At 43.1% G+C, this 444,000-nt stretch carries 368 protein-coding genes, 8 tRNA genes, 1 other RNA gene and 5 pseudogenes (1 of these 382 cut by a window edge); 149 read left to right on the forward strand and 233 right to left on the reverse strand.

From position 1 onward, the window contains the following. The 11 genes and pseudogenes from NFS34_RS09625 to NFS34_RS09680 all read right to left on the reverse strand — a co-directional run. Nucleotides 1–1,573, reverse strand: partial view of a prolyl oligopeptidase family protein gene (locus tag NFS34_RS09625; RefSeq protein ID WP_251359826.1) — the 5' portion only. It extends 605 nt beyond the left edge of the window; the window shows 1,573 of its 2,178 coding nt (coding positions 1–1,573); the start codon lies at nucleotides 1,571–1,573; its stop codon lies off the left edge, out of view. Between the two features lie 85 nt (nucleotides 1,574–1,658). After that, nucleotides 1,659–3,284, reverse strand: coding sequence for a tryptophan halogenase family protein (locus NFS34_RS09630; RefSeq protein ID WP_251359827.1), 1,626 nt, complete (start codon nucleotides 3,282–3,284; stop codon nucleotides 1,659–1,661). Further along, nucleotides 3,284–4,912 carry a tryptophan halogenase family protein gene (locus NFS34_RS09635; protein ID WP_251359828.1) on the reverse strand — a complete coding sequence of 543 codons (1,629 nt, stop codon included), beginning with the start codon at nucleotides 4,910–4,912 and terminating at the stop codon, nucleotides 3,284–3,286. The genes NFS34_RS09630 and NFS34_RS09635 overlap by 1 nt, the downstream gene beginning before the upstream one ends. A gap of 4 nt (nucleotides 4,913–4,916) precedes the next feature. Continuing rightward, the gene (locus tag NFS34_RS09640; protein WP_251359829.1) at nucleotides 4,917–5,702 is read right to left on the reverse strand and encodes a hypothetical protein; all 786 of its coding nucleotides are present in this window, start codon (nucleotides 5,700–5,702) and stop codon (nucleotides 4,917–4,919) included. Between the two features lie 101 nt (nucleotides 5,703–5,803). After that, nucleotides 5,804–8,767: a TonB-dependent siderophore receptor gene (locus tag NFS34_RS09645; RefSeq protein WP_251359830.1), complete on the reverse strand. Its 2,964-nt coding sequence runs from the start codon at nucleotides 8,765–8,767 to the stop codon at nucleotides 5,804–5,806. 342 nt (nucleotides 8,768–9,109) lie between these two features. Continuing rightward, nucleotides 9,110–9,817, reverse strand: coding sequence for an endonuclease/exonuclease/phosphatase family protein (locus NFS34_RS09650; RefSeq protein WP_251359831.1), 708 nt, complete (start codon nucleotides 9,815–9,817; stop codon nucleotides 9,110–9,112). A gap of 46 nt (nucleotides 9,818–9,863) precedes the next feature. Next, nucleotides 9,864–11,576: a 2-oxo acid dehydrogenase subunit E2 gene (locus NFS34_RS09655; protein ID WP_251359832.1), complete on the reverse strand. Its 1,713-nt coding sequence runs from the start codon at nucleotides 11,574–11,576 to the stop codon at nucleotides 9,864–9,866. Beyond that, the gene (locus NFS34_RS09660; protein ID WP_251359833.1) at nucleotides 11,573–12,553 is read right to left on the reverse strand and encodes an alpha-ketoacid dehydrogenase subunit beta; all 981 of its coding nucleotides are present in this window, start codon (nucleotides 12,551–12,553) and stop codon (nucleotides 11,573–11,575) included. Before NFS34_RS09660 ends, NFS34_RS09655 begins: the two co-directional genes overlap by 4 nt. Next, on the reverse strand, nucleotides 12,553–13,647 hold the full coding sequence (pdhA, locus tag NFS34_RS09665) for a pyruvate dehydrogenase (acetyl-transferring) E1 component subunit alpha (RefSeq protein ID WP_251359834.1): 1,095 nt from the start codon (nucleotides 13,645–13,647) through the stop codon (nucleotides 12,553–12,555). The genes NFS34_RS09660 and pdhA overlap by 1 nt, the downstream gene beginning before the upstream one ends. 322 nt (nucleotides 13,648–13,969) lie before the next feature. Continuing rightward, a pseudogene (locus NFS34_RS09675) lies at nucleotides 13,970–15,025 on the reverse strand (class I SAM-dependent methyltransferase). A gap of 117 nt (nucleotides 15,026–15,142) precedes the next feature. Next, nucleotides 15,143–15,529: an STAS/SEC14 domain-containing protein gene (locus NFS34_RS09680; protein WP_251359837.1), complete on the reverse strand. Its 387-nt coding sequence runs from the start codon at nucleotides 15,527–15,529 to the stop codon at nucleotides 15,143–15,145. A 183-nt stretch (nucleotides 15,530–15,712) separates the two neighbouring features. Here NFS34_RS09680 and NFS34_RS09685 point away from each other — a divergent pair, with 183 nt between their 5' ends. After that, on the forward strand, nucleotides 15,713–16,213 hold the full coding sequence (locus NFS34_RS09685) for a PaaI family thioesterase (protein ID WP_251359838.1): 501 nt from the start codon (nucleotides 15,713–15,715) through the stop codon (nucleotides 16,211–16,213). Between the two features lie 50 nt (nucleotides 16,214–16,263). Here NFS34_RS09685 and NFS34_RS09690 read toward each other — a convergent pair whose 3' ends face one another. From NFS34_RS09690 to NFS34_RS09705, 4 genes are all read right to left on the reverse strand, one after another. Continuing rightward, complete coding sequence (locus tag NFS34_RS09690; RefSeq protein WP_251359839.1) at nucleotides 16,264–17,469, reverse strand: hypothetical protein; 1,206 nt, start codon at nucleotides 17,467–17,469, stop codon at nucleotides 16,264–16,266. Between the two features lies 1 nt (nucleotide 17,470). Continuing rightward, nucleotides 17,471–17,647, reverse strand: coding sequence for a CBU_0585 family protein (locus NFS34_RS09695; protein ID WP_251359840.1), 177 nt, complete (start codon nucleotides 17,645–17,647; stop codon nucleotides 17,471–17,473). Between the two features lie 170 nt (nucleotides 17,648–17,817). Next, on the reverse strand, nucleotides 17,818–19,215 hold the full coding sequence (gene asnS / locus NFS34_RS09700) for an asparagine--tRNA ligase (RefSeq protein WP_251359841.1): 1,398 nt from the start codon (nucleotides 19,213–19,215) through the stop codon (nucleotides 17,818–17,820). A gap of 95 nt (nucleotides 19,216–19,310) precedes the next feature. Continuing rightward, entirely contained in the window at nucleotides 19,311–19,523 is a 213-nt protein-coding gene (locus NFS34_RS09705; RefSeq protein WP_251359842.1) for a DUF1289 domain-containing protein, read from the reverse strand. A gap of 207 nt (nucleotides 19,524–19,730) precedes the next feature. Here NFS34_RS09705 and NFS34_RS09710 point away from each other — a divergent pair, with 207 nt between their 5' ends. Genes NFS34_RS09710 through NFS34_RS09720 form a run of 3 tightly spaced genes read left to right on the forward strand, consistent with a single transcriptional unit; the run spans nucleotide 19,731 to nucleotide 22,110 of the window. Continuing rightward, the gene (locus NFS34_RS09710) at nucleotides 19,731–20,255 is read left to right on the forward strand and encodes a GAF domain-containing protein (RefSeq protein ID WP_251359843.1); all 525 of its coding nucleotides are present in this window, start codon (nucleotides 19,731–19,733) and stop codon (nucleotides 20,253–20,255) included. A gap of 1 nt (nucleotide 20,256) precedes the next feature. Then, nucleotides 20,257–20,685 carry a VOC family protein gene (locus NFS34_RS09715; RefSeq protein WP_251359844.1) on the forward strand — a complete coding sequence of 143 codons (429 nt, stop codon included), beginning with the start codon at nucleotides 20,257–20,259 and terminating at the stop codon, nucleotides 20,683–20,685. Nucleotides 20,686–20,730: 45 nt separating this feature from the next. Further along, nucleotides 20,731–22,110, forward strand: coding sequence for an amidohydrolase family protein (locus NFS34_RS09720; RefSeq protein WP_376707940.1), 1,380 nt, complete (start codon nucleotides 20,731–20,733; stop codon nucleotides 22,108–22,110). 78 nt (nucleotides 22,111–22,188) lie between these two features. Here NFS34_RS09720 and NFS34_RS09725 read toward each other — a convergent pair whose 3' ends face one another. Beyond that, nucleotides 22,189–23,274 (reverse strand): tryptophan 2,3-dioxygenase family protein, encoded by a 1,086-nt coding sequence (locus tag NFS34_RS09725; protein ID WP_251359846.1) that lies wholly within the window; start codon nucleotides 23,272–23,274, stop codon nucleotides 22,189–22,191. A gap of 205 nt (nucleotides 23,275–23,479) precedes the next feature. Further along, nucleotides 23,480–24,769, reverse strand: coding sequence for a citrate synthase (gene gltA / locus NFS34_RS09730; RefSeq protein WP_251359847.1), 1,290 nt, complete (start codon nucleotides 24,767–24,769; stop codon nucleotides 23,480–23,482). A 412-nt stretch (nucleotides 24,770–25,181) separates the two neighbouring features. On the opposite strand from gltA, the gene sdhC reads away from it, so the two are divergent. The 12 genes from sdhC (at nucleotide 25,182) to NFS34_RS09790 (ending at nucleotide 42,866) form a co-directional block, all read left to right on the forward strand. Then, nucleotides 25,182–25,556 carry a succinate dehydrogenase, cytochrome b556 subunit gene (gene sdhC, locus NFS34_RS09735; protein ID WP_251359848.1) on the forward strand — a complete coding sequence of 125 codons (375 nt, stop codon included), beginning with the start codon at nucleotides 25,182–25,184 and terminating at the stop codon, nucleotides 25,554–25,556. Beyond that, a complete protein-coding gene (gene sdhD / locus NFS34_RS09740; RefSeq protein WP_251359849.1) occupies nucleotides 25,550–25,897 on the forward strand; it encodes a succinate dehydrogenase, hydrophobic membrane anchor protein in 348 nt (115 codons plus the stop codon). The genes sdhC and sdhD overlap by 7 nt, the downstream gene beginning before the upstream one ends. A gap of 3 nt (nucleotides 25,898–25,900) precedes the next feature. Further along, nucleotides 25,901–27,676, forward strand: coding sequence for a succinate dehydrogenase flavoprotein subunit (gene sdhA / locus NFS34_RS09745; RefSeq protein WP_251359850.1), 1,776 nt, complete (start codon nucleotides 25,901–25,903; stop codon nucleotides 27,674–27,676). Between the two features lie 28 nt (nucleotides 27,677–27,704). Further along, nucleotides 27,705–28,403 carry a succinate dehydrogenase iron-sulfur subunit gene (locus NFS34_RS09750; protein WP_251359851.1) on the forward strand — a complete coding sequence of 233 codons (699 nt, stop codon included), beginning with the start codon at nucleotides 27,705–27,707 and terminating at the stop codon, nucleotides 28,401–28,403. Between the two features lie 411 nt (nucleotides 28,404–28,814). Further along, nucleotides 28,815–31,634 (forward strand): 2-oxoglutarate dehydrogenase E1 component, encoded by a 2,820-nt coding sequence (locus NFS34_RS09755; protein WP_251359852.1) that lies wholly within the window; start codon nucleotides 28,815–28,817, stop codon nucleotides 31,632–31,634. Nucleotides 31,635–31,675: 41 nt separating this feature from the next. Then, on the forward strand, nucleotides 31,676–32,884 hold the full coding sequence (odhB, locus tag NFS34_RS09760; protein WP_251359853.1) for a 2-oxoglutarate dehydrogenase complex dihydrolipoyllysine-residue succinyltransferase: 1,209 nt from the start codon (nucleotides 31,676–31,678) through the stop codon (nucleotides 32,882–32,884). A 246-nt stretch (nucleotides 32,885–33,130) separates the two neighbouring features. Next, nucleotides 33,131–34,297, forward strand: coding sequence for an ADP-forming succinate--CoA ligase subunit beta (sucC, locus tag NFS34_RS09765; RefSeq protein ID WP_251359854.1), 1,167 nt, complete (start codon nucleotides 33,131–33,133; stop codon nucleotides 34,295–34,297). A gap of 12 nt (nucleotides 34,298–34,309) precedes the next feature. Beyond that, on the forward strand, nucleotides 34,310–35,182 hold the full coding sequence (gene sucD, locus NFS34_RS09770; RefSeq protein ID WP_251359855.1) for a succinate--CoA ligase subunit alpha: 873 nt from the start codon (nucleotides 34,310–34,312) through the stop codon (nucleotides 35,180–35,182). A 197-nt stretch (nucleotides 35,183–35,379) separates the two neighbouring features. Then, the gene (locus tag NFS34_RS09775) at nucleotides 35,380–38,139 is read left to right on the forward strand and encodes a pitrilysin family protein (protein WP_251359856.1); all 2,760 of its coding nucleotides are present in this window, start codon (nucleotides 35,380–35,382) and stop codon (nucleotides 38,137–38,139) included. 57 nt (nucleotides 38,140–38,196) lie between these two features. After that, on the forward strand, nucleotides 38,197–39,297 hold the full coding sequence (gene dinB, locus NFS34_RS09780) for a DNA polymerase IV (protein ID WP_251359857.1): 1,101 nt from the start codon (nucleotides 38,197–38,199) through the stop codon (nucleotides 39,295–39,297). Between the two features lie 69 nt (nucleotides 39,298–39,366). Next, entirely contained in the window at nucleotides 39,367–41,052 is a 1,686-nt protein-coding gene (locus NFS34_RS09785; RefSeq protein ID WP_251359858.1) for a sodium:alanine symporter family protein, read from the forward strand. A 98-nt stretch (nucleotides 41,053–41,150) separates the two neighbouring features. Continuing rightward, nucleotides 41,151–42,866, forward strand: coding sequence for an acyl-CoA dehydrogenase family protein (locus NFS34_RS09790; protein ID WP_251359859.1), 1,716 nt, complete (start codon nucleotides 41,151–41,153; stop codon nucleotides 42,864–42,866). A 19-nt stretch (nucleotides 42,867–42,885) separates the two neighbouring features. Here the strand turns inward: NFS34_RS09790 and NFS34_RS09795 are convergent, their stop codons facing one another. Further along, nucleotides 42,886–43,971: a hypothetical protein gene (locus NFS34_RS09795; protein ID WP_251359860.1), complete on the reverse strand. Its 1,086-nt coding sequence runs from the start codon at nucleotides 43,969–43,971 to the stop codon at nucleotides 42,886–42,888. A 186-nt stretch (nucleotides 43,972–44,157) separates the two neighbouring features. Here NFS34_RS09795 and NFS34_RS09800 point away from each other — a divergent pair, with 186 nt between their 5' ends. The 11 genes from NFS34_RS09800 (at nucleotide 44,158) to NFS34_RS09850 (ending at nucleotide 56,316) form a co-directional block, all read left to right on the forward strand. Further along, complete coding sequence (locus NFS34_RS09800) at nucleotides 44,158–45,555, forward strand: sodium-dependent transporter (RefSeq protein WP_251359861.1); 1,398 nt, start codon at nucleotides 44,158–44,160, stop codon at nucleotides 45,553–45,555. An 11-nt stretch (nucleotides 45,556–45,566) separates the two neighbouring features. Further along, complete coding sequence (locus tag NFS34_RS09805) at nucleotides 45,567–46,970, forward strand: amidohydrolase (protein ID WP_251359862.1); 1,404 nt, start codon at nucleotides 45,567–45,569, stop codon at nucleotides 46,968–46,970. Continuing rightward, nucleotides 46,967–48,280, forward strand: a complete 1,314-nt coding sequence (locus tag NFS34_RS09810) for an amidohydrolase family protein (RefSeq protein WP_251359863.1) — start codon at nucleotides 46,967–46,969, stop codon at nucleotides 48,278–48,280. The genes NFS34_RS09805 and NFS34_RS09810 overlap by 4 nt, the downstream gene beginning before the upstream one ends. A gap of 10 nt (nucleotides 48,281–48,290) precedes the next feature. After that, nucleotides 48,291–49,745, forward strand: coding sequence for a Na+/H+ antiporter NhaC (nhaC, locus tag NFS34_RS09815; protein WP_251359864.1), 1,455 nt, complete (start codon nucleotides 48,291–48,293; stop codon nucleotides 49,743–49,745). Further along, nucleotides 49,732–51,165 carry a transglutaminase family protein gene (locus NFS34_RS09820; RefSeq protein ID WP_251359865.1) on the forward strand — a complete coding sequence of 478 codons (1,434 nt, stop codon included), beginning with the start codon at nucleotides 49,732–49,734 and terminating at the stop codon, nucleotides 51,163–51,165. Before nhaC ends, NFS34_RS09820 begins: the two co-directional genes overlap by 14 nt. 389 nt (nucleotides 51,166–51,554) lie before the next feature. Next, nucleotides 51,555–52,403 (forward strand): alpha/beta fold hydrolase, encoded by an 849-nt coding sequence (locus NFS34_RS09825; protein ID WP_251359866.1) that lies wholly within the window; start codon nucleotides 51,555–51,557, stop codon nucleotides 52,401–52,403. 24 nt (nucleotides 52,404–52,427) lie between these two features. After that, on the forward strand, nucleotides 52,428–54,083 hold the full coding sequence (locus tag NFS34_RS09830; RefSeq protein WP_251359867.1) for an AMP-binding protein: 1,656 nt from the start codon (nucleotides 52,428–52,430) through the stop codon (nucleotides 54,081–54,083). 9 nt (nucleotides 54,084–54,092) lie between these two features. Next, nucleotides 54,093–55,253 (forward strand): ribonuclease D, encoded by a 1,161-nt coding sequence (rnd, locus tag NFS34_RS09835; RefSeq protein WP_251359868.1) that lies wholly within the window; start codon nucleotides 54,093–54,095, stop codon nucleotides 55,251–55,253. Nucleotides 55,254–55,318: 65 nt separating this feature from the next. Beyond that, nucleotides 55,319–55,597 (forward strand): YcgL domain-containing protein, encoded by a 279-nt coding sequence (locus NFS34_RS09840; RefSeq protein WP_251359869.1) that lies wholly within the window; start codon nucleotides 55,319–55,321, stop codon nucleotides 55,595–55,597. Between the two features lie 11 nt (nucleotides 55,598–55,608). Then, entirely contained in the window at nucleotides 55,609–56,055 is a 447-nt protein-coding gene (locus NFS34_RS09845; RefSeq protein WP_251359870.1) for a YcgN family cysteine cluster protein, read from the forward strand. A gap of 184 nt (nucleotides 56,056–56,239) precedes the next feature. After that, nucleotides 56,240–56,316, forward strand: a tRNA-Asp gene (locus NFS34_RS09850). A 64-nt stretch (nucleotides 56,317–56,380) separates the two neighbouring features. Here NFS34_RS09850 and NFS34_RS09855 read toward each other — a convergent pair. Further along, entirely contained in the window at nucleotides 56,381–57,217 is an 837-nt protein-coding gene (locus tag NFS34_RS09855) for a PhnD/SsuA/transferrin family substrate-binding protein (RefSeq protein WP_251359871.1), read from the reverse strand. Between the two features lie 214 nt (nucleotides 57,218–57,431). On the opposite strand from NFS34_RS09855, the gene NFS34_RS09860 reads away from it, so the two are divergent. The 9 genes from NFS34_RS09860 to argS all read left to right on the forward strand — a co-directional run bounded on the left by NFS34_RS09860 (nucleotide 57,432) and on the right by argS (nucleotide 65,143). Continuing rightward, the gene (locus tag NFS34_RS09860; RefSeq protein WP_251359872.1) at nucleotides 57,432–58,085 is read left to right on the forward strand and encodes a MotA/TolQ/ExbB proton channel family protein; all 654 of its coding nucleotides are present in this window, start codon (nucleotides 57,432–57,434) and stop codon (nucleotides 58,083–58,085) included. Between the two features lie 5 nt (nucleotides 58,086–58,090). Continuing rightward, nucleotides 58,091–58,510 carry a biopolymer transporter ExbD gene (locus NFS34_RS09865; RefSeq protein WP_251359873.1) on the forward strand — a complete coding sequence of 140 codons (420 nt, stop codon included), beginning with the start codon at nucleotides 58,091–58,093 and terminating at the stop codon, nucleotides 58,508–58,510. Further along, nucleotides 58,503–60,281: a lipid A export permease/ATP-binding protein MsbA gene (msbA, locus tag NFS34_RS09870; RefSeq protein ID WP_251359874.1), complete on the forward strand. Its 1,779-nt coding sequence runs from the start codon at nucleotides 58,503–58,505 to the stop codon at nucleotides 60,279–60,281. Before NFS34_RS09865 ends, msbA begins: the two co-directional genes overlap by 8 nt. Before the next feature lie 5 nt (nucleotides 60,282–60,286). Continuing rightward, nucleotides 60,287–61,258 carry a tetraacyldisaccharide 4'-kinase gene (gene lpxK, locus NFS34_RS09875; protein ID WP_251359875.1) on the forward strand — a complete coding sequence of 324 codons (972 nt, stop codon included), beginning with the start codon at nucleotides 60,287–60,289 and terminating at the stop codon, nucleotides 61,256–61,258. Beyond that, entirely contained in the window at nucleotides 61,259–61,453 is a 195-nt protein-coding gene (locus NFS34_RS09880) for a Trm112 family protein (protein ID WP_251359876.1), read from the forward strand. 13 nt (nucleotides 61,454–61,466) lie between these two features. Beyond that, nucleotides 61,467–62,225: a 3-deoxy-manno-octulosonate cytidylyltransferase gene (kdsB, locus tag NFS34_RS09885; RefSeq protein WP_251359877.1), complete on the forward strand. Its 759-nt coding sequence runs from the start codon at nucleotides 61,467–61,469 to the stop codon at nucleotides 62,223–62,225. Continuing rightward, nucleotides 62,225–62,701 carry a low molecular weight protein-tyrosine-phosphatase gene (locus NFS34_RS09890; RefSeq protein WP_251359878.1) on the forward strand — a complete coding sequence of 159 codons (477 nt, stop codon included), beginning with the start codon at nucleotides 62,225–62,227 and terminating at the stop codon, nucleotides 62,699–62,701. Before kdsB ends, NFS34_RS09890 begins: the two co-directional genes overlap by 1 nt. A 44-nt stretch (nucleotides 62,702–62,745) precedes the next feature. After that, nucleotides 62,746–63,282, forward strand: a complete 537-nt coding sequence (locus tag NFS34_RS09895) for a DUF924 family protein (protein ID WP_251359879.1) — start codon at nucleotides 62,746–62,748, stop codon at nucleotides 63,280–63,282. 94 nt (nucleotides 63,283–63,376) lie between these two features. After that, on the forward strand, nucleotides 63,377–65,143 hold the full coding sequence (gene argS, locus NFS34_RS09900; RefSeq protein WP_251359880.1) for an arginine--tRNA ligase: 1,767 nt from the start codon (nucleotides 63,377–63,379) through the stop codon (nucleotides 65,141–65,143). 141 nt (nucleotides 65,144–65,284) lie between these two features. Here argS and NFS34_RS09905 read toward each other — a convergent pair whose 3' ends face one another. Further along, entirely contained in the window at nucleotides 65,285–66,184 is a 900-nt protein-coding gene (locus NFS34_RS09905) for an aspartyl/asparaginyl beta-hydroxylase domain-containing protein (protein ID WP_251359881.1), read from the reverse strand. 160 nt (nucleotides 66,185–66,344) lie between these two features. Between NFS34_RS09905 and NFS34_RS09910 the strand changes: the two genes are divergently transcribed. The 4 genes from NFS34_RS09910 (at nucleotide 66,345) to NFS34_RS09925 (ending at nucleotide 74,571) form a co-directional block, all read left to right on the forward strand. Further along, on the forward strand, nucleotides 66,345–67,130 hold the full coding sequence (locus tag NFS34_RS09910) for a class I SAM-dependent methyltransferase (protein WP_251359882.1): 786 nt from the start codon (nucleotides 66,345–66,347) through the stop codon (nucleotides 67,128–67,130). A gap of 186 nt (nucleotides 67,131–67,316) precedes the next feature. Next, complete coding sequence (locus tag NFS34_RS09915; protein WP_251359883.1) at nucleotides 67,317–69,131, forward strand: sodium:proton antiporter; 1,815 nt, start codon at nucleotides 67,317–67,319, stop codon at nucleotides 69,129–69,131. A 209-nt stretch (nucleotides 69,132–69,340) separates the two neighbouring features. Continuing rightward, nucleotides 69,341–71,071: an autotransporter assembly complex family protein gene (locus tag NFS34_RS09920; RefSeq protein ID WP_251359884.1), complete on the forward strand. Its 1,731-nt coding sequence runs from the start codon at nucleotides 69,341–69,343 to the stop codon at nucleotides 71,069–71,071. Continuing rightward, on the forward strand, nucleotides 71,068–74,571 hold the full coding sequence (locus NFS34_RS09925) for a translocation/assembly module TamB domain-containing protein (RefSeq protein WP_251359885.1): 3,504 nt from the start codon (nucleotides 71,068–71,070) through the stop codon (nucleotides 74,569–74,571). Before NFS34_RS09920 ends, NFS34_RS09925 begins: the two co-directional genes overlap by 4 nt. A gap of 111 nt (nucleotides 74,572–74,682) precedes the next feature. On the opposite strand, the gene NFS34_RS09930 is transcribed toward NFS34_RS09925, so the two are convergent. The 3 genes from NFS34_RS09930 to NFS34_RS09940 form a co-directional block, all read right to left on the reverse strand. Next, the gene (locus tag NFS34_RS09930) at nucleotides 74,683–76,890 is read right to left on the reverse strand and encodes a carboxy terminal-processing peptidase (RefSeq protein ID WP_251359886.1); all 2,208 of its coding nucleotides are present in this window, start codon (nucleotides 76,888–76,890) and stop codon (nucleotides 74,683–74,685) included. A 121-nt stretch (nucleotides 76,891–77,011) separates the two neighbouring features. Then, nucleotides 77,012–77,335, reverse strand: coding sequence for a hypothetical protein (locus tag NFS34_RS09935; RefSeq protein WP_251359887.1), 324 nt, complete (start codon nucleotides 77,333–77,335; stop codon nucleotides 77,012–77,014). 165 nt (nucleotides 77,336–77,500) lie between these two features. Continuing rightward, nucleotides 77,501–78,679 (reverse strand): acyl-CoA dehydrogenase, encoded by a 1,179-nt coding sequence (locus tag NFS34_RS09940; RefSeq protein WP_251359888.1) that lies wholly within the window; start codon nucleotides 78,677–78,679, stop codon nucleotides 77,501–77,503. A gap of 290 nt (nucleotides 78,680–78,969) precedes the next feature. Here NFS34_RS09940 and NFS34_RS09945 point away from each other — a divergent pair, with 290 nt between their 5' ends. Then, nucleotides 78,970–79,719, forward strand: coding sequence for an SDR family NAD(P)-dependent oxidoreductase (locus NFS34_RS09945; protein WP_251359889.1), 750 nt, complete (start codon nucleotides 78,970–78,972; stop codon nucleotides 79,717–79,719). 72 nt (nucleotides 79,720–79,791) lie between these two features. On the opposite strand, the gene NFS34_RS09950 is transcribed toward NFS34_RS09945, so the two are convergent. The 12 genes from NFS34_RS09950 to NFS34_RS10005 all read right to left on the reverse strand — a co-directional run bounded on the left by NFS34_RS09950 (nucleotide 79,792) and on the right by NFS34_RS10005 (nucleotide 93,713). Continuing rightward, nucleotides 79,792–82,170 carry a membrane-bound PQQ-dependent dehydrogenase, glucose/quinate/shikimate family gene (locus NFS34_RS09950; protein WP_251359890.1) on the reverse strand — a complete coding sequence of 793 codons (2,379 nt, stop codon included), beginning with the start codon at nucleotides 82,168–82,170 and terminating at the stop codon, nucleotides 79,792–79,794. 215 nt (nucleotides 82,171–82,385) lie between these two features. Beyond that, nucleotides 82,386–83,159 (reverse strand): TatD family hydrolase, encoded by a 774-nt coding sequence (locus NFS34_RS09955; RefSeq protein WP_251359891.1) that lies wholly within the window; start codon nucleotides 83,157–83,159, stop codon nucleotides 82,386–82,388. A 111-nt stretch (nucleotides 83,160–83,270) separates the two neighbouring features. Beyond that, nucleotides 83,271–83,621, reverse strand: a complete 351-nt coding sequence (locus NFS34_RS09960) for a PilZ domain-containing protein (protein WP_251359892.1) — start codon at nucleotides 83,619–83,621, stop codon at nucleotides 83,271–83,273. Nucleotides 83,622–83,673: 52 nt separating this feature from the next. Then, entirely contained in the window at nucleotides 83,674–84,723 is a 1,050-nt protein-coding gene (locus tag NFS34_RS09965) for a DNA polymerase III subunit delta' (RefSeq protein ID WP_251359893.1), read from the reverse strand. After that, nucleotides 84,720–85,364, reverse strand: a complete 645-nt coding sequence (gene tmk, locus NFS34_RS09970) for a dTMP kinase (protein WP_251359894.1) — start codon at nucleotides 85,362–85,364, stop codon at nucleotides 84,720–84,722. The genes NFS34_RS09965 and tmk overlap by 4 nt, the downstream gene beginning before the upstream one ends. 2 nt (nucleotides 85,365–85,366) lie before the next feature. Further along, nucleotides 85,367–86,374 (reverse strand): endolytic transglycosylase MltG, encoded by a 1,008-nt coding sequence (gene mltG, locus NFS34_RS09975; protein WP_251359895.1) that lies wholly within the window; start codon nucleotides 86,372–86,374, stop codon nucleotides 85,367–85,369. 20 nt (nucleotides 86,375–86,394) lie between these two features. After that, complete coding sequence (gene pabC, locus NFS34_RS09980) at nucleotides 86,395–87,180, reverse strand: aminodeoxychorismate lyase (RefSeq protein ID WP_251359896.1); 786 nt, start codon at nucleotides 87,178–87,180, stop codon at nucleotides 86,395–86,397. Between the two features lie 144 nt (nucleotides 87,181–87,324). After that, the gene (fabF, locus tag NFS34_RS09985) at nucleotides 87,325–88,563 is read right to left on the reverse strand and encodes a beta-ketoacyl-ACP synthase II (protein WP_251359897.1); all 1,239 of its coding nucleotides are present in this window, start codon (nucleotides 88,561–88,563) and stop codon (nucleotides 87,325–87,327) included. Between the two features lie 132 nt (nucleotides 88,564–88,695). Continuing rightward, entirely contained in the window at nucleotides 88,696–88,935 is a 240-nt protein-coding gene (acpP, locus tag NFS34_RS09990; protein ID WP_251359898.1) for an acyl carrier protein, read from the reverse strand. Nucleotides 88,936–89,121: 186 nt separating this feature from the next. Beyond that, nucleotides 89,122–90,252, reverse strand: a complete 1,131-nt coding sequence (locus NFS34_RS09995) for a DUF4268 domain-containing protein (protein WP_251359899.1) — start codon at nucleotides 90,250–90,252, stop codon at nucleotides 89,122–89,124. Nucleotides 90,253–90,430: 178 nt separating this feature from the next. Continuing rightward, complete coding sequence (gene fabG / locus NFS34_RS10000; RefSeq protein WP_251359900.1) at nucleotides 90,431–91,177, reverse strand: 3-oxoacyl-ACP reductase FabG; 747 nt, start codon at nucleotides 91,175–91,177, stop codon at nucleotides 90,431–90,433. A gap of 169 nt (nucleotides 91,178–91,346) precedes the next feature. Then, complete coding sequence (locus tag NFS34_RS10005; protein ID WP_251359901.1) at nucleotides 91,347–93,713, reverse strand: TonB-dependent receptor; 2,367 nt, start codon at nucleotides 93,711–93,713, stop codon at nucleotides 91,347–91,349. 264 nt (nucleotides 93,714–93,977) lie between these two features. On the opposite strand from NFS34_RS10005, the gene NFS34_RS10010 reads away from it, so the two are divergent. Next, nucleotides 93,978–95,201: a parallel beta-helix domain-containing protein gene (locus tag NFS34_RS10010; RefSeq protein WP_251359902.1), complete on the forward strand. Its 1,224-nt coding sequence runs from the start codon at nucleotides 93,978–93,980 to the stop codon at nucleotides 95,199–95,201. Beyond that, entirely contained in the window at nucleotides 95,201–96,397 is a 1,197-nt protein-coding gene (locus NFS34_RS10015; protein ID WP_251359903.1) for an SO2930 family diheme c-type cytochrome, read from the forward strand. Before NFS34_RS10010 ends, NFS34_RS10015 begins: the two co-directional genes overlap by 1 nt. Nucleotides 96,398–96,403: 6 nt before the next feature. Here the strand turns inward: NFS34_RS10015 and NFS34_RS10020 are convergent, their stop codons facing one another. The 6 genes from NFS34_RS10020 to NFS34_RS10045 form a co-directional block, all read right to left on the reverse strand. Further along, the gene (locus tag NFS34_RS10020) at nucleotides 96,404–97,060 is read right to left on the reverse strand and encodes a TetR/AcrR family transcriptional regulator (RefSeq protein ID WP_251359904.1); all 657 of its coding nucleotides are present in this window, start codon (nucleotides 97,058–97,060) and stop codon (nucleotides 96,404–96,406) included. A 40-nt stretch (nucleotides 97,061–97,100) separates the two neighbouring features. Beyond that, complete coding sequence (gene fabD / locus NFS34_RS10025; protein ID WP_251359905.1) at nucleotides 97,101–98,015, reverse strand: ACP S-malonyltransferase; 915 nt, start codon at nucleotides 98,013–98,015, stop codon at nucleotides 97,101–97,103. Nucleotides 98,016–98,225: 210 nt separating this feature from the next. Beyond that, nucleotides 98,226–99,188, reverse strand: a complete 963-nt coding sequence (locus NFS34_RS10030) for a beta-ketoacyl-ACP synthase III (RefSeq protein WP_251359906.1) — start codon at nucleotides 99,186–99,188, stop codon at nucleotides 98,226–98,228. Nucleotides 99,189–99,239: 51 nt separating this feature from the next. Further along, the gene (plsX, locus tag NFS34_RS10035; RefSeq protein WP_251359907.1) at nucleotides 99,240–100,286 is read right to left on the reverse strand and encodes a phosphate acyltransferase PlsX; all 1,047 of its coding nucleotides are present in this window, start codon (nucleotides 100,284–100,286) and stop codon (nucleotides 99,240–99,242) included. Nucleotides 100,287–100,370: 84 nt separating this feature from the next. Beyond that, a complete protein-coding gene (rpmF, locus tag NFS34_RS10040) occupies nucleotides 100,371–100,535 on the reverse strand; it encodes a 50S ribosomal protein L32 (protein WP_251359908.1) in 165 nt (54 codons plus the stop codon). Nucleotides 100,536–100,566: 31 nt separating this feature from the next. Further along, complete coding sequence (locus NFS34_RS10045) at nucleotides 100,567–101,088, reverse strand: YceD family protein (protein ID WP_251359909.1); 522 nt, start codon at nucleotides 101,086–101,088, stop codon at nucleotides 100,567–100,569. A 264-nt stretch (nucleotides 101,089–101,352) separates the two neighbouring features. Here NFS34_RS10045 and NFS34_RS10050 point away from each other — a divergent pair, with 264 nt between their 5' ends. After that, nucleotides 101,353–101,934, forward strand: a complete 582-nt coding sequence (locus NFS34_RS10050) for a nucleoside triphosphate pyrophosphatase (RefSeq protein ID WP_251359910.1) — start codon at nucleotides 101,353–101,355, stop codon at nucleotides 101,932–101,934. On the opposite strand, the gene NFS34_RS10055 is transcribed toward NFS34_RS10050, so the two are convergent. The 3 genes from NFS34_RS10055 to NFS34_RS10065 form a co-directional block, all read right to left on the reverse strand. Next, nucleotides 101,935–102,288, reverse strand: a complete 354-nt coding sequence (locus NFS34_RS10055) for a DUF805 domain-containing protein (RefSeq protein WP_251359911.1) — start codon at nucleotides 102,286–102,288, stop codon at nucleotides 101,935–101,937. It lies immediately after the preceding gene. 5 nt (nucleotides 102,289–102,293) lie between these two features. Further along, nucleotides 102,294–102,443: a helix-turn-helix domain-containing protein gene (locus NFS34_RS10060; RefSeq protein ID WP_251359912.1), complete on the reverse strand. Its 150-nt coding sequence runs from the start codon at nucleotides 102,441–102,443 to the stop codon at nucleotides 102,294–102,296. Nucleotides 102,444–102,589: 146 nt separating this feature from the next. Then, nucleotides 102,590–103,348 (reverse strand): fructosamine kinase family protein, encoded by a 759-nt coding sequence (locus NFS34_RS10065; protein WP_251359913.1) that lies wholly within the window; start codon nucleotides 103,346–103,348, stop codon nucleotides 102,590–102,592. A 158-nt stretch (nucleotides 103,349–103,506) separates the two neighbouring features. Between NFS34_RS10065 and rimK the strand changes: the two genes are divergently transcribed. Together rimK and NFS34_RS10075 are read left to right on the forward strand one after the other, a co-directional pair. Continuing rightward, nucleotides 103,507–104,421 carry a 30S ribosomal protein S6--L-glutamate ligase gene (gene rimK / locus NFS34_RS10070; RefSeq protein WP_251359914.1) on the forward strand — a complete coding sequence of 305 codons (915 nt, stop codon included), beginning with the start codon at nucleotides 103,507–103,509 and terminating at the stop codon, nucleotides 104,419–104,421. A gap of 44 nt (nucleotides 104,422–104,465) precedes the next feature. After that, the gene (locus tag NFS34_RS10075; RefSeq protein WP_376707982.1) at nucleotides 104,466–104,879 is read left to right on the forward strand and encodes an ATP-dependent zinc protease; all 414 of its coding nucleotides are present in this window, start codon (nucleotides 104,466–104,468) and stop codon (nucleotides 104,877–104,879) included. Between the two features lie 38 nt (nucleotides 104,880–104,917). Here NFS34_RS10075 and NFS34_RS10080 read toward each other — a convergent pair whose 3' ends face one another. The 3 genes from NFS34_RS10080 to NFS34_RS10090 are packed head-to-tail and all read right to left on the reverse strand — an operon-like array spanning nucleotide 104,918 to nucleotide 108,858. Beyond that, entirely contained in the window at nucleotides 104,918–105,598 is a 681-nt protein-coding gene (locus NFS34_RS10080) for a hemolysin III family protein (protein ID WP_251359916.1), read from the reverse strand. A 17-nt stretch (nucleotides 105,599–105,615) separates the two neighbouring features. Continuing rightward, nucleotides 105,616–106,779 carry a dipeptidase gene (locus NFS34_RS10085; RefSeq protein WP_251359917.1) on the reverse strand — a complete coding sequence of 388 codons (1,164 nt, stop codon included), beginning with the start codon at nucleotides 106,777–106,779 and terminating at the stop codon, nucleotides 105,616–105,618. A gap of 48 nt (nucleotides 106,780–106,827) precedes the next feature. Beyond that, nucleotides 106,828–108,858, reverse strand: coding sequence for an FAD-dependent oxidoreductase (locus tag NFS34_RS10090; RefSeq protein WP_251359918.1), 2,031 nt, complete (start codon nucleotides 108,856–108,858; stop codon nucleotides 106,828–106,830). A gap of 260 nt (nucleotides 108,859–109,118) precedes the next feature. Between NFS34_RS10090 and sppA the strand changes: the two genes are divergently transcribed. The 3 genes from sppA (at nucleotide 109,119) to NFS34_RS10105 (ending at nucleotide 113,773) form a co-directional block, all read left to right on the forward strand. Beyond that, the gene (gene sppA, locus NFS34_RS10095) at nucleotides 109,119–110,990 is read left to right on the forward strand and encodes a signal peptide peptidase SppA (RefSeq protein ID WP_251359919.1); all 1,872 of its coding nucleotides are present in this window, start codon (nucleotides 109,119–109,121) and stop codon (nucleotides 110,988–110,990) included. A gap of 149 nt (nucleotides 110,991–111,139) precedes the next feature. After that, nucleotides 111,140–112,156: an asparaginase gene (gene ansA, locus NFS34_RS10100; RefSeq protein WP_251359920.1), complete on the forward strand. Its 1,017-nt coding sequence runs from the start codon at nucleotides 111,140–111,142 to the stop codon at nucleotides 112,154–112,156. Between the two features lie 195 nt (nucleotides 112,157–112,351). Next, complete coding sequence (locus NFS34_RS10105) at nucleotides 112,352–113,773, forward strand: OprD family outer membrane porin (protein WP_251359921.1); 1,422 nt, start codon at nucleotides 112,352–112,354, stop codon at nucleotides 113,771–113,773. Nucleotides 113,774–113,775: 2 nt separating this feature from the next. Here the strand turns inward: NFS34_RS10105 and NFS34_RS10110 are convergent, their stop codons facing one another. The 3 genes from NFS34_RS10110 to NFS34_RS10120 form a co-directional block, all read right to left on the reverse strand. Next, on the reverse strand, nucleotides 113,776–113,988 hold the full coding sequence (locus NFS34_RS10110; protein WP_251359922.1) for a hypothetical protein: 213 nt from the start codon (nucleotides 113,986–113,988) through the stop codon (nucleotides 113,776–113,778). An 83-nt stretch (nucleotides 113,989–114,071) separates the two neighbouring features. Continuing rightward, nucleotides 114,072–115,340: an alanine dehydrogenase gene (locus tag NFS34_RS10115; protein WP_251359923.1), complete on the reverse strand. Its 1,269-nt coding sequence runs from the start codon at nucleotides 115,338–115,340 to the stop codon at nucleotides 114,072–114,074. An 18-nt stretch (nucleotides 115,341–115,358) separates the two neighbouring features. Further along, the gene (locus NFS34_RS10120; protein WP_251359924.1) at nucleotides 115,359–115,670 is read right to left on the reverse strand and encodes a YeaC family protein; all 312 of its coding nucleotides are present in this window, start codon (nucleotides 115,668–115,670) and stop codon (nucleotides 115,359–115,361) included. Nucleotides 115,671–115,805: 135 nt separating this feature from the next. Here NFS34_RS10120 and NFS34_RS10125 point away from each other — a divergent pair, with 135 nt between their 5' ends. After that, complete coding sequence (locus tag NFS34_RS10125) at nucleotides 115,806–116,375, forward strand: tRNA-(ms[2]io[6]A)-hydroxylase (protein ID WP_251359925.1); 570 nt, start codon at nucleotides 115,806–115,808, stop codon at nucleotides 116,373–116,375. A 38-nt stretch (nucleotides 116,376–116,413) separates the two neighbouring features. Here NFS34_RS10125 and NFS34_RS10130 read toward each other — a convergent pair whose 3' ends face one another. From NFS34_RS10130 to recX, 6 genes are all read right to left on the reverse strand, one after another. Continuing rightward, nucleotides 116,414–117,220 carry an ion transporter gene (locus NFS34_RS10130; protein WP_251359926.1) on the reverse strand — a complete coding sequence of 269 codons (807 nt, stop codon included), beginning with the start codon at nucleotides 117,218–117,220 and terminating at the stop codon, nucleotides 116,414–116,416. Nucleotides 117,221–117,785: 565 nt separating this feature from the next. Continuing rightward, nucleotides 117,786–117,862 (reverse strand) — tRNA-Arg (locus NFS34_RS10135). Nucleotides 117,863–118,108: 246 nt separating this feature from the next. Further along, nucleotides 118,109–118,199 (reverse strand) — tRNA-Ser (locus tag NFS34_RS10140). Nucleotides 118,200–118,287: 88 nt separating this feature from the next. Further along, the gene (csrA, locus tag NFS34_RS10145) at nucleotides 118,288–118,512 is read right to left on the reverse strand and encodes a carbon storage regulator CsrA (RefSeq protein ID WP_251359927.1); all 225 of its coding nucleotides are present in this window, start codon (nucleotides 118,510–118,512) and stop codon (nucleotides 118,288–118,290) included. A gap of 151 nt (nucleotides 118,513–118,663) precedes the next feature. Continuing rightward, nucleotides 118,664–121,312 carry an alanine--tRNA ligase gene (gene alaS / locus NFS34_RS10150; RefSeq protein ID WP_251360307.1) on the reverse strand — a complete coding sequence of 883 codons (2,649 nt, stop codon included), beginning with the start codon at nucleotides 121,310–121,312 and terminating at the stop codon, nucleotides 118,664–118,666. A gap of 82 nt (nucleotides 121,313–121,394) precedes the next feature. After that, nucleotides 121,395–121,862: a recombination regulator RecX gene (gene recX / locus NFS34_RS10155; RefSeq protein WP_251359928.1), complete on the reverse strand. Its 468-nt coding sequence runs from the start codon at nucleotides 121,860–121,862 to the stop codon at nucleotides 121,395–121,397. A 188-nt stretch (nucleotides 121,863–122,050) separates the two neighbouring features. Here recX and NFS34_RS10160 point away from each other — a divergent pair, with 188 nt between their 5' ends. Further along, nucleotides 122,051–123,274 carry a DUF418 domain-containing protein gene (locus tag NFS34_RS10160; protein ID WP_251359929.1) on the forward strand — a complete coding sequence of 408 codons (1,224 nt, stop codon included), beginning with the start codon at nucleotides 122,051–122,053 and terminating at the stop codon, nucleotides 123,272–123,274. Between the two features lie 41 nt (nucleotides 123,275–123,315). Here the strand turns inward: NFS34_RS10160 and recA are convergent, their stop codons facing one another. Together recA and NFS34_RS10170 are read right to left on the reverse strand one after the other, a co-directional pair. Continuing rightward, nucleotides 123,316–124,347 (reverse strand): recombinase RecA, encoded by a 1,032-nt coding sequence (recA, locus tag NFS34_RS10165; RefSeq protein ID WP_251359930.1) that lies wholly within the window; start codon nucleotides 124,345–124,347, stop codon nucleotides 123,316–123,318. A 169-nt stretch (nucleotides 124,348–124,516) separates the two neighbouring features. Next, nucleotides 124,517–125,098: a GNAT family N-acetyltransferase gene (locus NFS34_RS10170; protein WP_251360308.1), complete on the reverse strand. Its 582-nt coding sequence runs from the start codon at nucleotides 125,096–125,098 to the stop codon at nucleotides 124,517–124,519. A gap of 134 nt (nucleotides 125,099–125,232) precedes the next feature. On the opposite strand from NFS34_RS10170, the gene NFS34_RS10175 reads away from it, so the two are divergent. Then, entirely contained in the window at nucleotides 125,233–125,760 is a 528-nt protein-coding gene (locus NFS34_RS10175; protein WP_251359931.1) for a peroxiredoxin, read from the forward strand. A 16-nt stretch (nucleotides 125,761–125,776) separates the two neighbouring features. Here NFS34_RS10175 and NFS34_RS10180 read toward each other — a convergent pair whose 3' ends face one another. The 3 genes from NFS34_RS10180 to rluC form a co-directional block, all read right to left on the reverse strand. Continuing rightward, nucleotides 125,777–126,313, reverse strand: a complete 537-nt coding sequence (locus NFS34_RS10180; RefSeq protein ID WP_251359932.1) for a YaeQ family protein — start codon at nucleotides 126,311–126,313, stop codon at nucleotides 125,777–125,779. After that, nucleotides 126,238–126,939, reverse strand: coding sequence for an HAD family hydrolase (locus NFS34_RS10185; protein ID WP_285834477.1), 702 nt, complete (start codon nucleotides 126,937–126,939; stop codon nucleotides 126,238–126,240). Before NFS34_RS10185 ends, NFS34_RS10180 begins: the two co-directional genes overlap by 76 nt. A gap of 74 nt (nucleotides 126,940–127,013) precedes the next feature. Continuing rightward, nucleotides 127,014–127,982, reverse strand: a complete 969-nt coding sequence (gene rluC / locus NFS34_RS10190) for a 23S rRNA pseudouridine(955/2504/2580) synthase RluC (RefSeq protein WP_251359934.1) — start codon at nucleotides 127,980–127,982, stop codon at nucleotides 127,014–127,016. A 719-nt stretch (nucleotides 127,983–128,701) separates the two neighbouring features. Here rluC and rne point away from each other — a divergent pair. The 3 genes from rne (at nucleotide 128,702) to NFS34_RS10205 (ending at nucleotide 134,620) form a co-directional block, all read left to right on the forward strand. Then, on the forward strand, nucleotides 128,702–131,389 hold the full coding sequence (gene rne, locus NFS34_RS10195; protein ID WP_251359935.1) for a ribonuclease E: 2,688 nt from the start codon (nucleotides 128,702–128,704) through the stop codon (nucleotides 131,387–131,389). Nucleotides 131,390–131,552: 163 nt separating this feature from the next. Then, nucleotides 131,553–132,455 carry a hypothetical protein gene (locus NFS34_RS10200; RefSeq protein WP_251359936.1) on the forward strand — a complete coding sequence of 301 codons (903 nt, stop codon included), beginning with the start codon at nucleotides 131,553–131,555 and terminating at the stop codon, nucleotides 132,453–132,455. 8 nt (nucleotides 132,456–132,463) lie between these two features. Beyond that, complete coding sequence (locus NFS34_RS10205; protein WP_251359937.1) at nucleotides 132,464–134,620, forward strand: diguanylate cyclase; 2,157 nt, start codon at nucleotides 132,464–132,466, stop codon at nucleotides 134,618–134,620. Between the two features lie 17 nt (nucleotides 134,621–134,637). Here the strand turns inward: NFS34_RS10205 and ligA are convergent, their stop codons facing one another. Genes ligA through smc form a run of 3 tightly spaced genes read right to left on the reverse strand, consistent with a single transcriptional unit; the run spans nucleotide 134,638 to nucleotide 141,175 of the window. After that, a complete protein-coding gene (gene ligA, locus NFS34_RS10210) occupies nucleotides 134,638–136,671 on the reverse strand; it encodes an NAD-dependent DNA ligase LigA (RefSeq protein WP_251359938.1) in 2,034 nt (677 codons plus the stop codon). A 1-nt stretch (nucleotide 136,672) separates the two neighbouring features. After that, entirely contained in the window at nucleotides 136,673–137,635 is a 963-nt protein-coding gene (gene zipA, locus NFS34_RS10215) for a cell division protein ZipA (RefSeq protein ID WP_251359939.1), read from the reverse strand. Nucleotides 137,636–137,674: 39 nt separating this feature from the next. Beyond that, nucleotides 137,675–141,175, reverse strand: a complete 3,501-nt coding sequence (gene smc / locus NFS34_RS10220; RefSeq protein ID WP_251359940.1) for a chromosome segregation protein SMC — start codon at nucleotides 141,173–141,175, stop codon at nucleotides 137,675–137,677. A gap of 177 nt (nucleotides 141,176–141,352) precedes the next feature. Here smc and cysZ point away from each other — a divergent pair, with 177 nt between their 5' ends. Continuing rightward, the gene (gene cysZ, locus NFS34_RS10225; protein WP_251359941.1) at nucleotides 141,353–142,135 is read left to right on the forward strand and encodes a sulfate transporter CysZ; all 783 of its coding nucleotides are present in this window, start codon (nucleotides 141,353–141,355) and stop codon (nucleotides 142,133–142,135) included. A 73-nt stretch (nucleotides 142,136–142,208) separates the two neighbouring features. Here the strand turns inward: cysZ and NFS34_RS10230 are convergent, their stop codons facing one another. The 3 genes from NFS34_RS10230 to NFS34_RS10240 all read right to left on the reverse strand — a co-directional run bounded on the left by NFS34_RS10230 (nucleotide 142,209) and on the right by NFS34_RS10240 (nucleotide 147,691). Continuing rightward, nucleotides 142,209–142,772: a hypothetical protein gene (locus NFS34_RS10230; RefSeq protein ID WP_251359942.1), complete on the reverse strand. Its 564-nt coding sequence runs from the start codon at nucleotides 142,770–142,772 to the stop codon at nucleotides 142,209–142,211. 19 nt (nucleotides 142,773–142,791) lie between these two features. Beyond that, nucleotides 142,792–146,718: an ATP-dependent RNA helicase HrpA gene (gene hrpA / locus NFS34_RS10235; RefSeq protein WP_251359943.1), complete on the reverse strand. Its 3,927-nt coding sequence runs from the start codon at nucleotides 146,716–146,718 to the stop codon at nucleotides 142,792–142,794. Nucleotides 146,719–146,857: 139 nt separating this feature from the next. Further along, a complete protein-coding gene (locus tag NFS34_RS10240; protein ID WP_251359944.1) occupies nucleotides 146,858–147,691 on the reverse strand; it encodes a hypothetical protein in 834 nt (277 codons plus the stop codon). Nucleotides 147,692–147,846: 155 nt separating this feature from the next. On the opposite strand from NFS34_RS10240, the gene NFS34_RS10245 reads away from it, so the two are divergent. Together NFS34_RS10245 and NFS34_RS10250 are read left to right on the forward strand one after the other, a co-directional pair. Next, complete coding sequence (locus NFS34_RS10245) at nucleotides 147,847–150,255, forward strand: acyl-CoA dehydrogenase (protein ID WP_251359945.1); 2,409 nt, start codon at nucleotides 147,847–147,849, stop codon at nucleotides 150,253–150,255. Nucleotides 150,256–150,398: 143 nt separating this feature from the next. Beyond that, on the forward strand, nucleotides 150,399–151,724 hold the full coding sequence (locus tag NFS34_RS10250) for an amidohydrolase (RefSeq protein WP_251359946.1): 1,326 nt from the start codon (nucleotides 150,399–150,401) through the stop codon (nucleotides 151,722–151,724). Between the two features lie 9 nt (nucleotides 151,725–151,733). On the opposite strand, the gene NFS34_RS10255 is transcribed toward NFS34_RS10250, so the two are convergent. After that, complete coding sequence (locus tag NFS34_RS10255; protein WP_285834462.1) at nucleotides 151,734–154,037, reverse strand: DNA internalization-related competence protein ComEC/Rec2; 2,304 nt, start codon at nucleotides 154,035–154,037, stop codon at nucleotides 151,734–151,736. 50 nt (nucleotides 154,038–154,087) lie between these two features. Here NFS34_RS10255 and NFS34_RS10260 point away from each other — a divergent pair, with 50 nt between their 5' ends. From NFS34_RS10260 to NFS34_RS10270, 3 genes are all read left to right on the forward strand, one after another. Then, nucleotides 154,088–154,651 (forward strand): DUF2062 domain-containing protein, encoded by a 564-nt coding sequence (locus NFS34_RS10260; protein ID WP_251359948.1) that lies wholly within the window; start codon nucleotides 154,088–154,090, stop codon nucleotides 154,649–154,651. 82 nt (nucleotides 154,652–154,733) lie between these two features. Beyond that, nucleotides 154,734–155,195, forward strand: a complete 462-nt coding sequence (locus NFS34_RS10265) for a hypothetical protein (protein ID WP_251359949.1) — start codon at nucleotides 154,734–154,736, stop codon at nucleotides 155,193–155,195. Between the two features lie 223 nt (nucleotides 155,196–155,418). Continuing rightward, a complete protein-coding gene (locus NFS34_RS10270) occupies nucleotides 155,419–155,778 on the forward strand; it encodes an energy transducer TonB (protein WP_251359950.1) in 360 nt (119 codons plus the stop codon). Between the two features lie 44 nt (nucleotides 155,779–155,822). Here the strand turns inward: NFS34_RS10270 and lolD are convergent, their stop codons facing one another. Further along, on the reverse strand, nucleotides 155,823–156,518 hold the full coding sequence (gene lolD / locus NFS34_RS10275) for a lipoprotein-releasing ABC transporter ATP-binding protein LolD (protein ID WP_251359951.1): 696 nt from the start codon (nucleotides 156,516–156,518) through the stop codon (nucleotides 155,823–155,825). Continuing rightward, the gene (locus NFS34_RS10280; protein WP_251359952.1) at nucleotides 156,511–157,758 is read right to left on the reverse strand and encodes a lipoprotein-releasing ABC transporter permease subunit; all 1,248 of its coding nucleotides are present in this window, start codon (nucleotides 157,756–157,758) and stop codon (nucleotides 156,511–156,513) included. Before NFS34_RS10280 ends, lolD begins: the two co-directional genes overlap by 8 nt. 294 nt (nucleotides 157,759–158,052) lie before the next feature. On the opposite strand from NFS34_RS10280, the gene NFS34_RS10285 reads away from it, so the two are divergent. Continuing rightward, complete coding sequence (locus tag NFS34_RS10285; RefSeq protein ID WP_251359953.1) at nucleotides 158,053–158,334, forward strand: hypothetical protein; 282 nt, start codon at nucleotides 158,053–158,055, stop codon at nucleotides 158,332–158,334. 93 nt (nucleotides 158,335–158,427) lie between these two features. Here the strand turns inward: NFS34_RS10285 and NFS34_RS10290 are convergent, their stop codons facing one another. From NFS34_RS10290 to nagZ, 5 genes are read right to left on the reverse strand one after another with little or no spacing between them, the layout of a single operon-like run. Continuing rightward, nucleotides 158,428–158,673 (reverse strand): DUF2059 domain-containing protein, encoded by a 246-nt coding sequence (locus NFS34_RS10290; protein ID WP_251359954.1) that lies wholly within the window; start codon nucleotides 158,671–158,673, stop codon nucleotides 158,428–158,430. Between the two features lie 54 nt (nucleotides 158,674–158,727). Continuing rightward, entirely contained in the window at nucleotides 158,728–158,907 is a 180-nt protein-coding gene (locus tag NFS34_RS10295) for a hypothetical protein (protein ID WP_251359955.1), read from the reverse strand. A 30-nt stretch (nucleotides 158,908–158,937) separates the two neighbouring features. Then, nucleotides 158,938–159,291, reverse strand: a complete 354-nt coding sequence (locus NFS34_RS10300) for a DUF2288 family protein (RefSeq protein WP_251359956.1) — start codon at nucleotides 159,289–159,291, stop codon at nucleotides 158,938–158,940. Beyond that, a complete protein-coding gene (locus tag NFS34_RS10305; protein ID WP_251359957.1) occupies nucleotides 159,278–160,411 on the reverse strand; it encodes a mechanosensitive ion channel family protein in 1,134 nt (377 codons plus the stop codon). The genes NFS34_RS10300 and NFS34_RS10305 overlap by 14 nt, the downstream gene beginning before the upstream one ends. A 37-nt stretch (nucleotides 160,412–160,448) precedes the next feature. Further along, nucleotides 160,449–161,453 (reverse strand): beta-N-acetylhexosaminidase, encoded by a 1,005-nt coding sequence (gene nagZ, locus NFS34_RS10310; RefSeq protein ID WP_251359958.1) that lies wholly within the window; start codon nucleotides 161,451–161,453, stop codon nucleotides 160,449–160,451. A 235-nt stretch (nucleotides 161,454–161,688) separates the two neighbouring features. On the opposite strand from nagZ, the gene NFS34_RS10315 reads away from it, so the two are divergent. Both NFS34_RS10315 and NFS34_RS10320 read left to right on the forward strand, forming a co-directional pair. Further along, nucleotides 161,689–163,572 (forward strand): M2 family metallopeptidase, encoded by a 1,884-nt coding sequence (locus tag NFS34_RS10315; RefSeq protein ID WP_251359959.1) that lies wholly within the window; start codon nucleotides 161,689–161,691, stop codon nucleotides 163,570–163,572. Between the two features lie 365 nt (nucleotides 163,573–163,937). Then, nucleotides 163,938–164,147, forward strand: coding sequence for a cold-shock protein (locus NFS34_RS10320; protein WP_251359960.1), 210 nt, complete (start codon nucleotides 163,938–163,940; stop codon nucleotides 164,145–164,147). 244 nt (nucleotides 164,148–164,391) lie between these two features. On the opposite strand, the gene NFS34_RS10325 is transcribed toward NFS34_RS10320, so the two are convergent. After that, a complete protein-coding gene (locus tag NFS34_RS10325; protein ID WP_251359961.1) occupies nucleotides 164,392–164,880 on the reverse strand; it encodes a CinA family protein in 489 nt (162 codons plus the stop codon). A 132-nt stretch (nucleotides 164,881–165,012) separates the two neighbouring features. On the opposite strand from NFS34_RS10325, the gene mutS reads away from it, so the two are divergent. Next, nucleotides 165,013–167,643 carry a DNA mismatch repair protein MutS gene (mutS, locus tag NFS34_RS10330; RefSeq protein WP_251359962.1) on the forward strand — a complete coding sequence of 877 codons (2,631 nt, stop codon included), beginning with the start codon at nucleotides 165,013–165,015 and terminating at the stop codon, nucleotides 167,641–167,643. A gap of 60 nt (nucleotides 167,644–167,703) precedes the next feature. After that, on the forward strand, nucleotides 167,704–168,027 hold the full coding sequence (gene fdxA / locus NFS34_RS10335; protein WP_251359963.1) for a ferredoxin FdxA: 324 nt from the start codon (nucleotides 167,704–167,706) through the stop codon (nucleotides 168,025–168,027). 128 nt (nucleotides 168,028–168,155) lie between these two features. On the opposite strand, the gene NFS34_RS10340 is transcribed toward fdxA, so the two are convergent. Next, a complete protein-coding gene (locus NFS34_RS10340; RefSeq protein WP_251359964.1) occupies nucleotides 168,156–170,309 on the reverse strand; it encodes an amidohydrolase family protein in 2,154 nt (717 codons plus the stop codon). A gap of 188 nt (nucleotides 170,310–170,497) precedes the next feature. Beyond that, on the reverse strand, nucleotides 170,498–171,649 hold the full coding sequence (locus NFS34_RS10345) for a fatty acid desaturase (protein ID WP_251359965.1): 1,152 nt from the start codon (nucleotides 171,647–171,649) through the stop codon (nucleotides 170,498–170,500). A 147-nt stretch (nucleotides 171,650–171,796) separates the two neighbouring features. Between NFS34_RS10345 and fabR the strand changes: the two genes are divergently transcribed. Together fabR and NFS34_RS10355 are read left to right on the forward strand one after the other, a co-directional pair. Beyond that, complete coding sequence (gene fabR, locus NFS34_RS10350) at nucleotides 171,797–172,414, forward strand: HTH-type transcriptional repressor FabR (RefSeq protein ID WP_251359966.1); 618 nt, start codon at nucleotides 171,797–171,799, stop codon at nucleotides 172,412–172,414. Continuing rightward, complete coding sequence (locus tag NFS34_RS10355) at nucleotides 172,407–173,375, forward strand: carbon-nitrogen hydrolase family protein (RefSeq protein ID WP_251359967.1); 969 nt, start codon at nucleotides 172,407–172,409, stop codon at nucleotides 173,373–173,375. Before fabR ends, NFS34_RS10355 begins: the two co-directional genes overlap by 8 nt. Here the strand turns inward: NFS34_RS10355 and NFS34_RS10360 are convergent. From NFS34_RS10360 to NFS34_RS10375, 4 genes are all read right to left on the reverse strand, one after another. Next, nucleotides 173,372–173,749, reverse strand: coding sequence for an SdpI family protein (locus tag NFS34_RS10360; RefSeq protein ID WP_251359968.1), 378 nt, complete (start codon nucleotides 173,747–173,749; stop codon nucleotides 173,372–173,374). The two genes, NFS34_RS10355 and NFS34_RS10360, sit on opposite strands and share 4 nt — an antisense overlap. Then, nucleotides 173,746–174,753, reverse strand: coding sequence for a low-specificity L-threonine aldolase (gene ltaE, locus NFS34_RS10365; RefSeq protein ID WP_251359969.1), 1,008 nt, complete (start codon nucleotides 174,751–174,753; stop codon nucleotides 173,746–173,748). Before ltaE ends, NFS34_RS10360 begins: the two co-directional genes overlap by 4 nt. Further along, complete coding sequence (locus tag NFS34_RS10370; protein ID WP_251359970.1) at nucleotides 174,750–175,751, reverse strand: ATP-dependent Clp protease proteolytic subunit; 1,002 nt, start codon at nucleotides 175,749–175,751, stop codon at nucleotides 174,750–174,752. The genes ltaE and NFS34_RS10370 overlap by 4 nt, the downstream gene beginning before the upstream one ends. A 74-nt stretch (nucleotides 175,752–175,825) precedes the next feature. Further along, the gene (locus NFS34_RS10375) at nucleotides 175,826–178,042 is read right to left on the reverse strand and encodes an NADP-dependent isocitrate dehydrogenase (RefSeq protein WP_251359971.1); all 2,217 of its coding nucleotides are present in this window, start codon (nucleotides 178,040–178,042) and stop codon (nucleotides 175,826–175,828) included. A 174-nt stretch (nucleotides 178,043–178,216) separates the two neighbouring features. Between NFS34_RS10375 and NFS34_RS10380 the strand changes: the two genes are divergently transcribed. The 4 genes from NFS34_RS10380 (at nucleotide 178,217) to hflD (ending at nucleotide 181,238) form a co-directional block, all read left to right on the forward strand. Continuing rightward, complete coding sequence (locus tag NFS34_RS10380; RefSeq protein WP_251359972.1) at nucleotides 178,217–178,885, forward strand: pseudouridine synthase; 669 nt, start codon at nucleotides 178,217–178,219, stop codon at nucleotides 178,883–178,885. Between the two features lie 80 nt (nucleotides 178,886–178,965). Beyond that, nucleotides 178,966–179,478: an NUDIX hydrolase gene (locus NFS34_RS10385; RefSeq protein WP_251359973.1), complete on the forward strand. Its 513-nt coding sequence runs from the start codon at nucleotides 178,966–178,968 to the stop codon at nucleotides 179,476–179,478. Then, the gene (gene mnmA, locus NFS34_RS10390) at nucleotides 179,475–180,593 is read left to right on the forward strand and encodes a tRNA 2-thiouridine(34) synthase MnmA (RefSeq protein ID WP_251359974.1); all 1,119 of its coding nucleotides are present in this window, start codon (nucleotides 179,475–179,477) and stop codon (nucleotides 180,591–180,593) included. The genes NFS34_RS10385 and mnmA overlap by 4 nt, the downstream gene beginning before the upstream one ends. Nucleotides 180,594–180,620: 27 nt before the next feature. Further along, complete coding sequence (gene hflD, locus NFS34_RS10395) at nucleotides 180,621–181,238, forward strand: high frequency lysogenization protein HflD (protein WP_251359975.1); 618 nt, start codon at nucleotides 180,621–180,623, stop codon at nucleotides 181,236–181,238. A gap of 29 nt (nucleotides 181,239–181,267) precedes the next feature. Here the strand turns inward: hflD and NFS34_RS10400 are convergent, their stop codons facing one another. The 13 genes from NFS34_RS10400 to rmf all read right to left on the reverse strand — a co-directional run bounded on the left by NFS34_RS10400 (nucleotide 181,268) and on the right by rmf (nucleotide 193,273). Beyond that, nucleotides 181,268–181,942, reverse strand: a complete 675-nt coding sequence (locus tag NFS34_RS10400) for a DUF2461 domain-containing protein (protein ID WP_251359976.1) — start codon at nucleotides 181,940–181,942, stop codon at nucleotides 181,268–181,270. A 12-nt stretch (nucleotides 181,943–181,954) separates the two neighbouring features. Then, entirely contained in the window at nucleotides 181,955–182,845 is an 891-nt protein-coding gene (locus NFS34_RS10405; RefSeq protein WP_251359977.1) for a hypothetical protein, read from the reverse strand. A gap of 9 nt (nucleotides 182,846–182,854) precedes the next feature. Next, nucleotides 182,855–183,349, reverse strand: a complete 495-nt coding sequence (locus NFS34_RS10410) for a hypothetical protein (protein WP_251359978.1) — start codon at nucleotides 183,347–183,349, stop codon at nucleotides 182,855–182,857. Between the two features lie 9 nt (nucleotides 183,350–183,358). Further along, on the reverse strand, nucleotides 183,359–183,922 hold the full coding sequence (locus NFS34_RS10415; protein ID WP_251359979.1) for an RNA polymerase sigma factor: 564 nt from the start codon (nucleotides 183,920–183,922) through the stop codon (nucleotides 183,359–183,361). Between the two features lie 62 nt (nucleotides 183,923–183,984). Next, nucleotides 183,985–184,524 (reverse strand): CAP domain-containing protein, encoded by a 540-nt coding sequence (locus NFS34_RS10420; protein WP_251359980.1) that lies wholly within the window; start codon nucleotides 184,522–184,524, stop codon nucleotides 183,985–183,987. A 49-nt stretch (nucleotides 184,525–184,573) separates the two neighbouring features. After that, nucleotides 184,574–185,737 carry a mechanosensitive ion channel family protein gene (locus NFS34_RS10425; protein WP_251359981.1) on the reverse strand — a complete coding sequence of 388 codons (1,164 nt, stop codon included), beginning with the start codon at nucleotides 185,735–185,737 and terminating at the stop codon, nucleotides 184,574–184,576. 90 nt (nucleotides 185,738–185,827) lie between these two features. Then, nucleotides 185,828–186,763 carry a protein translocase subunit SecF gene (secF, locus tag NFS34_RS10430; RefSeq protein ID WP_251359982.1) on the reverse strand — a complete coding sequence of 312 codons (936 nt, stop codon included), beginning with the start codon at nucleotides 186,761–186,763 and terminating at the stop codon, nucleotides 185,828–185,830. A gap of 12 nt (nucleotides 186,764–186,775) precedes the next feature. Next, entirely contained in the window at nucleotides 186,776–188,689 is a 1,914-nt protein-coding gene (gene secD / locus NFS34_RS10435; RefSeq protein ID WP_251359983.1) for a protein translocase subunit SecD, read from the reverse strand. Nucleotides 188,690–188,827: 138 nt separating this feature from the next. Beyond that, complete coding sequence (gene yajC / locus NFS34_RS10440) at nucleotides 188,828–189,142, reverse strand: preprotein translocase subunit YajC (RefSeq protein WP_251359984.1); 315 nt, start codon at nucleotides 189,140–189,142, stop codon at nucleotides 188,828–188,830. A gap of 128 nt (nucleotides 189,143–189,270) precedes the next feature. After that, the gene (tgt, locus tag NFS34_RS10445) at nucleotides 189,271–190,437 is read right to left on the reverse strand and encodes a tRNA guanosine(34) transglycosylase Tgt (RefSeq protein ID WP_251359985.1); all 1,167 of its coding nucleotides are present in this window, start codon (nucleotides 190,435–190,437) and stop codon (nucleotides 189,271–189,273) included. A gap of 11 nt (nucleotides 190,438–190,448) precedes the next feature. Further along, on the reverse strand, nucleotides 190,449–191,555 hold the full coding sequence (queA, locus tag NFS34_RS10450; RefSeq protein ID WP_251359986.1) for a tRNA preQ1(34) S-adenosylmethionine ribosyltransferase-isomerase QueA: 1,107 nt from the start codon (nucleotides 191,553–191,555) through the stop codon (nucleotides 190,449–190,451). Nucleotides 191,556–191,638: 83 nt separating this feature from the next. Next, on the reverse strand, nucleotides 191,639–192,964 hold the full coding sequence (locus NFS34_RS10455) for a TonB family protein (RefSeq protein ID WP_251359987.1): 1,326 nt from the start codon (nucleotides 192,962–192,964) through the stop codon (nucleotides 191,639–191,641). A 126-nt stretch (nucleotides 192,965–193,090) separates the two neighbouring features. Continuing rightward, nucleotides 193,091–193,273: a ribosome modulation factor gene (gene rmf, locus NFS34_RS10460; protein ID WP_251359988.1), complete on the reverse strand. Its 183-nt coding sequence runs from the start codon at nucleotides 193,271–193,273 to the stop codon at nucleotides 193,091–193,093. 449 nt (nucleotides 193,274–193,722) lie between these two features. Here rmf and NFS34_RS10465 point away from each other — a divergent pair, with 449 nt between their 5' ends. From NFS34_RS10465 to NFS34_RS10520, 12 genes are all read left to right on the forward strand, one after another. Then, entirely contained in the window at nucleotides 193,723–194,088 is a 366-nt protein-coding gene (locus NFS34_RS10465) for a MerR family DNA-binding transcriptional regulator (protein ID WP_251359989.1), read from the forward strand. A 78-nt stretch (nucleotides 194,089–194,166) separates the two neighbouring features. After that, on the forward strand, nucleotides 194,167–195,327 hold the full coding sequence (locus NFS34_RS10470) for an isovaleryl-CoA dehydrogenase (protein WP_285834463.1): 1,161 nt from the start codon (nucleotides 194,167–194,169) through the stop codon (nucleotides 195,325–195,327). Nucleotides 195,328–195,550: 223 nt separating this feature from the next. Further along, on the forward strand, nucleotides 195,551–196,732 hold the full coding sequence (locus NFS34_RS10475) for an acetyl-CoA C-acyltransferase (protein WP_251359990.1): 1,182 nt from the start codon (nucleotides 195,551–195,553) through the stop codon (nucleotides 196,730–196,732). Nucleotides 196,733–196,857: 125 nt separating this feature from the next. Then, nucleotides 196,858–198,006 (forward strand): acyl-CoA dehydrogenase family protein, encoded by a 1,149-nt coding sequence (locus NFS34_RS10480; protein ID WP_251359991.1) that lies wholly within the window; start codon nucleotides 196,858–196,860, stop codon nucleotides 198,004–198,006. Between the two features lie 30 nt (nucleotides 198,007–198,036). After that, nucleotides 198,037–199,647, forward strand: coding sequence for a carboxyl transferase domain-containing protein (locus tag NFS34_RS10485; protein WP_251359992.1), 1,611 nt, complete (start codon nucleotides 198,037–198,039; stop codon nucleotides 199,645–199,647). 18 nt (nucleotides 199,648–199,665) lie between these two features. Then, on the forward strand, nucleotides 199,666–200,505 hold the full coding sequence (locus NFS34_RS10490) for an enoyl-CoA hydratase/isomerase family protein (protein WP_251359993.1): 840 nt from the start codon (nucleotides 199,666–199,668) through the stop codon (nucleotides 200,503–200,505). Nucleotides 200,506–200,525: 20 nt separating this feature from the next. Then, complete coding sequence (locus tag NFS34_RS10495; protein ID WP_251359994.1) at nucleotides 200,526–202,547, forward strand: acetyl/propionyl/methylcrotonyl-CoA carboxylase subunit alpha; 2,022 nt, start codon at nucleotides 200,526–200,528, stop codon at nucleotides 202,545–202,547. 3 nt (nucleotides 202,548–202,550) lie between these two features. After that, nucleotides 202,551–203,498, forward strand: coding sequence for a hydroxymethylglutaryl-CoA lyase (locus NFS34_RS10500; RefSeq protein ID WP_251359995.1), 948 nt, complete (start codon nucleotides 202,551–202,553; stop codon nucleotides 203,496–203,498). 50 nt (nucleotides 203,499–203,548) lie between these two features. After that, nucleotides 203,549–204,247 carry a CoA transferase subunit A gene (locus NFS34_RS10505; RefSeq protein WP_251359996.1) on the forward strand — a complete coding sequence of 233 codons (699 nt, stop codon included), beginning with the start codon at nucleotides 203,549–203,551 and terminating at the stop codon, nucleotides 204,245–204,247. Nucleotides 204,248–204,258: 11 nt separating this feature from the next. Further along, the gene (locus NFS34_RS10510; protein WP_251359997.1) at nucleotides 204,259–204,915 is read left to right on the forward strand and encodes a CoA transferase subunit B; all 657 of its coding nucleotides are present in this window, start codon (nucleotides 204,259–204,261) and stop codon (nucleotides 204,913–204,915) included. Between the two features lie 179 nt (nucleotides 204,916–205,094). Continuing rightward, the gene (locus NFS34_RS10515) at nucleotides 205,095–207,272 is read left to right on the forward strand and encodes a S46 family peptidase (RefSeq protein WP_251359998.1); all 2,178 of its coding nucleotides are present in this window, start codon (nucleotides 205,095–205,097) and stop codon (nucleotides 207,270–207,272) included. Between the two features lie 145 nt (nucleotides 207,273–207,417). Further along, a complete protein-coding gene (locus tag NFS34_RS10520) occupies nucleotides 207,418–209,394 on the forward strand; it encodes an EAL domain-containing protein (protein WP_251359999.1) in 1,977 nt (658 codons plus the stop codon). Between the two features lie 39 nt (nucleotides 209,395–209,433). Here NFS34_RS10520 and NFS34_RS10525 read toward each other — a convergent pair whose 3' ends face one another. Next, complete coding sequence (locus NFS34_RS10525; RefSeq protein WP_251360000.1) at nucleotides 209,434–209,832, reverse strand: MAPEG family protein; 399 nt, start codon at nucleotides 209,830–209,832, stop codon at nucleotides 209,434–209,436. Nucleotides 209,833–209,949: 117 nt separating this feature from the next. Continuing rightward, nucleotides 209,950–212,565 (reverse strand): bifunctional aconitate hydratase 2/2-methylisocitrate dehydratase, encoded by a 2,616-nt coding sequence (gene acnB, locus NFS34_RS10530; protein WP_251360001.1) that lies wholly within the window; start codon nucleotides 212,563–212,565, stop codon nucleotides 209,950–209,952. A gap of 351 nt (nucleotides 212,566–212,916) precedes the next feature. Here acnB and purB point away from each other — a divergent pair, with 351 nt between their 5' ends. The 4 genes from purB to NFS34_RS10550 are packed head-to-tail and all read left to right on the forward strand — an operon-like array spanning nucleotide 212,917 to nucleotide 217,583. Next, nucleotides 212,917–214,281: an adenylosuccinate lyase gene (purB, locus tag NFS34_RS10535; RefSeq protein WP_251360002.1), complete on the forward strand. Its 1,365-nt coding sequence runs from the start codon at nucleotides 212,917–212,919 to the stop codon at nucleotides 214,279–214,281. Between the two features lie 21 nt (nucleotides 214,282–214,302). Continuing rightward, nucleotides 214,303–215,442 (forward strand): cupin domain-containing protein, encoded by a 1,140-nt coding sequence (locus tag NFS34_RS10540; protein ID WP_251360003.1) that lies wholly within the window; start codon nucleotides 214,303–214,305, stop codon nucleotides 215,440–215,442. A 34-nt stretch (nucleotides 215,443–215,476) separates the two neighbouring features. Then, nucleotides 215,477–216,856, forward strand: coding sequence for an MATE family efflux transporter (locus NFS34_RS10545; RefSeq protein WP_251360004.1), 1,380 nt, complete (start codon nucleotides 215,477–215,479; stop codon nucleotides 216,854–216,856). Between the two features lie 46 nt (nucleotides 216,857–216,902). Next, entirely contained in the window at nucleotides 216,903–217,583 is a 681-nt protein-coding gene (locus NFS34_RS10550; RefSeq protein ID WP_251360005.1) for an epoxyqueuosine reductase QueH, read from the forward strand. Between the two features lie 315 nt (nucleotides 217,584–217,898). Here NFS34_RS10550 and NFS34_RS10555 read toward each other — a convergent pair whose 3' ends face one another. The 17 genes from NFS34_RS10555 to nadA form a co-directional block, all read right to left on the reverse strand. Continuing rightward, nucleotides 217,899–218,780 (reverse strand): Slp family lipoprotein, encoded by an 882-nt coding sequence (locus NFS34_RS10555; RefSeq protein WP_251360006.1) that lies wholly within the window; start codon nucleotides 218,778–218,780, stop codon nucleotides 217,899–217,901. A 155-nt stretch (nucleotides 218,781–218,935) separates the two neighbouring features. Continuing rightward, nucleotides 218,936–219,640, reverse strand: a complete 705-nt coding sequence (gene tsaB, locus NFS34_RS10560) for a tRNA (adenosine(37)-N6)-threonylcarbamoyltransferase complex dimerization subunit type 1 TsaB (protein ID WP_251360007.1) — start codon at nucleotides 219,638–219,640, stop codon at nucleotides 218,936–218,938. A gap of 5 nt (nucleotides 219,641–219,645) precedes the next feature. Continuing rightward, complete coding sequence (locus NFS34_RS10565; protein WP_251360008.1) at nucleotides 219,646–221,586, reverse strand: ATP-dependent DNA helicase; 1,941 nt, start codon at nucleotides 221,584–221,586, stop codon at nucleotides 219,646–219,648. Between the two features lie 14 nt (nucleotides 221,587–221,600). Continuing rightward, entirely contained in the window at nucleotides 221,601–222,581 is a 981-nt protein-coding gene (hemH, locus tag NFS34_RS10570) for a ferrochelatase (protein WP_251360009.1), read from the reverse strand. 16 nt (nucleotides 222,582–222,597) lie between these two features. Continuing rightward, entirely contained in the window at nucleotides 222,598–223,266 is a 669-nt protein-coding gene (gene adk, locus NFS34_RS10575) for an adenylate kinase (protein WP_251360010.1), read from the reverse strand. 88 nt (nucleotides 223,267–223,354) lie between these two features. Beyond that, entirely contained in the window at nucleotides 223,355–223,711 is a 357-nt protein-coding gene (locus NFS34_RS10580) for a VanZ family protein (protein WP_251360011.1), read from the reverse strand. A gap of 93 nt (nucleotides 223,712–223,804) precedes the next feature. After that, the gene (locus NFS34_RS10585) at nucleotides 223,805–224,053 is read right to left on the reverse strand and encodes a hypothetical protein (protein WP_251360012.1); all 249 of its coding nucleotides are present in this window, start codon (nucleotides 224,051–224,053) and stop codon (nucleotides 223,805–223,807) included. 226 nt (nucleotides 224,054–224,279) lie between these two features. Then, nucleotides 224,280–225,812 carry a lipoxygenase family protein gene (locus NFS34_RS10590; RefSeq protein ID WP_251360013.1) on the reverse strand — a complete coding sequence of 511 codons (1,533 nt, stop codon included), beginning with the start codon at nucleotides 225,810–225,812 and terminating at the stop codon, nucleotides 224,280–224,282. A gap of 72 nt (nucleotides 225,813–225,884) precedes the next feature. Beyond that, nucleotides 225,885–227,006: a catalase family protein gene (locus NFS34_RS10595; RefSeq protein WP_251360014.1), complete on the reverse strand. Its 1,122-nt coding sequence runs from the start codon at nucleotides 227,004–227,006 to the stop codon at nucleotides 225,885–225,887. A gap of 275 nt (nucleotides 227,007–227,281) precedes the next feature. Further along, the gene (gene htpG / locus NFS34_RS10600; RefSeq protein ID WP_251360015.1) at nucleotides 227,282–229,186 is read right to left on the reverse strand and encodes a molecular chaperone HtpG; all 1,905 of its coding nucleotides are present in this window, start codon (nucleotides 229,184–229,186) and stop codon (nucleotides 227,282–227,284) included. Nucleotides 229,187–229,335: 149 nt separating this feature from the next. Further along, nucleotides 229,336–230,943 carry a S41 family peptidase gene (locus NFS34_RS10605; protein ID WP_251360016.1) on the reverse strand — a complete coding sequence of 536 codons (1,608 nt, stop codon included), beginning with the start codon at nucleotides 230,941–230,943 and terminating at the stop codon, nucleotides 229,336–229,338. 128 nt (nucleotides 230,944–231,071) lie between these two features. Beyond that, entirely contained in the window at nucleotides 231,072–231,671 is a 600-nt protein-coding gene (gene recR, locus NFS34_RS10610; RefSeq protein WP_376707941.1) for a recombination mediator RecR, read from the reverse strand. A gap of 191 nt (nucleotides 231,672–231,862) precedes the next feature. Then, a complete protein-coding gene (locus NFS34_RS10615) occupies nucleotides 231,863–232,192 on the reverse strand; it encodes a YbaB/EbfC family nucleoid-associated protein (protein WP_251360017.1) in 330 nt (109 codons plus the stop codon). A gap of 23 nt (nucleotides 232,193–232,215) precedes the next feature. Next, a complete protein-coding gene (dnaX, locus tag NFS34_RS10620) occupies nucleotides 232,216–234,504 on the reverse strand; it encodes a DNA polymerase III subunit gamma/tau (protein ID WP_251360018.1) in 2,289 nt (762 codons plus the stop codon). 241 nt (nucleotides 234,505–234,745) lie between these two features. Further along, nucleotides 234,746–234,842: signal recognition particle sRNA small type (gene ffs, locus NFS34_RS10625), an RNA gene on the reverse strand. 49 nt (nucleotides 234,843–234,891) lie between these two features. Further along, a complete protein-coding gene (locus NFS34_RS10630) occupies nucleotides 234,892–236,466 on the reverse strand; it encodes a hypothetical protein (RefSeq protein WP_251360019.1) in 1,575 nt (524 codons plus the stop codon). Between the two features lie 96 nt (nucleotides 236,467–236,562). Further along, nucleotides 236,563–237,597: a quinolinate synthase NadA gene (nadA, locus tag NFS34_RS10635; protein WP_251360020.1), complete on the reverse strand. Its 1,035-nt coding sequence runs from the start codon at nucleotides 237,595–237,597 to the stop codon at nucleotides 236,563–236,565. Between the two features lie 137 nt (nucleotides 237,598–237,734). Here nadA and NFS34_RS10640 point away from each other — a divergent pair, with 137 nt between their 5' ends. Beyond that, complete coding sequence (locus tag NFS34_RS10640) at nucleotides 237,735–239,852, forward strand: prolyl oligopeptidase family serine peptidase (protein ID WP_251360021.1); 2,118 nt, start codon at nucleotides 237,735–237,737, stop codon at nucleotides 239,850–239,852. Nucleotides 239,853–239,860: 8 nt separating this feature from the next. On the opposite strand, the gene NFS34_RS10645 is transcribed toward NFS34_RS10640, so the two are convergent. The 3 genes from NFS34_RS10645 to NFS34_RS10655 all read right to left on the reverse strand — a co-directional run bounded on the left by NFS34_RS10645 (nucleotide 239,861) and on the right by NFS34_RS10655 (nucleotide 243,637). Beyond that, the gene (locus tag NFS34_RS10645; RefSeq protein ID WP_251360022.1) at nucleotides 239,861–241,198 is read right to left on the reverse strand and encodes a saccharopine dehydrogenase C-terminal domain-containing protein; all 1,338 of its coding nucleotides are present in this window, start codon (nucleotides 241,196–241,198) and stop codon (nucleotides 239,861–239,863) included. Between the two features lie 9 nt (nucleotides 241,199–241,207). Further along, on the reverse strand, nucleotides 241,208–242,317 hold the full coding sequence (locus NFS34_RS10650; protein ID WP_251360023.1) for a M14-type cytosolic carboxypeptidase: 1,110 nt from the start codon (nucleotides 242,315–242,317) through the stop codon (nucleotides 241,208–241,210). A 75-nt stretch (nucleotides 242,318–242,392) separates the two neighbouring features. After that, the gene (locus NFS34_RS10655; RefSeq protein WP_251360024.1) at nucleotides 242,393–243,637 is read right to left on the reverse strand and encodes a TonB family protein; all 1,245 of its coding nucleotides are present in this window, start codon (nucleotides 243,635–243,637) and stop codon (nucleotides 242,393–242,395) included. Between the two features lie 157 nt (nucleotides 243,638–243,794). Between NFS34_RS10655 and NFS34_RS10660 the strand changes: the two genes are divergently transcribed. Together NFS34_RS10660 and NFS34_RS10665 are read left to right on the forward strand one after the other, a co-directional pair. Further along, entirely contained in the window at nucleotides 243,795–244,487 is a 693-nt protein-coding gene (locus NFS34_RS10660) for a response regulator (protein WP_251360025.1), read from the forward strand. After that, nucleotides 244,484–245,827 carry a sensor histidine kinase KdpD gene (locus NFS34_RS10665; RefSeq protein WP_251360026.1) on the forward strand — a complete coding sequence of 448 codons (1,344 nt, stop codon included), beginning with the start codon at nucleotides 244,484–244,486 and terminating at the stop codon, nucleotides 245,825–245,827. The genes NFS34_RS10660 and NFS34_RS10665 overlap by 4 nt, the downstream gene beginning before the upstream one ends. Here the strand turns inward: NFS34_RS10665 and NFS34_RS10670 are convergent. The 3 genes from NFS34_RS10670 to dapA are packed head-to-tail and all read right to left on the reverse strand — an operon-like array spanning nucleotide 245,820 to nucleotide 248,676. After that, nucleotides 245,820–246,623, reverse strand: coding sequence for an MBL fold metallo-hydrolase (locus NFS34_RS10670; protein WP_251360027.1), 804 nt, complete (start codon nucleotides 246,621–246,623; stop codon nucleotides 245,820–245,822). The genes NFS34_RS10665 and NFS34_RS10670 overlap by 8 nt on opposite strands. A 30-nt stretch (nucleotides 246,624–246,653) precedes the next feature. Then, nucleotides 246,654–247,730: an outer membrane protein assembly factor BamC gene (gene bamC, locus NFS34_RS10675; protein WP_251360028.1), complete on the reverse strand. Its 1,077-nt coding sequence runs from the start codon at nucleotides 247,728–247,730 to the stop codon at nucleotides 246,654–246,656. Next, entirely contained in the window at nucleotides 247,714–248,676 is a 963-nt protein-coding gene (gene dapA, locus NFS34_RS10680; protein ID WP_251360029.1) for a 4-hydroxy-tetrahydrodipicolinate synthase, read from the reverse strand. Before dapA ends, bamC begins: the two co-directional genes overlap by 17 nt. A 250-nt stretch (nucleotides 248,677–248,926) precedes the next feature. Here dapA and bcp point away from each other — a divergent pair, with 250 nt between their 5' ends. Both bcp and NFS34_RS10690 read left to right on the forward strand, forming a co-directional pair. After that, nucleotides 248,927–249,397: a thioredoxin-dependent thiol peroxidase gene (gene bcp, locus NFS34_RS10685; protein WP_251360030.1), complete on the forward strand. Its 471-nt coding sequence runs from the start codon at nucleotides 248,927–248,929 to the stop codon at nucleotides 249,395–249,397. A 43-nt stretch (nucleotides 249,398–249,440) separates the two neighbouring features. Further along, the gene (locus NFS34_RS10690) at nucleotides 249,441–250,865 is read left to right on the forward strand and encodes a PhoH family protein (RefSeq protein WP_251360031.1); all 1,425 of its coding nucleotides are present in this window, start codon (nucleotides 249,441–249,443) and stop codon (nucleotides 250,863–250,865) included. A gap of 32 nt (nucleotides 250,866–250,897) precedes the next feature. On the opposite strand, the gene NFS34_RS10695 is transcribed toward NFS34_RS10690, so the two are convergent. Then, complete coding sequence (locus tag NFS34_RS10695) at nucleotides 250,898–251,980, reverse strand: AI-2E family transporter (protein ID WP_251360032.1); 1,083 nt, start codon at nucleotides 251,978–251,980, stop codon at nucleotides 250,898–250,900. Nucleotides 251,981–252,177: 197 nt separating this feature from the next. On the opposite strand from NFS34_RS10695, the gene NFS34_RS10700 reads away from it, so the two are divergent. Continuing rightward, nucleotides 252,178–253,623, forward strand: a complete 1,446-nt coding sequence (locus tag NFS34_RS10700; protein ID WP_251360033.1) for a M48 family metalloprotease — start codon at nucleotides 252,178–252,180, stop codon at nucleotides 253,621–253,623. A gap of 9 nt (nucleotides 253,624–253,632) precedes the next feature. Here NFS34_RS10700 and NFS34_RS10705 read toward each other — a convergent pair whose 3' ends face one another. After that, entirely contained in the window at nucleotides 253,633–254,106 is a 474-nt protein-coding gene (locus NFS34_RS10705; RefSeq protein WP_251360034.1) for a TlpA disulfide reductase family protein, read from the reverse strand. A gap of 157 nt (nucleotides 254,107–254,263) precedes the next feature. Between NFS34_RS10705 and NFS34_RS10710 the strand changes: the two genes are divergently transcribed. Next, nucleotides 254,264–255,838 (forward strand): hypothetical protein, encoded by a 1,575-nt coding sequence (locus NFS34_RS10710; RefSeq protein ID WP_251360035.1) that lies wholly within the window; start codon nucleotides 254,264–254,266, stop codon nucleotides 255,836–255,838. 10 nt (nucleotides 255,839–255,848) lie between these two features. On the opposite strand, the gene NFS34_RS10715 is transcribed toward NFS34_RS10710, so the two are convergent. Next, on the reverse strand, nucleotides 255,849–257,027 hold the full coding sequence (locus NFS34_RS10715) for a YihY family inner membrane protein (RefSeq protein WP_251360036.1): 1,179 nt from the start codon (nucleotides 257,025–257,027) through the stop codon (nucleotides 255,849–255,851). 66 nt (nucleotides 257,028–257,093) lie between these two features. On the opposite strand from NFS34_RS10715, the gene arsC reads away from it, so the two are divergent. From arsC to NFS34_RS10730, 3 genes and pseudogenes are all read left to right on the forward strand, one after another. Continuing rightward, nucleotides 257,094–257,447 carry an arsenate reductase (glutaredoxin) gene (gene arsC, locus NFS34_RS10720; RefSeq protein ID WP_251360037.1) on the forward strand — a complete coding sequence of 118 codons (354 nt, stop codon included), beginning with the start codon at nucleotides 257,094–257,096 and terminating at the stop codon, nucleotides 257,445–257,447. Nucleotides 257,448–257,469: 22 nt separating this feature from the next. Then, nucleotides 257,470–258,073: pseudogene (gene wrbA, locus NFS34_RS10725) on the forward strand (NAD(P)H:quinone oxidoreductase). Between the two features lie 26 nt (nucleotides 258,074–258,099). Further along, on the forward strand, nucleotides 258,100–258,501 hold the full coding sequence (locus NFS34_RS10730; RefSeq protein ID WP_251360039.1) for a DUF2069 domain-containing protein: 402 nt from the start codon (nucleotides 258,100–258,102) through the stop codon (nucleotides 258,499–258,501). 120 nt (nucleotides 258,502–258,621) lie between these two features. Here the strand turns inward: NFS34_RS10730 and aroC are convergent, their stop codons facing one another. The 22 genes and pseudogenes from aroC to ribF form a co-directional block, all read right to left on the reverse strand. Beyond that, the gene (gene aroC, locus NFS34_RS10735; RefSeq protein WP_251360040.1) at nucleotides 258,622–259,719 is read right to left on the reverse strand and encodes a chorismate synthase; all 1,098 of its coding nucleotides are present in this window, start codon (nucleotides 259,717–259,719) and stop codon (nucleotides 258,622–258,624) included. Nucleotides 259,720–259,776: 57 nt separating this feature from the next. Then, nucleotides 259,777–261,072 (reverse strand): 3-phosphoshikimate 1-carboxyvinyltransferase, encoded by a 1,296-nt coding sequence (gene aroA, locus NFS34_RS10740; protein ID WP_251360041.1) that lies wholly within the window; start codon nucleotides 261,070–261,072, stop codon nucleotides 259,777–259,779. A gap of 44 nt (nucleotides 261,073–261,116) precedes the next feature. Beyond that, complete coding sequence (locus tag NFS34_RS10745; protein WP_251360042.1) at nucleotides 261,117–261,362, reverse strand: hypothetical protein; 246 nt, start codon at nucleotides 261,360–261,362, stop codon at nucleotides 261,117–261,119. Continuing rightward, the gene (gene trpA / locus NFS34_RS10750) at nucleotides 261,307–262,209 is read right to left on the reverse strand and encodes a tryptophan synthase subunit alpha (protein WP_251360043.1); all 903 of its coding nucleotides are present in this window, start codon (nucleotides 262,207–262,209) and stop codon (nucleotides 261,307–261,309) included. Before trpA ends, NFS34_RS10745 begins: the two co-directional genes overlap by 56 nt. Next, nucleotides 262,206–263,444, reverse strand: a complete 1,239-nt coding sequence (gene trpB, locus NFS34_RS10755; protein ID WP_251360044.1) for a tryptophan synthase subunit beta — start codon at nucleotides 263,442–263,444, stop codon at nucleotides 262,206–262,208. The genes trpA and trpB overlap by 4 nt, the downstream gene beginning before the upstream one ends. Beyond that, nucleotides 263,444–264,820 carry a bifunctional indole-3-glycerol-phosphate synthase TrpC/phosphoribosylanthranilate isomerase TrpF gene (gene trpCF / locus NFS34_RS10760; protein WP_251360045.1) on the reverse strand — a complete coding sequence of 459 codons (1,377 nt, stop codon included), beginning with the start codon at nucleotides 264,818–264,820 and terminating at the stop codon, nucleotides 263,444–263,446. The genes trpB and trpCF overlap by 1 nt, the downstream gene beginning before the upstream one ends. Beyond that, the gene (trpD, locus tag NFS34_RS10765; protein WP_251360046.1) at nucleotides 264,813–265,820 is read right to left on the reverse strand and encodes an anthranilate phosphoribosyltransferase; all 1,008 of its coding nucleotides are present in this window, start codon (nucleotides 265,818–265,820) and stop codon (nucleotides 264,813–264,815) included. The genes trpCF and trpD overlap by 8 nt, the downstream gene beginning before the upstream one ends. Continuing rightward, complete coding sequence (locus tag NFS34_RS10770) at nucleotides 265,804–266,436, reverse strand: aminodeoxychorismate/anthranilate synthase component II (protein WP_251360047.1); 633 nt, start codon at nucleotides 266,434–266,436, stop codon at nucleotides 265,804–265,806. The genes trpD and NFS34_RS10770 overlap by 17 nt, the downstream gene beginning before the upstream one ends. Then, entirely contained in the window at nucleotides 266,433–268,013 is a 1,581-nt protein-coding gene (locus tag NFS34_RS10775; RefSeq protein ID WP_251360048.1) for an anthranilate synthase component 1, read from the reverse strand. Before NFS34_RS10775 ends, NFS34_RS10770 begins: the two co-directional genes overlap by 4 nt. Nucleotides 268,014–268,021: 8 nt before the next feature. Then, a complete protein-coding gene (gene aroF / locus NFS34_RS10780; protein WP_251360049.1) occupies nucleotides 268,022–269,044 on the reverse strand; it encodes a 3-deoxy-7-phosphoheptulonate synthase in 1,023 nt (340 codons plus the stop codon). A gap of 393 nt (nucleotides 269,045–269,437) precedes the next feature. Next, the gene (locus NFS34_RS10785) at nucleotides 269,438–270,148 is read right to left on the reverse strand and encodes a ParA family protein (RefSeq protein WP_251360050.1); all 711 of its coding nucleotides are present in this window, start codon (nucleotides 270,146–270,148) and stop codon (nucleotides 269,438–269,440) included. Nucleotides 270,149–270,295: 147 nt separating this feature from the next. Continuing rightward, the gene (locus NFS34_RS10790; protein ID WP_251360051.1) at nucleotides 270,296–270,718 is read right to left on the reverse strand and encodes a type IV pilin protein; all 423 of its coding nucleotides are present in this window, start codon (nucleotides 270,716–270,718) and stop codon (nucleotides 270,296–270,298) included. Between the two features lie 8 nt (nucleotides 270,719–270,726). Beyond that, nucleotides 270,727–273,639, reverse strand: a complete 2,913-nt coding sequence (locus NFS34_RS10795) for a pilus assembly protein (RefSeq protein ID WP_251360052.1) — start codon at nucleotides 273,637–273,639, stop codon at nucleotides 270,727–270,729. 26 nt (nucleotides 273,640–273,665) lie between these two features. Next, nucleotides 273,666–274,220, reverse strand: coding sequence for a hypothetical protein (locus NFS34_RS10800; RefSeq protein WP_251360053.1), 555 nt, complete (start codon nucleotides 274,218–274,220; stop codon nucleotides 273,666–273,668). 9 nt (nucleotides 274,221–274,229) lie between these two features. Beyond that, complete coding sequence (locus NFS34_RS10805; RefSeq protein WP_251360054.1) at nucleotides 274,230–274,961, reverse strand: PilW family protein; 732 nt, start codon at nucleotides 274,959–274,961, stop codon at nucleotides 274,230–274,232. A gap of 13 nt (nucleotides 274,962–274,974) precedes the next feature. Continuing rightward, nucleotides 274,975–275,577 (reverse strand): type IV pilus modification protein PilV, encoded by a 603-nt coding sequence (gene pilV / locus NFS34_RS10810; RefSeq protein WP_251360055.1) that lies wholly within the window; start codon nucleotides 275,575–275,577, stop codon nucleotides 274,975–274,977. Nucleotides 275,578–275,607: 30 nt separating this feature from the next. Further along, nucleotides 275,608–276,147 (reverse strand): GspH/FimT family pseudopilin, encoded by a 540-nt coding sequence (locus tag NFS34_RS10815; RefSeq protein WP_285834464.1) that lies wholly within the window; start codon nucleotides 276,145–276,147, stop codon nucleotides 275,608–275,610. A 219-nt stretch (nucleotides 276,148–276,366) separates the two neighbouring features. Further along, on the reverse strand, nucleotides 276,367–277,296 hold the full coding sequence (gene ispH / locus NFS34_RS10825) for a 4-hydroxy-3-methylbut-2-enyl diphosphate reductase (protein ID WP_251360056.1): 930 nt from the start codon (nucleotides 277,294–277,296) through the stop codon (nucleotides 276,367–276,369). Nucleotides 277,297–277,359: 63 nt separating this feature from the next. Further along, nucleotides 277,360–277,788, reverse strand: coding sequence for an FKBP-type peptidyl-prolyl cis-trans isomerase (gene fkpB / locus NFS34_RS10830; RefSeq protein ID WP_251360057.1), 429 nt, complete (start codon nucleotides 277,786–277,788; stop codon nucleotides 277,360–277,362). Nucleotides 277,789–277,791: 3 nt separating this feature from the next. Beyond that, nucleotides 277,792–278,325 (reverse strand): signal peptidase II, encoded by a 534-nt coding sequence (gene lspA / locus NFS34_RS10835; protein ID WP_251360058.1) that lies wholly within the window; start codon nucleotides 278,323–278,325, stop codon nucleotides 277,792–277,794. A gap of 31 nt (nucleotides 278,326–278,356) precedes the next feature. Further along, nucleotides 278,357–281,166: pseudogene (gene ileS / locus NFS34_RS10845) on the reverse strand (isoleucine--tRNA ligase). 24 nt (nucleotides 281,167–281,190) lie between these two features. Continuing rightward, nucleotides 281,191–282,129 carry a bifunctional riboflavin kinase/FAD synthetase gene (gene ribF, locus NFS34_RS10855; protein WP_251360060.1) on the reverse strand — a complete coding sequence of 313 codons (939 nt, stop codon included), beginning with the start codon at nucleotides 282,127–282,129 and terminating at the stop codon, nucleotides 281,191–281,193. Between the two features lie 177 nt (nucleotides 282,130–282,306). Here ribF and NFS34_RS10860 point away from each other — a divergent pair, with 177 nt between their 5' ends. From NFS34_RS10860 to NFS34_RS10870, 3 genes are all read left to right on the forward strand, one after another. After that, a complete protein-coding gene (locus NFS34_RS10860; RefSeq protein ID WP_251360061.1) occupies nucleotides 282,307–283,095 on the forward strand; it encodes a crotonase/enoyl-CoA hydratase family protein in 789 nt (262 codons plus the stop codon). A gap of 16 nt (nucleotides 283,096–283,111) precedes the next feature. Beyond that, nucleotides 283,112–283,726 carry a hypothetical protein gene (locus NFS34_RS10865; RefSeq protein ID WP_251360062.1) on the forward strand — a complete coding sequence of 205 codons (615 nt, stop codon included), beginning with the start codon at nucleotides 283,112–283,114 and terminating at the stop codon, nucleotides 283,724–283,726. 197 nt (nucleotides 283,727–283,923) lie between these two features. Next, a complete protein-coding gene (locus NFS34_RS10870; RefSeq protein ID WP_251360063.1) occupies nucleotides 283,924–285,195 on the forward strand; it encodes an HD-GYP domain-containing protein in 1,272 nt (423 codons plus the stop codon). A gap of 52 nt (nucleotides 285,196–285,247) precedes the next feature. Here the strand turns inward: NFS34_RS10870 and NFS34_RS10875 are convergent, their stop codons facing one another. Further along, complete coding sequence (locus NFS34_RS10875; protein ID WP_251360064.1) at nucleotides 285,248–286,624, reverse strand: hypothetical protein; 1,377 nt, start codon at nucleotides 286,622–286,624, stop codon at nucleotides 285,248–285,250. A gap of 268 nt (nucleotides 286,625–286,892) precedes the next feature. Here NFS34_RS10875 and mfd point away from each other — a divergent pair, with 268 nt between their 5' ends. The 8 genes from mfd (at nucleotide 286,893) to NFS34_RS10915 (ending at nucleotide 296,757) form a co-directional block, all read left to right on the forward strand. After that, entirely contained in the window at nucleotides 286,893–290,351 is a 3,459-nt protein-coding gene (gene mfd, locus NFS34_RS10880) for a transcription-repair coupling factor (protein ID WP_251360065.1), read from the forward strand. 117 nt (nucleotides 290,352–290,468) lie between these two features. Then, entirely contained in the window at nucleotides 290,469–291,164 is a 696-nt protein-coding gene (locus tag NFS34_RS10885) for a CsiV family protein (RefSeq protein WP_251360066.1), read from the forward strand. A gap of 38 nt (nucleotides 291,165–291,202) precedes the next feature. Further along, the gene (locus tag NFS34_RS10890; protein ID WP_251360067.1) at nucleotides 291,203–292,342 is read left to right on the forward strand and encodes a saccharopine dehydrogenase family protein; all 1,140 of its coding nucleotides are present in this window, start codon (nucleotides 291,203–291,205) and stop codon (nucleotides 292,340–292,342) included. A gap of 49 nt (nucleotides 292,343–292,391) precedes the next feature. Continuing rightward, the gene (locus NFS34_RS10895) at nucleotides 292,392–292,631 is read left to right on the forward strand and encodes an EF-hand domain-containing protein (protein ID WP_251360068.1); all 240 of its coding nucleotides are present in this window, start codon (nucleotides 292,392–292,394) and stop codon (nucleotides 292,629–292,631) included. 417 nt (nucleotides 292,632–293,048) lie between these two features. Further along, entirely contained in the window at nucleotides 293,049–293,243 is a 195-nt protein-coding gene (locus NFS34_RS10900) for a hypothetical protein (protein ID WP_251360069.1), read from the forward strand. A 194-nt stretch (nucleotides 293,244–293,437) separates the two neighbouring features. Beyond that, nucleotides 293,438–293,761: a hypothetical protein gene (locus NFS34_RS10905; RefSeq protein WP_251360070.1), complete on the forward strand. Its 324-nt coding sequence runs from the start codon at nucleotides 293,438–293,440 to the stop codon at nucleotides 293,759–293,761. A gap of 333 nt (nucleotides 293,762–294,094) precedes the next feature. Further along, nucleotides 294,095–295,615: an aldehyde dehydrogenase family protein gene (locus NFS34_RS10910; RefSeq protein ID WP_251360071.1), complete on the forward strand. Its 1,521-nt coding sequence runs from the start codon at nucleotides 294,095–294,097 to the stop codon at nucleotides 295,613–295,615. A 107-nt stretch (nucleotides 295,616–295,722) separates the two neighbouring features. Further along, nucleotides 295,723–296,757, forward strand: a complete 1,035-nt coding sequence (locus tag NFS34_RS10915) for a Glu/Leu/Phe/Val dehydrogenase (RefSeq protein WP_251360072.1) — start codon at nucleotides 295,723–295,725, stop codon at nucleotides 296,755–296,757. Between the two features lie 46 nt (nucleotides 296,758–296,803). Here NFS34_RS10915 and NFS34_RS10920 read toward each other — a convergent pair whose 3' ends face one another. The 4 genes from NFS34_RS10920 to murJ all read right to left on the reverse strand — a co-directional run bounded on the left by NFS34_RS10920 (nucleotide 296,804) and on the right by murJ (nucleotide 300,747). Then, entirely contained in the window at nucleotides 296,804–297,355 is a 552-nt protein-coding gene (locus NFS34_RS10920) for a PadR family transcriptional regulator (protein WP_251360073.1), read from the reverse strand. A 9-nt stretch (nucleotides 297,356–297,364) separates the two neighbouring features. Then, on the reverse strand, nucleotides 297,365–298,075 hold the full coding sequence (locus NFS34_RS10925) for a hypothetical protein (protein ID WP_251360074.1): 711 nt from the start codon (nucleotides 298,073–298,075) through the stop codon (nucleotides 297,365–297,367). A 108-nt stretch (nucleotides 298,076–298,183) separates the two neighbouring features. After that, nucleotides 298,184–299,068: a DMT family transporter gene (locus tag NFS34_RS10930; protein WP_251360075.1), complete on the reverse strand. Its 885-nt coding sequence runs from the start codon at nucleotides 299,066–299,068 to the stop codon at nucleotides 298,184–298,186. A 140-nt stretch (nucleotides 299,069–299,208) separates the two neighbouring features. Beyond that, nucleotides 299,209–300,747 (reverse strand): murein biosynthesis integral membrane protein MurJ, encoded by a 1,539-nt coding sequence (gene murJ, locus NFS34_RS10935; protein ID WP_251360076.1) that lies wholly within the window; start codon nucleotides 300,745–300,747, stop codon nucleotides 299,209–299,211. Between the two features lie 240 nt (nucleotides 300,748–300,987). On the opposite strand from murJ, the gene rpsT reads away from it, so the two are divergent. From rpsT to NFS34_RS10950, 3 genes are all read left to right on the forward strand, one after another. Then, the gene (gene rpsT, locus NFS34_RS10940) at nucleotides 300,988–301,248 is read left to right on the forward strand and encodes a 30S ribosomal protein S20 (protein ID WP_251360077.1); all 261 of its coding nucleotides are present in this window, start codon (nucleotides 300,988–300,990) and stop codon (nucleotides 301,246–301,248) included. Between the two features lie 195 nt (nucleotides 301,249–301,443). Then, on the forward strand, nucleotides 301,444–302,484 hold the full coding sequence (locus NFS34_RS10945) for an endonuclease/exonuclease/phosphatase family protein (RefSeq protein ID WP_251360078.1): 1,041 nt from the start codon (nucleotides 301,444–301,446) through the stop codon (nucleotides 302,482–302,484). Nucleotides 302,485–302,646: 162 nt separating this feature from the next. Continuing rightward, the gene (locus NFS34_RS10950; RefSeq protein WP_251360079.1) at nucleotides 302,647–302,976 is read left to right on the forward strand and encodes a hypothetical protein; all 330 of its coding nucleotides are present in this window, start codon (nucleotides 302,647–302,649) and stop codon (nucleotides 302,974–302,976) included. Between the two features lie 150 nt (nucleotides 302,977–303,126). Here NFS34_RS10950 and NFS34_RS10955 read toward each other — a convergent pair whose 3' ends face one another. Beyond that, nucleotides 303,127–303,597, reverse strand: a complete 471-nt coding sequence (locus NFS34_RS10955; protein WP_251360080.1) for a MarR family winged helix-turn-helix transcriptional regulator — start codon at nucleotides 303,595–303,597, stop codon at nucleotides 303,127–303,129. 65 nt (nucleotides 303,598–303,662) lie between these two features. Here NFS34_RS10955 and NFS34_RS10960 point away from each other — a divergent pair, with 65 nt between their 5' ends. Continuing rightward, entirely contained in the window at nucleotides 303,663–304,025 is a 363-nt protein-coding gene (locus NFS34_RS10960) for a VOC family protein (RefSeq protein WP_251360081.1), read from the forward strand. Here the strand turns inward: NFS34_RS10960 and NFS34_RS10965 are convergent. From NFS34_RS10965 to rplU, 4 genes are all read right to left on the reverse strand, one after another. Further along, nucleotides 304,022–305,128 carry a diguanylate cyclase gene (locus tag NFS34_RS10965; protein ID WP_251360082.1) on the reverse strand — a complete coding sequence of 369 codons (1,107 nt, stop codon included), beginning with the start codon at nucleotides 305,126–305,128 and terminating at the stop codon, nucleotides 304,022–304,024. The genes NFS34_RS10960 and NFS34_RS10965 overlap by 4 nt on opposite strands. Nucleotides 305,129–305,227: 99 nt before the next feature. Continuing rightward, nucleotides 305,228–306,451: an Obg family GTPase CgtA gene (gene cgtA, locus NFS34_RS10970; RefSeq protein WP_251360083.1), complete on the reverse strand. Its 1,224-nt coding sequence runs from the start codon at nucleotides 306,449–306,451 to the stop codon at nucleotides 305,228–305,230. Between the two features lie 86 nt (nucleotides 306,452–306,537). After that, nucleotides 306,538–306,792: a 50S ribosomal protein L27 gene (gene rpmA / locus NFS34_RS10975; protein ID WP_251360084.1), complete on the reverse strand. Its 255-nt coding sequence runs from the start codon at nucleotides 306,790–306,792 to the stop codon at nucleotides 306,538–306,540. A gap of 14 nt (nucleotides 306,793–306,806) precedes the next feature. Further along, a complete protein-coding gene (rplU, locus tag NFS34_RS11675) occupies nucleotides 306,807–307,379 on the reverse strand; it encodes a 50S ribosomal protein L21 (protein WP_376707942.1) in 573 nt (190 codons plus the stop codon). A gap of 388 nt (nucleotides 307,380–307,767) precedes the next feature. On the opposite strand from rplU, the gene NFS34_RS10985 reads away from it, so the two are divergent. Together NFS34_RS10985 and pckA are read left to right on the forward strand one after the other, a co-directional pair. Further along, nucleotides 307,768–308,745: a polyprenyl synthetase family protein gene (locus tag NFS34_RS10985; protein WP_309296431.1), complete on the forward strand. Its 978-nt coding sequence runs from the start codon at nucleotides 307,768–307,770 to the stop codon at nucleotides 308,743–308,745. Nucleotides 308,746–309,079: 334 nt separating this feature from the next. After that, nucleotides 309,080–310,690, forward strand: a complete 1,611-nt coding sequence (gene pckA, locus NFS34_RS10990; protein ID WP_251360086.1) for a phosphoenolpyruvate carboxykinase (ATP) — start codon at nucleotides 309,080–309,082, stop codon at nucleotides 310,688–310,690. 129 nt (nucleotides 310,691–310,819) lie between these two features. Here the strand turns inward: pckA and NFS34_RS10995 are convergent, their stop codons facing one another. The 3 genes from NFS34_RS10995 to NFS34_RS11005 are packed head-to-tail and all read right to left on the reverse strand — an operon-like array spanning nucleotide 310,820 to nucleotide 314,122. Continuing rightward, on the reverse strand, nucleotides 310,820–311,380 hold the full coding sequence (locus tag NFS34_RS10995) for a YrbL family protein (protein ID WP_251360087.1): 561 nt from the start codon (nucleotides 311,378–311,380) through the stop codon (nucleotides 310,820–310,822). 58 nt (nucleotides 311,381–311,438) lie between these two features. Beyond that, on the reverse strand, nucleotides 311,439–312,329 hold the full coding sequence (locus tag NFS34_RS11000) for a hypothetical protein (RefSeq protein WP_251360088.1): 891 nt from the start codon (nucleotides 312,327–312,329) through the stop codon (nucleotides 311,439–311,441). Further along, on the reverse strand, nucleotides 312,329–314,122 hold the full coding sequence (locus NFS34_RS11005; RefSeq protein WP_251360089.1) for a pentapeptide repeat-containing protein: 1,794 nt from the start codon (nucleotides 314,120–314,122) through the stop codon (nucleotides 312,329–312,331). The genes NFS34_RS11000 and NFS34_RS11005 overlap by 1 nt, the downstream gene beginning before the upstream one ends. Before the next feature lie 243 nt (nucleotides 314,123–314,365). Between NFS34_RS11005 and pheA the strand changes: the two genes are divergently transcribed. From pheA to NFS34_RS11020, 3 genes are all read left to right on the forward strand, one after another. After that, nucleotides 314,366–315,556, forward strand: a complete 1,191-nt coding sequence (gene pheA / locus NFS34_RS11010) for a prephenate dehydratase (protein ID WP_251360091.1) — start codon at nucleotides 314,366–314,368, stop codon at nucleotides 315,554–315,556. A 37-nt stretch (nucleotides 315,557–315,593) separates the two neighbouring features. Further along, nucleotides 315,594–316,643 (forward strand): 3-deoxy-7-phosphoheptulonate synthase, encoded by a 1,050-nt coding sequence (locus NFS34_RS11015; RefSeq protein WP_251360093.1) that lies wholly within the window; start codon nucleotides 315,594–315,596, stop codon nucleotides 316,641–316,643. A gap of 105 nt (nucleotides 316,644–316,748) precedes the next feature. Continuing rightward, complete coding sequence (locus NFS34_RS11020; RefSeq protein WP_376707983.1) at nucleotides 316,749–317,099, forward strand: carboxymuconolactone decarboxylase family protein; 351 nt, start codon at nucleotides 316,749–316,751, stop codon at nucleotides 317,097–317,099. Between the two features lie 48 nt (nucleotides 317,100–317,147). On the opposite strand, the gene hda is transcribed toward NFS34_RS11020, so the two are convergent. Genes hda through NFS34_RS11035 form a run of 3 tightly spaced genes read right to left on the reverse strand, consistent with a single transcriptional unit; the run spans nucleotide 317,148 to nucleotide 319,614 of the window. Next, entirely contained in the window at nucleotides 317,148–317,876 is a 729-nt protein-coding gene (hda, locus tag NFS34_RS11025; RefSeq protein ID WP_251360097.1) for a DnaA regulatory inactivator Hda, read from the reverse strand. A 28-nt stretch (nucleotides 317,877–317,904) separates the two neighbouring features. After that, nucleotides 317,905–318,477 carry a CDP-alcohol phosphatidyltransferase family protein gene (locus NFS34_RS11030; RefSeq protein WP_251360098.1) on the reverse strand — a complete coding sequence of 191 codons (573 nt, stop codon included), beginning with the start codon at nucleotides 318,475–318,477 and terminating at the stop codon, nucleotides 317,905–317,907. 36 nt (nucleotides 318,478–318,513) lie between these two features. Beyond that, nucleotides 318,514–319,614, reverse strand: coding sequence for a DUF2066 domain-containing protein (locus NFS34_RS11035; RefSeq protein WP_251360099.1), 1,101 nt, complete (start codon nucleotides 319,612–319,614; stop codon nucleotides 318,514–318,516). Nucleotides 319,615–319,884: 270 nt separating this feature from the next. Here NFS34_RS11035 and NFS34_RS11040 point away from each other — a divergent pair, with 270 nt between their 5' ends. From NFS34_RS11040 to NFS34_RS11060, 5 genes are all read left to right on the forward strand, one after another. After that, nucleotides 319,885–320,559, forward strand: a complete 675-nt coding sequence (locus NFS34_RS11040) for an OmpA family protein (RefSeq protein WP_251360101.1) — start codon at nucleotides 319,885–319,887, stop codon at nucleotides 320,557–320,559. 198 nt (nucleotides 320,560–320,757) lie between these two features. Further along, the gene (gene purM, locus NFS34_RS11045) at nucleotides 320,758–321,795 is read left to right on the forward strand and encodes a phosphoribosylformylglycinamidine cyclo-ligase (RefSeq protein ID WP_251360103.1); all 1,038 of its coding nucleotides are present in this window, start codon (nucleotides 320,758–320,760) and stop codon (nucleotides 321,793–321,795) included. A gap of 53 nt (nucleotides 321,796–321,848) precedes the next feature. Beyond that, nucleotides 321,849–322,505 (forward strand): phosphoribosylglycinamide formyltransferase, encoded by a 657-nt coding sequence (gene purN, locus NFS34_RS11050; RefSeq protein ID WP_376707984.1) that lies wholly within the window; start codon nucleotides 321,849–321,851, stop codon nucleotides 322,503–322,505. After that, entirely contained in the window at nucleotides 322,489–323,235 is a 747-nt protein-coding gene (locus NFS34_RS11055) for a DUF3108 domain-containing protein (RefSeq protein WP_251360106.1), read from the forward strand. The genes purN and NFS34_RS11055 overlap by 17 nt, the downstream gene beginning before the upstream one ends. A 21-nt stretch (nucleotides 323,236–323,256) precedes the next feature. After that, on the forward strand, nucleotides 323,257–323,691 hold the full coding sequence (locus NFS34_RS11060; RefSeq protein WP_251360108.1) for a hypothetical protein: 435 nt from the start codon (nucleotides 323,257–323,259) through the stop codon (nucleotides 323,689–323,691). Here the strand turns inward: NFS34_RS11060 and NFS34_RS11065 are convergent. From NFS34_RS11065 to apbC, 3 genes are all read right to left on the reverse strand, one after another. Beyond that, nucleotides 323,688–324,086 (reverse strand): hypothetical protein, encoded by a 399-nt coding sequence (locus NFS34_RS11065; protein WP_251360110.1) that lies wholly within the window; start codon nucleotides 324,084–324,086, stop codon nucleotides 323,688–323,690. The genes NFS34_RS11060 and NFS34_RS11065 overlap by 4 nt on opposite strands. A gap of 22 nt (nucleotides 324,087–324,108) precedes the next feature. Then, a complete protein-coding gene (dcd, locus tag NFS34_RS11070) occupies nucleotides 324,109–324,675 on the reverse strand; it encodes a dCTP deaminase (RefSeq protein ID WP_251360111.1) in 567 nt (188 codons plus the stop codon). Nucleotides 324,676–324,815: 140 nt separating this feature from the next. Then, nucleotides 324,816–325,910: an iron-sulfur cluster carrier protein ApbC gene (gene apbC / locus NFS34_RS11075; RefSeq protein WP_251360112.1), complete on the reverse strand. Its 1,095-nt coding sequence runs from the start codon at nucleotides 325,908–325,910 to the stop codon at nucleotides 324,816–324,818. A gap of 187 nt (nucleotides 325,911–326,097) precedes the next feature. On the opposite strand from apbC, the gene metG reads away from it, so the two are divergent. After that, nucleotides 326,098–328,134, forward strand: coding sequence for a methionine--tRNA ligase (metG, locus tag NFS34_RS11080; protein ID WP_376707985.1), 2,037 nt, complete (start codon nucleotides 326,098–326,100; stop codon nucleotides 328,132–328,134). 18 nt (nucleotides 328,135–328,152) lie between these two features. Then, a complete protein-coding gene (locus NFS34_RS11085) occupies nucleotides 328,153–328,677 on the forward strand; it encodes a hypothetical protein (RefSeq protein WP_251360115.1) in 525 nt (174 codons plus the stop codon). A gap of 71 nt (nucleotides 328,678–328,748) precedes the next feature. On the opposite strand, the gene ggt is transcribed toward NFS34_RS11085, so the two are convergent. Continuing rightward, nucleotides 328,749–330,467 (reverse strand): gamma-glutamyltransferase, encoded by a 1,719-nt coding sequence (gene ggt, locus NFS34_RS11090; RefSeq protein WP_251360116.1) that lies wholly within the window; start codon nucleotides 330,465–330,467, stop codon nucleotides 328,749–328,751. Further along, nucleotides 330,464–332,173: a bifunctional sulfate adenylyltransferase/adenylylsulfate kinase gene (locus tag NFS34_RS11095; RefSeq protein ID WP_251360118.1), complete on the reverse strand. Its 1,710-nt coding sequence runs from the start codon at nucleotides 332,171–332,173 to the stop codon at nucleotides 330,464–330,466. Before NFS34_RS11095 ends, ggt begins: the two co-directional genes overlap by 4 nt. A 210-nt stretch (nucleotides 332,174–332,383) precedes the next feature. On the opposite strand from NFS34_RS11095, the gene rsxA reads away from it, so the two are divergent. The 8 genes from rsxA to NFS34_RS11135 all read left to right on the forward strand — a co-directional run bounded on the left by rsxA (nucleotide 332,384) and on the right by NFS34_RS11135 (nucleotide 338,393). Further along, a complete protein-coding gene (rsxA, locus tag NFS34_RS11100) occupies nucleotides 332,384–332,965 on the forward strand; it encodes an electron transport complex subunit RsxA (RefSeq protein ID WP_251360120.1) in 582 nt (193 codons plus the stop codon). Nucleotides 332,966–332,976: 11 nt separating this feature from the next. Next, complete coding sequence (rsxB, locus tag NFS34_RS11105; RefSeq protein WP_251360121.1) at nucleotides 332,977–333,549, forward strand: electron transport complex subunit RsxB; 573 nt, start codon at nucleotides 332,977–332,979, stop codon at nucleotides 333,547–333,549. Continuing rightward, nucleotides 333,549–335,195 carry an electron transport complex subunit RsxC gene (rsxC, locus tag NFS34_RS11110; protein ID WP_251360123.1) on the forward strand — a complete coding sequence of 549 codons (1,647 nt, stop codon included), beginning with the start codon at nucleotides 333,549–333,551 and terminating at the stop codon, nucleotides 335,193–335,195. The genes rsxB and rsxC overlap by 1 nt, the downstream gene beginning before the upstream one ends. Further along, complete coding sequence (gene rsxD / locus NFS34_RS11115) at nucleotides 335,192–336,277, forward strand: electron transport complex subunit RsxD (RefSeq protein ID WP_251360124.1); 1,086 nt, start codon at nucleotides 335,192–335,194, stop codon at nucleotides 336,275–336,277. Before rsxC ends, rsxD begins: the two co-directional genes overlap by 4 nt. After that, nucleotides 336,267–336,896, forward strand: a complete 630-nt coding sequence (gene rsxG / locus NFS34_RS11120; RefSeq protein ID WP_251360125.1) for an electron transport complex subunit RsxG — start codon at nucleotides 336,267–336,269, stop codon at nucleotides 336,894–336,896. The genes rsxD and rsxG overlap by 11 nt, the downstream gene beginning before the upstream one ends. Nucleotides 336,897–336,913: 17 nt before the next feature. After that, nucleotides 336,914–337,618 carry an electron transport complex subunit E gene (locus NFS34_RS11125; RefSeq protein WP_376707986.1) on the forward strand — a complete coding sequence of 235 codons (705 nt, stop codon included), beginning with the start codon at nucleotides 336,914–336,916 and terminating at the stop codon, nucleotides 337,616–337,618. After that, nucleotides 337,611–338,246, forward strand: a complete 636-nt coding sequence (gene nth / locus NFS34_RS11130) for an endonuclease III (protein WP_251360128.1) — start codon at nucleotides 337,611–337,613, stop codon at nucleotides 338,244–338,246. The genes NFS34_RS11125 and nth overlap by 8 nt, the downstream gene beginning before the upstream one ends. A 70-nt stretch (nucleotides 338,247–338,316) precedes the next feature. After that, a tRNA-Val gene (locus tag NFS34_RS11135) sits at nucleotides 338,317–338,393 on the forward strand. A 53-nt stretch (nucleotides 338,394–338,446) separates the two neighbouring features. On the opposite strand, the gene NFS34_RS11140 is transcribed toward NFS34_RS11135, so the two are convergent. The 28 genes from NFS34_RS11140 to uvrB form a co-directional block, all read right to left on the reverse strand. Then, nucleotides 338,447–339,811 carry a phosphomannomutase CpsG gene (locus NFS34_RS11140; protein ID WP_285834465.1) on the reverse strand — a complete coding sequence of 455 codons (1,365 nt, stop codon included), beginning with the start codon at nucleotides 339,809–339,811 and terminating at the stop codon, nucleotides 338,447–338,449. Between the two features lie 9 nt (nucleotides 339,812–339,820). Continuing rightward, complete coding sequence (locus tag NFS34_RS11145; protein ID WP_251360129.1) at nucleotides 339,821–341,110, reverse strand: nucleotide sugar dehydrogenase; 1,290 nt, start codon at nucleotides 341,108–341,110, stop codon at nucleotides 339,821–339,823. Between the two features lie 4 nt (nucleotides 341,111–341,114). Further along, nucleotides 341,115–342,764, reverse strand: a complete 1,650-nt coding sequence (pgi, locus tag NFS34_RS11150) for a glucose-6-phosphate isomerase (RefSeq protein ID WP_251360131.1) — start codon at nucleotides 342,762–342,764, stop codon at nucleotides 341,115–341,117. 125 nt (nucleotides 342,765–342,889) lie between these two features. Next, nucleotides 342,890–343,765, reverse strand: coding sequence for a UTP--glucose-1-phosphate uridylyltransferase (locus NFS34_RS11155; protein WP_251360133.1), 876 nt, complete (start codon nucleotides 343,763–343,765; stop codon nucleotides 342,890–342,892). Between the two features lie 10 nt (nucleotides 343,766–343,775). Continuing rightward, on the reverse strand, nucleotides 343,776–344,942 hold the full coding sequence (locus NFS34_RS11160; RefSeq protein ID WP_251360134.1) for a nucleotide sugar dehydrogenase: 1,167 nt from the start codon (nucleotides 344,940–344,942) through the stop codon (nucleotides 343,776–343,778). Next, nucleotides 344,939–346,894 (reverse strand): nucleoside-diphosphate sugar epimerase/dehydratase, encoded by a 1,956-nt coding sequence (locus NFS34_RS11165; RefSeq protein WP_251360136.1) that lies wholly within the window; start codon nucleotides 346,892–346,894, stop codon nucleotides 344,939–344,941. The genes NFS34_RS11160 and NFS34_RS11165 overlap by 4 nt, the downstream gene beginning before the upstream one ends. A gap of 15 nt (nucleotides 346,895–346,909) precedes the next feature. Next, nucleotides 346,910–347,743, reverse strand: a complete 834-nt coding sequence (locus tag NFS34_RS11170; protein WP_251360137.1) for a formyltransferase family protein — start codon at nucleotides 347,741–347,743, stop codon at nucleotides 346,910–346,912. Between the two features lie 9 nt (nucleotides 347,744–347,752). Continuing rightward, nucleotides 347,753–348,325 carry a sugar transferase gene (locus NFS34_RS11175; protein WP_251360138.1) on the reverse strand — a complete coding sequence of 191 codons (573 nt, stop codon included), beginning with the start codon at nucleotides 348,323–348,325 and terminating at the stop codon, nucleotides 347,753–347,755. Beyond that, nucleotides 348,326–349,009 carry a PIG-L deacetylase family protein gene (locus tag NFS34_RS11180; RefSeq protein ID WP_251360139.1) on the reverse strand — a complete coding sequence of 228 codons (684 nt, stop codon included), beginning with the start codon at nucleotides 349,007–349,009 and terminating at the stop codon, nucleotides 348,326–348,328. Nucleotides 349,010–349,014: 5 nt separating this feature from the next. Further along, nucleotides 349,015–349,974, reverse strand: a complete 960-nt coding sequence (locus NFS34_RS11185; protein WP_251360141.1) for an NAD-dependent epimerase/dehydratase family protein — start codon at nucleotides 349,972–349,974, stop codon at nucleotides 349,015–349,017. Then, the gene (locus NFS34_RS11190) at nucleotides 349,964–350,764 is read right to left on the reverse strand and encodes a glycosyltransferase family 2 protein (RefSeq protein WP_251360143.1); all 801 of its coding nucleotides are present in this window, start codon (nucleotides 350,762–350,764) and stop codon (nucleotides 349,964–349,966) included. Before NFS34_RS11190 ends, NFS34_RS11185 begins: the two co-directional genes overlap by 11 nt. A gap of 13 nt (nucleotides 350,765–350,777) precedes the next feature. After that, nucleotides 350,778–351,992, reverse strand: coding sequence for a hypothetical protein (locus tag NFS34_RS11195; RefSeq protein WP_251360144.1), 1,215 nt, complete (start codon nucleotides 351,990–351,992; stop codon nucleotides 350,778–350,780). Then, a complete protein-coding gene (locus NFS34_RS11200; protein WP_251360146.1) occupies nucleotides 351,985–353,223 on the reverse strand; it encodes a hypothetical protein in 1,239 nt (412 codons plus the stop codon). The genes NFS34_RS11195 and NFS34_RS11200 overlap by 8 nt, the downstream gene beginning before the upstream one ends. Before the next feature lies 1 nt (nucleotide 353,224). After that, nucleotides 353,225–354,364 carry a hypothetical protein gene (locus NFS34_RS11205; RefSeq protein WP_251360147.1) on the reverse strand — a complete coding sequence of 380 codons (1,140 nt, stop codon included), beginning with the start codon at nucleotides 354,362–354,364 and terminating at the stop codon, nucleotides 353,225–353,227. Continuing rightward, complete coding sequence (locus NFS34_RS11210; protein ID WP_251360149.1) at nucleotides 354,354–355,109, reverse strand: phytanoyl-CoA dioxygenase family protein; 756 nt, start codon at nucleotides 355,107–355,109, stop codon at nucleotides 354,354–354,356. Before NFS34_RS11210 ends, NFS34_RS11205 begins: the two co-directional genes overlap by 11 nt. After that, complete coding sequence (pseI, locus tag NFS34_RS11215; protein WP_251360150.1) at nucleotides 355,106–356,155, reverse strand: pseudaminic acid synthase; 1,050 nt, start codon at nucleotides 356,153–356,155, stop codon at nucleotides 355,106–355,108. Before pseI ends, NFS34_RS11210 begins: the two co-directional genes overlap by 4 nt. A 1-nt stretch (nucleotide 356,156) precedes the next feature. Further along, nucleotides 356,157–357,662, reverse strand: coding sequence for a UDP-2,4-diacetamido-2,4,6-trideoxy-beta-L-altropyranose hydrolase (gene pseG, locus NFS34_RS11220; protein WP_251360151.1), 1,506 nt, complete (start codon nucleotides 357,660–357,662; stop codon nucleotides 356,157–356,159). After that, a complete protein-coding gene (locus NFS34_RS11225; protein WP_251360152.1) occupies nucleotides 357,656–358,441 on the reverse strand; it encodes an SDR family oxidoreductase in 786 nt (261 codons plus the stop codon). The genes pseG and NFS34_RS11225 overlap by 7 nt, the downstream gene beginning before the upstream one ends. After that, nucleotides 358,434–360,071 (reverse strand): aldo/keto reductase, encoded by a 1,638-nt coding sequence (locus tag NFS34_RS11230; RefSeq protein WP_251360153.1) that lies wholly within the window; start codon nucleotides 360,069–360,071, stop codon nucleotides 358,434–358,436. Before NFS34_RS11230 ends, NFS34_RS11225 begins: the two co-directional genes overlap by 8 nt. Beyond that, nucleotides 360,068–361,225, reverse strand: coding sequence for a UDP-4-amino-4,6-dideoxy-N-acetyl-beta-L-altrosamine transaminase (gene pseC / locus NFS34_RS11235; RefSeq protein ID WP_251360155.1), 1,158 nt, complete (start codon nucleotides 361,223–361,225; stop codon nucleotides 360,068–360,070). The genes NFS34_RS11230 and pseC overlap by 4 nt, the downstream gene beginning before the upstream one ends. Nucleotides 361,226–361,234: 9 nt before the next feature. Next, nucleotides 361,235–362,248, reverse strand: coding sequence for a UDP-N-acetylglucosamine 4,6-dehydratase (inverting) (pseB, locus tag NFS34_RS11240; RefSeq protein ID WP_251360156.1), 1,014 nt, complete (start codon nucleotides 362,246–362,248; stop codon nucleotides 361,235–361,237). A 10-nt stretch (nucleotides 362,249–362,258) separates the two neighbouring features. Then, the gene (locus NFS34_RS11245; RefSeq protein ID WP_251360158.1) at nucleotides 362,259–363,215 is read right to left on the reverse strand and encodes a Wzz/FepE/Etk N-terminal domain-containing protein; all 957 of its coding nucleotides are present in this window, start codon (nucleotides 363,213–363,215) and stop codon (nucleotides 362,259–362,261) included. Nucleotides 363,216–363,245: 30 nt separating this feature from the next. After that, nucleotides 363,246–364,700 (reverse strand): capsule assembly Wzi family protein, encoded by a 1,455-nt coding sequence (locus NFS34_RS11250; protein ID WP_251360160.1) that lies wholly within the window; start codon nucleotides 364,698–364,700, stop codon nucleotides 363,246–363,248. Next, entirely contained in the window at nucleotides 364,700–367,360 is a 2,661-nt protein-coding gene (locus NFS34_RS11255) for an SLBB domain-containing protein (protein ID WP_251360161.1), read from the reverse strand. Before NFS34_RS11255 ends, NFS34_RS11250 begins: the two co-directional genes overlap by 1 nt. 50 nt (nucleotides 367,361–367,410) lie before the next feature. Continuing rightward, entirely contained in the window at nucleotides 367,411–368,256 is an 846-nt protein-coding gene (gene cysQ, locus NFS34_RS11260) for a 3'(2'),5'-bisphosphate nucleotidase CysQ (RefSeq protein WP_251360163.1), read from the reverse strand. A 194-nt stretch (nucleotides 368,257–368,450) separates the two neighbouring features. Then, nucleotides 368,451–368,954, reverse strand: coding sequence for a transcription/translation regulatory transformer protein RfaH (gene rfaH, locus NFS34_RS11265; RefSeq protein WP_251360164.1), 504 nt, complete (start codon nucleotides 368,952–368,954; stop codon nucleotides 368,451–368,453). After that, nucleotides 368,947–369,570 carry a phospholipid-binding protein MlaC gene (locus NFS34_RS11270; RefSeq protein ID WP_251360165.1) on the reverse strand — a complete coding sequence of 208 codons (624 nt, stop codon included), beginning with the start codon at nucleotides 369,568–369,570 and terminating at the stop codon, nucleotides 368,947–368,949. The genes rfaH and NFS34_RS11270 overlap by 8 nt, the downstream gene beginning before the upstream one ends. Before the next feature lie 275 nt (nucleotides 369,571–369,845). Next, on the reverse strand, nucleotides 369,846–371,840 hold the full coding sequence (gene uvrB / locus NFS34_RS11275) for an excinuclease ABC subunit UvrB (RefSeq protein WP_251360166.1): 1,995 nt from the start codon (nucleotides 371,838–371,840) through the stop codon (nucleotides 369,846–369,848). Nucleotides 371,841–371,954: 114 nt separating this feature from the next. On the opposite strand from uvrB, the gene NFS34_RS11280 reads away from it, so the two are divergent. Next, entirely contained in the window at nucleotides 371,955–373,133 is a 1,179-nt protein-coding gene (locus NFS34_RS11280; protein ID WP_251360167.1) for a pyridoxal phosphate-dependent aminotransferase, read from the forward strand. Nucleotides 373,134–373,244: 111 nt separating this feature from the next. Beyond that, nucleotides 373,245–373,320: transfer RNA gene (locus NFS34_RS11285), tRNA-Asn, on the forward strand. 50 nt (nucleotides 373,321–373,370) lie between these two features. On the opposite strand, the gene NFS34_RS11290 is transcribed toward NFS34_RS11285, so the two are convergent. The 15 genes and pseudogenes from NFS34_RS11290 to uvrY all read right to left on the reverse strand — a co-directional run bounded on the left by NFS34_RS11290 (nucleotide 373,371) and on the right by uvrY (nucleotide 393,454). Further along, a complete protein-coding gene (locus NFS34_RS11290; RefSeq protein ID WP_251360168.1) occupies nucleotides 373,371–375,470 on the reverse strand; it encodes a TonB-dependent receptor in 2,100 nt (699 codons plus the stop codon). A 292-nt stretch (nucleotides 375,471–375,762) separates the two neighbouring features. Further along, entirely contained in the window at nucleotides 375,763–377,166 is a 1,404-nt protein-coding gene (locus tag NFS34_RS11295; protein ID WP_251360171.1) for a hypothetical protein, read from the reverse strand. Continuing rightward, complete coding sequence (locus NFS34_RS11300; RefSeq protein ID WP_251360172.1) at nucleotides 377,163–383,438, reverse strand: AAA domain-containing protein; 6,276 nt, start codon at nucleotides 383,436–383,438, stop codon at nucleotides 377,163–377,165. The genes NFS34_RS11295 and NFS34_RS11300 overlap by 4 nt, the downstream gene beginning before the upstream one ends. Then, on the reverse strand, nucleotides 383,431–384,093 hold the full coding sequence (locus NFS34_RS11305; protein ID WP_251360174.1) for a 4Fe-4S single cluster domain-containing protein: 663 nt from the start codon (nucleotides 384,091–384,093) through the stop codon (nucleotides 383,431–383,433). Before NFS34_RS11305 ends, NFS34_RS11300 begins: the two co-directional genes overlap by 8 nt. A gap of 4 nt (nucleotides 384,094–384,097) precedes the next feature. Then, nucleotides 384,098–385,937, reverse strand: a pseudogene (locus NFS34_RS11680) (AAA family ATPase). 850 nt (nucleotides 385,938–386,787) lie between these two features. Next, nucleotides 386,788–387,603 carry a hypothetical protein gene (locus NFS34_RS11320; protein WP_251360178.1) on the reverse strand — a complete coding sequence of 272 codons (816 nt, stop codon included), beginning with the start codon at nucleotides 387,601–387,603 and terminating at the stop codon, nucleotides 386,788–386,790. A 5-nt stretch (nucleotides 387,604–387,608) separates the two neighbouring features. Further along, the gene (locus NFS34_RS11325) at nucleotides 387,609–387,815 is read right to left on the reverse strand and encodes an AlpA family transcriptional regulator (protein ID WP_251360179.1); all 207 of its coding nucleotides are present in this window, start codon (nucleotides 387,813–387,815) and stop codon (nucleotides 387,609–387,611) included. A gap of 73 nt (nucleotides 387,816–387,888) precedes the next feature. Continuing rightward, nucleotides 387,889–388,461: a hypothetical protein gene (locus NFS34_RS11330; protein WP_251360181.1), complete on the reverse strand. Its 573-nt coding sequence runs from the start codon at nucleotides 388,459–388,461 to the stop codon at nucleotides 387,889–387,891. A 3-nt stretch (nucleotides 388,462–388,464) separates the two neighbouring features. After that, the gene (locus tag NFS34_RS11335) at nucleotides 388,465–389,661 is read right to left on the reverse strand and encodes a tyrosine-type recombinase/integrase (RefSeq protein WP_251360182.1); all 1,197 of its coding nucleotides are present in this window, start codon (nucleotides 389,659–389,661) and stop codon (nucleotides 388,465–388,467) included. A gap of 165 nt (nucleotides 389,662–389,826) precedes the next feature. Then, a tRNA-Leu gene (locus NFS34_RS11340) sits at nucleotides 389,827–389,913 on the reverse strand. A gap of 32 nt (nucleotides 389,914–389,945) precedes the next feature. Next, nucleotides 389,946–390,019, reverse strand: a tRNA-Cys gene (locus tag NFS34_RS11345). Nucleotides 390,020–390,103: 84 nt separating this feature from the next. Next, nucleotides 390,104–390,179 (reverse strand) — tRNA-Gly (locus NFS34_RS11350). Between the two features lie 158 nt (nucleotides 390,180–390,337). Then, nucleotides 390,338–390,904: a CDP-diacylglycerol--glycerol-3-phosphate 3-phosphatidyltransferase gene (gene pgsA, locus NFS34_RS11355; protein ID WP_251360183.1), complete on the reverse strand. Its 567-nt coding sequence runs from the start codon at nucleotides 390,902–390,904 to the stop codon at nucleotides 390,338–390,340. A 65-nt stretch (nucleotides 390,905–390,969) separates the two neighbouring features. Beyond that, a complete protein-coding gene (uvrC, locus tag NFS34_RS11360; RefSeq protein ID WP_251360185.1) occupies nucleotides 390,970–392,799 on the reverse strand; it encodes an excinuclease ABC subunit UvrC in 1,830 nt (609 codons plus the stop codon). Nucleotides 392,800–392,812: 13 nt separating this feature from the next. After that, nucleotides 392,813–393,454: a UvrY/SirA/GacA family response regulator transcription factor gene (gene uvrY, locus NFS34_RS11365; RefSeq protein WP_251360187.1), complete on the reverse strand. Its 642-nt coding sequence runs from the start codon at nucleotides 393,452–393,454 to the stop codon at nucleotides 392,813–392,815. Between the two features lie 69 nt (nucleotides 393,455–393,523). Between uvrY and NFS34_RS11370 the strand changes: the two genes are divergently transcribed. Both NFS34_RS11370 and bioA read left to right on the forward strand, forming a co-directional pair. Then, a complete protein-coding gene (locus tag NFS34_RS11370; protein ID WP_251360188.1) occupies nucleotides 393,524–393,964 on the forward strand; it encodes a hypothetical protein in 441 nt (146 codons plus the stop codon). After that, complete coding sequence (gene bioA / locus NFS34_RS11375; protein ID WP_251360189.1) at nucleotides 393,965–395,269, forward strand: adenosylmethionine--8-amino-7-oxononanoate transaminase; 1,305 nt, start codon at nucleotides 393,965–393,967, stop codon at nucleotides 395,267–395,269. Here the strand turns inward: bioA and yaaA are convergent, their stop codons facing one another. The 10 genes from yaaA to lrp form a co-directional block, all read right to left on the reverse strand. Then, the gene (gene yaaA / locus NFS34_RS11380) at nucleotides 395,270–396,040 is read right to left on the reverse strand and encodes a peroxide stress protein YaaA (RefSeq protein ID WP_251360190.1); all 771 of its coding nucleotides are present in this window, start codon (nucleotides 396,038–396,040) and stop codon (nucleotides 395,270–395,272) included. A 199-nt stretch (nucleotides 396,041–396,239) separates the two neighbouring features. Further along, nucleotides 396,240–398,135 carry a S9 family peptidase gene (locus NFS34_RS11385; RefSeq protein ID WP_251360192.1) on the reverse strand — a complete coding sequence of 632 codons (1,896 nt, stop codon included), beginning with the start codon at nucleotides 398,133–398,135 and terminating at the stop codon, nucleotides 396,240–396,242. Between the two features lie 88 nt (nucleotides 398,136–398,223). After that, entirely contained in the window at nucleotides 398,224–398,613 is a 390-nt protein-coding gene (locus NFS34_RS11390; RefSeq protein ID WP_251360194.1) for a VOC family protein, read from the reverse strand. 9 nt (nucleotides 398,614–398,622) lie between these two features. Beyond that, the gene (locus tag NFS34_RS11395) at nucleotides 398,623–399,366 is read right to left on the reverse strand and encodes a rhodanese-like domain-containing protein (protein WP_251360195.1); all 744 of its coding nucleotides are present in this window, start codon (nucleotides 399,364–399,366) and stop codon (nucleotides 398,623–398,625) included. 84 nt (nucleotides 399,367–399,450) lie between these two features. Next, the gene (serS, locus tag NFS34_RS11400; protein WP_251360196.1) at nucleotides 399,451–400,716 is read right to left on the reverse strand and encodes a serine--tRNA ligase; all 1,266 of its coding nucleotides are present in this window, start codon (nucleotides 400,714–400,716) and stop codon (nucleotides 399,451–399,453) included. A 59-nt stretch (nucleotides 400,717–400,775) separates the two neighbouring features. Continuing rightward, nucleotides 400,776–401,156: a fluoride efflux transporter CrcB gene (crcB, locus tag NFS34_RS11405; RefSeq protein WP_251360198.1), complete on the reverse strand. Its 381-nt coding sequence runs from the start codon at nucleotides 401,154–401,156 to the stop codon at nucleotides 400,776–400,778. Continuing rightward, on the reverse strand, nucleotides 401,156–402,508 hold the full coding sequence (locus NFS34_RS11410; protein ID WP_251360199.1) for a replication-associated recombination protein A: 1,353 nt from the start codon (nucleotides 402,506–402,508) through the stop codon (nucleotides 401,156–401,158). Before NFS34_RS11410 ends, crcB begins: the two co-directional genes overlap by 1 nt. A gap of 6 nt (nucleotides 402,509–402,514) precedes the next feature. Beyond that, on the reverse strand, nucleotides 402,515–403,231 hold the full coding sequence (lolA, locus tag NFS34_RS11415; RefSeq protein WP_251360201.1) for an outer membrane lipoprotein chaperone LolA: 717 nt from the start codon (nucleotides 403,229–403,231) through the stop codon (nucleotides 402,515–402,517). Nucleotides 403,232–403,320: 89 nt separating this feature from the next. Beyond that, entirely contained in the window at nucleotides 403,321–405,660 is a 2,340-nt protein-coding gene (locus NFS34_RS11420) for a DNA translocase FtsK (RefSeq protein WP_285834466.1), read from the reverse strand. 78 nt (nucleotides 405,661–405,738) lie between these two features. Then, a complete protein-coding gene (gene lrp / locus NFS34_RS11425; RefSeq protein WP_251360203.1) occupies nucleotides 405,739–406,227 on the reverse strand; it encodes a leucine-responsive transcriptional regulator Lrp in 489 nt (162 codons plus the stop codon). A 170-nt stretch (nucleotides 406,228–406,397) separates the two neighbouring features. On the opposite strand from lrp, the gene ald reads away from it, so the two are divergent. Further along, nucleotides 406,398–407,522: an alanine dehydrogenase gene (ald, locus tag NFS34_RS11430; protein ID WP_251360205.1), complete on the forward strand. Its 1,125-nt coding sequence runs from the start codon at nucleotides 406,398–406,400 to the stop codon at nucleotides 407,520–407,522. 42 nt (nucleotides 407,523–407,564) lie between these two features. On the opposite strand, the gene NFS34_RS11435 is transcribed toward ald, so the two are convergent. From NFS34_RS11435 to NFS34_RS11455, 5 genes are all read right to left on the reverse strand, one after another. Beyond that, on the reverse strand, nucleotides 407,565–408,110 hold the full coding sequence (locus NFS34_RS11435; RefSeq protein ID WP_251360207.1) for a membrane integrity-associated transporter subunit PqiC: 546 nt from the start codon (nucleotides 408,108–408,110) through the stop codon (nucleotides 407,565–407,567). A gap of 1 nt (nucleotide 408,111) precedes the next feature. Beyond that, entirely contained in the window at nucleotides 408,112–409,764 is a 1,653-nt protein-coding gene (gene pqiB, locus NFS34_RS11440; protein WP_251360209.1) for an intermembrane transport protein PqiB, read from the reverse strand. Between the two features lie 2 nt (nucleotides 409,765–409,766). Continuing rightward, nucleotides 409,767–410,399: a paraquat-inducible protein A gene (locus NFS34_RS11445; protein WP_251360211.1), complete on the reverse strand. Its 633-nt coding sequence runs from the start codon at nucleotides 410,397–410,399 to the stop codon at nucleotides 409,767–409,769. Then, nucleotides 410,392–411,027, reverse strand: coding sequence for a paraquat-inducible protein A (locus NFS34_RS11450; protein ID WP_251360213.1), 636 nt, complete (start codon nucleotides 411,025–411,027; stop codon nucleotides 410,392–410,394). Before NFS34_RS11450 ends, NFS34_RS11445 begins: the two co-directional genes overlap by 8 nt. Before the next feature lie 287 nt (nucleotides 411,028–411,314). Next, nucleotides 411,315–411,521, reverse strand: a complete 207-nt coding sequence (locus tag NFS34_RS11455) for a cold-shock protein (protein WP_251360215.1) — start codon at nucleotides 411,519–411,521, stop codon at nucleotides 411,315–411,317. 379 nt (nucleotides 411,522–411,900) lie between these two features. Between NFS34_RS11455 and NFS34_RS11460 the strand changes: the two genes are divergently transcribed. The 3 genes from NFS34_RS11460 to dbpA all read left to right on the forward strand — a co-directional run bounded on the left by NFS34_RS11460 (nucleotide 411,901) and on the right by dbpA (nucleotide 414,943). Beyond that, nucleotides 411,901–412,341: a DUF1801 domain-containing protein gene (locus tag NFS34_RS11460; RefSeq protein ID WP_251360217.1), complete on the forward strand. Its 441-nt coding sequence runs from the start codon at nucleotides 411,901–411,903 to the stop codon at nucleotides 412,339–412,341. 150 nt (nucleotides 412,342–412,491) lie between these two features. Next, entirely contained in the window at nucleotides 412,492–413,439 is a 948-nt protein-coding gene (gene trxB, locus NFS34_RS11465; RefSeq protein WP_251360219.1) for a thioredoxin-disulfide reductase, read from the forward strand. Nucleotides 413,440–413,557: 118 nt separating this feature from the next. After that, the gene (gene dbpA, locus NFS34_RS11470) at nucleotides 413,558–414,943 is read left to right on the forward strand and encodes an ATP-dependent RNA helicase DbpA (RefSeq protein ID WP_376707987.1); all 1,386 of its coding nucleotides are present in this window, start codon (nucleotides 413,558–413,560) and stop codon (nucleotides 414,941–414,943) included. A 22-nt stretch (nucleotides 414,944–414,965) separates the two neighbouring features. Here dbpA and NFS34_RS11475 read toward each other — a convergent pair whose 3' ends face one another. Continuing rightward, entirely contained in the window at nucleotides 414,966–415,463 is a 498-nt protein-coding gene (locus tag NFS34_RS11475; protein WP_251360224.1) for an NYN domain-containing protein, read from the reverse strand. Beyond that, entirely contained in the window at nucleotides 415,460–416,848 is a 1,389-nt protein-coding gene (locus tag NFS34_RS11480) for a DEAD/DEAH box helicase (RefSeq protein ID WP_251360226.1), read from the reverse strand. The genes NFS34_RS11475 and NFS34_RS11480 overlap by 4 nt, the downstream gene beginning before the upstream one ends. Before the next feature lie 141 nt (nucleotides 416,849–416,989). Here NFS34_RS11480 and aat point away from each other — a divergent pair, with 141 nt between their 5' ends. From aat to infA, 3 genes are all read left to right on the forward strand, one after another. Continuing rightward, nucleotides 416,990–417,715: a leucyl/phenylalanyl-tRNA--protein transferase gene (gene aat / locus NFS34_RS11485; protein ID WP_251360228.1), complete on the forward strand. Its 726-nt coding sequence runs from the start codon at nucleotides 416,990–416,992 to the stop codon at nucleotides 417,713–417,715. A gap of 51 nt (nucleotides 417,716–417,766) precedes the next feature. Then, nucleotides 417,767–418,486 carry an arginyltransferase gene (locus NFS34_RS11490; RefSeq protein WP_251360230.1) on the forward strand — a complete coding sequence of 240 codons (720 nt, stop codon included), beginning with the start codon at nucleotides 417,767–417,769 and terminating at the stop codon, nucleotides 418,484–418,486. Nucleotides 418,487–418,698: 212 nt separating this feature from the next. After that, nucleotides 418,699–418,917 carry a translation initiation factor IF-1 gene (infA, locus tag NFS34_RS11495; protein ID WP_251360232.1) on the forward strand — a complete coding sequence of 73 codons (219 nt, stop codon included), beginning with the start codon at nucleotides 418,699–418,701 and terminating at the stop codon, nucleotides 418,915–418,917. Between the two features lie 105 nt (nucleotides 418,918–419,022). Here the strand turns inward: infA and clpA are convergent, their stop codons facing one another. After that, the gene (clpA, locus tag NFS34_RS11500; protein WP_251360234.1) at nucleotides 419,023–421,308 is read right to left on the reverse strand and encodes an ATP-dependent Clp protease ATP-binding subunit ClpA; all 2,286 of its coding nucleotides are present in this window, start codon (nucleotides 421,306–421,308) and stop codon (nucleotides 419,023–419,025) included. A gap of 55 nt (nucleotides 421,309–421,363) precedes the next feature. Beyond that, complete coding sequence (gene clpS / locus NFS34_RS11505) at nucleotides 421,364–421,693, reverse strand: ATP-dependent Clp protease adapter ClpS (RefSeq protein ID WP_251360236.1); 330 nt, start codon at nucleotides 421,691–421,693, stop codon at nucleotides 421,364–421,366. Nucleotides 421,694–422,190: 497 nt separating this feature from the next. Between clpS and NFS34_RS11510 the strand changes: the two genes are divergently transcribed. Together NFS34_RS11510 and NFS34_RS11515 are read left to right on the forward strand one after the other, a co-directional pair. Further along, complete coding sequence (locus NFS34_RS11510; RefSeq protein ID WP_251360238.1) at nucleotides 422,191–424,533, forward strand: tetratricopeptide repeat protein; 2,343 nt, start codon at nucleotides 422,191–422,193, stop codon at nucleotides 424,531–424,533. A gap of 41 nt (nucleotides 424,534–424,574) precedes the next feature. Further along, nucleotides 424,575–425,000 (forward strand): hypothetical protein, encoded by a 426-nt coding sequence (locus NFS34_RS11515; RefSeq protein WP_251360240.1) that lies wholly within the window; start codon nucleotides 424,575–424,577, stop codon nucleotides 424,998–425,000. Here NFS34_RS11515 and NFS34_RS11520 read toward each other — a convergent pair. Further along, entirely contained in the window at nucleotides 424,986–425,489 is a 504-nt protein-coding gene (locus NFS34_RS11520) for a histidine phosphatase family protein (RefSeq protein ID WP_251360243.1), read from the reverse strand. The genes NFS34_RS11515 and NFS34_RS11520 overlap by 15 nt on opposite strands. A gap of 163 nt (nucleotides 425,490–425,652) precedes the next feature. Between NFS34_RS11520 and NFS34_RS11525 the strand changes: the two genes are divergently transcribed. The 3 genes from NFS34_RS11525 (at nucleotide 425,653) to NFS34_RS11535 (ending at nucleotide 428,529) form a co-directional block, all read left to right on the forward strand. Beyond that, nucleotides 425,653–426,708, forward strand: a complete 1,056-nt coding sequence (locus NFS34_RS11525) for a sterol desaturase family protein (protein WP_251360245.1) — start codon at nucleotides 425,653–425,655, stop codon at nucleotides 426,706–426,708. Nucleotides 426,709–426,799: 91 nt separating this feature from the next. Next, nucleotides 426,800–427,222, forward strand: a complete 423-nt coding sequence (locus NFS34_RS11530; protein WP_251360247.1) for a LexA family transcriptional regulator — start codon at nucleotides 426,800–426,802, stop codon at nucleotides 427,220–427,222. Between the two features lie 14 nt (nucleotides 427,223–427,236). Then, nucleotides 427,237–428,529, forward strand: a complete 1,293-nt coding sequence (locus NFS34_RS11535) for a Y-family DNA polymerase (protein ID WP_251360249.1) — start codon at nucleotides 427,237–427,239, stop codon at nucleotides 428,527–428,529. Nucleotides 428,530–428,589: 60 nt separating this feature from the next. On the opposite strand, the gene NFS34_RS11540 is transcribed toward NFS34_RS11535, so the two are convergent. The 4 genes and pseudogenes from NFS34_RS11540 to NFS34_RS11555 form a co-directional block, all read right to left on the reverse strand. Further along, on the reverse strand, nucleotides 428,590–432,315 hold the full coding sequence (locus tag NFS34_RS11540; protein WP_251360251.1) for a hypothetical protein: 3,726 nt from the start codon (nucleotides 432,313–432,315) through the stop codon (nucleotides 428,590–428,592). Continuing rightward, nucleotides 432,312–440,987, reverse strand: coding sequence for a hypothetical protein (locus NFS34_RS11545; RefSeq protein WP_309296432.1), 8,676 nt, complete (start codon nucleotides 440,985–440,987; stop codon nucleotides 432,312–432,314). Before NFS34_RS11545 ends, NFS34_RS11540 begins: the two co-directional genes overlap by 4 nt. Beyond that, nucleotides 440,891–443,479: pseudogene (locus NFS34_RS11550) on the reverse strand (beta strand repeat-containing protein); the annotation flags it as partial. The pseudogene NFS34_RS11550 and the gene NFS34_RS11545, both read right to left, overlap by 97 nt. Beyond that, nucleotides 443,379–444,000: DUF11 domain-containing protein (locus tag NFS34_RS11555; protein WP_251360254.1), on the reverse strand; the 622-nt coding region annotated here is incomplete at its 5' end. The pseudogene NFS34_RS11550 and the gene NFS34_RS11555, both read right to left, overlap by 101 nt.

Below are 444,000 nucleotides of genomic sequence, written 5' to 3' on the forward strand. Positions count from 1 at the left end.
CTAACCAATCAAAACCGATGGTTGGCGAGTAGCTAGGGCGCAGTGAGACTTCAAAGCCACCATAGCCATAAAGTAGGGTAGGGTTTTTACCGTTAAATTCAGTATCTTTATGCATGACCAAGAAATAGGGGATCTTAGTACCGTCTTTAGCGGTAGCAAATTGTTGCTCAACTTTGTAAGGCTGCGCATCAAAAAATGCTGGTAAGCTCTTCAAAACGCTAGTGCTATTATTGCTGCTATCGAAATAATACAAGCTACTTGGGGTTAAGAAGTTGTTGTAGTCGATAAAGAAATTATTATGCTGGTCACTCACTCCCGCAACTGAAATAGCGCCTAAATCGGGCATATCAACTTTTTCCTTTGACCATTTGCCATCGTCAAATTGATATCGATAGAGTTCGCTTGCCACATCTTTTAAGGTGTTAACTAAAATATAATCTTTGGTCGATAACACTCCTGAAATAGAAGTATTAGCATCAGGGATAAAGACTTCTGTAAAATTAGTTTTCCCAGCAAGGTAGTCGTCAATATTGATCGAAATTAGTGCAGCTTGCGGATAAGTTTTTTCACCCAGTGTCCAGTCGGATTTTAACTGAATCAAAACTTGATCATTGCTAATAGCGTTTATTGAGCTATCCTTTGGGCGTTCGAATTGATGTAACCCTTCGTCAGTGATTAGGTAGATGTCCGATGTATAGAAAGTTAGTCCTTGATAAATAACTTTGTAAGATTTGCCTTTATCATGTAAGACAAATGCAGCGACCCAAACGTCTTTCTTTTCACCTTCAAAAATGGTTCTAGCCTTATCTAACGCTTCGCCGCGCTTCCACTCTTTAACGATGCGCGGGTAGCCAGAATCGGTCATGCTACCGTCACCAAAGTCGGTACCCACATAAATTGAATTTTCATCAATCCAGCTGACGCTAGATTTAGCTTCAGGCAGATAAAACCCGTTTTCAACAAAGGACTTTGAAGCAACATCAAACTCACGGACTACGGTTGCATCAGCGCCGCCACGAGACAAACTTAATAAACAGCGTTTATATTCAGGGTATAAGCAGTTAGCGCCTTTATAAACCCAGTTTTCGCCTTCTTTTTCGGCTAACTTATCCAGATCTAAAATAAGTTCCCACTCGGGATTGTCTTTCTTATATTCAGCAAGCGTTGTACGTCGCCATAAACCCCGTTGGTTATTAGAATCTTTCCAGAAGTTATAAAAATAGTCTCCCATTTGTTCGACGTAGGGAATCCGCTCGTCTGAGTCGTAAACTTTAAGGTTTTTTTCAAACAACTCTTGATAGAGCGGTTTAGATTTTAAATACCCTAAAGATTTTGTGTTGTTTTCTTCTACCCAAGCTAAAGCCTTTTCGCCTTCGACTTCTTCTAACCAGATATAAGGATCTTGCTCAGCTTGCTGGATTTGTTGTTCTTCGGCTTCTTTAGGCTGTTGTTCGACTTGTTTTACCGCTACAACTTCTGGCTTGGAAGCCGGTGTTTGTGTCTGATCGGCGCTATCACAGGCATATAACGCTACCGACATCAGCGAAAAAAGCGCTAAGTATTTGATCTTCATTGATTTCCCCATTAGCTCAAAACCTAATGAGGATAACAAAGCAGTTAGCCGACTGCCAGAGCTTAATTGTTTCAAAAGTTAAAAATTAGACCCAGCCGTTAGGTACGGCGATTTTTACGTATTGTTGCATTCCCAGTTTTTGTTGTAACCACTGCTCATGGCTAGGTAATCTTTCTTTAGCTAGGGCTAATCGTTGCAGAATTAATGGTGAACGACTGGTTTTAGGTGCATTTTCTAATGGTAAGGCTCCGTAGCGCTTTTCAAACTCCATACTGTAGAGGATATACTGATAATTACTCTTATCCCAGATTCCGGCGGTGTCTACAGATGGCCGAATATCCCCACCAGTTAAATGAGAAGCTTGATTCGATTGAGCTAGCCCCAAAAACGCTTGATCCTCGAAATCTAAAGGTGAGGGTGGCTTTTTTTTCCAGAAATCGAATTTGGCCAATAAGCGATCGGTAATATGTTCTTCTTGTTGTACCGTTCGCCAAAACTCGGTATCGGTTCTTTGGGTTAAACAGTAATGCATATTAATAAAGTCTAAAATCTCATAGAATTTATTGGAGTGGATTCGATTGTAGCGAAAAGCCATCGCTTTCATTTGTGATTCATCTTGAGGAAAATGCTGGGCGAGCATAACTGCGCCTAGATCACTTAGGTAAAGCCCTGTGGATTCCAAGGGTTCTATAAAACCACCTGAAAGGCCTACTGCAATGCAGTTTCCTTTCCATACCTGGTGACGGCGTCCGACTTTGAAGAAAATGGTTCGTGATTCAAGTTTATCGATGTCACCACCTTGATAGTTTCGCAGTTCTCTTTCTGCTTGCTCTGAATCTATGAAAGCGCTGGAGTGAACGTAGCCAATGGAGCGCTGATTTTGCATTGGAATATCCCAAACCCAACCATTTGATAAGGCTGTCGCCGTTGTATAGGGGCGAACCATTCCGGGATAATAGGTTTCGTAAGGAATATGCATTGCGATTGCTCGATCACACAGTAACCATTGTGAACAGTCTTCCCAGCCAACGTTGAGCGCTTCGTCAATCAGTTTTGCTTTAAAGCCAGTACAGTCAACGAATAAGTCGCCTGTAACAGAGCTTTCGATATCTAGATCGACGGATTGTATATGTCCATTGTCTTTCAAATTGACTTGGGTAACATTGGCTAAAGTGTGCTTGACCCCTCTTTTTACCGATAAATCTCGAAGTAAGTCGGCAAACTTTTGGGCATTCATATGGTATGCATAACTAAAAGGAGCGCCCATATTCCATTTGCCAAGCATCTGAGGAGATAGTCCTAATTCACATATGTCTGGTTGGGCTGAACAGGTTTGAACAAACGGAATACTTCTGTCACTCGCTAACCACTGTTGAACGCTTGTGTCAATTGGCCCAGTGTTTAGTCGGTTAAATGGGTGATAATAAAAAGAGTTGTCATTTCTTAACCAGTTGACGTATTTTATGGATTGCTTAAATGAACCATCAGTTGCTTTTAGAAAATCTATTTCGCTAATACCAACCACTGAAAGGATATGCCGAATCGATAAAACTGTGGCTTCGCCTACTGAAATTCTGGGAATATCGGGGGATTCAATTAACTCAATTTCTACCTTAGGTTTATTGCCATTTCTATTGATAGCACCGTTCAAGTAAGCTGCTACCATCCAGCCTGATGAGCCACCGCCAACAATTACAATCTTTTTCTTCATTAAGCGACCCAACCTTTAGGCTTAATAGTAGTTTTGTAATCTTTCATACCTAATGCTTTTTGTAACCAGATATGGTGAGCTGGAAGTTGCTGACGAGCCATTTGTAAGCGTTGTAAAATGTAGGGATGTATATTTACCACTTGCCGATTATTTCCATACAAAGCATCATAGTTTTCGCTATTAAAATGCATTCCATATAAAATACATTCATAACTTTCATGATTCCATAATCCTGCTGTGTCTACAGGGTTTCTAGCATCAAAAGTTTCGCAAGTAAAATTAAAAGCCTGCTCCTTTTGGTCTAAGAAAAACTGGTCATCAAAATCAGACATCATAGGAGGGCGCATTTTCCAAAAGTCTAGCTTTGCTTTTAGTCTAGGATTAATTCTTTCCGGTTTTTGCACTTCCTTCCAAAATTCTGTATCGGTTCTTTTACTCAAGCAGTAATGCATATTGATAAAATCGAGAATTTCATAAAAACGATTTGATAAAATTCGGTTGTATCTAAAGGCCATAGGCTTAAGATCCTTATCGGTATAAGGGAAGTATTCTGCTAAAGCAACAACCCCAAGATCGCTCAAATAAAGCCCTGTTGATTCCAGCGGTTCGATAAAACCGCCTGAAAGTCCAATAGCTACACAGTTACCTTTCCAGTTTTGTTGTCTACGCCCAACTTTAAAGTAAACGGTTCGTGAATCCAGCTGTGAGGTGTTACCGCCTTGATAAGAGCGCATTTCTTTTTCCGCATCTTCTTCGGATATAAAAGCACTAGAGTGAACATAGCCAATGGATCTTTGACTTTGCATCGGAATGTCCCAGATCCAACCGTTAGAAAGGGCGCTAGCAGTAGTGTAAGGGCGTACCATGCCTGGGAAATAATCCTCGTAAGGAATATGCATGGTTATGGCTCTATCGCAAAGTAGCCATTGTGAATGATCTTCCCAGCTGACATTTAACTTTTCTTCGATCAATTTTGCTCGAAAACCGGTGCAGTCTATAAATAAATCGGCTTCAATTGTTTGTTCGGTATCAGTTTTAACTGCAGTAATAGTTTGACTGTCTTTCATGTCTATATCAATGACGTTAGCAAGTATGTGCTTAACGCCTTGAGCAACTGAAATATCTCGCAGATAGTCTGCAAACTTTTGAGCATTCATATGATAGGCGTAGCTAAGTGGCGCACCCATATTGTTGCGTCCGAAACCTAAAGGGCTTAAGCCCATCTCACAAATTATTGGCTGTTCGGAGCATGTCTCCATAAATGGAATTGATTGATCACTCTCAAGCCATTCTTGTGCTGAAAAATCTAAAGGTTGCTTGCGGGCTCTTGAAAAAGGATGATGATAAAAGCTGTTATCTTTATGTAACCAATTGGTATATTTTATCGATTGTTTAAAAGTCGCATCGGTTGCTTTCATGAATTCGGCTTCGTTTACGCCAATCACATGGAGCAAATGCCTCATCGAAGGGATTGTCGCTTCGCCGACCGAAATTCGAGGAATATCTGGAGATTCAATTAAGGTTATTTCAACTTCAGGCTTGATTCCATTGTTTAGTGCTTTTTGTAAATAAGCCGCAGCTATCCAACCGGAAGAGCCACCGCCAACGATAGTTACTCTACGTTTCATTTTATTATTCGTATCCTAAAATTTTTCTCAGTCCAGGAGCTGCATAATCCACAAGCTGTTTTTGTATTTCTGGTAGTTCATTGGGTATGTCGAATTTCTGGCCATATAAATTTTCACGTGCAGTGCCACTTTGTTTGCGATCGGAACCGACCAATACACGCTCTTTCCAATCATCCGGGATATTGGTGATACCGCAGTTTGTTAACAGTTCATGAAAATAATGTTCAGCCTTATCCGAATCAATATCTTTTAAGTGCGTAATGATATCTTCATACTTAACAACCTTTGCATTAGTACCAAGCCAAGAAACGGCATTATGAGTAAATATCTCGTAAAGGGTAGGGGCTTTCTGATAAATGCCAAAAATCATCATGTTATAGATTTGTTCAAGGGTAAACTCTTCTCCTCTAAGGTGCTCTAGATTACCTTGAAAGGAGTCCGATAAAAAAAATCGGGTACGGGCTAAAACCCAGTTATAGGGATCTCTAACTACAACTATGTGTTTGACATTGTGCATAGCATAAGCAGATTCGTCAGAAAAGAGCAGGTGTCCCCAACTTAATTTTGGCGTGGTTTTAAACGCAGCAAGATGATCTTTTAGTATGGGAATTTGGATAAATGCTTGATGGTACTGCTGATTAACAGGTACAAACATTCGAACAATATTTTTGATTAAGTGAGTTCCGCACTTCGGAACCGAATTTAAAAACACTGATTGTTTTAATGGCTCTTGAATATAATTTTCATTGAGCTCATTTAAACTATCAGGTTTGGCAATGATTCTAGGCATGTTTTTTGTATTTTCTAATGAGGGATAACTATATAACTATTAAATTTAGAATAAAAGAGATTTAAAAAAGCCGGCTCTTGCCGGCTTTTTTAATGGAGCGACTAGAAGTCGTATTTTGCATTAACAAAGATACTTCTTCCAACCCAGTCATACTGACTATAGAACGCAGAGTTACCAGCTCTGGAACCCATGCCTCTACTGATTCTTGGCGGCTCCTTATCGAACATATTCCTAACACCTACGACAACGCCGATGCCGGACTCTTCATGATCATACCCAAATGAAAGGCTGTGATACATGATACGGGGAGTATCTCCTACTCTGCGAGTTTCATTACCTAAGAAGGTAAATGTATCCGTAACACCAGTAACATCAGGATCATTTTCAGTTGGTCCAATAATATTGGTAAACCAGCTTACATTCCAGTTGTTGCGGTCATACCGCGCCAAGAAGGTGCCCGTATGCTTCGGTTCGCCGAGTGTTCCATTAAAGTCTTGAACTGTATCAGCAAAAATACCGCGAGCAGACTCGTCTTGAATTGTATGCTTGGTTTGTAGTGTCAATTTACCTGAAGGTAGATCTGTTCGGTAGGTAATATCAAAATCGTAACCTTTGTTATCTTGACGAGCGATATTGATAAAGCTATCCCTTACTACAGTGATCCGCATATCTTCGTTAGGACCTGTAGCACGATCAAACTGAGCACATAGAGGATCATTAGGGAAGAACTCAGAAGCGTAACAACGACCAACTAAGTTTGCAGCACCTAATTGAGTTACTTCGTCTTCAATTTCAAAGTCAAAGTAATCAACTGAAATACTTAAGTCAGCGAACTCTGGACGCCAGACAATTCCCCAAGTATTCGATTCAGAAGTCTCAGGTTTCAGGATTCCTGCACCACCGCCCGTAAATACGGTTGCCGAAATAGCACCACCGGCAAAAGTTGGAGCAAGTCCATCAGCGGCACAGTTATCAGCCACGCGTTGAGAGATTTGACCATCCGCTAAGTTCTGACCCCAATTAATACAAGGATCAATAGCTCTTTGATTCACAAACGAGGTTTGATCAGCAAGATATAACTCGTACAAAGCAGGGGTTCTAAATGAAGTTCCGTGAGAACCACGGATTGTCCAACCGGCACCAATATGCCAAGCTAAACCTACTTTATAAGTTGTGTCAGAATCAATATCTTTGACGTCGGTGTAACGTGCAGATGCGGTTAGATTCAATTCTTCGACGCCCGGTAAGCCAGCCAAAAGTGGTAGATTAATTTCACCAAAAACTGCATAAGTATCAGAGTCGCCCTCGGTTATACCTGCGCCAGTTGAACCCCATGTGTTGTTGGCTAAAGTTACATCGCCAGGTTTATCTTTAATATCATCAATTTGATATTGAAGACCGAATGCAACGCCTGCAACCCCGTGAGGCATTTCGAACGCATCACCTGTGATAGTAGCTTCCAGAGTATGTTGCTTATAGACAGTATTACCAGTCTCTTTACCAAACAAGAAAGCCCTATCTTCTGCAGAAATATTGCCTGCTAAGAACTCAGGATCAAGCCAAGCGACATCACGACACGGAACTCCACGAACAGGAGTATTCATACCCACACAACTGCCGGAAAAGCCTTGGAAGATTGTATAAGGAGAAATAGCATCATCATAGATAATGGCATTTTCATAATCGCCATCACTACGGCTAGATTGAATTGATGCGTCCCAGTACCACTCACCTAGTTGTCCTTTTAAACCAACCACAAAACGTGAATAGTCAACGGTGATGTTTTGGAAACTATGATCGGTAATAGCCGTCGGACTAAGCCATTGAGCTCCAGTCCATCCCGCGCTTAATGGCTCTCCGCCAAAGAAGTTTTCGTTGTACTTGTATGTCCAAAACTGTCTGTAACTTTGAGACTCTGTTTCACGACGATTGAATAAAACCTCAGCATAACCACTTAAAGTTTGAGTAAAGTCATAATCACCTGTAGCCATCACAGTGCTTCTTGTGACTTCTGGGATCAAGCTTTGACGATCTTGAAAAGGATGATCGGCATTTAAAACCGGAGAAACGCCATTTACAGCAAACCAACCCGGAGGAGGTGAGAAATCGGCTGGACCTTGGGGATTAGGTGCATCGATGTAGTTGCCCAAATCACCATCGTAGTCAAATTGCGCTAAGTTTAGACGCAAACCATTGGAGTCGGTTAAGTTTGAAGCGCCGTAATCGTATAGCCAAACGTGTCCCCACGATAGATCACTACAATGAGGTTTCCCTGTGCGTGGGTCAATAATGTCTGTTCTAGCGCCAGTAGCAGCATCAAAATAATATCGCTCACCACAAGCAAAGTAGTCTCGATCTCCTCGTTTTAGCTCGGAAGTGACATTATGATCAAATGTTAGACGATAACTACCATTGTCAAATGAGTCACCCCAGCTACCACTAATACGTGTCTGCTCACCACCATCATCTTCAGGTTGTGAGCGGAAAACCTCAATGGTTCCGCCATCACTTGTTTTGGTAATGATATTGACTACACCAGCGACAGCATCTGAGCCGTACAAGGACGAAGCGCCATCCTTTAAAATTTCAATACGCTCAACCGCTGATAAAGGAATTGTATTAAAATCGAATGCTGAGGTTGCGCCTCGCGTTCCCGCAGGGCCAGCTCGCCGGCCATTTAATAATACTAGGGTTCTACCGGCTCCCAAGCCACGCAAGGAAAGAGTTTCTACACCAGTACCACCATTTTGAACGAAAGCAGAAGATGTTGCTGCAGTAACCTGAGCCGAGCCTGATGCTAAGGTGCTTTCTCTTAACAGCTGTCCGACATCTGTGATACCACGGTCAATAGCATCTTCAGCGATAATGACTTCAATAGGAACCGTGTCGTTTGCTTCATCCGCACGGATCCTTGAACCCGTTATGATTACTTTATTTGAGCTTTCAGCACTATCGTCATCAGAGGGTGCTTCTGCTGCATAAAGATTCAAAGACGAAAAAGCAAGCGCGCATCCTATTGCCTTAGTGATAGGTTTTATTTTTAAACCTAAAGGATGACTTTTCATCGTTATAATACCCCATATATGTTTGTGTACACTTCGTTTAGAACTATTATCGTTCTTTGCTAAAACAGAATCGTGGAAACAATAATTAGATCTAGCCTAATATTTACCGCACCGACCACTGGAAGTCAAAGATTAAAATTAGTTTTTTTCAACTAAATGCTTGTAATCATTAAAATTTGTAATAAATAAGCTATTTCGTTAATACAATGTTACAAAGTAAGTGTTAATTTAACCAAAACAGGTTAAAGCTGTAGCTCTGTTATTGAGGCTGGCGTTAAAACTTTTGAGCTGGATTATTGCTTAGTTAAATCTAGTTGGTAAACCATTAGTAGCAACTCCAAACTACAACTTGACATCCATATATATTGGTAAGTGATCGGAGGCTCGTTTAGCTAGGGTAGATTGGTGAACCCCAAAGTCGCTTATGTCGAGTTCGCCGTAAATCACGAAGCGATCCAGCGGCAGCTTAGGGTTTGAGGTATGAAAACTAGGTCCTGGGGTGATAACTTTAAAATCTTCAGCAAAAGCGCGAGCTGCTTTGCCAAAAGTGCGCCATTCGTTAAAATCGCCGGCAATAATACAGGGCGTATCATCCTTGGAGTCTTCAATGTAATTGACTAGGGCAGCGACTTGTTGCTGACGGGCTTTGCCTGCCAGTGATAGGTGGGTACCGATAATGCGCAGCTGTTTGTTATCCTTGAGCTGGATTCTGGTCAGTACCGCGCCTCTGGGTTCTAACCCTGGCAGTGTGATAGCGCAGGAGTTAATTTCCTGTAGTTCATTTTTTAATAAAACCGTATTGCCATGCCAACCGATACTCTGTTCTAAATTGTCGATTGCCACCGCATGGTAGTTCATGTCCTGCTTAAGATTATCAACTGGTAGGGCACTCTGGCGGCTGCCAAAACGTTTATCGGCTTCTTGCAACGCGATAATGTCGGCATCAGTTTCAGCGAGTACGGTTAAAATACGCTCAGGGTTACGCTTCCAATCGAGGCCAACGGCTTTGCGGATATTGTAGCTAACGATTCTGATGGAAGTTTGCGACATAACAATGAGCTAAAAAAAGGAGCTGCTTGAGCTCCTTTTATATGGCCTAATGGGCTTTTTGCAAGTCTTCAATCACCGCTGCGAGGAATCTTGCCGCCTCACCGCCGGTACAAGCCCTATGATCAAAGGTTAACGATAAAGGTAACATTTTGGCATTGTTGATACCTTTGTCGGTCAGCTTAAGCTCGTTACGGAAACGCCCCGTCCCTAAAATTGCCACTTGTGGCGGCGACACTACAGGCGTGCCATAGCGGCCAGCGATCGAACCAAAGTTAGAAAGAGTAATGGTGCCGTTTTGCTGATCTTCTTGCTTTAACGCCTTGCTTTCGATTTTTTGGCGCAATTCTTGTACGCTGGCGCGAACCCCTGTCATATCCATACGATCGGCGTTATGCACCACCGGTACATACAAACCATCGCCAGAGTCGACCGCGATCCCGACATTGACATTCGGATGCAAAATACGCTCGAAGTTTTGACCATCAAACCAAGCGTTTAGGGCTGGAACCTGTTTAGCCGCAGTGACCAAAGCGCGAACATAACGTGCCAGCGAGTCGGTACCTTTGGGCCAGGCAGAAATATCCGCATCTTCCACCAAAGTGGTTGGTACGACCGTTGCATGCGAGTGAGCCATACCCATGGCCATAGCGCGGCGCACGCCACGAACGGTTTCCGGTTTAATTTCTAAATTGACTGGTGGTAGCCCAGCTGCTTGGCTTGGCGACATTGCTGTAGCTGAAGGAGCGCTTGCTGCGAATGAAGCTGAACCGCCTTTAGCTGCGGCTTCCACATCGTCGCGGGTGATAGAGCCTTTGCGTCCTGAAGTGGCGCAAGAACCTAAATCTACGCCAAGTTTTTTGGCTAGCGCGCGAACTGCTGGCGAGGCTTTATAAGTTAGCGGATTCGAGGTTTCAGTACCGACCACTACTTCTGAGCTTGCGCTTGAACTAACTTGCGCTTGCCCACTGTTAGCTGCTGCTTTAACATCTTTTTGAGTAATTTGGCCGTTAGTACCAGTGCCTTTAACTTGCGCTAGATCCACTTTAAGCTTCTTAGCCAAAGCTTTAACCACAGCGCTAGAAGTCTCTGCGACAACATTGTGACCGACTTCAACTGCGCCAACTACCGTGCCAGAATCGGCTCTTTTTTCTTCGCCAGAATCGGCAGGAGTAGCATCTGAGGAAGCGTTTGTAGAGCCATCAGCAGTACCACCAAATTCTACTAAAGGTGCACCTACTTCAATTACATCACCAGCTTGACCGAAGAATTTGCTGACAACACCCGCAACTGGCGAGGGTACTTCAACTACCGCTTTAGCGGTTTCCATTTCGACCATCGGCTGATCGACGGTAACGGTTTCACCTTCTTTAACTAACCAGCGAACCACTTCCGCATCTGGCAAGCCTTCGCCTAAATCGGGCAATTTAAAGATTTCCGATGCACCGTTTGCTGACGCATTGGCAGAAGTAGCAGCTTCTGCTTCTACTGCAGGAGCCTCAACTTCTTCACTAGTGATGGCTTCACCTGGTTCTCCAAAAGTCACCAACACAGCGCCCACATCAATCACATCGCCAGCTTGGCCATGTAACTTGGCAATGCGCCCAGCGTAAGGTGAGGGGACTTCGACCACCGCTTTGGCCGTTTCCATTTCGACCATGGGTTGATCAACGGCAACCGTATCACCTTCTTTGACTAGCCAGCGAACCACTTCCGCATCCGGTAAGCCTTCGCCTAAATCGGGTAAGTTAAACTGTTTCATTTGTACTCCATGATTCTGCGCGCTTCATCTAAGATGCGATCAACCGTTGGCATGTATTGTTTTTCCATCTTGTAGTATGGCATAACCGTATCATAGCCCGATACGCGACCAATTGGCGCCAACAAGCTCATGATCGCGTGCTCGGCAATCTCGGCCGCGATTTCAGAACCTACCGCACCGGATTTTGGCGCTTCTTGGATAATACAAACGCGGCCGGTCTTGCGTACTGACTCTAAAATGGTGTCCATATCAATAGGACTGACGGTCGCTACGTCTATGACTTCAGCGTCAATACCTTCGGCGGCTAATTTTTCCGCAGCGATATTGGTTTCGTGCATCATAGCACCCCAAGAAATAAGGGTGATGTCTGAACCTTCACGATCCACAAAACAAACTTCCAATGGATACTCTTCGCCATTATCTTCAACTTCGTGTTTAACAATACGATAAACGCGTTTTGGCTCTAAGAAAATGACCGGATCCGGATCGCGAATAGCCGCTAGCATCAAGCCATAGGCGCGACTTGGATTGGACGGGATCACTACTTTCAAGCCTGGTATATGAGCAAATAATGCTTCGGTAGACTCGGAATGATGTTCAGGAGCGTGAATACCGCCACCAAAAGGTGCACGAATCACCATCGGCATGGTCAAGCGGCCGCGAGTACGGTGACGCATACGCGCTGCTTGGCCAAAAATTTGATCTACTGCGGGAAAGATAAAGCCCATAAACTGCATTTCAGCAACCGGTTTCATGCCTTGCGCAGCCATGCCCACCGCAAGTCCAGCAATCATAGATTCTGCTAGTGGCGAGTCGATCACTCGATCTTCACCATATTGCGCCTGCAAACCGTCAGTCGCGCGGAAAACACCGCCGTTTTTTCCCACATCTTCACCGAATAACACCACATCTTTATCGTGTTCTAATTCGTAAGCAAGAGCAGCGTTAACTGCTTCAATTAAAGTAATTGCCGCCATTATTTCGCTCCTGATGTTTGAGTTTTAGCGCGAGCAATTGCCGCTTCGCGTTGTGGTTTGGTTTTTTCGGGTAATTCCGCAAACAGATTATCGAACATCGCTTCAGGACCAGGAATAGGGTGCGCTTCATAAGCTTTTACCGCCGCATCCACTTCCGCTGCAATTTCCGCTTTCATCGCTTCTTCGTCTTTTTCCGACCAAGCTTTGTTGTCTTCTAAATACTTGCGCAAGCGAACCATGGGCTCGTTTTTCCAAGCAGCTTCTTTGACTTTTGGATCGTCATAACGAGAAGCGTCATCGGCAGTGGTGTGATCACACAAGCGGTAAGTAATGGCTTCGATCAAGGTTGCGCCACCGCCATTACGTGCTTTTTCAAAAGCATATTCCGCCATTTGTTTAACCGCAATAATATCGTTACCGTCCACTTGTACGCCTTCGATACCGGCGGCAATTGCTTTTTGCGCGTAAGTTTCTGTAGCCGTTTGAATTTCGGTAGGAACCGAGATAGCCCACTGGTTATTATTGACCATAAAGACACAACCTAAATTCCAAATACCGGCAACATTGATACCTTCATAGAAATCACCCTCGGAAGTACCGCCTTCACCAATCTCAGTGGCAACCGCACGTTTTTGGCCGCGCATCTGAATCGCTTTAGCAACACCGGCCGCATGAATAATTTGGTTGGCAATCGGTACACAAATCGGGAAATCTTCTTTGGCGTTTCTATAGTTAGCGCCGTCTTCATTACCGCCCCAATAGATAAAAATCTCTTCCATGCTAATGCCGTGCTTTAACATGGCGCCAGTGGAACGATAGTAGGGGACTAAGACATCTTCTTTAGTCATGGCATCGCCATAGCCAATGCCAATCGCTTCTTGTCCAAGCGAGGCAGGGAAGGTGCCCATTTTGCCTGTTCTTTGTAGCGCATAGGCTTTGGCATCGAAAGCGCGCAGCAAAGCCATGTCGCGATACAATGAACGCATTTTATCCATGTCTTTAGCAAAAGCAGGTAATTCTTGAGTCGGCTTACCATCAGCACCCAAGTACTGGTGATACTTAATCTCGAAAGAAGCAACAGTTCTAGTCGTCAAGGCTAGATCTCCTTTAATTGAGCGGGGAAATAATATGATAATCAGCAAGTTAGGTGCTGAACCTAAACTAACCCCTAAATACAAATAGATTCATTTTCGGGCGCGATCTTACGCAATTTTAGGTCATTTGTATAGCGACTTTTGCGCCAGCCTAAACTTGAGTTAGGTGGTTTTATATATTTACTTTGGCGCATAAAAAAAAGTAATGACAACAATGCTCATCGCTATAACTATTGGCCAAGTTCCAAGCATCAAAACCAATAGGATTTGATTGCGAAACTCTCAAGTGATTTTAAGCCACCTTACTGCTTTCTATCAGCTTTTACGCTTTAACCTCTAATACCATATTGGTTGGAGTTTGTGCAGCGCGTCGGATCTGGTTAAAACCGGCTTGATTTAAGACATTGGTAAGCCTAGCTTGACCAGCTTGAGCGCCGAGTCCTAAACCTACCTCTTGTGCTTTGGAGGTTGGCACTCAAACCACCGTTGAAAAGCCGTAAAAAATTGCCGAAAGCGGATTAAGATTATCTTCCAGTTTATCCTGCGCCATTGGTTCCACCAGCATAAAAGTACCATCGGATTTCAAAGTGCTTTTTATATGAGCCGCGGCGCCGCCCATATCGTGCAAGGCATCAAAAATACACGCAAAATCGAATTGGTTAGCGGGTATCTCTTTAGCGGCGCAAACCTCAAAGCTAATGTTGGTCAAACCTGCTTGCTCGGCTTTGCTTCGAGCAGCTTGAATAGAAGGCTGATGAAAGTCATAACCAATAAATTCGGAATTGGGATAGGTTTGCGCCATCAAAATGGTTGAAGAGCCATAGCCACAACCAATATCGGCAACCTTAGCGCCTTGGGTTAGCTTTTGTTCAACGCCATCTAACGCCGGGATCCAACTTTCGACTAAGTTTGCAACATAGCCAGGACGGAAGAATCGATCGGTGCCACAAAAGCAACAACTGCTGTGTTCGCTCCATGCTCTTCCTCGTCCGGTTTTAAAGACATCCACTGCGGTTTGATTGGTTTCAAACTGGCCAACTATGGCCTGAAAAAAGCCTTGCATGCAGGTAGGTTGGCCTTCGTGAGCAAAAATAGCGGCTTGTTCAGGAGACAAACTAAAAGATTGGTTGCTGGCATCAAATTCAACGTAACCAAGGGCTGTGTTGGCTGATAGCCACTCCATTAAATAGCGCTCGTTAAGGCCTGTGCTGCTGGCTAGTTCTTGAGCGCTACAGGGACCATTTTGCTCTAGCGCTTGGTAGGTGCCTGACTGGTCGCCAATATAGGCCATGAGTAAGCCCATCGCGCCAGCGACATCACCTAAAACTTTACCAAAGAGTTGATTGAATTTATCTTCGTTAATAGCAGGAGTATTCATTGACAATCCTCATATCCTTATTGAGAACTAATCAATCTACTCTGGACTTTTTAACTAGGCAAGGAATCAGCTCACAGCAACGCTGTAAAACAATATGACGGTTTGGTTAAGGGCGCTTTATTCACTGAGCCATTCTAATGCACGATCTTTATCTTCAAAAAACTGTTTTTTACCACCCATAAACCAGTTGGCTATTTTGGTGTATTTGTGTTGCCATTTTTTATTACCATAAACAGCAACTTTTTCAAACTCTCGGCCATGTTTTAAACATAGTTTTAAGTCATACCAAGCAGCTTTGGCATCCCATTTATCCAATTCAGTTGCATCAATCAAAGCTCTAGCTCTTGGTTTATCCGAAGCTTGTAACGCTGAGTCAATTACTGGGCTAACGATTTCGAAATCTTGGCGCGTTAAAGTGCCAGTAGCTTTTAGCAAAAAATAGACATTAGTTTGATGGCGCTCGATGCCGATAGAAAGTCCGTTGGTAATAATGCGGCTTTTCATAAGGCTACTCCTTGCAGGTAACTGCTCCTATGCTTATTTTTAGTTTACCTATCTTACCCTTAAACTCAAGTTATCCGCACGCTTATCTAGTGTTATTGCTCGCTCGCTTGAGTTAACAGCTTTCACTTTCTGTTATTTTTTTGATGGGTTAGAATAATGACAAATATCTAAAACTACTTGTTTATGAACAATCAGCGTCAAGAACACCTAGCTTTTCAGCAGCAGATGCCGAATAACCACTGTTTCGGTTGTGGCACTCTCAACGAGCAAGGATTAGGGATTAAAAGTTATTGGGTGGAAGGAAAAGAGGGCGAGGAGTCGGTGTGCGAATTTATGCCTCAAGCCCACCATAATGCAGGTCCAGAGCATGTATTAAATGGCGGTATTATCTCGACCATAATTGATTGCCATTGTGTGTGTACAGCTTTTGCAAAAGCCTATGCGATGGATGGGCGACCAATTGGTGATACACAAAATGGTGACTTTTTATGGTTTGCTACGGGCACTTTAGAAGTTCGCTTTAATCGCCCTGTAGCGATTGACCAGCCTGTTATTTTGCGCGCTAAAATCATTCAAGCCAAGCCTAAAAAAATTACTTTAGAATGTACCTTAGAATCCGAAGGTGAAATTTGTAACGAAGCAAAATTAATTGCAGTAAAAGTGCCTAAGGAGTTTTTGGGTTAATTTTTTTAGATTGGTTTTAGTATATTAACCCTATACCCTTACTTGGCAGCTTATTTTAAGCTATTTATACCTTTAACAAGCATGGCTTCAATTTGTTGTACTATTTGCTTTTCTACCTGCGGTTCAAAACCTTGAATGCGCGGTGTATGGATATGGCCAGTGGGGATCTGTGAGCCGAGTTTGTTGCGCAAATTGATACTGCGATAAGATATTTCATTGGACAAGTAACCGCCGCCTGAGCCTGCTACTGAGGTTGAACCAGTCAAATCTGCATAAACCTTTGGATGGAAGTTTTTCTCCAGAGTAGTAACTTCATTGTTGTCATTAACTTGATAGCGGCCTAAAGCTTGTTGCATAGCAGCAACTGGCAATGAGAACTCAACAAATTCAGGACCAGAAAGCGGCTGATTTTTAAATAGAGGGATGATGGGGTTTTGCGAGCTGGCTCCAGTAAAAACATTGAGATTATCAGGGGCTTTTGCCGAGCGACGCAAACCAGGAAAGCGTTCCAAATCAAAATGCTCTCGCCCCATGCTGATGGTGGCAATCATATCAACGGAGTTTGATTGATAAAACGGCATTAAAAAATTCTCAACTTCACCTAAATCAAAATCAATAAAACGTACTGGAAAAATAGCACTCTCGATCTGCACTTTGCCTTTCCTTGTAGTGATCACTTTGCCATCCAATAGCAGGGCGGCTAAGCCGGAAGGGTTGCTTTGAGCAATATTTCGATCTAGAAAAAAGGGATCAAAGCCCGTAACTAGAACCTTCTTAACTTCATCATTGGAAAAGTTGATATCTTTTTGACCGCGAGATGCTCTTTCCATTGTCCAGTAAAGCAGATCTAGCTGTTCAGGCGTTAATGTAATGGCGTATCTGCTAGTCTTAAGCATTTTAGAGAATTGCAGTCGCGCCCAATACAAAGGGCGATCATCATAAGTGCTGTTTTTTGCTTGAAGTTTAGTAGTTGCGACTTGCCATAAGAGATTGGCATGTTTTGCCACTACAGCATTCAGCTCAGAAAAGCTTTTGGCTTGGGTAATGGCTTGTTCAAAATCGGCAAGGTTTTGTTTGAAAACTAAACTTAGTTGAGGTTTTTCAGATACAAGCTTGGTAAGTCGCAGCTCTTCTACGCTTAGTGAGTTTGTTTGAGTTGGTTCAAGGTTCGTCGTGCTGCTGCTGTTTATCGAGCAAGCAGTTAGAGTACAAATTGCAATTGCTACGCTAGCATAAAAGCTTACGAGCTTAGTCACTTTAAAATCCTTTCCAAAGTTTTGATGTTTTTTCTTGGCATTCTGGGTTATCACGCTTTTCATCAATTTCAGCGTATTTCTTTTTTTCTGCTTGACGTGATTTTGAGTCAGGTTTGATGGTTTCTTCTAACTCTTTAAAGAATTCTGTGATTTCGCTAGTGTGATTGCTTTTGCTCATAAATTCGGGCTCATTCCCGCGCAAGCGAGAATCCAGTATTAATAATAATGTCGGATCATGAAAGCAACTTTATAATGTTATTTCTTCTATGACAAATGAATTCAATAAGATGAGTAGCTTGTTTTGGGGATTCCCGCTTGCGCGGGAATGGCTGTTCGATTGGGAATTGTTTAGAACTTAACGTTGTTTGGCACCCGTGGGAATGGGATCACATCGCGAATATTCTGTACACCGGTCACGTAGGATACGCAGCGGTCAAAGCCTAAGCCAAAACCTGCGTGCGGGACTGTGCCATAACGGCGCAGATCGCGATACCACCAGTAATGTTCTTTGGGTAAGCCCATTTCATCAATACGCGCATCTAATACGTCTAAACGCTCTTCACGCTGCGAACCACCGATGATTTCGCCAATGCCCGGTGCTAAAACGTCCATCGCAGCAACGGTTTTACCATCGTCGTTCATGCGCATATAGAAAGCTTTAATGTCTTTCGGGTAGTCAGTCACCACGGTAGGGCGGCCAACAAACTCTTCGGCGATGTAGCGCTCATGCTCGGACTGCAAATCAATACCCCATTTCACATCAAATTCGAACTTTTTATTCGATTTTTCAAGGGTTGTAATCACGTCGGTATAGCTCATGCGCTCGAAATTATTGTTAATCACATTTTCCAAACGGTTGATGCAGTCTTTATCTACGCGCTGTTGGAAAAAAGCCATATCATCGCCACATTCATCTAACACTGCTTTGAAAATATACTTCATCATGGCTTCGGCCAGATCGGCATCTTGCGCCAGATCGGCAAAGGCGATTTCCGGCTCCACCATCCAAAATTCTGCTAAATGGCGGCTAGTATTGGAATTTTCTGCGCGGAAAGTAGGGCCAAAAGTATAAACCTTAGACATAGCCATACAATAGGCTTCGACGTTTAACTGGCCTGAAACCGTTAAAAATGACTCTTGTCCAAAGAAGTCTTTAGAGTAATCAATCTCGCCCTTATCGGTCATAGGCAAGTTGGTTTGATCCAAGGTGCTGACGCGGAACATTTCACCAGCGCCTTCAGCATCAGATGCGGTAATGATCGGGGTATGGATCCAGTTAAAGCCATTTTCATGCATAAAGCGGTGAATGGCTTGGGCTAGGCAGTTACGCACGCGAGTTACCGCACCGATAAGGTTAGTACGTGGACGCAAATGCGCGTGTTTGCGTAAATGCTCAACCGTATGCGGCTTCATGGGCATTGGGTAGGTATCCGGATCATCAACCCAACCTAAAACCTCTAGCTTGCTCGCTTGGATCTCAAAAGTTTGGCCTTTACCTTGCGATGGCACCAACTTACCAGCAACTCGAACCGAACAACCGGTGGTTAACTTGGTTACTTCAGACTCATAGTTAGCGACATTATTATCGACCACTGCTTGGATTGGATTAAAGCAGCTACCGTCGTGGATATTAACGAACGAAAGTCCAGCTTTCGAGTCACGACGAGTTCGTACCCAGCCTTGAACGGTAACCTCTGCACCTTCGCTAGGTTTGCCCGCGAGGGCGTCGATAATAGAAACTAACATTATTGTGTACCTTTAAAGCGGCTACCGTAAAGCTTTATGACTTCGCTAGCCGTTGATATTTGATTAAACTTAACGTATTACTTTAATTTTCGAGTTTAAAACTTTATTTTACCTTCTAATTTCAACCGTAGATTGATGGCTTTTTTCTCATCATCGCTAAAGGTATGCCAATTAAGCACTTCCTCAAAAGTACGACCACAACCGCGGCAAACTTCATCACCTAACACGGTGCTACAGGTTCCAATACAAGGAGAGTCCGTAGGTTTTCTTTTACGTGTTTTTGGGGTGATACGAATTTTATCGGACAAGCCAAAACCTCAGGCAAATCAATCGCGCAAAATAAACGCCGTATGTTACCGTGAGAAGTCTGTAATGGCTAGTGTAAATAGCAATTTAAGCTTGTTTAAAACCACAAAGCGGTAGACAAAATATAAAGCAGCAATTCTGTAATAAAGCATTGTTTTTACACTCTAGCTTGGATACAGTTACTGCATTAGCCAAGGCTCTAACGAAGCATGTTTACTCTCGACCAATCCCAAATCCAAGAATACCAAAAAGATAAGCCTGAATATTATCGCCAGCTAGCCAAGCAGCTTGAAGCTTTGTTAGCCGAAGATAGCAACTGGGTGACTAATTTAGCGCAAACTTCCGCTTTTATTTTTCAGATGCTGCCAGGTCTAAATTGGGCGGGCTTTTATTTGGTTAACCCTAAAAATCTCGAGGCACTTATTTTAGGGCCTTATCAAGGTAAAGTTGCTTGCGTACATATTCCTTTTGGGCGCGGTGTTTGTGGGGTTGCTGCTGCCAGCCTTGAAACGCAACTGGTGCAAGACGTTCATGCTTTTGCTGGTCATATTGCCTGCGATAGTGAAACTAATAGCGAAGTGGTGGTCCCTATGATTGTCGATACTGCTTCTGGCAATAAAGAGCTAAAAGGTGTTTTGGATATTGATAGCCCAGAGTTTAAGCGCTTTGATCAAGAAGATGCGGATGGACTAACAAAGCTACTAACCGTCTTGTTAGAGAATACGGACTTTTAATTTGTCAGCCATAAGCCCCTTCCACTTAGCCATTCCGGTGCACGATTTAGCGCAGGCGCGCGAGTTTTATGGTGAAGTATTAGGCTTCGCCGAAGGGCGTTCCAGCGATCATTGGATCGATTACAATTGCTATGGTCATCAATTAGTGGTTCACCTTGATACCAGCATGCGAGTCGATTTGGCTAGGGTAACTAGTGCAGTCGATGGCCATCAAGTTCCAATGCCGCATTTTGGGGTAGTTTTGGATATGGCAGATTGGCAAAATTTAGCGCATAAATTAGAAGAAAAGGGGGTTCGTTTTGTTATCGAGCCCTATATCCGCTTTCAAGGGCAAGTCGGCGAACAAGCCACCATGTTTTTCTATGATCCCTCGGGTAATGCATTGGAATTTAAAGGATTTCAGGAACTCTCCCAGCTTTTTAGTAAATAATTCTATTTGTGCTACCCTGAGAGCTATAACAGTAACAAGGGGATGATGATGCGCACTTTAATTCTAGTTATTTCACTTTCTTTGCTCACTCTGACTTCAACCTCAGTTGTAGCGGATAAAAAGGCATTTGTTGGCGGAACCCTTATCGATGGTACCGGCGGCAACATAATCTACGATAGCGTGATTTTAGTTAATGGCAATCGTATTGAGCAGGTGGGCGATCAGAAATCCTTAGCTATACCGCCAAGCTATCAAGTGATCTCTACAGAGGGAATGTCGGTTTTGCCGGGACTGTGGGATATGCACGTGCATCTTATGCTTACTGGGCACTCAGATTATCCTCATTGGCAAAACAATTATGCTGATAGGTTTGGCAGTGAAATTATGCCTGCTGCTGCAGAACAATTGTTACTGGCTGGAGTCACTAGTGCTCGTGATTTGGGAGCTCCTTTAGCAGAATCTAAAAGCATTAAGCAACAATTAGATAGCGGCGAGCTAAAAGGTCCGCGAGTCTATATGTCAGGGCCTTTTATCCAGCATAAAGCTTATCCTGGCACTGAAAATTATCGCTGGGGTGTTTCCAGCGAACGGGAAGCTAGATCCCAAGTGCGTCAATTGGCAGAGGCGGGCATGGATGTTATTAAGCTGATAGATCATGATGAAATGAGTTTTGCTGTCGCCAAAGCGGTGGTCGATGAAGCACATAAACAAGGCTTAAGGGTAGTTGCTCATTCGCATAAACCTGATGAGATCCGAATGGGTCTTAAGCTAGGAGTGGATAACTTTGAACATACCGGACTGACAACCGCTCCAGAATATCCCGATGATATTATGACGATGCTCAAAGAGCGAACAGCGAAAGGGCGAATTAGCGGTGGCCCACTATATTGGACGCCTACTGTTGAGGGTTTGTGGAACTATGAATATACCCGCGCCAATTCTGAAGAATTGGATAATGAATGTTGGAAAAGGGGATTAGAGTCTTCAACCATCAAGGATATTGAAGCTTCGATTACTCACCCAGAACGTCTTGACTATATGCAGCTCACTCCTAAAAGAAAGCCAACTTTGAAGCGCAAGTTTAGACAATTACGCGATGCAGGGCTTATTTTACTGATCGGTACCGATAGTGGTATTCCTATGAAATTTCACTGCCAATCTACTTGGCATGAGCTGCAAGTATGGGTTGATGAATTTGATGTTCCAGCAATGGAAGCCATTCAAGCAGCAACTTATTGGCCTGCAAAGTTTATGGGCGTCGATAGTGAGGTTGGGACCCTAGTACCAGGCAAGTTGGCTGACTTGATTGCGGTTAAAGGCGACGTTCTAAAGTATATCAACCTGCTGCAGCGAGTTGATCTGGTGGTCAAAGACGGCGTAATTTATAAGCAAAATGGTCAGCCTGTTGAAGCGAATTTTGAGTAAGATTCATTCGAGCTAAAATAAATAAGAAACGTTTTCTGGATTCCCGCTTTTGCGGGAATGCCGAATCAAAATTAAGAATTACTTCCCAAAGCTCATAGCATCAATCACTTCCTGCGGTAACTCCGGCAATGCGGATCTTGGAATTAAGAAAGTAGTTAAGTTCATTAGGTCTTTAAAAAATTTATTATTATTAGTCGTTTGGCGTAGATAGTCGTGACCAGATGAGCCGCCAGTACCAATTTTATTACCAATCATGCGCATCACCATATCCACATGCCTTGAGCGCCAGAGCGTGAAGTTCACGTCTAATTCTACTAAAGCTTGTAGCAGGCGGAATGGGGCGGTGAGCATTGGTTGCTCGCGATAGAGGTTGATAAAAAGTGCGCTTAGAGTGGCTTCTTGGCTCATCCGAAACACGCCTTGTTGTTTAAGCTCGTTATACTTTTCTTTATCAAACAGCGCATCAAAGTTATTACGAGTATTGGCTAAGTCATTGAGCTGGAAGCGTTTTTCTGCATCGGTTAAATAGTCCGCTTGCTTGAGCGTTTTCTCATCAGTATCGAGCATGGTATCAACCGCATCGCTAAATTTTTGCCAGAAGTTAAAGTCACCAAACTCTAAAAAGGGCATTCTTGCTAGCCAATGTTCGACCGCATCATATAAACTCGGCGCTTCTTCAAGCGCCATTAAATGATTGCGATCGTGTTCATTCAAGCGGCTATAAAAAGACTCTTTGTCAAAATTGATTCTAAACTCGGATTTCAGACCTAAAATAATTTCAATTTCTTTAAATTGGATCGATTGGAAACCTGAGGCAGGGATCAGGTAATCGCGAAAATCCAGAAAATCCAGCGGAGTCATGGTTTCAAGGATATCGATTTGATCCACCATGACTTCTTGAATTTTGTGAATGCGCTCAAGACGTAGATTGACGGTGCTCAGTTCTTTTTCTGGCACATGCTCTTGCGACAGCACTGGCAAAATCGCATTGATTTCATGCAAAATTTGCTTAAACCATAACTCATAAGCTTGATGCACTAGGATAAAAAGCATTTCGTCATGCGCTTCTTTACCGTAGTTTTTACTTTCGGGATGCTGCGCATCGAGCAATTTATCGAGTTGTAAATAATCACTGTAATAACAAGGTTTAACGTTCTTCTGCATTGTTTTTAAAGGGGTCGGAGTCAATTTGTTGGTTTAATTATTCGTTGATTTGACTTGACCGCATACTCCGTTTTGAAATTCAATTTATGTTTTAAGTGTTGACTCCGACCCCTTTAAAATAAAAAGGAGCCCTTATGGACTCCTTTAGATTATAGACATTTGAAAAAAATAATGTCAGCAGAAATTTCTACTATTTACCGATAACTTATCGCTTAGAAATCTCAACATAATCTCTTTGTACGTCACCTGTATACAGCTGACGTGGACGACCAATTTTACGGTTCGGCTCGCCAATCATTTCGTTCCATTGAGATACCCAGCCAACAGTACGGGCAAGAGCGAAAATTACTGTGAACATATTGGTGGGGATACCAATGGCGTCCAGAATTACGCCTGAGTAGAAATCGACGTTAGGGTACAATTTTTTCTCAACGAAATAAGGATCTTCGAGTGCAATTTTTTCAAGCTCTAGCGCAACCTTGAAAGTAGGGTCGTCATGTTTACCTAGCAGCTCAAGTACTTGGTGAGCTGAGTCACGCATGACTTTAGCGCGAGGGTCGAAGTTTTTGTAAACGCGGTGACCAAAACCCATCAGACGGAATGGATCCGACTTATCTTTAGCTCGAGCGATAAACTCTGGGATGCGTGAAACGTCGCCAATTTCGCGTAACATATTCAAACAGGCTTCGTTGGCGCCACCGTGTGCTGGGCCCCATAAACAAGCGATCCCTGAAGCGATTGCGGCGAATGGATTCGCGCCTGACGAACCTGCTAGCCTTACGGTAGAGGTCGAAGCATTTTGCTCGTGATCGGCGTGCAGGGTGAAAATCTTATCCATTGCATCCACTAAAATTGGATCCGGCTCCCAATCCATGGTTGGCATGCTAAACATCATGTTGAGGAAGTTCCAAGCCAAACTTTTATCGTTGTTCGGATAGACAAACGGATGACCGTGGGTATAGCGATAGCACATGGCGGCAATGGTCGGAACTTTAGCGATCAAACGCATGGCGCTGATTTCGCGATGCTGAGGATCGTTGATGTCTAGCGAATCGTGGTAGAAAGCCGATAGGGCACCAACCACCGCGATCATAATCGCCATTGGATGCGCGTCACGACGGAAACCATTGAAGAAGTTCATCATTTGTTGGTGAACCATGGTGTGGTTATTAATTTTCGCGACAAAAGCTTCGTACTCTTCTTTGCTCGGAAGTTCGCCGTTTAACAATAAATAAGCCACTTCTTCAAAAGTCGCTTCATCCGCTAGCTGCTCAATAGGGTAGCCGCGATAAAGTAATTGGCCTTTACCACCGTCGATAAAAGTAATCTTTGACTCACATGCACCAGTTGAAACGTAACCTGGGTCGTAAGTGAAATAGCCAGCTTTGCCTAGGGCGCGAACGTCGATAACGTCTTTTCCCAAAGTAGGGCTAAGAACGTTAAGCTCTAATGTTTCGCCATTTGGTAGGCTTAATTTTGCTGTTTTATCTGACATGAAGTCTCCTTAGACTTTGATGAGTGCCGATCGGAATATTTAGATAGCTCAACATTCTACAAAATTTTCAGCAGTTTTCTAAGTGATTTTTATGACAACCGTTTGAAAAATTTGATTTTGACGACTTTTTATACAAGTTTGCTTGGGCTTTGGTGAAAAAACGCACAAACTCAAAAAAGACCACAAATTTCACAAGGCTTTTAGGGCGATTTGTTTGTAATCAGCATCAAGCACTTATATAATTCGCCCTCTATCAGTTTGTATCACTGGGGAAGTCTCACAAACTGCATTTTTTAAGGTCCACAATGCACTTAAGCACTCTTTTGTTATTAGCAAAAAGGGTTTAAGAAGGTTTGATGAGAATGATTAACTCACGCCTAAGACCTAAGGCACAATAGAAAGATACCAAGTCGTGAAGCACAATAGACCTAAAAACCTGAATCTTATGACCGTAAGATTCCCTGTGACGGCAATTTCCTCGATTTTGCATCGTATTACAGGCGTTATCCTTTTCATCGCAATCCCGATTGTTCTATGGGCTTTGCAAAAATCCTTTAACCCAGCTGGCTTTGCCGAACTGCAAGATGGTCTTAACAATAATTTCATCTGCCAGTTGGTATTCTGGGCAATTGTAACCGCCGTTGCGTACCATATTATTGCTGGTGTTCGCCATTTATTGATGGACGCTGGGATCGGCGAGTCATTAGAAGGCGGTAAACGCGGCGCATTAGCGGTGATTATCCTTTCAGCCATTACCGCAGTATTGCTAGGAGTTTGGGTATGGTAGCCACAGTAACCAGCTTGGGCCGCTCAGGCTTACACGATTGGATTTTACAGCGCGTTTCGGCTTTGATCATGTTGGCCTATACGCTGTATTTGGCCTATTTCGTCATGTCGACGGGTGATGTAACGTTTGCTGCTTGGCAAGCCTTGTTTGCATCAACCTTTATGAAAGTATTCTCACTAATGGCCTTAGCGTCTGTGGTGGTTCACGCTTGGATTGGCTTGTGGATCGTCTCCACTGACTATATGCCAAAACTTGCCATTCGCATGATTTTCCAAGTGTTAGTCATTGTTATCTGTCTTGCCTTATTGATTTGGGGCATTCAAATTTTGTGGAGCATATAGAAGATGTCTATTCCTACTTATACATTTGATGCCGTAATCGTAGGTGGCGGTGGCGCAGGTATGCGTGCTTCACTACAACTGGCACAAAGCGGTCAGAAAGTTGCTTTGATCTCTAAAGTTTTCCCAACTCGTTCGCACACCGTGTCAGCGCAAGGTGGTATTACCGTTGCTTTGGGTAACAGCCATGATGATGATTGGCGCTGGCACATGTTCGATACGGTAAAAGGTTCTGACTATATTGGTGATCAGGACGCGATCGAATATATGTGTGAAAACGGCCCAGCGGCGATTTATGAGCTGGAGCATATGGGCTTGCCATTCTCGCGTTTAGACAACGGTAAGATTTACCAAAGACCATTCGGTGGTCAATCCAAAGAATTTGGCGGCGAACAAGCCGCACGTACCGCTGCGGCAGCTGATCGTACTGGTCATGCGTTATTACATACTTTGTACCAAGCGAACCTAGCGGCGAATACCCAGTTCTTTAATGAATGGTATGCGATGGACTTGGTGCGTAACGAAGACGGCGACGTTTGTGGCGTTACCGCTATGTCGATTGAGACTGGCGAAATCGCTATGTTTAAATCGCGTGCAACGGTTTTCGCAACTGGCGGCTCTGGCCGTATTTACGCATCGACCACCAATGCTTTAATCAATACCGGTGACGGTGTTGGTATGGCGCTGCGTGCTGGCCTTCCGGTACAAGACATCGAAATGTGGCAGTTTCACCCAACCGGTATCGCCGGCGCCGGTGTGTTGGTTACTGAAGGTTGTCGTGGTGAAGGCGGCTATCTTATCAATAAAGATGGCGAGCGCTTTATGGAGCGATATGCACCGAATGCTAAAGACTTAGCATCGCGTGACGTTGTGGCTCGTTCTATGACTAAAGAAATTTTAGCAGGTAATGGCTGCGGTCCTAATGCTGATCACGTCATGTTAAAGCTTGATCACTTAGGTGAAGAAGTACTGAACAAGCGTTTACCGGGTATTTTGGAATTAGCGCGCACTTTCGGGCACGTCGATCCAGTAAAAGAGCCAATCCCAGTAGTACCAACTTGTCACTATATGATGGGTGGTATTCCGACCAATAAGCATGGTCAGGTGGTTGACCGTAATCCTGATGGTTCAGAAAATATCGTTAAAGGTTTTTATGCGGTAGGTGAGGTTGCTTGCGTTTCGGTACACGGCGCTAATCGTCTTGGCGGTAACTCGTTATTAGATTTAGTAGTCTTTGGCCGCGCCGCTGGTATGCATCTAGAAGAATCTCTGCGCGAGGGTTTAACTTTCTCAGAGTTGTCTGATTCGGACGCTGAAAAAGCCATGGCGCGATATAATCGTTGGGATAATTCTTCTGCTAACGATAAAGGCGCAGAAGATCCGGTCGAGCTGCGCAAAGAGCTACAAAATACCATGCAGAATCACTTTGGCGTATTCCGTACCGGCGATTTGATGAAAGAAGGTTTGGCGAAAGTTAAAGCACTTCGCGAGCGTCTTAAAAATGCTTACCTTAAAGATAAATCGAAAGCTTTCAATACTGAGCGTATCGAATGTTTAGAGCTTGAGAATCTGATGGAAGTTGCTTATGCCACGGCGATGGCGGCTGAATTCCGCACCGAATCTCGTGGTGCTCATTCGCGTGAAGATTTCCCAGATCGCGATGATGAAAACTGGTTGGTACACTCGGTTTATTATCCTGAAACGGAAGCGATGGGTAAGCGCGATGTGAATATGCAGCCAGAAAAAGTGGATGCTTTCCCGCCGAAAGCGCGTACTTATTAATTGTGGGTTGACAGTGGAGTTATTGAGAATGAAATTTAGTATTTACCGTTACAACCCGGAAACTGACAAAAAGCCTTATATGCAAGAGTTCGATCTGGATATTCCAGAAGGCTCAGACATGATGTTGCTCGATGCTTTGTTGGCATTGAAAGATCAAGATGCGACTTTATCATTCCGTCGTTCTTGCCGCGAGGGCGTTTGTGGCTCTGATGGCATGAGCATCAATGGCAAGAATGGTCTAGCTTGTATCACGCCTATTTCTAGCTTGAAATCACCGGTTGTGGTGCGTCCGCTGCCAGGTTTGCCAGTAATTCGTGATTTAGTTGTCGATATGGCGCAGTTCTACAAGCAATATGAAAAAATTAAGCCTTATCTGATCACCAACGATGAGCCGCCAGCAAAAGAGCGTCTGCAATCTCCTGAGGAGCGCGCTAAGTTAGACGGCTTATACGAGTGTATCTTGTGTGCTTGTTGTTCGACGTCTTGCCCATCATTCTGGTGGAACCCGGACAAATTCGTGGGGCCGTCAGGCTTGTTGCAGGCTTATCGTTTCTTGATTGATAGCCGTGATACCGAAACTGATGAGCGTTTGGCTGATTTAGACGATGCTTACAGCGTATTCCGTTGTCGTGGCATTATGAACTGTGTGGATGTGTGCCCAAAAGGCTTGAATCCTACTCAGGCGATTGGCCATATTCGTTCGATGCTACTGAAAAGAGGTGTCTAAAAGGTTAAAATAGCCTATTGCTTTGTTGCTGATTCGATAAAAGTACTCAATTATGGCGGCCATAACCTCCGTTTTTTATCGATTCAGCGCCGCGCACTAGACAATTTTTCCAGTTTTAGAATGCTAAAGAGTGAGACTTTTGAGCGCACTTCTATTGTAAACATTAAAAATGTGCTCACCTTTAAAGGAATTTACGTCATTGTGAGGAGCTTTCAACGCGGGAATCTCCAGTAAAATGATGGAAAACAACTAGTTACTTAGCAAACTTAAAGAAGCCCTTTTATCAATTAAAAGGGCTTCAACTGTGTTAAGACGGTTAAAAATTAGTTATCATATGCGACTTGGATTCTCTGGTCCGGGATTAATAGTCTTGATAGGCCAAGAGAGCGTAACAAAAATGGTGTTACCTAAATGAAGAATGGGTTAGAGGCGATGTTCGAAAGCGCCTACCTTTCCGGTGGAAGCGCAGCCTATTTAGAAGAACTGTACGAACAGTATCTTGCAGATCCCCAATCAGTGGATGCTGATTGGCGAGCCAAATTCGATGAATATTCGAAAGTTAATGATAAAAAAGAAGTGGCGCACGGCGATATTCGTGAACACTTCCGTCAAATCGGCCTAAACCGTCAAAAAATAGCCTTCAGCCAAGGCTCCGGTTCTCTTGCCGCCGATCCAAAACAAGTTAAAGTTTTACACCTTATCGAGTCCTATCGAGCGCGTGGGCATCACCATGCGAAAATCGATCCGCTTGGTATGTGGCAACATCCTTATCCAACGGACTTGTCGTTAGAGAGTTTTGAGCTTTCCGATTCTGACTTAGATACTAAGTTTTCTGTCGGCAATTTAGCCGGCCCAGACGAGCAGCCACTATCTGAAATTTTAGATCGCTTACAAACTACTTATTCCAGTTCCATTGGCGCTGAATTCTTGCACATGAATTCGCTAGAAGAGCGTCGCTGGATCCAAGAAAAACTCGAAGCGGTGAATGCTTCGCACGCTTTTAGGGAGCAAACTCAAGAAAAAATCTTGGAAGGTTTATCTGCCGCGGAAGGTTTAGAAAAATATTTGGGTGCGAAATTCCCCGGCGCTAAACGATTCTCATTGGAAGGTGGTGATAGCTTAATTCCGATGATGCGCGACATGATCAATCAAGCCGGCGTTGCTGGCGCTAAAGAGATTGTCATCGGTATGGCGCACCGTGGTCGCTTGAATGTATTAGTCAATGTGATGGGTAAAAACCCCAGTATCTTATTTGATGAATTCGCTGGTAATGGCGATGTGGTCGGTACTTCCGGAGACGTTAAATACCATATGGGCTATTCCTCGGATGTGGAAACTGAAGGCGGCGCAGTTCATCTGGCTTTGGCCTTTAACCCTTCGCATTTAGAAATTGTTAGCCCAGTGGTGATTGGTTCGGTGCGAGCACGTCAAGAACGTCGTAAAGATACTAACCATGAGCAAGTATTACCTGTTTTGATTCATGGCGACTCGGCCTTTACTGGTCAAGGCGTGGTTATGGAAACCTTTAATATGTCTCAAGCGCGCGGCTTTGAAGTTGGCGGCTCGATGCATATCGTCATCAACAACCAAGTGGGCTTTACTACGTCCAAACCGATGGACACGCGCTCAACCGCTTACTGTACCGACGTAGCGAAAATGGTAGAAGCACCTATTTTCCACGTTAATGGCGATGATCCTGAAACAGTATTATTTGTGACCCGCTTGGCGCTGGAGTTTAGGAATAAATTTAAGAAAGATGTGGTTATTGATTTGGTCTGCTACCGTCGTCACGGTCATAACGAAGCCGATGAGCCGAATGCTACTCAGCCTTTGATGTACCAAAAAATTAAAAAGCATCCAACGCCGCGTAAATTGTACGAAGACAGTTTGCTTGAGCGTGGTATTTTTGATGCGGCAAAAACTAAAGCCGTATTGGATGGCTACCGTAACTCGCTGGATAATGGTGAGAGTACCGTTAAGAATTTGTTACCGATCCAAGAGCATGAGTTCAATGTGGATTGGTCACCGTACTTTGATCAGACATGGCAATCAGCGGCCAAGACGGCGATCACTAAAAAAGAATTTAAGGCTTTAGCCGAGCGAATTTGTCATTATCCCGAAGATCATCCGCTGCAATCGCGCGTTAAAAAACTAATGGGCGATCGCAAAAAAATGGCGGCGGGCGAAGTGGCTATGGACTGGGGTTTTGCTGAAACCATGGCATACGCTGCTTTATTGAACGACGGTTTTGAAGTGCGTTTGTGCGGACAAGATTCAGGACGCGGGACCTTCTTCCATCGCCATGCGGTACTGCACGATCAAAACGATGCAGAAATCTATATTCCGCTACAGCACATTAAAGACGAGCAACCTAAATTTGAAGTGATCGACTCGGTGCTATCCGAAGAAGCGGTATTAGCTTTCGAGTATGGTTATTCAACTAATGAGCCGCGCTCTATGGTGATTTGGGAAGCCCAGTTTGGTGACTTTGTGAATGGCGCGCAAGTGGTGATCGACCAATTTATCAGTTCGGGCGAGCAAAAGTGGGCGCGCTTGTCGGGTTTAACCATGTTTTTGCCGCACGGCTACGAAGGCCAAGGTCCAGAGCACAGTTCGGCGCGTTTAGAGCGTTTTTTACAGCTAGCAGCAGAGCATAATATTCAAGTATTAGTGCCCTCGACACCAGCACAAGCTTTCCATATGATCCGCCGTCAAATGATCCGCCCATTGCGTAAACCGTTAATCGTGATGACGCCAAAGAGTTTATTGCGCCACAAGCTAGCCGTTTCTGATATTAGCGATTTAACTGATGGCAAGTTCCATAATGCGATCCCAGAAGTGGATTCATTGGACGCGAAGAAAGTGGATAGAGTGGTGATGTGTTCCGGTAAAGTTTATTATGACTTATTGGAAAAACGTCGCGCCAAAAAGCTTGAGAATGTCGCGATAATCCGTATTGAGCAATTGTATCCATTTCCGCATGAGGAAGTGGAAGCCATTTTAGCGCAATACAAAAAGGCAAAAACCTTTATTTGGTGTCAGGAAGAGCCGCAAAATCAAGGCGCTTGGTATTGTTCGCGCCATAATTTAGACGATGCGGTAATGAAAATGGACACTAGCTATCGTGTGACTTTTGCTGGTCGTCCTGCTTCGGCAGCTCCGGCGGTTGGCTACGCAAGTCTGCACAACGAACAACAGACTCAGCTCGTTAATGACGCGCTTGGTTTATAATTTTAGATAAATAATTAATCATTGAGAGAATAGGTTAGGACATGGCTATTGAAATCAAAGTTCCTGTATTACCTGAATCGGTTGCTGATGCAACGATTGCTACCTGGCACGTACAGCCAGGTGAAGCCGTTTCACGCGATCAAAACTTAGTCGATATCGAAACCGATAAAGTGGTTTTGGAAGTGGTTGCGCCTGAAGATGGCGCTATTTCTGAAATCTTAAAGCAAGAAGGCGATACGGTTTTGCAGGAAGAGTTGATCGCTAGCTTTACTGCTGGTGACGCTCCGGCAGCAGCGCCTGTAGCTAAAGAGGAGGCACCAAAAGCTGAAGCAGCAGCTCCAGTAGCAGAAGCCGCGCCAGCAGCGGATTTGGATGTGTTATCGCCTGCCGTACGCCGTTTAGTGGCTGAGCATGGTCTAGATCCAAAGCAAATTCCAGCCAGCGGTAAGCGTTTGTCCAAAGAAGACGTTGAGAACTTTATTAAAAATGGCGGCCAAGCGGCAAAAGCAGCTGCGGCGAGTACCGCTTCAGCGCCAGTCTCGGCAGGCTTGCGTGAAGAAAAGCGTGTTCCTATGACTCGCTTGCGTAAGCGCATCGCGGAGCGTTTGTTAGAAGCCCAACATAACGCGGCAATTTTAACCACCTTTAATGATATCAACATGAAGGAAGTGGTTGAGTTGCGTGCTCGTTATAAAGAACAGTTTGAAAAAGTTCATGGTACTCGTTTAGGTTTCATGTCTTTCTTCGTTAAGGCAACAGTAGAAGCCCTAAAACGTTTCCCTGATGTTAATGCGTCAATTGATGGCGATGATATTGTGTATCATGGCTACTATGATGTGGGTGTTGCGGTTTCTTCGCCACGGGGTTTGGTCGTGCCAATTTTACGCGATGCAGACACTATGTCGTTGGCAGAAATTGAAGCCAAGATCCGTGAATATGGGGCTAAAGCTCGCGATAATAAATTGACGGTTGAAGAAATGACTGGCGGTACTTTCACCATTTCTAATGGTGGCGTGTTCGGTTCCTTGATGGCGACACCTATTATCAATCCGCCTCAATCAGCCATTTTGGGCATGAACCGTATGGAAGATCGTCCGGTTGTAGTGAATGGCGAAATCGTTATTCGTCCGATGATGAATGTGGCGCTTTCTTATGACCACAGAATTATCGATGGCCGTGAGTCAGTTGGTTTCTTGAAAACCATTAAAGAATTTATTGAAGATCCAGCGCGTCTTTTATTAGATCTGTAGTTTTAAATTGCTGCGATTGATATGGCGTTGTTAAATCACTTACTCGAAATGCTCATTTGCAATAAGCAAACTCTGCTTTCTCGTAAGCAATTTGCCTAGCCACATCTTCTCTCGCTGCTTTAAAATATTTTAAATGCCGAAATTACTATTTTCGGCTTTGTTTTTTAAGGTTTTGTGCTTTTAGTATTTGTTTTAAGGTTCTATTACTTAGCAAGACAATTTTTTCTTAAATAGTAGGAAATACCGATGAATTTACATGAGTATCAAGGTAAACAGCTTTTCAAAGAGTATGGTTTGCCCGTATCAGAAGGTTATGCTGTAGATAATCCTCAAGCAGCATTTGAAGCAGCAGGTCGTATTGGCGGCGATATGTGGGTGGTTAAAGCCCAGGTTCACGCAGGTGGCCGTGGTAAAGCAGGTGGCGTAAAAGTTACTGGCGATAAAAATGAAATTAAAGCTTTTGCCCAAAAGTGGTTGGGTAAAAACTTGGTGACCTACCAAACGGATGCCAATGGTCAGCCAGTCAGCAAAATTTTGGTTGAAACTTGTACCGATATCGCCGATGAGCTGTATCTTGGTGCCGTAGTTGATCGTTCAAGTCGCCGCGTGGTTTTCATGGCTTCAACGGAAGGCGGTGTTGAAATTGAAACCGTTGCCCATGAAACTCCAGAGAAAATCTTAAAAGCGACTATCGATCCATTAGTTGGTGCCCAGCCTTATCAAGGACGCGATTTGGCATTCCGCTTAGGCCTAAAAGGCGCGCAAATTAAGCAATTTACCCACATTTTCATGCAGCTAGCGAAAATGTTCATGGAAAAAGATTTAGCACTTTTGGAAATCAATCCGTTAGTGATTAAAGAAGATGGCGACTTGCATTGCTTGGATGCCAAAATCGGTATCGATTCAAATGCTTTGTATCGTCATCATAAACTATTAGAGATGCACGATCCGTCGCAAGAAGACGAGCGGGAGTCACACGCAGCTAAGTTTGAGCTTAACTATGTAGCGCTGGATGGCAACATTGGTTGTATGGTGAATGGCGCAGGCCTTGCCATGGGTACTATGGATATTATCAAGTTGCACGGTGGCGAACCGGCTAACTTCTTAGACGTTGGCGGCGGCGCGACCAAAGAGCGTGTAACAGAAGCTTTTAAAATCATTCTTTCGGATGAAAACGTTAAGGCGGTATTGGTCAATATTTTTGGTGGTATCGTGCGTTGTGATTTGATTGCGGAAGGTATTATTGGCGCAGTTAAAGAAGTGGGTATCGAAGATCCGGTGGTTGTACGCCTTGAAGGTAACAACGCTGAATTGGGCGCTAAAGTGTTAGCGGAATCGGGTCTAAACATTATTGCTGCGAATAGCTTAACTGACGCAGCAGAAAAAGTAGTTGCGGCTGCTAAGTCTGCGTAAGAGGGCATATCGATGAGTATTTTAATTAACAAAGACACTAAAGTAATTTGCCAAGGTATCACTGGCTCGCAAGGTACTTTCCATACCGAGCAAGCGATCGAGTATGGCACTAATATGGTTGGCGGTGTGACGCCAGGTAAAGGTGGCCAAGAACATTTAGGTTTGCCTGTGTTTAACACAGTAGCTGAAGCGGTGGAGCAAACTGGCGCTGAAGCATCAGTTATTTATGTGCCAGCACCATTTTGTAAAGATTCTATTTTAGAAGCGGCCAATGCGGGTATTAAATTAGTCGTTTGTATTACCGAAGGCATTCCAACTATGGATATGCTGGAAGCGAAAATTGTTTGTGACAACTTAGGGATCCAATTAATTGGCCCTAACTGTCCTGGCGTTATCACTCCGGGCGAGTGTAAGATCGGTATTATGCCGGGCCATATCCACTTGCCTGGTAAAGTCGGTATTGTTTCGCGCTCTGGTACTTTAACCTATGAAGCGGTGAAACAAACTACTGACGCTGGCTTTGGTCAATCCACGTGTGTGGGTATTGGTGGCGATCCTATCCCTGGCTCAAACTTTATCGACATCTTAAAAATGTTCCAAGAAGATCCGGCAACTGAAGCTATCGTTATGATTGGTGAAATTGGCGGTTCCGCAGAAGAAGAGGCGGCAGCTTTTATCAAAGCTAATGTCACTAAGCCTGTTGTATCTTATATCGCTGGTGTAACAGCACCTCCTGGTAAGCGCATGGGTCACGCCGGCGCCATTATCGCAGGTGGTAAAGGCACCGCAGCCGAAAAATTTGCAGCGCTTGAAGACGCTGGTGTTAAAACCGTACGCTCACTAGCAGATATTGGTAAAGGCCTAAAAGAAATTACGGGCTGGTAAAACAAAGTTATCTGCTAATGTTAGCTACAGAAAAGCCGCACAAGTTGCGGCTTTTTTTATGATGGCTGAATAATAGAGGCGCTGTAAAGATTGTAGTTGTTGATATATTTGTTAACATTTTCTTACTAGAAAGATACAAACCTTTGATGGATACTTTAGTCTGTTTTTTAACAACTAAAACAAACTCAGGGAATTTTATGACTTTTAATTTCAAAAAAACTGCTTTAGCCATCACTTTTGCGGTAGCGACATCTACTAGCTTTGCTACTTTTGGCAAATTGCCAGAAGGCGTTGAAAAGGTCACTTCAGTCGAAGGTATTACCGAATATCGTTTAGATAATGGGTTGCAAGTCCTTATTTTTCCAGACAAAACTCAAGAAACCATTACCGTAAACATTGTTTATCATGTTGGCTCTAAGCATGAGAACTATGGTGAAACTGGTATGGCGCATTTGCTCGAGCATTTGGTTTTTAAAGGTACACCTAAGCATACGGATATTGACGAAGAGTTTACTAAGCACGGTGCCGAAGCAAATGGCACCACCTGGTTTGACCGAACCAACTACTACGAGACGGTCGCGGCTAATGAAGAAAATTTGAATTGGGCTTTAGACTTAGAAGCCGATCGCATGATCAATTCCTTTATCGCTAAAAAGGATTTGGACAGTGAAATGACTGTGGTGCGCAACGAGTTGGAAAACGGTGAAAATAGTCCTTTTCGGGTCTTATTCCAACGTCTGCTAGCGACCGGCTTTGACTGGCATAACTATGGCAAGTCGACTATCGGTGCTCGCGCAGATCTGGAAAATGTAGATATTACCAATCTGCAAGCATTCTATAAAAAGCATTATCAACCAGACAATGCGACCTTAATTGTTGCTGGTAAAGTTGATGAAGCCGAACTTATCAAAAAAATTGAGCATTATTTTGGCGATGTAAAAAAGCCAACGCGAGTTATTCCTGAGTTGTATACGGAAGAGCCTATTCAAGATGGTGAGCGCAAAGTGGTCGTTCGCCGTACTGGTGATGTGCAAATGGTTGGTGCCATGTACAAAACCCCTGCTGGAGCTGACGAGGACTATGCGGCGGTGCAGGTTTTAACCCAAATCATGGGTGATAGTGAAACAGGCCGATTGCACAATGAAATCGTTAAGAACAAGTTAGCAGCCAGCACTTTTGGTTTTCCCTTTCAGTTAGCAGAGCCCGGCGCGGTCATATTTATGGCGCAAGTGGCTAAGGATAAAGATTTAGCACCAACGGAAAAAGCTTTTTTAAATACTTTAGAAAACTCCGCTACAAAGCCTATTACCAAAGAAGAAGTTGAGCGGGCAAAAACTAAACTATTGAAACAAATCGAGCTTAGTTTCAATAACTCGCAAAGCGTAACCATTGGCTTAACCGAATGGATTGGTATGGGTGATTGGCGTTTGCTGTTCTTAAATCGTGATCGTTTGGAGAAAGTAACGGTTGCCGACGTTCAGCGCATGGCCAACGAAATTTTTGTTAATGATAACCGAACTTTAGGTCTATTTATTCCCGAACAAAAACCGGATCGTGCCGATTCTATTGAGCGTTTTGCTCAAGCGGATATCGATAAGATGCTTGAAGGTTATGAAGGGCGAGAAGAAGTTGCCCAAGGCGAAGACTTTGATCCGTCGCACGATAATATTGATGCGCGCACAGTCAAAAGCGAGTTAGCCAACGGTGCTAAGGTTGTGTATTTGCCTAAAAAAACTCGTGGTGAATCTGTAGTGGTTCGAGTTAACTTTGATTTAGGTAATCTTGAAGATTTACGCGGCTTAAAGGTGATCCCAAAATTGGCTGGCGGCATGTTGGATCGTGGTACTGAAAAATATAGCCGTGAAGAACTTCAAGCTGAGTTTGATAAATTAAAAGCCAATGTGAGTTCTTACGGTAGTGCAACCAGTGCTGGCGTTTCGATTCAAACCACTAAAGAAAACCTTACTGCGGTTTTAGGTTTGGTTGAAGAAGTGCTAAAGAATCCTCGCTTTGATCAAAAGGAGTTAGAGATCTTAAAGCAAGAAATGGTGGTTAGTTTAGAGCAGCAAAAACAACAGCCGACCTCGCAGGTATTCCGTCAATTACAGCGTCACTTAAGCCCTTATGATGATTCTCATCCTTATTACAGCATGGATATTGACGATGAAATAGCGGCGATTAAAGAGGTAGAAACCAGTGAACTCAAACAGTTCCACAAGAATTTTATGGGCGCCCAAGATGCGGATATTGCTCTAGTGGGCGACTTCGCGGTTGATGATGTCAAATCCAAGCTTGATAGCACATTAGGTCAATGGCAATCGGTAGTTCCTTACGAGCGTATTAAGCGTGAAACTAAGGACGTTGATGCGATTAATCGATTTGTTGATACACCGGATAAAGCGGGTGCGGCATTTGGCGCTATGATGAACTTTAAAATGCGTGACGACCATAAAGATTACCCCGCGCTTACCATGGCCAACGAAATCTTTGGTGGCTCAGGACTTGGTAGTCGTTTGGCTAAGCGCCTACGCCAGCAGGATGGTTTAAGTTATGGTGCTGGTTCTTGGCTTAATGCCAGTTCTTATGATGAAAATGCAACCTTTGGTGCTTATGCGATTTGTGCGCCAGAGAATTTGCCCAAAGTTGAGCAAGGCTTTAAGGAAGAGTTTGAGCGTGTGGTTAAAGAAGGCTTTACGCAAAAGGAACTAGACGATGCGCGTAAAGGGGTGTTGCAAGGTAATCGAATTAACCGAGCTAAGGATAATCGTTTAGTCGGCGCTTTAACCAGTAATATCGATCTTGGTCGGAGCATGCAATGGAATAAAGGTTTCGAGGAAAAATTGCAAAAACTAACGCTTGAGGAAGTTAACGCGGCTTTTCGCAACTACTTTAGATTAGAAGATATTTCTATTATTAAAGCGGGCGACAAAAATAAAATGGAAGCTGCTAAAAGCTAATTTAAGACACTTGATAAAGCCACTCTTTTGGGTGGCTTTTTTTATGGTTATAATTTGATGATGAAAACAGAAACGCCACAGCGAAAAATCATCCATGTGGATATGGATTGCTTTTACGCAGCCATTGAAGTGCGTGATGATCCTAGTTTAAAAGGGCATCCAGTGGCGGTGGGCGGGCATCCGTCACGAAGAGGCGTGATTGCGACCTGTAATTATGAAGCCCGCGCTTACGGTATTCACTCGGCGATGCCGTCAGCTTACGCAAAGCGTTTGTGTCCTAGCCTTATCATCGTGGGTGGAAATTTCGATAAATACCGCCATGACTCAAAAGTTATTCGTACTATTTTTGCGCAGTACACCAAGCTGATAGAGCCTTTATCGTTGGATGAAGCCTTTTTAGACGTTACCGACTGTCAACAATACCAAGGTAGCGCTACTTATATTGCGCAAGCCATTCGCCATAAGATTTATCAAGAACTATCCTTAACCGCTTCGGCGGGCATCGCGCCCAATAAATTTCTCGCCAAAATTGCTTCCGACTGGAATAAGCCGAATGGTCAGTTTGTGATTACGCCTGATGAGGTCGATGACTTTGTGAAAAAACTGGAAGTCAATAAAATCCCTGGTGTAGGCAAAAAAACCACTCAAAAACTGAACAATTTAGGCATCTATAATTGCCAAGATATTCGTGATTATGATTTGCTTACTTTGACACGAAAATTTGGTAGTTATGGTGATCGTTTACATAAATTAGCTCAAGGGATCGATAACCGTGAAGTTATCGTATCTTATCCGCGCAAATCTTTGAGTGTTGAAAATACCTACGAACAGGATTTGTATAGCCTTGAAGATTGCTTAGACGAGATTCCCAAACTGCTGGAGACGTTAAAGCGACGTATCGCCAAATCCAAAGTTGAATCACCAATTAACAAACTTTATGCCAAATTAAAGTTTAGTGACTTTACGGCCACTACCGTAGAGCGAACCAGCTTTGGAATAAACGATGATTTGTTTTATGAGCTAATGGAAGAGGGCTTTTACCGGCGCGAAAAAGCGGTTCGTTTGCTCGGTTTAGGAGTTCGTTTTCAGGTCTCAGAATCCACTAATTTTGTACAATTACCCCTAGAATATCAGGATCTTGAGTTAGATTTAGATTAGCCCTAGTCAAGATCTAGTCATAATGGTAAGGTTAGTTGAATTTTCTAACTAAAATAATTGGGGTTTGTTTTGGACTTTGTTGATTCCATTCATAGCTTTATTCTTACCATAGATTCTTTTTTAGGATCGGCGGGCTATTTTCCTTGGCTTTTATTAGGCACCGGTATATTTTTCACGCTGTATTTAGGCTTTCCGCAAATTCGTTATTTCGGTCAAGCCTCGCGCATTGTTCGCGGCAAATACACCAAGAAAGATGCACCAGGCGATACGTCACACTTTGCAGCTTTAACCACAGCGTTATCGGGCACCGTCGGTACCGGTAATATTGGCGGTGTTGCTTTAGCGGTTTATTTGGGTGGTCCTGCAGCTTTATTCTGGATGTGGGTTACCGCTTTTTTTGGGATGACTACCAAGTTTGTGGAAGTAACTTTATCCCATAAATACCGTGAAAAAACCGCCGATGGCACAATGGCTGGTGGCCCCATGTATTTCATGGAAAAGAAACTGAACATGAAATGGATGGCAGTATTTTTTGCCTTAGCCACCATTGTCAGCTCCATCGGTTCAGGCAATATGCCGCAAATCAACAACATCGCTTCGGGAGTTGAAGATAGTTTCGGGATCGACACCTGGATCACTGGCGCAGTGTTAGCGGTTATTTTGGCACTAGTAATTATTGGTGGTATTAAGCGTATCGCTAAATTGGCTGAGAAGGTTGTGCCTTTAATGGCTGCGGTTTATTTAGTCGGTGCTTTAGCGGTTATTATCTATAACTACGAAAATATCCTTCCTTCTTTTAGCGCTATTTTTAGCTCAGTCTTTAGCGGCTCAGCAGCGGTTGGCGGTTTTATGGGCGCGAGTATTGCTTATGCCTTTAACCGAGGCGTTAACCGAGGTCTTTTCTCGAACGAAGCAGGGCAAGGCTCCGCTCCGATTGCGCACGCCGCCGCCAAAGGTAAAGAACCAGCGTCAGAAGGTATGGTATCTTTATTAGAGCCGTTCATTGATACCATTATTATCTGTACCATCACCGGTTTAGTATTACTATCTTCGGGTGTTTGGGCTGAAAAACATCACAACGAATTTGATCGCGCTGATATGCAATTTTTAGTAGGTGACTATAGCGATAAAAATGATACCGATGTGCAAAAGCTGTTTAAACATTTGGATCGCAATCCGGCTAAAGAGGATGTAATTGGTAACTACACCGGCAGTATTTCAGTTAATGATGGCAAGGCTATATCCAATGGCTTCACGTTGATTAATGCACGCTCGGTAGCAGAGGATGTAACTTATTTAGATAAAGACGGTAATCCCATCACCGGCATTATCAATATTGAAAACGGCAGATTGGTCAACAACAATCTAAGCGTTGAAGGTAAGTCTTTGATCCACTCGGTTAAGCTAACGCAAGTTGCCTTTACCAAAGGTTACTTTGGCGATTACGGAAAGTATATCGTTACCATTGGTTTACTATTATTTGCTTTTACTACGGCGGTAGCTTGGTCTTATTACGGTGACCGTGCGGCAACTTACTTGTGGGGGCCTGCAGCAGTGATGCCATACCGTGTGGTTTATGTAGGACTTTTCTTCACTGGCGCGATTGTTGATGCTTCAATTGTTTGGGATCTGGCGCTGGTTACGGTGGCGCTAATGACCATCCCAAACTTGATAGGTATCTTATTGCTGCATAAAGACATGAAAAATACGGTCAAAGATTACTGGACTAACTTTAGAGCTAATCAATCAGGCTAACCCTAGTTTAGTTATAAAAAAGCCTGTTTAGACTTGTGGTCTGACCAGGCTTTTTTTATACTTAAGTTTCATACAGACGTTTTAATCAAGAGAAAACCATGAGTTATCAGATCCCCCATCAAGACATGATGTTCTTACTAAAAGAGGTGTTTAGCCTTAAGCAAAAATTTGAAGATATTGAGGATTTTGCTGAGTTTGATGAGGATCTGTATAGCGCTATATTAGAAGAGGCGGGTAAGTTTGCTGCTGGAGTCTTACAACCAATTAATCAATCCGGTGATGAAGAGGCTTGTCAGTTTGATAATGGCTTGGTGACTACTCCACAAGGGTTTAAAGAAGCCTATCAGGCCTTTGTGCAAGGCGGCTGGCAGTCGTTAACCGCTAGTCCAAATTATGGCGGCCAAGGCTTGCCAAAGGCGCTTCACGTCCTGGTGGAAGAGTCTTTCTATTCAACCAATACTTCTTTTTGTTTATACGGTAGCTTAACCGCTGGCGCTTATCATTTGCTGCAAGCGCACGCCGACGAGGAGCTTAAACAAACCTATTTACCCAAAATGATTTCCGGCGAATGGTCAGGCTCTATGTGTTTAACCGAAGCTCACGCAGGATCAGATTTAGGCTTACTAAAGACTAAAGCGCAGCCGCAAGCAGATGGTAGCTACAAAATTTCAGGCTCGAAAATTTTTATTACTGGTGGTGAGCATGATATGGCGGAGAATATTATTCATTTAGTATTAGCCCGCTTACCAGACGCTCCAGCAGGCCCTAAGGGTATTAGCTTGTTTTTAGTGCCAAAATTTAAGCTTGATTCAGATGGCGCTCTTGGCAACAGAAATGGAGTGATGTGCGGTTCTATCGAGCATAAAATGGGGATTAAAGCTTCTTCTACTTGTGTAATGAACTTTGATGACGCCGAAGGCTATTTGATTGGTGGCGAGCATCAGGGTTTAAGTTGTATGTTTACCATGATGAATCTTGAGCGACTTTCCATTGGGATCCAAGGTATCGGGCTTGGCGAAATGGCTTATCAGCAGGCAAATGCTTATGCCCACGATCGCCTGCAAGGACGAGTAAAAGACCTAGACGGTACTGCACCAATTATTAAGCATGGCGACGTGCAAAGAATGCTCAATCAAATGCAAGCCTTTAATCAAGCAGGGCGTGCCTTAGGTGTTTGGCTCGGCTCATATTTAGATATAGCCCATCATAGCCAGGATCCCGTAAAAGTTGCAGAAGCTAACGAAATGGCAGCCTTGTTAACGCCAATTGCCAAAGCCTTCTTTACGGATATGGGTTATGAGGTTTGCACTATTGGGCAGCAATGTTTTGGCGGGCATGGCTATGTTAAAGAGTGGGGCATGGAACAACACGTTCGCGATGCTCGAATTGCCCAAATTTACGAAGGCACTAATGGCATCCAAGCGCTAGATTTAATTGGCCGTAAGTTAGTGGCTAACCAAGGCTCTTATGTTAATTCATTGCTGGAAATAATTGGTAAGGATCTTGATAGTTTCGATAAATCCGAACAGAAGACCTTAGTTGAAGACAAACTGGTTGAATTTGCAGCCTTATCGAAATTAATTATCGAAAAAGCCGATGCGGATACACAACAACTTATTGCTTGCGACTATTTGCATTACAGCGCATTGGTGATTTACGGTTATCTATGGCTAAAAATGTCGCAGCCGCTAATCCTTTCGGGGCAGGAATCTAGTTTCGCTGAAAGCAAAACCAACTTAGCAACATTTTTCTTTAAACGCTTATTGCCAAAAACGTTAGGCTTAAAAGCGAGCATAGAGAATGAGCTCGGATAAAGGATTTATTGACAAACGCTTAATATCCCTCTAGCTCGATTTTCAATACCAGATCGGTGGTTTGCTGATCCTTTAGCATGCCGCCGAGAATATAAAACTCACCTTCAACTTTAAGCAAACCACGATGATCCATAGTCGCCGGAGTGTGTCTGCCAAGCTCTTGCCAAGTTGAATTGCTCAAGTCATAAGCAAACATCAAATCATTTGGTTGGCTTGGCACTCCATTGTAACCAATGCCATTAAAATTATAGGGATTATCGCTACCGCCTACAAAAACCACCTGATTTAAAGTGTTAATCCCAGCAGCGGCCATTCTATAACGAGCGGCTCCAGGATGTTCAGGCAATTTCTGCCAGCGGATTTTACGAAAATTATTTTCATCAATAACCCCGAGATAGCTTTCAGGGTTGATCCCATAATGACGTTTTCCATTAATGACTTTTAGCACTTTAACTCCATCGGCAATCACCATTTGATTGCCAACCATTCCCGCCGCGTGACCGAAGACGGGCGCTCCAGGGTAGGGCGTTGCTTGGTGCCAGCTCATATCTTTAGTATCTAAAACCTGAACCAAACTAACATTACCATTGTTATGCCAGCCGCTTACTAAGTAGATATAACGATTTTGATAAACTAGGGCGACAGAATCATCCACGGGCGTTGGCATTTGCGTGACTAATTGATAAGTTTCTGCTCGAGGAGCAAAACGATAGACTTGCGGGGTTGAGACTTCGGTGTGATCTTGCGCGACCGTATAGCCACCAAAAATATAGATTTGATTGCTAACGGTTGCAGCTATTGAGGCAAGCCGGCCAGAGCTTCCTGGTACTGGTGGAAGCTCCTTTGACTCTGCTGTTAGTGGATTGACAGCAAATGCATTGGAGCTCACATCGCGCCAGCTTTTGCCCTGCATAAGACCATTAAAAGAATAGAGCCAAGCTTCTCTATTGCCTTTTTGATCCGTCCTGTAAGCAACTGCGACTGCATTATTACTAATCGGTGATGCTAACTTAAGGCTGTTGGATAAGTCTTTTTGTTTATAACTGCAACTGAGCAGTACCAAACTCACGACGTAAATAGCGAATATTAATAGGTTTTTTCTCATTGGTTTTCCAGTTTTATAGCAAGCTAGAAAGGCTAGATAGTGCCCATACTAACGAAAAACTGCTAGTTTTAAACAAAACCCCTGAAAAAAGTATGAAAAACCGGCTAAAACCTTGAGCAGTTTGTGAATATATGGTGATATTAGCGATTGGGGTAATCATACAAATTAACGATAAAGAGAAGTAATATGGCAACGTCTCGTGGACAATTTAATACGCGGATCGGTTTTATTCTGGCAGCGGCGGGTTCGGCCGTTGGCTTAGGCAATATTTGGAAGTTTCCGTTTGAGGTCGGCCAAGGCGGCGGCGCGGCTTTCGTGGTTTTATATCTAACCTTCTGCTTTATGCTGTGCTTTCCCGTCATGGTTTCGGAAATTGCGATTGGTCGTAAAACTCAGCTGAATCCAGTTGGTGCCTTTAAAAAACTCGGCCATGGCAACTGGTCCATTATTGGCCTTTTAGGGATTATTGCCGGTGTTTTAATTTTATCTTTTTATAACGTGGTTGCCGGCTGGGCATTTGGCTATTTTGTTGAAATTGTCCAGGGCAATTTCGGCATAGGCGAGCAGTTTCCAGAGTATATCCAACAGATTTTTAAAGTTGGCGCTTACGGCATTATATTCATGACGGTTACTGCCTTTATTGTGTCTAAAGGTATTGCTGGCGGTATCGAAAAAGCCTCTAAAATCTTGATGCCAACCTTGTTTATTATGATTATCGGCTTGATTGCTTATTCCTTAACGCTTGATGGCGCGATGGAAGGGATTAAGTTTTATTTAGTTCCGGATTTTTCTGAGATTAATGGCGAAGTAGTTTATTCTGCGCTTGGCCAAGCTTTCTTCTCCTTATCCTTGGGTATGGGGGCCTTAATTACCTACGGCTCTTACGTTTCTAAGCAACAAAATATCGTTCGCTCCGCTGCTTTAATTACCCTAACTGACGTTTCCATTGCTTTCCTAGCGGGTTTGATGATTTTCCCATTCGTAGCTTATTTAAGTAATGGCAGCATGGAAGGGGTTGCAGGTGGCCCTGGTTTGATTTTTATGACCTTACCCGGCGTGTTTGAGAGTTTGGGGCCAACTCTAGGCGTAGTGATCGGCTCGGTGTTCTTTTTGTTATTATCCTTTGCCGCGCTAACTTCTACCGTTTCATTGTTGGAAGTGCCGGTAGCCTATTTAGTGGATGAGAAAAAAATTAAGCGTCCCTACGCCGTATGGGGCATGGCTTTGTTTATCTTTGTTATTGGCATTCCATCATTGCTTGGTAACGGTTATGTTGAAAGCCTAACTTCCTTTATGGAGATCCATAAAGAGGGCGAGTGGCAAACCAAGGGCTTTATGGACTTTGTTGAGTTAATCGCGAGTGATACCTTTTTACCGATTGGTGGCGCTTTGATTTCGATTTTCGTAGCTTACGTTTGGAAAACCAATAATCTTAACGAAGAAATCGCAATTGGTCGTGAAAACGCTATTCCGTTAGTGACCAAATACATTAACTTTGCGGTCAGCTTCATTTGTCCAGTGATATTAGGCGCCATCGCCATTACCACGATTTTAGACCGATTCTTTGGCGTTCAAATTTTCTAATTGGGGAAAGCATGATAACTAAATTAAAACCTTTAACCTTAGCAGCGCTTATTAGCGCTGTTATTGTTTCCTGCTCTGAGCAAAAAGAAGAGCAACATGATAAAGACAAGCCTTTTGCCAGTCGCTATCAAGCACAAGAGTACGCACCTGTTTTTATTAAAAATGCCACCGTATTAACCGCCACTGGCGAGCAGATTGATAATGGCTCTGTGTATTTTAAAGACGGCAAAATTGTTGAGGTTGGCGAAGATTTATCCGAGCCCGGTGATGATGATTTATTGGTGATAGATGCCGATGGTAAGTGGGTTACTCCAGGAATTATTGATGTCCACTCGCATTTGGGGGTTTATCCAGCCCCAGGCGTGCAAACCAGTGCCGATGGCAATGAAATGACCGCGCCCGTTACTGCCGAAGTTTGGGCGGAACATTCGGTCTGGCCACAAGATCCGCAGTTTAGCTTAGCGCTAGCCGGCGGCGTCACTTCTATGCAAATTTTGCCCGGTTCGGCCAATTTGGTTGGCGGTCGCGGTGTGACCTTGAAAAATGTGCTCGGGCGCACTGTGATGGATATGAAATTCCCTAATGCGCCACACGGCATGAAGATGGCTTGCGGGGAAAATCCTAAACGGGTTTACGGCTCAAAAGGGCGCGCACCTGCGACTCGAATGGGCAATGTGGCTGGCTATCGAGCTTCTTGGATTAAGGCGCAAGACTATAAAAAACAGTGGGATGCCTACAATAAGTCTGTTGAAAACGGCAAACCCGGTAAAAAGCCAAAGCGCGATTTACAAATGGAGACCTTGATGGGGGTTTTGAATGGCGAAATTTTAGTCCATAACCACTGCTATCGAGCCGATGAAATGGCGGTAATGCTGGATATTGCTAAAGAGTTTGGCTATAAGGTTTCGACCTTCCACCACGCCATAGAGTCCTACAAAATTGCAGATCTATTAGCGGAAAACGAAGTTTGTTCGGCGATGTGGTCTGATTGGTGGGGCTTTAAACAGGAAGCTTACGATACGGTTGCTGAAAATGTTGCCTTAGTTGATAAAGCCGGGGCTTGTGCAGTGGTTCATTCCGACTCAGCCGTTGGTATTCAGCACTTAAACAAAGATGCCGCTAAGGCGATGACATCCGGCAATAAAATGGGACTCGATATTAAACCAAAAGATGCAATCAAATGGATCACCATTAATGCCGCCAAATCTTTAGGCGTTGAGGAACACACGGGATCCTTAGAAGCCGGCAAAATGGCCGATCTGGTCATTTGGGACGGCAATCCTTTCAGTGTTTACGCTAAAGCAGAAAAAGTTTTTATTGATGGCGCTTTAAAATATGATCGCGATGATAAAACGGTTCAACCCAGCAGTGATTTCGATTTAGGCGTCTTAAAACCTCAGGAGAACCGACTATGAAAATGCTCTCTATGAAAGTACTCTCTAAGAAAATCCTGATAAGTTTGGTGATAATCGTCTGCCCAGTGTTAGCCAGCTCGCTGGCGGCGCAAACTTTATTGATTAAGAATGCTAAGGTGCACACTCTAAGCTCGCAAGGGACTTTAAACAATGCGGACATATTAATCGAAGATGGCCTTATCAAGTCCCTAGGAAAAAACATTAACTCACGCGCGGATAACACTATTGATGCACAAGGCAAAGAGGTAACGCCTGGAATTTTTGCGGTAGCTAACAGCATTGGCTTGGTCGAAATTGATGCTTTGAATCAAACCATGGATGCCGTGACTGCAGACGAGTTGACGGGCGCTAGCTTTAGTCTTGAAGAAGCCTTTAATCCGAACTCTACCTTAGTTCCGCACAATAGGGCTCAAGGCGTGACTCGAACGCTTATCAGCCCAGCTTATGGCAATGGTCATTTGCTGTTTGGTCAGGGTGCGATCATGAGTCTGAGTGGAGATTACCATCCGGTAATTGCAAAGAGTGTGGCAATTTTTGGTAGCTTCGGTGAAAGAGCCTCTAACCAAGCCGGTGGTTCGCGCGCAACGGCTCTAAAGCAGCTGCAAACTTTATTCGATGAAAGCCGCGAATACGCCGATAACTATCAAGCTATTTTAGCCGGCGAATACCGTGAATTGAATCACTCGATTGATGATTTGAAAGCTATGCAAGCAGTGATCGAGCGTAAAACGCCGGTGGTTTTTAATGTCAATCGCGCCAGCGATATTATGCTTTTATTGCGTTTTGCTAAGAAAAACAGTATTCGAATTATTTTAAAAGGCGCGGCCGAAGCTTGGATGGTGGCCAGAGACATTGCGCGCGCTAATGTGCCCGTGATGCTCGACCCGATGAATAATATTCCGGCTAGCTTTGAATCACTAGGACAACGCATTGATCAGGCCGCTTTGCTGCATAAAGCAGGCGTGGACTTGATTTTCCTTGGTCAAGGTTTCCAAAACACTCATAACGCGCATACGGTTCGTCATTCAGCGGGCACCGCGGTAAGTTACGGTTTGCCTTACGATGTGGCGTTAAAAGCCTTTACCGTGACCCCGGCGCGGATTTTTGGTGGCGCTGAGTCTTATGGCAAGATCATGCCTGGTTATACGGCTGAATTGGTCATCTGGGACGGCGACCCATTAGAAGTAACGACCAGTGCAGAAGAAGTGATTCTGGCCGGTAAACTAGTCGATAAAACCACCAAAGCTAGTCGCTTGCGCGAGCGCTACCAAGATATTTCAACCGAAAAAAATACTGCTTACAGAAAATAAGGATTAATCTATGGTCGATTCACAAAGTCGTCAGCCGAGTATCGCGCAAGCCTTACTGCCGATCTTAACTTTGATTGGGCTGTTGTTTTTATCGGTTCGACTATACGGAGCCGATTCTTCCTATGGTGCAAACCAAATTGCTTTAATTATAGCGGCGGCCATTGCCATTATCGTTGGTTTGGTTAACGGTCAAACTTGGAAAGAGCTTGAGAAAGGCGTTGTTGATGGGATCAGTCTAGCGCTAGGCGCTATGTTAATTCTATTAATGGTTGGTGCTTTGATTGGCGCTTGGATTTTAGCCGGAACCGTACCTACCATGATCTATTATGGTCTGCAAATTCTATCGCCAGAATATTTTTATGTAGCTTCGACAGTAATTTGTGCAATCGTTTCGATTAGTATTGGTAGCTCTTGGACCACCGCAGGAACTATCGGCGTTAGTTTAATTGTGATTGCAGAAAGTTTGGGTTTGAGCTCCGCCATTACCGCGGGTGCTATTATTTCCGGCGCTTACTTTGGCGATAAAATGTCGCCGCTATCGGATACCACCAATTTGGCTCCGGCGGTTACCGGCACGGATTTATTCGTACACATTCGGCATATGATTTGGACGACGTTACCTTCGTTAATTATTGCGATGGTAATTTTTACCGTGATTGGTTTACGCCAACAACCCTCAGAAGCAGCCGTTGGCCTAGAAGAAGCGCTAAAGCTTTTGGATGAAAACTTCACTATCAGTCTTTGGTCGCTAGTGCCTTTGTTGGCGGTGTTTGTGATGGCTTTTAAAAAAGTTCCGGCGGTGGCCACGATTTTGATTGGCGCTTTATTGGGTGGGGTTTTCGCGGTAATACTGCAAGGCGAGTTGATCAAAAACTTTGTTGATAACGACAAACTTTCTACTGCGATGACTTACTTTGCTGGAGTTTGGAGTTCGCTTTTTTCAGGTTTTACCATTGAAACTGGTTCAGAAGACTTTGATAAATTGCTCAGTCGTGGCGGCATGTCAAGCATGCTCAATACTATTTGGCTTATTATCTGCGCCATGACCTTTGGTGCTGCAATGGAAAAAACTGGCTTACTGCAAAAGTTAGTCCATTCAATTATCGGTATGGCTAAATCAACCGGTTCTTTAGTGGCTTCGGTATTGCTCACCTGTATTGGCATGAACCTTATCGCTTCGGATCAATATATCGCTATTGTGCTGCCAGGGCGGATGTATCGCGCTGAGTTTAAGCGACGCGGCCTTGATGCTCGTAATCTATCCCGAACCTTAGAGGATGCAGGAACTATTACATCGCCGCTTATTCCGTGGAATACTTGTGGTGCTTATATGGCCGGAACTTTAGGCGTAGCCACTGGTGCTTATTGGATTTACTGCTTTTTTAACTTGATTAATCCGTTTATCTCTTTCCTATACGGTCTATTCAACTTCAAAATCACTAAAATGGACGATGCAAAAGCCTAAACTTATTTGGGTGCTAACGGCGCTGCTAATAGTTACAGGATTAGCGGCGCTTTTTTATTGGCAGCACCATTCAAAACAAGAAACTAGCTCGCTATGGCAGCCCGAGTCAGTACAGCCGTTTAAGCAGTGGTATCAAATCAACTGGCAAAAGCAGGCAGTGGGTTGGGCTAGCATCGAATTGCTTAAGGGTGATAAGCACATTAGCATTATCGAAGAAGATTTGATCGAGGGCAGGGTGCAAGGACAAAGACTCAAGTTTCAATTTAAGCGTCGATTGAACTTTGCTAAGAAAGCGCCCTATAATCTAGTATCTGGTCAGATTTATTCCAACGAACCGCAGTTGCTAATTGAGAAAAACTTTCAAAATCATAAGCAACTGCTGGTCGATATCAAGCGCAATACTCGAAGCGAGCAAAAAAAATTAAAAGCCGTTAAATATAGCTTAAATGATTATTTCCGTGTCAGACAATTTATCGAACAAGCTCCTCTGGAAAATGATTTATTGATCGTTAAAGAACTTAACTCGGATGATTTTGGCTTGCATTATTCTCGATATCAAGTGCAGCAAGTAAAAAGTAACAACCAGCCGTATTTTCAACTGATCCATCAATTACAAAACTCTAACCAAGCAAATGATGCTTATCAGTCTGAAGCCGATTTTCAATTTTTTAGTGCCGATGGCGTTATGATTAAGAGGCAAAGGGCCAACGGCATTAGTTTTGTAGCAAGCGAAGGCAAAGTGAGTCTAAACCCTGAAATGCAGCGTGATTTGTATTTAGGCTCAGGGATACTGATCGATAAACCGCTTGGCGATCCGCGAAAAGTCAAGTCGCTGGAGCTTTCCTTAAACGGCGCTGATATTAAAATCTTACAAGGGCACCCAGCGCTAACTATTGACAATAGCCGATTGGTTAATGACGCAGGACAACAGTATCCAGCGCCACAAGCAGTGTTGCAAGCAACTAGTCATCGAAAAATTGCAAGTATCGCTCGTGCAAAGGTTGAAACACTCAAGGGTGGGCAAGCTAAAACCAAAAGGTTGCTAGAATTTGTGCATAACTATTTAACCTACAAAGTTCTACCAGCGAGCTTTAATCTTGACGATATTCTGGTTAATCGAATCGGAGATTGCACCGAGCACGCCTTGCTACTGACAGAAATGCTCAATTCGGTAGGTATTCCTGCGCGTGAAGTGAGCGGCCTTATCTATCTTGGCGACGACAAGCAGCGTTTTGGCGGTCATGTCTGGGTTGAGGCTTATTTTGACGGTAAATGGCACGGTATCGATCCGACCTGGAACCTTTTTGAATTAACTGCGACCCATATACCGCTTGCCATTGGCTCTGAAAAGAGTCCTAAAATCTTATCAAAAGCATCACAACTGAGTTTTCGTCTCGAAAAAGTTGATTATATACCGTAAGAGCCACGCTAATCAGCATAAACCAAGATCAATTTCCACTTTAACTTAATTATTTAAACTATTGATTTTATTGGCTTAAAATCATTGCTTTGAATTTAATCAGCTAAATTAAAGCAAAATATGAAAAAGCGGGAACTTTTTGTTGAATTTACACTCATAATAATTGAAGGAAGCGGAGAAGTTTCCCCTCTCTATATGCAATAGCATGCTTTTCTGCTTTCTTGGTTGTCATTGTCACTTCTCTTTTGAGTTATTATTCCTCAGCTGGGTCACATAAGTGACCCATTTTTTATGCGTGATAAAACCTTCCAAGGAATTATCTGGCATAATCAGTTTATCTTTCAGTAGCTTAGCACTATAATCCGATAAGAATTTTTGGTGGCATTGTTATGCAATTTACCTTCGATAGAGAATACCAACTCCAAGTTAAACAAAAAAAAATCTCCGTTATCGAGTGGGGCGATCCTGACCTTCCAGCGGTTTTGTGCATGCACGGTTGGCTCGATAACGCCGCCAGCTTTCACTATCTAGCGCCTTATCTGAAACATAAATACCGTTTAATTGCTTTTGAAGTCCCCGGGCATGGCCAATCAGAACACCTTTCTGTAGATGCAGATTACCAATTTGTTTCCGGTTTATCGACCATTGACGCGGTGCTCAATACTTTAAATATTGAGCAGTGCCAAGTAATAGGACATTCGATGGGTGGCGCTTTGGCGCTATTATACGCTGGGGTGGTTAGCGATCGCTTTAGTAAATTGGCGCTGATAGACTCTCTCGGCGCGCTAACAACGCCAGCACAAGATACGGTCAAGCAATTAAGCGAAGCGATTGAAGATCGTCGAAAAGTGCGTGGGAATAAACGCTATTTCCCGGATCTCGAGTCTGCCGCCAAAGCGCGTGAGCAAGTGAGCGAGCTTGATTGGCAAACCCTCTACCCGCTGATTGAAAGAGGTGTAATGCGCACTTTGAAAGGGTTTCAGTGGTCTAGCGATGCCCGCTTAAAACAAGCTTCTTGGTTGCGCATGACAGAAGAACAACATGACGCTATATTACAACAAGTGAAAGCGAAAGTTTTGCTGCTGATGGCGAAATCTGGGTTAATACGTCAATTTCCTTATCAGCGACGCTTAGCTAATATAGCTGATCACGAATTGATAGAAGTTGAAGGCGGCCATCATTTTCATATGCAATACCCTGAAGAAACCGCTCATTTAATCCAGCAGTTTTTAGACTAAAAATTAATAACAGTAGGTACCTCAATGGAAGCCGTTTGGTTCAAAAATTATCCTTCTCAAGTAGAGCAATCAATCGATTTATCTCAATACCAAAACCTTGGTGACATTTTGCAAGAGAGCACTGAGCAGTATCCAGATAATCCTGCCGTATCCAATTTAGGGATAACTTTGAGCTATAAAGAACTGGATCAAAAATCAGAACAGTTCGCCGCTTACTTGCAACAAGAATTGGGCATGCAAAAGGGTGACAAGCTAGCGTTGATGATGCCGAACTTGTTGCAATATCCGATTGCGCTATACGGAGCTTTAAAATTAGGCATCGTTATCGTTAATGTGAATCCGCTGTACACTCCGCGAGAGTTAAAACACCAACTGACTGATAGCGGCGCTGACGCAATTTTAATTTTAGAAAATTTTGCGAATACTTTGGATGAAGTGATCGATGAAGTTAATTTGAAGCATGTCATATTAACCAAGGTTGGTGATGCTTGCCCCCAACCCAAGCGTTTTATCGTCAACTTTGTGGTTAAGCACCTCAAAAAAATGGTGCCAAGCCATAAGGTTTCTGGCATTTCTTTTGTTGATGCCTTAAAAAAGGGTGCCACGCTAACCTTTAAACCTGTTACCGTAACCCAAGATGACATCGCATTTTTACAATATACCGGCGGCACCACTGGGGTATCGAAAGGCGCTATTTTAAGTCACAAAAACATGGTGGCCAATTTGCTGCAAACCGATGCTTGGATGCGACCATTTTTAAAGTTAGGCCAAGAAACCATTATTACCGCATTGCCGCTGTACCATATTTTTTCGCTCACCGTGAATTGTCTGTTATTTTCAAAGGCGGGCGGTCATAGCATCCTGATCACTAATCCTCGTGACATGAAGGACTTTTGTAAAACCTTAAAACAGTATCCTTTTACCATCATCACTGGCGTTAACACTTTGTTTAATGGTTTAGCCAATACTGCTGACTTTAAAGCATTGGATTTCAGCCAACTGCGATTGGCGATCGGCGGTGGCATGGCGGTACAGCAGTCGGTGTCTGATTTATGGCAAAAGGTGACAGGTGTTCCAATTTTAGAAGGTTATGGATTGACAGAAACATCTCCTGTTGTCAGCATGAATCCATTAAATGCAGGCAAGTATAGTGGAACTATTGGTTTGCCAGTTCCGAATACGGATGTTGAGATACGTGATGATAATTTGCAATCACTTGGGTTTAACGAAGCTGGCGAACTTTGGATTAAAGGACCTCAGGTCATGGAAGGCTACCTCAATCGACCTGAAGAGACCGCAAAGGTTTTGGATAAAGATGGCTGGTTAGCCACTGGCGATATGGCAACCATCGATCAAGAAGGCTACCTAAGAATCGTTGATCGTAAAAAAGACATGATTTTAGTGTCGGGTTTTAACGTCTACCCCAATGAAATTGAAGATGTGATTGCTTTGCATCCTGGGGTGCTCGAGGTTGCAGCCATTGGTGAACCCGACGAAGTAAAAGGTGAGGTGGTTAAGATTTGTGTGGTGAAAAAAGATCCTAACTTGGATGAAGAAGAACTGATTGCCCACTGCCGTGACCATTTAACCGGTTATAAGATCCCCAAAGTCGTGGAATTTTATGATGAATTACCTAAGTCAAATGTAGGAAAAATATTGCGGAAAGAGCTAAGAAAGTAAGGAAACTCGTTGGAGAATTTTAAATTACAAGAGCACGGAGAGTCGCTCAAGGTCAAATTTATTCGTAACGTCGCTAATTTGTCGGAACTGGCAGAGCAGTGGTTGCAGCAAGAAGTTATTGCGGTAGATACAGAATTTGATCGAACCAATACCTATTTTCATAATTTGGCGTTAATTCAGCTGTATGATGGCAATAAGGTTTATCTGATTGATCCATTGGAACTGCAGGATCTTTCGCCACTCAAAGCCGTGTTTGCATCCAAAACACTGATCAAAACCCTGCATAGTTGTAGCGAAGATCTGGAAGCGCTTTTCAATAGTTACCAATTTAGTTTTAATTCGGTTTTCGATACCCAAATCGCAGCTTCTTTTGCGGGTTTTGGCTTAACTTTAGGCTATTCAAACTTAGTTGACATTACCCAAGGGCTGACTTTAGACAAGCAACAGACTCAAACCGATTGGCTGCAAAGACCGCTTAGCCAAGAGCAACTCACTTATGCGGCGCAAGATGTGCAATTTCTACTCCCAGCTTATTATCAATTACGCGACAAACTATTAATTGCGGGGCATTTTGATTTCGTTATTCAGGACGCGCAAAGCGTCTTTGAAGCGGTATCCTGTCCGGAAAATTTTGATGCCTACTATATTCGAGTTAAGGGCGCCTTTAAACTAAACGCAAAACAATTAAATCGGCTTAAGCTAATTGTTAGCTGGCGCGAACAACTGGCTCGATTAAACAATATCCCTAAAACGTTTATCTTTCGCGATCATCAGCTGGTCGAAATATGCCTTAAAGCCCAACCAAAAACCTCAGATCTGCTCGCCGTAGGCTGCCATAGAGCGAGTATTCGGCGCTATGGTAGCGAACTGCTGGCGCTTATCGAACAAGCAGATAAAATGCCGCCCGATGAATACCCAGAGCCTATTATTGCGTTTCACAAACTCCCGCAAGCTAAACCGATAGTAAAGCAGCTCAAACAAAAAGCCGCTATAATAGCAGAGCAAGAATCCATTCCAGCTGGAGTTTTGGTCAATAATCGTTTGCTGGAATATTATGTGTCATTAAAATTGAAAAAGCCCAATCGGCCTAATCGTTTTTGGAATAAATGGCGAAAATCTTTATTAAGCGAAGCGTTTGAGGCGACTTGCTCTGAACTGGCCTCAAGTTAGTTTAAAACCAGTTATAGCCTCTTTAAATGATAGGCGAGCAAAAGTTATAAAACTGAGAAAAGACTATGTTAAGTAGCATTTATAAAAGTGCAAAACGACCCGATACCTACCTTTATGTACCTTACCAAGCGGATTTGGCCGATTTGCCAGAAACGCTAATGGCGATGTGGGGAGAACCAGAGTTAGTGATGCACCTTGATTTGGATAAAAAACACAAGTTAGCCTTGGCTGATATTAACGAAGTAAAATCCAAGTTAAACGAGGAGGGGTATTATCTGCAAATGCCACCTTCAGAAGAGGATTTGAGTCGGCTAATTCAATCTGCTAATAAGTCTAAATCGTAAGCTTAGTTGAAATGGCTGCATTCTGGCTCGATACACCAATGGATCAAATGACTGCCCAACAGTGGGAGTCATTATGTGATGGCTGCGCAAAATGTTGTCGTATGCAGTTTGTGGATGAAGAGGAAGAACTCTTGATGCAAACGGACGTAGTTTGCTATCTGCTGGATGAATCTTCATTGCAATGTACCGATTATGCTAACCGAACGAGTTTGGTTCCCGATTGCATGCAGATCAGTCCTGAGAATATTAAAGAATTTTATTGGTTACCGGAAACTTGTGGTTATCGTCGGGTGGCTGCGGGAAAAGACTTGCCTGAATGGCATCACCTCAAGTCTGGCAGTCGCGAGCTTATTCATGAATTAGGCTTCAGCGTTAAAGGTAAGGTAACTCCTGAGCAGCTGCTAGCAGGTGAAGATATCGAGGACAGAATCATTTCCTGGATCCCAATCGAAGAGTAGTTTTTCTTGGTAATATCAAGCTGGCAAAGCACCATCTTGAATATAAATTAGCCAGTTTGAATAAATCTTAAAAAAACTCAAAAAAAGTAGTTGACGCCCAAAAGCTTCGAAAGTATTATGCACGCCGTTGACCAGTATGGTCACCCAGCGGAACACTTGTTAGGCTTAGCTTAACACCCTTTGCGGAGCGGTAGTTCAGCTGGTTAGAATACCGGCCTGTCACGCCGGGGGTCGCGGGTTCGAGTCCCGTCCGCTCCGCCATTATTTTAAAGCCAGCGCAAGCTGGCTTTTTTGTGCATGCCGTTTCTAAAATTAGATGAGCAGATTAGATAACGTTAAGCTGCCGTAGCTTTGCTTCAACCTTCTTAATTAGTTTCATATCGAGCTTTTTATGCTTTTGCCACTGGGTTGCCGCTAACCAAGTTTTGACATCTTTCAGCTGTAATTGATAGTGACTGGCTATCAATTTTGGAGTGATTGGCGACTGCTTGAGTTGTCGAGCAGTTTTTAACACCTGCTTCATCAGCTGCTTAATCTGTTTAGGGTGCTTGTTAAGCACCGATTTATTAACGCAGGTGACAAAACAAGACCAAGGTGTTGGAAAATCATCAATTAAGCGCATCTCGCCATTATCTACATAGGGTTTAGTCATAAACTTTTCCCAAAGAAACACGTGATTAGCTCCCGAGCGAAAGAGTTCCCGTGCACCATCGAGATTATGAGCAATTTCAAACTTTAAATCGTCACTGTCAAAACCTAACGACTCTGCTAGCAAGTAAGCCATTAAATGAGATCCGGAGCCGTAGCGACTGATGACAAAAGTAGCATTCTTAATATCGGAAAGAGATTTTATGGCAGAATTAGCGGGAGTATGCACGCCCCAAATTAAAGGCGTTTTGGTGTAAAAGGAAAATAACTCAAATTGACAATCTTTATCTGCTAGGGCTTTCACCGCACCCTCTGTCAATAGAGTTGCAACGTCTACTTCGCCTGCATTGAGCGCTTTGACCATAGCGCCTGTGCCACCATGAAAGTCGTGCCAACTGGCTTTGATCGAATGTTTTTGTAAGACTCCCGATTCAATGGTTATACGCCAAGGTAAATTAAAATGCTCGGGGACGCCGCCAATTTTCAACTCGATTGTGTTTGAATCTAACGCCATAGGGGAATAATCCTGTTAACTCTGCCGACTCAGTTTATAGTGGTTAAAAGTATAATCAAATGCTCGAATAATTCCCAATTTGGACGATACAATAGGTGGCAGCGATAAATCCAATAGCCATTTGTAACTGGTCAATTAAATGACTAGAATAGGCCTTATAAATCAAATACTTCAAATAACAACTTCAGGAAAAATCAATGTTGAGGAAACGTCAATGCTAGCCACATCAAGCTCAACGGGTATGTTGCTCGATTTGTTAAAAGCCGGCGGTTGGACCATGGTTCCGATCATTTTATGCTCTTTGATTGCTATGGGGATCATCATTGAGCGCTTTTGGTCTTTGCGCAAAGACAGTATTTTACCTAAGCATTTGGTAGCTCAAGTTTGGACTTGGATAAAAAACGGTCAGTTTGATAAGTCAAAAATGCGTGATTTAAAAAACAGCTCTGCCTTAGGCGAGGTGTTAACGGCAGGGCTGTTGAACCACCAATTTGGGCGCGAAGCGATGAAAGCCAGTATTAACGAAGCAGGGCGTGGCATCGTGATTCGGCTTGAACGCTTTCTTAACACCTTAGGCTCGATTGCATTAGTAGCACCGCTATTGGGTTTATTAGGTACAGTTATTGGCATGATTAAGGTGTTTACCGTCATTCGCTTAGAAGGGGTTGGCAATGCCGATGCGCTGGCCGGTGGTATTTCAGAAGCTTTGATTACCACCGCTGCGGGCATGGCGGTTGCTATTCCGACGGTGGTTTTGCACCGTTATTTTAGTCGTAAAGTCGAAGAGTTGGTCACCGAAATGGAGCAGGAAGCCTTGAAAATGGTGGATGTTCTGCATGGTGAGCGCGAAATCTTTACTGGAGCCTAAACCCCATGTGGCTTAAAAAGCGCAAAGAAGAATTACAAATTAACTTAACGCCCTTAATTGATGTGGTTTTCTTGTTATTGATTTTTTTCATGGTTTCCACCAGCTTTAAAAAAGAAACCAAAATCAGTCTTGATTTACCGCAAGCATCGGGGGAAGTCTTGGAGGCTAAACCAGAATCATTGGAAATTAATGTGACTCAGCAAGGTGATGTTTTCGTTAATGGCCAGACGGTAATCAATCGACAGCTAGTGTCGATTAAGGAAGCCATTGCATCTGTCTCCTCCGATCCCAATATACAGGTCATTATTAGTGCGGATGCTCAAGCACCTTATCAAGCCGTAATCAGCGTTATGGACGCTGCGGGACAGCTTGGCTATAGCAACCTAACGCTGGCAACGCAACAGGCCGAAAAGAGCAATGACTGAGTCTGAAACAACAGAGCTAAACAACAAGCCCGAACAAGTTTATAAGGGTGGGCAAGTCTATAAACGCATCCTTGGTTATAGTAAGCGCTATAAATGGGCTATCATGATCGCAATTTTAGCCAATATTTTTTATGCGCTAATTGAAACCTCTTTTGTTAATGCCATTCAATATTTGGATGTAGCAATAGAAAACAAAGATCGCTACACACTACTGGTCAAAACCCCCATTATTATCATTGGCGCTATTTTTGTGCGCGGTATTTTTAATTTTATTGCCACCTACAGCATGGGCTGGGCTGGTCGCAAGGTTATCCAAGACTTACGAGAAGAACTGTTCGCACATTACATTTATCAACCAACAAAGTTCTTTACCGATAAAGCTCCCGGAACTTTACTTTCAACCTTAACATTTAATATCGAGCAGATTGCCTTCGCCAGTTCTAAGGCGATCACTACCATGCTTCGCTCGGGCGGTATGGTGCTGTTTGCGCTTATGTATATGCTAATTATTAGTTGGCGTTTAACCTTGTTTATTTTAGTACTCACGCCGGTGGTTGCTTTTGTGGTTAATGTCAGTGCTAAACGTTTCAAGAAAGTCAGTAAAGGCATTCAAAACTCAATAGGTGAAGTCACCAAAACCACGGAAGAAACCATTCGCGGCCAAGAAGTGATTAAAATTTTTGGTGGTCAACAAAGAACCATTGAAAAGTTTTCTAAAGCGACTAATGCAAACCGTAACCAAGACATGAAGTTAGTGGCAGCGCAGGGGTTATCCTCTCCGACCATTCAAACCATCGCCGGTATTGGCTTTGCTGCCATTGTGTATTTTGGTGGTAAGCAGATTGTTGATGGCTATATGGAGGGCGCGCAGTTTATTAGTTATGTGGCGCTGATGGCATTAATCCTAAAACCGCTACGAGATTTATCGAACATAAACTCCCAATTACAACGCGGGATCGCTGGCGCGCAAAGTGTTTTTGAAATTTTAGACCAAGAAGGGGAGAGGAATGTTGGCACTCTCACCCTTGATAATACCAAAGGCGAAGTCAGCTTTAAAGAGGTTAGCTTTGGTTATAATCCCAACGATGAGCTGGTATTAAAAAACGTCAGCTTTGATGTTGCCGCCACTAAAACTTTGGCCTTAGTTGGGCGTTCAGGCAGTGGCAAAAGCACCATTACCCACCTTTTGCCAAGACTTTATGATATTGAAACGGGCGTTATCAGTATTGACGGACAAAATATTTACGATGTTAAGCTCGATTCTTTGCGTCAACAAATTGCTATCGTTTCGCAAAATGTGGTTTTGTTTAACGATAGCGTGCGAAATAACATTGCCTACGGCACTTCAGCAAAAGCTGATGAATCGCAAATTATTGAAGCGGCTGAAAATGCTAATGCTTGGGAATTTATCCAAACCTTGCCGCAAGGCTTGGATACTAATATTGGCGATAACGGCTCCTTATTGTCAGGCGGCCAGCGCCAACGCATTGCCATCGCTCGAGCAATTTTAAAAGATGCGCCAATTTTAATTTTGGATGAAGCCACTTCAGCGCTGGATACTGAGTCGGAGCGTCATATTCAAAATGCATTGGAAAACCTTATGCAAAATCGCACCACGATTGTAGTGGCGCACCGTCTATCGACCATCGAAAATGCTGATGAAATTTTAGTTATAAACCAAGGCGAAGTGGTGGAGCGGGGTGATCATCAAAGCCTGCTCGACTTAAAAGGCGAATATTTTCGACTACACCAAATGCAATTTAGCGATTAACCGCAATGGCCGTTAGTAAAACCCAGCAATTTTTTGAATCCATTTGGTATGTAAAAAAATCTTGGTGGCTGTATTTGTTCTATCCTTTGCACTGGCTACTAGCATTGCTGGTAATCTTACGTCGCGCCTGCTACAAACTAGGTATTTTTAACTCTGCAAAGCCTAATGTGCCAGTGATTGTTATTGGCAACATTAATGTTGGCGGCACGGGTAAAACACCGCTGGCGATCCATCTTTTGAAGTTTCTAAAAGCCGAAGGTTTCAAACCAGGTCTAGTAACGCGCGGTTATGGTGGCCAAAGCGAGCAATATCCGATAGTGGTTGAACAAACCTCTAAACCTTGCCAAGTGGGTGATGAACCGAAATTAATTTTCAACAATACCCAAAGCCCTGTCGTGGTCGATAGGCAAAGAGCTCGTGGGGCGCAAAAATTGGTGGATGAGTTTTCCTGCGATTTAATTCTGTGTGATGACGGTTTGCAGCATTATGCTTTGCAACGTGATATTGAAATCTTAGTGGTAGATGCAGAGCGTCAGTTTGGTAACGGTCTCTTGATGCCGTTGGGGCCGCTACGAGAACCCGTTAGCCGCGCGTCACAAACTGATTTGACGGTTGTCAATGGCGACACTATGCAGCTTAATCCTGCCAAACTACGCTCAGTAAAGGATCGTTCAGAAATAGAATTAAAGCTACAAGGTTCCATTACCGCTATCGCGGCGATCGGCAACCCGCAACGCTTTTATAACACTTTAACTCAGCTTGGTTACGAATTTAGCAGTCAGTCCTTTGCCGATCATCATCATTTTAGTCCCGAAGATTTTGAAAATATTGAGGGGAGTATTATTATGACGGAAAAAGATGCGGTAAAATGTCAGGAATTTGCCAATGATAACTGTTATTACTTACCCGTTACTGCGCAGCTAGCGCCAGAGCTGAGCACAAATTTACTTAATTTAATTCGCCAAAAGGCTGTATAAATGAACTCTAAATTACTCGATGTTTTAGTTTGCCCCTTATGCAAAGGACATTTAGTTTACCATCGGGATGCTAATGAGCTAGTGTGCCGTTTTGATAAGTTAGCTTATCCGATCCGCGATGACATTCCGGTAATGTTGGAAGATCAAGCTCGCGAGCTGGGTATTGCTGAACTTGACGCTTTAAAAAATGTGTAGGCAGCGAAATAGCATGAGTTTTGTAGTTATCATTCCTGCTCGTTATGCATCAACCCGTTTACCTGGCAAGCCTTTAGCACTAATTGGCGATAAGCCGATGATTCAATATGTTTACCAAAGGGCCATGCTAGCCAATGCTGATCGAGTGGTGGTAGCTACTGATAATGAAGATATTAAAACGGCCGTTGAGTCTTTTGGCGGCGAAGTGTGTATGACGGCTTCCAGCCATCAATCGGGTTCTGACAGACTAGCAGAAGTTTGCCAAAAACTTGCTTTGTCTGCGCAGACCATTGTAGTGAACGTGCAGGGCGATGAACCTTTTATATCGTCTGCTAACATTGGCCAAGTAGCTGCCAATTTGGCTACAAGTGATTGCCCAATGGCGACCTTATCTACCCCAATTTTAGAAGCTGCAGAAGTGTTTAATCCGAACGTGGTTAAGGTTGTAGCGGATACTGCCGGCCATGCGCTCTATTTCTCGCGAGCGCCTATCGCTTGGCAGCAAGGGGGGTTTGAACAAGGTAAAGTGATGGATCTGGCAAGTTGCCAGCGTCATATTGGTATTTACGCTTACCGCGCTGGTTTTTTGGCCGACTATGTCAAAATGCCTGCAAGTGCCTTGGAAAAGCTTGAATCTTTGGAGCAGTTAAGGGTCTTGGAAAACGGTTTTAAAATCCATATTGCCACTGCTAAAGATGTACCTGGCATGGGCATTGATACACCGGAAGATTTGGCTTTAGCCCAAGAAGCCTACCGACAGTCACGCCTCTAATGTATTCCATTCTTTTCGTTTGTCTAGGCAATATTTGTCGCTCACCCACTGCTGAGGGTGTTTTTCGCGCCAAAGCAGAGCAAGCGGGAATTGCTAATAAACTATTTATCGACTCTGCGGGTACTAGTGCTTACCATCTGGGTGAACCGCCTGACGAGCGATCACAGCAACATGCAGCGGTGTTTGGATATGATTTATCCGCTATTCGCTCTCGTAAAGTAGCACCGCAAGATTTCGATACGTTTGATCTGATTATAGCGATGGATCAATCGAATCTAGATAATTTAAAATTATATAAATCAAATGGTTATAGTGATAAATTAAAACTGTTTTTAGCTGATTTCGCACCTCAGTTAGGGATTAGTCAAGTGCCAGATCCTTATTATGGCGGGACAAAAGGTTTTACCGAAGTGGTGAAGTTGATCGAAGTAGCCAGTGATGGCTTAATTGATTACATCACACCAAAGCTGGGTTAAATAATCTAACCGAGGCTTGATTTAGGGCTTACAAAGGAGTCAATATGAATTGGCAATCGATTATCGATTTTTGGTTTCAGCAAATTCCACCTAAACAATGGTGGCTAAAAGACAGCAGTTTTGACGACTTGTTGCGCGAAAAATTTGCCAAATTGCATGCCCAAGCTATTCAAGTTGAGCTATCAGAATGGCGCGCTCAGCCACTTGGGCGCTTAGCTGAAATCATTGTTCTAGATCAATTTTCCAGAAATATTTACCGCGATACTCCGCAAGCTTTTGCTGCTGATCCTTTGGCTTTGGCGCTAAGCCAGATGGCTATCGCCAGTGGAGACGACCAAAAGCTAAAACCGGTTGAGCGACAGTTTTTGTATATGCCTTTTATGCACAGCGAATCAAGGCTTATCCATCAGCAAGCAGAAAAGTTATATCAACAAATTCCCGAAAATGGTTACGACTTTGAATTAAAGCATAAAGTGATTATTGATCGCTTTGGTCGCTACCCGCATCGTAATAACATTTTAGGTAGAGAGTCGACCAAAGAAGAACTAGATTTTCTAAAACAGCCTGACTCTAGTTTTTAAGTATTGATAGCTTTTCTGGGTTGGGCTAATGGCAACTTAGCGTCAAGCGGGTATAATACGCCATTTGTTAAATTCATTACCCCAAGCGGACTTCATGTTAACCAGTATTGAGCAAGATTTATCACAAATCTTTGGCGAAGCTTTCGAGCTTCTCGATTTACCCTTTGAGCTCGGCCAAGTCCAGCGTTCAAACCGCCCTGATTTAGCTGATTTTCAGTGTAACGGTGCTATGGCCGCTGCTAAGCTTGGCGCTGGCAACCCATTCGTTACGGCCGAAAGTGTGGTCGCGAAGCTCAGCGAAAATAATTTTGTTGAGACCCTCAGTGTCGTCCGCCCTGGTTTTATCAACATTCTGGTGAAACGAGATTATTTAGCACAGAAATTATCGCAATTAGCGTCAGATCAAACTTTCGGCTGCGCTGAAGATTTGTCTGGGCATAAGGTAATGATAGATTTTGGCGGTCCTAATGTCGCTAAATCCATGCACGTAGGGCACCTAAGAACGGCAATTATCGGTGATTCCTTGCAGCGTATTTTTCGATTTAAGGGCTATCAAGTTGTTTCTGACGCCCACCTAGGCGACTGGGGAACCCAAATGGGTATGTTGATCGAGGGTGTTAAAAAACGTCAGCCTGATTTAATTTACTTCGATCCTCAAGTAACCACTGGTTATCCGGAAGAATCGCCGGTAACCATTGCCGATTTAGAAGAAATTTACCCAACCGAATCTGCTTTATGCAAAACCGATCCTACCGCAGCAGAAAAAGCGCGTAAAGCCACCCTGGAATTACAGGATGGTCGAGCTGGATATCGCACCTTGTGGAAGCACTTTGTTGCGGTGTCAGTCGCTACGTTAAAGCGCGATTATGGTGAGCTAGGGGTTGGTTTTGATTTGTGGAAAGGGGAGAGCGATGCCGATCCTTTTATTCCACCTTTGCTAGAAGAGTTGGCTAATAAGGCAATCTCTATTCAAGATCAAGGTGCTTTGATCGTCCCTTTCCGCGATGAGGCTGGTGAGAATGTGATGCCGCCGCTTATTTTGCGGAAATCCGATGGTGCGGTCATGTATGGCACTACCGATTTAGCAACCTTATACGAGCGCGTGCGCGATGATAAGGCTCAAACTGTGCTGTATGTAGTTGACGGGCGTCAACAGCAACACTTTAAACAAGTTTTTGCCGCTGCAGATTTACTTGGCTTTAATGAAACAACTCAATATGAGCACAGCTATTTTGGCACAGTTAACGGTAAAGACGGCAAGCCTTTTAAAACACGCTCTGGTGGCGTGATGAAACTGCACGATCTGATCCAAATGGCTAAGCAGCAAGCGCGCAAGAAGTTAGCCGAGTCGAATTTTGGAGCAGACTTTCCAGAAGCTGAGAAAGAAGAAATTGCGCATAAAGTCGCTATAGCTACTTTAAAATTTGCTGACTTAAGAAACTTTAGGATTAAAGATTATATTTTCGATCTGGAAAAATTCAGTGAGTTTGAAGGCAAAACTGGACCTTACTTGCTAATGCAAGTTGCTCGAATCAAATCCATTTTACGCAAAGCGCAGGCGGTTAATGCTGAGGCAGGCGACTTATTGGCCACCTCCGATAACGAAAAAACGCTAAGTTTTCGTTTGCTGTCTTTCCAAGCAACTATTGATAGAACTGTTGAGAAGAGGGCGCCGCACTATTTGTGCGAACACCTTTATAATCTAGCGCAAGAGTTTAGCTCCTTTTATCAAAAGCAACATATCATGAAAGAAGCTGATAAAGCGAAACAGGCAAGCTTGCTGCGCCTTAGTGAAATTTGTATGCAGCAACTTGAAGTTGGATTGCAGTTACTTGGGATAGAAACCTTAGAGCGGATGTAATTTTACCGTTAGCGATCAGCGGCATGCCCAAAATAAATATTTATTACGTCTTTCCCGCGAAAGCGGGCATGACAGCAAAACCCAGTTTTACAAAGGCCTAGTGAATTAACTGGGCTTTTTTATACTCTACGCGCTTGGTAATTAAAAAATGATCGCGTAAAGCACTAAGCCAATCAATAACCACTTCACTAAGTAATACAAACTTCTATTATAAGACTTTAAATTTTTACCTACTTTGCGAATAGGGTAGACCAGCCCAAACACCTTATTCAAGAAACCTGTTTTATCGGCTTCGGTATTCGGCGACTGAGTTGCTCGCGCCATAGTGGCACTAAAGATTTTGTTTATAATTCGAGCGAAAATATTGTTGGTAGGGCGCTCAATGTCACAAAAGAAAATAATACGGTTGTGTTCGGTTTTATTTTCTGCTCGATGGACAAAAGTTTCGTCAAACATTACTGCTTCACCATCTCGCCATGAGTATTTTTCACCATCAACATAAATCGCGCAATCGTCAGAGTTTGGAGTCACTAACCCTAAGTGGTAGCGCAAAGAACCTGCGTAAGGATCACGGTGAGGGTGCAGACTTGAACCTGATGGTAGCGCAGCAAACATGGCGGCTTTGACGCTTGGGATATTTGAAATAAGCTCAACAGTTTTTGGGCACTTTTCCAACGCAGAGGGAAGAGGGCCATGATACCATTTCAGATAAAATCGCTTCCAACCTCGACGGAAAAAAGAGTTAAAGCCAGCATCATTATATTTCTCAGAACTTTTAATTTGTTCACTGGATTGTAATGCAACTGCTTCGTCGCGAATCATTTCCCAGTTTTCCTCAATAACTTTTAGCTCAGGAAACTTCTCTAAATCAATATAGGGTTTATTTTCTACTTCTGAAGAAAAGTACATTAAACAATTAACAGGCGCAAAGAAGGTCGAGTGGTCAAGGATTTGACGCTGAATTTTAAGCTTCAACTTGCCACGATTATGAACGTAAATGGTTGAAAGGACGAAAATACTGATAATGATAAATACTAACAAAAGAAAATACCAACTGTGTCATAGATCAACAATAAATTATTGATAATTAAATATAATTCCATTATAACTTTTAGCAGAACAAAGCAAAAGCTTATAATTTGTAACGAGTTCTCAAAGCTGAAGCATTACGCTTAATTTCAAAGGAGTCTGATTTTACACTATGCCCCTAAAGCGCTCAGTGTCAGTTTGTAATTCGTTAGGATTGCCAAGTCCAGAACTTGTAGAGTTCGCTCCATTCCTTTATCAAGACATCCAAGAAATTTTAACCAATACCGATGCCATGATTAGTCTGATCAACAATAATTTGGTCGCTATGGATAATTGCCGGGTATTGGATTTATGCTGCGCCAAGGGCACCAGTTTATTGCGAATAGCTAAACGCTTTTCCATATCGGGCATCGGAGTGGACCTATCTGAGTTTTTCATCGCTGACGCCAAATTAACCGCAGTACAGCATAAATTAAAGCAGCAGCTTAAATTTGTTTGCCAAGATGCCAACCAATTCTTAAGTAGTAATCAAGAACAGTTTGATATCATTATTTTTCAATTTGTAGAAGATCTAATAGGCAGCTTCCCAGACACCTTAAAAGCGTTAGCCACACATCTAAAACCAAACGGTCACTTAATTATTGATACACACTATGAATCGCAAGGCTATACGCCCGGTGTCGCCGCCACAGATGCCAGCGGCGCAAAAAGTATCGAGCTTTATATTGCTGAATCAGAGTTGGTATCCAAAAGCCGTATTGGCGAAAGTCGGGATGAGATCGAAAAAAGAATGGGGAAAGAATACAACTTATTATCAAAAAGAGCCCACGAGCTACAAAAGCAACATCCAGAGCTTGAACAGGACATCAATCAATTCTTATTATCGCACCGAAAATTGCAAAGACAGTTATTAGCAGGGGATATTTACCATGCGACCTGGTTGTTAGCAAAGATATGATTAATTTTTTTACACGCCTTTAATTTAACATAATATAAATTATGCGAATATTAAGGTGGTGCTATATTCATATAGATCGCTACTATCCGTATACCTCATATTCCCTGCTTTTGTTTATATGCGGCTCTAAAGTCGTTAAACTTAGCTGCTTAAAAGGTGCACAATTATTTTGAAGGAAATCGAGCTATGGATTTGACGCCAATGGTAATTTTAGCGGCTATTGTATTTTTAGGGTTTGCTTGTCAGTGGCTGGCTTGGAAAATTAAGCTACCTGCCATTTTGTTGTTATTAACGTGCGGCATTTTAGTGGGTCCGGTGTTTGAGCTCTTGCAGCCAGATCAATTGTTTGGAGATTTGCTAAACCCTGCTATATCTTTAGCCGTTGCGATTATTTTGTTTGAAGGCAGTTTAACGTTAAAGTTTTCAGAGGTAAAACAAGTCGGCAAGGCCGTTAATAAGTTAATCAGTATTGGGGCCTTAATTACCTGGGTGCTAATCTCTGTTGGCAGTTACTACCTGCTACAGTTACCTTTGCAGCTATCCGTGCTATTTGGTGCAATTCTAACGGTCACCGGACCGACCGTTGTCATACCGATGTTAAGAACGATTCGTCCGAATGAGACAATTTCAAAAACTTTGCGCTGGGAAGGAATTTTAATAGATCCAATCGGCGCTTTGTTAGCCGTGATGGTATTTGAGTTTATTGTATTGCAAAGCCATACGGAAGTTGTAGGGCCTTTGCTATGGCTATTTCTTAAAATAATTATTGGCGGTACTATTCTTGGTTTGATCTCTGGTTGGCTGCTCGAACAACTGTTGGGCAGGGAAATGATACCCCAATATTTACACAATATGGCGACACTGGCCTTTGTATTGCTCACTTGCAGTGTATCCAATGCCATGGCACATGAATCTGGGCTTTTAGCCGTAACCTTAATGGGGATTTGGCTTGCTAATAGCAAGAAAGTGCATATTGAAGAAATTTTAAATTTTAAAGAAAATTTAACTATTTTATTAATCTCATTGCTCTTTATTGTGCTGTCTGCACAACTGCAAATCGAACAGCTGGTATCGATTATTTGGATGTCTTTAGGGGCTTATTGCATTACTCAATTTATCGCCCGCCCAGTAGCTGTTTGGGTTAGTACTATTAACACCAGCTTGAGTTGGAAGGAGCGAGTGTTAGTGGCTTGGATTGGTCCGCGAGGCATTGTTGCTGCGGCTATCTCTGCCCTCTTCGCTTTAAAACTTCAAGCTATGGGTTTTGAAAAGGCAGAATATCTTGTGTCACTTACTTTTGCCGTGATCATTGGTACGGTATTAGTTCAAAGCTTAACCTCCAAATTCTTAGGCAATCTATTGGGTGTCACTGAGCCGGATCCCAACGGCTATTTAATCTTTGGCGCGTCGCCAATTGCGGTAGAGATTGCTAAAGAACTAAAAGAAAACGGCGCTAGAGTAATTCTCTCTGACATGAGCTACACCAATATACAAAATGCTCGAATGGCTGGCCTAAAGACTTTTTATGGCAATCCCGTGTCTGAGTTTGCCGATCAGCATTTAAACTTAATTGGTATTGGTAAACTCCTTGCACTATCTCCGCAGCGAGAGCTTAACACCATCGCTTGCTTTCGCTACGCTTCCGAATTTGGTCGAGAAAATGTCTATCATATTGCTACTACAACTGATAAAACCTCAATCAAAAAGCACCAATCCAAGAGTGAGCTACGCGGACGTAATTTATTTGGCGATGACGTTACTTTTAGCAAGATCTCCAGCTTACACAAAAGTGGTTACGAGATCAGAACCACGCCTATTACCGATGAGTTTACCTTTGAAGACTACGAGAAGAAAAATCCTGACGCCATTAAGCTGTTTTATCTCGATGAAAAAAACAGGATCCAGATTGTGACTCAGCAACATCATGATGAGCTAGAAGGTAGCTATAAAATTGTTGCCCTTCTACCTGCATTGAGTGACCTGAAAAATGCTAATAGCTAGGAGAACATTAGGTGTTGATACCTATGATACTTGTGATGCGGTTATGCTAGTCATGTTACAACAAAGTAGCTATGATCAAGGTTAGATGCAAAATTTGGTGTAAAGCTTGATGTAAAGATCATGGCCTAGTGCTTAACAACTCACCTGAAATTGCTAATGCTTTGTAGCACTGAAGCCTCATTTAACCTTATTCCCTAGACTTTTAGTTAATGAAATACCTCTTTTCTGTCCTGTCCATATCTATCCTTTTCTGCGCTAAGACTTTTGCTGAGATAAAGTTGATGGGCGTTGATGGCGATATTCGTGACAATATTGAGCTACTGCTAGAAGATCGATTTAACGCATGTCTGCCAATAAACACTAAGCCTGATCAGGCATACTTAGAACAACTGCAGAAAACGCTAACAATAGCAACTCGGGCGTATGGCTACTACTCCCCTACTTTTGAGCTAAAGGAAGTCGATGAGATTGATGGCTGCGCTTTACTTGAAGCGACTATCAGTCTTAATCAGCCAATCCTAGTCGACAAAGTCAATATTCGCATTCAAGGTGATGGAAAACAAGACATTAAATTTACTGAAGCTGTAGATAAGTTTAAGCTCAAAGTTGGCGATATTTTGGTTGATAAGCATTATAAGCAACTCAAAAAGCAACTCGAGTCGCTAGCGGCTGAATATATCTATTTGGATGCTAAGTTTATCCAAAGCGAGATACGGGTATCACAGAAGGCTAAAACCGCTGAAATCAACCTTATTTTCAACACTGGCACTCGCTACCAGCTCGGAAAAGTCAGCTTGGTTCAGCAGCCCCAAGCCTTTTTGCAACAAGAATTTGTAGAAGCTTTGATGCCACTGGTTAGCGATCGCTACTTTACCAATAGTGAACTTTACGATGCGCGCCAAGAGCTGCTCGAGACTAACTATTTTGCTACCATAGCTATGCAGCTTCAACGTGAAAAGGCCCTTGATGGCAAGGTGCCTATCACGATAACAGTAACGCCGCAGGATAGAATCGATTACTCGGCAGGCGTAGGCTTTTCCACTGATACCGACGCTCGCTTGCGCTTTGAATACAATAACCGCCGAGTGACCGATCACGGTTATCAATTTTCCAGTCAATTAAGCTTATCGGATGTGATTAGAGAACTTTCCGGAAGCTTGAAATTACCGTCTAAAGATAGCCCATCAGAGTCTTGGTATAATATTGATGCAGGCTATAAAGAAGAGCGCACCGATGAGCTTAAAAGTAATACCGCTAAGCTTGGTGTCAGCTGGAGCTACGCCGGCGCCAAACACTGGAGTAGCGTCGGCTTTGTGGATTTAGTGTATGATGAATTTGATACTGGCGTAAACGACGGCAATTCGTTATTGGTGGTTCCTGGCGTTAGTTGGAATTATTTAAAGGCTGACAATCCTGTTATACCTAAGCATGGTTATCGCATTCAAGCAGAGCTACAAGGCGCTCACGAGAGTCTGCTTTCCGATGCTTCTTTTCTGCAACTTTCAGCCAGTTATAAAGGCATCTATACCGTTAAACCTAAACACCGTTTATTATTTCGCCTGGCTTTGGGCACGACGTCGACCACGGATCTGACGGATTTGCCGCTAGACTATCGTTTTTTCGCTGGCGGCGATAATAGCGTTCGTGGTTTTGATTATCGCACCATATCTCCACAAAGCGATGACGGAGATTTTGTCGGTGGCAAGCACCTAACGGTTGCTAGCTTGGAGTATGACTACCGCTTTAAAGACAGTTGGGCGGTGGCTATTTTTACCGACAGTGGCTCGGCATATAATGACTCGCCTGACTTTCAGTATAGCGCAGGAGTTGGCTTACGCTGGATTTCACCGATTGGCCCCATACGTTTTGATGTTGCTGTCCCCATTGATAACCCAGAAAACGATTTTCGGATCCACATTAGTTTAGGGCCAGATCTATGAGCCAGCATAAAGCAGAGCTAAAAGTAAAAGCTAGCGCAAGTCTTAAGACTTGGCTTAAGCGAAGCTTATGGACTTTAGTCAGCTTTGCTTTGATTTGCCTTATTGTATTAAGCATCGTTTTGCATACGCAATTCGGTACTCGCGTATTGATCAAGTGGCTGGATCACTCGATGGATTCGATAGCAATTGAACAAATCAGCGGCACTTTAGGTTCAAAACTAAAGCTCTCCAAGCTGCGCTATAGCGATAGCAATATTAATTTTCAGACTGAAAAAATCAGTAGCCATCTCAAAAGTTATAATTTGTTTACGCTGAAATTTGAGTTTGAGCATTTTCATCTTAATGATACTAAGGTTAGGTTGCTTGAGGGCGACAAAGGCTCTGAGGCCGCGTCCAGTTTCTCAGGACTTGAATTACCTTTCGAGCTAACCATTGATGATTTCCAGTTAAACCAACTGACTTATCTGCAGCAATCCAGCAACATTGAGCTTGAGCGGATTGCGTTTGATATAACAGCCACCGGCCAAAAGATCGCTGTTAACAAGTTACAACTTGCAGCCAAAGACTATCAAGTAACTAGCCAGCTTGAGTTAACCCTAACCCAAGAATTGGACTTTAAGTTAGCTCCGCAGTGGCGATTTCAACAAGAAACCATAGAAGCTAATGGCCATGGCAGCATAAAAGGTAATTTAAAAACTATTCAACTCACGCAAGCCTTAAGCTTTGCGCAAGGCGAGGCTCAAAATAAAAACTTAACCGCAAAAACAAATGTAATAGCTACTATTGCGCTTGATAATCCGGATATTGGTATTGAATCACAGCTAGAAAAGCTTGAAATACACTATGTCCAAGCTCAGCAACGCTATCAATTAGCAGATGGCAATTTGCAACTGTTAGGCACTTTAGCGGACTATAAGGCAATCTTTGATGCCAAGCTTATTGGCCCGCTAACGGAAACTGCTCAACTCAAAGCTAATGGTCAAGGCAATTTAGAGAGTTTTGAGCTTGCAAATTTAAGCCTACAATCTGCAAGTAGTTCGCTGAATAGTCAGGCTAATTTGAGCTGGAAAGATGGGTTACGTCTAGCAGCGCAAGGCCAATTAAAGCAACAAAACTTATCGCAATTCATACCTAAGCTTGCTGGCAAAATTCAAGGCAGTTTTAATCTCGATGTTACTAACACTAACGAAACTTTAGATCTAAAAATTACCAACACTCAGTTTAGAGGCAGAGTCAATGAGCAAGACGTAGCGCTAGATCTAGAACTCAGCTTACTCGATCAATTAATGACCATCGAACAAGCCAAACTGATGCTTGGTAACAATAGCCTAACGGCTAACGGTAAGCTTTCTCAGGATACTCTTGCGGCCGAACTAATAATTAAAGCTCAGCAATTATCACTTATCCACCCTGCTCTGGCTGGCGATTTAAACGGCAAGCTAGTGCTTAGCGGTAATATCGAGCAGCCAAGGATTGTGGCTAATCTAACAGCCAAGCAATTACAAGCTTTCGGCAACAAAATCAATAATTTAACCGCCAAAGTTAATGGTAACCCTTATAAAAAAATAAGCATCAATAGTGAGCTAAAAGGTCTCAGTGCCGCCAATAGGCTAATAGGCGATCTGGATTTTAACCTTGATGGCCGCCTTGCGGAGCATTCTGGAAACCTAAAACTTATCGCACAACAAGTTACTAGTCAGTTAAGTTTTAATGGCCAATTCTATAAGGATAGTAAAAGTTGGCAGGGCAAGATCCTCCAACATCAATTAACGGATAAGCAAATTAACTCAAAGTGGAATTTACAACAGCCGATGTCGATAAAGGTTGCGGATAATATTTCGGCGACTTTAAGCTGTTGGTTGGAAGCTAGTTCAAGCAGCAAGTTATGTTTTGAGCTTGAAGATAATCAAAACCTGATGCTTTCTACCCACCAGTTAGACGTTAGCCTATTTGCCCCGCTGTTGCCGGAATCAGTGCAGTTACAAGGCTTTTTAAATGGTGTTTTTAGCTTAGAAAGCGACAATAGCAGTCCTATCTATCAGTCAAATTTAGAGTTGAGTCAGGGACAGATTAAGTTTTTCGATCAAGATACCCTTGTTTATCAATCGGCTATTAAGCTTGCCGAGTTAACCGCGAAAAATGCAGCCAAAATTAACTATTTAAAACTTCAATTGGCACTAGAGGATACTTCACAGCTTGCTCTAAATCTTGCTATCAATGATGGGCTTCAGCTGCAAGGACAGCTTGCTGCGAAATTACATTCGGTTGATTTTCTATCAACTTTAACCCCTGAAATTAAAGCCGTAAAAGGCGCGAGCTTACTCAATGGAACTATTGCTGGTAATCTACAATCGCCGCAACTAGAACTGATTTTTAAACATGCCGGCTCGATTGAGCTTAGCCGTTTAGGACGCCCTCTATCCAATACGCAAATTAAAATCAACAATGCAGATCTTGGCGCCTATCAAATTTTACTAAGCACCAACGCCGATAAAAGTCTTTTAGAATCGAAGGGAGTTTTTCAACTGACACAGGAACCAACTGCAAGTTGGCGCTACCAAGGCACCGTTTCGGCTGATGAATTTGAACTTATTAACACTAAAGAATTACAGCTGGTGATCAGTCCTGACGTTACAATAAACCTAACGCCGCAACAAGCAGAAGTCAGCGGCGATCTGCTCATTGATCGCGGTGAGTTTGTGTTAAAAGAAATCCCCAAAGGTGCGGTTCAAGCATCTGATGACGTGGTTATTGTCGATGCCGAACCGGATAACAAGGATCAATTTCAGCTATTGTTTGACATCAATGCTCAGATCAAAGACAGCTTTTCTTTAGAGGCTTTAGGTCTTGAATCAAAACTCAAGGGTTCGATTAAACTAAACAATCATAATGAGCGCAGAGCTTTGATGGCTTTGGGTCGTCTAAGTTTAAACCAAGGAAGTTACAGTCTGTATGGACAAAAGCTCAAGATCGATCGTGGCGTTTTAATTTTTGATGGTCCTATTGATAATCCGCAAATTGACGTTGTGGCTACTCGTTTGTCGCTTGATGAAACGGTAACTGCTGGCGTTAATATTGGTGGTAGACCGAACTATTTGCAGTCATCGCTTTTTTCTAATCCGAGCCTTTCAGAGTTGGAAATATTAAGCTACCTAATTTCTGGTCGAGGACTAAATGATGATAGCAATGTTAGTTCGAATCAGATGATGCAAACCGCGCTACTTTTTGGCCTGAAAACAAGCAGTCCCTTCTTCGCAGAACTGCAAAGTAGCCTAGGCGTCGATGTTTTAACCATTAAAGAAGGTGCCACCAGTGACGATAGCGCCATTGAGGCCGGTAAAAACATTAATGATGATCTCTATCTGGGATATAACCACGGAATTTTTAATCGTACAGGATTTTGGTTAGTCCGCTACCGCCTAACTAAAGCGCTTAAACTTGAAAGCACTTACGGCGAAAACCAGTCTGTGGACTTAATTTACACCATTCGCAAACCCTAATGCAGTTAATAGCCGCTTCTTTGGAAACAATTGGGACTTCAGTAAGTTTTTATAAAGCAAAGACCAGTAAAACTGGCCTTTCGAATGTGTTACATCAGTAAAATTGAACGATTAATTAATGGCGGCCTTAGCTGGCGCTGCCAAAGTAACTAATTCAGGGTTTGATTTGGCCTTAATAAAGTCACCTAAAATATTAGCTGTTTCAAACAGCAGCAGATCGCCCTCAAAGTCAATACGATCGTTATCCAACGGCTGATTTTCTTTATTTTCAGCGTAAGTTTCCAGCTCTTCAATGGTTTTGAAGGGTAACTTACCTTCTTCCTGGCGGCGTAGATTTGCTCTTTCTAACCGTTTTTCATCATTGGTTAAACGATCGGCCAGTCGCTGCTTATAATTCAAAGAAATACTCTTTTTATCTTTTTCAGCCTTAACTTCCTCAATATCTTTGACTAGCAAACTAAACTGTTTATCTTTAGCAAAGCGCATGGCATGAGCTTGTTGCAAGTAAGGAATAAAGCTTTCGATGCCTGCATTTTTATCAAATTTGGTGGTATCAATAGTGTCCCAAGCTAAAGCATTATCATAGGAAGCTTCACCGTGATCGTCGAGATCATAAAAACTGGGGAAACTAATGTCCGGTTTAACGCCACGTTTTTGAGTGCTATCACCTGTTACCCGATAAAACTTTTCAACCGTGAGTTTTAGCGCACCAAGGTTACCTTCAGGATTACGCATAAAACGACTCAGTTCACGAATGCCTTGCACAGTGCCCTTACCGAAAGTATTTTCGCCGATCACAATTCCACGACCATAATCTTGGATAGCTCCAGCAAAAATTTCCGAAGCGGAAGCACTGCCAGCATTCACTAAAACCGCAAGCGGGCCTTGGTAGAACGTCTTACCATCATTATCACGCAAAACACGAACGTTACCGTCATAATCTTTACCCTGAACTACAGGGCCTTTATCGATAAACAAGCCAGTCATATCCACCGCTTCCGATAAAGAACCACCGCCATTGTTGCGTAAATCTATAATCAAACCTTCAACGCCCTGTTTTTGCAACTTACCAATAAGGCGTTTAACATCATGCGTGGTGCTGGTTAGCTCTTTATTTTTATTGTCACGATTTGGCGATTCTGCATAAAAAGATGGTAGCTCAATAACGCCATATTTGATTTTTTTACCGTCTTGCTCAATTTCCAAAACATCGGATTTGGCAGCTTGATCTTCGAGTTTAATTTCTTCTCGAACGATTCGTACCACTTTGGATTTTCCATCACCAGCAGCAGTGTGGGGAATTACCTGAAGGCGAACTACACTCCCCGCCTCTCCACGTATCAAATCTACGACATCCCCATTGCGCCAGCCAATAACATCGACCATTTCGCCTTCGTCACCCTGTCCAACGCCAATGATTTTATCGTCCTTGTGAATTTGGCCGGACTTGTAAGCTGGACCTTTGTTCACAATACGTACAACTTTAGTAAATTCGTCTTCTTGCGTTAAAACTGCGCCAATCCCCTGCAATTTTAAGCTCATGTTAATGTTAAAATCTTCAAATTGACGCGGCGTATAGTAGGTAGTATGCGGATCAATCGAAGCATTAATGGCATTCATGAAGAAACCAAAAACATCTTCATCAGTAGTTTGTGACAAGCGTCTAACGCTGGTTTTATAGCGCCTTGTTAACTTCTCGGCAATTTTTTCTTCGCTTTGATCGGCTAATTTTAAGTTAAGCGCATCGTACTTAACTTTTTTGCGCCAATACTCATCAAGCTCTGCCCTATTTTCAAACCAAGGGCTTTCACGGCGATCGTATTGAAATTCTTCATCAGCAGTAAAATCAAAGGGTTGATTGGCAATTTTTAGCGCATACTCGTAACGTTCGCGATGGCGTTTTTCAAAAAGTTCAAAAAACTCATAAGCCAATTCAATTTGTCCAGTACGGATAGCATCATCAAACTTGCTTTCAAAAACCTTAAACTTCTCCACGTCCGATGCTAAAAAATAACTTCGGTTAGGATCAAACATTTTGACCAGTTGCTTAAAGGATTCACGAGATAAGGCATTATCAAAGTTTGGATGCTGATAGTGGCTTTGCATCAACAACCATGCCACCAACTGGCCTGTGTTCCTAAATTTTTTAGTAGGCTGTAACTCGGGGCCTGCAAGCTGCGGCAATTGATAGCCATCATCCTTGTTATCTAAAACGACCTTATTGGGATTGTCAGCCAACAGCAGCGCCGAGGAAAATAGTGCTAGAGATACGCTCGCTGCGCCCAAGGTTTTCGTTACCAGTTTTTTGTTAAAATTCATCCAATACTCTTACTCTGTGCAATTAAATTGAAAGGTCATAACATAAAGACGCATGACTAAGACTAAGGTTGCGTAAATTTAAGTAAATTACAAGCTTTAGAATGTGAAAAAGTGTGTATTTTTATCCATCCGAGCAAGCCGCACCTTTTTCTCGGCGCAATTTGCGGTGTAAAACCAGGCCATTGGCACCAGCTGCTTGCTCAGCATCTGCACGATTAGCATAAACGCTCTCAAAGAAATAGAGATCCTGCTCGGCATCGTAACTGGAAGCAGTATAGACCTGCTCTGGATCAACAACTTTCCCTATCACTGTCATCGAAAGGACTTCAGGTTCTCCATGTAAATTATTGTTATCTATAAAATATTGTGCTGACTCCTTGCAGTCAAAAACGGCAATATCCTGCTCGCCGCCCAACAAATGGGTTTCGATCACATAGACCTTCATGCAAACTCCTGCTGATTTTTACTTGGTTTTTCTTACCTTAGCTAATTTTATTAGAGCATAAAAAAGGAGCCGAAGCTCCTATTAAACCATTACCAATCTGAGTGCTAGCGTCGATAGTCTTTTGTCACCCAATACTAGATTGAAGAACTAATGACTAATCCCGGCTTAAACGAATGCTTGCAGACCTGTCTGCGAACGCCCTAGAATCAACGCATGAATGTCATGAGTTCCTTCGTAAGTATTAACCGCTTCAAGGTTCATGGCGTGGCGGATCACGTGAAATTCATCGGCAATACCATTGCCACCGTGCATATCGCGCGCCATGCGAGCAATATCCAGCGCCTTGCCACATGAATTGCGCTTGACCAAGGAAATCATTTCAGGCTTGAAGGCTTTATCATCAATCAAACGGCCGACTCTTAAAGCACCTTGCAGACCCAAAGTAATTTCAGTTTGCATATCCGCTAGCTTCTTTTGGAACAACTGCATAGATGCCAATGGCTTGTTAAACTGCTTGCGCTCAAGACCATATTGACGCGCTGCATGCCAACAGAATTCAGCAGCGCCCAGAGCGCCCCAAGAAATACCGTAACGCGCCACATTTAAGCAGCCAAATGGGCCTTTTAAGCCTTTTATTTCAGGGAACTTATTCTCTGCAGGCACAAACACCTCATCCATCACGATTTCGCCGGTAATCGAGGCTCTTAGGGAAAACTTACCTTCGATTTTGGGAGCAGATAAACCTTCCATTCCTTTTTCAAGTACAAAACCCCGAATATCACCCTCGTCGTCTTTTGCCCATACCACGAACACATCAGCGATTGGCGAGTTGGTGATCCACATTTTATTGCCCGTTAGGATATAACCACCATCGACTTTCTTAGCGCGGGTTTTCATGCTAGCGGGATCCGAGCCCGAATCCGGTTCAGTTAAACCAAAACAACCAACCCATTCGCCGGTAGCGAGTTTTGGTAAATACTTTTCTTTTTGTGCATCGGTACCATAAGCATTAATTGGGTGCATCACCAAGCTTGATTGAACCGATAAGGCTGAACGATAGCCAGAATCCACCCGCTCCACTTCTCGCGCTACCAAGCCATAGGCGACATAAGAGGCGCCAGCACAACCATAGCCATTAATGGTTGAGCCTAATAGCCCAAGCTCACCCAACTCAGTCATAATCTCTCGGTCAAAGTTTTCATGACGGTTAGCTTCCAATACGCGAGGCATCAACTTTTCTTGACAATAATCACGCGCTGCATCGCGGATCATGCGCTCTTCTTCGGTTAGTTGCTCGTCTAATAGTAGGATGTCATCCCAGTGTTCTAATAATGCTTTTGACATGATGTTTTGTGTTTGCTGTGGGCTTAAATTCTGTGCACGAAATATACGCAAAATTGCCCTTTTAAACCAGTGCTTATCGACTGGTCTGATTAGTTGTGGTGGCTAATAAAACCCGTGGCCATAATGCAATTGCCAAAGTTGACAATAAGATTGGATCAATATTAGTCTGTGTGTAACAGTGGAAGTGGCAGTATCTTAAGCATTTTAATCTTAAGCATCTTAGTTTCATCCGTTCTAGTTCCGCTTCCAGCTTCTAATTCTGATTGCATTAACTCACGAGGGAACGCTACATGAATCGACTTGAAAATAAAATTGCTTTGGTAACTGGTGGTAATTCTGGCATTGGCCAAGCGATCGCCATAGAAATGGCCAAAGAAGGCGCTACGGTGGTGGTGAGCGATCTCGCCAACTCCGATACCCAAGAGACTATGGCGCAAGTCCATCAGTATTCACCCGACTCAATCTTTTTGCCAATTGATGTATCCGACGAACAAAACGTTATAGCGGGTATCGAAGAGCTGGTAGCAAAATTTGGACGCTTGGACATAGCGGTCAATAATGCAGGGGTTGATGCGCCTTCAGCGCAGATCCACGAAATTGAAACCAAAGACTGGAATCGAGTGATCGGTATTAATCTCAATGGCCAATTTTATTGCACCAAGCATCAATTAAAACAATTTCTCAAACAAGGTGGCGGAACTATTGTGGCAGTAGCTTCACTAGCAGGTTTGCTAACTATCCCAGGACAGCTCGCTTATGTTTGTTCTAAACACGGAACCTTAGGACTGGTTAAAACCGTTGCCGCAGAATATGGCCAGCAAAATATCCGCGCCAATGCCATTTGCCCCTACTATATCGCCACCAACATGACCGCCGGCGCCGATGATGAGGTGCGCAAACTATGGCTTGAGGATACTCCAATGCATCGTTTGGGCGAACTTAAAGAAGTGGCTCAAGCAGCGGTGTTTTATGCATCGGATGAGTCCGGTTACTGTAACGGTAATGCACTGGTTCTCGACGGTGGTAAGCACATTAAATAAGCATACACTCAAAGCATAAGCTCAAAATTTCACTAGAAATGATGAGCTTATGCCTTTAATTAGCGAGATTTATTACTTTTTAGCAGGAAGCGCAAAGGCAACGATATAATCGCCCCAATCTTTGGGGTTGTAGCGTGCGCCACCAGCAGTGGTCACGATATACTGACGTCCATCTTCACCAATGTAGGTCATGGGCGTCGACTGACCGCCAGTAGGCAAGCGACCTTCCCACAAGAGATCACCTTTGGTAACGTCATAAGCGCGCAAGTAATAATCTTGAGTGCCGCTATGGAACGCTAGCCCGCCCTTGGTGGTGATAACTCCGCCTAGTGCTGGCATACCAATGTAGAATGGTAAGCCTAATTGAGCACCTAAACCTGGGTAGGTCATATCCTCAGCTGTGCCTGCCGGATGTTGCCATACCAGCTCACCACTGACTAGATCCACTGCTGATACTGTACCCCAAGGTGGCTCTAAACAAGGGATCCCCAACGGCGACATAAAGTTAGTGATGTGGTGTGCGTAAGGCAGTCCAAACTGCGGCGAGAGCTCGCCGTGAGCATCACCCTGAAAGTTCGGATGGTCTTTCGTAAATTGCTCGCGCGGAATTAGGTAAGTCACCACTGGCATGCGCATATCAGCAACCACCATCAAATTGTTGGCTTGATCAATACTGGTGCTACCCCAGTTCATGCCACCATTATTACCGGGATAAATGATCGACTTTTCAATGGATTGGGTAGTAAAGTCGCCATCGTAACGATAGGACTTGAATAAAATACGGCAGAGCATTTGATCGATTGGCGTGCCGCCCCACATTCGCTTTTCGCTTAAATCTTCGCCACCAACAGCATGCATCTCAGTCGAAAAAGGCTGAGTTTCAGCATAGTATTCACCTTCGACCGTGCCATCGCTGGCAGGAATTTTTTTCTGCTCTACCGCCTTGATGGGCTCGCCGGTTTCGCGATTTAAAACAAAAATTTGTCCGCGCTTAGTGGTTTGCACCAGAGCGGGGATCTGCCCACCCTTACCATCAGGAATTTCAGCTAAAGCAGGTTGTGACGGTAGATCAAAATCCCAAACGTCGTGATTAACGGTATTAAAATGCCATACTTCTTTACCATTATTAAGATTTAAAGCGACCACGGATGAATTGTAGCCATCATCAAAATCACGCCTTTTGCCACCATAATAATCTGGGGTCGCATTACCCAAAGGCAAATAGATCATATTCCGCTCTAAATCGAATGCCATCCCGCTCCACACATTGGGCGTTCCGCGAGTATAGGTTTCACCCGCTGGTGGTAAATTATCAATAGCCGGATTGCCAAGATCCCACGCCCATAACTGCTGGCCAGTTCGAGCATCAAAAGCGCGAACTGCGCCTGAGGGTTCCCCCACCATCACATTATCAGCAATCCAAGAGCCAATAACGATTTTGTCGCCTGCAACAAAAGGCCCTGTTGTCGGCACCCAAAAACCATCTTTGACCTCGCCCATACCGACGGTTAAATCAATTTTCCCGTTATTACCGAAAGTTGGACACAAGCTGCCATCAGAAGTCTTTAGCGCATACATAGAGGCATCAATAGACGATAGGATAATGCGCGGGCCACAAGAATCACCAGGCCCCGGATCAAAATAACCTAAAGTTCGGCAGCGTTTCCAAAAAGGCGAATCAGCCTTAGGATCAAATTGCCATAAAATTTCGCCGGTGGTGCCATTCAAAGCGGTCACTTGCGAGCCAGAGCCGCATTGAAAAAGCTTTCCATCTACATAAAGCGGCGTATTTTGATCTTGCAAGTGCTTAGACTGATCAGCAATAAAACCAGTTCGAGCAATCCAAGCCACTTCTAAATCTTTAACGTTCTCACGATTGATTTGATCAAAAGTCGCATAACGCGCACCCTCGCCGGTCTTACCCCATGAATACCATTCCTGACCTGAGGCTTGAGTGGTTTTAGAAGCTTGCCCCGCGGTTAACTGGATAGGGTTTTGCACGACATCGTGCGGTGAAAACATGCCAAGGAAAAACAAGGCAAAAAGACCAGCTAATACGGCTCCGCAACCATAAAACAGACCCGCACGCGGATGTTTTTCACCCGAAGGCTGCATCAAAGGCACCATCGCAATCGCCCAAGCGGCCATCGCGACAAACGATAAGAGCCTTGGAACCAAGGGCCAGAAGCTAAAGCCCACCTCATACAGCGCCCATAGTGCCGAGCCTATACAGACCGCTAAACACAACCAAACTCCCTTGAGCTGATTTTTAAACAGCCAGATTGCCGATAGGGTCAAAGCAATACCCGCAATGCAATAATACCAAGAGCCGCCCAATATCAGTAAATAAACGCCGCCAACTGCCATTGGCAAGCCAAAAATTAAAATAATAACCGCAAGGATTTTAACTAAAATATGCGCTGATGCCGCTTGCTGTTCCGAAGATTCCATAAACTGATTCCTTTTCAATTAATGACCATTAACTAGCTACTAATCCACAATGCAATATATCAAAGGGTTAGATCAAACTTATCTAATAGTAGCCCAGTCATTTTGTGACATGGCTCACTTAAATATTCAGTTAGTAGAAATATCACAATCACTAGCATAGGGCATTTTATCGCTAGGCCGATTGCGAGTTTACAACAAACCGATGCTAGTAAATCTTATCGAAATAAACGTTGAAAGTTATCAGCGGTGATATCGCAAATTTCTTGAAAGCTTGTATAGTGTAAATCCGCTACAAACTGCCCTACTTCTTTGACATAAGCGGGTTGATTGGATTTGCCACGATACGGCACTGGCGCAAGGTATGGCGAGTCGGTTTCAATCAGCAGTCTATCAAGTGGTACTTTACGGCAAACTTCTCGCAACTCAGAGGCATTTTTAAAGGTAACGATACCTGAAAAAGAAATATAAAAACCTAAATCTAAAGCGGCTTTTGCCATTTCCCAACTTTCGGTAAAACAGTGTAAAACACCACCGCATTGATTGGCTTGTTCTTCACGCAAAATATCCAAAGTGTCTTGTCGCGCATCACGGGTATGCACAATAAGTGGCTTGCCAGCTTGTCTGGCGGCTTGAATATGTTTACGAAAACTCTCTTGCTGTAGCTTATGATTTTCAGCTTCTTTATTATAAAAATAGTCTAAACCGGTTTCACCAATCGCGACCACTTTCGGATGTTTTGCTTGCTCAATCAAACTGTCGATACAGGTATCTTTTACCGCTTCATACAACGGATGAACTCCAACCGAGCAGACGATATCACGATGTGCCTTTGCAATTGCTAGTACCTTAGGAAATTCTTCCAGCGTAATTGCTACGCACAACATTTTTTTAACGCCGCGCGAACGAGCGAAATCTAAGGCTTGATTTAAATCGTTATCGTATCCGCTTAAATCAAGGCGATCTAAGTGGCAATGGGAATCTATCAGCATGGAGTGTCAGAATTTAAGTTAGCTGGTTGGATTGTAAAGTAAAGGCTTGTCAGATAAAAGCAGGCAAAGAGATTTAGCTCTTACTTTAGCTCGCTTGGTGCAAGGAGTCTGTTACATGGTGTGGGTTGCTTTTTCCGACTCAAGACGACCCACTAAAATGTTTTCGATTTTAGAACGTGTTTTGCCTTGATCTTGTGGGCTAAACTGAACGCCAATACCTGCTTTACGGTTTGCTTGGGCATTTTTAGGAGTAACCCAAGCCACCTTACCGGCAATCGGCAATTTTTCGGGATCATCGAGCAGCGCCAATAGCATAAAAACTTCATCACCAAGATTATAATCTTTGGTGGTTTGAATAAAAATTCCGCCATTTTCAACGAATGGCATATAGGCCGCGTAAAGATCATCCTTATCTTCAACGGTAATGGTCAAAATACCTGGGCCTGTGCGTTCAATTTTCATTAAAATTCCTTGCTAGTTACTTCTTTAGGAAAACATTAGAAGACTAATAGTTTTAGGCTATGCGCTGATATTTTTGCGGTAATTGGCTACAAAAAATTAGCAATGCTTGCCAAGATGAGCTTAGATTAACTGGACTTTTCTTCATTATCAAGCTTCTAAGCTCAACAATTTTCTCGTTAAGTTGCATTAAACCTTGATTATTAAGGCTTTTTACAATAGTTTCGATCGCTTGCTTTTGTCCCTGCAGGGCTATCAAATCCGCGTTGTCGGTTTCCGCCAGCAATAGACAATCGCGCATCATCAATTGTAACCACAAACAGCAATCTGCAATATCCGGCAGCCACTTCGTAGCTAACGTCAGCGCCGTCTGCTGGCCTTCAAGCAAAAAAGCCATATCAAAAATAAATTCACCACATTTAAAGGCATCACCATCATTGGCAAAGCTCTCGGCTTTATAAGGTGCTTGCGGAAACAAATTAAGCGCCAAGGTTAAATCGTCGGTTATAAACCCATTACGCTGGGTGACCCATTCGAGAATGGCTTTTGGTTCCTCGATGCTCAAGGCTTGTAATTGGCTACGACTACGAATGGTCGCGGGTACTTGCTGCAGTTGTTCGGTTTGGAGCAGTAATAAGGTTTTTGGCTGCGGCTCTTCTAAAGTTTTCAATAAGGCGTTATACGAATTCTGGTTTAGCGCTGCGACTTGGGCAACGTTTGCCACCTTCCAACCGCTTTGGTGCGCAGACTCGTGTAAAGCACCAATTAACTGACGCACCTGATCCACCGCTATTTGCGTTTTATCTTCTTCAATCGCAAGTAAGTGATAATCCGGATGGGTTTCAGCCTCGAATAAATGACAAGATTTACAATCACCACAAGCATGCTCTAACTGCTGGCGGTTTTGACACAAAACCCAGCGCGAAAATTCGTCGGCAAAGGTCTCTCGGCCTATCCCATCAGCACCGAGTAATAACACCGCATGGTGCATATTGCCGGAGCGAAACTGAGCTTGCAGCGTATTAAAAGCTGGCTGATTCCAAAAATCCAGTTGCGACTCTCTGGCAGCGGCTAATGGCAGATCCTCATCTCCAAATAAACTCATGAGTCTGCTTCCAATGCTGCGTAAAAACCTTCAAGCACTTTAGCAATTTGCTGCTGAACTTGCTCAATGGTGCCGCTGGCGTCGACCACTTTCATACGTTCTGGTTCGGCCTCAGCAATAGCCAAATAGCCTGCACGGACCCGCTTGAAGAATTCAATCTGCTCAGATTCAAAACGATCTTTTTCGCCGCGCTCTTCAGCCCTGGCCAATCCCACCTCGATAGGCAAATCAAGCATAATGGTTAGATCCGGTTTAAAGCCTTGTAACGACCAGTTTTCGAGTAATTGAAGACGCTCAAAGCCGAGTTCTCGACCCGCCCCTTGGTAGGCGAAACTGGCATCAGTAAAACGATCGGAAAGTACCCATTTGCCAGCCTCTAAAGCAGGCATGATGGTTTGCGAAAGGTGCTGACAACGCGCAGCAAACATCAGCAATAACTCGGTTCGGCTATCTACAGTTTCATCACGCTTAGCCAATAACAACTCGCGAATTTCTTCGGCTAGAGGGGTTCCACCAGGTTCGCGAGTATCAACCATCTCGATCCCTTTTTGTTTTAGCCAGTCGCGAATAAAAGCGATATTGGTGGATTTCCCCACCCCTTCGGTGCCTTCAATGGTGATAAAAATTCCGCACTTATTCATCTTTATCGCTTTAATTGGTACTTGCGAACGGCGCGATTATGCTCGGCCAAGGTTTCGCTAAAATAATGGCTGCCATCGCCTTTTGCCACAAAATACAGCGCTTTGCCATCCGCTGGATGCAGCGCAGCATGGATCGCTTCGCGTCCAACCATAGCAATAGGACTTGGTGGCAAACCAGCATGAACGTAAGTATTCCACGGATGGGGATTGGTAATATCCTTGCGACGAATATTGCCATCGTAATTAATATCAGGATCGGCCACTAGCCCATAAATGATGGTGGGGTCGGTTTGTAAGAGCATTCTTTTTTGCATCCGACGGACAAAAACCCCTGCAATCAAAGGTCTTTCTGCCGGTACAGCCGTTTCTTTTTCGATAATCGAAGCCATGATCAAAGCTTCATAAGGATCTTTATAAGGCAAATTGTCGGCACGATTTTGCCATTCTTCTTCTAGTACTTTGGCTAACTGTTGGTTGGCTCTTTGATAAATATCCTGATCCGAATCACCTTTATTAAATTGGTAGGTATCGGCAAAAAACAAACCCTCAAGGTGTTCATCGGCTTTTAAACCCAAAACTGTTTTTAGCGCTTGACGATCCTTAAGTTTGTGCTGCAAACGCGGATCCGATTGGATGTTTTTGAATAATTCAAAAATATTGGAGCCTTCAATAATCGAAACCTGATAGCTGATAACCTTTCCTTCCACCAACAGTTTGAGTATCTCCGAAGGCGTCATATCTGCCGAAACTTGGTATTCGCCAGCTTTAATTGAGCGCAATTCTGGCTGCATTTTTAGCAGCAGTTGGTAGTAATAAAAATTATCGACTAGGCCTTCTTGTTGCCACTTTTTTCCCAATTTATAAGCAGAAGTGCCCTTTTCAACCGTGAGCGGCGAGCTAACGCCCAACGGTTCTTGCAAGAATTTTTGGTAGTTTTGCCATTGGAACCACGCCATTGCCGCTAAAGCAAGCAGCAGCAATAGGATAAATATCGAAATCTTCTTTTTCATTAATGTAAATAGTTTAAATATTAGTGTCTTATAGAAACTTCATTATATTGTGCTTGAAGTTTATTCAGTTCTGGAAATGGCATAAATTTCTTATTTTCATCAGCCATTTGTATTTGAGTAACCGGAATAATACCGACTATTGCATTGGAAACCAAACAATATTGGGCGCTTTTTAAAATCTCTAGACCAAACTTCGATTCTGCGAAATCCTCTTGGGTTTCTAGTAGCCAACGGCGTACGGTGCCATTAACTCCCGCTTTATTGACTTTAGGGGTTAGCCAGCGATTGTTGCGATAGAAGTAGACATTCGTTTTAGTACCAGAAACTATAAATTGCTTATTAAACATCAAGCCATCGAAGCAGTTTTCCGCAATTTCGTCACTAGCCAAAACCTGATCCAAGCGATTAAGGTGTTTAACTCCCGCCAAAGCCTTGTTTTGGCTGATTGGAGTTTGGCAAAGGGACAACGAAACGCCTTTGTCCAGATTTTTGATCGATTGGTTATTTAGCGGCGACCAGTTCATATAAAACTGATACTCAGGATTTTTTGGGATCGAATAACCGCGCTCGCCTTTGCCATTAGCGCCTCGACCGATGGTTAGCCGCAAAACACCATCGCTTTCTGGCTGTTGCTGAATAAAGCTAAGCAGATCTTGGTAAATCTGGTTGGCATCAAGCGAGTAAAACTTAAGCCGCTTGGCAGAAAAGCTCAAGCGCTCTAGGTGCAATGGCCAACGATGAATTTTATTGTCCACTACGCGAATGGTGGTAAAAAAACCATCGCCGTAAAGTAAAGCTCTGTCCATTGTGATGATTACAATTTAGTTTGCTAGATAGTAGCAATAAAAAAGGCAAGTTTATACTTGCCTTTAAATGGATTCATCGCGGGCACTTTCTATGCCCGCCCGTCTTTGCAGGAATAACGGTTAGTCAGAGTATATGGCAAGCAACTAAACCTTGCTAAACACCAAAGAGCCGTTGGTGCCACCAAAACCAAAAGAATTACAGATGGTATTGGTGATCGAGGTTTGACGCGCTGTGTGCGGCACATAGTCTAAATCACAGCCTTCGCCGGGATTGTCCAAGTTCACCGTCGGTGGCGCGACTTGATCGACAATCGCTAAAACGCTAAAAATCGCTTCCACTGCGCCAGCGGCACCTAATAAGTGCCCTGTCATGGACTTAGTAGAGCTGACCATAACCGACTTAGCATAATCGCCAAAAATGGTTTTAACCGCATTGGTTTCAGCAATATCACCCGCCGGCGTAGAAGTACCGTGGGCATTAATGTATTGGATCTCTGCAGGATTCATCCCAGCATCGTTGAGCGCATTTTGCATGGCGCTGGCCGCTCCTTCGCCATTAGCTGGCGGCGAAGTAATGTGGAAAGCATCCGCAGACATACCAAAACCGGTAACTTCGGCGTAAATCTTAGCGCCGCGAGCTTTGGCATGCTCGTATTCTTCGAGCATCATCACCCCGGCACCATCGCCCATCACAAAACCATCGCGATCTTTATCCCAAGGGCGCGAAGCCGCGTGCGGATCATCGTTGCGAGTAGAAAGCGCCTTAGCCGAGCTGAAGCCGCCGATTGACACTGGCGTGGAGCCTTTTTCAGCGCCGCCTGCTAGCATGGCATCGGCATCGCCATAGGTAATCATACGCGCCGCATGGCCAATCGCATGCACGCCAGTGGTACAAGCGGTCACAATAGAGATATTCGGCCCTTTAAGGCCATATTTGATAGATAAATGGCCAGAAATCATGTTTATGATCGAGCCAGGGATAAAAAATGGTGAAATTCGACGAGGGCCTGATTTTTCATTGATCAGAGTATTTTTCTCAATAGTTTCAAGGCCGCCTATTCCAGCACCAACGCAAGCTCCGACTCTATTAGCGTTAGCCTCTGTGACTTCCAAACCTGAATCTTGGAAAGCTTGAACGCCGGCGACTATGCCGTATTGGATAAATTTATCCATCTTACGTGCATCTTTTGGCTCCAAGGCCGGAGTGGGATCAAAATCCTTAACCGCGCAAACAAAGCGCGTGCTAAAAGCGCTAGCATCGAAATCTTCAATTGGCCCTGCGCCACTTTTTGACGCTAAAATCCCATCCCAAGAATCCTTAATGTTGTTACCTAACGGGCTCAACATGCCCAAACCCGTTACAACTACTCTACGCTTACCCAAGGAACTACCCTCTTCAATTGATGATTAACCAAAATAGCTTAAAACAAATGTTTTAGTCGCCCATAAAACAAATGGGCAAAACGCTTACACGTTTTACCCATTTTAGCACTTAATTATTTCAGACGAGTGAAATTAAGCGTCAACGTTTGCCTTGATGTAATCAATGGCTGATTGAACCGTGTTGATTTTCTCTGCTTCCTCATCAGGAATTTCAGTATCAAACTCTTCTTCTAGAGCCATAACCAACTCAACGGTATCTAGTGAATCAGCACCTAAATCGTCAACAAAAGAAGCTTCAGCAGTCACTTCATCTTCTTTAACACCCAGTTGCTCAACCACGATGTTTTTAACGCGTTCTTCGATATTACTCATCTGTATAAAATCCTCGTTATATAACGCAAATTAGCTTATTGCGTGCGTATTTTAATTGTACCGCACAAAGTTGCAAGTCCGAATTCACTTTTTGCTAAATGGTCAGACCTCGAACAAATTACTACATTGGGGCAAAAATTACTAATTAAAGTGCCAGCTTTCATGGAAAGTTCATATTTTATAGTTTTAACGTTTTGTCGATTTAAGGCTATTAGAAATATCTAACAAATGATTCTTAAATGCTAGTTCAAGCTTAGTCATCTGCACAACTAACCATTCGACCATTTCCAGCCAATTATCTTTATTATGGCCTTCTATCAGCTTAGAAAATTGCACTCGACTCGATTTCTTATCGTCTAACCGTAACCACTCTAATGGTTGTCCAAAAGCATTTTCAATTTCTTCCTTTCTAGTGAGTAAACTATCGAAAATGAATTTATTTTGACTTGTGTCACTTCTAGCAAACCATAACTCAACTCTGATTTCTTTGGTGCCAAAAATCATAGCGTAAGGACAGCCACTTAAACCTGAACCAGCGTTTTGCCAGTGGTCTCTAGAAGGACTTATATTATCGTACAAACGACAGGAGCTGTCTTTCATAGCTTCAATAGCCAGAGCCCAAAACTCTTGTCTAATTTTATGGCGGCTTTTAAGCTCTTTTACAGCCTTTTTCTCATCGGCTTCTTTAGCAGAAATTCCTATCATCAACTCTTTTGCTTCGGGTGGCGGTATAATTTGCTCAACATTAAGCAGCAGCTCTTCATCGAAACTATACGGGGTTACTTTAAAACACTGCAGGTGTATGCCATGAGCTAACAACCATAATGCTGTACTAGTTACTTCCTTCCTAAAATTAGCCGCCACCAGCATAATTCTCTGGTCATTACCGCTATTTACGACCACCTCATTTAGATCCAGAACCTCAAAAAATTCACAAAGCCTATCTGCAGCGCTGGCCTCTCTGTCAAAGGTGCGCAAGTAACTTTGATAGATCTCGATGATTTGATTTTTATTTAGATTGGAACAGTAGGAAGTATACTTTAAAGCTTGCCAAACCACATCTCGACCAGAATCATTAAGCTTGTTTTCGATAATTACTAAATTGCCATCTTTATCTAAAGCCAGAAGATCCAGTCTTTCGCGAGTATCATCAAAACCATCAAACTCTTTCTGAATAATTAATAACTCCTCTCCAAGCGCCCTTGGTTCCTTCTCAAGCCACTCTTGGAGATGATTTCGCTCACTAAACCCTAGCTCAGCAAAAGATTTTTTAGTGATGGAAGTAATTTTGTTCAATTCTTGATCTATTTTATACATAAAAATCCTTTTTCATTAATCGTTAGCGTTCAGCGAAATTGTTAAACACATCATTTTAATGGCTAGATTTTTTTTGAGCTGGCGTGGCTTGCTGATTAAATTTTTAATGAGTGGGTATCAAACCCATGATTTATAAAATTTAATCAGCGTAACAAAGCCAACAACGAAAATAATCGCTTTAAATCATGTGCATACCGCCATTGACGTTGATAGTCTCTCCGGTGATGTATCCTGCATCATCACTCGCTAAGAAGTTAACCGCACCGGCAATATCCTCTGGCGAACCTAAACGTACCATCGGCACTTGATCGAGCATCACTTTGCGCTGTTCATCACTTAAGGCTTTGGTCATATCGGTATCGATAAAGCCCGGGGCTACCACATTAACGGTTACGCCACGCGAGCCGATTTCTTTTGCTAAGGATTTTGAGAAACCAATAAGACCAGCTTTGGCGGCACAATAATTGGATTGGCCTGGATTACCCATAGTACCGACAACAGAGCCGATGGTGACGATTCGGCCCCATTTGGCTTTCATCATGCCGCGCAAGCAAGCTTTAGACAGTCTGAATACGGAGGTTAGGTTGGTATTCATAATATCGTTCCACTCCTCGTCTTTCATACGCATCAAAAGGTTATCGCGAGTAATACCGGCGTTGTTAACCAAGATCTGCGGCGCACCGCCAGCGTCTTCTTTAATCTGCTTTAGAACACTATCAATACTTTCCGCATCGGTTACGTTCAGGCAAAGTCCTTTACCTGCTAGGCCTGCCGCCTTAAAGTTCTCGCTAATTTTCTCCGCGCCCGCTTCTGAAGTGGCGGTGCCGAAAACGGTGGCACCGGATTGGGCTAAACGGTGGGCAATGGCTTGTCCGATACCGCGGCTAGCGCCTGTAACTAGGGCAATTTTTTGTGACTCACTCATAATATTCTCTAGGTTGTTATTTCGTATTTAATTGTTGGCAAGATTACCAAAGAATAGGCGCTATCGCTATTAACTATTGGTCTGATTAGTTGTGAGCTAATATCGCTTACTTTTTTGTAAGCCATAAAAAAAGCAGACCTAAGCCTGCTTTTTTTATTTAGAGTCGCTTTTAATAAGACCAAGTAAAGTTTATCCCAAACATTCGTGGCTCACCGCGCTGCGATACCGGAGAGTCCAGAACTTCCGCTTGGCCACCAATAAAGTAAAGGTACTCCTCATCAAACACATTGTTAGCGAAGACGCCAATGGTTAAGTCGCCCTCGGAGTTTGTCCAGCTAACCTTTACGTTAGAAATATCATAACCGTCAATAATTCGACTAGCATCTAAACCTGAATTGTGCGCTCTTTCTGAGACATGATGGTAGTCCATGTAGAAGCGCCACTCGTCTCCATTAGCCGTTGGAATATAGTAATCCACAAAAATATTGTATTTATCTTCTGGCATCCCCGATAGCGGTTCACCCGTTAGATCGTTAGCATTGGTATCGCCCGGGAAAAATGCATAGCGGGTATACTCAGTTTTCAAATGACTATAGTTACCAGCAATATTGAGATTGTCAGTTACTCTCCAATGAAACTCAAACTCATAACCATCGCCTTCAGCATCGGCGTTACGGATGTTATAAGTTGGTATTGCTCCTTGCGGGCCGGATAAACGGAAAATCTGCAAGTTATCCGTGTCATAATCAAAGGCCGACAAGCTCATGGTAAAGCGCCCATCAGCAAACGAGCCTTTATAGCCCGCTTCATAGCTGGTTACTTCTTCTGGATCAAAAGCTGGATCTAGCCCTAATGAATTAAAACCACCGGATTTAAAGCCTTCTGAGCCGCTGATATAAAACATGTGATCACGGTTCGGTTTATAACTAAAGACTACCCGTGGCGAGAAATCGCTCCAGTGATCTTTTTGTTGTACCGCTGGCGAAAACTGATCAAAGAACACTAAACCAAAGGGCACATTATCAACCCCAAAGAATGGCAAAATAATTTCATTTTGATATTCGCTGAAAATCGTGAAGTCTTTATCGTCGTAAGTAAAGCGACCACCGACGGTCACGTCAAAATACTCATTAAAGGAATAAGCCATGTCCCCATAAATGGCAAAGCTTTCGGTAACCGAATTAACATCCGTAATTTCGGTCCAAGGACGATTTAAATTCGCACCGACGATCACGCTGACCACTTGATCCACAGGGATCCCTAAACCAGCAGATAAGGCCGCCAATTCATTGGGTAAGTTCTGTTGCAAGAAACCGCCCCAACCTGTGCCTAGCGGAGTTTGTAATACTTGCCCCGCGGACAAACCAGCAGAGGTTAAGAAAAAGGTATCCAGCGTGTTAGTAGTAACATTAACTACTGAGGCTTGGCTAACGTCTTCTTTAAAGTAAGTAAAACCAGTGGTCCATTGCAAAGGGCCTTCGCCAGTTGAGGTTATACGAAATTCTTGGCTGATTTGATCTTGATCTTCATCGTTATCCGAATCGAAGTACCAACGAGGTTGCGCCGTTCCGTCTTCTTCTTGGAAGTTGTGCGAGCTGTACTTTCGATAAGCTGAAATAGAGGTAAACTCAAAATTGTCAAATTGAGTTGTTATGGTCAATGAGCCGCCCATCAATTCGCGACGTTCATTGGAATCAAAATCCGTGTCGTAAGAACCAAACGGATCGGCCGGACTGATCGCGGGGTTTAAACTCAAGGCTTGACGCGCATCTTGATCGAGATTGTCATAATCAAAAATAAACAAGGCTTCGGTATCGTCACTAACATCTGCTAAAAACTTCAAATTAGCGCCATAGCTGTCTTGTTCATACAGATCTGAGCCACCATTTAAATTGTTCAACCAACCATCGCGATTATTGGTGACCAAGCTTCCACGAAAATATAAATCTTCTTTTAATTTGCTATTGTAAGTCGTTTCAAGTCGCACTTTATTGTATCGACCCAATGTTAACCGAGTTTTCCCTTCCGAATGTTCGGTCGGTTTTTTGGTAATAAGATGTATAGCGCCGGCAGCAGCGTTACGTCCAAACAAGGTACCTTGCGGGCCACGTAAAACTTCTACTCGCTCAACGTCGTTAAAATTAAAGTGTGATGCAGCGCCACGACCAACATAAACACCATCCACATAAACCGCTACGGCTGGATCGGAGCCAACACCAAAATCGGAAGTGGTGATACCACGAATGGTGTAATTGGGTTGGGTCGCTTGAATATTGTTACCTTCGACCCCTGGTGCAAAACGTAATATGTCATTAACGTCCTCAGAGCCGGTATCCACAATCATTTGTTCGTTAACAGCAGAAATAGATAGCGGAACATCTTGAATGCGCTGAACCCGCTTTTGCGCGGTTACCTTAATAACGTTTTCATCACTGGTATCATCGTCATTGGCATCATCCGCTGCATAGCTTACCCCACTGAAAGCTAGCGCCATGGCAACGGCTAATTTCTTAATATGAAACTTTTGGCTTGTCATCTTTACCCCCGGTTTTGCTTTTATTGCTATGGTTGTTTTCAAATTTATTGTCTAGCCTTTTGGCCATTTATTTGAGCAGTATCACATATCCGACCTGTATATTACTAAAAAATATTAATTGTTCCTAATTCGGTTATTGCTTTTTTATTAATTTGGCACTATCGTACCATTTATTGTTTGTTTGTTTGTTTGTTTGTTTGTTTGTTTGTTTGTTTGTTTGTTTGTTTGTTTGTTTGTGAAGTTTTTACTGCGAGTAAGTTATAGATGAAAAACCTAGCGGCTGTGACGAGCTTATTACTGCTTGTAGCCTGTTCTGACGATAAACCAGTGCTCTCGGAAAGCGACAAGGCGTTTCAAAAAACTTTGATGACCCAGCTTATTTCTGCCAAGAGCGGCGATATCATTGAATTGCCCGCAGGTAACTATTCTTTCAATCGTAGCTTAAGCCTTAACGTTGATGGCGTTACCATTCGCGGTCAAGGTCAGGATAAATCGATTTTATCTTTTAAAGCTCAGATTCAAGGCGCCGAAGGGCTGATAGTCAATGCCGATAACATTACCTTAGAAAACTTTGCGATCGAAGATGCGGTTGGCGATGCATTGAAGGTGAATGAATCGGAGAACTTGATCATTCGCGGCATTCGCACCGAATGGACCAATGGGCCAGATGTAGATAATGGCGCTTATGGGATCTACCCAGTGCAATCAAAGAATGTCCTTATCGAAAACAGCATCGCCATTGGAGCTTCCGACGCTGGAATTTATGTAGGCCAATCGGAAAACATTGTGGTTCGCAACAACATCGCCAGACACAATGTCGCAGGTATAGAAATTGAAAACTCTTACAAGGCCGATGTGTATAACAACTTAGCCGAAGAAAATACCGGTGGCATCTTAGTATTTAACATGGCCGAGCTTGAAATCCGCGGCCATCATAGCCGAGTTTTTAACAATAAAGTTTATAATAATAATACTGACAATTTTGCTGCCAAAGGCGTTCCCGTCTCTGTTGTACCGGCGGGTACTGGCATTATGGTGTTGGCTAATGATGAAGTTGAAATCTTCGATAATGAGCTGAAAAACAATAATACTGCGCATATCACCATCGCTAGCTATTTTTCTGCGGAATGGCCATTTGATGAGGCAAAATTCGATCCCTATCCGCAAAAGATTTCGATCCACGACAATCAATTTATTGGTGGCGGTGAAAGCCCCGATCATTTTGACTTGAAAGCCTTAAAAGTTGCTAAATTCGGCCTAAATGGTGCTTTGCCCAACATCATTTGGGACGGTGCTTACGACACAAAGAAATTTACTAATAAACATGCTGGTGCTAAAGCCACTTTGTGTATCTATAGTTCCAAAGCAACCTTTGCTAACGTGGATCTACCTAATGATTTGCAGGATTTTTCCACCGATAGAACGGCCCATGACTGCCAAGATTATCAATTAGAAGCGGTGGTATTGCCGGAACATTTTAATTCTTGATGAAAAACCGATTTTTCAGTTACTACCCCTTAGTCGCAACTTTGTTCTTAGTAACGGGTTGCGACTATTCTTTTCAATCCAAACCTTTTCAACCTGAAGGTTTAAAGCTAGAGCAAAAACCAAAAGCTGAACTAACAAGTTTCAATGCTACACAGATCCCGCAAAAGCTCTCCGAATGGAGTTTGTTATACCTCACTCAAGGCCAACTCAAGCTGCATAGCGACGCCGTGCCTTACCATTTAAATACTCCTTTATTTAGTGATTATGCGCACAAGTTCCGCTCACTATGGATCCCAGAACAGAGCAAAATAAAAGTCTTAGTTAATGGCGATCTAGAGTTTCCTATTGGTTCGGTTTTAAGCAAAACTTTTTATTATCCGCGTAAAGATTTTAATAAACAAAAGCTGATAGCATTACAAAACGATACGGCCCACAGCCAAGGCCGAAGCATCGATTTGGCACAAAACCAGCTCATAGAAACACGCCTACTCATCAAACAACTGGATGGCTGGCAAGCCCTGCCCTACGTTTGGAATAAACAGCAAACCGAGGCGATATTAGAAATTACTGGTAGTAGCCAATTGATAAGTTTGAATGGCGAACAAACACAAGAATTTACCTACATGGTACCGGATGCTAATCAATGTAAAGGTTGTCATGTGACTAACCATACTAGCGGCGAGTTAAAACCTATAGGGCCCAAAATTCGGCATCTGGATCTGGCTTACGAATACCGCCCTGATTTTAGCCAAAACCAGTTAATTTATTGGCAACAGCAAGGTTTGATTGACATGCTGCCGCTGAGTAATAACGTCTCGAGTTTTGATTGGCGAAACCGTAATGCTAACCTTGCTGAAGCGGCGCGATCGTACCTGGATATTAATTGTGCCCATTGCCATAACCCAGATGGCCCAGCGGATACTTCGGCTCTGTATCTGAATAAACAAAATCTAACTAAAGCACACCTAGGCATTTGCAAAACCCCTGTTGCCGCAGGCAAAGGTACAGGCAACCGTGCTTATGACATTACTCCTGGCAAAGCTGATCAATCAATTATGGTGTTTAGGATGGAATCGAATGATCCGAGTATTGCAATGCCTGAGCTTGGACGCTCGGTGATTCATGAAGAAGGTGTCGAGCTGATTAAACAGTGGATCAATCAAATGGACGGCGCTTGCACTATCCCTGCGGCATAAAAAGCACTAACTCAGTCCCGATAAAAGCTTATCAACTACAACAGTAACTTGTTTTTTATCCACTTGCGGCGTTTTATTTTGCCGCGTCAAAATGGCCTTGTCTTCTAGATATTGAATCGAAGCAATAACCATCAAAGCATGCTCTTTTGGTTTGCGGACACCAAGTAGATTTAGAATTTGAGCGATATTTTGTTCAAAGTATTCGCGGATCTGATTAACTTTATGAGCTAAGCTGGGTTCTATTGTTGCGTACTGTAAAAACGAACGTTCAATAATGCGAGACTCAACCTCAGAAACTTGTTGTTGAATGTATTGAATGAGTATCTGCTTGATTTGCTCAACCAGCTGTTGCTTGTTAAGTTTTTTACTCCCTTCATCCACAACTAAGCCAATAATCTCAGCAAAAGCTTGTTGCTGCTGATTCAAGTTTTGCTGCATAAAATACACAAAACTGTCCACAATCAACTGATCTATGTCAGAAAAATAATAGGTAGTAGCAGACAAGGGAACCTGCGCTAATTCGGCAACTGCGCGATGTCGAACACCGCGCACGCCTTCTTTTCGAATAAGCTCAAGGGCAGCCTGCAATAGATCATTGCGCCTTTGAATTGAGCTCGCCCTTTTAGGCACTCGCCCACGGTATTCTAAAATATCTTGTTGCATGAGAAGTTGCCTAACACTCCAAGCCGAGAATAATTACATCCTAGGCAAAATTATCCAATTTAGATAACTGATTAGAGCTTAAACTACGATCAATACGTTTGGCCAAACCCGATAAGACGTTACCTGGGCCACACTCATATAAAGTCTCAACGTCTTGTGCGGCTAAATGCTGCACTGTTTCCGTCCAACGGACTGGCGAGAATAGTTGACGAACCAACGCTGCTTTGATTGCTTGCGGCGAGGTTTCGCTGACTACATCAACATTGTTAATCACAGGAACTTTAGGTTCCGAAAATTCGGTGGAATCTAACATAACCGCCAACTTCTCTGCCGCTGGTTTCATTAAAGCACAATGTGAAGGAACACTTACCGGCAATGGCAAAGCGCGTTTTGCGCCAGCTTCTTTACAAGCTTCCATAGCGCGTTCAACTGCCGCGGCTGAACCAGCAATTACCACCTGGCCAGGTGAATTATAATTAACGGCTTCAACCACTTCATCTTGTGCAGTTTCTGCGCAAGCTTGGCGAATTTTATCATCATCCAAACCAATAATAGCAGCCATTTTACCTGTGCCTGCTGGAACTGCTTGTTGCATAAATTGCCCGCGCGCCTCTACCAGTTTCACCGCATCTGCGAGTGACAAAACTTCGGCTGCTACCAAAGCGCTGTACTCACCTAGACTATGTCCTGCTAGAAAGTCTGGCATCGGTTTACCCTGCTGATCCCATAAACGCCAAAGCGCAATCGAAGCGGTCAATAAAGCAGGTTGGGTAAATTCGGTTTGACTTAACTTGCCCTCTTCATCTTTTTGTACCAGCGCCCACAAGTCATAGCCCAGTGCTTCACTGGCCTTGGCAAAAGTGTTTTCAATGATCGGATGTTCAGCGGCAATGTCAGCTAACATACCGACCGACTGCGAACCTTGGCCTGGAAAAATAAATGCTGTTTTACTCATAGTTTCTATTCTTGTTTGTTAATTTAGCGATTGTCGCGCTATTTTTTTAAATAGCCCGCAATGATGGATTTAAAGTTTGTAATCTCTTTAAAATTTCTAGGCTAAGACTTTAGGCGGCAAAAGTGTTTTTAATAGCGCTGTTTAGTTATTCTAAATGAGCAAAATTCAAAACACTTTTAACAAACTAAAGTCGGCGAATAGGAATTTTAATTAATATCTAATTAAAGCGGAACCCCAAGTAAAACCACCGCCAAACGATTCAAGTAGGCACAAATCGCCACGCTTCACCCGACCATCCTTAATCGCTTGATCCCAAGCTAACGGAATAGAGGCGCTAGAAGTATTACCATGCTGATCCACCGCGACGATAACTTTTTCCATACCTGCGCCCAGTTTTTTTGCGGTAGCTTGGATGATTCGAATGTTGGCTTGATGCGGAATCAGCCAATCAATATCAGATTTCTCAAGATTATTCGCCTCTAGGGTTTCATCCACAATCGCGCTTAGCGTTTTCACTGCCACTTTAAAAACTTCGTTACCACGCATAACAATTTGCGGTTCTGGATAATCACCCAATTGACCACGAATGGCGTTATTACCGAATAAAAGTTCGCCATAAGATCCATCGGAGTGAATATGGGTAGAAAGGATCCCAGGTTCGTCACTGGCGCTAACTACAGCAGCGCCGGCGCCATCGCCAAAAATCACGCAGGTTGATCGGTCTTCCCAATTCATCAAGCGTGATAAAATTTCAGTACCAACCACCAAAATATTTTTAGCGAAACCCGTTTTAATGTATTGATCTGCGATGCTTAAGCCGAAAATAAAACCTGGACAAGCGGCGGTTACATCAAAAGCTGGCGCTCCATTAGCACCAATTTTATCGCCAATATAGCAAGCTGTGCCAGGAAACATTTTATCGGGCGTGGCAGTACCAACAATGATCATATCGATATCCGAACCTGCCAGCCCTGCATCGGCTAAAGCTCGCTGCGCAGCGATAATACCTAAGTCGGAAGCGTTTTGATCGTCCGCCGCAATGTGGCGCTTTTTAATACCGGTACGCTCAGTGATCCATTCATCAGACGTATCAACAATTTTTTCTAAATCTTCGTTGGTAAGAACTTTTTCCGGTAGATAGCTACCTAAACCTAATATTTTCGAGTGTTTCACATGGATACCTAATCGTTTCTTTATTGGCAAAAGTCACTAAAGACTTATCGCTTATTCGGTTACTTGCTCTTGCAATAATTCTGCCACTTGATGCTGGATCTTTTGTGGCACTTGTCGCTCCACTTCCAGAATAGCTTTTTCAATCGCCGCCAGCGTAGCCTTTTGATCGGCAGAACCGTGGCTCTTGATCACAATTTCGCGTAATCCTAACAGACTTGCACCATTATAGTGGTCGGGGTTGATACGCTTTTTAAAGGCATTTAACACCGGCTTTACCATTAAAGCCGCAAGCTTATTACGCCAGCTGGAGGTAAACTCCGCCTTTAACTGATCATACAGGAATCGCGTAATGCCTTCACTGGCTTTAAGGACATTGTTACCGGTAAAACCATCACACACAATCACATCGATATCGCCATTAAAAATCTGATTGGCTTCGATATAGCCTTGGTAGTTTAGATCCTTTTGTTGCTGCAAAAGTTCAGCGGCTAATTTTATGCTGTCTCGTCCTTTAATCGCCTCTTCGCCAATATTAAGCAGCGCTACTTTAGGTTGGCGCTTGGCTTTACCAGCTTCCGAGCTAATCGCTTGCGCCAATACCGAGCCCATCGCGGCATAAGTGGCTAACTGTTCGGCGCTCGCTTCTATATTTGCGCCTAAATCCAGCATATGGGTCTCGCCGCCTTTGCGGTTAGGCAGTTCTACCACAATCGCGGGACGCTCAACGCCAGGTAAAGTGCCGATGAGCAAAGTTGCTAAAGCCATCAAAGCACCGGTATTACCAGCACTAACAAAGGCTTGTGCCTTGCCGGCTTTGACTAATTCCAAGGCTTTTCTCATAGACGAATTAGGTTTTGAGCGGATAGCACGAGACGGCTTTTCGTCCATCGCGATAACTTCTTCTGCATGTAGAAGCTGTATACGATCGCTAAGACCAGGAACTTTGGTTAAATACGGGGTGATTTGTGCTTCTTGACCAACAAGGTAGAGATGTAACTCAGAATGAGCTTGCAGTGCTTGAATTGCCGCAGGAACAATAACAGAGGGGCCGAAATCGCCCCCCATGCAATCAATCGCTAACGTTTTATTGTTAGCCATTGCATTTTTTTCGACTTTAGTCTGACTGAATGATGAATTCATGCAGTCGAGTATAATAAATCAGTATCTTAGATACCAATCTTATTAAACTACTTTACGACCTTTGTAGAAACCGTCTTTAGTTACGTGATGACGCTTGTGAACTTCACCAGTTTCTTTTTCTACTGATAAAGTTTCAGCAGTTAATGAATCGTGTGAACGACGTTGACCACGACGTGAACGGGTTACTTTACTCTTTTGAACAGCCATTTCTGTCTCCTAATACCAATATCTAAATTCTTTAAAGCTTTAAATCTTTTAAAGCAGCAAAAGGGTTTTCCTTTGCTGCCTCTTCATCTGTTAATTCCGGTAGCTCACCAATCTCGTAAGCTGCCAATTCTTCACACTCACCGTATAGAGGTATCAGTGGAAGCGATAAAATCAGCTCGTCTTCGACCGCTGACTTTATATCTAAACCGTTTTCGTCGGCTAATACCGGCTCACCATCATCGGGCATCTGCTTCATTTGCTCCTCGTTGTAACAAGGATACAAAATCGCCTCATGCTCCATCCGGTGCATAAAAGGCTCGGTACAGCCGTGGCAAACTAACTCGACTTCGCCTTTAACTTCTAACTGGAGCATTTTAAGCCCAGTTTCAGGGTGCTTTAAGCCATTGACTTTACAAGCAATTTCGCCTTTGTCCGAATGTAACTCCTGACACAGCCGGTCGAAATATGCAGTCGCGAAGTTCCCATCAATAAGTTTGCCTAGCTCGGCAAATTTAAAGGGATCAATCCGCTCTGGAAAGCTACGAGTTGCCATAGGCGCGCAATCATACCCATATCTTGTGCTTGAGTCAAAAGAAAAACCAAGAAAAACCGAGGTTTTACGCTATTTTTCAAGGGTTAGCGACTGATTACTGACAGTATGGTCATTGCCAGCGACTATCCCAAGCCTGGCAGCCTCCGCCAGATCTATGCGTTATTAAAGATTGTGACTAAAAGAAATAGCTTTAAGTGCTTCGCTAAGGCTCGCAATGACTGCTAGAATTAAAATAATAATGTCCACCCAAAACTAATGAAAACAATGAGTTACTCAGTCATCCTTGCCTCTTCCTCAAAATATCGTAAAGAACTACTAAGCCGTATCTTAGAGGATTTTACCTGCATTTCGCCCAATATTGACGAAACGCCCTTCCCTGACGAAGAACCTATTGAACATGTCGCGCGTTTAGCTGAGCAAAAAGCCTTAGCGGTAGCCGTTAAAGAGCCTAACGCCATTGTGATCGGCTCCGATCAGATCTGCGTACTTGATGGCCAAATCCTTGGCAAACCCGGCAACCAAGAAAATACCATTAAGCAGCTCACCGCTTGTTCCGGCAAAAGCGTCTATTTTTATACTTCACTTTGTGTCACCAAAGGGGTTGATGAGCCCAGTAATATTACGGTTGTTACGACCAAAGTAACCTTTAGAGATTTAGCCCAAACGCAAATTAAAAGCTATATTAAGCGGGAAAACCCCATTGATTGCGCTGGCTCTTTTAAATGTGAAGGACTGGGTATTGCCCTATTTGAAGCGATTGAATCCAAAGATCCAACCGCGCTGATTGGTTTGCCTTTGATTGAAGTCGCCAAGCAACTCGATAAATTTGAAATCAATATTTTATAGTCACTCTTTTGGTTTTAGAGCAGAAAGGTACAGCACCACAAGTTGGCCAAAGGGCACTAACCACATCAGCTGCCACCAAGGACTTTGCTGAATATCGTTTAACCGCCTAGTACCAACAGCAACAAATGGAACTAAAGCAACGATAGCCACTAGTTGGTAGGCTTTGTTATGAACAAGTGTTGCAAGCGCCGCGATAACTAAGGCAAACGCAAAAAACCACCAGTATTCATAGCGACTGGCGGTTCCTGAAAAATCGCTGAACTTCATACAGCCATTCTTGATCGCTTCTAAGGGCGAAAGCGGCTTTTCTTCTTGCGGTTTAACAATAATATCTTCGGCTGGAATTTCAAACACTGAAGCTAAGGCTCTAACTGTTTCAACCGAACCTTTGCCAGTGTTTTCCCCCTTTGAATGGTTCTTAAATTAATTCCGCACGCATCTGCCAGCTGATCTTGCGACCATTGTTTAGCTTTTCTTAATGCTTTTACTTTGCTTGAATCTAAATTCACAATGCTTCCTGTCTCGCTACAATTTGTGAGTTTATCATAGTCCAAGTCATTGCCATTGCGTTACGACAGTTGCGCGGAACAAATACGACAGTTGTTTTATTTACATAACGCATTCAACGACTTACCCTAGGTTTTTAGCTCGTGATTCAAGCTAAAAAGTCGGTACTTTTTAGTCCATCCAAACAAGCTTTAAAGTACCCATCTCCAAATAAATTATAGTGATTCAAATAGTGATACAGATTATATATCTGCTTTTTCTGAGAGTAAGCTTTAGTTCGCGGATACACCGAGTCGTAGCCATGATAAAACTCAGTCGAAAAAACGCCAAACATTTCAGTCATGGCAAGATCCACTTCCCTATCGCCATAGTAAAGTGCAGGGTCAATTAGCCAAACATTTTCTTTATCGAAAAGCACATTGCCAGACCAGAGATCGCCATGTACTACACCGGGATGCGCGCAATGTTGATTCAAGAAATTGATAAGCGATAATTTCTGCTTTAATAAGATTTTAGAAAACTCATCACGAACGTTAAGATCCTTAATAAAACTGACTTGAACAATTAAGCGCTGCTCAAAGAAAAACTCGCCCCAATTATTGGTCATGATATTTCTCTGTGGGTTGAGCCCAATATAGTTATCCGTATCCAAGCCATAATCTTGATAAGAAACTTGATGCAGACGAGCAAGCGATTGACCCAAAAGTCGCATCTGCTCGCTGCTTGCAGCTCGCGACTCAATTTTTTGTAACACTAGCTGCTGTTCGGAGACTTCTAGCACCCTTGGGATTTTAATTTGGCAAGCATCCAAATCTTTTACGGCGCTATCTAATACCGCGAGGGCTTCAGCTTCTTTTAGCAAAGCATCAGAAAAAGCGCCGGTATTTTCTTTGATAAAGACTTGCATGGGTTAAATTTTTAATATTTTTGTATATCTTTCAAGCAGTTATAAATCGTCAGGAAAAAGATTGCGAGAACTGAAATATATGGTAAATTTGCTACTTCTTTGACTGCCATTGTACATACTTTATACAGGCAAAATACACCTTAGCTGGATCAGTTCCTATGAAAATTGGCATTTTATCACGCAATAAAAACCTCTATTCAACGAGTCGTTTGGTCGAAGCTGCAGAAGCTCGTGGCCATGAAGCGCATGTGATTGACGTTTTAAAGTGCTATATGAACGTAACCTCAAATCGTCCGACGGTTCATACTAAGGTTAAGGGTGAAGATTCCATTTTGAATTTCGATGCAGTGATCCCACGCATTGGCGCCTCAATAACCGCTTACGGTACGGCAGTTTTACGCCAATTTGAAGTGGCTGGCGTTTATTCGGTTAACGAATCGATAGCCATCACCCGCTCGCGCGATAAATTGCGCGCACACCAACTTTTGGCACGCAAAGGGGTTGGTATGCCAATCACCTCTTACGCCCACTCCGCCGATGCGACCAAAGAGTTGATAAAATCCGTGGGGGGCGCGCCGCTTATAGTAAAAATAATCGAGTCGACCCATGGCGACGGCGTGGTCTTAGCGGAAACTAATAAAGCTGCCGAGGCGTTGATTAACGCTTTTCGTAGCTTGAATGCAGACTTTTTAGTGCAAGAATTTATTAAAGAAGCCAGTGGTTCGGATATTCGCTGCTTTGTGGTGGGTGATCGAGTGATCGCTGCCATGCAAAGAACCGCCGCCGAAGGTGAATACCGTTCCAATTTGCATCGTGGCGGCCAAGCTCAAGTGATAAAGCTCAAACCCGAAGAACGCGCCCTTGCAGTGCGTGCCGCCAAGGTTATGGGCCTAGACGTTGCTGGGGTGGATATTTTACGCTCAGCGCATGGACCTTTAGTGATAGAAGTCAATTCCTCACCTGGCTTAGAAGGGATTGAGAAATCCACTGGCAAGGATGTGGCAGACGCAATTATTAAATACATCGAAAAAGATTCGCTTAAAGGCCCCAACAAACCCAAAGGTAAGGGCTAAGAGTTAAGAGCTAAATTAATGTTAAAGCGTTTTACTGAGGATAGATAAGTGTGATTACTGTTGGCTGGCATGAAAAAGGCTCTCTACCCTTACTGGGCATTCGTCGATTGCCCATTAAAATCGATACTGGCGCAAAAACCTCAAGTTTACACGCTACCGATATCGAGGTGTTTAACAAGGCTGATATTCCTTGGGTGCGCTTTAAAACCGTTAGCCCTCTTGGAGAAGCCATCACGGTTGAGTCAGAGCTATTTGATAAACGAGAAGTCAAAAGCTCCAATGGCCAGATCCAAGCGCGTTACGTGATAAAGACGCTGCTGGAGATGGGCGGCGAACAGTGGTCTATTCAATTGACCCTAGCTAACCGTAAAAGAATGCGCTTTAAAATGCTATTAGGTCGACGTGCTATGAAGCATATACGGGTATTACCGACAAAAGCAGACTTGCTATCTAGTTAATACCTGCTCAGGTAGGCAATGTTCCCGTAAAAAGCCTCCTAGAAAACGTAAATATATACCGCCAAGAAGTGGCAAACTGCGCCGCCTAAGACAAAAATATGCCAAATAGCATGGTTATAAGGAATTTTACCGTCGGCAGCGTAGAAAATAGTACCTAAGGTGTAACTCAGACCACCGGCTAGCAATAACCATAGGCCGCCAGTCGGAACCTTTTCAATCATCTCAAAAATCGCTACCACCACAATCCAGCCCATTAAAATATAGGCAATTAAAGAGGCTTTCGGAAAACGGTGCTTGAATTTAAGCTTAAAAATAATACCTGCAAAGGCCAGCCCCCAGATCACCCCAAACAATGACCAGCCCCAAGCGCCATTCAGACTAATCAATAAAAATGGTGTATAAGTGCCGGCGATCAATAAATAAATCGCGCAATGATCAAGGGTTTTAAATACTTTCTTAACTTTGGGCGATTGAAAAGAATGATACAGAGTTGAAGAGGTGAATAAAATAATAAGGCTCAACCCATACACAATCGCCGAAGCCAGTTTCCAACCATCGTCGGCTATCATGATCATCATGGTCATGGCGGCAACGCCAAGCAAAGCACCCAAACCGTGACTAATGGAGTTGGCAACTTCTTCACCATGGCTGTATTGGTAGTCATCTTGATGAATATCGAAAGAATCGCTCGCTAGATTTTGGGTCAAATTGTCAGCCATGAAAAACTCGTTTAGGTTTAGTTAGTAGGTAAGGTTTGTTGTAAAACACCTATAAAATTCAGTCCGGATATCTTAGCAATTTCCGAATACGAATACCCTCTTTTTATCAGCTCTTGGGTAATCAGCGGCATACCGGTAACGTCTACAGGGCTCGTGATAGAGCCATCTAAATCCAGTCCAAAAGCAACATAATCCACCCCCACCAGCTTAACGATATGATCAATGGTATCGATCATCTCTTTGATCTCGTAGCCGCAGGTTGCCCCTTCGAAAATCGCCACCGCCATGACGCCACCCGTTTTGGCAATGGCGCGAATATGCCGGTCGCTCAAGTTTCGCGGTGAATCGCAAACAGCTTTTACTCCGGTATGAGAAACCACCAGAGGCTTAGTGCTAATTTTTAAAATATCGTTTATCGCTTGTTGCGAAGTATGGGCAATATCAATTAAAGCCCCCTTTTCTTGCGCTAACTTGACTAATTTAATGCCATCTGCCGATAGGCCGCCCTGTTTTACGCCATGCGCCGAACCTGAAAAATGGTTATCAAAAAAGTGCGCCATCCCAATCATGCGAATCCCAGCTTGATACAACGGCGTAAAGTTATTTAAGTCGGCTTCTAAAGCATGAGCACCTTCAATTCCTAGCATCCCGGCACGAATAGTATGATCTTTTTGTCGATCGCTAAGCCATTGCGCTAGACTTTTTTGATCCTTGATTAGTCTTAGTTGATCATTATGCTTGGTTAAATTCTGCAGACGCTTAGCTTGATACAAAGCTCGCTGCTTTGGGCTATTCCAAGTTTTGATTGGCCAATGCTGCGCCATCACCAAAGGTATTAAACGATCGGTATCGCCGGAATTTTTTTGGAAATTTTGCCCTTGCGGCGATTTGGTAACCAGCCCAAAAACCTGCAAGGATAAGTTGGCCTTTTGCATTCTGGGCAAATCGAAGTGGCCTTGTTGCCACTCTTGCCTTAAGTCGCGAGCCCATAGCAAAGGATCGGCATGTAAATCCGCGATCAATAAACGTTGATGCAATTTTGCGCTAGCCGAATCCACTTGATAAGGCGCTGGCTGACGTACCTGATTATGTTGGCTTTCAATGTAGCGCGCAAAGTATGGCGAAAAAATCGCAACCAGAAACACAAGCGCCAGCAACAGCCATAACAGTTTTTTTATCATTATTAAAATTGAAGTTACATTATCTGCGAGTGATTAAGCAGTGAGTGATTAAATCGCAATTGCCAACTCATAGCCTTGGCGAATGGCGCGCTTTGCATCTAATTCCGCGGCCAAATCCGCGCCGCCTATCAGGTGAGTCTTGATACCTTTTTCTTCAAGTCCTGATTGCAGCTCTCTAAGCGACAACTGACCAGCGCAGAGAATTACATTATCTGCCTCGATTAAACGCTCTTGCCCAGTGCTATTATCTTCAATTAACAAACCTTGATCGTTAATTTCTTTGTACTGAACTCCCGTCACCATTTGCACACTTTTATGTTTTAAACTCGCACGGTGGATCCAACCAGTGGTTTTTCCTAAACCCTTACCCATTTTGCTTTCTTTACGCTGAAGCATGGTCACATGACGTTTCGGCGGATCGATTTCTTTTTGCGTTAACAAACCACCAGGTAAATTATACAGGGCATCAATCCCCCACTCTTTCAACCACTCTTGCACATCAAGAGTTGGCGATTCGCCTTCGTAAACTAGATATTCAGACACATCAAAACCAATACCCCCAGCACCAATCACCGCAACTTTTTCACCAACTGGCTTTTTGTGTAGTAAAACATCAATGTAGTTCAAGACTTTTTCATGTTCAACGCCAGGAATATTTGGAGTTCTCGGGGTTACTCCTGTTGCTAAAATCACCTCGTCGAATTCAGCCAAATTGTCATGATTTGCTTCTGTTTCCAGATGAAGCTTAACCTCGGATAGCTCCAATTGACGTGTGAAATAATTAACTGCCTCAAAAAATTCTTCTTTGCCAGGGATCTGTTTCGCGATATTTAACTGACCGCCAATCTGCGCGGCTTTATCAAACAGATGAACCTCATGACCGCGCTTATCAGCTTCTAAAGCAAAGGATAAACCGGCAGGGCCTGCTCCAACCACCGCAAGTTTTTTCTTGTCAGTTTCATTCTTTACAGGAATCGAAACCAACTCAGTTTCGTAGCAAGCACGCGGATTTAACAAACACGAAGCGCGTTCCCCTTTGAAAACGTGATCCAAACAAGCCTGATTACAAGCAATACAAACATTGATTTCGTCAGCTCGGTTTTGTTCGGCTTTAACTACAAACTCGGGATCGGATAATAAAGGCCGCGCCATCGATACCATATCCGCACAATCGTCTTGCAAAATTTGTTCCGCTACTTCCGGCGTGTTAATCCGGTTAGAAGTCACCAAAGGTAGCGAAACCTCATTACGCAGTTTTTTAGTTACCCAGGTAAAAGCGCCTCGCGGTACCGAAGTGGCAATGGTCGGCACTCGCGCTTCATGCCAGCCAATGCCGGTATTGATAATGGTTGCGCCAGCTTGTTCAACTTCCTTAGCCAACTGCACCACTTCTTGCCAACTAGAGCCGTTTTCCACCAAGTCAATCATCGATAAGCGGTAAATGATAATAAACTCATTGCCAACAGCAGCTTTAACCGCCTTGATGATTTCCAGTGGAAAGCGCATTCGGTTTTGATAAGAACCGCCCCATTCATCCGTTCTTTGATTGGTTCTCTTAACGATAAATTGGTTAATCAAATAGCCTTCGGAACCCATGATTTCCACTCCATCGTAACCTGCTTTTTGCGCTAACTTGGCGCATTTTGCAAACTGGGCAATGGTTTTCTTAATACCGCGCTTGCTTAAAGCTTTAGGAGTGAATGGCGTGATCGGCGCTTTTAATTTTGAGGCTGAAACCGAGAATGGATGATAGGCATAGCGTCCAGCATGCAAAATCTGCATGGCAATCTTGCCACCTTCTTTATGTACCGCATCAGTAACGATTTTGTGGTGTTTTACCTGCCAACCAAAACTCAGTTGCGAAGCAAAAGGCGATAAGCGGCCGCGAAAATTTGGTGAAATGCCGCCAGTAACCATCAAAGCGACGCCACCTCTAGCTCTTTCGGCGTAAAAAGCCGCCATTTTTTCATAACCACCCTTTTCTTCTTCAAGGCCAGTATGCATGGAGCCCATCAAGACCCTATTCTTCAGTGTGGTGAAGCCTAAATCCAGTGGTGCTAAGAGTTTTTGGTAATTCATGGAAGGTAACTGATTCTTTGCTATAGCCGATTATTCACCCGAGTTTACTGGTATAACCAGTGGCTCGCAAGCGGAATCCCGACTTTTGCAAGTGAGGAAGCTTAGACGATGAAATATTTGATTACAAAATGCATGGGTTTTGTGGCTTTAGGAAATGAAGTATTAACATTCCTATGGTTTAATATAGGCGTATTTTGGATTGGTCTGATTAACAATCACCAATCTATAAGTTTTTAATAAATGAAAAGAAGGATACCATTGTGGCTCAACCCAGTTCTTTTATCGGTAAATTTTTCTATCGAATTTGGAAAACCGTCGACGTTGCTGGCCGTTTATTGATCGGTCTGATTGCAATTACTTTGCTTATATTTATGGTTCGCGGATGCGTTTCTGGCCCGGAACTACCAAAATATGACAAGGGTGCTGCCCTAGTGTTAGCGCCTAAAGGCATCTTGCAAGAGCAACTTACCTACACCGATCCGATCCAAGAGATCATAAACGAGGCGCAAGGTAGCCAAATTATCGAAACCAAAGTTGCTGATCTAGTTGATGCTATCAACTACGCCAAAGACGACGATAAAATTCAAGTGTTATTCCTAGCTACCAATGGCTTACAAGGTGCCTATGGCGGTATTTCTAAATACCAAGATGTTCGCAAGGCTTTGGCCGACTTCAAAACCAGCGGTAAAAAGATTATCGCCAGTGCCGACAACTATTCGCAGTCTCAGTATTATCTGGCTTCGATGGCGGATGAAATTTATATGAACCCACAAGGCATGATGATGCTTGAGGGAATGGGTCGCTATCGAACTTACTACAAAAGCTTGATTGATAATATCGGCGTTAAGATCAACCTATTCCGCGTTGGTACCTTTAAGTCAGCGATGGAACCTTACTTCCGCGACTCTATGTCAGATGCTGCTAAAGAAGCTAATATCGAATGGTTAGGCGATCTTTGGTCGGCGATGAAAAGTGAGATCGCTCAATCGCGCGGCATGCAAGAAGCGAAGCTAGATAATTACATCGAAAACTTCCCTCAACTATTAAAAGATCTTAATGGTGACACCGGTAAATTAGCGCTCGAGCATGGCTTTGTGGACAAGCTTATGAGCCGTGGCGATTTACGTCAGTATATGATCGAATTAGTAGGCATGAATGAAAAGAAAACTTCGTTCAAGCAAATTCATTTCCACAGTTATTTAAAAGCCAAACGACCTCTGGTTGAGCTTCCTTCAACAGCTGAGAATCAAGTTGCGGTGATCGTAGCTAAAGGCGGTATCGAAGATGGAATCCGCAAAGAAGGCACCATTGGTGGCGACAGCACTGCAAAACTTATTCGTAAGGCTCGAATGAACGATAAAGTAAAAGCCATTGTTTTGCGCGTTGATAGCCCTGGCGGCAGCGCTTTTGCTTCAGAAGTCATTCGTGCTGAACTTGAGCGAGCGCAGAACGAAGGTAAAGTTGTGGTAGCTTCTATGGGCGGCTATGCCGCATCAGGTGGCTACTGGATCTCAGCAACTGCTGATGAAATTTGGGCACAACCAACCACTATTACCGGTTCTATTGGTATTTTTGGGATGATCCCAACCTTCCAACAGCCAGCCAACAAAATTGGTATTTTCAGCGATGGTGTGGGAACTACTAAATTTGCAAATGCAATTGATCCTTTAACCGATATTAAGCCAGAAGTAGGCGAAGTGATTCAAGAGATCATCAACAACGGTTATGACGAATTTTTATCACTAGTAGCCCGCGGTCGTGACATGACCGTAGAAGAAGTGAATCAAATTGCTCAAGGCCGTGTTTGGTCAGGCATTGATGCTAAGCGTTTAGGTTTAGTCGATGAGCTTGGCGATCTTAACGATGCTATTAAAGGCGCAGCCAAGTTAGCGAATATTGATAGTTATGATACTGTTTTTATCAAGCGCGAATTATCTGAAAAAGAAGTCTTAATGAAACAATTTTTAGATAGTGCTGAAATTAGCAGCTCACTGCAAGCATTAGGTAACAACCAAAACAGTAATCCAGTGCTACAAGCACTAACGCAAGAAGTGAAACAAATCATTGACGGTTTTAGCGGCTTTAACGATCCTAATCATGCTTACATCCACTGTATGTGTGAGATCGACTAGTAACACTAGGGTTTTACCAAGAGGCGGCTTTAAGTCGCCTTTTTTAATGCTTGGTTATTGCCTCTTTATTGGCTTTGTAAATCTGCGCATTACCGCTATACTTTCACCAGTTATTAAATTTCAACAACTTTAATTTAGCGATCAACTTCATGGCAACTAAAAAAGTTTATATTGCATATACTGGCGGCACTATCGGCATGATGCCTAGCGAGAAAGGTTTTGTGCCGCAAGAAGGTTTTCTGGAAAAAACGTTGGCCAGCTTTCCAGAATTTGCCCATGACCAAATGCCGCAAATTACCATCCACGACTATGCCGAGCCGATCGACTCTGCCAATATGTCGCCACAAGATTGGCATTTGATTGCTAAAGATATTGAAAAAAATTACAACGACTATGATGGCTTTGTAGTACTACACGGTACCGATACCATGGCCTACACCGCTTCGGCACTATCCTTTATGCTAGAGGGCTTGCAAAAACCCGTAATCATCACCGGCTCGCAAATTCCCTTAACCCAACTGCGAACTGATGCCCGCGATAATATTATTAATGCTATTTATTTAGCGGCGCATTACCCGATCCCTGAAGTTTGTTTGTTTTTTCATGATCACCTGCATCGTGGCAATCGCTGCACTAAAACCGATGCCGATGGTTTTGCTGCCTTTAGCTCGCCAAATGTGCCACCCATTGCCAGTATCGGCAGTAAAATTAAAGTGCGAAAACATTTGATTTTTAAACAGCACCGAGCCGAGTTAAATGTACAACAATTTAGCGCTCCTAAGATTGCTATATTGACATTATTTCCAGGAATTTCTGCCGAGTTTGTAGAGGACTTTTTAGCTCAAGCCAATCTCGACGGCGTGGTTTTACAAAGCTATGGAATGGGCAATGCTCCTATCAATAATAAACCGCTGATCAAAGCCATTAAGAAGGCATGCGATAAAGGTATGGTTATTGTCAATTGCACTCAGTGCATGCAGGGCTGCGTGCAAATGGAAACTTATGAAACGGGCAAGGTTTTACTCGATGCGGGTGTAATTTCAGGCTTTGATATGACCACTGAAGCCGCTCTGGCAAAGCTCTATTACCTGTTTAGTCGTGATCTAGCAGTTGATCTCATTCGTGAAAAAATGGTTACCAGTCTTCGCGGCGAATTAACACCTTAACGCCCATCGCGCAAAATCTTTCCTTCTAATCTTTAGTAGATTAAAACTCATCTGATCTACTAGCAAAAGATATCACTTGAATATCCACAGTTTCAGGATTAATGTAACTAGTAGGGTTTATTTTTCTAGTTTACTTGACGCTAGTTTAAATTATAGATTGGAATAAGGTTGATGAAAGATTAAGGGAGCTCGATCATGGTTAATATTAGCAAGCCACTTCTAACCATACTATTGCTTGTAATCGTAAACAGTCCTGTGCAAGGCTCTGAGTCCTCCAGCTCTGAATCTTCAACAAGCTCTAAACCTTCAAGCTCCGAAGCTAACACTTCTCAAACGAATACTTCTAAGATTAATAGGCAAAAGTCTAAAGCCAATGCCACCGACGATCCGCACCATGATGATGACCACGAACCCGATCAGGAGCATACGGTTTCGACGATAGACATCGACCAACAAAATGATGCCCCTTTTTGGCAACAAGCATCACTGATAGTCAGCCCACGTCTCTACTACCTTAACCGTGGTCGCGACAGCTCTAGAGATAGCGAAGCCTTGGCTTTTGGTGGTTCAGTCGCCTTTCGTTCAGGCTGGGTCGCGGATCACTTGCAAATCGGAGTAACGGGCTATACCTCACAAAAAGTCTATGCGCCCTCAGGTAAAGATGGCACAGACTTATTACAGCCAGGTCAAGAAAGCTATTCGGTGATAGGCGAACTGCAAGCCACTATTCGCTTTTACGAAAATATTGGTATGCGCATCGGTAGGCAACGCTTTGAATTACCTTATTTAGGCAGTAGCGATTCGCGCATGGTCCCAAGGATTTATCAAGCAATCGCGGTCGGCGATACCTCAACTGCGGTGGATGGCTTAGCTTGGATCGCGGGTTATGTTGAAAAAGTTAAATACAAAACCGAAGATAAATTTATCGATATTTCCGAAGCTATCGGCATAGAAGAGTCAGAAACTGGCCTTAGTATGCTGGGGGTAAAATATGACAAATTTAGAGACTGGGAAATATCCGTTATTGACCTATTTAACAAGGATGCTTTCAATACTTTTTTCATTAAAGCTGAAAAAAAATATCAACTAGGACCGAACTTTGATATCAGCACTGACTTTCAATTTACCCAGCAAAACGATGTTGGAAAATCCTATATTGGTGATTTCGATACCCACCTATTTGCCGCAAAAGTTCAGTTACATCACAATAATACCCGTTATCGAGCGGCCTTTAGTACCACCGCCGATGAACAAGGGATCCAAAAACCCTACGGTAGTTCCACCAATTATTTGTCAGTAATCATAGAAGATTTTGATCGTGCGGGAGAAAATGCTTTTTTACTTGGCGTGAGTCATAATTTTGGCCAAATTGGTCCTGGTAGATTGAGTACTTTTGCAAACATCGTTAAAGGCAACACTCCCGATTCTGGCCCGCAGGCCAGCCCCGATCAAACCGAATATAACCTCACCTTTGACTACCGATTAAATACTGGCAAATGGGATCGGTTGTCTTTTCGAACTCGCTTAGCCTACTTGAATCAAGAAGATGGTCTTGGCGGCAATGATCTGTTCGACTTTCGGTTTATCGTCAATTATAGCTTCGAACTACTCGATTAGGTTTAGCGATTACAGTGCCAATGTCCTGCGTGTTTCCAACACTTTTTACGCTTTGCTGGCTTTTTTACCACGATAATATTGGTATGCTGATGCTGCGCATCTAGATGAGCGGCGGTATGTACCACCGCTTTGGCAGTCGAATGAGTATGATGTCCGTGATGATAGTGACAGCCACTAATTGCTAGCGCCAGAACACTAATAACAGCTAATTTCATTAATAACTCCATAGTTCGTAATTCACAATGCGTAGTAACGCTATCTCTACTAACGAACTGGGAAGTTTTAGGTTTACAGCCTGCTATAAAAATTCTGCTAAATACTGATATTTAGGGGTTAACTCGCCTTTATAGGTAATTACTGCTTCTTTTAGATCCTCTGGCAAGCCGCACTCTTCGAAGGATTTGGATAAATCCATCGCCATAATCTGCGGCGCATAGGTTTTCAGCGCCGCTGAGAAATCATTCGAAGCATCAATGGGCAATTCACAAGGCAAATTGTCAATCGACATCACGGTAATGCCATCCCATGAAATGCCATCTTTTGAACTATCAGTATCAACATTATAGGTGAACGCCGGATTATCAATATCCGAAGCCTTAGTGGTGCACTCTAAGCTACCGTTGATATCACAAGAGATATCGCCAACCACTAATGGCAACTTATCTTTGTGCGCAATCATGCGCGCCTTATCCAAATGCTTAGGGTATTTTTCTTCCCAATACGGCGTTTGCAGCAAAATATTAAATTGCCCCAAGACTCGATCAAAAGAGCTTTCGTAAGCTTCGATGCCCTTTTCTACAAAGTCGTTCATATCAAACTCTCGATAAGAGCCTGCACCATCTTTACGCTTATTGATATGACGTGAAGAAAGTACCGCAAAGAAGCTGCCTTTGGGTAAATTACCAGCTAAAAAATCTTCCGCGGAAACTTGTGGCAAGCCTAACCACTGACACACTTCTATTGAGCCTTTACCCACTTTACCAGTTCCCACTACTAAAGCACGGATCGGTTCACCCTGCTGTAAATCGTACTCGCCTAAATTGGCTTTTAATTGCTCGACTGTGCCATAATGATGAGTCATTTTTAAGTGTGACAAAGGCGTTGCTAAGCCTTCTTGTGCTAGCTTTTGTCCTAACACATGAAAACTATCCACCGCGCCAGCAATTCCAGCATAACGACCAAAAGCAATGGTTCTTTGTCCAGTCGCTGGATCAACAATCGGTTCATAATCAAGCAAGGTTGCCTGCTCATCGATAAACTTTTGCAGTAACGGCATATTGTAATCTTGGCCTTTGATGGTATGCGAAAAAGCCAGATGAACCTGTTTATGCTGAATAGAATCTACTGGAGGCTCTTTGATCCCTAAAACAAACTCAGCCTGTTCAGGTTGCGCTGGGTATTTGGCACCAGCTTGTTGATACTCCTCATCTGAAAAAATACGAATCTCACAAGGCTCTAGCTCAATCTCTAAACCCCTTTCGGTCAATGTTTTTACGGCTTCCGGTGTCAGCGGCGCTCGTTTTTCCCATTGATTTTTATGCTCTTTGCGAATAATGGTTTTTAACATGCCAGTTCTCTGCTTAATTTATTGATCTTTGTCGGTTTGCGTCTTGATCTCGATGCTGTCGCCAAGGTTTCGTTTATCATTTGCCGATAGGCCTTGAAACTCGCTGCGGATTTTCTTGCCTGTGACCAGCTGACCTTCCTTTGTGACACTAAAAGGCTCATCGTGGCTATCAGAAAAACGCGCTTTGTATAGCATGATTGCTTGGATACACGACTCTTTTTGCTGCTCAGACAAGGGGTTACCATCAGGCCACTTGCCAGTTGCTACAGCTTCGGAAAAGCGTTCAATCATTTCCGGCGTGAGCGAATCAATAAGTTTGGAATAGTCCACGATCTAGCAACTCCCAATGGCCGTTTTAAGGAGCGCAATTATGCTTGATTTTGCAGCAATATGCCAGTTTACAGCCCAACTAGGTCTGTTATCATTGCTGCTTTAACGCCTAGTTAAGCTTAAATAAAAAGTCGTATGCAACTTAAAATTAAATCATCCCAAGCATGGCTAGCCGCGGTACTGTCCGATTTTGATCGTTTTCTACAAGATCACGCCTCTTGCGAGAAGAAAGCCTCAGGTATGGCCCTATCTTTTATTTCTCACTATCCGGACAAGCCAGAGCTGATTAAGGCGATGATGGATCTGGCGCTTGAAGAGCTGAATCACTTTAAGCAAGTCTACGCCATAATGGAGAAACAAGGTATTGAATTGGCTGCTGATGTTAAAGATCCCTATATCAATCAATTAAAACAATTGATCGGACAAGGTCGCGAGCAATATTTAATTGATCGTTTGCTAGTCGCCGCCATTGTCGAAAGGCGCGGCCATGAGCGCTTTGGGCTGATTGCGCAGGCTTTGCCAGAAGGCAAACTAAAGCGGTTTTATCAAGTCATAACCCGCAGCGAAGCCAAGCACTATGAATTATTTTTAAATCTTGCTCACCAGTACGCTCAGCGAGTCGATGTAACCAGTCGCCTTGAGCAACTACTAATAGCCGAAGCTGCTATTATTGAACAATTGCCAGCGCTGCCTCAATTGCATTAATTTCTTTAATAAACACCACGACTTACCACTCTTTATAACTATTTGCGGACGCTCGGATGTAGATCCTTTTCCAACTCTTGCAGCTTTTCACGAATAACGACGATGTTTGCCAGAATATCCTGTTCCGTCTTTTCGGTTCGTTCCAATACCGCCTTTTGCTGCTTCACTTCATCTAAATTATTGATAACCAAAGCAATAAATAAATTAACTATAATAAAAGTGCCAACCACAATAAAGCTCACATAGTAGAGCCAAGCCCATTGATGATCAGCTAAATCCAAATACATCACTTGAGTCCAGCCTTCCAAGGTCACCACTCGAAACAAGGTTAGTAACGAAGTTCCTAAAGAGCCCCAAAAGTCCGGATTGGTTTGATGAAAGAAATGATAACCCGCAACTCCATAAATGTAGAAAAGCACCGCCATTAGCAAGACGACGTGGATCATCGAAGGAATGGTTTTTAGCAGAGTGCTAACTATCAACCGTAATTCTGGCAAAGCCGAGACCAAGCGAGCAACCCTGAGTAAGCGTAATAAACGCCCAATCATGGCAAATTGACCGGTAAAGGGGATCAGCGAGAACACCACAATGGAAAAATCAAACAGATTCCAACCATCACCAAAATAGCGCTTGAACTGCGGGGCAACGGCGTAAATTTTCAAGGCCGCTTCAACCACAAAAATGCTAAGGATAATTCGATTACCCCACACAATCCATTGCTGTTGCTGCTCACTTAAACCTTTGATTGTTTCTATACCGATCAAAACCGCGCTTATTAAAATAACAGCAATAATAAAGTGTTCGAAAAATTTGCTGTTTACGAACTTGGCAATTTTAGTTTGCATAAATCCAGCTCTAGTAAATTCAGAATAAACTTTTGGCGGTAAACTAACCTATTGACCAGCTTGAGTAAAGCACCTAGCTTGATTTTGCTTAAATCGCGTTATAGTCTAATAATTCCAGTCACTTTAAAAAGGAATTAAGATGTCGAACGATAATCCAAAAAAAGAGAATCAGACCTCAGATAAACAGCCTGAACTCACAGGAAAAGGCGCTTGCACCATGTGCAATACTTGCAAGAGCTATAGAGATGATGGCTCTGGGTTGACTAAGTGCAAATGTGGCGATAAACGAAGATTCCATCTGTAGACCATTAGCAACAAGCTCTATAATCTGCAGTTCGACTTAAGAATTGCGTGCATGTGACCGCCAGAGATGGCGGGAATGTCAGAATTGCAGGAGCAAATTCTGACGAAGGAGTATTCCGCTACGTCTCATCCTCAAGTGCTGTCATCGCTTTGCTCCAACATTTAAATACTACGCATTTGTCGAAACGACTCCCGACAGTCTCTGGTTCGACTCTAAAAATAGCGAGCATAAAAAAACCCGCTAAAGCGGGTTTCTTCAATATGGCGCGCATGGAAGGAGTCGAACCTCCGACCGCCTGGTTCGTAGCCAGGTACTCTATCCAGCTGAGCTACATGCGCGTTGTGGGCGGTATTATGCCACCAGTTTAAAAGAAGTCAATTAACTTTTGAAAAAGATTTTGACTGTTTTTAATGGCGTAAAATACCTTAAACGATTTAAAGAGGTATTGAAAATATTTCGTATTTTACCCTTCCGGGCGACCCTTTGGCTTATCAAAAATTGCTGCTGACAATTTTATCGAATCTAAGGATTTAATACCGTCTTTTTGCATATCGCTCGAATAGCCTTAGCCATTTTCGCGATAATGGCGGTGAAGGAGGGATTCGAACCCTCGATACCGGATTAGGGTATACTCCCTTAGCAGGGGAGCGCCTTCAGCCGCTCGGCCACTTCACCTAAATCGCGAGCGAGATATTACCTTATTCAGAAGATAATGCAATATCTAAATCACGATTTTTTATGACTTTTTCCGAACTACTGAAGATTAATAATTGTACTCGTCGTTAGGGACGAATGCAGGTTGCTCTCCATATTTCTGAGCATTCTTTTCGTGCTGAATTCTCATATAGATTTCTTCACGATGCACCGCCACTTCCTTAGGTGCATTAATACCAATGCGTACTTGATTGCCCTTCACGCCTAGAACTGTCACGGTGATTTCGTCACCGATCATCAAAGTTTCGCCAACACGGCGAGTAAGAATTAACATAAAATTCTCCTAAAAAATTCTCTACTATCTACTACAAAAAAATAATATTTATTCCATTTTCCACAAAAAAAATTATCTACAAATCAAACTGGTTACACCAGTGTCAATAATTTTAACAATTTAATGCAAATATGACTAGAAAATATTGCAATTAAACTAACTTTTCTTTAACCCAGGGCAATACTGAGTCTAAAGCGGCCGGTAAGGCAGCAGCGTCTTTGCCACCAGCTTGCGCCATATCGGGGCGACCACCACCTTTACCACCAACCTGCTGTGCCACCATATTCACTAGTTCGCCAGCTTTGACCTTTGCCGTCAAATCTTTACTGACACCAGCAATAAGACTAACCCTGTCACCCTTTGCTACAGCTAATACTAGAATGGAGCTTCCCAGCTTATTTTTCAACTGATCTTGGATTTCTCTTAGCGATTTTGCCTCAACACCTTCAAGTTTTGAGACCAATATCTTAGTTTCACCCACTAAAACCGCTTGCGATGCTAAGTCGCTACCTTGCGATGAGGCCAATTTCGACTGCAATTGCTCAATGGTCTTTTCCAATTGACGGCTTTTATCCATCAGTTGCGACACTTTATCCGCCGCATGATTCGGATCTGACTTAAGTAAAGCACCAATAGCCTGCAAAGCGGCTTCGCTCGATTGCATCCAAGCCACTGCGCCCTCGCCGGTTACCGCTTCAATTCGGCGCACGCCTGCGGCAATACCCGCTTCGGAAGTGATTTTAAAAGGTCCAATATCGCCAGTTCGCTCTACATGGGTTCCCCCGCACAGCTCAACCGAGAATGGCGACATGCTCAAAACCCGAACCTCATCGCCGTATTTCTCACCAAATAAGGCCATAGCACCCTGCTCTTTGGCGCTGTCCATATCAGTTAATTCGACCTCAACCGGATGATTTTCATAGATTTTTTGATTAACCAAGCTTTCGATCTGATGCAACTCTGCAGCAGTTACCGCCTCAGTATGGGAAAAATCAAAACGCAGCTTGTCCGGCTCCACCAAAGAGCCCTTCTGCTGTACGTGCGAGCCTAACAATTCACGTAAAGCGGCGTGCATTAGGTGGGTTGCCGAATGGTTGCGCATAGTATCTTGGCGTAACTTACCATCGACCTCGGCAGTTAACTCAGCGCCGCTGGAAATAGTACCGGATTGCAAATAACCAATATGCGCAATCGCTTCGCCCAACTTTTGGGTGTCTTCGACAATAAAGTTAGCGCTTTTGTCGAACAAACGACCTTTATCGCCCACTTGTCCGCCTGACTCGGCGTAAAATGGGGTGTTTTTTAAGATCACAATGGCTTTATCGCCATGCAGAATCTCAGTAACTTCTGTATCCTCTTTTAAAAGCTTGGTCACTAGCGAGCTTTGCGTTAAATGGTCATAGCCGGTAAATTCCGACTGCTCATCAATCGATAAACTATCGTTGTAGTCAACGCCAAAATTACTGGCAGCACGCGCTTTTTCGCGCTGCGCCTGCATCGCCTTTTCAAAACCATCCCAATCAATTTCCAATCCTTTTTCTCGCGCAATATCCGCCGTCAAGTCTTTGGGAAAGCCGAAGGTATCGTAAAGTTTAAATACGGTTTCACCAGGGATCACTCTCGAAGAGTCTGCTTGCTCTGACCTTTCGGCAATATCCGTTTCTAAAATCGCCATGCCGCGATCTAACGTCTTTGCAAAAGCCGCTTCTTCTTTGGCTAAAACTTTTACAATAAAATCGTATTGCTCATTAAGCTCTGGATAAGCCTGAGCCATCTCTTGCGCTAATGGCTTTACTAAATCGGCAAAAAACGCTGTTCTTTCCCCTTCAGAGCCAGCACCCAACTGATGACCATGACGAATAGCACGGCGTACAATCCGGCGCAGAACATAGCCGCGCCCTTCATTCGACGGCACGACCCCATCAAGCACCATAAAGGCGCAAGAACGAATATGATCGGCGATCACGCGCAAAGATTTATTATCAAGATCATTAACGCCTAACAAATCCGCGGTCGCTTTAATCAGATTTTGGAAAATATCGATTTCATAGTTGCTATGAACGTTTTGCATAATGGCCGCAATTCGCTCCAAGCCCATCCCCGTATCCACCGACGGTTTTGGTAGCGGCTCCATAGTGCCGTCCTTATGGCGGTTATATTGCATAAAGACCAGATTCCAGATTTCGATAAAACGATCGCCGTCCTCTTCTGGCGTTCCTGGAGGGCCACCCCAAATATGCTCGCCATGATCGTAAAACACCTCAGTACAAGGACCACAAGGACCTGTGTCGCCCATCGCCCAGAAATTGTCAGATGCGTAACGCGCACCTTTATTATCGCCAATACGGCTTATGCGGTTTTCGGGAAAACCTAGCTCCTTCGACCAAATTTCATAGGCTTCTTGATCCTCTTCGTATACCGTGACCCAAAGTTTTTCTTTAGGCAGTTTCAAAACTTCCGTTAAGAACTCCCAGCAATAGTTAATCGCATCTTGTTTAAAGTAGTCACCAAACGAAAAATTGCCTAACATTTCGAAAAAAGTATGGTGGCGCGCGGTATAACCCACGTTTTCAAGGTCGTTGTGCTTTCCACCAGCACGAACACAGCGCTGGGAGCTAGTTGCGCGGCTATAGCTGCGTTTGTCAGTACCTAAGAAGCAATCTTTAAATTGCACCATTCCCGCATTGGTGAACAATAAAGTAGGATCATTGGCTGGTACCAAGGGACTCGAATCCACCACTTGATGGTTTTTTGATTCAAAGTATTTTAAGAAAGCATCACGAATTTGGTTCGTTGTCATACAATTTTGTTGGCTCACACTATCATCCTACTACTTTAACTTTAGTTTCTATCTATTTGATTTTGCTTAAAATGTTATCTGCTCACAAGCCTTCGTCAGGCTCTTGGCTAAATACCCAGTTTATGATGTCGAAGTCAAAACCTCGATATTGTAAAAATCGGCTTTGTTTTGCCTTAAGTTTCAGATCCTTACCTGGCTGCTGATTATATTTCTTTTGCCAGATTTCTAAAGCTATTTGATACCAATCAAGCGCCAATTCTTCATATATTTGGCTGATTTTGGATTCTGCAATGCCCTTTTGCTGCAATTCTTGGCTAATTCGTCTCTTACCATAGCCAGCACCACTGCGCATTCGCACATAGGATTCAGCAAACTTATCATCCGATTGCAGCCCTCGCTCGGCTAATCGATCAAGATATGCTTCAACTTCTTCGCCTTCAAAGCCACGAATTTTCAGCTTATTAATAAGCTCACGCCGGGAATGTTCCCGGCGCGCTAACAAATCCATCGCAATATGCTTGTGATCTCGCGGAGCTTTCTTAAAGGCCATATTTGTGAGAAAACATTTAAAAGAATTATATTTCAAGCAAGATTGTAATTGATCTCATAAGGCTTGGCTAGAAATGTACCATACGCAAAGCCTATTGCTGGCTCTTTGACATAGCTACGCAACCTCTTTATGGTAGGTCTAACCTAAGTTAGGCTCATCAACTCTTTAATTGTCAAGGATGCATTTATATGAGTAACAGTAGCTACGCCCCAAACAACCGTCTTGAGTTATTGGATGCCATTAGAGGTTTTGCCTTATTTGGTATTTTAATCGCCAATATTAGAACTTTTTCTGGCTGGGATTTTATGTCCGATGACCTTCGAGCCAAGGTATCGGACTCTGACTACGTGAACTATGACTTTCTAAACACTCTCTTGATTGACGGTAAATTTTATACACTTTTTTCTTTACTATTCGGCATTGGATTCAGTGTTCAGTTATCACGCTTGTCGAATGGTGATGCAAAAGCACTATTCATTTATCTCAAGCGCCTAATTATCTTGCTGGCTATTGGGTTAGTTCATCTTGTTCTATTCTGGTTTGGCGATATATTAACCTTCTACGCCTTGCTTGGATTTATTTTATTATTGGTCAACACATTCTCCGACCGCTCAATATTAATATTTGCTGGCATCACATTTTTAATACCTATTATTGGTTATTTAATCGCTTGGGCGTTTGATCTAAGTATGGACGTGGGCTTTTATGGACTAGGCCAATTGGGATTAGCTGCCAGCTTTGCTGAGCAAAGTAACGATATTCTTGCCTTGCTAAAGCTTGAAACTTGGCAAGAGTTTTTTGCTTTTACAACCTCAGGTTCATTGCTGCGAGTCGGTTATGTGCTTGAGTCTTGGCGTTTACCTAAACTGCTATTTGTAATGTTAATGGGGCTTTGGTGTGGTCGGAAAATCATTCAGGGCAAAATGCTTAACCAACCAAAATTACTGCTCAGAATTGTTATCTTTGGCTTTACCTTTGGTGCAATTGCCAGTTACTTTTATGCTGAAATTGGCGCAGTATTTGCATTCGCAGGCGCGCCAAATGCCGAAGGCTTATTGCGAATGCTGTTATATATGTGCTCAGTTTTTCCAATGGGTTTTGCCTATGGCGCTTTATTCTTATTGGCATGGCGACATTGGGAAAAGTTCTTAATGGTATTCGTCGCACCAGGTCGCATGGCATTAACCAACTATTTAATGCAAACCCTAATCTGCATCACTATTTTTTACGGCATTGGATATAATTACGCCGGCACCGTCGGACCAGCTACGATGTTGCTTATCGCCTGCTGTATTTTCGTGACTCAAATTCTTACTTCAAAACTATGGTTGAGCCATTTTAAATATGGGCCATTAGAATGGATCTGGAGATGCCTTACTTATGGAAGGCTTTTAGCTATAAAGAAAGCTTAAGTATCATTCCCGCTGCTGCGGGAATGATTTAGTGAGTAGCTTTATGCTTCTACTTCTTCTTCTGAATCATCTTCAGCAGAAGCAGTCACTAGCAACATATCGCGTAACTTCTTCTCGATTTGTTCCTTAATTTCAGGGTTTTCCTTCAAGAACTTAATCACGTTTTGTTTGCCCTGACCAATCTTGTTGCCATTGTAGGCGTACCAAGCACCCGACTTGTCCACTAGATCGTGTTTCACGCCCCAGTCTAAGATCTCGCCTTCCAATGAAGAGCCTTCACCATACAAGATCTGGAACTCCGCTTGTTTAAATGGTGGCGCCACTTTGTTTTTCACCACCTTAACGCGGGTTTCGTTACCAATAATCTCGTCTGCTTGTTTGATCTGACCAATACGGCGAATATCTAAACGTACAGAAGCGTAGAATTTAAGCGCGTTACCACCTGTGGTCGTTTCAGGAGAACCGAACATAACACCGATCTTCATACGAATTTGGTTAATGAATACGCATAATGTATTTGAACGTTTGATATTAGCGGTTAATTTACGTAAAGCTTGCGACATCAAACGCGCTTGCAAGCCCATGTGCGAGTCGCCCATCTCACCTTCGATTTCCGCTTTTGGTGTTAATGCTGCAACTGAGTCAACGACCAAAATATCAACCGCGCCTGAGCGCACCAACATATCGGTGATTTCCAGCGCTTGCTCACCCGTATCCGGTTGCGAAACAATCAAATCATCCAGATTAACGCCTAATTTTTCGGCATAAATTGGATCGAGCGCATGCTCCGCATCGACAAATGCTGCAGTACCGCCATCAGCCTGACAAGCCGCAATGGCTTGCAAAGCTAGCGTTGTTTTACCCGAAGACTCAGGACCATAAATCTCAACAACACGACCTTTTGGCAAGCCGCCTATTCCCAACGCTATATCGAGTCCCAAAGAACCTGTTGAAATGGTTTCTATGCCTTTGGCAGCGCTGTTATCGCCCAAACGCATGATTGAACCTTTACCAAATTGGCGCTCAATCTGAGTTAACGCTGCACCGAGGGCTTTCTTTTTATTCTCATCCATAGGGATACCTACCTAATATCTATTAAATTCGAGCATTTACGCTCTTACTATAATTGGTTTATCTTAAAATCGCTGGGAAGCAAATCGTCAGAAGCAGTGGCTGATTATTCCATAAATTGCTAGCTTTGGTAATAGGCTTTCTTAATCAATTCATTAGGAATATTGCCATTCACGATGTAAGTCGTTCATTTTTCACCATCTCACCATATTCATCAGCAGTAATTCTAAAAATATCGACCTTGCGCCCCATCATTTCAATGACCTTATGGTGTTTTTCACCCAGTTTCTGAGCAAGATTTACCGAAGGTTGATTGCCGCGAACGATAAGACTGATTAAAGCCTCAAGCTGCAAGCTTTCAAAACCAAATTGCATGGCCTTTTCTGCCGCTTCAAAAGCATAGCCTTGGCCCTGCTGTTTTGGATCAAGCCCCCAGCCAATTTCAATATCCGGCCAGTCTTCGGGATAATGGATCCCCACGTGACCAACATAATCACCCGTCTGCTTATGCTCCAAGGCCCAAAAGCCAAAGCCACGCAGCACCCAATGGCCGATCATGCCACAAAAAGCACGCCACGCCATTTCGCGATTGAGGAGTTCGCCTTTGCCTAAAAAGCGTCGAAAATTAGGATCGCTCATCCACTGCGCATAAGACTCAAAATCACTCAAACGGAACTCTCTTAACCGCAAGCGCTCAGTTTCCAGCACAGGAACCTGGTATTGGACATCGGTTAAGTGCTTTTTTGTTAGCATATTCACTTTTTCTTCACTCCTGTTTCGCCACTCTACTGCCGGAATACTTATTCACAACCTCAGTTTCGTTCATTTCTCACTTTAACTAAAGTAAGTTATGATAAAGCAATTGCAACAATCAACGGGTTTAGCTTATGAAAAAACTATTTGTACTCTTATCAGTTTGCGGCATGATTTTCGCTGGAACAGCAACTGCTAGTGATTTCGTTGGTCAATTAGCGCCTAATTTTAAGTTAATGGCACAAGATGGCAGTTTAAAATCGCTCGATGATTATAAAGACAAATGGTTGGTTTTGTACTTTTATCCCAAAGATGACACTCCAGGCTGCACCACCGAAGCAAAAAACTTCCGCGATGCTTACGACAAATTTCAAAAAATTAATACTCACATCGTTGGGATCTCGCTAGATCATAATAGCTCACACCAAGAGTTCAGTAAAAAATACCAGCTACCCTTCGACATTCTTTCTGACACAGAGAAGAAAGCTGCCAAGGCTTATAAGGTAATGGGTGGTTTCGGCCCTGTTGAATACACTAAACGGCAAACCTTTATTATCGATCCGGATGGCAATATCGTTTTTCACTTTGAAAAAGTCAATGCCGACGAGCACTCCAAAAATGTAATGGCCAAGCTGACGCAGCTGCAAAAAGAGTTACTCTAGCCAGCAGCTGAGAAAATCACTTTAGCTTAATAACATCGATCAGCTGGCTTTTGTCGCTATTGCTCAACCACAATTGTTCATCTTCGATGGTTGCTTGTAGTTGCATGGTACGCTCGATCATGGTGCTAACCCCTGCCAGCTGCTCATCATTAATAGCAAAGACGCTAAGATTTTTATAATCCCGTAATTTATGCTGATGATTTTTCCACCAAACCTCGCTGGCCTTCTCATCATAACAATACAGCAATACTTGCTGCGACTTGTGACTAGCTTTGCGCAAGCGCGTCTCATCCGGTCGCCCTAATTCAATCCACAGCTCGATATCGCCAGTATAGTCTTTAAGCCAAATTTCAGGCTCGCCGTCTTCCGACAAACCTTTGGTAAACTCCAAGCGCTCTTGAGCATTTAAAATATAGGCAACCAGTCGCACCATCATGCGTTTGTCCGACTCGGAAGGATGTTGCGCAAGGGTCAAGTTCAATTCACCGTAATATTGCTGATCCAAATCGGCAATATTGACCAAAGCTTTATAAATGGTAGCTTTAAGCGCCATGAGGGATTAAAAAAAGCCTTAAGTTGGCGAAATTGATCGATAATCGCCACAGGTTGATAAAGCTTTAACTGCTGTTTGGATTGGGCGCCAAAGCTGACGCCGATAGAATAAGCGCCTACGTTTTGCGCCATCTGCAAATCAAAACCCGTATCACCGATCATCACCAACTGCTTGGCGCTAACGTTGCTTTTGTTCATTAAAATATTGAGCATATCCGGGCTGGGTTTGCCATTTTCTACTTCATTAGCACCAATGGTATGAGTAAAAAATTCTTTCAAGCCGGTTACTTTTAATACTCTATCGAGCCCTTCGCGCGCTTTACCGGTCGCCACCGCCAATTGGTAACCTTTAGCTTTCAGCTCCAATAACACCTGCTCTACCCCATCGAACAAAGGACTAGGGGTTTTATCGCCTTCCACATATTGATAGCGATATTCCTCCGTTATAGCTGCATGCTCTTTCAAGTCAGGAAACAAAATATTAAAACACTCCGTTAAACCCAAACCGATGATGCCTTTGACTGCATCCTCACTCGGGATAGCCAAAGCTAGATTTCGCGCAGTTTGTTGCATGGCAGAAACAATCCGGCCAGTAGAATCCATAAGGGTCCCATCCCAATCAAACACAATCAGCTTGGTGTCCTTTAACAAGATTTTCGGTGACTCTGTTTGATCAACGAGCGTTTTGGCGTCCAAACTCTTTAGTCTCCAAGGCTATTGCCAGCTCTAAGATAATCTAGGGTATTTTCTAGTGGCTGGGGTAAAGGCGCTTCAACCGTGATGGGTTTGGATTCTGGACTAACCCGAAATTTCAGCGAATAAGCATGCAAAAATAAACGTTCACTCAAACCTTTTGTTTTCAGCTTTTGGTTGATAGCGTCTTCACCGTATTTTGGATCACCAACTAAACCACATCCGGCATATTGGGCATGCACCCGAATTTGATGGGTTCGACCGGTAATCGGTTCGGCCGAAACGAGCGTGGTGCTTTGAAACGTTTCAATAATGCGAAACGAGGTTAACGAAGCTTTGCCCTCTTCGGTTACTCGAACCAAGCGCTCACCAGATTTCACCTGATTTTTCGCCAGCGGCGCGTCCACTTGCTTTAACTTCTTTGGCCACTGGCCATTGACTAACGCCCAATAGCGCTTAGTCATGGTCTTTTTTTGTAGTTGTTGGTGCAAAAAGCGTAAAGCGCTACGTTTTTTCGCGATCAGCAGACAGCCCGACGTATCACGATCAAGACGATGAACCAGCTCAAGGTAAGGTGCTTTTGGCCGTAAGGCGCGCATTGCTTCGATCACCCCATAGCTCATACCGCTACCACCATGCACCGCCATGCCATGCGGCTTGTTAAGCACTATTATGCGCGAATCTTCGTAAATAATGGCCTTTTCTAGCGCCTGAACTTTATTCAGCGCCGTAGGTACTTGCGTTTTCGACTCTGCCACTCTAACGGGCGGAATGCGCACCATGTCAGCCGCCTCGATCTTATATTCAGCCTTAACCCGCCCCTTATTGACCCGAACTTCACCCTTGCGCAGCATTTTATAAATACGGCTTTTAGGCACACCTTTAAGCTTTTTTAATAGGAAATTATCGATACGCTGGCCTGCTTCTTCGGCCTGCACCTCGACAAATTGCACTTTGGGATAGGAGACTTCACTCATGGGGCGCACTATACCTGAATACCGAATGCGCTAAAAGCCCATTTGCCGATGTCAACTAGCCCTATAAATCCGTTCACTAAACCGATCGCTTAGAACAATAGTGAATCAACAACTTAGCCCAAGAATAAAGATTGCCCACAACCAACTTGCTCGCTATAATGCGTGGCGTGAGCCTTGTGCTCTAACGAATGGCTTGATGAGTAACTTTCGTCGCTAGGATCCGATATGGGATCTGGGGTAAAGCCCCGAATGAGAAAGCTCTGCGATAACAATACCAAGCAAAATTTTAAGTTATTTCCGAAAGCGGACATAGCAGAATTGTAGTAGCGCTAGCCAATCGCTAAAAAATGCGATTGATTGAAATCAGCTCCTTGGAGTTACAGTAGCGCGGTTAGATTGGCTTCTTTTATGCCGGTAGTTAAACAAAGCATAAACCGTAAGACATAAAATAGCCCATCACTAAAAGTAAAAATTACTTGAGATATCGTAAATAACCATTTGATATTTCAGACAAAAATGGTTCCGAAGGGAGCGCTAGACGTTATCATTCATGTCATACAACTTCTATAACATAAAGAAGCTGCTTGGCTAGTTTAACCCGTTTAGCTTAAGTTATCTTTTAAGATTTTTACCCAGTTTTTACCTTTCTTACGCAATTCCTGCCTTTTCTAGCATTCGTGAAATATCTCTTACAAAAAAGAATTTAGAGAGAATTTTTAATGAAAAGAATGTTAATTAACGCAACTCATCATAACGAAGAGATGCGAGTTGCTTTGGTCGATGGCCAAAGATTATACGATTTGGATATTGAGCTTGCAGGTCGCGAGCAGAAAAAAGGTAATATTTATAAAGGTAAGGTTACTCGAATTGAGCCAAGCCTAGAAGCCGCTTTCGTGGATTATGGCGCCGAAAGACATGGATTTTTACCGCTAAAAGAAGTAGCCCGCGAATATATGCACAACCCACCATCTCGCGGTCGTCCTTCAATAAAAGACGCGCTTAAAGAAGGCCAAGAGCTTATCGTACAAATTGATAAAGAGGAGCGTGGCAATAAAGGCGCAGCCTTAACCACCTCGATCAGTTTAGCCGGCTCTTACATGGTTTTAATGCCGAACAACCCTCGTGCTGGCGGCATTTCTCGCCGTATCGAAGGCGACGATCGACAAGAGTTAAAATCGGTTATGAGCCAGCTAAATGTGCCCAAAGGTATGGGCTGCATTATACGAACCGCAGGTGTTGGCAAAGACTTTGAAGAAATTAATGGTGACTTTTCTTATTTGCTAAACTTCTGGAACACCATCAAGCAAGAAGCTGAAAAGCGCCCTGCTCCATTTTTTATCTACCAAGAATCAAACGTCATAAACCGTGCTATTCGCGATTATTTACGCCCCGATATCGGTGAAATATTGGTGGATCGACAAGAAGTTTACGAGCTGGCTAAATCTGAGCTGGCTAAGCAACGTCCTGATTTTGTGCGTAAAATAAAGCTGTATCAAGATGATATCCCTTTGTTTAACCGCTACCAAGTAGAAAGCCAGATTGAAAGCGCCTTCCAGCGTGAAGTTCGTTTACCATCAGGCGGTTCGGTCGTGTTCGACCAAACCGAAGCTTTGTTATCAATCGATATCAACTCCGCACGCGCCACCAAAGGCGGCGATATTGAGGAAACCGCCCTTCACACTAACAAAGAAGCGGCTGAAGAAATCGCTCGTCAGTTGCGTCTTCGCGATATTGGCGGCTTAATCGTAATTGATTTTATTGATATGGGACCGCCGCGAAACCAGCGCGAAGTGGAAAACGTTCTACGCAGCTCTGTTAAACGTGATCGCGCTCGTATTCAAATCGGTCGAATTTCCAAGTTCGGTTTAATGGAAATGTCACGTCAGCGTCTACGCCCCTCGCTAGAAGAATCCAGCCAACACGTTTGTCCACGCTGTACTGGCCATGGCGTTATTCGTGGTACAGATTCTCTTGGTTTATCCATCTTACGCCTAGTAGGCGATGAAGCGATGAAAGAGTCTACTGCCGAAGTACAAGTGATTGCACCAGTGGAATTAGCGACTTTCTTGCTTAACGAAAAACGTCGCAAGATTGAGCAAATCGAAAAGCAACAAAAAGTTCGTATTATCGTAGTACCTAATCCACACATGGAAACGCCGCACTATGAAGTGTTGCGAGTTAAAGGTGATGAAACTCATCAGGGCTCAAGTTATGCCTTAGTGGATGCGCCAAGTCAGGTGGAATACGTCCGCTCAACCAATCCAGAATTAGCAGCGAACATTGAAAAAGCGGCCATTCAGTCAGTACCCATGCCATCTGAGCAAGTTTCGCCGAAGAAAACTAAGCCGAAAAAACAGCATAAGAAAAAACCACACAAAAAAACAGTCAAGAAAAAAGGGTTCTTGCAGCGCTTGTGGGATAAACTAACTGGTAACGATAAACAGCAGTCGCGTCACAATAATAAAGGACGCAACCGCGGTGGTAATAAAAATGCTAATAACCGTAACGGCCGTTATCAAAGTAAAAAGCGTAATCGCAATTACAATAAAAACAAGCAGCAAAACCAGCAACAGTCGCAGCAAAATGCTCACAATAAAAAGCAGGAGCAGCCGCTAGCTGATAAGCCACAAAAACTTGCTGATAAACCAAAGCAGCAACACAAAAAACCACGCAAACCAACGCAAGGTAAGCAGCAAAAGCCGCAAACCCACAAGCCTAAGCATCCGCCGAGACCGGAGCGCAAAACTCGTGCTGAACGTATGGCGCAAGTTACGCCGAGCAACGAACAAAGCAGCTCCGTCAAAGCAGCAGAGAAGGCTCAAGTTGTGAATAAGCCTACGGATAAGAACAATGCTGCTAAGCCAAAACCTAAAGCTTCGCCAGAAGAAGTGATGATTTATAAAGCGCGTAAATCGCTTGAAGATTCTGTAAAGCTAGTGATGGAGCAACCTGCAAAGGCTACTGACGAAGCAGTGAACACTGAAGCAAAAGCGGTTAATGGTGTGGCGAAATCTGTAGCTATGGATAAGCAGCAACCAACAGCTCCCGAGAGTACTACAAAAGCAGCGCCTGTCGCAGTCGCTCAAGAAACTGAAGAAACTGTTAGCCAAAAACCTGCGGCTCCAGAAGCCATTGTTGATGACAATGTCGACGAGACGAAGCTTGGTTCTGAAGCTAAAGCTACAAAGTCTGCAGACACTGTGCAAGAGACGAGAAAAACCAGCGTTATTCGAAGCCTTAAAGCCTCTGCGCCCGCGGCAAAAGCCGTAAGCTCAGATCCGCTACCGCCGCTAGCAGAGTTTGCTGCTATCGATTTCGCAGACGATGAGTTGATTACTGAAAACATCCAAGATACCTTGGTTAATCAAAGCTCAAGCCCTGCATCGAAAACGTCTATCGATTTATAATTCTGCAAAGAATTACTAGCAGCTATTGCTAGCAGTTAACGCCAAGCCCTTCACCCGAAGGGCTTTTTTATATTCAGCCTCAACGTTGTGCCAGCAATAAGTTTCTTTCTATCTCTTACTAATTAGGTTACTATTTAATCAATAATTATAAGGGGTAAAATTCATGGATATCAAAGACTTAAACTCAGGCGATCTACTGCTCTTCTCACCAGAAAAAGGCAGCTGGATTTCCGATGCTATCGTCTGGCTCACTGGTGCCCCTGTTAGCCATGCGGCTATGAGTTACAAAGACTTTAGTAATATTATTGAAGAAACACCGCCAGCGGTACGCGTAGCTCCAGCAAGCGAACGATTCAAAGAACGTACCATTCACGTTATGCGCGATCAGCGCCATAGCGAGTTTTCGCCAGTAATCAAAGCTGCAAGTCACTATCTAAATGAGCTTGAACCTTATGGTATGAGCAACCTATATTTGGTGGGTTTAATTCTAGTTTATAAAAAACTCACGCCATCAGGAATGCGACAAAAAGCAATTTTACGCATTCTAAAACTTGCCGTGGAAAAATTGCTACCCATTATCAATCACTATAAATATGGCGATAAAACGCCTATGGTTTGTTCCCAATTTGTTTTTCAATGCTACCAAGATGCTGGCGCAGATTATGAATTGACCATCAAAAACGGTAACCTGCTTAAAGCTGCTAACCAAAACCAAGATAACTTGTTGGCTAGAGCTGCAAACCACCAAACTCCAGCACAAAGCAAGGTGCAAGTTCTAGGTGCAGCACCCGACATTTTGCCAACTGAAGTTAATGGTGAAGAATTGTTGGCGCAACTCAAAAGTGATGATGGTGATTTTTCTAGCGATCTGGAAAACCAAATTCTTGATACGGTTCATCATTTTGCACAAGCAATTCACGCAATTGAACAAAAAATTGAATTTGACAATGCAGATTCGAAACAAGGGATTGTGTTGTTGCAACAACAGCAGGCCATGTTTGTAACCCCTGCCGATTTATTAGAACACTGCCCCGACTTAAGTAAAATGGGTGAAATAAAAATCTAGGTGAAGCCTTGAATAGTAAGCTACAAATTTTGGCATTTTTAATCCCCATAATTTTAGTCTTTATGGTGCTCGGGTTAATTGCGCCTAAGCCTTCCAGTAGCGAGTTGAACTTACCCTTACAATACTATGCTTCTACTGAAGAAAGCTTTGCTAAGACACCGCCGAGTTTGCAACAGTTTGAAGCCATAACAAGCCCTATTCAACTGAAGCACCAAGGAGAAACTAGCTATCATTGGTTTTATATAGATGGTAAAGCCGTTAGCTCGCTTAAAGATCCAGCTCTGGCCATATCACCCTTTATCGTTACTGATATTGAGATTTTCAAAGGCGATGATTTTTCGCAGCCGATTGCTAGCAAAAATCGCTTTGAGTTCAGCGATAGCTTTATTCATACCAATCAAAGTAAAGTGTTTTTTTTAGAAGACCATAAAAACGCAGAGCATTTTTATCTTAAAATACCCGAAAAAAGAACCATCACTGCAAAGATAGAGCTTTGGGAGTTTCACGAATTTTTAGTTCAAGATACTAAAACCAACAGTTTTTTCTCAGCAATTTTATTTGGCATATTTTTAATGGTGGTCATAAACAGCTTTTTCTACATCACCATCCGCGACAATGCTTACCTCTATTACATTCTTTATCACAGCTCCATGCTTGTTTTAATATTGAATGTGACCGGCTTTCTTTACCATTACCCCAGTTTAGCTTGGCTAGGAAAAGACCTTTCCAAGGGGTTAATGTTTTTATGTTTAACATCTTTTTTCTTCGCTACCTTCGTTCGCCAGTTTTTAAATACCGTTTTCTTTACACCAAAGCTGGATAAGGTCATTAGTTTTTATCAAGTAGCCTATGCCGTTGCTTTTGTACTTTGTGTTTTATTTCCAACATACGATCTGGTTTTATTGACCCCCATCAATGCCTTGGCCTTAAGCGGTGTTGCTTATTATGCCTTGTTAATGTTTTTCCATTGGCGTGCTAAGAATCGGCAAGCAATTTTCTTCACGCTAGCTTTTTCAACCTTGCTATTTGTTATCATTTTCCGCTTTTTATACGTTTGGGATCTGGTACCGCAAAGTTTCTTTACCCAATATGGGGTGATAGTGGCCATTATGTTCGAAGCTCTAGTCTTTTCGATTGGCTTAGCGGATCGTTTGGTGCAAATGCGGATCCAAAGAGATACGGCCAATCTTGAAAAAGCCAAAACCGCTTTTGTCTATAACCTTGAAAAAGACTTTAATCGTCTATTAAGCAAAATTAATAGCTATATTCATCAGTCCGACCAAAAAGATCATAAACAATACATCATTGATGAGTTTTTCAACGAGTTTAAAGACAAGCTAGGCGTTAACTCCAATGCAGTCATTTATAAAACCGCTGCCGATATTAAAACCGTTTATGACACTCGCCATCGAAAAGGCTTTAATTATGAAATTGTCGAGGCGAATTTAAAGCAAATAGCCAATATTGCCAAACTTGGCCAAATCAAAAAAATTCGAGGTCGTAATGGCGAATTCTTGATTGTGCCCGTTACTGTGCGTGATCATGAATGGAGCGCTTGTTTGCTAGAGCTTGGCCACGATTTTGTAAAAAGTAGCGCGGTCAAAGCATTTATTGAAAACTACTCGTCCGAGTTAGTTAGGAGCATTTTAAATGCAGAGTCGTTAAGTGACATTAAAACCCAAGCAGAAATTGATAAGCTAACAGGGCTCTATAATCGGCATGCTATCGAAGCCTTTATCGATCACGAGTTGAAGAAAAACTTCAATCCAAACAACCCGCTTTCGATAGCTTTTATTGATTTTGATGATTTTAAAACCATCAATGATCGCTATGGACATCAAGCTGGCGATCGTTGCCTACAGGCGCTGGCAGAAACCTTTAAACAATATTTACCTGCTGGTTGCCAAATCGGACGCTATGGTGGGGATGAATTTATTGTAGTTATGCCCGGGATTAATCAATTTAGAGCTCTAAACATTACCAATAAAGCGAAGAATAAACTATCTGCTATTGAACACGAAGATCAAATTATTAACTTTTCCGTGAGCATAGGAATCGCCTCTCAGAATAACCAAGTGACCAGCTTAAAACAGTTATTAGAACAATCCGATAAGGCCTTATACGAATCCAAAGATAGCGGTAAAAATACCATTAGCGTGGCGTAATTGAGTATTTTGCGCGACTAATTAAGTTGCTCTAAATAGTCTTCGCCATGTACAGCAACCCCCAAGTCTTGAGCTTTTTTTAATTTACTGCCGGCCTTTTCACCCGCAATCAAAGCATCAGTATTTTTTGACACCGAACCAGCAACCTTTGCGCCTAAGCTTTCGAGCTTTGCTTTAGCTTCGCTGCGCGACATTGTGGACAAGGTGCCAGTAATAACAAAAGTTTTTCCCTTTAGCGGCAACTCACTTGCTGACTTTTTTTCAACGCTAGGCCAATGGATCCCTGCTTGTAACAACGCCGAAATCTCTTGTTGGTTATGTGGGTTAGCAAAAAACAACTGAAGATGTTTAGCAACTATTGGCCCAACATCTTCCACTGATTCCAATTCCTCAGCCGAAGCTTTCATTAAAGAATCTAGCTCAATAAAGTGATTAGCCAAATTTTTCGCCGTGACCTCACCCACTTCCCGAATACCCAGCGCATAAATAAACTTTGCTAAGCTAGTATCTTTACTGGCTTCGATTGCAGCAATAAGGTTTTGCGCGGATTTTTCACCCATTCTATCCAGCTTGGCGATTTGCCCAGCTTCGAGCTGATAAAGATCGCTAATGTGCTCAATCATCTTCAACTCAGAAAAAGTATCTACCAACTTATCACCCAAGCCATCGATATCCATGGCTTTACGTGAGGCGAAATGTTTTATCGCTTGGGTTCGCTGGGCACTACAAATCAAACCGCCAGTGCACCGAAGCACCGCTTCCCCTGCTGCTTTTTCCACGGAAGATTGGCACACAGGACACTCGTCTGGCGCAGTTATAAGCTTTGCATCACTAGGACGTTTGGATTCAATCGCCGCTACCAGTTGCGGTATTACGTCCCCTGCCCGACGAATAATAACCGTATCGCCAATCATAACTCCCAACCGCTCAACTTCATCCATGTTGTGTAAGGTGGCATTACTTACGGTTACCCCGCCCACAAATACTGGCGCTAAACGAGCCACTGGGGTCAAAGCGCCCGTTCTGCCCACTTGAAAATCAACCCCTAATAGTTGGGTCATCTCTTCTTGCGCCGGAAATTTAATTGCGATCGCCCACCTTGGCGCCCGCGATACAAATCCCAACTGTTCTTGCTGCGCAATGCTATTAACCTTGGTGACAACACCGTCGATTTCAAAAGCTAGCTGAGCACGTTTTTGCTGGATTTGCTGGTAATACTTAAGCACTGCTTGCTTGTCTTTGGCAATAGCAATTTCATTGGTCACAGGGATCCCAAAGGATTTCAATTGCTGCAATCGCTGATATTGACTTGATGCCAGTTTAAATTCATCGGAAACTTGACCAACCGAATAGGCATAAAATGCCAACTCGCGCTTTGCAGTAATCGCAGGATCAAGTTGACGCAAACTGCCCGCCGCCGCATTGCGCGGATTAGCAAAAGCTTTTTGCTCGTTTTGTTTAGCTTCTTGATTGAGTTTCTCAAACACCGATAAGGGCATAAAAACTTCTCCGCGAACTTCGAGTAGCTGCGGTAAAGCCTCTGTTTGAGCTCGCAGCTTTAACGGGATCGACTTAATAGTACGAATATTTAAGGTAATGTCTTCACCTTTGCTACCGTCACCTCGTGTCGCTGCCTGCACCAATAAGCCATTCTCATATCTAAGGCTTACTGCCAAGCCGTCAAGTTTCGGTTCGCAAATGTACTCGCCTATAGACTCGGAGTGTTCAGCACTGGCTAAGCGCTCTGTAAGCCTTTTATCAAAGGCTAAAAATTCCTCTTCGTTCATTGCATTATCGAGTGATAACATAGGAATTTGGTGCAACACTTCTGCAAAACCTATATCGGGTTTTGCACCTACCCTTTGGCTTGGTGAATCAGCAGAAACCCACTCAGGATGATCTTTTTCAATCGCTTGCAATTCGCGCATCAAACGATCGTACTCAGCATCAGGAACTTGCGGTTGATCTAACACATAGTAGCGATAATTATGTTCATCAATTTCCGCACGCAGCGCTTTTAATCGCGTCTGCAATAAATCTTGTTTGCTCATATCAATGCTGTTTTAGCAGAAGTTTGCGCTCGAACTCTTGAATTTGCTCTTTGTGATGAGCTTCGATTTGTTTACTAAAATGAGCCTTGCTTGAATCAATAATATAACCGCCTAAGTCTTCGACAATCGCGCGGCAAGTTTTGATCATTAACTCATAGGCTTTCATAGGTTTTTTAGGCCCAGGCAACGCCATAAATACCGCTAACCCCTTAGTTTCTAGCTGATCGAGCTGATCCAAATCAAAACTGCCAGGTTCATAAGCACTGGCAAGGCTGAACTGTACGGGACCTCGACCGGTGGCCTGACTATGGCGGTGAAAAATATCCATATCACCATGGCGCATACCCTGCTCAAGCAGTGTTTGCACCAACTGTTCGCCTTGGTAAGGACTATCCGTAGGAGATACTAAATATAAAGTGAAAATTAGCTCGGGTTCGGTCTGAAGTTGCGGCTCCTTATCCTCTTCAAACAGTGAAGGCTGGGTTGGCTTAGCGACTTTAGGCTCTTGCTTGGTGTTTTCTTTGTCGTTTAGTTTTTCTTTATCAAAGCCAAATAACATATCATCCAGCACCGGCGGCTCCTCTGCTGAACTTTTTTGCACCGCTTTAACCGCCTGCTCTTCATCGCCAAATTTAGGCTCAAGATGTTCATGGGTGGCTGCGACAGCCTCCGTTTTCACTGTATTCGTTTTTGTCGACGCAACTGCCGTTTGTGTTGCTACTTCGGCAACTTCTTGAGGCTGTTCATTTCTAACCTTGGCTTGAGCGGATTCCACTAATCGCACCTCACCAATCCCATCAATATCATAGCCACTGTTATCTTTGCCAGCATCTAAGGATTGCTCAAAAAGCTTTTGATCGCGCTTTTCTTGGCGTAAACGTTGTCGCCGCTTCGCATCGAAATAGATAAAACCAATTATAATTACGCCAACAATTATCAATAGAATCGTTAGGGTATAATCCATTGTGTCACCTTAGCCGTTATACTTTGATTTAATATTCTTTTAAGAAGCCGCCAAAGCTGCCGCTTCCTCTACATCTACTGAGACCACTCGCGAGACACCAGGTTCACTCATGGTTACGCCCAGCAATGTATGCGCCATTTCCATCGCGATCTTGTTGTGAGTAATCGCAATAAATTGTACAGAATCACTCATTTCTTTTACCAAGTTAGCGTAGCGGCCAACGTTGGCATCATCCAATGGCGCATCTACCTCATCGAGCATACAAAATGGTGCCGGATTCAACCGAAATATTGAGAATACCAAGGAAATTGCCGTGAGTGCTTTTTCGCCGCCGGACAACAAGTGGATGGTGGAATTACGTTTACCCGGTGGTCTCGCCATGATCGAAACGCCGGTATCTAGCAAATTTTCACCCGTTAGCTCTAAATAGGCGTGACCGCCACCAAAAACCTTAGGGAACAGCTCTTGCACCCCTTTATTGACCTTATCAAAGGTTTCTTTAAAGCGAGTTCGAGTCTCATGATCAATCTTACGAATCGCGCTTTCCAGAGTCTCCAAGGCATCGGTAAGATCTTCGTTTTGAGCATCCAAGTAAACTTTGCGCTCTTCTTGCACTTTAAACTCTTCGATTGCCGCCAAGTTAATCGCACCCAAACGCTGAATTTTACCGCTGACCTGCTCGATTTGATTCAACCAATCCTCTTCTGAAGCATTCTCGTCAATTGACTTGAGCAGCTCACGGGGATCTTGTTTCGCCTCGACCAAAATTTCTGATTGAGTTTGCTGTTTGGTAGTAGCCTGTTGCCAATCCATGCGTAATTTTTCTAAGCGCGAACGAACTCCTTGCGCCTGCTGTTCCGCTTCGTGCCTTTGGCGCTCCAACTTACGCATCGATTCATCAACTTCCGCAAGCTTGTTACGCGCTTGTTTTAGTTGCTCTTCGACTGCTAAGCGCTTCTCCAGCGCCGCCTCTAACTCAACTTGATACTCGTCAGTTGGATCTTGCTCTAAATTCAACCGATTATCTAACTCAACCTTACGCGCGGTTAAATCACCAATTTGGCTGTTAACCCTTTCAAAACCAGCTCGAGTAGAGTTTACTTCGGCCTGTAGCGAACTCACTTTAAGCGCTAATTGATGCTCCGCATCTTTTGCTTCACGTGCTGCAATGCGCTTGTTTTCGAGCTGTTGACGTTTTGCTTCACGCTCAGCGGTCATTGTTTCACGTCTTTGGCTATCGTCAGCCATCGCATCGACCATCTGCTCGATCAATTGCCGGCTTTTTGCCAGCGCTTGCTCGTCTTCTTGAATTTGTAGCGCTATGTCTTGGCGCTCTTTTTGCAAGCGCTCCATACGCGCTTTAGTCTGCTCTAGTCTTGCCTGTTGCGAACCAACTTTGGCTCGCAGTTCACTGTATTGGCGCCCTGCCGCGGCCAATTGAGATTGTTTAGTTTGCCAGTCCTGCTCGGTTTCTTTTAGCGCTTCGATCAGCTGCTCACGCTTAGTTTTTAGCTCGTCAAAAGTGGCACTTTTTAGCTCCAACTCTTGATTTAACTCAGCTAATTCGGCTTCTCGTTCGATAACCCCAGCGCCTTGCTCTTGCTGGCGGGAAACGCGTAGCCAAGCCTTACCCAGCCATAAACCTTCAGGTGTTATCACCGACTCGTTATCCGCTAATTGACTGCGGATGGATAAGGCCTCCGCTAAATCTTTAGCCACCTTAACGCGACTTAAAGCTCCCGCCATCGCGTCCGCACCTTCCACCTTAGCGTAGAGGCTGTCTGGATTGGGCTTTGCACCTTTGGCCTCTTGATCCACCAAAAGCACTTTACCACTGGCTAAATGGCTCAGCGAGTTTGCTAAACTGCCCAAATCTTTACTAACGACCGCTTCAAGCTGATCGCCAAGCACCGTTTCGACCGCCAGCTCCCAACCTGAATCAACTTTAATTTGTTGCGCTAATCTTTTGTTATTATTGATATTTTCTTTGTTAAGCCATTGAATAGCCGCTTCATTATCATTACCAAGCGCTGCACTTTGCAAAGCTTCCAGCGACATTTTACGCGATTCTAATTGACGAATTTCTGCGCGCTCAGCTTCGAGCGTTTGATTATGTTCGCGTTGCTGACGACGCAAGTCATTAATCTGCTCAACCGCTTGACTAACCTCTTCTTCCAATCGCTCAGATTGTTCTTCAGCAATGCCAAGCTCTTCGGCCATCTTAAGCATTTCAGCTTCCATTGGCTCCGATTGATGGCTTTCGATTTCGCCTGAAACTTGATCCAAACGTTTTCCATAGCGGCTGATGTGCGATTCTAGATGCTGAATTCGGGTTTTTTCAACTTCAGTTTTTTGAGCGTTGGCCGAAGCTTGTTGATTAAAAGCATCCCACTCTTGCTGCCAAATGCCCATTTCTTCTTCAAAATCGAGCAAGCTTTGCTGCTGCTCTTCCACCATTGCTTGTTTCAGCTCTAGATCTGGCTCGGACTGCATCAAGCTAGTCATTAGCTCTTCCAGCTTAGTTTCATCAAAGCGCAATTGATCGCGTAGCCGGTCCAGCGAAGCCTGTACTTGAGTTTTGTCTTCTAATAACTGCTGTTTTTGTTGTTTAGTGTGCTCGATGGCCTGTTCTAAACGGGCAATATCGGCACCAATACCGTAAAAACGCCCCTGCACTTCGGAATGCGCATCGGTTAATTCAGTGTGCAAATCGCGAGATTTTTCGATTTCCGCATCCGCATGACGCTGATCGGCCACTCGCGCTTCCACTTCCGTTTCCATCTTGTTAATGGCCTCATCCAAAGTTTCAATACTTTGGTTAAAGCCCTGCCAACGGATCGCAGCCAACTCCGCACGCAATTGGCGCTCATTAGCTTTATATTCTTTATAACGCTCAGCAGAAGTGGCTTGACGCTTTAAATGAGCCAATTGCTTGCCCAACTCATCGCGTAAATCACTTAACCGGTCAAGATTTTCACGAGTATGTTTAATGCGATTTTCGGTTTCGCGACGACGCTCTTTGTATTTCGAGATCCCCGCAGCTTCTTCTAAAAAGACTCGTAATTCATGAGGTTTAGACTCGATTAACCGCGAAATCATACCCTGTTCGATAATCGCATAACTGCGCGGGCCAAGACCGGTACCAAGGAAAATGTCGGTAATATCTTTACGTCGACAGCGAGTACCGTTGAGAAAATAAGCTGACTGAGCTTCGCGATTAACCTGACGGCGAACAGCAATTTCATTGTAATTAGCCATTTCGCCTTGAATAGTGCCGTCAGAATTATCAAAAACTAATTCTATACTCGCTTGTCCAACCGGTTTACGCCCTGTGGAGCCATTGAAAATCACGTCCGTCATAGCATCGCCACGTAGGTTTTTGGCCGATGACTCGCCCATCACCCACCGCACTGCGTCAATCAGGTTGGATTTGCCACAACCATTGGGCCCGACGATCGAGGTTAAATTACTCGGTAAAGAGACTGTCGTCGGATCGACAAAAGACTTAAAACCCGCAAGTTTGATTTGTTTTAATCGCATTTGAAAATCGTTTATTTTTTATACACTTATGTCGTTGATAAGCGCTTTGATTGCCATAAATCCGTGATTGTTTTCTAATAAAATTATTCTGTTACAAAAACGGTCTTTCTTCTGTGTAACTTTTAAGTTTAAATGATTTTTAGCAAATTAACAGTCGTAATAAATAAAAATTTCTAAATGCCACAAAATAGCTTCCATGGCGCCCATTATCTTGGTCAGGGCTTTAAAATGTTGACCCAAAAAGGAATCAAACGGTTCGTTTTTATACCTTTAGCCATTAATTTAACTTTGCTCTCTATCGCTTTGATCTATGTGATCTCAAAAGTCAGCGATTGGACGGTCGCAATCAATGCTTGGCTAGCTTCCTTTGATACGTTTGAATGGATCATGACCGCCATTTCATGGCTAATTTGGCCTTTGGTCATTATTGGCGTTTTATTGTTTGTCTTTTTCTTCTTTGCCATTTTAGCCAACTGGATAGCCGCGCCTTTTAATGGGCTGTTAGCTGAAGCGGTAGAAAATAAATTAAGCGGCAAAAAAACCGTACCCGAACAAAGCTATCGCGAAATGCTCAAAGACGTACCAAGATTGCTCAAACGCGAATGGACCAAACTTAAATACTATATTCCAAGAGCACTTGTCTGCTTGCTCCTGCTGCTAGTGCCTTTAATCGGTGCACTACTATTTCCGATTATTTGGTTTGCTTTCAATTCTTGGATGATGTCGGTGCAATATCTGGACTATCCAATGGACAATCACAAGATCCCTTTTGAGCAAATGCTCGCTAAATTGCGCCAATCGCGCTCCGGAAGCTTAGGGTTCGGCGCCATGGTGATGCTAATGACCATGCTGCCAATTATTAATCTATTGGTCATGCCGGCAGCAGTATGTGGCGCGACGAAATTATGGTTTGATCACCTAAAGGATAAAAAACATGATTCTGAGCCAGTTAGCTCTTAATGATCGGCTTTGTCCGGCTCGGTGTGGATGATATATAAGGTTATATGGTTAGATCGTTAAAGGGTTAGACTCGCTATTGCTTTAACAAAAGTTCAGCCGTAATGTCATTATAGTGACTATGCCACTGGTATTTATCGTGCTTGACTGGAGCGAAATACAGCAAGCCTGAGTCACGCCAAGCATCTAAAACCAGCCCATCGGCAAAGCTTTTCTGACTAGGGCTTACAACAACCGCACTGTGCTCTAGGCGAAAAGTCGCTTCTCGGTTGGCTACGCCCCAGTAAAACTTCAGACTACTCAAATCTAAGCTTGATAACTTTCTTAGTAAATCTTCGGTCCAATGAATGCATAAGCCGCGATTTTTAATCCCTTGATTAACCAGCATATTGTGAATAATCGGGCTCGAGGTAAGTTCATATTCTTTAGCCAGCTGCAAAGGGTAGTAAACCGAAATTGTGGCAACTTGTTTGGCTTCAGCGGCTTTTACCAAAGGATCTAAGCTCGTAATAGCGCCTTGTAGCTGAGCAATTTTTGCTGCTAGCTCTTGCTCATGAAGCTGGTGCTTGACCGTGACGCAAGAAACTAGCGACAAACTCAGCAGTAAAAAAGTAAGCTTAAAGTGGCGGTTGACTGGCAAATTCTAAACCCTGTGCGGCTTATTGATAGTTTGATTCTAGTTGCTGGCTGTATTTCTGCAAGCGTTTGGCCGAAATTGGAAACTGGGTCTTCTGACCTTGGGCGAAAAGTGAAATTCGAAATTCTTCCAACATCCACAAGTATTGCAAATAACCTTCTTCTGGAATTTTAGCATTTGCTTCCAGTTCTATCCGCAAATCCAGCCAAGGATTGATCTGGTTGGTAAGTGACGCTTCCTTGAGTAAAGTTTCTCGCGCCTTTTCTATTCGAGTTTCAATGGCCTTTAAATAACGCCCATAATCACTAAGTTTATCTACCCCATAACGGTACAAAAAGTTATTTTCAAACAAATAAGCCAATTGTTCTTCAATATCGTCTTTGAGCCCAGCAAAATTTTTCGAAAGTTTTTTCACTTGCGTAAAAATAGCCGCTCGTTGTTGCAACGTTTTAGCCAGCCGTTCAAGCGCTTGGGTGGTCAAAGCAACCAACTCCGAAGCTATCGCCTTATTAGCAGCTGCAAACTGCTGTTGAGTTTTGGGAATCTCAGCTAACAGAAACTGCTGTTTAATTACTGCCAAAAAAGCAGACATCACTAAATCGTCATAACGGCCAAAGGTTGAAGCGGCCAATGATAAGGTTTGTTTATGCGGATTACTTTTTAATAAGTATTTGTACTTATCATTATTAGCTATGGCAATGAGTCTTGAGACACCTTGCAAATGAGTTTTGTCCGCTAACTTTTGGCTGACCGATGATACCAAACGAACCTTATCAAGACCGGCATCTTCTACGGCAAAATATACTGGAATAATAGTTCCAGCCTCTTTGATTACCCCTTGAGGTTGGAACTTAAAACTCCAATCGGCATAAGTTTGCTGAGACTTTATCTGTTGACTCAAGTTTTTGCTAAATTTTGCCGTCTTGACCGTTTTTGTTGGCGCTTCTAAGCTACGACCTGAGTAGATGATTTTTTTATCATCATTAATGATTTCAAAACGCATCAACAAGTGCTCTGGAAGTTGGGTTTGCGACCAGGCTTCTTGGGTTAAAATCACTCCCGTCATTTGATACAGCTGCTTGCTGACTATATCTTTTAAAGTTCCTGCTTGTTCTATCACTTGTTCGTAGCAGGCTTGAGCATAAGTCGGCACCGGCAGAAAATTCTTGCGAAAGCGCTTTGGCATAGAGCGGATCAAATACTCAATTTTTTCGGCTAACAACCCCGGAACTAATCGCTCAAAATCAGTATCGATAAATTTATTGCGCAGCGATGAGGGAATCAATACCGTCACTCCATCTTGCGGATGCCCTGGCTCAAAATGGTATTTGACCTTTAATTCGATACCACGAACCACCACTGTACTCGGGAACTGACCTTCGTCTTGTTCAGTTTCTTCAAGTAGCACCTTTTTACTCAAAGCCAAAGTCTGCGAATTATGTTTATCGCTTTTGAGCCATTGATTGAGGCTTTTGGCGTTATTCACAAATTCCGGTAAACGCTGCTCGAACCAATCCGCTACCACTGTTTCACTCGCCACCAGATCTGCTTGACGCGCTTTAGCCACTTCTTGTTTAACTTCAGCTAGCACCTGCTGATTATTAATAAAAAACTGATCACGGCTGTTCAGCTCATGTCGCACTAAAGCATGTTGAATAAATAATTGGCGGCATAGTTGCGGTTCTATGGCAGAGTAATCAACTTTTCGATCCACCACGATTTTAAGACCATACAAGGTTTGTTGCATTGGCGCTAGAACCGCACCTCGATTTTTACTCCAAAATGGTTCAAAATAATGGGTTTTAAGCAAATGCTTAGCCGCCTGCTCTAACCACTGAACTTCTATAAAAGCCGTTAAACGTGCATAGGCTTGAGTAGTTTCAACCACCTCAAAAGCCATTAACCAAGCTGGCTGTTTTTTAAAGTTTACCGACTGCGGGTGAATAAAATACTTACTTTGTCTAGCTGCCAAATAGCCTTTTTCAATATCTTTTTGACCGACAAAACTTAAAAAGCCAGTCAGCAAAACCTGATGCAGCTTTTGATATTGAGCTGCCTCTTGCTGTTTATCAAGCTGTGAAAAATCGCTTAAAGCAGCTAGTTTCTGCGGTGACTTTTGGGTTTTTGATTTATCTTGTGTTAACAACTGTTTTAATTGGCGATAGGTGCTTTTCCACTCGCGATAACCGTTGAAATTAATCAACTCTTGCTGACAATAGTCCCTAAATTGGCGGTTAGACAAGGCTTCTTGCTGCTGGTGCAAATGCTGCCAAAGGTTAATGATACTAATAAAATCCGAGCGACTGTGTTGGTATTTGCGATGTTTTTGTGTCGCTAACTCTTTTTTATCGAAGGGCCACTCGCGAGGATCTTTGACTGACAAAAATGCTGCCAACACTAACGCCTCGGCAGGTATTTGCTGTTTTTTTGCTTCAATCAAAATTCTCGCTAAGCGCGGTTCAATCGGTAAAGTTGCCATGGCTTGACCAATAGCCGTTAAGCGCTTATCACTATTTAATGCCTGCAATTCGAGTAAAAGATTTACGCCGTCATTAATTTGCTTGGTGCTTGGCTTATCAATAAAGGGAAAGGCTTCAATATCACCCAGCTTAGCTTGCTGCATTTGTAAAATAACCCAAGCCAAGTTAGTACGTAAAATCTCGGCATCGGTAAACTCAGAGCGGTTGTTAAAATCCTCTTCCGAATAAAGCCTGATACAAACCCCATCGGCTACACGACCACAACGCCCTTTACGCTGATTAGCGCTGGCTTGCGAGATTTTTTCTATCGGCAGGCGTTGAATTTTATGACGAATCGAATAGCGACTTATCCGAGCATTGCCCGGATCGATCACAAACCGAATGCCCGGTACAGTGACCGAAGTTTCCGCTACGTTAGTAGAAAGGATAATTCGGCGCTTACCTGCTGAGGGCTTAAATATTTTTTCTTGCTCGCCAATAGACAGACGCGCATAAAGTGGCAACACTTGGCAGTCTCTAAACTTTTCTTTACGCAAAAATTTAGCCGTTTCACGAATGTCTGCTTCGCCTGATAAAAAGACCAAAATATCACCAGCCGCATAGTGCATTAGCTCTTCAACCGCATGACCTATCTGCTCTACTTGGGGTGAAGGGTTTTCTTCATCCGGCTCTCGATACCAAACCTCCACTGGATAGGTTCTGCCACTGACCTCAATAACGGGCGCAGCTTTGCCATGTTGCGCAAAATGCTTAGCAAACCGCTCAAGATCTATCGTTGCCGAAGTGATAATCACCTTTAAATCAGGTCTTTTGGATAATAGCTGCTTTAGATAACCCAAAATAAAATCGATATTAAGGCTACGCTCATGTGCTTCATCAATGATCAACACTTGGTACTGCAACAACAATGGATCTTGGCTGATTTCATTGAGCAGAATCCCATCGGTCATGATCCTAACCGCAGTAGAATCCTTACAACTATCATTGAAGCGAACACTGTAGCCCACAGTATCGCCTAGAGGCGACTCTAACTCTTCGGCAATTCTCCGCGCAACGCTGGTCGCAGCGACTCGCCGCGGTTGAGTATGGCCAATTCTACCGCTAATCCCAAAGCCCATATCTAAACAAATTTTGGGGATTTGGGTGGTTTTACCCGAGCCAGTTTCGCCTGCCACCACCACCAGTTGATGGTTTTGGATCAAGTCGGCAATTTCTTCTTTTTTCTGGCAAATCGGTAATGCTTGATCAAAGCTAATAGCTCGCGGCATCATGCTTTGACGCTGCTGGAAGGTACGCTGTGATCGTTTCAGCAAATGATTGTATTTGCTGATCAACTTATCACTGGGCAGTTTTTGTTTTTGCCGTTGCTCGATGATTTTGGCTAACTTAGTAATTTCAGAGCGATCTTGAATCAAACAAGAGTCTATCACCGTTTGCAAAGAGTCTAGTTGCTTATGCGATTTGCTCATATTCAAAGCTATCCATCCGGCTTCTATCTTGGTTTAACAAAAGTTGCTTAAAATAAAAATCTCTTGTCTCCACCAATTAAGGCAAAAACAAGAGATTTAAAGAGTGGTATTAACGCTAAGTTAAATTTTTAGCGGTTTACTAAAGTTTCCAAAAATCATGCGGCGCACGGACTTCAGCGAAATACTTTGCGACTGGTTTAATAAAATCTTTATCTTCCCAATATCCGGTGTGACACGCTGGGTTCCAAGAGGTGGCCGCCGAGCCCACGTTGATCTCAAGATCTTCGTCAACCATTTGATTATAAGCTTCGTTAGCATTTTTCAAAGGATAAGCAATCACATCATCTTTGTCGTAGAAGTTAAGCCACTTAGCTCTGTCTTTTAAGCCTTCTTCCAGTTGCGAGCCAACTTTATTTATCGGTTTTTCGAAATCACCCGATTGCGCCGAATAGATTGATAAAGGCGAAGCAAAACTAATGATTCCAGCCAAGGTTTTAAAGCCTTCAAAATTGGACAAACCCGAATCGTTATTTTGTAGGTGGCTAATATAGTCGGACATAATAACGGAACCAAAAGAATGCGCCATTATGACCAAAGGAGTATCGTCCTGATCCACATTACGATGCGAAGCGAATTTTTTCATACTTGATTTTATACGCTCATGGATAGCGTCATATAAACCTGATTCATCACTTTTTGCGTAAGACATTCCAATCCGGATAAAATCTACAAAAATATTACGTAAATCTTTATACGTTAGCTCTTTTTTGTAATCCAGCTGTTCTAGGAGTTCACCGTGATCGTCTTTGACCAAATCACCCCAGTAGATTTCGTGGAACAAAAGATCGTCTTCCAAACGATTATTGGGATCGCCTTTAACATATTCCTCAACAACTCGGTGCTTAAACTCAACAGAATAGAATTCTTTTTCCGATCCGATACCATGAATTATGGCCACGGCTAAGCGCTTCATAGATGCTCCTCAATCATTAATTGTTTTTACCATGCTATCTTGTAATAAAGCTCTTATAAGTTCAAGTACTTAGCGCCAACTCTGTGAAAATAACACTTAATTAACTGGTACGAGCTGTTATACTAAGGGGATAAAGTGTAACTCAAGGAAAAACTATGTTGACCTTACTTCTTTTGATCGCTCTTGGGATCTGTCTTTACCAGCGAATTGGCCTAAAAATTACCAGCATAATATTACTGGGGATGCTTTTGTTATGGGGTTTTGCTTACTCTATCCCCTATTTCCACTGGTTCATCCTATTGCTGATTTTAGTTCCGCTTAACCTGCCAGCATTAAGACAGCCTATATCGGCTCGACTGCTGGATACCTTTAAAGGGGTTATGCCTAAAATCTCGGATACCGAACAAGAAGCACTCGATGCCGGCAGTGTTTGGTGGGAGCGAGAGGTCTTTGCAGGCAAACCCGACTGGAAGCGCTTACACAATATTCCCAAGGCTAGCTTGAGCGCTGATGAAGAGGCTTTTCTAAATGGCCCAGTTGAGGAGCTGTGCGCTATGGTTAATGAATGGCGAATCACCAACATTGATCGCGATATATCGCCAGACATGTGGCAATTCATTAAAGATAAAGGTTTCTTTAGCTTTATCATCCCAAAAGAATACGGCGGTCTGGGCTTTTCTGCTTATGCCCAGTCGCAAGTGCTAACCAAGCTTAACTCTTTGAGCGCCACTCTAGGCTCGATTGTCTCTGTTCCCAACTCGCTGGGGCCCGCAGAGCTTTTGATGCATTACGGTACTCAAGAACAAAAAGAATATTATCTGCCGCGTCTTGCTAAAGGTGAAGAAGTTCCCTGTTTTGCCCTGACCGCAGTAGAAGCTGGCTCCGATGCTGGCGGCATTCCGGATAAAGGAGTCGTCTGCAAAGGCCAGTGGAATGGCGAGGAAGTGGTTGGTTTAAAACTGACTTGGAATAAACGCTATATAACCTTAGCGCCAGTAGCGACCCTACTGGGCTTAGCCTTTAAAATGTACGATCCGGATGGCTTACTGGGTGATAAGGAAGATCTGGGTATTACTTGTGCTTTAATTCCAACCGATACTCCTGGCGTCGAAATTGGCCGCCGTCACTATCCGTTAAGCACTCCATTCCAGAACGGGCCGACCAGTGGCGACGAAGTTTTTGTTCCGCTCGATTATATTATCGGCGGCGAAAAGATGGCGGGCCAAGGCTGGCGCATGCTGGTGGACTGCCTATCCGCTGGACGCGCCATTTCATTGCCCTCGGGCGCTACTGGCGGTGCTAAAATGGTCGCCTACACCACTGGAGCCTACGCTAGGATCCGCAAACAATTTAAAGTGCCTGTAGGCTATATGGAAGGCGTGATGGAAGCCTTAGCACGCATTGCCGGCAAAACCTACATGATCGATGCGGTACGAACCTTTACCGCCGCAGGCATTGATACTGGCGAAAAACCGTCGGTAGCCTCGGCAATCGTCAAATGCCATACCACTAAACTGGCGCAAGAATGTTCGATTGACGGGATGGATGTGCATGGCGGTAAAGCGGTAATGATGGGGCCTAAGAACTATATGGGACGCTCTTATCAAGGCGCACCCATTTCGATTACGGTCGAAGGCGCTAATATTTTAACCCGCAGTCTCATTATTTACGGCCAAGGCTCGATCCGTTGTCACCCTTACGTTTTGAAACTGATTGAAGCCAGCCAAAACGATAATCGCTCCCAAGCAGTCAAAGAGTTTGATAAATCCCTGTTTGCTCATATTGGTTTCGCCATGAGCAACAAGGTTAGAACCTTCTGGCTTGGTTTAACCGCCAGTCTATTGTCACGCAAACCGCAGCGCGATTTTACCGGACGCTATTATCAGCGCATCACCCGTTTTAGTAGCGCCCTCGCCTTTTTATCCGATGTGACCATGGGAGTGCTTGGTGGCGAACTTAAACGTCGTGAATCCATTTCGGGTCGTCTTGGCGATATGCTTAGTAACCTTTATATCGCCACCGCCATCTTGAAATTCTATGATGACAAAGGGCGTCCAGAGTACGATAAGGATGTGGTTAGTTGGTCGATCGAACAATGTTTATATGAAACTCAAATGGCTGCTGACGGGGTCTTACGTAACTTCCCCATTGGTTGGATGGGAAAACTTTTACGACTAGTGGTATTTCCGTTAGGACTACCCTTGTCGCCGCCGTCTGACAAGCTTGGCCGTCGAGTTGCGAAAGACTTACAAAAAGCCGAGGCCATGCGCGAAGAACTAACACACGGTATTTATAAGTCCGAATCAGACTTTAGTAATCTATTTAAAGTAGATAAAGCACTGCGTTTACAGCTTGAAATGGAGCCCATCGTGGCCAAGTTCTCAGTGGCGCTGGGTAAAAAACCTGCCAACCACCAAGTAATTACTTTCGCTAAAGAAGCTTTCGAGCAAGAGATCATTAGCCAAGAAGAACTCGAGTTGGTAGTTAAAGCTGAAGATGCTCGACTGGACGTCATTAATGTGGATGACTTTTCCAAAGAAGAAATGTCAGGCAAGTTTGATTAATCTCGATAACCCATCAAATTATAAAGGGCTGATTTTCAGCCCTTTTTTATTTTTCGGCTATAGATTAAGTACCTTATAAATTTGCAATCTTGGTATAAAGTAGGCAGATTAAGTCTAGGTAAAAAATAATGGATATCTAAATTATGAAAAAAGTCTACTTACCTTTAGCTGCTAGCTTAATTGTGGGGTTTGGTGCGATGTGTTATAGCGCCGAAGTTTCTGCTAGTAAAGTCGATAGCAAGATCGAAAGTCAGGCCAAGGCCATCGAATCCAAGGTGATTGAGTGGCGTCGTCATTTGCATCAAAATCCAGAGCTTTCCAATCGCGAATTTAAAACCAGCAAATACATTGAACAACATCTGCGCTCGCTTGGCTTGAAAGTACAAACTGGTGTGGCGCATACAGGCGTAGTTGCCCTTTTAAAAGGCGCTAAGCCAGGCCCTGTGATTGCCTTGCGCGCGGATATGGATGGCCTACCCGTCAAAGAGCGGACGCCAGTTCCCTTTGCATCTAAAGTTATGGGTGAATATAACGGTAAACAAGTTCCAGTGATGCATGCTTGCGGTCACGATACCCACATGGCAATTTTGATGGGCACGGCTGAATTGCTCGCGGGAATGAAACAGGAACTTGCGGGCACTATTAAGTTTATCTTCCAACCTGCCGAAGAAGGCTCACCTGCGGGTGAAGAAGGCGGTGCGGAGCTGATGGTAAAACAAGGGGTTTTGAAAAATCCTGATGTGGATGCGATCTTTGGCCTGCATATATGGGCCGGGATGGATGTTGGTACTGTTGGCGTAAAAACGGAAGGTATTATGGCTGGAGTTGATGATATGAAAATCACCGTCAAAGGCAAACAGGCGCACGGCTCTACCCCTTGGGCGAGTATCGACCCGATTGTTGCCAGCGCACAAATTATCAACGGTCTGCAAACCGTGGTCAGTCGCCATATGAAGCTGGTGGATGATCCGGCGGTAGTTACCATTGGCGCGATTCATGCTGGAGTGCGCTCGAACATTATCCCTGAAGAGTTGGAAATGTTAGGAACCGTGAGAACTTTTAGCGAAGCCGATAAGACGAAAACGCGACAACTTATTACCGAAAAAGCCAAGCTGATTGGTCAAAGCATGGGCGCTCAAGTACAAGTCCAGATCCCCTACTCGGCTTCTTATCCTGTGACTTATAATAATATTGAACTGACCAATCAAATGCGCCCCACCTTAGAGCGCGTGGCGCAAAAAGTAATTACCATGAAGCCAGTGACTGGCGCAGAGGACTTTTCAATGTTTGCGCAAAAAGTTCCGGGCATGTTTTTCTTTTTAGGTGGTAAGCCACTAGACACGCCAGAGTTAGAAGCAGCGCCGCACCATACGCCTGATTTTTATATTGATGAGTCAAGCTTGGTCTATGGCGTTGAAGTCATGACCCAAGTTGCGCTTGATTATCTCGAACAAGCGAAAAAAAATTAAGGTGTCATGCTAGCAAGGCGGATTGCGCCAGATCCGCCGTTTTTCACGAACGCTTTGCAGTTTGCCCGTTGCTAAGTTAATGCTTATTTGGCCGCTACAGCCAGTCATCATTTGCTGAACGGCCAAGTCTTGATAACGTTTTTTAACTTTTGCGTGCGGCATTCCATAGCGATTAAAGCGATCCGTCGAATGAATCACCAGCTCTGGTGAGACCGCTTTGATAAAAGGATAGCTCGATGAAGTGTTACTACCATGGTGCGGACTCAGTAAAATATCGGCAGTCAAATCATAAGGATAGTCACTGCTAGCAATCTTTAATTCAACCTTGCGTTCAATATCGCCAGTAAGTAATAAACTCTTGCGTTCCGTGCTAACTTTAACAACACAACTTTGGTTATTCGATTTTAATGCTTTAGGGTTTGCATATACAAATTCAAGCTGTAAATTTGCAAACTGCTTTTTTATTCCTGTCTGGCAACTATTTGCTCGAATTAGCTCTTGTACATTAAAAGCTTTTGATAAGGCTGTCACCCCGCCGGAATGATCCATGTCATTATGGCTAATAATCAGCAAATCGATTTGGCTAATTCCAAGTCGTCGTAAACTGGGGGTGAGATAGAATTCAGCACTTGAGAAAAACTGATTAGCAAAGCCCGTATCGTACAATATTGCATATTCTGGGTTATAGACTAAGGCCGATAAACCATGCCCTACATCAAAAATTACTAGTTTAAATTCTTGTGTCTTATTTTGATACATCCAAGCAAATAGGCTGACCAGTAATAATGCCATTATCGGCATAATTTTTATTTTTCCTAAAGGCATCAGGCTTATTAATAAAACCACAAATAAGATCAACCAAAGCCACACAGGAATAAATTGTTCTAGTAGTAAATCCTTATGTTGGAAATGGGTTTGAGAAAAGGCAAAGCTTAAAAAGCCATCGACTTTATGCAAGATCCATGACCAGCCCAAAAGATTAAACAGCACTGCTATAAAAATCAATGGTAATAACACAAAGCTGAATAGTGGGATCAATAGCAAATTTGCCAGTACCGCTACTAAACTGGCCTCTTGAAAAATTAACAATCCCATTAAAAACATACTGAAACTGATAAACAGTTGTAATTCAATGGTGGATTTCCATATCGAAGTTTTAATGACCCTCCCACTGACATAAAGGCCAATTATAAAAACCGCGATAAAACTCAACCAAAAAGATGTTGATAGGACGGCTATTGGATCCCATAATAAAATCAGCAATAACGCCATAGCCAGATTAAAAGCTAAGCGCTGTTTGTTATGGCTTAGCAGGGTTAGTGCAAAAGCTGCCCACATGATTAAGGCTCTTAATGTCGGGATCGCAAAACCTGCTAAAGCACTGTAAAGCAAAGCCGCGACGCAGCTCATAATTAGCCCAAATGTTAGAGGTGCTATGCGTGATTGAACAAAACTGGCCCTAGCGGCAATCAAACTTGCCAGCCACAGGGTTAGCCCTGCGATAATGGCAATATGCAAACCTGAAATAGCCAATAAATGACTGATCCCCAAAGCTTGAATGGTTTGCCGTTGCTGCTCACTAATTTGTGTTTTTTCACCCAAAATAAGCGCTTGCAAGATCCCTGCTTGCTCGAATCTTGATAATCGCTGGTATAGATGTTGCCGAACCCAACTCAAGGAAAAACTTGCAGCAGCAGTCAGCCGCATGGCCCCAGAGCTTCTAACCGAAGCTCGCGCATCAATTTGTTGGATAAAATCCTGCTTTTCACCATCATAGCCTGCGTCATTAAGCGAACTGTAGATGGGTTTTAGCCGCACTTTAAAACGCCAAACCTCGCCTAATTTTGGCCATATCAAATCGGTTTCTTGCAGTGGCTGATTTTGATACCAACTCAGTTTTAGCTTCTTATGATTTAAATTTTCATCCTCTGAATTTTGGATAATGGCGGTGAAATACATCGATTGCGGATAAATTGCTGGTATCGATGCTATTCTCGCTTCTATAATGGCTTCTTGAGGTTGGGTAAGCGAGATACGGCTATCGAGGCGTGCTTGGCTATGAATTGATAACCATGCTAAACCGGCACAAAAACCGCTGAAAAATAGCAGTAAGATTAGGCAAATGGTGGGCGTTTCTAGCCTTAAATCCGGCTTGTTGTTGAACCGTGTAGCTCGCCACAGCATGAGTTTTGGCAAAAAAACCAATAGCGCACTTGCACTAAGCAACGCCAAGCACCATATTAAGTCCAGCGGTGCCGGTAAGATAAATATTGAACAGCAACCAATTAAGAAGCCCAAGATCCATTTGAGCACAACAAGTTCCTTAATGAATTATTAACATAATAGTTTTATATTGAAATCAGATGCCACGCAAGTTTTTTAAAAAAATCTCGCCCGATCCAAAGACTATCAAAGAAAATAAATTCTTGAGTATCTTTGGCAACTGGTTACATGAGCCTCAATTATGGCATCTAAACCGCTATAGCGCCTCAGCTGCTTTCGCCATCGGTTTATTTTGTGCTTTCATCCCAGTACCCTTTCAAATGATCATAGCCGCAGCTCTAGCCATCGGCCTAAAAGCTAATCTACCCATTTCCATAGCTACTTGCTGGGTCACCAACCCTCTGACCATTCCGCCGATGTTTTACTTTGCTTATAAAGTTGGGACTTGGATCCTTGGTGCGCCAGTTGAAGACTTTGTATTCGAACTTTCTATGGAGTGGTTGCAAAACGAACTGCTCGCCATCTGGAAACCCTTTTTATTAGGATGCTTAATTTGTGCGATTGCTGCGGGACTTTTAGGTTATGTGACGATTCAATTAGCATGGCGCTATCATGTGGTGATGGCTTGGCGTGCTCGCAAAGAACGCTGGAAAGAAACCATCAAAGAAAAATTACAGATTGGTGACGATGCTAACAAGCCTTAACTCGCCCCGGGTTATCTCACAACTTGCTAATACCGAAAAAGTAGGATAAATGGTATATTAGTGATAACACAAGGAGGTCGTCATGAATATTTTTCACTTAGTCAAACCTTTTATTCTTGTCATTTTTTTAGTGTCTTGCGCCCATGTTCCGGAGCAACCTCAGCCACAAAACATCAGTTTTGAAAAGGCTATGGAGCAAATTGCTTTAGGACTGCAAAAGTTTAACGAAACCAGCCAGCAAGCTGAACAAAGCTTTGGCTTAGTTCCCGCCGAAGTGGTAGCCACTTTTAACATTGGGGTAGTCACCAGCGGGCAAAACCAAACCAGCTTAACTGTCAATCCTGCTAATTTAGTTTCTGAGGTTCATAGTTTTGGTACTAGCTGGAACTATGAAGCCAGCTCAGAAAAGTCCAATACCATTGAAATCAAGTTTCGCAATCTGCTGTTTGCAAAATCGGGCGAAGCTTTTTATGACAAAGATGATATCGGTGAGCTAATTCAAAAACTCAAAGATGCTGGCATCGACGTTCATTACACCAAATAATCAGCTATAGAGCGACAATGCTATAGAAAACAGTTTAACTTAAGCACTTAACTCTCTGTTTATTATTTGAAACAGTTAATTTTAACCCTATCATGTCGTGATGATTTGATGTGTTTATCGCCAAGAATGTTAGAAATAACGGTTTCAAGAGAAGCTCGTTATTGATAATAAATCGTAAATTAATTAACCTAACATTTACTATTACAACAGCGTAAATAAAAAGATGAAACTATTGCTAACCCTTTTTAGTCCGATAATACTTTTCGCTTGTAGTACAATTAGCGATCAATATCCAGAAAGAAAACCACCTGATTTAACAACTTTCTATAAACAAGCAGGTTATCCACTTGAGGCGTCGCCGCCTCAGTATCCAAGAAAAGCCGCCATACGTAACATCGAAGGTTGGGTATTGTTTGAATTCAACTTATCGCAAGCTGGCAAGCCGACGAACCTTAAAGTTATAGATTCTTACCCTCAAGGTATATTCGAAGAAGAAGCAAGTAAAGCCTTTAAAGAATGGACTTTTCAGCACATCAATGACGTGGATAGCTATAAATACATTCTGGAGTTTAAGTTACGCTAACATACCGTTGTAATAATTATGGTATGAAATTTTCTTGATTAGAGTTATTTAAATAATTTCCCGTCTTCTAACTTTAGTTGCCGCTGCATTTTTCCGGCCAGCTCTAAATCGTGAGTAACGGTAACGAAGCTGGTGCCCAGGTCTTTGTTTAATTCGCACATCAGATCGTAAACTTTTTCCGCCGTGGTATGATCCAAATTACCCGTTGGTTCATCCGCTAACACCACTAGCGGCTGATTAACAATCGCGCGTGCAAAAGCGATTCGCTGCCGCTCGCCACCAGATAGCTCAGAGGGTTTATGCAGCTTTCGATTGGCAAGGCCGACTCTATCAATAAAATCATCCGCAGTTTTTAGCGCTTCAGTGCGATTAACATCGCCAATAATTAATGGCATAGCAACGTTTTCTTGGGCGGTAAACTCTGGCAACAAGTGGTGGAATTGATAAACAAAGCCAATCTGCTGGTTACGAAACTGACCTTGTAGTTTTGCCGATAACTGATGAATGTTTTGGCCATTAATCACTACTTCACCAGCATTAGGTTTATCCAAAGCGCCGACTAGATGTAATAAAGTGCTTTTACCCGAACCCGAGGCGCCAACGATAGCCAGCTGTTCGCCTTTGTCAACAGTGAAACTCAAATTATCTAACACATCAACCTGTAACGCGCCATCTTTATAGCTACGGCTTAAGTTACTAACCTCAATCAGGCGATTAGATTTATTCTTGTCATTATTCATAACGAAGCGCCTCTGCTGGCTGGGTTCTCGAAGCTTTCCAAGAAGGATAAATGGTGGCTGCGATGCTAATAACTAACGACCATTTAGCAATCTGTACCACATCAGAAGATTTTAGTTCAGTCGGCAAAAAATTAACAAAATAAACATTTTGTGGGAAAACTCTAACCTTAAACACTTCTTCAATCCACTGCACTATGTCAGGCAAATTTTGCGCCAATAAGATCCCCAAAATCACCCCAACGGCAGTACCAATCACGCCGTTTATCACACCCGAAGTCATAAAAACTCTCATGATCGAGCCAGGACTAGCGCCAAGAGTTCGCAGAATCGCAATATCCGCCTGCTTTTCGGTCACGAGCATTACCAGCGAGGTGACGATATTAAAAGCCGCCACCGCAATAATAAAGACCAATAGAATAAACATGATCTTCTTTTCCATATCAATGGCGTTAAATAAGGTTTGGTGTTGGCGCGTCCAGTCAGATAGCATATATTCGCCTTGTAGCGAGTTACTGACTTCAAACGCCGTATCGTAAGCCTGCATGACATCATTAGTTTTAAGTTGTAAAGCCGTCACGCCATCTTTGATCCGCAGCAATTTAGCCGCATCTTGCATATGAACAAAAGCCAAGCCCTTATCCACTTCAGACTTAGTATCGAAAATGCCGACCACATTAAAGCGCTTGGTTCTAGGATTTACTCCAGCAATACTAATTTTAGTCTCACTAAAAATCATTAAAGAAACTTTATCACCCAGACCAGCGGCCAGTTTGCGAGCCAAAGAAGAGCCAAGAATAATGTTATATTGACCTGCTTTTAAGTCTTCGATCTCACCCACTTTCATATTGTTCGGAACCACCGAAACCTCAGCCAGTTTTTCCGGCAAAATCCCTTGTACAAAGCCCACCTGATTAAGGCCTAAATGCCTAAACATGGTTTCCGATTGAATATAAGGTGATGCGCCAATAATCCGCGGGTGCTGTTTAACTTTAGCTTCTATCGCTGGCCAGTCTTTAAGTTCGCCGGCAAAGTCTTGCACCAAAACGTGCGGCGATACGCCTAAAATTCTATCCCGTAGCTCGCGCTCAAAACCATTCATCACCGACATCACGGTAATCAGCACCATTACCCCTAAAGCAATACCAATCATAGAAATAATGGAAATTAAAGAAATAAAACGGTTGCGCCTTTTGGCACGGGTATAACGCAAACCAACCAACAGAGAAAAAGGTAATTTCATCATTTTTTTAGTGGGATCAGAATTAACTGACCGCCAGTAATCCTTACCAATTGTTAATTATAAAGAACTTGGATCTGCCACAATATAGATTTCGAGCAGAGTTGCAATTTTGCCACTAATTGCTTGATAAATCATGCAATTTGGCGATTAGAGTGGCGACATAGTGAATGGTTCACCGTTTAAAATCAATCTCTTCGCTATAATTTAGCTCAAATTATGAAAATATTTTACTAAGTGCTTGTTTTTGTTATGCTATAGAAAACAAGTAAGGATAAATGAAAACAGAGGATTAGCATGAAAAATCTAGCTATTTTATTACTAGCAGGCGGTTTGGCTTTAGGGGTAAATAGTAGCCGCGCTGACGAAGTAAAAGTTCCGGTTGGCGCTCAAGCCAAATCGGATATACAAACCCCAAAGCGCGGTACTCTAAAGTCGCAAGTGCGGAAAAAATACGGCGAACCTAATTCAGTCTCGGGGCCAGTGGGAAATCCGCCTATCAGCCAATGGCGCTACAATGGCTTTACCGTTTATTTTGAGTATAACCATGTGGTACATGCCGTGGTGCATCGCTCTTAAGCAATACCAAATTACAAAAAACGGGCTAAATGCCCGCTTTTTTGTGCTGCTTAATTATTAGTACTATTTAAAACTCTATTGATTCAAGCCCTACTACTTTAAAATTTCTTGAATTTCTCGACCAAAGTCTTGTTGCAACGAAGTTGAGATCTCAACGCCTAATTGACTACTTTTTTGCATAATAACCGGCAACTCCTTAACAAACTTTTTACCGGACTCCGTTTTATAAAAAGCCAATAAATCTTTTAATTCTTGCTCATTAAAAGTATTGCTGTATAAATCAATAATGCCATTGACAAGGCGCGGATCATTAGCAAATTTATTCGCATATTTATCCACTAACTGATTAATCTGCTCTAATTTTTCCGCTGCAACGCCCTGACTTTGTAGTTGTTATATAAAAGGATCCATACCCAACTTAAAGCCAGCAACAGTAGCCTCTTTCGGATCGTTTAGGCTCATCAGCTCTTTAGCTAACTGATTTTTAGCAGCAGCATCGGCAATGACGCTGTTAAGACCAAAACTAGCCATTCCGAAGCTAACGGTAAGCAGCACAACTTTACTTATTTTCATAATAATTTCCTTTAAGGTTATCGTGTTAAGTTATTTCAATTGCACCAAGATATAAGGCGCTACTACCACTGTCCAAAATTGTGTATCGGCTTTGCAGTTCGCTTTGACAAACTCGATTGGCATGGCTTGAATTTTTTCTTGATCAATTAATTTCGCAATTTCTTGACCATTATCTAGCGACATATCGGCAGCACAATTGATCAAGTCCACTCCTTGTTGAATCAATAGCAAGTTACCTTTAGCGAAGAAGCGTTCGATTTCTGGCCAAGCTACCACAGCCGTTTCGCCGTTTAATTTAGCAATCAACTCTTCTCTTGGCGTTAATTGGCTCACTATATCGGTTGGCTGTGCTACCTTGCTGGACTCGGACTTATTGCTGCTCATGATGACTCTCAAAAATTTCTTTATTGATATGTAGGGTGGATGTTGGGAATGCGATTTCAGCGCCTTCTTGCTCAATAATGTGCATGGTTTTTAGTAATACATCTTGCTTGATCTCATGGTATTTGCCCCACTCGCGAGTTTTAGTGAAAGTATAAATAAAGAAATCCAAAGAAGACGCTGCAAACTTATTGAAATTAACCATCAGAGTTGCTTCTTGATCAATCTCCGGATGTTGCTGCAGCATGGTCTTAACCTTAGCCACAATAGTTTCAACTTTAGTCCAGTCATCATAACGCAACCCCACCATTTCATTAATTCGGCGATTAGTCATACGCGACGGATTTTCTACAGAAATATTAGTAAAGGTCGCATTAGGCACATACAAGGGTCTTTTATCGAACGTGCGAATACGCGTTTGTCGCCAGCCAACATTCTCCACGGTTCCTTCAATTTCTTTATCCGGCGAACGGATCCAGTCGCCCACCTTAAAAGGCCGATCGAGAAAAATCATCATACCGCCGAAAAAATTCGCCAGCAGATCTTTAGCCGCAAAACCAACCGCAATACCACCAATACCACCGAAGGTTAAAATCCCAGTGATCGGAATATTGAGTAGCTGAAAAATGATTAAGGCGCTGATAATCATCACGATCAAACGCATCAACTTACTAACCGCTAAAATTCCAGTTTCATCAAGTTTGATATCATAATTTCTTGCCTCGGCGCCACTATCCGCCTCTAAAAAGTTGGCTTCGATTTTATTGATCAAGCGAATCAAGCCCAGACTCACTGCAAAAACGATAAAGACTCGTTTTAAGTTGTTCAACAACTCAGTAGAAATTATCGGCTGGTTGAGATAAACCGCTTGCGCTGCCTGCAAGACAAATAAAACGCCTAACACCAAAATGGTGATAGATACGGGTTTATTAAGGCCATATAAGATAGCGTCATCCCAAAAATTAGCCGATTTTTCAAACCGTTTTTGAAGGCGCTTGTAAATAAAACGCCATGCCAAATAAGAAAAAACCGTCATACCGACTATGACTAGCAGTTGCCAATAACTTGGCAGAGATTCTAGCCATTGACTAAGTTTGGATAATTGTTCACTGGTTGTTTGCATGCTGTTCTAAATGCTAGGGTTACATTTGTTTAAGAGTTTAAGCTAAAGTTTTACTCAACTCGCGCCAAGAATCGCTCGCTTGAACTGCCGCCAAATTATACGCTAATTTGCTGCCTGCCATCGTTGCGATCCGCGCCGAGTTTTCTTTATTCACAGGCAGTTTATCCGCATCGGCTAACTCCTGAGCCTCAGTTGGATGGTTACACACCAACACCATATCGCAACCTGCGGCTAAAGCAATGTCCGCTCGCGCATGATAGTCGCCAGCAACGGTAGCTCCTTCCATCGACAAATCATCACTAAAAATAACGCCCTCAAAGCCAAGCTGTTGTCTTAAAATATCTTTGAGCCAAACTTCAGAAAAGCCAGCCGGATGCTTGTCCACCGAAGGGTAAATAACGTGCGCTGGCATCACCGCTTGGTAATCCTGCGCCAGCTCTGCAAACACCCGCATATCTTGCGAAATAATCTGTTCACGCGGTCTATCATCAACTGGGATTTCAATATGCGAATCAGCGCGCACCGAGCCATGCCCAGGGAAATGCTTAGCAGTGGTCGCCATTCCGTAATCATTCATGCCTTTGATAAAAGCTCGACCAAGCGCAATCACCTCATCAAGCTGTCCTGAAAACGCACGATCGCCAATCACTTCGCTGATCTCTAGGTTTAGATCCAATACTGGTGCAAAGCTAATATCAATCCCCACGCCTTGCACTTCTAACGCAATCATAGCGCCCAAGCCATAAGCTTTTTGCTTAGCCAATTCCAGATCGCGAGTTTGCTTTAGGATCTCGCCCATCGGCGGAATAGCGCTAAAACCTTCGCGAAAGCGCTGCACTCGCCCGCCTTCATGATCCACCGCAATGATGATATCACTCGCCGCCTCTTCTCGTACCGCCATACACAAGTCCGCCACTTGGTTGGTCGAGGCAAAATTACGAGCAAATAAAATCAAACCGCCAATCATTGGATTTTTTAGTAAATCCATTTCGCGACGATTGAGCGTTAAGCCTTCTAAGTCCAGCATCAGTGGGCCATACATGGGTTTATGCTCCAAGAGGAATTGTGATCGATAAATTTTGCGATAGTGTACCGAATTCTATGACCTGAAACACCCCGAAAAGCCAGAAATCAACGCTACCAACTTCTCAAAAGACCAGAAAAGGCTATAATGATGCGTTGAATTAATGGGTATGGTGGCTTCTTGCTCAGCTTGCTGCGGCGAAGCCCACAATTACAAACTAATCTTAAAAGCATATTAATTGAAAAGGTAACATATGAAGTTTAATCAAAAACTAACAAGCGCCCTAGTGCTCACCGCACTCTTTGGGCTAACCGCTTGTGATAACAAGGATAACGCGACTTCTAAACCAGTAGAAAAAGTTGCTCCAGCTAAACAAGCGCCAACCGCTGAAGATGCGGCAGCTTTTGTGGCACGCGCAGAACAAGAGCTATCGGACTTGTCCGACTATGGCTCAAAAATCGCTTGGGTTAACGCTAATTTCGTAACTGAAGATACGGTTGCGCTGAATGCTGAGGTCGGCGAGCGTTTTACAAAACTAGGCGTTGATTTAGCTAACGAAGCTAAGAAATTCAATGGCTTAGAATTACCTTATGATGTAGCACGTAAGCTTGAAATGATTAAACTTGGCCTAACTTTGCCAGCGCCTTCGGATGCCGCCAAAACCAAAAAACTGGCCCAAATTACTTCTGAGCTCGACAGTATCTACGCCCAAGGCCGCAGTCCTGATGGCCGCTCGCTAGGCGAGTTGACGCAAACCTTAATCAAGTCGCGTGATCCACAAGAACTGCTAAAAGCTTGGCAAGGCTGGCGAGAAATTTCAAAACCTATGCGTCCTTTATATAAGGAGATGGTTACCATCGCCAACGAAGGCTCAAAAGAGCTAGGTTATGTGGATACGGGCGCTATGTGGCGCTCGAAATACGATATGCCAGCGGATGACTTTGCCGCAGAATTGGATCGTCTATGGGGTCAAGTAAAGCCATTGTATGATGCTCTGCACTGCCACGTTCGCGCAGAGCTTAACGATAAGTATGGCGATGAAGTGGTTGCTCAAGAAGGCCCGATTCCAGCACACCTATTCGGAAATATGTGGGCGCAACAATGGGGCAATATCTACGACATCGCAGGACCAAAAGGTGGCGCTGCCAGCAAGGGTATCGACATTAACCCCTTGCTTGAAGCGCACTATGGCGTCGATCACGAAGTAGTCACTCACGCAGAGAAAGAAAAAGCAGTTAAGGCCATGGTCAAAACTGGCGAAAACTTTTTCTCATCACTAGGCTTTGCGCCTTTACCACAAACTTTCTGGGATCGCTCTTTATTTGTTAAGCCGCGAGATCGTGACGTCCAGTGCCACGCTTCGGCTTGGGATTTAGACAACAAAGAAGATATCCGCATTAAAATGTGTACCGAAATCAACGCGGATGACTTTCAAACCGTTCACCATGAGCTTGGTCACAACTATTACCAACGCGCATACATGAACCAACCGTTGTTATACAAAAACAGTGCCAACGACGGTTTCCACGAAGCGATTGGCGACACGGTGGCACTTTCTATTACCCCAAAATATTTAAAGCAAATTGGCTTGATCGAAGAAGAGCCTGATGCCTCAGCAGACATTTCATTATTGATGCGCTCGGCATTAGACAAGATTGCTTTCTTACCCTTTGGTTTATTAGTTGATCAATGGCGCTGGAAAGTTTTCAACGGTGAAATCACGCCAGAAAACTACAACCAAGGCTGGTGGGATCTGCGTGAAAAATACCAAGGCTTAAAGCCGCCAGTAGCGCGTAGCGAAAACGATTTTGATCCAGGTGCGAAATACCATATTCCAGGAAATACTCCTTACTCACGTTATTTCCTAGCGCATATTTTGCAATTCCAATTCTTCCGCGACATGTGCAAAATGTCTGGTAATACTGGCCCACTGCATCGCTGTTCTTTCTACGGCGACAAAGAAGCAGGCGCTAAACTAAACGCCATGTTGGAAATGGGATCTTCACGCCCTTGGCCCGACGCACTAGAAGCCATGACCGGCCAAAGAGAAATGGATGCCACCGCCGTACTAGAATACTATGCACCACTTAAAGCATGGTTAGACGAGCAAAACAAAGATCGTCAGTGTGGTTGGTAAGTAACTCTTAGAATGTCATCCCCGCGAAAGCGGGGATCTAGCTTAACTCCAATACGAAACTCAAGATAGATTCCCGCCTACGCGGGAATGACAAACTTTAGAAAGCCCCTCATAGAGCGGCTTTTTTATGTAAGCCAATGCCATATTGGTAATAATCAACTACAAACAAATCAAATAAAGCTCGACAAGCACCTAGTTAATCTATACAGTGGCACCCAGCTAGAAAGCAAGTCTATTATTTATATCACTACATTTCGCAGTTTTATTCGTATTATTTCGTCCTGCAGTTTTTAAGTCACAGTCTATTTTCAAAGCAATTCAAGCCTCTTGAAGGCACAAATTTATTTAAATTTCAGGATATTATTATGTCGAATACAATTACAGGAACCGTCAAATGGTTCAACGAATCTAAAGGTTTTGGTTTTATCGAGCAAGAAAACGGCCCAGACGTTTTTGCACACTACAGCGCTATCAGCAGCTCTGGCTTTAAAACCTTAACTGAAGGCCAAGCCGTTGAGTTTGTAGTTACACAAGGTCAAAAAGGCCCACAAGCTGAGAATATCGTAGCCGCTTAATACGACTACTATTTGATAAAAAAGCAGGCTTTTAAGCCTGCTTTTTTATGCAAGATTTTGCTAAACGTCGTTTAAAATAAATCTATAAATCCGGACAACTTAGCTATTAGCAATATTAGGGTTGGCAAGCTCACCTAAGCTACATTACTACTGACTCGATCATGAAACTCCTATGTCAGCAAGAGTCCATATTAGCTCAATATCGCAAGCATAAATTCCTGCTTTCGCGGGAATTTCGGCAAAGTTAAAAATCCTCAATTAAATTATCAATCAACTCTAAAGCTTTAATCACTGTCTGCTGACGCACTTGCGCCCTATTTCCGTCAAAAACTAATTTATGCGCTCCAGCGCCTAAAGCATGGGCAAAACCAAACCAGACGGTGCCAACGGGTTTATCTCCCGAGCCACCATCAGGACCGGCAATACCGCTAACCGCAATGGCAATACGTTTGCCCTTTCCTGCGCGGTTATAAGCGCCTTTGGCCATGCTTTTGACCACATCCATCGAAACCGCGCCAGCGGCTTCGATAAGTTCCATTGGCACACCAAGCATTTCATGCTTGGCTTGGTTGGAATAAGTAATAAAAGCCCTATCGAACCATTGGGAACTGCCAGCAATATCGGTACAGGCAGCGGATATCATTCCACCAGTGCATGACTCAGCAGTGACTATGATTAAGCCTTTATCGACTAATTTTTGTGCGTTCAATTCAAGTTGCGAGCTTAGGTCCAATTAGCGACTCCCTATTAGTTCATCTTACTTCATTTATGGTTTGCTTATTTATGTTTAATAGCAGATCCGTTAAGCTATAGCTTATCAACAAGAGCCACTAAATTATTGGCATCATAATATAATAATCAGGCAATGGCTAAAGCTGAAAACCGCTCCACGAAAACTTCTGAAAACCTTAGCGCCGCTAAGCAAAACGCGCCGCAGCATACTCCAATGATGCGTCAATATTGGGGTTTAAAAAATCAGCACCCCGATTATTTGCTGTTTTATCGCATGGGCGATTTTTACGAGTTGTTTTATGAGGATGCCAAACGTGCTGCTGAATTACTGGATTTAACCTTAACCAAACGCGGCGCTTCGGCGGGCGAGCCTATTCCTATGGCTGGCGTGCCTTTTCATGCGGTCGATGGCTATTTGGCACGCTTAGTGAAACTGGGCGAATCAGTTGCCATTTGCGAACAAGTTGGCGATCCAGCCACCAGCAAAGGGCCTGTAGCGCGCAAAGTAGTCCGAATTGTTACGCCCGGCACTCTTTACGATGAAAACCTGCTGGATGCTCAGTCCGATCAATTATTGACGGCGATTTACAAAAAGTATGAGCAATACGGGCTAGCTTGTATTGATATGGCCTCTGGTCGCTTTTGGTTGTCGGAATTCGACAACCAATCCGACTTCCAAGCTGAGCTATTTCGCCTAAAACCTGCGGAAATAGTGGTGAGTGACACCCAACAAACCTTAGTGTCGCAGCTAAACACTTCCATCAAATGGCAACCTGACTTTGCCTTTGATTATGAGCAAAATTTAGCAAACTTACTCAAACACTTCCAAGTAGCGAATTTGGATTCCTTTGGTTGTGAAGATCTGAACATTGCGATTTGCGCCGCTGGCGCGGTGCTTGAGTACGCCAAAAAGACTCAGCTTAATCAGCTACCGCATATTCGACTATTACAACGCCTTCAAGATAGCGACCAGCTAACCCTTGACCCTGCGACGCGGCGCAATTTAGAGCTGACTGAAAATCTTCAAGGCGGCGAGCAAAACACTTTATTTGAAGTGTTAAACTCCACTAAAACCGTCATGGGCGCACGTTTATTAAAACGCTGGTTGCATGCGCCCTTAAGTAACAAAGGCTTAATCGAAAAACGACTTGAGGCGGTAGAACAAATCCAAACCGAGCACCGTTATATTGAGCTACAAGAAATTCTAGGCTCGATTGCCGATATTGAACGGATCTCGACTAGAGTGGCTTTAGGCAGCGCCAATCCGCGTGACTTAAAACGTTTAGAACAAGGCCTGCAAGCTTCGCAAGCCTTGTTGAATGAAGTACAAACCAAGCAGCTTGAACTCAGTTTAGCTCAACAAATCTATCCCTTGCCGCAAGTTCAAGAATTACTAGATAAGGCCATTGTTGAGCAGCCGCCGATGGTAATTCGTGACGGCGGTATGATAGCGGCTGGCTTTAATGCTGAACTGGACGAGTTAAAAAACCTTGCTTCAGATGCCAGCGATTTTATGCTCAAACTTGAGCAGCAAGAAAAAGCGCAAACTGGCTTGAGCACCTTAAAAGTTGGTTATAACAGGGTACATGGTTTTTATATCGAAATTTCGAGAGCTCAATCCGATGGTGCACCCGCGCACTATATTCGCCGTCAAACCTTGAAAAATAATGAACGCTTTATTACTCCTGAGTTGAAAGACTACGAAGAAAAAGTGCTTTCCAGTAAGTCCAAAGCCTTGGCCTTAGAAAAAAGGCTTTATCAAGAATTAATCCTAGAGCTGCAAAAATTTGTGGCCGAAATTCAATCCACCGCCAGCGCAGTCGCCGAACTCGACTTGCTAACCTGCTTTGCCGAGCGCGCCGAAAGTTTGCAGCTCAATCGCCCCCAGCTTACCAATGATGCTGCGATTGAGATCAGCAAGGGTCGGCATCCCGTGGTAGAATACCATCTCAAAGACCCTTTTATTGCCAACGATCTCAGCCTTAATCAGAAAAGACGTTCGATTATCATTACCGGCCCAAATATGGGCGGCAAATCCACCTATATGCGGCAAACCGCCTTAATCGTATTAATGGCACATATCGGTTGTTTTGTACCCGCGGAAACTGCTCAAATCGGCACTGTCGACAGGATCTTTACCCGCATCGGCGCATCGGATGACTTAGCCAGTGGTCGTTCGACTTTTATGGTGGAAATGTCCGAAACCGCCAATATTCTCAATAATGCTACTAACAAAAGCTTAGTTCTGCTGGATGAAATTGGCCGTGGTACCAGCACTTTTGATGGGCTGGCTCTGGCCTCGGCCACTATTCAATATATCCACGAAAAATTAAGTGCCTACACCCTGTTTGCCACTCACTACTTTGAACTAACGCAACAGGCCGAAGAATGGGACTCAATGGTTAATTTGCATTTTGGTGCGACCGAGCATCAAGCGGGTCAAAAACAGCAGCTTATCTTTTCGCATCAAGCCAAAGATGGCGCAGCCAATCAAAGCTATGGTATTCAAGTAGCGCAACTGGCGGGCCTGCCAAATCCGGTGATTACAGCTGCCAAGCAGTTATTAACACACTTTGAGCAGGTTGGTACTCACGATTTAAACTCTGGCGATCCGCAGCTACCAAAGTTAGAATTTGCCGAGAAAGGCGAACCGTCGCCTCAAGATAGCCAGCTAAGAACGATCTTAGAATCTGTGGAAATAGATGAAATAAGCCCGCGACAAGCACTGGATCTATTGTATAAACTTAAAGAAACGCTAAAATAGCGCCTGCTTGACCCTATTTTGTTCATTTTGATTTAAGCCTATTCGTTTTAGGAGTTATCCATGGCATTTGTAGTAACCGACAACTGCATCCGATGTAAACATACCGACTGTGTGGAAGTATGTCCGGTAGACTGTTTTTATGAAGGTCCTAATTTCTTGGTGATCAATCCTGATGAATGTATCGACTGCGCCCTGTGCGAGCCCGAATGCCCTGCAGAAGCGATTTTCGAAGAAGACGACGTGCCAGCGGGCCAAGAAAACTTTGTCGAACTAAACGCTGAACTTTCGGAAATCTGGCCGAATATCACCGAAAAGAAAGATGCTCCTGAAGATGCCGAAGAATGGGATGGGGTTGAGAATAAGCTTCAATATTTGGAACGATGATTCAGTAAATCATATAAAAAGCTCTTAGTTTTAAGGCTGTTTATTTTTATACCTAGATTATTCTAAATAAATATTTACTTCTTGATTACGTCATTCCCGCGAAAACGGGAATGACCGCAAAGTTGAAACTACTGAATATCAATCGACTGGGTAAAAGGCTTTACTCCAATTGCTTGATAAATTTCATCGGGCTTATATAGATTCTGACCTTTAATCACCAGCGAAATATTACGCAAGGCTTGCATATCTTCAAGCGGGTTACCATCGACAAACACCAAATCTGCCTGCTTGCCAACAGCGATTGAACCGTTAGTCTCACCAGCACCAACCACATTAGCTGAATCGATAGTCGCGATTTTAAGAACGTCGGCATTGGAGATCCCCGCTTGCGCATAATCAATCAATTCTTGGTGTAATGTAAATCCTGCAATCCCATCGGTTCCTGCCACCACCTTAACGCCGCTATCGTGCAATTTCTTTACCATTGCACCAAGCGCTTGGGTAGACTTATCATAAGCTGCACGCTCTTCATCTTTAATGTCCAAGATCGCAGTCTTAAAATTACGCGCAACCGTCACTGGCAAATGATCATAAATATCCGCAACTTCAGGATTAATGCGGCCGGCTTTAGCTTGGAATAGCGATTTAAACACTGACAAGGTGGCATCAATTACAGTGCCTTTGGTTTTTAACTTAGCGATAAAATCTTCAACTTCTTTACTGTTTAAATCGAGTTCGCCCGCTTGTTCGCCAACCATGGTAAAGCGTAAACGCTTACGAGTATCAATCGAACCCATGAAATTTAAGAACAGCATATTAATGTGTTGAATTTCATCAAAACCCGCATCCACTGCTTCTTCAGCAGTCATAAAAGCAGGAATATGGCCGCTCAGCTTCATACCTTTGCTGTGAATGTGTTCCGCCAACGGCTTAACCCACTCAGGCTCCATCGAGCTGTAGGTTTTGATTTGCGGATAGCCCTGCTCAGCGTACCAATCCACCGCTGCCTTGGCCGCTTCCAACGAATCCACAGTTTTACCCATTTTCATGGCATAAGGGCTTTCTCTGTCCATAAAGCCAGAGCGATAAACGTCTCCGCCCATAATTTCATTGGCTTCGCTCATGCGTTCAATATCAACAATATTATCGTGGGTATTGCCCATATCACGCACATTGGTCACGCCCGCGGGAATATTGAGCAAGCCATCAGATTTTTGCAAATGGCCGTGCATATCCCACAAGCCAGGAATAAGAGTTTTACCCTTGGCATCAATGGTTTTTGCTACTGCAATTCTTGGAATTTTTCTACCCAAAGCAAATATCTTACCGTCGCGAACCATAATGCTTTGATCTTTTACTAACTCGCCCTTTTCAACGTCCACATAATTCACGTTGTTGATCAAAATTACGCCATCGACGGTATGCGTTAATTTTTGCGCCAAATCTTTTAGGTAATCATTATCTGCTCGTTTTTGAATAGCGCTTAATTGTTCAAGATGTTCACGTCCCCAACCTTCCGGGATCACACCAAACCAACCGCCACCATCAGTAGCAAAGAAATTATAATCATCGTCGTACCAAGCAAAATCGGGAGTAAAGCCAAAGCCGGCAATACCAATCAAGTGCACCTTTTTCTCTTGCGTGCCATTATTTAAAGTGACGCTATCAAGTTTGACCAAACTGGCGGTGCCTGATGGCAAAAGGTCAATTTTATTATCGGGATCTTTTGCTAAAGCTTTAACCAAGAACTCATTGGACGCGCCAGTACCGTCGATAGGTACGTAAAACGCCTTGCCATCAGTTTCAGCCTCACCGCTTTCATTGAGACTATTCCAAGTAGCAACGCCATTGCCAAAGCTATAGCTTTCATCAATTGGTGCTCCAAAGGCAGAAATTCCTTTAACTTGCTGCTTAACCACAAAGCCTTGCTCATCAACTTCTAACGTTTCTTCGGATTCGATACGACGATTATTCCAGCCCATGCTTAAATTGGCTTTTACAAAGTTACCGTCTTTTTCGACTTTATAAGTTCCAGCAGTGTCTTCTTTATTAAAAATATTGTATTGCAAGGACTCTATCGCAACCGTCTCCGAATTGTCCGGGCTAACATCAGAGTTGGCATTAGAATTAGCCATTTCTTGGCTATTATTTGACTTAGCATCAACAGGCAGATTATTTTTATTGTTCGATTGCTCAGAGGAGTTATCGCAAGCACTAAGCCCCAGCACAAACATAGCTGCAACGGCTAAAGTAACTTTAGGCTTTTTAAACATTTTTGACATATATAACTCCCCATTAGCGGTTTAATCGTATTCAACAATACAGTAATTTGATTGAGCTTATAAACTTATCCCGACTTTAACAAGCAGATTACATTTTTTCTTACAATTTTGCGGAAGTAGTTTATAGAGGCCATATCGAAAAAAGACTCCTTTAGGAGCCTTTTAATTCAGTATAATTGGCAAGCAATTTAAGCGTACTGCTTAGCGAGTTGTAACCAACTGGCTTTTTGTAACTCAAAGTTCTTTTTCAGTTGTTGATACTCTTGATACAATTTTGAATGCTCGTAAGATTCAACGAGCTCGTTCTTTTTAGCTTCCAACCATTGCTTTTGCGCCGCATAGGTTTCAGCCAACTTAGCAACCAATTGCTCATATTCATCATGCAACTTTTGCATTATCTCTTCTGCATTGGGCAAGTGCGCTGTTTTTTCTTTTGCCTTTAGCAATAAAGTTTCGGCTTTAGCTTTTTCTATTTTTTCTGCCGAGACTGACTTTAGATTTTTAGTGACACCGATCCAGCTTAAAGCCTTAATCCACCATTTTGACGGATCAAAATGCCACCAGCGAACACCATTTCGATAGTCGTATTGAAATTTATGATGATAATTATGATACCCCTCGCCGCCAGTTAACACGGCCAAGACTAAATTATCACGCGCCGAGTTTTCTTCGGTATAAGGACGACTGCCCCAAATATGAGCCAGAGAATTAATAAAAAATGTTAGATGGTGCGACCAAACCAAGCGTAATACACCCGCCACTAAAATCATTTCCCAGAAATCGCCAGTTACAAGCCCCAACAAAACAGGGATCGCAACATTAACGAAACCACTAAGTAACCAATAGTATTTGTGCTGGAACATCACAATCGGATCACGCTTAAGATCGGGACAACGATCGTACTGTTCATCGTAGCGCTTGTCTTCGTTTTCTCTTTTAAGCAGCCAGCCAATATGCGAGTGCCAAAAGCCACGACTGGCCGAATAAGGATCTTTATGATCGTGATCCACATGTTTGTGGTGAATTCGATGATCCGATGACCAGTGCAAAGCACTATTTTGCAAAGCCAAGCAACCGCCAAAAGCCATAATTACCCATAAAACCGGATGAGCTTCATAAGCTCGATGCGACCATAACCGGTGATAGCCCATCGAAATGGATGTGCTTGAGAAAAGCCAAAGCCCAATACCCCACGCCCAAGTTGACCAGTGGTAGCCATATTCAATTCCATACCAAGGCACTATAGTAATAGCAACTAAAAAGCTTAAGCCGAAAAAGATAAGGTTAGTCCAAATCCAGCCAGATTTGCCATTGGTTGCGGAAGTTGTTTGCTCTGACATAAGCCCTCTGAATAAAACGTTAAGCGTACAAATGTACGCTGGAATAGCCGATAGTATATCTGGCAATCCAACCATTTGCAATCCAGCGTACAGATGTACACTTAATTAATTGTTTTTTATACTAGTAAGGAATACACAGGAGAGATTATGGCCGGCACCCGCGCCCTACAAAAAGAAAAAACCCGCCAAGCAATCATCGAAGCAGCTCTAAATCAACTCACAGCTGAGCATGGTTTTAGTAACCTTAGTCTGCGCGAAGTAGCGCGTGAAGCGGGCATTGCCCCTATGTCCTTTTATCGTCATTTCAATGATATGGAAGAACTGGGACTAACTTTAGTCGATGAGTGCGGCGTTACTTTACGCCAACTGATGCGCAAAGCGCGCAAACGGATTGAAAGAAAAGGCAGTGTGATTAAAACTTCGGTAGAAACCTTTATGGAGTTTATCGAAAAAAACCCCAATGTATTCCGGTTGCTGCTTAGGGAGCGTTCAGGCACTTCCCCTGCTTTTCGCGATGCCGTGGCTCGCGAAATCAAACACTTTGAAGATGAGCTTACCGATTATTTAATTAGCGAAGGCGATTATGACAGCGACTACGCCTACGCACTTGCCGAAGGTTTAGTCACACTGGTTTTTAATGCAGGTGCTGAAGCATTGGATCTCAACCGTCGTAAACGTTCAGAGCTCAAGCAAAGACTAGTAACGCAATTACGGTTTCTAGCCGTTGGTGCAGCCAATGTTCACAAACGAGAAGCCCATGCCTAAGCCAACTAAAAATTCCGACAGGTTATTAGTTGCTTTAGCGCAAATTTCTCCCGTGTGGCTCAATAAAATAGCAACTATCGATAAAATTTGTAGCTTTATCGAGCAGGCTGGCAACCAAGGCTGCGACTTGGTTTGTTTCGGCGAAGCTTTGCTGCCAGGTTATCCTTTTTGGGTAGAAAATACTGGCGGGGCAAAGTTTAACAATGATTTGCAAAAATCACTCTATGCTCACTATTCCTCTCAAGCCATTAATATTGATAATGGTGATTTAGCACAAATCCAGAAAAGTTGTGAATCTAAACAAATCGCCTGCTATTTAGGTATTATCGAACGCGCTCACGATCGCTCGGGACATAGCCTTTACTGTACGCTTGTTTACCTTGATAAGGCCGGTTCAATACAATCGACTCATCGTAAATTGGTGCCAACTCATGAAGAGCGACTAGTTTGGTCTATTGGCGATGGTAATGGCCTTAGAACTCACAAGTTAGCAAGTTTTACTCTAGGCGGCTTGAATTGCTGGGAGAATTGGTTGCCACTTGCTCGAACGTCGCTATACGCGCAGGGTGAAGACTTACATATTGCGGTTTGGCCTGGCGGTGATCACAATACCTTTGACATTACGCCTTTTATCGCCAAAGAATCTCGCAGCTATGTGGTGTCGGTTTCAGGCTTGTTAACTAAAGAACAAATCCCTAAAGAGCTGCCCTTCTATCAACAAATTATTGACCATATGCCAAACTCGCTGGCCAATGGCGCTTCCTGTGTTGCCAAACCAAATGGAGACTGGCTACTAGAGCCGCAAGTCGGCAAAGAAGAGTTGTTTGTGATCGAGCTTGATCATCAAGAAGTAAGAAAAGAGCGCTCCTTGATTGATGTTAGCGGTCATTACTCACGACCTGACGTAACTAAATTAATCGTTAACAGGCAAAGGCAGAAAGTTGCCGATTTTGAGGATTAATCTTCCTCATCTTCTTGCGTTATTTTCTTAGGATACTTTTGCGCATACAGTTGCTTAGCATATTCTTTTAGCTGTCCATGACGCCATAACAACAAACACACTAGCACCACAAAACCGATAAAAATCAGCAAAGCTAAAATACCGCGCGCAAAAGCGAGAGACATAAAGGCTAAAGCAAAAATGCCGTAGGAAAATTGTCGAAAGTAAACCGCGGCTTTGGTATTAACCAGTCGCCAAATTTCTTTGTCTGCCAAAGTTTCCGGCGTTCTAATTCCGCTCAGTGCATTAGGCTTGAAGTCGGGGTTAGCCATTTTTCCTGACAGATAATAAAACACCAAACCCACGGCAAATAAGCCGACAAAGTAAAAAATCACGCAAAAAACTCCTTAACCTTTTCCGAAACAAATTTTACATCACCACTGGAAACGTCTAAGTGCATTACCCAGCGCATGCTTTCTGATGGAATAATAATGATATTGTGCTGTTTTAAGTAATTTGCAAGCTTGCCAGCGGTTTCCAGATCGGTTTTCACAAACACCATATTGGTTTGAACCAAATCTTTATTGATTGATAATTGTGGAATATCTTGAAGCCTTTCCGCTAAAACTTTGGCATTGGCATGGTCAATGGCTAAGCGTTTAACATGATGCTCTAAAGCATAAAGACCTGCCGCAGCTAAAACTCCCGATTGACGCATGCCACCACCGAGCATTTTGCGCCAACGACGCGCCCATTTGATAATTTCCTTATCAGCACATAGCACCGAACCTACTGGCGCACCTAAACCTTTGGATAAACAAATAGACACCGAATCAGCGTATTGGGCTAGATCTTTAAGCTCACAATTTAATTCAGTAATCGCGTTAAAAGCGCGCGCGCCGTCCAGATGCAAAGACAAACCTTTTGATTTAGCAAAATCATAAGCTTTTTGCATATAATCTAGTGAAATTACTTTGCCGTTATGGGTATTTTCTAGACACAAAAGTTTAGTCCGCGCAAAATGCTCATCATCAGCTTTAATTACCGACTCAACTTTGGCTAAATCCAAAGTGCCATCTTTTTCTACTGGCAAGGTTTGCGGAACTACGCTACCAAGCACTGGCGCCCCACCTGCCTCGTAGAGATAAGTATGGTAGCCCTGCCCGACGATGTATTCTTCGCCGCGCTGACAATGACTCATCAAAGCGACTAGATTCGACATAGTTCCCGACGGAACAAATAAAGCATCCGCTTTACCCGACATCTCCGCCAATTTAGCTTCAAGCTTCTTAACCGTTGGATCATCCTGAAACACATCATCGCCTACTGCCGCCGCAGCCATCACCTTACGCATACCTTCTGTGGGTTGCGTAACGGTATCACTTCTTAGATCTATCATCTGATGTGCAACATGGAGCTAAAAATTTTATTCTTACTATCGAGCATAACCTTCCTCCATCCGCTGTTATCATTCAAGCTTTGCCATCTTCTTTCATCTTTGATGTAATTCCAATCTTTATCATTTTTATAAAAAACTTGTAAGCCATCCGATTCCAAAATATTTAATATTTCATTGTCGTGATAATTGTATTCGTCAAAATCCGTAAGAGCTTTTTGTGCCATTTCTGAATAGTATTGATTTATCATCAATAACTTACTGTTTATACCCGCATCTAGTCTAGATACTTTTAACCCTAAACTCTTTGCTTCTTTTAGCGTAATTGGGTAACTGTGTGAAGGATACAAAGAGTTTAAGTGACTGCTAATCCTTTCACACTCCGACTCATCAGAAATATGATAAGAAAGAATCTCTTTGCATATTTTTATGGATAGAGAGCTAGACCGGTCTAGAGCTCCTATAACTAAAGGATGAATATACTTAAAAATATCAGTGTAAGGATTGTCATGATGCTCTCTACTACTTTTATTCCACAAAGCAACTAATCTAGCAAGCTCATCCTGACTAACTTTAACTTTACGGTTGTCAGTTGGATCCACCGGAGACATATCATGGCGTAAAGACGAATCAATTGCTGTTAAATGCGCTAAAGGTCCCATTCTCAACTCGTCAGCACCCAATGCTATCATCGTAGCGGCAGAAGCACTTTCTAAAGGTATGTATGCCACCACATTATCATTATATTCTCTTAATAAATTGACAACTCTCAATGCTGCTTCTACATCCCCACCATCAGATTTAATAAATAACCCTACTCTTTCCTGCCTACCTAAGTTTTTAAGAATCTCGTACATTGCAATAACATCATTATCACAAATTGCACCTCTATGCGATGTCCAGTAACATATTAACTTTCGATTAATGTGGGACTCAATATCTCTAATAAGAGCTTGGGTTTCATTAAATAAAACTGGCGGTTCTTTAGCTTTAATTGCCACTTGGTTTCTCCTTGAAATTTATTATTTTAACTAAAAAAGGTGCCTTGCGGCACCTTTTTTAAGTTAGTAGAAATCTATATATTTTTCAATAAATTATTAAAGATTTCGCTCGGTCTCATCGCCTTCGCCATCAACTCCAAGCTCGGCGAATAATAACCAGCAATATCCATCGCTTGGCCTTGTACTGAGTTTAACTCTTCTACGATTTTTGCTTCGTTTTTAGTTAAGGCTTCCGCTAACGGCGCAAACTGAGTCGCTAGGGCTTCATCATCCGTTTGCTTAGCTAGTTCTTGCGCCCAGTACATGGCTAAGTAGAAATGGCTACCACGATTATCAAGCTCATTCACTTTACGTGATGGTGATTTACCGTTTAATAATAAGCTTTCAGTCGCATTATCCAAAGCATCCGCTAACACTTGAGCTTTTTTGTTGTCGGTAGTTTGCGACATATGCTCAAGCGATACAGCCAAAGCCAAGAACTCACCTAAAGAATCCCAACGTAAGTGATTTTCTTCGTTGAACTGTTGCACGTGCTTCGGAGCGGAACCACCGGCGCCAGTTTCAAACAAGCCGCCACCATTCATTAGCGGCACGATTGATAACATTTTTGCTGAAGTACCCAACTCTAAAATTGGGAAGAGATCCGTGAGGTAATCACGCAATACGTTACCGGTTGCCGAAATGGTATCTTTGCCATCTTTGATCCGCGCCAAAGTAAAGTGGGTTGCATCAATTGGCGACATAATATGAATTTCTAAGCCGTCAGTGTTGTGATCTGGCAAATACTTTTCTACTTTCTTGATAAGCTGCGCATCATGAGCTCGATTTTTATCCAGCCAGAATACTACTGGAGTATTGGATAAACGCGAACGGTTAACCGCTAGTTTTACCCAATCTTGAATTGACGCGTCTTTAACTTGGCAAGCACGCCAAATGTCGCCCGCTTCAACATCATGCGACATTAAGACATTACCATCAGCATCAACCACACGAACCGTTCCATCTGCTGGAATTTCAAAGGTCTTATCGTGCGAGCCATATTCTTCTGCTTTTTGCGCCATCAGGCCGACGTTTGGCACAGTGCCCATAGTGGTTGGATCGAAGGCTCCATATTCTTTGCAGAAATCGATTGTCGCTGTGTAAACGCCAGAATAGCTGCTATCTGGGATCACCGCTTTAGTATCTTTTGGATTACCGTCAGGGCCCCACATTTGGCCCGAATTACGGATCATCGCCGGCATAGAAGCATCGATAATAATATCCGAAGGAACGTGCAAACCGGTAATACCTTTATCAGAATTCACCATAGCTAAATCAGGATTAGCATCATAAATCGCTTGAATATCTGCTTCGATTTGTGACTTTTTATCCGCTGGCAAATCTTGAATACGATTCACGAGATTACCCAAACCGTTATTAACATTAATTCCCATTTGTACAAAAGTATCGCCATGTTTAGCGAACAAATCTTTAAAGAAAGCTTTAACGCCATGACCAAAAATAATCGGATCGGAAACCTTCATCATGGTCGCTTTCATGTGCAAAGAAAATAAAACGTCTTGGTTTTTAGCGTCAACAATTTCTTGCTCTAAAAAGCTCACCAACGCTTTCTTGGACATAAAGGTCGAATCCATCACTTCGCCAGCTAGCAGAGGCACAGACTCTTTGAAGATTGATACCGAACCATCTTTAGGCAAAAATTCAATTTTAGCGTCAGTGGCAGCATCAACCGTTACCGACTTTTCGTTAGAGCAAAAATCACCTGCGGTCATGCTGGCAACGTGAGATTTAGAATCTTTTGACCAAGCGCCCATCTTATGCGGATTGTTCTTAGCGTAGTTTTTTACCGCTTTTGGCGCGCGACGATCGGAATTACCCTCACGCAAGACTGGATTTACTGCTGAGCCTTTAATTTTGTCGTAGCGCGCTTTAATATCCTTTTCTTCATCAGAAGATGGCGAATCAGGGTAATCCGGCAAAGCAAAGCCGTCTTCTTGCAGTTCCTTGATGGTCGCTTTGAGTTGTGGAATTGAAGCACTGATATTAGGAAGTTTGATAATGTTAGCTTCTGGCTTTTTCACCAAAGCGCCAAGCTCCGCTAAAGCGTCAACAATTTGCTGTTCTTGTTGTAAGTAATCAGGAAAAGCTGCCAACACTCGACCGGCCAAAGAAATATCGCTGGTTTCCACTTCGATGCCTGCGGCGGCAGTAAAAGCTTTAACGATTGGCAAGAAAGATTGAGTGGCTAAGGCTGGAGCTTCATCAGTGATGGTATAGATAATTTTAGACATACTGCTTCCTGTTTTTTCAAGTGCCAATGGCTATTGGCAGTCGGTTGAAGGGTTTGATGGCGCGATATTATACGCGAAAAATATCCGCTCTGCACCGCGCTGATCGCCCAATAACCTGTAAAATTGTGAAAATCCCGTTACAATGAATTGAATATCCCTGCATTTGTATAAATCTTGAGCAAAAAGCCCACTTCTATTAAAAATACCGCCCAACTGGTTCTGTTTAACAAGCCATTTAATACCCTATGCCAATTTACAGGCGAGACGGGAGACACGACTCTGGCCGACTTTATTCCGCTGAGCAAAGTCTATCCCGCCGGCCGGCTCGATAAAGACTCTGAAGGCTTGCTACTGCTTACTGATAATGGCCAGTTGCAGCACCAGATCGCCAATCCGCGCAATAAGATGGAAAAAACCTACTGGGTTCAGGTTGAAGGTCAACCACTCAACAGTGATTTAGAAGACTTGCGTCATGGCGTCGAAATCCAAGATTATGTGACTAAAGCGGCCAAAGTTAAGCTTATCGACGAACCGACTATTTGGCCACGAAACCCACCCATTCGGCAGCGGAAAAACATTCCCACCAGCTGGCTAGAGATCAAAATCCGTGAGGGCAAAAACCGCCAAGTCAGGCGCATGACCGCGGCTATTGGCTTTCCTACCTTGCGCCTGATTCGAGCGCAAATTGGCGACTGGCAGCTTGGTGAGCTGGCTGTTGGAGAATATAGAGTGATGACCATTGATGTGCCTAGTTCAAAAGCTCCCAATAACCGCCAAGTTAGAAGTCGCAGACGCCTACCGAGCAAGGTTCGCAGAGGACAAAAACAGCGTGCCAAAGAATAAAGCCATATAAACCAGCAAAAGGTTTAGCCTGCCCGACAAATACGTTAAAATAGCCGGCTTGATGGTTTAGAAGTCACTCTATGCTACCTGTTCATGTTACCGTTGCAGCCGTAATCGAAGGCACTGGCGATAATAAAGGCCGATTTTTGATGGTGGAAGAAACTGCCTCCAACGGCGCTATCGTCTTCAATCAACCAGCCGGACATCTCGAAGAGAATGAATCGCTGCAGCAGGCTATAGTGCGCGAGGTGTTTGAAGAGACGGGGCTGAAATTTAAGCCGACTGCTTTAGTGGGAACTTATTTGCTTAACCCTGCGACTAACAACCGCTACTATTTGCGCTTTTGTTTTACTGGTTATATAGCTGGTAATCATACTACCGCGCCCCAAGACGACGATATTATTGCCGCCCATTGGATGAGCAAAGAGGATATTTTAGCTATTTTGCCGCAACATCGTAGCGGCCTGATCCTTGACTGCTTAAAAGACTATTTATCAGGTCAGCGCTTTCCACTGGAGTTGCTACCATACAGTAACAATGAAGAAGCTTTACAACAAAGTGGCATCAAATTTTTAACTGATTACAAGCTATGAAAGCAACAGACAAATCTCAATTGAAAGTTATTGTTGGCATGTCGGGCGGAGTCGATTCCTCAGTTTCTGCTTACCTGCTACAACAGCAAGGCTACCAAGTGGAAGGCCTATTCATGAAAAATTGGGAAGAAGATGACGACACCGAATATTGCACTGCCGCAGAGGATTTAGCCGACGCACAAGCGGTTTGTGACAAATTGGGGATCAAGTTAAGAACCATCAATTTTGCCGCCGAATATTGGGATAATGTGTTCGAATACTTTTTGCAAGAATATCGAGCTGGTAGAACACCTAATCCCGACATAATGTGTAATAAAGAAATCAAGTTTAAAGCATTTTTAGATTATGCTCAGTTACTTGGTGCTGATTATATTGCTACTGGCCATTACGTTCGCCGTGGCCAAGCTGATGATGCCAACGGCAACAAAGCCACCCTACTTCGCGGTTTAGATCCGAACAAGGATCAATCCTATTTTCTGTATGCGGTAAACCATGAAAAGATAGCAAAAACCCTATTCCCCGTTGGTGAATTGGAGAAAAGCGAAGTGCGAAACATTGCAGAAGAGCAAGGTTTAATAACCGCCAAGAAAAAAGATTCGACGGGGATCTGCTTTATTGGCGAGCGCAAGTTTACCGACTTTTTACAACAATATTTGCCTGCTCAGCCTGGTGATATTGAAACGCCTGAAGGTAAAGTCATCGGTAAACACAATGGCTTGATGTATCATACTTTAGGTCAACGCAAAGGTTTAGGCATTGGCGGCATGAGCGATGCCAGTGAAGATCCTTGGTTTAGTGTGGATAAAGATTTAGAGCGCAATGTTTTGATCGTGGCACAAGGTCATCAACACCCACTGCTTATGAGCAAATCGCTAACTGCCATTAATATGGATTGGGTTGCTGGCTCAGCTCCGGCCGATGAGTTTTATTGTACTGCTAAAAATCGCTATCGCCAGCAAGATGTTGAGTGTAAAGTTAGCAAGTTAGAAGATAATAAGTTTTTGGTCGATTTTTTCGAACCAGAAAGAGCCGTCACTCCGGGGCAGTCGGTGGTCTTTTATCAAGGAGATATTTGCCTAGGCGGCGGTATTATTGACCAAATTGGCAGGATTTAATTGATTACAATCAAAAATTAATACGTTATGAGTAACAACTTTTCTGAAATCACTTTAGCACTAGCAGGCATTTGCCAAGCAATTGACTGTGTTCAGTCCATAGCGCGAAATGGTAGTGCTGATAAAGATGATATGAATACCCTATTCAAAGCAACCTTAAAGCTTGACGCAAAATCTACCGAAGGTATTTTTGATGGTCACAAAAATTTGCATACTGGGTTTAAGATCTTGAAAGAGCAACTATCGGGCTCTAAAACTGATGCGGACTTTGGTCGTTATTTGGTTAATGTGATCAGTTTAGAAAAGCAGTTTACTGCTAACGCTAAAATGCTCGATTTGATGGGTTCGAGAATTCAGCAAACCGTGCGGATGAGCCAATATCAAGATCAAGTAGAAGTCTCTAGTGCAATTATTCAACAGCTGGCAGAAACCTATAAAGACACTATCTCTCGCCTTTCGACTAAAATTCAAGTCACTGGCAACAGCAAACATCTTGAGCTGTCGAACAACCAAGAGACCATTCGCGCACTGCTACTAGGCGCAATTCGTTGTGCGGTGTTATGGCGTCAAGTTGGCGGCAAAAAACGTCATTTTATTTTTCAAAAAAATGCGATTGTTAATACAGCCAAAGCTTTCTTAGCTTAAATAGTTAGACATTTCGCTCCTCAGTTTGGCTAAAAGTTGAGCTCTTGAGCCTCACATAGAAACTTCATCAGCGGAAGCGTTTTTTTATACCGTTTCGCCGTGATGCTGACAATATCTTTGCTATAAAGCTCTTTCCGACTGAGCTTGGTTACCAGCATAAAGTCTTTGCGCTTCAAATCCTCTAGGTTGGGCGATTCTTTATTAAAGCCACGCGGGGGATTTTTTAGGCTTTCGCCTACAAAATCAAACTTACTATTTAAGGCTTTATTACTTTTAATTTTCTTCCAAGCCGACGGTGCCTGCTCAATCAGCTCACGAATATTGCGCAACGCTTTAGATTCAGGATGCCAAATTCCAGCTCCTAAAAAGCAATCGTGTGGGCTTATATGAAAATAAAAGCCTGGGGCATGAACATTTTTACCTAACTCATGGCGAAACTGAATACCGAGATTGGTTTTGTAAGGAGTTTTATCTTTAGAAAACCGGGTGTCACGATAAGGCCGCATCATAGAACCACCAACCTTCTTGGGGATCGCAACAAAATGCGGCGTTAACTTTTTAAGTTCTGGTCGAAAGAGTTCGATAAAATCTAATGCAGGTTCACGAACAAATTGCTCGTATTCATCTTTATGGTGGTTAAACCAATCTCGATTATTATTCTGAGCGAGCGCTTGTAAAAATTTTATAGTTTTAATAGAAAACATTATTGCAGCCACCTATAACTCGCAACTTGTCTCCGAAACTTTCCATACTATAGGCTCCCAGTGTTCTTCTGGTCGTTTTTTATGACGATGGCTTTTTTCAAATTTCGCTGCAAGGCTATAAATTTTGTTAGGTTCTATCAGCAATTCTATAGACTTTGACGGGCTATTGTAGTTTTTTCGCTGCAAACTAGTCAGTCCCTTAAAAACAAATAGTTCATGAATTTCAATAATATGCTTTCCAGGCTTGAGCTTGTATATTTCTTTATATCGATTGGTTATTACCTTATCGTTGATTTTAGTAAAGTAAGATTTGTATAAATCCTTTGTGCTTGGAGGAGTGAAAAAAACCGACACTTTGCCACAAGCATTATCATCATACTGCATCGACTCTACACTAGAATCAAGTTGCTCATAATTCTCAGTATTAGCAAAGAACTCAAGTCTCCAAATAGGGGTGTCACTCAATTTTATAGTTTCTTTTAAAGTAAGATAGGTACCATCCCGCACAATTTCAGCAATCAATAAACCGTCTTTTTTTAGCCAATTCTCACTTGCTAAATCTAATGCTTGTTCATTAAAGCTTAATGCGCGAATCGTATCTCCTGCCTTAATTCCAAGCCGCTCAGCAGGGCTTGATGGGCTCACTAAAATAACTTCTCTATTCTTGCTAACTAGTAACCCCAAGGTTTTCTCTGTTGCCGAAGTTTGCTCTATATTAAAATGCACTGACTTATCACCTGCCCCCGCCTCTTTTTCATATTCCAAAATTTTCGCAATGGTATGATTAACAGAATACTTTAACTCCTTAACTAACTGCTTTGATTTTTCACTACGGAAGCCCTCGTCTTCCGATAAAGCCAGAAAGCTAATAAAGCTTAAAAATAATGCTAGCAAGTATTTCATGAATTACTCCTAAATACGGTATAGCTGATTATCGTTTAGATAAATAGTTTTTAATAAAGCTAACTTTTTGACTCTTAAAAGCCACAAGTTAAGTCGCTTATCTTGTGAGCCGTTGGATTGATAATTTACAAACAGCTCCTGATCCAAATCTATTATTTGACTTTTAATCTTTTTAGCTTCAACCCAAACCAACGGGTTTTCAACTTGCTGTTCAACTTGGGCGATCTCAAGTTCCAATTGCTGAGATTGCATTACCACTTGCTTAAGAGGATCGAGCGGTGGTTCTTTTGAAAACTGGAGCGTCACCGCAAAAGAGACCATAATCAAAGCTGCCACTGACGGCCAAAACCATGATTTATGACTTTCCACTTCGGCTCTAGATTGCTGTTGAAGCATTGTCAAAATCGCTTTATCAGCTTTGTCAGATGGCTGTTTCGGCTCAATTTTTGATAAATGCTCTTCTAACTGCTGCCTGATTAACTGTTCATGTTGATTAGAGTTCATAAATATTTCCTATCGCGGCGCTGAGCCACTACCGCCAAATGATTCTTTTTTGGTAAGTAAATTTAGTTTTTGCAATGAACGAGAATAGATTTGTTTAGAGTTACTTTCACTAATATCCAATTCTTCTGCTATCTCACGGTGACTATACCCCTCAAGTACAAACATCAATACCACTAAGCGCTCTCTTTCACTTAAGATCTTTAAATAATTTTCTATATCAAAAGTGGTTTCATTAAGAATATGCACTATTTCTGAATAGTGTATTTCAGGCAACTCTTCTTCAAAGGGCATTTCAAATTTACGCTTACCAATAAAATCAATCGCTTCGCGATAAGTGATGGTTTTTAACCAACCGTTAAAAGCAGCAGGATTTTTTACGTCTGAAACCTTATTGATAACTTTCTCAATCACCAGTTGTAGTATGTCCTCAGCGGCAGCCTTATTGTTAGTTATATGATAGGCCAAACTATAAATTGGTGACTTAAATTCTTGATAAATTGTGGTTAGCGCAAATTGATCACCATCTTGGGCTTTCGCTATTACGGATTTCGGTAATCTTTTAGAAAAAGACAAGGACGCTTATCCTTTTGATATTCTTTATAAGTCGACGTTGATAAAAGCCACTAGGTGACAATTTATTGCTCGTTGTTTGCAGTGTGGTCAGCTTCAGCAAAGTAGACGACCCAATAGTCGATATGCGGACTATGCCACTTATAATAATGACCAACTGCAAATTCGGTTTGTTTTAAATAATACTCATGCTCACCCAACAGGTGAATTTTGTGGTTGTAAGACATCTGAAAGCGTAGCCAGACTTCATCTGCGGACGATTCGCCACCTAAGATCGCTTCGACACTATTATCTCGGGCTTGGTCCATCTCCGTTAGTGGGAAACCGGCCTTTAACAACCTTTGATTCGGGCTACCTCCAACAAAGTGGCTTACTTTACCGGCATCAGCAAGAGCTTTAGCTTGATTAGTAGCGAGCTGCGCCAATAGAGGGTTACAATTAACCAGATTACGCTGCTGCTCATCGTCTTGCAGAATAAGCTTGGCAAGCTTTCGAGCTTTGTCGCTTAAGCCGCAACGACTATAATCAGTGGGAAGTTGTAAGGTTTTTGCAGATTCAATTACCGTCGGATCTGGTTCCGATTCTAAAGCCGGCGCTTGTGGCAATTTAGAACCCGACCAAGCAGTAGAGCTAAAAACAACGAGCGCTAAAAGACTATTCAGTGATCTTCTTATCAAGGTTTTTAATATAGAGATCTTGCTTGGCATAAGGGATCTCAATTCCTCGGTTATTAAACTCTTTATAGATACTTAAAATTAGTTCATGCAACACTTGACCACGAATCTCTGGTCTATCAATCCACACATAAAGCTGAAAATCGACACTTGAGGCACCAAAAAGCTTAGCTCTAACACGCGGCACCGGGAACTTAGATACCTTATTATTATTATCAGCAACCTCTTTTAACACTTCTACCGCCACATCCAAATCAGTGTCATAAGAAACCCCTACTGGAATACGCAGTCGTGTTTTTTCAGAGGGGCCGCCACTTTCATTCACAATCTTGGCATTGCCCATTACTGAGTTGGGAATAGTAATTTCCACATCATCACGCGTCATGAGACGAGTCGATCGGATCCCAACATGAGTTACCTGACCACGCTCGCCAGTGTCTAACACAATATAGTCTCCAATTTTGTAGGGCGAATCAGCAACAATAAAAAAGCCCGCAAAAAGGTTTGCCAGAGTATCTTTGGCGGCAAAACCAATGGCGATACCAACCACACCCGCGGAGGCTAACCAAGCTGTTGGATCTTTACCCCACAGTAAAATCAAAAAGTAAGAAAAGGCGCCTATTAGCAATAATTGGCTGGCAATATTAAGGATCGGCAAAGTCCGCTTTTCGATAAAACTAAAAGACTTTTCACTACTTTCAAAGGCTTCTAGTAGAAGTTTCGATCCTTTTAAAGCAGTAATCATCAAAGATAAAAATAGCAAACTCATGATAATCCGCTTTAACAACTTTGAAGTATCCGTTTCAAATTGAAAAGCATCAACCGCAAACATCATGAATATAAAAAAGACGATACTAAAAATACTTTTTGAAACAATAGCGATTAATTTATCATCGAAACTATTTTTGGTTCTTTTGGATAACGAGGTGGCGACTGTGGAAAAAACCCACTGTAAGGATTTGGCGAAAACATAGCCCGCCGCCAAAACCACAATCACCAATACCCACGGATATTGTTGCAATTGTTCCCAATAAGGATGCACAAATTCGGGCAGCCAAGACTGACTGTCTAAAAAGGTTTCCTCGACTTGCTTCAAGGTTTCGGTATCTTCAACTGGTGGCTTCTTTTCAGGTTCTTGTGCCATTATTTTCTCACGTCTTTTTCTTGTAGAATAAAAAACGCTTAGAGTTATTCTAAGCTTTTTTACTCAAAAATGAAGTTAAATCATTAACATTTAAGGCATATCGAACTCTTGGCCTTCTTTTTCAATCTCTGGCGGCATCAAGTCTTCTTTCTTCACACCCAAAGCAAGCGCCACGATACTGGCCACATAAATCGATGAGTAGGTACCAATAAAAACACCAACGATTAACGCAGCTGAGAAAGCATGAATGGTTTCTCCACCAAACACAAATAAGGCAAACAGCACCAGCAAGGTGGTTAAGGAGGTCATTAAAGTTCGTGCTAAGGTTTGGTTGAGCGAGGTATTGATGATCTCTTTCGCTGTTCCTTTGCGCAGTTTCAAAAAGTTTTCACGAATTCGATCAAACACTACAATGGTGTCATTCAAAGAGTAACCTATTACCGCCAGCAAGGCTGCCAATACGGTTAAATCAAATTCCATTTGAGTGATCGAGAAAAACCCTAACGTTAGCATAACGTCGTGAGCTAAGGCTGCAACCGAGCCGAGTGAGAACTTCCATTCAAAGCGCAGTGCAACATAAATCATGATACAGATTAATGCCACTAGCATCGCTAAAGCGCCCTGCTCTTTAAGCTCTTCACCAACTACCGGACCAACATAACCTTTATATTTTTCAATCACGCTCGAATCATTCGCTTGAAGCAGTTTTATCACTTCAGAGCCGACTTTATCGCCCGGTATAAACTCTTGATCGGGAATACGAATTTTTACGTCCTGCGAAGTACCAAAGTTTTGCACCACCGCGCCTTTAAAATTGGCATCGTCTAATTGCTTACGGATATCAATCAAATCGGCGCTTTGCCCATACTGAACTTCAACCGAGGTTCCGCCGGTAAAGTCTAAGCCAAAATTTAATCCTTTGGTTACTAAAGAACCTATTGAAGCCAAGATCAACAAGGCCGAGAATATCACCGCAATTTTGCGGTATTTCAAAAAATCGATATTGGTTTTACTAATTAATTGCATCTTCAAGACTCCCTATATCGATAGTTTTTTAGGTTGTTTGCCGCCATAGATAAGATTAACAATGCCACGACTAACGAAGATAGCTGTAAACATCGAAGTCATAATACCAACGAACAAAGTAATGGCGAAACCTTTTACTGGACCAGTGCCAATAGCGTATAAAATAATCGCTGCAATCATGGTGGTGATGTTAGCATCAGCAATAGTTGATAGTGCTTGCGCGTAACCTTTATCAATTGCTTGTGCGGGTTTAGTCTTAGCCCTAAGTTCTTCACGAATACGCTCAAAAATTAAAACATTGGCATCTACCGCCATACCAACGGTTAAGACGATACCAGCAATACCTGGTAGGGTTAGTGTCGCTCCCAAAATTGACATGATCGCCATGATTAAGACTAGATTTAAGGTCAAAGCGACGTTTGCCACTAAACCAAATAACTTGTAATACACCAGCATAAACACTAAGACTAGAGCGAAACCTATTAGTACCGACTTAAAGCCTTTTTCAATATTTTCCGCACCCAGCGTCGGACCTACGGTTCTTTCTTCGATAAAGAAAGTCGGCGCGACTAACGCACCTGAGCGCAAGTTAAGCGCTAAGTCTTTGGTCTCCGCTTGGGTAAAGCGTCCAGTAATATAGAAGTCTGTACTAAATTGACCATTAATGTTCGGTGCACTGATGACCCTTTCTTTTTGGTTCGAACCGACTAACTTACGCTCGCCATCGATAATCGCAAATTCAGGCTCAGACTCCACCAAAATCATGGCTAAACGACGGCCGACATTTTTAACGGTTGTTTCAAGCATTTTAGCGCCGCCAACTGAATCCAGTTTGACATTAACGATCGGCTGTTGGGTTTCTTGATGTAGTCCTGGGAAAGCATCGATAAGGTGCTCGCCTGTCACTTTAACCTCATCATAAATCACGATAGGCAAACCATCTTCATCGACAAATTCAGTGCTACCTACCGGGACTCTATCGCCAGCTGTAAAGCCCGCCATCGCATCTTCATTGACCAATCGGAACTCTAAAGAAGCTGTAGCACCTAACACTTGCTTAGCTAAAGCTGAATCTTGAACGCCGGGTAACTGAACCACGATTCTATCGCTACCTTGGCGCTGAATTTGTGGCTCGGCAACCCCTAGAGAGTTCACCCGCTCGCTTAAAATCAAGCGGTTTTGATCTACTGCTGCATCGCTAATTTCTTTTAACTTGGCGTCGGTAAAAGTCGCTCGAATAATATCCAAACCGTTTTGAGTAACTCGCTCAAGTAACACACGGTCCTGATAACCGTTATACAAAGCACTATAAGCTCGCTCGATATCCTTATTCTTAACTTGCAAAATAAGACCATTGTCAATCATCTCGATACGGCCACGTACCCGTGGCTCTAAGTCAAGCAAGGTACGCTTAAAATCACTGGAAATTTGTTCTTTTTGCTTTTCAATGGCTTTATCCATATCCACTTGCATCAAGAAATAGATACCGCCACGTAAGTCCAAACCCAACTTCATTGGCTTGCCGCCAAGGTTGCTCAACCAATCTGGCGTTGCTGGTGCTAGATTTTGCGCCACTACATAATTAGCATTTTTTGGATCAGGATTCAAAATAGCATTCGCTACTTCTTGCGCCTTAAGTTGGCTTTCACCATCGTTAAAGCGAGCAATGACCTTTTGCTCATTGTCTTGCTCTATCGCAATCCAATCCAAACCCTTTGCTTTCCAAGCATCTTCAACCTCAACAAGTTGTTGCTCAGAAATTTTGCTATCGCGTAAACCGGTTAATTGCACCGCGGGATCTTCGCCAAAAATATTCGGCAAAGCGTAAAGACTGGCAATGGCAATAACTGCCACGATCAGAAAATACTTCCACATAGGGTAAGTATTGATCGGCCTTTGCACCTGATTGGGTTGATCAAAAAACATATATTATCCGTTTGTTTTTGGTTATTAGTGTCATGCGAGCAATAAGCAATCTCTTAGCCATCTTTGGTATTTAGCAAAATCTCTTATTAAGAGCCAAAGCGAGATTGCTTTGTCACTAACTCCTCGCCATGAACCAGACTACTCTTCAATGGACTTAATAGTCCCTTTTGGAAGGGTCTGCGCGATCGAAGCTTTTTGGAACTTAATCTCCACGCCTTCGCTAATGGTCAATACGATAAACTGATCTTGTACCTTAGCGATACGACCCACGATGCCACCTGTAGTCATAACTTCATCACCTTTTTCAAGACCAGAAGTCATTTCTTTATGCTGTTTCATCTTCTTTTGTTGCGGGCGGATCATCATGAAATACATGATTAACAACAAAGGAACGAACATAATAAAAAATTGCATTAAACCGCCACCTTGAGCGCCTGCTTGAGCTAACAACATTGATATAACCTCTTATAAACTTAAGTATTATTTCTTAATCTAAATATTTTGCTTAGCGAAAAGCTCGAGAGCCAGACGAAGTTTAACCAAAATAAGCGGATTTTAGGCCGCTAATCGAGCTTTTTTAATTAAGCTTCAACACCGCTATCGGGCTTTGCAGCATACAAAGCAGGGACTTCTTTACCCTGCTTAGCATAAAATTCTTCTACAAAGTGCGACAATGTACCCTTTTCAATTGCCCCGCGCAATCCTGCCATCAAATTTTGGTAAAAGTGCAAATTATGGATACTGTTTAGCTTTGAGCCCAAGATTTCATTGCACTTATCCAGATGGTGCAAATAGGCTCGGCTATAGTTTTGGCAAGTGTAGCAATCACACTCCCGATCCACTGGGCCAGTATCAGTCTTATTGCGACTATTTCTCAGTTTTACAACCCCTGTGGAACTAAAAAGATGACCATTGCGGGCATTGCGGGTCGGCATCACGCAATCAAACATATCCACCCCACGTCTAACCGCTTCCACAATATCCTCTGGCTTACCAACGCCCATCAAATAACGCGGTTTATATTGCGGCATTTCAGGGGTTAAATGATCCAACACCTTTAGCATTTCGTCTTTTGGCTCACCTACCGACAAGCCACCAATGGCGAAACCGTCAAAATCAATATCAACCAAGGCTTGCAAAGATTCTGCACGCAGATGAGGATACATACCGCCTTGGACTATGCCAAATAGCGCCGTTGGCTGCATATTACGCTGCTCAAAACCAGCATAATGAGCTTCTTTAGAACGTTTTGCCCAGCGCAGCGATAACTCCATTGATTCGCGAGCCTCGGCTTCACTGGCAGGATAAGGCGTACATTCATCAAAAATCATCACGATATCCGAACCCAGCTTACGCTGTACTTCCATCGCCTCTTCAGGACCTAAAAAGACTTTAGAGCCGTTAACTGGCGAGCGAAATTCCACGCCTTTTTCGGTAATTTTGCGCATTTTGCCTAAACTAAAGACCTGAAAACCGCCAGAATCGGTCAGAATCGGTTTATCCCAATGCATAAAATCGTGTAGATCCCCGTGCTGCTCAATAATATCAGTACCTGGACGCAGCATTAAATGAAAAGTGTTGCCCAAGATAATTTCAGCGCCTAGCGCTTTAATGTCTTCTGGGGTTAGGGATTTTACCGTGCCATAAGTGCCGACCGGCATAAAGGCCGGCGTCTCAATGGTGCCACGGGCAAATTTTAATTGACCACGACGCGCCATACCATCGGTTGTTTTTAAATCAAATTCCATCAATATAACCTCTAGCTCTTAGGCGAGCCTATTTTTTGCAAATGATAGGCGGGGTTAGTAATAAACATCGAATCGCCATAGCTAAAAAAGCGGTATTGTTCACTAACCGCTTCATTATAGGCATTTAAAATCGTGTCTTTGCTGGCAAAAGCACTAACCAACATCATCAAGGTGGATTCAGGTAGGTGGAAATTGGTAATTAGCGCGTCCACTGACCGAAATTGATAACCCGGATAGATAAAAATATCGGTTTCACCGGTTGTTGGACTAATCTCACCTGATTTTGATGCTGATTCTAGGCAACGCACTGAAGTAGTGCCAACGGCAATCACTCGGCCGCCCTTGGCTCTGACAGTATTCACCTTGTCACAAACTTCTTGGCTAACTTCAAACCACTCAGAGTGCATTTTATGCTCAGTAATATCATCTACCCGGACTGGCGAGAAAGTCCCCGCGCCCACATGCAAAGTCACAAAAGCCGTATCAACACCTTTAGTTTGAATTTGTTCAAGCAGCTGATGATCAAAATGCAGTCCCGCAGTTGGCGCTGCTACCGCACCATCTATTTGGCTGTAAACAGTTTGGTAACGCTCCTTATCTTGTAGCTCATCGTCGCGATCAATATAGGGCGGTAATGGCATATGCCCTACCTCGTTCATCACACTTTGCCAGTCGCTAGTTTGCAACTCCAGCTCAAAAAGTGCCCCACTTCGTCCATTAATCAATAAGTTAGCGCCATTATCTAAGATAATTTCTGCACCAGCTTTTGGCGTTCGATTGGCCCTAACGTGCGCTAAAGCTTGCCTATCCGAATCAATACGCTCGATTAAGATCTCAATTTTACCGCCAGTGGGCTTTTGCCCAAATAGCCGTGCAGGGATCACCCGAGTATTGTTAAACACCAATAAATCATTAGGCCCTAACAACTCGATTAGCTGGTGAAAGTGGTTATGTTGGATATTGCCATCAGTGCCGTCAAGACACAACAAGCGGCTATCAGTGCGCTGCTCAGTGGGATAGCGAGCAATCAACTCATCAGGTAACTCGAAGTGAAAATCCGACAGCGAAAGTGATGGCTTTAGCGGTTTTTGATTGACTAGAGAATTGTTAGTAGACATTAAGTGCACTCTGACCTTACGGGGTCATAAGTAAAAGTGCGCCTAGTTTAGCGATTTAGCTTAAAAAGGCAAGAATAGATGTATTAAGTCTTTAACTTAGACTTATATAAATCAAGTTTTTGCTTCATATCACTAGGCACTCTTCGGTACTTTTTAAGCTCTTTATTAGCTTTTTTCTGAAATCTAACCGCTTTCTTAAAATCTTTCATTTTGGCATAGGTAGCGGCATAGAGCATGTAGTAGCGAATAGGATCTTTAACTTTTTTAGGCTCTAGCAAATCTAGCTTGTTAATAACCAATTCAGGAGAGTAATCCGGATTATCAAACAGTATTTTGGCGATCTCTAGCGCTGACTCTTTATCTTCTGATTTAGCAGCCTTATCTAGCCAGAATTTACGCTTTTGTTCCGCTTCTGCACTTGCAAATTGACCATAGTATTCAGACAGTTTTAGCTGCGAGCGGCCCAAGTCTGCTGATGCCGCTGTGATTAGCCATTTCAAGCCCTTATCAATATCTTTATCGCAACCTTCTCCTCTTAAAAGCCTAACGCCCAACTCATGCTGCGAATCGGTCAAACCCTGCGATGCGGATTGATAAAAAAGCTCCGCTTGATTAATGTCATCATCCAATACGGTCGATCCGTACATTGCATAGTAAAATTGACCTACAGGGTCCCCTTTCTGAGCTAAAGCTTTGTATTTCTTGATTTTATTTTTAGTTCTGCTCGAGTATTCTTTACCCGACTTGCTGAATTTGATTTTGTATCTATAACTATTGTCCAAATCCGCACCTGCAACATCAAACTCCCATTCCTTAATCGCATCAATGGTGGCATTATCAAAAACGCCGTAGGGATAGGAGTCCACAATCTCAATCTCAACAGCTTTACCTTGAGAATTTAGTTTGAATTCTGCGTGAGCAAACCCTTCGATATTTAACGAATCAGCTCTTACTGGATAAACGGGCAAAGTGGATTTAACAACCTTTGCAAAGTTATAGTCCATTTTATTAGTAAATATCGGCTTTAATTCATTGACCACTGCAGCCTTACTATATTTTTTGAAAATAGAATCGTAATAACTGTCCGCTTCAGCCTGATCTTTTATATGGGAACTTAGTTGATTGAGAATATCTTGTGTGCCTTGAGACTCCCCATCTTCATCAGAAAGCTTGAGCCACGCATAAGCTTTTGTCAGATCTCGTTTAGTGCCCAAGCCATCTAAGTACATGAAACCTAAATTATATTGAGCGTTTTTATTGCCTATTTCTGAGAGTGAATGAAACTCAAGAAATGCTTCCTGATAATTACCTGCTTCATAGTTTTTTACCGCTTTATTAAAGTCAGCCTGTACACTGAAAGACACAAAAACCATTACAACTATAAAAAAACATCTTAGATTATTATGCATTTTTTATCCCTATAGTTTTTAATTTAATTATTTTTCAAAATAAGGTTACTAGAAGTAATTTTTTCTTTCAATAAAAACCCCAGTTAACCACTAGAGCTAGCCGGGGGTTTTATTGAAAGAAAAGTTTTACATGTAGTTCTTCATTCCTGTATTTTGAAACTGCTCGCGCCCTTCTCGCCAGCCGCCTAACCATTCTTCTTTGGCATTGACTTCTTCATAAGGACACAATTCTTTAGACTGACCATGTAACGCCGCATTAAAGCCTTTAGAATGTGCTCTTTGTAGCTTATCTCGCTTTTGTCTTTTCATAGATGCTTCCTCTATTGCTTATGTTGAGATGGAAAGGTTAAGTTTATAAGCTTAGATAACCTATTTTTGCTCAGGCAAAAAAAACCGACTGCCTATTGCTAGGTAATCGGTCTATTTTATTGCTATATCTGCACGCCTGATTGAATTGGCCTACGCAGCTATCAAAATGTTGGGTAAACGCTTTGCTTTGGTTAAGTCTTTCCATCTAGAAAAAATCGTTTTTGTTTCTATTAACCATAGCGACTACTACAAATTTTTCAAGCAGATTTTCTGAATTTCTGTACATTAATCATACAATCAATGGCTTACTTTCATTTTATAGACTAAGTCTCAAAATTATCTTTTAATTACTGGTAACACCAGTTGTTGATCACTGCTCACCAAGTTTACGTTTGCGTAAAGGTAAGGTATTATTGGGGACACATTTTAAATAAACATTTAACCACTTAATGGCTGTAGCGGAAAAAGAATACACAATCAGTGATTTAGCAAAGGAATTTGAGATCACTTCTCGCTCGATCCGTCATTATGAAGATGAAAAACTAATAAGCCCGCAGCGACGCGGTACTCACCGCATCTACTCTTCGCGTGATCGGGTTCGCCTACAACTGATCTTGCGCGGTAAACGCTTAGGTTTTTCATTGGCCGAAATTCGTGAAATTATTGATTTATACGATTTACCGGAAGGTGAGCAGAAACAAACACAGCTGCTGTTAGGACTGATCCAAGAACGTCGCGCCGCTCTTTTGCAACAACGCAAAGATATTAATTTTATGCTTAAAGAGCTGGACATGCTCGAAGCAAAGCTAGATTAACGCCTAGAAAAACGTCTAGGTTAAATTTTTAACTTATTGATTTATAAGAAATTGATTTTAAAAGATTGAGGAACCATTATGTATCCATCATTAAACTTCGACCTTGGCGAAACCGCCGACATGATCCGTGACATGGTGCGCGGCTTTGCGGAAAAAGAAATTGCGCCAATAGCCGAAAAAACCGATGAAGAAAACCTTTTCCCCCATCATTTATGGCAAAAATTAGGCGAACTAGGTCTGCTAGGCATTACCGTAGAAGAAGAATACGGTGGCTCTGGCATGGGCTATTTGGAGCATGTAGTAGCGATGGAAGAAATTAGCCGTGCTAGCGCTTCGATTGGCTTAAGTTACGGCGCTCATTCAAATTTGTGTGTTAATCAAATTCGCCGCAATGCTTCTGAAGAGCAAAAGAAAAAATATTTGCCAAAGTTATGTTCGGGTGAACACGTAGGAGCTTTAGCTATGTCGGAGCCGGGTGCTGGCTCCGATGTAGTCGGAATGCGCTTAAAAGCGGAACTTAAGGGCGATAAATACGTCTTAAATGGCAACAAAATGTGGATCACCAATGGTCCCGAAGCGGACGTTTTGGTGGTTTATGCTAAAACCGATATGGAAGCACATTCGCGCGGCATCACCGCCTTCATCATCGAAAAAGGTATGAAGGGTTTCTCGACCGCACAAAAACTCGACAAATTAGGTATGCGCGGCTCTAACACTTGTGAATTGGTATTCGAAGATTGCGAAGTGCCGGTTGAAAATGTGATGGGCGAAGTTAATCAAGGCGTAAAAATCCTTATGAGCGGCTTGGACTATGAACGTGCAGTTCTTTCTGCAGGCCCCTTGGGCATTATGCGCGCCTGTATGGATGTGGTAGTACCTTACGTTCATGAGCGCAAACAGTTTGGTAAACCGATTGGTACTTTCCAATTGATGCAAGGCAAATTAGCGGATATGTACACCATTATGAACGCCAGCCGTGCTTATGTGTACGCTGTAGCTAAAGCCTGCGACCGTAAGGAAACCACTCGTAAAGACGCCGCGGCAGCAATTTTATTTGCCGCAGAAAATGCTACCAAACTGGCGCTCGATGCGATTCAAGTATTAGGCGGCAATGGCTACATTAACGAATACTCTACTGGCCGTTTATTGCGCGATGCGAAGTTATATGAAATTGGCGCTGGCACTTCGGAGATCCGTCGAATGTTGATTGGTCGCGAATTGTTTAACGAAACCGCCTAAAATGTTTATATTTGCCAACTCATTGTTAAAAGTTATCTCGAAGTGCTCATTTAGGTTACTAAACTCCGCGCTTCTTGATAACTTTTGCCGCGATTTGGCTTCATCTAAATCATTTTAGTTATTTAAAAATTTTTAAAAATTAATGACATAGAGAAGCGTGATGAGCACAGCTAGTACGAGGCCAAGTAATAGCTAGCGCAATAGCTTCGAAGAGGAACAACAAATGAGTAATGATCCAATCGTAATTGTAGGCGCAGCCAGAACTCCAATGGGCGGTTTCGGCGGTTCTTTATCAACCGTAAAATCCACTGAACTTGGCTCGGTTGCCATTAAAGCTGCGGTTGAGCGCGCTGGTATTCAAGCTGAAGATGTGCAAGAAGCTATTATGGGTTGCGTATTGCCTGCAGGGGTTGGTCAAGCGCCAGCTCGGCAAGCGGCACTTGGCGCTGGTATGACAGTCAACTCTACTGCTATGACCATTAATAAAGTGTGTGGCTCTGGCATGAAGTCGATTATGTTGGCTCACGATTTATTAAAAGCTGGTACTAATGAAGTTATGGTTGCTGGCGGTATGGAAAGCATGAGCTTGGCGCCTTATATGATTCCTACGGCTCGTTACGGTCAGCGTTTTGGTCATGGCAAAACCCTCGATCATATGGCTTACGATGGTTTAGAAGATGCTTACGAAGGCTCTGCGATGGGCGTTTATGCTGAGCAAACCGTTGAAAAATATGGCTTTAGCCGCGAAGATCAAGATGCTTTTGCAATTGAGTCTCTAACTCGCGCTAATGCAGCGATTGAAGCTGGTCATTTCAATAACGAAATTGCGCCAGTAACAGTAAAGTCTCGTCGTGGCGATACTCTAGTAGATACTGACGAGCAGCCGCCAAAAGCGCGTCCAGATAAAATCCCAGCGCTACGCCCTGCTTTCAAAAAAGATGGCACTGTAACCGCAGCTAACGCTAGTTCGATTTCAGATGGCGCCGCTGCTGTGGTCATGATGCGTCAATCGGAAGCTGAAAAGCGCGGCCTAAAACCATTGGCAAAAATCGTAGCGCAAGAATCTAATGCGCGGATCCCTGCTGAGTTTACTATTGCCCCGGTTGGCGCCATGGAAAAAGTTATGGCCTCTGCCGGTTGGACAAAAGACGAGGTAGATTTATTTGAAATCAACGAAGCTTTTGCAGTTGTTACCATGGCAGCAATGAAAGATTTAGCGTTAGATCATGCTAAAGTAAACGTCCATGGCGGCGCTACTGCGCTTGGCCATCCTATTGGCTGCTCAGGAACGCGCATTGTTGTAACATTGATCGAAGCACTGCGCACCCATGGCAAGACTAAGGGTGTTGCTAGCTTATGTATTGGTGGTGGTGAGGCTACGGCTTTAGCTATTGAGTTGGTTTAATACAATTTCAAATTTAGTGTCATTCCCGCGAAAGCGCGAATCTATTTTGAACTGTTATACTAACCTTAAAGTAGATCTCCGCTTTCGCGGAGATGACGAGAAAACTTCTTTATAGAGATGAATTTATGATTCTTACTGAAGAACAAACCATGATTCAAGATATGGCGCGCGGCTATGTGCAAGAGCGCATCGCGCCTTTTTCAGAAGAATGGGATAAAAATAAAACGTTCCCCGCCGAGGCTTTGCAAGGCTTAGGTGAACTGGGTTTTTATGGCATGTTAGTGCCGGAAACTTGGGGTGGTAGCGAAATTGGTTATACTGCTGCAGCGTTAGTCCTAGAAGAAATTGCTGCTGGCGATGGCGCTTGTTCGACCATTATTTCGGTTACCAATTCTGTTGGCTGTATGCCGATTTTAAATTTCGGTAATGATGAGCAAAAAGAACAATTTTTAAAGCCTTTAGCTTCGGGTCAAATGCTGGGAGCTTTTTGTTTAACCGAGCCGCATGCTGGCTCTGACGCTGCTGACTTAAAAACTAAAGCCGTTCTTCACAAAAGCCCTGATGGTGATGAATACATTTTAAATGGCGTAAAGCAATTTATTACTTCAGGGAAAAATGGCGATGTGGCAATTGTTTTTGCCGTAACCAATCCAAGCGCGGGTAAAAAAGGCATTAGCGCTTTTATCGTGCCCACCAACACGCCAGGTTACATCGTGGCCAACATCGAAGATAAGATGGGCCAAAATGCTTCAGATACAGCGCAAATCGTTTTAGAGAATTGTCGTATTCCTGCTGCTAATTTGCTGGGTGAAGAAGGTCAAGGTTATAAAATCGCCCTTTCTGGCCTTGAAGGTGGCCGTATTGGCATTGCCGCTCAATGTGTCGGCATGGCGCGCGCAGCCTATGAATATGCCTTACAATATTCCAAAGATAGAACTTCTTTCGGCAAACCAATTTTTGAGCATCAAGCAGTTCAATTTAAGCTGGCGGAAATGGCGACCAAAGTGGATGCGGCGCGTAATATGGTTTTGAACGCAGCACAACTTCGTGATAACAACTTGCCTTGTTTAAAAGAAGCTTGCATGGCGAAACTCTTTGCTTCCGAAGCGGCAGAAAAAGTGTGCTCTGATGCAATTCAGGTTTTAGGTGGCTATGGCTACTTAAAAGAATTTCCAGTGGAACGCATTTATCGTGACGTGCGCATCGCGCAAATTTACGAAGGCACCAGCGAAGTGCAAAAAATGGTAATTGCTCGTGCAATTGCTAACGATTAAATAAGTTAGGATTTAACTAGGATAAAAAAGATGCCAGTTATTAAATCTTCAATCAATCCTCGTAGTGCAGCGTTCCAAGAGAATGCTGATGCGATGAGTGCCTTAGTAGATGACTTACGCGACAAGATGGAGTACATCACTCAAGGTGGCGGCCCTAAATACCAAGAGAAGCACTTATCTCGCGGTAAATTACTACCGCGTGATCGGGTGCGCAAACTTTTAGATGTTGGTTCACCCCTGTTAGAAATTTCGCAGATGGCTGCTTGGGACATGTATGATAATAAAGTTCCTGCCGCTGGTTTGATTGCGGGAATTGGTCGCGTTTCCGGCGTTGAGTGCATGATTGTCGCTAACGATGCTACCGTTAAAGGTGGCACCTACTTTCCTGAGACCATTAAAAAACACCTCAGGGCGCAAGAAATTGCTGAGCAAAATAACCTGCCCTGTATTTACTTAGTCGATTCAGGCGGCGCTAACTTGCCACAGCAAGACGAGGTGTTTCCAGACAAAGATCACTTCGGACGAATTTTCTACAATCAGGCTAACATGTCGGCCAAAGGCATTCCTCAAATTGCGGTGGTCATGGGTTCTTGTACCGCTGGAGGTGCTTACGTTCCGGCAATGGCAGATGAATCCATTATCGTAAAAGAACAAGGCACCATTTTCTTAGGTGGCCCGCCACTGGTCAAAGCTGCTACCGGCGAAGTAGTTTCGAGCGAAGAGTTAGGTGGTGCAGACGTTCACTGTAAAAATTCTGGGGTTACCGATCACTATGCGCTCAATGATGAGCATGCTTTGAAACTGGCACGCCAAGTGGTGAAAAATTTAAACCGTAAGAAAAAGCCGTTTGTAACTATCGAAAAACCCTTTGAGCCTTTGTATCCCAAAGAAGAGCTTTATGGCGTTGTCAATAAAGATCCGCGTAAGCCTTTTGACATTCGCGAAATCATTGCTCGCATTGTCGATGGTTCAGAGCTGGATGAGTTTAAAGCGCTTTATGGTAATACTTTAATTTGTGGCTTTGCTCGAATTCATGGTTATCCGGTAGGTATTGTCGCTAACAACGGGATTTTATTTTCCGAGTCAGCGCAAAAAGGCGCTCACTTTATTGAGCTTTGTTCGCAGCGCGGCATTCCGCTGGTCTTCTTGCAAAATATTACCGGCTTTATGGTTGGTCGCAAATACGAAAATGAAGGGATTGCAAAACATGGGGCGAAAATGGTGACTGCGGTTGCTTGTGCTCGTGTTCCAAAATTCACGGTAATTGTCGGTGGTAGTTTTGGCGCAGGCAACTACGGTATGTGTGGTCGTGCTTATTCTCCTCGCTTCTTATGGATGTGGCCTAATTCTCGTATCTCTGTTATGGGCGGCGAGCAGGCGGCGAACGTTCTAGCACAAATTAAACGTGATAATTTCGAGCGCCGTGGCGAAGAACCTTGGTCTGAAGAAGAAGAAAAAGCCTTCAAAAAGCCGATCGAAGATCAATACGAAAAGCAAGGCCATCCTTATTATTCCAGTGCGCGCTTATGGGACGATGGCATTATCGATCCTGCCGATACGCGTATGGTCTTAGGCCTCGCCCTTTCCACTGCTATGAACGCTGAAGCTGAAGAAACTAAGTTCGGCGTCTTTAGAATGTAAGAGCCCGAGGAACCACTTATGATACCAGTAATGACACAAGAAGCTCTTAAAATTGCGATTGATGAAGGCCAAAATGCAGACTCTAGTCTTGGTAGCGAAGGTCGCGGGGTTGGTTATATCACCCTAACTCGTGGCGAGATCCATAATGCTTTTGATGACCAGTTGATTGCCGATCTGACTTCTGCTTTTCAAGCCATGCAAAACAACGATGATGTTGAAGTTGTGGTATTAAAGGCTGAAGGCAAAAGTTTTTCTGCTGGCGCTGATTTAAACTGGATGCGTCGTATGGCCGATTATTCTTGGGATGAAAACTTCCAAGATTCGCAAGCCTTAGCAAAATTAATGAACACCATTTACAGCCTTAATAAACCAACCGTTTGTGTCGTTCAAGGTGCAGCTTTTGGTGGTGGCGTTGGTTTAGTTGCTTGTTGTGACATGGTGGTTGCATCTGAGCGAGCAAGTTTTTGTTTATCAGAAGTAAAACTTGGTTTAATCCCAGCCGTAATTAGCCCTTATGTAGTTAAAGCAATTGGTGAACGCCAAGCGCAACGCTATTTTTTAACCGCGGAACGCTTTAAAGCCAAGCAAGCCCAAGAGTATGGTTTGGTTCATGAAGTGGTTGCTGAAGATCAGCTTGAAAATAAAACCAGTGAAATCATCAGCACCCTACTCACAAATGGCCCGCAAGCAGTGATGGCGGCTAAAGATTTGATCCGCGCCGTGGAAGGTAAAGTCATCGATCAAGTGCTAATGGACGAAACTGCCAAACGTATTGCGGATATTCGCGCCAGCGAACAAGGCAAAGAAGGTTTAAACGCATTCTTAGAAAAAAGACCCGCTGATTGGTCTCTAGGCTGATCATAGGAGATAAAAGAGTAATGTTTACAAAAATATTAATTGCAAACCGTGGCGAAATTGCTTGCCGCGTGATTAAAACCGCACAAAAACTGGGGATCAAAACGGTAGCCGTTTATTCCGAAGCAGATAAAAACGCCATGCACGTAGCAATGGCTGATGAAGCGGTATATTTAGGCCCAGCACCCGCCCGCGATTCTTACCTCAAAGGTGATTTAATTATTGAGGCCGCCAAACAAACTGGAGCCCAAGGAATTCATCCGGGTTATGGTTTTTTGTCGGAAAATGCAGATTTTTCCAAGGCTTGTTTTGCCAATGGCATTGAGTTTATTGGTCCGCCAGAAAACGCGATTATTGCAATGGGCTCTAAGTCTGCTGCCAAGGAAATCATGCAACAAGCGCAGGTGCCACTCGTTCCTGGTTATCATGGCGAAAACCAAGCTTCTGATTTCTTGAAATCTGAAGCGGATAAAATGGGTTATCCCGTGATTATCAAAGCCACCGCTGGCGGTGGTGGTAAAGGGATGCGGATTGTTTGGAAAGCCGAAGAATTTGAATCGAGTTTAGCCTCTTGTAAGCGCGAATCTGCAGCCTCTTTTGGTGATGATAGAGTATTAGTTGAAAAATACATTACCAAACCGCGCCACGTTGAGATCCAAGTATTTGCCGATAAACATGGTAATGCAGTGCATTTATTCGAACGTGATTGTTCAGTTCAGCGTCGCCACCAAAAAGTCATTGAAGAAGCCCCCGCTCCTGGCTTAAGCGAAGAAACTCGCGAAACTATGGGACAGGTAGCTATTCGTGCAGCCAAAGCCATTGGCTATGTCGGTGCAGGAACGGTTGAGTTCTTGTATGACGAAGATGGCTCTTTTTACTTTATGGAAATGAACACTCGGCTACAGGTGGAACACCCAGTTACCGAATATATCACGGGGCAAGATTTAGTGGAGTGGCAACTCAAAGTCGCTTCCGATCAAAAACTACCGTTAACGCAACAAGAGTTGTCAATCAACGGTCATGCTTTTGAAGTCAGAATTTACGCCGAAGATCCGCGCCAAGATTTCTTACCAGCTACTGGCACTTTATTGCACCTTGATACGCCTGAAGAAACGCAACACGTTCGTATTGATACCGGCGTCCGACAAGGCGATACGGTTTCGGTACACTATGATCCCATGATTGCCAAACTTATTGTTTGGGATCAGGACCGTAATACAGCCTTAGCACGTTTGCGAGGAGCCTTGGCGCAGTACCAAGTAGTGGGTGTTACCACTAACACTGAATTTCTTTCGGCGTTAGCCTCTAATCAAGCTTTCCAAGACTTAGATTTAGATACAAACTTTATTGAGCGACATAAAGACGATTTAATTCTTGATGATTTAGCCGCCGATAACGACACCTTAGTCACAGCCGCCATTTATCAAATTTTAAAACGCCAGCAAAACGCGCAAGAGATTGCAGCGCAAAGCGATGATCCCTACTCGCCTTGGAATCAAGTTACAGGCTGGCGCTTAAACACTGATAATCACCATACCTTAGACTACAAAGATCTTGTCGATGGTATTGCTAATGAGTTATCGGTAACGGTCCATTTTCGAGGCTCTTCGCAAGCTCAAGGCTATCTATTGGAATTGCCATCAACTGAACTCAATGCTCTATCAGCAAAGTTAGTTGGTGATGAGCTACGCTTGGATGTTGAAGGTCGGCGCTTTAATGCAAAAGTGGTTGAAGACAATAACAAGCTACACGTTTTTGTTCATGGTAATTATCAAATGCTTGAAACTGTTGATAAAGGTCAAGCAGGCGAATCCGATGATGCTGGTGGTAGCTTAACCGCGCCAATGCCGGGCACTATTATCGATGTTTTAGTAGAAGCTGGCGATACAGTTGAAGCCGGTCAGCCCTTGGTGATTTTAGAGGCCATGAAAATGGAACACACCATCAATTCGCCAAGCGCTGGCACGGTTGCAGAAGTGATGTACTCGGCAGGTGATTTAGTAGAAGATGGCGCTGAATTGCTATCATTGGATTCTGGAGAATAACTAATGGTTATGGTTGCTGAGAAACCCATCTTTCCTGCTCATGTAAAAATCGTGGAGATGGGGCCAAGAGATGGTTTACAAAATGAAAAGCAGCCTGTTTCCACAGAAGTAAAGTTAGATCTTGTTAAACGCTTGATAGCTGCTGGTGAAAAACATATTGAAGCTACCGCTTTTGTTTCGCCAAAATGGGTGCCGCAAATGGCCGATCATCATGAGATCATGCAAGGCTTGAAAGCTCTTGATAATAGTGGTGATGTGATGTTTCCGGTGTTAACTCCTAACCTCAAAGGTTTTGAAGGCGCACTCGCTGGCGGCGCTAAAGAAGTAGCGGTTTTTGCCGCAGCTTCGGAGAGTTTTTCGCAAAAAAATATCAACTGCTCGATTGCTGAATCCTTAGAGCGATTTAAGCCAGTTATCGCCGCCGCCAAAGAACAGGGTATTTTAGTGCGCGGTTATGTGTCTTGCGTTCTCGGCTGCCCCTTTGAGGGCGAGATTGCGCCAGAACAAGTTGCATCTGTAACTAAAGCACTATATGAGTTGGGTTGTTATGAAATTTCTCTAGGTGATACCATTGGTACCGGCACGCCAGCCAAGGCGCAGGCCATGATTAAAGAAGTGGCAAAATATGTGCCGATAAATCATTTGGCCTGCCACTTTCATGATACTTATGGCCAAGCACTAGCAAACTTATATGCTTGTTTAGAACTAGGTGTATCCACTATTGATTCATCAGTAGCTGGAATCGGTGGTTGTCCTTATGCACCAGGCGCAACGGGTAACGTCGCCACCGAAGATGTGGTCTATATGCTCAATGGTTTAGGTATAGAAACGGGAATTGATTTAGATAAGTTAGTCGATGCTGGTGTGTTTATTTCTGATGCTTTGGGAAGAAAACCCGTATCCAATGCAGCGAATGCCCTGCTCTCAAAAAGAGCTGTCAGCTTAAAATGAGCAACAATAAATTAATTTGAAAATAATTTTGATTTAAACGAGGACTGAAAATGTCAGGTTTTAATAAAGTCGTAACCAGTTACGAAGAAGCCTTAGCGGGCTTTACCGATAATATGACCGTGATGGTCGGGGGCTTTGGCCTTTGCGGTATTCCAGAGGGTTTGATTGAGCAAGTAAATAAGCTTGGGGCAACTGGTTTAACTGCTATTTCCAACAATGCTGGTGTCGATGGTTTTGGTTTGGGCAAATGGTTAGAGAAACGCCAAATATCGACCATGATTGGTTCTTATGTTGGCGAGAACGAACTGTTTGAAAAACTGTTGCTATCTGGTGAGATGGAAGTGATTTTAACGCCGCAAGGCACACTAGCTGAAAAAATTCGTGCTGGTGGCGCTGGCATTCCAGCTTTTTTCACAGCAACTGGTTTTGGAACTCAAGTAGCTGATGGTAAAGAAACCCGTGAAATTGATGGTCGAAATTATGTCTTAGAACCATCCTTAACGGCGGATTTTGCTTTAGTAAAAGCTTGGAAGGCCGATACCATGGGCAACCTGATTTTCCGCAAAACGGCCATGAACTTTAATCCAATGATGGCAACAGCTGGCAAGATTACGGTCGCGGAAGTTGAAGAAATCGTAGAACCAGGCGAGCTTGATCCAAACTATATCCATACCCCTGGTATTTATGTGCAACGCGTGATCAAAGGTGAATTTGAAAAACGCATCGAACAAAGAACCGTTAAATCTTAAGGAGAACTCAAATGGCATTAACACGAGATCAAATCGCCATGCGAGTGGCGCAAGAAATTCAAGACGGCTATTACGTCAATCTAGGTATCGGCATCCCTACTCTAGTAGCAAACTATATTCCTGAAGACATGGAAGTGATGCTGCAATCGGAAAATGGTTTGTTAGGTATGGGTGAATTTCCAACAGAAGAAACTATCGATCCTGATTTAATCAACGCTGGTAAACAAACGGTAACCGCAGTCACCGGCGCGGCCTATTTTTCATCGGCAGAAAGTTTTGCCATGATCCGTGGCGGTCATGTGGACTTAACCGTATTAGGCGCCTTTGAAGTGGATCAAGCTGGCAACATTGCTTCTTGGATGATTCCTGGCAAGCTGGTTAAAGGTATGGGCGGTGCTATGGATTTGGTAGCTGGCGCTGAAAACATTATCGTGACCATGACTCACGCCAACAAACACGGCGTTTCAAAAATTCTTAAAGAGTGTACCCTGCCCTTAACCGGTGCTAACTGCATTAAACGGGTAATCACCGAATTGGCCTTTATGGAGATTAAAGACGGTGCTTTCCATTTATTAGAGCGAGCTCCAGGCGTTAGCGTGGAAGAAATTCAAGCTTTAACTGAAGCGGATCTTGTTGTTCCTGACGATGTACCTGAAATGAAGGTTTAGCTGGCTGCGCTTGATGCTACTCAGTTAACAACAATTGTGAAGCCAGCCTAACGCTGGCTTTTTTAGAGCTCTAAAGATTCATATTCGCTTACATCTTTACAGGGATAAAGGCTACCAATAAGTTATCAGTAGACTATGATGTATGGCGTCATTTTATAGGAGTAATTTAGGATAAGACTATGAAGAAACTACTATTATCAGCGGCACTACCTATTACGGCACTAACCATTGCTGCACTACCCTTAACAGCTGACGAAGGTATGTGGCAGCCGCACCAATTGCCGAGCTTAAAAACCGAATTAAAAAATGCTGGCCTTAAATTAAATCCTGAAGATTTAACTGATTTAACCGAGTTTCCAATGGGCGCTATTGTGAGTCTTGGTGGTTGTTCGGCGGCATTTTTATCGCCACAAGGGCTGGTCGCCACCAATCACCACTGCACTTATGGCAGTATCCAGTTTAACTCTACCGCAGAGAACAACCTGATTGAAAAAGGCTTCTTAGCTAAATCTTTGCAAGAAGAATTAAAAGCGGCTCCAGGCAGTCGGGTTTATGTTACCGAGCAGGTCACCGACGTAACGGATAAAGTGATTGGTGATTTATCAGCAGATCTAAGCGGTATTGATCGCTACAAGGCTATTGAGAACAGTCGCAAAGCTCTAATTGCTGAATGTGAAGCTGAAGATGGATACCGTTGCCGCGTCAGTGCTTTCCATGGCGGTTTGGAATATTTCTTGATTAAACAAATGGAAATCAAGGATGTACGTTTGGTCTATGCTCCAGCAGGTTCTATCGGTAAGTACGGTGGCGATATCGATAACTGGATGTGGCCTCGTCATACCGGCGATTTTTCTTTTTACCGCGCATACGTGAGCAAAGATGGCAAGCCCGCTGACTACTCAAAAGACAATGTGCCTTATCAGCCAAAGCACTTCTTAAAGGTCAACGCCAATGGAGTTGAAGAAGGTGACTTTGTGATGATTGCAGGTTATCCAGGCAGCACCAACCGTTATCGCACCAGTGTTGAAGTGAAAAACCAATTCGAATGGTATTACCCTAATTTTCGCAAATTGGTGCATAGCTATATCGACATTATCGAGAAAAATGCACCGGAAGGCTCCGATGCTCGAGTTAAATACGCTTCAACTCTGGCGGGCTTGAACAATGTGGAAAAAAATTGGGGCAGCATGATTGAAAGCTACGGCAAAGGTGATTTTTTACAGCGTAAGCTGCAACTTGAATCCAGCTTAACCAATTGGTTAGACACCGATAAGCAGATGAGCAAGAAACACCGCAGTTCGATTGATGCTTTAAATCAACTGATCTTAGAAGATCAAAAAGAGCAAGAAAAGCAAATGAAATTATGGGCCATGGGGCGCGATGCGTTAAGCTCTACAGCTTCAAATCTTTATCGTTTGGCACTGGAAAAACAAAAACCCGATGCTGAGCGTGAGCCTGGTTATCAAGAGCGAGATATGACTCGTTTTAAAGAAGGTCTAAAACGTTTCAATCGTCGCTGGGATGAAAATGTGGCCAAAGAATTGTATAAATTCTTTATCGCTGAATACGCTACCCTAGCTGCTGAACAAAGAGTTAAAAGTTTCGATACGGCCATGGGGATTGGCAGTACTTTTGATGCAGACAAGTTTGCTAAAAAACTCGATCAGATGTTTGCAAAAACCAAACTGACCGATGAAAAAACCCGCTTGGATTGGATGAATAAGTCAGTTGAAGATTTTAAAAACTCTGACGATCCTTTTATTCAGTTAGCGGTTGCCACTCACGATGAAAACTTTAAGCGTGAGTTGAAAGATAAGCAACGCTCAGGTCAATTCCAACAACTGCGCCCTAAATATATGGCAGCCATGATCGACTACTACAATTTCTTAGGCAAGCCGATCTACGCCGATGCTAATAGCACCTTGCGTGTTACTTACGGCAACGTCAAAGGTTATTCGCCGCAAGACGGCATTTACGCTACCCCATTTACCAGCCTTGAAGGCTTACTGGCAAAGCATACTGGTGAAGATCCTTTTAATTCTCCCGAAGCTCAGAATCGCTTAATCAAAGCTAAAAAATACGGCCAGTACCAAGATAAAAACTTGGACTCTGTTCAGGTCAACTATCTGACTACCGTGGATATTACTGGCGGTAACTCAGGCTCATCGACTCTGAATGATAAAGCTGAATTTATTGGATTAGTATTCGATGGCAACTACGAATCGATTATCGGTGATTGGGATTACGATCCGAAACTTAAGCGAGGAATTCACGTTTCCAGTGCTTACATGTTATGGGTGATGGAATATATCGATAATGCTCATAATTTGATTGAAGAGATGACCATTATTCGGTAGTATTTAGCCAACTCAAGGAAGGGGCTTTTTTAGCCCCTTTTTTTATTCTTATAAAAAAATAATGATTGAAAATTTTTCACTTAATGCAAAAACAATAAATACTCATTTCAACAACTTCATTAAAGGTCTAATTATTTGTTTACTCTTGTTATATAGCAGTAACATTTATAGCAAGACCATAATCCAAGAAGCCCACAACCATAACTCACAAACCAAAACGACTGGTCTGCTCGAAGCCCTCGGACCAAAACTGCTCACAACTTTCAACACTTCAGTAACACCCAATTTAGTTAGCAAAAGCTGGACCGATTGGCGTTATAATAAGCTACCGCTATGGTTAGTGTTGACGGCTATTGCTATTGGCTGTTTATTTATTGTTACGCTATTTCTAACCTTTATTCTTCGCCAGCAAGTAAAGCGTAAAACCGCTCATTTAGAAACTCAAACCAAGCAAATTAGACAGATCATTGATTTGATCCCACACTTCATCTACGCCACAAATGATAAAGATGAAATTTATTTGATGAACCAGTATGCGGCTGATTTTTGTGGCATTAATAAAGATGATTATGAGTTATTACCAAAGAATAAACTAATAGCAAAGTATGGCACTTCACAATCATTGTTTGCAGGCGATCAGTTGTTAATGGAGCAAGGATATAGCAATATCCAAAATGAATTAAAAATTCTAAATGCTAAGGGTGAGATGGTTTATTTAAATTTAACCAAAGTGCCCTTTGTAAGTAATATCACGGCTAAACCTTCTTTAGTTGCGGTAGGCGTAGATATCACAGAGGCAAAAAAACATGCTCAGCAAATTGAGCATATGTCTCACCACGACCCTATGACTCAGCTGCCTAATCGAATTTTGCTCAATGATCGGCTTAAGCAATCTCTTGCTCTGTCTGTGCGCCAAGGCTATAGCGGCGCTATCTTACTGATCGATTTAGATGATTTTAAAACTGTTAACCACACCCATGGTCAACAGTTTGCGGATAAGTTACTAATAAATCTAGCTCACCGGATCCAAAATTTACTGAAGGTCGGCGACACTTTAGCGCGACTCAGTGGTGACACCTTTGTGGTTCAGCTTAACGAGCTATCACTTAAAGCCGACCATGCACATAAGACGGCAATGACCGCTGCGACAGAAGTTCAAGAACAAATTAACAGAGTTTTCGAAATTGATGGTATTAGCCTTTTTATCACGGCCAGTATCGGGGTAGTTGTTTATCCTTTCGATGGAAAAAACCAAGTCAACATTCTTCCGCGAGCTGAATCCGCTATGCGCCAAGCCAAACTGGAAGGGAAAAACCAAATTGTGCGCTTTAGCCAAGCTATGGAAAAAGCGGTTTTTCAGCGTCACCTGATTAATAATGAACTAAAATCGGCCATTCACAATCAAGAATTTGAACTTCTCTATCAACCTCAATTTCATGAAAGCGACTCTCTTCCCATTGGCTTTGAGGCTTTAATTCGTTGGAACCATAAAAAACATGGCACTATTTATCCGGCGGAATTTATTACAGCGGCCGAAGCTAATAACCTGATACTACCAATTGGCTATTGGGTTATTGAAGAGGCTTGCAGACAACTGCACGTTTGGAGTAGCAGCCCTATTGCTAAAAGATTCGTTAGCGTCAACTTATCGGTCGTACAAATTAGTGATCCGGAGCTGATCCCTTTTCTAAAACGAATGTTAGAACAATATTCAATAGAACCTCATTTGCTGGAATTTGAGATTACAGAAACGGTATTATTCCAAAGCGTCAGTAAATCATTAATCACCTTAAACGAACTTAAAAAGTTAGGGATCAAGCTCTCCATTGATGACTTTGGAACGGGCTATTCATCCTTAAGTTATATCAACCGATTACCGTTGGATAAACTAAAAATTGATCATTCCTTTATTCGCGATATTGAAAGCGACAAAGGTAGCCAAGCAATTGTTAAAACCATTATAAATATGGGCAAAGATTTAGGCCTGAAGGTGTTAGCCGAAGGGGTAGAAACTCAAGGTCACTTAGATTTTCTACGTTCTATCGATTGTAATTATTATCAAGGCTATTACTTTAGCCATGCTTGTAAAGCGGATAGTGTAGTAAACTTTTTCTCAAAATAAAGCAGCTGAATAAACACACAAGATTCAGCTGCAGCTATATTAGATAAGCGCCATGAAACTGGTTACTAACAAATAAATGGCAAGCGATAGAATGACTAGCCAAGTTAAAATAGTACCATAAAATCGGCCAAAACTGACCCCAATGCTGCGGCCTAAACCGTAAGCATGGATAAGACGCCCAACAACAAAGGCAATGCCCCAGCTATTTATCAGATAAGCCGAAGCGCCATTGAGTTCAGCTAGTGCCAACAAAATTAAGGTAATAGGCACATATTCAGTGGCGTTGCCGTGAACTCGAATGACCTTTAGCATTGCGCCGTCGCCTTTATCGCCAACCCCAATTCGTAGTTTACGACGGGTCAACACAACTTTTGTTGCCAAGACTAACATTAAAATGGCTAAAATGGCCGCGTAAATTGGTGTATAAATCAAACTCATGTAATCCCCTTTAAAGCTTCAACTATTCTCAAAAATTATTAGCCATAAAAAAGCCCGCTACTTAAAATAAGTGCGGGCTTAATCTAGCCTATCAATGATAACCTAAACAAATAACCATTAAGCACTAACGGTTACTTTGTTTTCGACAGGAATCGTAACCTGATTGGCTTTTTCTTTGTACTCTTCCATTTGATGGAAGTTCATGTAAACGTAGATATCATCCGCCATCGAATCAATCTTACTGGCCACAGACAAATACTCTTCAACGGTTGGTAACTTACCCATAATTGCCGCAATTGCTGCTAATTCAGCCGAAGCCAAATACACATTAGCACCTTGCCCTAAACGGTTTGGGAAGTTACGGGTCGAAGTGGAAACCACGGTTGATTTTGGTGCAACTCGCGCTTGGTTACCCATACACAAAGAACAACCTGGCATTTCCAGGCGAGCACCAGCACGACCGAAAATATTATAGTGCCCTTCTTCCATCAATTGATGCTCATCCATTTTAGTCGGCGGCGCAATCCAAAGACGGGTAGTTAAAGTTCCCGGCTCTACGGTTTCTAATAATTTTGAAGCCGCGCGGAAATGACCAATATTGGTCATACAAGAACCAATAAAGACTTCATTAATGGTGTCGCCAGCGACTTCGCTTAACAAACGAGCATCATCCGGATCGTTTGGCGCGCACAAGACGGGCTCTTTTAGCTCATCCATATTGATCTCGATAACCGCTTTGTATTCAGCGTCGGCATCTGCCTTCATCAAACTTGGGTTTGCTAGCCACTCTTCCATCTTGCTAATACGGCGGCCGATAGTACGCTCATCACCATAGCCGTTAGCGATCATCCACTTCAACAGCACGATATTCGATTGCAGATATTCGCTTACCGATTCTTCACTTAAATTAATAGTACAACCAGCAGCAGAGCGCTCAGCCGAAGCATCGGATAACTCAAAGGCCTGCTCAGCGGTTAAATGCTCAAGCCCTTCAATTTCTAAAATACGGCCAGAGAAAATATTTTTCTTATTCGACTTTTCGACCGTCAAATGACCATCTTTAATCGCTTGATACGGGATCGCATGAACCAAATCACGCAAGGTAATACCTGGCTGCATTTTACCGGTAAACTTGACCAAAACTGACTCAGGCATATCTAAAGGCATAACACCCGTTGCAGCAGCAAAAGCAACCAAACCAGAACCTGCTGGGAAGGAAATACCCATGGGGAAACGAGTATGCGAATCACCACCGGTACCAACCGTATCTGGTAATAACATACGGTTTAACCAAGAGTGGATAATGCCGTCACCTGGTTGCAATGAAACACCGCCACGATTACGAATGAAATCTGGCAACTTGTGCTGAGTGTCGATATCTACCGGCTTAGGATAAGCTGCTGTATGACAAAAGGACTGCATGACCAAATCGGCCGAGAAACCTAAACAAGCTAAATCTTTTAGCTCATCACGAGTCATAGGGCCGGTAGTATCTTGCGAGCCCACCGTAGTCATTTTCGGCTCACAATACTGACCAGGACGAACCCCGTCTAGACCACAAGCTTTACCAACCATTTTTTGTGCCAAGGTAAAGCCTTTATTCGACGCTGCAACCTCTTCCGGTTGACGGAAAAAGTCTGCTGCCGGCAAACCTAGAAATTCGCGCGCACGTGCAGTTAAACCGCGACCAATGATCAAAGGAATACGACCGCCGGCTTGAACTTCGTCTAAAATCACGTCGGTTTTTAATTCAAACTCTGAAATCATCTCGCCTTTATCGTTCTCTACTTTACCTTCATAGGGATAAACGTGGATCAAATCGCCCATGTCCATTTTTGAAACGTCCATTTCCACGGGTAAAGCACCGGCATCTTCCATGGTGTTAAAGAAAATTGGGGCAATTTTGCCGCCAAAACAGAAACCGCCATCACGCTTGTTTGGAACATAAGGTATATCATCGCCCATGTGCCACAAGACTGAGTTGGTCGCCGATTTACGCGATGAACCAGTACCGACAACATCACCAACATACGCTAATGGATAACCGCGCGCTTCTAGCTCGTTAATTAAATTGATAGGACCAATTTCGCCTTCTTTATCGGCATCGATACCTTCACGCGAATTTTTCAACATGGCCAAAGCATGTAGCGGAATATCAGGACGAGACCAAGCATCTTGCGCTGGCGATAAATCATCAGTATTGGTTTCGCCTGGCACTTTAAATACGGTTAAGGTAATTTTGTCAGCGAGTGCATCTTTAGATTTGAACCACTCGGCATCTGCCCAAGATTGGATCACTGCTTTAGCCACTTCATTACCAGCTTCAGATTTTTCAGCTACGTCATGGAAAGCATCAAACATGAGCAAAGTATGCTTTAATTTCTCACCAGCTAACTCTGCCAACTCGGCATCGTCCAGCAACTCGACCAAAGTCGCAATGTTATAACCGCCCAGCATAGTACCCAACAGCTTCACCGCATGCGCTTTATCGATCAAACTAGAGCTTGCTTCACCTTTGGCGATCGCTGATAAAAAACCAGCTTTAACGTAAGCTGCCTCATCCACCCCAGGCGGTACTCTATTGGTAATCAAATCGACTAAAAACTCTTCTTCACCAGCAGGTGGATTTTTTAATAATTCAACTAACTCATTAACTTGCTCTGCACTTAGCGGCAAAGCAGGGATCCCCTGCTCTGCTCTTTCGGCAACATGCTTACGATATGCTTCTAACACGCTAAAAACCCTCGTTATTTGGTTTCTTCAAAGAATAGGGTCTGCTAGTGAGCAAACCCTAAAAAAATTCGGACATGAATTATAGCATAGGGAGCATAGGATGTATTGCCAAAAGCACCAAACCTAGAGCAAGTTCGGCTTTGTGTAATTTTTATTCAAACACTGCTTTGCCACTCTCCAGATTTAATCCGATCTTACCCAAAGTAAGTCACTTTTAAACGGCAGCACAAACACGGTTCAAGCCATAACTGACGTGCTTGGCAACAATTTTTTGCTCAAATGGTGATCATCTATCTGCATTAAGGTAAAATCGCGGCTTTACTCTTTTCCTTAACTTTTAGGATATTCACCATGCAATTGTCTGCATTAACTGCAATTGGCCCAGTTGATGGCCGCTATGGCTCAAAAGCGGCGGATTTCCGCGCTATTTTCAGTGAGTTTGGTTTACTTAAGTACCGCGTGACGGTTGAAGTTCGCTGGTTGCAAGCCTTATCCCAAGCCGAAGCCATTAGCGAAGTACCTGCTTTTGATGCCCAAGCTAACGCTTTATTAGATTCGATTGTGGCTAACTTCTCCGAAGCAGACGGTATGCGTATCAAAGAAATCGAGCGCACCACCAACCATGATGTCAAAGCGGTTGAATACTTCCTAAAAGAAAAAGTGGCGGATAATCCTCAGTTGCAAGCCGTGAATGAGTTTATTCACTTTGCTTGTACCTCAGAAGATATAAACAACTTGTCTTACGCCTTAATGCTCAGCGAAGGCACTGAGGTTTTAGCTGAGATGCAAACCCAAGTTGCCGACGCGATCCGCGCTCTAGCGGCTGAATATGCTGAAATTCCGATGATGTCACGCACCCACGGCCAACCCGCCTCACCATCGACCATGGGCAAGGAAATGGCCAATGTGGTCTATCGCTTAGAGCGTCAACTGCAGCAAATCAACGCGCAAGAAATGCTGGGTAAAATTAATGGCGCGGTAGGTAACTACAATGCACATTTATCAGCCTACCCTGAGTTTGATTGGCAGTCGTTCGCCGAACAGTTTGTCACTTCATTGGGCTTAACTTGGAATCCTTATACCACCCAAATCGAACCGCACGATTATATGGCGGAGTTGTTTGATGCGATTGCACGCTTTAATACGATTTTGATCGATTTTGATCGCGATATTTGGGCTTACATTGCGCTAGGGCATTTCAAACAAAAAACCATTGCCGGTGAAATCGGCTCTTCGACTATGCCACATAAAGTCAACCCAATTGATTTTGAAAATTCCGAAGGTAACTTAGGGATCGCTAACGCCCTGTTCGATCATTTTGCCATGAAACTACCGATTTCACGCTGGCAACGTGACTTAACCGATTCAACCGTCCAGCGTACTTTAGGCGTTGCTTTTGGGCATAGCAGCATTGCTTATCAAGCGACCCTAAAAGGCATTTCTAAACTCGAAGTCAACGAACAATCTTTACTGAATGAGCTAAACTCGAACTGGGAGTTGTTGGCCGAACCAATTCAAACCGTGATGCGCCGTTATGGTATTGAAAACCCCTATGAAAAGCTTAAGGAGTTAACCCGTGGCAAGCGCGTGACGCAAGAAGATATGGCGCTATTTATCGACAGCTTAGACTTGCCCGCTGAGGAAAAGAGTCGCTTGAAAGAATTAACGCCAGCTTCTTATATTGGTAATGCGATTTCTCAGGCAAAAAGCATCTAACAAGCTAAAACTACTTGATTGATGGCGACTATTTTTAACTCAAACATTTCAGCTGATACTTTTTTTAAAGACTATTGGCAACGAAAGCCCCTCCTGATCCGAGGGGCTTTTGCTAATGATTTTATGCATAACTTAATTACAGCAGAAGAATTAGCAGGCTTCTCCTTAGAAGCAGAGATCGAGTCGCGTCTGATCACTAACTTGGATAATAACTGGCAACTCGAACATGGTCCTTTGACTGAGAACCTGTTTCAAGAATTGCCTGAGCACCACTGGATTTTACTAGTGCAGTCCTTAGATTATTTTCACTCACCGCTGCAGAATTTGATTAAAGCTTGCGACTTTATGCCACGCTGGCGTCTGGACGATGTAATGGTATCTTTTGCCACTAATCATGGCGGCGTAGGGGCACATCTTGATCAATATGACGTTTTCTTGATCCAAGGACAAGGCCAACGCCGCTGGCGGGTTGGGCATAAAGACCAACTGGTAACTCATCAACAATCTCATCCTGAAATTGCCCAAATAGAAGCTTTTACAGCCGATTTAGATGTGCAGGTGGAAGCTGGCGATCTACTCTATATTCCGCCCAATACGCCCCACTGGGGGGAGTCGATTGGTGACTCAATGTGTTATTCGGTAGGATTTAGAGCGCCAAACTTAGAAGCCATCGCTCAACAGCTATTCGATGATTCGAGTCAAGAGCTGAATCAGCTTTGGCAAGATCAAGGAATATTAAAGCTTGATAATGCCTCAGGAGAGCTACCGAATAACTTGAGTGGTTGGGCGCAGCAGCAAATTATCAAGATAACCCTCGAGCAAAAACTACCAATTGCGATTGGTAAAGAGCTGACCCGCTTAAAATACCCTGAACTGCTCGAAGCGATAAGTCCATGCGAAGCACAAGAATTGTCAGAGCTGGCCATGCTCAAAGCTTTTCGATTGAATCCTATCAGCCGCTTAGCCTTTGTTAAGGCCGATGCAAAGCTGTTGACTTTTGTCAATGGCGATGATTTCGCTGCAGATCAGCAACTATTGCCGATACTAGAAGCGCTTAATAAAGGTCAACTGATCAATAGCCGCGACTTAACCATCAACAAAGATATTATGCGCGACTTACTCAGTTGGCTCATCAGCAATGATGCCTTAGTCATTGAATAAACCGTTTAGATAAACCATTAAGTGATATTACTGTATGACTAGGTATCAATCCCATCAAGTGAAACGCGAAACTAGCGAGCTGGTGAAAATCGCTATTCCCGCAATCCTAGCGCAGTTAGCGCAAATGGCGCTTGGGGTCAGCGATACCATTATGGCGGGTAATTTCTCCGCTAATGCGTTAGCGGCCGTGGGTACTGGATTTAATTTGTTTATGATCATTTTTTCGCTCTTTATGGGCATGATGATTGCGATCAATCCGATGGTTGCTCAACTCAATGGGCAAAAGGCTGAAAAACGTATTGGTAAGGTTTTTCAACTTGGTTTTGTTATGGCGGTGCTGTTCGGTATCATCAGTTTTGTGGCGCTAAACTTGTCGCACCATTTACTCAGCTTAGCAGGGATCCCTGAAAACATTGTCAGTACTACCAGCGATTACCTGTCCGCATTAAGCTGGGGTACTATCTCAATCTATTTATTTTTAGCGCTGCGCTCGGGTAATGAAGGATTGTTTTCTACCAAGGCGGTGATGGTCTGTTCATTTTTAGCGATCCCTTTTAACATTCTCCTGAATTACTGGTTTATTTTTGGCGGTTGGGGGATCGAGCCGATGGGCGCGGTGGGCGCGGGTTATGCTACCAGCATTGTTTGGAGCATTTTATTTTTATCCTTAGGTATTTTCACTTTTTACCATAAGCCTTACGCCAAGTTTGAGATTTTTAAGCATTTTTCATGGCCCAAATTTGAACTGACCAAAGAGTATTTTCAAATTGGCCTACCGATAGCTTTAGGTATGGTCATGGAAATCGCCATGTTTGGTGGTGTTGGTATTGCCATTGCTCGTTATGGCGAACAACTGGCTGGCGCCCACCAAATCGCCATGAACATTGCCGCGGTGGCCTTTATGATACCGCTGGGGCTATCCGTCGCGGTGACCGCTCGAGTGGGCTATTGGATGGGACAGGAACGCTATGGACAAATGCGCCTAGCTGGCTACTGCGGGATTGGTTTAAGCCTATTTTTTCAGATTATTTCTGTAACGATTATGCTTTTCCTGCGCTATCAAATCGTCGGGATCTATACCGACGAAGCGGCCATTATTGAAATAGCCGCCAGTTTGATTTTCTTGGCCGCCATTTTCCAATTCTCCGACGGCTTACAAGTTAACGCGGCCGGTGCTCTTAGGGGCATGAAAGACACTAGCATCCCTATGATTTATATGGGAATTTCCTATTGGTTTGTAGGTTTTCCGCTAGGCTATTATCTGGCAGAAAGCCATAATATGCAGGCACAAGGTTTTTGGATTGGAATCATCGCAGGACTAACCGTAGCGGCTATTTTACTGCTTGGGCGCTTTATCCGCCGCACTAAAATATTACCCGAAGACCGAGCTACAGACTTGCCAGCCGCTGGCTAGGTCAGTAAGATCGCTGTGTTTTTAGCCATTAACGTCAATAGTCCCTATGAATCCTTATTCCATTGATAATTATGAGCGCCCTATTCTGGAAACGCCCAACGGCGAAGATAAGGTGTTGATGCATTCTTGTTGCGCTCCCTGTGCAGCGGAAGTTATGGAAGCAGTTCATCATTCAGGGATCGAGCAAACCATTTTTTTCTACAACCCCAATATTCACCCGATCGAAGAATACGAAATCCGTAAAGATGAAAATAAGCGCTTTTGCGATAAGTTGGGCATAGAATTTATTGATGCCGATTACGATAAAGACAATTGGTTTGAGCGAGTTAAAGGCCAAGAAAACGAACCGGAGCGTGGCGCCCGCTGCACCACTTGTTTCGATATGCGTTTTGAGCGTACCGCTTTGTTCGCTGAAGAAAACGGTTTTAATCTAATTTCTAGCACTCTAGGCATCTCGCGCTGGAAAGATATGGATCAGATCAATGGTTGCGGTTTGCGCGCAGCCGCGCCATACGATGAGGTAGATTATTGGACCTTCAATTGGCGTAAAAAAGGTGGCGCTCAGCGCATGATCGAAATATCAAAGCGCGAGCAATTTTATCAACAAGAATATTGTGGTTGTGTTTACTCGCTACGCGATACCAATCGCTGGCGTAAGGCCAACGACCGCCCGCGGATCAAGCGCAACGTAAAATTTTATGGTTTAGAAGATCCTAGAAAGGACTGAGGGTTTATTTTTCGAACACCCTGCTGATAACAAAAAAAGCCTCTAAATAGACAAGGCACTAACCCAAACTGGACTTTTCTGTCATTCCCGCGAAAGCGGGAATCCACTTGAAACTATCATACAAGCATTGGAATAGATTCCCGCTTTCGCGGGAATGACGTACTGAGTAAGTAAATATTCATTTAGAATGTTGCTGATTGAAAATTAAAAAAGCCCTTAAAATTAAGGGCTTTTGTTTTTCTATAAGTTCAAGAAGTCCAGAACTGGTGAACCTCTTGCTAAATAGAGGCTTTTTTGTTTTTACTCATCCATAAACTAGTTTTCTACTCGCATTGGTCCGCGAATGGGTGCCTTGGGTTTGGGCAGCATTTCTTGATGAATTTTTGGATGTATTCGACGCGGCGTTTTAGGTACTCGCGGTTTATAAACCTTAGGCTTACGCGCCTCTACCGACTTACGCTTAGTTGATGATTTTTCCTCAACCCGACCATCTCGCAAGGTTACCCGCTCCACTTCATCAAGATTAACTTTTTGTTGAGAAATTGGCTGCACCCTATGAGTTGGCGATGGCGCTACTGGCAAATGATCTTCGCTACTGTCTTCACGATAAATCACGTGACGACGCGGCCAATAAGGATAGTGGTAATAGGGATAGTGCCAGCGGTAGTAGCCACCATAGAACCAATAAGGATCCCAAGTGCTGTAAACATCAATATACTGTCGAGATTTACGCTTAGCCCACAAATGGTGGCTAGCGGTATCAACTACCGGAAACACCACTGCGTGCTTACCAATTTTTCCAGGCAATGGCTCGCTCAAGACCCCTACTACGGTAATTTCCTTGCCTTGCTTATAGATCAGAGGATCGGCAAAGCCTTGTATTCGAGCAATAAAACGACCGCCGGTGTTGTGCTCTGCTAAAGGTCGCGCACTGGAGTCAAGCGGCAAATTGACAATTTCGACCAAGGTATCTCGCTCAAGATTTTCAACTCTTGCTACGATACCGCCCCAACGAACATGGTCACCAGCATAAGAATTTGGTGCCTGGGAAACTTGGTTAAAATCCACATTAGGAGGATCAAAGCGAACCGTCTCTGGAGTAGTATTACACCCAGCTAATAATCCAATACCCACAGCGAGCGACAAAAACTTGCCACTAGAGCTGCTAAACCATTGTTTTATATCAGATATTTTCATATTTAAACCTTTACAACTAAGAACAGTTTGTCAGCGCTAAACGACTTATTAACTCGAAAAACGCCTATTATACCTTATGTTATACCATAAAAGCCTGAATTAAAGCTGAATGGCTCTCTTATAAATCAAGCATTTAGCTAATTTTACTTTCTTCACTAAGCCTCTTTTTTCTGTTCACCTTTCTTTTTTGCCACATTGTTGCGCAAATAAACGGGCTGTGCTTGCTCGGCAGGCATCACTAAGCCTTTTGTTAGCTGACTTTTGACCCAAGGCAACATCGCACTGGCTCGCGGATAGCTCACTTGGGTTTCTATTTCCCTATTTTGACCAATAGCCTTGGTCAATTCAGCAGAATAAGTCTGCCAGCCAGAACCAACGGCATAGTAGTTTGACTTTTCAGAGGCCCTTATAGTGACGTTTTCTGGCTGTGTTACCACTTCTGTATTAACCAAGCGCATCAATCCGTCTTGTACTTGATAATGCCCCCAATAAACTTCGCCCATGCGCGCATCAATCGCACTTAATACTTGCTTGTGCTCAGTGTTATCATAAGCCTGTTGCGCCATAGCTTGCAGACTCGAACAAGCGACCACTGGTACATTCGCACCAAAGGCCAAACCTTGTACGATCGACACGCAAATACGCAAGCCCGTAAATGCGCCCGGTCCTTGTCCATAGCCAATACAATCTAAATCAGCAAGCTTTATCTTAGCTTGCTGTAAAAGCCTATCCACCATTGGCAATACCAGCTCACCATGTTGGCGTGGCGCAACTTGATACTCTTCAAACAACTGACCATTGCACTCTAGTGCAACCGAACAGGCCTCGGTGGAAGTATCAATAATTAGGATTTTTGTCATGAAAATTAAGGCTCCAAATTCTGCAAAAATTTTACCACAGTCTTTTGGTCGCGGGTGCGCGGCAAGTCAGGCAAGCTAGTTAAGAAGGCTTTACCATAATGATTTGCAACCAAGCGCGGATCACACAAGACTAAAACACCTCTATCCTCTTGATCACGGATCAAGCGGCCAGCGCCTTGTTTTAGGGCAGTAATGGCTTCGGGGATCTGCAAATCATAAAACGGGTTCTTACCTTTTTTACGCATCGATTGGACTTTAGCTTCGATTAAGGGCTCGTCAGGTGCTGCAAAGGGTAGCTTGTCGATCACCACCAAACTCAGTGCCATGCCCTTAACGTCCACCCCTTCCCAAAAACTGGAAGTTGCCAATAAGACCGCATTACCCTGCTCGCGAAAAGCTTCGATTAATTCATTTTTGGGGCGCTCACCTTGCACCAGCAATTGGCTCTTTTCGATCTTATCTTCAATCAAATCACGCACTTTGTTTAGGGCATAATAGCTGGTGAACAACAAAAAAGTACCGCCTGCGTTGGCTTCAATCAACGGCCAGACAGCCTCAAACCAAGACTCGATATACTTTGGATTTCGCGGATCGGGCAAGCCTCGTGGCACATATAACAAAGATTGTTGTTGATAATCGAAAGGGCTATCGAGCATTAACTCTTGAGCCTGATGCAAGCCCAATTGCGACTTAAAGTGATCAAATTTACGGGCTTGGCTCAAGGTGGCAGAAGTAAATACCCAGGTTTGAGCCCCATGCTCTAAACGTGACTGCTCAAAAGCTTGAGAGACATCCAAAGGGGTTTCAACAACCGCAAAGCCGGTGCGGTAGGTTTCGAGCCAACGTACTGATTCGGTGTTGAGTTCTTTATCCTCAAACAGAACCAAGCTTTGTAGAATTTCCACCGAACGGCGATGACACGAATCCAAGCCTTTACTGCGAGTAGCGTTTAGATCGAGGCGCTTGGAAAGGGTTTTCATCTCCCTTAACAGCTCGCTGAATAAGCTATCTCTAACTTTAACATTAAGCTGTAACCAATTGATTTTTTTACCTGAATCGCCCAGTTTTAGCCGAATTTCATTTAATGCCCCTTCCACCCGACGCACCGCAACCGATAGCTGGCGATCGTCTTTAGCGGTAGTCATCGCCTCGATTTCGCTATCACGACAGAGCTCGCTAACTTGGCGACTGGTTAGGCGATGGCCATAAAAGCCATGAGCAATCGCTGCTACTTGATGTGCCTCATCGGCGATAACCATATCCGCTTCTGGCAACAACTCGCCAAAACCGTCTTCTTTTAGCACCATATCAGCAAGCAGCAAGTGATGATTAACCACCACCAGATCCGCCTCGATGGCTTTTTGTCGCGCCTTAACCAAGTAACAGTCGGCATAATCAGGACAATCCGCGCCCAGACAATTCTCGTTGCTGGAAGTGACATACCCCCACAGCGGATCATTGTCCTTTAAATCAGGGCATTGGGTCAGATCACCAGAAACGGTTTTATTCGACCATTGATTCACTTTAACCAGAGTATCGGCCATCGAGCGGCTTTGAAAACGGCCTGAGTCAAGGTTTTGATTTAGCCGATAAATACACAAGTAATTATTACGCCCTTTGAGCAGCGCGCGTTCTTTATGCAGAGAAAGCGCATCACAAATGCTCGGTAAGTCCCTGAAATAAAGCTGATCTTGCAGGTTTTTGGTGCCAGTAGAGATAATCACTTTTTTGTCGTGATCATTTGCCGCCAGCAGCGCAGGCACTAAATAGGCAAAGGTTTTACCGGTTCCAGTGCCCGCTTCGATGCAGATACTGGTTTCTGATTCAATCGCCTCGGCTATCGCCTGCGCCATATCGACTTGCGCTTGGCGCTCGATAAAGCCCTCAAAAGCCTGCGCTAACAGTCCTTCACTGGAAAATAGATTGGCAATCGAATAATCAGACAAGAGTAACTGGCGGCTTAATGAAGCTGTGTTTGCAGTAAATCGTAGAGCAAATCGATATGGATTGGCGAATCGTTTAGCGCCGGAATATAAGAATAGTCGCCACCGCCAGTTTCCACAAACACCTCTTTGTTTTGGATCGCAAGCTCTTCTAGCGTCTCCAAGCAATCCGAGGCAAAAGCTGGGCTGATGATCTGCACCGACTCTAAACCAGCCTTACCCCAGTCTTGCAAAGTTGCCTCGGTGTAGGGTTTGACCCACTCTTCGCGACCAAAACGCGACTGGAAGGCGATTTGATATTGATCTTGCTCTAGTCCTAATTGTTCAACCACTAAACGAGTGGTTTCATGGCATTGGGCTTCATAAGGGTCGCCTTTTTTACTAAACCGCTCAGGCACCCCATGGTAGGAAAAAAGCAGCTTTTTTGCTTGCCCATGCTCTTGCCAATAAGCTTTAACTGAATCTACTAAGCCTTTGATATACAAAGGATGATTATGGTAGCCATTAACATAAGAGAGTTCAGGAACAAAAAATCGTTTTTTATAAAATTTGCTCACCTGATCGAAAATCGCCGCATTGGTCGCCGAGGAATATTGCGGATACAAAGGCAAGACGATGATTCGCTCGCAACCCTGAGCCTCTAGTGATTCCAGTGCTTTAGGGATCGAGGGATTGCCATAACACATGGCCAGTTCAATCGGAGTATGACTTTCGCTAGCGAGCGCATCCAAACGGATTTGTAGCTCACGTCTTTGCGCTTGACTATGCACCATCAGCGGTGAGCCATTATCAGTCCAAATCGATTGATAGAGTTTAGCCACTTTTTGCGGCCGAGTTCTTAGGATAATCCCGTGCAGGATTGGGCACCAGATGATACGTGGGATCGAGACTACCCGCTTGTCGTGTAAAAACTGCCCGAGATATTTGCGGACAGCCTCAGCGCTGGGCACATCAGGCGTTCCCAAATTGCATAACAGAACGCCCTGCTTTTTTGACATAAAGGATTTTAGAGCCTTAGCTCGCTAAACCGTTAGTAATACCCGCAAACAGTGCATCGCGAATATCTTCAACCGAACCAACTCCAGCGACTCGAACATACTTTGGCGCAGCTTCGGCGTCTTGCTCAGCCCAATTTGAATAATAATCCACTAGCGGGCGGGTTTGCTCTTGATAGACTTTAAGGCGATGCAAAATAGTTGCTTCTTGGTCATCGTCACGCTGGATCAAATCTTCGCCAGTAACGTCGTCTTTGCCTTCTTCTTGCGGCGGGTTGTAGCTAACATGATAAACTCGACCGGAAGCCGGATGAACACGGCGGCCACTTAAACGCTTAACGATTTCAGCGTTATCCACATCAATTTCCACCACAAAATCCACATCAATGCCGTTATCGCGCATAGCATCTGCCTGCGGAATGGTTCTTGGGAAGCCATCGAGCAAATAGCCATTTTCACAATCGGCTTCTTTGACCCGCTCTTTAACGATGCCAATAATAATATCGTCAGAGACTAATTCGCCTGCATCCATCTTCTTTTTCGCCGCCAAGCCCATTTCGGTGCCTGCTTTTACCGCAGCACGCAGCATATCGCCGGTTGAAATTTGCGGGATCTGGTACTTATCTTTTAAAAATTGTGCTTGAGTACCCTTACCGGCACCTGGCGCGCCCAACAAAATAATGCGCATTGATGGCTCCTAAACGAACAAAAAATAAAATGGTTTATTAGGCGCTAAAGATACTTGGATTAGCGCCCTATCTCAAGTAAAAAATTGGCTATTTTGGCCGCCACCAACGCTGAATCAAGAGTGCCAGCGAAACTCCCGCGACCACCCCAAGACTATTAGCCAGCAGATCCAGCCACTCAAAACCGCGATTGGGGATAAACTGTTGTAAAAACTCAATCAATAACGAGAAAATGATACAGCCAATAACCAATTGCCAACTCGGGTGCTTTTTCGAGCCCAACCGCGCCAAAAAGGCTAAACCCGCGTAACCGACAAAATGCACTGCTTTATCCCAAGGCAAACCGCTGGGCAGTTGCTTTCCAGGGATTAGCGACAGGATAAAAATTACCACTGTCGCAATAACAAAGAGGATTTTGAATAGTTTGGAGTTAAAAAAAGCAACCATAAAAAAACCGCCCAAGGCGGTGGAACGTAGAATAATTAACGGGATTTTAGCAATTTGTAACCAGCGAGGCTAGCAGCTAGTTTGTGTTTAGGATTAATCTTCAGCAAGCGCCTCAAAAGCTTGTTTACGCCCTTCTTTCCACTTTTCCATTGCTCCCGGCTCTTGCATTAACTGTTGGATTTTATGCATTGCCGCCAAATGAGCTTCATCATTTTGTTGAAACATCTGCATTCCATGCTGTTTACTCAACTCAACCATCTGCTCAAAAGTCTCAGCCCGAAAATCCAAATCACAGGCACCGCCTAATTGTTTACAGGTCATGGCTTTCATCTTTGCACCCATTTTTTATTACTGAAATATCTAGTTTACAATCTTATCAATTACCAGCAATTAAATTAAACTAAATTAACTCTAATAGCTTAATATCTCACCTTTATACTAACATTGGTGCTCCTTGAGTATTGATATTATTTTAACCCTCTTTTCAACAAAGTTGCCGACCAATTACCGCTATTCGAATATGATAATCGGTCGGTTTTAAAGCAAAGTTCTAAAAAATAGCCTCCGGTTAAGTGCTCACGCTACTAGTTAAAACTTCAGGATTAAAAGTTTCAAGTGGCAAAGAGCGCTGAGTATTTAAAGCCTTAATATCCTCTGAAAGTGCTTTTAATCGACCTCTGTAGGTTTTAAATACGTTTATAGCAGAGTCAGTTTTATCTTTGGATAAAATATGATCAAAATTTTCCATCAAATGAGGCTGACCAAGACCCGTTGTGATAGTTAATGTCACCATTTGAGCGTGAGATTGAAGATCGCTAATTTCTTGCTCTTCAAGATCGCCTCTCAACTTTGTCCCGATAAATGTCGGATCGAGGGTATACTGAGCAATATTTCCTACTTGACCATGATAACCCGTTACAACGAACATAAAGTGCGAGAGAAGTCTGAGAAAACAATCTCGGGTTTCAAGCTTACCAATTTCGAGATTTGGTGCTTGTCTATTAATTGCACTCCACCATGCCTTGATGTGGGGATCATTCACAAGATCATCACCGTCGTAATATACGCTCATGTACTCATCTGCAAGTTGTTCCATGATTTTAACTAACTTTAATCCATCTTCACCATAGGGATAATCTTCTCCAAGTCCATCAACCCCCCTACGAACCATAGATTCTTCAAATGTTTCCAAGGTCGCAGCTTCTACACCTTTCAAAACGCATCTCAAAACACCCTCATGCTCCATAGCAAAACATCGATGAGCAATACCTCCTTTATTGGATAAGGTAAAGTAAGCTTCTCGGTTAATATCAGCCGCTCCAAAAATAAAGGGGGTCAACAAATATCTGAGCGGGTGATCTGTGGAAAGCTGCTCTATGGTTACAGTAGTAAGTGTATTGGACACTAAATAGTGGGTGTAACCTAAGTGATCGGTCAATGTAACCGCAGTAAACAACGAGCTTCTGAAACGCCACTTAGCTCCTTCCCAACCCTTATCACCTGGACGAATCATTTTATCTTGCTTTGGCTCAAAAATACCCACTGGTTTTCTGTCTGCTCCGAAATAAGCGATCGAGCCGTATTTTTCATACTTTTCCCGAACCGGATAAGCTTGCATCCAACTGAGGTCAACCATAAACTCAGCATCTTTATTAGAGCTTTTGGCTCGCTCTAATCTATGAGCACCAATCCCCTGAAAAACTAAATGAGTAAAAGCCTCATCTGACGTTGGATTTTTCCAATCAACAATAATTTTCGGAACTTTATCTTTATACAACTCATAAGCAGACTCAATCGCTTCTTCACGACTAGGCCAATCATTAATAACATCTTCTACCGGAAGGTTTTCCATACCGTGAGCGAGAGCTTCGGATGCAAATTTCTCTGTCCAGTCTTTATCATGATTCTCATCATTTTCTGGAATAAGGATAAATGGTGGCGCAACAGCCAGTTTAGCTTGAGGTTTTGGCTCAAAGTGGGGTCTTTTAGCATCTTCCGCGTTTCTCTTTACGTGAGTTTCAGCAAGCGCAATAGTCGACTCAGAAAATAACTTTGTATAAAGGTCGAGGCTTGACTCTTTAAGATCGTCTTGAATTGACATTGTTTTAATCTCCTTTTTCTTCACTATCAAAATTTTTCAGGGAATTACGAAAATACCTTTTCGGCACTTATATCAAAGTGTATCTGGCTCGAACCGAGTATTACCGTTTCTTGCGTGGCGAACTTTAGCACCGCCTTCGTAAACAGATTTACGCGCTCGATTCATAGAACCCAACGGACGATGTGCTGGCAAGGAATTCCATGCTGCAAATGTTAACTTCTCTGCGTAGTCAACATCTTTATTTGAAGATAAGTCTTGTACTGGGATTTCAATAATTGCTACACGCTTCGGCGGCGCTTCAGACTCTTTCCATTCAACTGTTGGGTCTTCGATAGGTTGTTTTTTTGCATCGTTTTGAACTTGCACCACAAACTCAAAACGAAATGGCTCATCTTTAATGGTGTTAACTAGAGCATTGCGCAAAAACCTATCGCCGAGCTCCCCTTCGGGCTTTTTATTTTCAGAACTGGTCAGAGGCCTAGCTGAAAATTTAATCGCTTGAGAGCCAAGCATGTACGGAGTCTGACTCCAATACTGCACTTCAAGCGGATTCCAGAAAGGCATGGCTATCATTTTTTCCAATATGGCAAGAATTTCTGGCTGTTTCTTGGCAAAAGCAGCCGCTTCTTTCTCCTTATCGACGCCATCATCATCCTTTACGGTTAGGGCTGAACCAAATCGAGTGAAATCTATGTAACTTGCAAGGTCTTTGACAAAAAAAGTGGGAAAATTGATCATGACAAAATCTTGCGTTGTTGTTGGCCGAATTAGTTTCTCGCCTTCGACACCAAGCACTTTGATCGCCATACCCTGAGGCTGCGCAACTGTGTCTGCCTGAGCGATTTGGCTTGAAGCAGAAAATCGGATCAACGCATCATAAACCTTAGTTTCAGAAAATATACCCTGCCGCAATTCTTTCGGCAGATCATCGACAACTTTGAGCTTTGCTCGGACTAGCCCGTGAGTTTTCGCATGAGCATCTCGCTGTACGACCTCTCCCTTACCGTAACTTCGGCGCATCCTTTCTTCCGTGATTAATCGAATAGACTCGATAAGCGCATCTTCATTCGGTTCCTTAACTTCCATTCCTAACTCCAGTTTAGTTTGAGAATTACCATTTGATAAGCTGCTGTAAGTAACAAGCGTTAAACTTATCGAAAACATCAGCATTCCATATATATGCGTTTTTAACATATTAGATTTACCTTTAAGAGATGTTACTACCATGTACCGAAACGTTTCAATCAAAAGACTAGAGAAACTTAGACAGGATGTCAATAGAGGGTAAATTAGGCTTTGTATTACTTGCTTAAAGCTGAGTTGACCGTGAACCAATAAGCGTAATTATCTTTGCTTAGCGAGCTTGGGCTGGCGAGCTACTAACGATATTTGTAAAAAGCGGTGTCAGCTTTAAAAAATTAAAGTGACACCGGATTAACTTTTAAAAATAGTCAGTAATGATAATTGGATCAACTAGCCAACTTCAGCAATAACTTATTCAGTTTATTAGCAAAGCTTGCTGGATCTTCAAGCTGTCCCGACTCAGCCAATTGGGCTTGGTTGAATAACACCTCTACCCATTCAGCAAACTGAGCTTCATCTTGTTCATGATCCACCAGCTGAATCAAGGCATGCTCTGGATTAATTTCAAAAATCGGCTTGGTTTCTGGCACCGGCTGCCCTGCTGCCTGCATCATTTTGATCATTTGCAGCGGCATATCACCTTCGCCAGCTACGATACAAGCCGGAGTATCGGTTAAGCGCATGGTGATTTTCACGTCACTAACTTGCTCGCCAAGTACCGTCTTGACCCGCTCAACCAAACCCTTATTGTCTTCCGAGGCTTTTTCTTGCGCTTTTTTATCTTCGGCGTTTTCAAGATTACCTAAATCCAAATCACCTTGAGTTACCGACACAAATTGCTTGCCTGCATATTCTTGCAAGTGCGACATGGTCCACTCATCAATACGATCAGACATCAATAATACTTCGATGCCTTTCTTTCGGAATACTTCCAGATGAGGGCTGTTTTTAGCCGCTAAGAAGCTTTCTGTGGCAATATAATAGATTTTCTCTTGCTCCGGCTTCATACGCTCGATATAGGCATCTAGCGACACATTTTGCTCAGCTGAATCGGTGTGAGTTGAGCTAAAGCGGAATAACTTAGCGATTTTTTCTTTATTGGCAAAATCTTCGCCGGGACCTTCTTTAAGAACTTGACCAAATTCGTTCCAGAATGCCTGGTATTTTTCTGCGTCTTTTTTCGCTAACTGCTCCAACATTTTCAAAACACGGCTAACCATGGCACTGCGCAAAGATTGAGTGGTTGCTGAGTCTTGCAAAATTTCACGCGACACGTTTAGCGGCAAATCGTTGGAGTCGAGCAAACCGCGTACAAAACGCATATAAATCGGTAAGAACTGCTCGGCATCATCCATGATGAAAACTCTTTGTACATAGAGTTTAACGCCGCGTTGGCGATCGCGATTCCACAGATCATATGGTGCTTTGGAAGGAATATACAATAAGCTGGTGTACTCTTGTTTGCCTTCAACTTGGTTGTGTGACCAAGTCAGTGCATCTTGAAAGTCATGCGAAACGTGCTTGTAAAACTCTTGATATTCTTCGTCTGAAATATCCGACTTAGAACGAGTCCATAAAGCGGTCGCTTTATTCACGGCCTCAAAATCTGCCTCTTGTGGCTTTTCTTCTTCCTCACCGAGATGTTGCTTCTCCATCTCTACCGGTAATGAGATGTGATCGGAATATTTACCGATAATATTTCTTAGACGAAAATCTTCTAAAAACTCTTCTTCACCTGCTTTTAGATGCAAAATAATGTCAGTACCGCGAGAGTCTTTATTGGTGGTTTCAATGGTAAATTCACCATCACCCATAGACTCCCAAATCACCGCTTGATCCACTGCATCACCTGCTTTGCGGCTAATTACGGTGACTTTGTCGGCAACGATAAAAGCCGAATAAAAGCCCACCCCAAACTGACCGATAAGGTGCGAATCTTTCTTTTGATCGCCGGTAAGTTTGCTCAAGAAATCAGCCGTACCCGATTTGGCAATAGTGCCCAAATGTTCAATCACCTCAGCTTGATTCATACCAATCCCATTATCAGAAATGGTTAGGGTTTTAGCCTCTTTATCAGTGGTAATACGGATTTTTAACTCGCTATCCCCTTGGTATAACTCGGCATCATTGAGTGCTTTAAAGCGTAGCTTATCGGCCGCATCAGCAGCATTGGAGATAAGCTCGCGCAGAAAGATCTCTTTATTCGAATACAAAGAGTGCACCATCAAGTGCAGTAATTGTTTAACTTCGGTTTGGAAAGAATGTGTTTGCTTTTCGACGGTTACAGACATAATTAAAGCCCCAGATATGTAACGATTTCAGTTAATGACTATTTGCTGTTTTATTTGGGGATTAGGGGCCGAGTTTCAAGGCGAAACTTTAAATAAACCAATAAAAAAAGGAGCCAAGGCTCCTTTTTATTTTTAAGTGTCTGTAGTAATTATTTCAGATTTAAATCGATTCGATTTTGTTGATAGAACATCTGTTTTTGGTAATACGCTGAATTACGAAGGTCCAGTGGATTTTGACTCCAATCATAACGACGTGGCTCAGCTTGCGATTTGACCACTGGGCAAGCACCGCTGGTGCGATAATCAAGCGCGGCAGCCAACATAGCTTCATTCGGATCACCTAACTGGTGAGAAAAATCATCCGCCACGCTACAACCTATTACATTACCAAAACCATCGTCAGTAGCAGACGGTACAAAGCCATCGGCATAATCACCCCAACCTTTGTTATTTTCACCACGGAATTGAATGGTGAAATAGGTAGTGCCGCAGTTGTCGGTTGGATAAAAACCATAAGGTTTACCACAAGTAGTACCACCAATTAAGATTACCTCGACATCAATACCTCGTAAGCCATTGATTAAGGCTTCACTGGCAGAGCAAGTAGAGCTAGTAGAAAGAATAAAAACGCGGTTTAGGTTAACATCAGGCAAAATACCGCCAGGTGCAGTGGCTTGATCGCTGGGCTGATTATAGAAAGGAGTCGGCGATAAGGTTTCACCCGTCACTGGATTAGTAGTAGGATTTTTATCGTTAAACACCGTCGTTTCAAAAATACGATTGTTTGTTTGCGCCGAACCAGCAACCATATAAGCTAATTGACTCGAAATAAATAAGAAACCGCCACCGTTGTAGCGCAAATCAATCACTAAATCTTGAATACCCTGATTTGAGAAATCCACAAAAGCATCAATCAACTCCTGCTCAGCAATACGAGTACCAAAGGTATTGAACTGCATATAGCCCACATCGCCCGTTGGAGTGTTAATAATGGCTTCTTTTTGAACGGGATCGGATGTTACATTCTCCGCAGTTAAGGTCACGGTTCGAGTAGTACTTGAACCTAAGTCAAGGATTTCAAAAGTGTGAGACTCACCAACTGCTGACGGAAATAAACCAGCATTTAAAGTATTTACATCAGATCCATTGGCAACATCGACTCCATCAATGGTAACAATTTCAGCACCGCGATCAATATTAGCATTACTCGCCGGTGAGTTCGGTTCGTTATAAGCCACTACAATTTGTCTTGGTGGCGCTGACTGCAATATTCTAAACCGCATGCCATAACCCACTGATGAGCCAGTGCTTGCTTGCTGTTGGTAAGCATCCGTATCATCGGTAAAGTGGAATTGATCTTGTGGGTTACCAGAGGCGGTTACAGCGTTGGTTTTTAAGGTATCAAAATAAGTAATCGGATTACTAAAATTAGCTGGATTTTGATCTGGAATCTCACTATACCAAAGGTAGGTTTCATCACTCCATGAGCGTAACCAATGATTTTCCTCGAGCGTGGATCCTTGCACATCGGGCCAAGGCCTACCATTAATATCATTACCCGAGCGCGGATTTTGACAACGCGCCTCAAAATCGCTAGAAGGAGCAAACACACCTGCGGTCCAAGTCGGGCCGCTACTGCTAGGTGGCGGTGTTGGTGACGAGCTAGAGCTGGAGCCTCCGCCGCCACAAGCCACCAAAAAGCCTGTAAAAAGGGCGGGGACTATCAATTTACGGATATTTTTATAACTGTTTTTCATGAAATGACTACCTGAAGATAAATTTTTCTATCAATTTACGCAGTCATATATTACTAAACCTAAGACAACTAATCCATAAAAAGTGTCCAGATTTTATACAATCTTAATAGTTTAACCTTACCGAATAACTAAATTTGATAGGGACGGCGCTCAGATAGGGACTGGCTAAGAGTACCGCCATCAATATATTCGAGCTCTCCTCCTAAAGGTACGCCTGAAGCAAGCCTTGAGATCTCTAGCTGCTCAGAGCGCAGCATTTCGGCAATAAAGTGCGCCGTAGCCTCGCCTTCTACTGTTGCATTAGTAGCGAGAATAACTTCACTGGGCGCCTCAACTTCAACTAAAGCTTTCAACTCTTTTAGCCCAATATCATCAGGACCGATACCATCCAAAGGAGATAAATGCCCCATCAACACAAAATAGGTGCCTTTAAAGCCACCGGTTGCTTCTATCGCATACACATCCGCTGGACTTTCCACCACACACAGCAGGCTTTTATCGCGGGCTTCAGACAAACACAAGTAGCAAGTTTTTGCTTCTGTAAAATCACGACAGCGCGAGCAATGATTTACTTTTTCCATTGATTCAGCAAGCGCTTGCGAAAGCTGCACGCCCGCCTCACGATTACGCTCCAACAAATGATAGGCCATACGCTGAGCAGACTTAGGCCCCACTCCTGGCAAGCAACAAAAGGCATCAATTAGTTTCTTTATTAACGGTGACTGCATAATAGGCTAAACAACTGACTGAGAAACAAAATTTATTATCGCTGTAAATATTTTTGCTATTCGAATAATCATGTTAAGGCAGGATTTTTAAGGCTAGAGGCGGCAGTTTCGAATTGAAAAAACTGAGTGTATATACGATACACGATGTTTTTGAAAAAGAAACTAACAAACTATAGCCCTAAAAAGACAATTTAAAACGGTAAATTCATACCGGGGGGAAGATTCATCCCCTTAGTCACTTCCGCCATCCGCTCTTGCGAAGTCTGCTCGACCTTACGTACCGCGGCATTTACCGCAGCTGCAATTAAATCTTCCAGCAAGTCTTTATCATCTTCCATTAAGCTAGGATCGATTGAAATGCGTTTGACATCATGGCGGCCGGTCATAACCACCTTTACCATACCCGCACCTGCATCAGCCTCAACTTCCATATTGGCAATTTCTTCTTGCGCCTTTTGCATTCTATCTTGCATCTGCTGGGCTTGCTTCATCATTCCGCCCAAACCACCTTTACCAAACATACTTTTACCTCAAAATTCTGATGCTAATCTAAATATTTTATCGTTTCTGGATCTAATTTGGCAGCAAAGTTTTGCGCCAACCGCTGACTAAATGGGTGCCGAGTTAACAAATCACAAGCATTTTGCTGCTTTTCTTCGGCCTTGCGAGCAAAAATCATGGCCGGTGTTTCCCGATCAGGCTCGGCAAAAGACCATTGAAAACGAATTCTTCTATCAAAAAACTCAATAATGGCCTTTTCAATACCAGCTTTAGCACTATCCGTACACAAAATATCCTGATTCGGCGCGACTCGCAGCGCCATTAGATCTTCTTGTTGCCAGTCCATTAAACTTGATTGAGCAATTTGATGGTAGGAACCCGGCAGTCCAAGTTTAATAACCAGCTGAGTCCATTCGTCGGTTACATCTGCTAAGTCTTTAGCAAGCATATCATCAGTGCTCGACACCGAACTTTCGTTAGCAGAATTACTGGCAGTATTAACTGTCTGTTGGGCTAAGTCGCTGGTTTGAGTTTGCGAATAAATGTGTTCCGCTAGACTCTGCTCATCAAGGCTTTCATCATAAAAATTTTCTTGATCAAAAGCGGCTTGTTCGGGTAACTCGATATCCTTGATCGCCGCCAAATCGAGTGGATTTTTAGTGGTTTCTTCCAGCTCATCTTCCACCGCTTTGTTGCTTAGCGCCAAACCGCGGCTTTTGTTACCACTATTCGCATTTGAAGAACTGGTGGCTTGGCTTGATGATTGTTTTTCGACCGATGAAATACCCAAAGCTGCATGCAAGCTGGCAAGTGGATCATATTGTTTTTCTTCAGTTTTTTTTACCTTTTTGCTGATCGCTAACGGCTCGGCCGCTTGCTGACTAGTTGTTGATACTTGCTCATCTTGAATTTCGGGCTTATGTGAATCAGTGTCTTTAGCGGTTTCTAGGGGATAAGTTTCGGCTTGCTCGCCTTCTGATTCGTCCCCCCAAACATAATCATCATAATTTGGCTGCGGCTCATCGGACGATACACTCTCTTGAGGTGCTGACTGTTTAGCCACTTTTACTTTAGCGGCTTCAGATTCGGTAGTTTTTATTTCTACTTGTTTATTAGATTCTTTGCCAAGCTCTTTCTGAGGTACTTTCTCAGGTGTTTGCTCAGCTTCTTTTACAACTTTGGCATCAACTAAGGACGCTTTTTTTTTTACTGCTTCAGAAGCAGTGTTAGTAGCGTTTGAACCGTCCGTTATGGGCGCTATATTAAACGCCAACATCCGTAGCAGCGCCATTTCTAAACCCTGCTTAGGAGTGGCCGCCCAAGTTAAGTCGCGGCGAGCATGCAGCCCTAATTGATAATACAGCTGTAAATCTTCTGCGCTAATCTGTTGTGCAAATTTTTCTACATAAGTCGCTGAATTATCAAGTAAAACACCGGTAGCTTGGAAAATAGCCACTTGATGCAAGCGGCTTAATAATTCTTTGAGTGCATCGGCAAAATCTACTGGGAAGTTGCTCATTTGTGCTATCGACTCAATCGCTTGCTTGGCATCTTTATCCGCTAAAGCTTGTAGCAAACGCTCCATAAACTGGTGATCAATAGTACCGAGCATGCTACGGATATCAGCTTCATTAACTTGCCCCTGTCCAAAAGCAATCGCCTGATCAAGTAGGCTCAAAGCATCACGCATACTCCCCTCAGCTGATTGGGCAATTAAACTTAGCGCAGTTTGCTCAAACTCTAATTGCTCTTGCTGCAAGATAAAAGCAAGATGATTGGCAATGGTGGCCTCGTCCATATGCTTAAGATGAAACTGCAGGCAGCGTGAAAGTACCGTAACTGGAAGTTTTTGCGGATCAGTAGTCGCCAATAAAAAGATGACATGTTCCGGCGGCTCTTCCAGCGTTTTTAATAGCGCGTTAAAGGAGCTATTGGAAAGCATATGCACTTCATCAATCAAATAAACTTTATAACGCCCTCGAGTGGGACGATATTGTACATTGTCCAATAACTCTCGAGTATCATCGACCTTAGTTCTTGAAGCTGCATCCACTTCAATCAAATCGACAAAACGCCCTTCGTCAATTTCGACACAAGCTCCGCATTCGCCACAAGGCTTGGCCGTTAATCCATGAGTTTCACAATTCAGACATTTAGAAAGGATTCGAGCAATGGTGGTTTTACCCACGCCACGAGTACCGGTAAACAAATAAGCATGATGCAATCGCTCTTGCTCAATAGCGTTAATCAAAGCACGACTAACGTGTTCTTGGCCTTGCAATTCATCAAAATTCTTGGGACGCCACTTGCGGGCGAGCACCTGATAGCTCATATTTTGTTCGAATGATTAGTGATATTTCAGAAGATGACAAACTGTACCACAGTTCCAAGAATAGATAAAAGAGAAGTCATAAAACTTACTCGCGGCCTTGCAAAATGAGCTTATGATCTAAAGACTCTATTCGATTGATGGCCATTGAATAGCCATGGATAACGGGTTAGGAGCTATAGAATGCGAGGTAGAACCAACTCAAGCTCAAACCAAGACAGGGGAAATCATCAAAATTAAAAGACTCTGCTAGCCACACCCCGGCACACGAATCAACTGCTACCGTTGCTCCCTTCCGGGCCTGGCGGGATTCACAATCTATCGTTGCGAGGGGACCAGCAGAGCCGAGGCGCATTATCCATCAAACTGACTCAAGAATAAAGCCTAAAACTAGCTTTCGACTTTATTTTTTACCGTCAATTCAATCTGCACTAGCTCAGCCTCATGGCAAAGCATTCGTTTTTTGCAGTGTACAACCTGTTTTGTATCCTTTAGCTGCAAACCAACAACCTTCTTATTTTTTAGCACTTCAGGCGAGGTCAGCAGAAAAACCCGCTCATCTTTTGGCTGGCGTATCATTAAAGCGTGCTTTTTATCGGTTTGCATCAACTCTACGAGCTCGATATCACCATGAATAAAGTTAACCCCAATTCGGTTGGTCTTATTTTCGAACTTATACCAACGGGTCAGTGCAAGCGTCCAGTTATCCGCAACCACCCCATTTTGATATTTCTTGAGCACCACAGGCATCGACTCAGCAATATCCAAAGACTCTTGGCTAGATTGCTCTACACACAAACCGCCTCGGCTCTCGTTAACCGTCTGCCAAGTTAGGGCTTGTGGATGGTTTTCTTGTAGCAAGTCTTCCAGCGCTTCGTTCAAATAAGCACTAGAATCTACCATCTCTTGACGCTGCATCAGCTGAATGAGGTTTGAAAAACCAAAGACTAGCGTAGCCTCTACTTGAATCGGATAACGATGCGATGCGCGCATTTTGTACTGCGTACAATACTCAACCAGTTTATTAAAAAGCTTTTTGGCAGACTGAGGCTCAATACCATTAATAAAGGAGTTTTTGGGCAAATCACCACTAGTCAACAGATCCGTTTGTTGCTGCTGGACTCGTTCGACAAACGCTTGAACTTCGATAAAACGGTTACCCTCACTGATATTAACACCAGCTTCATCAACCAAAGTGGGTTTATCAGAGCTCGCTAAATCAACAACAAAACATTTCGCTATTCTGTCAAAATCATGATGTTTTTCTATTTGAATAATTTCAACATAAGTCTGCAAATTATAAAATAAATTCCAGTGCTCTTGTCGACTTAGCTCATACGGTGAAATCGCGGAAACAATGGTCGCACGAGCGTACGCCTGCTGAACATTGGGACTTGGATGAAAAAGTCCATCAGCCTTAAACTTGACCTTTTGCGTTAATAGCTTTCTTTTTTCAGCTAACCAATAGAGTTGATTCAATTCGCGCCAAATATAACTCGGCAAAAGTTCATTCAAACAATAAGTTTCAACTTTTAACAAACTCAGATAATAGATGGCTCCATTAACCGCAAACGCAGCTTTTTTCTGGAAGTTGATAATCCATTGAGTATTTTCATCCAGCTGCTTAACATAGCGCTTAAATAAATAACTCATTTCCAAGGTCAAACCGTGTAGTAGCTGATCAACTTTTTTTGACACCCTAAGATCAGGGATCGAATAATCGCGAGCGAAGCTACTAATGGTTGAATACCTAAGATGTAACGTTTTAAGATTCGACTCTATTTCTGAAAGGCTTTGCGGGCAGCGATTAAGCTCATAAATAACTGAGGTTAAACGGCTGACTTCCTCTTCAACGTCGTTTAACCCGTCATTAAAAACCCGCGACTTAACTTGCTTGGGGTCGACTTCCGTTAAGAATTCTTGCCCATCCAATATTTCGGGGTAGCTTAAAATAAGTTCATTCATAGAGTTTGCTATAGGTGTAACTTTTAATATTGATTGTTTTCTATTTTGTTATCAAATTCAGAGTAACATCAATTGCCCGCAGGCTTCAATAAGGTTTTAAGTGCCTTGAGTAAAGTTGACCATTCGGGTTAAAGGCTTTAAAGCTTTCGTCGCTAAACCTGAATCCACAAAGACTTCATTATCATTTTGCTCAAAAACGTTTGATAAGGCTTGTAAAGCATTCATCTTCATCCAAGGGCAATGAGCACAACTACGACAAGTTGCTCCCTCGCCTGCGGTTGGCGCAATGATCAAATCTTTGTTTGGCGCTGCCTGCTGCATTTTATAAAAAATGCCTTTATCAGTCGCAACAATCAATTGTTGTTGCGGTAGTTCTTTAGCAGCTTTGATCAGCTGCGAAGTCGAACCAACCACATCCGCCAGCGCTACTACTTTTTTGGGCGATTCGGGATGAACCAGAACGGCAGCCTCTGGATATAAAGCCTTAGCTTTTTCCAAGCCTTGAAACTTAAACTCATCGTGAACAATACAAGCACCCTGCCATAACAACATATCGGCGCCCGTTTGCTTTTGAATGTAGGCTCCTAGATGCTTATCCGGACCCCAAATGATTTTCTCACCTTTATCGAGCAAATGTTCAATCACATCCACCGCAATACTTGAAGTTACAACCCAATCAGCGCGCGCTTTTACCGCCGCTGAAGTATTGGCATAGACCACTACGGTGCGCTCAGGATATTGATCACAAAAAGCACTAAAAGGTTCTATCGGACAGCCCAGATCAAGTGAGCAGGTAGCTTCCAAAGTGGGCATCAAAACCCGTTTATCGGGACCTAAAATTTTTGCAGTTTCCCCCATGAATTTTACACCTGCAATAATTAAAGTCTCGGCTGGATGTTTAGCCCCAAACTTAGCCATTTCTAGCGAATCACCCACAAAGCCGCCGCTTTCTTCAGCCAAAGCTTGGATCTCGGGATCGGTGTAATAATGAGCAATCAAAACCGCATTATGTTGCTGTAAAAGTTGCTTGATTTTGGATTTGTGGTGATGTTGCTCTTGCTCAGATAAAATAATCGGTGGTTTTGGAAAAGGAATATCTATCTCAATAGCTTGAGGCTCTAATCTAGTCATCTGCAAAAGCAAGTCTCGTACATAAGGTCCATACAGTATAACCGATATATGGCTTGTAGCTCTAGAGATCGAGGATCTTTTTGCAATGCCGAAAAGGACTGATACAATCGAGTAAAATTGACTCTTTTGACTCTTGCATGCCACTAGCAAAAAACCTGATTATATTAATAGCCATTAGCCTGCTGGTTTTCGCTTGCAACGATGACAAGGTTGAACAAAGCGCTGCCCCGCTCGAAAATCCTGTCAATAAGACTCAAGATCATCAGTACCAATTTCAAGGTATTGAAATCAACGATCCTTATCATTGGTTATCACAAGTCGAATCTGAAGACGTTACCCTGTGGCGGCAACAACAAATCGAATTATCTAACAGCTTTTTTTCAGGTAATACTTTTGATGACTTTAAAGCACAGCTTCAAGCACAGCCAATCGCCAATTACCTTTATCCGCAAGTGTATCGAGACCACTATTATTTTATACGCCAACAAATAACGTCGACAGCCACGTCAAATACTGATGCTGACTCGCAAGAACCCTTATGGCAACTGTTTATCTACAACAACCTATCAAAGCACTACCAAACCATTGACCTAGCCACTCCAAATTCGAGTCAAATTCAGCAATTACGGCTTTCGCCCACAGCCCGATATGCGGCCTATCAGCTTTCCCATGCTGCTGGCACCTATCAGTGGAAGATTTATGATATTAGTGCCCAAACCCTGTTAGACAACCATTTACCCATCACCCGAAACCCATCGAGCTTAGCATGGTTTTCCCCCACAAAATTTATTTACAGCGATGGCCTTAAGATTCATTGGGCCAACCTCTTCCAACCACACTTAACAGATCGGGAGGTTTTTAACCTTACTCAAGAACTGCCTGAAAAAGAGCTGCAAAAAGCCGAACAATTCGCTTACTTAGAACCTCGTTTCAGCGATGACCATCGTTATATAGTAATTGAGCAAAACAGTATTGAGTCGGATAACTCCCAAATTTGGTTGCAGCCGCTAGATTCTGAGCAAAAACCCATAAAGTTAGTTGCCAATATCAAGGCATCCTTTCAGTACTTAGCGAATAAACAGGATGAGTTTTATTTTCTAACTAATTTATCCGCTGGCAGAAACCGCATCATCAGTATCAACTTAAGCAAGCCTTCGCGCCGTTTTTGGCGCGAAGTGGTGGCACAAGATAAAGGGCTATTAGTCAATGCACTGTTGATGGATAATAAATGGCTACTGGCCTATAAAAACAATGCTAAACTCGAATTAGCGTTAAGTAATTTAAACGGAGGCGGTAAGAAAAGCCTTGCTAGTAACGGCTATGGTGAATTAATTTTTTATCCGCAAAACCTTTTTAGTAAAACGTCATTAATCTTTAACTATCAGTCTCTGATTAACCCTTCACAGGCTTACTACTTCGACTCTGCCAGTAGCGCTTTGAAGCCTATCCTAGAATTAGAAGTTACTCAGGAGAAAAACTCTAGCTTAGGTTTAAGCCAGCAAGAAATCGTACAGCAGCTACACTTTTACCGAAGCCAAGACGGCAGCCGTATTCCGCTAGAAATTATCAAACCTGCCCGCTTGGCCGCGAAAAAGAATTTGCCGACCCTGTTATTAACCCATAATGGCTTTGGGCAAACCTTTTCTTATCAATACAACTTCCTAGCCAGTAACTTTATTCGCCCTGGAGGTCAGGTCGCCATTGCGCATATTCGTGGTGGTGGTCTTTATGGTCAAAGTTGGTATCGTGCTGGAAGCGGCGATAACAAACATAAAGCTTTAGCCGATCTAATCGCTGCCCAAGAATGGCTACTCGATAAAAACTTTAGCAGCCGCGATCAGTCTGCGCTCTATGCTTATCAGGAAAACGCTTACCTTTTTGCCGGCCTACTCAACCATGATCCCAGCCTGTTTTCCGTTGCTATTTTAGAGGGGGAAACTTTAGATCTGACTAATCAAGATTTGTTGGAAGATACGCTTTGGCGTCAAGAACTTGGGTTTGAACACAATAATAAAACGGCGAAAAAGCTGTTGGCTTTGAGTCCCTATCAAAACATTAGCACCAAGTCTTTTCCTGCAACTTTGTTGTTTTTTGAAGAAACTAATCTTGACGCTTGGAAGTATTTAGCAAGAATGCAAAACCATCAAAATCAGCCAAAGCCTATTATTATGGTTTCTAAAAGTGCTGACAAATTTGAAAATACAGCCAAAGCCCTATATTTTCTACAACAAAATTTAGGGCTAGGCATTCAATAACTGGATTTTTAAGAATAGAGTTCAGCTAAAAACTCTTGTTTGGACATTTCTGAAGAACTGATACGTTTTTCAACACACTCAATGCCTTCAGCAGCAAGTGCTTTTAGTGTGGGCTGATAAATATCTGCAAAAACCGGCCTCAAAACACCTTGTCGTTCTACTTTGTTATCCAAAATTAACTGGCTGGCAATCGCTGCAGGATAACCCACCGTTTTTGACATCGCGGAATAGCCATCGGGATCGCCAACCGCTATTAAAGTGGAGCTCAAAAAATACTCACCGCCAGCACTGTCTTCAACCACGAACTTATGCTGCAGCGCAATCATATCCGACTCACCTTCAAGGTATTGCAACTTGTCTATCAACAAAGCGCAAAAAACATCTATCGGGCTATTTTTTGCAGCAACCTGTAGCTCGCTAAAACAGCCCAACCAAGTTAGAGCATCTTTTGCTTTAGGAGTTAAAACCTTGAGTAACTGCTCAAGATTATCTGCTTGATTCAATGAGACGATATAGTCTTTCCAACTACCAGTTGCGCTAACATCAGAAACTTTAGTCGACAATAAATTTAACTGGTAAGCACCCTTAATGATTTCACTAAAGCCCTGATAGCGCAAAGTTCCTCTCAATAAACTTTCCGCACTATCAATGCCATAAACTTCTTTATAACTTATGGACTCTCGATTTGGATAGCCCTCAAGTTGCAAACCCTCAATCAGCAAAGGCTTTGCCCAATCCATTAGCTGATCGGAACTAACCGTTACCGCTTGATTCTGGTGCAAATACTGAGCTTTATTTAGCAAGGCCATCAAAACACCCTTAGGCGCCCAGGAAAACTTGTAGCCTATAGGGTTATTGTTCGACTCAGGGGCAGGAACGCCACCACACCAAGAAACAAAAGCGGTAATCTTTTCACCCTTTTGCTGCACTTGGTCAATCACTTCCATAGCACTTAAATGATCGATGCCTGGATCAAGGCCTATTTCATTCAAGATAATAACCCCGGCTTCTTCAGCCTCTGTTGCTAAGTCGCGCATCTCATCGGACTCGTAACTGGCGGTAACCATGGCAACCTTTTGCGCTATAGCAGCCTTAGCCACAGTTGGGTGAAAAGGAGCTGGTACTAAACTTACCACTAAATCGTAATCTACTAATAAGCATTCCAGCGCTTCTTGATCACTGACATCTACTTGCAGAGCATCGATTTTAGGAAACTTGTCCGCTAGGGCTTGCGCTTCATTGATTACATAACTGGCGACACTAATTCGATTATCGTCACGACGGTTCAAATATTCAACCAACGGCTCAGCCACAAAGCCAGCACCCAAAACTAAAATGTTACTCATAATTTCAGCCTACTTTAACGTCATCGAAAGTGCAGTTAATAAACTCTGCCCTAAATGATAACTTCTTTCTGGCGACCAGCCTGTGATCGCATTCGGTAAGTTAGCATTATCCTTAAAAGGCATTTCTAAAGTCAGCGCTAAACAACCAAAATTTTCACCAACCCAATTATTAGCGATCCGTAAATCGGCTTTACCCGCTTCATCTTTGTCGTAACCGAATTTTGTTTGGAAGTCAGGATTGATCGCCATTAAGTGCTTCGAAAAAGCAGATTCCAGTTGCTGCTGTTTGTCCGAATAACTGGGATTGCCTTCGACCGCCGCCACAAAAACATAAGGCAAGCCTTCGTCACCATGCAGATCCAAATAGCCTTCTACGCCAGTTTGCTGCATTTTTTCTCGCACCCAATAGACTTCAGGGCTTGTCTCTTTACTTGGTTTCAACCATTCTCGATTCAGATTGGCACCTGCAGCATTAGAGCGTAAATTACCTTTTATGGCACCATCTGGGTTCATATTTGGTACCACGAAAAAACAAAAATCTTGCAATAAACTCCTGCTGATCGAGCTATCTGGATCCAGCAAAGCTTCGATCAAACCTTCAGCACACCACTGCGCCATAGTTTCACCCGGATGCTGGCGTGCGGTGATCCATATTGGTTTCTTGGTTTGCTCGCCAATTACCAACAAATCCATATTGCGGCCTTCCACCGTTAAGCCTAAAACCTGATGTAAACAATTTTCTGCGAGCTGCGCATTAGCAATAAGCTGTTGATGCCTTTGGTATGAATAAGGTGCAAAGTAAGCAAAAAATACTGAGCTATATTCAAACTGATGATCAAAACTTAGCTTTTTATTGTCGTAGCGGCTTGCCACACGAAACCAATCTTCGCCATCATAAGAAGCAACCACATGATAATCTTCCCAACCAGCTTCATAGGAGCAGTCAGCGGCATTGACAATGGAAAAGCTGTACTTTTTACCAACAGCGCCATTGACTTGAAAGTGAAACCACTGCTTAAACTCTGAGTTGGAGTCGGTACGAATCGTTAAATCGGCGTGCCGCTCGTTAGTCGATACCACTTCGATATTGCCACTATCAAAGTTTTGATTGATATGCATGATGTGTATTAACCTCAGTTCAAAATGAAGGGGCCTAATGGCCCCTTGGTATGATTGGGATTATATCCGAAAATTCTAGCTCTTGGGAGCAGGAATACTAATGGATAGTGTTGTGCTGAAAGTTTCGTCTTCTAACTCATTTGGCATGGCGGGATAGGGAACAGCATCGAATAAAGCTTTTAACACTGCATCATCCAAGATTTTTTCACCAGAACTTCCGGCTAAACCACCACTGACAATATCACCGTCTCGGTCAAGTTCAACATTAACCTTAACCAAGCCGTGAGTTTTTCCTTTTTTGGGTCTATTGAAAATTGAAGCCCCATGCCTTTTAATAATCTCTCTTACTGGGTACTCGAAATGAGGACTATAATGACGCTGTAAGGTTCTAACATAACCACTTTTAATTTTAGCTATTTCTTCTGCTGTAGGCCCCTCAGGAACCTCAACAATCGGTGGTTTCTGCGCAGCCTCTTCAGCCTGACGGGCTAACTCTAGCTTACGCTGCTCTTCGAGTTGCTTAGCTTCAGCTTCTTTGGCCAAACGCGCTTGACGCTCATCTTCAAGCCGCTGCTGCTCTGCTAACACCGACAATCTTTGCTGCTCTGCAAGTGCTTTAGCTTCAGCAATTTTAAGCTCTTCCGCTAACTTTTGCTCTTCTTCAGCTTGCTTTTGGGCTGCGATCTGCTGCTGTAACTTTTTATCGAAATAAGCCACTCTAGCCTCGCTTGGCTGAATAGACTGATAACGGCTTAATAAGGTGTCGAAGTTAGTATTACCTAAAATCGCATCTTTAAATTCTTGTGATGGCGGTCTTTCCCCAACCCAACTTTTTACAATCAAGTTATACAAATCTGGAGAGAAGTCTCCTTGGACCGAACCATTAATGCTAACTCTTGTTGCTTCACCAGGAATAAAATCAATGCTGATAACGTCGTTGGCTTCCAGATTCTGCCCCATCATATTAGCAAATCCTCGAACCGCTTTGGCCATACCTAACACATCCTCAGGCTCATTATTGATACGGATACGCTCAACCCAAAAACGTTTCAGACGACGACCAGATAATTTATCCGCCAACACCTTAATTTCCATGCGCTTAGGGTTAATATCGGACAAGATAGCATTGGGGTCATTGGTTTTATTGACTAAATACAGTGCATTAATAAACCAGTCACTACGCAGTTCACTTTGGATGGCAATACCATTAAGTTGTAAGCTGCTACTCGCTACATTGATGTTAGCGGCGGAGTTCAGCGTCAGAGGAAAACACAAAATTGCTACTAATACCGTCAAGGTAAAAGAGTAAAGTTTATTCATTGTTATAAAAAACCGATAAGTAGTTCACTTAGTGAGTGTTAAATTATTCAACGGTTACCATTTTAAGGTCAAAAGCTTTAAATGCAAGCCTTATGTGATAGACTAGGCTCCGCTTAATACTTTAGTTCTAGAAACCGCGTTAACCTGTTTAAATATAATGAAAAATACCATTCTACTCGTTGAAGACGATGTTAAGCTTTCTGCCTTAACAGCAGACTTTTTACGGATCAACGACTTTGAAGTGACCATCATCGAAAATGGCCTTGAAGCCATAGAATTTGTTAAAAAACAGACTCCTATGGCGGTGATTTTGGATATTATGTTGCCGGGTGTTGACGGTTTGACCGTTTGTCGCTCACTCCGAGAGACCTACAATGGTCCTATCTTGATGCTAACCGCGCTCGATGATGATATAGATGAGGTCGTTGGCCTAGAAACTGGTGCCGATGATTACTTGACTAAACCTATAAAGCCAAGAGTGTTATTAGCACACCTACGTGCCCTGTTAAGGCGCATCGAAGCCATAGAGCAACCATCGCAGCCAAAAACCCCAAAGCTACTGGGCAAGAACCTAGCCATCGATCCGAAAAGCCGCACCGTTACAGTGGCTAACGAAATGGTTCACCTTACGACTGCCGAATACAATTTACTGTGGCTGCTGGCAGAAAAGTCTGGCGAAGTATTAAGTCGTGAAGAACTGCACCGCAAAACCTTTCGAATAGAATATGATGGGCTGGATCGCAGTATTGATTTGAGGATTTCCCGTTTGCGTAAAAAACTAGGCGACGATCCCAGAGTCCCCTTTATCATCAAAACCATTCGCGGTGAAGGTTACTTACTGGCGCAATGAAAAAACTTAGCCTCAAACTTACCTTACTGCTGGTTTTAACTAATATTATTGCCTTTGTACTGCTGTATTATGTGTACTTTCCCTGGACTACCACCCTCGGTTTTGAACAAACTGAAAAAACGATTATTCAGGATGCCCGAAAACTTAACCTACAGTTGGCCGAAAACGATTATCAATATTCAGAACTAGATCTGGATAGAGCCAGCCTCGATTTTAGTACTGAAATACGCAAGCTGAGCAAAGATCAGTTGGATATCAGCAAAGACTCGCTCGAAGAGCTTGATAAAGAACGCTATATCCCCTACATGGAAGCTAATGAAGGTCCGGTAGCCTACATAAAAACAAAAAATCAAGAATATCTCCAGCTGGGGCCCTATCCGGATGATTATAATGTGATCACAGTTTTGGATTGGCTGGTTTATGCCCTTATTTTGTCCCTACTGAATTACGCTTGCGTTTTCTCAGCTGAATCATATTTAAAGAGGCGTTTACATGATGCCAATCAGGCGGTAAACAAATTGGCTAACAAGGCTGTGCTTACTCCTGTTGCCGATCAACTGGATAATGTTGCCGATAATACTCCCTTATTAAGTCACTATATCTTTACATTACAAGATAGCCACCATAAAAATATTCAAAACCAACGCGATCTAATGCACGCTGTCGCTCATGAGTTTCGCGGTCCAATGGCTCGGATTAATTTTGCTATCGACCTATTAACCAACACCGATCCTAAAAAACCCGACAGTCTAAAGCCGGAAAACTTAAAAAAGGACATTGAAGAAGCGCTAGAAGAGCTCGATTCCTTGGTCAAAGAAGTGCTGGATTATTCTCGACTTAAAGATGGATTACAAAAACTCACCTTAGCAGAATTTAATATCAGTGATTTAATCGGTGCAAGCATCAGCAAAGTCGAGCCTTTTTATAGCGATAAAATCATCCAAGCCAAGTATCTGCCAGCAGAAGGTTTCCAGTGTTTGCTTGATCAAAAACTAGTAGAAAGAGCAGTGTTAAACTTGATTCGTAATGCCGCAAAATTCAGCCGCTCGGAAGTAACTATTGTAGCTAAAGTTGTCGACCAAAACCGTTTTACGATTATCGTAGAAGACGATGGAACTGGCGTTCCGCCAGGTAAACGCGAGCGGATTTTTGAGCCCTTCACCCGTCTAGATTTTAGTCGCAACCGCGACTCGGGAGGCGCCGGTTTGGGCCTGGCGATTGTAAATAGCGTAGCCATTCGTCATCAAGGCTCTATTGCTGTTGAACATAGCGAAGCTTTAGGCGGCGCCAAGTTTACCTTAAGTCTGCCATTAACAATAACCGCCGGTAAACTTAACTAAAATCCAGCCAATAGAGTCCTTCGGTTTGATCAGCCACGTGATATTCAACAGCGCTGTCCGCAAACACATCATTAAGTTGTCGCTTGACCAAATTGGGACAGTTGTTCTGTTCGCTCAGATGAGTGGCAACAACCAAGGATAACTGACTTAGATCTAGCTGTGCTAATAAATCCAAAGATTGCTGGTTATTCAAATGCCCTAAACTTCCACCAACCCTTTGCTTAAGTTGATAAGGATAAGGACCATTCATCAACATTTCGTAATCATGATTCATTTCCAGCAAAATCCCCTGACAAGTCGCTAACAGCTCTACAATGGGCTCAGTGATTTTTCCCAGATCGCTTAAAATAGCCAACCTTCTATCAGCAACTTGAATAACAAATTGGCAGGGTTCGCGAGCATCATGAGGAACATTAAAAGGGATAATGGTTAAATCCCCAAGCTCAAAATCTTGATAGGGTTTAATTTTAAAATATTCGTAAGGCTGGCCAAATTTGCCGCTTAGAAAAGTACCCTGACTGCTGTATATAGGAACTTGATATTTACGACTTAAAGGGCCGCTTCCTTTGATATGATCTTGATGTTCGTGGGTAACCAAAATGGCGCTCAAACTGGCTAAATCAAAACCTAACTTTTGGCAGCGCAGCTCGGTTTCTTTTAGCGTGAAGCCGCAGTCCACCATAATACAGGCTTGTTCGCTTTGAATTAAGGTTGCGTTACCCTTGGAGCCAGAACCCAAGGAAGCTATCTTTAAGCCTGAAATGGATTTCGGCTCTGGCACTTGCGATTTTTCCACAATCAATTTGTCAGGTGCAAAAGCAAAAAACTACTTAATACCCCGACTTCGATAGGCCGCAGAAAACTCAGGGTATAATTTACCTACTAGACTTGGATCGAGCAAATCACCTTGTTCGGTTTTAAAAGTAATGCTGGTTCCGCTGCCTTTCGGCTCAAGCTCCATCAGATAGCTCCCCGTAGCCAAGTCGACTTTAGCTTCTTCTTCACTACCAAATAAACCACTGAAAAAGCCTTCTTCTTCCGGCACTTGGAAATAAAACGTATTTATAGATTTATCACGATCGGTCAAGTTAAGATTTAAAAACTCTAATACCGCTGGAGTTCTACCCCACACCGCATCCAGATCACGCCCGGAAACGATAGCGATATGCCCCGCTGGATTAGTACCCAAACGAGTATCAATATTACCCTCAGCCAAAATGCGGGCACGAGCTTCTTTATCACGAATTCCATCATAATAACCAATAAACTGATTCAAAAACTGCTTCGCTACTCGCTTGGAAGTTTCTACCGGCACCCATTGCCCATCAAGGTACTGCTCGCTAGCCACATGCCGCGATTGCACACCAAATTCATTGGCACTTTCGGCCACTAACGACAAGTCAAACTTATGGCGTTGACCATCAATATTGTAAGCACCTAAACCTTCAGCAAGTCCTTCGTCTTCATCGCTAAGCCAGTCGGTTTCAAGGCGTTGACTGCCTGTTGCCACCGTTTTGATTTGGTTAGCCGTAGCAAAGCCTTGAAAAAACTCCGCCAGTCTGGACGAGTTTCCACGTAACCAGACGGTGGGGTTTGGTGCATCGGGATCTTCGCGCACACCATCACCGCTAGTTAACAGCAATTGCGGCGGTTCAATGGTTAAAGCTTGCCCTTTAGGATCACGATTAACGATCACTGCCCCTTCGGGGATCTTATAGTGATCGTCAAGCTGAATTTCCGAAACATCTGCTGGAATTTGTAATGCTTGTTCTTGACGACTGTTAAGGTAGGCCTCGTCGATGTCTTCCCGTCCGTCATTCGCGGAAAACCAACTACAACCAGAAAGGCTGAGCAGACTTAAAAAAGATAAATTAACTAATAATTTTTTATTGTGTTTTAACATTCGCTTTTTCCAATGCTTTTAATACCGCAGGTTGAAATTCTTTGTTTAACGAGGTTAAGGGCATCATAATCGCATCCTCAACTTTACCCATGGCAGCCAACGCCCATTTCACAGGAATTGGGTTAGCCTCTAAAAATAAGTCGCGGTGTAGATCGCTCAATTTTTGGTCGACAATCGCTGCCTGTTTTTGTTGACCATCCAGCGCTAACTGACACATTTGGCTCATCAAAGCCGGAGCTACATTGGCCGTAACCGAAATCACTCCATGACCTCCTGCTTGGATGAATTCACGCGCCGTAGCATCGTCGCCGCTCAGTAGTTGAATTGGAGTCTTACAAACTTCAATAAGTTCCTTAACCCGCGAAACATCACCAGTTGCTTCTTTAATTGCAACGATATTTTCGTACTCGGCCAAGCGCGCAACGGTAGTCGGCAGTAAATCGCAAGCAGTTCGCCCTGGCACATTATATAAAATTAACGGCACACTAGAGTTATCTGCCACCGCCTTAAAATGCAAATAGAGCCCTTCTTGACTGGGTTTGCAATAATAAGGCGTAACAACCAAAGCTGCATCAGCCCCAAGCGCCGCCGCTTTTGTCGTTAAATCCATGGTTTTAGTGGTGGAAATAGCACCCGTTCCGGCGATCACTGGAACTCGTTTGGCAACTGTTTTGACCACCACTTCAATCGCTTTTAAATAATCCACTTCGGACACACTGGCAGACTCGCCGGTAGTGCCCATCACCACTATGCCGTTAGTGCCTTCAGCCAGATGCCATTGGCACAACTGCTTTAAGCGCGCTAAATCAATACTCGGCATAGAGCCTTGGTTTGAAGGCTGCATTGGCGTAACAATCGCCACTATACTGCCACATAAGCCAGCTTTTAAGCTTTCTTTTAAGCTGTCCGACACTGGATTGTTGGGAGACGAGTTGTTTGAAGCCATGGGTTACGAGATTAAGCTCTTGATTTTGAAAAACGATTAAGATAGCCCGCTATGGTAGCCATGCCAGTGGCTAAAAACAAGCAAAAAGAAGCACTTATTTAGCAGTTTTACGATAGTCAATTTATTGCTTGCGATCTATTTTTTTCTAACGTACAGTTAAATCAAATGCATTCAGTAGAAATGCTTAAATAATGAACAATGATAGACTTTTATAGCGTCTATCTAACGACACGATAAGCCAGATAAAAACGTGACTTCAAAAATTCAGCTCAATAAAAAAGCTCCAAACTTCTCCCTAGCAGCCACTGGCGATCAAACTCTTAGCCTCAAAGATTTTAAAGGCAAGAAACTGGTGATCTACTTTTATCCCAAAGACAACACCCCGGGCTGTACCACTGAAGGACAAAATTTCCGCGATTTATATCCGCAATTTCAAAAGCTTAACACTGAAATCTTAGGTGTTTCTCGAGATACAGTTCGGGTACACGAAAACTTTAAGAACAAGCATGAGTTTCCTTTTGAGCTGTTATCCGATGGCGATGAAGCTATGTGTAATGCCTATGAAGTAATAAAGCTTAAAAAGCTCTATGGCCGTGAATACATGGGAATTGAACGCAGCACTTTCCTAATCGATGAAAGTGGTAAATTGCGTCAAGAGTGGCGCAAAGTAAAGGTTAAAGAACACGCACAAGAGGTACTGGAAGCTGTCAAATCGCTTTAAAAGCCTTCAAACACAACTGGTTAACTATTCGAGAGGATGAAGAATGGTAAGAAAAAAAATCGATGGTAAACGATTATTTGTACTCGACACCAACGTTTTAATGCATGACCCCACTGCCCTTTTCCGTTTTGAAGAACACGACATTCTTATCCCCATGGTAGTCCTTGAAGAGCTTGATGCTGGAAAAAAAGGCCTATCCGAAACCGCCCGTAACGTGCGCCAAGTGAGCCGCTATATTGATGACCTGATGTCCTCCTCTGAAGAAGGCGAAGACCCCATGATTCAAGGGATCCATATTGGTGCTCTGCCACAAATCGGCGACATTAAAAAACACGGCAAAATTTATTTCCAAATTCGCGAACATACCGATCGCTTGCCAGACTCGCTACCCAGCTCGAAAGCCGACAACACTATTTTAAACGTCGCTTTAGCACTGCAAGAAAATGAGCCGGATAAGATCATCACGCTAGTATCCAAAGATATAAACCTGCGAATTAAAGCCAATATCGTCGGAGTTCATGCCGAAGATTACTTTAACGACAAAGTGTTAGACGATGTGGAGCAGCTACATACCGGTTATTTCGAACTGCCAGAAGATTTTTGGGACACTCACAGCCGAGACATGGATTCTTGGCAAGAAGATGGTCATACCTACTATAGAATCAAAGGGCCTTTGGTTGAAGAATGGTTTACCAACCAATGCTTATTCCATGACGCCGATCATTTTGAAGCCATTGTTCGCTCGATTGAGAATGATGAGGATGGTAAGCCCACCGCTTTAATCGAGCTTTTAACTGACTATCGCACTGACAGCCACAATATTTGGGGGATTACCGCCCGCAACCGTGAACAAAGCTATGCTTTGAACCTCTTGATGGATCCGGAAATCGACTTCGTAACTCTACAAGGGCCTGCAGGCACCGGTAAAACTTTACTGGCCCTAGCCGCGGCGCTTGAACAGGCGATTGAAATGAAGCGCTACAAAGAAATTATTGTGACCCGCGTTACTGTCTCAGTCGGTGAAGATATTGGCTTTTTGCCCGGAACTGAAGAAGAAAAAATGACTCCTTGGATGGGCGCCTTGATGGACAATTTAGAAGTATTAGCGCCGTCGGATAATGATGAATGGGGCGCAGCCGCCACTCACGACTTATTGCGTAAATGGATCAAAGTACGCTCGCTTAACTTTATGCGCGGGCGAACCTTCCTGAATAAATTAATCATTATTGATGAAGCGCAAAACCTAACTTCTAAGCAAATGAAAACTCTAATCACGCGCGCCGGCCCTGGCACTAAAGTGGTTTGTATGGGTAACGTGGCGCAAATCGATACGCCTTATTTAACCGAAACCACTTCGGGTATTACCTATGTGGTGGACCGCTTTAAAAACTGGAGTCATGCGGGTCATATCACCCTAAAACGTGGCGAACGCTCACGACTCGCGGATTATGCTTCGGATATCCTTTAGCGGTTGACTAAAATCTGACTAACACTCCTGCGTTATGCAGGAGTTTCTTCAATAGGCTCCTGTCCTTCTCGATGCTCTTTTATCGCTGCTAATACCGCATTTACCAATATGGCTAGCGGTATGGCGAAGAAAACGCCCCAGAAACCCCAAAGACCGCCGAACAGTAAAATGGCGCCAATAATGGCGACGGGATGCAAACTAACTGCTTCGGAAAATAACAGTGGCACAAGAACGTTACCGTCCAAGATCTGAATGATCATATAAACCACAAATAAGATATAAAACGGTTGACTGAAACCCCATTGGAAAAAGCCAATAAGCAAAACTGGAATCGTTACTAAAGCCGCACCAATGTAGGGAATTAACACCGAAAAACCGACCAAAACACCCAGTAACAAGGCATAGTTCAGCCCCATTAAGGCAAAGGCAATGTAGGAAACCAAGCCGACAATAATAATTTCCATGACCTTGCCGCGAATATAGTTACCGATCTGATGGTTCACCTCGCCCCAAACCGACTGCGCTAATTGGCGCTCTTGCGGCAACCATTGGCTGAGCCAGCCCAAAATCACATTACGATCTTTTAGAAAAAAGAACACCAATAACGGCACTAAAACGATATAAATCAATAAGCTAGCAACACCTACCAAGGAGCTAAAAGAAGCAGTTAGTAAGCTCTGCCCTGCCGAGCCTAACTCCGTTCCTATCTTGGTTAAGATATCATTAACCTGCTCAGTGGAGACAAAGTTTGGATATTTCTGCGGCAGCTCCAAAATCGCCTGCTTGGCTTTAAGTCCAATACTGGGCAACTCGGCTAACAATAAGGTTCCCTGCTTCCAAATCAGAGGCACTAGCCCCAAAATAATTAGCAACGACAGGGTGATAAAGCCAATAAAGACGATCAAAACTGACCAAAAACGGCTAACACCCTGTTTTTGCAAGGCACTAACCAGCCACTCAAGCAAATAAGCAATTACCAAAGCCCATAGGATTGGCGCTAAAATATCGCCAAGGGTTAGAATAAAAACAAACCCCAGTACTAACAGCATAGTCAGGACTATGGTTGCCGGGCTGGAAAAATTACGCTTAAACCATCGGGTAAAAATCGAAGTCATATTGAATATAAGTTATTGCTTCCACAAAGATTATAGTGAATTAATCGACTAGATTGATAGCAAAAAATTGAATTGAGCTGAAGTTTTCACTTTACAGCCGGCATTTACACCATTTATACAAAAGACTATTTGAACTTTTAGCCTCGGAACACCATCATATAGGGTAACCATTAATTTTATACCTAATCAAATACTTAATGCGCAGCGCTTTATCACGATTAACCTTTTACTCAATAGTGTTTTTTAGTCTGAGTTTTACAGCCCATGCAGCCAATGAACTGCCAAAGTTGGGCGAAGCCGCTGGTGCCACCCTATCGGTTGCCAAAGAGCAAGCAATTGGTGATCAGATTATGGCTCAAATCTTGCGCAGTCGTTTTTTGATGCAGGATCCGCTGGTTAACGACTATATTCAACAGGTTGGTTACCAGCTAGTCGCAGCCAATCCCGACGCTTTAGGTCGTCATTTTAAGTTTTTTGTGATTGAAGAACCCAGTATTAACGCCTTTGCCCTTCCTGGCGGCTATATTGGTATTCATTCGGGGTTAATTACCGCCTCTGAAACCGAAAGTGAACTCGCGTCAGTGATGGGGCATGAGGTGGCGCACGTCACCCAGCGCCACCTAGCTCGGAGGCTGGAAAAGCAACAACAACTTACACTGCCATCAATATTAGCAACCATTGGCGCGATTTTGATAGCCACTCAAGATGGCGAGGCTGGTATGGGGGCGATAGCAGCAACCCAAGGAGCTGTCCAGCAATCGATCATTTCACACACTCGGGACAACGAAAAAGAAGCCGATCGAATTGGTATTGCCATGCTTTCTGGTGCCGGTTTTGATGTGCGCGGTGCTGCCGGCTTCTTTGAAACACTAGAGCAGCAAAGCCGCTTTGTTCGCAAACCGCCGGAAATTTTACTGACTCACCCTCTATCAAAAAATCGTATTACCGATGCACGTAATCGCGCCAAGCTCTATCCTCTGGTAGAACACAAAAGCTCGCTTGATTATCAGTTAGTAAAAGCTCGTATTAATAGCATTGAGAAACGCAATAATGAAAAGTATTTCTCAAATCTAAAGAAGCAAAATTTAACAACAGTAGCCAAGCAGTACGAATATGCAGAGCTATTAAAAGCGCAAGGTTATCACCGTCAGGCTCTTGCCATTTATCAAGATTTGTACCAACAATATCCCAATAATCACATTATTTTGTACAGTTTATCGGAAGCACATCTTGCGAATAATTCCAGTGAGAAAGCTTTGCCGCTACTACAAAAACAACTGAGCCGCAATCCAAGCTCGACCAAATTAATCCTCGCGGCTGCTAGCGCCTACATGGCTTTAGGGCAAGCGGCTGAGGCTGAGCGAATTTTACTGCGCTATGCGGATTTAAATAAAAGTAACCCTAATTACTTGTTTGCGCTTGCGAAGGCGCAACAGCAATCCAATCATATTCCGGAAATGCACGAAACCACTGGCCAATATATGGAATTAGTGGGCGATTATCGTACTGCAAAAAAGCATTTTGAAATGGCCTTGCGGCATTTTTCACAAGATCCTTATGCCCAAACGCGTATTCAAGCAAGGCTTGATCGCGTTAGGCAAAAGATCCGTGAATTAGTCGAAGGCGGTAAAAAGCGCGGTTAACTTGGTTGCTTAATTGGCTTGGCTGGATTCTATTTTTTCGATTAACGCCAAAATTGAAGTTTGATCTTGCTTGCCAAGTAAAGGCCCAATCATCTGCCCTTTTGGAGTAAACAAATAATTCGCCGGCAAGCCTGTTGGCCGTTCCATCGGTAAATAAGGCATCGGCTCAGTCGCCATGATTTGGTATTCAATTTGATATTTTTGCTTTTGTGCTAGCAATTCTTGGTTGCTCAACTTGTCATAACTAACTGCAATTACTTTAATCCCTTGTGCTTCTAGTGCATTCAATTCTGGAATTTCTTTGAGGCAAGGTGGGCACCATTCAGCCCAAAAATTAATCAACAACCAGTCGCCTTGATAATCCGAGATAGATTTTTGCTCGCCATTTAACAATTGAAACTGGCTCGATTGCTGGCAAGAAGCCAATAACAGAGCAAACCAAGATAGAATCAAAATCTTTTTAAGAGTGTGAACTAGAACCATAGGAAAATCAGAGGTTTATAAGATTATTCTAAGCCAAATAGTGGAAATGTATGGCGCTTTAGGGCATTATTATAGCAAGCAAGGATAAAGCAAAGAAGAAGATTTGAGCGTAATCACCAAAATTATTGCTGCAGAATAATTTTATTAAGGCAACCTAATGGAATCATTAAAGTTAACTTTTCCGTCCATCCAAACTGGGCGAGAATTTATTATTGATACGGATCCTAATTCAGTTGAATCTTGGCTAAACAACCTAGCTTTTGTAGAGACGGATCAAACCATTCATGAGCTTACTCGAGTTGCTCATACTTTAAATCGCTGCCCCCACAAATTGGTCGCCCGCGAAAAAAACTTTTATCTGCTCAGCCAAGGCTATTTAACTCTTAGCCGCCATATGCGCGAACAACACGATCGACATAAAGCCTTTGTCGACAAACAGCAATATAAATCATTACACCTCTTGTCATCTGAAATGGCTTTTGGTTTTAAACGCATTATCGATGAACTTACCAGCCAAAAGATGTTCTTTAAGCGAGGTCGTTTGGCTAATGCCATTAACCATGCGCAACACTATTTGGGACTCATGCTAATCGAGCAATACCAGCTTTATTCGCCTATCCCAAGCTTTATTTGGCGCGAGCTTCATTTACTCTACGAGTTTGCAGAAAAACAACGATTGGTTGATAGAAAACTTTATAAAGAAACGCCTAATCCGTTGGAACCTTGTATTAGCATCAAGCAAAGTTACATACGAAACTGTTTAATGTCGGTGGTCAATCCTTACCATATTGAAGACAACCAGCACTGGCATCTGTTTAAATACTTAGCCCATTGGTCGCAAGTGGTGGAAATTACCGCTGACCTTGAACGCTACAGCCAGCAGCGATGTTTCGTGTTAGATTTATCCGAATCCAACAAGCCTCACATAGCAACTGATGACAGCGACTACCAAAGCGAATCGCACATTCGATTGATTAAAACCGATACCCTTATTGCCACCATTGAAAAGCAGCTTCAAGCCTTTAAAGACAGCCAAAAGCTGCCCGATCCTGGATTTTATGATGGCATTGAGCCTAGCAACGCCTACAAATTGCTCGAACGTATCAACGATTTCTGCGACACCTTTGTAGCCAGAGACTCGACCCGTTATCCCTTATTAACCGATGTCGATACCGTTTGGGGTTTGACCAATATAAAAAAAGTGATCTTAAACGAAAAGGAAATGGGCCGCGAACTAGAGTTGGATGCAGAGTTACCAAAAACGTTAGGAAACAGCTACAAAACCAATTTTCGCTGGAGAGCCGTTAACCATAGCGAAGGCGGTATTTGCCTGCAAAATGCCATTCAGGAGGTTGATGACTTACGGATCGGAAACCTAGTTATCCTCAAAAGATACGTCAATAACAAACCGCAAAAACAGTGGCAATTGGCAATTGTTCGGTGGCTGACAGGCGATAAAAAAAGTGGTTCTGTAGTTGGGCTTGAATACATCCACGGTGAAATGTGCTTTATTGATTACCTAACGACCAACAAGCTTAAACAAACCGTAGAGCATCCCGTGCTCTTAATAAAGCCTTTTGACTCGTCCAACCCAATCCTTATTGCTGCCAAAAACCTGCTAGGCAGCCAAAAGATTATCCAGATAAAAGTTGATGATGAAGAACGCGAAGCCCGTTTATCGCACTTAATCGAAACCAACTCTAAAGTCAGTATTTTTGGTCTAGTCTATTAAAACTTGAGTGCTAATCTTGTGGCTTTAAGATGGGAATCATCAGCTCCCGATCCAGATGTAAGTTAGCCTGTTCAATTTTTTGCACCAAAAAATCCTGCTCTTCAACCGTATCTTGGCTATTCGGCAAGCGCCAACTACCCTTACGATACAAATCCGCAATGGTCAACTCTTTGCCATTCACGGCCAAACAGTAAGCTTCATTTTCCAGCTTTGCCAAAAAACCCAACTCAACTAATTCATCGACTTGATTCAATAAAATCTGTTCATGGATATCGGAAAACTGTTGCTTAAGCTGTCGTATAGTTACTGTCGACTCGGCACTTTGCGCCACAGCGAAAAACTGTGCTATTTTCAGTGCTGAAATAAATGGGTTTTTCTTCTTCTTGTGACTCGGATCAAAACGGTGTAGCGCATAACAAATCACTGCGCCAAACAGTAAAATCAGCCAAGACAAAAACACCCAGAGGAAAAAAAGTGGGATCGCGGTGATGGCACCATAAATCACTTCGTAGGTTGAAAACTTGGTGATGAAAATTGCAAAGCCATACTTAGCAACTTCAAATAATAAAGCGGTGAAGACCGCTGCTATCAAGGCTTTTTTAAACTCCACTCGACTGTTTGGGGTAATCATGTAAAGCGCAGTAAAAGCAAAAACGATTAAGGCAAAAGGCAAACCAAGGCTTAAAATACCGCTTATTTTATCGAACACTGGCAAAGCTGCGAAACTAGAGGTGGCTAATAGGCTAGCCGCCACTAAAATCGGCGCCATGGTCAGCATCGCCCAATAAGCTAACCATTTATAAATTCCTTGGCGTCGATTGTTGCTTTCCCAAATGGCGTTGATAGAACTGTCGATAGAACGGATCAGCATTAGCGCAGTGATAAACAAAAAGATAAAACCAATGGCTGATAAATTTTTTGATTTCGACACATAATCGTTGAGGTATTCTTGTACCACTAAGCCTTTCTCAGGCAGGAGGTTTTTGAATATCAATTCTTGAATTTGCGTATTGGTTGACTCAAACGCTGGAAATATCGCCAACAAACTCACCGCTACCGTCATCAGCGGCACCAAAGCTAGCATGTTATTTAAGGTTAGCTCAGAAGCCAAAGCACTGACATTTTTCTTAGCAAACTGAGAAAAAACAAACTTTGTGAAGGCTTTTAGCCAATTCCACCTTTTTTCCATTGTCATTTACGCCTAAAATAACTTCTTCTAATTTCAATATTAAAGCATAGGACTCAATACAAAGTCATGAGCGATTTTAACATATTCCACAACCCTCGCTGCTCTAAATCTCGCCAAACTCTTGCTCTATTACAGGAGAATGGAATCGAACCCAATATTATCGAATACATAAAAGAGGCGCCGAGCAAAAACCAATTGAAGTCGATTATAAAAATGCTAGATGTTGAACCGCGCGAGATTATGCGAAAAAATGAAGCCGAATATAAAGCAGCAGGTCTAAACGATGAATCTCTGAGCAAAGAGCAGCAAATAGCTTTAATGGTAGAATATCCTAAAGTAATTGAACGCCCTATCGTCTTCACAAAAGATAAGGCTGCGGTTGGTCGCCCGCCAGAAAATGTTTTAGTGCTTTTAAAATAATTGCTTAATAAGGGAATATCACTTGAGTAAAATTTTAGTTCTTTACTATTCACGTCATGGCAACACCCGCCAAATGGCGCGCTTGATTGCTCGCGGCATAGAAAAAATCGAGGGTTGTGAAGCGCTGTTACGCACCGTTCCCGAAATCAGCGCCAATCATGAAGCCACTGCCAGCGATATTCCCCCCGAAAGGCGATCCTTATGTGTCTATAGCAGAGTTACAAGATTGCGATGGACTAGCCCTAGGTAGCCCTACTCGATTTGGTAACATGGCCGCACCGCTAAAATACTTTCTCGACCAAACTTCAGCCCAGTGGCTCTCCGGCGCTTTAACCGGCAAACCTGCCAGCGTATTCACTTCAACTGGCTCATTACACGGCGGCCAAGAAACCACCTTAATGACCATGATGATCCCGCTATTGCACCACGGCATGTTAATCTCGGGGATCCCCTACTCAGAAACTGAGTTACTCACCACCACCACGGGCGGCACCCCTTACGGCGCCTCGCATGTGGCAGGTAGCGATAGTCAAAACGCCATCAGTGACGAAGAAAAAAAGCTCTGTATTGCTCAAGGCAAAAGACTAGCAGAACTAAGTAACAAGTTGAGTAAAAAGCTAAGCTAAAAGGCCGCTTAAACTAAAATAACACTATGAACCTACATCTTAAAAAAGCCCTCAGAGCGCGTTTAATCGCTGTTGCCAGTTATCTAGCCATCGTTATTATTTTACCAGTTTTTATTTGGCTAAATCATCAATACCCGCCAATGCGCTGGACTTCCTTAGCAATTTGGTGGCTGCCGCTACTGTTTGCACTACCAGGAATGTTTAAAGGCAAAACCTACACCTACGGTTGGACGGGCTTTATTATTCTGCTGCCCTTTCTCTACGCGTTTTACTATATCGTCGATCCCGATAAATTAATTTGGGCCTCGGTAATAGTAGCGCTATCCGTGGTTTATTTTCTAACCTCGGTGAGCTATGTAAAACAGTATGCTTTATCACAAGGGATTAAGACTAATGCCGAGGCTAAGCAAGCCAAGGGAATAAAATAACTTATCATTCCCGTGACAATGGGAACCTCTTAGACTTTGGCATTTCGCCCTACAACGAGATGCTAGCTAATTTAGCTTAACTGGATTCCGCATCGAGGACGGAATGACTAGAACCAAAGACTAGTTTATATCAAACAATCCCTTATAAGCTCTAAACCTTAAAAAGTGGTCACATAAGACTAAAGCGGCCATGGCCTCGACAATAGGAACCGCTCTTGGTAAGACACAAGGATCATGCCGTCCCCTTCCATGAAAAACAGTTTCGTCGCCTGCTAAATTAACCGTAGCTTGTTCTTTGATAATGGTTGGAGTTGGTTTAAAAGCCACTCTAAAAACAATTGGCATGCCATTGGATATTCCACCCAAAGTGCCGCCTGAACTATTAGTTTTAGTTTTAACCTTTCCGTCTTGGTTGATAAAAATGTCATTATGACTGGTACCCGTTTCTAAAGTGCCTGCAAAACCAGAACCAATTTCAAAGCCTTTGCTGGCGTTAATTGCTAACATAGCTTTAGCTAAATCCGCTTCGAGCTTATCAAATACTGGCTCGCCCAATCCTATAGGTACAGAGTTAATACGACATTCCACTACTCCACCAAGCGAGTCGCCATTTTTTCGCGCCGCTTCGATCCGCTTTATCATCTTCTCAGCTAAGGCTAAATCAGGACAGCGTACAGCAGTTTGCTCAATTAGACTGACGTCAACTTGTTCGGAAGGCATCGCAAGCACTAGGTCATTTACGCTTTTAACATAACCAACAATATCAGTGCCTAGCGCTTTTGCTAATATTTTTTGCGCAATAGCGCCAGCGGCTACATGACCAGCAGTTATCCTGGCAGAGCTACGCCCTCCGCCAGCTACATCACGAATACCGTATTTTTTTTGGTAGGTAAAGTCAGCATGACTAGGACGAAAAATTTTGGCCATTTCCGAATAGTCTTTAGATTTTTGATCTTGATTTTCGATCATCAAGCTAATTGGAGTCCCAGTGGTGATACCGTCAACCGTACCTGAAAGGATCTTTACCTGATCTTTTTCATCGCGGCGCGTGGTAATAGCACTTTGACCGGGACGGCGCTTATCCAAAAAAGGTTGAATATCTGTTTCTGATAGCTCTAATCCCGCCGGACAACCTTCAACCACTACGCCAATAGCTTTGCCGTGGGATTCACCCCAATTGTTTACTTTGAATAGTTTTCCGAAGCTGTCACCTGACATTTTTCTTCACCTAGTTTCGCTGAGGGTTCAATAGCTTTTTACGCTAAGAGCTCTGGCCTACTGAATTTCTTCCGTCACAATACCAATCTGCTCTAAGTATTGCCAATATTGTGGAAACGACTTTTCCACTGCCTGAGAATCTTCTATAACAATTCCGGGAATTTGGACCCCGACTAGCGCTAAAGACATGGCTAATCGATGATCATGACAACTCGAAACATCGGCAGCTGTAAGTTTAGCGCCACCATAAATCCTAATCGAGTCCTTATCATACTGACAATTAACTCCAAGCTTTTTTAGCTGCTCGCACAAATCCACAATCCGATTCGATTCTTTAAAAGCCAAGTGAGCAATATTGCTGATCCGCGTTTCACCCTGCGCAAAAGCCGCGATCACGGTTAGCGTTGGAACCGCGTCCGGCATATTCCCCATATCCACATCAATGCCATGCAAGTCGTCTTGATAACTAATTACAAGCTCCTCATCAAGTCGTTCTACTTTAGCCCCCATTTTTTCTAGGACAGTTGGAAACTGGGCTTCGCCCTGTGGCGAGTCAAAATCATAAGCCTCGATCCTTATTGAAGTTTTAGCAATTAAAGCCGCCGCCATAAAGTAGCTGCAACTTACCACATCGCTGGCAACCTCAATGCAAGGAGCAGTCAAATCTTGATGCTTGGGAATAAAGTATTCTGTAGCATTTGGCTGTTGGATTTGACCTGAAAATTTTTGTATTGCCGCTAATGTCAGCTCCACATAGCTTTGAGATACTAAATCGCCGGTAACTTGTATTCGAGAATCTTCTTCTGACTTTAAGCAAGCAATCAACAAAGCGCTTAAGAATTGGCTGGAACGCGAAGCATCGAGCTGACAAATCCCGCCTTTAATTGGCCCTTGCACCTGTAGCGGTAAATAACCTTCATTAGATTCCAGCTTAACTTGCAAGCTTGTTAGCGAATCAATAATTTCTTGCATTGGTCGTTGGCGCATTTGCTGGCTAGCATCGATGGTCACTGGCGAAGCTAAAGTAGCGGCTAGCGCGGTAACAAAACGACTTAAAGTGCCACTATCGCGACAATTAATTAGGATATTTTTTTCTGGCTGATAATTTTTTATACCTGTGATGCCAATAATATCAGGAGTGACTTTTACTTCGGCTCCCAAGGCCTCGATCGCTACTAAGGAAGCCTTAATATCGTCATTCATCGGAACATTGGTAAGCTGAGTTTCACCATCACATAAAGCCGCTATGACTAAATAGCGATTCGCTAAATATTTACTACCCGGAACTTTAACCCGCAGTGGTTGGTCAGGGGAAAAACCGAGGTTATTTTTGATGATTTTGCGTTTAGCCAATGTTAATACTTCTTTTCTTTGCCTATTAGATAGAATTAGAATATTTATTCGGGTTGCAGCTGCTCAAAAATATCCGCCAGCAAATCCACATCGCGGTCGCTCAGGCCATCGGCTTCTACAGCATCTTCAACAAATAGCGCAAACTCTGCAAACCATTCTAAGTCGGATAATTCTGCTTGCGGGATCAGATCCACCATCGGGATCAAATAACCAATTAAAAATAATTGTTCTTCTTCAACTTGCTGCTCCAGCTTGAGCAGTTCCTCTTTTATTGTCTCTGCTATCGACATCAATTGAGCCCTTATCTTGATTGTTACGATCGTGCGCTTTTAAAGCTTGCCTAGCCGCACTAGCCATAAGGTTGGCATAATCTGCAATTTTAGCAAGCATTACTTGTGGCTCATTATAATGCTGATTGATCAATTTCACTATGGCCGAACCGGTTATTATCGCATCAACACCAGCTTGTGCTGCTTGATAGACATGCTCGGGCTCAGAAATGCCAAAACCTTGCACCAAAGGTGGGCTACCTAAGGCTTTCAATTGAGCAATAAAGTCCAGATTGGCTTGAGACGCCGCGACTTCAGTACCAGTAATTCCTTTTCGACTTAACACATAGGTATAACCACTGGAGTTTTCAGCAATCAATTTAAGCGTTTGCTGATCAGCATCTGGCGGCGCAATATAAACCGTATCAATTCCGTGCTCAGAAGCAGACTTGGAAAATAAGGCTCCCTCTTGTACCGGGCAATCTGCGATCAAGACTGAATCTAGTCCCGCAGCACTGGCTTGTTGATAAAAACCATCAATTCCTTGCGCAAATACTAAATTGGCATACGTCAAAAGTCCTAGCGGCAGCTGCGGATACTTATCGCGAACCTGCTTGATTAGCTTAAAACCGTCCTTGATACTGAAGTGATTGGCCAAAGGACGCAGGCTCGCTGCTTGAATTACAGGCCCATCTGCCACCGGATCGGAAAAAGCAAAGCCCAACTCCAAAGCATCGGCTCCCGATTCGACTAGCCTCTCAATTATTTTTAGCGATAACTGATAAGTCGGATCTCCTAAAATCACAAAAGGAATGTAAGCTAGCTCAGATTGAGACTGCTTATGATTAAAGAGTTGTTGATACCTCATTGCTCGGCACTCCGTTGTCTCGAGTTTAAAATATCCATCACATGAGTAAGATCCTTGTCACCACGGCCAGACAGGTTGACGATAATGTTTATGGACTTGTTTGCATCTAACGCCATTTTTTTTGCATAGGCCAAAGCGTGAGAGGACTCTAGTGCAGGAATGATACCTTCCGTTCTTGATAGCTCTTGGAACGCTTCTAACGCTTCTTCATCAGTAATCCCCACATAATGCGCACGCCCCGTCTTCATCAAATGGACATGCTCAGGTCCAATGGCCGGGTAATCCAACCCTGCGGATATAGAATGCGATTCCACAATTTGTCCTTCGTCAGTTTGTAAGGTTTGAGTGCGCGCGCCATGAATAATACCCTCGCTGCCTTTTAACAAAGTTGCACCGTGAGCATTACTATCAAGGCCATGTCCAGCAGGTTCAACACCGATCAATTGTACCGACTCCTCTTTAATAAAATCTGCAAAGATACCAATAGCATTAGAGCCGCCGCCAACACAAGCAACTATCGCGTCGGGCAAGGTTCCAATCATTGATAAAATTTGTTGCTTGGCTTCTTCGCCAATAATCTTTTGATAGCTCTTGACCATTCTTGGGAAAGGATGCGGGCCAGCCGCGGTGCCCAACAGATAATGGGTATCGTCGTAGCTTGCTGCCCAGTCACGCAAAGCTTCGTTAATCGCATCTTTTAGGCTGGCACTGCCGTTATCCACCGGAATAACTTCAGCGCCCATTAGTTGCATTCGAAATACATTCGGCGCCTGTCGCTCACAATCTTTTTTACCCATGTAAATCGTTGCTTTCAATCCAAGCAAAGCACAAGCCAAAGCGGTCGCAACTCCATGCTGCCCCGCGCCTGTCTCGGCAATGATTCGGTTCTTACCCATACGTTTTGCTAGTAGCGCTTGCGCTAATACCTGATTAGTTTTATGAGCACCACCGTGCAACAAATCCTCGCGCTTTAAAAATACTTTAGCGTGCTTGCTTCTACCAAAGGTCATACACTCGGTTAAGGGTGTTGGTCTGCCGGCATAATCATTTAGCAAAGCGGTTAATTCATTTTGGAACGATTCATCTTCAAGAGAGTCTTCAAATGCTTGCTCTAACTGTTGTAAAGCGGGCATCAATATTTGCGGCACAAATTGACCACCATATTGGCCAATGTATGCTCCGTTAAAACCGTACTCATGCTCTGAAAATGTATTGTTTGATAATTGTGAACTCATTAGGCTACTCTTAATTTTTGGTAACTTCTTGCCAAAACTTTGGCATTTTTAAAAATCATCTCAATCTTATCTTTAGACTTAATGCCAACTTTCAACTCGCTACCACTGCAAATATCAATTTTTGCATAGCCAAGCTGTTTTAATAGTTGGACATTATCAGCAGCAACGCCGCCAGCCACCCTGATTTGCGATTGTTGAGATTGGTATTGCGGGCTTTGCAAAAGCTCCCAATCAAATCTTGTTCCAGTACCACCTTGTTGCTTACCAACTTGGCTATCCAACAACAACTCATCCACACCTTGATAATCAAGCAGAATACTCTTGCGGTTCATATGGATAACCTTTGAAACTTTAATCGCTGGATCTAGCTGTTGCTTTAACTCGGAAATATAGGCTTGGCTTTCATCACCATGCAACTGAACCTGCTGTAATTGATATTGCTGCACTTTATCTAAGACAAATTCTTGCGACTGATTCTGAAATACGCCAACTATAGGAAGCTTTGCTTTAATAACTTCGGTATGGATTTTTCGCTTAGAGCTTTCGGCAAAGATAATCCCCAAAGATGAACTGGGATTAGTCGCGACTATATCAGCATCCTCTTGATTGGTCACGCCACAAATTTTTATATCTCCATACACCAATTGCTTAGCCGCTGTTGCCAAATCTTGCTGCGCCATCAAGCTAGAACCCACCAAACAAGCATCGGCAAACGGAGCTAAACTTAATACATCTTGGTGATTATTTATGCCTGATTCGGTCACAATAATTTTATCCTGAGGGACTAAGGCTGACATAAGTTTGGTGATACTCAGCGAGGTTTGTAGGTTTTTTAAATTTCGATTATTAATACCTATAATTTCAGCATCTAACGCGACTGCACGCTTTAACTCTTGGTTATCGTGTACCTCCGTTAGCACATCCATATTGAGTCGCTTAGCTTCTGCAGCGCAAAGCATATACTCATGATCTGATAACACTGACATCATTAACAAAACCGCATCCGCGCCATAATGCCTTGCCTGCCTGACTTGCTTGGGCAACAAAATAAAGTCTTTGCACAAAATCGGTTTGCTGGTAGCGGCTCTTACTTGCGCCAATTTACTGAAACTGCCTTGAAAGAATCTATCTTCGGTCAGTACCGAAATTGCATCGGCATATTGGTCATAAACTTTGCTAATTTCGGTCAGATCAAAATCAGAGCGAATCAAGCCCTTAGAAGGCGAAGCCTTTTTAACTTCCATAATAAAACCGAACTGCGGCTGACTCAATGCTGCCTTAAAGCCACCCTGGCTCAGTGATAACTCATCAAAATCCGGTGTATTGCTGATTAGCTGGCGCTTGTAGGCGACTATTGTTTCTAGAATATTAGGCATTGGACAACTCCCTAATGGTTTCTACGTGCTGATAAACCTTGCCTGATAAAATTTGCTCTTTAGCCATAGCCAGCCCATCCTTTATAGATCCCACTCGATCGTTTAGGTAAAGCAAGGCACCACAATTTGCTGCCACCATGTCAAGGTGCGGCTGTGGCGCTTGTCCTTTAAGTAATCGAATCCCTGCTTGTAAATTATCGTCAAGACTGGACACTTGAATATCCTCAAGGCTATGTTTGTGAATACCTAAAGTTAAAGGACTAATAGTGAGTTTAGAAATCTTTCCATTATCGAGTAAGACAGCATCTGTGGTGTCGTGCACCGCAATCTCATCAAGCCCTGAGCCATTAACAATAAGCGCCTTTTTAGCACCAAGAATCTTCAAGATTTGCGCAAAAGGCAAGCAATACTTTTTATCATAAACTCCTAATAGCTGAATATCGGCATGCGCTGGATTGGCCAAAGGCCCAATTAAATTAAAAATGGTACGAGTCTTTAGCGATTGGCGAACTGGCATCACATGTTTAACACCTTGATGATAATCCGGCGCAAATAAAAAGCAAAAGTTGGTGGCATCGAGTAAATCTTTGCTCTGCTGGGGCGTTAAATGGGTATTGATGTTTAGAGCTTGCATTAAGTCAGAAGAACCGCATTTTGAAGAAACTGAACGATTACCATGCTTAACAAGCTTGATACCTAAACTGGATGCGACAAAAGCCACTAAAGTTGACACATTAATGGTGTTAAGACCATCGCCACCAGTTCCGCAGCAATCGCTAACCAAGTAGTCTCTTTGCGGAAATGCAACCGCCTGACGCCGTAATGCCTTTGCTGCGCCCGCAATTTCATCTACCGATTCTCCTTTGGTCTTAAGGGCTGCTAGCATTGCAGCAACTTGGGGCACTTCTAGTTGACCTGTCAATAACTGATCAAAAGAGCTAGTCGCTTGCTGTAGACTAAGATCTTGACCTTGATATAAAGTTTCAAGCAACTGCAGCATGGCTAGCTCCCGATTGATTCTGGTGTTTGTTAGTAGTCATCACCTGATCTACAAAGTTCATTAACAGCTGTTTACCATCGCGGGTCATAATGCTTTCTGGATGAAACTGCAAACCATAAACAGGATAATTCTTGTGCGAAACAGCCATAACTTCATCATCATCGGCTACCGCATCAACATTCAAAGCAGCAGGCAGCTTACAAGGCGACTTACCAGCTGAAAGCGAATGATAACGAGCAACAGAGATTGCATTATCGAATCCAGAAAACAATCCTTGAGCTTGGTGATTCAATTTGGATACTTTGCCATGAACCACTTGCTCAGCATGTTCAATTTTTCCACCGAAGGCTTCGACTATCGCCTGATGACCTAGGCAAATACCCAACATGGGTTTATGAGGATAAAACTCTTTAATCAAACGCATGCTATGTCCCGCGTTTGATGGCGCACCAGGGCCAGGGGAGATCACTAGTGCATCTACTTCTTTAATCAAGGCTACCAATTGCATATATTCAAGATCGTTTCTAACGATAGTTACATGGTGCCCTAATGATTGAAATTCATAAGCTAAGTTATAAAGGAAAGAGTCGTAGTTATCGATAATTACAAGTTTCACGCGACCTCCTTTTGCTTTGATTCCATTGGAATACAAGCATTAATTACAGGCAAAGCTTTATGGTACGTTTCAGCACATTCCTTTTTGGGACACGAATCATAAACAATGCCAGCTCCAGCGCTGATTGTAGCAACATCATTGCAGACATAAGCAGAGCGTATAACAATAGCGCTATCAAATTCTTGATTGGCATTAAAGACACAAACTGCACCGCCATAATAACCGCGAGCGGACTGCTCCAATTGGCGGATAATTTCGTTAGCCTTGATCTTAGGCGCTCCGGTTAAAGTACCCATATTGGCGCAAGCTCGGTAGGCGTCAAACATATCAAAATCTCGGCTAAGCTGCGCTTTAACTTCGGACACTAAGTGCATAACGTGCGAGTATTTGACTACAGCTTTGAGTTGGGTCACTTTTCTTGTACCACTTTTGGCAATTCGCGCAATATCGTTACGCGCTAAATCCACCAACATCATATGCTCGGCAACTTCTTTTTCATCACTAACCAGCTCATACTCGATCCGAGAATCTTCTTCACTATCGATACCCTTAGCAGTAAAAGCTCTTTTACGTGTTCCCGCGATCGGGTATAGACTTATCTCTTGATTAGCATCCACTTTTAGAGCACTTTCAGGACTTGCGCCTAGTAAGGTCCCTTGCTCAAACTGAATATAAAACATATAGGGACTAGGGTTCGATTGACGTAACTTGCCATAAGCTAGAAAAGGATCTTCGCAAGCCACTTGATAATTTCTCGATAGGACCACTTGAAATGCATCGCCATCAATAATTCGTTGTTTGGCTTTTTCTACTTTTTTAGCAAACTCCTGATCGGAAAGCGAGACGGTAACTAGCTCCGAATCTTGATCAGACTTTGCACTAACCAAGTTATCAAATTTAAAATTATGCTTATTGTCGCTAATTTGTTCTACAAGCCTGTGTTGCATCTGCTCTAATGCAACGCCTAGCCGGATCTTGTTTTTTGCGTTACTTCCAAAACCTTTGCAAATGAGCTTTGCAGATTGATTGTCTAAACTTTGAATTAATAGCTGATCAGCCACATAAAAACAAAAGTCATCCGTAAGCTTTTCTACCACAGGCAAGCTTTCGAATTGATCCACTAGATCAAAGCTACAGGCGCCAATTAAATTGGTCGATTGGTTATCTTCACGATTCTCCGCTTCACACTGTCGAGCTAAAAATTTCAAAATCGTCAAACTTGAAACAGACTTTAATCGCTCGAGCTCTTCAATGGACGTTGTTATTGATTTTAGCGTTAATGCAATGCTTTTTTGTTGGCGATTAATATCAAAATCCGCAGCAATTGTCTCTAGCTCTAAGTCCGCTAGCAAACTTTCTCCATTATCATTTAACGCTTCAATAGTGATTTCCGAGTTACGAGCACTGACTCTAGCCGCTGCAGAAATCATTAATAAAGATTTGGGGTTATGGTGAGTTCCCGCCTCTGCAGTTTCTAGCAAAGCCGTATGTGTGCTATTGCCGCCAGTTAACCTATAAAATGCTTGGTATGGCGACAAACTTAAGGGCAATTTTTTACTTAACGTTGTAACTTGCATTTTAAGACCTACTGCAGTTCTAGTTTTCGCCCACTGGCATGAATAAAGGGTGCTAATTGCTGAACAAGCTCTGAAAAATCGCTTGGCGATAAGGCTTGAGCAGCATCGGATACCGATTCTTTCGGCTCTCTATGACACTCAATGATTAGCCCATCGGCTCCGCAAGCTACTGCAGCTTTAGCCATTGGAGCAACTAAAGTTCTTACGCCAGTGCCATGAGATGGATCGACAATCACTGGCAAGTGGCTCTTTTCTTTAATAAATGCCACCGCATTTAAATCTAAAGTATTACGAGTGGCAGTTTCAAACGTTCGAATCCCACGCTCACAAATCATAACGTTTGGATTGCCTGTCGCTACTATGTACTCTGCCGCTAATAGCAACTCTTCTATGGTCGCCGACAAACCGCGCTTCAATAAAACCGGCTTATTAGTTTCTCCAACCGCTTTGAGTAACGAGTAATTTTGCATATTGCGCGCTCCAATTTGGATAGCAGAGGTATAATTAGCGACATCATCCAGATCTTTGATATCCATTAACTCCGTTATAGTATCCAGACCAACTTCTTTGCCCACCGATTGCATGATCTTTAAACCTTCAACCCCAAGCCCTTGGAACGAATAAGGGCTAGTACGTGGTTTAAAGGCACCTCCTCTTAACACGCTGGCACCGGCGGCTTTAACGTATCTCGCCGTTTCTAATAACTGATCTTCACTTTCGATCGCACAGGGCCCGCCCATAAGCGTAAATTGATCGGAACCCACTGGAGTGTCTCCAAGATTGATTACCGTATCTTGCGGGTATATTTCACGACTGACCAGTTTGTATTTAGTCAACACCGGTTTGATAAGGTCCACTTGCGGGTGATTCTCAAGATGAAGCGCTTGCAAAACTCGCTCATCACCCAAAGCCCCAATAACGGTTCGTTCGACTCCTGGCATATGTAAAGGCTTGAGTCCTGACTGCTCGATGCGATTTAAGATCTCTTGCGCATCACTTTCCGATGAGTCGGCTTTTAAAATAATAATCATATTGCTACCTGTTTATATTCCTAATTGCTATGCTTTTAAAAACTTGGGACATAAAAAAACCCGCTGGTGATAGTGACAGCGGGCTTTTGTATGTGAATAACTGATAACTCTCAGACACAAAGCCGCCGTAACCAGTTCCACCACCAGTTTTGAGCCATGTTTTGTACCAATTGAGTTATTCGTTTCATACTACTTCGTTCGATTCTAATTAATTCTAGCCATAAAAAAAGCCCGCTGATGCGAGCTTCTTGTTTATCTATTTGTCTATTTCAGATAAATGCAACTAAGCCCGCTACTTAAGTAACGTGCCACCACCAACTTTTAAATGCATTTAATCTTTTCATGAGGCTAAAGTAATCCAATCTCGAAACGCGGTCAAGCAATAAATCATATTTATTTTGTTTTAGCGAATTTATCGACCTGTGCTTCGGTTTTAATGCGGTGATTACCTTGTTTATCTAAAAGACGCTGAATGCCGGATGTTAAGGACCAAATTTCTATTTTTGCGGCCTGATCGTGCCACTCAGCCACCGTTAAACCTTGAGCAAAAGAGTCCAAATAAGCCACACGATTACCAAGCTTGGCGGGCAAATCTTCTATTTTTAGCACTTTCTTAGCTTCATCCACTACCGCCTCGGCCGAATTGGTTCTAACCCGATAGCGATTCCAGCAAATGCGCGTTTCTAGGTTTGGATTTATGGCTTTTGCTTCTTCAATAATTTCCGCCAAGTGTTTAGTCGACCAAACCTCAACTTGCGATGGACTTAAGGGGATCAAGGCTAAATCAGAAAGCATTACAACCGCTCGGGTTAGATTGGTAATTCTGGGGTGGCCGTCAATTAGAATGTAATCGTAGGTATCCAGATTATCGCGAACCATTTTTTGCAGTTGTGATAAATTTTTAGCGACTGCTATATCGAGGTTTTCGATAACATACTTATCGTTGCGAATTTGATACCAGGTATCGAGCGAACTTTGCGGGAAGTCCGTATCAATCATCAACACATTAGACTGATCGGAAAGTGTTGATGCAATATTAGCACATAAGGTTGTCTTTCCTGCCCCGCCTTTCATTTGGACAAAACTCACAATTTTTGCACGCACCCTCTACTCCCCAATATTTTTTTAACTTAGGATTTAATTCTACCTAACCTTAAAAAATTGGCAAGCCATCATCAGCTTAACAAGTGTAAACCACTGATTTACAATAAAAAAAGCTCCCGAAGGAGCTTTGATAGTCGTTATGGTTAGTTAACAGGTTGATCCTGATTCAGGCCAGCATCCATTGTTGGTTTTTGTCCAATTCTTTGCTCCTGACTGATTTATAGTCAAACTACCATCACTTGCGGGCTGAGATCCGGTTGGCGTAGCCGTTAACGTGTAAGTTGTTGCAGTAACATTGTCCACTCCAATATTGTAGTAAGCCGCTCCCCCCTCTACTGGAACTTGGCTAGGTATATCGGCATTGGTTAAACCTTGGTAACTAAAATTGTTATTGGCTTTATACCGTTCGGCAGCTTGAACTGCACTCATAAGCGCCGCCATCGCATCACCACGTTTAGTTCGAATAACATAGTTTTGATAAGATGGGATGGCTATTGCAGCCAAAATAGCTACAACAACAACTACAATCAAAACTTCTACTAAAGTAAAACCAGCTTTATACTTCTTCATCATAAACCCTATTCAGTTGTTTCACGCCATTTAGCAGTTTTAGTCTGTAGCAAGTCATCTAAGTCTACAGGAATAGTGCCTATTAAGAACTCACCATCGTAGAAAGTGCTGCCGTCAGGTTTAACACCAGTTTGAATAACACCTAACAAACCATCAACAATTGAGCCTAAAGCAGTATCCATAGATCTGTCAAGAGAAGTAACAACACCATCATTATCAAAGAAGTTATCAACAATTGGGGTCGAGTCTGCAATTTTCATACCGTAAATTCTGTTTAACCCTGTAGGCGGTGTACATACATCCGCACTTTGTTGCGGCGTGTAGGTTGTAAAGAATGTTCTTCCATTAAAGGTAGTTGAGTCAGACAAGATTTTTTCATTTAGATCAAGTGTTATATACCAGCCCTTATCTCCATCAGCAAATAGCTCCTGTTGAGTTTTAAAGTTGCTAGATGTTGGATCCGTATTGTTATTTAGATCAGTACTATTAATAGTGGTGGTAAATGTTTTCGTTGCAATCGACTCATCATAAACTAAATGAAACCTATCGGTTGTGCCCGTATCCAAAGGATGCGCTCGGTATCCGCTACCAATCCCTATCATTGCAAAGATTTTCCCATCAAAACTATCAAAAACTATATCAGGTCTATTATAAAAACGATTGTTACCGCTAAACCCACTTAAATCAGCGACCTTACCAGATTTAAAGTCAGAAGCACTACCGCTAAGAGGCATATCTACACGGTAGATTTTTCCTGAGATATCGGATATGTAGGCAGTGTCCAGAAACTCATCATTATTACTATCGATAAAGGTGATGTCAGCAGGAACACTCGAATCTATAAAATTATTTAAAGAGGAAATATCTTTACCGAAGTCCTCGCCACTTCTCCACTGGAGAATATGGAAACTGTTACCTTTTTGGCCACCAGAAGTAGACTGATAGGTATAATCATCATTACGATCATCATAGCCCCCTCCAAACATAACTACTCTTCTGTTGCCATTATATTTTAAGCGTCCCACTACAGGCTTTGACCAAGTTTGTCCAAGGTTAGGAATTTCAGTTATACGCTCATTATTATAAAATAAAGGAACGTTCGCAGCATCAACACCATCATTACCTATATCATCTCTAACAGTAAAGCGCATAATTGGCGCACCCGCCTTACTTACATCAAGAGCATAATAACGGTTTCCGCCTCGGCGCTCTCCAATATAGAGCATAGCTATGTCATTGTCAGGATTAGGTAATGCATCTACTGAATTATTTTTATTTCTATCTCGGATATAAACAGTGATATCACCGTCTAAGCCATAATCACGAAGATCTGGCGAAGATAAATCATAATTATTTTTCCAGTTCTTAACATTTTTAAACATTTGTCTTGGCATGAAAGACCAACGTAAATTACCTGTGCTAGGGTTTATCGCATGTAAGTAGCCTTGATTTGTGCCTACAAATACCGTTCTTTTATTAGCGTCATAATTTAAAACCGTTGGTCTAGAATGAAGAGGATCACCAAATCGATTTATGGTTACATCTTCTTCAGAAGGTTCTATATTCCCGTTATTATTTAAATCATAATCAGTAACGATTTGCTTTTCTGCTATCCATTTAAAATATTCTTTCGCTTCTGCCCTAGTGGTTCCAGTTCCAAATAATTCTTCAATTTGCGCATCAGATAACTGTGCTTCAAGCGCTTCATTAATTACATTTTTTGGGTTAGTGCTTAAGCCATTTGAAAATAAGTTTGAATAGACTAGGCCGCTATCATCAGATCTTGGGCCAGCCCCGCCATAAATAACATTATTACCATCTGTAGCTCCCCAGGCACTTGTTGCAGTATCTAAAAACTCACCTGTAGTTTGATCCACAGCAGGGCCACCAACATTATCAGGTTGGGCCGTATCTTCTGATCGAATTTCACCCTCTTTAATATAATATTTCTTTAAATTACCTGCCCAAACATTACTCGCGGAAGGGCGATACATGGCTAGAAAAACCTCATTGCCATTGGTTAAACGATTACTCTGACTAATCGGAACGCTTGGTGCAACAAAACCCGCTGATTCAGTATCGGTATCAATTGCAGACTGTAAGGCATCGATTAAACTCTGGGTATCATTAGCGGTGTTATAAGTACCGCCACCACGATTTTCAGCCATATCTTGTAGCCAACTGCTCGCGTTAGTATCAAACAACGCTAGTGCAATTGTGCTTACCGCAATAGTAGACTGTGTATTGCCTGCCACCTGAGGCGTAGTAGAAATATATTCGGCCAAGTCTGACATACAAGCTCGACCTGAGTTTGCGGTTGAACAATCATCAGGGACGCCATCATAGGCTCGAATGCCGTCTCTAACTGTGTCATTGAAACGTGTAGGCTGGCCATCAGTAATCAACACCATATTGTTCTTTAAGCTACAATTAGCTGTAATTGGGCTGGTAAAACCTGGTAAATCACCTCGAAAGTAGCGTGTTGCATCGTACATAGCACGACCTGTAGGCGTCGAACCAGCACCATCCAAGGCATTAATTTCAGTAATCAATCTTTGTCTTTGAGTCTCTCCTCCACCTAAGTCAAAGTCTAAGGCTCTCACTTCTTCGAGAATAACAGCAGTATCGCCACTATTAAAGCGCATGGCCCCGACCCTAGTGTTGTCCGGTAAACTATTTAAGAAGGCTGTAGTAGCCGCTTGTAAAACTTCCATTCGACTATCTTCGGCTGCAGTCGGATTTTGGTTATCCGCATAGGTTACCCAATCCATTGAGCCTGAGCGATCCAGTACCAACATAATATTTTGAGGCGTTGTTTGGCCGAAAAAAATCTCTGTGTCATCGCTTAAAACAGGTGCAGCCATAAAGACTCCTGTTAGCAATGACGTTATGAATACTTTTAAAAAACTTGATAATTTCATAATCTGTTCCTTAATATTTTATCCGGTTATAAACAAGAGGCTAGAGGAGTAGTAGCCCATTGGTTAATGTTTGTTTTGGAGTCATCGGCTGAATCTACACCATCATTGTCGTAATCTAGAAACCCAGTTCCAACTAATTCAACAGCATGACATTTAATCCCTGCACCAGCTCCTGCAGAATAACCTTGACAGAGACTTGCATCCGCACATCCACGATAGAAAGTTCTCGTATAAGCCGAAATACCAGACTCAAAACTTGTGGTACATGTTGCCAATGGCTTACCTTGACCATCAATACATGTTTTGTAACCTGTATTATGGTTCCTAAAATTGTTATTAGTATTAGTAACTACGGCGATAGCATTATTCCAAACCACAATATCTTCTCTTAAACTACCAAGAACCGCATTGTTTGCACTTTGCGCCGCATGGAAAGTAACACTCTTTTCTTGGATATTAATCGCCTGTTTTTCGGAGAGAATCCCTGAGCGCATAATTGCTAAACCAACGACGGTAAGTGCAACAAAAAGCAGCATTGTCATCAACAAAGAAAAACCTTTTTGGTTAGACATCATATTCATAAAAAACCTTTATACACCTATTAATAAAGTTGACTGCCTATTTAAAATCGGGACTGTGGCTGAAAATACTCTTCTGAGTTTTTTATCAGTAAAGTCAAAATCCGTATCAAATAATTTTAAGGTCTGGTTTCTGCCATCGGGTAAAGAATTTTCCGTGCTGATGATCAATCCAAATCTTACCGTGATGATCTTAGAGCGATCAGTTACACCACTTAGCGGAACATAATCAACACCAACACCATTATAAAAACCATACTCAACTTGAAAATTATCCACGTTATCAATAAGCGCCACGTTATTACAAACTAATGAGCCGTTTACTATCTGGTATCTATTCGTTATACGCGCCCCACCAGCTACTGCCACACCATTACAATCAGCGGCATCAGTACCATCAGTGCGACAGTCATTACGAGCTATAGAGCTGTCACACGATTCGAAACTAACAGCAATAACATCTGCAACAGTGCCTCCACCATCACTTGACGCAGTAGTTATAGAATTATCTAAACCAAAAATCTCAGTATTTGAATCGTTAACCCAACCGGTCTTCTGAATATCATTTTTTAAAACAAGTAGAGCTAGCTGAGCATCATTCTGAATATTAATAGAGCCTTCGTTGACTACATTAGTCTGTTTAGTAGAAAGATAAATTGTAATAGTCGCACCAAGAATAATAAGAGATAAAGTTATTCCTACTAGCAACTCAACTAACGTCATACCCGATATGTTTTTTTTCATCATTTGCGTGGTCCTATGGAATAATATCGACAATTACGCACGAAAATCTGCTGTCGTTGATAACATTAATTTTGGTGCTACAGGCATTTGTGCCGTCATCGTAAGTATCAGTACCGTCTACATCAGCTCTAGAAGTCGGAGCCCAAGCCACGTACATCTTATACCTAGAACCATTACTACAGTTATCACCATCACCGCCATTATTATCGAAGCATGCAGCTCCCATACGCGCTTCCGCAACTCCTGAATCAAAAAGCTTAATGCAGGAGCTTTCCTTGTTATAAGTCGCTAACGCATCATCAGCACAGTTTCCTGTGCATGTTAAAGTTGGCCTAGCTGCCGGAGGTGCAAAGTTACACCATTCATCAAAGCTACCAGAAGCGTTATCACTGACGTAAACGTTATTTGCATCACCAGCTATAAACTCGCTATTTGCACGCATTTTTGATGTAGCCTCTTCAATAACCGAAATGGCTTGACTACGAAAATAACTTTCTTGAGTAACGTTTACAGTTTTCACCTGCAAAGCAGCATAAGCTAGCATGCCAATCGCCACCACCAAGATGGTTATTAAAACTTCAATTAAAGCTAAACCTTGATTTTTTAAATTATTCATTTAACTAACCTTTAAACCGAGTGTAAGCACCTATACAGAGCATGCAGTATCAATTTTTTGAACTTTAGCACTACCAGAAATCGACAAAACAACTTTTCGACCTTTACCATTATCATCACAAAAAGTAACACCATCATTATTTCCCCAAGGATTAGGAGCCGCCACAAAACCATTGGTATTAAACGTTACAGTTCCTTTGCTACCGCTAGATGATGAGGTTAAAAAATTATTAAAAGCATTCCGATCAAGAACCGTATCGTTATTACTTGTAACTGTCACCGTCCAACCATTAATCCAAGAACCAGCTTTGGGAGCTAAAGTCACTTGAGAGCGATTCTTTATCGCCTCACTTCGTGCAGAGCTAATCGCCCCTAACAGTTCATTTGCCGTACCTGTCAAACGATTCGCTTTAATCAGGCTATCAAACGACGGTACTGCAATAGCCGCTAAAATAGCGACCAAAGAAATCGTTACCATCAATTCGATTAATGTAAATCCCTTTGTGTTAGGACTGTTCAAGTTCATAAATTCCCCACTTTTTTGATATCTATAATCTACTTGGATGCCCAAAGAAAGGCATCCTAAGAACGACAAAAGGTTTAATTTCACCGATAAGTGGTTAATTAAAGTTGATAATTTCTGTCAAATCAAGAGGTTATAAGCGGAAATTGACGGTAGATGAGATGAACTTCATAAAAAAACAGGCTTTGGGTGATAAGTTGCTTATCTTTATTTTCTTACGTATTCGGCCTGCTAAATTAGCTTTATAAAATTGCTTTTGCTGTAAATTTATCTGAGTTCTGATGGCAATACAAAAACGATGCTTTCTTTAACGCCATCATATTCTAGGGGTTTAGTTCCACCATTTTGTTCAAGAAAATCAATCACTTCCTTGACTAAAACCTCAGGAGCAGAAGCACCGGCTGTAACCCCGACACGACTAACGCCTTCCAGCCACTCAGCTTGGATCTCGGTTGCATTGTTTATCAAGTAAGACTGGCGGCCTTCGGTAACCGCTAATTCTTGTAACCGCGAGGAATTAGAAGAATTTTGAGCACCAACCACTAAAATTAGTTCGCAATTTTTAGCCAGCTGCTTAACCGCATCTTGGCGATTTTGGGTGGCATAGCAAATATCGTCTTTTTTAGGGCCGTTTATGCTGGGAAATTTTACCTTCAAAGCTTCAACGATTTTCTGGGTATCATCGACTGACAAGGTAGTTTGGGAAACATAAAACAGTTTATCCGCATCCATCACCTCAAGCCGCTCTACGTCCTGAATATCTTCAACCAAATAAATTCCACGTTCGGCATTGTCATATTGCCCCATAGTGCCTTCTACTTCTGGATGACCTTTATGGCCAATGAGAATACACTCCTCATCGCGGCGACTGTGTCGCGCCACTTCCATATGAACCTTGGTTACTAACGGACAAGTCGCATCAAACACCTTTAAATTTCGTGCTTTTGCATCTTTTCGTACTTGCTGGGAAACGCCATGAGCGCTAAAAATCAAGGTGCTGTCTCTTGGCACTTCGTTTAAATCTTCGATAAAAACCGCACCTTTTTCACGCAGACCATCGACCACAAATTTGTTGTGCACCACTTCGTGTTTAACATAAATCGGGGCGCCAAATAGTTCCAAAGCTCGGTTAACGATTTCAATAGCGCGGTCAACGCCGGCACAAAAACCACGAGGGTTAGCTAATACGATTTCCATAACAACTTCTCGGTTTTAGCGTTAGGTTGAAACCCTAATCGCCAGCAAATACCTATTTAAATTCTATCGAATTTCTAAAACTTCGACTTCTAAAACAATCTCTTGATCGGAAAGCGGATGATTAAAATCCACCGTAACCGAGTGACCTTTAAGCTCCCGGATCATACCAGGTAAGCTGCCACCACCCATTTGTTCAAAGGCGATAATTGCGCCCTCTTCCAGCTTCACATCCACCGGAAACTGGTTAATATCCATAAAGTGGATATTGTCAGGATTGACTGGCCCAAACAGATCGGAACCCGCCAATTCGAACTTCTTGGTCTGCCCTGACTCCATCCCCAAGAGTTGTGACTCTAAGCTGTCGGTTAAACTGCCATCGCCAAACACAAACCATACGGGCTTGCCATCAACTCGGGTCGAATCCGCCGCCGAACCATCCTTTAATAATACATTAAAATGAACCAGAGCTTTGGAGTCTTTTTTAATGGTCATGGTTTAGTCCAGATCTTTTTTTTGCTTTTTAGTGGCGTTTTCAGGATTTTTAAAGGCATCGATTAATAATAAACCCACCCCAATAAGGATCACGCTATCGGCAATATTAAAAGTCGGCCAATGATAACCATCTTTGGCCAGATACCAATCAATAAAATCAATCACATAACCGTAAGCCACCCGATCATAAAGGTTACCTAGAGCACCACTTAACACCAGCGCCATACCGATATTTTGCAGCTTTTTCTCCGCCGGCGTGCGTCGCAGCCAAACCAATAATAAAATACTGATGCCGCTAGCGATAGCGGTAAAAAACCAGCGCTGCCAACCATCTTGATCACCTAAAAAGCTGAATGCTGCGCCATAGTTGTAAGCAAGATTTAGATCGAAATGCGGCATCACCTCGACAATCGGCCCGTCAAATACTGGCGCTAAATTAGCATCGGCCCATAACTTGGTTGCTTGATCGAGTGCTAGGAAAATAATCGTGATCCAGAGCCAAACCCAACCCGATTGCTTAATGCTTAATTTGCTCATAACACATTAAAACCCTTTTATTTTATGTAAATTAAGCATGATGGCGCTGCTCACCATCGCCGACCACGTTTTCCACGCAGCGATTGCAAATGGTGGGATGTTCAGGATGAGCGCCAACGTCTGCACGATAATGCCAGCAACGTTCGCATTTTTCAGCCTCGGCTTTATGAATCACCAGTGATAAGCCTTCCAGCTCCGTGCTTTGCCCTTCGCTACTTTTAGTAAGCTTGGCTTGTGAGGTAATGGTCACAAAGCGGATCTCATCTTCGAGCTTAGACAAAACCGCGTACAACTCATCATTAACATTCAAGTCGACTTCTGCTTCGAGTGAACCGCCAATCACACCTTCTTTACGCTTAGCTTCAAGCGCTTTATTAACTTCGGTTTTAACCGCAGAAATGGTTGCCCAGTCAGTTTGCGAAATTTGCGTATCCACACAAGCAAACAAACCCTGATACCATTCAGCCACGAAAACATTAGCTTCGCGTTCAGCTGAAACTGGCGCGGGTAAATGTTGCCAGATCTCGTTAGCGGTAAAGCTTAAAATCGGTGCCATCCAACGCGCCAAAGCCTCAGCAATATGGTACATGGCGGTTTGGCAAGAACGCTGTGCAAGGGAGCCTTTTTTGGCGGTATATTGACGATCTTTGATGATGTCTAAATAGAAAGACCCCATATCGATCGAGCAAAAATGGTGGATTTTTTGCGCTACCACCCAAAAGTTATAATTATCATAAGCTTCGATAATATCTGCCTGCGCTTGAAAAGCGCAATCAATCGCCCAACGGTCCAGTGCCACCAATTCTTCTTTAGGTACTAGATCCGTTTTCGGTTCAAAACCTTCTAAATTCGCTAATAAAAAGCGCGAAGTATTACGCAGACGACGATAAGTATCGCCTGTACGCTTTAAAATTTCTTCGGAAACCGCCATTTCGCCACGATAATCCGCCGACGCCACCCACAAACGCAAGACATCAGCGCCAAGCTTATTGATCACATCTTTTGGCGCTATCACATTACCCAACGACTTAGACATTTTCTTACCGTCTTTGTCTACTACAAAGCCGTGAGTTAAGCAGTGCTTATAGGGCGCATTACCATAGATCGCGACCGAGGTTAACAAAGATGACTGGAACCAGCCGCGGTGTTGATCTGAGCCTTCTAAATAGAGATCCGCAGGGCGTGCTAGATAATCACGCGCTGCCAACACACAATAATGGGTCACTCCCGAATCGAACCAAACGTCGAGGGAGTCATCAATCTTTTCGTATTTATCGGCATCGACCAATTCTGCCGCATCCAAGTCATACCAAGCCTGAATTCCCGCTTGCTCGATTTTTTCAGCCGCTTTTGCCATCAATTGAGCAGAGTCGGGATGCGGCAAGCCGCTTTGCTTATCGATAAATAAACATAAAGGCACGCCCCAAGTTCGTTGGCGTGAAATACACCAATCAGGACGCGATTCCATCATCGATTCGATACGCGCTTCACCCCATTCAGGAACCCATTTGACCTTTGTAATCTCTTCCATCGCCTTGGCTTGCAGACCTTTTTGATCCATCGAAATAAACCACTGCGGCGTAGCCCGATAAATCAATGGCGTTTTGGTGCGCCAACAGTGTGGATAAGAATGGCGTAGTTTATCTTGATGCAGCAAACGACCTTTTTCACTAAGCAAATCTACCACCGGCTGATCGACTTTATAAACGTGTTGTCCTGCAAAAATAGGGGTTTCATCATTAAAGACACCGTTAGCCATAACATAATTTAATACGCCAAGAGCATACTTCTGCCCCACCACAAAATCGTCTGGGCCATGATCGGGCGCTGTATGCACTAAGCCTGTACCGGTTTCAGTGGTAACGTGCTCGCCTAAAATAATCGGCAAGTTTTTGTCATAAAATGGATGTTCAACTTTTAGCTTTTCAAGCTCAGAGCCTTGGCAATGCGCAAGAACTTCATAAGACTCGATTTCCGATTCTTTCATCACACTTTCAACTAGCGCTGAAGCTAATACAAAATTTTCACTACCTGAATCGGTGTTGGCTTTGACCAATACATAATCTAGATCCGCATGCACCGTAACCGCCTGACTCGAAGGTAAGGTCCAAGGAGTGGTGGTCCAAATAACTACCGAAGTGTCACCGCTGATGTCTGGATTACCAAAAGCCTCTAAAAAGCCTGCTTGGTCGGCCAAGGGATAGCGAACATAAATTGAAAAAGAAGTTTTATCTTGATACTCCACTTCCGCTTCGGCCAGCGACGAGCCGCCAACCACGCTCCAATAAACGGGCTTGGCATCTTTTTTTAGATGACCATTTTCAACGATTTTTGATAAGGCGCGTACGATATTGGCTTCAAAGCCAAAGTCCATGGTGCGGTAAGGATTATCCCACTCGCCTAACACGCCCAAGCGAATAAAATCTTCACGCTGCGCATCCACTTGTTTTTGTGCATATTGGCGGCATTTTTCACGGAATTCAGCATGGCTAACTTTAGCACCAGCCTTGCCTACTTTTTTTCTACGTTATTTTCAATCGGCAAGCCGTGACAGTCCCAACCCGGAACGTAAGGCGAATCAAAACCACTCAAGGTTTTGCTCTTCACCACCATATCTTTCAAGATTTTATTAACTGAGTGACCAATGTGGATATTACCGTTGGCATAAGGTGGGCCATCGTGCAAAATAAATTGCTCACGACCAGCTCGCGCCTTACGGATCTGACCGTAAAGATTCTTTTTTTGCCATTGGGCTAAAACCTTTGGCTCACGCTGCGGCAAATTACCGCGCATTTCAAACTGGGTTTTCGGTAAATTTAAAGTGTTTTTATAATCACTCATGCTGTTCTCAGTCAGTTTTTCAATTTAGTATAAAATTTGTTTTGCCGCTTGTATGTCAAAGGCAATTTGCTGTTTTAAGCCATCAATCGAGGCAAACTTTTTCTCATCGCGAATTTTAGCCACCGGCTCAACCCAAATTCGCTGGCCGTAAATCTCTTGGTCAAAGTCTAATAAGTGAACTTCTAAACGTTCACTTGAATCTTTTAATGTGGGTTTGCGACCAACATTTGCAACCCCAGCAAGCCCCTCGTTAGCATCAGTTTCTAAGCCAAAAACTTTAACCGCATAGACTCCTTGCAATGGGCTTTTGCGACGCTTTAGGACGATATTAGCTGTTGGTACGCCAAGTTCACGACCTTGTTTATCGCCGTGGGCAACCTTACCGCTAATAGCGTAGTGTCTACCAAGCATCTTTTGCGCTAAAGCAAAATCACTAATCGCAATCGCGGCTCGAAGTTGGCTACTGCTAATTCTGACCGCCCCATTTTGACGCTCTAGCACTACCGATTCATTAGCTTCGATCGCAAAGTCATAGCTTTTTAAAAATTCAAAGTCACCTTGGCGCTGATAGCCAAAGCGAAAATCATCACCGATAAAAAGGTGTTGAACCCTTAATGCCTGTTTTAAGATCTGCTCGACAAAATCGTGCGCGCTTAGCTCGCGAAATTCCTGATTAAAGCGAAAACACAACACATAGTCCACGCCTAAGAGCTGCAACTGCTCAAGTTTGTCGCAGAGCTTGTAAAGCCTTGCCGGTGGATCCGCCTGACGAAAAACTTCTTGCGGATGTGGTTCAAATAAAATAACCACGCTCGGTAAGCCAAGCTCCGCGGCCTTAACAGTCAGCTTGCGAATAATCGCTTGATGACCTAAATGAACACCGTCAAAGTTGCCAATAGTAGCAACGCAGCCGTGTTCAAAAAGAGCCTCTGGGCAGTTGTAAAGCCCGCGAATTAAACGCATGAATATTTTAAGTGTTAGCCTAACCAAAGCGGGCAATTATAGCGATAAACGGCTCTTGAAATAAGTATTATTTGAGAAACTCAAGCAAAAACTTGGCTAAAAGCCGACCAATCATTGAGATATAGCGGCAGTTATGCAATTATCCAGCTAAATCTTTGATCTTTATTGGCAAAACCCATGCGTCAAGAGCGTCTAAACCTAACATTCGACGGTAAAATTGCCCGAGTTGAGCTTAATCGAACAGAAAAACGCAATGCCGTTGACTATGAGATGTTTCTTGCGCTTCGCACAGCGCAACGCAAGATAGCCAAACAACAAGGTATTCGCTTAGTCATTATCTCCGCGCAAGGACAAGATTTTTGCTCAGGGCTCGACGTTAAATCGGTTATGGCTGATAAAAAAGCCGTAGTTAGATTAATGTGGAAATGGCTGCCAGGCAATGCCAATTTAGTACAACAGGTCTCGATTGGTTGGCGTCGCTTAAAAATGCCCGTTATCGCCATTATTCAAGGCCGTTGCTGGGGCGCAGGCTTGCAGATCGCGCTTGGAGCTGATTATCGAATCGCCCATACTGAAAGCTCTTTTGCCATCATGGAAAGCAAGTGGGGACTGATACCGGACATGGCTGGTAATATCAGTTTGCGAGACATCATGAACAAAGATCAGGCGCTAAGACTTGCCATGAGCGCCGAAGAAATAGCTGCCAATAAGGCATTAGAGCTGGGTCTGATTTCAGAAGTGGTTTCAGATCTCAATCTGGCTGCCAATAGCTTCGCTGACAAGCTACTTGAGCGTTCGCCGGATGCAGTAGCAACCGTCAAACAGCTTTATCATCGTCGCTGGCAAAGCTCGCCGCGGCGCTGGCTGGCTAGCGAAACATGGGCCCAATGGAGAATGATTTTTTCTAAAAATCAATCTATTGCGGTTAAACGTCAGCAAGGCAACACTAGAGACTATCTGGATTAACGACTAGGATTAACTAATGAATTTTTCTAAACCGCTATTTATGGTTACAGCTTTGATGCTTAGCAACAGTTTGTTAGTTGGCTGTCAAAGTGCAAACGTTTCAAACAGCGCAAATGCCTCGAGTTCTAAGCCTGCGGCCTTTGTGGAGTTGGATCGCACACAAAGCGAATTTTTTGATAATTTGAGCAAACGATGCGGCCAAACTTTTGTCGGTTACAGCGTTTTTCCTGACGATCCCAAGCATGATTTTGCGGGCAAGCAGCTAGTGGCTAAGATCGCCAGCTGCTCAAAGAATGAAATTCGCATTCCTTTTAGCGTTGGTGAAGATCATTCTCGCACCTGGATTATTAGCAAAACGGCTAACGGACTTTTGCTTAAGCACGACCATAGGCATCATGACGGCACGCCTGACGAAATCACTCTGTATGGCGGCTACGCCAAAGCCTATGAAGAGCAGCAGCCATCTCAATACCAACAATTTTTTCATGCCGATGCCCACACTGCCGAACTCATACCAGCGGCAAGCAGTAACGTTTGGATGCTACAAATCGAGCCACAAACTGGCGACTTGATTTATTACCTAGAGCGCCATCAACAACCGCGCTACAAAGCTCGATTACGCCAAAAGTAGCGTTAATTTCAGCCGTTATTGTATCGAGCCACCAAAATGACTTGTAAAGAAATCAAACAGATAGCACTACAAATCAAATAGTTAGCTAAGTTATTGGTTTTAATGCAAATTTGCATTAATTTTTAACTACTGGTTATCACTGATTTTGTGATACAGTCTACATTATTGGATCACTTTACGTATCGTTTGAGTAGGCTTTGTTAGTTAAAACCAAAATTTCTGTCGATGCCCTAGAAATAGGCATGTTTGTAGTCGAGTTGGATCGGCCATGGACAGATCTACCTTTTATGCTGCAAGGACTAATGATTAAAGATGAATTTGAAATTCGCACCTTGCGGCAGTTCTGTGACTATGTCTATATCGATTATGATTACAGCCAGCAACACAAAGATGCCAAACAGCAAGAGCAAGAAGCCCTAAAAAACGCCAATCAAAACTTTAGTCGCTCCACGGCTAACAAGGCTGTAACGGGTTCTTTACGCCCCAAAACGGAAATCGAGAATGAGTTGCCACGGGCACACCATCTTTACCAGCAAGCTAAAAATCATCTGGAAGATTTGTTTAGCTGTGCCAAGCGCGATCAAAAACTCGATTTAACTCATACTAAATTAGTAGTTAAAGAATGTATCAGCAGCATCGTTTCTAATGCTAACGCCCTCTTCTGGTTAACCCGTATTCAAGAATCTTCCGATAGGGAAGCTAACCACAGTTTAAGAGTCTCAGTATTATCAATAGCTTTAGGGCACTATATTGGTCTTAGTAGTCATGAGTTAGAGCAGCTCGGTACTGCAGCGCTGTTGCACGATATCGGTAAAACTCGCATACCCGATGATATTTTGAACAAAGCCGAACACTTAAGTGATGCCGAGCGACGCGTTTTGCAAAGACATACCACCATTGGTTATGAGCTACTAAACGAAGACGACTCTCTTGCCAACATCATTAAAGAAGTCGCTTTGCACCACCATCAAAGACCCGATGGCAAAGGCTACCCTTTGCAAAAAGAACAAACTCATCTATCAACTTATACCCGCATTGTTTCAATTGTCGATGCCTATGATGATATGACCCATAACTCGCCTTATCGAATTGCCATGTCGCCGCGAATGGCGCTGAAAGAATTATTTGCTGAAGCCGGAAAGCAATTTGATAAAAAGCTTAGCTATTCTTTTATCAAAATGATTGGGCTTTACCCTGTGGGTAGTTTAGTGAAAATGACTAATGGTGAAGTCGCTTTAGTGGTGGCTGATAATGAAGAGCAAAAACTTCGTCCAACCATCGAGTTAATTTACGATCCTTATGGCAAGACTCGCCCACCGCAGCAGCTCAACCTGAAGCAGAAACCTTTAGATGAATACGGCTTTCCTTACGAAATTGCTGCGTCTTTGCCCGACGGTGCTATGGGTATGGATATGCAACACTACATTAGTGAGCGTTTAAAAGTGCATAAGTTGCAAGCTTCGGCCTAAAATACTATTGCCAACTAGCGAACCAACTTTGCCTTACTCAGATCGATTATTTCTAATAACCATCGCAGAATAAAACCCCCTGCACTCCTCTAACCGTCCAGTCGCCAGTACCACCCGCCGCCAATGGCATTCTAGGGTATTTGTAAGAACCATCATCAAGCCTGTCGTTATTGAGAATATAGGCTACCTGATTAATCAAGCGGCTAGCCCTTACTTGCGTTTTCCAAGAGCGGTAGCCATTTGGCCAATCTAGGCTGTATTGACGCGGACGAGTGCCACCCCAACCAGGAATAGTACCAATGGCTTCAAAGCGCTCGCCAAGTTGACTCACGCCAGCTTCTGCCAATAAAAAGTCCAAACGCGAAATCACACTGGCCGCAACTCGGCTGTTCCAAGTGGCCATCGGCAGTCGTCCTACCTGACCATTGAGATGGTCGGTACAAACTGCCGCCAAATACGACCAACCCGAGTTCATCTTAGCCGGCGAATCTTCATCGCCATGCACCGCAGCCGCCATTACCGACTGCACATTCTCAATACTAATGTCCTTTTGCGGCGTGCCGCTAACCTGAAACAGTTCATGTGCCGTTTTCACTGCCATATCACGCCACTCTTGATCCCAACTTTGCCCCTTGTCTAGCGTTTTTGCCAGCTCATTGGCGCGGTAGTAAAGCGGATCGAGAGTTGCATGGTGCAGCGAATAGCCAATCCGAGGTTTTGGCCAGAAAAATGCCGACAAACGATTGTCCCAACCAGATACCGTATCGCCTGCAGCTTGTTTTAGATAATAGGCTTGAAAAGGAGCATCTTGGATCCAGTCGATCATGGCGCGTACAAAATCAATATCTGGCGCATCCTTATCCGGCACATAAGGCGGATAGGTATCTTCACCTATCAGTTCGACCCCTTGGTCATCGAGCACCACGGGATCTTTGGAGCGGACTTCAATATCTGCTTGTACCCGCGCTTCAGCATACGCCATATAATCGTCCTGCTCGGCAAAACTCATGGCATTCCAAATCTGCAAAGCCTTATCGGACAAGTTCGCACTCATCAGCTCTTGGCCATTGCTATCCGTCAAGCTGCTGATCTCAAATAGCACCTTATAATCACGCAAAAAAACATCATCCACCTGCTGCTCGTTACGGTAGGACCAAGGTACCATCATGCGGCACAACACTTCCAAACTAAAGCGCCTGTCATCACGAATCAAATCGCTCAAACTGTTGCTAGAAGCTTCGATTGGCATCTTGGCATATTTCCAATCGAGCAAACCGCCACCAGCAATTTTCGGCGCAAAACGCTTAAACCAAACCTTCCAAGCGGCTAAAAACAACGCCTTATTAATCGCAAAATCATCCGCATGTTTAAAAAACATCAAAGAATGAGTGCTGGGGTTTCGCTTAAGGTTAGGGGTATTCGAGCTCATTAAAATCGGATTTCCTGCTAGATTGATTGTGATAACAATAGCGAGAAAGGCTGATTTGTGCAAACTGCAAACAAAACCGCTTCTATTTAGCCTAATCTACTTGCTTATTTTCTGTAAGAGAATTAGCAACTGAGCTATAATCCCTTTTTGATCAAGTGCTTGCTCGAATTTCTAATAAATAACTTTTAGCATTAGATGCTGCAAATCTTAAGCATCAAAGTATTGTCCCGATAACTAACATACGCAACTAAAGACCCTATAGAGAACTATGCTGCCTGAGTTACACATACCGCAACCAGAGATTAAAAACAAAACCAACTATGTGAATTATTGGTCAGGGCTAGCTGGCTCCAGTCGTGCTTTGGCGATTGCCCAATTAGCGGCAGACAGTGAAAACCCTTTGCTGGTGATGGTTGAAGACGTTCACGACTTGTGGCTACTGCAAAAAGAACTGGCCTACTTTCTAAAAACCGTTAGCGATCATGAGATCCCTTTATTGGTGTTCCCCGATTGGGAAACCCTACCCTACGATAATTTTTCGCCGCACCAAGACATTATCTCGCAACGTTTATTGAGTCTTTATCAACTACCGCGACTCAAACAAGGGATCGTTTTAATCTCTGTCAATAGTTTACTGTTACGCTTGCCGCCTAAAGCCTATATTGAGCAAAACAGCCTAATGTTGCATGCCGGCCAAGCGCTGGATATACATGAGGTTCGCAGCTTATTTGAGCAAGCGGGCTATCAAGCAGTAAATCAGGTATTCTCGCATGGCGAATTTGCCGTACGCGGCTCTATCTTGGATCTGTTCCCCATGGGCTCGGAAAAGCCTTTGCGAATTGACTTTTTCGACGATGAAATCGACACTATCCGCTATTTTGATCCCGAATCGCAACTCTCCAATCAGCAATTAAATAAATTCGAGCTTTTACCCGCCAAAGAGTTTCCAACGGGTGACGATGCGATTGCCCTTTTTCGGCAAAATTTTCGGGCGGAATTTGAAGTAAACTTACAAAATGTCTGGCTCTATCAAGAAGTTTCTAATGGCGCAACGCCCGCTGGGATCGAATATTATTTACCTTTATATTTCAATGAACTAAATAACTTCTTCGATTATTTGCCAGAACAAAGTGTTTGTCTCAGTTTAAGCGACTTTGGCGCAGGACTAACTAACTTTTGGCATGAAATCACAGAACGCTATGAGCAGCGTCGGCACGATGTAGAAAGACCGATTCTAGCGCCCAATCGACTGTATTTATCGGTCGAAGAACTCAATCAACAATTGAAAAATCAGCTACGGATCCATCTCGCAGCGTCCAAAGTTGCCGATCAGTTAGAAGCTGCATTAATTGCAGCTCCGATCCCAGATTTAACTATCGAACACAAAGCCAAGGATCCTTTAGCCAAACTACGCTCTTTTTTCAACCATTGGCAAGGTACAACCTTTATCGCCAGCGAATCTGCTGGCCGCCGCGAAGCCTTAAAAGAATTGTTGGCACGGCATAATATCAAGACCACTGCTATAAACTCTTTAAACGAATTGGCAACACTTGAGCCTAAGCAAGTGGCTATTGGGGTTGCTCCTTTAACTGCGGGTTTTGCCTACCAAAATATCGCCATCATTACCGAAAATGAATTGTTTGGCGAACAGGTGTTACAAAAACGCCGTCGCGAAGCAAAACAAAGCCCGCAAGCAGAAGACGTTATACGCAACCTCGCTGAGCTTAAGGAAGGCGATCCGGTGGTGCATTACGAGCAAGGCATCGGTCGCTATCGTGGTATGGTTAAGCTTAATTCGGGTGATATTGAAGCTGAATATCTAATGCTTGAGTATTCGGGTGGCGATAAATTTTATTTACCAGTGCAATCGTTGCACCTGATCAGCCGCTACTCTGGCTCCAACCCCGAATTAGCGCCTTGGCATAAATTAGGTACCGATTCTTGGGATAAAGCCAAGAAAAAAGCTGCCGAGCGTGCTCGCGATGTGGCTGCGGAACTGCTCGATGTGTATGCTCGCCGCGCGGCAAAAGAAGGCATTGCTTACACTATGGATGAGGCGGATTACCATCGCTTTGCTGCCGAATTTCGCTTCGAAGAAACCGCCGATCAAACCACCAGTATTAACTCTGTCATTCGCGATATGACTTCGCCACAACCAATGGATCGCTTAGTGTGTGGCGATGTTGGTTTTGGTAAAACCGAAGTGGCATTACGCGCCGCATACGTGACAGCACAAGCCGGTAAACAAGTTGCAGTTTTAGTTCCAACCACTTTGTTAGCGCAACAGCACTTTGAAACCTTCGCTGATCGTTTTGCCGACTGGCCGATAAAAGTGGCGCAGCTATCGCGCTTTGCAGGCGCCAAAGAAACCAAGCAAACTCTCGCCGGCCTTAAAGCGGGCACAGTGGATATAGTAGTCGGAACTCATAAACTGATTCAGGGCGATATTGAGTTTAAACGCTTGGGGCTTTTAATTATTGACGAAGAGCACCGCTTTGGAGTTAGGCAAAAAGAACAACTAAAAAAATACCGTTCAGAAGTGGATATTTTAACCTTAACGGCGACTCCTATTCCGCGCACCTTGAATATGTCGATGTCGGGAATGCGCGATCTGTCGATTATCGCAACCCCGCCTGCGAAAAGGCTGTCAGTTAAAACTTTCGTGCGCGAATACAATAAACCGCTGATCAGAGAAGCGATCTTAAGGGAAACCTTACGCGGTGGTCAGGTCTATTTCTTACATAATTCGGTGGAATCTATCGAACGCGCGGCACATGAGCTACAAGAACTGTTACCCGAAGCGCGGATCCAATTTGCCCATGGCCAGATGCGCGAAACCCAACTGGAACAAGTGATGCGTGACTTTTATCATCAGCGTTTTAATGTTTTGGTTTGCACCACCATCGTCGAAACTGGTATCGATAATCCCAATGCTAATACCATGATTATTGAACGGGCCGATAAATTTGGTTTGGCGCAACTGCACCAGCTTAGAGGCCGCGTGGGTCGCTCGCATCATCAAGCTTATGCCTACCTATTAACTCCAGCCGAGCGCAAAATTACTCGCGATGCCGAAAAGCGTCTCGAGGCTATTTCGCAACTCGAAGATTTAGGCGCTGGCTTTACCCTAGCCACCCACGACTTAGAAATTCGCGGCGCAGGCGAACTGCTGGGCGACGAGCAATCGGGACAAATGCAGGCGGTAGGTTTTAACCTATATATGGATATGCTCGAGTCGGCGGTTAAAGCCTTAAAAGAAGGCAAAGAGCCAAGTTTACAGCAATCCCTAAAACAAAAAACCGAAATCGACTTAGGCGTTGCCGCGCTTATTCCTGATGATTATGTAGGCGATGTCGCCACCCGCTTATCGCTGTATAAACGCATCGCCAATGCCGAGTCAATCGACAAGCTAGAAGCGCTAAAAGTTGAATTTATCGATCGTTTTGGCTTATTACCCGATCCCTTAAAAAATCTCTTCGATGTAAGCACATTAGCTATCGAAGTTGCTGATTTTGGGATCTCGAAAATCGATCTGGTTAAGTCCGGCGTACGCATTGCCTTTAGCCAAGACACCAAGGTCGATCCAAGTAAATTGATTCGATTAATACAAATGAATCCCGCGCTGTATCGTTTTGAGAATAATGTGGTCTTAAAAATATTGACCGAGCAAGAGGAACTTGAACCTTTATTAAAAATGATCCAACTTGTAGTGGAAAAAATTCGCTAAATACCGATTGGATTAAGGCCAAAAGTCAAGACTAGCCATTTTTGTTAAGCGTGCTACACTTTGTCTTTTCGGATGGGCTGTTTCATATAGGCTATTGCAAATGGCTATGACACGATTATGACAAAAATAAAAGCACTAACGATTTCTATAACTTTGGCGGCATTGTTGCTGCTCACCGCCCTGCCTGTGGCAAAAGCGCAAACCATTTTCAATGTGGAACTGGTGCTATTTAAGCGACTCGATGCTACCGGCCAATTTAATTATTTAGCGAAAGAACAACTAAGCGACTATAACCTCGAGTTGGAGCAAGAATACTCTTTGGTAAACCCGGTCTTATTGCCTGATGGTTTTAGCCCTTTGAAACGCCAAGAACATCGTATGGAAGGGGTTTATAATCGCCTAAAATCAAGTGCCAATATGCGCCCTTTATTGCACCTAGCCTGGCGACAACCTCTCAACGATAAAGAGCAAACGCCTTGGCTGTTTTTCTCGGTAGGAGATGATCCTGAGAAAAAGGGTTTACAAGAGTTTATGGGCAATATTCGCTTTAGCCGCAATGAAGGCTTGTTGGTCGAAAGTTCAGTGCTAGGTTTTAAAGCTGCCGATCCAAACATTCTGACCGAAGGCGACATGCTTGAAGGAAACAGCTCGCAAGCTCCAGAAGCCTTAGCGGGTTATTTTATGTTATCGGAAAATCGTAAAATTAAAATCAACAAGCTGAATTATTTCGATCATCCAACCATGGGGCTACTGCTTAAAGTGACTCCCTATCAAGCCTCACTTGCTGAGCAAGACGCGCTTGAAGCCGAATAAAATAAAGGCCGAAGCAAAGAAACAAACTAGGAACCAATATGAGTAATATTATTGTTTTAGGTGCGGGAATGGTCGGTAGCGTGATGGCGCGTGACTTGTCGGAAAAACATGACGTGACCATTGCCGATATCAATAAACTTACCCTAAAAGCCCTAAAAAAACGTCTTACCCAAGTCAACACCTTGGAACTTGACAGCACCAACCTTGAAGCACTGAAAAGTGCAATCGAACCATTTGATATGGTGGTTTGCGGCGTTCCAGGGCATCTCGGCTTTGTGACCCTTAAGAATATTATTGAAGCTGGCAAAAGCGTGGTGGATATTTCTTTTGCCCCAGAAAATTGCTTGGAGCTGGATTATTTGGCCAAAAAACATGACGTCACCGCGGTTATTGATTGCGGCGTGGCACCGGGTATGGATAACCTCTTATTAGGCTTCCATAAAACCCGCATGGAAATAGACCATTTTGAATGTCTGGTCGGTGGCCTACCGAAAGAGCGCCGCCGTCCTTTTGAATATAAAGCCTCTTTTTCACCAATCGATGTGATCGAAGAATATATGCGCCCTGCCCGTTTTATTGCGCATGGGCGCACCGTAACCCGCGAGCCATTAAGCGATCGTGAGCTGGTGGAATTCGATAAAATTGGAACTTTAGAAGCCTTTAATACCGATGGCCTGCGCAGTTTGATGTTTACCATGAAAGACATTCCTAACATGAAGGAAAAAACCCTGCGCTATCCGGGCCATGTGGAATCAATCCGCACCCTAAAAGCCAGCGGTTTTTTCGATAAAGAGCCGATTCAGGTTAATGGCATGGAAATATCACCGCTAGAATTCACTTCAAAAGTGCTGATTAACGAATGGAAACTCAAACCCAAAGAAGAAGAATTTACCATTATGCGGGTGACCATTCGCGGCCAAGAAGGTGGCAAGCAAAAAGAATACATCTACGAGCTATACGACGAATACGATAAGGTTAAACACGAAACTTCCATGGCTCGCACCACTGGCTTTACCGCCACCGCGGTTACTCAACTGTTGCTGCGCGGCAAGTTCGACAAAAAAGGCGTCTTTGCGCCGGAACATATTGGCGGTCATGCCGATTGTTGCAAAACCGTGATTGACTATCTGGAAGAACGTCGGGTACGGTATCGGCTAGACGAAAACACCTTAAGCTAAGCCAACCATTATTGAACCGCGAATTTATCAAAATTTAAAAGAGAGACTCATGAAACCACTAACCGAAAAACACATCGCCGAAGTTAAAGAAAGCTTTGCCTTTTTTGACCGTGATAATAATGGCGAAATCGACGTTGAAGAGTTTGAAAAACTGCTAAAAGTATTAAGCCCCGACGCCACCGAAGCGCAAGCCCAACGCGGCTTTGAATTGATCGACGAAAACAACGACGGCCATATCGACTTTGACGAATTTTTAGAATGGTGGCAAACCTGCTGGTGGGAGTTTTAGAGTTACTTCGATGGAGAAAAGGTATTTGTTAGGGCTTATATTTCACTCTAACCTAGGTTAAATGAGACAGAACTAAAAAATAGATCTGTCCCCTTTTATGTTTTCTAAAAAACAGAGCTACTTCACAAAAGCACTTCTAGCTTGTTGTTTATAGAGTATTTATATGTTAGTTTTTTTCTGCCTTGTGCTTCTCCAAGGCAATAACAATAAATTTAAGGAATTACTTGTACCAATAGTTGTGTGATTACAGTATACCCTGACGGCACAACAAAAATAGAAGACTGTTGTGGCGGAAGAGTAGAGTCCGTTACCTACGGACCACATGAAGAAGAAAAATAATTAGAAAATATTACTTTCCAAATTGAAACTTCCCGCTTCCTTAGGGGAGTTTCAGCAATATAATATCTAGGATATCATATGAAAAAAAATATTGTAATAGCTATTTTAGCAATTTCTTTGTCAACTTTGATTATATACTATTTCACTAGCGATAAAGACAGTTCAAGCCTTTCATCAAACCACATCAGCCATAAAAAAGTATCAAAGCAAAACTTATCATCAAATGACCACTCTATCACTCGTGATGACGATGAAAAAAAAACACCAACCTGAATCATCACAGTTCTGAAAGTGAAGCTGGTCATACACATGGAACACAAAAGTTTGAGATATGTGAATACGACCACAATAACATTTGCAAATTAAAAACCAATAAAAATATAGCCACTTTCGTCATCGATCCCCATAGCAATACACTTAGTGTTAAAAAGGCAAATACCGTTATTAATAGCTCTAACTTTTATGACATGCTTACATCCCAAGCAGCTAATTTTGGCAGTGATGAAAGCATTCAACTTCAAAACACTTTTAATAATCAAGTTTGGGAAACGATAACGGCCACGCAATCAGAGTTAGCGATGGACAACCGAGGCGTACTTTGTAGTAATGCCATGTGTGGTTTTAATGTAACCTATAATAAAGTTGACAGCTGGCAAACTTTCTACAAAGAATTTGTAAGTAATAATGTATCACTAGGAAATCTCTTTGTGTCCATTCAAAGTGATGGTCATCAAAAACATACTAGGTTTTTGTTTTTCCCTGGCAATAACTCCCCTGTGATAAAAGACTAAGAGTGATGAGGTACGGTTTGATTTACCGTACCTCATATAAGTTAAAAGTTAACACATTTTCGTCCCCGTAAGATCATCCGGCCAGAATGGCATAGAAATTGAACAGTGAATAACTTTTCCTAATCCAAAAAGCTAACAGCAATAGCTTTGCTTGGCAACTTCTCCGACCAGCCGCAAAACTGCCTATTTCTTAGCCACAAAGCCTAAAATTCACTGGCGAAAAAGCGCCTCTGGTGGTATGGTAGCGCCGCATATTATTTCAGGGCAATTTGCCATTATTTTTAGGCATTTATCATCCTTTTGCCCTACTTTAATCAATTTTAGAGGTTTTCTATGGATTTCTTAAAAGAGCTAGGCATTCAAGATATCAATCAATCGGCGAGCTGGGGCCAAGGTTACACCGACACTCAAGACGCGGGCATTATTGAATCTTATAACCCTGCTACTGGCGAATTAATCGCGAAAGTTTACGCAAGCTCGGCCACCGACTACGAAAAAGTGATGACCGAAGCCGAGGCAGCATTCGCCGAGTGGAGAAGAGTCCCTGCCCCATTGCGTGGTGAATTAGTTCGTAAAATTGGCGATGCCCTTAGAAAACATAAAGACGCTTTAGGTAGCTTGGTGGCTGCTGAAATGGGCAAAATCAAAGCCGAAGGCGATGGCGAAGTTCAAGAAATGATCGATATGGCGGATTTCGCCGTTGGCCAAGGCCGTATGCTTTACGGTAAAACCATGCACTCGGAGCGCCCAGAGCATCGTATGTACGAGCAGTGGCACCCGCTTGGGATCACTGGTGTTATGTCGGCTTTTAACTTCCCTGTAGCGGTTTGGTCTTGGAATGCGTTTATTGCGGCCATTTGTGGCAACACTACCGTTTGGAAACCGTCTCCAAAAACTCCTTTGTGCGCAATCGCTGTACAAAACATCTGTAACCAAGTTTTAGAAGCTGAAGGCCTTAAAGGCATTTTCGGCTTGTTTATCGATACGGATGAAAACCAACTTGCGAATAAATTTATCGAAGACACCCGCGTTAAAAAGATGTCATTCACAGGCTCTAGCGTAGTTGGTCGTATGGTTGGAGTTAAAGTTGCTGAGCGCATGGGGAAATGTTTGCTTGAGCTTTCGGGTAATAATGCGTTAATTGTTGACGAGAGCGCAGACTTAAACCTAGCAGTGCCGTCCATCGTATTCGGCTCGGTTGGTACTGGCGGTCAGCGCTGTACTACTACTCGCCGTTTAATCGTTCACCGCAGCCGTATGGACGAAGTGGTAAACGCTATCGTTAAAGGTTATGGCCAAGTAAAAATCGGCAATCCGTTAGATTCTGATACCTTAATGGGCCCACTAATCGACGAGCAAGCGGTTCAAAACTTCGAAAACTCTGTCGCTAAAGCTAAAGAAGCCGGCGGCGAAGTTTTATTCGGTGGTAAACGCATCGATGGCCCTGGTCATTTCATTGAACCAACCATCATCAAAGCAGAAAACCACTGGGATGTTGTTCAATCTGAAACTTTCGCAGCGATTTTATACGTGATGCCATTCGATACCATCGAAGGAGCTATCGCCATGCAAAACCATTCAAAAGCCGGTCTTTCTTCGGCTATCTTCACTAACCATGTGCCTAACGCTGAGAAATTCTTGTCGTCTGTGGGCTCTGACTGCGGCATCGCTAACGTTAACATTGGCACTTCCGGTGCTGAGATTGGTGGCGCCTTCGGTGGCGAGAAAGAAACTGGCGGCGGTCGTGAAGCTGGCTCTGACGCTTGGAAAGCCTATATGCGTCGTCAGACCAACACCATTTTCTGGGGCGATACCCCAACCCTAGCGCAAGGCATTACTTTCGATCTAGGCTAATGTAATTTAGGCCACTGTTTGTTGTGGCCTCGTTTTTAATAAAAATTTGTTCCAATGTTTTCAAGAACTTAAGTAATTAAGTTTAAGTTCTTAATAAGGAGAATAATATGGCAGTTTTTAACCTAAGAGCATACGACTCACACGAGCAAGTGGTGTTTTGTCGCGATGTTGATTCTGGTTTAAGAGCAATTATCTGTATCCACAACACCAACCTTGGCCCAGCGGTCGGCGGTTGTCGTATGTGGGATTACAACTCTGACGAAGGCGCCTTAATCGATGCCTTACGCCTATCTCGCGGCATGACCTACAAAAATGCCATGGCGGGTTTGAAAATGGGTGGCGGTAAATCGGTTATTATCGGCAATTCTAAAACCATGAAGTCGGAAGAATTGTTCCGCGCTTTTGGCCGTTTCGTGGATAAATTAAGCGGCAAATACATTACAGCTGAAGACGTGGGCATTAACCCGAACGATATGGCTATCGTGAACAAGGAAACCTCGCACGTTTTAGGCCTTGAGGGCAAGTCGGGCGATCCTTCTCCTGTTACTGCCTATGGGGTGTACAAAGGTATTAAAGCCGCCGCTAAGCACAAATTAGGTCGTGATGATTTAGACGGTTTAAAAATCTCAGTGCAAGGTTTAGGCCATGTGGGTTATTACTTGTGTGAGCACCTGAAAAAAGAAGGCGCTCAATTAATCGTAACCGACATCAACCAAGATAACTTGGACCGTGTGGTGAATGATTTCGGTGCTAAAGAAGTTGGTATCAATGAAATCTACGAACAAGAAGTTGATATTTACGCTCCTTGTGCTTTGGGTGCCACGGTTAATGACAACACTTTAAAGCGTTTAAATACAAAAATCATCGCGGGCGCAGCGAATAACCAATTAGCAGAAGATCGCCATGGCGATATCTTAATGCAACGCGGTATTCTTTACGCTCCTGATTATGTTATTAACGCTGGCGGTATCATCAACGTAAACTTCGAAGAAAATTACGACCAAGCAAAAGCCTTGGAAAAAGTGGACGAAATCTACGGCACTCTTACTGAAGTATTCGAAGCTTCCGATGCCGAGGGCCGCCCAACGAACGTGATTGCCGACGAAATCGCAAGACGCCGTGTCTCTGCCGCTAAGCAATAATCACTGTTAAAACGTAAAAAAGCAGCCAATTGGCTGCTTTTTTTACTTAAAGCCGTAGCTTTATCAATTCAGTCGCCTCTTGACACCAGTCAACTATCGCGCCAACTTTTTTCACCCCCATCATTAAAGTCAACAATGGGTAAAACTGCTCATCGGGTAAGTCATAAGGAAAATTGTCGGTTTCTTTTTTTGCTTGCTCTAAAGTATGGCTAAGCTGCTGATGCCATTGCTGCATTTCCTGATGCAGAGATTGCATAAATTCAAGTTTTTTCTCGGTAGCATCTAAACTGTTGAGAAAAAACGTTTGCGCCAAATAGGCATGGCGCTCGGTGTGCACCGCTGGTCCCTGCTCGATCCAAGCCACCAGATCTTCAATCCCTTGTTGAGTAGTTTGATAGACCTTTTTATTGGGGCCTTTATTCGAGGCTTCTTCGAAGATAGACAGCTTGCCTTTGTCGGCAAGCTTTTTTAATTGCGGGTAGATTTGCGATAATTCAGCGGACCAGAAGTTGCTAAATATCTCATCAAACATTTTTTTTACATCGTAACCACTTTTCGGTTCTTGCAAAATCCCCAATAAAATATGTTGTAAACTCAAATCCGCATCCTAAATTTCTTTAAATTTCCGCTGATAATGGCGCGTCCAAATAATCTGAGCAGGAATACCGATCACTGCAGGCAAAATCCACGGAATAACGGCTATAAAACCTTCCAAACCTATATCGAAGATACGAGTGACACCAAATACCGCAAAGGCTGTGTGGAAAGCTATTCCAGCGCCTAACATCGAACCCAAGTGTTCGTAAAGCCACGCCTTGTTAGAACTATGCTTACCCTTGATGTACTTCAATATGCCAAAGCCCGTTAACAGTCCCACCGGGCTCAGCGCTAATAATACCACCATCGAGTCGGGTTTGATGATAAAGGCAAAGGCAATAATACAAATACTTGCCACTAAACTTATATAAGCCATGCTATTCCAATACAGCGTATTCATGATCAGAGGATCTTTTTTCGAAGCCAGCACTGCAACGCCATAACTGATAATGATGTAGGTCACTACCGAGAGGTATGCTAAGAAAAGTAAGGGGGCATAACTATTAGGCGACATATTTTTCTCAATGATTTCAGGTATATATAAGAACAAGCCTGCCAAAGCCGACAAAACTACCAACCTGCCTAGCCAAGTCCAATACTTGCCCATTTGGCGGTGAATTTTGCCGCCTTTTTTGCTGAAAATTGGGATCCAAAATAATCCTAAACCAACAAAACCACCGATCATGTGGGTGTAACGTAAAATCTCATGCAATATTTCCATCTGGCACCTACCAATCTATTTCCACTGTAAAAATCACTATATAAATTGATATATAGCTTACTATATAATTTTTTATATAGTCAAGTGGAGAGCAGCTTTCAAATGTAACTAAGCGTGATTGGTGGTTTTTGAATGTCGATAGCGGTAATAGATCCCAGCAATATTGGCGCAGATCACAAGCCCCGCTCCGATGAGTTTATTAGCTGTAAGTTCTTCATTTAGCAGGAAAAAACTTAACGCCATAGCGATCGGTACATAAAGGTAGTAAACAATGGAGGTGACCACATGGTTAAGCTCGGTGGAGATCTTAACCCACAAGCTATGGCCAATCAGGGTGCTCAAAACACCTAAAATAACCAAGCCCATAATGGCTTCTTTTGATAGCTCAAACTCCGCAGCAGGTAGAAATGGTAAACCGAGAGCAAACAACCACATAGCAATAAAGAACTGGCCAAATGCCCTTCTCTGATGATTAATATGACGGTATTTTTGGTGCAAGATAGGCAAACAGGCGTACAAAGCGCCCGATAGAACGCCAAGCAACAAACCCAAAGTCATATCGTTTTTCAAATCAAACTCGGGCAGTACAAAATAAACCCCAACAAAAGCCAGCAACACGCAACTCAACTCGAATAGTGTTGGCTTTTGCCCATGAAACCACCAACCCAAAAGCAACAGATGAGCACCATAAGTGGAAACGCCAATAGCAGCGATAGAGGCTGTGGAAAGTTGGATACTGTAAAAATAGCTCAGCCAATGAATAGAAAAAGTGAAGCCAATCAACATAATCGCCGGCCAGTTTTCTTTCTTCGACCAAACCGATTGTTTAAGCAGCTTGGCAATGAGGTAAAGACCAACCACACTTATTGCTAATCGCACAAAACCTACCAGCCAAGGGTCCACTTGAATTTGCTTTATGGTCACCGGCACCAAAGCCATAAAAAAGACCGCGATGATGGCTAAGCCAATTAAACGCCAAAAAGAAGTTTGCATCTATGTTTTACTCGGTCATTACAAAGAGTATTAGGACGAACTAATCTCGTGAACATAACTCGGAGTATCAAAGCAGCGTCCGAAAATACCCAGAGATTACCACACCATTTAAAATCGCTCGCAATAACAGAATCAGCAACTTAACGCGCAAGCCTGAAATCCTTGGGGCGAACCCCCATCAAAACCAATAATAGGCCATACGCAGCAATCGTAGCGCCAATGGTAGCCACAATCATGCCAATGGCTTCAATACGCGTCCAAGCTTGCCATTGGTCGATTGAGAAATCGAAATACCATAATCCGGCCAGTAACAATCCACTGGCAATAACCAGTTTTAAGATCCAAATGGCGGTGGATTTTGAAATTTGCAAATGGTCATGTTTGTGTAGGTAGCGATACAACAAAATGGCGTTAATAAAGGCTGAAATGCTGGTGGCAACGGCTAAGCCCACATGACCAAAAGGTTTAAACAAGGCAAGATTTAAGACGATATTACTAACTACCGATATGATGCCAATCTTGACCGGCGTTTTTGGATCTTGGCGCGAATAAAAGCCCGTAAGGAAAACTTTTACCATCATAAAGGCGATTAACCCTAAAGAATAAGCTTGTAAGCTCTGCCCTGCTTTAAACGAATCGTGCGCATCAAAAGCACCATGTTGAAAGACCGTGATCATGATCGGTTCTGCCAGCCATAAAAGGCCTATAGCGGCTGGAATGCCAATCATCAACACCATCCGCAAGCCCCAATCAAGCGTACCGCTAAAGTGCTGCATATCTTCTTTAGCGAAATATTTAGACAGGGTTGGCAGTAACACCGTGGCAATGGCAATACCAAAAATACCCAAAGGAAATTCGAGCATCCGATCGGAATAATAGAGCCAAGAAATACTGCCTTCATCGAGCAAGGTGGCGATCTGCGTATCGATCAGCAAATTAATTTGACTCACTGAGGCGCCAAAAATAACGGGCAGCATCAACTTCATAATGCGTCTTACCGCGCTATCTTTCCAAGCCCACTGCGGCTTGACCAGATAACCATACTTCCACAAGTAAGGAATAAATAACAGCAGCTGCAAAACTCCTGCAATAAAAATACCCCAAGCCAAAGCATAGGTGGAATCGCTAAAATACGGCACTCCCCAAATCGCCATACCGATTATCGAAACGTTCAATAAAATTGGCGCAAAAGCGGGAATGGCAAATTTATTCAGGGTATTCAATACCGCGCTGTACATGGCCACCAGCGAGATAAAAAAGATATAAGGAAAGGTGATTTTTAACAGCTCGGAGGCATGATAAAACTTATCCGGATCATTGACATAAAAGCCAAAGCCGAAAATCGCCATCAAGCCTTGCGAACCTAAGACGCCTATAATGGTAACAATAAATAAAAAGCCGCCTAAAGTACCTGAAACTTTGCTCAACAGTTGTAAAGTTTCTGTTTTAGAGCGCTTTTCATAATATTCGGAAAAAACTGGCACAAAAGCGGTAGCAAAAGCGCCTTCGGCAAACAGCCTGCGTAAAAAATTAGGAATTTTTTGCGCCACCAAAAACACATCTGAGCGCCCTTCCGCGCCAATAATGTGTGCCAGAACGACATCCCGCGCCAGCCCTAAAAAGCGTGACATCATGGTCCAGAAACTAACGATGGTGCTGGATTTGAGTAAATTTGCCATTGTCTATTTCTAAGGACAGACTTTAAGTCTGCCCTATTGCTGTTCCCCGATTTATGCGGCAATTCTAAGGGATAAAGCCGATCCTCACCAGCTAAAGCCGGCAAAAGCCACAAAAATGCCAGAATTGGCGCAATATTGCCGATAAATTGGGCTTTTCACTTGAACAAAAGCCCAAATACGGGTATATTTCGCGTCCTTAAATTTATGTATTTTTAGTGAAACCTTTTTAGGAGAAACACCTTGGCTAACATCAAATCTGCCAAAAAACGTGCACGTCAGGCTGAAGGCCGTCGTCAACACAACGCAAGCCGTCGTTCTATGTTGCGTAGCTACATCAAGAAAGTTGTATACGCAATCGAAGCTGGTGATAAGAAAACTGCGCAAGCCGCTTTTGAGCGCGCTGTTCCAGTGATTGACGTAGCTGCTAACAAAGGCTTAATTCACAAGAATAAAGCTGCACGTCACAAGAGTCGTTTAAACGCTCGCATCCAAGCGCTATAATTTAAAAAACTTAATTTGTTTTAGAAGTTTAGCTGCTTAGCAAGATTCTAAGGCCGCCTTTCGAAAAGGAAGCGCGGCCTTTTTGCGTTTGGTGGTTATAGTTCAGTCCGATTACTTGGCACACTAATGCTTGCCTATGCTGAGCTCTTAGTAGATGATAACTAGCGTTAAGTCGTTGGCAAATAAGGACTATTGATGCAAATCGCACTGATAATCAGCACCCTAGTATTAGCTCTGGTAACCTTTCTACCGCTAATGAAACTCTCGCATTGGGTGATTCGGGATCTGGATTTTCCGCGAGTGCAAATTGCCTTTTTGTTGGGGCTAAATCTCTTTATTGGCTTATTGTTTTTAAACCTCTGCTTGCCAGTAAGTTGGCTGCTTATTGTCGTTAACCTAATCTGCCTAGCACGACAAGGCTGGTGGATTTTACCTTATTCAAGAGTTTGGCCAAAAGAAGTTAAACCATCCAAGTCACAAGATCCAAATAACCAGATCTGCATTATGACTTCCAATGTGTTAACGCCTAATCGCAATTCTCAAGCTCTGCTAGCGCTTGTTGAAAAGCATCAGCCGGACATTTTATTGACCCTAGAAACCGATAACTGGTGGCAACAGCAACTAGCGGCACTAGAAGATTCTATGCCCTATACCATTAAGCAACCGCTGGATAATCTTTATGGGATGCACCTATACTCGCGTTTGCCAATTGAAAACTCGCAAGTTAAATTCTTAGTCCAAGAAGGCGTTCCCTCTTTCCACCTAAAAGTGGTTCTGCCCTTTGGGCAAAAAGTAAAAATGCACTTATTGCATCCCGCCCCGCCCAGCCCAACAGAAAATACCGAATCAACCCAAAGAGATATCGAACTGCTGATTGTGGCTACCAGTGTCGCCAAATCAGATGAGCCCGTTATTGTCACAGGCGATCTCAATGATGTGGCCTGGTCAAGAACCACCCGCTTGTTCCGTAAAATTAGTGGGCTACTCGATCCAAGGATCGGCCGTGGCACTTTCAACACCTTCCATGCTGACTATCCCTTGTTGCGATGGCCTTTAGATCATCTATTTCACAGCGCCCACTTTAGTTTACAAGAAATTAAAACGCTGACTTCGATTGGCTCAGATCATTTCCCGTTACTAACGCGACTGGCTTTCGAGCCTGATAATGCTGAGCAACACTCAGGTTTAGAAGCTGAGAATAAGGATTACCAGATCGCAAAAGAGTTAATCCAATAAACAAACCTCAAATTTACGATCAAACCGTAAGCCTTTAAAATTAATTTTAAAAACGATAACTCCATCCGTTAAATATTTCACAGAACCTTTCTGCGACACTTTTGGCGGCTTCTATTTGTGCTATTTTCAAAGAGTATTTATCACTAGCAAGGAGCAGATATTATGAGCCAAGATTCATTCCAAGTAGTCAACTATCAATACTACCATTGGTCCTCACGCAACAGTGGCAAAACCAACCTCAACCTAGAAGGAGTCGGTGGCAAAAGATGCTCGGTGTGGTTCGAAGAAGATCCGGAAGCAGAATTAGCCGAAGCGCACCAAATCGCGCCCAACGTTTACTCGTTTTGTTACCACCATCACCAATTGGCAGCCTTGATCGATATGTTGCGCAACGAAAAGCCTGTTTACGTTTATTTTAACAATGATAACGGCTTTAATAATTCCAGAATCTCGACCAATTACGAGCCCGTTGGTGAAGGTGAAGAAAGTTAAGTTTAGACTCTAGCAAAGATGCAAAACTCGACAGTCAATTTCTTTAAGTCATTGATTAATAATTATTATTGCAGCCTTCACCATCGTATGGATTTCGAGTAGCCTTAACGCTATCTAAAATTGAGCTGTCAGATTATTTTGATATTACACTTAAAGCTGCTGCAGTAAGCTGGATAGGGCTTCGATATCGGTTTTAAACTTTGTTAACTCTTGTGGTTGAGCCGATTCAAGCGACTCGGCAATCGCCTCAATGCGCTTTTTTCTAGCTTGCTCCATCAGCTTTTTACTTTTGCGAGTGGCTGAAACGTAAACCACGCGTTGATCGGTTTTAGACTTAGCCTTGATCACGTAACCGTCTTTTTCCAAGTTTTTAACAATTCGCGTTATCGCTGGCGCACTGACCTGCTCCATAGTGGCAAGTTGGTTCACTGTTTTTGAACCGACATAAACCAGAATCGACAAAATAGAAAGCCGCTCTGGAGTCAAACCCGTTGCTAGATCCTGTTTTCTAGCTTGCCGCAACAAATGAATGGCAAGCTTGTGCAACTGATTCGCCAACTGATTGGTTGGATTCTCAGCCATTCCTTCAGGCAAGCCGGTTGGCAGCGATAAATTTGACATAGGTTAAGTTTTACGCGATTATTTAACTCATGTTAAATATATCTTAGTTTGCCGCGGAAAGAAAGATGATCACAGGAATTCAGCAAATTCACGTACAAGTCGAAAATATCGAAAGGGCTATCGATTTTTATCAGAACACCCTCGGTTTAACCTTAGTTATGTCGTTTCCAGATCAAAGTATGGCTTTTTTTGATTGTGGCGGCACGCGGCTCTACCTCGGCAAAAATCCTGAATATGACTCCAAGGCATTTATCTACTACCGCAGTGATAACCTCGAAGCTGATGTGCAAAACTTGAAAGCAAAACAGGTTTTCATTGTTAAAGAACCCATAATGATCCACAAAACGGATCAAAGCGAAAGTTGGCTTTGCGCTTTTAAAGACTCTGAAGGCAATATCTTACATCTGATGCAGGATAAATCGATCTAGCTGTCAAAAACGATCTTATCTCTACCGGTATTTTTTGCTTGTAACATACGATCGTCAGCAAGGTTGATTAAATCCAAAGGTTGAGTACCCTCTTGCGCGCATTCAACAATACCAACACTCACTGTCAGCTCAAGCACCAGTCTAGGGTTGACTCTAACGCCTGCAGCAAGGACTTTTCGGAGTGCATTAATTAACACCACTGCTTCTTCTTTGGTGGTATTTGGCAATAGAAAAGCAAATTCTTCTCCACCCCATCGCGCAACTTTATAAGGTGAGCGGTAATGCTCTGTAAAAACTTCGCCTACCGCGCGCAATGTGCTGTCGCCGACCGCATGACCATACTCGTCATTGATGGCTTTAAACTCGTCAAAGTCGAGAAATACCAGCGCTAAAGGTTGTTGTTTGCTGACGGATTTAGCAATTTCCAATGGAAACACATGCTCGAAATAAGCTCGGTTTTTTAGGCCGGTTAAACTGTCTGTTCCCGAGTAAATAACTAGCTTGCGTACCCTCAGCACAAAAAAGGCCGCTACCAATGTCATGATCGTGATAATGGCTATTCGGCCTAGTTGCAACGGCCAACTAAATAAACCATAACCATTAGAACTGATCTGCTGCTCACTTAAGTCAAAGGCTAGATCCAAATAAATGACCAGTAGCATATATTGAAAAGCTGCCAATAAGCCGGTAAATACCGTCATTTGTAGATTCAGTCGCAAGCTGGTAGCAAAAATAATAATGCCGTAGATTTGCCATATCACCAGACTATTAGTTGCAATCACGGGGTTGCTGTTTAAGGCAATCAAGAGCAGAACTATCGTCACCAGACTGATGTCAAGGAAGCTCACCACCCAACCCAAACGGAATAACTTTTTATTTTTAGAGACTATCCAATAGACCAGCACCGCAAAGCTAACTGCGAGCGCCGTAATCACGAAACTGATAAAAACTTCTATCCGAGAATCTTCAAATAGCAAGTATTGAGAAAAAGGAATTAAACCAATGGTCAGGTAGGTTATTAGCCGGATAACGGCAATAAGTCGCTCTCCCGCTTCGGTGGCGTCGAGCAAAAAAGTATCTTTAAATCGATAGCGAGTGCCCAACGAGTACCCCCAAATGATCTTAATGGCTTGATATTGTTAACAAAAATGCCATTGATTGCAAATTAATCAAGTCACTAAAATTACGGCAAAACGGTCGTTCTATTTTTTATATTCGATTTCGACACCATCTTCCTCGAAAGTATCGCCATCTTCAAAGTCCCAATCGTCTTCATCGGGCTCAAAACCGTCTCCAAGCTCGTCCTCAAGATCATCCCAAGCTTCTTCATCTTTAACTTTCGATTCACCTTGAGTTGGCCACTGGAACTCTTGAGTGGTTTCTTCCTGCTCAAACTGACGTACTTCAGGGTTCTCAATCAAAAATTCCATGATGTCATTACAAATAATCTGAGTACCCTCTTTCTTCACCGCCGACATTTGATAAACCGGACCATCCCAATCTAGTCGTGCTAAAAAGTCTTTAACCTTTTCTTTGACATCTTCTTCGAGCATCAAATCGGTTTTATTAAAGACCAACCAAACCGGTTTATCTTTTAAGGAGATATCCTTACTTTCCGAATACTTATACAGCTCGTTCATGATGCCATTAAAATTGTCGACTGGATCCGACTCGTCGTAGGGTAACAAATCAACAATGTGTAATAGGATCCGGGTCCTCGCTAAATGGCGTAAAAACCGTATGCCAAGACCAGCGCCTTCCGCTGCGCCTTCAATCACCCCAGGAATATCCGCAACCACGAAACTGGATTCGTTATCGACGCGTACTACCCCTAAATTCGGAATAAGGGTGGTAAAGGGGTAACCAGCCACTTTTGGCTTAGCCGCTGAAACGGCGCGAATAAAGGTGGATTTACCGGCGTTTGGCAGCCCCAACAAACCCACATCCGCTAGGACTTTCATTTCTAAGCGTAGTTCACGGGTTTCACCCGCTGTACCATGGGTCGCTTTACGCGGCGCACGGTTAATGGAGCTTTTAAAACGGGTATTACCAAGGCCATGAAAACCGCCTTTTGCCACTAACACTTCTTGCCCAGCTTTAGTTAAATCGCCAATAATTTCGCCAGTTTCTAAATCGGTAATTTGAGTGCCAATAGGAGCTTTTAAATACAAGTGTTCGCCTTTAGCACCAGTCATGTTATTGCCTTGACCGTTTTCGCCACGCTCTGCTTCGTAAAAGCGAATAAAGCGGTAATCCACTAGCGTATTAAGCTCTGGATCGGCCACCACAATCACACTACCGCCATCACCGCCATCACCACCGTTCGGCCCGCCGCGCTGCACGTATTTTTCACGACGAAAGCTCACAATGCCGTTACCGCCATCACCCGCTTTTACTTTTATGGAAACTTCATCGACGAATTTCATAATGTTATTGTGCCATATTTTTTACGTTTAGAAACAAAAAGCCCCGACAAATGCCGAGGCTTTCTATATTGCTTTTTTAAATTCGATTAAGCGTCGATAGAAACAAACTTACGGTTGTTTTTACCCTTAACTTCGAATTTAACTTTGCCGTCAGCTTTGGCAAACAAAGTATGGTCACGACCGATACCAACATTTGCACCTGCGTGGAAACGAGTACCACGTTGACGAACAATAATAGAGCCTGCAGTTACTTCTTCACCGCCGTAGCGCTTAACACCAAGGCGTTTACTTTCGGAATCGCGTCCGTTTTTGGTACTACCACCAGCTTTCTTATGAGCCATCTTATAGTCTCCTCTTAGCCTTTAGCTAATTCTTTTGCTTGCTCGATCCAGCCTTCACGCTCGATACGGCCTTTAAAACTTAATTTCTCGTCGAACTCAGTAACGTCAGCTTCAGTCCAAGCTGCGATTTGAGCGAAAGAGGTTACGCCTGCTTCGTGCAATTTTTTAGCAAGAACAGGACCGACACCTGAAAGCTTAGTTAAGTCATCGCCTTCAGTCTTAGCTGCGGCTTTTTTAGGAGCGGCTTTCTTAGCTGGAGCTTTTTTCTTAGCACCACCAACCACAATGTCGTTGATCTTAACTTCAGTGAACCATTGACGATGGCCCATTTGCTTCATGTGGTGCTTACGACGCTTGAACTTAAGAATTTTAACTTTCTTAGCGCGACCGTGGTTTACCACTTCAGCAGAAACAGAAGCACCGTCCACTAATGGCTGACCTAAAGTCACATTATCGCCATCAGCAACCATCAATACTTCTTCGAAATCGATGTTTGAACCAGTTTCCGCTTCGATCTTCTCAAGGCGTACTACTTGGCCAGCTTTAACGCGGTGTTGCTTACCACCACTTTTAATTACTGCGTACATATTTATTCTCCAGTTAACGACCTTTCTGTATATCTCAACAGAATGGTTAATATGCATCATTTCTGTCTGATCTAGGCTCGAAAGCACGAGATAGACCGTTTGAGGGCGCGAATTTTAAGGGAAATCGGCATTTGAGGCAAGCATTATCGAGCAAAAAACCTATAAAACAACAATAAAATAAGGATTTTTTGTATTTTTAGCTAAAAAGCCCCCGTTATTGGTCTGATCAGCATAAAAATCGATTAAAATAAGTACCTTTCAGGCAATTAGCACTTGACCGAAACCGCCAGTCTCACTAGGATTGCGAGGCATTTTAATGATAATTAACCGTTCTTGTAAATAGGCCATGCAAACAGCGATGCTAGCAAAAACCAACACTAATACCGTTATGACACTTGATGATATCCGCGCTTTAGTCGATCGCGAGTTTGAAAACACCAACCAAATTATTTTGGATCGGTTGCAATCGGACGTGGTTTTAGTCAATCAAGTAGGCCAATATATTGTTGCTGCGGGCGGTAAACGCTTGCGTCCAATGTTGCTACTATTAGCTGCCAAGGCATTGAATTATCAAGAAGATCCCATCAAATCACAGTCTATCTTGGCTGCGGTTATCGAAATGATCCACACCGCAACTTTGCTGCACGATGACGTTGTGGATGAATCTGATTTACGTCGTGGTCGAGAAACCGCCAATTCCCTATTCGGCAATCAAGCCTCGGTGTTAGTGGGTGATTACCTCTACAGCCGCGCTTTTCAGATGATGGTAGAAGTGGGTGAAATGCGAGTGATGGATGTTTTATCGGACACCACCAACCAAATTGCTGCTGGCGAGGTCTTGCAGCTGATGAATGTGAATGATCCCGATGTCAGTGAAGCCAGTTATTACCAAGTGATTGAGCGTAAAACCGCTATTTTATTTGCCGCCGCGACTCAATTGGCAGCCATTATTAGTGGCGCTGATAAGGCAACCGAAACGGCTTTACAGGAATACGGTATGCAACTGGGTATCGCCTTCCAGCTAATTGATGATGCGTTAGATTATGCTGCAGATACCGCAGATTTAGGCAAAAATGTCGGTGACGATCTAGCCGAAGGCAAACCTACCCTGCCGCTGATTCATGCGCTAGAAAATGCCGATGAAGCAGGCCAAAAGTTTATCCGCTCGGCAATTGAGCATGGTGGTCTTGAGCAGATGGACGACATTTTAGCGATTATTAAGCAAACTGGCGCGATTGAATACACCTATGCTGCGGCTGAAGCGGCTATTGGCAAAGCTGTAAACGCCTTAGCGGTCCTTGAAGACTCACAATATAAAATAGCCTTGCTAGAGTTAGCACAGCTATCCTTAAAACGCGCTTCTTAAAACCTTAACTTGGTTCTTAATTGCGATTTTAATTTAAATTTTAAACAGGGCATATTCCATAGCGGTTGTTGCGGTTCGAATTACTCTCACTTTGTGCATCCAAAATCACCATCCAAAATCGTTCATTAATAAAGCTAATCTGCCAACTGGTCTTACTTTCTGTTTTCTATTGCAAATAATTCTTGTTTGGACTCGCACCTGCTTATTTTTTCTGCGATAATACCGCGCAATTTTATAAGTATTATTTATTAGCGGTTTGCTCGCTTGTTTGCGCATAATTTGCCTGTAGCAACTGATAATACTCAAATTTTGACAGAACATTCAGGAGTGGAGAATGTCACTTGATCTAAACCAGCTTGATCTTGCCCAATATGGTATTTCAAACGTTGCAGAAATCGTTTACAACCCGTCTTACGAGTTACTATTTGAAGAAGAAACTCGCACTGATAACCAAGGTTATGAACGAGGCGTTGTGACTGAGTCAGGTGCGGTATCAGTTGACACTGGTATTTTCACTGGCCGTTCTCCAAAAGATAAATACATCGTGATGGATGATGTGACACGCGATACGGTCTGGTGGTCAAAAAATGGCGTGAATGATAACAAAGCCATTTCTCCTGAAGTATGGAGTGATTTAAAAGCATTAGTTACCAAGCAACTTTCTGAGAGCCGTTTGTTTGTGGTTGATGCTTTTTGTGGCGCAAACGAAGACACTCGCTTAAAAGTACGCTTTATTACTCAAGTGGCATGGCAAGCGCACTTCGTGAAAAACATGTTTATCCGCCCCACTGATGCTGAACTAGAAGGTTTCGAGCCAGATTTCGTGGTAATGAACGGTTCTAAAACCACCAATCCTGATTATGAAAAGCACGGCTTAAATTCTGAAAACTTTGTAGCCTTCAACTTAACCGAAAAAATTCAGTTAATTGGCGGGACCTGGTATGGCGGCGAAATGAAAAAAGGTATGTTCTCGATGATGAACTACCTATTACCACTTCGCGGCATTGCTTCTATGCACTGCTCGGCCAATGTGGGCAAGGATGGTGATACAGCTATTTTCTTCGGCTTATCCGGAACTGGTAAAACAACCCTTTCAACCGATCCGAAACGCGCTTTGATTGGTGATGACGAACACGGTTGGGATGACAACGGCGTGTTTAACTTTGAAGGTGGCTGTTATGCAAAAACCATCAAATTAAGCAAAGAAGCTGAACCTGATATTTATAATGCCATTCGTCGCGATGCCTTATTGGAAAACGTAACGGTTGATGCTTATGGCAAAATCGATTACGACGATAACAGCAAAACCGAAAACACCCGTGTGTCTTACCCGATTTATCATATTGATAATATCGTTAAGCCAGTGTCAAAAGCTGGTCATGCCAAAAAAGTGGTGTTCTTAACTGCTGATGCTTTCGGGGTTTTACCACCGGTAGCCAAATTAACACCAGAGCAAACTCAATATTACTTCCTGTCCGGATTCACTGCCAAACTAGCCGGCACAGAGCGAGGCGTAACCGAACCAACACCTACCTTCTCGTCCTGTTTTGGTGAAGCTTTCTTGAGCCTACACCCAACCCAGTACGCTGAAGTTTTGGAAAAGCGCATTAAAGAAAACAACGCTGAAGTTTACTTAGTAAACACTGGTTGGAACGGTACTGGCAAACGTATTTCTATCCAAGACACTCGCGGCATTATTGATGCGATTATGGATGGTTCAATCGAGCAATCAAACTTCACTCAATTGCCTTACTTTAACTTAGCCATCCCTACCGAGTTAACGGGCGTTGATACTAATATCCTAGATCCGCAAGATACTTATGAAGATAAAGCGCAGTGGGATGCCAAAGCTAAAAAGCTTGCTGGTATGTTTGTTGATAACTTCAATCGTTTTGCCGATAACGAAGCAGCGCAAGCACTCATTGCAGCGGGGCCTAAGGCCTAAGGTTTAAAGCTAAGCCCCATTGTCATCCTGCGGTTTAACCGCAGGATATCGCCTTTGCAAAAGCCCAGCACTATTAATAAGCTCTGGGCTTTTTTATGTCTTCCGGCACGGGTCATCCCACCAATAACCTTACTTAAGAGCCAAACCTTTTTGTTTTAGGTGCTCTTCAAACCGCCGCCACTTTCGGTGAATTTTACGCCTCCCAAAATAGCTGGAGTAGCTACTGATAGGTAAGAATTCGGTATTACCAATATCATCGACGATAATCGCTTTCTCAATATTGCCGCCATTGTTAACACAAACAATATTTTTTGGGTTTAATTCTTTAGTAACAATTGAATATTTTAGTAGATAGGACTTAAGGCGAAGCAAAGCTTGGCTAGCTCCAACTGGCACGCCCTGCTTTAAATAATACTCTAAGGTTTTAGACGGCTGATTATTGTTGTCCATAACTAAATCGAATAGATGCCCCAAGCCGATATTGGTTTGCTCCATTCCGTGAAAGCGAGTCAAATAATCCCAACCGATATTACGCTTTGATAAGAGTTTATAGTAACCCAACTCGCGTTTGTGCTCCGGCGATTTGGAATCAAAACTGACTTTTATACATAAATTGTTTTTATCAGGATGCCGGTAGCAAGCTCTATGCTCACCCTTAGCTATAAACAAACTATCGTCTAAATTAATCAACTGACTTTCTCTATATCAACCCAATAGTGGCCGCTATTATTAAAAAGAACATAGTTTACTAACGTTCATACACCACAGCCAACCGATTAAAATTACTATCAAAAGCAAGTCGACTGATGCTTTTAATACCAAGATAAGATAAATCGGTTATGAGTCTTTTTTCATCGGCACTCAATCGATATAACTTGGAGTTGTCGCCAAAAACCACCTCTTTGTCATTCAGCCAAACATAGTCTTGGACGCCTTGTGGTAATACGATACCAGTGTCATGGCTATCGTGATTTTCATCCAGCCAATAAATACGATGAGTAGTCTCCTCTTCTACCGTATAGCTCACTTTGTTTTCTGAAATTCGCTGTAGGCAGCGACCAATGTTCTCTGCTAACACTAGCGGCTTATCATTAGTATTGGTCTTCAACATTTGCAAGGTCATAACATCACCCAACACAAAAACGGCAGCTTCAATGTCATTAAGCCAAGCATGATAGCCAACGGGCTCTATATCTTTTGTAATAGTAGTTTGTGAACCACGGCTAATATTCATCTTATTAAGATACTGTTTGCCATTAGCATCAGCGACACCAATGATAGTTAAATATCCACTTCGGTAAGGCGTAGGAGAATATTCGCTAGAGTCTATTGAATTGCTGATATTACTTAATTGTTTCGATTCAAAGCTATAAGCCATAACGTCAGTTTGCGACTTTCCACGTTGCTCTTTAATGCCTCGCGTAAAATAAATGGTTTGACCATCATTAGAAAACTTAGGTTGATTGTCATAGCCATTTCTATAGGTTAAATGAAAAGCTTGAGCCTTCTCATCTTTAGAAAATAACGTCTTTAAATCAAAAATTGCGATATCCGTTGTTGGTAAAGCAGCCTTTGCAGACATAGCAAAGCCGCCGCAGATAATGGCCAAACTAATGACCAGAAAACTTCTAATTTGCATTATTTTAAATCTGCTAAAGGTTGCGCAATAAAGCAAACTACCATATCGCCGGCTTGGCGCTCTCCAACCGACTTTTTCAAAGCAAGTCGTTGCTCTTTAAATAAGAATGGCGCGTCAGCTTGCAAAGCATAATGGCGCACATTTTCTGACACCAAAACTTCGCCTGGTGCTGCCATGCTCTCCAAACGAGCTGCAAAATTTAGCGCATCACCTTCGATATCGAGCTGTTCAGTAATTTCATTGTGAGTAATTTTAACGTCGCCTACATCCAAGCCAATACGCACGACAAAACCAGCTCCTGTAAGGACTTTTTGCATCATGGCAGCACATTGCAGCGCCTGCGAAATGGTAGAAAAAGTCGCTCTTAAGGAATCACCTTCCATATTCGGATAACTTGCTTGCCATTGTTTCATCACCGGTTTTAGCAAACCTCGGAACAAAGAGAGGCGTTCAGTTCTTTCTTGTTTATCCCAATTTGAAAAACCTTTTAAATCGGTGAACAAAACTGCCATGCGACGCATTTTTGCATCACTGTCTTGCTCAGAAAGCTCTAGTAATTTGGGCCAATACCGATCCTTAATCTCTTGCATCGACTCACGAATTTCTGACTGTAATTTACGCTCAGACTGTAAGCTGATTTGAATCGATTGCAACTTATCCGCTTCTTGCTGCAAGCTCGCTTCCAACATGGATGGATTTAAGCCACCTGTATCCTCGACCACCAATACTACTTGTGTATCGCCGGGTTCATTACGCACTTCACGGATCCGTAATTTACAACCCCAAAAACTCGCTTCTAAATGCTCAATTAAGAAGGGTAACGTTGCTAGATCTTGGTAAGACAAGAGGCGTTGGTAATAAAGCTGAAAACTGATCTTGTCGGCAAATAACTTTTCAAACTGATTCTTAGTGTAATGAGTATATTCTCGCCCGCGCTGATCCCAACTAGCATGGGTACAACTTAAACCACGAATAGACCAACCTTTACTTTGGATCTGCCACAATTTTGCCGAACTTAAATCAACCCCATCTAAATTGGCTTTAGATAAATTAGATTCCCGCAAATCTGCACCGCGCAAACTGCTGCCGGAAAAGTTAAAGTCGCTCAAGTCCAAACGCGATAAATTACAGTTGTTCAAGATTGCATGATGCATGGATGCACCTGTTAATTGACAACTGGATAAGTCCACATCAGAAAGATTAGCTCCTTCCATATTGGCATCAATTAGATTAACACCGTCAAGATTCGCACCAATCAACTTAGCTTGGCGTAAATCAATTCCCTCTAAATTTTGCTGGCGCAAATCCGCGCCTGACAAATTAGCACCCTTTAGGTTCTGCCCTCGCAAGTCTTGATCTTTGAAATCCACATTAGAAAAATCCGCTTGGTGACACATGGCGGTCAGAAAATTAGCATGCAACACATTAGCATGACTTAAGTTGGTCTGATATAAATTAGCCGCTATCAACTTGGCATTGTTAAGGTTGCAATAACACAAGTTGGCTTGACTTAAGTTGGTCGCGATCAAAATAGCATTTTTTAGATCCGAATAAGCCAAATTGGCTTTGACCAAACTTACCTCAGACAGATCTACGTCCGATAAATCCATACCACGTAAATCTTCACCATCCAACACAATCTTGGCCTTGGGATTTTTATGACGCCACTCGTTCCAAACAAAGGAGCCTGCACCAAGCAAATCTAGCAACGCTTCACGCGATAGCGAATGCTCAGGCTTGACTTCTGCTTGCTCGCGAGCTTCAGCAGATTTATTTTTGCTGGGGTTATTCATCTGTATTTTAATATCTACTTTACTAATACCCTATTTATACCACATTGGTTGTGCGGACAAAATAATTAATATGACTCTTGACAAACAAGATCGAACGATAAACAATCAAACCATGAAAACATTGAATTTATATCCATTTAGCTTCTTTTATGCTCAGACTTGAGTAGGAGGCTTTTTGGATCAAAAACCTCCATTTAGGAGGTTTTTTTTTGCACACGCTAAAGCTAAAAGGTTGGCAATCTTATGAGTAACGATGAATTAAAAACACTTCGCACCGCCATAAATCAGCTCGATAAAGAGCTATTGCAGGTGTTTGCCAAAAGACGCCAGCTCAGTAAGCAGGTGGCACAAACTAAGTACCAAAAGCAACTCAATATTCGTGACCAAGCACAGGAAAAAAAACTGCTAAGTCAACTGCTATCCAATGCTGATAAACTGGGTTTGGACTCTGCAACCACTTTGAGCTTGTTTCATAATATCATTGAAGACTCAATACGCACTCAATACGACTACTTTCTTTCCCAAGAGCACAGCGCTGAACAGCCTATAACCTTAGCTTTACTAGGCAGCGATACTTCCTACAGTGCGATTGCTGCAAAAAATCATTTCGCCACCAAGAGCAGCGACTATAAGCCACGCTATTTCAAAAATTTTAAGCAGATTTTTGACAGTTTAAAAACTGATAAATGCAATCATGCTTTGGTACCGATTGAAAATACTAACTCCGGTAATATCACTGATATCCATGACCTATTGCTCGAATACGACGTAAAGATTGTTGGCGAAGAAAAGCTCAAAGTTAAGCATTGCTTGATTGGGATCGCGAGCGCGTCTTTGGATCAAATTACTGACGTATATTCACACCCACAAGCAATTAGCCAGTGCAAAAGCTTTCTAGATGAACACTCTAAAATCACCAGCCACTTTCGCTCCAGCACCAGCGCCGCCATTAAGTTAGTGGACGAATACCAAAACCCGAGCATTGCGGCTATCGCCAGTGAGGAAGCGGCGGTTGAGTCGGGCTTGAGCATTCTGCAAGCAGGAATTAACAATTACCAGGAAAATTACACGCGCTTTTTACTGGTAAGTAGAAAGGAGATCCAGGTTCCAGCAAAAATACCCGCTAAAACCAGTATTGTGTTAACCACCAAACAACAAGCGGGTTCTTTAGCCGATTGTTTACTGATCTTAAAAAACCATCAAATAAACATGACCAAAATCGAATCCAGACCTATTTCCAGTAAACCTTGGCAAGAAATGTTTTATATCGATTTTGAAGGTAATACTGAAGATATGGATATTGAAAAAATGTTATATGAATTGGAGCGCACGGCTCACCAGATTAAAGTTCTGGGTTGTTATCCGCAACACGATATTTTAGCAACCCACCTTGATGCAAAGACGCTTAGCGATATTGAGCATAATGCGACTTAATTGTTTTATTACTTGGATGCCTTGATAAGGATGTGCTATGACCATAAAAACTAACAATTTAAACATTGAAAAAATCGATATTTTAACCTCGCCAGAGGATCTTAAACTCGATATCCCCTTAACTGACAAAGCCAGTGAACTGGTCGCAGGCACTCGGCAAGCCATCAGCGACATACTACAAGGGCAGGATCAAAGGCTAATGATCATTTGCGGTCCCTGCTCGATACATGACATTGATTCGGCCAAAGAATACGCCAAGAAGCTCAAAACTTTAGCGGATCGCTACCAAGATAAATTTTTGATTTTGATGCGAGTTTATTTTGAAAAACCGCGCACTCATATTGGCTGGAAAGGTTTTATTAATGATCCAGAGCTTAATGGTAGTTTCAATGTCAAATCTGGCTTAAGGCGTGCTCGCGCCTTCTTGGCTTGGTTGGCCGAGCTGGGCTTACCTGCCGCAACTGAAGCATTAGATCCAATTTCGCCACAATACTTATCCGATCTTATTAGCTGGGCGGCCATTGGCGCTCGTACCACCGAATCACAGACCCACCGTGAAATGGCTTCCGGTTTATCAATGCCAGTCGGTTTCAAAAATGGTACCGATGGTTCTTTAGACGTTGCCACCAATGCTTTAATAGCCGCCAAGTCAGCACACAGTTTTATGGGGATCGATAGTCAAGGCCAAGTAGCGCTGATCAGAACCAAAGGTAATCCTGATGCCCACATTATTTTGCGTGGCGGCAAAAAACCCAATTATCAAAAAGAAGATATCGACGAGTTAGAGCAAAAACTGCAATCACTTCAAGTCAACCCGAAATTTATTGTGGACTGTAGTCACGGTAACTCGAATAAGGATTACCGAAATCAGCCAACGGTTTTTCATGATATTTTGCAACAAAAACAAGCTGGCAACCAATCGATCATTGGCGTTATGTTAGAAAGTCACCTAAAAGAAGGCAATCAGCCCATATCGGCGTCAAAAGATAAACTCGACTATGGGGTTTCCATCACTGATGCTTGTATTAGCTGGCAAACAACCGAAACTTTGCTAGAAACCGCTTATCAGAAAAGCGAACTAAACTAGTCACGCAAATACCGATTGGCTTTGTTAGCAGTTGCCATTACACTGCTATTTTTATGGTCTATATCAACAATTGACTACCCAGATAATCGCTTATTTTGGAGTGTTATTATGCATCCTTTTGAAGAATTTCGGCAGCAACGCCAAGCTGGTAATGAAGCTGCTTTAGACACCAATAGTCTACTGGTTAAACGTTTTTTTGGACTGGATAAAACCGCTTATGGTGATGGCGCACTGGATAAAAAAACTAAAGAGTTGTTAGGCTTAGTCTGCTCGATGGTTTTGCGTTGCAATGATTGTATCGATTATCACCTCGAACAATCCGTTACACTGGGTTGGCAGCAAGATGAGCTCGATGAAGCTATGGGCGTCGCGATGCTGGTTGGCGGCTCGATTGTAATTCCTCACTTGCGTCATGCTAAGAGTAGTCTTGCCTTTCTATTCGAAGAAAAAGCGTAAGCGCAAAATGATTAGCCAAAAGCTGCGAATTACGACTTTTTGAGGGCGCTAGTCTTTGGCCAGCGCCTTGCGAATAAAAGGCTTCGTCAGTTTGCGTTGTGCCTGCAAAGAAGCTCTATCCAGTTTATCCAATAGATGATTTAAGTTTGCTAGGTCCCTTTGCTGACGACTAATAAGGTATTGGGCGGCATCTTGATTAAGCTCCATACCTGCTTGATGGGCTTTACTCATCACAAACTCTAGCTTTTCTTCGTCACTGAGCGGTTTAATTGCGTGGATCAGCATGGCGCTTAAACGCGATTTCAAATCTGCCAGCTCTAAGGTTAGACTTGCTGGCGGAAACTCTGCGCTAATGACCAAAGATTTGCCCGCTTCTTTTAGCCGGTTGTATAAATTAAACAGCGCTTGTTGCCATTCAAGGCTGTTGGGCTGCCGAATGATAGCTCCCAGATTATCCACGCAAACACAATCAAAATAATCCAAATCGGCCAATACTTGATGCGATAAAAAATCCGCTTCTAGCGGAATATAAACCACGTTAAACTCTGCTCGCTCTGAAATGGTTTCAGCCGAAGCGACTGGCTCAGAAGCTAGGTGTGCTAACGCTTGCAATAAGTGAGTTTTACCTGTACCCGTTTCGCCGTGAAAGTAAATAAACTCGGCATCGCCCTGAGCGATCCCTTTGAGCTGTTCAATCAGCAACCGATTCTGCCCTTGAATGAAATTATCAAAGGTCGCATCAACTTTTAATTCGTATTGAAAGGGGATTTGCTGCATTGAGACTTTAACTATTTACCCACTAGCGTTAAGGGCTTGCGGTTTTATTGGCATCCAGTTTGTGTTGCCGATAGGCAACACAACCCAAATATATGTAGTGAAGTCCACTGATGATACAGGTGCTGATCAAAAGCCACTCTAAACCCACTAAGATCATCGCAGAAATTGGGTACCAAGAAAGACTAATTAGTACCAATAATACTAACAAAATTAGTAACGCGGTGTTCCACTTCGAGATTAGCGATGGCTGCATTTCATAACGACCAACTTTAAAGTGATACCAAGTAGCACCAGCCACAATCACAATATCTCGGATCGTCGCTACCCAAAAAAGATTCCACGAAATTTGTCCTTTCATCGCTAGCAATAGCAAGGCGGCAAACAATAGTAGTTTATCGGCGAGCGGATCGGTAATCGAGCCAAAACGACTTTGCCATTTAAAACGCTTTGCTAACAAGCCGTCTAATCCATCGGAAACGCCTGCAATCAGAAAAATAATCAACGCCGGTTGATACTGCCCTGCTTGCAAATACCAAATAAAAGGAACAATCAAAAATACCCTTAAAATGGTTATTGCATTAGGAAGAAGGCTTAAACTCATCTATCGACACCCATCCATACTATCATCACCAGTGCTTTAATTACGCCAGCTGTAGATAAGCGCCGAAGGCGCGTTAGAGCTAAAATCACTCAGATCGCCACTGGAACGACGCAAATTACCACTAACCTCAAGCGCATCGACTAGGTATTGGGTAGCCGATTGTAATTCCAGCTGAAACAACACATCACCACGTTTAACTTCTATCGCATTAACGCTTGAAACCATACTAAGATTACTCAAAATACTTTGCGCCTTAGCGTAGGCTTGCATGCTATCGATCCCTTGCAGCAATAGATAGTTAGTTTGAGTTTGATTAGACAGAACCACCGCCAACTTAGTGGCTAACCGATCGGCAACGCGATTAACCATCTTAGCCACCGCTTGTTGGCTAGAAGCACCGCTAGTGGTAAAGCGCATGGTATCGCTACCCAAGTCAGCCACCCAACTGCCTTGCCAGCCACTGGCTGCTTGGCTCACGCTACCCATCACCACATAATCGGCGCCATAGCGTTTCGATGCCTTGTTAACCGGCTCTTGAAACTTACCCCAAACATCCGCAGCTGAAATAGCGGATTTATCTTCTAAATCCATCAGCGGCAAAATGATCGGCAGGCCACGACTGTTAGCTTCTTTACGCGCGGCAATAGCAGCACCGTCTTGCCCATCAGCGGCTATTTTACGCGCTCCATTATTATCAACCGCAATCCAATAAGTACCAGCAGGTCGATTATTGTTCCAAACTGGTTGTCCAGAGTTTTTCAATAACCGAGTTACCGCACTAGGATCAAAACTGACTTTCAGTAATAAAGGCTTACGATAAATCTTTTGTTCTTCAAAATTGAGTTTTTGATAAGAATAAAGACGCATATAAGAAGCGGCATCGCGCAAGGAAGCTTTAATTGCCGAAGCGTTTAGAACCTTCTCATGACCGCTGGCGCGCACTAACACTTGAGCAAAAGCATTGGATAAAGCGCGGTTGCGAGCCGATTCGGACTGATCGCTAACGGGCCAACTGGAGGTATAGAGATCGGGCATCACCTCGGCTTTCGCAACTGGCAGCAACAAACAGCTCACGAGCATGAGTAAGCTCAGCTTTGAAAGTAACCACGCCAGTGTCTTAGTGGAAGCTGTGTTCATAATTTTGACCTATTTGGGTTGCCCTATTGTTATAATATTCAATGCGTTAGTGATGAATGATTAATTAAAGCTTGGGATGCACAAAGCTTTGCCTCATTTTATCAGCTTTTACGCAAGACGCTAGGCTTGAACTTTGATTCTTCAGTCTTCAGCGCAAAAACCTTAGCTTTCTGACTGGCAAAATAATAGTGAACCAGTTCAGATACTATTCAGATTCCTTAACTTATAATTGCTTCCAATAAAATTAAACCGAAAAGAAGAGACATTATCATGCTAAATTTCAAATCAACAAAACCGCTTGTATTAACCGCAGGACTGACCATCGTAGCAGCTTTCGCATCCGGCTGTACTACCCTAGATCCCTACACTGGCGAAGAAAAAACCAGCAAAGCTGTCAAGTATGGCGGTATTGGCGCTGTGGTTTGTGGCATTATTGGTTCTACTCGCAACAGCCGTAGCGCTCGTAATGCAGCCTTAGGTTGTGGTGCTATTGGCGCTGGTATTGGTGCTTATATGGATCACCAAGAAAAAGAATTACGCGAAGAGCTTGCCGGTACTGGCGTTGGCGTACAACGCGATGGTGACCGAATTAACCTGATTATGCCAGGCGATATTACCTTCGAAACAAACCGTTATGACATTCAAGGCAACTTTTATCCCGTCTTAAACTCGGTAGCAAAAGTGCTTTATAAGTATAAAGACACTGACTTAGAAGTCGCTGGCTTTACTGACTCAACTGGCTCTGACGCTTATAATCAGCAATTATCTGAAAAACGTGCTGACAGTGTTGCGGGTTATTTACGCGGGCAACAGGTAGCGCCACAACGTCTTAGAAGTGTTGGTCTTGGCGAAGCTTATCCTATCGCTTCAAACGACACTGAGTCGGGTCGAGCGCGTAATCGCCGTGTGGAATTAAAAATTATTCCTATTCAACCAGCAGGCTAATAAAGCTTCTAGCGATTAGCAAAACATCAAGAGCGCTTTTAGCGCTCTTTTTTATGGGCCGTTTCAGCTCTATTTGCCGTTAATTGGGACAATTTACCAAGCTATTTACTGGCTATTATCGACCTACCGCTCAACTTCTAGTAAAATTGGCGCGCAAAATTGCTTTTATCCATTTTATTGAAACTATTAGGAATTTCGATGAGCGACAAACAATCCTTGAGTTATAAAGACGCTGGCGTGGACATTGATGCTGGTAATGCCCTAGTTGACCGCATCAAAAACATCACCAAGAAGACTTACCGCCCAGAAGTCATGGGCAACATTGGTGGTTTTGGCGCACTATTTGATCTTCCTACTGGCTACGAAGAACCGGCTTTAGTTGCCGGAACTGATGGTGTCGGCACCAAGCTACGACTGGCGCTGAACATGAACAAGCATGACACCGTCGGTATTGATTTAGTTGCCATGTGCGTTAATGACTTGATCGTTCAAGGTGCTGAGCCTTTATTCTTCTTGGATTACTATGCAACTGGCAAGCTTGACGTTGACGTAGCTGCGGATGTGGTTACGGGTATTGGCGAAGGTTGTTTGCAATCAGGCTGTGCCTTGATTGGCGGTGAAACTGCAGAAATGCCAGGGATGTACGAAGGTGACGATTACGATTTAGCTGGCTTTTGCGTCGGCATTGTCGATAAGAAAAAAATTATTGATGGTAAAGGTGTGAAATCGGGTGACGTATTATTAGGGCTAGCTTCAAGCGGTCCTCATTCTAACGGTTACTCGTTGATCCGGAAAATCTTGGAAGTATCTGGCGAAGACGTTAACCGCGAGTTTGAAAATGGCAAAACCCTTGGCGAAACCTTGTTAGAGCCGACGCGAATTTACGTTAAGCCACTACTGCGCCTATTTAAAGAAGTTGAGGTTAAAGCCATTTCGCATATCACCGGCGGCGGTTTGCAGGAAAACTTACCACGAGTGATGCCCGCTACCAGCAAAGCCATCGTCGATACCAACGCTTGGCAAATGCCGAAAGTGTTCCAATGGTTACAAGAGCAAGGCAATGTGGATCGACTGGAAATGTATCGCACCTTCAACTGCGGTATTGGCATGATTTTGGTGGTTGCTGAAGAAAATGCCCAAGCAGCGCAAGATCTATTGGAAGCCCTTGGCGAAACCGTCTATCGCGTCGGCACCATTGCTAACCGCGAAGGCGATGAAGAGCAAGTGGTGCTTTAAGCACTGACCCTTTGCTAGTCATAAGTAACTCGCCAGAGCTTAACCTTTACAAAATGACCATACATTCGCAAAAGTCCATTGTCGTGTTAATTTCCGGCAATGGCTCCAACCTTCAAGCCCTTATCGACGCACAATCACAAGGGCTTTTTCATGGCGAGACTTTTTCTGGAAAGATCAAGGCAGTAATCTCGAATAAGCCCGATGCTTACGGTCTGGTACGGGCAGAAAAAGCTGGAATTGACGCGCTTTGTGTCGATCACCATCAATTTAATCAAAAATCGAGCTTTGAAGCTCAACTGATTGAAACTATTGATCAATATCAACCCGATCTACTGATCTTAGCCGGCTTTATGCGCATTTTAAGTTCAGACTTGGTTCAGCATTACTTGGGCAAAATAATCAACATACACCCTTCTCTCTTGCCAAAATACAAGGGGTTACACACCCACCGGCAAGTGCTTGAGAATGGCGATAAAGAACACGGCACCAGCGTCCACTTTGTTACCGCAGAGTTAGACGGCGGGCCCATCATCGCGCAAAGGCGGATATATGTTGAAGCTCACGACACTGAACAAAGTTTGGTGGAAAAAATCCAACAGCAAGAACATCAGCTCTACCCACAAGTGGTCTCTTGGTTCTGTGCAGACAAGCTCGAATTTAGACAAAAAGACGGGACAGCAAGAGCAATACTCGATGGCAAAATTTTATAAACGCTTAGTCTGGGTACAGCTTGGGCTACTTATTTTACTCTTTGGGATCCCCAAATTGATTGCCGAAGATCGTTATGTGCGGGATGCCTTACAGCCCTACAGTATCGAATACGACGTGATTGCCGATGGCGATAAGCTGGGTACTGCCAGCCGCCAACTTGAGCAGTTAAGTAACGGTCAATGGCAAATTGCCATGCAATCCCAAATCCGTTATTACCTGCTCAAAGATGAACGCCAAGAAACCAGTCGCTTCGAAGTAATTGATGATCAGATTTTTCCCGTTCAATACCGACGTATCGCTGACAGCTCCTTTAAAGACTCTAGCCTTATTCAACAATTTGACTGGGCCAACCAGCACGAAACGGGCTCCTACAAAAAGGACAAATGGGATATTGAACTGCCCGATGGCGCGCTCGATCAACTGACTCAGCTTTTAATGATCAGACGACAATTGCTCAGCCAAAGTCCGCTTGAGCCTATCACCATTAGTTATCGCGGTTCTATTCGCACTCAAAACTTTAAAGTAGTCGGCGAAGAAACTCTGGATCTTGCCATGGGCAAAATAAAAACCGCCAAAATCCAACTGGATGAAAAAGGTGGCAAACGCCAAACCAACTTTTGGTTAGCGCTGGAAAAAAATTTCCTACCAGTGCAAATTCAGCGCATCAAAAAAGGCGAAGAAGAAGCAAGGTTAGTGGCCACTAAATGGTCAGAAAGCGCCAACATTTAACAATTAAAACAAGGAGTTAGCATGATATTATTAAACAAACTTGGCAGTATCAGTTGCATTATTATTGCTACTCTATCAATAAGCCCCCTTTATGCCGAAAACCAGCCTACAAAAGCTCCTAAAGGCTTAACCGTTGAACGCGCCATCGCTAACCCGCAAGATTTTAACTTTGCCAATAATGATAATATTCGCCCCGAACCGAGCGACTTTACGATTGTTAATTATGTGCTGCTCAGTAATGAAGAAGGCGAGCGTTGGGTAACTTTAACTTTGAAAAACACTTCTTCAGGTCATCGAATTTTTGATAATGATCAAGTGATGGCACTTTTTGCAAACGGCAAACGCTACTCACCATACAGCAAAAGTCTGCGCTTCGAAGGTAAAGAGGTGCAAACCTTTGCCCTCAATTTTGGTAAAAGTAAATTCCCAATTTTAGAGGTTTATACCCGCGATTAATCGCCTAACGTAAAACCATCAGGACGATCATTAACAAAGTGCACAATAACACTGGCGTCTTCCCATTCGGTTAATCCAAAATCGAAATCGAAGCTACCCGTTTCGTTTTGCATAAAAACCTCATCCAACACTAACTCACCCAAACCTTTGCAAAAATCTTGAACTTCACCTTGTCTATTACAAAAGCTCAGTGCTGCTTGTTTGAATTCCGATAAAGAATTTATTACCTTCTTGGCATCTTGAAGGGAGTCTAGATTTGGTTGGCGACGACCGCCATTTAAAGCAAAGCCAATAATTTCGCCATCCTCATCGGTTATATCAAAACGCCAATAATCTAACAGGTAATCTATTTTTCCAAGATCAGCATCTTTAAAGTGTATATTCGACTTCAACATTATAGCGCACTCTTACTTCAGGCTAGGTCTTAGGTAGCGTTACGCCCGTCTGACCTTGGTATTTACCACCACGATCACCGTAAGAGGTTTCGCAGATCTCGTCCGATTCGAAGAATAGCATTTGTGCTACGCCTTCGTTGGCGTAGATCTTCGCGGGCAATGGTGTGGTATTAGAAAACTCCAGCGTAACGTGCCCTTCCCATTCCGGCTCTAGTGGCGTGACATTGACGATAATTCCACAACGCGCATAAGTAGATTTGCCAAGACACACGGTTAACACTGAACGCGGAATACGGAAATATTCAACCGTCCGAGCTAAAGCAAAAGAGTTTGGCGGGATAATACAAACGTCAGACTCGACGTCTACAAAACTTTGCTCATCAAACTGCTTCGGATCGACCACGCTGGAATGAACATTGGTAAAAATCTTAAACTCATTCGAGCAGCGGACGTCATAGCCATAACTCGAGGTGCCGTAAGAAACGATACGTTGATCGTTTTGATGACGCACTTGACCCGGTTCAAACGGCTCGATCATGCCTTCGTTTTCCGCCATTCTACGGATCCATTTATCGGACTTTATACTCATAGTTTTTTATCTCTTATAATATGCCGTCATTACCAGAAGTGATAACGACAAAGTAATCTCATTAAAAGATTGCCACGCCATTTTTATCAAAATGGCTCGCAATGACAAGTTTATTTATTAGCTCATTCTCAAAAATTACTTTAAGAATTTTCTATCGTAATGGTTGGAAAATCCGCTCTAAACTCTTTTGCTTGCAATGAAAGTTTTGCTGCAAGTTTCAGCGCTATCTCTTTGTATTTATTTGATATTTCACTTTCTGAATCTTTTACCAAGCTCGGCTGACCATTATCCGTATCTTCTCGAATGGACAAAGCTAGCGGCAAGCTACCTAACAGCCCTACGCCAATTTCTTGGGCTAATTTATCACCACCACCCGCACCAAAAATATGCTCTTGATGACCGCAATTGCTACAAGTATGGATCGCCATATTTTCAACCACGCCCAACACAGGCACCGAAACTTTATTAAACATGCTAACGGCTTTTCTGGCATCGGCTAGCGCAATGTCCTGTGGCGTGGTTACCACTAAGGCGGCTGTCACTGGAATTTTTTGCGCCATAGTCAATTGGATATCGCCAGTGCCTGGCGGCAGATCAATAACCAAATAATCCAAGTCATCCCATTGAGTATCATTAACCAGCTGCTGCAAGGCGCCAGATGCCATCGGACCACGCCAGACCATGGCTTGCTCAGGCTTAACCAAATAGCCAATCGACATGGACTGTAGGCCGTGCGCTGCAACCGGATAAATGGTCTTTTTATCACTCGACTCTGGGTGCTTATCGGTAGCGCCCAGCATAATTGGCATACTAGGGCCGTAAATATCTGCGTCCAAAATACCAACCTTGGCCCCTAAATTTTGCAAGGCCAAGGCTAAATTGACGCTGGTGGTGGATTTACCCACGCCGCCTTTACCAGAGGCGATAGCAATAATGTTGCGAACTTTGGGCATGGCCTGGACTTTTGCCGGATGAGCATGTGCATCCACTTTCCAGTCGACCGCTAGTTGGTAGCTATATTGACTATCCCATGACAACAAATACTGCTCTAACCTTTCTACAAATTGTGCTTTAACTGAATCAATAGGAAAACCCAGCTTAAGTTTGATGCTAGCGATATCGTTATTAGCACCACCAATCGCAATAGCTTTAATCGCCGCCTCGTTAATGGGCGCAAAGTCCCATTGAGGCTCGAGGTAATTCAGCAGTGCTTGTTTTAAAGTTTCGACAGACAAGGGTTAACCCTGCTTTATCAAATAGTGGTTAGTGGCACAAAGTCTAAGTCTTTTGCCTTTCAAAACCAAGTCGAATCAGGGCTTTTCGGTAATTATTTAATGAAAAAATCGCTGAAAACCAGTATATTTGCGCCTATTCAATGATAAAACTTTATGGCGCTTACAAACGCCCGTCGAAATTTATAATATGACCGATTCTGCAAAGCGAAAAATACTGGTGACCAGCGCCCTGCCCTATGCCAATGGCGATATTCACATTGGCCATTTATTGGAGTATATACAAACCGATATTTGGGTGCGCTTCCAAAAATCTCGCGGCCACGACTGCTATTACGTCTGTGCTGATGATACCCATGGCACTCCTGTGATGCTTAGAGCGCAAAAAGAAGGCAAAACTCCAGAAAATTTTATCGCTGAACAAAAAGCCAATCATGAGCGCGATTTTGCTGGAGCCTTGATTGGTTTCGATAATTTTCACTCAACCCATAGTGCTGAGTCAAAAGAGCTAACCCAAGGTATTTATCTCAAGCTAAAAGAAAACGGGCATATTAGCTCAAAAACCATCAATCAGTTATTTGATCCCGAAAAGAATATGTTTTTACCGGATCGCTTTGTCATAGGTACTTGCCCTAAATGCGGCTCAGAAGATCAATACGGCGATAATTGCGATAACTGTGGCGCCACTTACAACCCGACCGATCTAAAAAATCCTAGATCGGCAGTTTCTGGCGCAACCCCAGTGCTAAAAGAATCGCAACACTTTTTCTTCGATTTAAAAGGCTTTGAAGGCTTTTTACGAGATTGGCTATCAAGCGATAATCATGTCCAGCCGGAAGTGCAAAACAAAATGAATGAGTGGCTGGACGATTTGCGCCAATGGGATATTTCGCGCGATGCACCTTATTTTGGTTGGGAAATCCCGAACGAGGAAGGTAAATATTTCTACGTTTGGTTGGATGCCCCTATCGGCTATATGGCCAGCTTTAAAAACCTATGCGATAGAACCGACGGCTTGAACTTCGAGGATTATTGGAATAAGGATTCTAATGCTGAGGTGTATCACTTTATCGGTAAAGATATTATTTATTTCCACACCCTCTTTTGGCCATCGGTGCTCAAGGGTGCTGGCTATCGCACGCCAAGCGCAGTTTGGGCGCACGGCTTTGTGACGGTTAATGGTCAGAAAATGTCGAAATCCAAAGGTACTTTTATTAAAGCCAAAACCTATTTGGAGCATCTTAATCCTGAATATTTACGCTATTACTATGCAGCAAAATTATCGAGCAAAATTGATGATTTCGATTTAAACCTTGAAGACTTTGCGCAGCGAGTCAATTCAGATTTGGTTGGCAAACTGGTTAATATCGCAAGTCGTTGTGCTGGATTCATTACCAAGCAATTCGATGGCAAACTAAGCACCATTATAGCCGAGCCGACGTTACTTAATGAGTTCATGGAAGCCTCTGACTCTATAGCAGAGTTATACGAAGCTCGTGAGTTTGGCAAAGCCATTAAACAGATCATGGCGCTAGCTGATAAGGCCAATGCCTACATTGCTGAAAAAGAACCTTGGAAGCTGGTTAAAGACGATCAAACCAAGCAGGAAGCCCATGAGGTTTGCAGCTTGGGGATCAATATGTTCAAAGTATTAGTGACTTATCTAACGCCAGTATTACCTGCCTTGGCAGAAAAAACGCAACAATTTCTTAACCTGTCCAGCATGGATTGGTCAAATGCGCAGAATGTCTTAACCAATTATAAAATCAATAAATTCAAGCCAATGCTACAGCGAATTGAGATGAAAACTATCGAGAAAGTCATCGAAGCGTCAAAAGAAGATTTAGCGGCTGAAGCTGATAAAGAATCGACAAAAGCATTATCCGATCCGATAAAAGACGAAATCCAGTTTGGTGATTTTGATAAAATTGATTTGCGTATCGCTAAAATTGCTAAAGCTGAGCATGTAGAAGGTGCCGATAAACTATTGAAACTTCAGCTCGACTTAGGCGAAGGAGTTTTAAAGCAAGTGTTTGCCGGTATTAAATCTGCTTATAACCCAGAAGATTTAGAGGGAAAACTGACTGTGATGGTGGCTAATTTAGCGCCACGCAAAATGAAATTTGGCCTATCAGAAGGTATGGTCTTGGCTGCTGGGCCTGGCGGAAGTGACTTATGGATCTTGAATCCTGATGAGGGTGCTCAAGCAGGTATGCGGGTAAAATAACGAGAGAAACCAAAAACTATGACAGCTGTGACAACAATACAAACTCCTGCCGAAGAAAGCTTAGAAGTTATCGAACAGGTTCCTGAAATTATCCATACGTTTAAAAACTATGGTTTGACCTGGCTGGTATATGCCGCTCTTACTTTTTTAATGGTCGGGATTCTTTGGTATGCCATTCGAAATTGGCACTTCTTGATTAAATGGTTATTTGCTTCGGTTATTTTTGCTGGCGCTTTAACCCCTACCCACCCTAGCGAATATGCCACTACCTATTCGCCTTTGATCCTAAGTTCCATGGTGGAATTGTTCGATGGCAATCAAGCCACTTTTATGGCCGATATTAAGACCATTGCGCTTTATTGGGCTATACTCTTCGCGGCTGGTATTGTTATTTGGTTTGGTATCAGACGCTTTAAAGCGCAAAGCGAAAATGGCCGTAAAGAAAAACAACCAATGGATACCGAAGCCGTTATGGCAACGCCAGTAGATAGCCATTCAAGAATCGATCCGAAAGTCAATGAAGCGACTGCGGATAAAGACTAGCCAAACGACTAAACTAAAAACTAGCAGCACTAGCTTGATAACCTAGTGCTAACTCCCCTTTCATAAGAAACTTAATAACCAGCGGCTTCAGCATTTGGACGACGCGGATCTGCCGAGCCGTAAATGTAATCACCCACTTGTATCGATTGGGTCGAGCCCATAGTGCTTGAAGGATACAGCTTGTGGCCTTTTTGCTTTAGAAGCTCCAAGCTATCGGCATTAATTGCAGGTTCAACAAACAATCTATCCGGCAGCCATTGATGATGAATACGCGCGGTATGAGTCGCCTCAGCAACATTCATACCGTGATCAACCAAATTAACAACCATTTGCAACACCGTAGTAATAATGCGACTACCACCAGGGCTGCCAGTAACCAGCTTTAACTGACCATCTTTAAATAACATAGTTGGCGTCATGGAGCTTAATGGACGTTTTTTTGCTTCAATGGCATTCGCTTCACCGCCAATCAAACCATAACCATTGGGCGTGCCAGGTTTGGCAGAAAAATCATCCATCTCATTGTTCAATAAAATTCCGGTGCCTTCGACAACAATTCCGGAGCCGTAGGAAAAGTTAAGGGTATAGGTATTGGCAACGGCATTACCCCATTGATCCACTACCGAAAAATGGGTGGTGTCAGGGCTTTCATAGCGTGGCGCGATCCCAGGTGCGATTTCTTCGGATGCCGTGGTTTTTTCAAGGTTTACTTTTTTCGCTAAATGCTTGGCGTAGTCTTTGCTTATCAACCAATCCATTGGTACATCATAAAAATCCGTATCGCCAAGATGTTTGCTGCGATCGGCATAAGCTAACTTCATCGCTTCTACCAGCAGATGAATGCTTTTAGCGGTATTGACACCAAACTCTTGAACCGGAAACTGCTCTAAAATATTGAGCATCTGAATTAAATGAATCCCGCCCGAACTTGAAGGCGGCATAGTGACCACTTCAAAGTCACGGTAAGTTCCAGTCACAGGCTGACGCTCAATCGGTTGGTAATTGGCTAAATCTTGCAGACTAATAATTCCGCCATTGGCTTTCATGTCGGCGACAATTTTTTTAGCAATAGCGCCTTGATAAAAAGCTTTTTTACCCTCTTTTTGTAACTGCTTTAAAGACCAAGCTAAATCCACTTGTTTTAAAGTTTCACCTGCTTGATAGCTGCTACCATCTTTTTTATAAAATGCTTTTCGAGTAGCGGCCAATTGTAGACGCGTACGACGACGCTCTAAGTTATTAGCCAAATCCCAAGTCACAATAAAGCCTTGCTCAGCTAAATCAATCGCTGGCTGAATCAATTCCGACCACTTCATAGTACCGTATTTTTTTAAAGCTAGATCCAAGCCAGCAACGGTTCCAGGAACCCCTGCAGACAAATGACTAAAACGGGCTTTTTTATTATCCACATTGCCATCGGCATCTAAAAATAAATCGCGGTGAGCTTTTAAAGGTGCCATTTCGCGGTAATCGATCGCTACTACCTTATCTTCCGCTTTAAGATACACCAGCATAAAACCGCCGCCGCCAAGATTTCCGGCACGCGGCAACACCACCGCCAAAGCCAAACCTGTCGCTACAGCTGCATCTACGGCGTTACCACCCTTAGCTAAAATATCGCGACCAACACGACTGGCAATGTAGTGCTGCGACACCACCATACCTTTTTCAGCCACCACCGGATGATGCATGCTCTTGTAATCAATGATACTGGGAGCTGGTTTTTCTTTGGCGATGACACCAAAGCTAAAAACTGATAAGGCTATTAACCCTGACAAGATAGCTTTCACTTGATATATCCTAATTGTTCCAATTTTAAAATAATTTGCTGAGCGGCCAGATCGGCAGAGACTTCCTGAGTATCGATATTAAGATCTGGTGATACTGGTAACTCGTAGGGGTCATCAATTCCAGTAAATTCTTTGATTAAACCCTTACGAGCTTTTGCATACAAGCCTTTACGATCACGTGCTTCGCAAACCTCTAACGAAGTCGAAACGTAAACTTCGATAAAACCACCGAGTGGTGAAATCATCTGTTTAACTTTACGCCGAGTAATTTTATAAGGCGCTATCGGTGCACAAATTGCAATACCACCATTCTTGGTAATTTCAGAAGCGACGAAACCAATTCGCTCAATATTTAAATTTCTATGCTCTTTTGAGAAGCCCAATTCGCTAGATAAATTCTTACGAACTATATCCCCATCGAGTAAGGTTACTGGTCGCTCACCTAATTCAAGCAGTTTAATCATAAGGGCATTGGCAATGGTCGACTTACCAGAGCCAGAGAGTCCTGTAAAAAACACGGTAAAGCCTTGCTTATCTTTAGACGGTCTATTTTTACGAAGCTCTTCAATCACTTCGGGAAAAGAAAACCAATCAGGAATGGCCAACCCTTCTTTAAGTCGCCGTCTTAATTCGGTTCCAGAAATATCCAGAACCGTCATATTCGAACTGATTTCATCAATAGGCATAAACTGTGCTTTTTCTTGCACATAGGCCATTTCCTTAAATGGTACCATTTGAATTCCCAGAGTGCTTTGGTACTGCAGCATAAGATCTTGGGCTTCATAAGCTCCATAAAAAGGTTTGCCATTACTATCATTTCCAGGCCCAGCATGATCGCGACCTATAATAATATGGCTACAGCCATAATTTTTTCGAATAATCGCGTGTAAAAGAGCTTCTTTTGGTCCCGCCATGCGCATCGCTAAGGGTAACAAGCTTAAGCATGTCGTTTGCTCAGGGAAGTATGGTAAAACTTTTTCGTAACACCGGACGCGTGAAAAATGATCGATATCGCCCGACTTAGTCATACCCACTACAGGCTGAATTAGTAGATTAGCTTGGTTATCTTTGGCTGCTCGAAAAGTCAGCTCTTGATGGGCTTTATGAATAGGATTACGAGTTTGAAAAGCCACGACTTTATTCCAACCCAACCTATGAAATTTTTGTCTTAGTTCGAATGGCGTATCGCGTAGCGCTTGGTAATCGTAATGATTAGGAAGCTCGATCCCAACTAGCTTCCCTCCTAAATAGACTTTTCCAGCTTGGTTAAATAAGTAATCCACCCCTGGATGAGTGTCGTCTGTGGTAACGTAGACTTGCCTAGCTTCTAATGCCTTATCCGCCAGCCATTTATCTTCAACCGTTAATATTGCGACTAATAAACCTTCTCTGTCGCGAAGCGCTACTTCATCCTCTAGTTGTATCTGATCAGCCAGCTTTTGAGGAATGTCTAAGGTTATAGGGATAGGCCATAACAAACCATCGGTTAAAGTTCCATGCTCTAGAACGCTTTGGTATTGCTTATGATTCATAAAGCCTTGCAGTGGAGAAAAAGCACCATTAAGCAACAACTCTAAATCACACTCTTGGCGCAAGTTTAAATCTATCGATAATAAATCATTCGCTTTTTCGCGCAAAAAGTCTGTCTGCTGAGAATCAACTAAGTTGACTAATTCACCACCATAGGGTGGGTTAAGTGTGGTCATTGATAATCTAACAACGCTATAAATACCTATTAAGTGAATTGAATAGTAACAAGAATCAGTTGATATCCCAACTCATTTAATCTTTGCCTAAGATTTTTGATTTTTCGGCAAGGTGTTGTTTCACCAAGCCCAATCAAGCATAATATGCGCAAGCAGCAAGATTAACTCTCTTTAAACGAAAATCCTTTTAAAACAAGGCTTTGGAGCTCCATGGGCGATTACCTTTTACTCTTTATTGGCACAGTTTTGGTCAATAATTTCGTATTAGTGAAATTTTTAGGCCTTTGCCCTTTTATGGGCGTTTCTGGCAAATTAGAAACCGCCATTGGTATGTCGGTAGCGACCACCTTTGTCCTAACCTTGGCTTCTGCTTTAAGTTATATCGTCAACACTTATATTCTAGCGCCATTGGGGATGGAGTATTTGCAAACCCTATCCTTTATTTTGGTGATAGCGGTTATGGTGCAATTAACCGAAATGGTGATCCATAAAACTAGCCCTATGCTATATCGACTTTTAGGCATTTTCCTTCCGCTTATCACGACTAACTGTGCCGTTCTCGGAGTTGCTTTATTGAATGTCAACGAACAACACAGTTTTCTGGAGTCTTTGATTTACGGCTTTGGCGCTGCGGTTGGCTTTTCCTTAGTGTTAGTATTATTCGCTGCCATGCGTGAACGACTTGCCGCTGCGGATGTGCCGCTACCTTTTAAAGGTGCCTCAATTGCCATGATCACTGCTGGCTTGATGTCGCTGGCCTTTATGGGCTTTTCTGGCTTGGTTAAGTTATAGGCCTGTTGACTATGGACTTGATTAGCGCCGTTATTATCATCGCAGTTTTGGCTCTTGTTTTTGGCGCTATTTTGGGCTTTGCTGCAGTAAAATTTAAGGTCGAAGGCGATCCGATTGTCGAGCAGATCAATGAAGTCTTGCCACAAACCCAGTGCGGCCAATGTGGCTACCCTGGTTGCAAACCCTACGCCGAAGCGATTGCCAATGGCGATGAGATCAATAAATGCCCACCTGGTGGCGAAGCTGGGGTGAAAGCCTTGGCTGACTTGCTGGGTCGCGAAGTGATCCCGCTGGATGAAGAAAGAGGCGAAGAAAAGCCGCCAAGAGTAGCTTATATTCGAGAGGATGAATGTATTGGTTGTACTAAATGCATTCAAGCTTGCCCAGTCGATGCCATTCTAGGTGCGCCAAAATTGATGCATACGGTTATTGTTGATGAATGTACTGGCTGCGATTTATGTGTTGAACCTTGTCCGGTCGATTGCATTGATATGCTAGAAGTTCCGAAAACCGTTGCCAACTGGAAGTGGCAACAGCCTCAGCTACGCCACGAAAATTTAATTCCTGTTAAGGAGTTAAACTAATGGAAAAAGATCTTATAGAAAGAAGCAACTATAGCTCTGAAATTCCGGTTTACCAGATCCCTGGAGGGGTCCACCCGACGGAACACAAAACCCAATCCAATTCGCAAGCCATCGCCAAGCTACCCTTAGCCGATGAGCTGGTGATTAACTTAAAGGGGCAAGCTGGGAATCGTACCCTTCCGGTAGTTGCAATCGGTGACAAGGTACTTAAAGGTCAAGTAATCGCCGAGTCGGATGGTGTATTTAGCAGTTTTTATCATGCGCCAAGTTCTGGTTTGATTAAAGCCATCGAGCAAAGACCAATAGCCCATCCTTCGGGGCTAACTGACTTGTGCGTGGTATTAGAAACAGACGGCGCAGATAAATGGTGCGAGCTTACTCCCGCTGGTGATCCCAGCAGCCTTTCACGGCAAGAGATCCTGAGCCGAATATTTGAAAGTGGCATAGTAGGCCTTGGCGGCGCATCCTTTCCCAGCCATATCAAATTGCAGCGGCAACAAGGTATTGATAGCTTAATTTTAAATGCGGCTGAATGCGAACCTTACATCACTTGTGATGACCGATTGCTACAGGAACACAGCGAACAGGTGCTACTCGGCGCGAAAATTGTGGCAAGCCTTTATTCTAATAATAGCGAGCCGGGTAGTGAGCTCGGTATTATCATCGGAATTGAAGACAATAAACCCAAAGCGATTGATGCGCTTATTCAGGCTCGGGATAAACTGAAATTCCAAAATATCAAGCTAGCGGTAGTGCCCACAAAATACCCTAGCGGCGGTGAAAAACAGTTGATCCAATTGGTTACTGGCAAGCAAGTTCCTCAAGGCGGGCTACCTGCTGACTTAGGCATTGTGATGCATAATGTCGCTACCTGCTTCGCTATTTACGAAGCTTTCTACTTAGGCAAACCTTTAATCGATCGTCTGGTCACGCTAACTGGAGAAGTCTGCTTGAATAAAGGCAATTACCGTATCCCTATCGGCACTCCGATTGAGCATTTACGAAAAGCTAGCCAAGTCGAATCGGAATGCACAGCCATTATGGGCGGACCTATGATGGGTTTTGAAATTCTTGATAAACAAGCAGGGATAGTCAAAGCCAGCAACTGTATCATTTTTAAATCGGCCCAAACCTTGACCCAAGCAGCCGAGTTACCTTGTATTCGTTGTGGCGCTTGTATGGATGCCTGCCCTGCTTCTTTGCTGCCACAACAGCTTTATTGGCACGCCAAAGCTGATGAGTTTGAAAAAACCGAAGACTATAATTTATTCGACTGTATCGAATGCGGAGCTTGCGCCTACGTTTGCCCAAGTAATATACCTTTGGTGCAATATTATCGCTACGCAAAATCCAATATTCGTGATCAAAAAATTGAAAAAGCTAAATCGGACAAAGCTCGTGAGCGACATGAAGCGCGACTGGAGCGAATCGAAAGGGTCAAACGAGAAAAAGCCGAAAAACATAAAAAAGCAGCTGAAGCCAGACGTAAAGCCGCTGAAGCAGCGGGACAAACTGATGCTAAAAAAGCTGCGGTAGCCGCAGCGCTGGCTAGAGTGAACAAGAAAAAAGCTCAAGCTAGTCAAGAAACAGATGACAATACCACCAACCAAGCAACTGATAATCACTCAAAGGATGAATCCTCTTGAATATTTTATCTTCACCCTTTGATAAAAAACCTAATTCGGTAATCGAGTTGATGCTTTGGGTTATCGGCGCGACCCTACCCGGGTTGTTAGTGTTGGTATACTTTTTTGGGATTGGCGTTATTGTTAATGTAATTATCGCCTCTATCACTGCCTTGGCTTGTGAAGCTCTAATCTTAAAGTTACGTAATCGCCCTGTACTACCGATTTTATTTGATGGCAGCGCTTTACTGACCGCTTGGCTAATTGGCCTAGCGCTGCCGCCCTTATTGCCTTGGTGGATGACGGTTGTGGGTACTGCTTTTGCCATAATATTTGCCAAACACGTTTATGGCGGTTTGGGCAATAATCTTTTTAACCCCGCTATGGTGGCTTACGTTTTGCTGCTAATCTCTTTTCCAGTGCAGATGACCGCTTGGTTACCACCTGTTGAGTTAGCGCAAAATCCCGTTGGCGTTGCGGATACCTTTGCCTATATTTTTACTGGCGCTAATCTTAGCGGTCAAGATCTCAATTACGCGCGTCTGGGGGTTGATGGTTTCACTATGGCAACACCGCTCGATCACGTAAAAACCGAATTATCCCAAGGCTTTAGAATTGCTGAGATTAATCAAAACCCTATGCTGGCAGGATTTTCAGGGGTTGGCTGGTTTTGGGTGAACCTAGCATTTTTAGTTGGTGGCCTAGTCCTGATGATCCGAAAAGTGATTGGCTGGCAGCTCCCTGCTGGGGCCTTGCTAGGGATTTTTCTAACCTCTTTCCTATTTTACGGGATCGACACCGACCATTACCTTTCGCCATTATTTCATACCTTCGCTGGCGCCACCATGCTAGGAGCATTTTTTATTGCGACCGATCCAGTAACCGCATCCACTACTCCCAAAGGTCGCTGGATCTTTGGCTTTGGAATTGGCGCAATCACCATTATTATTCGTACCTTTGGCGGCTATCCTGATGCAATCGCTTTTGCAGTGCTTATTATGAATATGGCTGTGCCGATGATTGACTACTACACTCGCCCTAAAGTTTACGGTCATAACAAAATTAATAGTGCCAACAAAAGTGAGGCCAAGCATGCTGAGTAAAATGATCAGCAAAAATGGCTTAATCTTAGCCGGCTTTGCGGTAGTGTCTGTCGGACTAATCAGCCTGACCTACTTTATTACTCGCGATACCATCGCTGGCGAAATGAAGGCCGCTTTAGCTCGAACCTTAGATGAGTTAGTGGAGAAAGAGCGTTACAACAATGATGTGTATCATGATTGTACCTTAATTACGGACGGCGAAATGCTTGCTAGCAGTAAAGCCTTAAAGGCTTATCGAATGCGTATGCATGATCAGCCAGTGGCAATAGTATTAGAGACGATCGCGCCCAATGGCTATAGCGGAAATATTGCAATGGTCGTCGCCATCGATCAAGATGCAACCATAGCTGGAGTTCGAGTAACCGAACACCAAGAAACGCCAGGACTTGGCGATAAAATTGAGCTGCGAAAAAGTGATTGGATTTTAAGTTTTGCTGGCAAGTCACTGAAAAATCCAAGTCTTGATAATTGGGCCGTAAAAAAAGATGGCGGTGAGTTTGATGCCTTTACCGGAGCAACCATTACTCCAAGAGCGGTCATTGCGCAAGTGGCAAAAACGCTAGCCTTTTTTGAGCGTCATAAAGACGAACTTTTTAATAATCCGCAAAATTGTCAGTGAACTAATTAGCTATGGATATGCAAGCAAAAACCATCATCAAAAATGGCCTCTGGGACAATAATCCAGCGTTGGTACAACTGTTAGGGCTTTGCCCTTTGCTGGCGGTGAGTAATACCTTTATTAATGGTCTAGGTTTGGGCGTCGCCACGACTTTGGTTCTAGCGGGCTCCAATGCTTCTGTCTCTTTAGTTCGCAACTATATTCCGAATGAAATTCGTATTCCCATTTTTGTCATGATGATTGCCAGCTTCGTAACCAATGTTGGCCTTATCATGAATGCCTTTACCTACGATTTATTTTTAGCGCTCGGTATTTTTATTCCCTTGATCGTGACCAATTGCGCCATCATTGGTCGTGCCGAAGCCTTTGCCTCTAAAAATAAATTCTTTCCTTCGCTGCTCGACGGTATTATGCAAGGCATTGGTTTTACTGCAATACTCTGCACACTCGGTGCCTTGCGCGAATTGGTTGGTCAAGGAACCTTATTTTATGGCGCTGAGCAACTGTTTGGCTCTTGGGCAAAAGACTGGACCCTATCTTTTTACCTAACCGACTCTAAGTTTTTATTTGCGATCTTACCACCGGGCGCTTTCGTATTTTTAGGACTGCTGATCGCCATCAAAAATATTGTCGATAAGAAATCATTAGAAAAATCCAAAGAGCAAAAAACTACCAAGCTTGATATTCAAGAAGCCACTAAAGGTAACTTAGTCCATGAATAAAAATAAGCGCCAAGAGATTTTTGAACGGCTTCGCGCAGAAAACCCAAATCCACAAACTGAGCTGGAATACAACTCTACTTTTGAGCTGTTAATTGCGGTTATTTTATCGGCACAAGCAACCGATGTGGGTGTCAATAAAGCCACTCGTAAACTCTTTCCAGTGGCTAACACCCCCGAAACGATTTATGCGTTGGGAGAAGGCGGTTTAAAAGAATACATCAAAACCATTGGCCTATTTAACTCCAAAGCCAAAAACGTGATTTCTTGCTGTAAGGATTTGATCGAAAAGCACAACTCCATTGTGCCCGACAATCGTAAAGATTTAGAAGCACTCGCCGGCGTTGGCCGCAAAACTGCTAATGTGGTTTTAAATACTGCTTTTCGACAAGTCGCTATGGCAGTGGATACTCATATTTTCCGCGTCTCTAATCGCACCAAAATCGCCCCCGGCAAGAATGTACGCCAAGTGGAAGATGCTCTTTTGAAATTTGTACCTAAAGAATTTCTGCTCGACGCCCACCACTGGCTGATTCTACATGGGCGCTACACCTGTATCGCCCGCAAGCCTAGGTGCAGCAGCTGTATTATTGGAGACTTATGTGAGTTTAAGGAAAAAACCAGTGACTGACGCCATGATTTTATCAGTCAAAACCACTTGCGCCCCTATTGGTTTGTGGTAGAATTCTCGGGCTCAAAATAGTCGCGTAGCTCAGTTGGTTAGAGCACCACCTTGACATGGTGGGGGTCGGTGGTTCGAATCCACTCGCGACTACCAGATACAAAAAATGCCGCATAAGCGGCATTTTTATTACGAGTAAAATTTTCAAGCTAAGCTTCGAGCAAGGCAACGATCTCTTGAGTTTTACTCCTCATCACGGCCTCATCACCCCTAGACTCAACATTTAGCCTGACCACAGGCTCAGTATTGGATTTTCTTAAATTAAAGCGCCAGCACTCAAACTCCATACTGATCCCATCAAGGGTATCTATTTTTAACGCTTGGGGTTTATACTTATTAAGCACTTGTTCAATCGCTTTGTCAGGATCTACTAAACGCCGATTAATTTCTCCTGATGAAGGGTATTTGTTAATTCGCTCTGCTACCAGCTGCGATAGCTTAGCGTCTTTTTTTGACAGTAACTCCACGATTAATAACCAGGGGATCATGCCACTATCGCAATAAGCAAAGTCTTTAAAATAGTGATGCGCAGACATTTCGCCACCATAAATAGCATCCTCTGCACGCATAATTTCTTTAATAAATGCATGACCACATTTAGACAGCACCGGAATACCACCATTAGCTTGTACTATATCAATGGTATTCCAAGTTAACCGTGGATCATGAACTATTTTAGCACCAGGGTGCTTTTGCAAAAAAGCTTCAGCCAGAAGGCCGACAATATAATAGCCCTCAATAAATTGTCCTTTTTCATCAAATAAAAAACAGCGATCAAAATCACCGTCCCAAGCGATACCTAAATCCGCTTTATATTCAATAACAGCATCGGAAGTGGCAGCTCTATTCTCTGGTAATATTGGGTTAGGAATCCCATTGGGAAAGTGACCATCAGGCTCATGGTGAATTTTAATAAAGTCTATGGGAATTGCTTTTTCTTTGAATAAGACTTCTAGAGCATCAACGATATGGCCTGCAGCACCGTTGCCACTATTCACTACCAACGTCATGGGCTTTATAGCTTCAAGATTAATAAAGTCTAAGAGATACTGGGAAAACTCTTCTACAATATCGACTTTCGTTAACTGACCTTTGTTACCAGACACTTCGGGATTTATAAAGCCGCTATAAACCAAAGCTTCGATATCTTTTAAACCTGTGTCGGCACTAATTGGGCGAGCATTTTCTTTGACCAGTTTCATGCCATTATAATCTACCGGGTTATGACTAGCTGTAACCTCTATACCACCATCCACTTTTAAATGTTGGGTGGCGAAATATATTTCTTCGGTTCCCGACATACCAATATCGATGACATTGACCCCCTCATCCCGTAAACCATTAGCGACAGCAAGCTTAAGCTCTTCTGAGGTGAGGCGTATATCACCGCCTACCACAACAGAGTGTGGCTTTAACTTTTTAGCAAATGCTCTACCTATTTTATAGGCGATTTCATCATTCAATTCTTCTTCCAACTTGCCACGAATATCGTAAGCTTTAAAACATGATTTCATAATTATTTTCTACAGATTTATTGTTTTTCCACGCCCAACCGCAAAATACTCAAAGCCTAACGTTTCCATTTCTCTCGGTTCATAAATATTTCGGCCATCGAATATCACCGGGATTTTCATTAAGGTTTTGAGTTGATTAAAGTCCGGCGCTAAAAACTCATCCCAAGCAGTAACAATAAATAGAGCATCCGATTCTTGAACTGCAGCATATTTATCATCACACAACTGAACATTAGCATAAGATGTATACTTAAACTCAAGAGCAGGCATAGCGGCGGGATCGTAAATAGATATGTTGCAGTCCTGCGCTGTTAAAGCTTCAACTAGTTCGTGGATAGGCGAGTTAGCTATAGAGCTAGAATTTGGCTTAAAACTCGCGCCCCAAATTGCGACCTTTAGAGCTGATAGATTGCCTTGATAGTAATGCCAGAGCTTCCTAAAAAGTAACTCTTTTTGTGTCTGATTGGCCTCGACAACCGCTTTCAACATAATTGAAGCTGTGCTTTTATTTGAAAATTGTTCGAGCAGATTGTTGACTTCCTGCGGTAGCGTAAGACCACCAAACCCACACCCAAGATCAAGATAACTTTTCCCAATACGGCTATCCGAGCTCACCCCTTCAATAACTTTATCCATATCAATATGTAGCTCTTCAGACAACAGCGCCAGTTCATTTATTAAACTCAAGCGAGTTGCTAGCATGCTACAAATAGAAGTTTTTATTAACTCAGCTTCCGCTCCAGAAATAAACATAACCTTCTGAGCTTTCTGGATAACTGGCGATAATAAGTAGGATAGCGTTGAGATCAATTGGTTATCTTCCGTACCTATTAATAATAGTTCTGGGTTAGCAAAGTCATCAAGTGCACGACCTTCACGAATAAATGAAGGTAAGGTGGCAAGCTTTAGAAACCCGTTTTTCACTTCATTTTCAAAGTGATTATATAGACGATTATAGGTTCCAACTCCAAGTGTTGTACTGATAACCACTGAAACTGCCTCTTGATCGCTTAATAGCTCCTTAATAACATAGAGTAACTCATCAAAATTTTTACCTTTATAGAATAGCCAATGTATATTGGCATTAATAAAAGCAGAGGTTTCACGTACTTTTAGAGTGTTTTCTTTAATAGCTTCAGACAGTTTATTAGTTAAACTTGGTTCACTTTTGATAAAGGGAAGCTCATCATCTTCGGCGGGAAAAGAATTAGAAAATAACGTTACCGAGTTCTCGGTTAGAGCCAAACAAACCGCAGTGACATAGGCCTCTAGAGTACTTCCATATATCGATATTCTCACTGCCTTAAACCTTTCCCTTTACGGCTTTTAGTAAAGATTCTGTTGATTCATCGTATTTTTGACCATCCTCTTTTACGTACAGCGATTCTAATATCTCTTCAGATATGACCTTTCCAAGCTCCACTCCCCATTGGTCAAATGGGTTAATCCCCCAAATTGAGGCCATAACAAAGACTTTATGTTCATACATTGCGATAAGCGCACCAAGCGTATGAGGGTTTAGCTCATCCATAAGAATCGTTGTTGATGGTTGATTGCCATTATAAAACTTATGAGCAGGAAGCTCGCCACTATTAGAAACCGCTTTATTGCCGAAAGCCAGGACTCTTGACTGAGCCAAACAATTTGCTAAGGCTAGATCATGTTGCTTGACTAAAAATTCATCGGTTTTGCTTTTATTTTTTTTATCGTGATAACGCTTAATCGGGGCAATAAAATCACAAGAAACTTTTTGTGTTCCTTGATGAAGAAGCTGGTAAAAAGCATGTTGAGCGTTAGGACCTATATCCCCCCATAAAATCGGGCAAGTTTTAAACTCCACTTTATGACCGCTCTTGGTCACAGCCTTACCGTTACTCTCCATCTCAAGCTGAGTCAGGTAATTAGGTAGAAATTGTAGCCGCCCATCATAGGGAAGGACTGTATGTGCGTTGATATTCAAAAAAGTCGCATTCCAAACACCGATCAAACCTAGTAAAACAGGGAGGTTGCTATCAAACGATGTAGTTGCAAAGTGCTTATCCACTTCATGCGCACCAGCTAATAGCTGCCTAAAGTTCTTCATGCCAATTGATAAAGCTATTGGTAATCCTATTGCAGACCATAAAGAAAAGCGACCACCAACCCAGTCCCAAAAAAGTAACCGATTCTCTTTAAAGATCCCCCAGTCTGACATTTTTTCAGGATTCGCCGAAATGCCGATAAAGTGCTGCTTTAAAACAAGTTTCTTAATTGGGCAGGCCTCTAACATCCACTCCATTGCAGTATTAGCATTATAAAAAGTATCTACCGTCGTAAAGGATTTAGAAGATATGATAAACAAACAAGTGGCAGGATCGAGCTGCTCAAGTAGTTTAAAGATTTGAGTCCCATCCATGCTAGAGACAAAGTGAAAATCAAGCTCTAATCTCGATGGTACTCTAAAATCTTTTAAAGCATTAGCCACCATAAAAGGGCCTAAATCTGAACCTCCAACACCAATGTTAATAATATCGGTAATCGGCTTGCCTGAATAACCTCGCCACTGCCCCTTATGCACTTTATCAACAATCAGTTCAACTTGATCTAGTGTTTTATGAACATCTTTAACAATATCCAGACCATTAACCTTTAAAGTCTCATCCTTAGGAAGCCTTAAAGCAGAGTGTAATGCAGATCTATTTTCAGAAGTGTTGATGGAATTTCCAGAAACTAATGAAGATATTTTTTCATAAAGAAGAGATTGCTCAGCAAGCTCAAGTAAAGACTTAAATATTTCTTTATCTATTAGTTGCTTAGAGAAATCAATATAAAAATTCTGCCATTTTTTCCCTAACCATATACTTCTTTCACTATCTATTTTAAATAGCCCATTTAGCTTAAGGTTGGTGCCATTATGAGCAAAAGAGTTTAATTCTTTTACTATATTCGAGTTAATATCCAATAATAAACCCACCTAACTCACTCAAGAGTTATAACCATTAGGATTATCTTTTTGCCAATTCCAAGCATCAAACAACATGGTATTCAAAGCTTTTCCAGTACTTTGTAACCAAGATCTTAATAATATACCGAATTTAATCAGCCAAAGCTCTGAAGAGCCCTCTTAACACAACCTGCATATCTCTCATCTTTTAAAGCATATTCAACGAATGTACTAACATAGCCCTCAATATTGCCACAATCATGACTTTTACCTGTCATATAAAATGCTTCAACAACTTCATCTTTTACCAAGGCATCTATAGCATCAGTCAATTGCTTCTCACCACCTGCTCCAGGTTCCAGTTTTTCTAAGTAGCTCCAAATAGCTTTCGGCAATACATAACGCCCAACAACTGCTAATGTAGATGGTGCATTTTCAACATCAGGCTTTTCAACAAACCCATTAACTCGGCCGCTATTTCCCTGCTCAACTTGACCTTTAAAATCTGCTATGCCATATTTTACAACATCTTGTTGAGCAACAGATTCGACCATCACCTGAGCGAAACCAGTATTATCAAAACGATTTATCATAGTAGCCAGATTATCTGTCGAATGGTTTGATAACACATTATTTATTAAGACATCAGGTAATAATACAGCAATGTTGTCAGTGCTAGCAGCCTCCTTTGCGCATAAAATAGCGTGCCCTAAACCCAAACCTTTTGACTGTCGAACTGAAGATATCGTTAAGTCTGGCGGGCAGACTGAACGAACACTCGCAAGAATATCGCACTTATTTTTCTGTTCTAACTGCCATTCTAGCTCGAAGTTTGTATCAAAATGGTTTTCAATGGCAGATTTTGTCGTATGCGTTACTAAAATAACTTCCTTAATTCCAGCTAAGTATGCTTCTTCGATAACATATTGAATCAATGGGCGGTCCAAAAGTGTAATCATTTCTTTAGGAATAGCTTTAGACGCAGGAAGCATTCTAGTGCCAAAGCCAGCAACTGGAATAATTGCTTTCATAACTTAACCTTTAGTCTTTTGTGTAAATATCACGTGTATATACTTTTTCTTCTATGTTTTTTAATTCTTCACTCATTCTATTGGCCAGAATAATATCAGATTTTTCTTTAAATAGTGATAAGTCATTAATGAGTCTATAGCTTTCAAAAGAATAAGAATTAAGCGTTGGTTCATAGATAACCACCTCAATACCCTGACTTTGAAGAGAGGTCATGATATCCTGTATAGCAGACGCTCTAAAATTATCTGAGCCAGTTTTCATAATCAGTCGAAAGATACCCACAACCTTCGGACATTTCAGCATAACTCTATCAACAATATGCTGCTTACGAATGGAATTAGATTCAACTATACCTCTTATCAACGAATTTGGTACATCGCTGTAATTTGCCAGTAATTGTTTCGTATCTTTTGGCAAGCAATATCCGCCATAACCAAATGAAGGATTATTATAATACTCCCCAATCCTTGGGTCTAAGCCCATACCATCAATTATCTGCTTTGTATTTAGGCCATTAATTTCTGCATAGCTATCAAGCTCATTAAAGTACGAAACACGCATTGCAAGGTATGTATTAGTAAAAAGTTTAATCGCCTCAGCCTCAGTTGAATCAACTAGCAAAACTTCAATGTTTTGCTTTTCAGCGCCTTGGCTTAACATCTGAGCAAACTGCTCTGCTCTTTCACTTTTCTCGCCTACAATTATTCGTGAAGGATATAAGTTATCGTAAAGAGCCTTGCCTTCTCTTAAAAACTCTGGCGAAAATATTATATTATTGAAACCTAGCTTTTCTTTAATTTGTTTTGTATAACCAATTGGTACTGTTGACTTAATAACTATTACCACTTTTGGATTAATTTCCATAACATCATTGATAACGGCCTCTACTGAACTTGTATCAAAATGTTCAGTACGAGGATCATAATTTGTCGGGGTTGCAATAATCACCCAATTAGCACCTGAGTAAGCTTCTATTTTATCGGTAGTTGCAAAAACACTCCTATCCTCTCTGCTGAGGTATTCCTGTATGTCATTATCCTCTATTGGAGATTGCCTTTTGTTTATACTATTTACTCTTGCTTCATCAACGTCTAGTGCAACAACTTCATAGTCAGAGGCCAACAGTAAGGCATTCGACAAACCTACATAACCGATTCCCGCGACTGTAATTTTCATCTTTTATCCTGCCTTTTAAAATTTAATATACTTGCTTTGTTTTTAGATTTGTTTACCCATAACAGGTCTGAAATAGGATCGCTAGGTGTAAAGTCAGTAGGCGCATTAATTAAAATATTTCTTAATTGCTCATGATCATAACTATCTATTGCTTTATCCAAAGTATTTATTAACATTTCCATATCATTCCATTGTAAATACTTTTCTTTTGCCATCATTATGCGAGGATGTTTCGATCCTTCAACATTTTCACCAATCAACAACTCTTCATACAGTTTTTCACCAGGCCTTAACCCTGTATAACTAATTTCAATATCTCCATCAGGGTTAATGGCGTCTTTTACAGTTAAACCCATTAGAGAAATAAGCTTTGTTGCCAACTCAACTATTTTAACTGGTTCACCCATATCTAACACAAAAACATCACCTCCCTTGGACATTGCTCCAGCTTGCAGTACCAATTGAGCCGCTTCAGGTATTGTCATAAAAAATCTAGTAATGTCAGGATGAGTTACCGTTACAGGCCCTCCAGCCTTTATTTGCCTTTTAAATAAAGGAACTACAGAGCCCGACGAACCAAGGACATTACCAAAACGCACCATGCTAAAACGGGTTGAGATATTTTTAGTAGATAAACCTTGCAATACCAGCTCAGCAAACCTTTTAGTAGCACCCATTACGTTAGTTGGTCGAACAGCCTTATCTGTTGAAATTAATACAAAGTTAGATACTTTTGCGTTTATAGCCGCTTGTGCCGTAGTCAAGGTTCCAAAAATATTGTTTCTTATACCTTCTGAAATATTGTACTCGACCATAGGTACATGTTTGTATGCTGCAGCGTGGTACAAAGAGTCAACTTTAAAAGTGTCAATCACGTGACTAACTTTTTTCTCGTCAACCACCGAACCAAGAAAGGGTAGAACTTTAACTTGCAAATTATTGGCCTTAATTATCTCTCCTAACTCTTTCTCTATGGCGTATAGAGCATACTCTGAAAGCTCATATAAAATTAAACTTTTAGGGTTTAGCAAAATAATTTGTCGGCAAAGCTCTGAACCTATTGAACCTCCAGCCCCTGTAACCATCACAGATTGATTTTTTATATTTTTTTCTAGTAAGGATTTTACTGGCGGCACCGAGTCTCTACCTAACAAATCAGCAATATCAACGTCTTGAAACTCATCAATTTTCATTTTGCCACTAACAAGATCGCTAATACCAGGTATTGTCTGTACTGGAAGCCCTGTTTTCTCAGTTTTAGACACTATTAATTTTCTCTTGCTTCGACTGACACTTGGCAATGCCAATAATATTTTCTCAACTTGCAACTCTTTAATAGCTTGGGTTAAATTTTCCGAAGGCCAAACATTTATACCTTGAATTGCAACATTAGCCAGAGCCTTATCATCATCCACAAATCCAACTGGATAATATTCTTGCCCGTTCAACAGCGACAGTGCCAGCTGCCTTCCAGCCGAGCCCGCTCCATATATAAGAACTCTGGTTTTTTGAGTGTTAAACCTGGCTTGAAAATAAGAGCTAACAACAAGCCTACTCCCACCTAATAAAACTGACAGCATGATCGCAAATATAACTGCAGAAGAAACTTGCGTATAAGGTACATCTAAGTAGACACCAAGCGGATAATAAAAAAAGAGTGTAATAATTGATGCAAAAAATACTATTAATAAAATATTTAAACTAACAAAGCGAGTTACAGCCTGATAAAAATTCAACAAAAATAATATAACAAGAGTGAACCCGACTGTTAAAAAGTAATGCAAATATGAAACATCAACAAACACATTAACAAATGTATTCTTAGACAATGCAATAGAAGAATAATATGCTATCGTTAGCATTAACAAGTCAAAATGATAAATAATCGCTTTTTTTGTATTTCTGCTTAATGAGAATAAAGCTCGTATAAAATTATCCATATTTTTTTTCATATGCGCCCACATCACTCATTGCTCAAACTTAATAACTTCAAAGTCAGTCATTTTTAAAGTTCCGTCAAAAAATTTAATACAATTTTGTGGCTCCTCATCCGTCATTTCTGCACTCCAAACTATTACTTTTTTTCTACCTTTTATAAAAAAAGCACCAGGATAAGGGTGTGTCACGGCTCTTATAAGCTTTTCGGCATTCATCACAGAGCCATTTAAATCTATTAGACCATCCTCAGGTTTTCTGCCTGGCCATTCTGTTGCTTTAGATTCGTCCTGAATAGACAGCTTATATTCACCAGATAAAAGCTGCGGAACAGCTTTTTCCATAAGACTTATGTGTGCTCTATTTACTTTTTTGTATAAGTCAGTTGCACTTTCTCGCTCATCTAAAGGAATTTTTATTTGAGATAAAATTGGCCCAGTATCGACTCCCTCATCTAATTTAAACATTGTGACCCCAGAGCTTTCAAGTCCCTTGAGTATCGCCCAAGGAATAGCCGCCCGTCCCCTACCAATAGGCAATAATGTAGGATGAATACCTAAAACACCTTTCTTAGGAGTGTCTAAAAGCTCTTTAGAAGCGATTTGAGACCAACCGATGATAAACAACCAATCGATACCAGCTTGTTTTATACTATTTATTACTTCTTCATTATTAACGTGTGAAGACTTTATCAACTTTATACTGCGGTCTTCGCAAAACTCATCAATGTAAACTCGACCAGACTTTTCTACAGCCTGCTCATCTTTTAAAGTTATTGCTAATGATAACTCTCCCCCAGCAGAATATATTGCCTTCATACACGACAAGCCTAATTCAACACAGGTTACAAAACCAAATTTGCTCAAGATATCTCCTTAATAAACTGGTGGCGGCTTCAACAAATACAAAAATGTTCGTAAAACAATTTTCAAGTCATTCATAAAAGTAATTTTAGCTGCGTATTCAGAGTCAAAAGCCGCTTTGTCTTCAGTAGGCATCCCATCATAAGACTTTATTTGCGCTAGACCTGTTAAACCAGGTTTACACTCAAGAGCACCGCTTTGCTCTCTTAGCTCGATCAACTTAACTTGATTCTTTATTGAGGGGCGAGGTCCCACAATGCTCATGTCCCCCTTAAGAATATTGAATAACTGCGGAATTTCATCAATATTAGTTCTCCTTATTAGTTTTCCGATCCAGGTTATCTTAATTTCTTTTATTTGATCAGAAGGGATATCTCCTGTGTTTACAGGCATGCTTCTAAACTTATAAAAAACGAAGGGTTTCCCATACTGCCCGACTCTAACTTGCTTGAATATTATTGGACCAAAATCAAATAATAAAATTAACAAGCTCATCAATAAAATTAGTGGTAAAAGTAAGATTAACGACAATAAAGACATAGATATATCAAGACACCTTTTTGCAGAACCTTTGTAAAAACTCATTTATATATCTCGTTTAAATACTAACTGAAAAGCCTCAGAATATAACTGCCCAGATTGTCCCCCACGGTAAGCGGCTAACCCTTTCAAAACTTCTTCACTTCTAGGGTGAGGAAACTTTCTCATAACATTTCTATAATGTGAAAGAGCTTTTATCTTCCTCTCAAGGTAATGCTCTACTTCTGAAAATGTATTAGGAGTAAACCCATTGCTATCATATGGAAATGACCAGTCTGTAGACGACAAAATTTCCATAAAATACATCGAATCAAGCGCATTAACATCGCTTCTTCTTTGAAACAGCCTAGCAGCAGCCATAGTAGCATGCGCCACTTGTTTATGATCATCATTGATATCGCTTGGGTGGTGAGTAAAAACTCTTGTAGGGTTGTATTTTAAAATCTGCTCTTCTATAAACTGAACCAGCTCAATATGAGGAGTAGTGTTCATTCTTATATTGGGAAAACCTCCAAGAACTGGCTCTTTAAACCCAACCTCTTTATTCGCTTTAATAATATCATTATAGAGTTGCTCATCATTAGGTCTATGTTGCCGCAAATCTACATTACCACATAAAATAACTGGTAATACGCTTTCACCCTGCTCAACTAACTTCGCACCTGTGGCCCCAAAACCTAATATCTCGTCATCTGGATGTGCAACTACTACTAAATTTGTAACTTTCATATGTCTCATCTTTTCTTATCTGCGATATAACGCTTACCAGTTAATTTAAGCGCATCTTCTACACCCAATATTGGAGTCCAGGCCAACTCAACTCTAGCTTTAGATATATCTACTTGTAGGTCTTCAAATAATTGCGAATACATCTTCCTGCGTCCCAGAACACTCAAGACCCCTTTCATTAAAATAGCAGCAAAAGGAAACAGTCCTTTCCTTACTCCCATCCCTAAACGCAAATTGCTTATTAGCGCGTTAGTAGAAATATCATGTCCGTCAGAAATTAAATAACTATTTCCAGCCGCTTTCGGATGTTTAGCAGCTAAAATGATAAAATCTACCAAATTATCTAGAAAGACAAAGCTTCTTTTATTTTGCGTGGAGCCGAAAGGTAATGGAAGTTTAGTCGAAACAAGCTTTAAAAGATTTTTGAAGTTGCCCGGTGCTTCATGTGAATAAACTAGTGTAGGTCTAATGATTACTAGCTCAGTGTTAGTACCACGAACTACATCAGTAAGCTTTTTCTCAGCTAATAATTTAGATATCGCATATGCCTCAACAGGCTCATAAGCTATGTTTTCGTCTAAAGGGCGTCCTTTTGTACGACTTCCACTTACACCCACTGAGCTAATAAAAACAAAACGCTTAACTTTTGCACTTATAGCCTGCTTAGCAAGCTCAATAGTAGCGTCCACATTTACTTTATTAAATTCGCTAAGAGGATCAGTAGCTCTATCATTTAGAATGTGAGCTCTGGCTGCTGTATGAATAATAACATCAACCTCTTCAAACAACGGCTTCCAATCTATATATTCTGATAACCCTGGAATCTTATAAAAAGAAAACTTACTACTTTCAATAGTATTTGTCCGAGAAGCCCCAATAACCTCATACCCTCTCGTTAAAAACTCATTTGATAAAGCACTTCCTATAAAACCAGAAGAGCCCGTAACAAGAACCTTAGCTTTCATAATTCTGACTTTTTATCCATCCAATTTTTGCAGCAAACACAGGGAACTTAGTCCTTATCACACCCTTCAATGCATAATGAGTGAAATAGTAGCAGCTTCTAATAAAGCTCAAGTTTTCAATTTCTCTATATAACTTCCAATTATATGTTGCTGTATTTAACTTATTTGAAGAAACTGAATTACTTCTAACTTTATATTCTCCAAGGCATTCATTCAGCCCATAAGCAAACTCAACTTTTTTTAATAGCCTAAGCCATAATCCAAAGTCTTGTCTTTTCCTAATTTCAGGCATAAATACTTTACCAAAAAAATCAGTATCGTATATCACTGTAAAGCAGCCTATAACATTAGTTTTTAAAAGTTGGAAATAATCCACCCTATTAGGAACACCAACTTTATTTAATAGCACGCCTTGTTCATTGACTTTATTATAAGCTGTATAAGTGAACTTATAGTTATTTCGCTTCATAAAATCAACTTGTTTCGTCAATTTGTTAGTACTCCAATTATCATCGGAATCTAAAAAAGCTATGTACCTGCCTTGCGAGTGCTCTATACCCATATTACGCGCAACGGCAGCTCCAGAATTCTTCTCCAAACGAAGTAACTTTATTCGCTTGTCTAACGTCGCAAATTTATTGACCACTTCAATAGTCCTATCAGAAGAACAGTCATCAATAAGAATTAGCTCCCAGTGTTTATATGACTGACTCAAAACCGAGTTAATAGTATCAACTATCTCTTTTTCTGAGTTGTACATTGGAGTGATAATGGATGTTTCAATTATCATTTAACTTCGTACCCTAACAAATTTTAGATTGAACGATGCTTAATATAACATCTGACGGTTTTCTTTGAATATTATCTAAATGTTGATTAAAAAGGTTTGCTGACGCTTGTAGACCCTTCACAAAGTTCTGCTCCCGAGCAGCCAAATCTGAAATATCTGACAACACTAATAAGCTATTATTTTCAATCAAACAATAATAATCTCCTTTATACCATTGTTTGAGCGTTACGGGGACTAGCCCACACATAAGAGCATCAATATGGACACCCGAGACACCAGCCAGTACATAACCACCTTTATCAAGCAACTTATATAGTGGAAAAGAAGCGTCTAAAAAAGTAAAACCATATTCATCACAAGCATTCTTAAAAAAGTTAAATCGGTCTTTATCTCTAGGGTGCGCTTTAATATATACCCCTCCAGTAAAGCCGCTTTTCACATCATCAAGGACTTCCAAAATTAATTTTTTACTGTCTAACATATTGAAGCATATGTACAATGACTTTGAGCGTCTTTCTTTATTCTGAAGTACAATCTCTTCATACCTTAATGCCCCAGAGTATATTATTTCAGACGATTCAACCTCATATAATCTAGCCTGCATTTCACCATCAAGAAACGAATAAGTTGTACTCAATGGAGGAAAGCCTTTACCTACAGGAGCATGCGGGACATATCCAGATGGAATTCCTAGTTCATTGCAAGCAGCAACTGCAGAACGCATCCAAAAGTTATGATCATTAAAAGTGAATACAAATTTAGGTGAAGTAAGCTTAAATAGGTTTTTCCAAACAAAAATAGCACCGCTAGAAGCAACAAACTGATCTAGCCTGTTCAATATACATTTCCTTTGGTAGCCATTAGCAGAATAGTAAGAAACTATAACTCGATGAAAAAGAAATAAACCGACTATATAAAATAAAATTGACGGGACATTAGTATCAGTAGTTCTCCCTGTATAATTATGAAAACCAACAACGCGAGTATTCAATCCCTTTTTATCTAACACAAAAGCCGCTTGATAATTATTCGGGGTGCCTACGAGCAGCTCAACTCTGCCTTTTTTAAAAAAAGAAATCCTAAAGCTTAAAATTGACTTCAAAATAAACCAAAGCAACCTTAAAAAGCCTTTTATTAAAGATAGTGGAAAGTTACTTAGTTGAGAAGTCTTCTCCAACTGCCGCCACTCACAACTCATAATGTCATAGTTTAGCTCAATATTATTCATGTCGCTCTAAACATCTAAAATGCAAATAAAACCAAATTATTGCAATAAAAAAGATAGCCTGCTGATTGAATATCAACAATATTCCAGCTGGGTCCAAAAAATAACTTCTTAGCATCAAACATATTATCAGAATCCCTGCTATAGATATTTTATAGGTAATAATTTTTTTCAACATTTTTATTATTATTGATAAATAAAGTGCTGATACGAAAGGAGCCATATAAATTGGAAATAAATATAACCCTCCTCCTATGATTCCAGCAGAGGCACCTGAGTCCATTAAAGTAGGGTTTTGATTCAATACAAAGTAATTATAATGAGCTATCTGCTGATAAAAAGGTTTAGTGGCATTGCCACCTAAAAGTTTGTCCAATCTATACTCGACTGCTTCAATAATGATATTCCACGAGTTTAAAGTACTTAAAGCATTTTCAGCGCTAAGTACAGATAGGTGTGTTGCTGTATAATACCAGACACTGAGCCTTTCTAAAATCCATTGTGCATACCAGCCTGTCAACTCTGATGCATAAGTTAAGCCTTCAACAATAGTTAAATCTCTTTTTACACTTTCTCCAATAACAATCGTTAGGCCTAAAGCAAGCACACCAAAGATAATGCTAGCAAAAGTGCTATAAATACTTTTCATGGTTACCCCTTCAGTAATTATAGCTTTTACTGATTTCATATTAATCACAGCAAAAAATAAAAGCGTGGAGAACAAAGACATTGTACCCGTTATGGAAAGAGCACTCCCCAGCAAAATTAAATTTGCGGTCAGCTTGCTCCCAAAAGCTAAGTCTTTATTTCTAAATTGATACACTGCATACCAAAAAAGATAAGCTTGCAAATATGTTTTTAGAGAGACGTATAAAAATAAAAAACCAGAATCGCCAACGCCTTGCGACGAATCGTATCTATACCCTGAGAGTCCATTTAAAAAAAAGTATACTGACATGAGAAAAAAAATCATGACCAAAGTATTTAGAGACAGCTTATTTAAAGTAAAAACAAAGGAAGCTGGCTGTAACCTTACCAGTCTAAAGCTGGAAAACATTATGCTTGCGAAAAAAAAGGTTATAATTACATACCAGTATTGAAGTGTTGGCTCTTGCTTAAACCAAGGTGTTATCTCATTTTCCACAAAAAGCAAATTTAACAGCATAGGCAGCAGTTGATCTGTTATCAAAAAGGCTGCTGTTAAAATTATTGGCAATTTAAATTGATGCAACATCTTACCCAAGTATCAACTTCTTCTTCAAAACAGAATTTAAGCCTAAAAAGGCAATTGACATGATCAATAACGAGCCAAGCCCAAGCGCTTTAAACAAGCTTAGGTTATCAAAATTAACAGATAGCTGAATAAGCAGATAACAACATATTGATATAAGCAAACTCAAAGCAGATAACAAGAGGATATATTTAAAACCTTTTCCTGTAGAAAATTGTGCTAGCAAAGCAAAAGGAGTGCGCCCTACCAAAATGAGCGAAACAGCGACCCCATATACAAAAGAGTGATAGCCAAGGTATACATAGATAGAAAAAACTGCTATTGCCATTAATGCAAACCCTATTATTATTTTTACGTAATTTTCTGCGAGCTGATTAGCAAATATATCTTTTTCTTTAAAAAGCATGACTTTTGATGCTAATAGAGTAAAAACACCAAAAAAGATGGTGGCATCAGCATAAAGCTTGCCATAAAATATATTTTCTTTTGCTAAGCTTACAACTGATAACCCTACAAAAAAGTATACTCCATATATCATCAAAGAAGTTATCTGTAACGGGAAGTATTTTTTTATCACCAAAACAAACAGCCGCTTTGCACGTAATGAACTTGCTTTTGAGTCTTTAAGCTTTATATAAAGCAGTACAATAAACGAAGCCGACTCTATGAATAAATAAACATTTAATTTAGTGCTAAAGAAGATAATAAAAAGAATTGCGGTAAGAACACTATAAAAAAACAAAATCGAATAAATATTAGCTAACTTCAACTTTCCCTGAGCAATCGAAAGCCCTTGAAGCAAAGATAACTGTGCTATTAAAAGAGAAAATAAAATTGGCCAACCATTGAAATTCAAATTGACAATAACTGACAAGCACAAAACCCAGATTAACAATCTGCTAGCTAAAGAATATTTCAATAACTCAGCAGAACGAAAGCTCCCACTATGATAATGATTGCGAATCCCCATTCGAAGACCCAACTGCATTAAAAATGATATAAAAGTAGAAGCTACTTGAAAAAAAAGAATATCAGCAAGAGCTTCGCTAAAAAAAACTCTAGATAGCAGTACTCCAAATGAAAATGCTAGCGCGCTTTTTAATGTTAACCCATATGTAAAAAGCGTAACAATCTTACTTTTCATTTTGTAGCAGCTCACCCAAGTGATTTGGGATAACGCCTTCCCAGCAATAAAGAGTTAAGGCATATCTGAAGCCTTCACTAATCGGTTTTCCTCTATGAATACCTTTTGTATTCACAAAGATTGCAGATCCTTTATTTGCACATAATGTCGCTGTTTTGTCTAGAGACGATTCCAACTCAGGTTCAGAAAAGCGCGTTCTTGATAAAGGCAGTTTAGACTTAACTAGCAAACCTAGCTTTTGTATAAATCTGTGGCTTCCTTTTATATACTGAAAAGGCCCATTACATACCTCAACATTTGATAAATAAATAATGACCTTATACTGATCTTTAAAAGCAGAATCTCGGTGCCAGCCACCACCAGAGCCTAAATTACCCTTCACATAACTGAGCTTGCCAGCCATGATAAAATAAGATTTTAACTTTTTATTTAGTATTTTTTCTCCTACAGCCAATAATTCTTGTGTTTTAATCTTTTCATCTATTACTGGATAAATATCATTAATTCCATGCACTCGAACATCAGAGCCATCGTTACTTCTCCATACATTACTCTTCTCATTATTAACAGCTTCATCAATCAACTCCCTAATTAAATTACAGTCATCTACTGACACATAGTTGTCAACAACAAGAAAACCATCTTTTTCTACGTTTTGCTCAAGAGTTGAGCCGTTGGTTCTTTTAAAGAGCTTTCTTAAAGATCGACTAATTAAAACAAAGATTTCTTTAAAAAAACCCATCATTTAATCAGCTCCCAATTTAATGGTTGCCCTCTTTGAATATTTTCAGAAGCTTTTTTTCCGAGGATTTTCTTAAGCTCTCTTGGCTTTAAGCCATAGCCAGGCCTAATACTACGCACATTTTCATGGGTAAACTTTTCTCCCGCCTTGATATCTTTTACAGCATACAATGAGCGGCGGAATACCATATTTCCTTTTTCACTTTCTTTACGTTCATAATTAACTTTTCCAAGAGCCTGCCAAGCAACTTTGCTATCACGACAAAGCTGATCGAGCTCTGGCTTTTCCAGTGAGAAGCTATCGTCAGGCCCACCACCATTTCGATCAAGTGTGACATGCTTTTCAATCAAACATGCTCCGAGAGCCACCGAAGTAACCGCAGTGGTATTATCTATGGTGTGGTCTGAAAGGCCCGTCAAAACATCAAAGCGCTCAGCCATATTTGGAATCGTTGCCAAATTGTAGTCCTCAGCCGGGGCAGGATAGCCACTTACACAGTGCAACACTATTAAATCTTCGCAGCCTGCGTTCCTGGCGGCGTCAACGGCTTCCTGGATTTCTTCTTCATTCGCCATACCGGTCGAAATGATCATAGGTTTACCAGTTTTGGCTACATATTCGATCAAAGGAATATCGATAGCTTCGAATGATGCTATCTTATATGCTGGCGCACCAAGTTCTTCCAACAAATCTACCGCTGAAAAATCGAACGGTGAGCTAAAAATAGTGATCCCCAGCTCTTTGGCTTTTTCAAACAATGGCTTATGCCATTCCCATGGCATATGAGCTTCTGTGTATAAATCATACAGGGTTCTATTGTCCCACAAGCCGCCTTTGATTTTAAAATCTTCTTTATCGCAGTCGATTGTCAACGTATCTTGCGTATATGTCTGTATCTTAATGGCATCGGCGCCACATTCTTTCGCCATTTCCAAAATCTTATAAGCATTTTCAATGTCCCCATTATGGTTGGCAGACATTTCGGCGATAACATAAGGAGAGTAACCAGGACCTATTTTTCGTCCATCTATTGTAATGTAATCTTTCATATTAGTTCTCTAACTTCCCTCGAATAAACAATTCACGGTTAACTTGTCGGTAACCTGCAGTTTTAAACAAAGCTTGCGATGCTGCATTTGCTTCGAACACAGTGGCGTTAATTTCAATATCGGGGTGGATTATATCGATAACCGCCAACGTTTTCTTTGCCAGTCCCTTACCGTGATATTGAGGGGCAATAAAAATGGATATAATAAATTTGACAGGGTTTACCTCATCAAGACGAACAGCTCCTACTTGTTTATCCTCCCAGTGGACAATATAAAAGAAACTATATTGGGAGTTCAATTTTTTTATCATCCATGCTTGGTGCTCTTCCCATGTAGGTATTTCGGGGTTAAGCGCATAACGCCTTGTCTCAGGTAAACGCTGCCATTCGTACACTTGACGAATATCCTTGCTAGTTGCTTCGATGAGTACAATGCCGTACTTTTCGAGGCCGATCGCAGCGGCAGCTACCTTACCCACACCTTTACCGTCACATAAATTTAAATTTTTAGTTCTCATTGTTGCAAATCGATTAATCAACTCATCCAATTTAGTATTTAACGTAGTGCGAATGTCTTCGATTGAAATTGAGATGGCGGCGCTCTCTTCAACTAGATTACGGCATATTTGCAACTGATTATCAGCTAAAGGGATCATTATGCTTGGTAAGCCCATACACGCCCTTTCCCAGGAGGTAGAACCAGGCGCGCCTATGGCTATCGTATGTTCTAACATGAGGGCAGCCATATCTTCGGCGAAAGGAATATGTGTAATCCAATCACTATGTTGCTCGCAAAACGACGCTACAGAAGTATAGTGAGGGGCCTTTTCACCGAGCAGAACCGTGGTTTGAATTGCTATTTCTCGACTTGAGAGCGCCTTTAAAACCTCAAGCGTCGCATTTGGGTTATCGATTCCCCCCATAGTCAGCAACAACCTGTGGTTTTGCTTATCTATCTTCTTATCGACAGCGAGCGGATGTAATTCAGAAAAACGAGCCTTCAACAACGCATAGTTGGTTCCAGCAAGCACGACACTACCTGGAGACTTTTGTCGATACTCACTAGCTTCTCTGCCAACCGTTTGATCTATGACCATATCGGTATCATGTTCACGTACTAGATCATCTATGACAACTAACTTACACGAGGTACGAGAATTTATAAGCGTTTCCCATTGTGCGGTGATCCCATAGTGATCAATTACCACTAAATCTGCGTCACCAGCAACCGACAAAAAGTCCTCTGCATCATTTAATAAAGGTACTTGAAGCCATGCCTGATAATCGGATGTGCTTTTTGGTACCATGGATTCACAAGGCTTTGATAATCGCTCCACTTTGAAGCCACGGCTTTGCGTATAGTCACACAAATCGCCGGGCTGTACCCGCATCACAAACACCACGTCATTACCTTGCTTTTTCAGCTCCTCAGCCAGTGATAAGCAGCGCATGACGTGCCCACTGCCAATATACACAGAGGCGTCTACACGGAATACAACTTTTACCATGCAGTCCAACCACCATCTACAGATATGTTAGCTCCGTTTACAAACGAACTGGCACAGCTTGATAAAAATGCAATAGGCCCAACAATTTCGTTTGAAACCCCCACTCGTCCTAAAGGAACCTTGGCAGAAAGCTCCTCTAAAAATTCAGGCAAATTAGTGCAAGGATCTGGAAACGGGCCTGGAGAAATTGAGTTGAACCTAATACCTTCCTTACCAAACTCACAAGCAGAATATCTCGCCCATTGAAGTAATGCGGCTTTAGCTGCACCATAAAATGGAGGGTTTGTCCCTTCAGCTCTTTGATATATGCCTTGATCTGGACTAACAACCGCATACATAGACGCGATGTTAATTACCGAAGCAACTTCGGACCTTTTAACTGCTTCTCGTAATTTGGTCAACGCATTAATTAATATATTATGAGCTGAAGTAACAACAACGTGATAGGCCTCTTGGTAAGCATCCTCGACAGCCGTTTCAACAGTTCCACCGGCCCCTGAATAGGCATTATTTACAATAACATTCAGTGGCCCTTTGTAGGTCTTAAAATATTGTTCAATGCTTGCTTTATCCGTTACATCAAAGACCGCGCCCTCTGCCTTACCACCTGTTTTTTTTATTTCATTAACAAGAGCATCCGCTTTTTCCGCACTTCGCGAATTGACCAATATTCTAGCACCCGCTGAAGCGAGCCCAACACACATGGCTTTGCCTAAATAACCTGTTGCACCAGTAACTAAGATCACACTATTGTTAAGAGCTAATAAATCTTTATTCATGCCTGCTCCATTGTGCTGGGTCCAGAGTTTTTATATCAACGAGTTGAACGTTTTCTCTTTCGATTTCATCAAGTTGTTCTTTTGAAAATTCAGGTTTGGTGATCGTATTCACGTTTTCTCTTATCTGGCAATCTGTTTCGGCTCCAATTACCAAGGCGTCAACCCAATCAAGAGAAGACACATACCTGATACACAATTCATGTATTGAAGAACAGCCAAGAACTGAGGCTTTAGCCTCAAGCCAGTTGATTACTTCTTGGAATTCCTCAACATGAGCTTTTTTCCACACTGCAGAATCAGAACACACTAGAAGCCCCTGCAGTAAGGTACTACGCACATGAATTTGGATATTTCGCTTAGCTTTTTCCTTTTTAAGGCTTTCAATTGCATTAACCCATCGATAGTCTAAAATATTGAATGGTATCTGAATTAAGCTAAATTCTTGGATTTTCAACACCTCTAGCAACTCTTCTGGACTCTGGATTGATACTCCTAGCTCATCAATAACACCTTCTTTTTTGAATTTGCTTAATAATTTAAGAATATAACCATCGTAGTCTCTGACATGGCTTGCTCTATGAAGCATTAGTGAGTCTAACTTCTCCAGATTTAGAGCCTTCAAAGAGCTATTAACAGAACCTTCAACCTCTTTAGTTAATTCTTCAATACCACAATCAGCTTTTAGGTTTTCAAGTGGTGAGAGTTTGGTTATAACTCTAACTCCGCTCTGCTCATGCTGTTTTAACCACCCACCAATAATCTCTTCACTGTTTCCATAAGCCCTAGCTGTATCAAAATATTCAATTCCTAACTGCTCTGATATTGATAAAATTTTATGAGCTGAATCACACGAGGGCTTACCGGTTTGATTTGCGACCCCATACTCGAGCCCTAACTGTACACAACCTAATACGATCTTCTTTTCCCTAACTTTTTCATTAATGTTTTTTTTTAAATTAGAAATAAGCTCATTCGAATCAATAGTGGTCGCAGAATCTACCCCATTAAATACTTGAACAATGTTTAGATAATCGTCCAGCGTATCAACAGTGCACCTGAGGGAGCTAAAGTTATCATTCAGTTGCGCAATATAGTAGCTGAAACCAAAATTCCTTTTTATATACGGTGTCACATGCTCTAGATCAAAAGCTGAATCAGTTTTTATAAGTGCTTCCCTTAAATATTTAAGCTTGGTAACTTCTGCTGACATGCCATATGGCAAACCTGAATTGTCGCTATCTGCACAAATATATTTAAGATTTCTGTCAATAAACTGCTCGATAACTTTTGCGATGAAACTGCTATCAGGAAAAACATTGTCGGCTGTCAGCCGCACGATAATTGTTTCGTCATCGAACTCCTGAAAAGCATCAACGAACCTTTTAAGGACATTTTGAAGGTCACCACGAAAGTAGTTAATTCCATGAGCAGCAAAAACATCACATAAATAGTCATCTGTGGTCTCTGAAGACGTCAAGGCTGCAATATCCCAATTCTCAGAGCTAGCTCTTTTGGCTGCCAAAACAGCCAGCGGCATTCCTGCGATAGGAAGAAGCACTTTTCCGGGCAGGCGTGACGAATTCGTTCTAGCTTGAAGTGCTACAACTATTTTCTTATCTAATAATGTCATCTCAGAACATTTCTCAGTACATCAACAACCTCATCTTGCTGTTCAATAGTCATACCATGGAACATGGGGATGGAGATTGCCTCTTGGTAATACTTTTCCGCTTCTGGGAAGTCACCCCAATCAAAACCCATTTCCTTGTAATAGGGCTGGGTGTGAACCGGAATATAATGCAGATTCACACCGATTCCTTTTTCCCTCAGCTCTTCGAACACTTGCTTATGGGTTTTGTTGATTAAATCTAATTGCAACCTGATTACATATAAATGTAATCCAGAATAGGTATTCTCAAGCTGAAAGGGTAAAGTCAATGGCAGCTCTTTTAGTTGTTCGTTATATCTGCCTGCCAGCTTATGACGCGCAGAAATAAACTCTCCTAGGCGTTGCATTTGAGAAACACCCAAAGCCGCTTGTAATTCAGTCATACGATAGTTGTAACCAAGGGCTATTTGTTCATAATACCATCCACCATGTGACTCCTCTTGCATCATGCTTTCATCGCGTGTAATGCCATGACTACGCAACAAACTCATTTTATCGAACAATTCCTTATCATTAGTTACAGCCATACCACCCTCAGCCGTGGTAACAATTTTCACCGGATGAAAACTAAATATGGTAATATCGGAGTATGTACATGAGCCGATTTTTGAATCTTGGTAACTTCCACCAATCGCATGCGACGCGTCTTCTATGAGTTTGAAGCCATATTGCAATGACAATTCATGAATTCGCTTCATGTCGCACGGCTGACCACACAAATGCACTGCGACTAATACCTTCGGGAGCTTTCCAGCTTGTTCAGCTTGAATGAGCTTTTGCTCTAATTTATCAGGGCATAAGTTATAAGTTCTTGGATCAATATCTACAAAGTCGATGCCCGCGCCGCAATACAAACCGCAATTTGACGAGGCAACAAATGTGATCGGCGTTGTCCAAATTATGTCTCTTTCGCCGAGACCCAATGCCAAACAGGCGATATGTAAAGCGGAGGTTGCACTGTTAACAGCGCAACCAAATTGACTGCCGGTGAACTCTGTAACAGCCTTCTCAAAGGCTGGTACTTGAGGACCTTGAGTCAAGAAGTCTGATTGTAATACTTGCAGTACTGCATCAATATCTTGTTTTGAGATATCTTGCTTTCCGTAAGGTATCATTTTGGTCCTTTAAACTTCAAAAGATGGGTCAACGTGCTGCTTGATAAGCTCTCGGAGCGACTCAGTACTTTCCCATTCAGTATTAGTGCCTGAGTTATACTTAAAGCCAAACGGGACCTTCGTTGCATTATGGTGTTTCATAAAGTCTTCTTCTGTATTCATAAATGATACAGATGGCAAGATTGCGTACTTGTCTCCAAGGTCAATCGTATTAATCGAATCAGTTTCTGTTAGCATTTCTTCATGTAGCTTTTCACCAGGGCGTATGCCAACAACTGTTGTTTCGCATTCTGGCGCTACGGCTTTTGCTATGTCTAAGATTTTGTATGAAGGGATCTTCGGAATGAAAATCTCTCCGCCTAAATGATGCTCAATGGCAAACATAACCAAGTCAACACCAGCCTGCAAAGAAATGTTGAAACGAGTCATTTCGGGGTGAGTAATTGGCAAAACTCCTTCTTCACGCTTATTTAAGAAGAAAGGAATTACAGAGCCTCTCGAACCCATTACATTACCGTAGCGCACGACACTAAAACGAATATCTTTAGAGCCGCGAATATTATTTGCTGCAGCAAACAGCTTATCTGAAGCCAACTTAGTTGCACCATAAAGGTTGATAGGAGCACATGCCTTATCCGTTGACAATGCAACAACATCTTTTACGCCACACTCCAAAGCTGCATGAATAACGTTTTCAGCTCCATCCACGTTGGTTCTTATACACTCAGTAGGGTTATATTCAGCAGTATCAACTTGTTTAATAGCTGCAGCATGGATAATTACATCAACCCCTTCACAGGCTTGTTTCATGCGAGCTTGATCGCGCACATCGCCAATGAAGAATCTTAACTGAGGGAACTCATGGAATGGATACTTTAGCTTTATTTCAGACTGCTTTAACTCATCTCTTGAATAAATAATTATCTTTTTCACCTCAGGATAACGAGTCAAAATAGTTTCAATAAATTTTTTCCCAAAAGAACCCGTACCACCAGTTATTAATACTGTTTTATTATCCAACACTATTTAACCCTCACCCTTTACTTCTCGTAATAAAACTTTTTGTCAAAATATAAAGCGCGCTAAGAATTAAGCCAAATAGAAATCCAAGTACACAAATAATCGCTCTGTTGGGTTTTACTTTTTCTTCGGGCGCTTTAGCCCTATTCAATGTTCTAAAAACAAACTCATCCGATACATTAGCTAGCATTTTAGTTTTATGCTGCTCTTGAATAAGCTCACTAAAAACTGTTCTTATTTCAGCAACCGAGGTTTCATTTATTTGTTGCTCTAAATATTCAATACTTTGATTTGCTTCATCTAAAGCTCGAACTTTCATGTATTGATTGATATCTTGCACTAATAAATCCGTCCACTGTTTTGCTATAATTGGTGAGTAATGAGAAACGGAAACACTTACCAAACCTGTTTCTTTATCCTGGCTAACCGCAACGCGTTCTTTAAACCGCTTATAAAGCTCCCAACTAGTCGGCTCTACGGTTTTACCCTTCGGCGCTTCACGGATCCATTTTTTCTGGGATACATCGTATGACTCATCGTCAATAACTAGTTCATTGGTGGGCTGTTTCCAGTCCTTTGCTGCAAACAAAGGGACTGCTAAATCATGTCTCTTAATAAATCCCTCGGCAAAGCCCCAGCTTTTCATTACCTCCATCGCAATTACCGCATCAGAAGATTGACCCGTTCCAATATTAATTCCTGCCAAAGATGCTAAGCCTCCAAATTCACCGGCAAGGGATGCAAGCTTGCCACCAGCTCCACTGTCATTGGGTTGCACAACGGCAGTAGCTTTATACTCATTGGGTAGTGATAATGCATAAATAACTGAAGCTACGGTAAATAAGAATGTTACACATATAATCCACCATTTCCCTTTCCACAAAATGGAAAGAAGCTTACGTAAATCGATTTCATCATCTCTATAATTTTGGCTGCTAGCTTGTGTTTGTTGGTTGTTCGTCTGAGTCATAGTTACATTTTATCTTTTATCAAGTCTTACTTATAGCTCCATCATCCATGACAATGAAACATTATATTTGTCATCTTGATAGCCAAAACTATCAATACGTTCATCTTTCGCTTCAAGTTGAATACCCAAAAGACCGTATCGGGTTGGTTTTTGATATTGTACTTCTAGTTGATTAAAACTTACCGCTTTCTGATTAATGCTATGATTACCAGCAACACCATCATTATTTAAATCTACATTAGCTAGGCGAACTTTGAACTTGTCACCATTTCTATGGCTAGCCACAAAACCTAAGGCAATACTTTGAGTGTCGTTATCATAAGTAGAGCCAATAGAGCGCCCTTCCGTACGGTAACCCGTTTGGTAAATACTGTTGTTGTAGGTCAGGTTAGTTCTTTCATCATTTTCGGTATCTGCGTATTCAAGATAAGATGTCACCGACATCCCATAAAACTGAAAGTTCCGTTTATAACCAAACTGGTGTACCTTACGCGAAGGTAAGTAACCCGCTTCATCTTCGCCGATAAGCTGTAAATAAACAGAACCTTGGTAGCTAGGCGTTGGCAAGCGCCAATTTAAATCAATTCCTGCTAACTGGTTGCCAGGTTCATTACTTCTATCGGCAGTGCAACCACCTTCCAGTTCATCACAATTATCTCGACCAATGAGTAAGTCCCAGAAGCTGGATAAACTTTCTGGGCGATCTTTACCTCCCCACTGGGCAGTTCTTCTTAAGCCAATTTCTAAAGAATCAAACGGTTTAAAGTTAATACTCATTCCAAGAAGTTTAGCTCGAGGGACAAACCGATCACTTTCCAATTGACCGGCAAAAGCAGTAAGGCTCCAAGGTCCAATCCAAGAAAACCATTTACTTTCAAACGGATCAGAATAATTTCGCTGTATCGATAAACCCGGAACAGGGCGCGCATTATTCGACAATATCAAAGAGCTATCCCAACCAGGGCCCCACCAGCGTTCAATCACACCAGCAGAATAGATCCAGTTACCCCAAATTGCTGCAAGGTAAGAGTTATCCAATCGATACTCCTCACCATCAATTGGATCAACGGCGCGAGTAGCTTCTATATTCCAAGCAAAGTGCTTGCTCATTCCTGTGGTTTTTGAGGTAATTTCAGCCTCTTCTCGCCTATCATCGCCAAAGTGACGCAAAATTCTTTCTTGATTTCCCGCCTTTAAACTCAAATAACTATGAGTCTTCAATTTAGTTTGATATTTGCCTTGGCGTTTGACTCTTTTGAAAATCAACAAATCCTGTTTCGAAAGCAAACTAGTGTCAGCATTTTCAAGATCTTGAATAATTGGCGCCCAGGTTAGCGGCCAGCTGGTTACTGGCGCAGTTATCACTCCAAGATCTGATAAATATTCTATATCTGCTCTTAACCAGGCATTACGAGTGTCTATCCATGGCTCGGCAATAGCCAGACCCGGGATAAAGAAACAAAAAGTTAGCAGTTGTTTTTTCATTAAAAGCTATTAACCGCGGCAGCACCGAGTGCTAATTGATATACAATCTGGCTAACTTTGGTCCATAACTCTAAGCCATCCACTCGGCTAGTGTCCAAAGGCACAACAATAGTATCTCCGGCTTGAACTTCATGCTCACCGTGGGTCAGCCAACCACTTCTATTGGGTAATACTACTGAGCCATCCGCCTTTACAATGTATATGGCATCGGAGTTGGCAGTTTCTTTTTCACCACCACTGCGCAAAATATAATCGTCATAATCTAAGTTGTCATTATAAAGATGCGAGGTTGGTACCTGAACCTCTCCCACCACAGTGATTTCTTGACGGTGTGCAGGAATATAAAGCTTATCACCATCTTTTAACATCACATCTGAAACAGAACCTTCAATAATTCCTTGTAAATCCACCACTAAACGACCAGTGGCTTCTGTAGTATCTAACACATCTAATAGCGACTTTGCAGAGTCCACGTCGGCAGACTTACCAATATTTTTATTCTCTAGTTCTGCCGCCGCAACATCTTGGCGTAAGCGCTCTTTTAATTTACGCAACTCTTTTTCTTCATGCTCTCGCAGTTCTCTACGCGAGAAAACCGCAGCTCTTGCAGAACCGAAAGCATTAATGCCTCCAACACGCTTTATCAATTGCGAAAGCGTCTCTCCCCTTTGAATACGATACTCTCCAGGGAATTTAACCTCTCCCGAAACTTCAACGTTAGAGAAGTCTCTGTACTCAGGAGTAACTTTTATTTTAAGTTGATCGTGAGGCTTAAGTTGAAAACTTACGTTCCCTAGGAATTCCTGCTGTAGATCCACAGTCGCGTGAGTAACTTTCGCCTCTAAAGGATCGTTAAGATCGTAGCGTGTCACCTCAGCCTCTACTGCAAATGCCGATTCTTGTAAGCCTCCAGCAGCAAAAATCAAATCAACTGCGGTCATATTATCAGTTAAGGGATACTCACCAGGAAATTTAACGGCACCGGTTACAGAAATAACTTTTGCAGGCGATTTAAAACTTGCTTGAGATTTTAAGTTTGAAACAAGCTCTATTACCAGCGCATTCCTTAATTCTAAGCCTAGCTCTTCATTAATAAGTGCTTCATTTTTTTCGCTCTCATTACCACTTTTTTTTCGACTAGACTGATTCGTCGTACTGGTCAGATTGAAAGCTGACGCTTTGTTGCTTTCTTGTAGTTTTTCTATTTCTTTCCTCTCGATTTGTTCTTTATGCTCTTGAATAGCTTTCTTCTCAATAGCGTTACTCAGCACAATAATTCTATCGCGTGCTTCTAGTTGAAGGTTTGTAGCTGAGGCTTTATTTTCAGAAATAGCTCGCAAATCAATCTTCAAAGGTTGTAAGCTTTTTAGCGGCTTAGTTTCTCGGATTAATAAAGCAAAATCCAAATTAGCATTCGGCTTGAGCATATCTGTCGTTTTAATAATATCAGAAACTCGCAAGCCTGAACGCCAAGCGTAAGCCCCTTCGCGATAAATATGACCTTCTAAATTAACAACATTCTCTTGTCTTTCTAAAACGGGAAATACTTGTAATAAGTCACCATTTTGTAAACGAGCCTTTTTTCCCGTCGACGTTTTTAAGTTAACATCAACCACTGTCATAGAGCCGTTAGCATCAACTCTCTGTACTCGACTGGCTTCTGGCGCAGCATTAGGTAACAAGCCGCCCGCTAGTGACAAAAGTTCAGCAAGTGTTTTTTCACCTTTAAGTTCATAAATCGCGGGGCGCACAACTTCACCCGCGATCGAAGCCGTCTTCTTAACCGATGGAATAAAAATCACATCGCCAGCTTGTAAGCGACGATCGCCACGGGTATCCCCTCTTAGCAGAAGATCATACAAATCCAAAGTGCTAACTAAGCGGCCATTACGCTTAAGTTGAATATTACGCAAAGAGCCAATCTCTTTAACGCCACCACTAACGTAGAGTGCGTTTAAAATAGTAGATAAAGAAGAAACTGTATAAGCCCCCGGACGATAAGCTTCACCAGAAATAAACACTTGAATAGAGCGAAGTTCGCCCATCGAAATATTGGCTTGAACCCCAATAATCTGCTCTTGGATCTGCTCATTCAGTTTTGCTTTTAACTCATCGTAAGATAGACCTGAGACATAGATGGGACCAAGATTTGGAAATTGAATAGCACCGTCGCGACCAACTTGCAATTCATAGGAAGAATTTTCTTTACCATAAAGCTGAACTCTTACCATATCGCCAGGGCCAGCAATATAGTTAGAGGGAACTGGAATATTGCCTACTGGCGTATAAGTAGTAGGTTCGCCTGCAAATAAATCATAGCCAAACTTCTCAAGCGGTTCATCGACTTTTGCAATTTTCTCAGTAGTCTCTTGATGCTTATTCTTTTCTAAACCAAGTTCTTCTAGCGCTTTAATATCGCGTGGCAAAATAGCCGGAGTTTGAACATCAAGTAAGGTTTTATCAGTATCCGTTTGTTCTCTTAAGGATGCACATAAAGAATCGACATCATAACCCGCAGCTTTTGCCGCTTGCTTTTGCGCCTCGGTAGCATTGGTACAAAGTTTTTTCGCCTGAGATAAGTCAGGGCTCGCTGCTTCTAATGTAAAACTTGAAAATAACGATAACAGCAAACTGATTGTCACTAATCTAATCTTGTTCATTCTTGTAACTTCTCTTCCTCGTAACTTCTCTACGCTTTTATTATTTAAACTTAACGTTGCACTTCTGCGATGAAAAAAGGATTCAGCAGTGAATCCTTAGTATTATAAACCAACTCTTCGCCCGTTTCATAATTAACACAGTGCCCACCGGCATACTTTAATACTGCGTGAGCCGCTGCTGTATCCCATTCGCAAGTAGGCCCCAAACGCGGATATAAATCGGCTTTGCCTTCCGCAAGATAACATATTTTTAAAGAACTACCCATCACTTCCACTTGATGCCTTCCTAGCTGTTCTAAATAAGCATTGAGCTGCTCTGAAGGATGCGAGCGACTGCCCATCACTTTCATCACATGCGACTCATTTTTATTAGTACTGCCGGACTTTGCTCGAACCGCTTTAATTACTAGCGCTGGTTCACTTTTAAACTGTTTCCAAGCACCAATTGCTGCCGTAGCAAAATACAGGACTCCTAGAACTGGCGCATATACTACCCCTAATACTGGTAGGCCTTGATAGATCAGGGCGATATTCACCGTAAATTCGCCATTGCGTTTGATAAATTCTTTAGTTCCATCCAAAGGATCAACTAGCCAATAACAATCCCAAAGCCGGCGCTCTTGCCAACTAATATCAGTCGATTCTTCTGATAAAATAGGAACTTGCGGGGTTAAGACGGTAAGTTGCTCTAGAATGTGACCGTGAGAAGCCAAATCAGCTTCGGTCAGAGGCGACTGGTCGGTTTTTTCAAAAACCGCAAAGTCTTGACTATAGATATCAAGAATCTTCTGCCCAGCATCAAGCGCTATACGGTTGATTTTATCAACGAACTTACGGCCTATGTATGGCTCTATTTTTTTATTCTTTTGTAATTCAATTTGCAGCTCAATATCCATGCTTATAAAAGTTTTAAACTACTCCAATGCGAAATTTAGGTACGCTACCGCCCTTGGGTTATGGCTCCCAAAGCGCCTTAAAAAATTAAATTAAGCGAACTCTTAAATCTACGCACAATTCAAAGTGGCGCTATTATAAAGGCAAAGCCAAGTGGTTGGAACAGTTGCATGAAATTAAACCACCTAAACTTGGGTTAATCTTCCAGTTTAGCGACTTGGGTATTTAAAATTTCTAACTCCGTCACCTTATTTAAAACTGTCAACAAGATAATCGAGCGTTCTTCACCATTTTTTGCCTTGTAAATCCCTTCTAAATCTTTGAATACGCCATCGGTAATTTTCACTTTTTCACCAACTTTTGGAACGTTCGATTCTATGCTTTCTGCGGTCAGACTTGAAACGTCCTGTTTGATGCTCTCAATCAATGGTTCGGGAACCTTAGCTACCTGACTACCAAAGCGCACAAAATCTCTTACTCCACGAGTCGATCGGATTTTTGACCAACCGATGGCTTCATCATCCAAGCGCACAAAAATATAGTTGGCAAAAAGCGGTTCTAAGACCTTTTGTCGTTTGCCACGAATAATTTTTTCAATTTCAATAGTAGGATAAAAGTTCTCAATCCCCTGATTATCCAAATGCTCTTTAGCCTTGGCCTGCTGCTTTGGTTTGGCTTGAATGAGATACCAACTAGTCATTTGGCTCACTACTCAAAGACTTTCTAAACACTTGATTTTTATCATTAAAATCCTGAATTAAAGCTGCGACACCATGTTCATTAATAATGCTTTGATATTGATGTTGTTTCAGTTTGATAAAACTGATTCCTTGAAACCTAAAGTCGTAAATCAGCCAGTGATTCTCAGGACGATACAGTTTCAGATCCACTGTAAGATCCGGAAACGTTTCAAGCACTAACTTGGCCGTTAGCCATCCCTTATTGCCTTTGCTGGTGAGCTGCAAACCGTCCACCAAGGCTTGCTGACCTTCGAATTTCTGCATGGTTTCGAACAAATAACGCTGCATGGTTTCGCGGTAGGCCTGAGTTAATTCTTCTCGCTCAGTTTTAGACAGTTTTTTCCAGATTTTTACCCCAACCATGGCTCGAATGGTTAATTTCGAGGACCAAACATTCATTAAGTCACTATCAACAAAATCCAATAAAACCTGGGGATCTTGCTGCATTTTGCGCTTATTTTCGGTTAAAAAGCGCTGAATGTCGAAAAATTGTTGCTGAAAATCGTGTTTGATTTGCTCAAGACTGGTCGAAGTTATTAAGTTACGGTTGGCTTTTGCAGCGACAGAAGTGGTCATAAGCCCCGTTGTTAAAACGATGCTTGCTGAAATCGAAAGGACGCTGAAACTCGAACAAAGGAACTTACTCAATTGGGATCTGAAGTTTTTGTTGTTATTTTTCTTTATAAACATCGATCTTAATACTCTCTACACTTCATATACGGCTTAGTTTCTACAGTTTCGCTGTTCCAACCAAAAGGCTAAATACGCCTCTTGTTTGGACGCGCAATTGTACCAGCTAACCATGCAAATTCATCCCAAAAGTAGATTTTCGAGAAATAATTAACTAAAAATCATGTTGCTTTGATACTGAGTTCTCTCAAATGTTCAATTTTATCCCGAACTTTTGCCGCCTTTTCAAACTCCAGATCCTTAGCAAAATCGAGCATTTGAGATTCTAACTCATTAATTTCATTAACAATTTCCTTAAGTGACTTAGTTGCATAATCAGCTTTACGTTCAGCCACTTTGCGCGAAACCGCCGCATCCCGCCCCGTATCCATGACATCCGTAATCTTTTTAGACACGCCCTTAGGGGTAATTCCATGCTTTTCGTTGAATTCTTGCTGAATTTTACGCCGTCGATTGGTTTCACCAATGGCCCTTTCCATCGATCCGGTGATCCTATCGCCATATAATATGGCTTTACCCTTTAAATTACGCGCCGCACGACCAATGGTCTGGATCAGTGAGCGCTCCGAACGTAGAAAGCCCTCTTTGTCCGCATCCAAAATAGCAACAAGTGAGACTTCCGGCATGTCCAGCCCTTCGCGTAACAAGTTAATCCCCACCAGCACGTCAAATTCGCCAATCCGCAAATCGCGGATAATTTCCATCCGCTCCACCGTATCAATATCCGAATGCAAATAGCGCACCCGCACCCCATGCTCCGATAAATAATCGGTTAAATCCTCAGCCATGCGCTTGGTTAAAGTGGTGATCAACACCCTTTCATTAACTGCAACTCGTTGATTTATCTCAGAAAGCACATCGTCCACCTGAGTGCCAACTGGGCGCACCTCCACTTCCGGATCAATAAGCCCAGTTGGCCGAACCAGCTGCTCAACCACCTGCCCAGTATGTTCTTTTTCATAATCGCCTGGGGTTGCGGAGACGAAAATGGTTTGTGGCGCAATTCGTTCGAATTCTTCAAACCGTAACGGCCGATTATCCAAGGCTGAAGGCAAGCGAAAGCCAAACTCCACCAAGGTTTCTTTGCGCGAGCGGTCGCCTTTATACATGGCGCCAATTTGCGATACGGTAACGTGTGACTCATCAATCACCATCAAAGCATCCGGTGGTAAATAATCCAGTAAACACGGCGGTGGCTCGCCGGGCCTAGCGCCGGATAAGAAGCGCGAATAATTTTCAATCCCTGAGCAATAACCCAACTCCTGCATCATTTCGATATCAAATTTCACCCGCTGTTCAAGTCGCTGCGCTTCCACCAACTTATTCATCTCGTACAACTGGGCCAAACGTTCTTTTAGCTCGACTTTGATTTCTTCGATTGCATCCAAAATAGTCTGGCGCGAGGTCACATAATGACTTTTGGGGAAAATGGTGACGCGCGATAACCGCTTTAAAACTTCACCAGTCAAGGGATCAAATGTCTGAATGGATTCCACTTCATCGTCAAACAGCTCAATCCGAATGGCATTTTTATCGGACTCAGCAGGATAAATGTCAATTAAATCGCCGCGCACCCGATAAGTTGCCCGCTCTAGATCAAACTCATTGCGAGTGTATTGTAACTCGGCTAAGCGCCTTAAAATAAAGCGCTGATCGATGCTGTCGCCAACCTTCAGGTGCATCACCATGCTGTGAAAAGCTTTTGGATCGCCCAAACCATAAATTGCCGATACTGAAGCCACGATAATCGCATCGCGCCGCTCTAATAAAGCCCTAGTAGCCGACAGCCGCATCTGCTCAATATGCTCATTAATCGAAGAGTCTTTTTCAATGAAAGTATCTGAGGCTGGCACATAGGCTTCTGGCTGATAATAGTCGTAGTAAGAAACAAAGTATTCCACTGAATTGGTCGGGAAAAATTCTTTAAATTCGCCGTAAAGTTGCGCCGCCAAAGTTTTATTGGGAGCCATCACGATGGTTGGGCGGCCACTTTGTGCCACAACGTTAGCTACCGTGTAGGTTTTACCAGAGCCAGTAACGCCAAGCAGCGTTTGGTGCGATAAGCCATCGTCTAACCCTTCGAGTAATTGCTTTATGGCTGTGGGTTGATCGCCCGCAGGGGCAAATGCCGATTCAATTTTAAAATCTTGACTCATAAGCGTTTTTGGCTTGGGTCGGCTAGTAAGTTGGAGTATGATTGGCGCTTATTGTCGCACATTGCGCTAGTTCTAGGTAACTATTTGTCATTGTAACAACACTGGGGATTTCTCGTGACAACTAAACTTTCCAATCGGGTTCAACTGGTAAAACCTTCACCCACACTGGCCGTTGCTGCCAAAGCAAAAGAGCTCAAGCGCCAAGGGCGCGATATAGTCGGCTTAGGCACTGGTGAACCGGATTTTGATACCCCGCAGCACATCAAACAGGCTGCGATTGACGCCATTAATCAAGGCGCTACCAAATATACTCCGGTGGATGGAACTGTCGAGCTAAAAAATGCCATTATCGAAAAATTCAAGCGCGACAATGGCTTAGACTATCAAGCAAATCAAATTTTAGTCTCTTGTGGTGGCAAACAGAGCTTTTATAACCTGTGCCAAGCGCTCTTGAATGATGGTGATGAAGTCATTATCCCCGCGCCCTATTGGGTATCCTATCCCGATATGGCGATTTTAGCTGGCGCTAAACCGGTCATTATTGAAACTTCGATTGAGCAGCATTTAAAAATCAGTCCAACTCAGCTCGAAGCAGCAATCACGGATAAAACCCGGCTGTTCGTCATTAACAGTCCTAGCAACCCCACCGGCGTTGCTTACAGTAAAGCCGAATTAGCAGCTTTAGCCGATGTGTTGCTGAAATACCCTAATGTTTTGATCGCCACTGACGATATGTACGAGCATATTCTATGGAGCGACGAATCCTTCAGTAACATTTTAAATGCTTGCCCAGAACTCTATGACAGAACCATTGTATTAAATGGCGTTTCAAAGGCCTATGCCATGACCGGCTGGCGCATAGGTTATGCCGGTGGTCCAGCAGACTTGATTGGTGCCATGAAAAAGATTCAATCGCAAAGCACCTCGAATCCGGCCGCCCCGAGCCAAGCAGCCGCGACTGCTGCGCTCGATGGTGATCAAGCTTGTATTCAACCAATGTTGACCGAATTTAAAAAACGCCATGACTATTTAGTTGAAGCCTTAAATGCTATTGAAGGGATCACCTGCTTGCCCAGTGACGGCACTTTTTATGCCTTCCCCAACGTTCGAGGCTTAATTGAAAAGCATGGTTGTGAATCGGATTTAGACTTAGCTGAACTGCTAATCGAGAAAGTTGACCTAGCCTTAGTCCCTGGTTCAGCTTTTGGCGCACCGGGGCATTTGCGCTTATCTTATGCAGCCAGTATGGAGACCTTAAAAGAAGCCATAGCCCGATTACAGAAAATGGCCTAAAAAGTTAAAATTTTCGCAATAAAGTGTTGACCAAAACCCGAAATATGTCTATTATCTCGCCCCGTTCAGCACTTATTGTGAATACCATAAAAGCTGAGCAAACGACATAATTCCCCCTTAGTTCAGTTGGTAGAACGGTGGACTGTTAATCCATATGTCGCTGGTTCAAGTCCAGCAGGGGGAGCCATATTTTAAAGGCCTTTCAGCAATGAAAGGCCTTTTTTATTGTATATTGTTCTAATACCAATACTTGATCCCAATCGCCACATTTCGTTCTTCGCCTGGAAAGTAGCGCTCATTGCCAAAGGCAAAATCAGCTCGAGTCGCAAAGCGCTTATCAGCGATATTCCTTACCCTGGCAAATAAGGTAACTTGCGGTTTAGGTTGCCAACTTAAACGCAAATTAGCGACCGTATGGCCAGAATAATCATTGCTGTTTGCCGCGTCTGTATAGTAATCATCCACATAAATAAGCTCTAATTCACTTTGCCAACTGGAGTTGATATCCCACAATAAGCGACTATTGGCTAACCAACGAGGAGCCGTATCAATATCATCGCCCGATGAAATGATTTCGCTATCACGGCTTACGTCTCGATTAAATTGATACTTATGACGGCCATAGCTTAAGGATGTTTGCCAATTCAACTGCTGATTCAAATCAATGTTTGCGGCTAATTCAAAGCCACTATGCGACGTTTTACCATTGGTCACATTAAAACCGTCGGCATCGCGAAAAAAGAAGTTTCTTTTACGCATACTGTAAGCTGAAATTTCAAACTGATAGCTACTATTGGTATGGCGCCAGCCCATTTCAAAACTATCCAAAGTCTCAGCATCCAGTTCGCCAATAGTTTGATTGATTTGCAGTCGATAGAGATCGGTCGTTTGCGGCGGTCTAGCGCCTCTGGCTAAAGAGGCAAACCAAAAGTCTTTGTTAGTCGCTTGATAACTTGCGGCCAACTTACTGGTGACTGTAGTAAAGCTATCATCCCGATCCGCAGCCCGCAAAAAACGCCCGACACTATCGGCGACAGTCTTATTGTCGTAATCATAACGAGTATGGTTGATTCGCATTCCCGCTTGCAATTGCCAGTCTTGACTTGGCTGCCACCGCAAACGGGCAAAAGGCGCCATTTCTTTCGCGGTCACTTGATAATCGTAATGTAAACCCTGGGTAAAGCTGAAAATATCTGGGCGGGCTTGGGTTTCAGTCAAATTACCTTCGGTATAGTCCCAATCAAAACCAACTAACAGTTCAAATTGTTCGTTAAGCTCGCGACGAAACTGACTTAAAAAACCCAGCGACCAATGATCATTTTCTTCCAGTGCTTTGGAAGGTAAAAAATGCATCAAAAATTCCATCTCAGTCCAGCGCACGTAAGGTGTAATAGTTGCTTGCCAACCAGAGAGTTCATGAATATCAAATTCAGCACTGATTAGCGCATGATCTAAATCGCGAAAAGCTTCAGGATTAGGGTTGGTGCGACGCAATGCATCGTCTTCATAAGCGTTATCCCCTAGCACAAAACCCGCAGTTTCTTGTTCCAAATGATGCAGCGACAATCGCAATCTCATGTCGTACTCGGCGGCTGAGTAACCGTAAGCAAACTGGCCTTTGATCTGATCAACGCCAGAGTCATCGCGATAACCGCCATCATGAAAAATTTGAACTCCAGCTAAAAGGCCTGATACCGAATCGCTTTTACCACCTTTCCAAGAAAAATCAGAACGTTCAAACTCCGCAAGCGTTAAGCTCCCCGAGCCACCCGAAGTAGCCAAAGGATCATCTGACAAGACGTTAAAAATACCATGAATAGCATTAGAGCCATAAGTAACATCGCCTGGGCCACGTACTACTTCTATCTGTCGAGCCAACCCGGTTTGCGCACCAAACAAACCATTAACATTGGCAAAGCCAGCACTACGCAAGGGCACACCATCTTGCAAATACAAGAATGAGCCGGAGCCAGCGCCGCCCGTGAGCACCGGAGAGCGTAAAGCGGTCAAGTGCTCTTGGCCAGAGCCCTGTTGCACCCAAACACTAGGCAATCGATTCAACAACTCCGCTGGGTGTTGAGCTGCAACTCTGTCCATTTCAATTTCAGTCAAATGGCCTACCGAAGCTGCTTGAGTAGCTTTATCCGTTGGACGTCTTTCTAAAGTGATCACGATGGTGTGAAGCTGCTCTTCTTGATTATCAGATTCAGCTTCAGTTTCAGCCTTACTTTCAGCCTCTACTTTAGTGTCAGCAGCCACATAAAAATTAGCACAAACTAACAGAGCCAAGAAAAGGCCACGCAAGAGATAAGTAGACTTAAGTACGCAAGTGTTCAAATAACTATCCCTAGGAATGAACAAAATCTAAATTCAACTAAATGTATAAAACAAGAATCGGCGGCTGATGTCCAGATATAAATCGTTATAAAAAATTACAAGCAATAAAAAACCCTTGTAAACCATAGTTTTACAAGGGTTTAGATAATGGTGCCAGGGACAAACCCATAACGAGTCAATATGTAATTGATATAAACCTATAAATTTAATTCCATATATTTATATAGCACCATATATAGCACCAAACTCGATATTATTACAATTATCAGTGTCGCAATATAATCATGTTAATTTAATCTTTACCATGGCTTCGCTCTTTAAACTTGCTATTTCCTCTGCTTTCCTCGCTAGAAATTATTGACTCAAGATATTTAGAAAACTTGACTATACTTTCCCCTGGTTTCATGGCCACTTGAAAGTCTAAATCTATCCCACTCTCAGAAAGTTGCTTTCGTAATAAAGAAAAGTCTGAGCACCACTTTTCTTCCGCATCTATATCATCTCTCCTACGCCTTTCTCTTTCGGGGAGGTTACTTACAAGCCTGACCTGAAGTTTTCCAGTATCTGCCACCCCCCTTACTTCCACACCATAATCAGAATAATTATTTTTTCTAACTACCAGTTGTCCATTTTCAACCAATGCGGTCTGCATTTGTTCATTAACCGAATAACCTAATGATCGAAGCCCTTTAATCAATGCTTTTCTTCCTTTTTCAGATGCCTGCTTTTGCATTACCGCTTGTACCAAGTTATTAGCGTGTGCTTCCATATTTGTCATCACTGTGACATCTAAGGATTCTATTGCCTTATCAATTTGAACAGACAAAGGCGCAAGCCCCTCCTCTTCCAATGATTCGACTTGCACTTTAAGCAAATGCAAATTATCAACTAACTTGTTCGTCTCAATTGAGTTCCTTACAAAAGCAGCAAGGTCAATAACGAGAGAATCTATCAATACAGATTTTCTCTTGTCAGCGCCTTCTTCGTATATAGAGTTCGCTCGATTTAAAAAATGAGTCTTTTTTTCTGGTTCACATTCTATTGTTTCAATCTCTGCTAGAAGTATGTCAAGACGAGACTTTTTATCTTCTAACTCCTTATTCAATAGTTGTTCTTTTTTCCAGATATTAATGAATTGTATTTCATCAGTAGATTTCAACCTGTCAATAAGTGACATTTGTTCATCAGTAAGCTTATTCCCCTCAATAGCATTATCGCGCTTACTAGCAAGGTTTCGAAACTCTAAAGCAACAGTTTTCTCAAGCTCTATTACTTCAGCTTCGTTCATTAACTTAATTTTAGTGTAGCTAGGTAGTTTGACCGAATAGTCAATTTTTGATTGTTCATATAGAAATCTTAACGTTTTTATTGATTCTGCTAAGTTTCGCTTTCTACTAAGCTCACTTGACTTATTTTTAACTAGAATATTTTCGTATCGTTTTTTTTCCGACTTAATAAATTCAATTTCTTTAGCTACTTTTGCTGGAATAGTGCGGTAATTCTCAGGAATCGCTATCTTTTGATATCTAGATATCTTTTCAACAAATAAGTCTTCAATTTCTGTGGTTAACATTTCTTTCTTTTCTAACCAAGATAGTAGCTGCTCTATTGAAGACGTCAACATAGCCATTTGCGAAGAGCAAATGGCTAGCTTTTCCTCCTCAGTTACTATTCTAACTACTTTTGGTCCGCTCATGATTTTATCACCAAAGGTTCTATTTCAGATTGCGCAAAAGCTTGCTCTATCAAAGATTTGAGCTTTGCTTTTTCCGACTCATTTTCTCTATACCAACGGTTGCATCTTATTCTGTGGATATGTCGAACCGAACGCTGCAAAACTTGCTTTCTCCAAATTTCTCTAGCCGTTGCAGTTTTAAGAAGTTCATGTCTCGGTGCATCACATTCAATTCCAATTTCAAAGAGACCGGTAGACGGATTCTCTATAGCCAAATCTAAGCCAAATGCATCGCCATCATTTGCATGAACAACTTTACAACCTAGAGATTTTACATATGTTTCTACAGACTTAATAAACAAATTCTCACTTGAATTCACTTCTTTACCTGTCGGTTGAAGCTGTGTCAGTTGTTTAGCACTAACCTTAGCTAACTCTATTTCACCCTTACTTTTTTTGTCCGCATAGTCTAGGTACGCTTGAATGTAATCGCGAGGCTTGTTGGGTAATCTACCAGAAGTTTGCATATCTGATATCTTATCTATAGGCATAGAAGTCACAATTATAACTTTGTGTCGAGCCCGAGTAATAGCTACATTTAGTCGTTTTTCTCCACCCTTATGACCTAGAGCACCAAAATTTCTTCTGAAAGCACCATGCTGGTTTAAACCAAAAGTTGTACTAAATAAAATATAGTCTCGCTCATCACCTTGAACATTCTCAACATTCTTTACAAAAAATCCCATATCTTCGCCATTTTGAATACGATCTCGCTCAGCTAAATACATTCGAGCAAACTCTTCATTTTGGGAAGCTTCAATTTGAATCATTCCTTCAATCAATTCAGCTTGTTTTATATTAAATGTTACCACGCCTATGCTTGGAATATTTTGGTTATCGTTTAACCATATTTCCTTAAGAAGCTCTATTACCCTCTCACCTTCTTTTGGGTTAGTTTGATCAATGTAAACGCCACCAGTATGAATCACTTCCACTGGTTTTACTTTTTTAATTTCAGCGAGTGGGTGTTTCGCTGGGACGTTTAGTTTTCCTGAGTAAAATGCGTAGTTTGAAAATTCGATCAGCGCATTGTATTCAGAGCGGTAATGGATCTGAAGAGTTGTGTACGGCAATACAGAGCGACCCAAGGCAAGTAAGTCTGGACAATCTTTTATCTCTTTTCTATTCCAGGCCTCCTCTAGCGCAGAAATTTCGGCTTCTGACATATCTTCGTCTAGCTCTTCAATAATTTCGTCTTCATCCGTATCTATCTTTCTTGTGAATGAACTACTAGGTGGCATTTGTTTTTCATCGCCACTTATTACTACTCGTTTAGCACGATAAAGAGATGGAATAGAATGATCTACTAGCATTTGAGAGGCTTCATCAAAAATTACAACATCAAATAGACCAGCCTTTAAGGGTAAAACCTGACTAACTACTTCGGGATTCATCAGCCAAACAGGTCTAATCTTCATTAAACCCATATCATTTCCTAAATCAATAAATTCCCTTAACTTTTTAGTTCTTGGACCCCTAAGCCTAGTAATTGATTCCCAATCTGAATTATTGCCTAAGTCTGAATAAGAGATTTCCTGACTTAAAAGCATTTTATTTAAATTTGTTAATTCTTTATTTGCTAGGTTAAGCTGAGTCGTCGCTCTTTCTAGTGATTCAGCATCAGATAGAACCAAAGGATTTTGTTCTTCAAAGCTACCTTTCCAAGCTAACAATGTTTCTTTATAAATTATCCGTGAGACAGCATTTTCTAACGACTCAGATCGCATTAATAGTTGCCCTTTGCCCCTTAGAATTGCAAATAGTGCAATCACATCCACTTCTGTTTCTTGACTTCTAAGGCGGAATGATTGAAATGGAACAAGTGTTTTCAAAGAAGACTTCATTTTTGCAAATAATGGCGAATTCTTCTTGTTCACTAATACTCGTTTCTTTAACTTATCCACTAACTCCGTGGTAAACCATTCGGAAAGTATGGATAACTCACCTATACTTTTTTGTCTTTGTTCGGCTCTCTTTATCGCCGAGAGCATCTTCAATCTAAATTCACGAAAGCTATCCTTACTAGGTTTCTCTATAAATGCAAGAGCATCTTTTTTTCTTGGACAGCTGTATATAATCTTAGAAATACTCAAGCAGGTCCGTAAATCACCCACCACTTTATCAGTCTTAACTTTCATACTGGATAGATCCGCAGCTGGCAAATATTTATCTTCAATATTTAAAGTATTAGATAAATTTATTAGCGCTTTTCTTAAGGGCCGCAATTTTAATTCTAGGGCCAAAGCGTCTCTTAAAGGCTCTACACGCTCACTATTGAATACACCATCAACAGCTTCAAGCATTTTCTTTAACTTGAACTGTCTATAAATCCTGATGATATTAACGAAAGAAAATTTACCTTTTGGTTTTAATACTCCCTCACATCGCGAGATATTTGTGACAATTTCTTTATTGTCCAATTGCAGAATAAAATCAAACAGTAGAGGAGTATGTTCACTGCTTTGAATATTCTGGAGTTTACTTTTAATAGCAGTAGCGTTTTGATGTAGCTCTTTAGCAAGCCCTAATTCGGGGTCGTTAGAACCAAAAAGCAAGTCATTCCATTTCGTTATGATTTCAAAATCATTATTAGTTAACACTTTGAATTTATCATCCGCTATCGTTTGCCACTCTTTATAACCATCGACTTTCCCATCATCAAATGAGCTAGCGGTCTTATTTATCAATGCCTCTCTTTCTGATTCTCGTTCATAAACTTTCTGAACACATCCCTGAATTTCACTTACAATTGACTCATCGGCACTAAATAGTTTCATACCTTTAAACGGGCTATTTTCGTAATCTGAATGCAGCCAATCATTTGATAGCGATACACAAACTCTCTCAAGCTCCTTGGATTCCAAGGAAGTGTAGCCGCTAAGCATACCTCTCAATTCAGGCACGGGGATGATATCAGGGCTTTCATCTTCTACTGCTATTAATTCGCAAATGATATCCCTATAAGTCCGCTCTAACCTTTCATCATATTGATAAATCGAATCATGTAATTTATTAATATCATTTTCTAAATTTTCGAGCTGTCTTACTACACTAACTCTCTGATTTTTAGTTTTAGCTATATCTTTTTGACCTGGCCCAAAGAATTGTTCAATTTGCTCACGGATAGTTTTTATAACAGGTTGCCTGTCCCTGTTGATATCAATTACGCCGCAAATTCTTTGGGCCAAATTTTCTGCCTCAAGTCTTTTTCGAACAACATTTAAAGCCGCTTGCTTTTGACAAACTACCAAAACAGACTCTCCACGGCCTACACAATCTGCAATAATGTTTACAATTGTCTGACTTTTCCCAGTACCTGGAGGTCCCTCTATAACAACACCACACTTTTTCCGCGCCAAATTAATTGCTGAGTCTTGAGAAGGGTCAGAGGGCACAACAGAAAACTTATCGTTGTTAAGCTGCGACAGGGATGCTGCTTCAGAAGAAACTATACTGCTCATTTTTATCAATGGGTCTAGTGCAGTGTTTTCAATCGGTAATTTTTTTAGCTGACGTAAATCTTCACTTATTGCTTGGCCCACAAATTTGGCATTGAATAAGACGGCTGAACACTCGATAAACATACTTCCAGCATTCATCTCATAACTAATAGATGGATGAGTTGAAATTTCGAAGTTTAATACTTTTGCAGTACTACTAAACACTTCAACAACATCACGAGCTCTTACGTTAGAACGCCCCAGCACTTCATTTTTTAGCTCAATAAATTTATTAAACTCTTTTGTACCTAGAAGCCCTTCCAAAGCAGGATTCAGACGAACTTCTTCTCTTTCCTTGTCAAAAGAAATATTGCAAACATTGTTTCCACTGCTATGAAAGTCCATACATATAGGCCATAAAAGAATAGGTATAATTCTCGGTCTAGCGCTTGGGCTTGCTGTGCTTTTCATAAGTAGAAAGGGGAAACCTAGAAATAAACTATCTATGCCTGTTTCGCGTCGATACGAAATCGATTGATTAATAAGCCTCCGGATTCTCTGTTGTAAAACTATGTTGTCAGCGAACCTTTCAGGATCAATCGAAGTGGGAATGCCACTTCTATCAAGAATGTGACTTAAGATGCTGTCAGAACTTCTTAGTTCTGTCCCTAGCTCTGTCAAATCTATTTTTGCGCTTGTTTTACCAATAGTAAGACGAACTAGGGGCCCTCTAAGCACAGAGTTGACGACACGTTTCTCATAAAATTTAATAATATTTTCTTTATATTGCTGTTTTTCGGGCTTCGTCCATAGTTTTTCGTCTACTGATAGTAGAACAATTATTCTAGGCAAGGGCAAACGGCGCTCTATTCTGTATGTATCTGCCCAATCATCAATTCTTTCAATACCACACCTCGAAAAATCAGCGATCCTATCGTCAACTAAATGATGAATTTCTGCTCTAGGCATAGTTAACAACTTAATCGATTTATCACCATCAAAACTAGCGATATCATATTTTTCTGCTAGTGCTTTCGAGCGTTCTAAAACCATAGTGAGAGGTGTAAATTGATTTCGCCTTGCACACAGCAGTACTAATAAGTCTTCTTCATTTAATCTTTTTCTATGTAATAACGACGCTAAGCCCGCATGATCACTGTCAGGATATGACTGGCGAAGCAGTGATTCCTCAACTTCCAATTTAGCTCTAGATGTTATAATTGCATGGCTTTGATATAAAAACTCGTCCAGTTGTATTTCAAGCATTTTAGCCCGATTTAATACTCGTTCTGCTCTATGCTTTAAATTGGAAAGCCATGGCTCGCGGGATATACTTTCTAAAAATTTCGGGACTTCTCCAAATACCAATAAGTTTGCATATTCTGCATTTTGAGTTAGCCAAGCTGGAGTAATTATTTCTCCTTTCAATACCATCGGAAGAGCATCGTTCAGGATCATTAAAGTTAACGAAAAACGTATATCCTCATCTAAACTCTCAAAACCAATAACTCTCCTAAGAGTGCCTAGTCTTTCTTCTTGAAACTCACTCTCTCGCAACCATGTTTCTAAAGATCCATTTTGTAATAACTGTAGTCCTTCATCCCAGTGGCTCGACTCGGATGCAGCTAAGGAAAACTTATCTGGAGAGAAATATGCTTCATTACCCAACTGTAATGAATTAGTTAAATTAGCACTAGAAGCCTCTAGCCTTTCTCTAGGTAACTCTACATGCTCTCCATTTAACCAACGGTTTACTTGTTCCCACTTCCATCGTTCATTGGGATCTCGCGCTAGTAATCCGCACAGTAAATTTCTAATAGAAGGTTGAATATCTTCTGATATGTCTATACCTCTTGTTACAACATGGATTAAGAATGCTTTTTCGTTGATATCCTGAAAGCATTCACCATTGGTCACCTGCTCAAGCACTATCATTCCCAGGCTCCACCAATCAGAGGCGGCACTGATTGCACCTACAATAGCTTCGGGCGCAGAGTAACGTGTCAGCTCTAACGGAGAAGCAACATCTAAGTCAAAATCAGATAATCTAGCTGAACCAAAGTCAGTTACGACTAGATCTAAAGGAGTTTTTTCTCTAATCAGAATACTATGAGGGTTTAAATCGCGATGTCTCAAACCAACTTTCGAAAAATCCAACAGTGCCTTAGTTAATTCTCGAATTATTTCGCTAATGACGGCTTCATTTTCATAACCTATATACCCGACTTCTGCTAAAGCCCCACCCTCTAGCCATTCATGTATTTCATATGGTCTCGACTGCCACCGACCAGTCGTTATCAATTCTGGAATATGATCAATGTCCATAGTCTCCATGACTTGGTATATAGATTGATCAGGTTCGTGCTCTTCTTTATATAAGATTAGGAAAGCCTTTCTTTCACTTTCACCCTGTCGAACCATGAAGCTATCTTCAGATTCAGGTCTGCTATTAAGAACACTTTCTATTACCCATTCATCAATCTCTTGACCAACTAAATCAGAACTTGATGCTGGAGTTTGCTCACTATCTGGGCTAACAACTTCTGAACCGCACGCAAAGCATATTAAATCGCCATCTGCGACTTCATGTCCATTTATGCAATAGTTAACTATCGGCGGAGTAATCTCGTCTAGTAATTCTTCGGATATTTCTAGTTCAGTCAGCGGGGAAGAAGGTAATACGTTTATGAGCGGCCACCTGCACTCGTTATCATCTACTAAGTTTTCACAGTAAGTTTCATTTAACGAACGCTCAGAACTACAGCTAGGGCACTTTCGAATAAGCTCACTCATATTCTTTATCTTTATTTATACGTTTATCCATAGTTGAGACACCATCAACATTGTTAATTTTAAGTATTTCTATCAGGCTATTGATGTCAACTTGATTTGGCACTCCTGCCATCCATGCCGTGTTACCCTCATACATCAAATCAATAGAAGGACTAGAACTAGCATTGAACCCCGAACCATTGATTGCACTAACTAAATCCTCACCTTTTCTAGTGAGTGGAATAAGCTCTTGATTATCACTTCCGCGAAGGTTCAAGGATTGAGTTTGAGATATATCAAACGGTCCCGAAATAAGAGCATCAATAAGACCATCAAAGTTCTTTAAATTACTTTTCAACTTTTCATACTCATACCCAGAGTAAACTAATGTATCTATTTGCTTATGTTTTCGAGCCGATGACAAAATAGTTTTTAACTGCTCGACTTGATCGAATGGTTCTCCACCAGAGATAGTGAGACCATCAGAGTTTGGCAACCACTCATTTAACAAATTAATAACCTGGTTTATATCCACGCTATGTTTATTTTCAGCCCAAGTGTCAACAGAGATGCACCCTACACATTTAATCGAGCATCCCTGGAACCAAATCCCTACTCTCTTACCTGGCCCCATAGAAAAGACAGGGTAATGAATGCGAGAGATAGCGATTTCCATATGGTTAGAACTTTTCTAGTTTTACTACTGAAGTTGAGTCCACAATAACAAAATCTGATATTTTAAATTTGTCATTAGCCGAGGCATCCATATCAAAAAGTGCCCGTGACAGCGGGTTGACAAAGTTAGCTTCAATCATATTCCGGATCCCTCTACCACCATGAGATAAATCCTTTATGCATGCTTCTTTAAGCTTATTTTTTACAGCTTCATTCAAACTTAAGTCTATTTTTTGATTTTCCATTAGAGCAGATATTATAGAGTCCATCATTGACTCAAATATTTCTTCTCCAACATTTTTCCTAATAAAATCAAAAACTATCACATTCTCACCAATTCTATTTAAAATTTCCGGCCTATTTAGAATTAATTTGAAGTGATTTTCAATCTCATTTTTTACAGCACTTTGTACTTTTGGAAAGTCATCGTCCTGTGTAACGTTGGGCACTCGACTTCCATCTGATTCGAGTTTAAAAATACCCAAGTTTGAAGTAAATATGATAAATGTCTCTGAAAAATAGACTTTGTCACCACGGCCGGAAGTAAGTATGCCATCATCCAAAATCTGTAAAAACTTGTCTAATATTCTTGGGTGAGCCTTTTCAATTTCATCGAATAACACAACACTAAACGGTTTCTCTCTAACCGCGTTTGTTAACTCACCACCCACATCATATCCAACATACCCAGGCGGTGCTCCTATAAGTCTTTGGTCAGAATGCTCTGCACTAAACTCAGACATATCAAAGCGAACGTAAGCATTTTCATCACCGAAAAGAAGACTAGTCACTGTTTTCGCCAACTCTGTTTTACCAACCCCTGTTGGACCTGCTAAAAATACTACTCCCCTTGGCCTTCCCCCCTCTTTTTGAAGAGCCAACTCCTGTAATCGCTCGCTTAACTATATCCAATAGATGAGTAATAGCATGATCTTGTCCTTTAACTCGAGTTTGAATATATTTTTGACCATTCTTTACACTATCACGATTTATTTGTTTCCAAGGGTCTTCGGTTACACCAACTTTATAACGTCTAATTGCGTCACTTATTTCAGTGCTTGCAATTTTTTCAGAACGAGCCAGCTCTATGACAGCAAATAAATCTAGCAATAAAAAGCTATCAGTCTGCTCTGTGAAATGCATAATAGCTTTAGATTTGGAATCTTCATCAAGTGTTCGAAAATCCGATAAAGATCTTAACAAGCCAGGAATAAACGCTCTCCTAGTCTTATTGTCTGGTTTACTAATTGGAATACTTCTGATTTTCGGATTATCAACTATCATCCAGTCAGGTAGGTCGCCCTCTTTATCCACTACCCAAATAATAGTGTTATAAAAAGGCCTGGGGGGGCTACCGGCAGGCTTTACTCTCGCACGTTGTGACGCCACAAAAGCACGGCTAAATGCATCATGCTCTATCTTACTTAATCCATCAGGTTGAACGATCAGTTGTGAGGAAAAATTAGCAACTAGTGCCAATGGTTCGCCTTCTGCCAGAGCGATTTCATCAAGTACTCGAGAAAAATCTTCTATTCGAGGTATTTCGTTCCCATTAATAGAAAATGAAAATTTAGATGCAATCCGCTTCTGTACCTCAGAATCTATATTTAGGACTGTAGGAAATTTAAATCCTTTAACAGGGTCAAAGAAAATTGTTGCTTCATATCCTAGCGATTGAAATTCAAGAGCAAGGAAATCTTCTAAAGAGTACCAAGCACAATTTCCACCTTTCACATCTCTAATTTGAAAATCTCGTACATTTCCAGAAAGAACAAATTGGCTTTTGAGTGGCGTAAATCTAATTAAATCACGTACCCAACGCGGTTTAATGAAGTCTTCCCCCATAAATCATCCTTTTTTAATTTTATATTTCTCATGTTTAAAAAGACATAGCTCCCTCTTACAATAACCTGATATAAGATATTCAAGAGCTCTATTCTTTATAATTTAGCTTACAAAAGCACCAACACCTTTTTAAAGACATCATCGTTCTTGAATATTTTTTGATTTTGGTGGCAGTGTTGCTCGTATTTATACTTAGTACCAGCTCCATAATAGTCATAAACCATTCAATATTCCAGTCCAAGCAGGTCCGATATAAGCTTATCTCGTGCTGCTTTTAGAGTCTTTAGATCATCAAGTAAGCGATAATAAGTATTCCAGTGCATTCCCTTCTTTTTAGTCTTGATATAACTTTTACCTTGGGCCTCAAAGATACGCTCCGACAGCTTGCTAATTTTACTGTTTAACTGGTCTATATCTGAGCTGTTTTTGGATATATAAACTATATCTGAGCAGCATCTACAGCTAGGAGATATATTTTCAAGGTATAAAATACCAACCCTTTTCCTACATGATGGACAGATAAACCAATATCGTGAACTTCCATAATGACAGCTGGTAGTAGTTAATCTGACATTAATGCTGTAGTCCTTCCAATCGTCTCCATGAACTCGATATGAGTAACTGAAATGAATAAAGCTATCTAATACTTTAAAGTTTATACTTCCAATAGAGCGACCATTTGAGGACCACGATAGTTTTCCCTTATAACCTTCTTTCAAGTAGCCCTGCTGATTCATGAAATAAACGCTAATTTGCTTAACTTCCACTGTGGTTGTTTTACGGTTTAGTCTTATGTGATTTCCGCTACCTATTCCACCCATAATTTTTTACCCGAAATTAATAGTCAAATTTACCAACAATGATCTGCTATGAAGTCATCAATAAAGCTGTCATCTAAAGCTTTATCATCATTAAGAGAATTACAATCCTTGTCTCTTACTAACTCCCCCTCTTGATTACTTATATCGTGGTTTTCAACACACGCACTGAGCTCTGACTTAAAACATTGATTTTCATACAATTTTTGTAAATCCTTGTCTGGATTGTTTGTATGGCTGTTGTTTGTTAGTTGTATGGACAATGTCTGGTCCTTGTCCGGGTAACTATCTCTTTCTAAAGCAGTTACAATCTCTTTATTAGTTATCTCCAGCGCTTTGATAGTTTTATTTCTAATTTTAATACCTACGCCTGTTTTCTTAGTTTGACCAACTATTAATACCTCTTTGAGTTTTCCCATATAATCGTGAAAAGAAGATAATCTTGGCGGAAGCTTGAGATCTAATTTTACCCAAAGTTTATAAAAATCATGATTTTTACGAACTCTAAACTGTTTGCCTGGAAGCCTTTCACCTGCTTTTCCGTGAACTGTATTCTTAGCTCTATGAATTTCAGCATTATAAAAAGCTACTGCTTCTTTATTAGTTAAAACAGAATTATATTTAATACGAATACCAGGTGATTTTCCTGAACGATATGCGTCTCGACTAAAACTTTCATAGAGATATGCATCTGAATTTAATAGCTTTACTACTTGAAGAGTTAACTCCCATTTTTGCTCCTTGCTGAAATCCGGTTTTTTGCCTAAAGGATCCATAATTACTAGTCTTCCATTTTCTACAGAAACAGAGAAACCTTCATTAATTAGATCTCTGAGAGCAATATTCATAGAACTTACTTAGAAAAGCTTTCTAATAATTCTCGAATATCTTCCGCACGCCATGCGGTTGTATTAGGCCCTATTTTTACCGATGCTGGGAAACGGCCTGTTTTGACTCCATGCCACCAAGTACTTCTACTAACTGGTATTAATGCTAAAACTTGAGGTAGGCGCAAAAGGCCCGTTGATGGTAAGTCTACTGCTTGGTTTTGATTGGTCATGTTAGCTCCTCATTGGATTACTAACACCCTATTATCTACATACTTTTGACCAAATCGAGGACTGAAAAATGCTTTAATTGTCCGAATATAACTTTTTCCAACGCCTGTACTGCCTTAAAAAAGAATCATAATCAGGGAAATAGTTTAAAAATGGTTTATTTAACTCGAAGAAGTCTTCAGCTAATTTTACTTGGGTAAGTTCTCGCTTAGGCTTTCGCGAATTCTGCTTCCTCATAATCATGTGATGATGAAAGTCTTGGTACAATCTATGGAAGAAATCTCTTTTAGCATCGTTACCAGAATTTTGAGTTCTTTTCCCAAAAAATGCATACTCCAATTCAAGCTGGCCAGATGCAGAGTAGTAGTCCAACAATTTGTTATAAATCCACATCAAAAGTTCGGGAGGAGGATAATAACCGTTAAATATGTAGTCCATGTATGATTGTATTGGATGCCTGAAACCTTCCACTTCTCTGTCAATAAAGTCTCCCATATAATCATCACCTTTATACATTTGCATCAAGTGATTCCAATGCTCTTCCAGTTTAAGGTCCTGCTGGAAATTACTTTTTAAAAGTTCCTTCCTAATTTCGGAAACCTCTTTCCAAGCTTTCTGATCAAACTCTACATCCTTCTTAGTTGGCATAAATCACTCCTTGTATAAATAATCAGCCCACCACTGCATCATTTCCCTTCTTTCATCGAGATATTTAGCATGATGCGTATACGCAGCTCTAACCGAGTTTCTTTCTAAGTGCGACAGCTGCCTCTCTATTGCATCAGAGTTAAATCCTTCTTCATTCAAGATTGATGAAGCAGTAGCCCTAAACCCATGCGGAGTAGCTTTGCTTTTGCCTTTATTTTTGCCGTCATAACCCATTGAGAATATAGCTTTGCGCATAGTGTTATCAGACATTGGATCAATGCGTCTTCTTTCAGAAGGGAAAACTAATTTGTGCTGGCCGGTGATAACTTTGATTTCATTTAAAACAGATATTGATTGCCGTGATAATGGGACCAGGTGTTCAGTACTCATTTTCATCCTTTCTCCAGGGATTCGCCAAAGCATCTCATCAAAATCGAACTCGCTCCAAAGCGCTCCTCTTAGCTCTCCAGGTCGAACAAAAGTTAGAACAAGCAGTTTGATGGCTAGTTGAGTGAGTTTTCGACCAATTAGATGATATTGCTCTAAGTCTTTTAAAAATCGAGGTAACTCTTCTCGCGGCAAAGATGGGCGATGAGATAGTTTCCTAGTTTTGATTATATCGGTTAGGTCAGATGCTGGGTTTACTGTTAAGCGACCCATTTGTACAGCATAGCGACAGACCCGACTAATATCTTGCAAAACCTTTCGTGCGACATCTAGAGCATCACGTTTTTCAATCTTCTTAACGATTTGAATAATATCTTGAGGAGTTATTTGATCGACGGGCAAATGGCCTATTGAAGAAAAGGAATTTAATTTGAGTCTTCGCCATAACTTATTTGCATGACCTTCTGACCATTCTTCTCTACTTTTATCCCACCACTCTTTTGCTAGCTGAGAGAATGAATTGGTTTCATCAAATTTAAGTTTAAGCTTTTGCTCTTTCTTTTGAAGACTAGGATCAACACCCTTAGCTATCAGGCGCTTAGCATCTAGTGTAAGTTCCCTAGCCATTTTTAAAGTAATTGTTGGGTAAACACCTAAAGCCAAGGTTTTTTGTTTTCCAGAAAAGCGATATTTTAAGCGCCAATATTTTGAACCATTGGGCTTAACAAGCAGCCTGAGACCTCTCTCATCCGAGAACCATTGATCTTTGCCTTGTGGTTTTATTCCTTTAACCTTAATGTCCGTAAGAGGCATTTTGGTGCTATATTTTCTCAATTGAATTAATGTAGCACCAAATGTAGCACCAATTAGAGAAGGATTCCAGTGGACACAATTGGACCAACTTGGACAGATTAAGCAGTTAAGGTGTTGTTTTTATGTTTATTTCTGGACGGCAATGGATGCCGACAGAGAATAAGATGGTGCCCAGGGACGGACTCGAACCGTCACGGTGTTGCCACCGGGGGATTTTAAGTCCCCTGCGTCTACCAATTTCGCCACCTGGGCAGCAGATGACTGGCTATATCAGCTTGATAAAGTGGAGGCTGAGGCCGGAGTCGAACCGACGTCCACGGATTTGCAATCCGCTGTATAGCCACTCTACCACTCAGCCTTAATTCAACTTTCTTGTCAGCTATGGTGCTTCTGACGAAGCGCTGATATAAAAAACCTCGGTAATGCACCGAGGTTTTGAATTTGGAGCGAGAAAGGAGGTTCGAACTCCCGACCCCAACCTTGGCAAGGTTGTGCTCTACCAGCTGAGCTATTCTCGCGTCGTTGTGGCGTGCATTTTACTTCGAAATCCAATTGTGTCAACACAAAAGAGTAAATTTTTTAGCACTTTTTTTACCGCTGGTTAGGACTCAAACAAACTGCCGAAAAATCAGTCAGTTAGGGCTTCTAACGAGGTGCTAGCGATAAGGATTCATTATTATCCGTCTTTATTTTCGCTTGTCAAGTGAGGCCATGCAGCCCGTAAATAGTTATACATTGACCATAGCGTCAGGAGCGCTGCGATCCACATAAAGAGGTAACCAATACTTTTGGGAACGTTAAAAATATCCGGCGAAGAAAGCAGCAATAAAAAGATCGCAAAGAGCTGACAAACGGTTTTAATTTTGCCAACCCATGAGACCTGTACCACTGCCCTACTGCCCATTTCAGCCATCCATTCGCGTAGCGCTGAAACGGTGATTTCACGGCCAATAATCACCATCGCCGGAATGGCAAGCCATACCGTCGCTTCTCGTTCAACTAGCAAAATCAAGGTGATAGCAACCATTAGCTTATCAGCAACCGGATCTAAAAAAGCGCCGAAGGGCGATTCGATATTAAGACGGCGTGCTAAAAAACCGTCAAAAAAGTCAGTAGCAGAAGCAACGCAGAAGATAGATAAGGTAATCCAGCGAGCAGCTACCGTATCAATATAAAAAAACAACACAAACAACGGCACTAAAGCGATTCTAAATGCTGTTAAAATATTTGGCAGATTCCACACTGCTGTCACCCCAAGTGATAATTGTTAGACAAAGTTATTCTAACTCATTGTTTCTTAATATAAAGCTATCCATGTAAATAATCATAAATTTTTTGCGCAATTGCCAAACTGATCCCTGGTGCTTTAGCAATGTCCTTGGTGCTAGCTTTTTCAATTTCTTGCCAGCCACCAAAATGATTGAGTAGGCTTTGGCGTCGTTTAGCGCCGACACCGGGAATTTCTTCGAGTAAAGACTTGGTTGAAGACTTTTTACGTTGCTGTCGATGTTTGGTAATGGCAAAACGGTGCGCTTCGTCACGAATGTGCTGAATTAAGTGCAAGCCTTGATTGGATTCGCTTAGTTGAATCGGTTGATGCTCACCGACCAGCCATAATAGCTCCATGCCAACTTTACGATCGGCACCTTTGGAAACTCCTAACAATCGACTGGTATTGATATTTAATTCATTAAATACCTCTTCAGCATGGGTCAACTGTCCTTTGCCGCCATCAATGATCACCAAATCGGGCATCGCAGCATCTTCATCCAGAATCCTTTTGTATCGACGCTGCAAGGCTTGGCGCATCGCTGCATAATCATCGCCACCGGTGATCCCTGAAATATTAAAAATGCGGTAAGCCGCTTTCTTAGGCCCATTGTCATCAAACACCACGCATGAAGCGACGGTTTGCTGTCCTTGGGTATGACTGATGTCGAAACACTCCAGATGCTTTGGCAGCTTATCCAAATCCAGTGCTTTTTGTAGCGCTAGTAACCGCTGATAAATGTTAGATTTGCTGTTTAATTTTGCGCGTAAAGAGTGCAATGCGTTTTTTTGCGCAAATTCTAGCCAGTCTTTAGTTTGACCACGAACTGGCCTTTTAAAATTAACTTTTTTATTGAAAGAAACATCAACCGCTTCACCGATCAACGCAAACTCGGGCGAAGTTTCTGGCAACAACACAGTTTTAGGAATTTCGGCTCCAGATAAATAGTACTGGCGAACAAACGTTTCTAACACCTCAGCAAGTTCGGTGTCTTTGGGAACTTTCGGATAGAAAGCTTTATTACCGACGACCATTCCCTGACGTATAAACAGAACTAGCACGCAAGCCGTACCAGCAGCATATTCCAGCGCAACCGCATCCAAATCGGCACTGCTGCCGCTGATGGATTGTTTTTGAATGACATGGCGTAAATTTTGTATCTGATCTCGATAACGAGCAGCCTCTTCATAATCTAAATCCATGGCTGCAGACTCCATCCGTTTTTGCAGGCTATTGATAACCGATTCGCTTTTGCCTTGATAGAACTGACGAATACTGTTGATGTCTTTGGCGTAGTCCTTTTTAGAGATGTAACCCACGCAAGGCGCTGTGCAGCGTTTGATTTGATACTGCAAGCAAGGTCGAGAGCGGTTTTTGAAATAACTGTCTTCGCACTGACGAACTTGAAAGGTTTTTTGCATTAGCGACAAGCTCTGTCTGACTGCAGTAGCGCTGGGAAAAGGCCCAAAGTAATCACCGTATTGTTTTTTTGCTCCTCGATGGTAGACCAGCTTGGGGTAATCTTCTTTCGATAGAAAGATATAAGGGTAGGATTTATCGTCACGAAATACGACATTAAACCGTGGACGATGCTTTTTGATAAGGTTGTTTTCCAGTAACAGAGCTTCCGTTTCGGTTTCGCAAACCGTGGTTACAATATCTTCTATCAAGGTCACCATTAACTGCGTTTTAGGCGAACTATGACTTTTAACAAAATAGCTTTTGACTCGATTCGATAAATTTTTCGCTTTACCGACATATATAATGTTATCACTGGAATCGAGCATCCTATAAACACCAGGTTTGGTGCTTAAATGCTGCAGAATGGTTTTAATTTTTGGCTTATCTTTGGGAACTGTATCAGTCATAGCTGACCGAATATCAGGTTTGCGGTTCGATAACTTTATATCTTAAGGCTAAGTGAGTCAGCCCCACATCATTTTCAACACTCAACTTCTCGAAAAGGCGATAGCGGTAACTGTTTACGGTCTTTGGACTTAAGTGCAATTTATCAGAAATATCCTGAACTTTTTCGCCACGAGTAATCATCAGCATGACCTGCATTTCACGTTCAGAAAGTTGATTGAAAGGATTGTCATCTTTATTTTTGAATTGGGATAAAGCCATTTCTTGCGCAACTTCTGGTGCAAGGAAAACCTTGCCATGGCTTACCGCTCTTATGGCCTTGACCATTTCGTTTATATCACCACCCTTGGTGATATAGCCCATGGCTCCAGCATTGAGAAACTGGCTGGGATAAGGCTCAGAAATGTGCGCGGTCAAGGCAATGACTTTTACGTCAGGGTCAAAGCGTAGCATCCGCCGAGTGGCTTCAAGACCGCCAATTCCAGGCATATTAGCGTCCATCAAAACGACCGTAGGCTTAAGTTGTCGTTGTTTTTTAAGCGCTTCTTCGCCAGTTTCAGCTTCAGCAACAACTTCAATTCCATCTTGATCAGCTAGTATTCGCCCGAGCCCCATTCTAACTAGGTCATGGTCATCTACCAGCATTAATTTGATCATATTATTCTTGCCTTAAATCTTTATTGTTAGTAGATTACTGAAAATCATATCCCTTATCAAGAATTATCCATGAAAGCTTATTTGATCCTTTTTATAGCGCTAATAACATCGCCTATGGCAATGGCGGAGAAAACTTTGCAAGAGTGTATCGATACGCAAAACGATATCGCTAGACTAGCCTGCTATGATAGCATTTTTGGTCACAGCAAGAGTGACGGCGCAACACCTTTAGCCACCCCTTCCTCGCAAGATGATTTTGGCGCTGAACGCATTCGTTCAGAAGATAAAGCTGACTCTATGACAACCTCAATCGTGGGTGAGTTCGACTACCTTGCTAAAGGCGATAAAATACAATTAAGCAACGGCCAAACCTGGCAAGTGATTGAGAGTCGCAAATTAAGACACAAAGCAAAAAACCCTGAAGTAGTTATCTCAAAAGGCTTTATGGGTTCTTATTTCCTTGAGTTTGCAGATATCAATCGACGTATTAAAGTGAGACGCGTCAAATAAATGAACAAGCTATTGGCTGCCGATTACCAAAATATCTGGCATCCCTATACTAACACTGCTACCGATAATCCTTTATTTCTAGTCGACTCCGCTTGCGGAGTCGAACTGCATCTGGCTGATGGAACTAGTCTTATTGATGGTATGTCTTCTTGGTGGGCGGTCATTCATGGATATAATCATCCTAGCCTGAATCAGGCAGCCAAAGCTCAAATCGACAAAGTCAGTCATGTGATGTTTGGCAGCTTAACCCATGAGCCGGCCATAAAGCTTGCCGAGCAATTGCTATCATTAACCAGTAGTCACGCTAAGCAAGATTTTGCTCGAGTATTTTTCTCGGACTCAGGCTCGGTCAGTGTCGAAGTGGCCATTAAAATGGCCATCCAGTATTGGTTTGCTCAAGATCGCCCTAAAAAACACCAATTACTGACCGTTCGTCACGGCTATCACGGCGATACCTTTGCCGCTATGAGCGTCACTGATCCCGAAAATAGTATGCACTCAATGTTCCAAGGAATTCTAGCGGAACAACTATTTGCCGAGATCCCTGTCTATGGCGATGATATTGCATGGCGTCCTGAGTATATGGATTCAATTAAAGCTCAAATTGAACAGCACCATCAATCTATCGCCGCAATCATTATTGAGCCGCTAGTCCAAGGTGCTGGCGGCATGAAGTTTTATCATGCCGAATATTTGCGTCAGTTACGTCAACTTTGCAATCAGTATGAACTCTTGTTGATCTTCGACGAGATTGCTACAGGATTTGGTCGTACTGGCTCTCTATTTGCTTATCAAGCGGCGCAAGCAACCCCTGATATCCTTTGTCTTGGCAAGGCGCTAACTGGTGGTTACATGACCTTAGCAGCAACCCTAGCCAACCAGAAAGTGGTGGCGGGCATCCACGCTGATAGCCAAGAAGGCAAAGCTGGCGGAGTTCTAATGCATGGCCCGACTTTCATGGCTAACCCACTGGCCTGCGCGGTTGCTAACGCTTCTTTAGAATTGTTGCAGGTTAATAACTGGCAGCGACAAGTGGCTGCTATCGAAGAGCAACTCAAACAACAACTGACTCCCATACAAGCCCATAAACAGGTGCACGAGGTTCGAGTTAAAGGTGCCATTGGCGTGGTGGAAATGAAGCAGCCGGTTGATTTTAATTGGATAGTGCCAAAATTTGTAGAGCTCGGCGTATGGATCCGCCCTTTTGGCAAGCTGATTTACATTATGCCACCCTATATTATAAAGCCCGAGCAACTAACCAAGCTGACTCAGGCGATAGCTCAAGTTATTTCAGAAATGGACTAGTTACTGCTTGCGGGTAAACACCCAGGAGTTATCTTTACTAAACTTCTGATTAAATTTATAACCATCAAGATTAAACGATTTTAAATCTTCTGGATCGGTAATTCGGTTATCGATAATGTAACGACTAAGGCTGCCACGCGCCTTTTTAGCGAAAAAACTGATCATCTTATAATCGCCATTCTTATAGTCTTTAAAGGCTGGCGTTAACACTTGCGCGTTTAATAATTTAGGTTTGACCGATTTAAAATACTCATTAGACGCTAGATTGACCAACAGGTCCGATTTGAGCGCTTTCAGTTGCTGATTTAGAGCCTCAGTAATTTGCTCGCCCCAAAACTGATACAAATTCTTGCCCCGTTTAGTTTCTAGCTTTTTGCCCATTTCCAAACGATATGGCTGCATTAAATCCATCGGCCGCAACAAGCCATATAAACCCGATAAAATTCGTAAGTGTTTCTGCGCAAACTTGAAATCGTTGGCTTTCATGGTTTCGGCATCAAGCCCTGTGTAAACATCACCCTTAAAGGCCAGCACTGCTTGCTTAGCATTATCCGAAGTAAAGGGTTGTTGCCATTGATTAAAACGCTCAACATTAAGCTGTGCGATTTTCTCCGAAACGCCCATCAAATCTACGATATCTTGCACTTTAAATTTTTTTAGCTGCTGAATAAGCTGTTGCGAGTCCTCAAGAAAATCAGGAGTAGTACTAATAGATGATTTAGCAGGCGTTTCAAAGTCTAAAGTTTTGGCAGGAGAAACAACAGTGAGCATAGAAAATACGGTATTATTAAAAGAGTTGAAATTATGCCTTGTCCATACCGAAGCTACAAGGGTGAATTATGTAATTACCAAAATGCAGCCTAAAGCTCTCATTACTAAAGGTTGTAAGTATACGCTTATCACAAAAAGCTAATCCTATGCTTTAGATTAGCAGTCTATAAAAAAGCCTCTGTAGAAGAGGCTTGCAGAGTTATTGTCCTATATGCTTGTTTAGAAAAATCTCTATTCTCCTATACAAATTCACAATGTTATCAAAGTCCTCAAAACCATGACCTTCGTAAGTTTCCAATAAGGTTTCATACTTAATATCATGTTTCTTGAATTCACTTATCAAGCTATGGTAGTTACCCACCGGAACACGAGGATCTTTACCACCATGTATTAAAAAGACAGGGACTTTAATCTTGTCAGCGTTATGAACAGCAGAGCGCTCTTTAACGAACTGTGGGTCATCAATGCCCCAAGCCTCTTTCACAAATTTCCTACCTCCTTCAAAACGCCATGTATCAGCATTTTTCCATTCCTCTATATCATAAACTCCTACATAGCCAATGGAGCACTGGTAAAGGTCAGGCTCACGAATCACACCCATCAAAGCAGCATAGCCGCCATAACTTGCGCCATAGATACATATCTTATCTTTATTAGCATAACCTTGTTCTATAGCCCAAAGAGTCCCATCCGTTAAATCATCCTGCATTTCCTTGCCCATTTGCATATGGGCATCATACTCAAAATCGGAACTTCTTCCGCCAGAACCACGATAATTTAGTTGTAAAACTGCATAACCTCGATTGGCTAAAAACTGTGCCTCGACATCAAAACCCCAAGTATCTTGAATACCGTATGGCCCACCATGCACCAACACAACCATGGGTAAATTCTTACTTCTACCCTCTGGTAGGGTCAAGTAACCTCTAATTTCTAAACCATCGCGCGCCTTAAATTTTATTGGCTTCATTGAAGCCATCAGCTCTCTTTTAATCCAAGGCTGTGAATTCAATAAAAACTTTAGTTTAAAGTTATTCAGATCGAATAAATAATAACTTCCAGGATTTTTACCACTCCAGACGTTGACCACTATGGTTTTACCATCTGCCGTTGAGTTTAGAAAGCTAATTTCTTGACCTTTAAAGGAATTCTTTAACGAGCGATGTACTTTAGCCAAAATATGTTTATTATCAAAAAATTCCGTTTCAAGATAGCCTGGCATTCTCTGAATGCCAATCAATTGACCGTTGATATGTTGGTTATTGTCAATACCGCTGATGATAGCCGAATCACCGGCCAGTGGCAGAACCATGGTTTGATTAGCGGTATCAATATCTATCTTATAAACACCACGCTTAGCATCTTCTCCCGAAAGCTCAGCTATTAATGCATTGCTTTTAGTATCAATATCTAAAAGCCTGAAACCAATTTTCTTTTCGTCATATTCCTTAAATAAAGCCCAGTCGTCTTCTTTGCTAGCCTTCAAATAGACTCGGTATTTTTCATCATCACTATCAAAGCCAGTAGCAGCTCGAATCAAACCGGCGTTATCAGCGTGAAGAGAGCTAAATTTATCAGGCGCTGTTTCGACCCTTCTTGTTGAGCCCTTATAGACGTTCATTTTATAGGCTGCTTGAAAACCACGAGAGTTATACATTGCAACCAAAATGTAATCGTCATCTTCAGGCAGCATATTTAGGAATCTATAGTAAGAGCCATTAACTAATTTTGCTTTGCGCTTACCATCAATATTCGCAGCAAATAACACTCCGGCAGATCTAGGAACAGCAAGAGGCCCTACTCTAACTACCATAGAGGCATACACTCTTTCGTTATTTAACCAGCCGAAATCACCAACTTCCTGCTTATCTTTTGTGAAATCAAAACTTTGGATAATTTGCATTTTCTGCAAGTTTAGTACTACCAATTTTTTTTTGCCTTCGGACTCAACTCGCGCAGCCAAGTGTTCGCCGTCAGGTGATATTTTTAAAGCAGTTATATCGGAAAATTTAAAAAGTGTTTCTACTGGAATTTTTTCCGCAGAGATACTTAAAGAGAAGAGCACTAACCCCAAGAATATAAGAACTTTTTTCATGATTGTCTCGATTATTAGATATTTAATTTTGATTATTTTTCAATCGCACTATACCGAAAAGGTGGCGCGGATAGCAACTGTGTAAACCTTACTCGAATTTCCCTTCATTAAGAATTTGCCACAGTTCGACTTTATTACCTTCTGGATCGAGAAACCAAGCAAACTTGCCATAGGACTCTTCGCAGGGCTCAGCAACTATCTCACCACCATTGGCTTTAACCTGCTCCAGACAAGCCTCAAGATCATCAACAATAAGATTGAACATAAAACCCTTGGTCGAAGGCTCGAAATAATCGGTATCCTCTTTAAAAGGCCCCCAGACCGTACAAGCTCCAGCTGGTGCTTGTTCGTGCTTAAAACTGGAGCCGCCATAAGTCGGTTCCAGCTCAAACCCTAAGGTATCTTTATACCAACTACCCAGTTTATCCCTATCTTTTGCTTTGAAAAACACACCACCAATGCCAAGTGCTTTACCCATCCTTGTCTCCTATTGATCGTTTACCGAAGTTCCAAACTTTTGATGCAACTTGTCTTGATTGATTCCATTAGTAACTTTACTGTAGCCAAGCTTTTCTAAAGTTTCCTTAGCAATCCCTGAACGGCGACCACTGCGGCAATAAACGATAATTTCAGTATCTGTAGGTAAGTTCAAACTGCTAATGGTGTTCTCAATATCAGTATGCTGTAAATTGATAGCACTAGGATAATGGCCTGCCTGATACTCCTCTGCACTGCGCACGTCAATAATTACCGCATCAGAAACCGCTGGTGCTTTTTTTATCGCTAGTTTTGCCACTCTCTGCGATGGATCAATCTTAACATTGACCGCTGGATAAGGTGTTAGATCCAATAACTTAATTTCAAAACCTGAAAAGGTTGCACTACGGGGATACCCTTCTTCGCCATTAGTATTTAACATTAACGTTTGTGCCGAGTCCTTATTTGAGGCAAGTAAAATAACCTGCGCATTGCCCGCCCAAACACATTCCGTACCTTTGGCACAGCGCGAGTCATTGGCTAACTGCATAAATTCAAGCTTAACGTCATCCAGAGTTAGGCTTTGGTTAAGACTTAAATCATAGGTGTTGGTAGTTTTAGGCTTCTTTGCGACTGTCTTTTGCAGGACCTCTTCAGACGTTTGCTTAGAAACTAACTGTTCATCAGCACAGGCTATCAATAAGCAGCTCAATAGTAGCGCGGATAGGAACTTTGGAAAGAATAAGGTAACCATAAATATTGCTTAATATTTAAACTTACCCCATTCTGAAAGTTCCGGCAGTTGAGATCAAGCCTCTTTATCCCTAAACGATAAACTTTAGAAATATTTCTTTAGCACTTGCGGAATTTCAATAGTGCCGTCGGCTTGCTGATAGTTTTCTAAAATGGCCACTAAAGTACGGCCAACCGCTAAGCCAGAGCCATTTAAGGTATGTACTAACTCAGGTTTACCGGTTTCAGGATTACGCCAGCGGGCTTGCATTCGCCGCGCTTGGAAATCATTGGTATTACTGCATGAGGAAATCTCACGGTAAGTCTCTTGGCTGGGCAGCCACACTTCAATGTCGTACGTTTTGGTAGCGCCAAAACCAATATCGCCAGAACAAAGGTTAACCACTCGATACGGTAGCTCCAATAATTGCAACACCTTTTCCGCATGACCAATTAACGCTTCCAAGGCAGCCATTGAATCTGCTGACTTGGTGATATGTACCAACTCAACTTTTTCAAACTGATGCATCCGGATCAAGCCACGCACATCGCGTCCATAAGAGCCAGCTTCGCTTCTAAAGCAAGGGGTATGGGCAGTAAACTGCAGCGGCAATGCATCGGCTTCTAAAATTTCATCGCGCACTATGTTGGTCACAGGGACTTCAGCCGTGGGGATCAAATACAAAGGTCGGTCATCTTGATTTTTGCCTTGCGCTTTAAATAAATCTTCTTCGAATTTCGGCAACTGCCCAGTGCCAGTCAAAGACTCCGCATTGACCATATAAGGCACATACAATTCTTCATAACCGTGCTCTTGGGTATGCAAATCCAGCATAAACTGAATCAAAGCGCGGTGTAGTTTCGCCAGCATGCCCTTTTTGATAATAAAGCGGCTGGCAGCAATTTTCGCAGCATTGGCAAAATCCAAGCCACCTAAATTTTCACCCACTTCCACGTGATCTTTAATCTCAAAATCAAATTCTCGCGGCGTACCCCAGCGGCGAACTTCGACATTGTCGTTCTCATCTTTGCCTTGAGGAACCGACTCATCGAGTAGGTTTGGCAGTCCATAATGAATTTCATCAAGTTGCGCCATCACTTGGGTTTGACGCGCTTTTGCCGCGTCCAGCTTAGCGCCTAAGTCCGCAACCTTGTCCAGTAAAGGCTGGATATCTTCGCCACGCGCTTTGGCTTGACCGATGGATTTCGAACTGGAGTTACGCAGATTTTGTAATTCTTGAGTTTCTACCTGGATCTGCTTGCGCTCTTCTTCAAGCTTGCTATAAGCCGCAACGTCCAATTCAAAGCCTCGTTTGGCTAAGTTGGCGGCCACAGCATCAATATCAGTTCTTAATAACTTGGGATCTAACATGAGATTTGGGTCACTTTATCCGTAATCGGCTCGCTTGATAACGCAGCCTTGGTCAAAATTTAGCTGGCTATTCTACCACCAAGCCAAGCACCAACAAAGACCATAAATAGACAAATCAGCAGGTTTGAAGCGATATACAGCAAGGCTTTTTGGTATTGTTGATGCTGAAAGAGAAGTAGCGCCTCGATCGAAAAGGTAGAGAAGGTGGTCAAGGCGCCTAAAAAGCCAATCATTACACCCTGTTTTAAATTGATTGAGATATTCGACTCTTGCCAAAAAGTTAATAAAAACCCAGCGATAAAACAACCAACCATATTGGCAATTAAAGTGCCCCAATAGACTTCATCACCAAACTTGGCCAAAGACCAGTCTTTAATCTGGAATCGGGTTAAAGCGCCTAACGCCCCGCCAATGCCAATTGATGCCACTAGTCCCCACATTATGAGCGTCCCTTATTTCGATTACGATTACGATTACGGATCCAGTTTAACTTCTCGCCAATTTTCTTTTCTAATCCTCTATTCACAGGCTGATAATACTGCTGTTCGCCTTTGTCTTCTGGGAAATAGGTTTGTCCAGCCGCATGAGCTTGTGGCTCGTTATGGTCGTATCGATATTCAGCGCCATAATCCAATTCTTTCATCAATTTAGTCGGCGCATTACGAATATGCAATGGCACTTCATAAGAGGGATCCGACTTAACATCCGCCATAGCTGCTTTATAACCCGTATATACCGCATTGCTTTTAGCCGCGCAGGCTAAATAGGTCAAAGCTTGGGCAATGGCGAGCTCACCTTCTGGACTGCCCAATCGCTCCTGCACATCCCATGCGTTTAGAGCAACGCTCAAACCCCGCGGATCGGCATTTCCAATATCTTCGCTAGCCATCCGCACCACTCGCCGCGCTACATACAAAGGATCAACCCCACCATCAAGCATCCGACAAAACCAGTACAAGGCCGCATCAGGATTTGAACCGCGCACTGACTTATGTAAAGCGGAAATTTGATCGTAAAAATGTTCACCGCCCTTATCAAAGCGACGCAATGATTGGGTTAAAGTCTCCTCTAAAACTTGCTCATCGATAAGCCAAGAGTTATCTTCCTGGCTGTCTTTAGCCATAGCCAATTCGCCAGCAATTTCCAGAAAATTTAACAAGCGCCGACCATCACCATCGGCCGCCTCAATTAACATCGCTTTGCAAGGCTCATCAATGGCTAGCTTATATTCACCCAAGCCCTTTTCTTTATCGGACAAGGCATGCTCTATCAACTCAGACAAAGCGTCAAAAGATAAGTCTTTCAACACAAACACTCGAGCCCGCGAAAGTAAAGCATTGTTCAATTCAAAAGATGGATTTTCGGTAGTCGCGCCAATAAAAGTTACAGTACCATCTTCCACAAATGGCAAAAAAGCATCCTGCTGAGCTTTATTAAAACGATGCACTTCATCAACGAATAAAATGGTTTGCTTGCCTTGCGATTGGTATTGCTTAGCCTCTTCTACCGCCGCACGAATATCTTTAACCCCAGCAAGCACCGCAGAAATGGTAATAAAATGGGCATTAGAATTATGTGCAATCAGTCGAGCCAAGGTGGTTTTGCCGGTTCCTGGCGGCCCCCAGAAGATTAAAGAAAAAGGACGCTTTGAGTCAATTGCCTGACGTAGCGGTTTACCCTCGTCCAGCAAATGCTTCTGGCCTACATAGCCCTCAAGCGAGTTTGGCCGCATTCGATCGGCCAGAGGAATATAAACATTGGACTCGTTAAAAAGGCTATCTTGCTGGCTCATTAGCACTTAGCCATTGACCGAAAGTTCGGGTGGTCTAGTTAAATCCGAGTCCAACAGCTGCTCACGCGAATCAATCAAATCAATCCCCGCAGGCGGCTTAAATTGAAACACGCCTTGGCTAAACTCTTGATTGTATTGCTGCTCAGAAAACTCGACCAAAGTTGTTTGTCCTAAGTTATCTTTGACTTTAAAAGCAACGAACTCATCGCCCTTAAACTCCATAATCATCAGCTCAAACAAGGCTTCTTCTGACTTAGGCCGTAAATGAAAAATGTACGTTTGCTCAAGACTATCGTCCGAATTTTTATCGTTAGCAGCTGAATCAACCAAGCTTGCCACAATATAATCTTTTTCCATATCCACTTGCGACTTGCTCAATAACGCCGCTGGTGAATTGTCAAAAGAATCCGCTAAAGTTGACACATTAATCTGCTCAATATCCTTATCAAACTGCCACAAATTAGCACCATCAGAAACAATTTCCTGCTCATAAGGTTCGCTCACGATCCAGCGAAACTTCATAGGTCTTTGCAGTTGGAAACTACCCTTCGAATAATCTAGCTCGTTACCCAGCTCATCGATCACTCGCTGCGAAAAATTCGCTTCTAACGACTGGATTTTGCCTAACTTGGCCTCTAAATCTCGCGCCGCATCTGCATTAGCTAAAAGGGAAGTCAAACCCAATACAGAAACACCCAACACTTTTAATAATTTTCTTATCATTTCAATACCTTAGCCATATGACTACAGCTATTACTAATCTTTGTTATGTTATAGCCTTTTCAAACTGAATTGGGGCTTAATTTGCCAGCTTAGTCCTTGGGTGGCGGAGGTGCGAGTACCTCCCTCGCCCCATTAGTCCCCATCTCGCTCACAATCCCTGCTGCTTCCATTGCTTCGACCATTCTAGCGGCTCGGTTATAACCAATCTTTAAGCGTCTTTGGATACCGGAAATTGAAGCTCTGCGCGACTCAGTCACTATGGCCACGGCCTGGTCGAAAAGTTCATCTTGCTCACTATCTTCTTCGCCAGCCATTCCCGGCATCCCTGGTACTGGCACTTCGCTGGTGCCATTAATAATCGCATCAAGGTATTCCGGCTCGCCACGGCGTTTCCAATCTTCGACCACTCGATGAACCTCATCATCATCCACAAAGGCACCATGTACCCGCGTTGGAATACTGGTTCCTCCTGGTAAATACAACATATCGCCCATGCCTAACAACTGCTCCGCGCCCATTTGATCCAAAATGGTTCGTGAATCAATTTTCGAAGAAACTTGGAAGGCAATTCGTGAGGGAATATTGGCCTTGATCAAGCCGGTAATCACATCCACAGAAGGTCTTTGCGTGGCTAAAATCAAGTGAATGCCTGCAGCTCGCGCTTTCTGCGCAATTCTGGCAATCAACTCTTCGACCTTTTTACCGACAATCATCATCATGTCCGCCAGTTCGTCAATCACCACTACTATCGAAGGCAGTTTTTCCAACACCGGCGGCTCTTCTTCTAGGCCATCGGTAGGCTGCCATAAGGGATCTGGAATGGGGTCGCCTGACTCTATGGCATCAGCTACTTTCTTATTAAAACCGGCTAGATTGCGCACTCCAAGCGCCGACATTAAGCGGTAGCGCCGCTCCATTTCGCCTACCGACCAACGCAAAGCATTAGCCGCGTCCTTCATATCAGTAACCACTTCGCATAATAGATGTGGGATCCCTTCATAGACGCTGAGTTCCAGCATTTTTGGATCGATCATGATCATGCGCAGATCTTCAGGGGTTGCTTTATACAACATACTGATGATCATGGCGTTAACCCCCACCGACTTACCAGAACCCGTCGTACCAGCGACCATCAAGTGTGGCATTTTCGCCATATTGACCACAATCGGGTTGCCAGCAATATCCTTACCGAGCGCCATTGATAGCGGTGCTTTAGCTTTGTCAAAAGCATCGGAGGCAATGACTTCTCTTAAACGAACAATCTCACGATTCTCATTAGGAATTTCAATGCCAACGTAAGTTTTACCTGGTATAACTTCCACCACTCGCACCGACATAGTCGATAGCGAGCGCGCTAAATCTTGCGCTAAATTACTGATTTTACTGACTTTAACACCTGGTGCCAGCTCAATCTCGAAGCGAGTGATCACAGGCCCAGGATGCACTTCCATCACCTGCACTTCCACTCCAAAATCTTTAAGTTTCAGCTCCAATAAACGCGACATGGCTTCCAGCGCTTCGGCGGAAACGGAAAACTTGGGTGGCTCCGGCGCATCCAACAATTCTACTTCAGGCATTGGCGTGATGGGGCCATCGAAGCCTTTGCCTAGATCCAGCGGCTTTTGCTTTTTCTTTACTTGTGCTTTTTGCACTTTCTTGCTCGGAGCCAATGGCGCGATCTTAGGCTCGATTTTTACCGGCGAGCGCGTTTGCGCTTTGGCTTTTTCTTGCTCAAAGCTCTCTTGGCGCTTAACCACCACTTTTTTCACTTCTTTTTGTTCAGCGCGTTTTTCTCTAGCTGAGGCCAACCAATCTTTAAACTGATGCCATCGATTTAGTGTCCACTCGCCAACTTTATCCATCAATTTGAGCCAAGAAATTCCAGTAAATAGCGTTAACCCCGACAGAAAAATGGCTAATAAGATTAAGGTGGTTCCATATAAACCTAGCCCATCTAAAATACCTGCAATTAATGACTCGCCCAAAATCCCGCCCGAGCTATAACTGGGTTGGGTTTGCGGATCGAAAAAGTGCAAACTACACAGTCCTGCACCAGCAATAATTGCCATTAATAGACCAGCACCTTTGACCAGCCAAAAACTTTTCGGGTGTGAATTTTCGAGCTTACGCCCGCTATAGACTAGGTAGCCGAAATAACCAACAATCAACGGCACCAAATAAGCCAAATAACCGAACAGATGCAAAAAGAAATCGGCAAACCAAGCACCTGACTTACCCGCTAGATTTTGCACTCGCTGGCCATTGCCATTGGTGAAAGAGCCTGGATCATTATGATGATAGGAAACCAATGCTAAAAAGAAAAAGATCCCCAGCGTGACCAGCAAAATCATGCCGCCCTCACTGAGCCTTTTTCGAAGCAATGCCTTAGCTTCCGACTCGGGTGTGTTTTGTTTGGTTGCTTGTGTCACTAATCTTATACCTTTATTTTTAGGTCATTCTACGCATTATTGCTTTAAAATAAAAAGCCCATTGCGAATAAATTTATGCTATATCGAAATTGGCAAATTGGGGCTTTCTTTGACTTCTTCCATCACCATATAGGAGCGCGACGCGCTAACTCCCGGCAAGGTCAATAACGTCTCGCCGAGCAGCTTTCGATAAGCTTTCATATCCGCAACTCGCGCCTTTAACAAATAATCAAAATCTCCCGATACTAGATGACACTCCAGAATCATTGGGATCTCCATAACCGCCTGTTTAAAGTCTTCGAATACATCCGGCGAGGTTCTCGATAGCCGAATTTCCACAAAAACTAATAACGAAGCCGACAACTTTAGCGGATTTAGACGAGCGCCATAGCCTTCAATAAAGCCATTGGCTTCAAGCCTTTTCACCCGCTCCAAGCAAGGAGTAGCGCTTAAACCGACCTTTTTGGCCAATTCTACATTGGATATACGACCATTGTTCTGCAATTCATTCAAAATTCGCAGATCAATTCGATCGAGTATCTGAGTGCTAGCGCTTTGAGTTCTCAAAGTATTTTTAACTACAAAATCCTATAATTTAGTTATTTATACTACAATTATTCATTTTATAGCAAATAATTCTTTAAAAACCGCATTATAATAGCGTATCTCTCTGTTGTAGATTCTTATGTTTATAACCAACCTATTGTTTGCTTTGAGCATCGTTTTGGAGACAGCTTATGTTAATTGGGGTTCCTAAAGAAATTAAAAACCATGAGTACCGTGTTGGAATGGTTCCAGGCAGTGTGCGTGAGCTGATTGCTCATGGTCATCAAGTAGTTGTCGAGCATAATGCCGGCAGCGGTATTGGTTTTACTGATGCTGATTATGAAAATGTTGGCGCCACGGTAGTCTCCTCTGCAGAAGAAGTTTTTGCCCAAGCTGATATGATCGTCAAGGTCAAAGAACCGCTGGCAGAAGAGCGCGCCCGTTTACGCGACGGTCAAATTCTCTTTACTTATTTGCATCTTGCGCCTGATCTACCGCAAACCCAAGACTTGGTGAAATCAGGTTCAATTTGTATTGCCTATGAAACGGTGACCAGTCGTAATGGCGGATTACCTTTATTAGCGCCAATGTCAGAAGTGGCTGGGCGTATGTCGATCCAAGCTGGTGCTGAGTGTTTAGAAAAATCATCCGGCGGTCGTGGCATGCTGTTAGGAGGTGTTCCTGGGGTGTCGCCAGCAAAAGTTGTGGTGATTGGCGGCGGCGTGGTTGGTACCAACGCCATTAAAATGGCAGTTGGCATGGGCGCTCGAGTGATTGTGCTGGATCGTAATGTGGACGTCTTGCGTCGCATCGATGCTGAATTTGGTACTCAAGTAGAAACCGTTTACTCAAGCCACGACTCCTTGGAGCGTCATGTAACTTCAGCGGATCTGGTGATTGGCGGCGTCTTAATTCCAGGCGCGGCAGCACCGAAATTGGTCACCGCGGAAATGGTTAAAAACATGAAGCCAGGCGCAGTCTTGGTGGACGTTGCTATCGACCAAGGTGGTTGCTTTGAAACTTCACATGCCACGACTCATGACGAACCAACTTTTATCGTTGATGACGTGGTGCATTACTGCGTAGCCAATATGCCAGGCGCAGTACCAAGAACTTCGACCTTTGCACTGAACAACGCCACTTTGCCTTTTATTATCGACATTGCTAATAAAGGTTACAAGATGGCCTTAGCTTCCGATGGACACCTACTCAATGGTCTTAATGTTTATCGCGGCAAAGTTACTGAAAAATCCGTTGCTGAGAACTTAGGTTTTGACTTTGTTGAACCGAGTGAAGCGATTGGATTAGACAGCTAATTACTCAGCTAGAAAAAAAGCGCCACTTAATGTGGCGTTTTTTTACTGAGACAAGTCTTGGTTTATTTCCTGTGCTAATTGCTTTAACGATTCGCGCATAGTTGCTACAGATTGCTCATAACCGGATGCTGGTAAGCTATTTTTAATCAGGAAGTTACGTCGTAAGCTTGAGTCATCTTTTAGTTGATAAGTCCCTGACAAAATCACGTCACCTTGTTGGGTCGGATAAAAGTGTTCCACAGAAACTTCAAGGTTGGTGCAGGTTTCGCAGCTGCTAACAAAGCTGTAATTATTACTGGCTTGATTTAGATCTGCCATCAATACTCTGCGAATGGTGTTGGACATATCATCTGCCCAACTGTGGTAATTTGCCACTATTAGTTTATGATTAGCATCGCGCATAACCAAATTAGTTTGATCCAAATAGTTCGGCACAGACACATCTGATAACTTGATCAAAGTCTGTCCCGGCGAAGGATCGATGGCTACGGGTGTAGAGTCTAATAAGTAATAATTCATTGCGGGCGGACTACTCGAGCAAGCCGAAAGCAAGATTAATAAACTACAAAAGGTCATAATGTATTTCATGTTATTTCTCCTTAGCTTGCGGCTCTGGATCAGCACCCTGCTGCCCACCGAAAATTAATGAGTTAGGTTTATTACTCAAGCTTTTTAACAACGGTTGCAAATCTTGCATGGTTTCTTGTAGCTGGCTCATGGTTTTTTCAAGCTCTTTATAAGCAGCAGAGTTAGGCTGAAATCCCTGCAACGTTTTTTGCAATTCAACTAACGATTGATCTAAGTTTTGAGGTAACTGCTTAATACTTTGCTGTTGTAATAATGAAGTCAACTCTTGCAGCGCTTTATCCATGCTAAGTAGAGCTTGGTCGGCCGAACCTAGAGCCTTGTTAGCACCTCCAACCGTTTTATCCAGCGGCAACTCATTGAATTTGTCGAGCAAACTGCTAACTTTTATCGCAATTTTTCCAAGACCACCGGACACTGTAGGTATCACGTGGTAAGGCCCATAGTTTTCAAGATTTTCCGCAGGGTTGCCAGTATAGTCTAAACTTATTCGCAAGCTTCCTAACAACAGATTAGCACTTTCGATACTGGCCACTAAGCCACTTTTGATGAAACCTTTAAACTCTTCATTAAATTTATCAAGGGTTTCCCTATTATTGGTTCCGGTTATTCGCCCAGGCTCAATTTTGATGATCACAATAATTTCCGAGGCATTTTGTTTCCCAGCAATTTTTGTCTTTTCATCGTATTTTAAATAAGGGGTTTTGACCGTACCAATTCGAATGCCCCGATACTCAACTGGCGCTCCGGCATACAAGCCGCCAACCGAATCCTCAACCAACAAAGCATACTCTAAATATTCATATTCTCGATCTTCATAAATACTATTTTCATCAGGATAAAGTATAAAGTCTTTTGGTTCCGTTAGCTTCGTTCCTAGAGACAAGTCCGTAGGCACATCAAACTGAATTCCGCCTGCAAGCAAAGACTCCACAGAAGGCATATTCACTTTCAAGCCTTTTATGGTTGTTTCTACTGACAAGCCACCAACGTTCCAGAAAAAGGTATTAGTTGTAACCAATTCGTCATAAGGTTTGTTGATAAAAATATCGTAAACCGTTTGTCGTTTTTTAACGTCAAATTTCGAACTTTCCACCTTTCCCACAGTAAAGCCACGATATAAAACAGGACTGCCCCGATTTACTGGCTTGCCATCTTTTGATAACAACCGAAGATGCATTCCTTCACTATTGGCCAACGTAATTGGCGGCTCTTCAAGCCCGACAAACTCATCTTGAAATTGATCCGAAATGCCTGGCGATAGTTCAATGAAAGCTCCTGAAAGCAATGTTCCCAAGCCACTAACACCGTCTTTGCCAACTCGCGGCTTAACTACCCAAAAGTTAGTGTCTTGGCGCAGAAAGTCTTTCATATCTTTGTCAATTTCAACTTGAATCACCACCTTGCTGCGGTCTTCATTGAAATTGACTTTTTTAACTGTACCAATATCTACATTACGGGTTTTAACTTTGGTTTTGCCAGCTTCAATACTATCGGCGGTTAAAAAAGCAATTTCGATATCGACGCCTTTTTGCTGGAAATAATTCCAGATCATGCCAAGACCAAGTAGCAAAGCAACAATAGGCACAATCCAAATTTTGGAGACCTTCGCTTTTTTCTTTACATTAGGTTTGCTGCCGCTCAAGTTATCACTCATAACTACTCCAACTTATCCCATATCAATCGAGTATCGAAACTGTGTGCTGCTACCATGGTGACCATCACCACCCCCGCGAATAAAAATGCAGCTATGCCAGCATGAATCGTCATTAAATTTCCCACCTGCACCAGAGCCACCATCAAAGCCACAACGAAAACATCGATCATTGACCACTTGCCAATAAACTCCGTAACCCGATACATTTTGGTCAGCTCTTGGTATTTTAACTTTTCCTTTTTACTCACGTTGTAACACAACCAAAATAAAGCGGCTATTTTTGCAATAGGAATAAACACACTGGCAATAAAAATCACCGATGCCACAAAATAAGACTTAAGTTGCAAAAAGATAATCACACCTCCAATAATGGTCGAATAGGTTTTATCACCTACCACATTGGTGACCATAATAGGAAAGGTATTGGCCGGAATATAAAGCAAAATCGAGGTGATTAACAAAGCTATGGTGGTCTGAACCGAATTTGGTGTCCGCAGGTGCAGGTGGCTACCGCAGCGCGAACAATGCCCTTTTTCAACAGCATCCAATTTGCCGCAGTCATGGCAAGCCGCTAAACCGTAATGAGCCGCGGAGTCACTTGGATATTCGGGACGCTTATTGAAAGACTTATCCATACCCACCCGTTTGCGACAATGTTAAGTTACGATCCCACACCCATCGCCATAATTTTTGCTTATCCACCAGACCCAAAATATAGGTGAAAAAAATCACAAAGGCGACGTAAGCCCAAAAAGATATACCCATGGTTATGTGAGCCAATGACACTAGCTTGATTAAGCTCACCAATACTCCAATCAAAAATACCTCGGCCATAGTCCAAGGGAGGAGCCAACCGATAAAACGACCAATGAGAACTGGCGGCTCGCGTTTAATCGAGAATTTAAGAGGGACTAGCAAAGTGAGTAGCAGAATTAAATAAACTGCCGGAAGCAACATAATAAAACAAATAATTAGAATCGCTAACAGGTAGTAGCCGCCATAAAAAAGCTCGGTTGAAGCTTGCGCTAAGGTGATACTCCTTACTTGGCCACCCGCATCCATCGACATAAAAGGAAAAAAATTAGCAATGGTCAAAGCGATCAAAGCAGCAAGGGATAAAGCTATGGTGTAATCTTCCGGATTAGCATGGCCATTAGCAATCTTATGCTGGCAACGAGGACAGCTATAAGACTGCTTCTGCTTAAAATCTGCAGGCAGATCGATTAACAGATCACACTCATGGCAAGCGATTATTTCAGCCATTACTATTATCCTTAATTGGCATCCTTGATATTCGCAAAAATCACAAAGCAAGAGTCTAGATTAATGCAAATATCATAGCCTTAAAATTGCTATGTATAAGATAATACAACAATTTTTTTAAATTCACATTATTATTGATAGAAATTTTGAAGTGCTAGAGTGTTAAGAAAAACACCCAATTAAGAAACTTACCTGACAGGCTTATCGCCTTATAAGAATTTTTTAAGCAAAAAAAAGCCGCATCATTTGATGCGGCTTTTTCAACAATTCTTAAACTAATCTAACGATTAAAGCTTAACAACGTTTGCAGCTTGAGCGCCTTTAGGGCCTTGCTCGATTTCGAACTGAACTTTTTCACCTTCGTTCAAGCTCTTGAAACCGTCACCTTGAATCGCACGGAAGTGTACAAACACATCTTCGCCTTGCTCTTGCTCGATGAAACCAAAACCTTTTGAGTCGTTAAACCATTTAACAGTACCAGTGATTGCTGACATAATTATATCTCCAAGCGTAATGCTTATTTAAACTGTTGCCAAAGTCGGCATATTTTACTGAACACTAATGACACTACTATTACGATATTAAGGCGTGCTACTAACTTTGGGCAAACCGTTTCACAAAGCGAAACTGGCGTGTCTTACTAGTACCGTCGAACTTTAAAATCTTACATAGCTGTTGCATTAACCAGCACCATGCACGATACAGTATTTACATAAAAAGTAAAGAAAATAACGCCCAAAATTCAACAATTTAGCTAAAATTCCTAATACTTCTCATCGGATGTCAGGATTATTAACGCAACCATTAGCTTTAGCGCGCAGGCTTGAGCAACAGGATTAGTTTTTGTAAGCTTGAACTAAGCAATTTAACCCATTGAGTGATATTTTTATGGCTAAAGCCAACAAAACCCAGCCCACAAACGCCAGTGTCGAAGACTTTTTAACGTCCGTTGAACATAAAAAGCGGCGTGAAGACGGCCTTAGAATGCTCGAAATCATGACTGAAATCACTGGCGAAAAAGCCGTTATGTGGGGCGATTCTATCGTTGGTTTCGGTAGCTACCCCTACAAAACCAAGTCTGGCTGCGCTGGTAATTGGTTTTATACGGGCTTTTCGCCACGCAAACAAAACCTAACTCTATACATTATGGATGGCTTTAAAAAGCGCCCAGAACTGCTTGATAAACTTGGTAAATGTAAAACCAGTGTGGCTTGTCTGTATATCAACAAACTGGAAGACGTGGATGAAAAAGTTCTGCGCCAAGTGATCAAGGAATCCGCCGACTACGTCAAAGAAAATCAGTCCGGGTGTTAAGACTCCTCGGCAGCTAGTCTGACAATTTCTATAAAGCCGATTGAATTTAGCTATCGTTATAATTAATCCTATGGCTTGGGTTTATTTTTAGCTTGCAAGCCCCTACAATCTAGCCATCAAATTTATTAGATATTTTGTTCGGAGATCACTATGAGCGAAGCACGTCATATTCGTTGCTTAATTTTGGGTTCTGGCCCAGCGGGCTATAGCGCTGCGGTGTATGCAGCACGCGCTAACCTTGAGCCGGTAGTTATTACTGGCATGCAGCAAGGCGGCCAGCTAACCACCACCACCGACGTAGACAACTGGCCTGGCGATCATGAAGGCGTTCAAGGGCCAGACTTGATGGTCAGAATGCAAAAACATGCCGAGCGCTTTGGCACCGAAATGATCTTTGACCATATCCATACCGTGGATTTAAAGCAAAAACCCTACACCTTGACGGGCGATGCTGGTACTTACACCTGCGATGCCTTGATCATCTGTACCGGTGCTTCGGCAAAATACCTTGGTTTACCTTCGGAAGAAGCTTTTATGGGCAAGGGCGTTTCTGCTTGTGCTACTTGCGATGGGTTCTTCTATCGCAATCAAAAAGTTGCCGTGGTAGGCGGCGGTAATACCGCAGTGGAAGAAGCTTTGTATCTATCGAACATTGCCAGCGAAGTTCACCTGATCCACCGTCGTGATGAGTTCCGCTCAGAAAAGATCTTAGAAGATAAACTGCGTGACAAAGCCAAAAATGGCAATGTAACGCTACACTTATTCCGCACTTTAGAAGAAGTGGTGGGTGATGATATGGGCGTAACGGGTATTCGGATTAAAAACGTCCAAGATAACTCAATTGAAGAGCTGGAACTGCAAGGCTGCTTTATTGCCATTGGCCATAAGCCAAATACCGACATTTTCCAAGGCCAATTGGAGATGAAAGACGGCTATATCATAGTTAACTCCGGCTTGAAGGGCAATGCAACTGCCACCAGTGTGGAAGGCGTGTTCGCCGCCGGCGATGTTTCTGATCACGTCTACCGCCAAGCCATTACTTCCGCTGGCACAGGCTGTATGGCCGCGCTTGATGCCGAGAAGTATTTGGATCAATAAAACTTTCAGTGTTCTTGAAAAGGCTGTTTTTACAGCCTTTTTTATTGAAGGCAATACTTTCTTGGCTAAACCGCCTATACTGCACTTTGATTCCAGTGACTCAGCCGAAAAACTTACTATGAGCTCATCCAACTTTACCCAACTCAAGCTTCACACCGCTTTACAAGAGAATCTATTAAGCTTGGGCTTTAGCCAAATGACGCCGATCCAAGCACAAAGTTTGCCGCTAATCATTAACGGCAAAGATGTGATTGGTCAGGCAAAAACCGGCTCTGGCAAAACCGCCGCTTTTGGTCTGGGTCTTTTACAAAAGCTGGATGTAAAAAACTTTAATCTACAATCCTTAGTGCTCTGCCCTACGCGCGAATTAGCCGAACAAGTAGCCGAAGAAATTCGTAGTTTAGCCAGAAAGATGGCCAACGTTAAGGTGATCGTGGTTTGCGGCGGTATTCCAAAAAAAATACAAACCGCGGCATTAGCAAAGGGTGTGCATATCGTTGTCGGTACACCAGGGCGCGTGGAAGAGCACCTTGATGCAGGCACCATGAAACTGGATGCGCTTACTACATTAGTGCTGGATGAAGCCGATAGAATGCTCGATATGGGCTTTCAACCCTCGATTGACGCCATTATCAACTTTGCACCGAAAAAACGCCAAACTCTGCTGTTTAGCGCCATCTACCCCCAAGAAATCGAATCGATTGCGCAACGAGTGATGCAAAAACCTGAGTTGATTCAAATCGACTCGAGCGATGATCAACCAAGTATAGAACAGCATTTTTATAAAGTTCAGGATGATAGCCAGCGCTTAACGGCTACTAGATTGATCTTGTTAGCACAGCGTCCCGACTCAAGCATGATTTTTTGTAACACTAAAAAAGAAGTCAAAGCCGTTGCCGGCGAACTAAAACGTTTTGGTTTTAGCGTTCTGGCGCTACATGGCGATCTCGATCAGATTGAGCGCGATCAAGCCTTGATCCAGTTTGCCAATAAAAGTACTTCCGTTTTAGTGGCTACCGACGTTGCCGGGCGCGGTTTGGATATTGATGCTTTGGATCTGGTCATTAACTATCATACTGCCAGTGATCCAGAAACTCACCTTCATCGGATTGGTCGTACTGGGCGTGCTGGTAATCAAGGTATCGCTTGTTCCTTATTTTCTGATAAGGAGCGCTATAAAATTAGCCGCCTTGCTGAATACCTAGAGTTTAAAATTGAAGCAGAAAACCTGCCGGACTTAGCGCTTTTAAAACAGCCTGGTTTTAAAGCACCAATGGCAACTCTGCAGATCAGCGGTGGTAAGAAAAATAAGATCCGGCCAGGCGATATTGTCGGCGCTTTGACTCAAAGCCTTGATATTACTGGTGATGATATTGGTAAAATAAAAGTTGCTGCTAACTGGTCTTATGTTGCGGTTAGTCGAAAGCTGGTAGATAGCGCTTTTCGGATCCTAACCGATGAAAAAATTAAAGGGCGTAAATACCGGATCAAGCGGATCAGCTAATCCGTCCTATTTTCTCAACAAGCTAGCTGATCAGCAAAGTGGGATCGATGGCGTAAAAATAATCTGCAGCATTTATCAAGGACTGGGCCGTTAAAGATTCGACCGCATACACTTCAGAAATCACTTTCGAGTCTTGGCGAATGGTTTTAAGTAGCAGCTCAAAATCTCCATCACCTGATAATAAAATCACTCTATCGACTTGTTTCTGCATTACCGCTTTTAGCATATCAATGGTGATCCCAACGTCCCAATCGCCTTTGGCCGAGCCATCGCTTCTTTGGATAAAAGGCTTTAGCTTGATCTCAAAACCAATATGCTTGAGCGCATCTTGGAACTTGATCTGACTATCTTGATTGGAGTGAATCGCATAAGCATTGGCTAAAACAATTTCGCCCTGCTGGGCAATTTTTTGATAAAAATCGCGGTAATTAAAAGGACGGCCAAAGGCGTCGCGACTGGTGTAATAAATATTTTGCACATCAACAAAAATGCCTATACGCTTATTTTTTGATGTCATCATTTTGATTTTTTACTCGCCTTATTACTCTTTGCCCAAACGGAATCCGCCTTGGCATTTCGACCTATCACTTTGGATTTATTCTTAACCAGTTTTCCCTTGCTTTTAGCTTTTGCTTTTAAGTTTGTTTTTCCCTTGGCTTGATGACTCTTAGCCGCCGGCTGGGTTTGATTGTTTTGCTGGGCTTTGGTGTTTTTCGGTTTTTTCGGCTTCTTGACCTTTTTGGGTCTAATCGGTTTTGATGCCGGCACTTCATGGCTTGGTTCAAAGCCACCAACGTATTCACGCTCAATATGCTTTTGAATCAGTTGCTCAATGGCTTCTAGTTGCTTGATTTCGTCTGCTGCTACCAAAGAAACCGCCTGCCCTTGCGCTCCGGCTCTACCTGTTCTGCCTATCCTATGCACATAATCTTCAGCGACATTTGGTAAATCAAAATTCACCACTTGCGGGAGCTGGTTAATATCAATTCCGCGCGCAGCAATGTCCGTTGCCACTAACACTTGGATCTTATTGCTTTTAAAGTCGGCCAAAGCTTTGGTTCTAGCACCCTGACTTTTATTACCATGAATAGCTAGCGCCTTAATTTTAGCCGCATTGAGTTGTTTTACCAGCTTATTAGCACCATGTTTGGTGCGTACAAAAACTAGCACCTGATGCCAACGATGCTCTGTGATCAGTTCAATCAACAACCCTGATTTTTGTTTTTTATCGACCGGATGGAACCATTGCTTAACGCTCTTGGCTGCGGCATTAGGCGGACTAACTGAAACTTCAACAGGATTATTGACAATAGTTTTGGCTAAGGCCCGGATCTCATCGGAAAAAGTCGCAGAAAACATCAAGTTTTGCCTTGTGGCTGGCAAAACCTTAAGAATACGTTTTATATCGTGAATAAAACCCATATCAAGCATTCGATCGGCTTCATCCAGCACCAGAATTTCCAGCTGATCAAACTTGACCGTATTTTGCTGATGCAAATCCAACAAGCGACCTGGAGTTGCCACCAAAATATCAACACCTTTGCGCAATCGCATCATTTGCGGATTAATTTTTACGCCACCAAACACCACCAGTGAACTCAAGGATAGGCTTTTGCCATAGGTTTCAACACTTTTACCTACTTGCGCCGCTAATTCACGGGTGGGCGCTAAAATTAATGCGCGCGCACAATTGGATTTTGCTTTTTTACCTTTGGAGAGTAATTGCAAAATGGGCAAGGTAAAACCCGCCGTTTTGCCAGTTCCGGTTTGTGCTGCGGCTAACAAATCACGACCGTTCAAAACTTCAGGAATGGCTTTTAACTGAATCGGCGAAGGCTTGTCATAGCCCTGCTGCATAACCGTTTGCAACAACTCAGGGATCAAGCCTGTGGCTTTAAAACTCATGGCATTTCTCTAATAATTAAGCAAAATAAACCGAGGCAAAGCCTCACAATGGCGCCAGCTTACCCTAGCGTCATAGTCAAAGCCAGATAAGTTCTGATATTATCAACCAGTGAAGCACTTAAAACCTATTCCGATCCAGCCATGAGTCAATCCATATATTTATTAGACTCAGATCCAATTTTCCCTTCGGCGCACTTTGCCCAGCAAGAGCCGAATGGGCTGTTAGCTATTGGTGGCGATTTATCTAGCCCAAGGTTACTTGAAGCCTATCGTAACGGCATATTCCCTTGGTACTGCGAAGGGGAACCGATTCTTTGGTGGTCGCCCAATCCGCGCTGTGTGTTTAACCTCACCGACGATTATCCTATTCACATTTCTAAGTCGCTAAAGCGCCACTTAAAAAAAAGCCACTATCGAATCCTTATCAATCAGGATTTTAAAAAGGTCATCGCTAGCTGCTCAAAGCCCCGTCCTAAGCAGGCAGAAACTTGGATTTTACCCGAAATGCAACGAGCTTATATTGAGCTTAACCGTCAAGGCTATGCTCATTCGGTGGAAGTCTACGATGAGACTGACGCCTTAATTGGCGGTCTTTATGGGGTCAGCCTTGGCAAGTTTTTCTTCGGTGAGTCCATGTTTAGTGCAAAGCCAGATGCCTCTAAAATTGCTTTAGCACATCTTAGCTACTATCTAAAAAAAGCTGGTTTTGTTTTAATCGACTGTCAAGTTCCTAACGATCATCTGTACTCACTTGGGGCGGTTGATATTGGCCGCGACAATTTTTTAGCCTTACTCCAAAAGTACCGAGACTGGCAACAACCAGCAGATTTGTTTAAAGTTGCTAAAGAGCTTACGGATTGGCAATAGCTGTTAACTCTTACACTAAACCTGTTATCAATTTGCTGTAAGTTAACGAGTATGACCGACAAACAAAAACCGACCCAACATATCAAACTTTACGCAGGACCAACCCATGCTTGCGGTTATTTGGACGATCAATCTTCGGTTTCAGTTTTTGCTGATCCTAGTTTGGACTTTGATAATCTACTCTATTCCGAGCTCAGTCGACTAGGCTTTCGTCGTAGCGGCAACCACGTTTACCGCCCGCAATGTGCCAGCTGCAGCGCTTGTTGGGCTTATCGAGTGCTAGTCGATAAATTCCAGCCAAGCAAAAGCCAAAAACGAATTCTTAAAGCCAACCAAGAGCTAGAACTCTACATTGTACCAGCCCAAGCACTCAGTAAAGATTATCAGCTGTATGAGCAATACATCAATCATCGACATCAAGATGGTGATATGTATCCGCCCTCTTTTCAACAATACGAAGAATTTTTATTTTCCGATTGGTGCGAGTCTTTGCTGGTTAAGGCGCTCGATGGGCAAGGACAATGCCATGCCATTATGGCTTTGGATATTTTAGACGATGGCCTGTCCGCAGTGTACTCTTTCTTCGCGCCACAAAGTCCTTATAAAAGCCTTGGTACCTATTTGATCCTGAAAACTATAGAAATTTGTGCCGCGCAAAATTTACCCTATTGCTATCTAGGTTATTACATCAAAGACTGCCAAAAAATGAACTACAAAGGCCAATACTTACCAGCCGAAGTTTACCGCCAAAACCGTTGGCAATCCTATTAACTCTAGAGCAAAAGCTTCCTTTGAATTTAGCCAAAACTTCCCCTAGAAGCCAAATAACCGCTAAATCCTTGCCAATTCAGCCCTTATTCAGCTATTTTGGCTAAAATACTTTGCGATTATTGGTCAAATAGTGCATTATACGCGCGTTTTTTGAACACATAGTCAGTCTCAAGTAAGAGACACATGTTTGGCAACAAAGGTATAAAATTTATATGGCAAAAGAAGATGTAATTGAGTTAGAAGGCAAGGTGCTGGAAACTCTACCCAACACCATGTTTCGAGTTGAACTTGAAAATGGTCATGTGGTCACAGCGCATATCTCTGGAAAAATGCGCAAAAACTATATTCGTATTTTAACTGGCGATACGGTCACGGTTGAAATCAGTCCTTACGATCTGTCTAAAGGTAGAATTACCTTCCGCGCTCGTTAAAATCTTCTGCTATTGATGAAATCCTAAGGTTAAGACCAACCCTTAGCATCATCATTTAAAAAGGCGCACAAGGCGCCTTTTTTTGTTGCTTCATGTATAAATACATTAGATATCGCTTTGTGTACCTGCGGGTAATTTCTCACGATGCGGTTCAATGCGAATATCCAAGTTACCGTTTTGAACGCTAATATAAACATCACCGCCTTGGATCAAATCACCAAACAACAGCTCATTCGCCAGCGGTTTACGGATTGAATCGCTGATCACCCGCTCCATTGGCCTTGCGCCCATCCGAATGTCATAACCCAGATCGGCTAGATGCTGTCTTGCTTGATCATTTACATGTAGGTTCACTTGCTTCTCATCCAGCTGCCCTTGCAATTCGGTTAAGAATTTATCGACAATTGACAAGATAACTTTCGGTGGTAGCGCTTTAAACCATACAATAGAGTCCAAGCGGTTTCTAAATTCCGGTGAGAAAGTTCGGTTAATCGCTTCGACATTATCGCGCGAATAATCTTCTTGACCTTTAAAGCCCATATTGGCCTTAGAAAGTTCCTGCGCACCAGCGTTGGAAGTCATCACCAAAACCACATTTCTAAAATCGGCTTTACGACCATTGTTATCGGTTAAAGTACCGTTATCCATAACCTGCAATAGAAGATTAAATACGTCCGGATGAGCCTTTTCAATCTCGTCTAGCAACAACACCGCATGTGGATTTTTGTTAATCGCCTCGGTTAGCAAACCGCCCTGATCATAACCAACATAGCCCGGCGGCGCGCCAATTAAACGCGATACCGTGTGTCGCTCCATATATTCGGACATATCAAACCGGATCAGCTCCACGCCCATCAAACCCGCTAATTGCTTAGTCACCTCTGTTTTACCCACCCCAGTAGGGCCGGCAAATAAGAAGGAACCGACAGGCTTATTTTCTTGGCCTAAACCAGCCCGCGATAATTTGATCGCCTCAGATAAGGTCTCGATAGCTTGATCTTGACCAAAAACCACCATTTTCAAATTACGCTCAAGGTTTTTCAGCAACTCTTTATCAGAAGTGGATACCGTCTTTTCAGGAATACGCGCAACTTTCGCCACTACCTGTTCGATCTCGTAAGCACTGATCACCGACTTGCGCTCCGCTTCGGGCACCACTCGTTGCCTTGCACCAGCTTCATCAATCAAGTCAATCGCTTTATCCGGGAGTTGACGATCGGTAATGTATTTAGCGCTCAGTTCAGCGGCAGCTTTTAAGGCCGCTGCTTGATATTTAACACCATGATGCTTTTCGTAACGTTCTTGCAAGCCTTCCAAGATTTGAATGGTTTCACTCACCGTAGGCTCTTTAATATCAATTTTTTGGAAACGCCGTGCCAGCGCATGATCCTTTTCGAAAATACCGCGATACTCTTGATAAGTAGTGGAACCAATGCAACGTAAGTCACCATTGGCAAGTACTGGCTTAATCAAATTCGAGGCGTCCATCGAGCCGCCTGAAGCTGCGCCTGCGCCAATAATGGTATGGATTTCATCGATAAATAAAATCACATTGGTTTCTTTTTTAAGCTGCGCCAAGACCGCTTTTAAACGTTTTTCAAAATCGCCTCGATACTTGGTTCCAGCCAATAAAACGCCTAAATCTAAGCTGTAAACCACCGCATCGGCAATCACTTCCGGTACATCTTCATCAACGATACGTTTAGCCAAACCTTCAGCAATTGCGGTTTTTCCAACACCTGCTTCACCTACCAGCAGAGGGTTGTTTTTACGGCGGCGACTTAATATTTGAACGACTCTTTCAACTTCGTAAGCACGGCCAATCAAAGGATCAATTTTACCGTCGCTAGCCAATTGATTAAGGTTTATCGCATATTGATCGAGCGGTCTGGCCTCTTCAACTGGCTCCGCGTCTTCACTGGCTTCGTTATCATGGCCCAACTGCAAATCATCTTCATTTTTACCCACGCCATGAGAAATATAGTTCACCACATCAAGCCGCGAAATATCTTGCTTCGAGAGCAAAAATACGGCCTGGCTTTCCGGTTCACTGAACATTGCCACCAAAACATTAGCGCCAGTAACAGACTCGCGGCCTGAAGATTGAACATGGAACACGGCTCTTTGTAGAACCCGCTGGAAACCTATGGTCGGCTGAATTTCAAAATCACTCTCTTCTTCAGAAAATAAAGGCGTAGTTTTGTCCACAAAAGATTCTAAATCACTGCGCAAGTTGCCCACATTGGCATCGCAAGCTTTAAGTACCTCAATGGCATCTTTATTATCCAATAAGGCCAACATCAGGTGTTCAATGGTAATGAATTCATGACGCTTTTCACGCGCCTTATGAAAGGCTTTATTTAAGGATTGTTCTAACTCTTTATCTAACATTCGTCACCTCAGATTGCTTTAGGTGCTAGTAAGCACTGCACAAACCGTCTTTCTTCTAACCTTCAGGCTCCATAACACACATCAACGGATGCTCATGGGCTCTAGAAAACTCATTCACCTGCACGACCTTGGTTTCGGCAATATCCGGCGTAAAAATGCCGCAAATGCCTTTGCCATCATGATGAACCTGTAACATCACCCGCGTCGCAGCTTCTTCGTGCAGGGCGAAGAATTTACGCAAAACTTCCACCACAAAATCCATCGGCGTATAGTCGTCATTTAACAATATGACTTTATACATTGGCGGTTGTTTCACTTCCGGCTTGGTTTCTGCAACCGCTAAACCGTGATCCCGCTCCTGTTCAAAATTATCGTTCTGGCTCATTGATAAATACTAAAGCAATTTCTTAAGTCTATTATGACGTTAAAGTGGGGGTAAAGTGAAGGACTTCAAGGCAACAATCGACCAAGGGTAAAAAGCAGCCGACCAGTGAAATCGGGGATTGTCTAACAACTTCTGCCGTCGAATATTTTTACACCAGATGCTTACTGACTACATAAAAGCTTAATATCGTGCTAGTATTGGCTAAGCTATTGATAACCATAGCAATAAAAAAGGAGTGGTGAAACCAATACCAACTCCTAGCTAGAGAGCTTTGCGCATAAAACAATGAACTTTAACCCAGCAAATTGAAGCGGGTTTAGGGAGCTTATGTGCGCCATGATAATAAATGCTTATGCGATTGACCGCATACGTTTTAAAAATAACCAAGGCTACTAGCGGTGAAGCTTAAACGGAATAACTGGCAAAACTTTGTAAAGGAACTCAAGCGCCGCAAAGTCGTTCAAGTTCTCATTGCTTACATTGCGTTTTCCTGGCTTGTGATCCAGGTCGCAGATGTTTTGGCTGATGCTTTTGAAACGCCCAATTGGGTCTTAAAAGCCCTCTTCATTACTCTCGTCGCTGGTTTTCCAGTAACTGGTATCATCTCTTGGATATTCGATTACACCGGTCACGGCTTTGAAAAAACCAAAGAATTACCCCATCCCAGTGCCTTAGACATCAAAGCCATCCCAATTATTTTTCATGGCAGTTTTGCCAAGGATATTTCGCCCGAAGTTCGCAAAGAAAAATTTAAAGACTATGTCTTATGGTCGGACGATTATTATGCTCAAAAACATGAAATTTATGAGCGTGAGTTTTTGATCTTATTCAAAAACTCAATTGATGCCCTACGCTACGCCATCAAAATTCAAAACCACTCCTTATCCTTAAAGTCGCCTTTAAAAATTTCGGTAATCGAAGCACCAAAAGATTTTTCCAAAAATTTTTCAGAGTCCGAAGAAATTATTCGCGCTCGAACCATAGCAGTAGATTCGCAAGCTGGCGCTATCATTACCACCAAAACGGTCACCAAGGCCATTAAAAATCGAGGGATAGAAAGTGTAGAAAAAGCGTTTCACCCGCTCGAGTCACATCAAAGCGCCATCGAACAAGAAGAATACATCATCGATCCTGAACAAATTCACCGAGTCAACCAAGCGCTAAACGAATACTCAGATACTATCCTGTATCCAAAAACGCCGTTAGTATTAAAACTGGCTGCGCTGGTGTTTTTAACGGTGATTGCTGCAGTTATGTGGCGATTTATTCCAAGCCTAGAATCAAAATCCAATGCTACTATCGCAATACTGCCCTTCAGTAACACTAGCGCTGATAAAGCACATCAAAGTTTCGTAAGCGGCTTAAGTGAAGACATTTTTAATAACATTGCGCAAATCCCTGAAATAAATGTAATTTCTAGACGCTCATCGCAAGCCTTAGAAAACAGTAATTTGCCATTGAAAGAAATAGGTGAGCTGCTAAACGCCAACTGGATTCTTGAAGGTAGCATTAATCGTGTGGATGAACGGGTTCGAGTCTCTATGTGGATTTCCGATAGCGATAACGGCCATGAGTTGTGGAACCAAGTCTTTAACTTGAGTGTTAACGATTTATTAGTTGGCAATCGAACCATTTTAAAATCACTGGCAAATTTTTTGGAACAGCCGATTGACGCAGTCGCCATTACTAAAGTTGGTGATAATCCCAATAAAGAGCTTTATCCAAAGTACCTACAAGCCAAAGGGCTATTAAAGCAGCCACCAACTATGGAGCGACTAAAAGCCATTGAAGCTATTTTCAACCAAATCCTAGAACAGCAAACCGACTTTTTGCCCGCCATGGCAGGGCTTTGCCGAACTTATTTATTAATGTATGCAGAGAATCACGAGCTTAGCTTTTTTGAGCAAGCTGAAAATCAATGCACTAAAACCTACCGCAAACAAGAAACTAACGTTGATATTTTAATTGCTCTCACCAAGTTGCATATTTTAAAAGGCAATTTGCAAGAAGCCGAGCGATTTATTCAAACCGCTCAATCTATAAACCCCAGCGACGTTGAAGTGATCTATAACCAATCGCAACTTGAATCAGCCAAAGGTAATACTGAAGAAGCTAAAACTAAACTCGAACAAGCTATATTGATCGAGCCTGGTTATTGGCAGCTGTGGAGAAGTCTAGGAATTGCTCATCTTCAAGATGGCGAATGGGATCTTGCCGTAAAAAAATTTAATAAAGTAATTACGCTATTACCTGACGAAAGGGATGGCTACGATAATTTAGGTGCAGCATTTTTCTTCAAGGGTCAGTTTGATGACGCTGCTGCTGCTTATGAGCAATCATTAAGTATTAACCGAAGTGGTGCAGCCTTATCCAATATTGCAACCATGTGGTTTTACCATGGCGACTATATCAAAGCTTCTAACTACTATTTGCAAGCAATACAAATAACTCCTAAGGATTATCGTTTATGGCTAAATCTAGCCGATACTAAAGCACAAACTCCTGAGTACCTAGCAGAAGCTAGGTCCCATTATCTGCATGCTCTCGATTTAATTAAGGATAGACTAGGTCTAATACCTAATGATGTAGAAGCTAGGGTTATTGCCTCTTGGTGCTATGCTCAACTTGAAGACACTAAACAAGCACAGAACTATATAGATAGCACTTTAAGCCTAAACTTTGAAGATCCCAATACACTTTATATGCTCGCAAAAAGCTATGCTCGGATTGGGCAAATCGATAAGGGAAAAGCAGCATTACAGGAATCCATAAAGCTTGGATTTCCCGAAGTAGTAATAACTTCATCACCTATCATTCAAACCCTAAATCTATACCCTTAAATTTATAGATAAACGCATGGAAATTTAAAAGGAGATATATTATGCCGATAACAAAAGTTATTAAGATTGATATTAAAGACATTAATGGAGTCAAAATTCCGGTCCTCAAGGATCCTAACGACAAGGTAATTGATATAGATAATGACGGAGAGGTTCAGTGGGAACTTGTTGATTCTAGAAGCAATGCCAAGATCACAATTAAATCCACGAAATCGTTTGATGGTAGGCCTGGGGGAAAAAAAGAAAAAGAGGGTAACGGAAAAGTTAGAGAAAAATTTAAAGGCGCAAAGAATAAAGATCGTATGGTACCTTACGATATCATCGTTAAAGGCTGCGATGCCCCGCTCGATCCAGTAATTATTATTAAAAAAAATCCGCCTTTTTTCCCAGTTATTTTCAAAAATCCTGCCGTAGCCATTGCCATGGGATTCTTTGCAGGATTATTAGTCGGCCTAATGCTTGGCTAGCGCTTTAGGCGTTAGTAGCCAATCCAGGCGGCCATAACACTCTTCCAACTGTTGCCAAGATGGAATTTTTAAATTCAGTCTGGCTACGGCAGCAGTTGGAAATTTTACATGAGCGCCCATAGCAAGCTCAGCGATCAAACTTGAGCACATGGGTTCATGCGCCACCAACATTAGTTTATTAATGGCATCACTGGTGCTTTTTATCAGTGCAATAGCTTCCTCAGTAGTCGCCAAATAGAGCTGACGACTACTTTTTAATTGGCTATTCCAATTTCCTTCGGCCATAGCAATTTCGATGGTATTTAGGGTTCTTTTAGCACTAGAACTAATCACCAACTCAGGAAGTTGCTCGATTACCGCTAAATGTTTTCCTATCAAGCTGGCCGCATTAACTCCTCGCTCAGCCAAAGGGCGATCAAAATCACGATTAAAGTTGCTGTTCCAATCGGATTTTCCATGGCGCATGATATACAGTTTTTTTGCAGTCATAATAGCTCTCCCATCATTATTAGCACATCATAACTAGGTTTAATGCCTGCTGCATGACATAAATAATAAGCTTTTATGACATCAATACCAATTGACACTTGAAGTTAAAAGTAATATTTACCATACTCTTAACTCAACTTGGTCAAGCCAAAAAACTATAATAATGACTGAACAAATTCTTGGCGTTGCGATTCCTTTTTTTATTCTATTTATCTTGGTCGAAGCCGCCTACTCACTTTGGAAGAAAAAAGATTTCTATCGCGTTAACGATGCGGTTTCGAGTTTAAGCTGTGGTTCGGTGACTATTCTGGTTGAAGTTTTTAGTAAAATACCTTGGATATTATTGTATATCTATCTTTTCAAAAATTTTTCCATTGTCCAATTTCCCATCAGCTCGATAGCTGCTTGGATAATCTTTTTTATGTTCAACGATTTTCTTTATTATTGGGCACATCGCTTAAGTCATGAAATTAATTTTCTTTGGAGTGGCCACCTGCCTCACCATCAAAGCGAAGAGTACAACCTAACGACCGCGCTGCGACAAGGTGCTTTGCAAGGAACCATTGTATTTCCGATATACTTACCCATGGCTATTCTAGGCTGCCCGATTGAAATGTATTTGGTACTGGCAGTTGTTAATAAACTCTATCAATTTTGGATCCATACCCGCACTATCGACAAGGTCCCTTTAATCGAAGGGATTCTTAATACCCCTTCAGCTCATCGTGTACACCACGCTGTTAACCAAGCTTATGTGGATCGTAATTATGGCGGAACCTTTATGGTTTTTGACAAGTGGTTTGGAACTTGGGTCGAAGAAGATAAGGCTAATCCGGCGGTTTATGGCGTGCGTAAGCCCTATCGTAGCTTTAATCCAATCAAAGCACACATAGACTGGTGGATTCGGCTTGGTAAAGATGCTTATCATACCAAAAGCTGGAAAGATAAAATCAAGCTCTGGTTTATGCCCACTGGCTGGCGCCCTAAAGACGTCTCAAACTCACATCCTTGGGACACTTTCGATCTTGCCAGCTTCGAAAAGTATGACCCTAAAGTTTCAAGCAGACGCCAGTGGTTGTCACTCACCTTGTACGCCATCATCGCCATCAGCATCCCTACTGTTCTAAACCTAAAGGGGCAGCTCTTGATCTGGCAACATGCTTTAATCGTGCTAGCTTATTTGCTACTGATATACCTAGCAAATCGACTCAACTATTAATCGTATCACCAGTAAAACTATTTAAAACTTGCCACAAAAGCAGGCAGCTTTTGTGCTATTCTATTTTTATCCTTGAATTAAATTTTTGAGCATGAGCAAAGTATCCATTTTTTCTCCCAGCGGCCAATACTCTAAGATACCTCTTTATTCAGGTAAGGTATCGGCAGGCTTTCCTGGCGTAGTCGATGAGCATATGGAAGATACTTTAAGTCTGGATCAATTGTTGATTAAACACCCAGCGACCACCTTTTTTGCACAGGTTGAAGGCGACTCCATGGTCGATGCTGGTATTTTTCAAAATGATATTTTAGTGATCGACCGCTCACTGCACGCTCAAGATGGCGATATTGTGGTCGCCTTATTGGATAATGAATTTACCGTAAAACGCCTAAAAACTAGTGGCAAATTACGCTTACAGGCTGAAAACTCAGCATATCCAGATATCATCATTACAGGCGAAAACCAGCTGACCATTTGGGGCGTGGTTACCGGCTTAGCCAGAAGCTTTAAGTAGCGCTTTTAAATACTATGCCTAACATCTTAGCAAAACCACAGATCAGCTACGCTTTATGTGACGTTAATAGTTTCTACGTTTCTTGTGAACGGATTTTTCGGCCAGATCTCGCAAAAAAGCCAGTTATTGTATTAAGCAACAATGACGGCTGTATTATCTCTATGTCCGACGAAGCTAAAGCTTTGGGGATTGGAATGGCGGTCCCTTACCATCAAGCCAAGGATATTATAGAGCGGCATCAAGTCACCACTTTCTCTTCGAATTATGGGCTTTATGGCGATATTTCTAACCGTTTTAACGCTGTGCTTGGTGATTATTGTGACCTGGTAGCACCCTATTCGGTTGACGAGTCTTTTCTACGCTTTGATGGCTTTCAAGAAGACTTAACCAAACGCTGCCTACACATTAAGCAAGAGCTTAAGCGCTCCCTTTCCCTACCCGTTTGTATTGGTTTGGGCCCGACCAAAACTCTTGCCAAAGTCGCTAACCATTACGCAAAAAAACACAAGCAATCGAGCAATGGGGTCGTCGATTTGCATTGCTCGAATCAGCGCCAATGGATCTTGCAGCAGATACCCGTTCGTAAAATCTGGGGAATAGGCAGCCGCCTTGCCATAAAACTGAATCATCAAAATATCCGTACCGCTTGGGATCTGCATAATGCAGACTTTAAAGTTTTGCAGCGAATATTTTCGGTCAATATGGAACGGATGGTATTAGAACTTCGCGGGCAGGCGTGTCTTAACTTTGAACAGCTACCACAACCCAAAAAATCAATTCTAAACTCACGCTCTTTCGGCAAGCGAATCACGGCTTATTCTGATCTTAAAGAAGCCTTAAGTTATCATGCCACCCGTTGTAGCGAAAAATTAAGGGCTCAAAACTCCTTAGCAACAGCCATTACTTTATTTTTATATGCTAAGAAAAACCATCAAGCTCGAAGCTACCATCACCATCCTCAAATAACGGTGCGCTTTCCAGCAGCGACTGACGATACAGGGCTGTTTGTGCAGGCAGTTGAAAAAGGTTTGCGGCGACTTTACCAGGAAGGCACTTATTATAAAAAAGCAGGCATATTACTAACTGGATTAACTGATAAGCAAGGCCATCAATCAGATCTTTTTGTTGGTTTAGCGCAGCGCCCAGAGTTAATGCAGAGCATCGATAGCATTAACTCTCGCTTTGGCAAAGACGCAGTGAAATTCGCTAGCTTAGGAGTCAGCGCAAACTGGGCTATGCGTGCCAATTCCTTCTCCGCTCGCTACACCAGCCGTTGGCAGGATATTTTGCAAATAACGGCTCGCTAATTCTCACAAATTAGCCCTATAAAAAAAGCTCCCGAAGGAGCTTTTTTTATAGGTAACGGTTTAATATTTACCGACGAAGTTGATAAACCAACCGTCATAATCGTAGTCTAGATTCGCTAAATTATCGCTAAAGTCAGTAAAATTATAACCTAAACCAACTTTAAAATTATCGCTTAAATGATAATCAGCTCCAATTAACCAACCTTTACGCTTATCATCATTTTCTTTTGATTTAAGCAAACGGTATTCAGCTAACGCATCCCACTCTTTAATTAAATGATAGCGAGCTTGGATGGCATAGAGATCAACGGTACTTTTAAACCAGCTGCCACTACCGCGAGCTTCACGAACCTGACCGCGACGATGCGCAACTTTACCCGCCAGTTCCCACTCAGGGTTCAAGCGATAGATACCTTCGAAGGAGTAGATATCAGATTTTTGATCGGAACCGCTAGTTACTTGAGCCAAAGTTCTTAAGTCATACAAGTAGGTATATTTACCAAGCAGCGCCCAACGGTTGTTATTGATTGGACGATAAGCAAAACCTAGGTTTGCTTCGGTAAATTTAGCATCTTGAGTAGGATCGGTTTGATCTTCAGTATCCGAGTGATTAACACGAGCCGCTAAACGCCAATCTTCATTCAGTTTATAAGAAATGCGGTTAGTGGTTAACCATTGTTCGCGGTTTTCTGCACCCGAATCCTCACGGTATTCCAACTTAGAAGTCCAATCAACATCAGACGAACGGTAGTTGCCGCTAATACTCATGGCTTGTCTATCAACAGTACCACCATCTTTATTTTCTAATTCACCGTCCTGTAAATTAATACCAAGCGTCCAACCTTGTGCTGGAATAAAGTCCAAGCCAAAGGTGTGTGCTATACCCGTTTCAAGAGGCGATTTTAACTGCTGACTTTCGTTATAAATCGTCACCTGATTCGAAACTCGCCATCTTTGACCTAACGTAATGCCATCATTAATACTTGGGCCAAAAACACTGTTAGTGGTATCGGTGGAATAGGTATATCGGCCATATATACTGTAATCCGGATTAACATAGTAATCGCCAGTTAAAGTGGCAGCATCACCTCGATGTCCAGTGCTATACTCGGCACCCAGCGAAGAACGATCGCCAAACAAATATTTAGTGCCTAAGGTCACTAGGTCATTGTTATCATAGCTACCGCCATCGTTATCCAAAGTAAATTGGCCTGTACCATAGAGGTCCCAAGTCTCGCCAATACGATGATTGTATTGCACAGCGCCAAGGGTTGCAGAGGTTTCAACGCCCGAAAGGGTTTCTTCCAATTGGCGCACCTCGGCAGTAACGCGAGCTTTAGGGGTCACTTGATAGGCAAGATTAACTTGCGCTTGTTCAAGCTTATCCGCGCCTGCTTCGTACTCACTAATGCGAGCTGCAATCGAAACATCATCATTAACTTCACCGCTGAACTCAGCGCCGGTTTCGGTAGTTTCTTCGTTTAGCGTACGACGGGCTACCGAATAACCTTCATCGGTTTCACGGTGCCATGCGCCAGCCGTCCACTGCTCTTCAGTCCAGCCAAGCTCTTTAAAGTTGGCTCGAGCCTCAATCGAATAAGCGTCGCCTTCTTTACCAGAAGTGTCATTCAAAGGATCCGCCGCTATTTCGTTGAAACTGAAACCACCGTTATCAGAGAAGTAACTAGCGGCTTGGTTTGATTCAGACTTAGCACTTTCTAGCTTTAAATAAGTACCGCGGCCTGCCTGTAAGGTTAAATCGAGTGCCTGCAACTCATAGTCGTCACCAGCGCGATTTTCATCAACAAAGGTACCGCCAATTGCTACATGATCACCGATCCAAACTTTTGCACGACCACCTAAAGTGGTTTCGTCAGAATCGAATCCTGTTGGTAAATATTCATAATCCACCAAAAGAATATTATCAAAACCATCTAAAGGCTCGTCACGAATGATGGTGCCTATATTTTGACGAGAAATTTGATTTAAAGGACGATTTAGAATAATGCGGCCTTGCAACTCGTCAATTTCATAATCAGAGCCACGCTGTAAGGTAACGCTAGTTTCTACACGTCCAGTGGTACTGTCACGAACCTCGAGCACTACCCGCTCAGAGCCAGGTAAAACATCGGTATTACGCAAGTAATACAAGCTACCGCCGGTACCAAGAAATTCGTTATGGCCCAATGCGGTTTGCGCTTCAGAGCCAAAAGCTTTTAATTGAGTTTTAGCCTCACCTAGCTCGGTGGTTTCAATGGAGCGCCAATTGATCGCAGCACCGTAAAGCGCACGGGAATATTGCGCAAATTCATTGCCAGTAATTCCAGTATTGAAATTACCCCAAAGCGCCTGACTCTTATCCCAGTCGACTCGCACGTAGAATTTACCTTGAGTGTCAACATCACGATAAACGCTAGAGTCATCGCCATATACCGGATAATAACGATCGGGATCAAGGCGACGGAATACATCTTGCGGATCTTTGTCGAGGAAGCCATCGAATAAATCTTCGAGTTCTCGTTCGCGCGTATCGGCTTGTGCTGTGATTAAGTACTTACCCTTAACCTTACCTTTTAAATAAAACGCTAAGCGGCCGTTAAGTAAAAAGTCATCATCAAAAGTATCACCATCATCCACCGCTTCGATACTGTCAGAAACGCTATTTTTTGAAGCCGTCAAATCTGCCAACGCGACCATAAACATGTATTTACCAGTCACATCAATAGTCAGTTGTTTCGAAAGGTATTTCTCGCCACGTCCGATATCTACGGTAAATTGATGCTGTCCGACTGGAAGTAAGTATTCGGCAACAAACTTTTGCTCCAAGTCCACTGGAATATTATCGCCGTTAACACTTACCGTTTGCCCGCGCGGAATATCCTGACCAAAAATCCGAACTCTCGAACCATAGACAGGAATGTTTTGCTGACGTAAGTTATTTGAGCCATAAGTTACCGATTCAACAATATCGTTTGCAATTTGTTGATCATCTTCTTGCTCTGAAGGATCTCTTGTAGCTGTCTCAGCAAGACGGGAAACATTGTTTTTCTTTTCTTGCTCAGAAACTAGCAAGAAGTTTTTAACTTGCGTCTCGTCCATTCGGCCATCTTTATCGTAAGCACGAATGACGTACAACAACTCGTCACCTAACACCAACTCTTGATCCAGTGTTAAACTTCCGTCCCACTCGAAACGACCGTTGTTAATCACAGGCACGTCCATAGTTCGCAATGGTGTTACTAAGTCTGTATCTTTACCTTCAAAAATTACAACTTCCAAGCGCTCGATAAAGGCGGCATAGTTGTTGTAATAACTAAAGTTGACTGTTTCAGCAATTTTGCCATCAGCAAAGGCAACCCTACTAGGGCCATTCAAACTTAACGAGGGACGCGTCAGCGCCGGATCTTCAGTTGCCCATAAAAGACCACCGTTTTCCAGCTGCACCATCATATTGCTGGTGACATCTACTCGTTTTTTATCCGGAGTGAAACCCTTCTCATCATAAGTGTAAACTTCTTTATAAGCCACATCGACACGTCGATTCTCTTGATGCGACTTTTCATCGTTGCCGAGCGCTTTAGGATTTTCCTCGCCATCACTTTTCACTCGGAACAATAGCCCATTTTGAGTGCGGCACTGTTCATCAGAGCATTCAAATTTTGTTTGCTCTTTAGCCATAGGCCCGCTGTTCTTTTCTTCCGCAGCGAACGCAGTCGGAACTAGGGCATACAAAATTGTTGCTAAACTAAAAGACAGAGCGGTGTTTTTTTGCTTTAAATATCTCATACCGCACCTCCGTCTACACTTTTATACTCGTTATTGGATAGTTCCACTTTCACTTCATTCACTTGCGATTTATCGATATATTTCATTAATTCTTGATAGACCTTTTGCGCACGTTTCAGTCCTAATTGATAGTTATAGTCTTTATCCGCACGCACATCCGTATTACCACTCAAGACGATAGCGCCGCCGCCAAATTGATTGAGGTTATTAGCGATAGCTTTAATCACCGTCAAAAACTCAGGCTTAATCTCGGTTTTATTCAAACTAAAGAACACGGAACCTAGGCTAATTTTGTCGCCAATAGTCAACACCTCTCTACCCGCAATATCAGAAGCTGGAGAAGCAATAAGCACCACTTCCAACTGCTCCTTCATTTCGGGTTTAAGCTGTTTTAACAGCGCATCACGCACCTTGGCCGCACGGTCAAAGGCAATGGCTAAGCCGCCGCCATGACCGTCAAAGATCAGTTTAGCGCTGTCATATTGATTAATTTTTTCAGCCATTTGAGTAAGCAAAGGCTTAAATTCATCTTTAATCACAGCACTATTGTCTTCAAAGAATAGGCTACCCAGTTCTATCTCTACCGACTTACTACCAGCATCTTTTAGTTTTGGCTCTGGAATTTGAATACCAAAGTCAAAGCGAGTAGATAAACCTTGAGTGATCCGTTTAACCCTCGGATTCTCGGTGGTAAAGGTTGAACCGCGTGGAATAGTCGCTGGGTCTACTTTCATGATGAAGTTTTGGCCTCGACTGAAGCTATCTACCTCAATCGCATTGAGATGGAAGCGACCATAAGCATCGGTTTCAATAATCAAACCTTCAACTGTCGCCAATCTCACTCCAGGGATACCACGCTCAGTAATACCTTCATTACTGATTATGAAGTTCACCTGATATTGACCATTCACTAAGACCACTTGACGCTCAACAGTAATGTTTTGCGCTGATAAGCCGTCCTCGACCTGCCCTTGATGCGAGTAAGTTACCTTACCCATAGCATCCATACGTACTTCACTGCCTTCCACGGTGGTTAACACGAAGTCGTTGGTAAACTTAGGCTCAGTCATCATTTGGCTGATCACCATCCGATAGTTAGCTACCGGATCCATGTAGGAGTTGCGACCACTTAGAGTACCTAACTCAATACCATGATTGATCGGTGCGCTCGCATCCGCCTCTGGCTGCGGCCCATTACCTCGATCTACCGTGGTTGAATTAGCCACATAAGTCGACTCATCAATACCACCTTTAACCACAATGTTGCTCGCGGTCGCATCGTCTTGCCAGCCGTCACCATCCCTATCATTAAAGACTTTACCTAGGATAGTCGCTTGCTCGAAATCAGGATCCGACTCGATCATCACCGTTGCGCTTGCGGTATTACTGATCTCTTGACCGTTAAACATAGCCACAACTTTGTTAACCTGTTGGCCATTGGTCACGGTCGCACCAATCCGCATCATGTATTCAATACTGATGGTTTGCCCCGCTTCAATGTCCACACCACTAAACTCTAGCGGACGATAAGGAGTAATCGCGTCGTTAGCATCATTTGAATCATTGATAACACCACTTCCATCAACATAACTGAAGCCTAGTGGCGGCGTATCTGCGATTTGAATATTGGTTGCATTGGTGTTGCCAATATTCTCTACGGTGATGCTGTATCTAACGAAGTCGCCAATAGAAGCCTGAGAAATGCTAGCCGTTTTGGTCAAGACTAAGTCAAACTCAGCGTTATCCGAATCCAAGTAGTCAGGAATACCATCCTCATCAGCATCTTCAGTAATAGAATCCTCAACGCCTGTATCTAAGCCATCGCCGTCATCATCAACATCGCGGTAATCTTCAATACCATCAGTGTCAGCATCCGGCGTAGCCGCTCCAGTACCACCAGAGTCAGTATCGAAGGCATCATCAATACCATCAGCGTCAGCATCAGAACCTACAGGAGTAACATCTGGATTACCGTCCATATCCACGTCGTGACCTTCGGTCGCGTCAGGAACACTGTCGTTATCACTATCGACATCTTGGAAATCTGGTGCGCCATCACCATCGGTATCAGTGGCTGGAGGCACAGTGCCAGAATCAGCGCCACCTTGCTCTACCACATCTGGAATACCGTTGTCGCCAACCTCGCCATCGATGCGGCCATCGCCATCGGTATCAAGATCGCCATTATCAGACTCAACCACATCTAAAATACCGTCGCCATCGCTATCCAAATCCTCTGAATCTGGAATACCGTCACCATCGGTATCGGTAGCGCCATCACCCTCTTGCGAATCTGGAATACCGTCATTGTCATCATCCAGATCTTCAGTGTTAGGAATACCATCGCCATCGGTATCTACACCCACCACTATTACAATGGTTGCAGTATCACAATTGCTAGGATTTCCCTCTTCACAAATCTCGTAAGTCACGGTGTAAGTATCCGCCGGAGTATCAGCAGGCACAATCACATTACCGTCAGCATCGATAGTAACGCCGCTACCGTCATCATCAGTGACGGTAATAGTCACATCGGCAGGATCAATTGTTGAACCGCCTAACGAATCATTATCAAGAACGTTACCAGCAGTTCCACCCGTCACATTACTGATAGGCGTTGCGCTAAAGTCATCGTTCTCAGCCTCAATCGCTAAGTTATCCACGACCACCACAACCGTTGCGGTATCGCAGAGACCTTCAGGACTACAAATCTCGTAGGTCACGGTGTAAGTGCCTGGCGTCGCACCCGCCGGTACGCTTAAGTTACCGCTGGCATCAACCGCCACACCGGTCAAGCCGCCATCGTTGGTCACGCTCACGCTGTCCACGTTGCTGCTGTCCGCTGCCGCGCCATTGACCGTATCGTTATCAAACACGTTACCCGCCGTGCCGCCTGCGGCTGGACCCACTGGCGTTGCCGAGAAGTCATCGTCGTTGGCTTCTATCGAACCCACAACCACCGTCGCCGTCGCCGTGTCGCACACCCCGTCCACATTACAAATCTCGTAAGTCACGGTGTAAGTGCCTGGCGTCGCACCCGCCGGTACGCTTAAGTTACCGCTGGCATCAATCGCCACACCGGTCAAGCCGCCATCGTTGGTCACGCTCACGCTGTCCACGTTGCTGCTGTCCGCTGCCGCGCCATTGACCGTATCGTTATCAAACACGTTACCCGCCGTGCCGCCTGCAGCTGGATCCACTGGCGTTGCCGAGAAGTCATCGTCGTTGGCTTCAACAACATCAACAGTAATCGTAACCACAGCAGTATCGCAATTTGTCGAATCGGTGGCATCACAAATCTGATAAGTCAGAGTATAGGTACCGGCAGCAGTCCCTGGTGCCACATCAACCGTTCCATCAGGATTTAAGGTCAAGGAACCTGTTGGATCGGCTACCAGCTCACTCAAAACAATATCAGCAGGATCGATCGTTGAGCCATTAAAAGAGTCATTGGATAGCACATTTAACACGCCTACCTCGCCTGTAGTGCCATCAACACCTGTCTCAGAATCATCAACAGCATCCAGTAAATTCGCCACCGTGACCGATTCACTGTTATCGTCCGGCGTGGCATTGGAGTCGGTTTGGTCGGCAGTGACCGTGCTGACCGTGTTGGTGATGGTGTCACCGGAGGTGCCCGCATCCACCGTGACCGTGATGGCCAAGCTGACCGCGCTGCCGCTGTCGATAGTGCCAATGGTCCACAGACCCGTGGCGTCGTCGTAGCTGCCTTGGCTCGGCACGTCCGAGACGTAGCTCACGCCCGCCGGTAAGACATCGGTCAAGCTCACGCTGGTCGCTTGCGCCGGGCCGTTGTTGGCCAAGCCCACCGTCCAGACGATGGTGTCGCCTTCGTTCGGGGTCGCGTTGTCCACCGCCTTGGTCACGGCCAAGTCGGTGCTGTTGCCCACCGTGACCGATTCACTGTTATCGTCCGGCGTGGCATTGGAGTCGGTTTGGTCGGCAGTGACCGTGCTGACCGTGTTGGTGATGGTGTCACCGGAGGTGCCCGCATCCACCGTGACCGTGATGGCCAAGCTGACCGCGCTGCCGCTGTCGATAGTGCCAATGGTCCACAGACCCGTGGCGTCGTCGTAGCTGCCTTGGCTCGGCACGTCCGAGACGTAGCTCACGCCCGCCGGTAAGACATCGGTCAAGCTCACGCTGGTCGCTTGCGCCGGGCCGTTGTTGGCCAAGCCCACCGTCCAGACGATGGTGTCGCCTTCGTTCGGGGTCGCGTTGTCCACCGCCTTGGTCACGGCCAAGTCGGTGCTGTTGCCCACCGTGACCGATTCACTGTTATCGTCCGGCGTGGCATTGGAGTCGGTTTGGTCGGCAGTGACCGTGCTGACCGTGTTGGTGATGGTGTCACCGGAGGTGCCCGCATCCACCGTGACCGTGATGGCCAAGCTGACCGCGCTGCCGCTGTCGATAGTGCCAATGGTCCACAGACCCGTGGCGTCGTCGTAGCTGCCTTGGCTCGGCACGTCCGAGACGTAGCTCACGCCCGCCGGTAAGACATCGGTCAAGCTCACGCTGGTCGCTTGCGCCGGGCCGTTGTTGGCCAAGCCCACCGTCCAGACGATGGTGTCGCCTTCGTTCGGGGTCGCGTTGTCCACCGCCTTGGTCACGGCCAAGTCGGTGCTGTTGCCCACCGTGACCGATTCACTGTTATCGTCCGGCGTGGCATTGGAGTCGGTTTGGTCGGCAGTGACCGTGCTGACCGTGTTGGTGATGGTGTCACCGGAGGTGCCCGCATCCACCGTGACCGTGATGGCCAAGCTGACCGCGCTGCCGCTGTCGATAGTGCCAATGGTCCACAGACCCGTGGCGTCGTCGTAGCTGCCTTGGCTCGGCACGTCCGAGACGTAGCTCACGCCCGCCGGCAAGACATCGGTCAAGCTCACGCTGGTCGCTTGCGCCGGGCCGTTGTTGGCCAAGCCCACCGTCCAGACGATGGTGTCGCCTTCGTTCGGGGTCGCGTTGTCCACCGCCTTGGTCACGGCCAAGTCGGTGCTGTTGCCCACCGTGACCGATTCACTGTTATCGTCCGGCGTGGCATTGGAGTCGGTTTGGTCGGCAGTGACCGTGCTGACCGTGTTGGTGATGGTGTCACCGGAGGTGCCCGCATCCACCGTGACCGTGATGGCCAAGCTGACCGCGCTGCCGCTGTCGATAGTGCCAATGGTCCACAGACCCGTGGCGTCGTCGTAGCTGCCTTGGCTCGGCACGTCCGAGACGTAGCTCACGCCCGCCGGTAAGACATCGGTCAAGCTCACGCTGGTCGCTTGCGCCGGGCCGTTGTTGGCCAAGCCCACCGTCCAGACGATGGTGTCGCCTTCGTTCGGGGTCGCGTTGTCCACCGCCTTGGTCACGGCCAAGTCGGTGCTGTTGCCCACCGTGACCGATTCACTGTTATCGTCCGGCGTGGCATTGGAGTCGGTTTGGTCGGCAGTGACCGTGCTGACCGTGTTGGTGATGGTGTCACCGGAGGTGCCCGCATCCACCGTGACCGTGATGGCCAAGCTGACCGCGCTGCCGCTGTCGATAGTGCCAATGGTCCACAGACCCGTGGCGTCGTCGTAGCTGCCTTGGCTCGGCACGTCCGAGACGTAGCTCACGCCCGCCGGTAAGACATCGGTCAAGCTCACGCTGGTCGCTTGCGCCGGGCCGTTGTTGGCCAAGCCCACCGTCCAGACGATGGTGTCGCCTTCGTTCGGGGTCGCGTTGTCCACCGCCTTGGTCACGGCCAAGTCGGTGCTGTTGCCCACCGTGACCGATTCACTGTTATCGTCCGGCGTGGCATTGGAGTCGGTTTGGTCGGCAGTGACCGTGCTGACCGTGTTGGTGATGGTGTCACCGGAGGTGCCCGCATCCACCGTGACCGTGATGGCCAAGCTGACCGCGCTGCCGCTGTCGATAGTGCCAATGGTCCACAGACCCGTGGCGTCGTCGTAGCTGCCTTGGCTCGGCACGTCCGAGACGTAGCTCACGCCCGCCGGTAAGACATCGGTCAAGCTCACGCTGGTCGCTTGCGCCGGGCCGTTGTTGGCCAAGCCCACCGTCCAGACGATGGTGTCGCCTTCGTTCGGGGTCGCGTTGTCCACCGCCTTGGTCACGGCCAAGTCGGTGCTGTTGCCCACCGTGACCGATTCACTGTTATCGTCCGGCGTGGCATTGGAGTCGGTTTGGTCGGCAGTGACCGCGCCGACCGTGTTGGTGATGGTGTCACCGGAGGTGCCCGCATCCACCGTGACCGTGATGGCCAAGCTGACCGCGCTGCCGCTGTCGATAGTGCCAATGGTCCACAGACCCGTGGCGTCGTCGTAGCTGCCTTGGCTCGGCACGTCCGAGACGTAGCTCACGCCCGCCGGTAAGACATCGGTCAAGCTCACGCTGGTCGCTTGCGCCGGGCCGTTGTTGGCCAAGCCCACCGTCCAGACGATGGTGTCGCCTTCGTTCGGGGTCGCGTTGTCCACCGCCTTGGTCACGGCCAAGTCGGTGCTGTTGCCCACCGTGACCGATTCACTGTTATCGTCCGGCGTGGCATTGGAGTCGGTTTGGTCGGCAGTGACCGTGCTGACCGTGTTGGTGATGGTGTCACCGGAGGTGCCCGCATCCACCGTGACCGTGATGGCCAAGCTGACCGCGCTGCCGCTGTCGATAGTGCCAATGGTCCACAGACCCGTGGCGTCGTCGTAGCTGCCTTGGCTCGGCACGTCCGAGACGTAGCTCACGCCCGCCGGTAAGACATCGGTCAAGCTCACGCTGGTCGCTTGCGCCGGGCCGTTGTTGGCCAAGCCCACCGTCCAGACGATGGTGTCGCCTTCGTTCGGGGTCGCGTTGTCCACCGCCTTGGTCACGGCCAAGTCGGTGCTGTTGCCCACCGTGACCGATTCACTGTTATCGTCCGGCGTGGCATTGGAGTCGGTTTGGTCGGCAGTGACCGTGCTGACCGTGTTGGTGATGGTGTCACCGGAGGTGCCCGCATCCACCGTGACCGTGATGGCCAAGCTGACCGCGCTGCCGCTGTCGATAGTGCCAATGGTCCACAGACCCGTGGCGTCGTCATAGCTGCCTTGGCTCGGCACGTCCGAGACGTAGCTCACGCCCGCCGGTAAGACATCGGTCAAGCTCACGCTGGTCGCTTGCGCCGGGCCGTTGTTGGCCAAGCCCACCGTCCAGACGATGGTGTCGCCTTCGTTCGGGGTCGCGTTGTCCACCGCCTTGGTCACGGCCAAGTCGGTGCTGTTGCCCACCGTGACCGATTCACTGTTATCGTCCGGCGTGGCATTGGAGTCGGTTTGGTCGGCAGTGACCGTGCTGACCGTGTTGGTGATGGTGTCACCGGAGGTGCCCGCATCCACCGTGACCGTGATGGCCAAGCTGACCGCGCTGCCGCTGTCGATAGTGCCAATGGTCCACAGACCCGTGGCGTCGTCGTAGCTGCCTTGGCTCGGCACGTCCGAGACGTAGCTCACGCCCGCCGGTAAGACATCGGTCAAGCTCACGCTGGTCGCTTGCGCCGGGCCGTTGTTGGCCAAGCCCACCGTCCAGACGATGGTGTCGCCTTCGTTCGGGGTCGCGTTGTCCACCGCCTTGGTCACGGCCAAGTCGGTGCTGTTGCCCACCGTGACCGATTCACTGTTATCGTCCGGCGTGGCATTGGAGTCGGTTTGGTCGGCAGTGACCGTGCTGACCGTGTTGGTGATGGTGTCACCGGAGGTGCCCGCATCCACCGTGACCGTGATGGCCAAGCTGACCGCGCTGCCGCTGTCGATAGTGCCAATGGTCCACAGACCCGTGGCGTCGTCATAGCTGCCTTGGCTCGGCACGTCCGAGACGTAGCTCACGCCCGCCGGTAAGACATCGGTCAAGCTCACGCTGGTCGCTTGCGCCGGGCCGTTGTTGGCCAAGCCCACCGTCCAGACGATGGTGTCGCCTTCGTTCGGGGTCGCGTTGTCCACCGCCTTGGTCACGGCCAAGTCGGTGCTGTTGCCCACCGTGACCGATTCACTGTTATCGTCCGGCGTGGCATTGGAGTCGGTTTGGTCGGCAGTGACCGTGCTGACCGTGTTGGTGATGGTGTCACCGGAGGTGCCCGCATCCACCGTGACCGTGATGGCCAAGCTGACCGCGCTGCCGCTGTCGATAGTGCCAATGGTCCACAGACCCGTGGCGTCGTCGTAGCTGCCTTGGCTCGGCACGTCCGAGACGTAGCTCACGCCCGCCGGCAAGACATCGGTCAAGCTCACGCTGGTCGCTTGCGCCGGGCCGTTGTTGGCCAAGCCCACCGTCCAGACGATGGTGTCGCCTTCGTTCGGGGTCGCGTTGTCCACCGCCTTGGTCACGGCCAAGTCGGTGCTGTTGCCCACCGTGACCGATTCACTGTTATCGTCCGGCGTGGCATTGGAGTCGGTTTGGTCGGCAGTGACCGTGCTGACCGTGTTGGTGATGGTGTCACCGGAGGTGCCCGCATCCACCGTGACCGTGATGGCCAAGCTGACCGCGCTGCCGCTGTCGATAGTGCCAATGGTCCACAGACCCGTGGCGTCGTCATGGCTGCCTTGGCTCGGACGTCCGAGACATGGCTCACGCCCGCCGGTAAGACATCGGTCAAGCTCACGCTGGTCGCTTGCGCCGGGCCGTTGTTGGCCAAGCCCACCGTCCAGACGATGGTGTCGCCTTCGTTCGGGGTCGCGTTGTCCACCGCCTTGGTCACGGCCAAGTCGGTGCTGTTGCCCACCGTGACCGATTCACTGTTATCGTCCGGCGTGGCATTGGAGTCGGTTTGGTCGGCAGTGACCGTGCTGACCGTGTTGGTGATGGTGTCACCGGAGGTGCCCGCATCCACCGTGACCGTGATGGCCAAGCTGACCGCGCTGCCGCTGTCGATAGTGCCAATGGTCCACAGACCCGTGGCGTCGTCATGGCTGCCTTGGCTCGGCACGTCCGAGACATAGCTCACGCCCGCCGGTAAGACATCGGTCAAGCTCACGCTGGTCGCTTGCGCCGGGCCGTTGTTGGCCAAGCCCACCGTCCAGACGATGGTGTCGCCTTCGTTCGGGGTCGCGTTGTCCACCGCCTTGGTCACGGCCAAGTCGGTGCTGTTGCCCACCGTGACCGATTCACTGTTATCGTCCGGCGTGGCATTGGAGTCGGTTTGGTCGGCAGTGACCGTGCTGACCGTGTTGGTGATGGTGTCACCGGAGGTGCCCGCATCCACCGTGACCGTGATGGCCAAGCTGACCGCGCTGCCGCTGTCGATAGTGCCAATGGTCCACAGACCCGTGGCGTCGTCATGGCTGCCTTGGCTCGGCACGTCCGAGACATGGCTCACGCCCGCCGGTAAGACATCGGTCAAGCTCACGCTGGTCGCTTGCGCCGGGCCGTTGTTGGCCAAGCCCACCGTCCAGACGATGGTGTCGCCTTCGTTCGGGGTCGCGTTGTCCACCGCCTTGGTCACGGCCAAGTCGGTGCTGTTGCCCACCGTGACCGATTCACTGTTATCGTCCGGCGTGGCATTGGAGTCGGTTTGGTCGGCAGTGACCGTGCTGACCGTGTTGGTGATGGTGTCACCGGAGGTGCCCGCATCCACCGTGACCGTGATGGCCAAGCTGACCGCGCTGCCGCTGTCGATAGTGCCAATGGTCCACAGACCCGTGGCGTCGTCATGGCTGCCTTGGCTCGGCACGTCCGAGACATGGCTCACGCCCGCCGGTAAGACATCGGTCAAGCTCACGCTGGTCGCTTGCGCCGGGCCGTTGTTGGCCAAGCCCACCGTCCAGACGATGGTGTCGCCTTCGTTCGGGGTCGCGTTGTCCACCGCCTTGGTCACGGCCAAGTCGGTGCTGTTGCCCACCGTGACCGATTCACTGTTATCGTCCGGCGTGGCATTGGAGTCGGTTTGGTCGGCAGTGACCGTGCTGACCGTGTTGGTGATGGTGTCACCGGAGGTGCCCGCATCCACCGTGACCGTGATGGCCAAGCTGACCGCGCTGCCGCTGTCGATAGTGCCAATGGTCCACAGACCCGTGGCGTCGTCATGGCTGCCTTGGCTCGGCACGTCCGAGACATGGCTCACGCCCGCCGGTAAGACATCGGTCAAGCTCACGCTGGTCGCTTGCGCCGGGCCGTTGTTGGCCAAGCCCACCGTCCAGACGATGGTGTCGCCTTCGTTCGGGGTCGCGTTGTCCACCGCCTTGGTCACGGCCAAGTCGGTGCTGTTGCCCACCGTGACCGATTCACTGTTATCGTCCGGCGTGGCATTGGAGTCGGTTTGGTCGGCAGTGACCGTGCTGACCGTGTTGGTGATGGTGTCACCGGAGGTGCCCGCATCCACCGTGACCGTGATGGCCAAGCTGACCGCGCTGCCGCTGTCGATAGTGCCAATGGTCCACAGACCCGTGGCGTCGTCATGGCTGCCTTGGCTCGGCACGTCCGAGACATAGCTCACGCCCGCCGGTAAGACATCGGTCAAGCTCACGCTGGTCGCTTGCGCCGGGCCGTTGTTGGCCAAGCCCACCGTCCAGACGATGGTGTCGCCTTCGTTCGGGGTCGCGTTGTCCACCGCCTTGGTCACGGCCAAGTCGGTGCTGTTGCCCACCGTGACCGATTCACTGTTATCGTCCGGCGTGGCATTGGAGTCGGTTTGGTCGGCAGTGACCGTGCTGACCGTGTTGGTGATGGTGTCACCGGAGGTGCCCGCATCCACCGTGACCGTGATGGCCAAGCTGACCGCGCTGCCGCTGTCGATAGTGCCAATGGTCCACAGACCCGTGGCGTCGTCATGGCTGCCTTGGCTCGGCACGTCCGAGACATGGCTCACGCCCGCCGGTAAGACATCGGTCAAGCTCACGCTGGTCGCTTGCGCCGGGCCGTTGTTGGCCAAGCCCACCGTCCAGACGATGGTGTCGCCTTCGTTCGGGGTCGCGTTGTCCACCGCCTTGGTCACGGCCAAGTCGGTGCTGTTGCCCACCGTGACCGATTCACTGTTATCGTCCGGCGTGGCATTGGAGTCGGTTTGGTCGGCAGTGACCGTGCTGACCGTGTTGGTGATGGTGTCACCGGAGGTGCCCCGCATCCACCGTGACCGTGATGGCCAAGCTGACCGCGCTGCCGCTGTCGATAGTGCCAATGGTCCACAGACCCGTGGCGTCGTCATGGCTGCCTTGGCTCGGCACGTCCGAGACATAGCTCACGCCCGCCGGTAAGACATCGGTCAAGCTCACGCTGGTCGCTTGCGCCGGGCCGTTGTTGGCCAAGCCCACCGTCCAGACGATGGTGTCGCCTTCGTTCGGGGTCGCGTTGTCCACCGCCTTGGTCACGGCCAAGTCGGTGCTGTTGCCCACCGTGACCGATTCACTGTTATCGTCCGGCGTGGCATTGGAGTCGGTTTGGTCGGCAGTGACCGTGCTGACCGTGTTGGTGATGGTGTCACCGGAGGTGCCCGCATCCACCGTGACCGTGATGGCCAAGCTGACCGCGCTGCCGCTGTCGATAGTGCCAATGGTCCACAGACCCGTGGCGTCGTCATGGCTGCCTTGGCTCGGCACGTCCGAGACATAGCTCACGCCCGCCGGTAAGACATCGGTCAAGCTCACGCTGGTCGCTTGCGCCGGGCCGTTGTTGGCCAAGCCCACCGTCCAGACGATGGTGTCGCCCTCGTCCGGCGTGGCGTTGTCC

The sequence above is a fragment of the Kangiella sp. TOML190 genome (assembly GCF_023706045.1).
Lineage (GTDB): Bacteria > Pseudomonadota > Gammaproteobacteria > Enterobacterales > Kangiellaceae > Kangiella.

What these genes read in the sequence shown, in the direction of transcription:
- NFS34_RS09630 (WP_251359827.1), bottom strand. Translation starts at nt 3,284, where the DNA reads ATGAAGAAAAAGATTGTAATTGTTGGCGGTGGCTCATCAGGCTGGATG.
- NFS34_RS09635 (WP_251359828.1), bottom strand. Translation starts at nt 4,912, where the DNA reads ATGAAACGTAGAGTAACTATCGTTGGCGGTGGCTCTTCCGGTTGGATA.
- NFS34_RS09640 (WP_251359829.1), bottom strand. Translation starts at nt 5,702, where the DNA reads ATGCCTAGAATCATTGCCAAACCTGATAGTTTAAATGAGCTCAATGAA.
- NFS34_RS09645 (WP_251359830.1), bottom strand. Translation starts at nt 8,767, where the DNA reads ATGAAAAGTCATCCTTTAGGTTTAAAAATAAAACCTATCACTAAGGCA.
- NFS34_RS09650 (WP_251359831.1), bottom strand. Translation starts at nt 9,817, where the DNA reads ATGTCGCAAACTTCCATCAGAATCGTTAGCTACAATATCCGCAAAGCC.
- NFS34_RS09655 (WP_251359832.1), bottom strand. Translation starts at nt 11,576, where the DNA reads ATGAAACAGTTTAACTTACCCGATTTAGGCGAAGGCTTACCGGATGCG.
- NFS34_RS09660 (WP_251359833.1), bottom strand. Translation starts at nt 12,553, where the DNA reads ATGGCGGCAATTACTTTAATTGAAGCAGTTAACGCTGCTCTTGCTTAC.
- NFS34_RS09680 (WP_251359837.1), bottom strand. Translation starts at nt 15,529, where the DNA reads ATGAAAAGCCGCATTATTACCAACGGACTTTCTATCGGCATCGAGCGC.
- NFS34_RS09685 (WP_251359838.1), top strand. Translation starts at nt 15,713, where the DNA reads ATGAACAATCAGCGTCAAGAACACCTAGCTTTTCAGCAGCAGATGCCG.
- NFS34_RS09695 (WP_251359840.1), bottom strand. Translation starts at nt 17,647, where the DNA reads ATGAGCAAAAGCAATCACACTAGCGAAATCACAGAATTCTTTAAAGAG.
- asnS (WP_251359841.1), bottom strand. Translation starts at nt 19,215, where the DNA reads ATGTTAGTTTCTATTATCGACGCCCTCGCGGGCAAACCTAGCGAAGGT.
- NFS34_RS09710 (WP_251359843.1), top strand. Translation starts at nt 19,731, where the DNA reads ATGTTTACTCTCGACCAATCCCAAATCCAAGAATACCAAAAAGATAAG.
- NFS34_RS09720 (WP_376707940.1), top strand. Translation starts at nt 20,731, where the DNA reads ATGATGCGCACTTTAATTCTAGTTATTTCACTTTCTTTGCTCACTCTG.
- NFS34_RS09725 (WP_251359846.1), bottom strand. Translation starts at nt 23,274, where the DNA reads ATGCAGAAGAACGTTAAACCTTGTTATTACAGTGATTATTTACAACTC.
- gltA (WP_251359847.1), bottom strand. Translation starts at nt 24,769, where the DNA reads ATGTCAGATAAAACAGCAAAATTAAGCCTACCAAATGGCGAAACATTA.
- sdhD (WP_251359849.1), top strand. Translation starts at nt 25,550, where the DNA reads ATGGTAGCCACAGTAACCAGCTTGGGCCGCTCAGGCTTACACGATTGG.
- sdhA (WP_251359850.1), top strand. Translation starts at nt 25,901, where the DNA reads ATGTCTATTCCTACTTATACATTTGATGCCGTAATCGTAGGTGGCGGT.
- NFS34_RS09750 (WP_251359851.1), top strand. Translation starts at nt 27,705, where the DNA reads ATGAAATTTAGTATTTACCGTTACAACCCGGAAACTGACAAAAAGCCT.
- NFS34_RS09755 (WP_251359852.1), top strand. Translation starts at nt 28,815, where the DNA reads ATGAAGAATGGGTTAGAGGCGATGTTCGAAAGCGCCTACCTTTCCGGT.
- odhB (WP_251359853.1), top strand. Translation starts at nt 31,676, where the DNA reads ATGGCTATTGAAATCAAAGTTCCTGTATTACCTGAATCGGTTGCTGAT.
- sucC (WP_251359854.1), top strand. Translation starts at nt 33,131, where the DNA reads ATGAATTTACATGAGTATCAAGGTAAACAGCTTTTCAAAGAGTATGGT.
- sucD (WP_251359855.1), top strand. Translation starts at nt 34,310, where the DNA reads ATGAGTATTTTAATTAACAAAGACACTAAAGTAATTTGCCAAGGTATC.
- NFS34_RS09775 (WP_251359856.1), top strand. Translation starts at nt 35,380, where the DNA reads ATGACTTTTAATTTCAAAAAAACTGCTTTAGCCATCACTTTTGCGGTA.
- dinB (WP_251359857.1), top strand. Translation starts at nt 38,197, where the DNA reads ATGATGAAAACAGAAACGCCACAGCGAAAAATCATCCATGTGGATATG.
- NFS34_RS09790 (WP_251359859.1), top strand. Translation starts at nt 41,151, where the DNA reads ATGAGTTATCAGATCCCCCATCAAGACATGATGTTCTTACTAAAAGAG.
- NFS34_RS09795 (WP_251359860.1), bottom strand. Translation starts at nt 43,971, where the DNA reads ATGAGAAAAAACCTATTAATATTCGCTATTTACGTCGTGAGTTTGGTA.
- NFS34_RS09800 (WP_251359861.1), top strand. Translation starts at nt 44,158, where the DNA reads ATGGCAACGTCTCGTGGACAATTTAATACGCGGATCGGTTTTATTCTG.
- NFS34_RS09805 (WP_251359862.1), top strand. Translation starts at nt 45,567, where the DNA reads ATGATAACTAAATTAAAACCTTTAACCTTAGCAGCGCTTATTAGCGCT.
- NFS34_RS09810 (WP_251359863.1), top strand. Translation starts at nt 46,967, where the DNA reads ATGAAAATGCTCTCTATGAAAGTACTCTCTAAGAAAATCCTGATAAGT.
- nhaC (WP_251359864.1), top strand. Translation starts at nt 48,291, where the DNA reads ATGGTCGATTCACAAAGTCGTCAGCCGAGTATCGCGCAAGCCTTACTG.
- NFS34_RS09820 (WP_251359865.1), top strand. Translation starts at nt 49,732, where the DNA reads ATGCAAAAGCCTAAACTTATTTGGGTGCTAACGGCGCTGCTAATAGTT.
- NFS34_RS09825 (WP_251359866.1), top strand. Translation starts at nt 51,555, where the DNA reads ATGCAATTTACCTTCGATAGAGAATACCAACTCCAAGTTAAACAAAAA.
- NFS34_RS09830 (WP_251359867.1), top strand. Translation starts at nt 52,428, where the DNA reads ATGGAAGCCGTTTGGTTCAAAAATTATCCTTCTCAAGTAGAGCAATCA.
- NFS34_RS09840 (WP_251359869.1), top strand. Translation starts at nt 55,319, where the DNA reads ATGTTAAGTAGCATTTATAAAAGTGCAAAACGACCCGATACCTACCTT.
- NFS34_RS09845 (WP_251359870.1), top strand. Translation starts at nt 55,609, where the DNA reads ATGGCTGCATTCTGGCTCGATACACCAATGGATCAAATGACTGCCCAA.
- NFS34_RS09855 (WP_251359871.1), bottom strand. Translation starts at nt 57,217, where the DNA reads ATGGCGTTAGATTCAAACACAATCGAGTTGAAAATTGGCGGCGTCCCC.
- NFS34_RS09860 (WP_251359872.1), top strand. Translation starts at nt 57,432, where the DNA reads ATGCTAGCCACATCAAGCTCAACGGGTATGTTGCTCGATTTGTTAAAA.
- NFS34_RS09865 (WP_251359873.1), top strand. Translation starts at nt 58,091, where the DNA reads ATGTGGCTTAAAAAGCGCAAAGAAGAATTACAAATTAACTTAACGCCC.
- msbA (WP_251359874.1), top strand. Translation starts at nt 58,503, where the DNA reads ATGACTGAGTCTGAAACAACAGAGCTAAACAACAAGCCCGAACAAGTT.
- lpxK (WP_251359875.1), top strand. Translation starts at nt 60,287, where the DNA reads ATGGCCGTTAGTAAAACCCAGCAATTTTTTGAATCCATTTGGTATGTA.
- NFS34_RS09880 (WP_251359876.1), top strand. Translation starts at nt 61,259, where the DNA reads ATGAACTCTAAATTACTCGATGTTTTAGTTTGCCCCTTATGCAAAGGA.
- kdsB (WP_251359877.1), top strand. Translation starts at nt 61,467, where the DNA reads ATGAGTTTTGTAGTTATCATTCCTGCTCGTTATGCATCAACCCGTTTA.
- NFS34_RS09890 (WP_251359878.1), top strand. Translation starts at nt 62,225, where the DNA reads ATGTATTCCATTCTTTTCGTTTGTCTAGGCAATATTTGTCGCTCACCC.
- NFS34_RS09895 (WP_251359879.1), top strand. Translation starts at nt 62,746, where the DNA reads ATGAATTGGCAATCGATTATCGATTTTTGGTTTCAGCAAATTCCACCT.
- argS (WP_251359880.1), top strand. Translation starts at nt 63,377, where the DNA reads ATGTTAACCAGTATTGAGCAAGATTTATCACAAATCTTTGGCGAAGCT.
- NFS34_RS09910 (WP_251359882.1), top strand. Translation starts at nt 66,345, where the DNA reads ATGCCCCTAAAGCGCTCAGTGTCAGTTTGTAATTCGTTAGGATTGCCA.
- NFS34_RS09915 (WP_251359883.1), top strand. Translation starts at nt 67,317, where the DNA reads ATGGATTTGACGCCAATGGTAATTTTAGCGGCTATTGTATTTTTAGGG.
- NFS34_RS09920 (WP_251359884.1), top strand. Translation starts at nt 69,341, where the DNA reads ATGAAATACCTCTTTTCTGTCCTGTCCATATCTATCCTTTTCTGCGCT.
- NFS34_RS09925 (WP_251359885.1), top strand. Translation starts at nt 71,068, where the DNA reads ATGAGCCAGCATAAAGCAGAGCTAAAAGTAAAAGCTAGCGCAAGTCTT.
- NFS34_RS09930 (WP_251359886.1), bottom strand. Translation starts at nt 76,890, where the DNA reads ATGAATTTTAACAAAAAACTGGTAACGAAAACCTTGGGCGCAGCGAGC.
- NFS34_RS09935 (WP_251359887.1), bottom strand. Translation starts at nt 77,335, where the DNA reads ATGAAGGTCTATGTGATCGAAACCCATTTGTTGGGCGGCGAGCAGGAT.
- NFS34_RS09940 (WP_251359888.1), bottom strand. Translation starts at nt 78,679, where the DNA reads ATGTCAAAAGCATTATTAGAACACTGGGATGACATCCTACTATTAGAC.
- NFS34_RS09945 (WP_251359889.1), top strand. Translation starts at nt 78,970, where the DNA reads ATGAATCGACTTGAAAATAAAATTGCTTTGGTAACTGGTGGTAATTCT.
- NFS34_RS09950 (WP_251359890.1), bottom strand. Translation starts at nt 82,170, where the DNA reads ATGGAATCTTCGGAACAGCAAGCGGCATCAGCGCATATTTTAGTTAAA.
- NFS34_RS09955 (WP_251359891.1), bottom strand. Translation starts at nt 83,159, where the DNA reads ATGCTGATAGATTCCCATTGCCACTTAGATCGCCTTGATTTAAGCGGA.
- NFS34_RS09960 (WP_251359892.1), bottom strand. Translation starts at nt 83,621, where the DNA reads ATGAAAATTGAACGCACAGGCCCAGGTATTTTGACCATTACCGTTGAA.
- NFS34_RS09965 (WP_251359893.1), bottom strand. Translation starts at nt 84,723, where the DNA reads ATGAGTTTATTTGGAGATGAGGATCTGCCATTAGCCGCTGCCAGAGAG.
- tmk (WP_251359894.1), bottom strand. Translation starts at nt 85,364, where the DNA reads ATGAATAAGTGCGGAATTTTTATCACCATTGAAGGCACCGAAGGGGTG.
- mltG (WP_251359895.1), bottom strand. Translation starts at nt 86,374, where the DNA reads ATGAAAAAGAAGATTTCGATATTTATCCTATTGCTGCTGCTTGCTTTA.
- pabC (WP_251359896.1), bottom strand. Translation starts at nt 87,180, where the DNA reads ATGGACAGAGCTTTACTTTACGGCGATGGTTTTTTTACCACCATTCGC.
- acpP (WP_251359898.1), bottom strand. Translation starts at nt 88,935, where the DNA reads ATGAGTAATATCGAAGAACGCGTTAAAAACATCGTGGTTGAGCAACTG.
- NFS34_RS09995 (WP_251359899.1), bottom strand. Translation starts at nt 90,252, where the DNA reads ATGTATAAAATAGATCAAGAATTGAACAAAATTACTTCCATCACTAAA.
- fabG (WP_251359900.1), bottom strand. Translation starts at nt 91,177, where the DNA reads ATGAGTGAGTCACAAAAAATTGCCCTAGTTACAGGCGCTAGCCGCGGT.
- NFS34_RS10005 (WP_251359901.1), bottom strand. Translation starts at nt 93,713, where the DNA reads ATGACAAGCCAAAAGTTTCATATTAAGAAATTAGCCGTTGCCATGGCG.
- NFS34_RS10010 (WP_251359902.1), top strand. Translation starts at nt 93,978, where the DNA reads ATGAAAAACCTAGCGGCTGTGACGAGCTTATTACTGCTTGTAGCCTGT.
- NFS34_RS10015 (WP_251359903.1), top strand. Translation starts at nt 95,201, where the DNA reads ATGAAAAACCGATTTTTCAGTTACTACCCCTTAGTCGCAACTTTGTTC.
- NFS34_RS10020 (WP_251359904.1), bottom strand. Translation starts at nt 97,060, where the DNA reads ATGCAACAAGATATTTTAGAATACCGTGGGCGAGTGCCTAAAAGGGCG.
- fabD (WP_251359905.1), bottom strand. Translation starts at nt 98,015, where the DNA reads ATGAGTAAAACAGCATTTATTTTTCCAGGCCAAGGTTCGCAGTCGGTC.
- plsX (WP_251359907.1), bottom strand. Translation starts at nt 100,286, where the DNA reads ATGGCTAACAATAAAACGTTAGCGATTGATTGCATGGGGGGCGATTTC.
- rpmF (WP_251359908.1), bottom strand. Translation starts at nt 100,535, where the DNA reads ATGGCTGTTCAAAAGAGTAAAGTAACCCGTTCACGTCGTGGTCAACGT.
- NFS34_RS10045 (WP_251359909.1), bottom strand. Translation starts at nt 101,088, where the DNA reads ATGGCAACTCGTAGCTTTCCAGAGCGGATTGATCCCTTTAAATTTGCC.
- NFS34_RS10050 (WP_251359910.1), top strand. Translation starts at nt 101,353, where the DNA reads ATGAGTTACTCAGTCATCCTTGCCTCTTCCTCAAAATATCGTAAAGAA.
- NFS34_RS10065 (WP_251359913.1), bottom strand. Translation starts at nt 103,348, where the DNA reads ATGCAAGTCTTTATCAAAGAAAATACCGGCGCTTTTTCTGATGCTTTG.
- rimK (WP_251359914.1), top strand. Translation starts at nt 103,507, where the DNA reads ATGAAAATTGGCATTTTATCACGCAATAAAAACCTCTATTCAACGAGT.
- NFS34_RS10080 (WP_251359916.1), bottom strand. Translation starts at nt 105,598, where the DNA reads ATGGCTGACAATTTGACCCAAAATCTAGCGAGCGATTCTTTCGATATT.
- NFS34_RS10085 (WP_251359917.1), bottom strand. Translation starts at nt 106,779, where the DNA reads ATGATAAAAAAACTGTTATGGCTGTTGCTGGCGCTTGTGTTTCTGGTT.
- NFS34_RS10090 (WP_251359918.1), bottom strand. Translation starts at nt 108,858, where the DNA reads ATGAATTACCAAAAACTCTTAGCACCACTGGATTTAGGCTTCACCACA.
- ansA (WP_251359920.1), top strand. Translation starts at nt 111,140, where the DNA reads ATGGCAACTAAAAAAGTTTATATTGCATATACTGGCGGCACTATCGGC.
- NFS34_RS10105 (WP_251359921.1), top strand. Translation starts at nt 112,352, where the DNA reads ATGGTTAATATTAGCAAGCCACTTCTAACCATACTATTGCTTGTAATC.
- NFS34_RS10110 (WP_251359922.1), bottom strand. Translation starts at nt 113,988, where the DNA reads ATGAAATTAGCTGTTATTAGTGTTCTGGCGCTAGCAATTAGTGGCTGT.
- NFS34_RS10115 (WP_251359923.1), bottom strand. Translation starts at nt 115,340, where the DNA reads ATGTTAAAAACCATTATTCGCAAAGAGCATAAAAATCAATGGGAAAAA.
- NFS34_RS10125 (WP_251359925.1), top strand. Translation starts at nt 115,806, where the DNA reads ATGCAACTTAAAATTAAATCATCCCAAGCATGGCTAGCCGCGGTACTG.
- NFS34_RS10130 (WP_251359926.1), bottom strand. Translation starts at nt 117,220, where the DNA reads ATGCAAACTAAAATTGCCAAGTTCGTAAACAGCAAATTTTTCGAACAC.
- csrA (WP_251359927.1), bottom strand. Translation starts at nt 118,512, where the DNA reads ATGTTAATTCTTACTCGCCGTGTTGGCGAAACTTTGATGATCGGTGAC.
- alaS (WP_251360307.1), bottom strand. Translation starts at nt 121,312, where the DNA reads ATGACAACGAACCAAATTCGTGATGCTTTCTTAAAATACTTTGAATCA.
- recX (WP_251359928.1), bottom strand. Translation starts at nt 121,862, where the DNA reads ATGGCCTTTAAGAAAGCTCCGCGAGATCACAAGCATATTGCGATGGAT.
- NFS34_RS10160 (WP_251359929.1), top strand. Translation starts at nt 122,051, where the DNA reads ATGAGTAACAGTAGCTACGCCCCAAACAACCGTCTTGAGTTATTGGAT.
- recA (WP_251359930.1), bottom strand. Translation starts at nt 124,347, where the DNA reads ATGGATGAGAATAAAAAGAAAGCCCTCGGTGCAGCGTTAACTCAGATT.
- NFS34_RS10170 (WP_251360308.1), bottom strand. Translation starts at nt 125,098, where the DNA reads ATGCTAACAAAAAAGCACTTAACCGATGTCCAATACCAGGTTCCTGTG.
- NFS34_RS10175 (WP_251359931.1), top strand. Translation starts at nt 125,233, where the DNA reads ATGAAAAAACTATTTGTACTCTTATCAGTTTGCGGCATGATTTTCGCT.
- NFS34_RS10180 (WP_251359932.1), bottom strand. Translation starts at nt 126,313, where the DNA reads ATGGCGCTTAAAGCTACCATTTATAAAGCTTTGGTCAATATTGCCGAT.
- rluC (WP_251359934.1), bottom strand. Translation starts at nt 127,982, where the DNA reads ATGAGTGAAGTCTCCTATCCCAAAGTGCAATTTGTCGAGGTGCAGGCC.
- rne (WP_251359935.1), top strand. Translation starts at nt 128,702, where the DNA reads ATGAAAAGAATGTTAATTAACGCAACTCATCATAACGAAGAGATGCGA.
- NFS34_RS10200 (WP_251359936.1), top strand. Translation starts at nt 131,553, where the DNA reads ATGGATATCAAAGACTTAAACTCAGGCGATCTACTGCTCTTCTCACCA.
- ligA (WP_251359938.1), bottom strand. Translation starts at nt 136,671, where the DNA reads ATGAGCAAACAAGATTTATTGCAGACGCGATTAAAAGCGCTGCGTGCG.
- zipA (WP_251359939.1), bottom strand. Translation starts at nt 137,635, where the DNA reads ATGGATTATACCCTAACGATTCTATTGATAATTGTTGGCGTAATTATA.
- smc (WP_251359940.1), bottom strand. Translation starts at nt 141,175, where the DNA reads ATGCGATTAAAACAAATCAAACTTGCGGGTTTTAAGTCTTTTGTCGAT.
- cysZ (WP_251359941.1), top strand. Translation starts at nt 141,353, where the DNA reads ATGCCACAAAATAGCTTCCATGGCGCCCATTATCTTGGTCAGGGCTTT.
- hrpA (WP_251359943.1), bottom strand. Translation starts at nt 146,718, where the DNA reads ATGAGCAAATCGCATAAGCAACTAGACTCTTTGCAAACGGTGATAGAC.
- NFS34_RS10240 (WP_251359944.1), bottom strand. Translation starts at nt 147,691, where the DNA reads ATGAAGCGCTTAGCCGTGGCCATAATTCATGGTATCGGATCGGAAAAA.
- NFS34_RS10245 (WP_251359945.1), top strand. Translation starts at nt 147,847, where the DNA reads ATGTTGACCTTACTTCTTTTGATCGCTCTTGGGATCTGTCTTTACCAG.
- NFS34_RS10250 (WP_251359946.1), top strand. Translation starts at nt 150,399, where the DNA reads ATGAAAAAAGTCTACTTACCTTTAGCTGCTAGCTTAATTGTGGGGTTT.
- NFS34_RS10260 (WP_251359948.1), top strand. Translation starts at nt 154,088, where the DNA reads ATGCCACGCAAGTTTTTTAAAAAAATCTCGCCCGATCCAAAGACTATC.
- NFS34_RS10265 (WP_251359949.1), top strand. Translation starts at nt 154,734, where the DNA reads ATGAATATTTTTCACTTAGTCAAACCTTTTATTCTTGTCATTTTTTTA.
- NFS34_RS10270 (WP_251359950.1), top strand. Translation starts at nt 155,419, where the DNA reads ATGAAACTATTGCTAACCCTTTTTAGTCCGATAATACTTTTCGCTTGT.
- lolD (WP_251359951.1), bottom strand. Translation starts at nt 156,518, where the DNA reads ATGAATAATGACAAGAATAAATCTAATCGCCTGATTGAGGTTAGTAAC.
- NFS34_RS10280 (WP_251359952.1), bottom strand. Translation starts at nt 157,758, where the DNA reads ATGAAATTACCTTTTTCTCTGTTGGTTGGTTTGCGTTATACCCGTGCC.
- NFS34_RS10285 (WP_251359953.1), top strand. Translation starts at nt 158,053, where the DNA reads ATGAAAAATCTAGCTATTTTATTACTAGCAGGCGGTTTGGCTTTAGGG.
- NFS34_RS10295 (WP_251359955.1), bottom strand. Translation starts at nt 158,907, where the DNA reads ATGAAAATAAGTAAAGTTGTGCTGCTTACCGTTAGCTTCGGAATGGCT.
- NFS34_RS10300 (WP_251359956.1), bottom strand. Translation starts at nt 159,291, where the DNA reads ATGAGCAGCAATAAGTCCGAGTCCAGCAAGGTAGCACAGCCAACCGAT.
- NFS34_RS10305 (WP_251359957.1), bottom strand. Translation starts at nt 160,411, where the DNA reads ATGCAAACAACCAGTGAACAATTATCCAAACTTAGTCAATGGCTAGAA.
- nagZ (WP_251359958.1), bottom strand. Translation starts at nt 161,453, where the DNA reads ATGTATGGCCCACTGATGCTGGACTTAGAAGGCTTAACGCTCAATCGT.
- NFS34_RS10315 (WP_251359959.1), top strand. Translation starts at nt 161,689, where the DNA reads ATGAAGTTTAATCAAAAACTAACAAGCGCCCTAGTGCTCACCGCACTC.
- NFS34_RS10320 (WP_251359960.1), top strand. Translation starts at nt 163,938, where the DNA reads ATGTCGAATACAATTACAGGAACCGTCAAATGGTTCAACGAATCTAAA.
- mutS (WP_251359962.1), top strand. Translation starts at nt 165,013, where the DNA reads ATGGCTAAAGCTGAAAACCGCTCCACGAAAACTTCTGAAAACCTTAGC.
- fdxA (WP_251359963.1), top strand. Translation starts at nt 167,704, where the DNA reads ATGGCATTTGTAGTAACCGACAACTGCATCCGATGTAAACATACCGAC.
- NFS34_RS10340 (WP_251359964.1), bottom strand. Translation starts at nt 170,309, where the DNA reads ATGTCAAAAATGTTTAAAAAGCCTAAAGTTACTTTAGCCGTTGCAGCT.
- NFS34_RS10345 (WP_251359965.1), bottom strand. Translation starts at nt 171,649, where the DNA reads ATGTCAGAGCAAACAACTTCCGCAACCAATGGCAAATCTGGCTGGATT.
- fabR (WP_251359966.1), top strand. Translation starts at nt 171,797, where the DNA reads ATGGCCGGCACCCGCGCCCTACAAAAAGAAAAAACCCGCCAAGCAATC.
- NFS34_RS10355 (WP_251359967.1), top strand. Translation starts at nt 172,407, where the DNA reads ATGCCTAAGCCAACTAAAAATTCCGACAGGTTATTAGTTGCTTTAGCG.
- ltaE (WP_251359969.1), bottom strand. Translation starts at nt 174,753, where the DNA reads ATGATAGATCTAAGAAGTGATACCGTTACGCAACCCACAGAAGGTATG.
- NFS34_RS10375 (WP_251359971.1), bottom strand. Translation starts at nt 178,042, where the DNA reads ATGTCTAAAATTATCTATACCATCACTGATGAAGCTCCAGCCTTAGCC.
- NFS34_RS10385 (WP_251359973.1), top strand. Translation starts at nt 178,966, where the DNA reads ATGCTACCTGTTCATGTTACCGTTGCAGCCGTAATCGAAGGCACTGGC.
- mnmA (WP_251359974.1), top strand. Translation starts at nt 179,475, where the DNA reads ATGAAAGCAACAGACAAATCTCAATTGAAAGTTATTGTTGGCATGTCG.
- hflD (WP_251359975.1), top strand. Translation starts at nt 180,621, where the DNA reads ATGAGTAACAACTTTTCTGAAATCACTTTAGCACTAGCAGGCATTTGC.
- NFS34_RS10400 (WP_251359976.1), bottom strand. Translation starts at nt 181,942, where the DNA reads ATGTTTTCTATTAAAACTATAAAATTTTTACAAGCGCTCGCTCAGAAT.
- NFS34_RS10405 (WP_251359977.1), bottom strand. Translation starts at nt 182,845, where the DNA reads ATGAAATACTTGCTAGCATTATTTTTAAGCTTTATTAGCTTTCTGGCT.
- NFS34_RS10410 (WP_251359978.1), bottom strand. Translation starts at nt 183,349, where the DNA reads ATGAACTCTAATCAACATGAACAGTTAATCAGGCAGCAGTTAGAAGAG.
- NFS34_RS10425 (WP_251359981.1), bottom strand. Translation starts at nt 185,737, where the DNA reads ATGGCACAAGAACCTGAAAAGAAGCCACCAGTTGAAGATACCGAAACC.
- secF (WP_251359982.1), bottom strand. Translation starts at nt 186,763, where the DNA reads ATGCAATTAATTAGTAAAACCAATATCGATTTTTTGAAATACCGCAAA.
- secD (WP_251359983.1), bottom strand. Translation starts at nt 188,689, where the DNA reads ATGTTTTTTGATCAACCCAATCAGGTGCAAAGGCCGATCAATACTTAC.
- yajC (WP_251359984.1), bottom strand. Translation starts at nt 189,142, where the DNA reads ATGTTGTTAGCTCAAGCAGGCGCTCAAGGTGGCGGTTTAATGCAATTT.
- tgt (WP_251359985.1), bottom strand. Translation starts at nt 190,437, where the DNA reads ATGGAATTTGATTTAAAAACAACCGATGGTATGGCGCGTCGTGGTCAA.
- queA (WP_251359986.1), bottom strand. Translation starts at nt 191,555, where the DNA reads ATGTCTACTAACAATTCTCTAGTCAATCAAAAACCGCTAAAGCCATCA.
- NFS34_RS10455 (WP_251359987.1), bottom strand. Translation starts at nt 192,964, where the DNA reads ATGCATAATAATCTAAGATGTTTTTTTATAGTTGTAATGGTTTTTGTG.
- rmf (WP_251359988.1), bottom strand. Translation starts at nt 193,273, where the DNA reads ATGAAAAGACAAAAGCGAGATAAGCTACAAAGAGCACATTCTAAAGGC.
- NFS34_RS10465 (WP_251359989.1), top strand. Translation starts at nt 193,723, where the DNA reads ATGGCTGTAGCGGAAAAAGAATACACAATCAGTGATTTAGCAAAGGAA.
- NFS34_RS10470 (WP_285834463.1), top strand. Translation starts at nt 194,167, where the DNA reads ATGTATCCATCATTAAACTTCGACCTTGGCGAAACCGCCGACATGATC.
- NFS34_RS10475 (WP_251359990.1), top strand. Translation starts at nt 195,551, where the DNA reads ATGAGTAATGATCCAATCGTAATTGTAGGCGCAGCCAGAACTCCAATG.
- NFS34_RS10480 (WP_251359991.1), top strand. Translation starts at nt 196,858, where the DNA reads ATGATTCTTACTGAAGAACAAACCATGATTCAAGATATGGCGCGCGGC.
- NFS34_RS10485 (WP_251359992.1), top strand. Translation starts at nt 198,037, where the DNA reads ATGCCAGTTATTAAATCTTCAATCAATCCTCGTAGTGCAGCGTTCCAA.
- NFS34_RS10490 (WP_251359993.1), top strand. Translation starts at nt 199,666, where the DNA reads ATGATACCAGTAATGACACAAGAAGCTCTTAAAATTGCGATTGATGAA.
- NFS34_RS10495 (WP_251359994.1), top strand. Translation starts at nt 200,526, where the DNA reads ATGTTTACAAAAATATTAATTGCAAACCGTGGCGAAATTGCTTGCCGC.
- NFS34_RS10500 (WP_251359995.1), top strand. Translation starts at nt 202,551, where the DNA reads ATGGTTATGGTTGCTGAGAAACCCATCTTTCCTGCTCATGTAAAAATC.
- NFS34_RS10505 (WP_251359996.1), top strand. Translation starts at nt 203,549, where the DNA reads ATGTCAGGTTTTAATAAAGTCGTAACCAGTTACGAAGAAGCCTTAGCG.
- NFS34_RS10510 (WP_251359997.1), top strand. Translation starts at nt 204,259, where the DNA reads ATGGCATTAACACGAGATCAAATCGCCATGCGAGTGGCGCAAGAAATT.
- NFS34_RS10515 (WP_251359998.1), top strand. Translation starts at nt 205,095, where the DNA reads ATGAAGAAACTACTATTATCAGCGGCACTACCTATTACGGCACTAACC.
- NFS34_RS10525 (WP_251360000.1), bottom strand. Translation starts at nt 209,832, where the DNA reads ATGAGTTTGATTTATACACCAATTTACGCGGCCATTTTAGCCATTTTA.
- purB (WP_251360002.1), top strand. Translation starts at nt 212,917, where the DNA reads ATGCAATTGTCTGCATTAACTGCAATTGGCCCAGTTGATGGCCGCTAT.
- NFS34_RS10540 (WP_251360003.1), top strand. Translation starts at nt 214,303, where the DNA reads ATGGCGACTATTTTTAACTCAAACATTTCAGCTGATACTTTTTTTAAA.
- NFS34_RS10545 (WP_251360004.1), top strand. Translation starts at nt 215,477, where the DNA reads ATGACTAGGTATCAATCCCATCAAGTGAAACGCGAAACTAGCGAGCTG.
- NFS34_RS10550 (WP_251360005.1), top strand. Translation starts at nt 216,903, where the DNA reads ATGAATCCTTATTCCATTGATAATTATGAGCGCCCTATTCTGGAAACG.
- NFS34_RS10555 (WP_251360006.1), bottom strand. Translation starts at nt 218,780, where the DNA reads ATGAAAATATCTGATATAAAACAATGGTTTAGCAGCTCTAGTGGCAAG.
- tsaB (WP_251360007.1), bottom strand. Translation starts at nt 219,640, where the DNA reads ATGACAAAAATCCTAATTATTGATACTTCCACCGAGGCCTGTTCGGTT.
- hemH (WP_251360009.1), bottom strand. Translation starts at nt 222,581, where the DNA reads ATGTCAAAAAAGCAGGGCGTTCTGTTATGCAATTTGGGAACGCCTGAT.
- adk (WP_251360010.1), bottom strand. Translation starts at nt 223,266, where the DNA reads ATGCGCATTATTTTGTTGGGCGCGCCAGGTGCCGGTAAGGGTACTCAA.
- NFS34_RS10580 (WP_251360011.1), bottom strand. Translation starts at nt 223,711, where the DNA reads ATGGTTGCTTTTTTTAACTCCAAACTATTCAAAATCCTCTTTGTTATT.
- NFS34_RS10585 (WP_251360012.1), bottom strand. Translation starts at nt 224,053, where the DNA reads ATGGGTGCAAAGATGAAAGCCATGACCTGTAAACAATTAGGCGGTGCC.
- NFS34_RS10590 (WP_251360013.1), bottom strand. Translation starts at nt 225,812, where the DNA reads ATGTCAATTCAAGACGATCTTAAAGAGTCAAGCCTCGACCTTTATACA.
- NFS34_RS10595 (WP_251360014.1), bottom strand. Translation starts at nt 227,006, where the DNA reads ATGTTAAAAACGCATATATATGGAATGCTGATGTTTTCGATAAGTTTA.
- htpG (WP_251360015.1), bottom strand. Translation starts at nt 229,186, where the DNA reads ATGTCTGTAACCGTCGAAAAGCAAACACATTCTTTCCAAACCGAAGTT.
- NFS34_RS10605 (WP_251360016.1), bottom strand. Translation starts at nt 230,943, where the DNA reads ATGAAAAACAGTTATAAAAATATCCGTAAATTGATAGTCCCCGCCCTT.
- recR (WP_376707941.1), bottom strand. Translation starts at nt 231,671, where the DNA reads ATGCAGTCACCGTTAATAAAGAAACTAATTGATGCCTTTTGTTGCTTG.
- NFS34_RS10615 (WP_251360017.1), bottom strand. Translation starts at nt 232,192, where the DNA reads ATGTTTGGTAAAGGTGGTTTGGGCGGAATGATGAAGCAAGCCCAGCAG.
- dnaX (WP_251360018.1), bottom strand. Translation starts at nt 234,504, where the DNA reads ATGAGCTATCAGGTGCTCGCCCGCAAGTGGCGTCCCAAGAATTTTGAT.
- NFS34_RS10630 (WP_251360019.1), bottom strand. Translation starts at nt 236,466, where the DNA reads ATGAATGAACTTATTTTAAGCTACCCCGAAATATTGGATGGGCAAGAA.
- nadA (WP_251360020.1), bottom strand. Translation starts at nt 237,597, where the DNA reads ATGACTAGATTAGAGCCTCAAGCTATTGAGATAGATATTCCTTTTCCA.
- NFS34_RS10640 (WP_251360021.1), top strand. Translation starts at nt 237,735, where the DNA reads ATGCCACTAGCAAAAAACCTGATTATATTAATAGCCATTAGCCTGCTG.
- NFS34_RS10645 (WP_251360022.1), bottom strand. Translation starts at nt 241,198, where the DNA reads ATGAGTAACATTTTAGTTTTGGGTGCTGGCTTTGTGGCTGAGCCGTTG.
- NFS34_RS10650 (WP_251360023.1), bottom strand. Translation starts at nt 242,317, where the DNA reads ATGCATATCAATCAAAACTTTGATAGTGGCAATATCGAAGTGGTATCG.
- NFS34_RS10655 (WP_251360024.1), bottom strand. Translation starts at nt 243,637, where the DNA reads ATGAATAAACTTTACTCTTTTACCTTGACGGTATTAGTAGCAATTTTG.
- NFS34_RS10660 (WP_251360025.1), top strand. Translation starts at nt 243,795, where the DNA reads ATGAAAAATACCATTCTACTCGTTGAAGACGATGTTAAGCTTTCTGCC.
- NFS34_RS10665 (WP_251360026.1), top strand. Translation starts at nt 244,484, where the DNA reads ATGAAAAAACTTAGCCTCAAACTTACCTTACTGCTGGTTTTAACTAAT.
- bamC (WP_251360028.1), bottom strand. Translation starts at nt 247,730, where the DNA reads ATGTTAAAACACAATAAAAAATTATTAGTTAATTTATCTTTTTTAAGT.
- dapA (WP_251360029.1), bottom strand. Translation starts at nt 248,676, where the DNA reads ATGGCTTCAAACAACTCGTCTCCCAACAATCCAGTGTCGGACAGCTTA.
- NFS34_RS10690 (WP_251360031.1), top strand. Translation starts at nt 249,441, where the DNA reads ATGGTAAGAAAAAAAATCGATGGTAAACGATTATTTGTACTCGACACC.
- NFS34_RS10695 (WP_251360032.1), bottom strand. Translation starts at nt 251,980, where the DNA reads ATGACTTCGATTTTTACCCGATGGTTTAAGCGTAATTTTTCCAGCCCG.
- NFS34_RS10700 (WP_251360033.1), top strand. Translation starts at nt 252,178, where the DNA reads ATGCGCAGCGCTTTATCACGATTAACCTTTTACTCAATAGTGTTTTTT.
- NFS34_RS10705 (WP_251360034.1), bottom strand. Translation starts at nt 254,106, where the DNA reads ATGGTTCTAGTTCACACTCTTAAAAAGATTTTGATTCTATCTTGGTTT.
- NFS34_RS10710 (WP_251360035.1), top strand. Translation starts at nt 254,264, where the DNA reads ATGGAATCATTAAAGTTAACTTTTCCGTCCATCCAAACTGGGCGAGAA.
- NFS34_RS10715 (WP_251360036.1), bottom strand. Translation starts at nt 257,027, where the DNA reads ATGGAAAAAAGGTGGAATTGGCTAAAAGCCTTCACAAAGTTTGTTTTT.
- arsC (WP_251360037.1), top strand. Translation starts at nt 257,094, where the DNA reads ATGAGCGATTTTAACATATTCCACAACCCTCGCTGCTCTAAATCTCGC.
- NFS34_RS10730 (WP_251360039.1), top strand. Translation starts at nt 258,100, where the DNA reads ATGAACCTACATCTTAAAAAAGCCCTCAGAGCGCGTTTAATCGCTGTT.
- aroC (WP_251360040.1), bottom strand. Translation starts at nt 259,719, where the DNA reads ATGTCAGGTGACAGCTTCGGAAAACTATTCAAAGTAAACAATTGGGGT.
- NFS34_RS10745 (WP_251360042.1), bottom strand. Translation starts at nt 261,362, where the DNA reads ATGTCGATAGCAGAGACAATAAAAGAGGAACTGCTCAAGCTGGAGCAG.
- trpA (WP_251360043.1), bottom strand. Translation starts at nt 262,209, where the DNA reads ATGAGGTATCAACAACTCTTTAATCATAAGCAGTCTCAATCTGAGCTA.
- trpB (WP_251360044.1), bottom strand. Translation starts at nt 263,444, where the DNA reads ATGAGTTCACAATTATCAAACAATACATTTTCAGAGCATGAGTACGGT.
- trpCF (WP_251360045.1), bottom strand. Translation starts at nt 264,820, where the DNA reads ATGCCTAATATTCTAGAAACAATAGTCGCCTACAAGCGCCAGCTAATC.
- trpD (WP_251360046.1), bottom strand. Translation starts at nt 265,820, where the DNA reads ATGCTGCAGTTGCTTGAAACTTTATATCAAGGTCAAGATCTTAGTCTA.
- NFS34_RS10775 (WP_251360048.1), bottom strand. Translation starts at nt 268,013, where the DNA reads ATGCAAGTTACAACGTTAAGTAAAAAATTGCCCTTAAGTTTGTCGCCA.
- aroF (WP_251360049.1), bottom strand. Translation starts at nt 269,044, where the DNA reads ATGATTATTATTTTAAAAGCCGACTCATCGGAAAGTGATGCGCAAGAG.
- NFS34_RS10790 (WP_251360051.1), bottom strand. Translation starts at nt 270,718, where the DNA reads ATGAAGAAGTATAAAGCTGGTTTTACTTTAGTAGAAGTTTTGATTGTA.
- NFS34_RS10795 (WP_251360052.1), bottom strand. Translation starts at nt 273,639, where the DNA reads ATGAAATTATCAAGTTTTTTAAAAGTATTCATAACGTCATTGCTAACA.
- NFS34_RS10800 (WP_251360053.1), bottom strand. Translation starts at nt 274,220, where the DNA reads ATGAATATGATGTCTAACCAAAAAGGTTTTTCTTTGTTGATGACAATG.
- NFS34_RS10805 (WP_251360054.1), bottom strand. Translation starts at nt 274,961, where the DNA reads ATGAAAAAAAACATATCGGGTATGACGTTAGTTGAGTTGCTAGTAGGA.
- pilV (WP_251360055.1), bottom strand. Translation starts at nt 275,577, where the DNA reads ATGAATAATTTAAAAAATCAAGGTTTAGCTTTAATTGAAGTTTTAATA.
- ispH (WP_251360056.1), bottom strand. Translation starts at nt 277,296, where the DNA reads ATGGAAATCGTATTAGCTAACCCTCGTGGTTTTTGTGCCGGCGTTGAC.
- fkpB (WP_251360057.1), bottom strand. Translation starts at nt 277,788, where the DNA reads ATGACCATTAAAAAAGACTCCAAAGCTCTGGTTCATTTTAATGTATTA.
- lspA (WP_251360058.1), bottom strand. Translation starts at nt 278,325, where the DNA reads ATGAGCAAATTAAGCATTAAGCAATCGGGTTGGGTTTGGCTCTGGATC.
- ribF (WP_251360060.1), bottom strand. Translation starts at nt 282,129, where the DNA reads ATGCGTTTAATTCGCGGGCTTTACAACTGCCCAGAGGCTCTTTTTGAA.
- NFS34_RS10860 (WP_251360061.1), top strand. Translation starts at nt 282,307, where the DNA reads ATGCGTCAAGAGCGTCTAAACCTAACATTCGACGGTAAAATTGCCCGA.
- NFS34_RS10865 (WP_251360062.1), top strand. Translation starts at nt 283,112, where the DNA reads ATGAATTTTTCTAAACCGCTATTTATGGTTACAGCTTTGATGCTTAGC.
- NFS34_RS10875 (WP_251360064.1), bottom strand. Translation starts at nt 286,624, where the DNA reads ATGAGCTCGAATACCCCTAACCTTAAGCGAAACCCCAGCACTCATTCT.
- mfd (WP_251360065.1), top strand. Translation starts at nt 286,893, where the DNA reads ATGCTGCCTGAGTTACACATACCGCAACCAGAGATTAAAAACAAAACC.
- NFS34_RS10885 (WP_251360066.1), top strand. Translation starts at nt 290,469, where the DNA reads ATGACAAAAATAAAAGCACTAACGATTTCTATAACTTTGGCGGCATTG.
- NFS34_RS10890 (WP_251360067.1), top strand. Translation starts at nt 291,203, where the DNA reads ATGAGTAATATTATTGTTTTAGGTGCGGGAATGGTCGGTAGCGTGATG.
- NFS34_RS10895 (WP_251360068.1), top strand. Translation starts at nt 292,392, where the DNA reads ATGAAACCACTAACCGAAAAACACATCGCCGAAGTTAAAGAAAGCTTT.
- NFS34_RS10900 (WP_251360069.1), top strand. Translation starts at nt 293,049, where the DNA reads ATGAAAAAAAATATTGTAATAGCTATTTTAGCAATTTCTTTGTCAACT.
- NFS34_RS10905 (WP_251360070.1), top strand. Translation starts at nt 293,438, where the DNA reads ATGCTTACATCCCAAGCAGCTAATTTTGGCAGTGATGAAAGCATTCAA.
- NFS34_RS10910 (WP_251360071.1), top strand. Translation starts at nt 294,095, where the DNA reads ATGGATTTCTTAAAAGAGCTAGGCATTCAAGATATCAATCAATCGGCG.
- NFS34_RS10915 (WP_251360072.1), top strand. Translation starts at nt 295,723, where the DNA reads ATGGCAGTTTTTAACCTAAGAGCATACGACTCACACGAGCAAGTGGTG.
- NFS34_RS10925 (WP_251360074.1), bottom strand. Translation starts at nt 298,075, where the DNA reads ATGGAAATATTGCATGAGATTTTACGTTACACCCACATGATCGGTGGT.
- NFS34_RS10930 (WP_251360075.1), bottom strand. Translation starts at nt 299,068, where the DNA reads ATGCAAACTTCTTTTTGGCGTTTAATTGGCTTAGCCATCATCGCGGTC.
- murJ (WP_251360076.1), bottom strand. Translation starts at nt 300,747, where the DNA reads ATGGCAAATTTACTCAAATCCAGCACCATCGTTAGTTTCTGGACCATG.
- NFS34_RS10945 (WP_251360078.1), top strand. Translation starts at nt 301,444, where the DNA reads ATGCAAATCGCACTGATAATCAGCACCCTAGTATTAGCTCTGGTAACC.
- NFS34_RS10950 (WP_251360079.1), top strand. Translation starts at nt 302,647, where the DNA reads ATGAGCCAAGATTCATTCCAAGTAGTCAACTATCAATACTACCATTGG.
- NFS34_RS10955 (WP_251360080.1), bottom strand. Translation starts at nt 303,597, where the DNA reads ATGTCAAATTTATCGCTGCCAACCGGCTTGCCTGAAGGAATGGCTGAG.
- NFS34_RS10960 (WP_251360081.1), top strand. Translation starts at nt 303,663, where the DNA reads ATGATCACAGGAATTCAGCAAATTCACGTACAAGTCGAAAATATCGAA.
- cgtA (WP_251360083.1), bottom strand. Translation starts at nt 306,451, where the DNA reads ATGAAATTCGTCGATGAAGTTTCCATAAAAGTAAAAGCGGGTGATGGC.
- rpmA (WP_251360084.1), bottom strand. Translation starts at nt 306,792, where the DNA reads ATGGCTCATAAGAAAGCTGGTGGTAGTACCAAAAACGGACGCGATTCC.
- rplU (WP_376707942.1), bottom strand. Translation starts at nt 307,379, where the DNA reads ATGTACGCAGTAATTAAAAGTGGTGGTAAGCAACACCGCGTTAAAGCT.
- NFS34_RS10985 (WP_309296431.1), top strand. Translation starts at nt 307,768, where the DNA reads ATGACACTTGATGATATCCGCGCTTTAGTCGATCGCGAGTTTGAAAAC.
- pckA (WP_251360086.1), top strand. Translation starts at nt 309,080, where the DNA reads ATGTCACTTGATCTAAACCAGCTTGATCTTGCCCAATATGGTATTTCA.
- NFS34_RS11000 (WP_251360088.1), bottom strand. Translation starts at nt 312,329, where the DNA reads ATGCAAATTAGAAGTTTTCTGGTCATTAGTTTGGCCATTATCTGCGGC.
- NFS34_RS11005 (WP_251360089.1), bottom strand. Translation starts at nt 314,122, where the DNA reads ATGAATAACCCCAGCAAAAATAAATCTGCTGAAGCTCGCGAGCAAGCA.
- pheA (WP_251360091.1), top strand. Translation starts at nt 314,366, where the DNA reads ATGAGTAACGATGAATTAAAAACACTTCGCACCGCCATAAATCAGCTC.
- NFS34_RS11015 (WP_251360093.1), top strand. Translation starts at nt 315,594, where the DNA reads ATGACCATAAAAACTAACAATTTAAACATTGAAAAAATCGATATTTTA.
- hda (WP_251360097.1), bottom strand. Translation starts at nt 317,876, where the DNA reads ATGCAGCAAATCCCCTTTCAATACGAATTAAAAGTTGATGCGACCTTT.
- NFS34_RS11030 (WP_251360098.1), bottom strand. Translation starts at nt 318,477, where the DNA reads ATGAGTTTAAGCCTTCTTCCTAATGCAATAACCATTTTAAGGGTATTT.
- NFS34_RS11035 (WP_251360099.1), bottom strand. Translation starts at nt 319,614, where the DNA reads ATGAACACAGCTTCCACTAAGACACTGGCGTGGTTACTTTCAAAGCTG.
- NFS34_RS11040 (WP_251360101.1), top strand. Translation starts at nt 319,885, where the DNA reads ATGCTAAATTTCAAATCAACAAAACCGCTTGTATTAACCGCAGGACTG.
- purM (WP_251360103.1), top strand. Translation starts at nt 320,758, where the DNA reads ATGAGCGACAAACAATCCTTGAGTTATAAAGACGCTGGCGTGGACATT.
- purN (WP_376707984.1), top strand. Translation starts at nt 321,849, where the DNA reads ATGACCATACATTCGCAAAAGTCCATTGTCGTGTTAATTTCCGGCAAT.
- NFS34_RS11055 (WP_251360106.1), top strand. Translation starts at nt 322,489, where the DNA reads ATGGCAAAATTTTATAAACGCTTAGTCTGGGTACAGCTTGGGCTACTT.
- NFS34_RS11060 (WP_251360108.1), top strand. Translation starts at nt 323,257, where the DNA reads ATGATATTATTAAACAAACTTGGCAGTATCAGTTGCATTATTATTGCT.
- NFS34_RS11065 (WP_251360110.1), bottom strand. Translation starts at nt 324,086, where the DNA reads ATGTTGAAGTCGAATATACACTTTAAAGATGCTGATCTTGGAAAAATA.
- dcd (WP_251360111.1), bottom strand. Translation starts at nt 324,675, where the DNA reads ATGAGTATAAAGTCCGATAAATGGATCCGTAGAATGGCGGAAAACGAA.
- metG (WP_376707985.1), top strand. Translation starts at nt 326,098, where the DNA reads ATGACCGATTCTGCAAAGCGAAAAATACTGGTGACCAGCGCCCTGCCC.
- NFS34_RS11085 (WP_251360115.1), top strand. Translation starts at nt 328,153, where the DNA reads ATGACAGCTGTGACAACAATACAAACTCCTGCCGAAGAAAGCTTAGAA.
- NFS34_RS11095 (WP_251360118.1), bottom strand. Translation starts at nt 332,173, where the DNA reads ATGACCACACTTAACCCACCCTATGGTGGTGAATTAGTCAACTTAGTT.
- rsxA (WP_251360120.1), top strand. Translation starts at nt 332,384, where the DNA reads ATGGGCGATTACCTTTTACTCTTTATTGGCACAGTTTTGGTCAATAAT.
- rsxB (WP_251360121.1), top strand. Translation starts at nt 332,977, where the DNA reads ATGGACTTGATTAGCGCCGTTATTATCATCGCAGTTTTGGCTCTTGTT.
- rsxC (WP_251360123.1), top strand. Translation starts at nt 333,549, where the DNA reads ATGGAAAAAGATCTTATAGAAAGAAGCAACTATAGCTCTGAAATTCCG.
- rsxG (WP_251360125.1), top strand. Translation starts at nt 336,267, where the DNA reads ATGCTGAGTAAAATGATCAGCAAAAATGGCTTAATCTTAGCCGGCTTT.
- NFS34_RS11125 (WP_376707986.1), top strand. Translation starts at nt 336,914, where the DNA reads ATGCAAGCAAAAACCATCATCAAAAATGGCCTCTGGGACAATAATCCA.
- nth (WP_251360128.1), top strand. Translation starts at nt 337,611, where the DNA reads ATGAATAAAAATAAGCGCCAAGAGATTTTTGAACGGCTTCGCGCAGAA.
- NFS34_RS11140 (WP_285834465.1), bottom strand. Translation starts at nt 339,811, where the DNA reads ATGAAATCATGTTTTAAAGCTTACGATATTCGTGGCAAGTTGGAAGAA.
- NFS34_RS11155 (WP_251360133.1), bottom strand. Translation starts at nt 343,765, where the DNA reads ATGAAAGCAATTATTCCAGTTGCTGGCTTTGGCACTAGAATGCTTCCT.
- NFS34_RS11160 (WP_251360134.1), bottom strand. Translation starts at nt 344,942, where the DNA reads ATGAAAATTACAGTCGCGGGAATCGGTTATGTAGGTTTGTCGAATGCC.
- NFS34_RS11165 (WP_251360136.1), bottom strand. Translation starts at nt 346,894, where the DNA reads ATGAAAAAAAATATGGATAATTTTATACGAGCTTTATTCTCATTAAGC.
- NFS34_RS11175 (WP_251360138.1), bottom strand. Translation starts at nt 348,325, where the DNA reads ATGAGTTTTTACAAAGGTTCTGCAAAAAGGTGTCTTGATATATCTATG.
- NFS34_RS11180 (WP_251360139.1), bottom strand. Translation starts at nt 349,009, where the DNA reads ATGAAAGTTACAAATTTAGTAGTAGTTGCACATCCAGATGACGAGATA.
- NFS34_RS11185 (WP_251360141.1), bottom strand. Translation starts at nt 349,974, where the DNA reads ATGAAAGCTAAGGTTCTTGTTACGGGCTCTTCTGGTTTTATAGGAAGT.
- NFS34_RS11190 (WP_251360143.1), bottom strand. Translation starts at nt 350,764, where the DNA reads ATGATAATTGAAACATCCATTATCACTCCAATGTACAACTCAGAAAAA.
- NFS34_RS11195 (WP_251360144.1), bottom strand. Translation starts at nt 351,992, where the DNA reads ATGAATAATATTGAGCTAAACTATGACATTATGAGTTGTGAGTGGCGG.
- NFS34_RS11200 (WP_251360146.1), bottom strand. Translation starts at nt 353,223, where the DNA reads ATGTTGCATCAATTTAAATTGCCAATAATTTTAACAGCAGCCTTTTTG.
- NFS34_RS11205 (WP_251360147.1), bottom strand. Translation starts at nt 354,364, where the DNA reads ATGAAAAGTAAGATTGTTACGCTTTTTACATATGGGTTAACATTAAAA.
- NFS34_RS11210 (WP_251360149.1), bottom strand. Translation starts at nt 355,109, where the DNA reads ATGATGGGTTTTTTTAAAGAAATCTTTGTTTTAATTAGTCGATCTTTA.
- pseI (WP_251360150.1), bottom strand. Translation starts at nt 356,155, where the DNA reads ATGAAAGATTACATTACAATAGATGGACGAAAAATAGGTCCTGGTTAC.
- pseG (WP_251360151.1), bottom strand. Translation starts at nt 357,662, where the DNA reads ATGGTAAAAGTTGTATTCCGTGTAGACGCCTCTGTGTATATTGGCAGT.
- NFS34_RS11225 (WP_251360152.1), bottom strand. Translation starts at nt 358,441, where the DNA reads ATGAATAAAGATTTATTAGCTCTTAACAATAGTGTGATCTTAGTTACT.
- NFS34_RS11230 (WP_251360153.1), bottom strand. Translation starts at nt 360,071, where the DNA reads ATGACATTATTAGATAAGAAAATAGTTGTAGCACTTCAAGCTAGAACG.
- pseC (WP_251360155.1), bottom strand. Translation starts at nt 361,225, where the DNA reads ATGATACCTTACGGAAAGCAAGATATCTCAAAACAAGATATTGATGCA.
- NFS34_RS11245 (WP_251360158.1), bottom strand. Translation starts at nt 363,215, where the DNA reads ATGACTCAGACGAACAACCAACAAACACAAGCTAGCAGCCAAAATTAT.
- NFS34_RS11250 (WP_251360160.1), bottom strand. Translation starts at nt 364,700, where the DNA reads ATGAAAAAACAACTGCTAACTTTTTGTTTCTTTATCCCGGGTCTGGCT.
- NFS34_RS11255 (WP_251360161.1), bottom strand. Translation starts at nt 367,360, where the DNA reads ATGAACAAGATTAGATTAGTGACAATCAGTTTGCTGTTATCGTTATTT.
- cysQ (WP_251360163.1), bottom strand. Translation starts at nt 368,256, where the DNA reads ATGGATATTGAGCTGCAAATTGAATTACAAAAGAATAAAAAAATAGAG.
- rfaH (WP_251360164.1), bottom strand. Translation starts at nt 368,954, where the DNA reads ATGACTAGTTGGTATCTCATTCAAGCCAAACCAAAGCAGCAGGCCAAG.
- NFS34_RS11270 (WP_251360165.1), bottom strand. Translation starts at nt 369,570, where the DNA reads ATGACCACTTCTGTCGCTGCAAAAGCCAACCGTAACTTAATAACTTCG.
- uvrB (WP_251360166.1), bottom strand. Translation starts at nt 371,840, where the DNA reads ATGAGTCAAGATTTTAAAATTGAATCGGCATTTGCCCCTGCGGGCGAT.
- NFS34_RS11295 (WP_251360171.1), bottom strand. Translation starts at nt 377,166, where the DNA reads ATGAGCGGACCAAAAGTAGTTAGAATAGTAACTGAGGAGGAAAAGCTA.
- NFS34_RS11300 (WP_251360172.1), bottom strand. Translation starts at nt 383,438, where the DNA reads ATGAGTGAGCTTATTCGAAAGTGCCCTAGCTGTAGTTCTGAGCGTTCG.
- NFS34_RS11305 (WP_251360174.1), bottom strand. Translation starts at nt 384,093, where the DNA reads ATGGAAATCGCTATCTCTCGCATTCATTACCCTGTCTTTTCTATGGGG.
- NFS34_RS11320 (WP_251360178.1), bottom strand. Translation starts at nt 387,603, where the DNA reads ATGAATATTGCTCTCAGAGATCTAATTAATGAAGGTTTCTCTGTTTCT.
- NFS34_RS11325 (WP_251360179.1), bottom strand. Translation starts at nt 387,815, where the DNA reads ATGACCAATCAAAACCAAGCAGTAGACTTACCATCAACGGGCCTTTTG.
- NFS34_RS11330 (WP_251360181.1), bottom strand. Translation starts at nt 388,461, where the DNA reads ATGCCAACTAAGAAGGATGTAGAGTTTGATCAGAAAGCTTGGAAAGAG.
- NFS34_RS11335 (WP_251360182.1), bottom strand. Translation starts at nt 389,661, where the DNA reads ATGCCTCTTACGGACATTAAGGTTAAAGGAATAAAACCACAAGGCAAA.
- uvrC (WP_251360185.1), bottom strand. Translation starts at nt 392,799, where the DNA reads ATGACTGATACAGTTCCCAAAGATAAGCCAAAAATTAAAACCATTCTG.
- uvrY (WP_251360187.1), bottom strand. Translation starts at nt 393,454, where the DNA reads ATGATCAAATTAATGCTGGTAGATGACCATGACCTAGTTAGAATGGGG.
- NFS34_RS11370 (WP_251360188.1), top strand. Translation starts at nt 393,524, where the DNA reads ATGAAAGCTTATTTGATCCTTTTTATAGCGCTAATAACATCGCCTATG.
- bioA (WP_251360189.1), top strand. Translation starts at nt 393,965, where the DNA reads ATGAACAAGCTATTGGCTGCCGATTACCAAAATATCTGGCATCCCTAT.
- yaaA (WP_251360190.1), bottom strand. Translation starts at nt 396,040, where the DNA reads ATGCTCACTGTTGTTTCTCCTGCCAAAACTTTAGACTTTGAAACGCCT.
- NFS34_RS11385 (WP_251360192.1), bottom strand. Translation starts at nt 398,135, where the DNA reads ATGAAAAAAGTTCTTATATTCTTGGGGTTAGTGCTCTTCTCTTTAAGT.
- NFS34_RS11390 (WP_251360194.1), bottom strand. Translation starts at nt 398,613, where the DNA reads ATGGGTAAAGCACTTGGCATTGGTGGTGTGTTTTTCAAAGCAAAAGAT.
- NFS34_RS11395 (WP_251360195.1), bottom strand. Translation starts at nt 399,366, where the DNA reads ATGGTTACCTTATTCTTTCCAAAGTTCCTATCCGCGCTACTATTGAGC.
- serS (WP_251360196.1), bottom strand. Translation starts at nt 400,716, where the DNA reads ATGTTAGATCCCAAGTTATTAAGAACTGATATTGATGCTGTGGCCGCC.
- crcB (WP_251360198.1), bottom strand. Translation starts at nt 401,156, where the DNA reads ATGTGGGGACTAGTGGCATCAATTGGCATTGGCGGGGCGTTAGGCGCT.
- NFS34_RS11410 (WP_251360199.1), bottom strand. Translation starts at nt 402,508, where the DNA reads ATGAGCCAGCAAGATAGCCTTTTTAACGAGTCCAATGTTTATATTCCT.
- lolA (WP_251360201.1), bottom strand. Translation starts at nt 403,231, where the DNA reads ATGATAAGAAAATTATTAAAAGTGTTGGGTGTTTCTGTATTGGGTTTG.
- ald (WP_251360205.1), top strand. Translation starts at nt 406,398, where the DNA reads ATGTTAATTGGGGTTCCTAAAGAAATTAAAAACCATGAGTACCGTGTT.
- NFS34_RS11435 (WP_251360207.1), bottom strand. Translation starts at nt 408,110, where the DNA reads ATGAAATACATTATGACCTTTTGTAGTTTATTAATCTTGCTTTCGGCT.
- pqiB (WP_251360209.1), bottom strand. Translation starts at nt 409,764, where the DNA reads ATGAGTGATAACTTGAGCGGCAGCAAACCTAATGTAAAGAAAAAAGCG.
- NFS34_RS11445 (WP_251360211.1), bottom strand. Translation starts at nt 410,399, where the DNA reads ATGGATAAGTCTTTCAATAAGCGTCCCGAATATCCAAGTGACTCCGCG.
- NFS34_RS11450 (WP_251360213.1), bottom strand. Translation starts at nt 411,027, where the DNA reads ATGGCTGAAATAATCGCTTGCCATGAGTGTGATCTGTTAATCGATCTG.
- NFS34_RS11455 (WP_251360215.1), bottom strand. Translation starts at nt 411,521, where the DNA reads ATGTCAGCAATCACTGGTACTGTTAAATGGTTTAACGACTCAAAAGGT.
- trxB (WP_251360219.1), top strand. Translation starts at nt 412,492, where the DNA reads ATGAGCGAAGCACGTCATATTCGTTGCTTAATTTTGGGTTCTGGCCCA.
- dbpA (WP_376707987.1), top strand. Translation starts at nt 413,558, where the DNA reads ATGAGCTCATCCAACTTTACCCAACTCAAGCTTCACACCGCTTTACAA.
- NFS34_RS11475 (WP_251360224.1), bottom strand. Translation starts at nt 415,463, where the DNA reads ATGATGACATCAAAAAATAAGCGTATAGGCATTTTTGTTGATGTGCAA.
- NFS34_RS11480 (WP_251360226.1), bottom strand. Translation starts at nt 416,848, where the DNA reads ATGAGTTTTAAAGCCACAGGCTTGATCCCTGAGTTGTTGCAAACGGTT.
- aat (WP_251360228.1), top strand. Translation starts at nt 416,990, where the DNA reads ATGAGTCAATCCATATATTTATTAGACTCAGATCCAATTTTCCCTTCG.
- NFS34_RS11490 (WP_251360230.1), top strand. Translation starts at nt 417,767, where the DNA reads ATGACCGACAAACAAAAACCGACCCAACATATCAAACTTTACGCAGGA.
- infA (WP_251360232.1), top strand. Translation starts at nt 418,699, where the DNA reads ATGGCAAAAGAAGATGTAATTGAGTTAGAAGGCAAGGTGCTGGAAACT.
- clpA (WP_251360234.1), bottom strand. Translation starts at nt 421,308, where the DNA reads ATGTTAGATAAAGAGTTAGAACAATCCTTAAATAAAGCCTTTCATAAG.
- clpS (WP_251360236.1), bottom strand. Translation starts at nt 421,693, where the DNA reads ATGAGCCAGAACGATAATTTTGAACAGGAGCGGGATCACGGTTTAGCG.
- NFS34_RS11515 (WP_251360240.1), top strand. Translation starts at nt 424,575, where the DNA reads ATGCCGATAACAAAAGTTATTAAGATTGATATTAAAGACATTAATGGA.
- NFS34_RS11520 (WP_251360243.1), bottom strand. Translation starts at nt 425,489, where the DNA reads ATGACTGCAAAAAAACTGTATATCATGCGCCATGGAAAATCCGATTGG.
- NFS34_RS11525 (WP_251360245.1), top strand. Translation starts at nt 425,653, where the DNA reads ATGACTGAACAAATTCTTGGCGTTGCGATTCCTTTTTTTATTCTATTT.
- NFS34_RS11530 (WP_251360247.1), top strand. Translation starts at nt 426,800, where the DNA reads ATGAGCAAAGTATCCATTTTTTCTCCCAGCGGCCAATACTCTAAGATA.
- NFS34_RS11535 (WP_251360249.1), top strand. Translation starts at nt 427,237, where the DNA reads ATGCCTAACATCTTAGCAAAACCACAGATCAGCTACGCTTTATGTGAC.
- NFS34_RS11540 (WP_251360251.1), bottom strand. Translation starts at nt 432,315, where the DNA reads ATGAGATATTTAAAGCAAAAAAACACCGCTCTGTCTTTTAGTTTAGCA.